This window comes from Methyloversatilis discipulorum (genome assembly GCF_000527135.1).
Lineage (GTDB): Bacteria > Pseudomonadota > Gammaproteobacteria > Burkholderiales > Rhodocyclaceae > Methyloversatilis > Methyloversatilis discipulorum.
In genome coordinates this window covers 1,919,004-2,368,147 of the sequence record NZ_AZUP01000001.1, presented here as the reverse complement: position 1 = coordinate 2,368,147, position 449,144 = coordinate 1,919,004, and the positions used below count along the sequence as shown (strand labels likewise).

432 protein-coding genes, 6 tRNA genes and 1 other RNA gene (2 of these 439 cut by a window edge) are annotated in these 449,144 nt (G+C 66.4%); 255 read left to right on the top strand and 184 right to left on the bottom strand.

Annotated elements, in window-relative coordinates; genetic code table 11:
* Both METFAM1_RS0110995 and METFAM1_RS0110990 read right to left on the bottom strand, forming a co-directional pair.
* Window positions 1–55: the 5' portion of a fused MFS/spermidine synthase gene (locus METFAM1_RS0110995; RefSeq protein WP_019915294.1), read on the bottom strand. 710 nt of this gene lie to the left of the window's left edge; only the first 55 of its 765 coding nucleotides appear in the window; it begins with the start codon at window positions 53–55; its stop codon lies beyond the left edge, outside the window.
* Window positions 52–729 carry a response regulator transcription factor gene (locus METFAM1_RS0110990; protein ID WP_019915293.1) on the bottom strand — a complete coding sequence of 226 codons (678 nt, stop codon included), beginning with the start codon at window positions 727–729 and terminating at the stop codon, window positions 52–54. Before METFAM1_RS0110990 ends, METFAM1_RS0110995 begins: the two co-directional genes overlap by 4 nt.
* Before the next feature lie 173 nt (window positions 730–902).
* On the opposite strand from METFAM1_RS0110990, the gene METFAM1_RS0110985 reads away from it, so the two are divergent.
* Genes METFAM1_RS0110985 through METFAM1_RS0110965 form a run of 5 tightly spaced genes read left to right on the top strand, consistent with a single transcriptional unit; the run spans window position 903 to window position 8,825 of the window.
* Window positions 903–2,138: a TolC family protein gene (locus tag METFAM1_RS0110985; protein ID WP_024300638.1), complete on the top strand. Its 1,236-nt coding sequence runs from the start codon at window positions 903–905 to the stop codon at window positions 2,136–2,138.
* Complete coding sequence (locus METFAM1_RS0110980) at window positions 2,135–3,196, top strand: efflux RND transporter periplasmic adaptor subunit (RefSeq protein ID WP_019915290.1); 1,062 nt, start codon at window positions 2,135–2,137, stop codon at window positions 3,194–3,196. Before METFAM1_RS0110985 ends, METFAM1_RS0110980 begins: the two co-directional genes overlap by 4 nt.
* On the top strand, window positions 3,196–6,246 hold the full coding sequence (locus tag METFAM1_RS0110975) for an efflux RND transporter permease subunit (protein ID WP_024300637.1): 3,051 nt from the start codon (window positions 3,196–3,198) through the stop codon (window positions 6,244–6,246). Before METFAM1_RS0110980 ends, METFAM1_RS0110975 begins: the two co-directional genes overlap by 1 nt.
* Before the next feature lie 9 nt (window positions 6,247–6,255).
* Window positions 6,256–8,172: an LTA synthase family protein gene (locus tag METFAM1_RS0110970; RefSeq protein ID WP_024300636.1), complete on the top strand. Its 1,917-nt coding sequence runs from the start codon at window positions 6,256–6,258 to the stop codon at window positions 8,170–8,172.
* The gene (locus METFAM1_RS0110965) at window positions 8,172–8,825 is read left to right on the top strand and encodes a phosphatase PAP2 family protein (protein ID WP_019915287.1); all 654 of its coding nucleotides are present in this window, start codon (window positions 8,172–8,174) and stop codon (window positions 8,823–8,825) included. Before METFAM1_RS0110970 ends, METFAM1_RS0110965 begins: the two co-directional genes overlap by 1 nt.
* Window positions 8,826–8,867: 42 nt before the next feature.
* On the opposite strand, the gene METFAM1_RS0110960 is transcribed toward METFAM1_RS0110965, so the two are convergent.
* Together METFAM1_RS0110960 and METFAM1_RS0110955 are read right to left on the bottom strand one after the other, a co-directional pair.
* Window positions 8,868–9,341, bottom strand: coding sequence for a Dps family protein (locus METFAM1_RS0110960; protein ID WP_019915286.1), 474 nt, complete (start codon window positions 9,339–9,341; stop codon window positions 8,868–8,870).
* A 46-nt stretch (window positions 9,342–9,387) separates the two neighbouring features.
* Window positions 9,388–10,305: a hydrogen peroxide-inducible genes activator gene (locus METFAM1_RS0110955; RefSeq protein ID WP_019915285.1), complete on the bottom strand. Its 918-nt coding sequence runs from the start codon at window positions 10,303–10,305 to the stop codon at window positions 9,388–9,390.
* A gap of 166 nt (window positions 10,306–10,471) precedes the next feature.
* Here METFAM1_RS0110955 and METFAM1_RS0110950 point away from each other — a divergent pair, with 166 nt between their 5' ends.
* From METFAM1_RS0110950 to rplQ, 53 genes are all read left to right on the top strand, one after another.
* Window positions 10,472–11,209, top strand: a complete 738-nt coding sequence (locus METFAM1_RS0110950) for a glutathione peroxidase (RefSeq protein ID WP_024300635.1) — start codon at window positions 10,472–10,474, stop codon at window positions 11,207–11,209.
* A 98-nt stretch (window positions 11,210–11,307) separates the two neighbouring features.
* A complete protein-coding gene (locus METFAM1_RS0110945) occupies window positions 11,308–12,702 on the top strand; it encodes a dihydrolipoyl dehydrogenase (protein WP_019915283.1) in 1,395 nt (464 codons plus the stop codon).
* A 95-nt stretch (window positions 12,703–12,797) separates the two neighbouring features.
* Window positions 12,798–14,108, top strand: coding sequence for an adenosylmethionine--8-amino-7-oxononanoate transaminase (bioA, locus tag METFAM1_RS0110940; protein WP_081627153.1), 1,311 nt, complete (start codon window positions 12,798–12,800; stop codon window positions 14,106–14,108).
* The gene (bioF, locus tag METFAM1_RS0110935) at window positions 14,105–15,259 is read left to right on the top strand and encodes an 8-amino-7-oxononanoate synthase (RefSeq protein WP_019915281.1); all 1,155 of its coding nucleotides are present in this window, start codon (window positions 14,105–14,107) and stop codon (window positions 15,257–15,259) included. The genes bioA and bioF overlap by 4 nt, the downstream gene beginning before the upstream one ends.
* On the top strand, window positions 15,252–16,001 hold the full coding sequence (locus tag METFAM1_RS0110930; RefSeq protein ID WP_019915280.1) for an alpha/beta fold hydrolase: 750 nt from the start codon (window positions 15,252–15,254) through the stop codon (window positions 15,999–16,001). The genes bioF and METFAM1_RS0110930 overlap by 8 nt, the downstream gene beginning before the upstream one ends.
* Complete coding sequence (bioC, locus tag METFAM1_RS0110925) at window positions 15,994–16,773, top strand: malonyl-ACP O-methyltransferase BioC (protein WP_019915279.1); 780 nt, start codon at window positions 15,994–15,996, stop codon at window positions 16,771–16,773. The genes METFAM1_RS0110930 and bioC overlap by 8 nt, the downstream gene beginning before the upstream one ends.
* 1 nt (window position 16,774) lies before the next feature.
* Complete coding sequence (gene bioD / locus METFAM1_RS0110920) at window positions 16,775–17,473, top strand: dethiobiotin synthase (RefSeq protein WP_019915277.1); 699 nt, start codon at window positions 16,775–16,777, stop codon at window positions 17,471–17,473.
* A 66-nt stretch (window positions 17,474–17,539) separates the two neighbouring features.
* Window positions 17,540–17,624 (top strand) — tRNA-Tyr (locus METFAM1_RS0110915).
* A gap of 98 nt (window positions 17,625–17,722) precedes the next feature.
* A tRNA-Gly gene (locus METFAM1_RS0110910) sits at window positions 17,723–17,796 on the top strand.
* 36 nt (window positions 17,797–17,832) lie between these two features.
* A tRNA-Thr gene (locus tag METFAM1_RS0110905) sits at window positions 17,833–17,907 on the top strand.
* A gap of 90 nt (window positions 17,908–17,997) precedes the next feature.
* On the top strand, window positions 17,998–19,188 hold the full coding sequence (gene tuf, locus METFAM1_RS0110900) for an elongation factor Tu (protein WP_019915275.1): 1,191 nt from the start codon (window positions 17,998–18,000) through the stop codon (window positions 19,186–19,188).
* Between the two features lie 45 nt (window positions 19,189–19,233).
* Window positions 19,234–19,309 (top strand) — tRNA-Trp (locus METFAM1_RS0110895).
* 57 nt (window positions 19,310–19,366) lie between these two features.
* Window positions 19,367–19,720, top strand: a complete 354-nt coding sequence (gene secE / locus METFAM1_RS0110890) for a preprotein translocase subunit SecE (RefSeq protein ID WP_024300634.1) — start codon at window positions 19,367–19,369, stop codon at window positions 19,718–19,720.
* Window positions 19,717–20,250: a transcription termination/antitermination protein NusG gene (gene nusG, locus METFAM1_RS0110885; RefSeq protein ID WP_019915273.1), complete on the top strand. Its 534-nt coding sequence runs from the start codon at window positions 19,717–19,719 to the stop codon at window positions 20,248–20,250. The genes secE and nusG overlap by 4 nt, the downstream gene beginning before the upstream one ends.
* A gap of 154 nt (window positions 20,251–20,404) precedes the next feature.
* Window positions 20,405–20,836, top strand: a complete 432-nt coding sequence (gene rplK, locus METFAM1_RS0110880; RefSeq protein ID WP_018228072.1) for a 50S ribosomal protein L11 — start codon at window positions 20,405–20,407, stop codon at window positions 20,834–20,836.
* 2 nt (window positions 20,837–20,838) lie between these two features.
* A complete protein-coding gene (gene rplA, locus METFAM1_RS0110875) occupies window positions 20,839–21,531 on the top strand; it encodes a 50S ribosomal protein L1 (RefSeq protein ID WP_019915272.1) in 693 nt (230 codons plus the stop codon).
* A gap of 266 nt (window positions 21,532–21,797) precedes the next feature.
* Window positions 21,798–22,328, top strand: a complete 531-nt coding sequence (rplJ, locus tag METFAM1_RS0110870; RefSeq protein WP_019915271.1) for a 50S ribosomal protein L10 — start codon at window positions 21,798–21,800, stop codon at window positions 22,326–22,328.
* 79 nt (window positions 22,329–22,407) lie between these two features.
* Complete coding sequence (rplL, locus tag METFAM1_RS0110865; RefSeq protein ID WP_019915269.1) at window positions 22,408–22,785, top strand: 50S ribosomal protein L7/L12; 378 nt, start codon at window positions 22,408–22,410, stop codon at window positions 22,783–22,785.
* 322 nt (window positions 22,786–23,107) lie between these two features.
* On the top strand, window positions 23,108–27,184 hold the full coding sequence (rpoB, locus tag METFAM1_RS0110860) for a DNA-directed RNA polymerase subunit beta (RefSeq protein ID WP_019915268.1): 4,077 nt from the start codon (window positions 23,108–23,110) through the stop codon (window positions 27,182–27,184).
* A 57-nt stretch (window positions 27,185–27,241) separates the two neighbouring features.
* Entirely contained in the window at window positions 27,242–31,444 is a 4,203-nt protein-coding gene (gene rpoC, locus METFAM1_RS0110855; RefSeq protein WP_019915267.1) for a DNA-directed RNA polymerase subunit beta', read from the top strand.
* Window positions 31,445–31,634: 190 nt separating this feature from the next.
* A complete protein-coding gene (gene rpsL / locus METFAM1_RS0110850; protein WP_008061703.1) occupies window positions 31,635–32,012 on the top strand; it encodes a 30S ribosomal protein S12 in 378 nt (125 codons plus the stop codon).
* A gap of 25 nt (window positions 32,013–32,037) precedes the next feature.
* Window positions 32,038–32,508, top strand: a complete 471-nt coding sequence (rpsG, locus tag METFAM1_RS0110845) for a 30S ribosomal protein S7 (RefSeq protein ID WP_019915266.1) — start codon at window positions 32,038–32,040, stop codon at window positions 32,506–32,508.
* Window positions 32,509–32,573: 65 nt separating this feature from the next.
* Window positions 32,574–34,667: an elongation factor G gene (gene fusA / locus METFAM1_RS0110840; RefSeq protein WP_019915265.1), complete on the top strand. Its 2,094-nt coding sequence runs from the start codon at window positions 32,574–32,576 to the stop codon at window positions 34,665–34,667.
* Window positions 34,668–34,690: 23 nt separating this feature from the next.
* On the top strand, window positions 34,691–35,881 hold the full coding sequence (gene tuf / locus METFAM1_RS0110835; RefSeq protein ID WP_019915275.1) for an elongation factor Tu: 1,191 nt from the start codon (window positions 34,691–34,693) through the stop codon (window positions 35,879–35,881).
* Between the two features lie 76 nt (window positions 35,882–35,957).
* Window positions 35,958–36,269 (top strand): 30S ribosomal protein S10, encoded by a 312-nt coding sequence (rpsJ, locus tag METFAM1_RS0110830; protein WP_018413334.1) that lies wholly within the window; start codon window positions 35,958–35,960, stop codon window positions 36,267–36,269.
* Window positions 36,270–36,373: 104 nt separating this feature from the next.
* A complete protein-coding gene (gene rplC, locus METFAM1_RS0110825) occupies window positions 36,374–37,015 on the top strand; it encodes a 50S ribosomal protein L3 (protein WP_024300633.1) in 642 nt (213 codons plus the stop codon).
* A 10-nt stretch (window positions 37,016–37,025) separates the two neighbouring features.
* A complete protein-coding gene (gene rplD, locus METFAM1_RS0110820) occupies window positions 37,026–37,649 on the top strand; it encodes a 50S ribosomal protein L4 (RefSeq protein ID WP_019919629.1) in 624 nt (207 codons plus the stop codon).
* Window positions 37,646–37,972 carry a 50S ribosomal protein L23 gene (gene rplW, locus METFAM1_RS0110815; RefSeq protein WP_019919628.1) on the top strand — a complete coding sequence of 109 codons (327 nt, stop codon included), beginning with the start codon at window positions 37,646–37,648 and terminating at the stop codon, window positions 37,970–37,972. The genes rplD and rplW overlap by 4 nt, the downstream gene beginning before the upstream one ends.
* Window positions 37,972–38,799, top strand: a complete 828-nt coding sequence (gene rplB, locus METFAM1_RS0110810) for a 50S ribosomal protein L2 (RefSeq protein ID WP_019919627.1) — start codon at window positions 37,972–37,974, stop codon at window positions 38,797–38,799. The genes rplW and rplB overlap by 1 nt, the downstream gene beginning before the upstream one ends.
* Before the next feature lie 10 nt (window positions 38,800–38,809).
* Window positions 38,810–39,085: a 30S ribosomal protein S19 gene (gene rpsS / locus METFAM1_RS0110805; RefSeq protein WP_008061716.1), complete on the top strand. Its 276-nt coding sequence runs from the start codon at window positions 38,810–38,812 to the stop codon at window positions 39,083–39,085.
* A gap of 12 nt (window positions 39,086–39,097) precedes the next feature.
* Entirely contained in the window at window positions 39,098–39,427 is a 330-nt protein-coding gene (gene rplV / locus METFAM1_RS0110800) for a 50S ribosomal protein L22 (RefSeq protein ID WP_020163430.1), read from the top strand.
* Window positions 39,428–39,432: 5 nt separating this feature from the next.
* On the top strand, window positions 39,433–40,287 hold the full coding sequence (gene rpsC, locus METFAM1_RS0110795) for a 30S ribosomal protein S3 (protein ID WP_019919625.1): 855 nt from the start codon (window positions 39,433–39,435) through the stop codon (window positions 40,285–40,287).
* On the top strand, window positions 40,256–40,669 hold the full coding sequence (gene rplP / locus METFAM1_RS0110790) for a 50S ribosomal protein L16 (RefSeq protein WP_008061728.1): 414 nt from the start codon (window positions 40,256–40,258) through the stop codon (window positions 40,667–40,669). Before rpsC ends, rplP begins: the two co-directional genes overlap by 32 nt.
* A gap of 3 nt (window positions 40,670–40,672) precedes the next feature.
* The gene (rpmC, locus tag METFAM1_RS0110785; RefSeq protein ID WP_019919624.1) at window positions 40,673–40,867 is read left to right on the top strand and encodes a 50S ribosomal protein L29; all 195 of its coding nucleotides are present in this window, start codon (window positions 40,673–40,675) and stop codon (window positions 40,865–40,867) included.
* The gene (gene rpsQ, locus METFAM1_RS0110780; protein WP_018228087.1) at window positions 40,864–41,133 is read left to right on the top strand and encodes a 30S ribosomal protein S17; all 270 of its coding nucleotides are present in this window, start codon (window positions 40,864–40,866) and stop codon (window positions 41,131–41,133) included. The genes rpmC and rpsQ overlap by 4 nt, the downstream gene beginning before the upstream one ends.
* Before the next feature lie 155 nt (window positions 41,134–41,288).
* Window positions 41,289–41,657 carry a 50S ribosomal protein L14 gene (rplN, locus tag METFAM1_RS0110775; RefSeq protein WP_008061731.1) on the top strand — a complete coding sequence of 123 codons (369 nt, stop codon included), beginning with the start codon at window positions 41,289–41,291 and terminating at the stop codon, window positions 41,655–41,657.
* A 19-nt stretch (window positions 41,658–41,676) separates the two neighbouring features.
* Window positions 41,677–41,994 carry a 50S ribosomal protein L24 gene (gene rplX, locus METFAM1_RS0110770; protein WP_019919623.1) on the top strand — a complete coding sequence of 106 codons (318 nt, stop codon included), beginning with the start codon at window positions 41,677–41,679 and terminating at the stop codon, window positions 41,992–41,994.
* A 9-nt stretch (window positions 41,995–42,003) separates the two neighbouring features.
* Entirely contained in the window at window positions 42,004–42,543 is a 540-nt protein-coding gene (rplE, locus tag METFAM1_RS0110765) for a 50S ribosomal protein L5 (protein ID WP_019919622.1), read from the top strand.
* Between the two features lie 7 nt (window positions 42,544–42,550).
* The gene (gene rpsN, locus METFAM1_RS0110760) at window positions 42,551–42,856 is read left to right on the top strand and encodes a 30S ribosomal protein S14 (RefSeq protein WP_019919621.1); all 306 of its coding nucleotides are present in this window, start codon (window positions 42,551–42,553) and stop codon (window positions 42,854–42,856) included.
* A gap of 12 nt (window positions 42,857–42,868) precedes the next feature.
* Window positions 42,869–43,264, top strand: coding sequence for a 30S ribosomal protein S8 (rpsH, locus tag METFAM1_RS0110755; RefSeq protein ID WP_019919620.1), 396 nt, complete (start codon window positions 42,869–42,871; stop codon window positions 43,262–43,264).
* A gap of 10 nt (window positions 43,265–43,274) precedes the next feature.
* Window positions 43,275–43,808 (top strand): 50S ribosomal protein L6, encoded by a 534-nt coding sequence (rplF, locus tag METFAM1_RS0110750; RefSeq protein WP_024300632.1) that lies wholly within the window; start codon window positions 43,275–43,277, stop codon window positions 43,806–43,808.
* Between the two features lie 11 nt (window positions 43,809–43,819).
* The gene (gene rplR / locus METFAM1_RS0110745) at window positions 43,820–44,173 is read left to right on the top strand and encodes a 50S ribosomal protein L18 (protein ID WP_019919618.1); all 354 of its coding nucleotides are present in this window, start codon (window positions 43,820–43,822) and stop codon (window positions 44,171–44,173) included.
* 20 nt (window positions 44,174–44,193) lie between these two features.
* Entirely contained in the window at window positions 44,194–44,718 is a 525-nt protein-coding gene (gene rpsE, locus METFAM1_RS0110740) for a 30S ribosomal protein S5 (protein ID WP_019919617.1), read from the top strand.
* 8 nt (window positions 44,719–44,726) lie between these two features.
* A complete protein-coding gene (gene rpmD / locus METFAM1_RS0110735; protein WP_008061740.1) occupies window positions 44,727–44,909 on the top strand; it encodes a 50S ribosomal protein L30 in 183 nt (60 codons plus the stop codon).
* A complete protein-coding gene (rplO, locus tag METFAM1_RS0110730) occupies window positions 44,910–45,344 on the top strand; it encodes a 50S ribosomal protein L15 (protein WP_019919616.1) in 435 nt (144 codons plus the stop codon).
* 3 nt (window positions 45,345–45,347) lie between these two features.
* Complete coding sequence (gene secY, locus METFAM1_RS0110725; RefSeq protein WP_019919615.1) at window positions 45,348–46,673, top strand: preprotein translocase subunit SecY; 1,326 nt, start codon at window positions 45,348–45,350, stop codon at window positions 46,671–46,673.
* Between the two features lie 6 nt (window positions 46,674–46,679).
* Window positions 46,680–46,898 carry a translation initiation factor IF-1 gene (gene infA, locus METFAM1_RS0110720; protein ID WP_008061745.1) on the top strand — a complete coding sequence of 73 codons (219 nt, stop codon included), beginning with the start codon at window positions 46,680–46,682 and terminating at the stop codon, window positions 46,896–46,898.
* Between the two features lie 32 nt (window positions 46,899–46,930).
* The gene (rpmJ, locus tag METFAM1_RS20625) at window positions 46,931–47,044 is read left to right on the top strand and encodes a 50S ribosomal protein L36 (protein ID WP_081627205.1); all 114 of its coding nucleotides are present in this window, start codon (window positions 46,931–46,933) and stop codon (window positions 47,042–47,044) included.
* Window positions 47,045–47,098: 54 nt separating this feature from the next.
* Window positions 47,099–47,464, top strand: coding sequence for a 30S ribosomal protein S13 (gene rpsM, locus METFAM1_RS0110715; protein WP_019919614.1), 366 nt, complete (start codon window positions 47,099–47,101; stop codon window positions 47,462–47,464).
* 16 nt (window positions 47,465–47,480) lie between these two features.
* Entirely contained in the window at window positions 47,481–47,870 is a 390-nt protein-coding gene (gene rpsK / locus METFAM1_RS0110710; RefSeq protein WP_008061749.1) for a 30S ribosomal protein S11, read from the top strand.
* A 13-nt stretch (window positions 47,871–47,883) separates the two neighbouring features.
* On the top strand, window positions 47,884–48,513 hold the full coding sequence (gene rpsD / locus METFAM1_RS0110705; RefSeq protein WP_019919613.1) for a 30S ribosomal protein S4: 630 nt from the start codon (window positions 47,884–47,886) through the stop codon (window positions 48,511–48,513).
* Between the two features lie 42 nt (window positions 48,514–48,555).
* The gene (locus METFAM1_RS0110700) at window positions 48,556–49,533 is read left to right on the top strand and encodes a DNA-directed RNA polymerase subunit alpha (RefSeq protein WP_024300631.1); all 978 of its coding nucleotides are present in this window, start codon (window positions 48,556–48,558) and stop codon (window positions 49,531–49,533) included.
* A gap of 86 nt (window positions 49,534–49,619) precedes the next feature.
* A complete protein-coding gene (rplQ, locus tag METFAM1_RS0110695) occupies window positions 49,620–50,012 on the top strand; it encodes a 50S ribosomal protein L17 (protein ID WP_020647632.1) in 393 nt (130 codons plus the stop codon).
* Between the two features lie 107 nt (window positions 50,013–50,119).
* Here rplQ and cobA read toward each other — a convergent pair whose 3' ends face one another.
* From cobA to METFAM1_RS0110670, 5 genes are read right to left on the bottom strand one after another with little or no spacing between them, the layout of a single operon-like run.
* Entirely contained in the window at window positions 50,120–50,923 is an 804-nt protein-coding gene (cobA, locus tag METFAM1_RS0110690) for a uroporphyrinogen-III C-methyltransferase (protein ID WP_019919610.1), read from the bottom strand.
* A complete protein-coding gene (locus METFAM1_RS0110685; protein WP_019919609.1) occupies window positions 50,907–51,635 on the bottom strand; it encodes a phosphoadenylyl-sulfate reductase in 729 nt (242 codons plus the stop codon). Before METFAM1_RS0110685 ends, cobA begins: the two co-directional genes overlap by 17 nt.
* Entirely contained in the window at window positions 51,632–52,246 is a 615-nt protein-coding gene (locus METFAM1_RS0110680; RefSeq protein WP_019919608.1) for a DUF934 domain-containing protein, read from the bottom strand. Before METFAM1_RS0110680 ends, METFAM1_RS0110685 begins: the two co-directional genes overlap by 4 nt.
* The gene (locus tag METFAM1_RS0110675; RefSeq protein WP_019919607.1) at window positions 52,239–53,921 is read right to left on the bottom strand and encodes a nitrite/sulfite reductase; all 1,683 of its coding nucleotides are present in this window, start codon (window positions 53,919–53,921) and stop codon (window positions 52,239–52,241) included. The genes METFAM1_RS0110680 and METFAM1_RS0110675 overlap by 8 nt, the downstream gene beginning before the upstream one ends.
* A gap of 55 nt (window positions 53,922–53,976) precedes the next feature.
* Complete coding sequence (locus tag METFAM1_RS0110670) at window positions 53,977–54,762, bottom strand: sulfite exporter TauE/SafE family protein (protein WP_019919606.1); 786 nt, start codon at window positions 54,760–54,762, stop codon at window positions 53,977–53,979.
* Window positions 54,763–54,871: 109 nt separating this feature from the next.
* Between METFAM1_RS0110670 and METFAM1_RS0110665 the strand changes: the two genes are divergently transcribed.
* The 4 genes from METFAM1_RS0110665 to xdp1 all read left to right on the top strand — a co-directional run bounded on the left by METFAM1_RS0110665 (window position 54,872) and on the right by xdp1 (window position 60,263).
* Window positions 54,872–55,795 carry a CysB family HTH-type transcriptional regulator gene (locus tag METFAM1_RS0110665; RefSeq protein ID WP_019919605.1) on the top strand — a complete coding sequence of 308 codons (924 nt, stop codon included), beginning with the start codon at window positions 54,872–54,874 and terminating at the stop codon, window positions 55,793–55,795.
* A 67-nt stretch (window positions 55,796–55,862) separates the two neighbouring features.
* Window positions 55,863–56,432: an alkaline phosphatase PhoX gene (locus METFAM1_RS0110660; protein WP_019919604.1), complete on the top strand. Its 570-nt coding sequence runs from the start codon at window positions 55,863–55,865 to the stop codon at window positions 56,430–56,432.
* A gap of 107 nt (window positions 56,433–56,539) precedes the next feature.
* Window positions 56,540–59,347, top strand: a complete 2,808-nt coding sequence (prsT, locus tag METFAM1_RS0110655) for an XrtA/PEP-CTERM system TPR-repeat protein PrsT (protein ID WP_019919603.1) — start codon at window positions 56,540–56,542, stop codon at window positions 59,345–59,347.
* 139 nt (window positions 59,348–59,486) lie between these two features.
* Window positions 59,487–60,263, top strand: a complete 777-nt coding sequence (gene xdp1, locus METFAM1_RS0110650; RefSeq protein ID WP_019919602.1) for an exosortase-dependent surface protein XDP1 — start codon at window positions 59,487–59,489, stop codon at window positions 60,261–60,263.
* A gap of 67 nt (window positions 60,264–60,330) precedes the next feature.
* On the opposite strand, the gene METFAM1_RS0110645 is transcribed toward xdp1, so the two are convergent.
* Entirely contained in the window at window positions 60,331–62,172 is a 1,842-nt protein-coding gene (locus METFAM1_RS0110645) for an ABCB family ABC transporter ATP-binding protein/permease (RefSeq protein ID WP_019919601.1), read from the bottom strand.
* Window positions 62,173–62,264: 92 nt separating this feature from the next.
* Window positions 62,265–63,506, bottom strand: coding sequence for an MgtC/SapB family protein (locus METFAM1_RS0110640; RefSeq protein WP_019919600.1), 1,242 nt, complete (start codon window positions 63,504–63,506; stop codon window positions 62,265–62,267).
* Window positions 63,507–63,591: 85 nt separating this feature from the next.
* Between METFAM1_RS0110640 and METFAM1_RS0110635 the strand changes: the two genes are divergently transcribed.
* The 12 genes from METFAM1_RS0110635 (at window position 63,592) to METFAM1_RS0110580 (ending at window position 74,449) form a co-directional block, all read left to right on the top strand.
* On the top strand, window positions 63,592–63,795 hold the full coding sequence (locus METFAM1_RS0110635; protein ID WP_019919599.1) for a heavy-metal-associated domain-containing protein: 204 nt from the start codon (window positions 63,592–63,594) through the stop codon (window positions 63,793–63,795).
* A gap of 346 nt (window positions 63,796–64,141) precedes the next feature.
* A complete protein-coding gene (locus METFAM1_RS0110630; protein ID WP_019919598.1) occupies window positions 64,142–64,624 on the top strand; it encodes an MSMEG_0572/Sll0783 family nitrogen starvation response protein in 483 nt (160 codons plus the stop codon).
* A gap of 244 nt (window positions 64,625–64,868) precedes the next feature.
* Complete coding sequence (locus METFAM1_RS0110625; RefSeq protein ID WP_019919597.1) at window positions 64,869–65,906, top strand: Nit6803 family nitrilase; 1,038 nt, start codon at window positions 64,869–64,871, stop codon at window positions 65,904–65,906.
* Window positions 65,827–66,963: an MSMEG_0568 family radical SAM protein gene (locus METFAM1_RS0110620; protein WP_232419729.1), complete on the top strand. Its 1,137-nt coding sequence runs from the start codon at window positions 65,827–65,829 to the stop codon at window positions 66,961–66,963. Before METFAM1_RS0110625 ends, METFAM1_RS0110620 begins: the two co-directional genes overlap by 80 nt.
* Window positions 66,950–67,525 carry an MSMEG_0567/Sll0786 family nitrogen starvation N-acetyltransferase gene (locus tag METFAM1_RS0110615; protein WP_019919595.1) on the top strand — a complete coding sequence of 192 codons (576 nt, stop codon included), beginning with the start codon at window positions 66,950–66,952 and terminating at the stop codon, window positions 67,523–67,525. Before METFAM1_RS0110620 ends, METFAM1_RS0110615 begins: the two co-directional genes overlap by 14 nt.
* Window positions 67,522–68,532, top strand: a complete 1,011-nt coding sequence (locus tag METFAM1_RS0110610) for a sll0787 family AIR synthase-like protein (protein ID WP_019919594.1) — start codon at window positions 67,522–67,524, stop codon at window positions 68,530–68,532. The genes METFAM1_RS0110615 and METFAM1_RS0110610 overlap by 4 nt, the downstream gene beginning before the upstream one ends.
* Window positions 68,525–69,706 carry an MSMEG_0565 family glycosyltransferase gene (locus METFAM1_RS0110605; RefSeq protein ID WP_019919593.1) on the top strand — a complete coding sequence of 394 codons (1,182 nt, stop codon included), beginning with the start codon at window positions 68,525–68,527 and terminating at the stop codon, window positions 69,704–69,706. The genes METFAM1_RS0110610 and METFAM1_RS0110605 overlap by 8 nt, the downstream gene beginning before the upstream one ends.
* A gap of 8 nt (window positions 69,707–69,714) precedes the next feature.
* Window positions 69,715–70,002, top strand: a complete 288-nt coding sequence (locus METFAM1_RS0110600) for an MSMEG_0570 family nitrogen starvation response protein (protein WP_024300630.1) — start codon at window positions 69,715–69,717, stop codon at window positions 70,000–70,002.
* A 21-nt stretch (window positions 70,003–70,023) separates the two neighbouring features.
* Window positions 70,024–71,301: an MSMEG_0569 family flavin-dependent oxidoreductase gene (locus METFAM1_RS0110595; RefSeq protein ID WP_019919591.1), complete on the top strand. Its 1,278-nt coding sequence runs from the start codon at window positions 70,024–70,026 to the stop codon at window positions 71,299–71,301.
* On the top strand, window positions 71,295–72,155 hold the full coding sequence (locus METFAM1_RS0110590) for a Pnap_2097 family protein (RefSeq protein WP_019919590.1): 861 nt from the start codon (window positions 71,295–71,297) through the stop codon (window positions 72,153–72,155). The genes METFAM1_RS0110595 and METFAM1_RS0110590 overlap by 7 nt, the downstream gene beginning before the upstream one ends.
* Window positions 72,156–72,163: 8 nt before the next feature.
* On the top strand, window positions 72,164–73,555 hold the full coding sequence (locus METFAM1_RS0110585; RefSeq protein WP_019919589.1) for an aminotransferase-like domain-containing protein: 1,392 nt from the start codon (window positions 72,164–72,166) through the stop codon (window positions 73,553–73,555).
* 264 nt (window positions 73,556–73,819) lie between these two features.
* Complete coding sequence (locus METFAM1_RS0110580) at window positions 73,820–74,449, top strand: PEP-CTERM sorting domain-containing protein (protein WP_019919588.1); 630 nt, start codon at window positions 73,820–73,822, stop codon at window positions 74,447–74,449.
* Between the two features lie 7 nt (window positions 74,450–74,456).
* Here the strand turns inward: METFAM1_RS0110580 and ccoG (METFAM1_RS0110575) are convergent, their stop codons facing one another.
* Both ccoG (METFAM1_RS0110575) and METFAM1_RS0110570 read right to left on the bottom strand, forming a co-directional pair.
* Window positions 74,457–75,848 carry a cytochrome c oxidase accessory protein CcoG gene (ccoG, locus tag METFAM1_RS0110575; protein ID WP_019919587.1) on the bottom strand — a complete coding sequence of 464 codons (1,392 nt, stop codon included), beginning with the start codon at window positions 75,846–75,848 and terminating at the stop codon, window positions 74,457–74,459.
* Between the two features lie 117 nt (window positions 75,849–75,965).
* Window positions 75,966–76,289 (bottom strand): antibiotic biosynthesis monooxygenase family protein, encoded by a 324-nt coding sequence (locus METFAM1_RS0110570; protein WP_019919586.1) that lies wholly within the window; start codon window positions 76,287–76,289, stop codon window positions 75,966–75,968.
* A 490-nt stretch (window positions 76,290–76,779) separates the two neighbouring features.
* Here METFAM1_RS0110570 and METFAM1_RS20380 point away from each other — a divergent pair, with 490 nt between their 5' ends.
* Window positions 76,780–77,571, top strand: a complete 792-nt coding sequence (locus METFAM1_RS20380; protein WP_019919584.1) for a phytanoyl-CoA dioxygenase family protein — start codon at window positions 76,780–76,782, stop codon at window positions 77,569–77,571.
* Here METFAM1_RS20380 and METFAM1_RS0110550 read toward each other — a convergent pair.
* The 3 genes from METFAM1_RS0110550 to METFAM1_RS0110540 form a co-directional block, all read right to left on the bottom strand.
* Complete coding sequence (locus METFAM1_RS0110550; RefSeq protein ID WP_019919583.1) at window positions 77,562–78,092, bottom strand: hypothetical protein; 531 nt, start codon at window positions 78,090–78,092, stop codon at window positions 77,562–77,564. The two genes, METFAM1_RS20380 and METFAM1_RS0110550, sit on opposite strands and share 10 nt — an antisense overlap.
* A gap of 189 nt (window positions 78,093–78,281) precedes the next feature.
* On the bottom strand, window positions 78,282–79,694 hold the full coding sequence (locus tag METFAM1_RS0110545) for an aminotransferase-like domain-containing protein (protein WP_019919582.1): 1,413 nt from the start codon (window positions 79,692–79,694) through the stop codon (window positions 78,282–78,284).
* Window positions 79,695–79,735: 41 nt separating this feature from the next.
* Window positions 79,736–80,104, bottom strand: a complete 369-nt coding sequence (locus METFAM1_RS0110540; RefSeq protein WP_019919581.1) for a cupin domain-containing protein — start codon at window positions 80,102–80,104, stop codon at window positions 79,736–79,738.
* A gap of 228 nt (window positions 80,105–80,332) precedes the next feature.
* On the opposite strand from METFAM1_RS0110540, the gene METFAM1_RS0110535 reads away from it, so the two are divergent.
* From METFAM1_RS0110535 to METFAM1_RS0110415, 25 genes are all read left to right on the top strand, one after another.
* Window positions 80,333–80,998 (top strand): TetR/AcrR family transcriptional regulator, encoded by a 666-nt coding sequence (locus METFAM1_RS0110535; RefSeq protein WP_019919580.1) that lies wholly within the window; start codon window positions 80,333–80,335, stop codon window positions 80,996–80,998.
* A gap of 102 nt (window positions 80,999–81,100) precedes the next feature.
* Window positions 81,101–83,581 (top strand): acyl-CoA dehydrogenase, encoded by a 2,481-nt coding sequence (locus METFAM1_RS0110530; RefSeq protein WP_019919579.1) that lies wholly within the window; start codon window positions 81,101–81,103, stop codon window positions 83,579–83,581.
* A 9-nt stretch (window positions 83,582–83,590) separates the two neighbouring features.
* Window positions 83,591–84,874, top strand: coding sequence for an acetyl-CoA C-acetyltransferase (locus METFAM1_RS0110525; RefSeq protein ID WP_019919578.1), 1,284 nt, complete (start codon window positions 83,591–83,593; stop codon window positions 84,872–84,874).
* On the top strand, window positions 84,871–86,835 hold the full coding sequence (locus METFAM1_RS0110520; RefSeq protein ID WP_019919577.1) for a 3-hydroxyacyl-CoA dehydrogenase NAD-binding domain-containing protein: 1,965 nt from the start codon (window positions 84,871–84,873) through the stop codon (window positions 86,833–86,835). The genes METFAM1_RS0110525 and METFAM1_RS0110520 overlap by 4 nt, the downstream gene beginning before the upstream one ends.
* A complete protein-coding gene (locus METFAM1_RS0110515; protein ID WP_019919576.1) occupies window positions 86,832–87,233 on the top strand; it encodes an acyl-CoA thioesterase in 402 nt (133 codons plus the stop codon). Before METFAM1_RS0110520 ends, METFAM1_RS0110515 begins: the two co-directional genes overlap by 4 nt.
* Window positions 87,234–87,305: 72 nt before the next feature.
* Window positions 87,306–88,622, top strand: coding sequence for an OmpP1/FadL family transporter (locus METFAM1_RS0110510; RefSeq protein WP_019919575.1), 1,317 nt, complete (start codon window positions 87,306–87,308; stop codon window positions 88,620–88,622).
* 70 nt (window positions 88,623–88,692) lie between these two features.
* Window positions 88,693–91,074 carry a 3-hydroxyacyl-CoA dehydrogenase/enoyl-CoA hydratase family protein gene (locus METFAM1_RS0110505; RefSeq protein ID WP_029644345.1) on the top strand — a complete coding sequence of 794 codons (2,382 nt, stop codon included), beginning with the start codon at window positions 88,693–88,695 and terminating at the stop codon, window positions 91,072–91,074.
* A 13-nt stretch (window positions 91,075–91,087) separates the two neighbouring features.
* Window positions 91,088–92,284 (top strand): acetyl-CoA C-acyltransferase, encoded by a 1,197-nt coding sequence (locus METFAM1_RS0110500; protein ID WP_019919573.1) that lies wholly within the window; start codon window positions 91,088–91,090, stop codon window positions 92,282–92,284.
* A 323-nt stretch (window positions 92,285–92,607) separates the two neighbouring features.
* Entirely contained in the window at window positions 92,608–93,417 is an 810-nt protein-coding gene (locus METFAM1_RS0110495) for an enoyl-CoA hydratase/isomerase family protein (protein WP_019919572.1), read from the top strand.
* Between the two features lie 352 nt (window positions 93,418–93,769).
* A complete protein-coding gene (locus METFAM1_RS0110490; protein WP_019919571.1) occupies window positions 93,770–95,533 on the top strand; it encodes a PQQ-dependent dehydrogenase, methanol/ethanol family in 1,764 nt (587 codons plus the stop codon).
* 37 nt (window positions 95,534–95,570) lie between these two features.
* Entirely contained in the window at window positions 95,571–96,329 is a 759-nt protein-coding gene (locus METFAM1_RS0110485; protein ID WP_019919570.1) for a substrate-binding periplasmic protein, read from the top strand.
* Between the two features lie 55 nt (window positions 96,330–96,384).
* On the top strand, window positions 96,385–96,792 hold the full coding sequence (locus METFAM1_RS0110480) for a c-type cytochrome (protein WP_157256694.1): 408 nt from the start codon (window positions 96,385–96,387) through the stop codon (window positions 96,790–96,792).
* 62 nt (window positions 96,793–96,854) lie between these two features.
* Window positions 96,855–97,283, top strand: coding sequence for a c-type cytochrome (locus METFAM1_RS0110475; protein ID WP_019919568.1), 429 nt, complete (start codon window positions 96,855–96,857; stop codon window positions 97,281–97,283).
* A 31-nt stretch (window positions 97,284–97,314) separates the two neighbouring features.
* Window positions 97,315–97,785: a GlcG/HbpS family heme-binding protein gene (locus tag METFAM1_RS0110470; protein WP_019919567.1), complete on the top strand. Its 471-nt coding sequence runs from the start codon at window positions 97,315–97,317 to the stop codon at window positions 97,783–97,785.
* Between the two features lie 136 nt (window positions 97,786–97,921).
* Window positions 97,922–98,641 carry a flagellar brake protein gene (locus METFAM1_RS0110465; protein ID WP_019919566.1) on the top strand — a complete coding sequence of 240 codons (720 nt, stop codon included), beginning with the start codon at window positions 97,922–97,924 and terminating at the stop codon, window positions 98,639–98,641.
* 300 nt (window positions 98,642–98,941) lie between these two features.
* Entirely contained in the window at window positions 98,942–99,271 is a 330-nt protein-coding gene (locus tag METFAM1_RS0110460; RefSeq protein ID WP_019919565.1) for a hypothetical protein, read from the top strand.
* Window positions 99,272–99,366: 95 nt separating this feature from the next.
* Window positions 99,367–100,602: an NnrS family protein gene (locus METFAM1_RS0110455; RefSeq protein WP_019919564.1), complete on the top strand. Its 1,236-nt coding sequence runs from the start codon at window positions 99,367–99,369 to the stop codon at window positions 100,600–100,602.
* Between the two features lie 2 nt (window positions 100,603–100,604).
* Window positions 100,605–101,045 carry an RrF2 family transcriptional regulator gene (locus METFAM1_RS0110450; RefSeq protein ID WP_019919563.1) on the top strand — a complete coding sequence of 147 codons (441 nt, stop codon included), beginning with the start codon at window positions 100,605–100,607 and terminating at the stop codon, window positions 101,043–101,045.
* On the top strand, window positions 101,042–101,353 hold the full coding sequence (locus tag METFAM1_RS0110445) for a metal-sulfur cluster assembly factor (RefSeq protein WP_019919562.1): 312 nt from the start codon (window positions 101,042–101,044) through the stop codon (window positions 101,351–101,353). The genes METFAM1_RS0110450 and METFAM1_RS0110445 overlap by 4 nt, the downstream gene beginning before the upstream one ends.
* Before the next feature lie 30 nt (window positions 101,354–101,383).
* Entirely contained in the window at window positions 101,384–101,788 is a 405-nt protein-coding gene (locus tag METFAM1_RS0110440) for a hypothetical protein (protein WP_019919561.1), read from the top strand.
* Window positions 101,785–102,867 (top strand): DUF8744 domain-containing protein, encoded by a 1,083-nt coding sequence (locus METFAM1_RS0110435; RefSeq protein ID WP_019919560.1) that lies wholly within the window; start codon window positions 101,785–101,787, stop codon window positions 102,865–102,867. The genes METFAM1_RS0110440 and METFAM1_RS0110435 overlap by 4 nt, the downstream gene beginning before the upstream one ends.
* Entirely contained in the window at window positions 102,864–103,520 is a 657-nt protein-coding gene (locus METFAM1_RS0110430) for a 5-formyltetrahydrofolate cyclo-ligase (protein WP_019919559.1), read from the top strand. Before METFAM1_RS0110435 ends, METFAM1_RS0110430 begins: the two co-directional genes overlap by 4 nt.
* Window positions 103,521–103,539: 19 nt before the next feature.
* Window positions 103,540–104,991 carry an AAA family ATPase gene (locus METFAM1_RS0110425; RefSeq protein ID WP_019919558.1) on the top strand — a complete coding sequence of 484 codons (1,452 nt, stop codon included), beginning with the start codon at window positions 103,540–103,542 and terminating at the stop codon, window positions 104,989–104,991.
* Window positions 104,988–106,598, top strand: coding sequence for a VWA domain-containing protein (locus tag METFAM1_RS0110420; RefSeq protein ID WP_019919557.1), 1,611 nt, complete (start codon window positions 104,988–104,990; stop codon window positions 106,596–106,598). Before METFAM1_RS0110425 ends, METFAM1_RS0110420 begins: the two co-directional genes overlap by 4 nt.
* Window positions 106,595–107,470: a Rossmann-like domain-containing protein gene (locus METFAM1_RS0110415; RefSeq protein ID WP_019919556.1), complete on the top strand. Its 876-nt coding sequence runs from the start codon at window positions 106,595–106,597 to the stop codon at window positions 107,468–107,470. The genes METFAM1_RS0110420 and METFAM1_RS0110415 overlap by 4 nt, the downstream gene beginning before the upstream one ends.
* A 173-nt stretch (window positions 107,471–107,643) precedes the next feature.
* Here the strand turns inward: METFAM1_RS0110415 and METFAM1_RS0110410 are convergent, their stop codons facing one another.
* Window positions 107,644–107,922 carry a type II toxin-antitoxin system RelE/ParE family toxin gene (locus tag METFAM1_RS0110410; protein WP_024300629.1) on the bottom strand — a complete coding sequence of 93 codons (279 nt, stop codon included), beginning with the start codon at window positions 107,920–107,922 and terminating at the stop codon, window positions 107,644–107,646.
* A complete protein-coding gene (locus METFAM1_RS0110405; protein ID WP_024300628.1) occupies window positions 107,919–108,188 on the bottom strand; it encodes a CopG family ribbon-helix-helix protein in 270 nt (89 codons plus the stop codon). The genes METFAM1_RS0110410 and METFAM1_RS0110405 overlap by 4 nt, the downstream gene beginning before the upstream one ends.
* Window positions 108,189–108,573: 385 nt before the next feature.
* Between METFAM1_RS0110405 and METFAM1_RS0110400 the strand changes: the two genes are divergently transcribed.
* From METFAM1_RS0110400 to METFAM1_RS0110390, 3 genes are all read left to right on the top strand, one after another.
* On the top strand, window positions 108,574–109,551 hold the full coding sequence (locus METFAM1_RS0110400) for a PEP-CTERM sorting domain-containing protein (protein ID WP_019919553.1): 978 nt from the start codon (window positions 108,574–108,576) through the stop codon (window positions 109,549–109,551).
* 131 nt (window positions 109,552–109,682) lie between these two features.
* A complete protein-coding gene (locus tag METFAM1_RS0110395) occupies window positions 109,683–109,916 on the top strand; it encodes a DUF1653 domain-containing protein (protein WP_019919552.1) in 234 nt (77 codons plus the stop codon).
* A gap of 51 nt (window positions 109,917–109,967) precedes the next feature.
* The gene (locus tag METFAM1_RS0110390; protein ID WP_019919551.1) at window positions 109,968–110,417 is read left to right on the top strand and encodes a GNAT family N-acetyltransferase; all 450 of its coding nucleotides are present in this window, start codon (window positions 109,968–109,970) and stop codon (window positions 110,415–110,417) included.
* A gap of 225 nt (window positions 110,418–110,642) precedes the next feature.
* Here METFAM1_RS0110390 and trxC read toward each other — a convergent pair whose 3' ends face one another.
* On the bottom strand, window positions 110,643–111,068 hold the full coding sequence (trxC, locus tag METFAM1_RS0110385; RefSeq protein ID WP_019919550.1) for a thioredoxin TrxC: 426 nt from the start codon (window positions 111,066–111,068) through the stop codon (window positions 110,643–110,645).
* 467 nt (window positions 111,069–111,535) lie between these two features.
* Complete coding sequence (locus tag METFAM1_RS0110380; protein WP_019919549.1) at window positions 111,536–111,925, bottom strand: TraR/DksA family transcriptional regulator; 390 nt, start codon at window positions 111,923–111,925, stop codon at window positions 111,536–111,538.
* 123 nt (window positions 111,926–112,048) lie between these two features.
* Here METFAM1_RS0110380 and METFAM1_RS0110375 point away from each other — a divergent pair, with 123 nt between their 5' ends.
* From METFAM1_RS0110375 to METFAM1_RS0110365, 3 genes are all read left to right on the top strand, one after another.
* Window positions 112,049–112,843, top strand: a complete 795-nt coding sequence (locus METFAM1_RS0110375) for a hypothetical protein (protein ID WP_019919548.1) — start codon at window positions 112,049–112,051, stop codon at window positions 112,841–112,843.
* A 12-nt stretch (window positions 112,844–112,855) separates the two neighbouring features.
* Entirely contained in the window at window positions 112,856–114,313 is a 1,458-nt protein-coding gene (locus METFAM1_RS0110370; RefSeq protein ID WP_019919547.1) for an amidase, read from the top strand.
* Between the two features lie 136 nt (window positions 114,314–114,449).
* Window positions 114,450–115,247, top strand: a complete 798-nt coding sequence (locus tag METFAM1_RS0110365; RefSeq protein ID WP_019919546.1) for a PEP-CTERM sorting domain-containing protein — start codon at window positions 114,450–114,452, stop codon at window positions 115,245–115,247.
* Window positions 115,248–115,266: 19 nt separating this feature from the next.
* On the opposite strand, the gene METFAM1_RS0110360 is transcribed toward METFAM1_RS0110365, so the two are convergent.
* The 16 genes from METFAM1_RS0110360 to METFAM1_RS0110285 form a co-directional block, all read right to left on the bottom strand.
* Window positions 115,267–115,635, bottom strand: coding sequence for a c-type cytochrome (locus METFAM1_RS0110360; protein WP_019919545.1), 369 nt, complete (start codon window positions 115,633–115,635; stop codon window positions 115,267–115,269).
* 87 nt (window positions 115,636–115,722) lie between these two features.
* On the bottom strand, window positions 115,723–117,708 hold the full coding sequence (locus METFAM1_RS0110355; protein WP_232419727.1) for a pyrroloquinoline quinone-dependent dehydrogenase: 1,986 nt from the start codon (window positions 117,706–117,708) through the stop codon (window positions 115,723–115,725).
* 330 nt (window positions 117,709–118,038) lie between these two features.
* Window positions 118,039–118,425: a hypothetical protein gene (locus METFAM1_RS0110350; protein ID WP_019919543.1), complete on the bottom strand. Its 387-nt coding sequence runs from the start codon at window positions 118,423–118,425 to the stop codon at window positions 118,039–118,041.
* 14 nt (window positions 118,426–118,439) lie between these two features.
* Window positions 118,440–119,135, bottom strand: a complete 696-nt coding sequence (locus METFAM1_RS0110345; protein WP_019919542.1) for a carbonic anhydrase — start codon at window positions 119,133–119,135, stop codon at window positions 118,440–118,442.
* 16 nt (window positions 119,136–119,151) lie between these two features.
* Window positions 119,152–119,592, bottom strand: a complete 441-nt coding sequence (ubiT, locus tag METFAM1_RS0110340; protein WP_019919541.1) for a ubiquinone anaerobic biosynthesis accessory factor UbiT — start codon at window positions 119,590–119,592, stop codon at window positions 119,152–119,154.
* Window positions 119,589–120,530 carry a U32 family peptidase gene (locus METFAM1_RS0110335; protein WP_019919540.1) on the bottom strand — a complete coding sequence of 314 codons (942 nt, stop codon included), beginning with the start codon at window positions 120,528–120,530 and terminating at the stop codon, window positions 119,589–119,591. The genes ubiT and METFAM1_RS0110335 overlap by 4 nt, the downstream gene beginning before the upstream one ends.
* A 4-nt stretch (window positions 120,531–120,534) precedes the next feature.
* Window positions 120,535–121,572 carry a ubiquinone anaerobic biosynthesis protein UbiU gene (gene ubiU, locus METFAM1_RS0110330; RefSeq protein ID WP_019919539.1) on the bottom strand — a complete coding sequence of 346 codons (1,038 nt, stop codon included), beginning with the start codon at window positions 121,570–121,572 and terminating at the stop codon, window positions 120,535–120,537.
* 104 nt (window positions 121,573–121,676) lie between these two features.
* Window positions 121,677–122,459 (bottom strand): peptidylprolyl isomerase, encoded by a 783-nt coding sequence (locus METFAM1_RS0110325; protein WP_019919538.1) that lies wholly within the window; start codon window positions 122,457–122,459, stop codon window positions 121,677–121,679.
* Between the two features lie 65 nt (window positions 122,460–122,524).
* Window positions 122,525–123,262 carry a respiratory nitrate reductase subunit gamma gene (narI, locus tag METFAM1_RS0110320; RefSeq protein ID WP_019919537.1) on the bottom strand — a complete coding sequence of 246 codons (738 nt, stop codon included), beginning with the start codon at window positions 123,260–123,262 and terminating at the stop codon, window positions 122,525–122,527.
* Window positions 123,259–123,927, bottom strand: a complete 669-nt coding sequence (narJ, locus tag METFAM1_RS0110315; protein ID WP_027491054.1) for a nitrate reductase molybdenum cofactor assembly chaperone — start codon at window positions 123,925–123,927, stop codon at window positions 123,259–123,261. The genes narI and narJ overlap by 4 nt, the downstream gene beginning before the upstream one ends.
* 23 nt (window positions 123,928–123,950) lie before the next feature.
* Window positions 123,951–125,474, bottom strand: a complete 1,524-nt coding sequence (gene narH, locus METFAM1_RS0110310; RefSeq protein ID WP_024300625.1) for a nitrate reductase subunit beta — start codon at window positions 125,472–125,474, stop codon at window positions 123,951–123,953.
* Between the two features lie 11 nt (window positions 125,475–125,485).
* On the bottom strand, window positions 125,486–129,358 hold the full coding sequence (locus METFAM1_RS0110305) for a nitrate reductase subunit alpha (protein ID WP_019919534.1): 3,873 nt from the start codon (window positions 129,356–129,358) through the stop codon (window positions 125,486–125,488).
* A 39-nt stretch (window positions 129,359–129,397) separates the two neighbouring features.
* Window positions 129,398–131,056 carry an MFS transporter gene (locus METFAM1_RS0110300; protein ID WP_019919533.1) on the bottom strand — a complete coding sequence of 553 codons (1,659 nt, stop codon included), beginning with the start codon at window positions 131,054–131,056 and terminating at the stop codon, window positions 129,398–129,400.
* Between the two features lie 22 nt (window positions 131,057–131,078).
* Window positions 131,079–132,326 carry an MFS transporter gene (locus METFAM1_RS0110295; protein WP_019919532.1) on the bottom strand — a complete coding sequence of 416 codons (1,248 nt, stop codon included), beginning with the start codon at window positions 132,324–132,326 and terminating at the stop codon, window positions 131,079–131,081.
* 323 nt (window positions 132,327–132,649) lie between these two features.
* Window positions 132,650–133,327, bottom strand: coding sequence for a response regulator (locus tag METFAM1_RS0110290; protein WP_019919531.1), 678 nt, complete (start codon window positions 133,325–133,327; stop codon window positions 132,650–132,652).
* On the bottom strand, window positions 133,324–135,231 hold the full coding sequence (locus tag METFAM1_RS0110285) for a type IV pili methyl-accepting chemotaxis transducer N-terminal domain-containing protein (RefSeq protein WP_019919530.1): 1,908 nt from the start codon (window positions 135,229–135,231) through the stop codon (window positions 133,324–133,326). The genes METFAM1_RS0110290 and METFAM1_RS0110285 overlap by 4 nt, the downstream gene beginning before the upstream one ends.
* A 228-nt stretch (window positions 135,232–135,459) precedes the next feature.
* Here METFAM1_RS0110285 and METFAM1_RS0110280 point away from each other — a divergent pair, with 228 nt between their 5' ends.
* Entirely contained in the window at window positions 135,460–138,144 is a 2,685-nt protein-coding gene (locus METFAM1_RS0110280) for a PAS domain S-box protein (RefSeq protein WP_019919529.1), read from the top strand.
* 70 nt (window positions 138,145–138,214) lie between these two features.
* Here the strand turns inward: METFAM1_RS0110280 and METFAM1_RS0110275 are convergent, their stop codons facing one another.
* The 8 genes from METFAM1_RS0110275 to METFAM1_RS0110240 form a co-directional block, all read right to left on the bottom strand.
* Entirely contained in the window at window positions 138,215–139,096 is an 882-nt protein-coding gene (locus METFAM1_RS0110275; RefSeq protein WP_019919528.1) for a phosphoribosylaminoimidazolesuccinocarboxamide synthase, read from the bottom strand.
* Between the two features lie 30 nt (window positions 139,097–139,126).
* Window positions 139,127–140,191 carry a class II fructose-bisphosphate aldolase gene (gene fba, locus METFAM1_RS0110270; RefSeq protein WP_020163513.1) on the bottom strand — a complete coding sequence of 355 codons (1,065 nt, stop codon included), beginning with the start codon at window positions 140,189–140,191 and terminating at the stop codon, window positions 139,127–139,129.
* A 17-nt stretch (window positions 140,192–140,208) separates the two neighbouring features.
* Window positions 140,209–141,657 (bottom strand): pyruvate kinase, encoded by a 1,449-nt coding sequence (pyk, locus tag METFAM1_RS0110265; protein ID WP_019919526.1) that lies wholly within the window; start codon window positions 141,655–141,657, stop codon window positions 140,209–140,211.
* Window positions 141,658–141,702: 45 nt separating this feature from the next.
* The gene (locus METFAM1_RS0110260) at window positions 141,703–142,869 is read right to left on the bottom strand and encodes a phosphoglycerate kinase (RefSeq protein ID WP_019919525.1); all 1,167 of its coding nucleotides are present in this window, start codon (window positions 142,867–142,869) and stop codon (window positions 141,703–141,705) included.
* A gap of 115 nt (window positions 142,870–142,984) precedes the next feature.
* The gene (gene gap, locus METFAM1_RS0110255) at window positions 142,985–144,001 is read right to left on the bottom strand and encodes a type I glyceraldehyde-3-phosphate dehydrogenase (RefSeq protein WP_019919524.1); all 1,017 of its coding nucleotides are present in this window, start codon (window positions 143,999–144,001) and stop codon (window positions 142,985–142,987) included.
* Window positions 144,002–144,142: 141 nt separating this feature from the next.
* Window positions 144,143–146,164: a transketolase gene (tkt, locus tag METFAM1_RS0110250; protein ID WP_019919523.1), complete on the bottom strand. Its 2,022-nt coding sequence runs from the start codon at window positions 146,162–146,164 to the stop codon at window positions 144,143–144,145.
* A 142-nt stretch (window positions 146,165–146,306) separates the two neighbouring features.
* Complete coding sequence (locus tag METFAM1_RS0110245; RefSeq protein ID WP_019919522.1) at window positions 146,307–147,191, bottom strand: phosphoribulokinase; 885 nt, start codon at window positions 147,189–147,191, stop codon at window positions 146,307–146,309.
* 37 nt (window positions 147,192–147,228) lie between these two features.
* Window positions 147,229–148,323 (bottom strand): class 1 fructose-bisphosphatase, encoded by a 1,095-nt coding sequence (locus tag METFAM1_RS0110240; protein WP_019919521.1) that lies wholly within the window; start codon window positions 148,321–148,323, stop codon window positions 147,229–147,231.
* Between the two features lie 415 nt (window positions 148,324–148,738).
* On the opposite strand from METFAM1_RS0110240, the gene METFAM1_RS0110235 reads away from it, so the two are divergent.
* Window positions 148,739–149,695, top strand: coding sequence for a LysR family transcriptional regulator (locus METFAM1_RS0110235; protein WP_081627204.1), 957 nt, complete (start codon window positions 148,739–148,741; stop codon window positions 149,693–149,695).
* Between the two features lie 2 nt (window positions 149,696–149,697).
* On the opposite strand, the gene METFAM1_RS0110230 is transcribed toward METFAM1_RS0110235, so the two are convergent.
* On the bottom strand, window positions 149,698–150,498 hold the full coding sequence (locus METFAM1_RS0110230) for an inositol monophosphatase family protein (protein ID WP_019919519.1): 801 nt from the start codon (window positions 150,496–150,498) through the stop codon (window positions 149,698–149,700).
* Between the two features lie 202 nt (window positions 150,499–150,700).
* Between METFAM1_RS0110230 and METFAM1_RS0110225 the strand changes: the two genes are divergently transcribed.
* From METFAM1_RS0110225 to METFAM1_RS0110200, 6 genes are all read left to right on the top strand, one after another.
* Window positions 150,701–151,423, top strand: a complete 723-nt coding sequence (locus METFAM1_RS0110225; protein ID WP_024300624.1) for a 16S rRNA (uracil(1498)-N(3))-methyltransferase — start codon at window positions 150,701–150,703, stop codon at window positions 151,421–151,423.
* Window positions 151,423–152,898, top strand: coding sequence for a polyphosphate:AMP phosphotransferase (gene pap / locus METFAM1_RS0110220; RefSeq protein WP_019919517.1), 1,476 nt, complete (start codon window positions 151,423–151,425; stop codon window positions 152,896–152,898). Before METFAM1_RS0110225 ends, pap begins: the two co-directional genes overlap by 1 nt.
* Before the next feature lie 91 nt (window positions 152,899–152,989).
* Window positions 152,990–154,312: an amino-acid N-acetyltransferase gene (gene argA, locus METFAM1_RS0110215; protein ID WP_019919516.1), complete on the top strand. Its 1,323-nt coding sequence runs from the start codon at window positions 152,990–152,992 to the stop codon at window positions 154,310–154,312.
* Window positions 154,313–154,331: 19 nt separating this feature from the next.
* Complete coding sequence (locus METFAM1_RS0110210; RefSeq protein ID WP_019919515.1) at window positions 154,332–156,395, top strand: sensor domain-containing diguanylate cyclase; 2,064 nt, start codon at window positions 154,332–154,334, stop codon at window positions 156,393–156,395.
* A gap of 88 nt (window positions 156,396–156,483) precedes the next feature.
* The gene (locus METFAM1_RS0110205) at window positions 156,484–156,756 is read left to right on the top strand and encodes an oxidative damage protection protein (protein ID WP_019919514.1); all 273 of its coding nucleotides are present in this window, start codon (window positions 156,484–156,486) and stop codon (window positions 156,754–156,756) included.
* A gap of 51 nt (window positions 156,757–156,807) precedes the next feature.
* A complete protein-coding gene (locus METFAM1_RS0110200) occupies window positions 156,808–157,665 on the top strand; it encodes a tetratricopeptide repeat protein (protein WP_019919513.1) in 858 nt (285 codons plus the stop codon).
* A gap of 2 nt (window positions 157,666–157,667) precedes the next feature.
* On the opposite strand, the gene phoU is transcribed toward METFAM1_RS0110200, so the two are convergent.
* From phoU to METFAM1_RS0110130, 14 genes are all read right to left on the bottom strand, one after another.
* Window positions 157,668–158,369 (bottom strand): phosphate signaling complex protein PhoU, encoded by a 702-nt coding sequence (gene phoU, locus METFAM1_RS0110195; protein ID WP_019919512.1) that lies wholly within the window; start codon window positions 158,367–158,369, stop codon window positions 157,668–157,670.
* A gap of 54 nt (window positions 158,370–158,423) precedes the next feature.
* Window positions 158,424–159,095 carry a ribose-5-phosphate isomerase RpiA gene (rpiA, locus tag METFAM1_RS0110190; protein ID WP_019919511.1) on the bottom strand — a complete coding sequence of 224 codons (672 nt, stop codon included), beginning with the start codon at window positions 159,093–159,095 and terminating at the stop codon, window positions 158,424–158,426.
* Window positions 159,096–159,114: 19 nt separating this feature from the next.
* The gene (locus METFAM1_RS0110185; protein WP_019919510.1) at window positions 159,115–160,209 is read right to left on the bottom strand and encodes a nucleotidyltransferase domain-containing protein; all 1,095 of its coding nucleotides are present in this window, start codon (window positions 160,207–160,209) and stop codon (window positions 159,115–159,117) included.
* 40 nt (window positions 160,210–160,249) lie between these two features.
* The gene (locus tag METFAM1_RS0110180) at window positions 160,250–161,176 is read right to left on the bottom strand and encodes an HprK-related kinase A (protein WP_019919509.1); all 927 of its coding nucleotides are present in this window, start codon (window positions 161,174–161,176) and stop codon (window positions 160,250–160,252) included.
* 7 nt (window positions 161,177–161,183) lie between these two features.
* On the bottom strand, window positions 161,184–161,444 hold the full coding sequence (locus METFAM1_RS0110175; protein WP_157256693.1) for an HPr-rel-A system PqqD family peptide chaperone: 261 nt from the start codon (window positions 161,442–161,444) through the stop codon (window positions 161,184–161,186).
* Window positions 161,445–161,451: 7 nt separating this feature from the next.
* Window positions 161,452–162,114, bottom strand: a complete 663-nt coding sequence (locus METFAM1_RS0110170; RefSeq protein WP_019919507.1) for a hypothetical protein — start codon at window positions 162,112–162,114, stop codon at window positions 161,452–161,454.
* A 308-nt stretch (window positions 162,115–162,422) separates the two neighbouring features.
* On the bottom strand, window positions 162,423–164,201 hold the full coding sequence (gene lpdA / locus METFAM1_RS0110165) for a dihydrolipoyl dehydrogenase (protein WP_019919506.1): 1,779 nt from the start codon (window positions 164,199–164,201) through the stop codon (window positions 162,423–162,425).
* Between the two features lie 11 nt (window positions 164,202–164,212).
* Window positions 164,213–165,592: a dihydrolipoyllysine-residue acetyltransferase gene (gene aceF, locus METFAM1_RS0110160; protein WP_019919505.1), complete on the bottom strand. Its 1,380-nt coding sequence runs from the start codon at window positions 165,590–165,592 to the stop codon at window positions 164,213–164,215.
* 171 nt (window positions 165,593–165,763) lie between these two features.
* Window positions 165,764–168,439, bottom strand: a complete 2,676-nt coding sequence (aceE, locus tag METFAM1_RS0110155) for a pyruvate dehydrogenase (acetyl-transferring), homodimeric type (protein WP_019919504.1) — start codon at window positions 168,437–168,439, stop codon at window positions 165,764–165,766.
* 412 nt (window positions 168,440–168,851) lie between these two features.
* A complete protein-coding gene (gene aldA, locus METFAM1_RS0110150; RefSeq protein ID WP_019919503.1) occupies window positions 168,852–170,288 on the bottom strand; it encodes an aldehyde dehydrogenase in 1,437 nt (478 codons plus the stop codon).
* Between the two features lie 24 nt (window positions 170,289–170,312).
* Entirely contained in the window at window positions 170,313–170,780 is a 468-nt protein-coding gene (locus METFAM1_RS0110145) for a DUF1097 domain-containing protein (RefSeq protein WP_019919502.1), read from the bottom strand.
* Between the two features lie 56 nt (window positions 170,781–170,836).
* Entirely contained in the window at window positions 170,837–171,712 is an 876-nt protein-coding gene (locus tag METFAM1_RS0110140; RefSeq protein WP_019919501.1) for a transporter, read from the bottom strand.
* Window positions 171,713–171,774: 62 nt separating this feature from the next.
* Window positions 171,775–173,496, bottom strand: coding sequence for a methanol/ethanol family PQQ-dependent dehydrogenase (locus tag METFAM1_RS0110135; protein ID WP_019919500.1), 1,722 nt, complete (start codon window positions 173,494–173,496; stop codon window positions 171,775–171,777).
* Between the two features lie 115 nt (window positions 173,497–173,611).
* Window positions 173,612–174,220 carry a QcrA and Rieske domain-containing protein gene (locus METFAM1_RS0110130; RefSeq protein WP_019919499.1) on the bottom strand — a complete coding sequence of 203 codons (609 nt, stop codon included), beginning with the start codon at window positions 174,218–174,220 and terminating at the stop codon, window positions 173,612–173,614.
* A gap of 385 nt (window positions 174,221–174,605) precedes the next feature.
* On the opposite strand from METFAM1_RS0110130, the gene METFAM1_RS0110125 reads away from it, so the two are divergent.
* A complete protein-coding gene (locus METFAM1_RS0110125) occupies window positions 174,606–176,534 on the top strand; it encodes a sigma-54-dependent Fis family transcriptional regulator (RefSeq protein WP_024300623.1) in 1,929 nt (642 codons plus the stop codon).
* Between the two features lie 275 nt (window positions 176,535–176,809).
* Here the strand turns inward: METFAM1_RS0110125 and METFAM1_RS0110120 are convergent, their stop codons facing one another.
* Complete coding sequence (locus tag METFAM1_RS0110120) at window positions 176,810–177,520, bottom strand: FadR/GntR family transcriptional regulator (protein ID WP_019919497.1); 711 nt, start codon at window positions 177,518–177,520, stop codon at window positions 176,810–176,812.
* Between the two features lie 102 nt (window positions 177,521–177,622).
* Here METFAM1_RS0110120 and METFAM1_RS0110115 point away from each other — a divergent pair, with 102 nt between their 5' ends.
* The 6 genes from METFAM1_RS0110115 (at window position 177,623) to ribD (ending at window position 183,114) form a co-directional block, all read left to right on the top strand.
* Complete coding sequence (locus METFAM1_RS0110115; protein WP_019919496.1) at window positions 177,623–178,384, top strand: (Fe-S)-binding protein; 762 nt, start codon at window positions 177,623–177,625, stop codon at window positions 178,382–178,384.
* Window positions 178,381–179,046, top strand: coding sequence for a LutC/YkgG family protein (locus METFAM1_RS0110110; protein ID WP_019919495.1), 666 nt, complete (start codon window positions 178,381–178,383; stop codon window positions 179,044–179,046). Before METFAM1_RS0110115 ends, METFAM1_RS0110110 begins: the two co-directional genes overlap by 4 nt.
* Window positions 179,043–180,488, top strand: coding sequence for a LutB/LldF family L-lactate oxidation iron-sulfur protein (locus tag METFAM1_RS0110105; protein ID WP_019919494.1), 1,446 nt, complete (start codon window positions 179,043–179,045; stop codon window positions 180,486–180,488). Before METFAM1_RS0110110 ends, METFAM1_RS0110105 begins: the two co-directional genes overlap by 4 nt.
* 67 nt (window positions 180,489–180,555) lie before the next feature.
* Window positions 180,556–181,446: a flagellar brake protein gene (locus METFAM1_RS0110100; protein WP_019919493.1), complete on the top strand. Its 891-nt coding sequence runs from the start codon at window positions 180,556–180,558 to the stop codon at window positions 181,444–181,446.
* 81 nt (window positions 181,447–181,527) lie between these two features.
* Entirely contained in the window at window positions 181,528–182,007 is a 480-nt protein-coding gene (nrdR, locus tag METFAM1_RS0110095) for a transcriptional regulator NrdR (RefSeq protein ID WP_019919492.1), read from the top strand.
* Window positions 182,008–183,114: a bifunctional diaminohydroxyphosphoribosylaminopyrimidine deaminase/5-amino-6-(5-phosphoribosylamino)uracil reductase RibD gene (gene ribD, locus METFAM1_RS0110090; RefSeq protein ID WP_019919491.1), complete on the top strand. Its 1,107-nt coding sequence runs from the start codon at window positions 182,008–182,010 to the stop codon at window positions 183,112–183,114.
* A 203-nt stretch (window positions 183,115–183,317) separates the two neighbouring features.
* On the opposite strand, the gene METFAM1_RS0110085 is transcribed toward ribD, so the two are convergent.
* Window positions 183,318–184,808 (bottom strand): DegQ family serine endoprotease, encoded by a 1,491-nt coding sequence (locus tag METFAM1_RS0110085; RefSeq protein WP_019919490.1) that lies wholly within the window; start codon window positions 184,806–184,808, stop codon window positions 183,318–183,320.
* 326 nt (window positions 184,809–185,134) lie between these two features.
* Here METFAM1_RS0110085 and folE point away from each other — a divergent pair, with 326 nt between their 5' ends.
* Window positions 185,135–185,791, top strand: coding sequence for a GTP cyclohydrolase I FolE (gene folE / locus METFAM1_RS0110075; RefSeq protein WP_232419723.1), 657 nt, complete (start codon window positions 185,135–185,137; stop codon window positions 185,789–185,791).
* Window positions 185,792–186,170: 379 nt separating this feature from the next.
* A complete protein-coding gene (locus METFAM1_RS0110070) occupies window positions 186,171–187,307 on the top strand; it encodes a porin (RefSeq protein WP_019919487.1) in 1,137 nt (378 codons plus the stop codon).
* Between the two features lie 372 nt (window positions 187,308–187,679).
* Here METFAM1_RS0110070 and METFAM1_RS0110065 read toward each other — a convergent pair whose 3' ends face one another.
* The 12 genes from METFAM1_RS0110065 to METFAM1_RS0110010 all read right to left on the bottom strand — a co-directional run bounded on the left by METFAM1_RS0110065 (window position 187,680) and on the right by METFAM1_RS0110010 (window position 202,042).
* Window positions 187,680–188,993: an adenylate/guanylate cyclase domain-containing protein gene (locus tag METFAM1_RS0110065; protein WP_019919486.1), complete on the bottom strand. Its 1,314-nt coding sequence runs from the start codon at window positions 188,991–188,993 to the stop codon at window positions 187,680–187,682.
* A gap of 40 nt (window positions 188,994–189,033) precedes the next feature.
* Complete coding sequence (locus METFAM1_RS0110060; protein ID WP_019919485.1) at window positions 189,034–189,747, bottom strand: type II secretion system protein; 714 nt, start codon at window positions 189,745–189,747, stop codon at window positions 189,034–189,036.
* Window positions 189,744–190,643: a hypothetical protein gene (locus METFAM1_RS0110055; RefSeq protein ID WP_019919484.1), complete on the bottom strand. Its 900-nt coding sequence runs from the start codon at window positions 190,641–190,643 to the stop codon at window positions 189,744–189,746. The genes METFAM1_RS0110060 and METFAM1_RS0110055 overlap by 4 nt, the downstream gene beginning before the upstream one ends.
* Window positions 190,640–191,044 (bottom strand): hypothetical protein, encoded by a 405-nt coding sequence (locus METFAM1_RS0110050; RefSeq protein WP_019919483.1) that lies wholly within the window; start codon window positions 191,042–191,044, stop codon window positions 190,640–190,642. Before METFAM1_RS0110050 ends, METFAM1_RS0110055 begins: the two co-directional genes overlap by 4 nt.
* Window positions 191,041–191,643, bottom strand: coding sequence for a hypothetical protein (locus tag METFAM1_RS0110045; RefSeq protein ID WP_019919482.1), 603 nt, complete (start codon window positions 191,641–191,643; stop codon window positions 191,041–191,043). Before METFAM1_RS0110045 ends, METFAM1_RS0110050 begins: the two co-directional genes overlap by 4 nt.
* Entirely contained in the window at window positions 191,640–193,163 is a 1,524-nt protein-coding gene (locus METFAM1_RS0110040) for a hypothetical protein (RefSeq protein ID WP_019919481.1), read from the bottom strand. Before METFAM1_RS0110040 ends, METFAM1_RS0110045 begins: the two co-directional genes overlap by 4 nt.
* Entirely contained in the window at window positions 193,163–194,365 is a 1,203-nt protein-coding gene (locus METFAM1_RS0110035; protein ID WP_019919480.1) for a type II secretion system F family protein, read from the bottom strand. The genes METFAM1_RS0110040 and METFAM1_RS0110035 overlap by 1 nt, the downstream gene beginning before the upstream one ends.
* 4 nt (window positions 194,366–194,369) lie before the next feature.
* Window positions 194,370–196,106, bottom strand: a complete 1,737-nt coding sequence (locus METFAM1_RS0110030) for a GspE/PulE family protein (RefSeq protein WP_019919479.1) — start codon at window positions 196,104–196,106, stop codon at window positions 194,370–194,372.
* Window positions 196,107–196,110: 4 nt separating this feature from the next.
* The gene (locus METFAM1_RS0110025) at window positions 196,111–197,352 is read right to left on the bottom strand and encodes a tetratricopeptide repeat protein (RefSeq protein ID WP_019919478.1); all 1,242 of its coding nucleotides are present in this window, start codon (window positions 197,350–197,352) and stop codon (window positions 196,111–196,113) included.
* Window positions 197,349–199,130: a type II secretion system protein GspD gene (locus METFAM1_RS0110020; protein ID WP_232419721.1), complete on the bottom strand. Its 1,782-nt coding sequence runs from the start codon at window positions 199,128–199,130 to the stop codon at window positions 197,349–197,351. The genes METFAM1_RS0110025 and METFAM1_RS0110020 overlap by 4 nt, the downstream gene beginning before the upstream one ends.
* A gap of 109 nt (window positions 199,131–199,239) precedes the next feature.
* Window positions 199,240–200,616 carry an ExeA family protein gene (locus METFAM1_RS0110015; protein ID WP_019919476.1) on the bottom strand — a complete coding sequence of 459 codons (1,377 nt, stop codon included), beginning with the start codon at window positions 200,614–200,616 and terminating at the stop codon, window positions 199,240–199,242.
* Between the two features lies 1 nt (window position 200,617).
* Window positions 200,618–202,042, bottom strand: coding sequence for a sigma-54-dependent transcriptional regulator (locus METFAM1_RS0110010; protein WP_019919475.1), 1,425 nt, complete (start codon window positions 202,040–202,042; stop codon window positions 200,618–200,620).
* 106 nt (window positions 202,043–202,148) lie between these two features.
* Here METFAM1_RS0110010 and METFAM1_RS0110005 point away from each other — a divergent pair, with 106 nt between their 5' ends.
* The 13 genes from METFAM1_RS0110005 to METFAM1_RS0109945 all read left to right on the top strand — a co-directional run bounded on the left by METFAM1_RS0110005 (window position 202,149) and on the right by METFAM1_RS0109945 (window position 212,294).
* Window positions 202,149–202,970: an ABC transporter ATP-binding protein gene (locus METFAM1_RS0110005; protein WP_019919474.1), complete on the top strand. Its 822-nt coding sequence runs from the start codon at window positions 202,149–202,151 to the stop codon at window positions 202,968–202,970.
* Complete coding sequence (mlaE, locus tag METFAM1_RS0110000) at window positions 202,967–203,755, top strand: lipid asymmetry maintenance ABC transporter permease subunit MlaE (RefSeq protein WP_019919473.1); 789 nt, start codon at window positions 202,967–202,969, stop codon at window positions 203,753–203,755. The genes METFAM1_RS0110005 and mlaE overlap by 4 nt, the downstream gene beginning before the upstream one ends.
* On the top strand, window positions 203,752–204,228 hold the full coding sequence (mlaD, locus tag METFAM1_RS0109995; protein WP_019919472.1) for an outer membrane lipid asymmetry maintenance protein MlaD: 477 nt from the start codon (window positions 203,752–203,754) through the stop codon (window positions 204,226–204,228). The genes mlaE and mlaD overlap by 4 nt, the downstream gene beginning before the upstream one ends.
* A gap of 32 nt (window positions 204,229–204,260) precedes the next feature.
* Complete coding sequence (locus METFAM1_RS0109990) at window positions 204,261–205,142, top strand: MlaA family lipoprotein (RefSeq protein ID WP_019919471.1); 882 nt, start codon at window positions 204,261–204,263, stop codon at window positions 205,140–205,142.
* An 85-nt stretch (window positions 205,143–205,227) separates the two neighbouring features.
* Window positions 205,228–205,872, top strand: a complete 645-nt coding sequence (locus METFAM1_RS0109985; RefSeq protein WP_019919470.1) for an MlaC/ttg2D family ABC transporter substrate-binding protein — start codon at window positions 205,228–205,230, stop codon at window positions 205,870–205,872.
* Window positions 205,869–206,168 carry an STAS domain-containing protein gene (locus tag METFAM1_RS0109980; RefSeq protein ID WP_019919469.1) on the top strand — a complete coding sequence of 100 codons (300 nt, stop codon included), beginning with the start codon at window positions 205,869–205,871 and terminating at the stop codon, window positions 206,166–206,168. The genes METFAM1_RS0109985 and METFAM1_RS0109980 overlap by 4 nt, the downstream gene beginning before the upstream one ends.
* Window positions 206,169–206,215: 47 nt before the next feature.
* Entirely contained in the window at window positions 206,216–207,130 is a 915-nt protein-coding gene (locus METFAM1_RS0109975; RefSeq protein ID WP_029644340.1) for an ABC transporter ATP-binding protein, read from the top strand.
* Window positions 207,130–207,888 carry an ABC transporter permease gene (locus METFAM1_RS0109970; RefSeq protein WP_019919467.1) on the top strand — a complete coding sequence of 253 codons (759 nt, stop codon included), beginning with the start codon at window positions 207,130–207,132 and terminating at the stop codon, window positions 207,886–207,888. The genes METFAM1_RS0109975 and METFAM1_RS0109970 overlap by 1 nt, the downstream gene beginning before the upstream one ends.
* Window positions 207,889–207,890: 2 nt before the next feature.
* Window positions 207,891–208,124, top strand: coding sequence for a BolA family protein (locus METFAM1_RS0109965; RefSeq protein ID WP_019919466.1), 234 nt, complete (start codon window positions 207,891–207,893; stop codon window positions 208,122–208,124).
* Between the two features lie 7 nt (window positions 208,125–208,131).
* Window positions 208,132–209,394 carry a UDP-N-acetylglucosamine 1-carboxyvinyltransferase gene (gene murA, locus METFAM1_RS0109960; RefSeq protein ID WP_019919465.1) on the top strand — a complete coding sequence of 421 codons (1,263 nt, stop codon included), beginning with the start codon at window positions 208,132–208,134 and terminating at the stop codon, window positions 209,392–209,394.
* A 27-nt stretch (window positions 209,395–209,421) separates the two neighbouring features.
* Entirely contained in the window at window positions 209,422–210,066 is a 645-nt protein-coding gene (gene hisG, locus METFAM1_RS0109955) for an ATP phosphoribosyltransferase (protein WP_019919464.1), read from the top strand.
* Window positions 210,063–211,370: a histidinol dehydrogenase gene (gene hisD / locus METFAM1_RS0109950; protein ID WP_019919463.1), complete on the top strand. Its 1,308-nt coding sequence runs from the start codon at window positions 210,063–210,065 to the stop codon at window positions 211,368–211,370. Before hisG ends, hisD begins: the two co-directional genes overlap by 4 nt.
* A gap of 105 nt (window positions 211,371–211,475) precedes the next feature.
* Window positions 211,476–212,294 (top strand): DUF2189 domain-containing protein, encoded by an 819-nt coding sequence (locus METFAM1_RS0109945; protein WP_024300622.1) that lies wholly within the window; start codon window positions 211,476–211,478, stop codon window positions 212,292–212,294.
* Here the strand turns inward: METFAM1_RS0109945 and METFAM1_RS0109940 are convergent.
* The 3 genes from METFAM1_RS0109940 to hisC form a co-directional block, all read right to left on the bottom strand.
* A complete protein-coding gene (locus METFAM1_RS0109940; protein WP_024300621.1) occupies window positions 212,291–213,013 on the bottom strand; it encodes a PEP-CTERM sorting domain-containing protein in 723 nt (240 codons plus the stop codon). The two genes, METFAM1_RS0109945 and METFAM1_RS0109940, sit on opposite strands and share 4 nt — an antisense overlap.
* Before the next feature lie 165 nt (window positions 213,014–213,178).
* Window positions 213,179–213,730, bottom strand: coding sequence for a hypothetical protein (locus METFAM1_RS0109935; protein WP_019919460.1), 552 nt, complete (start codon window positions 213,728–213,730; stop codon window positions 213,179–213,181).
* Between the two features lie 57 nt (window positions 213,731–213,787).
* Entirely contained in the window at window positions 213,788–214,855 is a 1,068-nt protein-coding gene (hisC, locus tag METFAM1_RS0109930; protein WP_024300620.1) for a histidinol-phosphate transaminase, read from the bottom strand.
* A gap of 160 nt (window positions 214,856–215,015) precedes the next feature.
* Here hisC and hisB point away from each other — a divergent pair, with 160 nt between their 5' ends.
* The 10 genes from hisB to tatC all read left to right on the top strand — a co-directional run bounded on the left by hisB (window position 215,016) and on the right by tatC (window position 220,544).
* Entirely contained in the window at window positions 215,016–215,603 is a 588-nt protein-coding gene (hisB, locus tag METFAM1_RS0109925; RefSeq protein ID WP_020163575.1) for an imidazoleglycerol-phosphate dehydratase HisB, read from the top strand.
* A gap of 48 nt (window positions 215,604–215,651) precedes the next feature.
* The gene (gene hisH, locus METFAM1_RS0109920; protein ID WP_019919457.1) at window positions 215,652–216,287 is read left to right on the top strand and encodes an imidazole glycerol phosphate synthase subunit HisH; all 636 of its coding nucleotides are present in this window, start codon (window positions 215,652–215,654) and stop codon (window positions 216,285–216,287) included.
* A 70-nt stretch (window positions 216,288–216,357) separates the two neighbouring features.
* On the top strand, window positions 216,358–217,104 hold the full coding sequence (gene hisA / locus METFAM1_RS0109915) for a 1-(5-phosphoribosyl)-5-[(5-phosphoribosylamino)methylideneamino]imidazole-4-carboxamide isomerase (RefSeq protein WP_019919456.1): 747 nt from the start codon (window positions 216,358–216,360) through the stop codon (window positions 217,102–217,104).
* Between the two features lie 30 nt (window positions 217,105–217,134).
* Window positions 217,135–217,905, top strand: a complete 771-nt coding sequence (gene hisF, locus METFAM1_RS0109910; protein WP_019919455.1) for an imidazole glycerol phosphate synthase subunit HisF — start codon at window positions 217,135–217,137, stop codon at window positions 217,903–217,905.
* Window positions 217,905–218,294: a phosphoribosyl-AMP cyclohydrolase gene (gene hisI / locus METFAM1_RS0109905; protein ID WP_019919454.1), complete on the top strand. Its 390-nt coding sequence runs from the start codon at window positions 217,905–217,907 to the stop codon at window positions 218,292–218,294. Before hisF ends, hisI begins: the two co-directional genes overlap by 1 nt.
* Window positions 218,291–218,617, top strand: coding sequence for a phosphoribosyl-ATP diphosphatase (locus METFAM1_RS0109900; RefSeq protein ID WP_019919453.1), 327 nt, complete (start codon window positions 218,291–218,293; stop codon window positions 218,615–218,617). Before hisI ends, METFAM1_RS0109900 begins: the two co-directional genes overlap by 4 nt.
* Window positions 218,618–218,680: 63 nt before the next feature.
* Window positions 218,681–219,040 carry a histidine triad nucleotide-binding protein gene (locus METFAM1_RS0109895; RefSeq protein ID WP_019919452.1) on the top strand — a complete coding sequence of 120 codons (360 nt, stop codon included), beginning with the start codon at window positions 218,681–218,683 and terminating at the stop codon, window positions 219,038–219,040.
* A gap of 4 nt (window positions 219,041–219,044) precedes the next feature.
* Window positions 219,045–219,266, top strand: a complete 222-nt coding sequence (gene tatA, locus METFAM1_RS0109890) for a Sec-independent protein translocase subunit TatA (protein ID WP_019919451.1) — start codon at window positions 219,045–219,047, stop codon at window positions 219,264–219,266.
* Window positions 219,267–219,339: 73 nt separating this feature from the next.
* Window positions 219,340–219,798 carry a Sec-independent protein translocase protein TatB gene (gene tatB, locus METFAM1_RS0109885; RefSeq protein ID WP_019919450.1) on the top strand — a complete coding sequence of 153 codons (459 nt, stop codon included), beginning with the start codon at window positions 219,340–219,342 and terminating at the stop codon, window positions 219,796–219,798.
* Window positions 219,795–220,544 carry a twin-arginine translocase subunit TatC gene (tatC, locus tag METFAM1_RS0109880; RefSeq protein WP_019919449.1) on the top strand — a complete coding sequence of 250 codons (750 nt, stop codon included), beginning with the start codon at window positions 219,795–219,797 and terminating at the stop codon, window positions 220,542–220,544. Before tatB ends, tatC begins: the two co-directional genes overlap by 4 nt.
* Window positions 220,545–220,559: 15 nt before the next feature.
* Here tatC and METFAM1_RS0109875 read toward each other — a convergent pair whose 3' ends face one another.
* A complete protein-coding gene (locus METFAM1_RS0109875; RefSeq protein ID WP_019919448.1) occupies window positions 220,560–221,762 on the bottom strand; it encodes a Do family serine endopeptidase in 1,203 nt (400 codons plus the stop codon).
* A 27-nt stretch (window positions 221,763–221,789) separates the two neighbouring features.
* Between METFAM1_RS0109875 and METFAM1_RS0109870 the strand changes: the two genes are divergently transcribed.
* On the top strand, window positions 221,790–222,536 hold the full coding sequence (locus tag METFAM1_RS0109870; protein ID WP_019919447.1) for a Nif3-like dinuclear metal center hexameric protein: 747 nt from the start codon (window positions 221,790–221,792) through the stop codon (window positions 222,534–222,536).
* A 7-nt stretch (window positions 222,537–222,543) separates the two neighbouring features.
* On the opposite strand, the gene METFAM1_RS0109865 is transcribed toward METFAM1_RS0109870, so the two are convergent.
* Window positions 222,544–224,805 carry a type IV pilus assembly protein FimV gene (locus METFAM1_RS0109865; protein WP_232419719.1) on the bottom strand — a complete coding sequence of 754 codons (2,262 nt, stop codon included), beginning with the start codon at window positions 224,803–224,805 and terminating at the stop codon, window positions 222,544–222,546.
* Between the two features lie 125 nt (window positions 224,806–224,930).
* Between METFAM1_RS0109865 and METFAM1_RS0109860 the strand changes: the two genes are divergently transcribed.
* The 14 genes from METFAM1_RS0109860 (at window position 224,931) to METFAM1_RS0109795 (ending at window position 243,154) form a co-directional block, all read left to right on the top strand.
* Window positions 224,931–225,629, top strand: a complete 699-nt coding sequence (locus METFAM1_RS0109860) for a fumarylacetoacetate hydrolase family protein (protein WP_019919446.1) — start codon at window positions 224,931–224,933, stop codon at window positions 225,627–225,629.
* Window positions 225,630–225,809: 180 nt separating this feature from the next.
* Entirely contained in the window at window positions 225,810–226,976 is a 1,167-nt protein-coding gene (gene sucC, locus METFAM1_RS0109855; RefSeq protein WP_019919445.1) for an ADP-forming succinate--CoA ligase subunit beta, read from the top strand.
* A 14-nt stretch (window positions 226,977–226,990) separates the two neighbouring features.
* Window positions 226,991–227,884, top strand: a complete 894-nt coding sequence (gene sucD / locus METFAM1_RS0109850) for a succinate--CoA ligase subunit alpha (RefSeq protein ID WP_019919444.1) — start codon at window positions 226,991–226,993, stop codon at window positions 227,882–227,884.
* A 125-nt stretch (window positions 227,885–228,009) separates the two neighbouring features.
* On the top strand, window positions 228,010–228,750 hold the full coding sequence (locus tag METFAM1_RS0109845) for a TerC family protein (protein WP_019919443.1): 741 nt from the start codon (window positions 228,010–228,012) through the stop codon (window positions 228,748–228,750).
* Between the two features lie 9 nt (window positions 228,751–228,759).
* Complete coding sequence (locus METFAM1_RS0109840) at window positions 228,760–229,713, top strand: ornithine cyclodeaminase family protein (RefSeq protein WP_019919442.1); 954 nt, start codon at window positions 228,760–228,762, stop codon at window positions 229,711–229,713.
* 222 nt (window positions 229,714–229,935) lie between these two features.
* A complete protein-coding gene (locus METFAM1_RS0109835) occupies window positions 229,936–232,527 on the top strand; it encodes a CHASE2 domain-containing serine/threonine-protein kinase (protein ID WP_019919441.1) in 2,592 nt (863 codons plus the stop codon).
* A gap of 31 nt (window positions 232,528–232,558) precedes the next feature.
* Complete coding sequence (locus tag METFAM1_RS0109830; protein ID WP_024300618.1) at window positions 232,559–233,332, top strand: Stp1/IreP family PP2C-type Ser/Thr phosphatase; 774 nt, start codon at window positions 232,559–232,561, stop codon at window positions 233,330–233,332.
* A gap of 11 nt (window positions 233,333–233,343) precedes the next feature.
* Entirely contained in the window at window positions 233,344–234,138 is a 795-nt protein-coding gene (locus tag METFAM1_RS0109825) for an FHA domain-containing protein (RefSeq protein WP_024300617.1), read from the top strand.
* Between the two features lie 103 nt (window positions 234,139–234,241).
* Complete coding sequence (locus METFAM1_RS0109820; RefSeq protein ID WP_019919438.1) at window positions 234,242–236,479, top strand: CHASE2 domain-containing protein; 2,238 nt, start codon at window positions 234,242–234,244, stop codon at window positions 236,477–236,479.
* 33 nt (window positions 236,480–236,512) lie between these two features.
* Window positions 236,513–237,280 carry an MBL fold metallo-hydrolase gene (locus METFAM1_RS0109815; protein ID WP_024300616.1) on the top strand — a complete coding sequence of 256 codons (768 nt, stop codon included), beginning with the start codon at window positions 236,513–236,515 and terminating at the stop codon, window positions 237,278–237,280.
* A gap of 54 nt (window positions 237,281–237,334) precedes the next feature.
* Window positions 237,335–239,707: a GspE/PulE family protein gene (locus tag METFAM1_RS0109810; protein ID WP_019919436.1), complete on the top strand. Its 2,373-nt coding sequence runs from the start codon at window positions 237,335–237,337 to the stop codon at window positions 239,705–239,707.
* Between the two features lie 13 nt (window positions 239,708–239,720).
* Entirely contained in the window at window positions 239,721–241,355 is a 1,635-nt protein-coding gene (locus tag METFAM1_RS0109805; RefSeq protein WP_019919435.1) for an HD family phosphohydrolase, read from the top strand.
* A 187-nt stretch (window positions 241,356–241,542) separates the two neighbouring features.
* Window positions 241,543–242,067, top strand: coding sequence for a pilin (locus tag METFAM1_RS21335; protein ID WP_024300615.1), 525 nt, complete (start codon window positions 241,543–241,545; stop codon window positions 242,065–242,067).
* A gap of 49 nt (window positions 242,068–242,116) precedes the next feature.
* The gene (locus METFAM1_RS0109795; protein WP_019919434.1) at window positions 242,117–243,154 is read left to right on the top strand and encodes a methyltransferase family protein; all 1,038 of its coding nucleotides are present in this window, start codon (window positions 242,117–242,119) and stop codon (window positions 243,152–243,154) included.
* Here METFAM1_RS0109795 and METFAM1_RS0109790 read toward each other — a convergent pair.
* The 5 genes from METFAM1_RS0109790 to METFAM1_RS0109770 form a co-directional block, all read right to left on the bottom strand.
* The gene (locus METFAM1_RS0109790) at window positions 243,127–244,245 is read right to left on the bottom strand and encodes a serine hydrolase domain-containing protein (RefSeq protein ID WP_019919433.1); all 1,119 of its coding nucleotides are present in this window, start codon (window positions 244,243–244,245) and stop codon (window positions 243,127–243,129) included. The genes METFAM1_RS0109795 and METFAM1_RS0109790 overlap by 28 nt on opposite strands.
* Before the next feature lie 3 nt (window positions 244,246–244,248).
* Window positions 244,249–244,707, bottom strand: a complete 459-nt coding sequence (locus METFAM1_RS0109785) for a SixA phosphatase family protein (RefSeq protein ID WP_019919432.1) — start codon at window positions 244,705–244,707, stop codon at window positions 244,249–244,251.
* 79 nt (window positions 244,708–244,786) lie between these two features.
* Entirely contained in the window at window positions 244,787–246,277 is a 1,491-nt protein-coding gene (locus METFAM1_RS0109780; RefSeq protein ID WP_019919431.1) for a CYTH and CHAD domain-containing protein, read from the bottom strand.
* 136 nt (window positions 246,278–246,413) lie between these two features.
* Window positions 246,414–246,917 (bottom strand): cyclic pyranopterin monophosphate synthase MoaC, encoded by a 504-nt coding sequence (gene moaC, locus METFAM1_RS0109775; protein WP_019919430.1) that lies wholly within the window; start codon window positions 246,915–246,917, stop codon window positions 246,414–246,416.
* Window positions 246,914–247,384 (bottom strand): response regulator, encoded by a 471-nt coding sequence (locus METFAM1_RS0109770; RefSeq protein ID WP_019919429.1) that lies wholly within the window; start codon window positions 247,382–247,384, stop codon window positions 246,914–246,916. Before METFAM1_RS0109770 ends, moaC begins: the two co-directional genes overlap by 4 nt.
* A gap of 208 nt (window positions 247,385–247,592) precedes the next feature.
* On the opposite strand from METFAM1_RS0109770, the gene METFAM1_RS0109765 reads away from it, so the two are divergent.
* The 3 genes from METFAM1_RS0109765 (at window position 247,593) to METFAM1_RS0109755 (ending at window position 250,112) form a co-directional block, all read left to right on the top strand.
* A complete protein-coding gene (locus METFAM1_RS0109765; RefSeq protein WP_019919428.1) occupies window positions 247,593–249,047 on the top strand; it encodes a M48 family metalloprotease in 1,455 nt (484 codons plus the stop codon).
* 98 nt (window positions 249,048–249,145) lie between these two features.
* Window positions 249,146–249,373 carry a sulfurtransferase TusA family protein gene (locus METFAM1_RS0109760; protein WP_019919427.1) on the top strand — a complete coding sequence of 76 codons (228 nt, stop codon included), beginning with the start codon at window positions 249,146–249,148 and terminating at the stop codon, window positions 249,371–249,373.
* Window positions 249,374–249,407: 34 nt separating this feature from the next.
* On the top strand, window positions 249,408–250,112 hold the full coding sequence (locus METFAM1_RS0109755; RefSeq protein WP_019919426.1) for a glutathione S-transferase family protein: 705 nt from the start codon (window positions 249,408–249,410) through the stop codon (window positions 250,110–250,112).
* A gap of 104 nt (window positions 250,113–250,216) precedes the next feature.
* On the opposite strand, the gene METFAM1_RS0109750 is transcribed toward METFAM1_RS0109755, so the two are convergent.
* The 4 genes from METFAM1_RS0109750 to METFAM1_RS0109735 are packed head-to-tail and all read right to left on the bottom strand — an operon-like array spanning window position 250,217 to window position 255,720.
* Entirely contained in the window at window positions 250,217–253,159 is a 2,943-nt protein-coding gene (locus METFAM1_RS0109750) for a valine--tRNA ligase (protein WP_019919425.1), read from the bottom strand.
* A 29-nt stretch (window positions 253,160–253,188) separates the two neighbouring features.
* Window positions 253,189–253,803, bottom strand: a complete 615-nt coding sequence (locus METFAM1_RS0109745) for a hypothetical protein (RefSeq protein ID WP_019919424.1) — start codon at window positions 253,801–253,803, stop codon at window positions 253,189–253,191.
* Window positions 253,800–254,219: a DNA polymerase III subunit chi gene (locus METFAM1_RS0109740; RefSeq protein ID WP_019919423.1), complete on the bottom strand. Its 420-nt coding sequence runs from the start codon at window positions 254,217–254,219 to the stop codon at window positions 253,800–253,802. The genes METFAM1_RS0109745 and METFAM1_RS0109740 overlap by 4 nt, the downstream gene beginning before the upstream one ends.
* A 7-nt stretch (window positions 254,220–254,226) precedes the next feature.
* Complete coding sequence (locus METFAM1_RS0109735) at window positions 254,227–255,720, bottom strand: leucyl aminopeptidase (protein WP_024300614.1); 1,494 nt, start codon at window positions 255,718–255,720, stop codon at window positions 254,227–254,229.
* Between the two features lie 126 nt (window positions 255,721–255,846).
* Here METFAM1_RS0109735 and lptF point away from each other — a divergent pair, with 126 nt between their 5' ends.
* Window positions 255,847–256,929 carry an LPS export ABC transporter permease LptF gene (gene lptF / locus METFAM1_RS0109730; RefSeq protein ID WP_019919421.1) on the top strand — a complete coding sequence of 361 codons (1,083 nt, stop codon included), beginning with the start codon at window positions 255,847–255,849 and terminating at the stop codon, window positions 256,927–256,929.
* Between the two features lie 3 nt (window positions 256,930–256,932).
* Window positions 256,933–258,006, top strand: a complete 1,074-nt coding sequence (gene lptG, locus METFAM1_RS0109725; RefSeq protein ID WP_019919420.1) for an LPS export ABC transporter permease LptG — start codon at window positions 256,933–256,935, stop codon at window positions 258,004–258,006.
* Window positions 258,007–258,015: 9 nt separating this feature from the next.
* Here the strand turns inward: lptG and METFAM1_RS0109720 are convergent, their stop codons facing one another.
* The 4 genes from METFAM1_RS0109720 to METFAM1_RS0109705 are packed head-to-tail and all read right to left on the bottom strand — an operon-like array spanning window position 258,016 to window position 259,941.
* On the bottom strand, window positions 258,016–258,447 hold the full coding sequence (locus METFAM1_RS0109720; RefSeq protein ID WP_019919419.1) for an RDD family protein: 432 nt from the start codon (window positions 258,445–258,447) through the stop codon (window positions 258,016–258,018).
* Between the two features lie 53 nt (window positions 258,448–258,500).
* Window positions 258,501–258,953, bottom strand: coding sequence for a DUF3106 domain-containing protein (locus METFAM1_RS0109715; RefSeq protein ID WP_019919418.1), 453 nt, complete (start codon window positions 258,951–258,953; stop codon window positions 258,501–258,503).
* Window positions 258,953–259,378 carry a DUF3619 family protein gene (locus METFAM1_RS0109710; RefSeq protein WP_019919417.1) on the bottom strand — a complete coding sequence of 142 codons (426 nt, stop codon included), beginning with the start codon at window positions 259,376–259,378 and terminating at the stop codon, window positions 258,953–258,955. The genes METFAM1_RS0109715 and METFAM1_RS0109710 overlap by 1 nt, the downstream gene beginning before the upstream one ends.
* On the bottom strand, window positions 259,375–259,941 hold the full coding sequence (locus METFAM1_RS0109705) for an RNA polymerase sigma factor (protein WP_081627203.1): 567 nt from the start codon (window positions 259,939–259,941) through the stop codon (window positions 259,375–259,377). The genes METFAM1_RS0109710 and METFAM1_RS0109705 overlap by 4 nt, the downstream gene beginning before the upstream one ends.
* 138 nt (window positions 259,942–260,079) lie before the next feature.
* Between METFAM1_RS0109705 and METFAM1_RS0109700 the strand changes: the two genes are divergently transcribed.
* The 5 genes from METFAM1_RS0109700 to METFAM1_RS0109680 all read left to right on the top strand — a co-directional run bounded on the left by METFAM1_RS0109700 (window position 260,080) and on the right by METFAM1_RS0109680 (window position 266,270).
* Window positions 260,080–261,789: an acetolactate synthase 3 catalytic subunit gene (locus tag METFAM1_RS0109700; protein WP_019919415.1), complete on the top strand. Its 1,710-nt coding sequence runs from the start codon at window positions 260,080–260,082 to the stop codon at window positions 261,787–261,789.
* 154 nt (window positions 261,790–261,943) lie between these two features.
* Window positions 261,944–262,435: an acetolactate synthase small subunit gene (gene ilvN / locus METFAM1_RS0109695; protein WP_019919414.1), complete on the top strand. Its 492-nt coding sequence runs from the start codon at window positions 261,944–261,946 to the stop codon at window positions 262,433–262,435.
* Between the two features lie 66 nt (window positions 262,436–262,501).
* The gene (ilvC, locus tag METFAM1_RS0109690; protein WP_008062093.1) at window positions 262,502–263,518 is read left to right on the top strand and encodes a ketol-acid reductoisomerase; all 1,017 of its coding nucleotides are present in this window, start codon (window positions 262,502–262,504) and stop codon (window positions 263,516–263,518) included.
* A gap of 294 nt (window positions 263,519–263,812) precedes the next feature.
* Window positions 263,813–264,595, top strand: coding sequence for a CDP-diacylglycerol--serine O-phosphatidyltransferase (gene pssA, locus METFAM1_RS0109685; protein WP_019919413.1), 783 nt, complete (start codon window positions 263,813–263,815; stop codon window positions 264,593–264,595).
* Between the two features lie 130 nt (window positions 264,596–264,725).
* Complete coding sequence (locus METFAM1_RS0109680; RefSeq protein ID WP_019919412.1) at window positions 264,726–266,270, top strand: 2-isopropylmalate synthase; 1,545 nt, start codon at window positions 264,726–264,728, stop codon at window positions 266,268–266,270.
* 15 nt (window positions 266,271–266,285) lie between these two features.
* Here METFAM1_RS0109680 and METFAM1_RS0109675 read toward each other — a convergent pair whose 3' ends face one another.
* Together METFAM1_RS0109675 and wrbA are read right to left on the bottom strand one after the other, a co-directional pair.
* Window positions 266,286–266,645, bottom strand: coding sequence for a DUF2069 domain-containing protein (locus tag METFAM1_RS0109675; RefSeq protein ID WP_019919411.1), 360 nt, complete (start codon window positions 266,643–266,645; stop codon window positions 266,286–266,288).
* 2 nt (window positions 266,646–266,647) lie between these two features.
* Window positions 266,648–267,241: an NAD(P)H:quinone oxidoreductase gene (gene wrbA / locus METFAM1_RS0109670; RefSeq protein WP_019919410.1), complete on the bottom strand. Its 594-nt coding sequence runs from the start codon at window positions 267,239–267,241 to the stop codon at window positions 266,648–266,650.
* An 81-nt stretch (window positions 267,242–267,322) separates the two neighbouring features.
* On the opposite strand from wrbA, the gene METFAM1_RS0109665 reads away from it, so the two are divergent.
* Window positions 267,323–268,165: a YihY/virulence factor BrkB family protein gene (locus METFAM1_RS0109665; RefSeq protein ID WP_232419716.1), complete on the top strand. Its 843-nt coding sequence runs from the start codon at window positions 267,323–267,325 to the stop codon at window positions 268,163–268,165.
* Between the two features lies 1 nt (window position 268,166).
* Here the strand turns inward: METFAM1_RS0109665 and METFAM1_RS0109660 are convergent, their stop codons facing one another.
* Window positions 268,167–269,717: a cyclic-di-GMP receptor FimW-related protein gene (locus METFAM1_RS0109660; protein WP_232419713.1), complete on the bottom strand. Its 1,551-nt coding sequence runs from the start codon at window positions 269,715–269,717 to the stop codon at window positions 268,167–268,169.
* A gap of 97 nt (window positions 269,718–269,814) precedes the next feature.
* Here METFAM1_RS0109660 and pyrF point away from each other — a divergent pair, with 97 nt between their 5' ends.
* The 7 genes from pyrF to rplS all read left to right on the top strand — a co-directional run bounded on the left by pyrF (window position 269,815) and on the right by rplS (window position 275,602).
* A complete protein-coding gene (pyrF, locus tag METFAM1_RS0109655; protein WP_024300612.1) occupies window positions 269,815–270,549 on the top strand; it encodes an orotidine-5'-phosphate decarboxylase in 735 nt (244 codons plus the stop codon).
* 10 nt (window positions 270,550–270,559) lie between these two features.
* A complete protein-coding gene (locus METFAM1_RS0109650) occupies window positions 270,560–271,615 on the top strand; it encodes an ABC transporter substrate-binding protein (protein WP_232419711.1) in 1,056 nt (351 codons plus the stop codon).
* Window positions 271,612–273,537, top strand: a complete 1,926-nt coding sequence (locus METFAM1_RS0109645) for a hybrid sensor histidine kinase/response regulator (protein ID WP_019919405.1) — start codon at window positions 271,612–271,614, stop codon at window positions 273,535–273,537. The genes METFAM1_RS0109650 and METFAM1_RS0109645 overlap by 4 nt, the downstream gene beginning before the upstream one ends.
* A gap of 74 nt (window positions 273,538–273,611) precedes the next feature.
* A complete protein-coding gene (rpsP, locus tag METFAM1_RS0109640) occupies window positions 273,612–273,854 on the top strand; it encodes a 30S ribosomal protein S16 (RefSeq protein ID WP_019919404.1) in 243 nt (80 codons plus the stop codon).
* A 20-nt stretch (window positions 273,855–273,874) separates the two neighbouring features.
* Window positions 273,875–274,399: a ribosome maturation factor RimM gene (rimM, locus tag METFAM1_RS0109635; RefSeq protein ID WP_019919403.1), complete on the top strand. Its 525-nt coding sequence runs from the start codon at window positions 273,875–273,877 to the stop codon at window positions 274,397–274,399.
* Window positions 274,381–275,112: a tRNA (guanosine(37)-N1)-methyltransferase TrmD gene (trmD, locus tag METFAM1_RS0109630; protein WP_024300611.1), complete on the top strand. Its 732-nt coding sequence runs from the start codon at window positions 274,381–274,383 to the stop codon at window positions 275,110–275,112. The genes rimM and trmD overlap by 19 nt, the downstream gene beginning before the upstream one ends.
* 109 nt (window positions 275,113–275,221) lie before the next feature.
* Window positions 275,222–275,602 (top strand): 50S ribosomal protein L19, encoded by a 381-nt coding sequence (rplS, locus tag METFAM1_RS0109625; RefSeq protein WP_019919401.1) that lies wholly within the window; start codon window positions 275,222–275,224, stop codon window positions 275,600–275,602.
* A gap of 44 nt (window positions 275,603–275,646) precedes the next feature.
* Here the strand turns inward: rplS and folE2 are convergent, their stop codons facing one another.
* From folE2 to xseB, 4 genes are all read right to left on the bottom strand, one after another.
* Window positions 275,647–276,462: a GTP cyclohydrolase FolE2 gene (gene folE2, locus METFAM1_RS0109620; RefSeq protein ID WP_019919400.1), complete on the bottom strand. Its 816-nt coding sequence runs from the start codon at window positions 276,460–276,462 to the stop codon at window positions 275,647–275,649.
* Between the two features lie 132 nt (window positions 276,463–276,594).
* A complete protein-coding gene (gene dxs, locus METFAM1_RS0109615) occupies window positions 276,595–278,481 on the bottom strand; it encodes a 1-deoxy-D-xylulose-5-phosphate synthase (RefSeq protein ID WP_019919399.1) in 1,887 nt (628 codons plus the stop codon).
* A gap of 1 nt (window position 278,482) precedes the next feature.
* Window positions 278,483–279,379 (bottom strand): polyprenyl synthetase family protein, encoded by an 897-nt coding sequence (locus METFAM1_RS0109610; RefSeq protein WP_019919398.1) that lies wholly within the window; start codon window positions 279,377–279,379, stop codon window positions 278,483–278,485.
* Window positions 279,372–279,620 carry an exodeoxyribonuclease VII small subunit gene (gene xseB / locus METFAM1_RS0109605; RefSeq protein WP_019919397.1) on the bottom strand — a complete coding sequence of 83 codons (249 nt, stop codon included), beginning with the start codon at window positions 279,618–279,620 and terminating at the stop codon, window positions 279,372–279,374. The genes METFAM1_RS0109610 and xseB overlap by 8 nt, the downstream gene beginning before the upstream one ends.
* Before the next feature lie 189 nt (window positions 279,621–279,809).
* Between xseB and METFAM1_RS0109600 the strand changes: the two genes are divergently transcribed.
* The 5 genes from METFAM1_RS0109600 to METFAM1_RS0109580 all read left to right on the top strand — a co-directional run bounded on the left by METFAM1_RS0109600 (window position 279,810) and on the right by METFAM1_RS0109580 (window position 283,337).
* Window positions 279,810–280,913 (top strand): aromatic ring-hydroxylating oxygenase subunit alpha, encoded by a 1,104-nt coding sequence (locus METFAM1_RS0109600; RefSeq protein ID WP_019919396.1) that lies wholly within the window; start codon window positions 279,810–279,812, stop codon window positions 280,911–280,913.
* Between the two features lie 67 nt (window positions 280,914–280,980).
* Window positions 280,981–281,829 (top strand): DMT family transporter, encoded by an 849-nt coding sequence (locus tag METFAM1_RS0109595; protein ID WP_024300609.1) that lies wholly within the window; start codon window positions 280,981–280,983, stop codon window positions 281,827–281,829.
* A gap of 57 nt (window positions 281,830–281,886) precedes the next feature.
* A complete protein-coding gene (locus tag METFAM1_RS0109590) occupies window positions 281,887–282,237 on the top strand; it encodes a SpoIIAA family protein (protein WP_019919394.1) in 351 nt (116 codons plus the stop codon).
* Window positions 282,238–282,240: 3 nt separating this feature from the next.
* The gene (locus tag METFAM1_RS0109585) at window positions 282,241–283,074 is read left to right on the top strand and encodes a sulfurtransferase (RefSeq protein ID WP_019919393.1); all 834 of its coding nucleotides are present in this window, start codon (window positions 282,241–282,243) and stop codon (window positions 283,072–283,074) included.
* Entirely contained in the window at window positions 283,041–283,337 is a 297-nt protein-coding gene (locus METFAM1_RS0109580; RefSeq protein WP_036271680.1) for a DUF3253 domain-containing protein, read from the top strand. The genes METFAM1_RS0109585 and METFAM1_RS0109580 overlap by 34 nt, the downstream gene beginning before the upstream one ends.
* On the opposite strand, the gene METFAM1_RS0109575 is transcribed toward METFAM1_RS0109580, so the two are convergent.
* Window positions 283,304–284,230, bottom strand: a complete 927-nt coding sequence (locus tag METFAM1_RS0109575; RefSeq protein ID WP_019919391.1) for a LysR family transcriptional regulator — start codon at window positions 284,228–284,230, stop codon at window positions 283,304–283,306. The genes METFAM1_RS0109580 and METFAM1_RS0109575 overlap by 34 nt on opposite strands.
* Before the next feature lie 109 nt (window positions 284,231–284,339).
* Here METFAM1_RS0109575 and METFAM1_RS0109570 point away from each other — a divergent pair, with 109 nt between their 5' ends.
* Window positions 284,340–285,347, top strand: coding sequence for a zinc-binding alcohol dehydrogenase family protein (locus METFAM1_RS0109570; RefSeq protein ID WP_019919390.1), 1,008 nt, complete (start codon window positions 284,340–284,342; stop codon window positions 285,345–285,347).
* Between the two features lie 55 nt (window positions 285,348–285,402).
* Entirely contained in the window at window positions 285,403–286,491 is a 1,089-nt protein-coding gene (locus tag METFAM1_RS0109565; protein ID WP_019919389.1) for an alkene reductase, read from the top strand.
* Window positions 286,492–286,503: 12 nt separating this feature from the next.
* On the opposite strand, the gene METFAM1_RS0109560 is transcribed toward METFAM1_RS0109565, so the two are convergent.
* From METFAM1_RS0109560 to norR, 3 genes are all read right to left on the bottom strand, one after another.
* A complete protein-coding gene (locus tag METFAM1_RS0109560) occupies window positions 286,504–286,863 on the bottom strand; it encodes a YbaN family protein (protein WP_019919388.1) in 360 nt (119 codons plus the stop codon).
* A 168-nt stretch (window positions 286,864–287,031) separates the two neighbouring features.
* On the bottom strand, window positions 287,032–290,418 hold the full coding sequence (locus tag METFAM1_RS0109555) for a transglutaminase family protein (protein ID WP_019919387.1): 3,387 nt from the start codon (window positions 290,416–290,418) through the stop codon (window positions 287,032–287,034).
* 167 nt (window positions 290,419–290,585) lie between these two features.
* Window positions 290,586–292,124, bottom strand: coding sequence for a nitric oxide reductase transcriptional regulator NorR (gene norR, locus METFAM1_RS0109550; RefSeq protein ID WP_019919386.1), 1,539 nt, complete (start codon window positions 292,122–292,124; stop codon window positions 290,586–290,588).
* Between the two features lie 142 nt (window positions 292,125–292,266).
* Between norR and ytfE the strand changes: the two genes are divergently transcribed.
* From ytfE to METFAM1_RS0109530, 4 genes are all read left to right on the top strand, one after another.
* Window positions 292,267–292,959, top strand: a complete 693-nt coding sequence (ytfE, locus tag METFAM1_RS0109545; RefSeq protein ID WP_019919385.1) for an iron-sulfur cluster repair protein YtfE — start codon at window positions 292,267–292,269, stop codon at window positions 292,957–292,959.
* Window positions 292,952–295,237 carry a nitric-oxide reductase large subunit gene (locus METFAM1_RS0109540; protein ID WP_019919384.1) on the top strand — a complete coding sequence of 762 codons (2,286 nt, stop codon included), beginning with the start codon at window positions 292,952–292,954 and terminating at the stop codon, window positions 295,235–295,237. The genes ytfE and METFAM1_RS0109540 overlap by 8 nt, the downstream gene beginning before the upstream one ends.
* Window positions 295,238–295,556: 319 nt before the next feature.
* Window positions 295,557–297,872 (top strand): calcium-binding protein, encoded by a 2,316-nt coding sequence (locus METFAM1_RS21330; protein ID WP_269745878.1) that lies wholly within the window; start codon window positions 295,557–295,559, stop codon window positions 297,870–297,872.
* A gap of 58 nt (window positions 297,873–297,930) precedes the next feature.
* Complete coding sequence (locus METFAM1_RS0109530) at window positions 297,931–298,338, top strand: winged helix-turn-helix domain-containing protein (protein WP_019919382.1); 408 nt, start codon at window positions 297,931–297,933, stop codon at window positions 298,336–298,338.
* On the opposite strand, the gene modC is transcribed toward METFAM1_RS0109530, so the two are convergent.
* From modC to METFAM1_RS0109485, 9 genes are all read right to left on the bottom strand, one after another.
* Window positions 298,286–299,458 (bottom strand): molybdenum ABC transporter ATP-binding protein, encoded by a 1,173-nt coding sequence (modC, locus tag METFAM1_RS0109525; protein ID WP_019919381.1) that lies wholly within the window; start codon window positions 299,456–299,458, stop codon window positions 298,286–298,288. The two genes, METFAM1_RS0109530 and modC, sit on opposite strands and share 53 nt — an antisense overlap.
* Complete coding sequence (gene modB, locus METFAM1_RS0109520; RefSeq protein WP_019919380.1) at window positions 299,416–300,102, bottom strand: molybdate ABC transporter permease subunit; 687 nt, start codon at window positions 300,100–300,102, stop codon at window positions 299,416–299,418. The genes modC and modB overlap by 43 nt, the downstream gene beginning before the upstream one ends.
* Before the next feature lie 6 nt (window positions 300,103–300,108).
* On the bottom strand, window positions 300,109–300,879 hold the full coding sequence (modA, locus tag METFAM1_RS0109515) for a molybdate ABC transporter substrate-binding protein (protein ID WP_019919379.1): 771 nt from the start codon (window positions 300,877–300,879) through the stop codon (window positions 300,109–300,111).
* A 117-nt stretch (window positions 300,880–300,996) separates the two neighbouring features.
* Window positions 300,997–301,596: a cysteine hydrolase family protein gene (locus tag METFAM1_RS0109510; RefSeq protein WP_019919378.1), complete on the bottom strand. Its 600-nt coding sequence runs from the start codon at window positions 301,594–301,596 to the stop codon at window positions 300,997–300,999.
* Window positions 301,597–301,611: 15 nt separating this feature from the next.
* A complete protein-coding gene (locus METFAM1_RS0109505; RefSeq protein ID WP_019919377.1) occupies window positions 301,612–301,845 on the bottom strand; it encodes a formate dehydrogenase subunit delta in 234 nt (77 codons plus the stop codon).
* 3 nt (window positions 301,846–301,848) lie between these two features.
* The gene (gene fdhD / locus METFAM1_RS0109500; RefSeq protein ID WP_019919376.1) at window positions 301,849–302,700 is read right to left on the bottom strand and encodes a formate dehydrogenase accessory sulfurtransferase FdhD; all 852 of its coding nucleotides are present in this window, start codon (window positions 302,698–302,700) and stop codon (window positions 301,849–301,851) included.
* A 27-nt stretch (window positions 302,701–302,727) separates the two neighbouring features.
* On the bottom strand, window positions 302,728–305,592 hold the full coding sequence (gene fdhF, locus METFAM1_RS0109495) for a formate dehydrogenase subunit alpha (protein WP_019919375.1): 2,865 nt from the start codon (window positions 305,590–305,592) through the stop codon (window positions 302,728–302,730).
* 26 nt (window positions 305,593–305,618) lie between these two features.
* Window positions 305,619–307,169 carry a formate dehydrogenase beta subunit gene (locus METFAM1_RS0109490; protein ID WP_019919374.1) on the bottom strand — a complete coding sequence of 517 codons (1,551 nt, stop codon included), beginning with the start codon at window positions 307,167–307,169 and terminating at the stop codon, window positions 305,619–305,621.
* Window positions 307,166–307,660 carry a formate dehydrogenase subunit gamma gene (locus METFAM1_RS0109485; RefSeq protein ID WP_024300605.1) on the bottom strand — a complete coding sequence of 165 codons (495 nt, stop codon included), beginning with the start codon at window positions 307,658–307,660 and terminating at the stop codon, window positions 307,166–307,168. The genes METFAM1_RS0109490 and METFAM1_RS0109485 overlap by 4 nt, the downstream gene beginning before the upstream one ends.
* A gap of 132 nt (window positions 307,661–307,792) precedes the next feature.
* Between METFAM1_RS0109485 and METFAM1_RS0109480 the strand changes: the two genes are divergently transcribed.
* Entirely contained in the window at window positions 307,793–308,869 is a 1,077-nt protein-coding gene (locus METFAM1_RS0109480; protein WP_232419710.1) for a substrate-binding domain-containing protein, read from the top strand.
* 69 nt (window positions 308,870–308,938) lie between these two features.
* On the opposite strand, the gene rho is transcribed toward METFAM1_RS0109480, so the two are convergent.
* The gene (rho, locus tag METFAM1_RS0109475) at window positions 308,939–310,198 is read right to left on the bottom strand and encodes a transcription termination factor Rho (RefSeq protein WP_019919371.1); all 1,260 of its coding nucleotides are present in this window, start codon (window positions 310,196–310,198) and stop codon (window positions 308,939–308,941) included.
* Between the two features lie 92 nt (window positions 310,199–310,290).
* A complete protein-coding gene (trxA, locus tag METFAM1_RS0109470; protein ID WP_008062188.1) occupies window positions 310,291–310,617 on the bottom strand; it encodes a thioredoxin TrxA in 327 nt (108 codons plus the stop codon).
* 554 nt (window positions 310,618–311,171) lie between these two features.
* Between trxA and fdxA the strand changes: the two genes are divergently transcribed.
* The 5 genes from fdxA (at window position 311,172) to METFAM1_RS0109445 (ending at window position 319,755) form a co-directional block, all read left to right on the top strand.
* Entirely contained in the window at window positions 311,172–311,495 is a 324-nt protein-coding gene (gene fdxA, locus METFAM1_RS0109465) for a ferredoxin FdxA (RefSeq protein WP_019919370.1), read from the top strand.
* A gap of 38 nt (window positions 311,496–311,533) precedes the next feature.
* Entirely contained in the window at window positions 311,534–314,197 is a 2,664-nt protein-coding gene (locus METFAM1_RS0109460; protein WP_019919369.1) for a PD-(D/E)XK nuclease family protein, read from the top strand.
* Window positions 314,194–317,451: a UvrD-helicase domain-containing protein gene (locus tag METFAM1_RS0109455; RefSeq protein ID WP_019919368.1), complete on the top strand. Its 3,258-nt coding sequence runs from the start codon at window positions 314,194–314,196 to the stop codon at window positions 317,449–317,451. The genes METFAM1_RS0109460 and METFAM1_RS0109455 overlap by 4 nt, the downstream gene beginning before the upstream one ends.
* Window positions 317,452–317,552: 101 nt before the next feature.
* Window positions 317,553–318,002 (top strand): CBS domain-containing protein, encoded by a 450-nt coding sequence (locus METFAM1_RS0109450; RefSeq protein WP_024300604.1) that lies wholly within the window; start codon window positions 317,553–317,555, stop codon window positions 318,000–318,002.
* A 73-nt stretch (window positions 318,003–318,075) separates the two neighbouring features.
* Window positions 318,076–319,755 (top strand): long-chain-fatty-acid--CoA ligase, encoded by a 1,680-nt coding sequence (locus tag METFAM1_RS0109445; RefSeq protein ID WP_019919366.1) that lies wholly within the window; start codon window positions 318,076–318,078, stop codon window positions 319,753–319,755.
* Window positions 319,756–319,801: 46 nt separating this feature from the next.
* On the opposite strand, the gene METFAM1_RS21185 is transcribed toward METFAM1_RS0109445, so the two are convergent.
* Window positions 319,802–320,347, bottom strand: a complete 546-nt coding sequence (locus METFAM1_RS21185; protein ID WP_232419709.1) for an H-NS histone family protein — start codon at window positions 320,345–320,347, stop codon at window positions 319,802–319,804.
* Window positions 320,348–320,440: 93 nt separating this feature from the next.
* On the opposite strand from METFAM1_RS21185, the gene ccoN reads away from it, so the two are divergent.
* The 7 genes from ccoN to METFAM1_RS0109405 all read left to right on the top strand — a co-directional run bounded on the left by ccoN (window position 320,441) and on the right by METFAM1_RS0109405 (window position 325,871).
* The gene (gene ccoN / locus METFAM1_RS0109435) at window positions 320,441–321,868 is read left to right on the top strand and encodes a cytochrome-c oxidase, cbb3-type subunit I (protein ID WP_019919364.1); all 1,428 of its coding nucleotides are present in this window, start codon (window positions 320,441–320,443) and stop codon (window positions 321,866–321,868) included.
* An 18-nt stretch (window positions 321,869–321,886) separates the two neighbouring features.
* Complete coding sequence (gene ccoO / locus METFAM1_RS0109430) at window positions 321,887–322,501, top strand: cytochrome-c oxidase, cbb3-type subunit II (RefSeq protein ID WP_019919363.1); 615 nt, start codon at window positions 321,887–321,889, stop codon at window positions 322,499–322,501.
* An 11-nt stretch (window positions 322,502–322,512) separates the two neighbouring features.
* Complete coding sequence (locus METFAM1_RS0109425) at window positions 322,513–322,689, top strand: cbb3-type cytochrome oxidase subunit 3 (protein WP_019919362.1); 177 nt, start codon at window positions 322,513–322,515, stop codon at window positions 322,687–322,689.
* Window positions 322,686–323,597 (top strand): cytochrome-c oxidase, cbb3-type subunit III, encoded by a 912-nt coding sequence (ccoP, locus tag METFAM1_RS0109420; protein ID WP_019919361.1) that lies wholly within the window; start codon window positions 322,686–322,688, stop codon window positions 323,595–323,597. Before METFAM1_RS0109425 ends, ccoP begins: the two co-directional genes overlap by 4 nt.
* 63 nt (window positions 323,598–323,660) lie before the next feature.
* A complete protein-coding gene (ccoG, locus tag METFAM1_RS0109415) occupies window positions 323,661–325,070 on the top strand; it encodes a cytochrome c oxidase accessory protein CcoG (RefSeq protein WP_019919360.1) in 1,410 nt (469 codons plus the stop codon).
* 5 nt (window positions 325,071–325,075) lie between these two features.
* Window positions 325,076–325,576, top strand: coding sequence for a FixH family protein (locus METFAM1_RS0109410; RefSeq protein WP_019919359.1), 501 nt, complete (start codon window positions 325,076–325,078; stop codon window positions 325,574–325,576).
* Complete coding sequence (locus METFAM1_RS0109405; RefSeq protein ID WP_019919358.1) at window positions 325,566–325,871, top strand: hypothetical protein; 306 nt, start codon at window positions 325,566–325,568, stop codon at window positions 325,869–325,871. Before METFAM1_RS0109410 ends, METFAM1_RS0109405 begins: the two co-directional genes overlap by 11 nt.
* 58 nt (window positions 325,872–325,929) lie before the next feature.
* Here the strand turns inward: METFAM1_RS0109405 and METFAM1_RS0109400 are convergent, their stop codons facing one another.
* The 8 genes from METFAM1_RS0109400 to METFAM1_RS0109365 form a co-directional block, all read right to left on the bottom strand.
* On the bottom strand, window positions 325,930–326,382 hold the full coding sequence (locus METFAM1_RS0109400; RefSeq protein ID WP_019919357.1) for a universal stress protein: 453 nt from the start codon (window positions 326,380–326,382) through the stop codon (window positions 325,930–325,932).
* 189 nt (window positions 326,383–326,571) lie between these two features.
* The gene (locus METFAM1_RS0109395; protein WP_019919356.1) at window positions 326,572–327,747 is read right to left on the bottom strand and encodes a DesA family fatty acid desaturase; all 1,176 of its coding nucleotides are present in this window, start codon (window positions 327,745–327,747) and stop codon (window positions 326,572–326,574) included.
* Window positions 327,748–327,822: 75 nt separating this feature from the next.
* Window positions 327,823–329,124 (bottom strand): mechanosensitive ion channel family protein, encoded by a 1,302-nt coding sequence (locus tag METFAM1_RS0109390; protein ID WP_019919355.1) that lies wholly within the window; start codon window positions 329,122–329,124, stop codon window positions 327,823–327,825.
* Window positions 329,121–329,711, bottom strand: coding sequence for a phospholipase D family nuclease (locus tag METFAM1_RS0109385; RefSeq protein ID WP_019919354.1), 591 nt, complete (start codon window positions 329,709–329,711; stop codon window positions 329,121–329,123). The genes METFAM1_RS0109390 and METFAM1_RS0109385 overlap by 4 nt, the downstream gene beginning before the upstream one ends.
* The gene (locus METFAM1_RS0109380; RefSeq protein ID WP_019919353.1) at window positions 329,701–330,993 is read right to left on the bottom strand and encodes an RsmB/NOP family class I SAM-dependent RNA methyltransferase; all 1,293 of its coding nucleotides are present in this window, start codon (window positions 330,991–330,993) and stop codon (window positions 329,701–329,703) included. Before METFAM1_RS0109380 ends, METFAM1_RS0109385 begins: the two co-directional genes overlap by 11 nt.
* Window positions 330,990–332,171, bottom strand: a complete 1,182-nt coding sequence (locus tag METFAM1_RS0109375) for a DUF3108 domain-containing protein (RefSeq protein WP_019919352.1) — start codon at window positions 332,169–332,171, stop codon at window positions 330,990–330,992. The genes METFAM1_RS0109380 and METFAM1_RS0109375 overlap by 4 nt, the downstream gene beginning before the upstream one ends.
* Window positions 332,164–332,805 carry a phosphoribosylglycinamide formyltransferase gene (gene purN / locus METFAM1_RS0109370; RefSeq protein WP_019919351.1) on the bottom strand — a complete coding sequence of 214 codons (642 nt, stop codon included), beginning with the start codon at window positions 332,803–332,805 and terminating at the stop codon, window positions 332,164–332,166. The genes METFAM1_RS0109375 and purN overlap by 8 nt, the downstream gene beginning before the upstream one ends.
* 66 nt (window positions 332,806–332,871) lie before the next feature.
* Window positions 332,872–333,489, bottom strand: coding sequence for a hypothetical protein (locus tag METFAM1_RS0109365; protein WP_232419707.1), 618 nt, complete (start codon window positions 333,487–333,489; stop codon window positions 332,872–332,874).
* Between the two features lie 211 nt (window positions 333,490–333,700).
* Here METFAM1_RS0109365 and METFAM1_RS0109360 point away from each other — a divergent pair, with 211 nt between their 5' ends.
* Window positions 333,701–334,228, top strand: a complete 528-nt coding sequence (locus METFAM1_RS0109360) for a hypothetical protein (protein WP_019919349.1) — start codon at window positions 333,701–333,703, stop codon at window positions 334,226–334,228.
* On the opposite strand, the gene METFAM1_RS0109355 is transcribed toward METFAM1_RS0109360, so the two are convergent.
* Window positions 334,149–334,805, bottom strand: coding sequence for a DedA family protein (locus METFAM1_RS0109355; RefSeq protein ID WP_019919348.1), 657 nt, complete (start codon window positions 334,803–334,805; stop codon window positions 334,149–334,151). The genes METFAM1_RS0109360 and METFAM1_RS0109355 overlap by 80 nt on opposite strands.
* A gap of 89 nt (window positions 334,806–334,894) precedes the next feature.
* Here METFAM1_RS0109355 and mutL point away from each other — a divergent pair, with 89 nt between their 5' ends.
* A complete protein-coding gene (gene mutL, locus METFAM1_RS0109350) occupies window positions 334,895–336,646 on the top strand; it encodes a DNA mismatch repair endonuclease MutL (RefSeq protein ID WP_019919347.1) in 1,752 nt (583 codons plus the stop codon).
* Window positions 336,643–337,578 (top strand): tRNA (adenosine(37)-N6)-dimethylallyltransferase MiaA, encoded by a 936-nt coding sequence (miaA, locus tag METFAM1_RS0109345; RefSeq protein WP_019919346.1) that lies wholly within the window; start codon window positions 336,643–336,645, stop codon window positions 337,576–337,578. The genes mutL and miaA overlap by 4 nt, the downstream gene beginning before the upstream one ends.
* Window positions 337,579–337,764: 186 nt before the next feature.
* Here miaA and fnr read toward each other — a convergent pair whose 3' ends face one another.
* Window positions 337,765–338,499 (bottom strand): fumarate/nitrate reduction transcriptional regulator Fnr, encoded by a 735-nt coding sequence (fnr, locus tag METFAM1_RS0109340; RefSeq protein WP_019919345.1) that lies wholly within the window; start codon window positions 338,497–338,499, stop codon window positions 337,765–337,767.
* A 70-nt stretch (window positions 338,500–338,569) separates the two neighbouring features.
* Here fnr and hemN point away from each other — a divergent pair, with 70 nt between their 5' ends.
* The 4 genes from hemN to METFAM1_RS0109320 all read left to right on the top strand — a co-directional run bounded on the left by hemN (window position 338,570) and on the right by METFAM1_RS0109320 (window position 342,749).
* Window positions 338,570–339,955, top strand: a complete 1,386-nt coding sequence (gene hemN, locus METFAM1_RS0109335) for an oxygen-independent coproporphyrinogen III oxidase (RefSeq protein ID WP_019919344.1) — start codon at window positions 338,570–338,572, stop codon at window positions 339,953–339,955.
* 45 nt (window positions 339,956–340,000) lie between these two features.
* A complete protein-coding gene (locus METFAM1_RS0109330; RefSeq protein ID WP_019919343.1) occupies window positions 340,001–340,726 on the top strand; it encodes a sulfite exporter TauE/SafE family protein in 726 nt (241 codons plus the stop codon).
* A gap of 31 nt (window positions 340,727–340,757) precedes the next feature.
* Entirely contained in the window at window positions 340,758–341,183 is a 426-nt protein-coding gene (locus METFAM1_RS0109325) for a universal stress protein (RefSeq protein ID WP_019919342.1), read from the top strand.
* A gap of 111 nt (window positions 341,184–341,294) precedes the next feature.
* Window positions 341,295–342,749 carry an HDOD domain-containing protein gene (locus METFAM1_RS0109320; protein WP_019919341.1) on the top strand — a complete coding sequence of 485 codons (1,455 nt, stop codon included), beginning with the start codon at window positions 341,295–341,297 and terminating at the stop codon, window positions 342,747–342,749.
* A gap of 27 nt (window positions 342,750–342,776) precedes the next feature.
* Here the strand turns inward: METFAM1_RS0109320 and METFAM1_RS21045 are convergent, their stop codons facing one another.
* From METFAM1_RS21045 to METFAM1_RS0109290, 6 genes are read right to left on the bottom strand one after another with little or no spacing between them, the layout of a single operon-like run.
* The gene (locus METFAM1_RS21045; RefSeq protein ID WP_019919340.1) at window positions 342,777–343,577 is read right to left on the bottom strand and encodes a PEP-CTERM sorting domain-containing protein; all 801 of its coding nucleotides are present in this window, start codon (window positions 343,575–343,577) and stop codon (window positions 342,777–342,779) included.
* 29 nt (window positions 343,578–343,606) lie between these two features.
* Window positions 343,607–345,502: a bifunctional metallophosphatase/5'-nucleotidase gene (locus METFAM1_RS0109310; RefSeq protein ID WP_019919339.1), complete on the bottom strand. Its 1,896-nt coding sequence runs from the start codon at window positions 345,500–345,502 to the stop codon at window positions 343,607–343,609.
* Window positions 345,503–345,529: 27 nt separating this feature from the next.
* The gene (locus METFAM1_RS0109305) at window positions 345,530–346,249 is read right to left on the bottom strand and encodes a PEP-CTERM sorting domain-containing protein (protein ID WP_019919338.1); all 720 of its coding nucleotides are present in this window, start codon (window positions 346,247–346,249) and stop codon (window positions 345,530–345,532) included.
* A gap of 47 nt (window positions 346,250–346,296) precedes the next feature.
* Window positions 346,297–347,721, bottom strand: coding sequence for an endonuclease/exonuclease/phosphatase family protein (locus METFAM1_RS0109300; RefSeq protein ID WP_019919337.1), 1,425 nt, complete (start codon window positions 347,719–347,721; stop codon window positions 346,297–346,299).
* An 18-nt stretch (window positions 347,722–347,739) separates the two neighbouring features.
* A complete protein-coding gene (locus METFAM1_RS0109295; RefSeq protein ID WP_019919336.1) occupies window positions 347,740–348,915 on the bottom strand; it encodes an esterase-like activity of phytase family protein in 1,176 nt (391 codons plus the stop codon).
* Window positions 348,916–348,973: 58 nt separating this feature from the next.
* Window positions 348,974–350,317, bottom strand: coding sequence for an esterase-like activity of phytase family protein (locus tag METFAM1_RS0109290; RefSeq protein ID WP_019919335.1), 1,344 nt, complete (start codon window positions 350,315–350,317; stop codon window positions 348,974–348,976).
* A gap of 316 nt (window positions 350,318–350,633) precedes the next feature.
* On the opposite strand from METFAM1_RS0109290, the gene argJ reads away from it, so the two are divergent.
* Window positions 350,634–351,875, top strand: a complete 1,242-nt coding sequence (argJ, locus tag METFAM1_RS0109285) for a bifunctional glutamate N-acetyltransferase/amino-acid acetyltransferase ArgJ (protein WP_019919334.1) — start codon at window positions 350,634–350,636, stop codon at window positions 351,873–351,875.
* 5 nt (window positions 351,876–351,880) lie between these two features.
* A complete protein-coding gene (locus METFAM1_RS0109280) occupies window positions 351,881–352,600 on the top strand; it encodes a UPF0149 family protein (RefSeq protein WP_019919333.1) in 720 nt (239 codons plus the stop codon).
* Window positions 352,601–352,825: 225 nt separating this feature from the next.
* On the opposite strand, the gene METFAM1_RS0109275 is transcribed toward METFAM1_RS0109280, so the two are convergent.
* The gene (locus METFAM1_RS0109275; RefSeq protein WP_019919332.1) at window positions 352,826–353,695 is read right to left on the bottom strand and encodes a hypothetical protein; all 870 of its coding nucleotides are present in this window, start codon (window positions 353,693–353,695) and stop codon (window positions 352,826–352,828) included.
* Window positions 353,696–353,889: 194 nt separating this feature from the next.
* Between METFAM1_RS0109275 and METFAM1_RS0109270 the strand changes: the two genes are divergently transcribed.
* From METFAM1_RS0109270 to METFAM1_RS0109255, 4 genes are all read left to right on the top strand, one after another.
* A complete protein-coding gene (locus METFAM1_RS0109270) occupies window positions 353,890–355,536 on the top strand; it encodes a PhoX family protein (RefSeq protein WP_019919331.1) in 1,647 nt (548 codons plus the stop codon).
* Window positions 355,537–355,798: 262 nt separating this feature from the next.
* The gene (locus METFAM1_RS0109265) at window positions 355,799–356,368 is read left to right on the top strand and encodes a PEPxxWA-CTERM sorting domain-containing protein (RefSeq protein ID WP_019919330.1); all 570 of its coding nucleotides are present in this window, start codon (window positions 355,799–355,801) and stop codon (window positions 356,366–356,368) included.
* 84 nt (window positions 356,369–356,452) lie between these two features.
* Complete coding sequence (locus METFAM1_RS0109260) at window positions 356,453–357,589, top strand: methyltransferase (protein ID WP_019919329.1); 1,137 nt, start codon at window positions 356,453–356,455, stop codon at window positions 357,587–357,589.
* A complete protein-coding gene (locus tag METFAM1_RS0109255) occupies window positions 357,586–357,873 on the top strand; it encodes a DUF1330 domain-containing protein (RefSeq protein WP_019919328.1) in 288 nt (95 codons plus the stop codon). The genes METFAM1_RS0109260 and METFAM1_RS0109255 overlap by 4 nt, the downstream gene beginning before the upstream one ends.
* Before the next feature lie 28 nt (window positions 357,874–357,901).
* On the opposite strand, the gene METFAM1_RS0109250 is transcribed toward METFAM1_RS0109255, so the two are convergent.
* Window positions 357,902–358,108: a DUF2970 domain-containing protein gene (locus METFAM1_RS0109250; RefSeq protein WP_232419705.1), complete on the bottom strand. Its 207-nt coding sequence runs from the start codon at window positions 358,106–358,108 to the stop codon at window positions 357,902–357,904.
* 73 nt (window positions 358,109–358,181) lie between these two features.
* Between METFAM1_RS0109250 and METFAM1_RS0109245 the strand changes: the two genes are divergently transcribed.
* The 5 genes from METFAM1_RS0109245 (at window position 358,182) to METFAM1_RS0109225 (ending at window position 362,075) form a co-directional block, all read left to right on the top strand.
* Entirely contained in the window at window positions 358,182–359,246 is a 1,065-nt protein-coding gene (locus tag METFAM1_RS0109245) for a DUF2157 domain-containing protein (RefSeq protein WP_019919326.1), read from the top strand.
* Window positions 359,243–360,076 (top strand): DUF4824 family protein, encoded by an 834-nt coding sequence (locus METFAM1_RS0109240; RefSeq protein WP_019919325.1) that lies wholly within the window; start codon window positions 359,243–359,245, stop codon window positions 360,074–360,076. The genes METFAM1_RS0109245 and METFAM1_RS0109240 overlap by 4 nt, the downstream gene beginning before the upstream one ends.
* Window positions 360,073–360,306 (top strand): DUF3565 domain-containing protein, encoded by a 234-nt coding sequence (locus METFAM1_RS0109235; protein ID WP_019919324.1) that lies wholly within the window; start codon window positions 360,073–360,075, stop codon window positions 360,304–360,306. Before METFAM1_RS0109240 ends, METFAM1_RS0109235 begins: the two co-directional genes overlap by 4 nt.
* A 34-nt stretch (window positions 360,307–360,340) precedes the next feature.
* Window positions 360,341–360,973: a DUF1294 domain-containing protein gene (locus tag METFAM1_RS0109230; RefSeq protein ID WP_019919323.1), complete on the top strand. Its 633-nt coding sequence runs from the start codon at window positions 360,341–360,343 to the stop codon at window positions 360,971–360,973.
* A gap of 523 nt (window positions 360,974–361,496) precedes the next feature.
* A complete protein-coding gene (locus tag METFAM1_RS0109225) occupies window positions 361,497–362,075 on the top strand; it encodes an NAD(P)H-dependent oxidoreductase (RefSeq protein ID WP_019919322.1) in 579 nt (192 codons plus the stop codon).
* A 6-nt stretch (window positions 362,076–362,081) separates the two neighbouring features.
* On the opposite strand, the gene METFAM1_RS0109220 is transcribed toward METFAM1_RS0109225, so the two are convergent.
* Together METFAM1_RS0109220 and apaG are read right to left on the bottom strand one after the other, a co-directional pair.
* The gene (locus METFAM1_RS0109220) at window positions 362,082–362,672 is read right to left on the bottom strand and encodes a class I SAM-dependent methyltransferase (RefSeq protein WP_019919321.1); all 591 of its coding nucleotides are present in this window, start codon (window positions 362,670–362,672) and stop codon (window positions 362,082–362,084) included.
* A gap of 11 nt (window positions 362,673–362,683) precedes the next feature.
* Window positions 362,684–363,067 carry a Co2+/Mg2+ efflux facilitator ApaG/CorD gene (apaG, locus tag METFAM1_RS0109215; protein WP_019919320.1) on the bottom strand — a complete coding sequence of 128 codons (384 nt, stop codon included), beginning with the start codon at window positions 363,065–363,067 and terminating at the stop codon, window positions 362,684–362,686.
* Between the two features lie 122 nt (window positions 363,068–363,189).
* Between apaG and rpe the strand changes: the two genes are divergently transcribed.
* The 6 genes from rpe (at window position 363,190) to METFAM1_RS0109185 (ending at window position 371,571) form a co-directional block, all read left to right on the top strand.
* On the top strand, window positions 363,190–363,897 hold the full coding sequence (gene rpe / locus METFAM1_RS0109210; protein ID WP_024300601.1) for a ribulose-phosphate 3-epimerase: 708 nt from the start codon (window positions 363,190–363,192) through the stop codon (window positions 363,895–363,897).
* 2 nt (window positions 363,898–363,899) lie between these two features.
* Entirely contained in the window at window positions 363,900–364,580 is a 681-nt protein-coding gene (locus METFAM1_RS0109205) for a phosphoglycolate phosphatase (RefSeq protein ID WP_019919318.1), read from the top strand.
* A gap of 153 nt (window positions 364,581–364,733) precedes the next feature.
* Window positions 364,734–366,206, top strand: coding sequence for an anthranilate synthase component I (trpE, locus tag METFAM1_RS0109200; protein ID WP_019919317.1), 1,473 nt, complete (start codon window positions 364,734–364,736; stop codon window positions 366,204–366,206).
* Window positions 366,207–366,387: 181 nt separating this feature from the next.
* Window positions 366,388–366,765 carry a fluoride efflux transporter CrcB gene (gene crcB / locus METFAM1_RS0109195; RefSeq protein ID WP_019919316.1) on the top strand — a complete coding sequence of 126 codons (378 nt, stop codon included), beginning with the start codon at window positions 366,388–366,390 and terminating at the stop codon, window positions 366,763–366,765.
* Between the two features lie 73 nt (window positions 366,766–366,838).
* A complete protein-coding gene (hrpA, locus tag METFAM1_RS0109190; RefSeq protein WP_024300600.1) occupies window positions 366,839–370,978 on the top strand; it encodes an ATP-dependent RNA helicase HrpA in 4,140 nt (1,379 codons plus the stop codon).
* A 167-nt stretch (window positions 370,979–371,145) separates the two neighbouring features.
* Window positions 371,146–371,571, top strand: a complete 426-nt coding sequence (locus tag METFAM1_RS0109185) for a nuclear transport factor 2 family protein (RefSeq protein WP_019919315.1) — start codon at window positions 371,146–371,148, stop codon at window positions 371,569–371,571.
* Window positions 371,572–371,583: 12 nt separating this feature from the next.
* Here the strand turns inward: METFAM1_RS0109185 and METFAM1_RS0109180 are convergent, their stop codons facing one another.
* The 4 genes from METFAM1_RS0109180 to METFAM1_RS0109165 form a co-directional block, all read right to left on the bottom strand.
* Window positions 371,584–372,237 (bottom strand): BON domain-containing protein, encoded by a 654-nt coding sequence (locus METFAM1_RS0109180; protein WP_027491046.1) that lies wholly within the window; start codon window positions 372,235–372,237, stop codon window positions 371,584–371,586.
* On the bottom strand, window positions 372,237–372,827 hold the full coding sequence (locus METFAM1_RS0109175) for a phosphoheptose isomerase (RefSeq protein ID WP_019919313.1): 591 nt from the start codon (window positions 372,825–372,827) through the stop codon (window positions 372,237–372,239). The genes METFAM1_RS0109180 and METFAM1_RS0109175 overlap by 1 nt, the downstream gene beginning before the upstream one ends.
* Window positions 372,828–372,946: 119 nt before the next feature.
* Window positions 372,947–373,318, bottom strand: coding sequence for an HIRAN domain-containing protein (locus METFAM1_RS0109170; protein ID WP_019919312.1), 372 nt, complete (start codon window positions 373,316–373,318; stop codon window positions 372,947–372,949).
* Window positions 373,302–373,664, bottom strand: a complete 363-nt coding sequence (locus METFAM1_RS0109165) for a YraN family protein (RefSeq protein ID WP_019919311.1) — start codon at window positions 373,662–373,664, stop codon at window positions 373,302–373,304. Before METFAM1_RS0109165 ends, METFAM1_RS0109170 begins: the two co-directional genes overlap by 17 nt.
* Before the next feature lie 128 nt (window positions 373,665–373,792).
* On the opposite strand from METFAM1_RS0109165, the gene rsmI reads away from it, so the two are divergent.
* From rsmI to METFAM1_RS0109145, 4 genes are all read left to right on the top strand, one after another.
* Entirely contained in the window at window positions 373,793–374,638 is an 846-nt protein-coding gene (gene rsmI / locus METFAM1_RS0109160; RefSeq protein ID WP_019919310.1) for a 16S rRNA (cytidine(1402)-2'-O)-methyltransferase, read from the top strand.
* 134 nt (window positions 374,639–374,772) lie between these two features.
* Entirely contained in the window at window positions 374,773–375,816 is a 1,044-nt protein-coding gene (pyrC, locus tag METFAM1_RS0109155; protein WP_019919309.1) for a dihydroorotase, read from the top strand.
* Between the two features lie 8 nt (window positions 375,817–375,824).
* On the top strand, window positions 375,825–376,256 hold the full coding sequence (locus tag METFAM1_RS0109150) for a hypothetical protein (protein WP_019919308.1): 432 nt from the start codon (window positions 375,825–375,827) through the stop codon (window positions 376,254–376,256).
* 134 nt (window positions 376,257–376,390) lie between these two features.
* Entirely contained in the window at window positions 376,391–377,032 is a 642-nt protein-coding gene (locus METFAM1_RS0109145) for a DUF3025 domain-containing protein (RefSeq protein WP_029644337.1), read from the top strand.
* Window positions 377,033–377,623: 591 nt separating this feature from the next.
* On the opposite strand, the gene METFAM1_RS0109140 is transcribed toward METFAM1_RS0109145, so the two are convergent.
* The 3 genes from METFAM1_RS0109140 to METFAM1_RS0109130 form a co-directional block, all read right to left on the bottom strand.
* The gene (locus METFAM1_RS0109140) at window positions 377,624–378,802 is read right to left on the bottom strand and encodes an aminotransferase class I/II-fold pyridoxal phosphate-dependent enzyme (protein ID WP_024300599.1); all 1,179 of its coding nucleotides are present in this window, start codon (window positions 378,800–378,802) and stop codon (window positions 377,624–377,626) included.
* An 85-nt stretch (window positions 378,803–378,887) separates the two neighbouring features.
* Entirely contained in the window at window positions 378,888–381,626 is a 2,739-nt protein-coding gene (gene secA / locus METFAM1_RS0109135) for a preprotein translocase subunit SecA (protein WP_019919305.1), read from the bottom strand.
* Between the two features lie 134 nt (window positions 381,627–381,760).
* Window positions 381,761–382,729, bottom strand: a complete 969-nt coding sequence (locus METFAM1_RS0109130) for a M23 family metallopeptidase (protein WP_019919304.1) — start codon at window positions 382,727–382,729, stop codon at window positions 381,761–381,763.
* A 21-nt stretch (window positions 382,730–382,750) separates the two neighbouring features.
* On the opposite strand from METFAM1_RS0109130, the gene METFAM1_RS0109125 reads away from it, so the two are divergent.
* On the top strand, window positions 382,751–383,191 hold the full coding sequence (locus METFAM1_RS0109125) for a DciA family protein (protein WP_019919303.1): 441 nt from the start codon (window positions 382,751–382,753) through the stop codon (window positions 383,189–383,191).
* On the opposite strand, the gene METFAM1_RS0109120 is transcribed toward METFAM1_RS0109125, so the two are convergent.
* The 19 genes from METFAM1_RS0109120 to METFAM1_RS0109035 all read right to left on the bottom strand — a co-directional run bounded on the left by METFAM1_RS0109120 (window position 383,181) and on the right by METFAM1_RS0109035 (window position 404,434).
* Complete coding sequence (locus METFAM1_RS0109120) at window positions 383,181–383,363, bottom strand: hypothetical protein (RefSeq protein WP_019919302.1); 183 nt, start codon at window positions 383,361–383,363, stop codon at window positions 383,181–383,183. The genes METFAM1_RS0109125 and METFAM1_RS0109120 overlap by 11 nt on opposite strands.
* Window positions 383,364–383,370: 7 nt before the next feature.
* A complete protein-coding gene (gene lpxC, locus METFAM1_RS0109115; RefSeq protein ID WP_019919301.1) occupies window positions 383,371–384,315 on the bottom strand; it encodes a UDP-3-O-acyl-N-acetylglucosamine deacetylase in 945 nt (314 codons plus the stop codon).
* 115 nt (window positions 384,316–384,430) lie between these two features.
* Entirely contained in the window at window positions 384,431–385,594 is a 1,164-nt protein-coding gene (gene ftsZ, locus METFAM1_RS0109110; RefSeq protein WP_019919300.1) for a cell division protein FtsZ, read from the bottom strand.
* Window positions 385,595–385,744: 150 nt separating this feature from the next.
* Complete coding sequence (ftsA, locus tag METFAM1_RS0109105; protein WP_019919299.1) at window positions 385,745–386,974, bottom strand: cell division protein FtsA; 1,230 nt, start codon at window positions 386,972–386,974, stop codon at window positions 385,745–385,747.
* Window positions 386,971–387,771, bottom strand: coding sequence for a cell division protein FtsQ/DivIB (locus tag METFAM1_RS0109100; RefSeq protein WP_019919298.1), 801 nt, complete (start codon window positions 387,769–387,771; stop codon window positions 386,971–386,973). Before METFAM1_RS0109100 ends, ftsA begins: the two co-directional genes overlap by 4 nt.
* Window positions 387,764–388,690 carry a D-alanine--D-alanine ligase gene (locus METFAM1_RS0109095; RefSeq protein WP_019919297.1) on the bottom strand — a complete coding sequence of 309 codons (927 nt, stop codon included), beginning with the start codon at window positions 388,688–388,690 and terminating at the stop codon, window positions 387,764–387,766. The genes METFAM1_RS0109100 and METFAM1_RS0109095 overlap by 8 nt, the downstream gene beginning before the upstream one ends.
* A complete protein-coding gene (murC, locus tag METFAM1_RS0109090) occupies window positions 388,687–390,084 on the bottom strand; it encodes a UDP-N-acetylmuramate--L-alanine ligase (protein ID WP_019919296.1) in 1,398 nt (465 codons plus the stop codon). Before murC ends, METFAM1_RS0109095 begins: the two co-directional genes overlap by 4 nt.
* Entirely contained in the window at window positions 390,081–391,154 is a 1,074-nt protein-coding gene (gene murG, locus METFAM1_RS0109085; RefSeq protein ID WP_019919295.1) for an undecaprenyldiphospho-muramoylpentapeptide beta-N-acetylglucosaminyltransferase, read from the bottom strand. Before murG ends, murC begins: the two co-directional genes overlap by 4 nt.
* Complete coding sequence (gene ftsW, locus METFAM1_RS0109080) at window positions 391,151–392,311, bottom strand: putative lipid II flippase FtsW (RefSeq protein ID WP_019919294.1); 1,161 nt, start codon at window positions 392,309–392,311, stop codon at window positions 391,151–391,153. The genes murG and ftsW overlap by 4 nt, the downstream gene beginning before the upstream one ends.
* Window positions 392,308–393,699, bottom strand: a complete 1,392-nt coding sequence (gene murD, locus METFAM1_RS0109075) for a UDP-N-acetylmuramoyl-L-alanine--D-glutamate ligase (protein ID WP_024300598.1) — start codon at window positions 393,697–393,699, stop codon at window positions 392,308–392,310. Before murD ends, ftsW begins: the two co-directional genes overlap by 4 nt.
* 90 nt (window positions 393,700–393,789) lie before the next feature.
* Window positions 393,790–394,878, bottom strand: coding sequence for a phospho-N-acetylmuramoyl-pentapeptide-transferase (gene mraY, locus METFAM1_RS0109070; protein WP_019919292.1), 1,089 nt, complete (start codon window positions 394,876–394,878; stop codon window positions 393,790–393,792).
* Window positions 394,868–396,265, bottom strand: a complete 1,398-nt coding sequence (locus METFAM1_RS0109065; protein WP_019919291.1) for a UDP-N-acetylmuramoyl-tripeptide--D-alanyl-D-alanine ligase — start codon at window positions 396,263–396,265, stop codon at window positions 394,868–394,870. The genes mraY and METFAM1_RS0109065 overlap by 11 nt, the downstream gene beginning before the upstream one ends.
* Window positions 396,262–397,755, bottom strand: a complete 1,494-nt coding sequence (locus METFAM1_RS0109060) for a UDP-N-acetylmuramoyl-L-alanyl-D-glutamate--2,6-diaminopimelate ligase (RefSeq protein WP_019919290.1) — start codon at window positions 397,753–397,755, stop codon at window positions 396,262–396,264. The genes METFAM1_RS0109065 and METFAM1_RS0109060 overlap by 4 nt, the downstream gene beginning before the upstream one ends.
* Window positions 397,752–399,518, bottom strand: coding sequence for a peptidoglycan D,D-transpeptidase FtsI family protein (locus METFAM1_RS0109055; RefSeq protein WP_019919289.1), 1,767 nt, complete (start codon window positions 399,516–399,518; stop codon window positions 397,752–397,754). Before METFAM1_RS0109055 ends, METFAM1_RS0109060 begins: the two co-directional genes overlap by 4 nt.
* Window positions 399,515–399,790, bottom strand: a complete 276-nt coding sequence (gene ftsL / locus METFAM1_RS0109050; protein ID WP_024300597.1) for a cell division protein FtsL — start codon at window positions 399,788–399,790, stop codon at window positions 399,515–399,517. The genes METFAM1_RS0109055 and ftsL overlap by 4 nt, the downstream gene beginning before the upstream one ends.
* Window position 399,791: 1 nt before the next feature.
* On the bottom strand, window positions 399,792–400,706 hold the full coding sequence (gene rsmH / locus METFAM1_RS0109045; RefSeq protein WP_019919287.1) for a 16S rRNA (cytosine(1402)-N(4))-methyltransferase RsmH: 915 nt from the start codon (window positions 400,704–400,706) through the stop codon (window positions 399,792–399,794).
* A 1-nt stretch (window position 400,707) separates the two neighbouring features.
* The gene (gene mraZ / locus METFAM1_RS0109040) at window positions 400,708–401,160 is read right to left on the bottom strand and encodes a division/cell wall cluster transcriptional repressor MraZ (protein ID WP_019919286.1); all 453 of its coding nucleotides are present in this window, start codon (window positions 401,158–401,160) and stop codon (window positions 400,708–400,710) included.
* Between the two features lie 344 nt (window positions 401,161–401,504).
* An RNA gene (gene rnpB, locus METFAM1_RS20440) (RNase P RNA component class A) lies at window positions 401,505–401,907 on the bottom strand.
* A gap of 43 nt (window positions 401,908–401,950) precedes the next feature.
* A complete protein-coding gene (locus tag METFAM1_RS0109035) occupies window positions 401,951–404,434 on the bottom strand; it encodes a putative bifunctional diguanylate cyclase/phosphodiesterase (RefSeq protein WP_019919285.1) in 2,484 nt (827 codons plus the stop codon).
* Window positions 404,435–404,642: 208 nt separating this feature from the next.
* Between METFAM1_RS0109035 and METFAM1_RS0109030 the strand changes: the two genes are divergently transcribed.
* Window positions 404,643–406,994, top strand: a complete 2,352-nt coding sequence (locus METFAM1_RS0109030; RefSeq protein ID WP_019919284.1) for a PAS domain-containing sensor histidine kinase — start codon at window positions 404,643–404,645, stop codon at window positions 406,992–406,994.
* Here METFAM1_RS0109030 and METFAM1_RS0109025 read toward each other — a convergent pair.
* Window positions 406,918–408,498, bottom strand: coding sequence for an NAD(P)-binding protein (locus tag METFAM1_RS0109025; RefSeq protein ID WP_019919283.1), 1,581 nt, complete (start codon window positions 408,496–408,498; stop codon window positions 406,918–406,920). The genes METFAM1_RS0109030 and METFAM1_RS0109025 overlap by 77 nt on opposite strands.
* The gene (locus METFAM1_RS0109020) at window positions 408,495–410,075 is read right to left on the bottom strand and encodes a polyamine aminopropyltransferase (RefSeq protein WP_019919282.1); all 1,581 of its coding nucleotides are present in this window, start codon (window positions 410,073–410,075) and stop codon (window positions 408,495–408,497) included. Before METFAM1_RS0109020 ends, METFAM1_RS0109025 begins: the two co-directional genes overlap by 4 nt.
* Before the next feature lie 58 nt (window positions 410,076–410,133).
* Between METFAM1_RS0109020 and METFAM1_RS0109015 the strand changes: the two genes are divergently transcribed.
* The 6 genes from METFAM1_RS0109015 (at window position 410,134) to METFAM1_RS0108990 (ending at window position 415,274) form a co-directional block, all read left to right on the top strand.
* Window positions 410,134–410,535: a DUF350 domain-containing protein gene (locus tag METFAM1_RS0109015; RefSeq protein ID WP_019919281.1), complete on the top strand. Its 402-nt coding sequence runs from the start codon at window positions 410,134–410,136 to the stop codon at window positions 410,533–410,535.
* Between the two features lie 11 nt (window positions 410,536–410,546).
* Complete coding sequence (locus tag METFAM1_RS0109010) at window positions 410,547–411,563, top strand: SPFH domain-containing protein (protein WP_019919280.1); 1,017 nt, start codon at window positions 410,547–410,549, stop codon at window positions 411,561–411,563.
* A gap of 8 nt (window positions 411,564–411,571) precedes the next feature.
* Window positions 411,572–413,071 (top strand): DUF4178 domain-containing protein, encoded by a 1,500-nt coding sequence (locus METFAM1_RS0109005; RefSeq protein WP_019919279.1) that lies wholly within the window; start codon window positions 411,572–411,574, stop codon window positions 413,069–413,071.
* Between the two features lie 3 nt (window positions 413,072–413,074).
* A complete protein-coding gene (locus METFAM1_RS21040) occupies window positions 413,075–413,218 on the top strand; it encodes a hypothetical protein (protein WP_019919278.1) in 144 nt (47 codons plus the stop codon).
* On the top strand, window positions 413,215–413,586 hold the full coding sequence (speD, locus tag METFAM1_RS0108995; protein ID WP_019919277.1) for an adenosylmethionine decarboxylase: 372 nt from the start codon (window positions 413,215–413,217) through the stop codon (window positions 413,584–413,586). The genes METFAM1_RS21040 and speD overlap by 4 nt, the downstream gene beginning before the upstream one ends.
* 74 nt (window positions 413,587–413,660) lie before the next feature.
* Window positions 413,661–415,274, top strand: a complete 1,614-nt coding sequence (locus METFAM1_RS0108990; protein WP_019919276.1) for an NAD(P)/FAD-dependent oxidoreductase — start codon at window positions 413,661–413,663, stop codon at window positions 415,272–415,274.
* A 6-nt stretch (window positions 415,275–415,280) separates the two neighbouring features.
* Here METFAM1_RS0108990 and METFAM1_RS0108985 read toward each other — a convergent pair whose 3' ends face one another.
* The 4 genes from METFAM1_RS0108985 to METFAM1_RS0108970 form a co-directional block, all read right to left on the bottom strand.
* Window positions 415,281–416,243 carry a hydrolase gene (locus METFAM1_RS0108985; protein ID WP_019919275.1) on the bottom strand — a complete coding sequence of 321 codons (963 nt, stop codon included), beginning with the start codon at window positions 416,241–416,243 and terminating at the stop codon, window positions 415,281–415,283.
* Between the two features lie 14 nt (window positions 416,244–416,257).
* Entirely contained in the window at window positions 416,258–416,689 is a 432-nt protein-coding gene (locus METFAM1_RS0108980) for a YybH family protein (RefSeq protein WP_019919274.1), read from the bottom strand.
* Window positions 416,690–416,700: 11 nt separating this feature from the next.
* On the bottom strand, window positions 416,701–416,913 hold the full coding sequence (locus tag METFAM1_RS0108975) for a zinc-finger domain-containing protein (protein ID WP_018228380.1): 213 nt from the start codon (window positions 416,911–416,913) through the stop codon (window positions 416,701–416,703).
* Window positions 416,914–416,993: 80 nt separating this feature from the next.
* The gene (locus METFAM1_RS0108970) at window positions 416,994–417,914 is read right to left on the bottom strand and encodes a branched-chain amino acid transaminase (protein ID WP_019919273.1); all 921 of its coding nucleotides are present in this window, start codon (window positions 417,912–417,914) and stop codon (window positions 416,994–416,996) included.
* Window positions 417,915–418,010: 96 nt separating this feature from the next.
* Here METFAM1_RS0108970 and METFAM1_RS0108965 point away from each other — a divergent pair, with 96 nt between their 5' ends.
* Genes METFAM1_RS0108965 through mnmA form a run of 3 tightly spaced genes read left to right on the top strand, consistent with a single transcriptional unit; the run spans window position 418,011 to window position 420,167 of the window.
* The gene (locus METFAM1_RS0108965) at window positions 418,011–418,466 is read left to right on the top strand and encodes an NUDIX hydrolase (RefSeq protein ID WP_019919272.1); all 456 of its coding nucleotides are present in this window, start codon (window positions 418,011–418,013) and stop codon (window positions 418,464–418,466) included.
* Window positions 418,466–419,020 (top strand): hypothetical protein, encoded by a 555-nt coding sequence (locus METFAM1_RS0108960; RefSeq protein WP_019919271.1) that lies wholly within the window; start codon window positions 418,466–418,468, stop codon window positions 419,018–419,020. Before METFAM1_RS0108965 ends, METFAM1_RS0108960 begins: the two co-directional genes overlap by 1 nt.
* Window positions 419,013–420,167: a tRNA 2-thiouridine(34) synthase MnmA gene (gene mnmA, locus METFAM1_RS0108955; protein ID WP_019919270.1), complete on the top strand. Its 1,155-nt coding sequence runs from the start codon at window positions 419,013–419,015 to the stop codon at window positions 420,165–420,167. Before METFAM1_RS0108960 ends, mnmA begins: the two co-directional genes overlap by 8 nt.
* Window positions 420,168–420,214: 47 nt before the next feature.
* On the opposite strand, the gene METFAM1_RS0108950 is transcribed toward mnmA, so the two are convergent.
* On the bottom strand, window positions 420,215–420,823 hold the full coding sequence (locus METFAM1_RS0108950) for a glutathione S-transferase (RefSeq protein WP_019919269.1): 609 nt from the start codon (window positions 420,821–420,823) through the stop codon (window positions 420,215–420,217).
* A gap of 149 nt (window positions 420,824–420,972) precedes the next feature.
* Between METFAM1_RS0108950 and purB the strand changes: the two genes are divergently transcribed.
* Together purB and METFAM1_RS0108940 are read left to right on the top strand one after the other, a co-directional pair.
* Window positions 420,973–422,340, top strand: coding sequence for an adenylosuccinate lyase (gene purB, locus METFAM1_RS0108945; protein ID WP_019919268.1), 1,368 nt, complete (start codon window positions 420,973–420,975; stop codon window positions 422,338–422,340).
* 20 nt (window positions 422,341–422,360) lie between these two features.
* Window positions 422,361–422,681: a DUF2322 family protein gene (locus tag METFAM1_RS0108940; protein ID WP_019919267.1), complete on the top strand. Its 321-nt coding sequence runs from the start codon at window positions 422,361–422,363 to the stop codon at window positions 422,679–422,681.
* A 67-nt stretch (window positions 422,682–422,748) separates the two neighbouring features.
* On the opposite strand, the gene secF is transcribed toward METFAM1_RS0108940, so the two are convergent.
* The 5 genes from secF to queA all read right to left on the bottom strand — a co-directional run bounded on the left by secF (window position 422,749) and on the right by queA (window position 428,248).
* Window positions 422,749–423,687 (bottom strand): protein translocase subunit SecF, encoded by a 939-nt coding sequence (secF, locus tag METFAM1_RS0108935; RefSeq protein WP_019919266.1) that lies wholly within the window; start codon window positions 423,685–423,687, stop codon window positions 422,749–422,751.
* A gap of 27 nt (window positions 423,688–423,714) precedes the next feature.
* On the bottom strand, window positions 423,715–425,565 hold the full coding sequence (gene secD / locus METFAM1_RS0108930) for a protein translocase subunit SecD (RefSeq protein WP_019919265.1): 1,851 nt from the start codon (window positions 425,563–425,565) through the stop codon (window positions 423,715–423,717).
* Between the two features lie 63 nt (window positions 425,566–425,628).
* Window positions 425,629–425,955 carry a preprotein translocase subunit YajC gene (yajC, locus tag METFAM1_RS0108925; RefSeq protein ID WP_019919264.1) on the bottom strand — a complete coding sequence of 109 codons (327 nt, stop codon included), beginning with the start codon at window positions 425,953–425,955 and terminating at the stop codon, window positions 425,629–425,631.
* A 102-nt stretch (window positions 425,956–426,057) separates the two neighbouring features.
* Window positions 426,058–427,167 carry a tRNA guanosine(34) transglycosylase Tgt gene (gene tgt, locus METFAM1_RS0108920; protein WP_019919263.1) on the bottom strand — a complete coding sequence of 370 codons (1,110 nt, stop codon included), beginning with the start codon at window positions 427,165–427,167 and terminating at the stop codon, window positions 426,058–426,060.
* Window positions 427,157–428,248: a tRNA preQ1(34) S-adenosylmethionine ribosyltransferase-isomerase QueA gene (gene queA / locus METFAM1_RS0108915; RefSeq protein ID WP_019919262.1), complete on the bottom strand. Its 1,092-nt coding sequence runs from the start codon at window positions 428,246–428,248 to the stop codon at window positions 427,157–427,159. The genes tgt and queA overlap by 11 nt, the downstream gene beginning before the upstream one ends.
* A gap of 61 nt (window positions 428,249–428,309) precedes the next feature.
* On the opposite strand from queA, the gene METFAM1_RS0108910 reads away from it, so the two are divergent.
* The 10 genes from METFAM1_RS0108910 (at window position 428,310) to METFAM1_RS20850 (ending at window position 436,451) form a co-directional block, all read left to right on the top strand.
* Window positions 428,310–428,394, top strand: a tRNA-Leu gene (locus METFAM1_RS0108910).
* 49 nt (window positions 428,395–428,443) lie between these two features.
* Window positions 428,444–429,385, top strand: coding sequence for a bifunctional riboflavin kinase/FAD synthetase (locus METFAM1_RS0108905; protein WP_019919261.1), 942 nt, complete (start codon window positions 428,444–428,446; stop codon window positions 429,383–429,385).
* Window positions 429,386–429,400: 15 nt separating this feature from the next.
* Entirely contained in the window at window positions 429,401–432,214 is a 2,814-nt protein-coding gene (ileS, locus tag METFAM1_RS0108900) for an isoleucine--tRNA ligase (protein ID WP_019919260.1), read from the top strand.
* A 5-nt stretch (window positions 432,215–432,219) separates the two neighbouring features.
* Entirely contained in the window at window positions 432,220–432,714 is a 495-nt protein-coding gene (gene lspA, locus METFAM1_RS0108895) for a signal peptidase II (protein WP_019919259.1), read from the top strand.
* Window positions 432,711–433,145, top strand: coding sequence for an FKBP-type peptidyl-prolyl cis-trans isomerase (locus METFAM1_RS0108890; RefSeq protein WP_019919258.1), 435 nt, complete (start codon window positions 432,711–432,713; stop codon window positions 433,143–433,145). The genes lspA and METFAM1_RS0108890 overlap by 4 nt, the downstream gene beginning before the upstream one ends.
* 10 nt (window positions 433,146–433,155) lie before the next feature.
* Window positions 433,156–434,082 (top strand): 4-hydroxy-3-methylbut-2-enyl diphosphate reductase, encoded by a 927-nt coding sequence (ispH, locus tag METFAM1_RS0108885; protein ID WP_019919257.1) that lies wholly within the window; start codon window positions 433,156–433,158, stop codon window positions 434,080–434,082.
* A 43-nt stretch (window positions 434,083–434,125) separates the two neighbouring features.
* A complete protein-coding gene (locus tag METFAM1_RS0108880) occupies window positions 434,126–434,542 on the top strand; it encodes a Fur family transcriptional regulator (protein WP_019919256.1) in 417 nt (138 codons plus the stop codon).
* Between the two features lie 78 nt (window positions 434,543–434,620).
* Window positions 434,621–434,696, top strand: a tRNA-Thr gene (locus tag METFAM1_RS0108875).
* 127 nt (window positions 434,697–434,823) lie between these two features.
* The gene (locus METFAM1_RS20375; RefSeq protein WP_024300593.1) at window positions 434,824–435,711 is read left to right on the top strand and encodes a HipA domain-containing protein; all 888 of its coding nucleotides are present in this window, start codon (window positions 434,824–434,826) and stop codon (window positions 435,709–435,711) included.
* Window positions 435,708–436,451, top strand: a complete 744-nt coding sequence (locus tag METFAM1_RS20850) for a DNA-binding protein (protein ID WP_157256691.1) — start codon at window positions 435,708–435,710, stop codon at window positions 436,449–436,451. The genes METFAM1_RS20375 and METFAM1_RS20850 overlap by 4 nt, the downstream gene beginning before the upstream one ends.
* A gap of 175 nt (window positions 436,452–436,626) precedes the next feature.
* Here METFAM1_RS20850 and METFAM1_RS0108860 read toward each other — a convergent pair whose 3' ends face one another.
* A complete protein-coding gene (locus METFAM1_RS0108860; protein WP_019919254.1) occupies window positions 436,627–437,202 on the bottom strand; it encodes a hypothetical protein in 576 nt (191 codons plus the stop codon).
* Between the two features lie 256 nt (window positions 437,203–437,458).
* Here METFAM1_RS0108860 and pepN point away from each other — a divergent pair, with 256 nt between their 5' ends.
* Window positions 437,459–440,107 (top strand): aminopeptidase N, encoded by a 2,649-nt coding sequence (gene pepN / locus METFAM1_RS0108855; RefSeq protein WP_024300591.1) that lies wholly within the window; start codon window positions 437,459–437,461, stop codon window positions 440,105–440,107.
* Window positions 440,108–440,146: 39 nt separating this feature from the next.
* Here the strand turns inward: pepN and METFAM1_RS0108850 are convergent, their stop codons facing one another.
* The 11 genes from METFAM1_RS0108850 to pcnB all read right to left on the bottom strand — a co-directional run.
* Window positions 440,147–442,276 (bottom strand): TonB-dependent siderophore receptor, encoded by a 2,130-nt coding sequence (locus tag METFAM1_RS0108850; RefSeq protein WP_024300590.1) that lies wholly within the window; start codon window positions 442,274–442,276, stop codon window positions 440,147–440,149.
* Between the two features lie 54 nt (window positions 442,277–442,330).
* Window positions 442,331–443,908, bottom strand: coding sequence for a PepSY-associated TM helix domain-containing protein (locus tag METFAM1_RS0108845; RefSeq protein WP_019919251.1), 1,578 nt, complete (start codon window positions 443,906–443,908; stop codon window positions 442,331–442,333).
* Window positions 443,905–444,165, bottom strand: coding sequence for a hypothetical protein (locus tag METFAM1_RS0108840; protein WP_019919250.1), 261 nt, complete (start codon window positions 444,163–444,165; stop codon window positions 443,905–443,907). Before METFAM1_RS0108840 ends, METFAM1_RS0108845 begins: the two co-directional genes overlap by 4 nt.
* Window positions 444,165–444,431: a hypothetical protein gene (locus METFAM1_RS0108835; protein WP_019919249.1), complete on the bottom strand. Its 267-nt coding sequence runs from the start codon at window positions 444,429–444,431 to the stop codon at window positions 444,165–444,167. The genes METFAM1_RS0108840 and METFAM1_RS0108835 overlap by 1 nt, the downstream gene beginning before the upstream one ends.
* 144 nt (window positions 444,432–444,575) lie before the next feature.
* The gene (locus tag METFAM1_RS0108830) at window positions 444,576–445,454 is read right to left on the bottom strand and encodes a LysR family transcriptional regulator (RefSeq protein WP_019919248.1); all 879 of its coding nucleotides are present in this window, start codon (window positions 445,452–445,454) and stop codon (window positions 444,576–444,578) included.
* A 95-nt stretch (window positions 445,455–445,549) separates the two neighbouring features.
* Entirely contained in the window at window positions 445,550–445,933 is a 384-nt protein-coding gene (panD, locus tag METFAM1_RS0108825) for an aspartate 1-decarboxylase (protein WP_019919247.1), read from the bottom strand.
* 106 nt (window positions 445,934–446,039) lie between these two features.
* The gene (gene panC / locus METFAM1_RS0108820; protein WP_019919246.1) at window positions 446,040–446,879 is read right to left on the bottom strand and encodes a pantoate--beta-alanine ligase; all 840 of its coding nucleotides are present in this window, start codon (window positions 446,877–446,879) and stop codon (window positions 446,040–446,042) included.
* 17 nt (window positions 446,880–446,896) lie between these two features.
* Window positions 446,897–447,733: a 3-methyl-2-oxobutanoate hydroxymethyltransferase gene (panB, locus tag METFAM1_RS0108815; protein WP_019919245.1), complete on the bottom strand. Its 837-nt coding sequence runs from the start codon at window positions 447,731–447,733 to the stop codon at window positions 446,897–446,899.
* Window positions 447,730–448,368: a deoxynucleoside kinase gene (locus METFAM1_RS0108810; protein WP_019919244.1), complete on the bottom strand. Its 639-nt coding sequence runs from the start codon at window positions 448,366–448,368 to the stop codon at window positions 447,730–447,732. Before METFAM1_RS0108810 ends, panB begins: the two co-directional genes overlap by 4 nt.
* Window positions 448,369–448,404: 36 nt before the next feature.
* The gene (locus METFAM1_RS0108805) at window positions 448,405–448,755 is read right to left on the bottom strand and encodes a DMT family protein (RefSeq protein ID WP_019919243.1); all 351 of its coding nucleotides are present in this window, start codon (window positions 448,753–448,755) and stop codon (window positions 448,405–448,407) included.
* Window positions 448,755–449,144, bottom strand: the 3' portion of a protein-coding gene (gene pcnB, locus METFAM1_RS0108800) for a polynucleotide adenylyltransferase PcnB (protein ID WP_019919242.1). The gene runs 948 nt beyond the window's last position; 390 of the gene's 1,338 nt are visible here — the last part of the coding sequence; its start codon lies off the right edge, out of view; it ends in the stop codon at window positions 448,755–448,757. Before pcnB ends, METFAM1_RS0108805 begins: the two co-directional genes overlap by 1 nt.

Sequence of the window (449,144 nt, the reverse complement as noted above, 5' to 3'; positions counted from 1 at the left end):
CGTCCTGTTCGACCAGGTAGGGCTGGCCGGCGTCGACCTCGTCGCGTCCGCTCATGAAGGCGCGCGCAGGCAGTAGCCGCTGCCGCGCAGCGTGTGGATCAGCGGCGGCCACGGCGCGCGGTCCACCTTGGCGCGCAGGCGGGAGATGTGCACGTCGATGACGTTGGTCTGCGGATCGAAGTGGTAGTCCCACACGCCTTCGAGCAGCATGGTGCGGGTGACCACCTGACTGGCGTGGCGCATCAGGAATTCGAGCACGCGGTACTCCTGCGGCTTGAGCGCGATTTCCTCGCCGCTGCGGCGCACGGTGTGCGTCATGCGGTCGAGTTCGAGGTCGGCCACGCGCAGCACCGATTCGGCCACCGGCATCAGGCCGCGCCGGGTGATCACTTCCAGCCGCGCCTGCAGTTCCGACATCGCGAACGGTTTCACCAGGTAGTCGTCGCCGCCGGCGCGCAGGCCGCGTATGCGTTCGTCGACCTGGCTCAGCGCGCTCAGGATGAGTACCGGCACGCGCGAGCCGGTGGCGCGCAGCGCGGCCAGCATTGAAAGGCCGTCCATTTGCGGCATCAGGCGGTCGAGCACGATGGCGTCGTACTGTTCGCCGGTGGCGAGGAACAGCCCTTCGCGGCCGTTCGGCGCGTGGTCGACCGCATGGCCGGCTTCGCGCAGGCCACGGCAGATGAATCCGGCGATTTCGCTGTCGTCCTCGACGACCAGGATGCGCATGTCGATGGGAGCTGGAGTAAGGGTGTGCACGCGCCCGCCGGGCGCGAATCCGGACGCCATTCTGCCTGCTCGCCGTGTGGCCGCAACATGAACAGACGTTCATGTTGCGTTCACCCTGCGGCAAGCCGTTCGCGCGCAAGCTTGCCTGCTGTTCGTATCCGTCGACTGCGTCCATGCGCTCCGTCCTTCTGCTTTCCTGTTTGCTGCTGTGTCCGCCGGTGTTCGCGCAATCGCTGGCCGCTCACGCCGATGAGCACGAGCAGCCGGTGCTGCGCGACCCGGCGCTGACGCTGTCGCGTGTCCTTGATCTGGCGACCGGCCGCGCGCCCGGCAGCGCGTTGCCGCAGGCGCGGATGAACGAGTCGCGTGCGCTGGCCGCCCGCGCCGACAGCGTGCTGTCGGGTCCGCCGGCGGTGCAGATGCGCTACCAGACTGATCGTCTGCCCGGCCACACCGGCCTGCGCGAACTCGAAGCCGGACTGGAACTGCCCTTGTGGCGCTCCGGCCAGCGCGACGCGCTGCGGCGCGAGGCCGATGCCGGCCGTCTGCAGTCGGAAGAGGAATTGCGCGCCTACCGCTGGCGCGTGGCGGGTGACCTGCGCGAGCAGCTGTGGCGCGTGCTGCAGGCCGAAACCGAAGTGACGCTGGCCGATGCCGACGTCGATCTCTACCGCGCGCTGGAAGACGACGTGGCGCGGCGCATCCGCGCCGGCGACGCCGCGCCGGTGGAGAAGCTGTCGGCCGAGACGGCGCGCCGCGAGCGTGACGCGGCGCTGTACGAGGCGCAGGTCGAACTGGCGCACAGCCTGTTCGCATGGACGGCGCTGACCGGGCAGAAGGCGCTGCCGGCGCAGGCGCGCGAAACGGTCGCCACGCAGGACGCCGGCTACCCGCCGGTGCTAATGGCGCAGGCCCATGTCGAGCGGGCGCGCAGTTCGCTCGGCACGCTGCAGTCGCAGGGCAGCGGCGCGCCGCGCCTGCTGGTCGGCGTGCGCTCGGAAACGGCGGCCGACATGCCCACCACCGACAGCGTCGGCGCCACGATTTCCATCCCCTTCGGCGGCGAGGCTCACCGCAACGCCGCGCTGTCGCCGGCGCAGATCGAACTGGCGCGCGCCGAGGACGAACTGGCGTTCGCCCGCCGCAATGCCGAACTGGCGCTGCACGAGGCCGAACATGAACTGCACGCGCGCGAACAGGCGCGCACGCTGGCGCTGGGTCAGAAGGAGGTCGCCGAGCGCGAAGTCGAACTGGGGCGGCGTGCCTACCGTCTCGGCGAAACATCGCTGGCCGAGCGCCTGCTGGTCGAAGCGCGCGCCGCCAGCGCACGCCGCGCCGCGGCGCTGGCCGAAATTGCCTGGTCGCGCGCCGTCGCGCGCTACAACCACAGCCTGGGAATACTGCCGTGAACTTCCGTATCGCCTTTCTCCTTTTCGGCCTGTCCACTGCTGCGGCGCAGGCCGCCGACGTCGTGCTGGCGCCGACCCAGATGCAGCGTCTGGGTGTGCGCGACGCGCTGCCGGTCGAAGCGAAAAGCGCACTGGCCACGCCGTGGTCAGCGCGCGTGGTCGCGTCGCCCGATGCCGAATGGGTGGCCACCGCGCCATCCGGCGGTGTGGTGGTGCGGGTGCCGGTGGCGGAGGGCCAGCAGGTGGCGGCCGGTGCCGTGCTGGCCGAGTTGCGCAGCGCCGATCTGCCGGACATGGGCGCGTCGCTGTCGCAGGCGCGCACCGCGGCCGAACTGGCCCGTGGCAACCGCGATCGCGATCGTGCGCTGCACGCCGAAGGGCTGATCGCCGAGCGCCGCGTGCGCGAAGCGGAAGCGGCGGCCGCACAGGCCGACGCCGCTCTCGCCGCCGCGCAGTCGCGACTGCGCCTAATGGGCGTGTCGGCGGCCGACGCCGCGGCCGGCCGCATCCAGGTGCGCGCGAGCACGGCCGGCACCGTGCTGGAACGGATGGCGCTGCCGGGTCAGCGCGTGAACGAGGCGGACCCGCTGCTGCGTCTGGCCGATGCGAACAAGCTCATGCTGGAGCTGAACCTGCCGGTCGCTCAGGCCGCGTCGGTGCGCGATGGCGACGTGATCGAGGTCGATGGCGGCGCCGGCAGCGCACGCGTGACGCAGATAGGCTGGGGCGCGTCGGACGCCACGCAGACCGTGCGCGTCCGCGCCGAACTGCCACCGACGAAGAACGGGCTGCGGCCCGGCCAGTGGGTCAAGGTGCGTCGCAGCGCGGCGGCTACGACCGCCTGGTCGGTGCCGGCGGGCGCACTGCTCCACCACGACGGCAGGAGCTGGGTGTTCATGCGCACCGCGCAGGGCTTCCGTGCGGTCGAGGTACAGGTACTGTCGCAGGACAGTGCGCAGGCCACGGTCAGCGGCGCGCTCGACGCGAAGTCGCCGGTCGCGGTCAGCGGGGTGGCGGCGATCAAGGCGGTGTGGCTGGGCCACGGCGGAGCCGAATGATGCTCGACGCCCTGACCCGCGGCGCACTCGCGCGCCCGCTGCTCACCGTGCTGGCGGCGCTGCTGCTGATCGCCGTCGGCCTCAATGCGGCGATGAACCTGCCGATCGACGCCTTCCCCGACGTGTCGGCACCGCAGGTGAAGATCATCGTCAAGCTACCCGGCATGACGCCGGAAGAGATGGAAACGCGCGTCACCACGCCGATCGAGATCGAAATGCTGGGCCTGCCTAAGCAGACCATGCTGCGCTCGACCAGCAAGTACGGCCTCACCGACGTCACCATCGATTTCGAGGACGGCACTGACATCTACTGGGCGCGCAACCAGGTGAGCGAGCGGCTGAACGGCATCATGGGCGACCTGCCGCCGGGCCTGACCGGCGGGCTGGCGCCGATCACCACGCCGCTGGGCGAAATGTTCATGTTCACGGTCGAGGGCGATCTGCCGATCGCCGAGCGGCGCGCACTGCTCGACTGGGTGATCCGCCCGGCGCTGCGCACGGTGCGTGGCGTGGCCGACGTGAACGTGCTGGGCGGCCTGGCCAGCGCCTACGAAGTGGTGCCGGACGCCGCCCGCATGGCCGCTACTGGCATTACGCTGGACGAGCTGCGTGCCACGCTGGAGCGCTTCAACCGCAACGACGGCGCCGGCCGCATCAACGAGGGCGAGGAAACGCTGCTGGTGCGCGTGCAGGGCCGCCTCACCTCGCTCGACGATATCGGGCGACTGGTGGTGCACGCGACGCCGACCGCGCAGGTGCGGGTCGCCGACGTGGCCGAGGTGAAGCTGGGCGCGCTGACCCGCATGGGCGGCGTCACCCACAACGGCGAGGGTGAGACGGTGCAGGGTCTGGTGCTGGGCCTGCGCGGTGCCGATGCGCAGCAGGTGGTGGCCGGCGTGCGCGCCAGGCTGGAGGAGGTGCAGGCGGCGCTGCCGGCGGGTGTGAAAGTGGTGCCCTTCTACGACCGTGGCGAACTGGTGTCGCGCGCGGTCGGCACGGTGTCGAAGGCGCTGCTCGAAGCGGTGGTGCTGGTCGGCGTCATGCTCTATCTCTTCCTCGGCAATCTGCGCGCCGCATTGGCGGTTGCCGTGGTGCTGCCGCTGTCGGCGCTATGGACCTTCCTGCTGATGCGCCAGTTCGGCCTGTCGGCCAACCTGATGAGTCTGGGTGGGCTGGCCATCGCCATCGGCCTGCTGGTCGATGCCGCTGTGGTAGTGGTCGAGAACGTGGTCGCCCACCTGCACGAACCGGGTGCCGACCAGCGCCCGCGGCAGCAGGTGGTGCTGGACGCGGTGCGCGAGGTGGCGGTGCCGACCACCGCCGGCATCGTCATCATCGCGCTGGTGTTCGTGCCGCTTCTGAGCCTGCAGGGGCTGGAGGGCAAGCTGTTCGCGCCGGTGGCGCTGACCATCGTGTTCGCGCTGGCCGGTTCGCTGCTGCTGTCGCTGACCGTCATTCCGCTGCTGGCGCGGCTGATGCTGAATGCGAAGTCGCACGCCGACCCCTGGCTGCCGCGCACGCTGGCCCGGCTCTATGCGCCGCTGCTGCAGAAGGCGCTCGCTGCACCGATGGTGGTGGGCGCCGTCGCCGGCCTGCTCGGCGTCGCCGCCGTGGTGCTGTACATGGGGCTGGGCAAGACCTTCATGCCGACGATGGACGAGGGCAGCCTCATCGTGCAGCTGGAGAAGCTGCCGTCCATCAGTCTCGACGCGTCGCTGGCGATCGATACACAGTTCCAGCGCGCGCTGAAGGAGACGGTGCCGGAGGCGCAGCAGGTGGTGGCGCGCGCCGGTTCGGACGAGATCGGTCTAGACCCGATGGGCCTGAACCAGACCGACACCTTCATCAGCCTGCCGACCGAGGTCGACAAGCCGGCGGTCATCCATCGCATCCGCGAACTGCTGAACGAATTTCCGGGCGTGGCCTACGCCTTTACGCAGCCGATCGAAATGCGGGTGTCGGAAATGATCCTCGGTGTGCGCGGCGACCTGGCGATCCGCATCTTCGGTCCCGATCTCGACGTGCTGAACCGCAAGGCGGACGAGATCGCCGAAGTGCTGCGCGCGACGCCGGGGGCGGAGGACGTGTTCTTCGTGCGCAACGAGGGCGTGCAGTACCTGCGCGTGGTGCCGGACACTGACGCGCTGGCGCGTGCCGGGCTCGACATCGACACGCTGGCAGCCAGCCTGCGCGCGCAGATCGAGGGCGAGCGGGTGGGGCTGATCCAGCAGCAGGAGCGGCGCATTCCGCTGCTGGTGCGCGCCAGCGGCAGCACGGCGGCGGCGGACGAACTGGCGCAGCTGCCGGTCGCGCTGCCGGACGGCGGGCGCATCGCGCTCGGACAGCTGGCGCGCTTCGAGCGCGTCGGCGGGCCGGTGCAGATCAACCGCCAGCTGGGTAGCCGCAACATGGTGGTGATCGCCAACGTCGGCGGCCGCGATCTGGTCGGCTTCGTCGAGGACGCACGCGCGCAGGTGCTGCAGAAGGTCGAGCTGCCGCCTGGCTACCGGCTGACCTGGGGCGGCGAGTTCGAGAACCAGCAGCGGGCGGCGCAGCGGCTGGCACTGGTGGTGCCGGTCGCGCTGGTACTCATCTTCCTCATCCTCTACAGCACCTTCGATTCGCTGCGCCAGGCGACGCTGGTGATGGCCAACGTGCCGTTCGCGATGATAGGCGGCGTGTTCGCGCTGGCGCTGTCCGGCGAGTATCTGTCGGTGCCGGCGTCGGTCGGCTTCATCGCGCTGCTCGGCATCGCCGTGCTCAATGGCGTGGTGCTGGTGAGCCACTTCAACCAGCTGCGCGCGACCGGCATGTCGATGCTGGATGCCGTGGTGCATGGCGCGCAACGCCGGCTGCGGCCGGTGCTGCTGACCGCATCGATGGCCGCACTCGGTCTGGTGCCGCTGCTGTTCGCGACCGGCCCGGGCTCGGAAATCCAGCGGCCGCTTGCAATCGTTGTCATTGGCGGCCTCGTTTCTTGTACTGCGTTAACACTTCTGCTGCTGCCCATCCTGTACAAGCGATTCGGCGAGCGATCCGCCACCTCCTGATTTCCTCCGATGCCTGAATCCCCTGTGCCGCACCGCCGAACCTTGCCCTTCCTGCTCGTACTTGCGCTGACGGCACTGGCCGTATGGACGCTGCTGCGGCTCGGTCTGTGGCTGTACGCCGACGCCGGCAGTGCGCCGCTGCATGTGTTCACGCGCGGCCTGTGGTTCGACAGCGCAACGCTGGCCTGGATGCTGGCGCCGCTGCTGGCGATCTCCGCCCTGCTGCCGGCACGGCTGCGTGCCAGCCGCTTCATGGGCGCACTGCGCTGGACGGCGCTGTGGCTGGCGGTGGCGCTGCTGCTGTTCGCTGCGGTCGCCGAGGTGGTGTTCTGGGACGAGTTCTCGACCCGCTTCAACTTCATCGCCGTCGACTATCTGCTGTACACGCAGGAGGTGATCGGCAACATCGTCGAGTCCTATCCGGTCGGCACGCTGGTCGCGGCCATCGTGGCGCTGTCGGCGCTGGTCGTCATCGCGCTGCGGCGATGGCTGTCGTTCGCGGTCACTGCGCGCCCCTGGCGCGCGCGTCTTGCGATGTTGGTCGCGGCGGTGCTGCTGCCGGTGCTGGCGCAGTTCGCCGAGATCGAACAGATGGAGGGCAGCGGTGACGCCTACGCCGACGAGCTGGCGGGCAACGGTCTGTTTTCGCTGGCGGCGGCGATGCGTCGCAACGAACTCGATTACGCACGCTGGTACGCGACGCTGCCGCAGGAAGAAGCGGATGAGGTATTGCGCTCGCTGCACGTCGAGCGCCTGCCGCTGAGCGCCGAGGACAGCCCGAGCGCGATGGACGATCCGCCGCACGACAAGTCACCTTTCACGCGGCGGCCGCGCAACGTGGTGCTGGTGACGATAGAGAGCCTGTCGGCGGAATACGTCGGCGCCTACGGATCGAAGGCGGGGCTGACGCCGGAACTGGACCGCATCGCTGCCGAGGGGCTGCGCTTTGCCGACGTGTATGCCACCGGTACCCGCACCGTGCGCGGTCTGGAAGCGCTGTCGCTCGGTACGCCGCCGGTGCCCGGGCAGGCCATCGTGCGGCGGACGAACAACAACAATCTGTCGACGGTGGGCGAAATCCTGGCGCCGCAGGGCGTGGTGCCGATGTTCATCTACGGTGGCTACGGCTACTTCGACAACATGAACAGCTACTTTCGTGGCAACGACTACCTCATCGTCGACCGCACCGATTTCGCCAAGGACAGCATCGTGTTCGAGAACGTCTGGGGCGTGGCGGACGAATCGCTGTACGCCAATGCGCTGATCGCGATGAATCGAAAGGCGGCCGAGGGCAAGCCCTTCTTCGCGCAGATCATGACCACGTCGAACCATCGGCCCTATACCTACCCGGACGGGCGTATCGACATTCCGTCGCCGGGTGGCCGGCACGGCGCGGTGAAGTACACCGACTGGGCGATCGGCCAGTTCATCCGCGAGGCGAAGAAGCAGCCGTGGTTCGCCGACACGCTGTTCGTGTTCGTCGCCGACCACTGCGCGTCGGTCGCGGGCCGCACCCGGCTGCCGGTGGCGAAGTACCGCATTCCGCTGATCTTCTACGCGCCGGACATGCTGCCGCCGGGCGAATTCACCGACCGCCTGAGCCAGATCGACCTGGCGCCGACGCTGCTCGAAGTGATGGGCAAGAACGGCGACGACCATTTCTTCGGTCGCGCCTTCTTCGAGGAGCACGTGCAGCTCGATCGCGTGTTCATTTCCAACTATCAGGACCTGGGCTATCTGCGTGGCGACCTGCTGACGGTTCTGTCGCCGCGGCGGGTCGTCAAGGCCTATCGCGTCGACCCGGCGACACTCGAATCGACGCCGACCGAGCCGGAACCGCAGCAGGTGAAGGAGGCGATCGCCTACTACCAGACCGCGGCTGCCGCCTTCAAGCAGGGCCGGCTGCAGATGCCTGCTGCGCAGTGATGCGGCGGCACGCCGACCTGCTCGCCGTGGCGGTGCTGTCGGCGCTGCTGGCGCTGTGGAGCAACCGCTGGAGCGACGGCGATCTGATCACCGCCACGTGGTTCTTCGATGCAGCAACCGGGGCCTTTCCGCTGCGTCGGCAGTGGCTGCTGTCGGTGGTGCTGCACGACGGCCTGAAGTGGCTTGCGGTGGTGGTCTGGGTTGCGCTGCTGGCGGGCTGGATTGCTATGCGTTTGCGGGGTGTGGCGGGCGATCTGCGCCGCCGTCTGGCTTTCGTGCTCGTCGCTTCGCTGCTGGCCGTGATCGCGGTGAATCTGGCGCGGGCACAGTCGGCCCACAGCTGTCCCTGGTATGTCGCCGACTTCGGTGGCTCGGGGCAGTACTTCCGGCTGCTGGAGATGCGACCGACCGAGCCCGGGCCGGGCAAATGCCTGCCCAGCGGCCATGCGGCCACCGCCTTCATGTGGCTGGCACTGCTGCCGGCGCAGACCGGCGCACGGCGGCGTCTGGCGCTGGCTGGCGTGTTGCTGCTCGGGGGCGTGGCCGGAACGGTGCAGGTCGCGCGCGGTGCGCATTTCCCGTCGCACATCCTGCTCAGTGCCGCGCTGTGCGCGCTGGTCGTCTGGATCTGCGCAGTGCTGGCGCGCAAATGAAAACCGGCCCTTGCGGGCCGGCAGATTCTGCAACGCGGTGGATCAGCCTTCGAGCAGGCTGCGCAGCATCCACGCGTTCTTTTCGTGGATCTGCATGCGTTGCGTCAGCAGGTCGGCGGTCGGCTCGTCGTGCGCCTCGTCCACCACGGCGAAGATGCTGCGTGCGGTGCGCACGACCGCTTCCTGGCCGGCGACCAGTTGCCGGATCATGTCGTTGGCCGACGGCACGCCTTCCGGTTCCTTGATCGACGTGAGCTTGGCGTAAGCCGAGTAGGTGCCCGGTGCCGGATAGCCCAGCGCGCGGATGCGCTCGGCCACCAGATCGACGGCCAGAGCCAGTTCGGTGTACTGGCCTTCGAACATCAGGTGCAGCGTGTTGAACATCGGACCGGTCACGTTCCAGTGGAAGTTGTGCGTGGTCAGATAGAGGGTGTAGGTGTCGGCCAGCAGGCGCGACAGGCCGTCGGCAATGGCGCGGCGTTGGTCTTCGGGAATGCCGATGTTGATCGTGCTCATTTTGATGCTCCCTTCGTTGTGACTGACACGGATGTGAGTGCGCGCGTCAGGCGCCGGTTCCGTCGGGTGAGGATTCGGGCGCCTGTCCGGCAATCAGTTCGGCCAAGCGTGCGAAACACTCCTGGCGCGCATTCGAACTGCGTGCGACCAGTGCGATGGTACGGCGCGGACGCGGTTCGGAGAAGCGGTGCGCGACCAGATTCATGTGACCGAGCAGGCCGGAGCGCAGCGTCATGTCCGGCAACAGCGCCATGCCGAGTCCGCCTTCGACCATCTGCGCCAGCGTGAACAGGCTGGTCGCCTCCATGCCGGTCACCCGTGGTTCGTCCAGCCGGCAGCCGCCCAGCGTGTGGCCGCGCAGGCAGTGGCCTTCTTCGAGCAGCAGCAGTGCCTCCGGGTCGAGCTTGCCGATGTCGCGCGGCATGTCGGCCTCCTTGCCGGCCGGTGCGATCAGCAGTAACTCCTCGTCGAACAGCGGCTGAACCTGCAGGTTGCGGGTGTCGTAGGGCAGTGCGATCAGCGCGAAGTCGATCTGCCCGGCGGCCAGCCGCGACAGCAGGTTGCGGGTCAGGTCCTCGCGCAGTGCCACCTTGAGTTCGGGGTAGCGCGCACGTACTGCGGGCAGCACGGCCGGCAGCAGGAAGGGCGCAATGGTGGGGATGACGCCGAGCTTGAGCAGGCCGCTCATCGGCCGCTCGACGTTGCGCGCCCACTCGGTCAGGTCCTCGGCCTCCGCCAGCAGCCGGCGGGCACGCGCGACGACCTCGGCACCGACCGGCGTCATCATGACCGAATGCCGCTCGCGCTCGACCAGCTGTGCGCCGAGCGTGGCTTCCAGTTCCTTGATGCCGGCCGACAGCGTGGATTGCGTGACGAAACACGATTCCGCCGCCTGCGTGAAATTCAACTTCTCAGATACGGCGACCAGATAGCGCAGCTGGCGCAGGGAGGGCAGGGCGGACATGAGCACGTTCCGGATTGTTGATCGAATTATACGATCAATACGATCAGATCAATCAATTGGACCGAAGTGTGGCGCATGTCCAGAATGCGTCCTGTCGATGTGCAACGCAGCAAGCGGCGTGTGCATCACCCCTTTCGAATCCCGTCCATCACTGAAGGAGATGAACATGAGTCTGCAGAACCACGAAGGCAAGCGCGTCCCCAACGTCACTTTCCGCGTCCGCGAAAACAACGAATGGAAGAACGTCACCACCGACGATCTGTTCAAGGGCAAGACCGTGGTGGTGTTCTCGCTGCCCGGCGCCTTCACGCCGACCTGCTCGTCGACCCACCTGCCGCGCTACAACGAACTGGCGCCGGCGTTCAAGGCCAACGGCGTCGATGACATCCTGTGCGTATCGGTCAATGACACCTTCGTCATGAACGAATGGGCCAAGGACCAGGAATCCGACAATGTGACCCTGGTGCCTGACGGCAACGGCGAATTCACCGAAGGTATGGGCATGCTGGTCGACAAGGCGGACCTCGGCTTCGGCAAGCGCAGCTGGCGCTATTCGATGCTGGTGAAGGACGGTGTGGTGAGCAAGATGTTCGTCGAGCCGCAGGAACCGGGCGACCCGTTCAAGGTGTCCGATGCGGACACGATGCTGAACTACATCAACCCGAACGCGAAGAAGCCGGATCAGGTCGCCATCCTGACCCGCGAGGGTTGCGGCTTCTGCGCCAAGGCCAAGGCGCTGCTGGCGGAGAAGGGCTACCACTACGCCGAGATCAACCTGCCGCACACCGAGCGTTCGCGTGCCCTGGGGGCCATCGTCGGCGCGAAGACCGTGCCTCAGGTGTTCATCAACGGCCAGCACATCGGCGGTTGGGAAGATCTGGAGAAGTGGGCGGCGGCGAAGTAAGCGGCGCTCGATGAACGTACGGCGGTGCGACCCGCCGTACGATCAGGCTTGCGCACCGCAGGGCGCGCAGCCCTGATCGTCCGACCAGGGAGACTGAAATGAAAGAAGTGATCGTGGATGTTGCGGTGATCGGCGCCGGCACGGCCGGCCTCGCCGCCTACCGCGCCGCCATCGCCGGCGGCAAGTCGGCCGTCATCATCGAGGGCGGCCCTTACGGTACCACCTGCGCCCGCGTCGGCTGCATGCCGAGCAAGCTGCTGATCGCCGCGGCGGAGGCGGCGCATGTGACCGAAAAGTGGGACGCCTTCGGCATCCGCCTCGAAGGTTCGGTGCGCATCGATGGCCGCGCCGTGATGGAGCGCGTGCGCAGCGAGCGCGACCGCTTCGTCGGTTTCGTCGTGCGCGGCGTCGACAACATTCCGGCCGAGCACAAGCTGCGCGGCTACGCCAAGTTCATCGACGACCGCAGCCTGCAGGTCGATGAACACACGGTGGTCACCTTCGGCCGCGCCGTCATCGCGACCGGCTCGTCGCCAGCGGTGCCGCCGATGCTGAAGCCGGCCGGCAAGCGCCTGATCGTGAATGACGACGTGTTCGACTGGACCGATCTGCCGGAATCGGTGGCGGTGTTCGGCCCGGGCGTGATCGGCCTCGAGATCGGGCAGGCATTGCACCGTCTTGGCGTGCGCGTCGAGGTGTTCGGCCGCGGCCACTTCGTCGGCCCGTTCTCAGATCCGGCGCTGAAGGCCTACGCGACCAATGCGTTTGCGGACGAGTTTGCGCTGCATGCCGACGCCAAGGTGGTGTCGGTCGAAGAGCGACCGGACGGCGTGCGCATCGTGCAGGAAATGCAGAACGACCGCGTCGTGACCAAGGACTTCCAGTGGGTGATCGCCGCCACCGGCCGCACGCCCAATGTGAAGAACCTCGGGCTGGAGAACACGTCGGTGACGCTGGGTGCCAATGGCGTGCCGGAGTTCGATCGCACGACGATGCAGTGTGGCCGCACGCCCATCTTCATCGCCGGCGACGCCAACAACGATCTGCCGCTGCTGCACGAAGCGGCCGACGAGGGCAGGATCGCCGGCGAGAACGCGGCGCGCTTCCCCGATGTGCAGCCCGGTCTGCGTCGCGAGCCGATCGCGGTGGTGTTTTCCGATCCGCAGTTGGCGACGGTTGGCAAGCGCTACGCCGATCTGGCGCCGGACAGCTTCGTCACCGGCGAGGTGTCGTTCGAGGACCAGGGGCGCTCGCGCGTCATGCTGCGCAACAAGGGTCTGCTGCATGTCTACGCGGACAAGGCCAGCGGTCGCCTGCTCGGCTGCGAAATGATGGGTCCGGACGTCGAGCACCTGGCGCATCTGCTGGCCTGGGCCATGCAGTCCGGCATGACGGTGCAGCGCGCGCTCGAGATGCCCTTCTATCACCCCGTGGTGGAAGAGGGACTGCGTACTGCACTGCGCGACGCGGCGGCAAAGCTCACCGCAGCGTGATTCCGCCGCCCGCCCGGACGAGGTGCCGGGCGGGCGGTTAGAATACCGGCCTCGTTGCCCTCGCCGCCGAGCGGGGGCGCTGCCGGTGTATTCACGTGTCCGCTTCAGATTCCCTCGTTTCCCGCAGTCTCGCCGCCGTCTGGCATCCGTGCACGCAGATGCAGTGGCATGCCGACCAGTCGCTGTCGCTGCTCGCCGTCAGCCGCGCGCAGGGGCCCTGGCTGTACGCGCCGGATGGCCGTCGCTACCTCGACGGCATCAGTTCGTGGTGGACCAATCTGTTCGGCCACAGCCACCCGCGCATCGTGCAGGCGCTGCGCGACCAGCTGGACACGCTGGACCACGTGATGCTCGCGGGCTTCACGCACGAACCGGTGGTGGCGCTGTCGGAAAAGCTGTCGGCCCTGACCGGCGGTCGCCTCGGCCACGCCTTCTACGCGTCGGACGGCGCGTCGGCGACCGAGATCGCGCTGAAGATGTCGCTACACTACTGGCGCAACAGCGGGCGGCCGGAGAAGAACGAGTTCATCTGCTTCGCCGGCAGCTACCACGGCGAAACGGTCGGTGCGCTGGCGGTGACCGACGTGCCGCTGTTCCGCGACGCCTACGCGCCCATGGTGCGTGCTGCCCACGTGCTGCCCAGTCCGGCGTCCAGCGCGCCGCTGCACGCGCTCGACGCGTTGACTGTATTCCTCGAAGCACACCACGCGCGGATTGCCGCGCTGATCATCGAACCACGGGTGCAGTGCGCCGGTGGCTTCGCGATGCATGACGCCGGCTGGCTCAGCGCGGCGCGCGCACTGTGCGACGTCTACGAAGTGCACCTGATCGCCGACGAGATCGCGGTCGGCTGCGGCCGCACCGGCACCTTCTTCGCAAGCGAGCAGTCGCTGGATGCTGACAGCGAGGGCTGGCCGGATTTCATCTGCCTGTCCAAAGGCATCACCGGCGGCACGCTGCCGCTGTCGCTGGTGCTGAGCAAGCCCTTCGTGTTTGAGGCCTTCCTCGACGACACGATGGCGCGCGGCTTTCTGCATTCGCACTCCTACACCGGCAATCCGCTCGCCTGCCGCGCCGCGCTGGCGACGCTGGAACTGTTCGAGCAGACCGATGTGCTCGCACGCAACCGGCTCTGGGCGCAGACCTTTACCGAGGCGCTGAGGCCGCTGGCCGCGCATCCGGCCGCACGCGATTTCCGCCAGGCCGGCATGATCTGGGCGCTCGACGTCGAGACGTCGCACAGCGATTTCAGCCGCCGTTTCCATCGCGAGGCACTGGCGCGCGAACTGCTGCTGCGGCCGATAGGCAACACGCTCTACTTCATGCCGCCCTACGTGCTCGATGAAGCGCAGAGCGCGTTGCTTGCGCAAGGGGCGCTGGCTGCGCTGGACGCCGCCCTCGCATGAGCGCCACCGATTTTCGTGCCCGCCTCGAAGCACTGGCGGCGGACGATCTGCTGCGCACCCGCGTCGTGCTGGACGCGCCCTGCGGCCCCGAGGCGGTGGTCGATGGCCGGCGTCTGATTTCGTTTGCCGGCAACGACTATCTCGGACTCGCCAACCATCCTGAAATCGTCGACGCCTTCCGCGAAGGCACTGCACGCTGGGGCGCCGGCGCCGGCGCGTCGCACCTGGTCAGCGGTCACCAGCGGCCGCACGAGGAACTGGAGGTCGCGCTGGCTCGTTTCATCGGATTGCCGCGCGCGCTCTATTTCTCGACCGGCTACATGGCCAACCTCGCAGTGATCCCGGCGCTTGCCGGGCGCGGCGACACGGTGATCGCCGACCGGCTGAACCACGCCTCGCTGGTCGACGCCGCATTGCTGTCGCGCGCCACGGTGCGTCGCTATCCGCATGGCGAGGTCGCCGCGGTCGCGCGCGCGCTCGAGGCAGTGGACGGGCGCAAGGTCGTCGTCACCGACGGCGTGTTCAGCATGGATGGCGACATCGCGCCGCTGCCCGAACTGCTGGCGCTGTGCGAGCGCCACGATGCACTGCTGGTGGTCGACGACGCGCACGGTTTCGGCGTGCTGGGAGAGCAAGGGCGCGGCGTGTTGTCGCACTTCGGCATCGCGTCGCCGCGCGTGATCTACGTCGGTACGCTGGGCAAGGCGGCCGGTGTGGCCGGCGCCTTCGTCGCCGGCGACGCGGACGCGATCGAATGGCTGATGCAGACCGGCCGCAGCTACCGCTACACCACCGCAGCGCCTGCGGCGACCGCCTGCGCGGTGCTGGCGAGCCTGCGCTTGATCGAGGCGGGCGACGAGCGGCGGGCGCGTCTGGCGGAACACCGCCTGCGCATGCGACAGACGCTCGCCACATGCAGATGGCCGTTGATGCCGTCCGACACGGCAATCCAGCCGGTGCGGGTGGGCGGCAATTCCGAGGTGCTGGCGCTGTCGGCGCGGCTGCAAGAGCGAGATCTGTGGGTGCCGGCCATCCGGCCGCCGACGGTGCCTGCCGGCAGTGCCCGCTTGCGTGTGTCGCTCAGCGCGGCGCATGAGGTCGCACACATCGACGCGCTGTGCGCTGCGCTGAACGAGGTCGGTCATGAATGACGTGCTGGCCGCCCGTCATTACGGCACGCAGGGGCCGCGCGTCGCACTGGTGCACGGCTGGGGCTGGGACGGCCGCCTGCTCGCGCCGCTGGCGCAGGCGCTGGGCGCGCATTGCCGCGTCGTCCAGCCCGATCTGCCCGGCTACGGATTGAACGTCGGCCAGCGCTGCGACGGTTTCGACCACGGCGTCGATCAGCTCGCACGGGCGGTACCCGACGCCGAGGTGCTGGTCGGCTGGTCGCTGGGCGGCCTGCTGGCGGTCGCCTGGGCGGCGCGCGCACCGGTGCGGCGCTTGGCGCTGGTTGGTGCGTCGCCGCGCTTCATGCAGGCGGCCGACTGGCCTCATGGCATGACCGAAGAGCGTTTCGATGCCTTTGCCGAAGGCCTTGAGCACGACCCGCGGCGCACGCGCACTCGCTTTGCCGCGCTGGCGGCGCTCGGCGACAGTGATGCACGCGGCGTGCGGGGCGCGATGGCAGCGTTGATGGACGACCTGCCGCCGGCCGCTCCGGCGTTGAGTCAGGGGCTGGACTGGTTGCGCGAACAGGATCTCCGCGACACCTTGCGCTCGCTTCCGATACCTCTGTGCTGCCTGCACGGCGAGCAGGACCACGTGGTCGATATGGGTGCCGCGGCCAAAGAGGCCGCTGAGCGCTGGATTCCGGTGCCGGGCGCGGCGCATCTGCCCTGGCGGCATCACGAGCTTTCCGATCTGTGTGCGTGGGTGTGCGCCGATGACTGAGCGCGCGGCGATAAGGTCCTCGTTTTCGCGGGCCGCGACGCGCTATGCCTCGGCGGCCGGGCTGCAACGCGTGGTGTGCGATCGTCTGCTCGAACTGCTGCCGGACAGATCCGCCCGGCTGGTGCTCGATCTCGGCTGTGGGACCGGCTTCGCATCGGCCGGCTTGCAGGCGCGCTTTCCCCAGGCGACGCATTGCGCGGTCGATTTCTCGTTGGGCATGTTGCGCGCCCACGAACAGGGCGACGGAGTGGCGCGCGTCTGCGCCGATGCGCACCGCCTGCCGCTTGCCTCGGCCAGCGCGGACGTCGTGCTCTCCAGCCTGATGCTGCAGTGGTGCGATCTGCCGGTCGCGCTGGCGGAGTGTCGGCGCGTCCTCCACGATGGCGGCCATATGTGCTTCAGCACTGTTCTCCACGGCACGCTCGCCGAGATCGACGAGGCATTCGCCGGTCTGGATGCGTATCGTCACACCGTGTCATTCCCTGCGCCCGAGGTGCTGGCTGCCGCACTGACCGACAACGGCTTCGCAGTGGACCTGATGCGCTGCGAAGCGCATGTCGAGTACTTTGCCGATGCGCGTGGACTGCTGCAGTCGAATCGCGACATCGGTGCGTCGCACGTACCGGACGGCGCGCGCCGTGCGCTGCTCGGCCGCGCCGCATTGCGGCAGGTGTGTAATCGCTTGGAGGCACGGCGCGAAGCGCGTGGCGTGCCGCTGACCTATCAACTGGCCTGGGTGGTCGCTCGAGCGTCCTCGGGCGACCGGAGCTGACATGAGCGCGGGAAAGCTGCATTTCGTCATTGGCACCGACACCGGGGTCGGCAAGACGCTGGTGTCCTGCGCGCTGATCGAGGCGCTGCGAGCAAGCGGCGTGAACGCCGTCGGCATGAAGCCGGTGGCATCGGGCGCGTCGCTGGACGCCACCGGCCGCCTGGCGAACGAGGACGCCGACGCGTTGGCGCAGGCCAGCGGGCTCGACCAGCCGACGGCGCTGACCAATCCCTATCTTTTCGAGGCGCCGCTGGCTCCGCACGTCGCCGCGCAACGCGAGGGGCGGTCGATCGAGCGCGCTGTGGTGCTGGACGCCCTGTCTGCGCTGCGCGCGGAGGCGGACCACGTCATCGTCGAAGGCGTCGGTGGCTTTGTCGTGCCCTTGGGCGACGACTGGACGACCGCCGATCTGGCGGTCGATATCGGCGCGCCGCTTGTTCTGGTGGTCGGCCTGAGGCTGGGCTGCATCAACCACGCCCTACTGACGGCCGAGGCGGCGCGCGCGCGCGGGCTGGCGCTGGCCGGCTGGGTCGCGAACTGCCAGGCCGAGGGTATGCTGGAGCAGGAGGCGACGATTTCCGCGCTGAAAACTCGCCTCAACGCGCCAATTCTTGGCATAATCCCGCGGCTGTCCGGCGCCGATGCAAAAACCGCATCGCGTCTGCTGGACATCCAGCCGCTGCTGGCTTCTCCCGGATGAATTTTTTGTTCCGGGGTTTGACAGCGCAAGAAACCCTCACCATAATCGCGGGTTTCGCTGGTCGCCGGAGGGGTTCCCGAGCGGTCAAAGGGATCAGACTGTAAATCTGACGGCTCTGCCTTCGAAGGTTCGAATCCTTCCCCCTCCACCACAACCCTTGAGCAAGCGGGGTTCTGGCAAGACGGCGAAAAATTTGCAGCAAACATCGCGAGTGCATGTCGCCGCGATGGGGTGGTAGGGAGCGGTTTGGCGGGAGTAGTTCAATGGTAGAACCTTAGCCTTCCAAGCTAATGACGCGGGTTCGATTCCCGTCTCCCGCTCCACGGCTCGGGCGTGTGTCCGGGCAAAGATGTTTCAGTGCCCATGTAGCTCAGTGGCAGAGCACTCCCTTGGTAAGGGAGAGGTCGGCAGTTCAATCCTGCCCATGGGCACCAAAATTTTTTGCGTGCGGCATCCTGGTGACAACTGAGGATGTCAGTCGATGTTTGACGCAGATCTCTATCAAGCAACCAGGGTGATCGAAAATGGCAAAGGGAAAGTTTGAGCGCACCAAGCCGCACGTGAACGTGGGCACGATTGGTCACGTTGACCATGGCAAGACGACGCTGACGGCGGCGATCACGACGATTCTGTCGTCGAAGTTCGGTGGTGAAGCGAAGGCGTACGACCAGATCGACGCAGCGCCGGAAGAGAAGGCGCGCGGCATCACGATCAACACGGCGCACGTTGAGTACGAGACGGCGACCCGTCACTACGCGCACGTTGATTGCCCGGGTCACGCCGACTACGTGAAGAACATGATTACGGGTGCAGCGCAGATGGACGGCGCCATCTTGGTGTGCTCGGCCGCTGACGGCCCGATGCCGCAGACGCGCGAACACATCCTGCTGGCCCGTCAGGTCGGTGTGCCGTACATCGTCGTGTTCCTGAACAAGTGCGACATGGTTGACGACGCCGAGCTGCTCGAGCTGGTTGAAATGGAAGTTCGCGAGCTGCTGTCGAAGTACGACTTCCCGGGCGACGACGTGCCCATCGTCAAGGGCTCGGCCCTGAAGGCGCTGGAAGGCGACAAGACCGATCTGGGCGAAGGTGCCATCATGGCGCTGGCCGCTGCACTGGACAGCTACATCCCGACGCCGGAGCGCGCAGTGGATGGCGCGTTCCTGATGCCGATCGAAGACGTGTTCTCGATCTCGGGTCGCGGCACCGTGGTGACCGGTCGTATCGAGCGCGGCATCGTGAAGGTTGGTGAGGAAATCGAAATCGTCGGTATCAAGCCGACGGTGAAGACCACCTGCACCGGCGTTGAAATGTTCCGCAAGCTGCTGGACCAGGGTCAGGCGGGCGACAACGTTGGCGTGCTGCTGCGCGGCACCAAGCGTGAAGACGTGGAGCGTGGTCAGGTTCTGGCCAAGCCGGGCTCGATCAAGCCGCACACGCACTTCACGGCTGAGATCTACGTGCTGTCGAAGGAAGAAGGTGGTCGTCACACGCCGTTCTTCAACGGCTACCGTCCGCAGTTCTACTTCCGTACGACGGACGTGACCGGCTCGATCGAACTGCCGGCGGGCACCGAAATGGTGATGCCGGGCGACAACGTGTCGATCACGGTGAAGCTGATCGCCCCGATCGCGATGGAAGAAGGTCTGCGCTTCGCGATCCGCGAAGGTGGCCGTACCGTCGGCGCCGGCGTGGTTGCAAAGATCGTCGAGTAAAGAGTTGTACTCCGGGTCGCGCGTGCGACCCGGTTCGCGTTTTGCAGGGGCATAGCTCAATTGGCAGAGCGTCGGTCTCCAAAACCGAAGGTTGGGGGTTCGATTCCCTCTGCCCCTGCCACTCCGGTGGCCAAGCCGGACAAAATTTTGCGGAGTGCGTGCGCACTTCCGGATGCTCATGACTGACCAGTTGAAGCTTGCGCTGGCCATTGCCCTGTTGATTGCGGGTGTGGCCGGCTTTTATGTTTTTGCCGACCAGATCATGGCTGTGCGGGTGCTGTCCGTGCTCGCGGGTCTGGGTGCCGGTATCGCGGTGGCGTGGTTCACCGAGCCGGGGCGGCGCTTCATCGTTTTTGCCAACGAGTCGGTGGCCGAGGCCAAGAAGGTTGCTTGGCCCAGCCGCAAGGAAACGCTGCAGACCACGGCCATCGTGTTTGGCTTCGTGGTCGTGATGGCGTTGTTCCTGTGGTTGACCGACAAGAGTCTCGAGTGGGTGTTGTACGACCTGATCCTGGGCTGGAAGAAATCATGAGCAAACGTTGGTACGTTGTGCACGCCTATTCCGGCTTCGAGAAGTCGGTTCAGCGCGCGCTGACCGAGCGTGTTGCGCGTTCGGGCATGCAGGACAAGTTCGGCCAGATTCTGGTGCCGGTCGAGGAAGTGATCGAAATGCGCGGCGGCCAGAAGGCTGTGTCAGAGCGCAAGTTCTTCCCCGGCTATGTGCTCGTCGAGATGGAAATGGACGAGGACAGCTGGCACCTGGTCAAGAGCACGCCCAAGGTCACCGGCTTCGTCGGTGGCTCTGCGAACAAGCCGACGCCGATTTCCGACAAGGAAGTCGACAAGATCATGCAGCAGATGCAGGAGGGGGTTGAGAAGCCCCGTCCCAAGGTGCTGTTCGAAGTGGGCGAGCTGGTGCGCGTCAAGGAAGGCCCCTTCACCGACTTCAATGGCTCGGTGGAAAGCGTCAATTACGAAAAGAGCCGTCTGCACGTGTCGGTGACCATCTTTGGTCGTGCGACGCCGGTCGAGCTCGAGTTCTCGCAGGTCGAGAAGGTCTGATCTGAAGGTTTCGGTGACGCCGCAGGGTGTCGCCAAGGTGCGCGGCAGGGGTCTCAGGGCTCGTGCCGCGTGATTGTTTCCGGTGCGCATGCGCCGGATGAGGAGTGGCCGGGCCTGTGTGTCCGCCACGCTATCACTCGCAAATGGAGTCATCATGGCGAAGAAAATCGTCGGCTACGTGAAGCTGCAAGTGCCGGCCGGCAAGGCGAACCCGTCGCCCCCGATCGGTCCCGCGCTGGGTCAGCGCGGTCTGAACATCATGGAGTTCTGCAAGGCGTTCAACGCGCAGACCCAGGGCATGGAACCGGGTCTGCCGATCCCGGTGGTGATCACCGCTTACGCGGACAAGTCCTTCACTTTCGTGATGAAGTCGCCCCCGGCGACCATCCTGATCAAGAAGGCTGCCGGCATCACCAAGGGCTCGCCGAAGCCGCATACCGACAAGGTCGGCAAGGTCACCCGCGCTCAGCTCGAAGAAATCGCGAAGGTGAAGAACAAGGATCTGACCGCTGCCGATCTGGATGCCGCTGTGCGCACGATCGCCGGTTCTGCCCGCAGCATGGGCATCACGGTGGAGGGCCTGTAATCATGGCAAAGCTCTCGAAGCGCATTCAGGCGCTGCGCGCCAAGGTTGATCGCAACCGCGCCTACCCGCTGGCCGACGCGCTGGCGCTGGTCAAGGAAACCGCCAACGCCAAGTTCGACGAGTCGGTCGATCTGGCCGTGAATCTGGGCATCGATGCGAAGAAGTCGGACCAGCTGGTCCGCGGCTCGGTCGTGCTGCCTGCCGGCACCGGCAAGAGCGTGCGCGTCGCCGTGTTCGCCCAGGGCGCCAAGGCTGAAGAAGCCAAGGCCGCTGGCGCCGATGTCGTCGGCTTCGACGATCTGGCAGCTCAGGTTAAGGAAGGCAATCTGAACTTCGACGTGGCCATCGCCACGCCGGACGCAATGCGTGTCGTCGGCGCGCTGGGCCAGATCCTCGGTCCGCGTGGCCTGATGCCGAACCCGAAGGTCGGCACCGTGACGATGGACGTCACCACCGCGGTGAAGAACGCCAAGGCCGGTCAGGTGCAGTACCGCACCGACAAGGGCGGCATCGTCCAGTGCACGGTCGGTCGCGCCTCCTTCACGCCGGAACAGCTGACGACCAACATCAAGGCTCTGATCGAAGCGCTGAACAAGGCGCGTCCGGCAGCCGCCAAGGGTGTCTACCTGCGCAAGGTGTCGGTGACGACCACCATGGGCGTCGGTATCCGCGTCGATCAGGCGACGGTGCAGTAAGGAATTGAATTCGCGCCCGGTTAGCCGGGCGCATGACAACAGGACTTTGGGCCGTCGCGGCCAGCATGGCGCGGCGGGTTGTCAAAGACCGCAGGTGCCCGCAAGGGTCTAATGGTGCGCAAGTGCCGCCTGCGCAGATGGCGTTACCCGACACAGGATGGATGGTGTCCTTACGGACAGTTTCTTCTCCTGAATACGGTCGCCGCACGTGGTTGATCCGGTGAGCAGTGATGCGATCCGGACGACTGTAATCATGGGAGTAGACCTTGGCACTCAATCTCGATCAGAAGAAGGAAGTGGTTGCCGGCGTATCCGCTGCAGTTGCGGGCGCGCAAGTAATCGTGATCGCCGAGAACAAAGGTCTGGAAGTGGGCGATGTCACGCGTTTGCGTGCCCAGGCCCGTGCGCAGGGCGTCTACCTGCGTGTTCTGAAGAACACGCTGGCTCGTCGCGCTGTTGCGGGTACCCCGTTCGAGGGGTTGGCGAATGAAATGACCGGTCCGCTGCTTTACGGCATGTCGGCCGATCCGGTTTCGGCCGCGAAGGTCATTCAGGATTTTGCCAAGGGCAACGACAAGCTGGTGATTCGCGGTGGCGCGCTGGCCAATTACGTCATGGACGCCGCTGGCGTCAAGGCGCTGGCCTCCATGCCGAGCCGCGAAGAGCTGCTGGCCACCCTTCTGGGCACGATGCAGGCGCCGATCGCCAAGTTCGTTCAGACGCTCAACGAAGTTCCGGGCAAATTTGTCCGTACCGTTGCAGCCCTGCGCGACGAACGCGAAAAGCAGTCCGCTTAAGTTCAGGCCTCAATTCAGATCAAGCAATCATCCGCGCGACTGCATGTTGATGCACCGCGCTTGAAACAGGAGTTTTGAAATGTCCGTTAGCAAAGACCAGATTCTGGAAGCCATCTCCGCCATGACCGTTCTCGAGCTGTCGCAGCTCATCAAGGACATGGAAGAGAAGTTCGGCGTGTCGGCTGCTGCCGCTGTTGCCGTTGCCGCCCCGGCTGCCGGCGCCGCTGCCCCGGCTGCTGAAGAGAAGACCGAATTCACCGTCGTTCTGGCCGCTGCCGGCGAGAAGAAGGTTGAAGTCATCAAGGTCGTGCGCGCAGTGACCGGCCTGGGCCTGAAGGAAGCCAAGGACCTGGTTGATGGCGCTCCGAAGCCCGTCAAGGAAGGCATCTCCAAGGCTGACGCTGAAGCCCTGAAGAAGCAGCTGGAAGAAGCCGGCGCCAAGGTCGAACTGAAGTAATTCGACTCTGGTTGGCGGGAGCGCGTGCTTTGCGGCACGCGCTCCCGTTGTCGTTTATGCAGCAGGTTCGGGATACCAGGAAAACGCGGCACCAAACCGCTTTTTCCTTGTCTTCCGAAGCGATCACGGAAGACCGTCGTCGGTCGAGCGAAAGTCCCGCCTCGGGTGTTCAACCCGCGCTTTCGCTGTCAGCCCAGGGGTTGGTAGAGGCCAACCGCCGGTGACGCTGTCCTGATTGCATTCCGTGGTGAAACACGGGTCGCGCGCCGGGTGGCGCTCGCTCCGTTTTCCCCGGCCATCGCACTCTTTGTCCGGAGATTTCATGGCCTATACCTACACCGAGAAGAAACGCATTCGCAAGAGCTTTGCCAAGCGCGATGCGGTGCTCGACGTGCCCTTCCTGCTGGCGACCCAGCTGGAGTCCTACACGCAGTTCCTGCAGACCGACGTGCCGCTTGAGCACCGTCGCAATCAGGGCCTGCAGGCCGCATTCACGTCGATCTTCCCGATCAGCTCGCACTCCGGCAATGCCCGTCTCGAGTTCGTCCACTACATGCTGGGCGAACCGGCCTTCGACGTGAAGGAATGTCATCAGCGCGGTCTGACCTTCGCCAGCCCGCTGCGCGCGCGCGTCCGGCTGGTCATCATGGACCGCGAGGCGCCGAAGGAAACGATCAAGGAAGTGAAGGAGCAGGAAGTGTACATGGGCGAAATTCCGCTCATGACGACCACCGGCTCATTCGTCATCAATGGCACCGAGCGTGTCATCGTCAGCCAGTTGCACCGTTCGCCCGGCGTGTTCTTCGAGCACGATCGCGGCAAGACGCACAGCTCGGGCAAGCTGCTGTTCTCGGCCCGCATCATTCCCTATCGCGGCTCCTGGCTCGACTTCGAATTCGACCCGAAGGACTATCTGTACTTCCGCGTGGACCGTCGCCGCAAGATGCCGGTGACCATCCTGCTGAAGGCCATCGGCATGATGCCGGAGCAGATCCTCGAAACCTTCTTCGACTTCGACAGCTTCAACCTGGCGTCGAAGAGCGGCATCCAGATGAAGCTGGTGCCGGAGCGCTTGCGCGGCGAAATCGCCAAGTTCGACATCGTCGATGCGTCGGGCAAGGTCGTGGTCGCCAAGGACAAGCGCATCACCGCCAAGCACATCCGTGAGCTGGCCGAGTCGGGTACCGAGTCGATCGCCGTGCCGGAAGACTTCCTGGTCGGCCGCGTGATCGCGACCGCCGTCGTCGATCAGGACAGCGGCGAAATCCTCGCCAACGCGAACGACGAAATCACCGAAGATCTGCTGGCCAAGATGTCGGCCGCCGGCGTCGGCGAAATCAGCACGCTGTACACCAACGATCTGGACCGCGGCCCGTACATCTCGCAGACCCTGCGCACCGATGAGACCGCCGATCAGTGGTCGGCCCGCGTCGCCATCTACCGCATGATGCGTCCGGGCGAGCCGCCCACGGAAGATGCGGTGGAAACGCTGTTCCACGGCCTGTTCTACTCGGAAGAGCGCTACGACCTGTCGGCCGTGGGCCGCATGAAGTTCAACCGCCGTGTCGGTCGTGACGCCATCGAAGGCGCGCCGACGCTGTCGAACGAAGACATCGTCGACGTGATCAGGATCCTGGTGGATCTGCGCAACGGCAAGGGCGAGATCGACGATATCGACCACCTCGGCAACCGTCGCGTGCGTTCGGTCGGCGAACTGGCCGAGAACCAGTTCCGCGCCGGTCTGGTGCGTGTCGAGCGTGCGGTGAAGGAACGCCTGTCGCAGGCCGAATCCGACAACCTGATGCCGCATGACCTGATCAACGCCAAGCCGATTTCGGCTGCGATCAAGGAGTTCTTCGGTTCCAGCCAGCTGTCGCAGTTCATGGACCAGACCAACCCGCTGTCGGAAATCACGCACAAGCGTCGCGTGTCCGCACTGGGCCCGGGCGGTCTGACGCGCGAGCGCGCAGGCTTCGAAGTGCGCGACGTGCACCCGACCCACTATGGCCGCGTGTGCCCGATCGAAACGCCTGAAGGTCCGAACATCGGCCTGATCAACTCGCTCGCGCTCTACGCCCGTACCAACAAGTACGGCTTCCTGGAAACGCCTTACCGCCGCGTCGATGCTGGCCGCGTGACCGACCAGATCGACTTCCTGTCGGCGATCGAGGAAGGCAAGTACGTGATCGCCCAGGCGAACGCCTCGCTGGACGGTGAAGGTGCGCTGAGCGACGAGCTGGTGTCCTGCCGCCACAAGGGCGAATTCATGCTGTCGACGCCCGACCAGGTCCAGTACATGGACATCGCGCCGGGCCAGATCGTGTCGGTTGCTGCGTCGCTGATTCCGTTCCTCGAACACGATGACGCGAACCGCGCACTGATGGGCGCCAACATGCAGCGTCAGGCGGTGCCCTGCCTGCGTCCGGAGAAGGCTTTCGTCGGTACCGGCATCGAGCGCACCGTGGCGGTCGACTCGGGTACGGCGGTGCAGGCGCTGCGCGGCGGTGTGGTCGACTACGTCGATGCCAGCCGCGTCGTGGTCCGCGTCAATGACGAGGAGACCGTACCGGGCGAAGTCGGCGTCGATATCTACAACCTGGTCAAGTACACCCGCTCGAACCAGAACACCAACATCAACCAGCGTCCGGTCGTGAAGATCGGCGACATCATCGCCAAGGGCGACGTGGTGGCCGACGGCGCTTCGACCGACCTCGGTGAACTGGCCCTCGGCCAGAACATGCTGGTCGCCTTCATGCCGTGGAACGGCTACAACTTCGAGGATTCGATCCTGCTGTCGGAGCGCGTCGTTGCTGAAGACCGCTTCACCTCGGTCCACATCGAAGAGCTGACCGTGGTCGCCCGCGACACCAAGCTGGGTCCCGAGGAAATAACGCGCGACATCGCGTCGCTCGGCGAAGCGCAGCTTGGCCGTCTGGACGAGTCCGGCATCGTGTACATCGGCGCCGAAGTCGAAGCCGGTGACGTGCTGGTCGGCAAGGTGACGCCGAAGGGCGAAACCCAGCTGACGCCGGAAGAGAAGCTGCTGCGCGCGATCTTCGGCGAGAAGGCATCCGACGTGAAGGACACCTCGCTGCGCGTGCCGTCCGGCATGAACGGCACGGTGATCGACGTGCAGGTGTTCACCCGCGAAGGTATCGAGCGCGACAAGCGCGCTCAGTCCATCATCGATGACATGCTGCGTGGCTACCGCCAGGATCTGGGCGACCAGATGCGCATCGTCGAACGTGACACCTTCGCCCGTATCGAGCGTCTGCTGATCGGTCGTGTGGCCAACGGCGGCCCGAAGCGTCTGGCCAAGGGTGCCACCATCACGCGTGAGTACCTGGATGGCGTCGAGCCGCACAGTTGGTTCGACATCCGCATGGCCGAAGAGGACATCGCCGGCCAGCTGGAAAGCCTGCGCGAATCGCTGGAAAAGACCCGCACCGACTTCGACCTCGCTTTCGAGCTGAAGAAGAAGAAGCTCACTCAGGGCGACGAGCTGCCGCCGGGCGTGCAGAAGATGGTCAAGGTCTATCTGGCGGTGAAGCGTCGCCTGCAGCCGGGCGACAAGATGGCCGGCCGCCACGGCAACAAGGGTGTCGTGTCCAAGATCACGCCGATCGAAGACATGCCCTACATGGAAGACGGCACTTCGGTCGACATCGTGCTGAACCCGCTCGGCGTGCCGTCGCGGATGAACATCGGTCAGATCCTGGAAACCCACCTTGGCATGGCCGCACGTGGCCTGGGCAAGAAGATCGACGCGATGCTGCGCCGTCAGGCCAATATGGCCGAACTGCGCGCTTTCCTCGACGAGATCTACAACCGCAGCGGCACCAGTGAAGACATCGCCTCGCTGAATGACGGCGAAGTGCTGGAACTGGCGAGCAACCTGAAGCACGGCGTGCCGTTCGCGACGCCGGTGTTCGATGGTGCGCACGAAGGTGAAATCCGCCGCATGCTGGAACTGGCCGACATGCCGGCCGGCGGCCAGATGACGCTGTACGACGGCCGCACTGGCGAGGCGTTCGAACGCCAGGTCACCGTGGGCTATATGCACGTGCTGAAGCTGCATCACCTGGTCGACGACAAGATGCACGCCCGTTCGACCGGCCCGTACTCGCTGGTCACGCAGCAGCCGCTGGGTGGCAAGGCGCAGTTCGGTGGTCAGCGTTTCGGTGAGATGGAAGTGTGGGCGCTGGAAGCGTACGGCGCTTCCTATACGCTGCAGGAAATGCTCACCGTGAAGTCCGATGACGTGACCGGCCGTACCAAGGTCTACGAAAACATCGTCAAGGGCGAGCACAAGATCGATGCCGGCATGCCGGAGTCGTTCAACGTGCTGGTGAAGGAAATCCGATCCCTGGCCATCGACATTGATTTGGAGCGGTTCTAGGACTGGGCGCGAAAGCGTTCCGCCTAGCCCCTAGCCACTAGCCCCAAAGGAGTTGCCATGAAAGCATTGCTGGATCTTTTCAAGCAGGTCACGCAGGAAGAAGAGTTCGACGCGATCACCATCGGTCTCGCGTCGCCGGACAAGATCCGTTCCTGGTCCTACGGCGAAGTCAAGAAGCCGGAAACGATCAACTACCGCACCTTCAAGCCGGAGCGGGACGGTCTGTTCTGCGCCAAGATCTTCGGTCCGGTCAAGGACTACGAATGCCTGTGCGGCAAGTACAAGCGTCTGAAGCACCGCGGCGTCATCTGCGAAAAGTGCGGCGTTGAAGTCACGCTGTCCAAGGTGCGTCGCGAGCGCATGGGCCACATCGAGTTGGCCAGCCCGACCGCGCACATCTGGTTCCTGAAGTCGCTGCCGTCGCGTCTGGGCATGGTGCTCGACATGACGCTGCGTGACATCGAGCGCGTGCTGTACTTCGAAGGCTATGTCGTTGTCGATCCGGGCATGACGCCGCTGAACCGCGGCCAGCTGCTGTCGGAAGACGATTACCTGGCCAAGGTCGAAGAGTACGGCGACGACTTCACCGCGTTCATGGGTGCGGAAGGCGTGCGCGGCATGCTGCGTTCGCTCGACCTGAACCGTGAAGTCGAGAAGCTTCGCGGCGAGCTGGAAGCCACCAGCTCCGAAGCGAAGATGAAGAAGATTTCCAAGCGTCTGAAGATTCTCGAAGGCTTCCAGCATTCGGGCATCAAGCCCGAGTGGATGATTCTGGAAGTGCTGCCGGTGCTGCCGCCGGACCTGCGTCCGCTGGTGCCGCTGGACGGCGGCCGCTTCGCGACCTCGGATCTGAACGACCTGTACCGCCGCGTCATCAACCGCAACAATCGTCTGAAGCGTTTGCTCGAGCTCAAGGCGCCTGAAATCATCGTGCGCAACGAAAAGCGCATGCTGCAGGAAGCGGTGGATTCGCTGCTCGACAACGGCCGTCGCGGCAAGGCGATGACCGGCGCCAACAAGCGCCCGCTGAAGTCGCTGGCCGACATGATCAAGGGCAAGGGCGGTCGTTTCCGTCAGAACCTGCTGGGCAAGCGCGTCGACTATTCGGGTCGTTCGGTCATCGTGGTGGGTCCGCAGCTCAAGCTGCATCAGTGCGGTCTGCCGAAGAAGATGGCGCTCGAGCTGTTCAAGCCCTTCATCTTCAATAAGCTCGAACTGAACGGCATGGCGACCACCATCAAGGCCGCCAAGAAGCTGGTTGAGCAGGAAGTGCCGGAAGTGTGGGACATCCTCGAAGAGGTGATCCGCGAACATCCGGTCATGCTGAACCGCGCGCCGACGCTGCACCGCCTCGGCATCCAGGCGTTCGAGCCGACGCTGATCGAAGGCAAGGCCATTCAGCTGCACCCGCTGGTCTGCGTGGCGTTCAACGCCGACTTCGACGGTGACCAGATGGCCGTCCACGTGCCGCTGTCGCTGGAAGCGCAGATGGAAGCGCGCACGCTGATGCTGGCGTCGAACAACGTGCTGTCGCCGGCCAACGGCGAGCCGATCATCGTGCCGTCGCAGGACATCGTGCTTGGTCTGTACTACGCCACCCGCGCCAAGATCAACGGCAAGGGCGAAGGCATGATGTTCGCGAACGTGAACGAAATGCGCCGCGCCTACGAAAACGGTTTCGTCGAACTGCACTCGAAGGTGTCGGTGCGCATCCGCGAAGTCGAAGTCGTCGACGGTGAGAAGCGCGAGAAGATCACGCGCTACGACACCACGGTCGGTCGCGCCATGCTGGCAGAAATCCTGCCGCCGGGCCTGCCGTTCTCGGTGCTCGACAAGCCGCTGAAGAAGAAGGAAATCTCGAAGCTGGTGAACCACAGCTTCCGTCGCTGCGGCCTGCGCGAAACCGTCATCTTCGCCGACAAGCTGATGCAGGCCGGTTTCGGTCTCGCGACCCGCGCCGGCATTTCGATCGCGGTGAAGGACATGCTGGTGCCGGACGCCAAGCACACCATCATCAGCGCTGCCGAAGCGGAGGTGAAGGAAATCGCCCAGCAGTACACGTCGGGTCTGGTGACCGACGGCGAGCGCTACAACAAGGTGGTGGACATCTGGGGTCGTGCCGGTGACCAGGTCGCGAAGGCGATGATGGACCAGCTCGGTCAGGAAGATACGGTCGATCGCAACGGCAACACGGTGAAGCAGGAGTCGTTCAACTCTATCTACATGATGGCCGACTCCGGCGCCCGTGGTTCCGCTGCCCAGATCCGTCAGCTGGCCGGCATGCGGGGCCTGATGGCGAAGCCGGACGGCTCCATCATCGAAACGCCGATCACGACCAACTTCCGTGAAGGTCTGAACGTTCTGCAGTACTTCATCTCGACGCACGGCGCCCGTAAGGGCCTGGCCGATACGGCGCTGAAGACCGCGAACTCCGGTTACCTGACCCGTCGTCTGGTCGACGTGACGCAGGATCTGGTGGTCACCGAGGACGATTGCGGCACCGCCGAAGGCTTCGTCATGAAGGCGCTGGTCGAGGGCGGTGAAGTGATCGAGCCGCTGCGCGAGCGGGTGCTCGGCCGCGTCACGGCTGCTGACGTCGTCAATCCGGAGACGCAGGAAACGGTGATCTACGCCGGTGAACTGATCGACGAAGACCGTTGCGATCTGATGGATTCGCTCGGCGTCGATGAGGTGAAGGTGCGTACGCCGCTGACCTGCGAAACGCGCTATGGCCTGTGCGCCCAGTGCTACGGTCGCGACCTCGGTCGCGGCCAGATCGTGAATGCCGGTGAGGCCGTCGGCGTCATCGCCGCGCAGTCGATCGGTGAGCCGGGCACGCAGCTGACCATGCGTACCTTCCACGTCGGTGGTGCGGCGTCGCGAGCTGCCGCCGCCAGCGGTGTGGAGGCAAAGAGCGCGGGTGTCATCCGCTTCACGCAGAACATGCGCTATGTCACCAGCGCGAAGAACGAGAAGATCGTCATCGCGCGCAGTGCCGAAATCATCATCACCGATGATCACGGCCGTGAGCGCGAGCGCCACAAGGTGCCGTACGGTGCGACGCTGCAGGTCGATGAAGGTCAGACCATCAAGGCCGGTACCGGCCTGGCGACCTGGGATCCGCATACCCGCCCCATCATTACCGAGTACTCGGGCATCGTGCGCTTCGAACACGTCGAGGAAGGCGTGACCGTGGCGAAGCAGGTCGATGACGTGACCGGCCTGACGACCCTGGTGGTTATCGACCCGAAGCGTCGCAGCACCAGCACCAAGGGCCTGCGCCCGCAGGTGAAGCTGCTGACCGAATCGGGCGATGAAGTGAAGATCGCCGGTACCGATACGGCCGTGTCGATCACCTTCCAGGTGGGTTGTATCATCACCGTAAAGGACGGTCAGGCGGTCAGTGTTGGTGACGTGCTGGCGCGTATCCCGCAGGAATCCGCGAAGACTCGAGACATTACCGGGGGTCTGCCGCGCGTGGCCGAGCTGTTCGAAGCCCGTTCGCCGAAGGACGCCGGTCTGCTGGCCGAGGTCACCGGTACGGTGTCGTTCGGCAAGGACACCAAGGGCAAGCAGCGTCTTGTCATCACCGAGCCGGATGGCACGGTGAACGAGTTCCTGATCCCGAAAGACAAGCACGTCACGGTGCACGACGGCCAGGTGGTGAACAAGGGCGAGGTGATCGTCGACGGCGCAGTCGAGCCGCACGACATCCTGCGTCTGAAGGGCGTCGAGGAGCTGGCGCGCTACATCATCGACGAAGTGCAGGACGTGTACCGTCTGCAGGGCGTGAAGATCAACGACAAGCACATCGAAGTGATCGTCCGCCAGATGCTGCGTCGCGTGGTCATCGTCGATTCGGGTGATTCGAAATTCATCCGCGAGGAACAGGTCGAACGTTCCGAGGTGCTGGACGAGAACGATCGTCTGGTCGCCGAGGGCAAGCGCCCGGCCGAGTACCAGTACATGCTGCTGGGTATCACCAAGGCCTCGCTGTCGACCGACTCGTTCATCTCCGCCGCGTCCTTCCAGGAAACGACGCGCGTGCTGACCGAGGCGGCCATCATGGGCAAGCGCGACGAACTGCGCGGCCTGAAGGAAAACGTCATCGTCGGTCGTCTGATCCCGGCGGGTACGGGTCTGGCCTACCACCGCACCCGTCGTGCCCAGGCTGTCGGCGACGACGCCGCGGCAGCCGATCGCGTGCTGTTCGGCGATGACCCGGTGACGGTGGAAGCCGATGCCGGTGAAGCGCAGTAATCGTCTTACGCAGTAGAGAGCACAACCCTGCGGTGTTCGGAGAATGCCGCGGGGTTGACCCTGTTGTTTTTATGTGCCTATAATCCGGCCTCTTTGTGGGTCCGCCAACCGTAGCGGGCTCAAGGCGAACGAGTCGCGGAGGCGGGCCACTGGATAGGCGTCGCCTCCGGTCTTTTGGAATCTCGAAAAAATGCCAACCATCAATCAGCTTGTACGCAAGCCGCGCACGTCGCCGGTAAGCAAATCCAAGGTGCCGGCTCTCGAAGCCTGCCCGCAAAAGCGCGGTGTCTGCACCCGCGTGTACACCACGACCCCGAAGAAGCCGAACTCGGCGCTGCGTAAGGTCGCCAAGGTGCGTCTGACCAACGGCTTCGAGGTCATTTCCTACATCGGCGGCGAAGGCCACAACCTGCAGGAACACTCGGTTGTGCTGATTCGCGGTGGCCGTGTGAAGGATCTGCCGGGTGTGCGCTACCACATCGTCCGCGGCTCGCTTGATCTTCAGGGTGTGAAGGATCGTAAGCAGTCCCGTTCGAAGTACGGCGCCAAGCGTCCGAAGAAAGCGTAATCGCAAGAGATTGAGGGGTTAAAAAATGCCGCGTCGTCGCGAAGTACCCAAGCGGGACATTCTGCCGGATCCGAAATTCGGTAGTGTCGAGCTTTCCAAGTTTGTCAATGTGCTGATGTCCGCCGGCAAGAAGTCTGTTGCCGAGCGTATCGTCTATGGCGCGTTTGACCAGATCAAGACCAAGAGTGGCAAGGATCCGCTCGAGGTGTTTTCCCAGGCGATCAACAACGTCAAGCCGGTAGTTGAGGTGAAGAGCCGCCGTGTTGGTGGTGCCAACTACCAGGTGCCGGTTGAGGTGCGTCCGTCGCGTCGCATGGCGCTGTCGATGCGCTGGCTGCGTGAGGCTGCTCGCAAGCGTTCCGAGAAGTCGATGGGCCTGCGTCTGGCTGCCGAGTTGCTGGAAGCGGCTGAAGGTCGTGGCGCTGCGATGAAGAAGCGAGACGAAGTTCACCGGATGGCGGATGCCAACAAGGCGTTCTCGCACTTCCGCTTCTGATTCCAAATTTCGCTTAACTGACTGGCCGCCACTTGTGGCGGCCTCTTGTTTCAAAGGACTGTATCGTGGCACGCAAGACACCGATCGAGCGCTACCGGAACATCGGCATTTCCGCTCACATCGACGCCGGCAAGACGACGACGACCGAGCGGATTCTTTACTACACGGGCGTCAACCACAAGCTGGGTGAGGTGCATGATGGCGCCGCCACGACGGACTGGATGGAACAGGAGCAGGAGCGTGGCATCACGATCACCTCCGCTGCCGTGACCACCTTCTGGAAGGGTATGGGCGGCAACTATCCCGAGCACCGTATCAACATCATCGACACCCCGGGTCACGTCGACTTCACCATTGAAGTCGAGCGCTCGATGCGCGTGCTTGATGGCGCCTGCATGGTTTACTGCGCAGTGGGTGGTGTTCAGCCGCAGTCGGAAACCGTGTGGCGTCAGGCCAACAAGTACGGTGTGCCGCGTCTCGCCTTCGTGAACAAGATGGACCGTACCGGCGCCAACTTTTTCAAGGTGTACGAACAGCTGAAGACCCGCCTGAGTGCGAATCCGGTTCCGGTGGTTGTGCCCATTGGCGCGGAAGAGAACTTCAAGGGCGTTGTCGACCTCATCAAGATGAAGGCCATCCTGTGGGATGAGGCTTCGCAGGGCATCAAGTTCTCGTACGAGGACATTCCTGCAGAGCTGCAATCCACGTGTGAGGAATGGCGTGAGAAGATGGTCGAGGCGGCGGCTGAGTCCAGCGAAGAGATGATGAACAAGTACCTCGAGAGCGGTGAGCTCTCCGAGGCTGACATCATCCTGGGTCTGCGCACCCGCACCATCGCAGGCGAGATCCAGCCGATGCTGTGCGGTACCGCTTTCAAGAACAAGGGTGTGCAGCGCATGCTGGATGCCGTCGTCGACTTCCTGCCGTCCCCGGTTGATATTCCGCCGGTCAAGGGTATTGGTGAAAACGACGAGCAGGTCGAGCGTGCAGCGGCTGACGACGAGAAGTTCTCCGCGCTCGCGTTCAAACTGATGTCGGACAAGTACGTCGGTCAGCTCACCTTCATTCGCGTCTATTCGGGTGTTCTGAAGTCCGGTGATACGGTGTACAACCCGGTCAAGGGCAAGAAGGAACGCATCGGCCGTCTGGTGCAGATGCACGCCAACGATCGCCAGGAAATCGAAGAGGTTCGTGCGGGCGACATCGCTGCCGCGATCGGTCTTCAGTCGGTGACCACCGGTGAGACGCTGTGCGACCCGGATGCTGAAGTCACGCTCGAGCGCATGGAATTCCCGGAGCCGGTGATTCACGTCGCCGTCGAGCCGAAGACCAAGGGTGACCAGGAAAAGATGGGTCTGGCGCTGGGTCGTCTGGCACAGGAGGATCCGTCCTTCCGCGTGCGTACCGACGAAGAGTCCGGTCAGACCGTCATTTCGGGCATGGGTGAACTGCACCTCGAAATCATCGTTGATCGCATGAAGCGTGAGTTCGGTGTCGAGGCAAACGTCGGTGCGCCGCAGGTTGCCTATCGCGAGGCGGTGCGCAAGTCGGTCGAGCAGGAAGGCAAGTTCGTCAAGCAGTCGGGTGGTCGCGGTCAGTACGGCCACGTCTGGATCAAGCTTGAGCCGAACGAGCCGGGCAAGGGTTACCAGTTCGTGGATGCGATCAAGGGCGGTACCGTGCCGCGCGAATTCATCCCGGCGGTCGATCGCGGTCTGCAGGAGACTCTGCCGAACGGCGTTCTGGCGGGCTTCCCGGTGGTGGATGTGAAGGTCACGCTGTTTGATGGCTCCTACCACGACGTGGACTCGAACGAAAACGCGTTCAAGATGGCTGCCTCGATGGCGTTCAAGGACGCGATGCGCAAGGCCAGCCCGGTTCTGCTCGAGCCGATGATGGCCGTCGAGGTGGAGACGCCTGAAGACTACATGGGCAACGTCATGGGTGACCTGTCCGGTCGCCGCGGCATCGTCCAGGGCATGGAAGATCTGCCGGGCGGTATCAAGGCGATCAAGGCCGAAGTGCCGCTCGCATCGATGTTCGGCTACTCGACCACGCTGCGCTCGCTGAGCCAGGGTCGTGCGACCTACTCGATGGAATTCAAGCATTACGCGGAAGCGCCCAAGAACGTCGCTGACGCCATCATCAACAAGAAGTGAGTTTTGGGATTTAGGGGTTAGAAATGGCAAAGGGAAAGTTTGAGCGCACCAAGCCGCACGTGAACGTGGGTACGATTGGTCACGTTGACCATGGCAAGACGACGCTGACGGCGGCGATCACGACGATTCTGTCGTCGAAGTTCGGTGGTGAAGCGAAGGCGTACGACCAGATCGACGCAGCGCCGGAAGAGAAGGCGCGCGGCATCACGATCAACACGGCGCACGTTGAGTACGAGACGGCGACCCGTCACTACGCGCACGTTGATTGCCCGGGTCACGCCGACTACGTGAAGAACATGATTACCGGTGCGGCGCAGATGGACGGCGCCATTCTGGTGTGCTCGGCCGCTGACGGCCCGATGCCGCAGACGCGCGAACACATCCTGCTGGCCCGTCAGGTCGGTGTGCCGTACATCGTCGTGTTCCTGAACAAGTGCGACATGGTTGACGACGCCGAGCTGCTCGAGCTGGTTGAAATGGAAGTTCGCGAGCTGCTGTCGAAGTACGACTTCCCGGGCGACGACGTGCCCATCGTCAAGGGCTCGGCCCTGAAGGCGCTGGAAGGCGACAAGACCGATCTGGGCGAAGGTGCCATCATGGCGCTGGCCGCTGCACTGGACAGCTACATCCCGACGCCGGAGCGCGCAGTGGATGGCGCGTTCCTGATGCCGATCGAAGACGTGTTCTCGATCTCGGGTCGCGGCACCGTGGTGACCGGTCGTATCGAGCGCGGCATCGTGAAGGTTGGTGAGGAAATCGAAATCGTCGGTATCAAGCCGACGGTGAAGACCACCTGCACTGGCGTTGAAATGTTCCGCAAGCTGCTGGACCAGGGTCAGGCGGGTGACAACGTTGGCGTGCTGCTGCGCGGCACCAAGCGCGAAGACGTGGAGCGTGGTCAGGTTCTGGCCAAGCCGGGCTCGATCAAGCCGCACACGCACTTCACGGCTGAGATCTACGTGCTGTCGAAGGAAGAAGGTGGTCGTCACACGCCGTTCTTCAACGGCTACCGTCCGCAGTTCTACTTCCGTACGACGGACGTGACCGGCTCGATCGAGCTGCCGGCGGGCACCGAAATGGTGATGCCAGGCGACAACGTGTCGATCACGGTGAAGCTGATCGCCCCGATCGCGATGGAAGAAGGTCTGCGCTTCGCGATCCGCGAAGGTGGCCGTACCGTCGGCGCCGGTGTGGTTGCAAAGATCGTCGAATAATTAGTACAATCGTCAGCTTTTGCGCCGGGTGGCTTGTGCTACCCGGCTTTGCTCTTTCGCTCTTTGGGAAAATCCAATGCAAAGCCAGAAGATCCGTATCCGCCTCAAGGCATTCGACTATCGCCTGATCGACCAGTCGGCTCTTGAGATCGTGGATACCGCCAAGCGCACCGGCGCCGTTGTTCGTGGTCCCGTGCCGCTGCCGACCCGCATCGAGCGTTTCAATGTGCTGCGTTCGCCGCATGTGAACAAGAGCTCGCGCGATCAGTTCGAAATCCGTACCCATGTTCGCCTGATGGACATCATCGATCCGACCGACAAGACCGTCGACGCATTGATGAAGCTCGATCTGCCGGCGGGTGTGGATGTGGAGATCAAGCTTCAGTAAGTGCAGTCTTTTCCGGCGTTCTTTTTGCCGGTAAGCGTCATCGGATGTTCCGGTGGCAGTTGAAACGGATCCCGGTCAATCGCAACCGGGATGAGGAGAAAAACATGACTCTAGGCCTTGTGGGTCGCAAGGTCGGCATGACGCGTATTTTCACCGATGACGGGCAAACCGTTCCGGTGACGGTCGTGGATGTGTCGAACAATCGCGTCACCCAGATCAAGACAGCAGAAACCGACGGTTACACGTCGGTGCAGGTCGCTTTCGGCAAGCGTCGCGCTACGCGCGTGAACAAAGCCGCCGCAGGTCATTTTGCCAAGGCAGGTGTTGAGGCTGGCGAGGTGCTGCGTGAATTCCGTGTGGACGCTGGCAAGCTCGCCGAATTCAAGGCGGGTGATGTGATCAGCCCCGCCTCGGTGTTTTCGGTAGGCCAGAAGGTCGATGTGACGGGTACGTCCATCGGCAAGGGCTTTGCCGGTGCCATCAAGCGCCACAACTTCTCGTCCAACCGTGCGTCGCACGGCAACTCGATCTCGCACAACTCGCCGGGTTCTATCGGTATGGCGCAGGATCCGGGTCGCGTTTTCCCGGGTAAGCGCATGGCCGGTCACCTGGGTGACGTCAAGTGCACCCAGCAGGGTCTGGAGGTCGTGCGTATCGACGAGGCCCGTCAGCTGCTGCTCATCAAGGGCGCAATTCCGGGTTCCAAGGGCGGCGACGTTGTCGTGCTGCCGGCGGTCAAGGGCTGAGGAGAGCGCGATGGCTGAATTGAAGGTATTGAACGACGCCGGTCAACAGGCGGCGACGGTGCAGGCACCGGACGCGCTGTTTGCCCGCGAATACAACGAAGCGCTGGTTCATCAGGTGGTCGTGGCCTATCAGGCCAACGCTCGCCAGGGTACCCGCGCTCAGAAGGACCGTACGCTGGTCAAGCACACCACGCGTAAGCCGTGGCGTCAGAAGGGCACCGGTCGCGCACGCGCCGGTATGTCCTCCAGCCCGCTGTGGCGTGGCGGCGGTCGCATCTTCCCGAACTCGCCCGACGAGAACTTCTCGCAGAAGGTCAATCGCAAGATGTATCGCGCCGGCATCGCCGCGATCCTCTCGCAACTGGCTCGCGAAGACCGCATTGCCGTGGTCGAGAATTTCAATGTCGAGGCTCCGAAGACCAAGCTGCTGTCGAGCAAGCTCAAGGGCATGGGTCTGGATTCGGTGCTCGTGATCACCGACGAACTCGATGAGAACCTGTTCCTGTCGTCGCGCAACCTGCACAACGTGCTGGTTCTCGAAGCGCACGAGACGGATCCGGTTTCGCTCATCCGCTTCGGCAAGGTGCTGGTCACGCGCAGCGCGATGAGCAAATTCGAGGAGATGTGGGCATGAGCAACTTTTCGCAGGAAAGGCTGATGCAGGTTCTGCTCGCGCCGCAGATTTCCGAGAAGGCGACCTTCATTGCCGACCGTAACAACCAGGTCGTGTTCAAGGTTGCGCCGGATGCTACCAAGCCGGAAATCAAGGCTGCGGTCGAACTGCTGTTCAGCAAGGGCGACAACAAGATCGAAGTCCTGTCGGTTCAGGTTCTGAACGTGAAGGGCAAGGTCAAGCGTTTTGGCCGCACGTTCGGCCGCCGCAGCGACTGGAAGAAGGCCTTTGTGCGCATCAAGCCGGGCCAGGATATCGAGTTCGCTGAAGGAGGGGCTGTCTAATGGCACTCGTCAAAGTCAAGCCGACTTCGGCCGGCCGCCGCGCCGTCGTCAAGGTCGTCAATCCGACCCTGTACAAGGGCCGTCCGGTTGATTCGCTCACCGAGAGCCAGAACAAGACCTCGGGTCGCAACAACCACGGCCGGATCACGACCCGTCACAAGGGTGGTGGTCACCGTCAGCAATATCGCGTGATCGATTTCCGTCGCAACAAGGATGGCATCGTCGCGACCGTCGAGCGCATCGAGTACGACCCGAACCGTTCGGCTCATATCGCACTGCTCTGCTACGCCGACGGCGAGCGCCGCTACATCATTGCCCCGAAGGGCATGGTGGTCGGTCAGCAGGTGGTCAGTGGTTCGGAAGCGCCGATCAAGTCGGGCAATGCTCTGCCGCTGCGCAACATTCCGGTCGGTTCGACGGTGCATTGCATCGAAATGACGCCGGGCAAGGGCGCGCAGCTGGCGCGCGCTGCGGGTACCTCGGTTCAGTTGCTGGCGCGCGAAGGCAGCTACGCCCAACTGCGTCTGCGTTCCGGTGAAATCCGCCGTGTGCACGTCGAGTGTCGCGCGACCATCGGCGAAGTGGGCAACGAAGAGAACAACCTGCGCAAGCTTGGCAAGGCCGGCGCAACCCGTTGGCGCGGTGTGCGTCCGACGGTTCGCGGTACCGTGATGAACCCGATCGATCACCCGCATGGTGGTGGTGAGGGCCGTACTGGTGAAGGTCGCGTTCCCGTCAGCCCGTGGGGTCAGCCGACCAAGGGCTACCGCACCCGCAGCAACAAGCGCACGAGCAACATGATCGTGCAGCGCCGCTACAAGCGATAAGAGGTAGGCAATGGCACGTTCAATCAAGAAAGGCCCGTTCGTCGACGCCCACCTGCTGGCCAAGGTGGATACGGCTCGCGCGTCGAATGACAAGCGTCCGATCAAGACCTGGTCGCGTCGTTCGACCGTTCTGCCGGACTTCATCGGTCTCACCATCGCCGTGCATAACGGTCGCCAGCACATTCCGGTCTATGTTTCGGAAAACATGGTCGGCCACAAGCTGGGCGAGTTTGCGCTGACCCGTACGTTCAAGGGTCACACCGCAGGCAAGAAAGCGAAGAAGTAAGGAGCGATGACAATGGAAACCCGTGCAAATCTTCGCGGTGTGCGCCTGTCGGCGCAAAAGGGTCGGCTGGTTGCCGATCTGATCCGCGGCAAGTCGGTCAGTCAGGCTCTGAACATTCTGGCTTTCAGCCCCAAGAAGGGCGCAAAGATCATCAAGAAGGTCGTCGAGTCCGCAATCGCGAATGCCGAGCATAACGACGGCGCCGATATCGACAGCCTCAAGGTGAAGACCATTTACGTGGAAAAGGGTGTGGTGCTCAAGCGCTTCACCGCCCGGGCCAAGGGACGCGGTAACCGCATCGTGAAGCCGACCTGCCACGTGTTCGTCACGGTTGGAGACTGAAGGTTATGGGACAGAAGATTCATCCGACCGGCTTCCGTCTGGCGGTCACGCATAATTGGGCTTCGCGCTGGTTCGCGTCCAGCAAGGACTTCCCGCGCATGCTCAATCAGGATCTGCAGGTTCGCGCGTTCCTGAAGAAGAAGCTGGCGCACGCGTCCGTCGGCCGCGTGGTCATCGAGCGCCCGGCCAAGAATGCCCGCATCACCGTCTACTCGGCCCGTCCGGGTGTGGTGATCGGCAAGAAGGGCGAAGAGATCGAGCTCATCAAGGCCCAACTGGCCAAGATGATGGGCGTGCCTGTGCACGTCAACATCGAGGAGATCCGCAAGCCGGAGATCGACGCGCAGTTGATCGCCGATTCGATCGCCCAGCAGCTCGAGAAGCGCATCATGTTCCGCCGCGCGATGAAGCGCGCCATGCAGAACGCCATGCGCCTCGGTGCCCAGGGCATCAAGATCATGTCGTCGGGCCGCTTGAACGGTATCGAGATTGCTCGCCGTGAGTGGTATCGCGAAGGTCGCGTACCGCTGCACACGCTGCGTGCAGACATCGATTACGGAACGTCTGAAGCGAAGACGACCTACGGTGTGATCGGTATCAAGGTGTGGGTGTTCAAGGGCGAAATGCTTGCCCGCGGCGAAGCGCCTGCTGTTACCGAAGAAAACGATAACGCACGTCGTCCGCGTCGTGACGGTCGTCGCCCCGAAGGCGACAACCGCCCGGCCGGCCGCCGTCCCGCTCGTGATGCGAAGCCCGAAGGCGGCGCACCGGCAGGGGATGCCGACGTGAAGTCCACTCAGCAACGAGTCAGAAAGTCAGGAGCTAGCAATGCTGCAGCCGGCGAGAAGAAAGTACCGTAAGGAGCAGAAGGGCCGCAACACGGGCCTCGCCACCCGCGGCACCAAGGTTTCCTTTGGCGAGTACGGTCTCAAGGCCACGTCGCGCGGTCGTCTGACGGCTCGTCAGATTGAATCCGCACGTCGTGCGATGACGCGTCACATCAAGCGCGGTGGTCGTATCTGGATTCGCATTTTCCCCGACAAGCCGATCTCGAAGAAGCCGGCGGAAGTGCGTATGGGTAACGGCAAGGGCAATCCGGAGTACTGGGTTGCGGAAATTCAGCCGGGCAAGGTGCTGTACGAGATGGACGGCGTCGACGAGGCGCTGGCGCGCGAGGCGTTCCGCCTGGCAGCTGCCAAGCTCCCGCTCGAAACCACCTTTGTCGTGCGACAGCTGGGGTAAGCGATGAAAGCCAAGGATCTGCGGACGAAAGATGCCGCTGAATTGAACAAGGAGTTGATGGATCTCCTGAAGGCGCAGTTTTCTATGCGCATGCAGAAGGCCACTCAACAGCTGACCAACACCAGCGAACTGAAGAACGTGCGCCGCGATATCGCGCGCGTTCGTACCCTGCTGCAACAGAAAGCGAGTACGAAATGAGCGAGACCAATCAAAAGGTTCATCGCACGCTGGTCGGCCGAGTGGTCAGCGACAAGATGGACAAGACCGTGACCGTTCTGGTGGAGCGTCGTGTGAAGCACCCGCTCTACGGCAAGGTGATCATGCGGTCGAAGAAGTATCACGCGCACGTCGAAGGCCTCGAAGCGCACGAAGGCGATCTGGTTCAGATCGAAGAGTGCCGCCCGATCAGCCGCACGAAGGCGTGGAAGGTTACGCAGGTTGTTGAACAGGCCCGCGTGATCTGAAGATGTATTTCAGGGAGGGGCTTGTGTAGTCCCTCCCTGCGTGCTATTGTGGCGCGCTTTGCTTCGCCGAGCCTCAAAGTTTTGTTGGGCTCGTCCTACACCCTGACGGGTCCAAGACTGACCGCTCTCAGAGCGGGATAAGTTGGAGATAACAAATGATCCAGATGCAATCCATGCTGAACGTGGCCGACAACACCGGCGCGCGCTCGGTCATGTGTATCAAGGTGCTGGGTGGTTCCAAGCGCCGTTACGCCGGTATTGGCGATGTGATCAAGGTCAGCATCAAGGATGCTGCACCCCGCGGTCGCGTCAAGAAGGGCGAGGTCTATAACGCGGTGGTTGTTCGCACTGCGAAGGGTGTGCGTCGTCCGGACGGTTCGCTCGTGAAGTTCGACGGCAATGCCGCAGTGCTTCTGAACAACAAGCTCGAGCCGATCGGTACCCGCATTTTCGGGCCGGTCACGCGTGAGCTGCGCGGCGAGCGTTTCATGAAGATCGTTTCGCTGGCGCCGGAAGTTCTCTGAGGCCAGGCTGGAGAGTCAGATGGAAAAGATTCGCAAGGGCGATGAAGTGGTGGTGCTGACGGGTAAGGATCGCGGTCGCCGCGGTACCGTGCTGCGTCGCGTTGATGAGCGCTCGGTTCTGGTTGAGGGTGTAAACCGCGTGAAGAAGCATCAGCGGCCGAACCCGATGAAGGGTCAGCAGGGCGGCATCGTCGAGAAGGAAATGCCGATCGATATTTCGAATGTTGCGCTGTTCAACCCGGCCACCAGCAAGGGTGATCGCGTGGGCATCAAGACGCTTGAAGACGGTACCAAAGTCCGTTTCTTCAAGTCGAATGGCGAGTTGGTCAAGGCTTAAGGAACGACAATGGCGCGCTTGCAAGATTTTTACAAGGCAACCGTTGTGGGCGATTTGACGGCTCGCTTCGGTTACAAGTCGGTGATGGAAGTTCCGCGCATCACCAAGATCACGCTGAACATGGGTGTCGGCGAGGCGGTGGGTGACAAGAAGGTTCTTGAACACGCCGTGGGCGACATGGTCAAGATCGCTGGTCAGAAGCCGGTCGTCACGAAGGCCCGTAAGGCCATCGCAGGTTTCAAGATCCGTGAGGGTTATCCGATCGGCTGCATGGTGACGCTGCGCGGTCCCCGCATGTTCGAATTCCTGGATCGTCTGATCACCGTGGCGATGCCGCGCGTGCGCGACTTCCGTGGTGTGTCGGGGAAAGGTTTCGATGGCCGTGGCAACTACAACATCGGCATCAAGGAACAGATCATTTTCCCGGAAATCGAGTACGACAAGGTCGACAAGGTCCGTGGGATGAACATCAGCATCACGACGACCGCCAAGACCGACGAGGAAGCCAAGGCTCTGCTCGCCGCGTTCAAGTTCCCGTTCAAGAATTGAGGTTGCCATGGCCAAGTTGGCATTGAAAAACCGTGAAGAGAAGCGTGAGAAGCTGGTTGCGAAGTTCGCCGCCAAGCGCGCCGCGCTCGAGGCTGTCATCGCTGACATGTCTGCGTCCGACGAAGATCGCGCTTCCGCGCGCCTGAAGCTTCAGGCGCTGCCGCGTAACTCCAGCCCGACGCGTCTTCGCAATCGTTGCGAACAAACCGGGCGTCCGCGCGGTGTGTTCCGCAAATTCGGTCTTTGCCGCAACAAGTTGCGTGAAGCGGCCTTCCGCGGCGAAGTGCCCGGCATGGTCAAGGCTAGTTGGTAACAGGGGTACAAGATGAGCATGAGTGATCCGATTGCGGACATGCTGACCCGCATCCGCAATGCACAAATGGCACAGAAGGGCTCTGTTGTCATGCCGTCGTCGAAACTCAAGGTGGCGATCGCCGGGGTGCTGCAGTCCGAAGGTTACATCGACGGTTTCAGCGTGCGCACCGATGGTGGCAAGGCAGAGCTGGAGCTGGTTCTGAAGTATTACTCGGGCCGCCCCGTCATCGAGCGCATCGAGCGCGTCAGTCGTCCTGGCCTTCGCGTCTACCGCGGCATGGACGATCTGCCTCGCGTGATGAACGGTCTGGGTGTGGCCATCGTTTCGACGCCGCGCGGCGTCATGACCGATCGCAAGGCCCGCGCCGAGAAGGTCGGCGGCGAAGTGCTGTGCATCGTGGCCTGAGGACGAAGACATGTCACGTATTGCAAAGAATCCAGTTGTTGTGCCGAAGGGTGTCGACGTTGCCCTGAGCAATGGCGAACTGTCGGTCAAGGGGCCGCTCGGCCAGATCCGCCGCGTGATCAACCCAGCAGTTTCGGTCACGGTCGATGGCGGCGAAATCCGTTTCGGTCAGATCGAAGGTGCCGAGAACACCAAGGCACTCTCCGGAACCATGCGTGCGCTGGTCGCGAACATGGTTCAGGGTGTCACTCAGGGTTTCGAGCGCAAGCTGCTGCTGGTTGGCGTCGGCTACAAGGCACAGGCGCAGGGTGACAAGCTGAATCTGTCGCTCGGTTTCTCGCACCCGGTCGTTCATCAGATGCCCGAGGGCATCAAGGTGGAAACCCCGGCGCAGACCGAAATCCGCATCAAGGGTGTCGATAAGCAACTCGTTGGTCAGGTTGCCGCTGAAATTCGCGCATATCGCGAACCCGAGCCGTACAAGGGCAAGGGTGTTCGCTACGCGGATGAAGTGGTGGTGATCAAAGAGACCAAGAAGAAGTAAGGGTGACGAACATGGACAAGAATATTTCCCGTCTGCGCCGTTCCCGCCAGACCCGTGCGCGCATCGCCCAACTGAAGGCCGTTCGTCTGTCGGTTCACCGCAGCAACAGCCACATCTACGCGCAGGTCTATTCCGGTTGCGGCACCCGCGTGCTCGCAGCGGCGTCGACCATCGAAGAGTCTGTGCGCAAGGAAGTGAGCAACGGCGGCAACGTCAAGGCGGCCACGCTGGTCGGCAAGCTGATTGCCGAGCGCGCTCGCGCGCAAGGTATCGAGCAGGTGGCATTCGATCGTGGTGGTTTCAAGTACCACGGCCGTATCAAGGCGCTCGCTGAGGCCGCCCGCGAAGGCGGTCTCAAGTTCTAACTGATCAGGCGACTCAAGCGATGGCTAAACCGCAACGCAAGCAAAACCAGGCCCAGGAAGAACGCGACGACGGCCTGCGTGAAAAAATGGTGTCGATCAACCGTGTCACCAAGGTGGTGAAGGGTGGTCGTATTCTGGGTTTCGCGGCACTCACCGTGGTCGGTGACGGCGATGGCGGAATCGGCATGGGCAAGGGCAAGGCGCGCGAAGTGCCGGTCGCCGTGCAGAAGGCGATGGAAGAAGCGCGTCGCAAGATGGCGCGTGTCAGCCTCAAGGATGGCAGCTTCTATCACCCGATCGTCGGCCATCACGGCGCCTCGACGGTGCTGATCCAGCCTGCTGCACCGGGTACCGGCATCATCGCCGGCGGTCCGATGCGCGCCGTGTTCGAAGTGATGGGCGTGACCGACGTGGTCGCCAAGTCGCTCGGCTCGTCGAACCCCTACAACCTCGTGCGCGCCACGCTGAACGGCCTGCTGCGCATGAGCACGCCGTCGGAAATTGCCGCCAAGCGCGGCAAGACCGTGGCGGACATTCTCGGCTGAGGTCTGTGATGGCTGAAAAAACTCTGAAGGTCACTCTGGTGAAGAGCCTGATCGGTCGCAAGCAGGATCACCGCGCCACGGTGCGCGGCCTGGGTCTGCGCCGTCTGCATCACACCGTCGTCCTTGAGGACACGCCGGCAGTCCGCGGCATGGTCACCAAGGTGTCTTACCTGCTGAAGGTTGAGGCTTAAATGGAACTGAATGACATCAAGCCCGGCGAGGGCTCGAAGCACGCGCGCCGTCGCGTCGGTCGCGGCATGGGCAGTGGCCTGGGCAAGACCTGCGGCCGCGGCCACAAGGGTCAAAAGTCGCGTTCGGGCGGCTGGAAGAGTGTCGGTTTCGAAGGCGGCCAGATGCCGCTGCAGCGCCGTCTGCCGAAGCGTGGCTTCACGTCGCTGACGCGTGCGCGCAACGAGGAAGTCAATCTTTCGTCGCTGTCGCGCCTGCCTGTCGAGGACGTTGATCTGCTGGTGCTCAAGCAGTTCGGCCTCGTGTCCCGTGACGCGCTGTCTGCCAAGGTGGTTCTGTCGGGCGAGATCACCCGCCGCGTCGTGCTCAAGGGCATCGGTGCGACCAAGGGTGCGCGCGCAGCGATCGAAGCCGCTGGCGGCCAGGTCGGAGAGTAAGCGTTGGTTACTGCCGCCCAGCAGCCCGGCCGTAGCGCCAAGTTCGGTGATCTGTGGCGTCGCCTGTGGTTCCTCGCAGGCGCGCTGCTGGTCTATCGCCTCGGTGCGCACATTCCGGTCCCGGGTATCGATCCTGCTCGTCTCGCGGAACTTTTCCAGGGGCAGCAGGGCGGCATCCTCGGCGTGTTCAACCTGTTCTCCGGCGGCGCGTTGTCGCGTTTCACGATCTTCGCGCTGGGGATCATGCCGTACATCTCGGCGTCGATCATCATGCAGCTGCTGACCGTCGCAGTGCCGTCTCTTGAGGCGCTGAAGAAAGAAGGTGAGGCAGGTCGTCGCAAGATCACGCAGTACACACGCTACGGTACGCTGGCGCTCGCGCTGTTCCAGGCCTTCGGTATTTCCGTTGCGCTTGAGTCGCAGCAGGGACTGGTGCTTGATCCGGGGATGATGTTCCGCTTCGTGACGATCTCGACACTGATCACTGGAACGATGTTCCTGATGTGGTTGGGCGAGCAGATCACTGAACGCGGCATCGGCAACGGTATCTCGATCATCATCTTCGCCGGTATCGCTGCGGGGCTTCCGGGTTCCATCGGTGGGCTTCTCGAGCTGGTAAATACCGGCGCGATGCACGAACTCACGGCGCTGTTCATCGTCGCCCTGGTGTTCGCTGTGACGGCGGTAGTGGTGTTCGTCGAACGCGGTCAGCGCAAGATACTGGTCAACTACGCGAAGCGTCAGGTCGGCAACAAGGTGTATGGCGGACAGAGCTCGCACCTGCCGTTGAAGCTGAACATGGCCGGTGTCATTCCGCCGATTTTCGCATCGTCGATCATCCTTTTCCCGGCGACGCTGGCGGGCTGGTTTGCAACGACCGACAGCACGCGTTGGCTTAAGGATCTGGCTGCCACGTTGTCGCCTGGACAGCCGATCTACGTGTTGCTTTATGCGACGGCAATCGTTTTCTTCTGCTTCTTCTATACGGCGCTGGTTTTCAACGCCAAGGAGACGGCGGACAACCTGAAGAAGAGCGGTGCCTTCGTTCCGGGCATCCGTCCGGGCGAACAGACGGCGCGCTATATCGACAAGATCCTGACGCGTCTCACCCTGGTCGGTGCGGTGTACATCACGCTGGTTTGCCTGCTGCCTGAGTTCCTGATCCTGAAGTGGAATGTACCGTTCTACTTCGGCGGCACATCGTTGCTGATCATCGTTGTAGTGACGATGGATTTCATGGCCCAGGTGCAGGCGTACGTGATGTCTCATCAGTACGAGAGCCTTCTGAAGAAGGCGAATTTCCGCGGGGCTGGGTTCCCGACGCGTTAGGTAGCTATGTCCAAGGAAGATGTCATTGAAATGCAGGGTGAAGTTGTTGAAACCCTGCCGAATGCGACGTTTCGCGTGAAGCTCGAAAACGGACACGTGGTTCTCGGGCACATATCCGGAAAGATGCGGATGCACTACATCCGCATTCTTCCCGGTGACAAGGTAACGGTGCAGCTCACGCCTTATGACCTGAGCAAAGGTCGCATCGTGTTTCGCGCCAAGTAGGTCCGGCGTTTGGTTCCAGTTGGAGAAATGGGATGAAAGTCCAAGCATCTGTAAAGCGCGTCTGCCGCAAGTGCAAGGTGATCCGTCGCCACGGTGTCGTCCGCATCATTTGTGCTGATCCGCGTCACAAGCAGCGTCAAGGTTGACGTTAGCTAGTGGTCTTTGATAACATTTAAGGTTTCGCTTTTCGGGGTGACTGCATGGCCCGTATCGCCGGCGTTAACATTCCTAACCACCAGCACACCGAGATCGCTCTGACGGCGATTTTCGGGGTTGGTCGTTCCCGCTCACAAAAGATTTGCGACGCTGCCGGCATTGCCCGCACGACGAAGATCAAGGACCTCTCGGAGGCCGAAATGGATCGGCTGCGGGAAGAGGTCGGCAAGTTCACCATCGAGGGTGACCTGCGCCGTGAAGTGACGATGAACATCAAGCGCCTGATGGATCTGGGCTGCTATCGCGGTGTTCGTCATCGTCGTGGCCTGCCGCTGCGTGGCCAGCGCACCCGCACGAATGCCCGCACCCGCAAGGGTCCGCGCAAGTCGATCGCTGGCGCCAAGAAATAAGCAATAGGACACGATCATGGTCAAGAGTGCTGCAAAAGTCCGGAAGAAGGTCAAGAAGAACGTCGCGGAAGGCATCGCGCACATTCACGCTTCCTTCAACAACACCATCATCACGATCACCGACCGTCAGGGCAACGCCCTGTCGTGGGCAACGTCGGGCGGCGCCGGCTTCAAGGGTTCGCGCAAGAGCACGCCGTTTGCAGCACAGGTGGCCGCCGAGGCCGCCGGCAAGGTCGCTGTCGAGTGCGGTGTGAAGAACCTGGAAGTCCGCATCAAGGGTCCCGGCCCGGGTCGCGAGTCGGCCGTTCGTGCGCTGAATGCGCTCGGCATCAAGATTTCGTCGATCACCGACATCACGCCGATCCCGCACAACGGTTGCCGTCCGCCCAAGCGTCGGCGCATCTAAGAGGAATTAGAGAATGGCTCGTAATCTCGACGCGAAGTGCCGTCAATGCCGTCGTGAAGGCGAAAAGCTCTTCCTGAAGGGCGAAAAGTGCTTCACCGACAAGTGCGCCATCGAGCGCCGTTCGTATGCCCCGGGTCAGCACGGACAGAAGTCCGGCCAGCGCCTGTCCGGTTTCGGTCAGCAGCTGCGTGAAAAGCAGAAGATCCGCCGCATCTACGGTGTGCTCGAGCGTCAGTTCCGCCGCGTGTATGCCGAGGCCGAACGCCGCAAGGGTCAGACCGGCGAGAACATGCTGCAACTGCTGGAAAGCCGCCTCGATACGGTTGCTTACCGCATGGGTTTTGGCGCTTCGCGTGCCGAGTCGCGTCAGGTCGTGCGTCACAACGGCGTGCTGGTCAATGGCAAGCGCGTCAACATCCCGTCGTACGAAGTGCGTCCGGGTGATGTGGTCGAGCTGACCGAACGTGCCAAGGGCCATCTGCGCTCGAAGGGCGCGCTCGAAGCCCAGGCTTCGCGCGGTTTCCCCGAGTGGCTGGACGTCGATTCCAAGGCTGCACGCGGCGTGTTCAAGTCGCTGCCGGCCCGTACCGACCTGCCCTCGACGATCAACGAAAGTCTGGTCGTCGAACTGTACTCCCGCTGATCGCTGGTGCGATCAGCCTGCTGACGTCACTGAGGACTGCAGATGCAAAGCAATGCTCTCTTGAAACCGCGAATCATTGACGTACAAAATCTTTCCCCGGCTCACGCACGTGTTGTGATGGAGCCGTTCGAACGCGGGTTCGGGCACACGCTGGGCAACGCGCTCCGTCGCATTCTCCTGTCGTCGATGCCCGGCTACGCGCCGACCGAAGTGCAGATCGAAGGTGTTCTGCACGAGTACTCGACGCTGGACGGCGTGCGTGAAGATGTGGTCGATATCCTGTTGAATCTGAAGGGTGTCGTGCTGAAGCTGCACAACCGCTCCGAGGCCTATCTGCGCCTGTCGCGCAATGGCGAAGGCGTCGTGACGGCTGGCGATATCGAGGTTACGCACGATGTCGAGATCGTCAATCCGGAGCATGTGATCGCTCACGTTGCGCCGGGCGGCAAGCTGGATCTCCAGTTCAAGATCGAACAGGGCCGTGGCTACGTGCCGGGTACCGTTCGTCAGAGTTCGTCGGAGAACAAGGCGATCGGTCACATCGTTCTCGATGCGAGCTTCAGCCCGGTTCGCCGCGTGAGCTATTCGGTTGAGTCGGCGCGCGTCGAACAGCGTACCGACCTCGATCGTCTGGTGATGGATGTCGAAACCAATGGTGCTGTCGAACCGGAAGAGGCAGTGCGCTACGCTGCACGCGTTCTGGTTGATCAGCTGTCGGTGTTCGCTGAGCTGGAAGGTACGGCTCCGGCCGTCGAGCAGCGCAAGCCGGCAGTGATCGATCCGATTCTGCTGCGTCCGGTCGACGATCTGGAACTGACGGTGCGTTCGGCCAACTGTCTCAAGGCCGAGAACATCTACTACATCGGTGACCTGATCCAGCGCACCGAGAACGAGCTGCTGAAGACCCCGAACCTGGGTCGCAAGTCGCTGAACGAAATCAAGGAAGTGCTTGCCTCGCGTGGCCTCACGCTGGGCATGAAGCTCGAAAACTGGCCGCCTGCCGGCCTCGATCGGGCGTAATGCCGTACCGGCGCACGTCGCCGGATACAAGATGAACCGGCCACCAGCCTGACCCGCGGTGGCCGCATAATTTATACGGAGTCATCATGCGTCATCGTAACGGTCTCAGAAAGCTCAACCGCACCAGCTCGCATCGCGAAGCGATGTTCCGCAATATGGCCGTGTCGCTGTTGCGCCACGAAGCCATCAAGACCACTGTTCCGAAGGCCAAGGAACTGCGCCGTGTGGTCGAGCCGCTGATCAACCTCGGCAAGACGCCCAATCTGTCGAATCGTCGCCTCGCCTTCTCGCGTCTGCGTGACCGCGAAGTCGTGTGCAAGATTTTCGACGTGCTGGGCCCGCGCTACGCGAACCGTAATGGCGGTTACCTGAGCATCCTGAAGATGGGCTTCCGCGTCGGCGACAATGCGCCGATGGCGTTTGTCCAGCTGATGGATCGCCCGGATGAAAGTGCCGAGCCGGTTGAAGTCGCTGAGTAAGCGAGTTTCATCGGTAGCAAACAAAAAGCCCCGCGATGCGGGGCTTTTTGTTTGGGCGTCCTTGGCAAACTCCTCGCGTAGTGGAGAGCGCGTGATGGGCCGCGGCGTCAGGCCGCGCTGGTGCTGTTGTCCTGCCAGAGGAGCGTGTGCTGCTGCAGGATTTCACGGAATACCTCGCCAAGCATCACGAGCACCGGCCCCTCGGGTGTTCCCGCTGTGCCCAGCAAAGCGCCGATCGGTTGTTCCGAGAGCCCCTGCAGCGTCGTGAAGGCCTCGCGCGATGCGGGGTGACTTGCGTTCTCGACCAGTGCTACCGGAGTGGCCGGGTCGCGCCCGTAACTCATCAGCTTGCGTGCAATCGCCATTGATTCGTGCGATGCCATGTAAAGCGCGAGCGTCGGGGTGTCGGCATTGGCACGCAGCGCCTGCGAGGGGTGTTCGCCCTCGCCTGCACGCGGCGTCAGCAGTGCAACGCTGCGCGCGATGCCGCGACGCGTCAGCGAAACGCGGAGCTGCGCGCTGGCGGCGCTGGCGGCGGTGATGCCCGGCACCACCTCGTACTCGATACCCGCGGCGGCCAGCGCATCCATCTCTTCCTGCGCGCGACCGAACAGCATGGGATCGCCGCCCTTGAGGCGAACGACGCGGGCGTGCGTACGTGCCGCGTGGATCAGCTTCTGGTTGATGAAGCGCTGCGCGGTGGAATGCTTGCCGCAGCGCTTGCCGACCGCGATGTGCTTGGCCTGAGGTGCGAGCGACAGCACGTCGTCGCCGATCAGCGCGTCGTGCAGCACGACGTCGGCTTCGGCGAGCAGTCTGACCGCGCGCACGGTGAGCAGATCGACGGCGCCGGGGCCTGCTCCGACCAGCCAGACCTTGCCGGGCGGGCGGTGTTCAGCCGGCTTTGACATGGAGACCGCACTCCTTGCTTTCCGGGTTCTCCCACCACCAGCGTCCGGCGCGGATGTCCTCGCCCGGCGAGATCGCGCGGGTACAGGGCTGGCAGCCGATGCTCGGGAAGAAGCGCTCGTGCAGTTCGTTGTAGGGGACTTCGTGCGTATGGATGTAGACCCACACCTCGCGCTCGGTCCAGTCGGACAGCGGATTGAATTTCTCGATGCCGTGGCCGTCGTCGAACTCGCGCGTCGGCAGTGCGCTCCGCGTCGCCGACTGCTGTGCGCGCATGCCGGTGATCCAGGCCTTCTTGCCGGCCAGCGCGCGCTTCAGTGGCTCGACCTTGCGCATTGCACAGCAGGCCTTGCGCAGCTCCACCGAGTCGTAGAAGGCGTTGATTCCGTGCTTGCGCACGTACTCTTCGACCGCCTCGTGGCGCGGAAAGAAGGTGACCGGGCGGGCCCCGTAGTGCTGTTCAGCCTTCGCCATCAGATCGTAGGTTTCGGCGGGCAGGCGGCCGGTGTCCAGCGTGAAGATTTCGATGTCGAGCGCGTTGCGCTGGATCAGGTCGGTCAGCACCATGTCCTCGGCGCCCATGCTGCTGGCGAAGCCGATAGGCTGGAACTCGGCCGCCGCCTGTCGGAGCAGATCGACGGCCGCCGCTGTCTTCTGCGCCACCGTCGCGCGCATCGCGTCGGTGATGTTCGGATGGATCAGCGGGTTCTTCATGCGATCGCCTTCTGCCCGATGCGCCGACGGAACACCGGAGTGATGCCGTCGGTGGAGGTCTGGTAGGGCGTGGTGAAGTCGTTCAGGGCGGCAATGCAGCGCTCCGGCTTCTGGTCGGCGCGCAGCAGGTAGGCGTCGAAGCCGGTGCGGCGGAAGAAGAACATCTGGTCGCGCAGCACATCGCCCAGCGCGCGCAATTCGTTGCGATAGCCGTAACGGGTGCGCAGGATGAAGGCGATCGAGAAGCCGCGGCCGTCGATGAACTTGGGAAAGTTCACGCCGATCAGCGGCAGCCGGTTCAGGTCGCCGTCGAGGCTCTCCGCCAGTTCGGCCGGTTCCTCATGGCTGTCCAGCCAGACCGCGATCTCACCAGCGGCAACGCGTGCCGCAAGCTCGTCGCGACGACGCAGCCACACGGTCAACGGAATCATCACCTTGCCGGCCGGCACTTCACAGGCGGCGACGACGTCTTCGGGTGCGGCTGGTTCACCGGTCAGCTTGAACATGACCACCTTGCCGGCGGCCTTGCGCACCGGTTCGGTCGATTCGGGCAGCTTCACCCAGGTCCATTCGTTCTGTGCGAGCGCGTTGCCGCGGATCAGGTCAGCCATGGGCCACCTCGGCTTTCTTTGCGGTTTCGCCGTACACGCGGGCCTTGAACGGTGCGACGCCGAGCCGGCGTACGGTGTCGAGGAAGCGCTCTTCCGGCGTGCGCGCCTCGACATAGGTTTCGATGAGCTTCTTCACGACACCGGGCACTTCGTCCGCCGCGAACGACGGGCCGATGACGTCGCCGAGCGACGTGGTGTTGCCCTGGGCGCCGCCGATCGACACCTGGTACCACTCGGAACCGGCCTTATCGACGCCGAGAATGCCGATGTGGCCGACGTGATGGTGACCACAGGAATTCATGCAGCCGGATATGTTCAGCTCCAGGTCGCCGATGTCGTACAGGTAGTCCAGATCGTCGAACTCGGCCTGGATGGCCTGCGCGATCGGGATCGACTTGGCATTCGCCAGCGAGCAGAAGTCGCCGCCCGGGCAGCAGATCATGTCGGTCAGCAGACCGATGTTCGGCGTGGCCAGTCCGTACGCGCGCGCGCCCTGCCACAGGTCGTACAGGTCGGCCAGCGCGACGTCTGCCAGCACCAGGTTCTGTTCGTGCGTCACCCGCAGCTCGCCGAAGCTGTAGCGGTCGGCCAGATCGGCGACGGCTTCCATCTGTTCCGACGTGATGTCGCCGGGGGCCACGCCGTGCGGTTTCAGCGACAGCGTGACCGAGCGGTAGCCCGGACGCTTGTGCGCACGCACGCAGCGCGACACCCAGCGGGCGAAGGCGCGGTCTTCCGCGAGGTGCGCGTCGAAGCCGGCGTCGCGAGCCGGGCGGGCCGGTGCGTCAGGGTCGGAGAAGGCGGCGCGGGCCAGTTCGAGTTCGGCTTCGGTGACGGTGGCGATGCCGTCGCGCTCCAGCTGCCATTCCTCATTGACCTGGCGCGCGAATTCTTCGGCACCGATCGCCTTGACCAGGATCTTGATGCGCGCCTTGTAGGCGTTGTCGCGGCGGCCGTAGCGGTTGTAGACGCGCAGCACGGCGTCGAGATAGGTCGGCAGGTGCGGCCAGGGCAGGGCGTCGTGGATGACGCTGCCCAGGATGGGCGTGCGTCCCATGCCGCCACCGACGATGACGCGCACCAGTACCTCGCCCTTGTCGTCGCGGTAAAGCTGCAAGCCGACGTCGTGCGCATAGGTCACCGCGCGGTCTTCAAGCGTGCCGCTGACGGCGATCTTGAACTTGCGCGGCAGGAAGGCGAATTCCGGATGGAAGGTCGACCACTGGCGCAGCACTTCGCAGTACGGACGCGGATCGACGATCTCGTCGGGCGCCACGCCAGCGAACGGGTCGGTCGTGATGTTGCGGATGCAGTTGCCCGAGGTCTGGATGGCGTGCATTTCCACCGTCGCCAGTTCGGCCAGGATGTCGGCAGTGTCTTCCAGCTTCGGCCAGTTCAGCTGCATGTTCTGGCGCGTCGTGAAGTGACCGTAGCCGCGGTCGTAGCGACGCGCGATGTCGGCCAGCTTGCGCAACTGCACGCTGGACAGCATGCCGTAGGGCACGGCGATGCGCAGCATCGGCGCGTGGCGCTGGATGTAGAGGCCGTTCTGCAGACGCAGCGGGCGGAATTCGTCTTCCGACAGTTCGCCGGCCAGATTGCGTTGCAACTGGTCGCGATACTGTGCGACGCGCTCGATCACCAGCGCGCGGTCGTAATCGTCGTAGCGATACATAAGGGTGGTCCAGTCATGGGTGTCCGACCCATGCCGGACGACCCGTTGCCCTCTTTCAGCCTAGAAGGTTCAGGCTCAGTTTTCCGCCGATGCCGAACAGCATGCTCGCCAGCAGCGGACGCAGGAATCGTTCGGGCATGCGCGCCGCGATCTGGCTGCCGAGCGCGATGCCGGGCAGCGAACCGACCAGCAACGCGCCGAGCAAGGTCCAGTCGACATTGCCCAGCCACCAGTGGCCCATGCCGGCCACCAGGGTCAGCGGCACTGCGTGCGCGATGTCGCTGCCGACGATGCGCACCGCAGACAGCCGCGGATAGAGAAATACCAGTGCCGCCGTGCCCAGTGCGCCGGCGCCCACCGAAGAGATCGTCACCAGCAGGCCCAGCACCGCCCCGGTGGCAATGGTCAGCGAACGCAGATGGCGTTCGCGGAATTCGCCTATGCCCGGCCGCTCGGCCAGAGCCTGCAGACGGGCTCGGAAAAGCAGCGCGCACGCAGTCAAGACAAGCGCCACGCCGAGCGTACCGCTGATCAGCGACTGGCTGCCATAGGCCGAGCCGGAATGCGTCGATAACCACCACAGCGTCAGCGCCGCCGCCGGCACACTGCCGGTGCCCAGCGCGGCGACGATGCGCCAATCCACCGTTCCATTGCGCCCATGCACGACCGCGCCGCCGGCCTTGGTCATCGCCGCGTACAGCAGATCGGTGCCGACCGCCACCGCCGGGTGGATGCCGAACAGCAGCACCAGCAGCGGCGTCATCAGCGAGCCGCCGCCGACACCGGTCAGACCGACGATGGCGCCGACGAAAAAGCCCGCGACCGAATAACCGAAATCCATGAATGCACTTTCTGCACTTTAAGGCGACCGAGGGTAGCGGCCTTCGAAGATAATTGGAAATGCTTTGAAGTAAGATCGAAATGACTTCCAGTGCTAATCGAGGTGGGGTATGAACCTGCAACAGCTGCGTTACGTCGCCGAAGTCGCCCAGCGCAACCTGAACGTGTCCGAGGCGGCGCGTGCGCTGCACACCTCGCAGTCCGGCGTGTCGCGGCAGATCAGCCTGCTGGAGGAGGAGCTTGGCGTCGATGTGTTCGTGCGCCAGGGCAAACGGCTGGTGGCGATCACTCGACCGGGCGAAGAGGTGGTCGCCATTGCTCGCCGCATGCTGCGCGACATCGGCGCGCTGCGGCAGGTCGGTGACGAGTACGCCAGCGGTGACCTCGGTCGGCTGTCGATCGCCACGACCCATACCCAGGCGCGCTACGTGCTGCCGCGCGTGCTGTCGGAGTTCCTGCGCGCCCACCCGGGGGTGCAGATCGAACTGCACCAGGGCAATCCGACCCAGTGCTGCGAATTCGTGCTGTCCGGCGCGGCCGATCTGGCGATCGCGACCGAAGCGATCGACGACTACGAACAACTGGTCAGCCTGCCCTGTTACCAGTGGAACCGCTGCCTGATCGCGCCACCCGGTCATCCGCTCCTCGACGTGAAGCCGCTGACGCTGGAAGCGATCGCCGCCTGGCCGCTGATCACCTATGACTTTTCCTTCACCGGCGGATCGCGCGTGAACCAGACCTTCGCCGAGCGCGGGCTGACGCCGCGCGTCGCGCTCAGCGCCATCGACGCCGACATCATCAAGACCTATGTGGCGCTCGGCCTCGGCGTCGGCATCGTCGCGCAGATGGCCTTCGATCCGGAACAGGACCGCGGTCTGCGTGCGGTCGATTGCGCCCACCTGTTCGAGCCGAGCACCACGCGCATCGGCCTGCACCGCAATGCCTGGCTGCGCGGCTACACCTACGCGTTCATCGAGGCCTTCGCCGCGTCACTGAGCCGTGACGTGGTCGACCGGGCGCTCGGGCGCGGATGAGGGTTTTCATCGGCCGGTAACGTCGCCGGGCGACAGTGTCGGAATTGTTTCCACTTTGAACCCGACCATGAGCGTGGCGCCCCTGCATCCCCTGAAACTTGACCCGACCGGTCAGCGGGCCGAACTGGCCGGCGTCGACTACCTTGCGAGCACGCCGCTGCGTGCCAAGGACGGTCGCAGCGTGCTGTATCTGACTGAAGCGTCCCAGCCCGAGCACGTCTACAAATTCATCGGCCCGCTGCCGGATGGCGGTGCGCTGCAGCACGGTGCGCTCTACGTAGCACGACTGGGCGACGGCGGGCACGGGCGCTGGTTGCCGCTGGTGCCGGCGCGCCAGGGCTTCCTGCTGTGGGACGCGCAGCTGAACGTGGCCGACGTGTTGGCCCGCCCGGCCGACGCTGCCCGACGGGTGGGCGCCAGCCGCATCGACGCGCTGTTCTGCGTGCAGGCGCGCGCAGACGGTGGTCAGCTCCTCTTGTGCGACCACGCTGGCGCAGCACTGGTGTGGCGAGAGGCGCTGGGCGATGCGGCCAGTCTCAGCTTCGCCTGGCAGGGCGCCCGACTGCGCTGCGACGCACTGGCTGCGCTGCAGTCGCCGGACCGCGTCAACATCGCCACGCAGCCGGTCGCTGGCTGAGCGAACAGGCTGGAGCCGCCTGTGCACGCCTGCCCGTGACACGGTCGCGGGCGGCCGTGGCGCGCTGCGGCCTATACTCCGGCGTCTGTTCACATCGACAGCCGCCCATGACCCGCTTCCGCTCCTCCCTCGTCGTCGCGCTGTTCACTGCCGGCCTGCTCGGCGCCGGATCGGTGCCGGCGGCCGATGGTGCCAGCCGCTACTACGAAGACGCCCTAATCCGCTTCGAGAAGAAGGATGACGCCGGCGCCATCATCCAGCTCAAGAACGCACTGAAGGCCGACCCCGGGTTCCTGGCAGCGCACATGCTCATGGGACGGGCGGCGCTGCGCAAAGGGGATTACGCCGCGGCCGAGGTGGCACTGAACGAGGCGCGCCAGCGCGGCGTGTCGCGTGCCGAGTACATCGTGCCGCTGGCGACCCTGCTGGTCGCGATCGGGCGCCAGAAGGAAGTGATCGACACGCTGTCGCCGGACGATCTGCCGCCCGGTATCCGCTACGAACTGACGGTGCTGCGCGCCAAGGCTTACCTGGAGCTGGGGCAGTATCCGCAGGCCCTGTCGACGGTGCGCGAGGCGCGCGCGATGAACCCGGCCTCCGCTTCGGCGGTGGTCATGGAATCGCGCATCGCGCTGCAGGCCGGGCGCCCGGCCGAGGCGGCCACCCTGGCGGAACAGGCGACCACCATGGCGCCCGACGATTCCGACGCCTGGGGCATGCGTGCCGCCGTCGCTTACGCGACAGCGCAACTGCCGTTGGCGCTGTCGCATTACGACCGCGCATTGCAGCTTGCCTCCGACAACAGCGAAGCGCTGCTAGGCCGCAGCTCGGTACTGATGGACCTCGGGCGCATGCCCGAGGCGAAGCAGTCGCTGCTGGCGCTGTCCAAGGCCGATCCCAGTGAACCGCGGTCGGCCTATCTGCGCGCCGTGATCGCGGAATCGGAGGGCGATCGCGCGGCAGCGCAGAAGCTGCTGGGCGAGGTGGTCGGACTGATTGATCCGCTGCCGCGCTCCGTCCTGACCAGCCGCTCCCATCTGGCACTGATCGCCGGCCTGTCGCACCTCAGCCTGGGCGGAGCGGTCAAGGCAAAGGAGTACTTCGAACTGCACATCCGCTTCTTCCCGTCGCAGATGGCAGCGCGCAAGCCTCTGGCCTCGCTGCAGATCGCAATGGGCGAAGCGGCCGCGGCCGTATCGACGCTCGAACCGCTGATGCGTACCACGGCGGGGGCGCGCGATCCGGAAGTGCTGACGCTGATGGCCAGCGCCTACAGTCGCCTGAAACGCCATCAGCAGGCGACCGAACTGCTGGAGCAGGCGGCCAAGCTCGGCGCTTCGTCGCAGACACAGACCTCGCTCGGACTGAGCCTGATCGACGCCAAGCAGACGGCGCTCGGGGTTGAACAACTGCGTAGCGTGCTCAAGCAGGACCCCGGTCAGGCGCGCGCCAGCACCGCACTTGCGCTTGTTGCCTTGCGCGACAGCCAGCCACGCAAGGCGGTCGAACTGATGGAAGCGGTGGTCAAGCGCGAGCCGGACAATCTGGCCGCGCTGAACCTGCTCGGCGTGTCGCGCGCAGCGGCCGGCGACTTCGCCGGTGCGCGCAAGGCCTACGACAAGGCGCTTGCCGCCGACCGCAACTTCGACAGTGTGAAACTGAACCTGGCGAAGCTGGAGATCGCCGAAGGCAAGCCCGATCAGGCGCGCGCACGCCTCGACGCGCTGATCAAGGAAAGACCCAACAGCGCATCGGCGCTCTACGAGAAGGCCATGCTCGACGCCGCGACCGGTCGCACCGCGGATGCGCTGCGCGGACTCGAAACGCTGCACGACAAGCACCGCAACCATGTCGAAGGTCATGTCGCGCTGATCGAGCTCTATCTGCAGACCGGTGCGTCGGACAAGGCGCTTGAGGCGGCCAAGGGCATCAGTCAGGGACAGCCGGGCTATCTGGCCATCCAGGCCGCGCTGGCCCGCGTGCAACTGGCGCGCGGCGACGCCGCTGGCGCCCGCGCCACACTGACGTCGATGACGCGTGTTGCAGATTTCGATCCGTCGGCCCAGTACCGCATCGCCCAGCTGCAGCGCATGGCCGGCAATCCGGCCGGTGCGACCTACAGTCTCGAGAAGGCCTTGCAGGGCGACCCCACCTATCTGCCCGCCCGCATCATGCAGGGCGAGCAGATGCTGGCCGAAGGCCAGCTCGAGAAGGCGGAGGTGCGTGCGCAGGAACTGCTCAAATCACCGGCCCCACCACCCGAGGTGTTCCGGCTGGCGGGCGACGTCGCGATGGCGCGCAGCCAGTGGCAGAACGCAATCACGCACTACCGCAACGGACTGGCCAAGGGCGGCGGTGTCGAGCTGGCGGGGGGGCTTTACGAAGCGCATCGCCGCGCCGGCACCATGGCTCAGGGACGGGGGGCGGTGGAGGCCCTGGTCAAGGAGCGCCCGCGCGATCTGGCGTTCAAGCTGCTGCTGTCGCAGGCGCAGACCGATGCCGGACTTCTGCGCGAGGCGAAGGCGACGCTCGAAACCGTACTGAAGATCGGCGGGGAATCGGCGCCCGTTCTGAACAACCTGGCCAATCTGCAGTGGCAGACCAAGGATGCTGCTGCGCAACAGACGGCAGAGCGCGCGTTCAAGCTGGCGCCGGCCGACCCGCTGGTACTCGACACGCTGGGCTGGATACTGGCGCAGAAGGGGCAGACCGACGCCGCCCTCAAGCATCTGCGCGAAGCGCGGCTGCGCAGTCCGCAGAATCCGGAAGTCCGCTATCACCTGGCCTGGGTGCTCGCCAAGACCGGTCGTGCGGCAGAGGCTGTGCAGGAGCTCGACGCCGCGCTGCAGTCGGGACGGAGCTTCCCCGATGCCGACAAGGCCAGAGCTCTGCGCGGCGAACTGGGCAAGCGATGAAACATCTTGTCGAAATAATTTACAGCACACATTTTCACAGTCTTCAGGCTGTTGTTTTTTAAGAGATAAATACTTCTGGCCCTGAAATTGCTAAGAAGGGGACAAGACAGCAATGTCCCCTTCTGACCAAGGAAAGACAATGAACAAGAAACTGATCAATGCAATCGGCGCCGTGATGATCGCGGGTTTTGCCGGTGCTGCCTCGGCGGCGCAGTACAGCTGGTCGTTCACCTCGACCGCGACCTCGCATGTCGGCGCCAGTGGTTTCGGCTCGAACGTCACCGAGTACTCGTCGATGAACTACACCAACGGCGCAGGCCAGTCGGTGAATATCCAGGGTTTCGCCAACACCGCGTCCAGTTCAACGATCGAACGCGCCTACCTGACCTATCAGGGCAGCAGCGGTCTCGGCATGACCAGCCGCGATTCGTCGTGGAACAACGAAGTCGACAACTCCGGCTACGCGACCTATCCCGACCATGCGATGGACAACGAGGGCGCGATGGAAGGCATGCTGTTCTCGTTCGGATCGGAAATGAACCTCAATCTGGTCGATATCGGCTGGTTCAGCGGCGATTCCGACATCACCGTGTACGCCTACACCGGCGCCTCGGTGGCGGACATCAACAGCACGGTCATGGGCAAGACCTACTCGACGCTGACCGGCTGGACCAAGATCGGCGACTTCACCGGCAACAGCGACCCGCGTGTCACGACCAACGGTACCTACTCGCGCTACTGGCTGGTGACGCCGGGTTCGTCGTCGGACTACAAGGACTACATCAAGCTGGCTGGCGTGACCGCTACGACCAAGCCGAACACGCCGCCGCCGGCCGTTCCGGAACCGGCTTCGCTGGCGCTGATCGGCACCGCACTGGCAGGCATGATCGCCGTGCGTCGTCGCAAGGCCGCCTGAGCGGTCCTCCCCGCATCTGAAAAACCGCGCTTCGGCGCGGTTTTTTTTCGCCCTGGCTTCTGCGTGGTCAGAGCGTGGTGCCGTCTTCTTCCTGTGCCTGCAGGGCCCACATCTGCGCATAGGCGCCATCCAGCGCCAGCAGCTCGCCGTGGCTGCCGCGTTCGATGATGCGGCCGGCGTCCATGACCAGGATCTGGTCTGCATCCATGATCGTGGACAGGCGGTGCGCGATGATGAGCGTCGTATGGCCGCGTGCCACCTGTTCGAGCTGACCCTGGATCGCCTGTTCGGTCTTCGAGTCGAGCGCCGAAGTGGCTTCGTCGAAGATCAGTATCGGCGGGTTCTTCAGCAGCGCGCGGGCGATGGCCACCCGCTGCTTCTCGCCGCCCGACAGCTTCAACCCGCGCTCGCCCACCTTGGTTGCATAGCCGTCCGGCAGCTTCTGTACGAAGTCGTGCAACTGCGCGGCGCGGCTGGCGGCCTCGACCTCGGCGGCGGACGCCGTCACCCGGCCGTACTGGATGTTGTAGTGGATGCTGTCGTTGAACAGCACCGTGTCCTGCGGAACGATGCCGATGGCGCCGCGCAGGCTGTCCTGCGTGAGCTGGCGGATGTCGGTGCCGTTGATCGTGATGCGACCGCTGCCCTCGGCCACGTCGTAGAAGCGGTAGAGCAGCCGCGCCAGCGTCGACTTTCCGGAGCCCGAGTGGCCCACGACGGCGACGCGATGGCCGGCCGGTATCGTGAAGTCGACGTCGTGCAGGATCTGCCGCGCTGGCTCATAGCCGAAGTTCACCTGCTGGAAGCGCACTTCGCACGGACCGTCGGCCAGCGTCAGCGCGTCCGGCGCGTCGGCGACCTCGCGGTGCGTTTCCATCAGCGCGAACATGCGCTCGATGTCGGTCAGCGACTGACGGATTTCGCGGTACAGCACGCCGAGGAAGTTCAGCGGAATGTAGAGCTGGATCATGAAGGCATTGACCAGCACGATGTCGCCGATGGTCATGCGACCCTCGGCGACGCCGACCGTGGCCCGCCACATCATCAGCGTGACGCCGATGGCGATGATGAAGGCCTGGCCCATGTTGAGCCAGGACAGCGACACCTGACTGCGCTCCTGTGCGCGCTGCCAGCGGATGAGCTGCTCGTCGTAGCGGCGCGCCTCGAATTCCTCGTTGTTGAAGTACTTCACCGTTTCGTAATTGAGCAGGCTGTCGATGGCCCGCGTATTGGCGGCCGAGTCCAGTTCGTTCGCCTCGCGTCGTATCGTCGTGCGCCAGTTGGTGACGGTGACGGTGAAGGTGATGTAGAGCGCCAGCGTGACGAAGGTGATCAGCGCGAAGCTCGCTTCGTACTTCACGGCGAGGATGCTCAGCACCAGCCCGATCTCGACCAGCGTCGGCAGGATGGAGTACAGCGTGTAGCTGATCAGCGAGCCGATCGCCCGCGTGCCGCGCTCGATGTCGCGCGTCAGGCCGCCGGTCTGGCGCTCCAGATGGAAGCGCAGCGACAGCGCGTGCAGGTGGCGGAACACCTGCAACGAGATACGGCGCACCGCCTGCTGGGTGACGCGCGAAAACACGATCTCCCGCAGTTCGGTCAGCATCGAGGTGGAGAAGCGCAGCGCGCCGTAGGCGGCCAGCAGGCCCAGCGGCACCAGCAGCGGCGCCGCTTCGAGCGCGGCGCGGCTGCTGGCGGCGGCCGGCGCCAGCGCGTCGATGACCTGCTTGAACACCAGTGGCACCGCGACGTTCGAGCCCTTGGCCAGCACCAGGCAGGCGAGCGCGATCAGCACCCGCCACTTGTAGGCCCACAGGTAAGGCAGCAGGTTGCGGATGGTTTCTGAATCGCGGCGGCGGGCGCCCGGTACGGTTGCAGCGGGCAGGGGGGCAGTGGCGGATCGTCTCATGCGCGGATTCTACGGGCTGCCGGGCCGGCTGAAGGGAATTCACCACCGAGGCACGCACCCCGCGCGAGCAGACCGCGTGGCCCGCCTGCCGGTCAGATCAACATGGTGAGCCAGGCGGCGCCCACCGACAGCAGCACGCCCGGGACGACCTGCAGCGCGAAGGCGCGGTCGCCGGTGGTGGTGGCGACGATGAGCTTGCTGCACGCGTTGGTGGTGAAGGCCGCCAGGACCGGCAGTACGGCCTGGTCGGCGGTAATGCGTCCCGACGCCTGCAGAGAGGCCACCGCTGCCGAGGCGGAATGGGCGTCGGCGAAGCCGGCCAGCGCGGCGGCGATGCCTGCGCCGCCGGTGCCATAGCGGTCGGTCAGGAAGGCGGTCAGCAGCAGAAGTACGCCCATCGTGGCGGCAAACAGCAGCGCCAGTCGCGGATTGAAGGGACGGCCGGGCGGCGGCGTATCGCCGTTGTGCGCGCGTACGCTGCGCAGCGCGATCAGCAGACCGTAGCCGGCGGCGGCGACGCCGGCCGCCAGCAAGGGCGGCGCCATCGCCCGCAGCACCGCCGGACTGGTGGCCGCCAGCAACAGCGCGAGATAGACCACGGTCGCCAGCGACGACAGCACGGCGCCCGACACGGCGCCTGCGCGCAGCAAGGGATTGCGCCGCGCCTCCGCGCCCATGGCAGCGATGGTGGCGGTGCTCGACACGAAGCCCGAGGCGAAGCCGGCGAAACTGAGACCGAGCGCGGGACCCGCGGCGCGCAGCGCAATGTGGCCGCAGGCGTTGATCGCCATCATCAGTACCGCCAGCGTCCACAAGGTGCGCGGGTTGATCGCTCCGAGCGGATCGACCATGCGGTCCGGTACCAGCGGCAGGATGACCAGCGCCGCGGCGGCCAGCAGCAGCCCGTCATGCACTTCCTGCTCCGACAGCACACGCACGACGAAGCGATGCAACTGGCTGCGCGCCGCCAGCGCGATGGCGACCAGCACACCGATGCCGATCGCCAGACGCGCGTCGTGCATGGCCAGCGCACCGAGCATGAAGGTGAGCACCAGCGCGATTTCTGTGGTGAGGCCCGGATCGTCGTCACGCGAGCGGCGGTAGGACACGATGGCCAGCGCGCCGACCACCGCAGCCAGTACGGCCAGCGTCGCGCCGCCGCCGAGCAGCATGGCGAGCGCGCCCAGCAGCGAAGCCAGCGTGAAGGTGCGCAGCCCGGCGGCGGCACGCGCCGGGCCCTCGCCCTTGCGACGTTCGCGTTCGATGCCGATCAGCAGGCCGATGCCCAGTGCGGCGGCCAGGCCGGTCAGCCGCGGATCGATGTCGGCGGGCATGGCGGAGGATGGAATGTGCTCATACCATTACCTTACCCGACGGCGCGCCGGACTCCGGCCGTCCAATGAAGCGGAGACCCTGCCCATGCACACCACCCTGATCACCGTAGATGGCCTCGAAAGCGAGGACTGCGTCCATGAAATCACCAACGTGATCCACGAACTGCCGGGCATCAACATGGTGGAGGTCGCGCTGGCGACCGGCACCGTCAGTGTCGAGCACAGCCCGCTGGTCAGCGAAGCCGATATCCGGCAGGTGCTGGAAGACGAGGGCTACGCGCTGAAGTAGCGCACCCGGCACGGCCGCTGCGCCGTCGCCCGATGCGCGTCGGACAGGGGTCGGGCCGCCTCCGCAGCCGGCAGATCGCCAATGATCGGGTGCATTGATCGCATCCGCGTGCTTCATTCCGGTGCGCGATCGGGCCTTTAAATCCATGCTTTGAAAAGGGTTTTTACACACCCGTGCGAGATGCGTGCGGCCGCAAGGCGGCATGTGCATCCATTGATCGCACATTGATCGCACTCGTCCGGGACGCCGGTGGCACGGCGTATGCGAATGGGGAGACGAGCGCCTGAAGGACAGTCGATGTTCCGGGCGCCGCATTCCTGATCGCATACCACCACCGGAGATTGCCATGCCCAAAGTCACCCGCCCCGCCAACGAGAAGGGCGAATTCCTGGTCGATTACGAAGAGAAGGTGTTCGAGGACGTGAAGGCCGAGCCGGGCGAGAAGGCTCTGGTCACCTTCCACACCGTCGCCTTCGAAGGTTCGATCGGCTTCGTCAATCTGCTGCAGGCCACCCGCCTGAAGCGCAAGGGCTTCGACACCTCGGTGCTGCTGTACGGCCCGGGCGTCACGCTGGGCGTCAAGCGCGGCTTCCCGACGCTGGGCGACGAAGCCTTCCCCGGGCACCAGAACTTCAACAAGCAGATCGAGAAGTTCATCGAGGAGGGCGGCAAGGTCTATGCGTGCCGCTTTGCGTTGCAGGCGCTGTACGGCCACGGCGAAGGGTCGCTGATCGAAGGCATCCGTCCGATCAATCCGCTCGACGTGCTGGATCTGATCCTGCTGCATCGCAAGGACAACGCCTTCATCCTCGACACCTGGACGCTGTGATCATGGGTGCCCGCTCGTTCTTCGGCGCGCGGCATGCCTGCGGCGTGCTGCCGCTCGCGCGGCGCGATGTCGCGCCGCCGGCTGCATCGGCTGAGGCTGCAGCCTGGCCCTGGGGCTCCGCCACGCCTGCGGTCGGCACGGCGACCCCGCGCAGGGCGACGCAGACAGCCGGCGCCTGGCCATGGGGGCGTGCGGGCAAGCATCGTCCGGTCCGGGTGTCCGGCAGTGCAGCGGAGCGCCGGTCATGAGCGCGCCGCGCATCGTGCGCGCTGCCGCCATCCAGATCGCGCCCGATCTCGAATCCGCCGACGGCACGCTGGCCCGCGTGCTGGCGGCGATCGACGAGGCGGCGGACCGCGGCGCGACGCTTGCCGTGTTCCCGGAAACCTTCGTTCCCTATTACCCGTACTTCTCCTTCGTACGGCCGCCGGTGCAGATGGGCGCCGACCATCTGAAGCTGTATGAACGGGCGGTGACGGTGCCTGGGCCTGTCACACAGGCGGTCGCGGAGAAGGCGAAGTCGCGCGGTGTTGTCGTGGTGCTCGGCGTGAACGAGCGCGACCACGGCAGCCTGTACAACACGCAGCTGGTGTTCGACGCCGACGGCCGCCTCGCGCTCAAGCGTCGCAAGATCACGCCGACCTATCACGAACGCATGGTGTGGGGGCAGGGCGACGCCGCCGGGCTGAAGGTGGTCGACACTGCCGTCGGCCGGCTCGGCGCGCTCGCCTGCTGGGAGCACTACAACCCGCTGGCGCGCTATGCGCTGATGACCCAGCACGAAGAGATCCACTGCGCCCAGTTTCCGGGATCGATGGTCGGCCAGATCTTCGCCGACCAGATGGAAGTGACCATCCGCCACCACGCGCTGGAATCCGGCTGCTTCGTCATCAATTCGACCGGCTGGCTCAGCGACGAACAGATCCAGTCCATCACGCCGGACGCGACGCTGCAGCGCGCGCTGCGCGGCGGCTGCCACACCGCCATCGTGTCACCGGAAGGTGTGCATCTGGCGCCGCCGCTGACCGAGGGCGAAGGCATGGTGGTGGCCGATCTCGACATGGCGCTGGTGACCAAGCGCAAACGCATGATGGATTCGGTCGGCCATTACGCGCGGCCGGAACTGCTGAGCCTCGCCATCAACGACCGGCCAGCCACGACGACGGTCGCCCTGCACGACACCTCACCCCGGAGCACTGCCGATGAGCACGATCACGACCCCCGACGCCTCCAGCCGGCAACTGATGACGGAGCTGCAGTCGTACGGCTTGCGACTGGCTGATCCGAAAGCCGGCGCGCCCAGCCGCCGCGGCGGCGCCGGGCCGTCCGACCACAAGGCGGTCACAGTCGATGGCGTCACCATCATGGTGCCGGTGCATACCGGCAGCGCCTTCGAATCTCCCTTCAGCGCCGACGCGCCGGACGCCGACGGCCGCGTACAGATCCGCCGCGGTCACATCCCGATCGCGCTGGCCAGCTTTCCGAAGCAGCCGCGCTTCTATGCGCTGCAGACCTTCGATGGCATTCCGTACTCGCACATCGCCACGCTGCACGGCGCCGACGTGCTGGCGACCACGGTGCTGCAGACCTGCATCCGTTACGAGAGCCGGCGCAAGGCCTGCAAGTTCTGTTCGATCGGCCAGTCGCTGGCGGCCGGACGCACCATCGCGCACAAGACGCCGGAACAGCTGGCCGAGGTCGCGCGTGCCGCGGTGCTGCTCGACGGCGTCAAGCACATGGTCATGACCACCGGCACGCCGGCCACGCCGGACCGCGGCGCGCAGGTGCTGTGCGATTCGGCGTTCGCGGTGCGCGCCGCCGTCGACCTGCCGATACAGGGCCAGTGCGAACCGCCGGACGATGACCGCTGGTTCGCGCGGATGAAAGCCGCAGGCATCGATACGCTGGGCATGCACCTCGAAGTGGTGACGCCGGCGCTGCGCGAACAGCTTATGCCGGGCAAGGCCACGGTGCCGCTCGCGCGCTATATGGACGCGTTCGCGGCGGCGGTCGAGGTGTTCGGCCGCGGCCAGGTGAGCAGCTACATCCTGGCCGGGCTGGGCGACACGAAAGAGGCCATCCTCGACATGAGCGCGCAACTCATCGCGCTCGGCGTCTATCCCTTCGTCGTGCCCTTCGTGCCGATCAGCGGCACGCCGCTGGAAGACCATCCGGCGCCGTCGCCCGAATTCATGCGCTCGATACTGGCGCCGCTCGGCGAACGGGTGTCGGCCGCCGGCCTGCGCTCTGCCGACATCAAGGCCGGTTGCGGCAAGTGCGGCGCCTGCTCGTCGTTGTCCTCGTTCGAACGCGCGGAGGTCGCCCATGCTGTCGGCTGACGCGAAGGACCTGTGCGAACTGGCGCCGCGCTTCGCGCCCTGCGAGTTCCGCATCAAGTGGGCGCACGGCGACTGGGAGCACGACCAGGCAATGCGGCTGCGCCGCGCGGTATTCTGTGCCGAACAGGGCGTGTTCCCGGGCGACGACCGCGACGCCATCGACGCGCACGCGCAGATCATCGTCGCGCTCGCCTGCGTCGGCGGCATGCCGGACCAGGTGGTCGGCACCGTGCGCATCCACGAGGACCGCGCGAGCGATCCCGGTCTGTGGTGGGGCTCGCGTCTGGCCGTGCATCCGGCCTTCCGCAGCCAGGGCCGGCTTGGTGCCACGCTGATCCGCCTGGCGGTGACCAGCGCGCGCGCACGCGGCTGCCACACCTTCCTCGCCCATGTGCAGGCGCAGAACCTGCCGCTGTTCCGTCGCCTGCACTGGACACCGCTGCAGGCGGAAACGCTGCACGGCCGGCCGCACTGGCTGATGCAGGCACAACTCGACCACTATCCGCCGTGCTACGACGTCTACACCGGCTTCGTCGCGCGCAGCGCCGGAGCGTCGGCATGACGCTGCCCGCCATGACGCTGGCCGAACTGACCGACGCGCTGCGCGGCAGCCCGGGTTTCGCGCACAAGCGCGACATTTCCGACGTGATGGCCGCGCTCGGTCGCGCGCTGCCCGGCGGCGTCGCCGACATGGCGCAGGCGGTGGCAGTTGGCGACGACTGCGCCGCCATTCCCGATCCGTCGGGCGAGGGCTGGCTGCTGTTCGCGATCGAAGGGCTGGTCGAGGAATTCGTCGCGCGCATGCCGTGGTTCGCAGGCTACTGCGGCGTCATGGTGAACGTGAGCGACATCTGCGCAATGGGCGGCCGGCCGCTGGCCGTGGTCGATGCGCTGTGGAGCGACGGCGCCGACAGTTCCGAGCCGGTGCTCGATGGTCTTGCCGCCGCGTCGGCGCGCTACGGTGTGCCCATCGTTGGCGGCCACAGCAACCACCGCGCGGCGCGCGGCCAGCTGGCGGTCGCGGTACTGGGCCGCGCGCGCACGCTCATCACCAGTTTCGACGCGCAGCCGGACGACGACCTCATCCTCGCGGTCGACCTGCGCGGCGCCTTCGAAGAACCCTATCCGTACTGGAACGCGTCGACCCGCGCGCCCGCCGAGCGGCTGCGCGGCGACATCGAAATCCTGCCGCGCCTGGCCGAAGACGGCCTGTGCGACGCCGGTAAGGACGTCAGCATGGCGGGCGCCATCGGCAGTGCGCTGATGCTGCTCGAATGCTCCGGCGTCGGCGCGCAGATCGACCTCGACACCGTGCCGCGTCCCGAAGGCGTGCCGCTGCTGCGCTGGCTGCTGTCCTTTCCCAGCTTCGGCTACGTGCTGTCGGTGCGTCCGCGTCACCGGCTGCGCGTGCTCGAACGCTTCGCCGCGCGCGGCATCGCGGCGGCGCGCATCGGTCGCGTCACGGCCTCGCCCGAAGTGTGGCTGACCCAGCGCGGCGAGCGGGCGCTGCTGTGGAACGTGAAGGATGAGCCCTTCATCCGTGCGCCGCGGGAGACCCTCGATGTCTGAGCGGCTGCACATCGGTCTGCTGACGCATTCGGTCAATCCGCGCGGCGGCGTCGTGCACACGCTGGAGCTGGCGCAGGCGCTGCACGCGCAGGGCCACGCGGTGACCGTGTTCGCACCGGCCGCCGAAGGGCAGCGTCTGTTCCGCGGCATCGACTGCCGTTTCGAGCCGGTGCCGGTCGCAACGTACGCGACCGACGTGGTCGACATGGCCCGCCGCCGCATCGACGCCTTCGTCGACCACCTCGCACCGCGCCTCGAACAGACCCGCTTCGACGTGCTGCACGCACAGGACGGTCTCGGCGCCAACGCGCTGGCCACCTTGCAGCAGCGCGGTCTGATCGCCGGCTTCGTGCGCACCGTACATCACCTCGATCCGTTCGCCGATCCGCAGCTCGCGGCGTGGCAGACGCGAGGCGTGCGGGCTGCGTGCGGCGTGCTGTGCGTGAGCCGGCTGTGGCAGCAACGCCTGCAGGACGAACTGGGCGTGCAGGCGCACTGCGTGAGCAACGGCGTCGATCTGGCGCGCTACACCGGCACGCCGGACGCCCGCGATGCCGCGTTGGCGCGGCGCCTCGGCCTGCGCGGCGGCCCGGTCTTCCTCGCCGTCGGCGGCATCGAGGCGCGCAAGAACACGCGCCGCGTGCTGCAGGCCTTCGCGCTGCTCAAGCCGTCGCTGCCGCAGGCGCAGTTGGTGATCGCCGGCGGCGCCAGCCTGCTCGATCACGCCGACTACATGCAGGCCTTTAACGACGATCTGCGCACCAGCGGACTGCGCGAAGGCGCAGGCGGCGACGTCGTCATCACCGGCGCGCTCGAGGACGCCGACATGCCGTCGCTGTTCCGCCTCGCCGACGTGCTGGTGATGGCGTCCATCCGCGAGGGCTTCGGTCTGGTCGTGCTGGAGGCGCTGGCCAGCGGAACGCCGGTGGTCGCCTCGCGCATCGCGCCCTTCACCGAATACCTCGGCGACGACACCGCCAGCTGGGCCGACCCGCTCGATACCGCCTCGATCGCGCAGGCGATGCGGCACGCGCTCGATCCGGCCCGCGCCGCGCTGCTGCGCACGCCGCCGCCGGTCTGCCACCGCTACAGCTGGGCCGCCTGCGCCGCCCGCCACGTCGATCTGTACCGCGCGCTGTGCGCCGCGCCAGCGCGCCAACCCGAAACCGTCTGAGGACCCTCATGCCCGCCATGCACTTCACCGTCCGCTGGCCGGACGCGACCGAAACCCGCTGCTACTCGCCATCGCTGGTGATCAAGGACTACTTCGCGCCGGGCAGTCGCTATCCGCTGCCCGACTTCATGCGCTCGGCGCGCGAAGCACTGCACATCGCGTCCGAGCGGGTGCGCGCGAAGTACGGCTTTGCCTGTTCGGCCGCGATGGACCAGCTGGCCGATCTCGAACAGCTCGCCGCCCGCTGGGGCGACGACCCGAATACCCATGTCGAAGTCGTCGCCTTCGACGACTGACGCCACACCGAGGAGCTCCGAATGAACGCACCCGCCCACATCCCCCATCTGCCGGTCATCATCGTTGGCGGCGGTCAGGCCGGCCTGTCGATGAGCGCCTGCCTGCAGCAGTCCGGCATCGACCATCTGGTGCTGGAGAAGCACAGCGCCATGCACGTCTGGCGCACCCAGCGCTGGGACAACTTCTGCCTGGTCACGCCGAACTGGCAGTGCGCGCTGCCCGGCCACAGCTACGACGGCCCCGAGCCGCACGGCTTCATGAAGAAGGACGAGATCAATGCGTACCTCGACGCCTTCCGCCGCAAGGTGAATCCGCCGCTGCGCGAAGGCGTGTCGGTGCAGCGCATGACACCGCGACCGGATGGCGGCTTCCACGTATCGACCTCGGCCGGCGACTGGACCGCCGACCAGGTGGTGGTGGCCAGCGGCGGCTATCACGTGCCCATCGTGCCGCGCATGGCCGAGCGGCTGCCGGCCGGCATCGTGCAGCTGCACTCGGAGCAGTACCGCAACGCCGACGCGGTGCCGCCGGGCGCGGTGCTGGTGGTCGGTTCCGGTCAGTCCGGCGCGCAGATCGCCGAGGACCTGCATCTGGCCGGCCGCACCGTGCATCTGGCGGTGGGGGATGCGCCGCGCTGCGCCCGCTTCTACCGCGGCCGCGACGTCGTCGACTGGCTGGCCGACATGGGTTACTACGACATGCCGGTGACCGCCCACCCGCTGCGCGAGGGCGTGCGCGACAACACCAACCACTACGTGACCGGCCGCGACGGCGGGCGCGACATCGACCTGCGCCGCTTCGCGCTCGAAGGCATGCAGCTGTACGGCCTGCTGCAGGACTACCGCGACGGCGCACTGCAGTTCGCGCCCGGCCTGCGCGCTGCGCTGGACAGCGCCGACCGCATCTACAACGGCATCAACGCCGCCATCGACAAACATATCGCCGAGCGCGGCATCGATGCGCCGCCGCCGTCCGTCTATGAGCCGGTGTGGCAACCGGGCGACGAGTGCGCGGCGCTCGATCCGGTCGCCGCCGGCATCACCAGCATCATCTGGTGCATCGGCTTCTCGCCCGACTTCCGCTGGGTGGACGCGCCGGTGTTCAACGGCCGCGGCGATCCGGTGCATGTGCGCGGCGTGACGCAGCAGCCGGACCTCTATTTCCTCGGCCTGCCCTGGCTGCATACCTGGGGCTCGGGCCGCTTCTCCGGCGTGGCACGCGATGCCGAATACATTGCGGCGCGCATCGCCGAACGGCGCAGCGCGCAGCCCGCCGACACGGAGGCGCTGACATGCTGATGGACAGCGCTGAGCGCCTGCAGTCGTCGGCGGCGCTGCAGCAGCACTACTGCGCCGGCATGCCGCAGCTCGGGCTGTACGGCCTGGCCGAGAACTGGCTGCTGAAGGAGTGCGGCCACCTGCACTGGATGGCGATCGCCCGTGCGCAGGGCCGGGCGGTGCCGGACTTCGTCGACGCCGTCGGCCGCAAGTGCTACGCGGCGCTGACTGCGGTGCACCTGCGCGAAGCGCAGCTCGACGCAGTGGCGGAGAACGCGCCGTTCTCGCTGACGGTACGTGCCGTATCGCCCGGCCGCGCCCAGCACTTCAGCGCGCAGACCCTGCGCTGCGGCAACACGCGCGCGGCGCGCATCGAACTGCTGTCCGCTTTCGTGCGGCGCGATAGCGGCAGCAACCGCAGCATCGTGCGTGCGCCGGTCGAAGGCCCCGAATGCGGCGACCGCAGCTTGACCGACGCCGCACTGTCGCTGCAGGCGCGCGCCCGGCTGTTCCGCAGCGGCGACGGCGTCGCCCGCATGGGGCTGCAGCCGGCGGCGGGTGGGAGCGTGCTGCGCGCGGTCGACATCACGCCCTGTCCGCACAACGACTTCAACGGCGCCGGCCTGCTCTACTTCGCAAGCTTCCAGGCGCTGGCCGACCGCGCCGAACTGGCCTGCTTCGGGCTGCGCCCGGCGCTGACCGCCGAGCGGGAACTGTATTTCTACGGCAACATCGATCCCGGTGAGACGGTGCGTGTCGAACTGCTCGCCGCGCGCGAAGACGCCACCGAGTTCGCGCACTGGTGGCGCGTGCGCCGTAGCGCGGATGGCGCGCGCATCGCCGACCTGATCACCCGCAAACGACGACTGCCCTGAACGCCCCGATGGACAAGACTTCGCAGCACTGGCTCAAGCGCATCCGGTCGAGCAACAAGCCGGCCTATCTGCTGATCGCCGACCTCATCGCCGAGGACGTGCGCAGTGGACGGCTGAGCCCGCGCGACCGTCTGCCGGCGCTGCGCGACCTGGCCGACGCGCTCGAACTGAACTACACGACGGTGGCGCGTGGTTACGCCGAGGCGCGTAAGCGCGGGCTGATCGACGCGCGCGCCGGCATGGGCACCTTCGTCCGCGGCTCGACGCCGGGCATGGCGCTGCGTGGCGGCAGTGCAGCCGAAATGACAATGAACCTGCCGCCCGAGCCACAGGACCCCGCCTTGCTCGCCCACCTGCGCCACAGCGCAGGACAGCTGATGGCGCAGTCCGACTGGAACGATCTGTTGCGCTACCAGGATTTCGGCGGCACCCGCGACGACCGTGTGGCCGGCGCGCACTGGCTGCGCCAGCGGCTGCCGCTGTGCGCGGCCGAGCGTGTGCTGGTGTGCCCCGGCATCCACAGCGCGCTGACTGCGCTCGTTTCGCTGCTGGCGCGGCCGGGCGAAACGATCTGCGTCGAGTCGCTGACCTATCCGGGCATCAAGGCCATCGCCGCCCAGCTCGGCGTGCAGCTGCACGCGCTGCCGCTCGACGACGACGGCCCCAGCGCCGACGCCTTCGAGCACGCCTGCAAGACACTGAAGCCGCGCGCGCTGTACTGCAATCCGACGCTGCTGAACCCGACCACCGCCACCGTCAGCCGCGCGCGGCGCGAGGCGCTGGCCGACGTCGCGCTGCGCTACGCCATCCCCATCATCGAAGACGACGCCTACGCCATGTTGCCGCCCGAGGTGCCGCCACCGCTGGCGGTGCTGGCGCCGGCGCTCACCTATTACATCGGCGGTCTGTCGAAGTGTTTCGGCGCGGGATTGCGCGCGGCCTATGTGCACGCGCCGGGCCCGCGTCAGGCCGAGCGGCTGGCAGGCGCGCTGCGCGCGACCACGGTCATGTGCTCGCCGATCACCAGCGCACTGGCCACGCGCTGGATTACCGATGGCACCGCCGAAGCCATGCTGCAGGCGATCCGCGCCGAATCGATGGCGCGTCAGGCCTCGGCCGCGCGCATGCTGGCGGGACACGCGCTGCGTGCACAACCGGAAGGCTTCCACTTCTGGCTGCCGCTCAGTTCCGACGGGTCCATGGTCGAGTTCGCCTCCCACCTGCGCGCCCAGGGCGTGGCCGTCGTCGCCAGCGCCGCCTTCAGCACCGACGGCACCCCGCCGGACGCCGTGCGCGTCTGCCTCGGCGGCCCGATGTCGCGCGAAGACTGCGACATCGCGCTGCGCCTGATCGCCGACACGCTGGAACATCCGGTGCATCCGCATGCGAATGTGATGTGAGGGGCTGGGGACTAGGGGCTGGAGGCTGGAGGGCAGGGTGCGCCGGGGCGGAGCCAGAGGCGGTGAGCGGCGACACGACGAGCATGTCGCGGCCTCTGCGTGTCGGCGGCTTTTACACCGACCTGTCCGAGAAATGGCATTGATGGGGCCTGGTGAACGCAAGCCATTGCTTTTGCGGGACAGTGATGCCGGCAGCGCACGCTGTGGCGCAGCTCTTGCTCGCGGTCCATCGCATCGTGGCTTTCCGGTAGAGGAGCATCATCAATGAACGTAACCACCAAGGTATTCGTTGCCGCGGGACTGCTGGCCTCCATCGTCGCCGCCGTGCCGGCGCAGGCGGCAAGCCTGTCCGGTACCTACACGGCGGACGATTACGCAACCGTCTATCTGTCCACCGACCTGCTTGCCGACGCCAGTGAAATCATCAGCGACAAGACCACGCTCTGGGGTTCCAGCGAGACGTTCTCGGGCGCCGCGTTGGCAGCGGGGCAGGATTACTACCTGCTGATTCGTGCGCGTAACGTGTTCAGCGGTCCGGCCATGTTCATCGGGGATTTCTCGATCAGCGGCGAAGGTTTCCGGTTCGCCAACGGCGGGCAGACCCTCAGCACCGGCACCGCTTACTGGACGGTCAATGAAAGCGGTTTCGGCGCGCCGGGTGCGACACCGGTAAGTCTCGGAACCAATGCCGGCCTGCAGATCTGGGGTCAGCGCCAGGGCATTTCGGCCGACGCCGAAGCGATCTGGGCCTATTACGCGGACTGGAGCGCCGGCTACAACGGTCCGGCGTATTTCGTCGCCCAGATCGTCGCCGTGCCTGAACCGGGAAGCTGGGCGATGTTCGGCGCGGGACTGGCACTCCTGGCGATGCGCCGGCGCGCCGTGGAGCGCTGAACCGGCGCTACCGGAACAGGAAGCGGCTGCGCTCGCTGGCGCTTTCGTCCGGCCGCCCCAGTCGGGCGACCACGATGTCCAGCGGCTGCGCGCCGTGCAGCGTGCCGTCGTCGGGTGCGGACACGGTGAGCCGCAGGCTGGCCACGCTGTTGGCCGCCACGCGCAGGCGGTCGTTGCCGACGATGGTGGCACCCGGCACGCCGTCGATCTGTGCGACGTACTCGACCTCTTCGCGCGTCAGGTTGGCCACCTTCAGCAGGTAGGCGTTTTCGATTCGGCCGTCCGCAGTTTCGCGCATCAGCACGCCGCGGTCGCGCAGCACGTCGAGTCGCACTTCAGGGCGGCTCGCCATCTGCCACACACCGAGGGCGGCGAACAGCACGAGCAGCGCGGCGTAGATCTTCACGCGCGGCTGAACCGCCGTCGCACCCCGCCCGGACAGCGCGTGTTCGGAGGCGTAGCGGATCAATCCGCGCGCGCGGCCGACCTTGTCCATCACCGTGTCGCAGGCGTCGACGCACAGACCGCAGTTGATGCAGGCGTACTGGACGCCATTGCGGATGTCGATGCCGGTCGGGCACACCTGTACGCAGATCGCGCAGTCCACGCAGTCGCCTGCACCCCGGCTGCGCGCCGACGCGCGCGGTTCGCCGCGCAGTCTGTCGTAGCCGACCTGGCGCGTGTGCGCGTCGGTCATCACGCCCTGGAAGCGCGAGTACGGGCACATGTGCTGGCACACCGATTCACGTGCGAAGCCGGCCTGCAGATAGGTGAAGGCGGCGTAGAACAGCAGCCAGAAGCCTTCCCACATGCCGACGTCCCAGGCGGTGAGGCGCGGCAGCAGATCGCGGATCGGCGTGAAGTAGCCGACGAAGGTGATGGCGGTCCACGCCGCCAGCGCCAGCCACAGCGCGTGCTTGGCACCCTTGATCGCCGCCTTGCGCGGGCCCCAGGCTGCTGCGTCCAGCGCCCGGCGTGCGGCCGGCTTGCCTTCGAGCCGCGCCTCGATCCACGTGAACATCATTGTGTACACCGTCTGCGGACAGGCGAAGCCGCAGAACAGCCGTCCGGCCAGCGCGGTCACGAAGAACAGCGCCAGCGCCGCGACGATGAGCACGAAGGCGAACAGCAGTGCGTCCTGCGGCCACAGCACCCAATCGAACAGATAGAGCCGCTCGTGCGGTATGTCCATCCACAGCGCCGGCCGCACCGCGTCGCCGTCGCGCCAGGTGAGCCACACGCCGCCGTAGAACACGAGCTGGGTGAGCCACACCATGGCCCAGCGCCAGCTGTTGAAACGGCCGGACACTGCACGCGCATGCACGGTGCCCGGCCGGGGATGGAAAGTGAGTGGCACAGCGCGGACCGCGCCTCCCGCCAGCGTCGTATCGGTGTTCATCTGCAGGCTCCGGAAAGGGATGCCGGCAGTACACCCGCCGCGGGCGGACAGGAACAGATTCAGCCGAGTGAAATCACAATGGGTACAGATGGAATCCGTCGCGCCCCTTGATGCGGATCAGCTCACCGACGCGAGCGGATGCGGGATGCCCTTGTCGCCGTACGTGCGCACCACCTGCGCGATCACCACCTGATAGCCCTTTAGCCAGCGCCCCTGCAACTGCTTGGCCTTGATGTGCTCCGGGTGCCGCATCAGCGCCTGCAGCGCGTCCATCGAATCCCAGTAATAGACATTCGAAATGAGCCCGGTCTGCGCGTTCTCCCAGGCTTCCTCGCCGAGGTAGCCGGGAACGGAGCGGGCGACCCCGGCGATGACTGCGTCCAGCGCGTGGAAGTCGTCGTCGTACTGGCGTTTGGCGAAGGTGAAGGTGGAGGTGTACATGAAGGATGGCTCGTCGGAGAAACGTTCTGGAAAGATGACTCGTGGCCAGTGTATGAATAGGTCGCCAGCGGCCTGAACGAAAAGAAAGCGGTCTTCGGGGGCATCAACGCTGCGGCCGCGCGTCCCGCAGCACTTCCGTCGGAGCGGTGGGCGACCTGTTGATGCTGTGCCGGCGATCAGGGCGCGCATTGACCGCCGCGATCAGCATGCCTGTATTCCTAAGCGTCGAGATAGGTGCATATATCATGACCTCGTGCTACCTAGGAGCAGTCGAGTTCGGCGCTCTTCAGAAGCGCTTCCGCGCCGGACATATGCATCGTGTCCAGCCCGCATCGTCGTCCGTGCTACTCCGCATACAGATGATCGAGAGGATGTCCTTGCCGGCGTTCAGGATCAGAAGTTCGGCCGATGCCAGTCCCCTTGCATCGGTTCATACTGGTGCCCGTCGCATTCATGTGTCGGCGACCGATACCCTGCTCGGCGGCGTCAGATGACCGCGAATTTTCTGCTCGAATACGTGCGAATCCAGCGTATCTATGCACGTCTGGCGCGGAAAGACTTGTCCAACCGGCAGGCGCGCGAGGTCGTCGAACAGGGTTTCAGTGTCGTCGACGATTGGTACGACAGCGATACGGTGGCGGCAATGCGCGCCGCCGTACCGGAGGTCTCTACGCTCGCGGTTGAACCGCAATCGCCGTCGGTGCGCTCACTGCACGACGCGTCGTCGATGGCCGCTTTTGCGCCGTTCTTCGAGGACTCGCGCATTCGCGACGTGGTCGAGACCATCATGGGGGCGCGCGCTGAACGGGTGCGCGACTGGGCCCAGGTCAGGCTGGCGGACGGACCGCGCGGCGCGTTCGACGAATTCTTTCACATCGACAGTTTCAAGCACCGCATCAAGGCCTTCCTCTATCTGACCGATGTCGGTCACGACGACGGGACGCTGGTGGTGGTTCCGAACTCCACCAAGGGATTCTGGCGCGTTCCGCTTGCGCACGAGCTTTACAGCGTGGAAAGGCGCAGCGCTGCAAGCTGGGACACCGAAAAGGCGTCGTATGACGCGATATCGGGCCGCATCGAGAACCACTTTGCCGGTTGTCTGACGCATTACCGCGCCGAACTGCTGATGCGCCGGCGCAAGCTCTCACCGGTTCCGCTGCGCGGCAAGGCCGGCACGCTGGTTATCTGGGACAGCCGTTGCTTGCACAAGCACATCCCTTCGGCGATGAATCGCCGCGTCATGCTCGAAGCCGTATTTGCGTGTGCCGGGGCTTATGGCTGATCCGGTGGGGCGGCGTTCCGGGCCTCGATTCGCTGCTTGATCCGTTGCACCTCCTCGTAGAATTCGCCCACCACACCCTTGCCGCAGTAGCCCCGTTCGCGCATCAGGGCGTCCACCATCGTGCTGTCGAAACGCAGCATCGAACCGAGGTGGGCTTCCATGTCCTCCTCATAGACATCCTGCGGATAGAGCCCGTCTTTGGCAGCGAGATAGCAGTTGAACAGGATGTCGATGATGAGCACCAGCCAGACGCGTTGCTGCTGGTCCTTCAGCGTGTACGCGCTGCCGGGGCTGTACATCGCGGCATCCAGTTCGGAAATCGCCGGCACCTGGATGCTCAGTTCCTTCTTGCGCATCCATTGTTCGTAAATGGTCTGCAGGCTCTGGTTCTTTTCGGTGGTCCTGGTCAATCGGCTCACGCTGACGGCGATCCAGATGCCGACGACGGCGTTGGCCAAGCCGACAAGGACGGCGGCCCAGTCCGCCGCCGACCCGGGGGCGGACAATATCTTTTCGATCATGTGAAACTCCGTTTCAACGCTGTCAGACCGACCCTCTGACGCAAGGAGAACGCCCACGCTTGACAGAACCGGCGGCCTGAAGCGCTCTTTCCGATACCCAGCGGTGCGCTCTTTCGTCCCCCTGACATGTCGCTCTCCTGCAGCGCCGGTCAGAGCGCTGCGCTGTCGTTAGGCTGTCGCGCCCGTGCTTTAGAGCATGGAGGCGATCAAGCGACCCAAGGCCGCGAGCGCCTCGCGCTGCGATGGACTCTCAGAATGCCCGAAGTTCAGCCGCACGAAATTCCGGAACTCCCTCTGCGCCGAAAAGATCGGCCCCGGCGCGATGCTGATGCCTCTTGCCAGCGCTTCGCGGTGAAGCGCCAATGTGTCGCAGCCTTCCGGCAGTTCGAGCCACAGGAAATAGCCGCCCTCCGGTTCGGCCATGCGGGTGCCGGCGGGGAAATGGGCTTCGACGTCGGCGACCAGTGCGGCCATCTGTGTTCGCAGGGTGCTACGCAGCGTGCGCAGGTGGCGGTCGTAGCCGCCCTGTTTGAGGTAGTCGGCGAGCGCGTGCTGCAGCGCGACCGGGGTGGCGAGGCTGAATGACAGCTTCTGCCGGCGGATCGCGTCGGCGTAGCGGCCGGCGGCGACCCAGCCGACGCGGAAGCCGGGGGCCAGGCATTTCGAGAAGGACGACACATGCATGACGCAGCCGTCGCGGTCGACCGCCTTGCTGCACAAGGGCGCCTGTTCGCCGTGGTGCAGTTCGGCATAGACGTCGTCCTCGATCAGCGGCACGTCGTGGCGGTCGAGCAGGGCCATCAGCTGGCGGCGACCGTCGTCGGGCACGCAGGCGCCGGTCGGGTTGGCGTAGTTCAGCATGAACAGGCAGGCGCGCACCGGGTGCTTCTTAAGGAGCTGTTCGAGTGCGGCGAGGTTCACGCCCTCGCGCGGGTGGCTGGGTACTTCGACCACTTTGAGCCCGAGCCGCTCGGCGGCCTGCAGGCCCGCATAGAAGGTGGGAGATTCGACCGCGATCAGGTCGCCCGGCCGGGTCACCGCCTGCAGGCAGAGGTTCAGCCCCTCCATCGCGCCATTGGTGATGATGATGTCGTCCGGCGACACGTCGGCGCCGAGGCCGAGGTAGCGCAGCGCGATCTGCCGGCGCAGTTCGGGGTGGCCCGGCGGCAGGTCGGTCAGCGTGTCCAGCGGTTTGATGCGGCGCGCGGCGGCAGCGAGGCAGCGGCCGAGGCGGTCGAGCGGGAACAGTTCGGGCGCCGGAAAGCTGGAACCCAGCGGCACGACAGCCGGGTCGCGCACGCTGTCGAGGATTTCGAAGATGAAGTCGCTCACCTGCAGCGCGGTCGAGCGTTGCCCCGGCCGCGACATGGCCGGTTCCGGCAGGCGTTGGCCGAGGCGGGCGCGCACGAAATAGCCGGAGCGCGGGCGCGCCTCGACCAGGCCGCGGCTTTCAAGCAGCGCGTAGGCCTGGGTGACGGTGATCGGGCTGAGGTCGTGCGCGCGGCAGGCATGGCGCACCGAGGGCAGGCGGTCGCCCGGGCGCAGCACGCCGTCGGCGATCAGTTGCGCGGTGCGGTCGGCGAGGTGCTGGTAGAGCGTCATGCGCCGATGCTATCAGGCGCGCGCCGGCCGCCTGGCGTGTCTCAGTCGGTCAGCTTGCCGAAGCCGAGCAGCCGGGTGCCGCCGCCCGCGGGGTTGGGGCCGTAGATGCCGAGGATGCGTGCGTATTCCGGTGCGTAATAGCGGCCGACCGAACCGCCGCGCACGCAGACGGTGTCGCCGGTGGTCGCTTCGACGGTCACGCCGCCCGATTCGACGAACAGCCGGCCTTCGAGCACGTAGGCGTATTCGTCGTGCGCGTGCTCGTCGGTCCACGTTTCGCCGCGCAGTTCCCACTCCATCAGCACCGGCGCGGTCCAGCCCTGCGGGTCGGGGCGGGTGATCCAGTGCACACCCGGTCCGCCGTCGGCGACCAGGGGCTCTTTCGGATATTTCACCGGTGCGTCCGGCATGAGAGGCCTCCTGAATGTGCGGTCACCGCGATCCGCCCCGGACGATGTCGTGCCGAGGGCGGGCGCGGATATCGAGAGCGGATTATTCGGGCCGGGGCGGGGCAGGGCAATGCCCCGAAAGAGGTAGCTGCGCGCGTTCTGCCTCAATGCGGCGGTGCAAGATTGACAGACGACATTCAAGGGTCTAGATTCAAACGAACGTTTGAACATGAGGCCGTGCTTCACGCCATGGACGCCCGCCGCAACCGACCTTCCGTGATCGAAACGCGCACCCGCATCCTTGATGCGGCGCAGTCGCTGTTTGCCGCCCACGGTTTCGAGGCGACCTCGATGAGGATGATCACGACCACGGCCAGCGTCAATCTGGCGGCCGTCAATTATCACTTCGGATCGAAGGACGTGCTGGTGCAGGAAGTGCTGCTGCGCGGACTTCGACCGCTCAATGCGCTGCGCATGCAGGCGCTCGACGAAGCTGAAGCGGCTGCCGGCGGCGCGCCGGTGAAGGCGCGGGTGATCGTCGAATGCTTCTTCAGCGGCTCGCTCGCGCTGGCGGCGCAGAGCGAACAGGGTCGCGAATTCATGCGCCTGCTGGGCCGCACCTTCACCGAACCGTCGGCGGTGGTGCGCGAGTGTCTGGCGACCGAGTACGCGCCGGTGATCGGCCGCTATCGCGACGCCCTGAGCCGCGCGCTGCCGGCGGTGCCGGTCGAGGACATCGTGTGGCGCCTGCATTTCATGTTCGGCGCCATGTCCTACGCGGTATCCGGCATCGACACGCTGCAGGTGATGACCGGCGTACAGATCGACGAGCCGGACGCGATGGCGCGCATGGTGCCGCGATTGATGAGTTTCCTGCTCGGCGGCCTGCGTGCGCCGTTGCCGGAATCGAACTGATGGGGCGAAAGCACCGACGATTGCAACTAGATTGGAACTAGACTGCGGACAGAAGCGCCTTGCGCGCCTATCGCAGCAGCATGACCGGACGAGGAGACTCAAATGACCTGGATGCTTCTTCTGCTGTTGCCGTTGGGCTTGATCGCACTGGCCTATATGCGGGTACCGCTGCTGCTGATCACCGCGGCACTGGCCGCCTGGCTGGTCGCCGCGGCGCTGCATTTCGACTGGTCGGTCGCCGCCTGCGTCGCCGCCGCCGTGCTGTTCGGTGTGCCGGCGCTGCTGCTGAACCTGGTGCCGCTGCGCCGCGCACTGATTTCGCGGCCGCTGCTGGTGGTGTATCGCAACATCCTGCCGCCGATGTCGGATACCGAACGGATTGCACTCGAAGCGGGCACCGTCTGGTGGGAAGGCGAACTGTTCCGCGGGCATCCCGACTGGCAAAAGTTGCACGCCTACCCGGAACCGCAACTGAGCGCCGAAGAACAGTCCTTCCTCGACAACGAGGTCGACGAACTGTGCCGCCTGTCCGACGACTGGCGCATTTCGCACGAACTGAAGGACCTGCCGCCCGAGACCTGGCAATACATCAAGGACAAGGGCTTCCTCGGCCTCATCATCCCGAAGAAGTACGGCGGCAAGGAGTTCTCCGCCTGGGCGCATTCGCAGATCGTGACCAAGCTGTCGACGCGCTGCTCCGCTTCCGCGGTGACGGTGATGGTGCCGAACTCGCTCGGCCCGGCCGAACTGCTGCTGCATTACGGCACCGACGCGCAGAAGGATCACTATCTGCCGCGTCTGGCCAAGGGGCTGGAAATTCCGTGTTTCGCGCTGACCAGTCCGCAGGCGGGGTCGGACGCGGCGTCGATCCCCGACTACGGCATCGTCTGCCGCGGCATGCACGAGGGCCGCGAAGTGCTGGGCATGCGCGTGACCTGGGACAAGCGCTACATCACGCTGGGTCCGGTCGCCACGCTGCTCGGCCTGGCTTTCCGCCTGTACGACCCCGACCACCTGCTCGGCGACACCGAAGACATCGGCATCACTTGCGCGCTGATTCCGACCGACCATCCGGGCGTGCAGATCGGCCGCCGCCACTTCCCGCTGAACGCGGTATTCCAGAATGGCCCCAACTGGGGGCGCGACGTGTTCATGCCGCTGGAGTGGATCATCGGTGGGCCGGCGATGGCCGGGCAGGGCTGGCGCATGCTGATGGAGTGCCTGGCCGCCGGCCGCTCGATCTCGCTGCCCGCCTCCAACACCGGCATGGCCAAGCTCACCGCACGCGCAGTCGGTGGCTATGCCCGCGTGCGCAGCCAGTTCAAGACCGCGATCGGCCGCTTCGAAGGCATACAGGAACCGCTGGCCCGCATCGGCGGCCACCTCTACATGATGGACGCCGCGCGGCGGATGACCGCGTCCGCCATCGACCTCGGCGAGAAGCCGTCGGTGGTGTCGGCCATCGTCAAGTACCACATCACCGAGCGCGCCCGCATCGTCGTCAATGACGGCATGGACATCCTCGGCGGCAAGGGCATCTGCCTTGGCCCGTCGAACTTCCTCGGCCGCGCCTACCAGCAGATCCCGATCGGCATCACGGTCGAAGGCGCGAACATCCTGACGCGCAGCCTCATCATCTTTGGCCAGGGCGCCATCCGCTGCCATCCCTACGTGCTGCGCGAAATGCGCGCCGCGCTGGCAGACGACACGCCGGAAGCACTCACCGAGTTCGACGACGCGCTGTTCGCCCACATCGGCTACACCGCGAGCAACGCAGTGCGCACGCTGATCACCGGCCTGACCGGTTCGCACTGGGTCGGCGTGCCGGGCGATCTGGCGCCGGAGACGCGCCGCTACTACCAGCAGCTCACCCGCTTCTCGACCGCCTTCGCCTTCATCGCCGACGCCGCCATGCTGACCATGGGCGGCGACCTCAAGCGCAAGGAAAAGCTGTCGGCGCGGCTGGGCGACATCCTGTCGCTGATGTATCTGTGCTCGGCCACGCTGAAGCGCTACGAAGCCGAAGGGCGCCAGGCCGCCGACGCGCCGCTGATGCACTGGGCGATGTGGGACGCCATGTTCCATGCGCAGACCGCATTCGAAGGCGTCATTTCCAACTTCCCGAACCGGCTGATCGGCATGCTGCTGCGCCGCCTCATCTTCCCGCTCGGCCGGCCCTACGTGGTGCCATCGGACCGCCTCGGCGGCGAGGTGGCAAAGCTGCTGATCGAGCCTTCGGCGACGCGCGACCGGCTGACCGCCGACATGTACGTGCCGCAGGACGAGCACGATGCGGTCGGCGCCATCGAACATGCGCTGCAGGCGACGGTGGCCGCCGAGGCGATCGAAGCCAAGGTGCGCGCGGCACAGAAGCGCGGCGAACTGAAGGCGCGCGGGCCGGGCATGATGCGTGCCGCCTTCGAAGCCGGCGTCATCGACGCGCAGGAATTCGCGCTGGTCACCCGGCGCGACGAACTGCGCGACCGCGTGGTCAAGGTGGACGATTTCGCGCAGGACTTCGGCGCCGACGCCGTGCCCGCGACGCCGGCCGAGGCGCGCAACGTGACCGCGCTCGCCGCCTGAGGAGTGTTCATGTCCTTGCCTGAAGTATTCGTCGTCGATGGGGCGCGCACCCCCTTCCTGAAGTCGCGCAACGCGCCCGGTCCGTTCGCCGCGGCCGACCTCGCCGTGGCGGCCGGCAACGCGCTGCTGGCGCGCCAGCCTTTCCGGCCGGATCAGCTCGACGAAGTCATCCTCGGCTGCGCCGCGCCGTCTGCCGACGAAGCGAACATTGGCCGCATCGCCGCGCTGCGCATGGGCTGCGGCGACCGTGTGCCGGGCTGGACGGTGATGCGCAACTGCGCCAGCGGCATGCAGGCGCTCGATTCGGGCCTCGCCAACATCCAGCGCGGCCGCGCCGACCTGGTGCTCGCCGGTGGCGTCGACGCGCTGTCGCGCGCCCACTTGCTGTTCTCCGACGCCATGGTGCGCTGGCTGTCGCAGTGGTACGCGGCGAAGACCTTGGGTCAGCGCGCCGCGCTGATCACGAAGTTCAGGCCGGCGATGCTGGCGCCGGTGATCGGCCTGATCAAGGGACTGACCGATCCGGTGATCGGCCTGAACATGGGTCAGACCGCCGAGAACCTCGCGGCGAAGTTCGGCATCAGCCGCACGCAGATGGATTTCTACGCCATGCGTTCGCACCAGCGCACGGCACGCGCGCTCGACGAAGGCTGCTTTGGCGAAATCGTGCCGCTGACCGACCGCGACGGAAAGCTGTACGCCGAAGACGACGGCATGCGTCGCGATTCGTCGGTCGAGCGGCTGGCAAAGCTGCGGCCGGTATTCGACCGCAAGCACGGCCACATCACCGCCGGCAACAGTTCGCAGGTGACCGACGGCGCGAGCTGGCTGCTGCTCGCTTCGCAGAAGGCCGTCGACCAGTACGGCCTGAAGCCGCTCGGCCGCATCCTCGACGTGCAGTGGGCGGCGCTCGATCCGGCGCAGATGGGGTTGGGGCCGGTGCATGCGGCGACGCCCATCCTGCAGCGCCACGGCCTCGGGCTGAACGACCTCGACGCCTGGGAGATCAACGAAGCTTTCGCCGCCCAGGTCATCGCCTGCGTCGAGGCGTGGAAGAGCGACAGCTACTGCCGCGAACAGCTCGGACTGTCACACGCGCTCGGTACGCTGGACGAACGACGCCTCAACGTCGACGGCGGCGCGATCGCGATCGGCCATCCGGTCGGCGCCAGTGGTGCCCGCATCGTGCTGCACCTGCTGCACGTGCTGAAGCGCCGTGGCGGTGGCCGCGGCATGGCGTCGATCTGCATCGGCGGCGGACAGGGTGGTGCGATGCTGGTGGAAAGCGCATGAGCGTGCACGCAAGCGATCTGAAGCACTGGCGCATCGAGCGTGACGAAGACAACCTCGTCTGGCTCGTGTTCGACCGCGCCGGCGAGCACGTGAATACGCTGTCCGGTGAGGCGATGCGCGAACTGGGCCTGGTGCTCGACGCCTTCGACGCCGCACCGCCGCGCGCGCTGGTCATCCTGTCTGGCAAGACGACCGGCTTCATCGCCGGTGCCGATATCGGCGAGTTCGGCGCGGTGAAGGACGAAGCCGGCGCGCGCGACATCGTCGGTCGCGGCTGGAACCTGTTCAACCGGCTGGCCGCCGTGCCTTACCCGACCTGCGCGCTGGTGCGCGGCTTCTGCGTCGGCGGCGGCACCGAACTGTCGCTGGCCTGCCGCCACATCGTCGCGGTCGATGAACCGGGCACCCGCTTCGCGCTGCCCGAAGTGCTGCTCGGCATCGTCCCGGGCTGGGGCGGCATGCTGCGTCTGCCGCAGCGCATCGGCGCACCGGCCGCGCTGGACATGATGCTCACTGGCCGCGCACTCGACGCGAAGCGGGCGAAGGCGGCCGGCCTGGTCGACGAAATCGCGCCGGCGCGACTGATGCGCGAGCACGCCCGCGCCCGCGTGCTGGCCGACCCGCCGCGCCGCCCGCTGTCGCCGGGACAGCGCCTGCTGCTCGGTCCGCTGCGCGGCGTGGTGGCGAAGAAGGCACTCGAAGGTGTGGCGAAAAAGGCACGCCGTGAGCATTACCCGGCGCCTTACGCCATCGTAGAAATGTGGCGTGACTTCGGCGGCAATGCGCTGGCGGTGCCGGCCGATCACCCGTCGTCGATGGCCGCGCTGGTGGCCCACCCGACCACGCCCAATCTGCAGCGCGTCTATCACCTGCGCGAGCGGCTGCGCGGCTACGCGAAAAGCGACGTCGGCTTGCCGCCCGTCCGCCGTGTGCACGTCGTCGGCGCCGGTGTCATGGGCGGCGACATCGCCGCCTGGTGCGCGCTGCGCGGCTTCCATGTGACCTTGCAGGACAACGGCCTGGCGCGCATCGCGCCGGCGATGCAGCGGGCGGCGAAGGCCTTCGCGCGCAAGTTTCGCCGCGACCGCCAGGCGCAGCGCGACGCGCTCGACCGGCTGATTCCGGACCCGACCGGCGCCGGTGTCGCCGGTGCCGACCTGATCATCGAAGCGATCTTCGAGGACCTCGACGCCAAGCGTGCGCTGATGCGCGAGGTCGAGCGGCGCGCCCGCCCCGACGCGCTGCTCGCCACCAATACATCCAGCCTGCGCATCGAGGACATCGCGCAGGCGCTGCACGTGCCCGGCCGACTGGTCGGCATCCATTTCTTCAATCCCGTGGCGAAGATGCCTCTGGTCGAAGTGGTGCGCGGCGCCGACAGCTTCGAACAGGCAGTGCAGCGGGCGGCCGCCTTCGTCGGTGCGCTCGACAAGCTGCCGCTGCCGGTGGCCAGCGCGCCAGGCTTTCTGGTCAACGCGGTGCTCGGACCCTACATGCTCGAAGCGATGAAGTGCGTCGACGAAGGCGTGTCGCCCGAAGTGGTCGATCGCGCCGCGCTCGACTTCGGCATGGCGATGGGCCCGATCGAACTGGTGGACACCGTCGGCCTCGACATCGCAATGGCGGCGGGCGCCCGCCTGACGGGCGGTGCGACAGCGCCGGTCTGTCTGCAGCAGCGGATTGATGCCGGGCACCTCGGTTGCAAGAGCGGGCAGGGTTTCTACGTCTGGAAGGATGGCCGACCGGTGCGCACCGGCGCCGCTGCCGTGCCGGAAGGACTGGCGGCGCGGCTGGTCGAGCCGCTGATCCGGGTTACGCGCCGCTGCGTCGAGCAGGGCGTGGTGGCCGACGCCGACCTGGCCGACGCCGGCCTCATCTTCGGCGCCGGCTTCGCTCCCTATACCGGCGGACCGCTGCACTATCATGCGGTTTCCGCAATGCAACATCAGAGTCGTAAATGAGCCAGAACATAGAACACCTTCCTGAAGAACAACCCGCGCTGCGCATGCTGCCCATGCCGCGCGACATCAACGCGGCCGGCGACATCTTCGGTGGCTGGGTCATGTCGCAGGTCGACGTCGCCGGATCGATCGCCGCGATGCGCCGTACGCGCTGCCGCGTCGTGACGGTGGCGGTCAATTCATTCGTTTTCCTGCAGCCGATCACCACGCAGTACCTCGTGTCCTTCTACTCGCGCGTCGCGCGTGTCGGCACCACGTCGATCACGGTCGATGTCGACGTCTACGCGGAAACCGGCTATGACAACGTGAAAATCCTTAAGGTCGCCTCGGCACAGCTCACCTATGTCGCGGTGAACGAGGACGGCAGCAAGCGACTGATCGCACCGGAACAGTCCTGACAGTATTCGGTGTGCCCTGTGCAGGGACACGCCGTGAACGCAGCAACCTTTACGACGCACAGAGGAGGAGTCATGACGAAGACGAAACAGCGCCGCAGCCACGGTGCCACGATAAAAGTTCTGGCCGTGGCGATCGGCGCGGTCGGCTCGACCGCCAGCCACGCAGCGGCCTTCCAGCTGCTCGAAGGCAACGCGAGCGGCCTGGGCAACGCCTACGCCGGCAGTGCGGCAGTCGCCGAAGACGCCAGCACGGTGTTCTTCAATCCGGCCGGCATGACGCTGCTGCCCGGTCGCAACCTCGCCTTTTCGGTTGACCTGGTACGGCCGCAGGCCGAGTTCTCGAACGGCGGGTCCACCAACGCCTTCGCCCAGGGTCCGGGTGGCAATGGCGGCGATGCCGGCGACTGGGCCGCGATTCCGGCCGGCTACATGACCTGGCAACTGACCGACCGTCTGTTCGCAGGTCTCGGTGTGGGGGCACCTTTCGGGCTCAAGACGCAGTACAACAACGACTGGGCCGGACGGTTTCACGCGATCAAGTCCGAACTCAAGACGGTCAATATCAACCCGTCCATCGCTTTCAAGGTCAATGACGTGTTCTCGATCGGCCTGGGCGTGAACTTCCAGCGTATCGATGCCGATCTGACCAATGCGGTGAACGCGGCGGCCATCGCCGGCGCCGGCGCCACTGCACTGGGACGCATACGCGGCGACGACACGGCCTGGGGCTGGAACATCGGCGCCATGTTCCAGCTGTCGCCGGACACGCGTCTCGGCGCGACCTATCGTTCCAAGGTCGATTACAAGCTCGAAGGCACCGCACGTTTCAGCGGATTGAATGCAGCCGGCGCGGCCGCTGCACCGACGCTCAACGCGCTGCGCGGTGGCGATGTGACCGCCGATGTCGAGTTGCCCGATACGGCCACCTTCAGTGTGATGCAGAAGATTTCCGACCGCTGGACCATGCTCGGTGACATCAGCTGGACCGGCTGGTCGACGCTCCAGGAACTGGCGGTGGACCGGGTCGATGGCGTCAACGTGACGACCGAGGAACTGAAGTGGCGCGACACCTGGCGCGTCGCCTTCGGCGGCACCTATGCCTACACCGATGCCCTGAGCCTGAAGTTCGGCCTGGCCTGGGACCAGACGCCAGTGCGCGACACCACGCGCCTGCCACGCGTGCCCGACGAGGACCGCGTCTGGCTTTCCTTCGGCCTGCAGTGGCGCCCGGACGCGACCTCCGCGGTCGACGTGGGCTACGCCCATCTGTTCGTCAAGGACGCGAAGATCAATACCAACGGCGGCAATGCACTGGCCAAGGGCACGCTGGTCGGCGAGTACGAAAACTCGGTCGACATCCTCGGCGTGCAGTACTCGACCCGCTTCTGATCCGTCCTTCCTGTCGTACCCGGTCCGGTCGCCGTGCGCGGCCGGACCGCCTCTCCCGGGAGTCCGCATCGTGACATCCTCCAGATTCCGCATCCGTCGCGTCGCCGTACTGGGCGCCGGCGTGATGGGCGCGCAGATCGCCGCCCACTGCGCCAACGCGAACGTTCCCGTCATCCTGTTCGACCTCGCCGCGAAGGAGGGTGACCCCGACGCCATCGTCAAGCGCGCCATCGCCGGCCTGAAGAAGCTCGAACCGGCGCCGCTGGCCACCGCCGACCGCGCCGCCCATATCGAAGTGGCGAACTACGACCGCGACGCGCACCGGCTCGCCGACTGCGATCTGGTGATCGAAGCCATCGCCGAGCGCATGGACTGGAAGCATGGCCTGTACGCCAAGGTGGCGCCGCATCTTCGCGGTGACGCGATCTTCGCCACCAATACCTCCGGCCTGTCGATCAACGCGTTGGCCGACGGTTGCCCGGAAGCGATGCGCAGCCGTTTCTGCGGCGTGCATTTCTTCAATCCGCCGCGCTACATGGCGCTGGTCGAACTGATTCCGGCGCGCGGCACCGACGCCGCGCTGCTCGACCGCCTCGAAGATTTCCTCACCACCACGCTGGGCAAGAACGTGGTGCGCGCGCTCGACACGCCCAACTTCGTCGCCAACCGCATCGGGGTGTTCTCGATGCTGGCGGCCATGCACCACACCACCCGGCTGGGCCTGGGCTTCGACGAGGTCGACGCGCTGACCGGCCCGGCGATCGGCCGACCGAAATCGGCCACCTACCGTACCGCCGACGTGGTCGGCCTCGACACGCTGCTGCATGTCGTCAAGACCATGACCGACAACCTGCAGGGCGACCCCTGGCATCGCCACTACGTCGCGCCGGCCTGGCTCGCTGCACTGGTCGAGCGCGGCGCGCTCGGCCAGAAGACCAAGGCCGGCGTCTATCGCAAGGACGGCAAGGCGATCAAGGTGCTCGACCTCGCGCAGCAGGACTACCGCGACGCCGCCGGCGCCATTGCCGACGAGGTGCAGGCCATCCTCGCCGAGCGCGATCCGGCCATGAAGCTGGCTGCGCTGCGTGCCAGCGAACATCCGCAGGCGCAGTTCCTGTGGTCCATCTTCCGCGACGTGTTCCATTACGTCGCCGTGCATCTCGGCGACATTGCGCACAACGCGCGCGACGTCGACTTCGCGATGCGCTGGGGCTTCGGCTGGAGCGCTGGCCCGTTCGAAACCTGGCAGGGCGCCGGCTGGCAGCAGGTCGCCGGATGGCTGCGCGAGGACATCGCCGCCGGCCGCACGATGTCGGACGCACCGCTGCCGGCCTGGGTGTTCGAACGGCACGGCGTGCACGACGCGGCTGGTTCATGGTCGGCCTCGGCCGCGAAGCTGGAGCCTCGCAGCGTATCGCCGCGCCAGCTCTTCCCCGAGCGCGTGCTGGCCGAAGTGCCGCGCGCGACGCACACCGTGTGGGAAGGCGAGGAGGTGCGGCTGTGGACGCTGGACGACGCCGACGGCGAGCGGGTGCCGGTGCTGTCCTTCAAGAGCCGCATGTCCTGCGTCGGCCCGAAGGTGCTCGATGGCATCCGCGAGGCGATCGCGCGCGCCGAGCGCGATTTCGACGGTCTGGTGATCTGGCAGCCGCAAGGGCCGTTCTCGGTCGGCGCCAACCTGAAGCAGATCCGTCCGGTACTCGAAGCGGGTGACTTCGTGCGGCTTGAGCGCGTGATCAACGACTTCCAGCAGGCGTCGATGGCGATCAAGTACGCCCAGGTGCCGGTGATCACCGCGGTGCAGAACATGGCGCTCGGCGGCGGCTGCGAATTCGTCATGCACTCGCCGCGCGCGGTGGTGGCGCTTGAAAGCTATATCGGTCTGGTTGAAGCGGGCGTGGGTCTGATTCCGGCTGGCGGTGGCTGCAAGGAATTTGCGATCCGCGCCGCCCGTGCGGCCGAGGCGTCGGCGACGAAGGACCCGATGAATTTCCTGCAGTCGGTGTTCCAGACCATCGCCATGGCGAACGTATCGAAGAGCGCACGCCACGCGCAGGAACTGGGTCTGCTGAAGCAGGAGGACGTTGTCGTCATGCACGCCAGCGAACTGCTGCACGTCGCCCGTCGCAACGCGGTGGCGATGGCCGACAGCGCCTGGCGGCCGCCGCTGCCGGCGGTCGATATTCCGGTGGCCGGCCGAAGCGGCATCGCGACGCTGGACATGATGCTGGTGAACATGCGCGAGGGCGGCCTGATTTCGGCGCACGACTACCGCGTCGCGCACGCGTCGGCGACCGCGCTGTGCGGCGGCGACATCGAAACCGGCGCGCGGGTGAACGAACAGTGGCTGCTCGAAGTCGAGCGCGCGCTGTTCGTCGATCTGCTGAAGACGAAGGAAACGCAGGCGCGTATCGCGCACATGATGGACACCGGCAAGCCGCTGCGGAACTGACGGGAGATTCGCGATGAAACAGATACAGGATGCCTACATCGTCGCCGCCAAACGCACGCCGGTGGCGAAGAAGGGCGGTGCCTTCCGCCACGTGCGGCCGGACGACATGCTGGCGCACGCGCTGCGCGGCGTGGTCGACGCGGTGCCCGAATTCGACCTGAACGACATCGGCGACGTGGTCGTCGGCTGCGCGATGCCGGAAGCCGAGCAGGGCATGAATGTCGCCCGCATCGGTCTGTTGCTGGCCGGTTTCCCGGTGTCGGTGCCGGGCGTCACGGTGAACCGCTTCTGCGCCAGCGGGCTCAACGCGGTAGCCGATGCGGCGCTGAAGATCATGACCGGCCAGTGCGACATCGCCATCGGCGCGGGCACCGAATCGATGACGGTGATGCCGACCATGATGGGCAACAAGGTGACGGTGAATCCGCGCGCCTTCGAGTCACCGGAGAACGTGGCCATCGCCTACGGCATGGGCCTGACGGCAGAGAAGGTGGCGCACAAGTATGCCGTGTCGCGCGAGGACCAGGACGCCTTCGCGCTCGAATCCCATCGGCGCGCGCTGGCGGCGATCGCTGCCGGCCGCTTCGCCGGTGAAATCCTGCCCTACACGGTGCGCAGCCATCTGCCCGATCTGGCGAGCAATACGGTGCGCATCGTCGAACGCGTGTTCGATACCGACGAAGGCCCGCGGGCCGATTCCAGCGCCGAAGGCCTGGCGAAGCTGCGGCCGGTGTTCGCCGCGTGCGGCTCGGTCACCGCCGGCAACAGTTCGCAGATGTCGGACGGCGCGGCGGCGGTGCTGCTGATGTCGGACGCGGCGGTGCAGCGCACCGGTGCGACGCCGATCGCGCGCTTCCGCAGTTTCGCGGTGGCCGGCGTGCCGCCGGAGATCATGGGCATCGGCCCGGTCGAAGCGATCCCGCGCGCGCTGAGGCAGGCCGGCATCACGCAGGCCGACCTCGACTGGATAGAGCTGAACGAGGCCTTCGCCGCGCAGGCGCTGGCCGTCATGCGCACGCTGGATCTCGATCCGGCGAAGGTGAACCCGCTGGGCGGCGCCATCGCGCTCGGCCATCCGCTGGGCGCCACCGGCGCCATCCGCACCGCCACCGTCATCGCTGCCATGCAGCGCGGCGAAGCGCGTACCGGCATGGTGACCATGTGCATCGGCACCGGCATGGGTGCGGCGGGAATATTCGAGAAGGTGTGAGCGGAACGTCGACGGCGCGCCGGTGTGAAGGCCCGGTCGCGACCAAGGCCGCTCCCACAGAATCATCCGCTCTGGTCGTTGCCGAGGCCTCCTGTGGGAGCGGCCTTGGCCGCGACGCAGCGCTGGCAGGCCGCGGGCTTCGGTTCAGGTCGCCATCGCGAGCAAGCTCGCTCCCACAGGACCGCGGCTCCGGCGGTGGGCGGTGACTGCTCTATTGTGGGAGCGGCCTTGGTCGCGATGCGGCTGTGGCGGACCGCCGGCTTCAGTTCAGGCTTCCGCCGGCGGTATAAGCTCGCGCCTTCGTCCTTGAGACTGTCCAGCAGATGAAATCGAACGATTCCGGCCACATCCTGAGCACGCTCGAACGTGGCGTCGCCACGCTCACCATGTCGCGCCCGTCGCGGCGCAATGCCTATACGACGGCGATGATGCAGTCATTGCGCGAAGCGGTGGAGCGGGCGCTGCCCGACCCCGAGTGCCGCGTGCTGCTGCTGCGCGGTGACGGCGCGAGCTTCAGTGCCGGCGGCGACGTGCACGAGTTTTCGCAGAGCCTGCCGCTGGATGCGCCGGCGCGTCTGGCGACCTTTCGTGCCCTGGTCGAGAACTGGGTCAATCCGGTCATCCTGGCGTTGCGTCACGCGCACCAGCCGGTGGTGGCCGCGGTGCGCGGCGACTGTGTCGGCTATGGACTGTCGCTGATGCTGGCATCCGACATCGCCATCGCGGCCGACGACGCGGTGTTCAGTACCGCCGGCATCGGACTCGCGCAGCCGGGTGCCGGCGGTCAGTCGCACTTCCTGGTGCGCGCGCTGGGCGAGCGGCGGGCGCGCGAACTGATGTGGAGTGCACGCCGCTTCGACGCGCACGAGGCGAAGGCGCTGGGACTGGTCGAGCGCGTCGTGACGGTGGCTGAGTTTGACGATGCGGTCGAAGCCGAGGTCGAGCGTCTGGCGAGCGGTCCGCGCCACGGCTGGGCGGAAATAAAGCGACTTCTCAATATGTCGGGTCAGCCGCTGGCGCAGCAACTGGCTGACGAAGCCGCCGCCTTCGGCCGCTGCGCCGCGACCCAGGATTTCGCCGAGGCGGTGACCGCTTTCATCGCACGGCGCACGCCGAAGTTCGAGGGGCGCTGAAGACACGCGTCGGGGGCGCCGCGCGCCATCGAGGGCGCGGGTCGATGCCTCTCAAGATTTCCTTGTTGCGACATTTGTAGCGCATTTTTTTCGAGACAGCTGTCTCATCCAACCGCCTCCGACTGTCTCAGGGACGACCTCCTGCAAACGGCGGGTCGGCATCCCTTCCGCCGGATAGCGCCGCCTGTTCCCGGATTTCCTCTGCAACCGATCCGACACCGCATCCGTGGCACGAATGCTGCAGGCGTATGCCTGCGTGTGTCATCGGAACGCAGGAAGTTCCGCAGGTACCGGCCGATAAAAACCGGGCCGGTGACCGGGCATGCGCATCCACAACAACGGAGGAAGCCTGATGAACAAGCACAACGGCCGCGCACTGCGGCCCGGCGCATTGAGTTCGGTTGCAGGGAGTCTGCTGGCAGCGCTGCTGCTCGCCCCGATGGTCGTTCACGCCGAGGATCCGGAACCCCCGCTCGGCATCAACGTACTCGAAGCCACCTTCAAGTGGCGGCCGAACTACGTCAGCGACGACATGCTCATCCACGCCGACAAGGACGCCAACAACTGGCTGCACTACGGCAAGGACTACCAGGCCACGCGCTTCTCGCAGCTGCGTCAGGTGACCCAGGACAACGTGAAGAAGCTGGTGCCGAAGTGGAACCTGTCCTTCGGCGTCAATGATGCGCAGGACAGCCAGACCACGGTGGTGAATGGCCGCATCTACGTGACTGCCAGCCAGAACAAGGTGTTCTCGATCGACGGCCTGACCGGCCGCATGATCTGGAAGTACGAGCGCTCGCTGCCGGGCGACCTCGGCCCGCGCCTGTGCTGCGAGGCGGTGAACCGCGGCGTGGCCGTGTACAAGGACATGGTCTACATGGCGACGCTGGATACCCACGTCGTCGCGCTGAACAACACGACCGGCAAGGTGGTGTGGGAGAAGAAGCTGGGCGACTACACGAGCGGAGAGATCTACACCTCGATGCCGCTGGTGGCCGACGGCAAGATCGTGGTCGGCAACTCGGGTGGTGACGTCGGCGCCAACGTCGGCAAGATCACCGCGCTCGATCCGGACACTGGCGAAATCGTGTGGCAGACGACCACCCGGCCGATCGACGCCAACGATCCGAACGCCAAGACCTGGGCCAACGACTCGTGGCGCACCGGTGGCGGCTCGGCCTGGCTGACCGGCAATTACGAAGCGAAGACCAACACCATCTACTGGGGTGTGGGCAATCCGGCGCCGGACTTCGATCCCAGCGTGCGCAAGGGCGACAACCTGTACACCAACTCCACGCTGATCATGGATGCGCGTACCGGCAAGATCAAGAACCACTTCCAGTACACGCCGAACGATGCCTGGGACTACGACGGCAACAACGAAACCATCCTGGTGGACGACGAGAAGGGCCGCAAGGTGTGGCTGCACGGCGATCGCAACGGTCACCTGTACTCGATCGACCGCACCACCGGCAAGTGCAACTGGGTGGTGCCGATCGCACGCGTGAACTGGGTCAAGAGCTGGGGCGACAACTGCCGTCCGATCGTCAATCCGGACAAGGTGCCGGGCTACGACAAGGTGGTGAAGGACATTGCCCCGATTCTCGATGGTGGCAAGGAATGGCACCCCGCGGCCTACAGTCCGCAGACCAAGCTGCTCTACGTGCCCTACATTGACAGCTCGATGGACGTGCAGGCCAAGAAGATGGAATGGAAGCGCGGCGAGTGGTTCCTGTCGTCCAAGGTGCTGAAGGCCAACCCCTACACCGGCGGCATCAAGGCCTTCAACGCCACCACGGGCGAACTGGTGTGGCAGCGCCCGCAGAGCACGCCGGCGACCAGCGGCATGCTGGCGACCGCGGGCGGCGTGGTGTTTGCAGGCGACGCCGAGGGCTGGTTCCATGCGATGCGCGACGACACCGGCGAGGCGCTGTGGCGCTTCAACGTCGGTACCGGCATTCACGGCAACCCGACCACCTTCACCGTCGACGGCAAGCAGTACGTGGCCATCGTGTACGGCCCGGGCGGCGGCAGCCTGTGGCCGCTGGTGTATGACGAGCTGTTCAAGCACCAGAACCGCGGCGGCGGCATGATGATCTTCGGCCTCGCCGAGTAATGGAGCCGGGGCGCCCGCAAGGGCGCCCCGCATCGTCATGACGAAGTCCTCCGCAATCCGCACCGTCGCCTGCGCGCTCGCACTGGCGCTTTCTTCACTCGTGTCGGCAGCGCCGCTCACCGCCTGCGTGGTCGACGGCAACGAACCGTTCTCGTCCAGCAGTGATGGCGCCCGTGGCCTCGACGTCGACGTCGTGCAGGCGCTGGCGGCGAAGCTCGGCCGCGAAGCGAAACTGAACTGGATCGTCGTGCCGTCGCGCGGCGGCATGGGGCGCGCGCTCAAGCAGTCGATACAGGCCGGCACCTGCGATCTGTTCGTCGGCCTGCCGGAAACCGAGGGCGGCGGTGAGGACCTGGCCGAACGCGGCCTGGTTGCCTCCACGCCCTATCTGTCGGTCGGCTACGTGCTGGTCGCGCCGGTCGCCGGCAAGGTGAAGTCGCTGTCCGATCTGGGCAAGGCCAAGGTCGGTGCCGTCACCGCCACGCCGGCCGACCTGCACCTGCTGGCCGGTGGCTACAACCGCACGCCCTACGGCAATCACCGGCAGTTGATGGACGCGCTCGCGCGCGGCGAGATCGCTGGCGCACTGGTGTGGGCCGGCCGCCTGGCTGACGCTCCGCCGCCGGACGGCATCGGCGTACGCCAGGTGCTGAACGAACCGTCGCTGACCACCCGCTTCGTCATCGCCAGCCGGCGCGCCGATGCGGCGCTCGGCAGCGCCGTGAACCAGGCGCTGGCGGCGCTCAAGGCCGACGGCACGCTGGACGCCGCCGCCCGTCGGGCCGGCTTCCCGTGATTCACCGGCGCTGGCGGCTCGTCGCTGGCGCCACCGCATTCGAATGGAGTTGCAGATGTTTCGTGTCATCGCAGCGAGCCTGCTGCTCGCTGGCCTGATCGCCGGAGCGCAGGCCGACGACGCCATACCGGCCACCAATCCGCTGACCAACGACCCGGAAGCTGCGAAAGCGGGCGAAGAGCTGTTCGGCCGCAACTGCCAGCAGTGTCACAACTCGCGCGGCAAGGGCGGCAAGGGCCCGCAGCTGGTCAAGGGCGCCTGGGGGCCGGGCGGTGCCAACAGTGACGGCTACATGTTCGGAATCATTGCCAACGGGCGCCCGAACACGCAGATGGGCGGCTTCGGCCCGGCGCTGACGCAGCAGGAAATCTGGCAGATCGTCGCCTTCCTGCGCGAGGAAGCGAAACGCGTCAAGGCGGCCGAGAAATCGAAGGCCGGTGCCGAGGACGATCTCTGGTTCTGATCCAGCGTCCGGCTGGCGTTCGGTGCGGCCGGATTTCACGCATTTCTGATGGAGCACATTTGATGACCTACCCCCTGATACGCAGGGTCGCGCGCGGCGTTGCGGCCCTCATGCTGACGCTCGGCGTCACCCAGGTTTCGGCCTTCGGTCCGGGCGGTCCCGGCGGCGGCAATACGCCGGCCGCCAGCGACGCCAGCGCAGGCGAGGAGCTGTTCGGTCGCAACTGCCAGCAGTGCCACAACTCGCGCGGCAAGGGCGGCAAGGGCCCGCAACTGGTCAAGGGCGCCTGGGGCCCGGGTGGCGCGAACAGCGACGACTACATGTTCAAGATCATTTCCGAAGGCCGGCCAAACACCCAGATGGGCGGCTTCGGCCCGGCGCTCAAGCCGGAAGAGATCCGCCAGATCATCGCTTTCCTGCGCGAGGAGGCGAAGCGCGTGCAGATCGCCGACAAGAAGGCCGACGCGGCCGACGACGAAAACTGGTTCTGAGCCTGTCACACCACAACAAGGAGAACACGATATGAAAGCACGCATCACCGCAGCGCTCGCCCTTGCCCTCGCGGCCGGCTGCGCATACGCACAGACCGCGCAGCCGGCGCTCGACCTGGCCACCGCCAAGGCCATTGCCGAGGGCTGCGAGAAGTACGCCGCCGGCAAGGGCTGGCGCATGATCACCGCGGTGCATGACAGCGCCGGCAACCCGAAGTACTTCAGCCGGATGGACGGCAGCATCCTGATCAGCGTGCAGGTCGCGCGACTGAAGGCCGACACCTCGGCCAGCCTGCCGGTGTCCACCCGTCAGTTCCGCGATCTGGCCAAGGGCATTCCGGGCGCGGAAGTGCTGCCGCGCACCACTTCCATCATCGGTGGCCTGCCCATCATGACGTCGAAGGGCGCGCACATCGGTGGCGTCGGCGTCAGCGGTGGCAGCGAGGCGGAGGACGAGGAGTGCGCGCAGAAGGGTCTGGAGGCGGCGAAGCACCTGCTCTGAAGGCGCTGGCCCGCCGGTGCGTGAAATGTAAATTTTTTTTGCGCCGGCGGCCTCCGGCCCCTTCAGTTCCACGCGGATGAATCGTTAAGACCGTTTCGGGTAGCCGATCAACGCCTCATGCCGTGTCGGAACAACAATGAACACCAGAGCCACCAGCCCCATCGAAGACGCCGTCAAGACCGGCGACGCCGCGACCACGCTGCAGGATGTGCTGTTCAAGGACATCGGCCTCAAGGTCGGTGACCGCATGGTGATCGAACCGCCGGCCAAGCTCGGCGACCAGCCGGGCGTGGTCAAGCTGATCGGCTGGGTGAACGAGCTGAGCGTGCTGGTGACGATGCCGGATACGCGTCCCTGGGCCGGCCCCCCGATCGAAGGTGACACCATCAGCGTGCGCGCCTTCTCCGGTCGCCACGCCTATGGTTTCAGCACCGTCGTCGGCAAACGTTCGGTGCGCCCCTTCGAATACCTGCATCTCGAATTCCCGCGCCGCATTTCGATGCGGCAGATCCGCAATGCCGAGCGCATCGCCACGTCGATCACGGCGCGCGTGATGGACGCCGACGAGCCGGTGCCCACCGTGGTCACCAACCTCAGTGCCACCGGCGCCGAAGTGCGCGTGTGGCAGCCGGGGCGCGAGGTGGGCGACAAAGTGTCGCTGGAGCTGATACTGGACATCCACAAGGTGCGCACCCGTGTCGTCGTCGGAGGCCATATCCGCAACCGTCACGAGATCCCCGACACCGGCGAACCTGCTTATGGCGTCGAGTTCGACGACATCAACGCGCAGACCTCGGTGTTCCTGAAGAGCTACGTCTATCAGAACCTGGTGGAGCAGCCGCACCGGCGGCTGTAGTCGCAGCCCTCCGGCTGCAGGTTCTGGTCCCGGCCGCTGTCGGGGTCAGAAGACCCCTCCCACAGAACCCCGGCCCCAGGCTCAGATCGTGGATCGCGCGCCCACCCCTGTGGGAGCGGTCTTCTGACCGCGACGCGGCGTCTGCAGTCCGCGGGCTTCAATACAGGCCGCTGTCGGGGCCAGAAGACCCCTCCCACAGCAGGACCTCTGACCCCGCGCCTCGGGCCATCGCGGCGAACCCTTGCAAGCGCCTGCGGTCAGCCCCATATCGACAGTTCGCACAGACAGGGGCGCCCACGCATGTACACCGATCCATCCTCCCGGCGCCTGCACGGCCGTCAGATCCACCTCCAGCCCAAGGGCTTCTTCGGCAAGCTGTTCGCGCTTATTGCCGCGGGCGGCCTGCTGGTGCTCGGGCTCATGTTCTCGGTGGTGATCGTCGCGGTGGCGGTGGTCGGCGGCCTGCTGTTCTGGGGCTTCATGTGGTGGAAGACGCGGGAACTGCGCCGGCGCATGCGCGAACAGATGGACAATCCTATGCAGACGCCCTTCGGCGACGTGCCGGCGAGCGGCGGTCGCATCATCGAGGGTGAGGTCATCCGCAGCGAACAGGATTCCGCCAGCCGCTGATTCCGGTGGGCGACAACGCCCGGCTTGTCCTGTATCAAGTTTTAAGATTCCTCGAAGATATATGTTTGCTGCCGTCAACCTGACGGACCGCGAACATGGCCATCCTGCTTTCCATCGACGAACCGGCGACCGGCCCGGCGCACGCGCCTTCGGCCGACGCCTTCCTCGAAATGGGCTTCCGCCCGCTCTACCTGGCCGGTGCGCTGTGGGCACTGCTTGCCGTGGCGTTGTGGATATTCGCGCCGCAGTGGGCGGGTGGCACGTTGGGCGGCCTGGCCTGGCACGCGCATGAAATGCTGTGGGGCTTCGTCGCCACCATAGCGGTCGGCTTCCTGATGACCGCCGGCGGCGCCTGGACTGGCATCAACCCGATCGAAGGGCGTGCGCTGGCCGCGCTCTGCCTGCCCTGGATGGTGGCGCGCGCCGCCTTCCTGCTGCCGGGCGACGCCGCCTTCCTGGTCGGTGCGCTGGCCGACGTCGCCTTCTTCGCGCTGGCCGCAGCGGCACTCGGGCGCTCGGTGCTGCTGTCGCGCAACACCCGCAACTACGCCGTGCCCTTCATGCTGCTGGCGCTTGGCATGACCGACGCCGCCTTCCTGATGGCCACCCGTGCCGGCGACTACGCGACGCTGATGCAGCATTTCAATGCCGGTCTGCTGGTGATGGCGCTGCTCACGCTGCTGGTCGCACGACGCGTCATTCCTTTCTTCGCCATGCGCGCAGTGCCCGGCCTGACCGTGCCCACTCATCTGAAAAGCGGCATGGCGCAGTTGATCGCCAGTGCGCTGGCGGTGCTCGGTCTGCTCGCCGGCTGGCCGCTGGTGCAGGCCGCCGCGCTCGCGGCGGCCGGTGGCATTACGCTCGTGCAGTGGGCGAGCTGGAAGCCGTGGCGCGTACTGCACAAGCCGTTGCTGTGGATTCTGTACGTCGGCTACGTATCGCTCGGTGCCGGTCTGCTGCTGGCGGCGGCGCACGCCGCAGGCAGCCCGGCGCCGGCTGCACTGCACGTGCATGTGATCGCGATGGGTGGTTTTTCGGTGCTCATCATCGGCATGATCACGCGCACCGCGCTCGGTCACCTCGGCCGGCCGCTGGACACCGACCGCAGCATGGTCGCGGCCTATGCGCTGGTGATCGCCGCAGTCGTGCTGCGCCTGGCCGCACTGCAGCCGTCGGCCGCGTCGGTGCACCTGCTGCACCTGGCCGCGACAGCATGGGCGCTCGCCTTCGCGCTCTACCTGTGGCGCTTCTTCCCGATGATGATCCGGCCGCGGCCGGACCGCGCCGGGCCGGCGGTTCAGGCGGTCTCCATCACGCCGCGCCGGAGCTGAACATGCGCCTGACGACGATGACCGACTACGCGCTGCGCCTGCTGATGCACGTGGGGCAGCATCCGGAGCGGCTGTGCACAATCGCCGAGGTGGCGCAGGCCTACGGCATTTCCGAAGCGCACCTGATGAAGGTGACGCACCAGCTCGCGCTCGCCGGCTGGCTCGATACGGTGCGCGGCAAGGGCGGCGGCATGCGGCTGGCGCAGGCGCCGGCCGACATCCGCCTCGGTGCGGTGGTGCGCAGCGTCGAGCCGGACTTCCGCCTGGTCGAGTGCCTGACCGACACGCCGCGCACCGGCTGTACGCTGGACGGGCGCTGCCGGCTCACCGCCATCGTCGATGGTGCGCTGCAGGCCTTTCTCGCCCATCTCGACGGTCATACGCTGGCCGACCTGCTGGCGCAGACGCCCGTTGCCGTCGCATCGCTCAGGAGGGTGTCATGACATCGAACATTCCGACCATAGACGCACTGCGAGCCGCGCTGCACACCGTGCCCGACCCGGAGCTGGCGGAGAGCATCGTCGATCTCGGTCTGCTCAAGCACATCGACATCGGTGACGGCCGCGTGGACGTCGTGCTCATTCCGACCAGCGCCACCTGCCCGATGGGCGAGGTGCTGATCGAGGACGCAACCGCCGCGCTGCGCGCCGCCTGCCCGCCCGGCTGGGTGGTGCACGTTGAGTTCGACTGGGACACCGAGTGGCATCCGGGCCGCATGAGTCCGGCATTGCAGCTACGCTTCGGCTGGTAACCGACAGCCAACATTCACGGAGCCTTCCGCATGCAGATTGCCACCTTCGATGACCTGCTCGCCGCCGCCCGCCAGCAAGCCGAGCCGCAGCGCCTGCTGCTGGTGTTTGCCCGCGCCGAACTGCCGGACGGCGCCACCGCCACCGAGCGCGCCCGCTTCGAGGCGGGGCAGGGCGGCGCGCTGGTGCCCCAGGTCTGCGTCGACAAGTCGCCGCACGAACTGCAGGACTTCGCCGCGCTGGTCGAGGAGTCGCGCCTGTTCGCGCCCGACTGGGCCATCGCCTTCGTCGCCGCGCTGTCCGGACGCGGCGGTCAGCCGCCGGCCAGTGCCGACGTCGATCGCGCACTCGACCGCATGGTCGAATCGGTCAAGGCCGGCCGGCTCGATGGCCTGATGCCGATAGACCGCCACGGCCGGGCGGTGCGGCTGGGATGACGTCAGTGCGCTCGCCGCTGCGGGGCAGGGCGGTCGCCGCCTGCGCGCTGCTGGCTGCGTTCGCCTTGTTGTCCGGCATGACCGGCGGGCTGGCGCGCCTCGGATTGCCGCTGCCTCTGATGCCGGCGCCGGTGCATGGCGCGCTGATGGTGTGCGCTTTCTTCGGCACGCTGATCGCGCTCGAACGCGCGGTGGCGCTGCAGCGACTGGCCGGCCTGCTGGCGCCGCTGCTGGCAGGCATCGGTGGCGTGCTGGCGCAGGTGCCGGTGCTGCTGCCGCTGGCCCAGGTCTGCTGGGCAGCCGCCGCGGCCGGCCTTGTCGCCCTCTATATCTATGCGGGCGTCACCCGTGCCTGGTCGCTGCATCTGCTGGTCGAAGCGGGCGGCGCTGCATGCTGGCTGATCGGTCTGCTGCTGTGGATGCTGCACGGCGACCTCGGCGCGCTGACCCGCGGTGGCGTCGGCTTCCTCGTGCTCACCATCGCTGGCGAGCGCCGTGAGCTGACGCAGATGGTGCGCCTGCCGCCGCTGGCGCGCCGGCTGTTCGTCGCCGCAGTGCTGCTGATTGCGCTCGGTGTCAGCGGATTGCTGCCCTTCTCGCTGTGGACGGGCTGCGCGCTGCTGGCTGTCTGGCTGCTGGGCTGGGACATCGCGCCGCGCGCCTGGCGCGCCGCCGGCTGGCCGGGTCATACGGCCCAGTGCCTGACTGTAGGTTATCTGTGGCTGCTGGTGGGCGCGCTGCTCGGGCTGTACGGGGAACTGTCGGTTGACGCCGCTGCGGTCGCCGCGACCGGACTGCACGCGGTGCTGCTCGGTTTCGTGTTCGCCATGGTGTTCGGTCACGCGCCCATCATCCTGCCGGCGCTGTTGCGGCTGCGCCCGGCCTACAGCGGTCTGGCGCGCCTGCCGCTGTGGCTGCTTGCGGCCAGTCTGGCGTTGCGCATTGTCGCGGTGGGCGTCGGGCGGCATGATGCACTGATGGTCGCCGGCGCCGGTCACGCGCTGGCCATCCTGCTGTTTGCCGTCGTCATGCTGCGCGCGGTGAGCGCAGCTTCACACAGGAAGGAGATGCCTGCATGAGCACCCCGGACAACCTGGCCGCCTGGCGGCGTGCCGAGCGGCAGCGCTTGCTGGCCGAGCGCGAGGCGGTCGATCCGGCACAGCGCATGGCGCGCAATGTCGAAATCACCGGCTATCTCGAAGCCGGCTTTCCGCTGCTGCAGCACATGACGGTCGGCTTCTGCTGGCCCTTCCGCGGCGAATTCGATTCGCGCCATCTGCTGCGTTCGCTGCGTGTGCAGGGCGCACGCGGTGCGCTGCCCGAAGTGGTGGAGCCGAAGACGCCACTGGTGTTCCGCGAATGGTGGCCCGGCGTGGCGACGACGCCCGGCGTGTACGACCTGCCGGTGCCGGACGACACCAATGTCGTGCAGCCGCACGCGCTGCTGATTCCGCCGGTCGGCTTCGACGCGCGCGGCTACCGCCTCGGCTACGGCGGCGGCTTCTTCGACCGCACGCTGGCCGCCTGCACCGTGCAGCCGCTGAAGATAGGTGTGGCCTTCGAACTGTCACGCATGCCCACCATCCATCCGCAGCCGCACGACATACCGATGGATTTCATCGTGACCGAAGCGGGCATTTTCGAAGTCGGCGACGACGGTCTGCACGAGATCGACGTCGAAGCCTGTGCACAGCGCGCGCACGCGCTGGTCGCCAGTCGCATCCTGCGCTGAACAACGGAGACCTACACCGATGTCTGCCCCTGCTGTCGCCGCTGACTCGCCCTTCGTGTCGCGTCTGGCTGAACTGCTCGCCACCCTCGAACACGGTCTGGTCGAGCGCCGCCACGTCGTGCGGCTCGCGCTGCTGGCCGCGCTGGCCGGCGAGCACACGCTGCTGATCGGCCCGCCGGGCACGGCCAAGAGCGAACTGGCGCGCCGGCTGCACCGCGCCTTCCGCGACGCCCGCTACTTCGAGCGCCTGCTCACCCGCTTTTCGGTGCCGGAAGAACTGTTCGGCCCGCTGTCCATCCGCGCGCTCGAGGAGGACCGCTACGAGCGCCACACCGACGGTTTCCTGCCGGACGCCACCATCGCCTTCATCGACGAGGTGTTCAAGGCCAACAGCGCCATCCTGAACGCGCTGCTGACACTGCTGAACGAGCGCGAGTTTGATAACGGCGCCGGCCGCCAGCTGTGTCCGCTGGTCAGCGTGATCGGCGCCACCAACGAAGTGCCGGACGACGAGGTGGGCGAAGCCTTCTTCGACCGCTTCCTGCTGCGTGTGCCGGTCGGCCGCGTCAGCGCCGACGGCTTCGCCGCGCTGCTCGAAGCGGGCTGCGCCGACGAATGGACGCCGCCCGAGGAAGCGCTGACGCTCGGCGACGAGGATCTCGGCGCGGTGTCGCTGGCCGCGCACGAGATCGTGCTGCCGCAGCGCGTGGTCGGCGTGCTGGCCGACCTGCGCGCGCAGATGGTGGAGCAGGGCACTTACGTATCGGACCGCCGCTGGGTGAAGACGGTGTGGCTGCTGCGTGTGGCCGCCGCCGCCGAAGGCCGTGCCGAAGTCGGACTGTGGGACCTGCTGCTGCTGCCCGCCTGCGTCGCGCCCGACGCAGAACGCCAGGCCGAGGTCGCCGACTGGCTGCACGCGCGTCTCGGTGTGCGCGAAGCCTTCGCGCCACCGCGGCTCACACGCGTCGTGCAGGCCTTCCAGGCCCAGCTCGAAACCGAGCAGAACGCCAATGACCTCGACTACGACGAATCCGGCCGGCTGCGTTTTTCGCCGTCGGAAGCCGGTACCGAGAAGGCCGAGGAGCTGGCGGGCGAGATCGGCGACGCCAAGGGCGGCGCGGGAGCGCTGCGCATGAGCTACAGCCGCCGCCGTCGCTACGGCCCGGCGCACATCGCCGCGCGCACCGCGCAGATCGACGATCTGCTCGCGCGCATCGCCGCTTACGCGGAAGAACTGGCGGCCGAACGCGCCAGTCTCGCCGCCACCCGCGCCCGCACGCTGTGGCTGGACGAAGCGCTGCTTGCCCGCGTCGATGCCCATCTTGCGGCGACCGCTGCGCTGATCGCCGAACTGGCCGAGCGTGCGCGCGACGCGCGCCGCGGTTTCGAGAACCTGCCGCGGCTGTCGGCCGACGAGGCGGCGCGCTACGCCGACGTGCCGGAGCCGGTCACGCACGAGCCGCTGGTGTGAGCACGCAGACGCCGCTGCTGTTCCAGTCGCGCGAAGCGCGGCTGGCCGCACTCGACGCGCTGCCGCGCACGCTGTGGCTGGGGGCGCTTACGCAGGCGCAGGGGAGGCTTGAACCGCGACTGGCGGCGCTGGTGGCGCTGCGCAGCGCGCTGATCGGCGGCCGCGTGCCGCCGGCCGTCGATTGGTGCTGGCCGACGCCCGAACTGGTTGCCGCACTGTGCGAAACCTTCGCCGAACTCGATCTGCCGGCCTACTGCACCGGCCGCCAGGAACTGAGCGACGTGGTCGTGCAGAGCCTGCTGTTCCATCTCGACTTCATCCCCGATTACCGCGACCGCGGCGCGACCGACGCGCGCGCCGCGCGGATGGCGATCGAGGCTTTCGGTTCCGACTGGCAGAACCGTCGCGGGCAGATGGACGAATTGATGGAGGTGTTCGGCAAGCTGCCGGACGACGGCAAGAACGCGCGCTGGGACCTGCTGCCCGGGCTGCTGAAATCCGAAGGCTGGCGCGAGGTGCTGCGCATCCGCCGCCTGCTCGAACGGCTGCCCGAACTGGCCGAATGCATACGCCGGCTCGGCCGCGCGCGGCCATCCGAAGAACGCGACGACGCCAGTCGCAGTCAGGTCGAGGTGATGGACAGCGCGATCGCGCGCCGAACCGAACAGCGCACCGTGCGCGTGCCCGACATGCCGGGCGAGACGCGCGGCGTGCATCGCGCCGACCGCATCGCCCGCATGCTGCCGGCCGAATCGGTGCTGCTCGGCCATCCGGCGCTGCGCCTGGTGTGGCACGCCCGCCGCGCCGAGCGCACGCTGCTGTGCTACGAGGACGACGACCGCATGACCGAGGTGCGCCACATCGACGCGCCGGTGCTGCGGCCGCGGCCCGATCCTCAGCCGGACCGGCGGCTGGAAATGGGGCCGTTGCTGGTCTGCGTCGACACTTCCGGCTCGATGCAGGGTGGCGCCGGCGAAGTCGCCAAGGCCGTCGTGCTCGAAGCGGTGCGCACGGCGCACACGCAGGGCCGCGCCTGCCACGTGTTCGCCTTCGGCGGTGCGGGTGAGGTGGTGGACATGCAGATCGGCGTCGACGCCGACGGCATCGGCCGGCTCATCCACTTCCTCGGCCAGGGCTTTAAGGGCGGCACCGACATCTGCGGCCCGCTGGAAAAATCCATCGCCTGCCTCGAACAGGCGGCCTGGCAGATGGCCGACCTGCTGATCGCCTCCGACGGCGAATTCGGCGCCACGCCCGAGCTGGTTGCCCGGCTCGACGACGCCAAGCGCGCGCTCGGCCTGCGCGTGCAGGGCGTGCTGATCGGCGACCGCGAAACGATAGGCTTCCTCGAAGTGGCCGACCACATCCACCCGGTGCGCGACTGGCGCCGCTACGGCGACGGCGCGCGTGGCGGCGATTCGCCGGTGCATACCCACCGCCTCACCGCGCTCTACTTTCCGGGCGCGCTGCGCACCGCCGAGAACCGCGACGCCACGGTCAGCGGCGAAATCGCGTCGGCCGCCGTGCGCGCCGGCCTGCGACGCGGCCAGCCGCTGCCGGCCGACCTGTTGCCACCCGAACCTTCGTCCGACGACCCGACATCATGAGCTTCGCCACCGACTACCTCGCCCAGATCGAACGCATCGCCGAGCGCATGCCGCTGCCACGCGTGCGCGCGCTGCACCTGCCGCCGTCTCGGCCGGACGAACCCTGTCGCGACGGCCAGAGCGGCCACGCACGGGGCGAGTTCTGCGCGCTCGAACTGGAGGACGGCAGCATCGGCCTCTCATACGTGCTGCTCGACGACACACTTGAGCGCCTGCGCAGCGGCCCCGGCCTCGATGACCTGAAGGGCGCCGACGCGCTGGCACTGGCACGCCGTTACGTGAGCGGGCAGGGCGTCGATCGCACGCTGGGCTTCGTCTGCGCCAACGCGATCACGCGCTGCCTGTTCGATCGCGCCGGCTACCGGCCGGACGGCAGCAGCGATTCGATCGGCCAGATGGACCCGCATCCGGGGGAGACCATCGGCATGATCGGCCTGTTCGGCCCGCTGGTGGAGCGCATCGTCGCCGCTGGCGCCCGGCTCACCGTGGTCGAACTCGACGAAAGTGCGGTCGGCGAGCGAGAGGGCTGGCGCGTCACCACCGACGCGGCGGCGCTCGAAAACTGCGGCAAGGTGCTGTCCACCAGCACGCTGCTGCTCAACGACACGCTGGACCGCATGCTCGCCCACTGCCGCGCCGCCCGCTGGTTCGCCATGGTCGGCCCCAGCGCCGGCTGCCTGCCCGACGCCCTGTTCGCCCGCGGCGTCACGCTGCTCGGCGGCAGCTGGGTCGAGGACCGCGCAGCCTTCATCGACGGGCTCAAGTCGGGCGACAAGGACAACCGCAAGGGTCGCAAGTCGACCAGCAAGTTCGCGCTGACGAAGGAGGGGTGGCCGGGGTTCGAGGTGTTGCTGGAGCGGGTGGGCGGATGAGGTCTGTCTTTGCCCGAGCGGAGGCTGGACCTTCCGTTGGCGCCCGTCATTCCTGCTGATCAATCAGGCGCTGTGTTGAGGGATTGTGCGAGCCGTCCCGACGATTGCCAGGCTTGCGCTTCGTCCAATCTGGTTATCGGCGGGTTGCGATCACGCCAACGACAGGCTGTACGTCAACGAAACTCGCGCGTGTGCCATACGCGCAATATCCAGACTGTCTGATCGGCAGTGATTTCATAGCGCAGTTCGTAGTCGCCGATGAGGATGTAGCGTACTTCGCGCGGTTCAAATTCGGGCAGCTTCGTGCCGATGCGCGGCTGGGTCTGAAGCAGGTCCGGACCCGCGCTCAGACGCTGAATCACGCGGGCCGCGGCCTCCGGATTCACTGGCCGAAGGAAAGCGTGCAGCCGTTGCAGATCACCGAGCGCTGCGCGCGTCCATCTGAGGGTCATTCAGGCAGTTTTCCGGACAGATCCGTGCCGAGGGTCGCCGCCCAGGCCTTCACGTCGTCGTGGCTTACTGCGTTCCCCGCATCCACGTCTGCCATCGCTTCCAGCGTCAGGCGGTAGCGCTCCGTTTCGCGCTCGACGTAGGCGGCAAGGGCCTGCTTCACCACCCAGCCGCGCGAACGCTCAAGTCGCGCCGCCAATTCGTCCACCTGCTCCGCCAGCGCAACCGGCAGGTGAGCGGTCATCACTCGGGTGTCTGCTGAAGCCATGAATCACTCCCAATCACTTTCAATCAAGTTAGTCCCGACCGGGGCTCTTGTCCATCCCCTGTCGGATTTCTTTGCACCTGGCACCGTCGGCGTGCAAGGGCGTCTGGCGCCCGGCGCACGACCGGGCAGATTTCTCGACGCCGGTTCGATAGCGATCTACGCGCAATGCATGGGCGGGCGGCTGAGAGCCTATGTCCGGCGGCGCCAAGTGGCTGAGCGGAAAGGTGTCTTGTGCTCTGGCCGGTCTCTGCGCCGTCTCCTGCGATTTGCGGCCTTTCTGCCTGCCACCACCACCCCTTCGGCGCTTCATGCGCGAAGGAATGTCTTTTGCTCCGACTCGCCGGGCGAAGAATCCTTCGCCGCACTGATCCGGAGATCACCAAAAATGAAAAAACGGGGTCGTCACCTCCTCGCGTTTGCGCTGTCCTGTAGCAGCTTCGCCGCCGTCGCGGCCGACCCGCTGGTGTGGTCGGAAACCTTTCAACGTTTCACGCCGGCCTTTACTTTCGTCGGTTCGATCAATACCGCGACCGTGCCGGGTGGCGCGTCGAGCGCGCTGGTGACCGACCAGACCCGCGTGAAGGGGCCGAATGGCGTCGAGTTCGTCGGTGGTCGCCTGTGGTGGCCGGACCAGCAGCTGAACCGCGTCGTGTCCATGCTGCCGGACGGCACCGAATTCAAGACCTACAACATCGCCGGCGCCTACGACGTCGATGTGCAGGGTGGCATGCTCTATGTGACGCGGCAGAACTCGGGCGACATCCTGAGGCTGGATCTGTCGCTGAACTTTCCGCCGGCGGCGACCGTGCTCAGCGGCCTGAGCTCGCCATTCGCGATCGACGTGACGGCCGACAGCGTGTTCTGGAGCCAGGTCGGCACGTCGAACCGCCTGATGCGCTCGAATCTCGATGGCTCGGGCGCGCAGACGCTGCTCACTGGCGTGAATTCCTACGACTTCGAAGTCACCGGTGGCTACATCTACCTGACCACGACCGACGGCTTCGTCAAGCGCGCCAACCTCGACGGCAGCGGTCTGACCACGCTGGCCAGCGGCCTCGGTTTCCTGAATGGCATCGACGTGACCGACGACACCATCTACGTGTCAGCGCTCAATGGTGTGACCACGCTGCCCGGTGGCACGCAGACCCTGGGCGCGGGCCGCATCTTCAGCATGGGGCTGGATGGCAGCGGCGCGGCGGAAATCCTGCGCGCGCAGGAAATCTATGATCCCGAGCAGCCGTTCAGCCCGTCGCAGGTGCGCGGCGTGGCCGTGCTGGCGGTGCCTGAACCGTCTTCGTACGCGATGCTGCTCGCCGGACTTGGTCTCACGGGTCTGGCCGCGCGCCGTCGCCGGCGCGGCTGAGCCGGGAAACGCACGATCTGGATGGAGAAACGGGCGGTGCATCCGGCGTATGCACCGCCTGGATGCCCGCCTGCGCGTCGCAGTAGTATCCCGCCCGTCACCTCCAAATCGACTCAGGTCGGCCCAATACGATGAGTGATCTGTCGCCGCTCCCGACCATCGCGTCCGGCCGCTACCGCCACTACAAGGGCGGCGAGTACGAAGTCGTCGGCGTCGTCCGCCACAGCGAAACGCTGGAGCCCATGGTGCTGTACCGGCCGCTGTACAACGATTCCGGCCTGTGGGTGAGGCCGTATGACATGTTTGTCGGGCTGGTCGAGATCGACGGCGTGCCGCAGCTGCGGTTCGAGCGGCTGCCGGACTAGATCGTCCGGCCGGAATCCGGTCATCATGCGGGCTGTATTCCAGGAGCCCGCATGATGCAGATCGATACCGCTACACCCGCCGACATACCCGCACTGTGCGGACTGCTGTCCGCGCTGTTCGCGCAGGAAGCCGAATTCACGCCGGACACCACCGCCCAGGCGCGCGGGCTGGCGATGATCGTCAGCGACCCGCGCGTCGGCAGCGTGCTGGTCGCGCGACGCGACGGCGAAATCGTCGGCATGGTGAATCTGCTGTTCACCGTATCGACCGCGCTCGGTGAACGCGTCGTGCTGCTGGAGGACATGGTGGTCGCGCCGTCCGCGCGCGGCGCCGGTGTGGGCAGTGCGCTGCTGACCGTCGCGATCGACTTTGCACGCGTCCAGCGCTGTCCGCGCATCACCCTGCTGACCGACCGCGTCAATGCCGATGCGCAGCGCTTCTACGCGCGACATGGTTTCGTCGCGTCGGACATGCTGCCGATGCGTCGCGTGGACGGCTGAGGGCTGTGTCGTTGTCGGAGTGAGCGTGCTCGCGATCCCGTCCCGGATCGAAAGCGACGGCCAGCCAATGCCGCATCGCGACCAAGCTTGCTCCCACAAAACGGCGCCTCCCCGGCGGCAGTAAGCGAGCACTTTGTGGGAGCAAGCTTGCTCGCGATAGCGGCCTGAATCGGAGTCCCTGACCGCCGTTCCTTTAGGAAGGCGGGCACCGGAGCGGGTGATCTTCTAGCCGCGTGCGTGCGACTGCACCCAGCGCACGATGTCGGCGGCGCTCATCGCGCCCGCCTGTCGGGCGACTTCGACGCCGTCGCGGAACAGCATCAGCGTCGGAATGCTGCGGATGGCAAAACGCGCGGCGGTCTGCCGCGCGGCTTCGGTATCCACCTTGGCAAAGCGCACCTGCGGCAACTGGCGTGCGGCGGCTTCGAACTGTGGCGCCATCATGCGGCAGGGGCCGCACCAGTCGGCCCAGAAATCGACAACGACCGGCAATTCGGTGCGGCCGACATAGGCGTCGAAGTTCGCGTCGCCGAGCGCGAATGGCTCAGCTTCGAGCAGCGGCGCCTTGCAGCGCGCGCAGACCGGGCCGTCGCCCAGGCGCTCGTCGGGAATGCGGTTGGTGGCGCTGCACTGCGGACAGACGACATGCATGGTGTTGCTCCCCGGAAGGATGTCGACGGTCAGATGGGGTTGGCGCCGGTGAATCCAAGTCCGGAGGTGCTTCTGTGGGAAGGGACTTCAGCCCCCGACCGCGGCCTGTATCGAAGCCGGTGGGCTGCGGCGGCCGCGTCGCGGTCAGAAGACCGCTCCCACAAGGGGATGCGCCCGATCCGCGACCTGGGTCTGAATCAGGACTCTGTGGGAGGGGGCCGCTGACCCCGACAATGGCCGGTATCGGAGCCCGCGGACAGCGGAGGCCGCGTCGCGGTCAGAAGACCGCTCCCACAGGGGGATGCGCTCGGTCCGCGCCTGGGCCTGAATCAGGACTCTGTGGGAGGGGTCTTCTGACCCCGACAGCGGCCTTGATCAAGGCCGGCCGCCTGCGTCGAAGCGCGTGCGGCGGCGTCGCGGACAGGGCCGCTCGCACGGGGCGGCCGTCATCGGTCAGAGCGTGCGCCTCAGAGGCTGGCCGCGTGCGGGCGCCCCCGTTCGCGGGCGCCCTGACAGCCGACGCACAGCGCGGCCTGCGGTTCCGCCTGCAGCCGGGCGAGTGGGATGTCGGTGCCGCATTCGGCGCACGTACCGTAGTGACCGTCGTCCAGACGCTGCAGCGCGGCGTCGAGCGCGGCCAGTTCGACCGTTTCGAGATCGGTCATCGCCAGATCGATCTCACGGTCGGCGCTGCGCTGTGGCGCGTCGTCGCCGTCCTGCAGCAGTACTTCGCGCGCGTGTTCGGCCCGTGTGCGGCCGGCAAGCTGTGCCTGGATGTGGGCGGTCAGTGCGTCGTGGCGCGCGCGCAGACGGCGTTCCAGCTGTTCGCGGTCGGCCTGGGTAAGCGGGGTGCTCATGGTGTCGTCCTCCTTGCATCCATGCTGTCACCGGCGCGCGCGCGCGGCGTTGATCGGTGTCAATGGCGCCGGTCACATCGTCCTGCACGGCGGCCGACGGCCATTCCGGAATCATCCATCCGGATGCGCTATCGTCACGGCATCTGTCCCGCCTTCACCTTCGCCATGCGCCATAAGTTCTCCGACTCCCGTTCCGTCCTGCTGGCGCGACTGAAGCACCGCATCGAAAGCGAGTCCTGGCCGCGCCTGCAGATGATGGTGATCGTGGCGTTTACGGATGGGGCCGGTCTGGTGGCGTCCTTTGCGCTGTTGCGTGCCGGGGTCGACAGCATGGCGCTGCGCTATCCGCTGGCGCTCGGCTTTGCCTATCTGGTGTTTCTGGGGCTGCTCTGGCTGTGGCTGCACACGCGAACGGAGGACTATGTCGACGTGCCCGACCTGTCCGGCGCATCGTCCTGTTCCGGTGACGGTGCCAGTTTCAGCGGCAACGGTGGCAAGTTCGGCGGAGGCGGCGCGGGCGGATCCTTCGACGACGCGTCGTCGTCAAGCCTCATCGACAACGACGCGCTGCCCTCGGTCGTGCGTGAAGCCGGCTCGTCCGTCGACGCAGACGAACTGGCGATTCCGCTCGTCGTGCTGGCCTTGCTGCTGGGCATGGCGCTGGCGTCGCTGTACATCGTGTATGCCGCGCCGGTGCTGTTTGCCGAACTGCTGCTCGATGGTGTGCTCGCCTGCTCGTTGTACCGTCACCTGAAGGCGACCGATCGCCCGCACTGGCTGGCGACGGCCTGCCGGCGCACGGCGTTGCCCTTTGCACTGACGGCGTTCTTCCTCGGCGTGACCGGTTTCGCGATGAGCGTCTACGCGCCGGATGCACGCTCGGTCGGCGATGTGATCGCGTACGCGAATGCGCGCTGACCAGGCCCTGCCATGACCGACTCCGCACTCGACGTCGCTGCCCGCATCGCACGCGGCGACAGCACGGCCGTCGACGAGCTGGAGGTCTGCCTCGCGCGCATCCGTCGGCACAACGCTGACATCAATGCGGTGGTCACACTGGACGAGGCCGGCGCATACGCCGCTGCGCGCGCCGCCGATGCGCGGCGTGCGGCAGGTGGCGAGCTGCCGCCGCTGCTCGGCGTGCCGATGACGGTGAAGGATGCATTCGAGACCGCCGGCTTGCGCACCACCGCCAGCCATCCGCCGCTGGCGCAGCACGTGCCCGCGACCGACGCGACCGTCGTCGCGCGGCTGAAGGCGGCCGGCGCGGTGCTGGTCGGCAAGACCAATCTGCCGGAACTGGCGGCTACGCCGCAGTGCTGGAGCCCTCTGTTCGGCCCCACGCGTAATCCCTGGGACCTGGCGCTCACTCCAGGCGGCAGTTCCGGTGGCAGCGCGGCCGCCGTGGCGATGGGCTTTTCGTACATCGATCCGGGCAGCGACATCGGCGGCTCGATCCGCCTACCCGCTGCCTGCTGCGGCGTGGCCGGGCTGAAGGCGACCGAGAACCGAATTCCGCGCAGTGGCCACATTCCGCATCTGCCGGGCGGACGGCGCAGCGTGCGCCACCTGCTGTCCTTCGGCGCGCTGGCGCCGTCAGTCGCCGACCTGCAGACCGCGCTGGCGGTGCTGGCCGGCCCGGACGGGCTCGATGTCGAAGTGCCGCGCCTGCCGATACAGCCGGCGCCGCCGCTGACCCGGCCGCTGCGCATCGCGTGGTGGGACGAGTTCGGCGGCCTGCCGCTGTGCCGCCGCACGCGTGCCGCACTGGCGCAAACGGTGACGGCGCTTCAAGCCGCCGGCTGCGTCGTCGAGCGGCGCTGCCCGGAAGGTTTCGACGTGATCAAGGCCTGGCAGGCCTACGGCTGGCTCGCCGGCACCGAGATCGGGCTCGGCATGCCGGCGCTGGCACGTCGGCTGATCGCCGTGATGGGCCGCTTCGTCACGCGCGACCAGCCGATCGCGCACGCCTTCGTGCAGGGGCTGGCGCTGGACGCGCAGCGATACAACCGTGCGCTGAACCGGCGCGACCGCATGGTTCACGCGCTTGAAAGCTTCCTCGACAGCTGGGACATCTGGCTGTGCCCGGTCGCGCCGACCACCGCCTATCCGCAGTCCGAACTGGTGTGGTGGCGCCGCCCGCCCGACATTCCGGTCGACGACGCCCACCTGCCCTTCGTCGAGGGTGCCATCGGCATGGTGACGCCGTTTTCGCTGACCGGCAGTCCGGTGGTCGTGCTGCCCGCCGGTGTCGAGGACGGCCTGCCGGTCGGCTTGCAGTGCGTCGGCCGACGCTGGCAGGACGAAGCGCTGCTGGTGACCTGCGTGGCGATCGAGCGGGTGCTGGGCGGATGTCCGCCGCCGCCGCGCCTGCTCGACCACGCCTGACGGCCTGCCTGTCGGCATATCTGACACCGCGGCAACGCCCGCCTGTCATTTCCTCGAAGAAACAAGGATCTGTCTGGATGGCCCCGATTTTGCTGTCAGCCGCTGTCGAGTGACCGATATCCGAAAGGCTGACGAAATGAGACTGCTTGCCCTGACCGCGACGACCGTGCTGCTGAGCGCGGCATCGCTGGCCCAGGCCGCTGCACCGACCGCGGTGGCGACCTGGAACTTCAACAACACGCTGGCCGCCGATGAAGCCGGAAAGCCTGCACTGTCCGTCATCGATCCGCTGGCGACCAGCGGTTTCATGATGGACACCGTATTCGGCGAATCGCGCTGGGTGTACCGCTTCGACGGCAACGCCACGCCCAGCCAGCAGGCCGGCCTGTTCGTCGACAGCAGCGGGCTGCTCGATGCCGACGACGCCTATTCCGTCGACATCGTGTTCCAGTTCGAAGCCGACACGGCGAGCTGGGAGAACATTTTCGGCGTGTCCAACCGGCAGAGCGACAACGCGCTCTACATCGATCCGGGCCAGCGCCTGGAGGTGTGGCCCAGCGGCGACGGCCCGACGCCCTTCACCTATGGCGAATACCACCGCGTCACGCTGACCAACAACGGCAACGACACGGTGACCGGCTATATGGACGGCATCTTCCAGTTCACGCTGAGTTCGACCTCGATGAATTTCAGCGCCTACGCGGCAGCCAACCCGTCGCGCCTGATCCACTTCTTCGCCGACAACCTCGTGGGCGGCGGTCAGGGCGAATTCGCCGACGGCCGCGTGGCGTCGATCCGGCTGTACGACATCGAGCTCGACGGCGATCAGGTCGGCGAGCTGCCGCCGCTGCCGGCGGTGCCGGAGCCGTCGGCGGTCGTGCTGATGCTGGCCGGCCTCGGCGTGATCGCGGCGGCGGCCCGTCGCCGCGCCTGAAGCACCCGGGGACGGCGGTCTACCACTTGCCGATGGACTTGATGTAGGCCACCAGTTCCCAGATCTCTTCCTGCGTGAACACTTCGCCCCAGGGCGGCATCGGCGTTGCGCCCTTGCCGCCGTCGCGGATGGTGTTGAATACGTATTCCGCTTCCAGCCCCTCGCGGTCGACAAACAGCGCCGGCTTGTGGCCGTGGCAGTAGTCGGCGCAGGTGGACTGGAAGCGGCCCTGGCCGGCCTTGATGCGGGCCGGGTCGGCGAGGTCGAAGGGGGCGGGGCCGGCGGGTGCCGCGCCTTCCGCGGCCTTGTCCGGCAGTACGGCGTTGAAGGCCATCGCCGAAGCCATGCAGCTCATCAGGGCTGCGAAGGTGAGTTTCCGTATATCCATTGATCCGTTCCGGGTAGTGCGTGTTCTTGATGACCGTGCCGCGCGTCGGCGCGGCACGGTCCGGACGCAGGCTTGCCGCGTCCTGCCTCAATCGACCTGGACGGCCACCAGCTCGGCCGGCAGGCCGGCGCCACCGATCGGCACCACGACGTACTGCTTGCCGCCGGCGCGATAGGTCATCAGCGCGCCGAAGGCGGCACCCGGCAGCTTCACTTCGCCGAGCACGTCACCGGTGCGCGCGTCGTGCGCGTACAGGAAGGGTTCCTTCTCTTCCGCGGTCGCCTGCGTGATCAGCGCATTGCCGCGCGACGACAGGCCGATCACCGAGTTCGTACCTTCCGGTGCCAGAAAGAGCACGTCGTCGGTCAGCGCGATGAAGCTCTCGCGCGGCACGCCGACGCGATCCAGCTTCAGGTCCTTGATCGCCGGGTGATCGACCGGGCCCTTGCCGGCCGGCACGCGCCACAGGTGCTTGCCGGTGTTCATGTCGATCGCGGTGACGGTGGAGAAGGGGGGCTTGAACAGCGGCAGACCTTGCGGACCGCCGACGCCGGCCCAGGTGCCGGTGTAGTCGTACACGCCTTCGTTCTCCTTCTTCAGCTTGATTCCGAAGGGAATGGTGAAGGACGGCACGTACAGCACATTGGTCTTCGGGTTGTGCGCGGCACCGGCCCAGCTGGCGCCGCCAAGTACGCCCGGCACCTGCAGCGTGCCGGCCTTGTCGATGGTCGGCGGCGTGTACAGCGGGCCGTAGTTGTAGCGCGACAGGATTTTCTTCGCCTCTTCCTTCAGTTGCGGCGTCAGGTCGATCAGGTCGTCCTCGGTGACGCCCTGCTGCACGAAGGGCGCGGGCAGGCTGGGGAAAGGTTGCGTGAGCGAGGACCGTTCGCCCGGCACCGTAGATTGCGGCACCGGCTTTTCGGTGATCGGCCATACCGGCGCACCGGTGCTGCGGTCGAATGTGAACACGAAGCCCTGTTTGGTCACCTGCGCCAGCGCCTTCACCTTCTTGCCGTTGACGGTGAGGTCCATCAGGTTCGGCGCGGTCGGCAGGTCGTAGTCCCACAGGCCGTGGTGGACGATCTGCTGGTACCAGGCGATCTTGCCGGTCTTCGCGTTGAGCGCCACCACCGACTCGCCGAACAGGCCGTTGCCCTTGCGGTGGCCGCCGTAGAAGTCATTGGTCGGCGTCGAGAAGGGCAGATAGACCAGGCCCAGTTCCTCGTCGCAGCTCGGGCGCGCCCACATGTTTGCCGAGCCGGTGGTTTTCCACGAACCGTCTTCCCAGGTTTCGTTGCCCGGCTGGCCTTCCTGCGGCGGCTGTTCGAAATGCCACACACGCTTGCCGCTGCGGATGTCGAAGGCCTGGATGTCGCCCGGCGGATGGTTCTTCATCGGCGCGCGACCGACGGCGAAGGAATCGAGCACAGCCAGACTGGGCACGATGGTGTTGCCGCACACGATGGGTGGCGAAGTGAGGGCAACGAGCGAACGGTCGACGAAGCGACGCAGGCCCTTGGTCATGTCGATGCGGCCCTTGTCGCCCCAGGACTCGATCGGCTTGCCGGTCTTCGCGTTGAGCGCGATCAGGTAGCCGTCGCCGGTGCCGACCAGGATGCGCTTGTCCTCACCGTTCGCCCAGTAGGACAGGCCGCGGCTGATGAAGCCCAGATTGGGCGGCGTGCCTTCGATATAGGCCTTGGGGTCGTAGGTCCACAAGGTCTTGCCGGTTTTGCCGTCGATCGCCGACACCATCGCCATCGGCGAGCTGGAGTACAGCACGCCGTCGATCGCCAGCGGCGTCGACTGGTTCACCCAGGTGCGCAGTTCGGCGTTGTCCTGCCATATCTTGTTGTCCGGCATGGCCCAGCGCCAGGCCACCTTCATCGACTTCACGCTCTGTGCGTTCACCTTGCCGCCGGCCAGATAGCGCGAGCCGGCCTTGTCGCCGTTGTACTCGGTCCAGTTGCCGTCGCCCGCAGCGGCCATCGCCAGCGGGGCTGCGCCGAGCATGATGGACAGCCACAGTGTCTTCCTGGCTGCGCGGGGAAAAGCGCCCGCGGAATTCAGCATCGCCATGTTTCCTCTCTCCAATCGAGTTCGTTGTGTTCGTCTGTGGAACGCAACGGCGGTCTGCCGCTGCGTGCCAGGACGACGCAAGATCGGTGCCGATGGAAACCCGGGAAATGCGCCCGGCATGGTCCGGGATAATCGCCAGCGGGATACGGGTGTACCGCTTTTCGGGGTCGCAACGGAGACGGGTGTCTCGCGCGGGCGTGCGACGTCTCAGCGCTGGACAGGTCGTGCAGGGGGGGCTGGCGTGACCCACGCTCAGGCACGGTCCGCCAGTCGCGATCGGCCTCCCACCGGAAGCCGGGTGGTCTGCTCGCGAAGCGGCCGGTGTCAGAAACGCAGGTGGCGGAAGTGCGCCGGCGCGTGCGATACGACCGACGAGGCGATCAGCAGCACCCAGAACAGGCCGGCGGCGAACTGCGGCAGCGTGATCATTGCGGCGACGCCGAGCAGTTTGAGCGGAATGAACAGCCCGGCCAGTTCGACTGCGTGGCGCGGCTTGCTCCACACCTCGATGCCATAGAGGCCGAGGCCGGTCGCCAGCATCAGCGCGGCGGCGCCGCGGCGGTATTCGTCGTGGCCGGTCAGCAGTGCGCTGCCCACCAGCACGACGCCGACCAGATGCAGCGAGCGCAGCGCAACCAGCAGCCAGCGGCGGCCGGGAAAATCGCGGCGGTTGCTCGGCGCGAAGTCGTGGGGCAGGTCGTGCGTGGGCATGGCACGAGTATGACTCACCACGCATCCACCGGGCTGATGTCGTCGCTGGCGAAGGGCAGGAAGGGACCGGTGCCGCTGTGGTCGGCGCTCGACGCCGGTACGAAGGCGCCGCGGTGCACGTCGAACACATGCACCTCGCCTTCCTCGATCACATAGTGCCAGCCGTGCAGCGCGAGCTGCCCGGCGTCGACCTGACGACGCACCATGGGGTAGTCCATCAGCCTTTCGAGCTGCAGCACGACGGCGCGCTGTTCGGTACGGCGCAGCGCCTCGTCGGTGAGCTGCACTGGCAGCACCGCTTCGCGCCCGAGGTCCAGCCAGGCGTTCAGATTGGGCGCGTCCGGCCCGACGCCTTCGTACAGCGCGCGCACGCCGCCGCAGTGGCTGTGGCCGCAGACGACGATGTGGGCGACCTTCAGATTGAGCACCGCGTACTCGATCGCTGCGGCCGTGCCGTGGAAGCCGGCCAGTTCGCCGCGCTGCGTGCCGCCGTCGTAGGGCGGTACGAAGGCGCCGACGTTGCGCACGATGAACAGCTCACCCGGACCGGTGCCGGTCAGCAGATAGGGCACCAGGCGCGAATCGGAGCAGCCGATGAACAGGATGGTCGGGTGCTGGCCGTCGCGCACCAGATCCTGGAACTGTTCCTGCACGCCGGGAAAGGTGTGCTCGTGGAAGCGGCGCAGGCGGGCGAGCAGTTCGTCGGGCATGGCGATGTCCTCCGGTTCAGACGGCGCGGTGCAGCAGCGGGCCGATGGCGTCCAGCGTGTTCTTCAGCAGCAGGCCGTACTCGGTGTCGCCCTCCATCACCAGCGCGCGTTCGAAGAACAGGCGGTCGGCGTCGTCGTCGCCGCGCAGCAGGCGCAGGTAGCTGGCGCTGTCAGCGGCGATGCGCAGCGCGACCGGGCCGTGATCGGGCGCGCTGCGGAAGCGGCCGTCGCGCAGCGCGAGGCGGCAGCGCAGACCGAAGTCGCGTACCTCGATCTCCACCGTGTGGTCGGCAAGTTCGAGCGCCGCGTCGGCCGGCAGGCGCGGACGCAGCACGCGGTTCAGTGCCGCGGCGAGCAGCAGCGAGGGTGGCTGTATCGGCAGGCGGGCGATCAGCCTGCGCAGTGCGGCGGGCGGCGGCGGCAGTGCCGGCAGCCTGATCGGGAACGAGGTGTTCATGCGGGCATCCTTTCCAGTCCGGGGCGGCGGTGGGCGTAACCATTGACCAGGCCGCCGGGCAGGCTCAGCGCTTCGAGCGCAGCGGCGGCTTCAGCGGCGTCGGCCTGGCCGTTGTAAGTGCGTTCGAACAGGTCGAGCACGGTGGCGAAGTCGCGCGAGGTCGGTGACAGCCGTGCGCGCGTGACGCCAGCGGCGCGCAGTGCCGGCGCGTCGGCGATCAGGCAGTGCTGCGCCGCCGACTGCGTCTGTATGCCATTCAAGGCGAGGAAGTGCTGCTGTTCGGTGGTATCGAGCAGCAGGCCGTCCGGATGCTCGATGCAGCGGAAGCCGCACTGGTCCTTGCTCAGGTGGAAATGGCGCGCAGTGAAGCAGCGTGCCGAGAAAGCCAGCGGCAGGCGGCCGAAGGCGAATACCTCGGTGGCGACCGGCGTGTCGTTCGCCGGTCCGCCGGTCACCGGTGCGGCCGGCGGATTGATCAGCGCCAGCGCGTCCAGCGCAAGTTCGACCGGTGCCACCCAGCGGATGGCGCCGAGTGCGGCATGCTCGCGCAGCGCCGGCTGGCTGTAGACGTTGATGTGCGGGCCGAGCACGAAGGGTCGGCCAGCCAGTGCGCGCAGCGCCGAGGCGTCGCCCGCTTCGACCAGGAATTCGGTCTGGTCGGCCCAGCGGTGCAGTGCGCGCAGGTCGGCAGCCGATTCGAGCAATGCCTGACTGGCCAGCACGATTTCCTTGCCGCAGGTGGCGAGCTCGCGCGCGAGGGCCAGCCAGTCCTCGGTCTTCATTTCATGGCGGCGGCTGCACACGACTTCGCCGAGCACCACGGTGTCGGCGGGTGACTCGGCGACTTCGGCGTAGAAATCGAGCAGCGTGCGGCGCGGCCAGTAATACAGCACCGGGCCGACGGTCAGTGCGATGCGGGCGTTCATCTGTGTGTTCATCGGTTCACCGCCACGGCCGGTCGTAGGCGCCCAGCGTGTGCTGCTGGCCTTCGGCCCAGCGGCCGAGCGCGGCGGTCCATTGCGGCTGTACGCCGAAGCGCGCCGGCTGCGCGGCGCAGTCGTCGATGGCGGCACGCCAGACGCGGGTGACCTGTTCGACATAGGCCGGGCTGCGTTGTCGCCCCTCGATCTTGATCGCGGCAATGCCCATGTCCATCAGCTGCGGCAGCAGCGCCAGCGTGTTCAGGCTGGTCGGTTCTTCCAGCGCGTAGTCGCGCGCGCCGTCGACGTCGAAGCGGCCCTTGCACAGCGTCGGATAGCCGCGCGGTTCGTCCGGCGCGTAGCGGTCGATCAGCACGCCATTGAGCCGGGCCGATACGCCGTCGGCGCCGTCCTCCCAGCGCACGGCCGACGGCGGCGAGCAGACACCGGCCGTGTTCGGCGACTGGCCCGTCGCGTAGGACGACAGCGCACAGCGGCCCTCGACCATGACGCACAGGCTGCCGAAGCCGAACACCTCGATCTCTGCGCTGCTCTGCCGGCACACCTGTTCGACCTGCGGCAGCGTCAGCACGCGCGGCAGCACGGCGCGACGGATGCCGTAGCGCTCGCGGTAGAAATCGATCGCTTCCCAGGTGGTGGCCGAAGCCTGCACGGACAGGTGCAGACGCAGATCGGGGTGGTGATCGCGCGCGTAGGCGAGCACTGCGGTGTCGGCGCAGATCAGCGCGTCGATGCCGAGGCCGGCGGCGGCATCGACCGCGGCGAACCAGCGTTCGGGCGCACGCGCGTCGGCGAAGGTGTTGAGCGCCATCAGCACTTCGCGACCGCGGCTGCGGGCGTAGGCGATGCCGTCGCGTGCCTGCGCGAGGTCGAAGTTCAGACCGGCGAAGTTGCGCGCGTTGGTGGCGTCCTTCAGGCCCATGTAGACGGCGTCGGCGCCGGCGTCGATGGCCAGCGTCAGCGCGCGCAGCGAGCCGGCCGGGCAGACCAGGGCGGGTTTTCGGGGGAGCGTTGCGTGGGCGGTGCGGGATGTTTGCATGTCGGAAAGGTCCGGAACTGCGGGCGCCGCCCAGTGTGGGCATCGCGCGCGGCGCCGTGTTGATCCGGGTCAGACCGGTTGCACACGGCGCCGCGCGATTTGAGTCACTGCACCAGCGGCGTGTCGGCGATGTCCATGTCCACGCCTTCGAGCACGGCCTGACCGGCCAGCAGCGCGACGTACTGGCGCAGCGCGGTGGCGAAGCTCTGCTGGCGCAGCGAGGCGGCGACGGTGCCGCGCACTTCCTCGAAGGGCTGCACGGTGCCCGCTTCGCGCTCCTGCACGTCGATCACGTGGAAACCGAAGCGGCTGTGCACCAGGCGCGGCAGTACACCGATGTCGTGCTGGCCGAAGATGGCGCGGGCAAATTCAGGCACCACTTCTTCCGGCGCCAGCCAGCCGAGGTCGCCGCCGCGTTCGCTGCTCGGGCAGTTCGAATTCTGCCGGGCGGCGTCGGGGAAGGGGTCTTCGCCGTCGGCGTGCGCACGTACGTCGATCAGCACCGCTTCGGCCCGACCGCGCAGTGCATTGACGTCCACACCCGGCGTCACCGCGAACAGGATGTGGCGCATGCGTGCGCGCTGGCCCACGGTGTAGCGGCCGAGGTGGGCACTGTAATGGCGGCGGCAAGCCTCTTCGGATGGCTCCGGCACCTGCACCGCCTGACCGATCAGCGTGTCGATGGCGGTAGCGGCCTCTTCCGAAATCAGGCCGTCGGCCGACTGTTCGTCGCTGGCCGCAAGCAGGCCGGCCTTCTGGGCGGCCTGGCGCAGCAGTTCGGTGCAGGCGCGGTTGCGCAGTTCGTCCGGCGTAACGTCCTCGTCCGCACCGTTGATCGCGATGCCGTTGACGCGGGCGATGCCGCCGCTCTGTTGCGTGGACTGCATGGTGTCTCCTCGATCCTTTTATGAATGGATGCGCCGCGCAGCGGCGACGCATCCTTCACATCATCTCAGACACCGGCGCCCGGCTGGCGCGGCTGATTGTGTCCGGCCGGCAGGTTGAGCCGGCGTGCGCGCACCACCTGGTAGGGGCGGAACACGTACAGCACCGAGGCGAAGCCGCTCCACACGTGCACCAGACGGGTGAAGGGGAACACCAGGAAGATGGTCATGCCGAGGAACATGTGGGTCTTGAACACCCAGCCGGCTTCGGCCAGCAGTTCCGGCGCGCCGGCGCGGAAGGTGACGATGCGCTGCGCCCACTCGGCGAGCAGCATCATCATGCTGCCGTCCAGATGCTGTGCCGACAGCGGGATGGTGGCCAGACCGAGCAGCAGCTGCACCCACAGCAGCACGGCGATGACGATGTCGCTGGTTTTCGACGTGGCGCGGATGCGCGGCTCGGTCAGCCGGCGGTGCAGCAGCAGCGTCAGGCCGATGAAGCCGAGCAGACCGGCGATGCCGCCGGTCACCATCGCGACCAGCTGCTTGGCGCCGGCGCCGATGAAATGCTCATAGACGACGTGCGGCGTCAGCATGCCGAAGAAGTGCCCGAAGAACAGGAAGAGCACGCCGATGTGGAACAGATTGCTGCCCAGCCTGAGCTGGCCGCGGCGCAGCAGCTGCGACGAATCGCTCTTCCAGGTGTACTGGTCGCGGTCGAAGCGCAGCAGACTGCCGATGAAGAATACGGCGAGGCAGATGTAGGGGTAGTAACCGAACAGCAGGTTGTCGAGCCAGGAAGTCATGGTTGTACTCCTTGAGTGGCGGAGGACTTGCGGACGAGGTTGATGGGCTGCGGTGTGCCGGGCTTGGCCTGGCCGTGCGAGGAGCAGCCGTCGAAGGCGAGTGGTTCGGCCCAGCTGTCGTCGAGCGCTTCGTCGGGCTGGATCTTCACCGCGTGGGCGCGTTCGCCGGCCAGTTCGATCAGCGCGCCGACCACGCTCGCGTAGCGGCTTTCGCGCTTGACCAGCGCCGTGAACAACGCATTCAGGATGTGCGTCATTTCGGCGAGGAAGGCGCGCGCCTCCTTCGGCGGCTGGGTCGAGGCGAATTCGAGCACCACCGGCAGGTAATCCGGCAGTTCGCCGGCGGACAGGAAGAGGCCGGCTTTCTCGTAGGTCTGCGCCAGATCGATCATCGCCGGCCCGCGGTCGCGCGAATCGCCATGCACGTGTTCGAACAGGTGCAGCGAGGTCGAACGGCCGCGGTCGAACAGTTCGACGTAGGCGGCTTCGCCATCGAGCGCGGGCTGCTGCTGCAGCGTGTCGATCAGCGCATCCAGCTCGGCCAGACGGGAGGCCGACAGCGCCGCCTCGTCGTGCAGCGCCAGGCGCAGGTCGGGCAGCAGTCCGCGCAGGCTGGCGTCCGGGTAGCCGATCAGCAGCGCGCAGGCGCGCAGCGTGTGGGTCATTTTCTTCGGTGTCGTAAAAATGGTCATACCACCGCCTTGATCGGGATGGTCCGGCGCTTGTTGCCGCCGAACAGGCTGCTGTCGGAACTGCCTTCCGAGCAGCCGTTACCGAATGAGAAGCCGCAGCCGCCGCGCACGTCGAAGGCGTTCTCCGCGTACTCGCGGTGGGCCGACGGAATGACGAAGCGGTCCTCGTAGTTGGCGATCGCCATCACGTGGTACATGTCCTCGACCGCGGCCTGGCTGATGCCGACCTGGGTCAATGCCGCGGTATTGATGCGACCATCGACGTGCTTCTCGCGCTGGTAGGCGCGCATCGCCAGCATGCGTTCGAGTGCGCGCACGACCGGTTGCGTGTCGCCGGCGGTAAGCAGGTTGGCGAGGTATTTGACCGGAATGCGCAGCTGGTTCACGTCCGGAATCTCGCCATTGACACCGACCTGGCCGGCGTTGGCGGCGGCGGTGATCGGCGACAGCGGTGGCACGTACCACACCATGGGCAGCGTGCGGTATTCCGGGTGCAGCGGCAGCGCCACCTTCCACTCCACCGCCATCTTGTAGACCGGGCTGCGGCGGGCGGCTTCCATCCACGAATCGGGGATGCCGTCGGCACGGGCCTGTTCGATCACCTTCGGATCGTTCGGGTCGAGGAAGATGTCGAGCTGGGCCTGGTAGAGGTCGCGGTCATGTTCGACCGAAGCCGCTTCCTGGATGCGGTCGGCGTCATACAGCAGCACGCCGAGGTAGCGGATGCGGCCGACGCAGGTTTCCGAGCACACGGTGGGCTGGCCGGCTTCGATGCGCGGGTAGCAGAAGATGCACTTCTCTGCTTTCCCCGATTGCCAGTTGTAGTAGATCTTCTTGTACGGACAGCCGGACACGCACATGCGCCAGCCGCGGCACTTGTCCTGGTCGATCAGCACGATGCCGTCCTCTTCGCGCTTGTAGATCGAGCCGGACGGGCAGCTGGCGACGCAGGCCGGGTTCAGGCAGTGCTCGCACAGCCGCGGCAGGTACATCATGAAGGTGTTCTCGAACTGGCCGTAGATGTCCTTCTGCACCTCGTCGAAGTTCTTGTCCTTCGAGCGCTTCGAGAATTCGCCGCCGAGAATCTCCTCCCAGTTCGGGCCCCATTCAATCTTTTCCATGCGCTGGCCGGTGATCAGGCTGCGCGGCCGCGCGGTCGGCGCCGCCTTCATTTCGGGCGCCGACTGCAGGTGGTCGTAGTCGAAGGTGAAGGGCTCGTAGTAGTCGTCGATTTCCGGCAGATGCGGGTTGGCGAAGATCTTCATCAGAAGCTGCCACTTGCCGCCCTGGCGCGGCGCGATCGAGCCGTCGCTCTTGCGCATCCAGCCACCCTGCCACTTGTCCTGGTTCTCCCATTCCTTCGGGTAACCGATGCCGGGCTTGGTTTCGACGTTGTTGAACCACGCGTATTCCATGCCGGGACGGCTGGTCCACACGTTCTTGCAGGTGACCGAGCAGGTGTGGCAACCGATGCACTTGTCGAGGTTGAGCACCATGCCGATTTGAGCGCGTATTTTCATGTCATGTCTCCTTAGGCGTGGGCGGTATCGGTGGCAGCGGCTTCGCCGTCGAGCCAGTCGATGCGCTTCATCTTGCGCACGACGACGAACTCGTCGCGGTTGGTGCCGATGGTTCCGTAGTAGTTGAAGCCGTAGCTCAGCTGGGCATAGCCGCCGATCATGTGCGTCGGCTTCAGCACGATGCGGGTGACCGAGTTGTGGATGCCGCCGCGCGCACCGGTGATCTCCGACCCCGGCGTGTTGATGATCTTTTCCTGTGCGTGGTACATCAGCACCATGCCCGGATTGACCCGCTGGCTCACCACGGCGCGCGCGGTGATCGCGCCATTCACGTTGAACAGTTCGACCCAGTCGTTATCGACGATGCCGGCCTTCTTCGCGTCGTCCTCGGACAGCCAGATCACCGGGCCGCCGCGGTTCAGCGTCAGCATGTGCAGGTTGTCGCTGTAGGTCGAGTGGATGCCCCACTTCTGGTGCGGCGTGATGAAGTTGAGCTGGATCTCCGGATTGCCGTTGCTCTTGATGCCAGCGATCGCCGCCGTGGTCTTCAGGTCCACCGGCGGGCGGTAGCTGACGAAGCCTTCGCCGAAGGCGCGCATCCACGGATGGTCCTGGTAGAACTGCTGACGGCCGGTCAGCGTGCGCCATGGGATCAGTTCATGCACATTGGTATAGCCGGCGTTGTACGACACCTTCTCGCTCTCCAGTCCGGACCACGTCGGCGACGAGATGATCTTGCGCGGCTGCGCCTGGATGTCGCGGAAGCGGATCTTCTCGTCCTCGCGATAGATGGCCAGGTGCTCGTGATCGCGCCCGGTCTGCTTGCCCAGCGCCTTCCACGCCTTCACCGCGACCTGGCCGTTGGTTTCCGGCGCCAGCATCATCACCACTTCGCAGGCGTCGATGTCGCTGTCGATCTTCGGCATGCCCTTGGTCGCGCCCTCATCGGTCACCAGACCGTTCAGTTCGCCAAGCTGGCGCACCTCGTCCTGCGTGTTCCAGGCGATGCCCTTGCCGCCGTTGCCCACCTTGGTCAGCAGCGGGCCGACCGCGGTGAAGCGCTTGTAGACGTTCGGGTAGTCGCGCTCGACCACCGTCATCTGCGGCGCCGTCTTGCCCGGGATCAGATCGCACTCGCCGCGCTTCCAGTCGGCGACGCCGAAGGGCTGGGCCAGTTCGGCCGGGCTGTCGTGCATCAGCGGCGTCAGCACCAGTTCGCGTTCGACGCCGAGGTGGCCGACGCACACTTCGCTGAACTTCTTGGCGAAGCCCTTGTAGATGTCCCAGTCGCTCTTCGACTGCCAGGCCGGGTCGACCGCGGTCGACAGCGGGTGGATGAAGGGGTGCATGTCGCTGGTATTGAGGTCGTTCTTCTCGTACCAGGTGGCGGTCGGCAGCACGATGTCCGAATACAGGCAGGTGGTGCTCATGCGGAAATCGAGCGTCACCAGCAGGTCGAGCTTGCCTTCGGGCGCTTCCGTGTGCCACTTCACTTCCTGCGGCTTGGCGTCGTCCGAGCCGAGGTCCTTGCCCTGCACGCCGTTGCTGGTGCCCAGCAGGTGCTTCAGGAAGTACTCGTGGCCCTTGCCGCTGGAACCGAGGATGTTGGAGCGCCACACGAACATGTTGCGCGGCCAGTTCTGCGGCGCGTCCGGGTCCTCGCAGCTCAGTTCGAGCTGGCCGTTCTTCAGCGCGCCGACCGCGTAGTCCTTCGGATCGACGCCCGCCGCGTTGGCGTCGCGCACCACCTGGATCGGGTTGGTCTTCAGCTGCGGCGCGCTGGGCAGCCAGCCCATGCGCTCGGCGCGCACGTTGTAGTCGATCATGCTGCCGCCGAACAGCGACTTGTCGGCGAGCGGGGACAGCACTTCCTCGACGCCGAGCTTTTCGTAGCGCCACTGGTCGGTGTGCGCGTAGAAGAAGCTGGTCGAGTTCTGCTGCCGCGGCGGGCGTATCCAGTCGAGTGCGAAGGCGAGCGCGGTCCAGCCGGTCTGCGGGCGCAGCTTCTCCTGCCCGACGTAGTGCGCCCAGCCGCCGCCGCTCTGGCCGATGCAACCGCACATCATCAGCATGTTGATGATGCCGCGGTAGTTCATGTCGCAGTGGTACCAGTGGTTCATCGCCGCGCCGATGATGACCATGGACTTACCGCGGGTCTTGTCGGCGTTGTCGGCGAACTGGCGGGCAACCGTGATGATCTGGTCGCGCGGCACGCCGGTGATCTTCTCCTGCCAGGCGGGCGTGTAGGCGATGTCCTGATCGTAGCTGCTCGCACCGGTGTCGCCGGGAAGACCGCGGCCGACGCCGTAGTTCGCGACCTGCAGGTCGAACACGGTGGCCACCAGTGCGTCGCGCTTGTCGCCTGCCTTGCCGAGCGCGATGCGCTGCACCGGCACCGTGCGCAGCAGCACGTCGCCGCCGCCCTGCGGGCTGTTCGGGAAGTGTTCGTGCTCGATGCCGCCGAAGTAGGGGAAGGCGACCTGCGTGTGCTCGACCGGGGTGGTATCGCCTTCGAGCACCGACAGTTTCAGCTTCACGTCGCCGCCGTGGCGCGCTTCCTTCGCTTCGAGGTTCCACTGGCCAGCGTCGGCGCGGCCGTCCGGGCCCCAGCGGAAGCCGATGGCGCCGTTGGGCAGTACGACGCGGCCGTTCTCGTCGAAGGCGACCGTTTTCCAGTCAGGATTGTTGGCCTGCCCCAGCTTTCCGTTGAAGTCGCTGGCGCGCACGTAGCGGTCCGGCACCATCACCGTCTTGCCGTTGGGCAGGGTGTGTTCCTTCAGCAGCACCAGCATGGGCAGATCGGTGTAGCGGCGCGCGTAATCATCGAAGTACGCAGATCTTCCGGCCCCCAGGTCGCCGCTGCGCGGCGCCCGCCCCCCGAGGGGGTCCGCCTCGCTTGGGGCGGCCCGGCGCTCTGCGGCGCTGCCAAAGTAGAACTCCTTCAGGATGACGTGGCCCATGGCCATCGCCACCGCGGCGTCGGTGCCCTGTTTCGGGTGCAGCCAGAGGTCGGCCAGCTTGCTGATCTCGGCGTAGTCGGGCGTGACGGCGACGGTCTTCGCGCCCTTGTAGCGGACCTCGGTGAAGAAGTGGGCGTCCGGCGTGCGCGTCTGCGGCACGTTGGAGCCCCAGGCGATGATGTAGGTCGAGTTGTACCAGTCGGCCGATTCCGGCACGTCGGTCTGTTCGCCCCAGATCTGCGGGCTGGACGGCGGCAGGTCGCAGTACCAGTCGTAGAAGCTCATGCAGACGCCACCGATCAGGCTCAGGTAGCGGCTGCCGGCGGCATAGCTCACCATCGACATCGCCGGGATCGGCGAGAAGCCGATGATGCGGTCCGGGCCGTGCTTCTTGATGGTGTAGACGTTGGCGGCGGCGACCAGCTCGTTCACCTCGTCCCAGCTGGAGCGGACGAAGCCGCCGAGGCCGCGCACCTGCTGGTAGTCACGGCGCTTCGCGTCGTTCTCGACGATGGAGGCCCAGGCTTCGACCGGGCCATGCTTCAGGCGCGCCTCGCGCCAGCTCTTGAGCAGGCGGCCGCGCACCATCGGATACTTCACGCGGTTGGCGCTGTAAAGGTACCAGCTGTAGCTGGCACCGCGCGCACAGCCGCGCGGCTCGTGGTTGGGCATGTCCCAGCGGGTGCGCGGGTAGTCGGTCTGCTGGGTTTCCCAGGTGACGATGCCGCCCTTGACGTAGATCTTCCACGAGCAGGAACCGGTGCAGTTCACGCCGTGGGTGGAGCGCACGATCTTGTCGTGCGCCCAGCGGTCGCGGTAGGCATCCTCCCAGCTGCGGTCTTCGCCGGTGGCGATGCCGTGATCGCCCGAGAAGCTCTCCTTCGGGGCGGAGAAGTGGGTCAGTCGGTCGAGAAAGTGGCTCATGTGTGCTCTCCTGTAGCGGGGCTCGGCGGGGGCATGGGGTCAGGGGTTCTTCACGTACGCATTGCGGCGCAGGTAGAACCACCAGTTGATGAACAGGCAGATCGCGTAGAACGCGGCGAAGCCGTACATCGCGAGCTCGGGCGTGCCGGCCTTGATCTGCGCACCGATGACCACCGGTGCGATGAAGGCGCCGTAGGCGGCGACCGCGGACGTCCAGCCCAGCACCGGGCCGGCCTGCTGGCGATCGAAGATGACGCCGATGGTGCGGAAGGTCGAACCGTTGCCGATGCCGCTGGCAAAGAACAGCACGATGAACAGGCCGAGGAACATCGGGAAGTACTGCTCGGGCGTGGCCGAGCTGTAGGCCAGCTTCATCACGTAACCGACCGCCACCGACGCGACGACCATCACCAGCGAGATGATCTGCGTGACGATGGAGCCGCCCCACTTGTCGGAGATCCAGCCGCCGAGAGGGCGCACGGCGGCGCCGACGAAGGGGCCGATCCAGGCGAAGGCCAGCACGGTGGGCGCGTTCGGGTTCGGCAGCGTGTGCTGCATGACGCCATTGGCATCGGGCACGTGGCTGACGCCGAAGATCACCTTCATCGCCAGCGGCAGCGCCATCGAGAAACCGATGAAGGAACCGAAGGTGACGATGTACAGGATGGTCATCGACCATGTGTGCTTGTCGCTGAAGATCTTGAACTGCCGGGTCACGCCTTCGCGCATCGGGCCGAAGGCGGCGAGCTTCATCACCGTCAGCGCCATGATGATGTCGAGCGGAATCGCCACCCACATGTTCAGCAGGCCCAGACCGGTCGGCGCCGGCAGGTACAGATAGAGCATGAAGATCGCGGGTACGAAGGCCAGCGTGTACAGATAGGTGATCTTCGAGAAGGCGACGATGGGGTTGCCGGTGTCGGGCGACACCGCCTTCAGGTTGTTCATGCCGAACCAGCACAGGATGGATAGCGGCACCAGCGACAGCACCCAGGCGAAGCCGGCGTTCTGGATCCAGGTCGGTGTGCCGGCGGCGATCTTGCCGAAGATCCAGCCGCTGTCCTTCATCAGCGTCATCGGCTCGCCGCCGAAGGCGCCGAGCAGCGGCACGGTCATCACCAGCGGGATGACGATCTGCATCGTCGTCACGCCGAAGTTGCCGAGGCCGGCGTTGAGGCCCAGCGCGGTGCCCTGCAGCCGCTTCGGGAAGAAGGTGCTGATGTTGGACATCGAACTGGCGAAATTGCCGCCGCCGACGCCGCACCACAGCGCCATCAGCTGGAACACCCACAGCGGCCAGTCGGTGTGCTGCAGCGCGATGCCGGTACCGATGGCCGGCGCCAGCAGCATTGCCGTGGTCAGGAAGATGGTGTTGCGGCCACCGGCCAGGCGGATCAGGAAGGAGGCCGGGATGCGCATCGTGGCGCCGGAGATGCCGGCGATGGCGGTCAGCGTGAACAGCTGGTCCTGGGTGAAGGGAAAGCCCAGGTTGAGCATCTGCACGGTGATGATGCCCCACATGCCCCAGACCGCGAATCCGCACAGCAGCGCGGGAATCGAGATCCACAGGTTGCGGTAGGCCACCTTCTTGCCGGTCGATTCCCAGAAGGCATCGTCCTCCGGCCGCCAGTCCTCGACATCGGGGCCGCGGGGGGCGCCCTGTACCGGACGGGTGCCGGCGTGTGTGCTTGCGTTCATGATGATCTCCGTGGTGTCCGGTTCAGGACTGGGCTGCGGACGTGCTGTCCATCAGCGGGGTGCGGCGGACTTCGGTGAAGTACATCCAGATCAGCGACACCCACACCACGCCGTACATCAACATGAAGGCGCTGGAGCGTATGCCGGTCAGATCGAGCAGGGCACCGAACATGATGGGCAGCACGAAGCCGCCAAGGCCGCCGGCCAGGCCGACGATGCCGCTGATGGTGCCGATGTTGGCGGGGTAGTCGTTGCTGATGTACTTGAACACGCTGGCCTTGCCGAAGGCCCAGGCGATGCCGAGGATGAACATCAGGCCGGTGAAGGCATACACGTTCAGACCGATATGGAAGGTCTGCTCACCGTTGATGGTGACGACGGTGAATTGCGTCTGCGGGTAGCTGAGCAGGAAGAGGCAGATCCAGCTCACCCACAGCACCCACCAGGTGACGCTGTGCGCGCCGTACTTGTCGGACAGCCAGCCGCCGATCGCGCGAAGCACGCCGCCGGGCAGCGAGAAACAGGCGGCCAGCAGCGCGGCGGCACGGATGTCGAGGCCGTACTCGCCGACGTAGTACTGCACCATCCACAGGCTGAGCGCGACGTAACCGCCGAACACGATGCTGTAGTACTGGCAGTACTTCAGCACGCGCGGGTCCTTCAGCGCCTTGAGCTGGTCGACGAAGCGCACATTGCTCGGCACCAGGTGGGCCGGGTCGCTGTGGCTGAACAGCCAGAAGATGATGACGGTGCCGAGCATGATGGCGGCGTACACCTGCGGCACCATGGTCCAGCCGAAAGCGACCAGCAGGGCCGGTGCGACGAACTTGTTGACCGCCGCGCCCGAGTTGCCAGCGCCATACACGCCCATCGCGAAGCCCTGCTGCTCCTTCGGGAACCAGCGCGCGACATAGGGCGTGCCGACCGAGAACGAACCGCCGGCCAGGCCGACGAACAGGCCGATGACGAGGAAATGCCAGTACTCGGTGGCATAGCTCATCATCCAGATCGCCGGCACGGTGGCCGCCATCAGCAGCGTCATCACGATGCGACCGCCGTACTTGTCGGTCCAGATGCCCAGCGGCACCCGCACCAGCGAGCCGGTGAGCACCGGCGTGGCGGTCAGCAGACCGAACTGGGTGGCGTTGAGATCGAGCGCCTTCTTGATCGGTATGCCGATCACGCCGAACATCATCCACACCATGAAGCACACGGTGAACGCCAGGGTGCTGACGATCAGCACCGACAGTGCCTGCCCTTTCCTGGTCATGACGGAATCCTCCCTTTAAGACTGATGCGATCTTAGGGAGCGGGTCAGTACGGCGGCATCCTTCGGTGGTAGCGCACGGACGATGCGGAAGAACGATGACGCGGACGTTCGGGTAGTTCCGAAGAACTACTGCATCGTCCGAATGGAGGAGGGTTGACCAGGGTCAATGAGTGCGGCTGCGACATGGGGTTCGTCGCGAGCAGAGCTTGCTCCCGCAAGACCGGCTCTTGGCCGCGACTGCAACGGTGGCGCTGCGCACGGTCGAGCAGGCCTGTCGCCCGTCTGTCACGCTTTCGACGAACCCGGCAACCGGTGTGCCGATGTCAGATCAGGCCGCGTTCCACCGCGATGACGGCGACCTGTACGCGCGAGGCGACGCCCAGCTTGCGCAGGATGTGCTGCACGTGGATCTTCACCGTGGTTTCGGCAATGCCGAGGTCGCGGGCGATCACCTTGTTGCTGTCGCCGCGGGCGATGCCGCGCAGGATGTCGGTTTCGCGCGGCGACAGTGCGCCGCTCTGGGGCGGCGTCTCGGCCGCAGCGGGCGTCGGGGTGGCCGCCTGGCGGAATACCTCGACCAGCTTGCCGGTCATTTCGTCGGCCACCACCGGCTCGCCGCGCATGGCGCGATGGATGGCCCGCGACAGCGCTTCGCCCTCCATCGTCTTCAGCAGATAGCCGCTGGCGCCGGCGCGCAGCGCGGCGGCCAGATCTTCGCCGTCCTCGCTGATGGTGAGCATGATCAGACGCGCGCCCGGCGCCGCCTCGCGCAGCGCCGGCAGCGCGTCGACACCATTGACGCCGGGCAAGTGGTTGTCGAGCAGGATGACGTCGGGCTGTAGTGCCTCGGCGCGCCGCTGCGCCTCTCCCGCGTCGGCGGCGTCGCCGACGATCTGCAGCTTCGGGTCGCGCGACAGCAGGGCGGTCAGACCACGGCGGAACAGGGTGTGGTCATCGACCAGCAGGATGCGTATCGGTGTGTCGTCGTGCGTACTGTTCATGAGGCGGCCTGCATGGGCTGTAGGTCGAGCAGTGTGGGGTCGCTGGCAGGCAACGTCAGGATGACCGAGGTGCCGCGACCGGGGGTCGAGAACACCTCGATGCGGGCACCGATGCGCGCGGCGCGTTCGGTCATGATGCGCAGTCCGACATGGGTTTCGTCCGGCGGGCCGCCGTCGGTGGAAAAACCACGACCGTCGTCGCGTACTTCGAAGCGCCATTGCGGCTGCTGCTGCACGTCGAGCCAGACATGGCCGGCGCGCGCATGCTTGCGTACGTTCGAAAGCGCTTCCTGCACGATGTGCAGCACCTGGATCTGCACGTCCGGCAGCAGCGGCAGTCCGTGGTCGCGCATCGCCAGCGAGGCGCGCACGCCGCTCTGGTGTTCGAACTTGCGCAGCGTGGCGAGCAGGGCGGCTTCGATGTCCTCGGCATTGGCGCGGGTGCGGAAGTGCAGCAGCAGTTCGCGCACGTCGCCCGAACTTTCGCGCAGGCCGGCTTCGAGTTCGTCCAGCATCGCACGCGCGGCGGTCTCGTCGTGCGCGGCCAGCGCGTCACGCATCATTTCGACCTGCATCTTCATGAAGGCCAGCGACTGCGCGATCGAGTCGTGCAGTTCGCTGGCCAGGAAGTTGCGCTCCTGCGATACCGCGGCTTCGTTCTGCAGCGCGTTGAGGCGCAGGTTCTCCATGCCGCTGGCCAGATGGGTCGCCAGCGCTTCGAGCAGCGAACGGGCCGGCGCGGACAGCTCCACGCTGGCGTGGAAGAACAGGTCGACCTCGCCCATCAGCCTGTCCTTCAGGCGAACCGGCACCGACACCAGAGTTTCGAAGCCGGCCTCGCCGCAGTATTGCAGCGCCTCGCCGCCCATCGTACGGATCGGGATGACGCGCGCGAAGGGCGGGGCGTTCGGCGCGCCGCAATGGCATTCGTCCGCCTTCAGGCAGCGCTCGCCGTCGGTCATGTAGGCCGGCAGTCCTTGCGAGGCGAGCATCAGGTAGCGCTGGTTCGATTCATCGGACCAGCGCAGCGCGACGCCGTCGGCGTGCACGGCGCGCGCGACGTAGCCGACGAAGCCGCGCGCCAGTTCTTCCAGCGAGCGGGCGGTGGCGATCAGCGAGGTCACTTCGTACAGCGCCTCCAGTCGCTCGCGCTTTTCCTGCAGCTCGGCCGTTTTGGACGTCACCTTGGCTTCGAGATTGCGGTACATGGCCTGTATCTGTTCCGCCATGTCGTTGAAGCCGTCGGCCAGCGTGCCGAATTCGTCGCTGCTGCCGCGTTCGACGCGGGCGCCCAGATCGCCCTGCTGAATCCGCTCCAGCGCCTGCTTGAGCTGACCCACCGGTTCCAGCACGAACAGATAGCCGATGTAGAGCAACACCACCGCACCGATCACGGCCAGCGCCATCGTTGCGAGTTGCAGCAGGTTGAGCAGCGCTGTCCAGTGCGACATGTGGTTCTCGATGCCGGCCACCAGCGCATCGATGCGCCCGGTGAAGCGCGCGGTGTCGTCGCGCAGACCGTCGCTGCCGCGCGGTGCGGCGTCGAGCCAGCGCTCGCTGTAGGTACGCCAGTCGCCGCGTACCTGATCGAAGCTGCGCCGGATGTCGTTGTCCAGCGGCATGAACAGCGGGCGCTCGGGGTCGCCGGCACGCAGCAGTTCGAGACTGCGTTCGAATTCGCGTCGGGCGTGCGGCAGCGCTTCGCGTTCGCCGGTGGCGACCAGCAGCGACATGCGGTAAGCCTGCATGCGCATGCGCCCGGCCTCGTTCACGGCGGCAGCGCCGCCATCGAGCTGCCATGACATCCACAGCGTGAGCGTGATCGACAGCAGCGCGAGCAGGGCGAACGGCGCCGCAGCGACAGCCAGCTTGGCGCCCAGTCCCCAGTGTTCTCGTTTCGACATGTGTCCGAGTTTAGGGGCTGTGCGTGCGAATTTCGAGGTCTACGACGTGATCGACGTCAAGCGGTCTTGCCGCGCACTTATTTCCTTGTACTATCCTTGAGACCGGAACGTCTTCGTCCTCCGCCGCTCGAAGGTGCGAAGACAGCCGCTTCCGGTGCGTGCAGCAGCGCCGCCGCACGCCGGCCCCGAGCCAGAATCCCGCTCGTCGTTTCGCTCCTGGAGAAATGGATGACCTTGTTGAAAGGCCTCCTGTCCGGTTTTTTCGGCCCGCTCCGCACACCCGATCGCTCCCGTGCGCGCCTGGCGCTTGGCGTGGCGGCGCTCTGGGCACCCGGCGCCCTCGTCCTGATCGACCAACCGTGGGCGGCACAGGCAGGCTGGCTGGGCTGGTGCGTGGCCTGCGGCATCTGGCTGTTACGCAGCGGGTCGACGTCGCAAGCGATCGTGCCGTCGCCTCCGCCGGCCGACGATACCGCGGCGCTTCTGCACGAGTTGCCGATGCCCGCCTGCATCTGTTCACTGCCGGACGGTGGCATGCGCGTGCTCAATGCCGCCCTGGCCACGATGGCCAACGAGAGCCCCGATGCGCTGCGTGGTCGCAGCATTGCCGAGTTCTGCCAGACCGCCGAAGACCGGTCACGTGTGGTCGAGGTGCTGGCGCAGGGCCGTGGCACCGACGATGTGGAACTGCCGTTGCGCCGTCACGACGGCTCTGTGCGCTGGGTGTCGGCGGCAACCCGTCCGCTGTCCCATCAGGGGCAGCCGGCGCTGCTGGTCATCTGTCACGACATCACGGGACATAAGCAGGCGGAACGCTCGCTGGCCGCGAGCGAAGAACGTTTCCGCGTGCTGCTCGGCGCGCTGTCAGAGGCCGTGGTGCTGTATGACGCGCAAGCCCGGGTGCTCACCAGCAACCGTTCGGCGGAATCCTGTGCCTGGCTGGATGCGGCCCATGCGGGCCTGCCCGGCGGCAGCGACGAGTTCACCTTGTGTGACGAGCAGGGGCGGTCGCTGGCGCGCGACATGCACCCGGTCATCCGCTCGCTGGCAGACGGTCTGCCGGCACGCGACGTCGTGATTGGCGCCGAGAGTGCGTCCGGCCAGATGCGCTGGCTGACCGTCAACACTCAGCCGCTGTTCCACGCCGGCAGCAAGCGGCCGTACGCGGTGGTGGCCTCCTATTCCGACCTCACCGCGCGCATTCGCGCCGAACGTGCGCTGCGCGCCAGCGAGCAGCGCTACGCGCTGGCCCTGCGCGGCATGAACGAGGGGCTGGCCGAATGGATCACCGGCAGCGACCGCATGTACGTGTCGCCACGTCTGTCGCAGATCATGGGCTACGACGCCGGTGGCCGCCGCATGCGCGTGCGCGAGTTCGTCGCCGGCATCCATCCGCACGACCGCAAGGCCTGGTCGGCCATGGTCGCCAGCCACCTGAAGGGGCGCAGCGATCACTTCCAGCAGGAACTGCGCATGCGTCATGCTGACGGCGGCTATCGCTGGTTTCTGCTGCGCGGCGTGGCGCAGCGCGATGCCAGCGGACGCAGCAGCCGCGTCGTCGGCACCGTGGCCGACATCACCTTGCGCAAGCGGCTGGAAGAGGTCGATGTGGCCGAGCGCGAACTGTTGTCGCTGATCGCCGCCGCCATGCCGCTGTCCGAAGTGATGTCGCGCTTTGCGCGGCTGGTGTCGGGCCTGCTCAATGAAAGTTCGATCTGTGCGGTGCTCTCGCTGGCACCCGACACCGGTGCCGTGGTCGATGTGGTCGGCGCCAATCTGCCGCCCGTGCTGGCCGACTGGCTACGCAGCCCGGCAGGGACCGGCGACGATGGCCGATTGATTGCCGCGCTGCGCGGCCGGCGACCGCTGCTGTGCGAGGATGTGCAGACGTCGCCCGAGCTTGCCGGCTGCAGCCGGCTTTTCGCAGCCGAAGGCCTGCGCGCGTTGTGGGCATTGCCGCTGGCGGCGCAGGACGGCGCGGTGCTGGGCGGACTGATCATCCTGCACCCGCAAGCCTGGCGGCCCGGGCGGGCGGACGAGAACGTGATCGAGCGGCTGGTCGACATCGCCCAGCTGGCGCTGGAACGGGCGCGCGCCGAGCGCCAGGTGCGCGAACTGAACGAATCGCTGGAGCGCCGCGTGGCCGAACGCACCACGCTGCTGGAGCAGGCGAACAGCGAACTGGAAGCCTTCTCGTACTCGGTGTCGCACGACTTGCGCAGTCCGCTGCGGGCGATCAACGGCTTTGCGCATCTGCTGGCAGAGCATGCCGGCGCGGTGCTGGACGACGAGGGGCGCGACATGCTGGAGCGCATACAGCGCGGCGCCTCGCGCATGGGCCTGCTGATCGACGACATCCTGCATTTCTCGCGCGTGTCGCGCGTCGACATGGCGCACAGCGAAATCAATCTGGACATGCTGGCGGCCAACGTCGTCGCCGATCTGGCCGAACAGTACCCGGTGGCCAGCGTGGAGCTGTCGCCGCTTGGCCACGCCAGCGGCGACCAGTCCATGCTGCGGCAGGTGTTCGTGAACCTGATCGGTAATGCGCTGAAGTTTTCGTCGCGCAGTCCGCAGCCACGGGTCGAGGTGTTCGTCGAACGCCGGCGCGGCATCGCCGCGATCTGCGTGCGCGACAACGGGGTCGGCTTCGATACGGCCTACGCCGACCGCCTGTTCGGCGTGTTCCAGCGCATGCACGGCGCGGAGGAGTTTCCGGGCACCGGGGTGGGGCTGGCCATCGTCAAGCGCATCGTCGAGCGGCACGGTGGCGTCATCTGCGTCGAGGCGGCGCCGGGGCGCGGTGCCACCTTCCGTTTCACGCTGGCGGGCTTCCGTCCGTTCGATCAGGCGGATGCAGTGCCGGCCGACGCGCCGGCGCGGACCGGGACGGTACCCCGTACAGGTACTTGAGGATGACAGATGCGAAAACGGAGCGGTCCGCCAGGGCGGAGCGCTCCGTCGTGTCGGGGCGGAAGGCGTGTCAGCCGATCAGCCGCGTCAGTGCCTCACGGTACTTGTCGCCGGTGCGCTGGATGATGTCGGCCGGCAGGCGCGGGCCCGGCGCGGTCTTGTTCCAGTCCAGCGTTTCCAGGTAGTCGCGCACGAACTGCTTGTCGAAGGAGGGCGGGTTGCTGCCTTCCTGGTACTGGTCGGCCGGCCAGAAGCGCGACGAATCCGGCGTCAGCGCCTCGTCGATCAGGATGAGATTGCCGTCCGCGTCGAGACCGAATTCGAACTTGGTGTCGGCGATGATGATGCCGCGGCTCTTCGCGTAGTCGGCGGCGGCGCTGTACAGCGCGATCGCGGTGTCACGCACCTTGGCCGCCATGGCGGCACCGATCAGCGCTTCGGTCTGCGTGTAGCTGATGTTCTCGTCGTGGTCGCCGACCGCCGCCTTGGTGGCTGGCGTGAAAATCGGCGACGGCAGCTTCGAGGCCATGCGCAGACCATGCGGCAACTGCACGCCGCACACCGCGCCGGTGCGCGAGTAGTCGCCCCAGCCGGAACCGATCAGGTAACCACGCACGACCGCCTCGATCGGCAGCGGCTTGAGCCGCCGCACGACGATGGCGCGGCCTTCGACCTGGTCTCGCTCGTCCGCCGTCACCACCGATTCCGGCGCGATGCCGGTCAGGTGGTTGGGCGATACGCCGGCCAGCTTGCCGAACCAGAAGTTCGAAACGGCCGTCAGCACCTTGCCCTTGCCCGGGATGGGGTCGGGCAGGATGACGTCGAAGGCCGACAGGCGATCGGTAGTGACGATGAGCATCTTCTCGTCGTCGATCGCGTAGATGTCACGGACCTTGCCGCGGGCGATCAGCGGCAAGCTCTTGATGCTGGATTCGAACAGTGCGTCGGCCATTTCGGTCTTCGTTGCGGTCTGCGGTATGGATCAGTTGACGGTCTGGGCCAGCTTGCCGCTGGCGTACATGCGGGCGATCTCGTCGAGCGGGATGGCCTTGATCTTGCTGCCCTGGCCTTCGCAGCCGAACTGCAGATAGCGCTCCTTGCACACGGCCTTGGCGGCTTCGCGCGCCGGCTTCAGCCATTCGCGGGCGTCGAACTTGTCCGGGTTCTCGGCCAGGAACTTGCGCACCGCACCGGTCATCGCCAGCCGGATGTCGGTGTCGATGTTGATCTTGCGCACGCCGTACTTGATCGCTTCCTGAATCTCCTCGACCGGCACGCCGTAGGTTTCCTTCATCTTGCCGCCGTACTGGTTGATGATGGCCAGCAGTTCCTGCGGCACCGACGACGAGCCGTGCATCACCAGGTGGGTGTTGGGGATGCGCTTGTTGATTTCCTTGACGCGCGAGATCGCCAGGATGTCGCCGGTCGGCTTGCGGGTGAACTTGTAGGCGCCGTGGCTGGTGCCGATGGCGATCGCCAGCGCGTCCAGCTGCGTGGCCTTGACGAACTGGGCGGCTTCTTCCGGATCGGTCAGCAGCGACGAGTGATCGAGCTTGCCTTCGGCGCCGTGGCCGTCTTCCTCACCGGCCATGCCGGTCTCCAGCGAGCCGAGGCAACCCAGTTCGCCCTCGACCGTGACGCCGACCTTGTGCGCCATCTCGACCACGCGGCGGGTGACGTCGACGTTGTAGTCGAAGGAGGCCGGGGTCTTGCCGTCTTCCTTCAGCGAGCCGTCCATCATGACCGAGCCGAAGCCCAGATCGATGGCGCCCTGGCAGATCGCCGGCGACTGGCCGTGATCCTGGTGCATCACCAGCGGGATGTGCGGATAGGCTTCGACCGCGGCCTGGATCAGGTGCTTGATGAAGCTCTCGCCGGCGTACTTGCGGGCACCGGCGCTGGCCTGCAGGATGACCGGGGCGCCGACTTCGTCGGCGGCACTCATCACCGCCTGCACCTGCTCGAGATTGTTCACGTTGAATGCCGGCAGGCCGTAGCCGTTTTCGGCGGCGTGGTCGAGCAGTTGGCGCATGGATACCAGAGGCATGAGATTCTCCTGCGAGTTCAGATTACGGTGGAGAGTTGACGATACTCCCCGACCTTGACGATTTTCAGTGTATTGGTACCGCCCGGAACGCCAATAGGCTCGCCGAAGGACAGCACGATGAGGTCACCGACCTTCACGGCACCGCTGCGCAGCAGTTCGGCCTCGGCGTCGATCAGCATGCGGTCGCGGTCGGCGTCCGGATCGAGCTTGATCATCAGCGGCGTCACGCCACGGTACATCGACAACTTGTAACGGGTGCGCACTTCCGGTGTCAGCGCGTAAATGGGCACGCCGCTGTTCAGGCGCGACATCCACAGCGAGGTCGAGCCCGACTGGGTCAGCGTGGCGATCGCCTTCACCTTCAGGTGGAAGGCCGAAAACAGCGCGGCCATCGCGATCGACTGGTCGATGCGGGTGAACACGCGCTGCAGGAATTCCTGGTCCAGCTTCACCTCCGCCGTCTTCTCGGCTTCGATGCAGATGCGGCTCATCGCCTCGACCGTCTCGACCGGGTACTGACCGGAAGCCGTTTCCGCCGACAGCATGACGGCGTCGGTGCCGTCGAGCACCGCGTTGGCGACGTCCGACACTTCGGCGCGCGTGGGCACCGGGCTGCTGATCATCGATTCCATCATCTGCGTGGCGGTGATGACCAGCTTGTTCATTTCGCGCGACACGCGAATGATGCGCTTCTGCATCGCCGGCACCGCGGCGTCGCCCACTTCGACCGCGAGGTCGCCGCGTGCCACCATGGCGCCGTCCGACGCTTCGAGAATCTCTTCCAGCGCCGGAATCGCCTCGACGCGCTCGATCTTGGCGATCAGCTGCGCGTTGGAGCCGGCAGCACGCAGCAGGTCTCGCGCCTGCTTCATGTCGGCGCCGCTCTTCGGGAAGCTCACCGCGACGAAGTCGACATTCAGCGACGCCGCGATCTTGATGTCTTCCATGTCCTTCGCGGTCAGCGCCGGCGCCGACAGCCCGCCGCCCTGGCGGTTGATGCCCTTGTTGTTCGACAGCTCGCCGCCGTGGCGCACCGTGCAGTGGATCTGCGTGTCGGTGACCGACTTGACGTCCATCACGATGCGACCGTCGTCGAGCAGCAGCACGGCGCCCGGTTCGACGTCGTTCACCAGTTCCGGATAGTCCAGACCGACATGGTCGGCGTCACCGAGCTGGCACTCGATGTCGAACACGAACTTCTGCCCGGCCTTCAGCAGCACCTTGCTGCCGGCGAACTTGCCGACGCGGATCTTCGGGCCCTGCAGGTCGGCCATGATGCCGACCGTGCGGCCGACCTTGGCGCAGACCGCGTGCAGCGTTTCGACGCGCGCACGGTGGTCGTCCGCCTTGCCATGCGAAAAGTTGAGCCGCACGACATCGACCCCGGCCTCGACCAGGCGGGTGAGCGTGGCCAGGTCGCTGGAAGCGGGGCCGAGTGTGGCGACGATTTTGGTGAAGCGATGCATGGCTGGGCGGACTCCTCGTTGTTTTGTATGCGCGTTCTGTAATGTTCAGCCGTTGGCGCGCTTGAGCAGGATATCGACGGCCGGCAGCGTCTTGCCCTCGAGGAATTCGAGGAAGGCGCCGCCGCCGGTCGAGATATAGCTCACCTGATCGGCAATCCCGTATTTTGCGATGGCGGCGAGCGTGTCGCCACCACCGGCGATCGAATAGGCCTTCGATTCGGCAATCGCGCGCGCCACCGTCTCGGTGCCGTGACCGAATGCGTCGAACTCGAACACCCCGACCGGGCCGTTCCAGACGACGGTGCCGGCGGCCTTCAGCGTCTCGGCGAGCTTCGCGGCGGCCTTCGGGCCGATGTCCAGGATCATGTCGTCGTCGGCCACTTCATCGACCGCCTTCACCGTCGCTTCGGCGTCTGCGGCGAAGGCCTTCGCGCATACGACATCTTCGGGCAGCGGTACGTTCGTCTTGGCCATCACGCGCTTCGCGGCGTCGACCAGGTCGGCTTCGGCCAGCGACTTGCCGATCTTCTTGCCGGCGGCCAGCAGGAAGGTGTTGGCGATGCCGCCGCCGACGATGAGCTGATCCACCTTGTCGGCCAGGTTTTCCAGCAGCGTGAGCTTGGTCGACACCTTGGAACCGGCGACGATGGCCGCCAGCGGGCGGGCCGGCTGGCCGAGTGCCTTGCCCAGCGCGTCCATTTCGCTGGCCATCAGCGGGCCGGCGCAGGCGATCGGGGCGTACTGGCCCATGCCGAAGGTGGTCGCCTCGGCGCGGTGAGCGGTGCCGAAGGCGTCATTCACCCACACGTCGCACAGTGCGGCGAGCTTCTTCGACAGCGCGTCGTCGCACTTCTTCTCGCCCTTGTTGGCGCGGCAGTTCTCCAGCAGCACCACTTCGCCCGGCGCGACCTGCACGCCATCGACCCAGTTCGCCACCAGTTTCACTTCGAAGCCCAGCAGTTCCGACATGCGGCGCGCGATCGGCGCCAGCGAGTCCTCGGGCTTCAGTTCGCCTTCGGTCGGGCGACCGAGGTGGGAGGTGACCATGACCGCGGCGCCGGCGTCGCGGGCGGCGCGGATGGCCGGCAGCGAGGCGCGGATGCGCGTGTCTTCGGTGATGTTGCCGGCGTCGTCCTGCGGCACGTTCAGGTCGGAGCGGATGAATACCCGCTTGCCCTTGAGATCGAGATCGGAAAGTCGCTTGAACTGCATGATGAATCCTCCGCGCGGTGCGTGATGAGCGTGATCGAGTGGATTTTCGGGAAGGGGAAAAACGAAGCGGGGCAGGGGCGCACGCGCCCGCACCCCGCTCGTCGATGCCGTGTCCTTACTTGGCGCTCATCAGCGCGACGGTGGTGTCCAGCATGCGGTTGGAGAAGCCCCACTCGTTGTCGTACCAGGACAGCACCTTGACCAGCTTGCCGTCGGCCGACACGCGGGTCTGGGTCGAGTCGAACACGCTCGAACGCGGATCGTGGTTGAAGTCGATGCTCACCAGCGGCAGCGTGTTGTAGCCGAGGATGCCGCCCAGTTCGCCTTCCGAGGCGGCCTTCAGGATGGCGTTCACTTCATCCACCGTGGTGGCGCGCTTGGCGGTGAAGGTCAGATCGACCACCGACACGTTGATGGTCGGCACGCGCATCGCGAAGCCGTCCAGCTTGCCGTTCAGTTCCGGCAGCACCAGACCGACCGCGGCAGCGGCGCCGGTCTTGGTCGGGATCATCGACTGCGTGGCGCTGCGGGCGCGGCGCAGGTCTTCGTGATAGACGTCGGTCAGCACCTGGTCGTTGGTGAAGGCGTGGATGGTGGTCATCAGGCCGGTGTCGATGCCGATCTTGTCGTTCAGCGGCTTGGCCAGCGGGGCCAGGCAGTTGGTCGTGCAGCTGGCGTTCGAGATGACGGTGTCGGTGGCCTTCAGCACGCCGTGGTTCACGCCATAGACGACGGTGGCGTCCACGTCCTTGCCGCCCGGGGCGGAAATGATCACCTTCTTGGCGCCGCCCTTCAGGTGGGCCGAGGCCTTTTCCTTGGTGGTGAAGAAGCCGGTGCATTCCATCACCACGTCGACGCCCAGTTCGCCCCACGGCAGTTCGGCCGGGTTGCGGTTGGCCAGCACGCGGATCTTGTCGCCGTTCACCACCATGTAGTCGCCGTCGACGCTGACCGTGCCCGGGAACTTGCCGTGCGCGGTGTCGTACTGCGTCAGGTGCGCGTTGGTCTTCGGGTCGCCGAGGTCGTTGATCGCGACGATTTCGATGTCGTGGCGCTTGCCGCCTTCGTAGTGCGCACGCAGCACATTGCGGCCGATACGCCCGTAACCATTGATCGCAACCTTGATCGTCATTTCAGCAACTCCCTCTCCGTTGGGTGTGGATTCAAGAAAAGTCTTCGATTGTGCGGCGCAACTTGTGGCTGCGCTGCGCCTAAATTGGCATTTGGAAACGCAAACGCGGCGGATGGAGACTCCATCCCGCCGCGTCGGCGCTTACCTGCCAAGCAGTTGTCGTGCCGCCTGCGCCACCGCGTCCGCGGTGATGCCGAAAGCCTTGTACAGCTCGCCCGCCGGCGCGGACTCACCGAAGTGGTCCAGACCCACCACGGCGCCTTCGAGACCGACGTACTTGCGCCACAGATCGGTCACGCCCGCTTCCACCGCGACGCGCGGAATGCCGGGCGGCAGCACGGTTTCGCGCCAGGCGGCGTCCTGCCGGTCGAACACGTTGGTCGACGGCATCGACACCACGCGCACCGTGATGCCTTCGGCTTCCAGCGTCTTTTGCGCGGCCAGCGCCAGAGATACTTCCGAGCCGGTGGCGATCAGCACGGCTTCCACCTTGCCGGCCGCATCGGACAGCACGTAACCACCGCGCGCGATGGCGGCAGTGGTCGCGGCGTCGCGCGGAACGTGTGGCAGGTTCTGGCGCGAGAACATCATCGAGGTCGGGCCGTCGGCGCGCTTGATGGCGCTGGCCCAGGCCACGGCAGACTCGACCGTGTCGCACGGGCGCCAGACGTCCATGTTCGGCATCAGGCGCAGCGTGGCGGTCTGTTCGACCGGCTGGTGGGTCGGGCCGTCTTCGCCGAGGCCGATCGAGTCGTGCGTGAACACGAACACCTGGCGCACCTTCATCAGCGCCGCCATGCGCAGCGCGTTGCGCGCGTACTCGGAAAACATCAGGAAGGTGGCTGTGTAGGGGATGAAGCCGCCGTGCAGCGCGATGCCGTTGGCGATGGCCGCCATGCCGAATTCGCGCACGCCGTAGTAGATGTAGTTGCCGCCCGGGTTCTTCGGCGAGATGCCCTTGGAGCCGGACCACAGCGTCAGGTTGGAACCGGCCAGGTCGGCCGAGCCGCCCAGCAGCTCCGGCAATGCGGGCGCGAACGCTTCGATGCAGTTCTGGCTGGCCTTGCGGCTGGCGATGTTCTCGGCCTTGCCGTCGAATTTCGCGATGGTGTCGGCGACCACCTGTTCGAAGTTGTCGGGCAGCGCGCCGCGCATGCGACGGGTGAATTCGGCGGCCAGTTCCGGGTGTTCGGCGCTGTAGGCGGTGAAGCGGGCGGACCATTCCTCTTCCGCCTTCTTGCCGGCCGGCCGGCCGTCCCAGGCGGCGTACACGTCGGCCGGAATGTCGAACGGCGTGTGCGTCCAGCCGATGTGGGCGCGGGCGGCCTCGATTTCGGCGGCGCCCAGCGGCGCGCCATGCACGTCGTGACCACCGGCCTTGTTCGGCGAACCGAGGCCGATGACCGTGCGGCAGCAGATCAGCGTCGGACGGGCGGTGTCGGCCTTGGCGGCGCGGATGGCGGCGTCGATGGCGGCGGCGTCATGGCCGTCGACGGCCGGGATGACCTGCCAACCATAGGCTTCGAAGCGCTTCGGCGTGTCGTCGGCGAACCAGCCCTTGACGTGGCCGTCGATCGAAATGCCGTTGTCGTCGTAGAACACGATCAGCTTGCCCAGGCCCTGGGTGCCGGCCAGCGAGCACGCTTCGTGCGAAATGCCTTCCATCAGACAGCCGTCGCCGGCAAAGGCATAGGTGTAATGGTCGACCACGGTGTGGCCGGGGCGGTTGAACTGCGCCGCCATCGCGCGTTCGGCGATGGCCATGCCGACCGCGTTCGCAAGACCCTGGCCCAGCGGGCCCGTGGTGGTTTCGACGCCCGGTGCGTAGCCGTGCTCCGGATGGCCCGGCGTCTTCGAATGCAGCTGGCGGAAGGACTTGATGTCGTCGATCGACAGGTCGTAGCCCGAGAGGTGCAGCAGCGCGTACAGCAGCATCGAACCGTGGCCATTCGACAGCACGAAGCGGTCGCGGTCGGCCCAGTTCGGGTTGGCCGGGTTGTGCTTCAGGTGGTGACGCCACAGCACTTCGGCGATCTCTGCCATGCCCATCGGGGCGCCGGGGTGACCGGAATTGGCTTTCTGCACGGCGTCCATCGCCAGGGCGCGGATGGCGCCGGTGATCGGGTTGAAGCCTGCTTTCGGGGTGATGGAGGGCGCGCTCATCAGAGGGGGTTCCGGCCGGAAAAACCCGCAATTATCCGCGAAAACAAGGGGTCACGCCAGCCGTGCTGCGGCGCAGGAAGGGCGCGGATCTGCTGGCGATCGGGGTGGAGCGGTGGCGGAAACAGCGGCGTTGCAGGGCGTTTCAGTAGCGAGCGCGCGCTTTGCGGCCGTTCTCGACCAGCCGCAGGATGAGCGGCGTGAAGATGAGTTGCATCGCCAGATCGATCTTGCCGCCCGGAATCACGATGGTGTTGGCGCGCGACATGAAGGCGCCGCCCATCATCGCCAGCAGGTACTGGAAATCGATGCCCCGCGGGTTGGCGAAGCGGATCACCACCATCGATTCTTCCGGCGTCGGTATCGAGCGCGCGATGAAGGGATTGGACGTATCCACCATCGGCACGCGCTGGAAGTTGATGTGCGTGTTCTCGAACTGCGAACAGATGAAGTGCACATACTCCGGCATCCGGCGCAGGATGGTATCGGTCACCGCCTCGGTCGTGTAGCCGCGCTGTTCGCGGTCGCGGTGCAGCTTCTGTATCCACTCGAGGTTGATGATGGGCACCACGCCGATCCGCAGATCCACATGCTGCGCGATATCGACCTTGTCGGTCTTCACCGCGCCGTGCAGGCCTTCGTAGAACAGGATGTCGGTGCCAGCCGGGATGTCCTCCCACGGCGTGAAAGTGCCCGGCGCCTGCTGGTAGGGCGCGGCCTCGCACTCGTTGTGCAGGTATTTCCGGATGCGTCCGCTGCCGTCGGTGCCGTACTGCCGGAACAGTGTTTCCAGTTCCTCGAACAGGTTGGCGTCAGGGCCGAAGTGGCTGAAGTGCTCGTTGCCGGCGGCGGCTTCGCGCGCCATCGCTGCTTTCATCTCTTCACGGTCGTAGCGATGGAAGGCGTCGCCCTCGACGATGACCGGGTTCACGCCTTCGCGACGGAAGATGTGCTGGAAGGTGCGCGTGACCGTGCTCGTGCCGGCTCCGGACGAGCCGGTGATCGCGATGACAGGGTGGCGGGCGGACATCCGGAGTGTTTTCCAGTGGGCTGGTGCGCGCGACCGCTCAGAGTGCCGAGAACAGGCCGCGCACGTTGAAGAGCGGCGAAGTGTATTCCCGATCGAGTCCCTGGTCGCTCTCCGTGTGGTACTGGACGATGCGGCGCACCTCCTCGCGCGAGCCGAAGATCAGCGGCGTGCGGCTCTGCAGGCTGCGCGGCTGCAGTTCGAGGATGCGCTGCCGGCCGGTGGTGGCTTCGCCGCCTGCCTGCTCGATCAGGAAGGCGATCGGGTTCGCTTCATACATCAGCGAAATGCGACCGGGCGAGGGCGGCTCCATTGTGTCTTCCGGGTACATGATCACGCCGCCGCGCGTCAGCACGCGGAAGGTTTCCGATACCAGCGAGGCGATCCAGCGCATATTGAAATCCTCGCCGCGCGGCCCGGTCTGGCCGGCCAGGCATTCTTCGACGTAGCGCTTGACCGGCGGCTCCCAGAAGCGCGATTTCGACGCGTTGATCGCGAATTCGGTCGTGTGTTCGGGAATCCGCATCTGCGGGTGGGTCAGGATGAAGGCGCCGATGTCGCGATCGAGCGTGAAGCCATCCACGCCCTCGCCGGTGGTCAGCACCAGCATCGTCGATGGGCCGTACAGCGCGAAACCGGCACACACCTGTTCGGTGCCCGGTTGCAGGAAATCGGACAACTGGGGTTCCGCGCCCGGATTTGGCGCGTGCAGCACCGAAAACAGGCTGCCCACAGTCAGGTTCACGTCGATGTTGTTGCTGCAGTCGAGCGCGTCGAACAGCAACAGATATTTGCCGCGCGGCGGCTCGTCCGGCGTCGGGATGAAGCCTTCCAGGCCTTCCGGCGCCAGCGCGGCCAGATGGCCGCCCCATTCGCACTCGCGCTGCATCGCTTCGTTGGCAATCGTGTCGAGCTTCTGCGTGACGCGGCCGGACAGATTGATCGCGGCGCCGCTGCCGATTGCCTCGAAGCTGCCGAGCGAACCGACCAGTGCCCCCTTGTTCACATTATTGGCAATGATCTTCACGGCGGTGGCCACCGCGTTCAGCAGGCTGGAGAAGATCCCGCTGGCGTGCGGGTGGCGCTGCTGCGCCTCGATGGTGTAACGCGTCAGGGTCTTGCGCCCTTCACTCATGGCAGCCTCCTCGGGTCCCGGTGTCGATTCCATCGTAGCCGCAGCGCACGATCGCTGTCACAAGCGACGTGTCAGGGCTGCCTGCGCTGTCGTGCGGGAGAGGGGTTGCTGCGCCGCTGGAGCGATGTGTTGCGTCCGTTGCAACAGAGTGTGCAATGCAAAAAAATACCCCGGACTCTTGCGAGCCGGGGTATGAATCCACAAACAAGGTTGTGGAGGAGGAGCCTGGGTCACCTGTCGATTCTTGTTGAGCTGACAGGCTTTGACGCTAAACTGGTCGCTTCGGTTTGCAGGTTCTGCGAGGCAGTGTTCGCTGCGTTTCCGTTGCTGTTGCAGTGCAATATATCTGGAACTGACCTTGGTTGAAAATAAGTTGTTTTGATAAGATCGATCAAACATTCTTATTTAGACTGATATGGCGACACAATGGACGCGCGGGGTGTCTCTCCGCCAGTTGAGAATATTCGAGGCGGTCGCGCGACTGGGCTCGATTTCCCGCGCAGCGGAGGAGCTGCATCTGACGCAGCCGGCAGTTTCGATGCAGGTGAAGGCGCTGGACGGGCTGATCGGCCTTCCTCTGATCGAGACCCTGGGCAAGAAGTTGCGCGTGACCGAGGTCGGCATGGAGATCGCCCGCCACGCGCGCGCCATCGACCACCAGCTGGCTGAGGCCGAGGCCGCGCTGGCGCAGATGGCGAGCGGGCATTCGGGCCTGGTGTCGGTCGGCGTGGTCAGTACCGCCAAATACGTTGCGCCGCGCCTGCTGATGGCCTTCCGCGAGCGCTATCCGGACGTTCAGGTGCGCATTTCACTGCACAACCGCGACGACATCTTCCGTCATCTCGAAGACAACCTGATCGACATCGCCATCATGGGGCGTCCGCCGGCTGCGCTGGGTTGCGAGGCGCACGTGTTTGCCGAACACCCGCTGTCGGTGCTGGCCTGCGAGGGCCATCCGCTGGCCGGTGGCCGCGCCGTCACCGCCGACGATCTGGGCAAGGAGGCCTTCCTGATCCGCGAACGGGGGTCCGGAACGCGGGTGACGCAGGAGAGCTATCTGGTCGAGCAGGGCATACGACCTGCTGAAATCATCGAACTGCCCAGCAACGAAATCATCAAGCAGGCCGCGATCGCCGGCATGGGCCTGGCCTTCCTGTCCGAGCACACCTGCCAGCTCGAACTGCGTACCGGCGTGCTGTGCCGCATCGCGGCGCCCGGCACGCCCATCGTGCGCAACTGGCACGTTGTATACAGGGACCGCAAGAACCTGTTGCCCGCCGCCCTGGCGCTGCGCGACTTCCTGATGCACGAGGGCGGCCGGCTGGTGAATTCGCAGGTGGCGCCGGTCCATCTGCCGGTTCACCACGCCTGAGGTCAGCGGCCGCCGTGTGCGGCCAGCCAGTCCATCCATTCGCGGTAGAGGTCGGCGCTGGCGCCTACGACCACCGGTGTCTTGCGGCCGGGCGCCATGTCCAGCGGCTCGCCGTCCAGCATCGAGCAGCGCGCACCCGCTTCGGCGGCGATCAGGCTGCCGGCGGCGAAGTCCCACATCATCTGGCCACCATGCAGGTAGACGTCCAGCCGCGCGGCGGCGATGAAACACCATTCCAGCGCGCTGGAGCCGAAGTTGCGCTGTGAGTAGAAGGGCGACTGGGTGGCCAGTGCGTCGCCAAGTGCCTTCGGAATCCGTTTGAAATCGACGCCGGCCACCGCATCCAGCAGGTGACGCGCCGGCGTGCGCAGCGGCAGCGGATTGCCGTTCAGAAAGGCGCCGCCACCCTCTTCCGCGTAGAAGGCTTCGTCGGTCATCGGGTTGTAGACGACGCCGTGACGGGTGCGCCCTTCCTTGATGTAGGCGATCGCGACGCCGAAGAAGGGGATGCCATTGACGAAGTTGGTGGTGCCGTCGATCGGGTCTATGCACCAGATGCCGTCGTGCCCTTCGTGCCACAAGCGCAATTGCAGGGATTCCGGCATTTCCTCGCCAAGCACCGGTCGGTCGATGATGCGGGGCAGTCGTTCGATCAAGGCCTCCTGCGCCGCCAGGTCGACCACGGTGAACAGGCTGCCGTCGTCCTTCTGGTTGCGCTGCGCGGTCAGGAAGTGCGGCATGATCACCTCGCGGGCAACGCTGCGCGCGGTGTCGACGATCTGTAGCAGGGTGGTTGAGCTCATGGTCGTTCGTCAGTGAGCCGCGTCGCGACGCCGGAAGCACTCCGGCCGGCTGGCGTGGCAGTATCGTTCGCGGCGGCTGCCCGTCGTCGGATGCCCTGATGCCATAACGGTTACAGGCGGTCCGACCATGAGGTGCCGATCGTCGCTGACGGTGCGAAAAGCCTCGTCAGCGGATGTTCTTGCAGTGCACAAATATAACACGATGATTCCACGCTTCTTTTGTCCCTTGCCGGCAGAACCGGCTGGAACGATCTCCTTGCCGGCCCCGGTGGCGCACCACATCGACCGCGTGCTGCGTCTGGCCGACGGCGACGCGATCACGCTGTTCGACGGTCGCGGCAGCGAATTCGCCGCTCGTCTGCTGCGCAACGGCCGCAGCTTCGACGCCGTGGTGGGCGACGAATCGGCGCCACAGCGCGAGTCCGCGCTCGACGTCACGCTGCTGCAATGCCTCGCCGCTGCCGACAAGATGGACTGGATCGTACAGAAGGCGGTCGAGCTGGGTGTGGCGCGGGTGCAACCGGTGGCCAGCCGGCGCGCCGTGGTCAAGCTGGCCGGCGAGCGTGCGCAGCGGCGGGTCGAGCACTGGCAGCAGGTGGCGGTGTCGGCCTGCGAACAGTGCGGCCGTAATCGGGTGCCCGAGGTGCAGCCCCTGCTTACCTTGCCGCAGGCGCTCGCGGCGGCCGGCGGGCAGCGCCTGCTGCTGCATCCGGAAGGGGGCGTGCCGCTGAAGTCGGCCGGGCTGCGCGCCGATGAACCCATTACCGTGCTTATCGGACCAGAGGGTGGCTTCGATGCCGAGGAACTGGCCGCTGCGCGCGCTGCTGGCTTTGCCGCGCTGACGCTGGGGCCGCGCGTGCTGCGCACGGAGACCGCGGGCCTTGCCGTACTGTCGGCACTGAATACCCTGATCGGAGATTTCTGATGTTCGATGCGTTGCCTGCAGTCGCCCCGCTGGACGAAGCCCGGCTCGAACGCGCGGTGTCCAGATTGCGTGCCGATCTGCTCGACGCGCAGTACTCGATACTGGAACAGGGGCGTACGCCGGTTGTGCTGCTGATCGCCGGTGTGGCCGGTGCCGGACGCGGACGCCTGGTCAATACGCTGAACGAATGGATGGACCCGCGTCACATCCGCACCAGCGCCTTCGGGCCGCGCGATGAGGCAGAGCGGCAGCGCCCGCACATGTGGCGCTACTGGCAGGCGCTGCCGTCGCGCGGTCGCACCGCGATGATTTTCGAGGGCTGGTACAGCGAAGCGATCAACGCCCGCGTCGAGCGCCGGATCAAGCGGCGCGCCTTCTGGCACACCTTGCACGAGATCCAGCGTTTCGAACGCATGCTGGCGATGGAAGGCGCGGTGCTGCTGAAGTTCTGGCTGCACCTCGACGCCGACCGTCAGCGCGCACATTTCCGCGCGCTGGAGCGGGACGCTGCGACGCGCTGGCGGGTGACCGCCGAGGACTGGCGTGCCAATCGCCGGCACAAGCGCATCTGCAAGGTGGCGGAAGAGGCAATCCGGCTGTCGAACACGTCGCACGCGCCCTGGCATCTGGTCGATGCGAGCGACGCCGCACAGACCGAACTGGCGGTCGGCCGCATCGTGCTCAAGGCTCTGCGCGAGGCGCTCGCCGGGCCGCGCAAGGTGCTCGCGCCGGCGTTGCCGCCGCTGGTGGTGCCGAGCGAACAGCCGGCGCAGCCTCGACATGCGTCGACCAGGCCGATGCGCAAGGGTGACTACCAGCCCGAACTCGAACGGCTGCAGGGTCGGCTCAACCTGCTTCTGCGTCATCCGGCCTTCGCGCGCCGGTCGCTGGCCGTGGTATTCGAAGGTATGGATGCCGCCGGCAAGGGCGGCGCGATACGCCGCATCACCCACGCGCTCGATGCGCGCAACTACCGCGTGCATCCGGTGGCGGCGCCGACCGAGCACGAGCGCCTCTACCCGTGGTTGTGGCGCTTCTGGCGTGACGTGCCGCGCGATGGCCGGATTTCGTTGTTCGACCGCTCCTGGTACGGCCGCGTGCTGGTCGAGCGGGTCGAGGGCTATGCCCAGGAAGCCGACTGGTCGCGCGCCTTCGAGGAGATCAACGCGTTCGAACAGGAGTGGACCGAACACGGCATCATCGTCTGCAAGTTCTGGCTCGAAGTCAGTTCCGACGAGCAGTTGCGCCGTTTCAACGAGCGCGGGCGCCAGCGCTTCAAGCGCTTCAAGATCACGCCCGAGGACTGGCGCAACCGCGAAAAGTGGCCGCAATACGTGCCGGCGGTGCAGGACATGCTGGTGCGCACGCACACCGAACAGGCGCCGTGGAACGTGGTGTCTGCCGACGACAAGTACCGCGCACGGCTGACCATACTCGACGCCCTGTGCGATCGCCTCGAATCGGAACTGACCTGAACGTGCTGGAATTGAGACAACGCAAGTTCTGCGGCGCGTCCGCCGGCGCGCGCTCGGCTAGAATTCGCTGAATTTTCCCATCGGAACCCGCATGCACGCCGATCCCGACTCGCCGCGTTTCGTTGCCTGGGTGCGCAGTGCCGCGCCCTACATCCACGCCTTCGGCGGTCGAACCTTCGTCATCGCGGTCGGCGGCGAGGTGCTGCAGGGGCCGCTGGCCAACTCGCTGGTGCAGGACTGCAACCTGCTCGCCGCACTCGGCATCAAACTGGTGCTGGTAGTCGGCGCCCGTCCGCAGATCGAGGAGGAACTGGCCGCCCGCGGCCTGCCGCCGCGCTATCACAAGGGCCTGCGGGTGACCGACGCGCAGGCGATGGACTGCGTCAAGCGCGCCAACGGCGCCATCCGCATCGACGTCGAGGCGCTGTTCTCGCAGGGCCTGCCGAACACGCCGATGGCCGGCAGCACGATCGAGGTCGCCTCCGGCAATTTCCTGACCGCGCGCCCAGTCGGCGTGGTCGATGGCATCGACCACGGTTACACCGGCACCGTGCGTAAGGTCGATGTCGAGGCACTCAACGACGCGCTGGCCGACAGCGACATCGTACTGATGCAGCCTTACGGCTACTCGCTGACCGGCGAGGTGTTCAACCTGAGCATGGAGGAGGTGGCCGAATCGGTCGCTGTCGCGCTGCAGGCGACCAAGCTTATTTATCTGTGCGACGCGCCGGGCATCGTCGACGAACAGGGCGCGCTGGTGCCCGAGCTGACTGCCGACGAAGCGGCGCAGTGGCTCAAGGCCGGGCGCGGCATCACCGAAGATCTCGGTCTCTACCTGCCGCGCGCCATCCGCGCGGTGAAGCTGGGCGTGGCGCGCGCCCACATGATCGATCGCGATCTCGATGGTGCACTGCTGCTCGAATTCTTTACCACCCAGGGCGTGGGCAGCGTCATTTCGCGCGAGCGGCTGGCCTTGATGCGCAACGCGCGGGTCGATGACGTACCCGCCATCGCCGGCCTGATCGCGCCGCTGGAGGCCGACGGCACGCTGGTCAGCCGCGGCCGCGAGCGGCTGGAACGCGAGATCGAGCGCTTCAGCGTGCTCGAACACGACGAAGTGATCATGGGCTGCGCCGCCTTCTATCCCTATCCGGAAGAGCAGATGGCCGAGCTGGCCTGTCTGGCGGTGATGACGGAGTACCGTCGCCACGGCTACGGCGAGCAGATCCTGAGCTATGTCGAGACGCGTGCTCGCGCCGAGCGGATCAAGCAGCTGTTCGTGCTCACCACGGTGACGGCGCACTGGTTCGTCGAGCGGGGTTTCGTAGAGGCCGGCATCGATGCGCTGCCGCGCGTGCGTCGAGAAAACTACAACCCGCAGCGGCGCAGCAAGGTCCTGGTAAAAAGCCTGTGATCGCAGCCGGAGCCCGCTCATGCTCAGCGCTCTGACACGTCGCATCGGCGTGCTGCAGGGGCGCTTGCTCGCCTCAGGCATCCTTCTGGGCGGCGTGCTGTGCGTGGCGCTGCTGTGGGCTTACGGCCTCATTTCCGTGCATCTGGTCGAGCGGGAGTCGGTGCGCATCGATTACCTCGTCGCCGACATGCAGGCCCGGCTCGCTGCTGCGCTGATCGCCGATCCGGCGCGGCTGGCGGCTGAAGTGAGCATGCTCCGGCGCGTCGGCCAGCTCGACTATGTCGAGGTGCGGGACGAGGCGGGGCGCGTCCTCATCGCCGACGGCGGTCCGGCCGTGCTCGGTGCCGCACACGGCAGTATTCGTGAGGCACTGGAATCCGGGCGCGGTCGCTACGACCTGCGCATCGACCTGCTGCAGCCGGGACGGCGGGCGCCGGTCGGCGTGCTGCGCGCCAGCGTCGACCTGTCCGGCCTGGTTTCTTCGCTCGCCATGTTGCGCAACGGCGCGCTGGCGCTCGGTGCGCTGGTGTTGCTGCTGCACGTCTGGCTGGCGCGCTGGGTGCTCGGCGGCGTGCTCGAAGGTGTCAGCGCGATCGAAACCCGGGCGGTGGCGCTGCGCCGCGCCGAAGAGGTCGATCCCTTGCCGGTGCGTGGCGACGACGCGCTGGCCCGCTTGACCCGCGCCTTCAACCAGATGGTGCAGGCGCTGGAAGAGCGCGTCACCGCGCTGCGCAAGAGCGAGTCGCGCTTCCACGCGATCGCCGACTTCACCTTCGGCGTCGAAGCCTGGTTCAGTCCGCAGGGACGGCTCATCTGGGTGAACCGTTCGATCGAACGGGTGACCGGGCACAGCCCGCTCGACTGCCTGCTGGCCGAAGATCTGGCGAGCATGCTGATCCACGAAAAGGACCGCAAGATTTTCGCCGCCCGCGCGGCCGACGCGCTGGCCGGCGCCAGCGGCGAGAATTTCGAGGTGAGGCTGCTGCGCCGTGACGGATCGATCGTGTGGGTGTCGCTGAACTGGCAACCGATTTACGATGAATCCGGTACCTGCCTCGGCGTGCGCGTGTCGGCCGACGACATCCAGAGCCGCAAGGAAGCCGAGCTGAAGCTGCTCGACACGGTGACCGCGTTGCGCCGCGAACAGGGTCTGCGCGACTACTACTTGACGCGCAGCGAGGAAGAGCGCTCGCGGCTAGAGGCGCTGCTCGACCTGATCAAGCTGGGCGTGCTTTTCGTCGATCGCGACGGCCGCGCCCAGCACGCCAACCGGATGCTGAAGACCATCTGGGGCTTCGCCGAGAACGAGAACCTGTCCGGCATGCGTGATGCGGTGCTGATCGAGCGCACGGCGGTGTTGCGTGCCGACGAAGACATCTACCGCGAGCGCGTGAAGTCGATACTGGCCGCCCGTGCGCCGACCGATCCGCAGGACATCCCGCTCCGCGACGGTCGTATCATCCGCGAGCAGTCGGCCCTGGTGCCGTCAGCCACGCCTGGCCGCTTCCTCGGCCGCGTCTGGCTTTACGAGGATGTCACCGCCGAGCGCCGTGCCGCCGAGGCGCTGGTCAATATGGCGGAACGCGATCCGCTGACCAATCTGTACAACCGTCGGCGCTTCCACGAGGAACTCGAACGGATGATTGCCGACGCCGCCCGCCGGCGCACCCAGCTCGGCCTGCTGCTGTTCGATCTCGATGGCTTCAAGCCGGTGAACGACCGTTTTGGCCATCAGGCGGGCGACGAGGTGCTGACCAGGCTGGCGCGCGACGTCGGTGCAATCATCCGGCGCAACGAAATGTTCTTCCGCCTCGGCGGTGACGAATTCGCGGTGCTTGCGCCGGATACCGACGAGACCGCGCTGACCGGCCTCGCCCGACGCATCGGCGAGCGCGTCGCCGGCATGGTGTTCGAGTTCGACGGCGCCCAGGCCAGCGTCACGACCAGCACCGGCATCGGCATCTATCCCCTGCACGCACACAGCGGCGAAACCTTGCTCAGTGCCGCGGATTCGGCGATGTACGCGGCAAAGAACGACGGCAAGAACGCCTTCCGGATGTCCCAGCGGCGGCACGGCACCTGACGCGGCCGCCTTCATGATTCAACATGTCGATTCAGCGCCCGGCACAGGGCCTAGAATTCGATACATCCAACGTTTACAGGAGTGACAGATGGCACGCATGGTTCAATGCATCAAACTGGGTCGCGAGGCCGAAGGTCTGGATTTTCCGCCGGTGCCCGGCGCGCTGGGCGCCCGCATCTTCGAATCGGTGTCGAAAGAGGCCTGGCAGCAGTGGGTCAAGTACCAGACCATGCTGATCAACGAAAACCGCCTCAGCCTGATGGACCCGCGCGCACGCAAGTATCTGGCGGAACAGATGGAAAAGCATTTTTTTGGCGAAGGTGCGGATCAGGTCACGGGCTTCGTGCCGCCGGCCGCCTGATCGACACAGTTCTTCACGGGAGCCGTCCAGGGTGCGTGATAGCTTTTCATCATGACTGTATCCACCCGCCTGTCCAGCGTCCTGCAGGGGCCGCGTTGCTGTCCGTATTGCCTCAGCAGCAACACGAAGGACTCCAGCTGGAAGAACTCGGACGAGAAGGCCGGACGCTTCTGGCTCAAGCCGGTACGTTGCCGCAACTGTCACAAGCGCTTCGTCCGCTTCCGGCGCATTCCGCTCGCGGCGGTCGGTGGCTCACTTGCGCTGGGTCTGCTGGTGGCCATCGTAGTCACCGTCCAGGGTGTCGAGACGCGCACGCCGACCGAGCACGAACAGCTCATTGCCGAACTGGAGCCGCTGGAGGCGGAGCGTCTGCGCGCCGAAACCGGTGACCCCGAAGCGCAGTACGCCTACGGAATGATGCTGGCCCAGGGCGGCACCGGCGAAGCGACGGATATTGCGGAATCGGTGCAGTGGCTGGAGAAGGCGGCCAAGCAGGGGCACGCGCGGGCGCAGTACGAACTGGCGCTGGCACTGAAACTTGGCCGCGGCACGCTGCAGGACTACTCGGCCGCCGGCAGGTGGTTCCGCACTGCGGCGCGCAGTGGACACGTCGGCGCGCAATACCATATGGGCCGGCTGCACCGCATCGGTGAGGGCGTCTCGCTCGATCTGGTGCGAGCCTACGCGTGGTTCAACCGCGCTGCCGCGCAGGGCCACGGCGCAGCGCGCGGGGCGCGGGACGAAATCGCGGCGTCGCTGAAGCCGGAACAACTGGCGCTGGCGCAGCAGCTGTCGCGTGCATCCGAAATACCCGACAGTGATGCGCCGCTGCCCGAACTCGCCAGTTCAACCGCATCCGGAGACGGTGATGCGCCGGCAGCGGCGTTGCCGGCCGGCACGTCGCGCTAGGGTCAGTCTGCAGCGGCGGCGGCTTCCATCGCGGCCAGTCCGGCGTGGCGAACGTCGGTGCCCTTCACCATGAACACCACGTATTGCGCCATGTTCTTCGAATGGTCGCCGATGCGCTCGATCGCCTTGGCGATGAACAGCAGGTCAAGGCCGCAGGAAATGGTGCGCGGGTCTTCCATCATGAAGGTGATGAGCTGACGCATGATGGACTTGAATTCGGCATCCACCTCCTTGTCCTGACGCACCACCTCGGTGGCGCTGGTGAGATCCATGCGCGCCAGCGCGTCCAGCGTGCGGCGCAGCATGTCCACCGCCATCGAGGCCGCATGCCGCAGTTCGATGCGCGGCACGAAGATGGCGTCGGATTCCAGGATGTGGCGCCCCATCTTGGCGATCTTCTTCGCCTCGTCGCCGATGCGCTCGAGATCGGTGATGGTCTTCACCACCGACATGATGACGCGCAGGTCGCTGGCGGCCGGCTGGCGCTTGGCAATCAGGTGATTGCAGGCGTCGTCCAGCTCGATCTCCATCGCATTGACCTTCTTGTCGTTGGCGATCACTTCTTCGAGCAGCGGCAGATTGCGCTCGATCACGCCGCGCATCGCGTGCTCGATCTGCTGTTCGATCAGGCCGCCCATCTGCAGCAGGCCGGTGCGCACGCTTTCGAGTTCGGCGTCGTAGCGTTTGGAAATGTGTTCGCTCATGGCGTCATGTCCTGAAGGATTTAATGGGGTTGGACCCCATGCGGGCGGCGATGTTCAGGCGTGCAGCGTGCGCACACCGTCGGCCGACGACACCAGCGCCACGTCGGCGCGTCGGCGGGCGAACAGCCCGTTGGTCACGGTACCGGTCAGGTGGTCGAGTTCGCTCTCGAACAGCGCCGGCTCGGCGATCTTCAGACCTGCAACGTCGAGGATGAGGTTTCCGTTGTCGGTGACGAAGCCTTCTCGCAGCTTCGGTACGCCGCCGAGCCTGGCCAGTTCGCGAGCGACCAGGCCGAGTGCCATCGGGATGACCTCGATCGGCAGCGGGAAGCGCCCCAGCATGTCGACGCACTTCGAACCGTCGGCGATGCAGACAAAACAGTCGGATGCGGCGGCGACGATCTTCTCCCGCGTCAGCGCGCCGCCACCACCTTTGATCAGGTTGAGGCCGGGGTCGATCTCGTCGGCGCCGTCGACATAGACCGGGATGCGGCGGCCGGAGGCGATCGCCTCGTCCAGCGTCAGCACCTTGATGCCGTGCCCGCGCAGGCGGGCAGCGGACGCTTCCGAACTGGCGATCGCGCCGGCGATCTCGATCTTCTCGGCGGCCAGCAGGTCGATGAAGTGGTTGGCGGTGGAGCCGGTGCCCACACCCAGCAGGTCGCCCTGTATGACGTGGGGCAGGGCGGCGCGGGCTACGGCAATCTTCAGTTCATCGGCGGTCATCGAACGGAGTCCTCGGTATTCAAGCGGCCTTGCCATCGTCGTGGATGAAGGCCTTGTATGCAAGATGCGGGATCAGCAGGTGCAAGGGCATTCTAAGCCAGTGGCTGCGTGCATAGAGGATCTGCCGGCGCGCACGACGCCATGGAGAATCGCTGCTCGGGTGCAGTGGGTACATCGACGCGTCGATCAGGTGGTCGGTCAGCGCACCGGTCGGACGGGCCGCCAGTCGTTTGCGGCATTCGCTTGCCACCGCATCGGGTATGTCGGTGCCGAAGATCCGCTGCGCGAAACGCAGCGCCAGCAGCACCGGATATTCGAGCTGCTGCGCGCGCGCGCGCGGCAGCAGCGCAGCCCAGAATCCGGGTTCCGGCGAGAACTCGTCCAGCAGGCAGTGCAGGTCGTAGAGGTCGCGCAAGCCCTTCTGCAGTTCGCCGAAGAAAAGGTGGCAGGCAGAGTGCATCACCATGTCGACCGGCGACAGCACGCGGAACACGTCCGGGCAGTGCGGCAGTGCGACCGGGCGAGCGTCGGCGATCAGCTGCGCCGCGTCCGGAATGTGGCCGGAGGTCGGCGGCACGATGGTGTGGTGCAGGTCGATCACGGTGCCGCGCGTCATGTGCTCGATCGGCGGCAGCTCGTGCATCCACTCGCGGTAATAACGCTGGTCGTAGGAATTCAGGTGGGTCGGGCGCCAGCCGCTGCGGAACAGGGCGCCTTCGGCGCGATCGATGACGTTCTTGGCCACCATCAGATCGATGTCGTTGAACAGGCGCGAGCGCCCTGCGCGCAGACCGGCGGCGGCGTAGGCGGCCCCCTTGAGCAGCAGCACCGGCTGTTCGAGCGACTGCATCGCGTCGCCGATCACCGACAGTTCCTGCAGCAGCGAATCGCGGTGCAGTGCGGCGATGCGCAGCGCGGCATCGAGATGGAAGCGCACCTGCGATGGCGTGCTTTCCAGGCGTCCGGCGTCGCGCAGCCGCTCGGCCAGTTGCCCGAGCAGATCGCTGGTGCGCGCCTGCCCGATCAGGGCTTCCCAGTCGCGCGCGTCGAAGCGTTCGGTGAATTCGGGTGTGGCGAGCGCTCTCGCCAGGTGGGTGTCCGTCTGTCGGCTCATGTTCCGGTCGGGGCGCAGCGGCCGGCGGTGCCGGCCCGCCTCAGGCGCTACGCGTGCAGATCGATTCGAGTGCCGGCACGATCTGGTCGAGCGAGCCGTAGCGCGCAGTGTAACCGTCGCAGCCATCGACCAGACGGCCCATCGCCTCGAAGCCGGTGACGCCCAGCCGCGGATAGTTGAAGGAATTGCTCACCAGCTGCATGAAGGTATGCGCCTTGCCGTGCGCCTCGATGTCGAGCGCATGACCGGCCCCGAACTGCGGGAACAGGATCCAGCGTGGCTGAACCGGGGTCAGCGCCGCCTCGACGCTGGCGCGCGGCGCACGCATGTGCGCTACCGTGCCCTTCGCCGTGTCGCGGGCGATCGGGCCGATCACCGGCTGGCCGGGCAACTGACGGACGATGTCTATCGACTGGTTCTTCAGGCTGACCGGTCGCGGCAGCGGCATCAGCAGTCCGTCGTCGAGGCCGATCATCGCCAGTTCGTCCGACAGCAGGCGCCAGCCGCGCAGCGCCAGTGCCGCGCACAGCGTGCTTTTGCCCGAGCCGGGTGGCGCGGCCATGATGAGGCCGAGTCCGTCGCGTTCGAGCACGGCGGCGTGGATGATGAGGTAGTGCTGGGCGTGGTTGGTGAACACCCAGTTCAGGCCCCATTCAAGCATTGCGACCGCCTGGTCGCCGGGCAGCGGCTTGAAAGGCTGCATGCCTTCGAAGCGGAAAATGGCCTGCGGACGCACATATCGGCGCAGCCCGCTGCTGCGCAGTTCGACCGGGTAGTCGCAGAAGTCGTCCGCCGTCGCGACCGGGTAGTCGGCGTACAGCGCCTGCAATCCGTCGGCGACCGAATCGAAATTGGAGCGTATGCCGGCAACGAATCGTCCGAGCTGCAGCCGCAGCCCGTCAGGGCTGTGCAGTCGCTGACGCAGTTCCGACGGTGTCAGCGTGGAAAGGTGGGGGCGTTGCGACACTGGGGGCTCAGTCTGCCGCACGCACGATGCCGTATCGTGCGAGTGCGTCCAGCAGTTCGGGGAGCGCGACGTCGTCGTCTGCCGGCTGCAGCGTCGCCAGCACGGAGGCGTCGGCAGGGCCGTCCTTCAGGCGGGCGACGATGGCGCCGGCACGGGGCGCGAGCAAGCGGGTGGTGGCGGTTCGAGCGTCGTACAGCACCACGCCGTCAGGCCAGCTCAGCACCGACATGGTCTCCGGCGTCACCAGAGACCACAACACTGCCGTCACGCGACGATCAGCCGTTCTGGCCCTCGCACCATACGCCTGACCTGTAGACGTCGACCTTCGTGATGAAGGCTTCCAGCGCGCTCACGCCGCCGCTGAAAGCGGTCTGGAAGGCGGCAATCACCGCTTCGGGCGATTGCATGCCGATAACCGGGTAACGGTTGCCGTAGTACTGCGCATTGAGCAGCGCCGCCACGGCATGGAAGGCGCAGGTCTGCATGTTGCTGACCTTGTTGGTCGGGCACCAGCCGCCGCTCATGGTCTTGTCGTAGATCACGCCGGTCTTGTCGATGCCGTCACGCAGCGTTTCGTTCTTCGAGGGCTTGAAGAAGGCCACGCCGAACACGCTGTTGAAGTACTGGCCTTGCGCGTAGATGAAGGGGATGAGGTCCGGGTTTTCCCAGATCTTCTTGCCGTTCTTGTTGCCCCAGAAACCCGGGCTGCAGCCGCAGGGGCGCGGCGTGCCTTCTCGCGACAGGTTGCCGGAGGCGATTTCCGAGCCGGTGCAGGTGCCCCAGGTGCTGGTGCCGAAAGCTGAACGGCTCGCCACCGACAGCAGCACACCGGCGCCCGCTGCACCACCGCGGGTCAGACGCCGCCGTGCGGCATCCACTTGCTCTGTCTGCGGGGTCGGGACTGCGTCGGTCTGGCTGTTCTTGTCGAGCTCATTCATTTGATTTCACCGATAAGGCACGTTGCCGCGGATGTTAGCGCGCTTGTCCGTGCTGGCGCGCCGACTTGATCACGGCGGCCCGAGGATGCGCAGCTTGCGTCAGGCGATCGTTGGATAGCCGATGACTAGCAAGAAGCGGACCGCTTGTGATTTTTACATGCAAGTAAATGATTGGACGTGTGTTTTCATATTTTTTCAATCATTCTGCGAGGGCTTGCCGGCGGGACTGTAAATTTCGCCGACGGTCGCTGCCGGGCAGCCTGCAAGGCCTGCCCGGCAGCGGGTCGGACGCGCGTCGCAGCGCTGTGTCAGCGGCGTAGCGGCGGCAGGTCGGTGCAACTGCCTTCGGCGACTTCGGCGGCGAGGCCGATCGATTCGCCCAGCGTCGGGTGCGGGTGGATGGTGTGGCCGATGTCGACCGCATCCGCGCCCATCTCGATGGCCAGTGCCACCTCGCCGATCATGTCGCCGGCCGAGGTGCCGACGATGCCGCCGCCGACGACGCGGTGGGTGTCCGCGTCGAAGATGAGCTTGGTGAAGCCTTCGTCGCGACCATTGGCGATCGCCCGTCCACTGGCCGCCCACGGGAATTTGCCGACGGTCACCTTGCGGCCCTGGGCCTTGGCCTCGTCTTCGGTCAGCCCGACCCAGGCGACTTCCGGGTCGGTATAGGCGACCGACGGAATCACGGTGGCGTCGAAGTGGCGCTTGTGGCCGGCGATCACTTCCGCCGCGACATGGCCTTCGTGCACCGCCTTGTGCGCCAGCATGGGCTGGCCGACGATGTCGCCGATGGCGTGGATGTGCGCGACGTTGGTCCGCATCTGGCTGTCGACCGGGATGAAGCCGCGCTCGTCCACGCGCAGGCCGGCTGCTGCCGCGTTCAGCTTGCGGCCGTTCGGCGAACGGCCGACCGCCACCAGCACACGATCGTAGGTTTGCGGCTCCGCCGGCGCCTTCGCCCCTTCGAAACTCACCCTGATGCCTTCCGCCGTCGCTTCCGCCCCCGTCACCCGGGTGTTCAGCATGACCGCGTCGAAGCGATGGGCGTTCTTCTTCTCCCACACCTTGGCCAGATCGCGGTCGGCGCCCTGCATCAGCCCGCCGGTCATTTCGACCACGTCGATGCGGGCACCCAAGGTCGAATAGACGGTGGCCATTTCTAGCCCGATGATGCCGCCGCCGATCACCAGCATGCGTTTCGGAATGTCGGCCAGCAGCAGCGCGCCAGTTGAATCGACGACGCGCGGGTCGTCCGGCATGAAGGGCAGCTTCACCGCCTGGCTACCGGCGGCGACGATGCAGTGGCCGAACTTCAGCACCTTCTTGTCACCTGTTTCCGCCTTGCCGTCGCCGGTGGTCAGTGCGATCTCGACATGGTTCGGATCGACGAAGCGGGCGTTGCCGCGCACCACCTTCACCTTGCGCGCCTTGGCCATGCCGGCCAGGCCGCCGGTCAGCTTGCCGACCACCTTGTCCTTCCAACCGCGCAATGCGCCGATGTCCACCTCGCGCGCGCCGAACTTGATGCCGTGCGCGGCCAGAGCTTCGGCCTCGTCGGCCACGGCCGCCACGTGCAGCAGCGCCTTGGACGGGATGCAGCCCACGTTCAGGCAGACGCCGCCCAGCGTGGCGTAGCGCTCGACGATGACCACGTCCAGACCGAGGTCGGCGGCGCGGAAGGCGGCCGAATAGCCGCCGGGCCCGCCACCAATCACCAGCACCGCGCAGCTTTCGTCGACCTTGGCCCGGGCGCTGCCGGTGGCGGCCACCGGGGCGGCAGTCGGGGCAGGCGGCGGTGCCGCGGGGGCCGTTGCAGGTGACGATGCCGGCGCCGCTTCGGCAGCGCCGGCGGCTTCCATCGTCAGCACCACGCTGCCTTCCGATACGCGGTCGCCCACCTTCACCAGCAGTTCGACGATGCGGCCGGTCTGCGGCGCGGGAATGTCCATCGTGGCCTTGTCGGACTCCAGCGACATCAGCGGCGCGTCGGCCTCGACCGTGTCGCCCGGCTTCACCATGATTTCGATGACGGGCACGTCCGTGAAGTCGCCGATGTCGGGGATTTTTACAGTCAGTGTGCTCATGTTTCGCTCCCTCACATCAGCACGCGACGCATGTCAGCCAGCAGCGCGGCGACATGGGCATTGAAACGGGTGGCCGCAGCGCCGTCGATCACGCGGTGATCGGCGGTCAGCGACAGCGGCAGGATGAGCCGCGGCTGGAAGGCCGAGCCGTCCCACACCGGTTTCATCGTGCTGCGGCTGACGCCGAGGATGGCGACCTCCGGCGCATTGATGATGGGCGCGAAACCGGTGCCGCCGAGGCCGCCCACGCTGGATATCGTGAAGCAGGCGCCCTGCATTTCCGCGGCGGACAGCTTGCCGTCGCGCGCCTTGGTCGCCAGCTCGCCGCATTCGGCCGCCAGCTGGGCCACGCCCTTCTTGTCCGCGTCGCGGATGACCGGCACCACCAGCCCGCCCGGCGTGTCGGCGGCGAAACCGATGTGGCAGTACTGCTTCATGATCAGCGCCGGCTCTTCCGCCTGCAGGTCGATCGAGCTGTTGAACTCGGGGAATTTCTTCAGCGCCGAGCACACCGCCTTGATGATGAAGGCCAGCATCGTGAGCTTGACGCCGGCCTTGGCCTGTTCCGCATTGATCTGCTGGCGGAAGGCTTCGAGCTCGGTCACGTCCGCCTCTTCGTGGTAAGTGACCGCCGGAATCATCACCCAGTTGCGCGCCAGGTTCGCCGCCGACAGTTTGCGGATGCGCGACAGCGGCTTGCGCTCGACTTCGCCGAACTTGGTGAAATCGACCTTGGGCCAGGGCAGCAGGTCGAGGCCACCGCCGCCACCGCCGCCGGTCGCCGCCTGCGCGGTGGCCGGCGCCTGCAGCGCGCCCTTGACGAAGGCGTTGATGTCTTCGCGGGTGATACGGCCTTTCGGGCCGCTGGCTTTGACGCGGGCGAGATCGACGCCCAGTTCGCGCGCATAGGCGCGCATCGACGGACTGGCGTGCGCCTTCTTGCCGCCTACCAGCTCGGCCGCGATGTCGGCGGCGCTGGGCAGCGCGACCGCGCCGGCGGCCGGCGTGTAGTCGCCACGGGCCGACTGCGTTGTTGCGGCGGGGGCGGCGCCGGCAGCTGCGACTGGAGCGGCAGCGACAGCCGTTGTCGGAGCAGGTGCCACCGCGGCAGCAACGGGCGCTGGCGCGGCGGCGGGGGCAGCGGCGGGCGCGTCGCCCACCTCCATCGTGCCGATCACGCTGCCCTGCGACACGCGGTCGCCGACCTTGACCGTGATCTGGCCGATGACGCCGGCGTGTGGCGCCGGAATGTCCATCGTCGCCTTGTCTGATTCGAGTGACACCAGCGGCGCGTCGGCCTCGACGCGGTCGCCGGGTTTGACCATCACTTCGATGACGGGGACATCGGAGAAGTCGCCGATGTCGGGTACTTCAATATTGATCGTGCTCATTCAAGCCTCGCATTCGATGCGGCCGCGCACAGCGCGACCGGGGCGTGGGTGTTGAAGGTCGACCGCAGATCGGCGCGGACAGCTCCGGTCGTCGCGGACAAGGACCAGGAGGGGTCTTCATCCGGGGCGATCGGGCGTGTCGGCGTCGATCCGCGGTCCGCTTCTTCCGACTCAGACGTACAGCGGGTTCGGCTTGGTCACATCCAGACCGTAGCGCGCGATGGCTTCGGCCACCTTGGCACGGTCCAGCGCACCGTCGTCGGCCAGCGCCTTCAGCGCCGCCACCGTCACCCAGTGTCTGTCCACCTCGAAATGCGAGCGCAGCGCCTCGCGCGTGTCCGAGCGGCCGAAGCCGTCGGTGCCCAGCACGACGTAGCGGCGCGGCACATAGGCACGGATCTGTTCGGCGAACAGGCGCACGTAGTCGGTCGCCGCGATCACCGGACCGCGCGTGTCGCGCAGGCAGTTCTCGACGTGCGAGGCGCGCGGCGTTTCCAGCGGGTTGAGCAGGTTCCAGCGCGCGCAGTCGGCGCCGTCGCGGGCCAGTTGCGTGAAGCTCGGGCAGGACCACAGATCGGCTTCGACGCCCCAGTCGTTCTTGAGCAGGTCGGCGGCGGCGATCACCTCGCGGAAGATGGTGCCGCTGCCGGTCAGCTGCACGCGCGGGCCGTTGGAGGCGGCCCCACGGCGGAACAGATACATGCCCTTCAGGATGTCCGCGTCGGCGCCTTCCGGCATCGCCGGGTGCTCGTAGTTCTCGTTCATCACCGTCAGGTAATAGAACACGTCCTCCTGCTCGGCCATCATGCGGCGCAGGCCGTCCTGCACGATGACGGCGACTTCGTACGAGAAGGTCGGGTCGTAGCTGATGCAGTTCGGCACTGCGCCCGACCACAGGTGGGAATGACCGTCCTCGTGCTGCAGGCCTTCGCCATTCAGCGTGGTGCGACCGGCCGTGCCGCCGACCAGGAAGCCGCGCGAGCGCTGGTCGCCGGCGGCCCAGATCAGGTCGCCGATGCGCTGGAAGCCGAACATCGAATAGAAGATGTAGATCGGAATCGTCGCCACGCCGTGCACCGAGTAGGCGGTGGCGGCGGCGATCCAGTCGCTCATGCCGCCGGCTTCGTTGATGCCTTCCTGCAGGATCTGGCCGGTCTTCGATTCCTTGTAGAACATGAGCTGGTCGGCGTCCTGCGGCACGTACTTCTGGCCTTCCTGGTTCCAGATGCCGATCTGCCGGAACATGCCTTCCATGCCGAAGGTGCGCGATTCGTCCGGCACGATGGGCACTACGCGCTTGCCGATATGCGGGTCGCGCAGCAGGATGTTCATGATGCGTACGAAGGCCATTGTGGTGGACAGTTCGCGGCCTTCGCCGGACGCCTTCAGCAGCGCGTCGAAGGCCGACAGCGGCGGCACTTCCAGCGGCTCGGCCTTCGAGCGGCGCTGCGGAAGGTAGCCGCCGAGCGCCATCCGGCGCTCGCGCATATAGGCCACTTCCTTCGAGTTCTCGTCGAACTTCAGGTAGGGCAGCGATTCCAGCTCGCTGTCCTTGATCGGCAGGTCGAAACGGTCGCGGAATTCGCGCAGCGATTCCAGATCGACCTTTTTCTGCTGGTGCGAAATGTTCTGCGCCTCGCCCGAACCGCCCATGCCGTAGCCCTTGATGGTCTTGGCCAGGATGACGGTGGGCTGGCCGCTGTGGTTCACCGCCGAGTGGTAGGCGGCATACACCTTGTGCGGATCATGACCGCCGCGGTTCAGGCGGAAGATGTCGTCATTGCTCCAGTTGGCGACCATGGCCGCCAGTTCCGGGTACTTGCCGAAGAAGTGCTCGCGCACATAGGCGCCGTCGCGTGCCTTCATGGTCTGGTACTCGCCGTCGACCACTTCCATCATGCGCTGGGCGAGCAGCCCGGTTTTGTCCTGCGCCAGCAGCGGGTCCCAGTAGCTGCCCCACAAGAGCTTGATCACGTTCCAGCCAGCGCCGCGGAAATCGCCTTCCAGTTCCTGGATGATCTTGCCGTTGCCGCGCACCGGGCCGTCGAGGCGCTGCAGATTGCAGTTTACGACGAAGATGAGGTTGTCGAGCTTCTCGCGGGCGGCCATCGCGATCTCGCCCAGCGTTTCCGGCTCGTCGGTTTCGCCGTCGCCGATGAAGCACCACACCTTGCGGCCTTCGGTGTTGGCGATGCCGCGGTCCTGCAGGTACTTCATGAAGCGCGCCTGATAGATTGCCTGCAGCGGGCCCAGCCCCATCGATACGGTCGGGAACTGCCAGAAGTCCGGCATCAGCCACGGGTGCGGATAGCTCGAAAGACCCTTGCCGCCGACCTCCTGGCGGAAGCTGTCGAGTTGCGCTTCGCTCAGCCGGTCGAGCATGAAGGCGCGGGCGTAGATGCCGGGCGCCGAGTGGCCCTGGAAAAACACCAGGTCGCCGCCGTGGGTCGGGCTGGGCGCATGCCAGAACCAGTTGAAGCCGACGTCGTACAGCGTGGCGCTGGAGCCGAAGCTGGCGATGTGGCCACCGACATTGGTGTCCTTGTTCGCGCGCAGCACCATGGCCATCGCGTTCCAGCGGATGTAGCTGCGGATGCGGTGCTCGATCTCGTAATCACCGGGCGCCTGCACCTGCTTGCCGGCCGGTATGGTGTTTACGTATGCCGTGGTGGCCGAGTACGGAATGTTGATGCCGGCGCGCCGCGACAGCTCGGTCAGCCGCTCGATCAGGTAATGCGCACGCTGCTCGCCGGCGTGTTCGATCACGCCTTCCAGCGCGTCGAGCCATTCCTGGGTTTCGACGGCGTCCGGATCGGAAGCGAGCAGGGGATTGGGTAGTGCAGACATCCAGGCTTTCTCCTCTTTTTTGATCGAGCCGTTCGATCAGATGCACCGCCGATGCACAACCCGGCCGGGGCATGGAGCCCGTCCGGGGTCGTCAGCGTGCCGGCCGAGGAGAAACTCGTCCGAGGCGCCTGTCCGTCTGCGCATGGGTGATGCAAGTGTCGACAGCTCTGAAGCGGCAGCGGGTAGCTGCCATGGCAGCGTCGAACGCAGGGATCGCCCGCGTCGACGTGTCGCAATTATGGACACCCCCCGGACTTGCCGCCAGTGGTGGAAAACCGAAATCCGGTCGTCCGGCCGCAAAAAAGCGGGCAACTCCGGGGCCGGAGTGCCCGCAACCGAGGAGATCGTCCGGTCTTGTACAAGACCCGGATGGCGTACGACGGGTGAGGGATCGCCTCACCCGGGTCGCGCGTCAGCCGTGCTGTATGTAGGCCACGTGGGTTTCCGTGTACTCGTACAGCCCGTGCTTGCCGTCGGCGCCGCCGATACCCGACTTGCGGCGGCCGGCGTGGAAACCCTGCATCGCTTCGAAGTTCTCGCGATTGACATAGGTCTCACCGAACTGCAGGTCGCGGATCGCGCGCATTGCCGCATTGAGGTCGCGCGTATAGACCGACGAGGTCAGACCGTAGTCCGACGCGTTGGCATGGGCCACCGCCTCGTCCAGATCGTCGACCAGCTGCACCGGCAGCACCGGGCCGAAAATTTCCTTACGCATGATGTCCATGTCGGCGCGGCAGTTGATCAGCACCGTGGGCTCGTAGTGATAGCCGGACGCGCGGTCGGCGATCTGGCCGCCGAGCACGCACTGCGCGCCGTCGCGCTTGGCCTGGTCGACCATGGCGGCGACCTTGTCCAGGCCCTCCTTGTTCACCAGCGGGCCCATGTCGATGCTCTGGTCGGCGATCGGATCGCCGTAGCGGGTGGCGGCCATCTTCGCGGTGAGCTTGGTGATGAACTCGTCGGCGACTGCGCGCTGCACGTAGATGCGCTCGGCGCAGTTGCACACCTGTCCGGTGTTGATGACGCGCGAGGCGGTGATCGCGGTCGAGGCGAGATCGAGGTCGGCGTCGGCCAGCACGATGGCCGGCGCCTTGCCGCCCAGTTCCAGATTGACGCGGGTCAGGTTGCGACCGGCTGCCTGCATGATGCGGCTGCCGGTTTCGACGCTGCCGGTGAAGCTCACCATGTCGATGGCACGGCTGCCGGTGAGGGCGGCGCCGGTGGTTTCACCGCGGCCGCCGACCAGGTTGAACACGCCGCGCGGCAGTTCCGCCGCGTGCACCAGCTTCGCGAACAGGAAAGCGTTGAGCGGCGTTTCCTCGCTCGGCTTGATCACGATGGTGTTGCCGGTGACCAGCGCCGGCGCCATCTTGCGGGCGATCAGGAAGAGCGGGAAGTTCCACGGCAGCACGCCTGCGACCACGCCGACCGGCTTGCGCAGCAGGAAGATGCTTTCGCCAGGGCGGTCGCTGGTCAGCACCTCGCCTTCGATGCGACGCGCCCATTCCGCCATGTAGTCCAGATAGTCGGCGGTGAAGTCGACCTCGACCCGCGCCAGCCCCAGCGTCTTGCCCTGTTCCAGCGTCAGCAGTCGCGCCATCTCCTCGCGCACGCCGCGCAGGCCTTCGGCCACCTTGCGCAGATGTGCGGCGCGCTGGATGGCCGGCAGCTTCGCCCATTGCGGCTGTGCCGCACGGGCGGCGGCGATCGCACGTTCGACCGCGGCGACGCCGGCTTCAGGCACCGTGTCGAGCAAGGCGTGCGTGGCCGGGTTGAACACCTCGATGCGGGTGGCGACATCGGCCTCGTCGAAGCGTCCGTCGATGTAATTGTGATGGGTACTCATTGCAGCTTCTCCTTGGGACGGAAATCAGGCGGCGCGCGTCATGCGTTTGCCGAAGGATTCGGACAGGTAGCCGAAGGTGAGGCCGGCGACCCAGGTCAGGCCGACGAACAGCGCCTTCTCGAAGGTGTCGCCGGTGGCGCCGAAATAGGTGGCGGCGCCAAGGAAGGCGGCCGGTGTGTACGACAGGGCGGCGACGTCGGCCATCGCCACCAGCACGAAGGCCAGCACCGCGACCAGCAGCGCCAGCGCAGGCAGGCTGCCGCCGGCCTGCGCCACCAGCCACATCGTGCCGGCGGTCAGCACGACGCCGGCCAGCGCGGCGAAAGCCGACTTGCCGAGCGCCTGACTGCCGCCGCCGGCGGCGAAGAAGGTGGCCCAGGCGACGAAGCCTATCCACGGGTTGAGCTGCAGGTTCGGCATGCCGATGCTCAGGCAGACCCACAGTGCGACCAGCAGGGCGATGCTCAGGGCGAGTGCGTGCAGCAGTTTCATTTGATGCCTCCTTGAGTGAGGCCGGAGGCGCGCCGCGGCACGCCCCCGGTCGGGACTTACCAGACGTAGGCGTACTTGATGTTGATGCTGTTGTTGACCGGCCGGTTCTCGCCTTCGATGCCGTGCGAGTAACGCAGCGCGATCGACTGGTTGCCGTAGTAATGGAACATCACGCCGAGCGAACCATCGAAGCCCCACGAGTCATCGGCGCCATTGCGGCCGCTGATGCGCTCGTAGTCGACACCGGCGAACGGCTCCAGCCAGTCGTTCACGCGGTAGCCGAAGCGGTTGTTGGTGTGCCACAGCATGCCCGGGCGGTTGCCGTCGTCGCGCCGGCTCTGCGCGACGAAGCCCAGGTCGCCGGTCCAGCCGATGCGCTCGGTCAGCGGCACGTACCACAACAGACTGGACAGGTTCTTCCAGTTGGTGTCGCTGACGTCCTTGTCGCCGATCGGGATCTGCAGGAAAGTCTGGAAGCCCAGCGTCGAACCGGGCGTCGGCTTGTACCAGATGGCCGCGCCGGTGATGGTGTCGCCGAAACCGCTGATGTGGCGCGCGTCAGGATCGACGGCGTCGCGGTTGCGGATGCCCACCGTCGGCTGGATCACCTCGAAGGCCAGACCGATGTTGCGGTTCGACTCGGACGTCCAGAAGCGCACGTACTTCGACAGGCCGATGATCTTCTGCGCGCTGTTGCCGCGCTGACGATCGCCGTCGTTATCGAACAGCCGGCTGTCGCGCTGCACGGTGGCGTACTGCACGAACACGTTGAACGGCTGGTCGAAGTTCACCGGCAGGTCGTACTCGTGCGGACCGATCACGTCGAAGGTGGTCTGTGCGCTGGCGCTGCCGGACAGCAGCGCCAGTGCGATACCGGCAGCGGAGACGACAGCCTTTGCGGCGCGGATGGGAGTGTTTGCAGCAGTGCTCATGAGGGTATGTCCTTGTTATGGTTTGTCAGGCAGGCGCTCGGCAGAGCGGGCGCCCCGGCGGATCACTTCCTGGGCAGCTTGAATACCCAGATCACGCCGCCCTGCGGCACGGTGGTCTTCTTGTCGAGCACCGCGTTGAACGCGCCCTGCATGCGTTCGGCATCGACACCCCAGCCGGACTGCACGGCGACATACTGTTCGCCGTCGACCTCGAAGCTGGACGGCACGCCGGTCACGCCCGAGTTGGTCGGGAATTCCCACAGCAGCTTGCCGGTGCTGGCGTTGAAGGCGCGGAACTTGCGGTCGTTGGTGCCACCACCGAACACCAGGTTGCCGGCCGTAGTCATCAGCGGGCCCCAGTTCATTTCCGGGTAGGTGTGGGTCCACACCTTCTTGCCGGTCTTCAGGTCCCAGGCCTGCACTTCGCCGATGTGCACCTTCGACTCAAGCGTCATGCGCACATTGGTGAGCACGTTCTCGATCGACACGCCGAGGTAGAGATCGCCCTTGTTGTACTTGACCGGCTCGCCGGTCAGTTCCGAGCACAGGTTGTTCTGCGCCGGGATGTAGAGCAGGCCGGTGTGCGGGTTGTAGGCCTCGGGCGGCCAGTCCTTGCCGCCCCACAGCGAGGGGCAGAAGTTCACCGTCTTGCCGGTGGCGGGGATGCGTGCAGGGTCATAGGTCGGGCGGCCGGTCTTCGGGTCGAGCTGGGTGAATACGTTCTGCGTGACATAGGGCCAGGCATCGACGTAGTTCACCTTGCTGTCGGTGCGCTCCAGCATCCACAGATAGCCGTTGCGGCCGGCGTGCACCAGCGACTTCACCTTCTTGCCCTTGTGCTCGAGGTCGATCAGCAGCGGGGCGGATACCTCGTCCCAATCCCACGAATCGTTGTGGTGGTACTGGTGATAACCCTTGAGCTTGCCGGTGTCGACGTCCAGCGCCAGCACCGAGTTGGCGTACAGATTGTCGCCGCTGCGCGTGTCGGCCATCCACGGGCCGGCGTTGCCGACGCCCCAGAAGGCGAGGTTGGTGTCCGGGTCATAGGTGCCGGTGATCCACACCGAGCCGCCGCCGCGCTTGTAGGTATCGCCCGGCCAGCTGTCGCCGCCGGGTTCGCCGGGGCCGGCGATGGTGTAGGTGCGCCACGCTTCCTTGCCGGTGTCGGCATCGAAGGCGGCGACGAAACCACGGATGCCGTATTCGCCACCGGAGCTGCCGATCATGATCTTGCCCTTGGCGGCCAGCGGCGCCAGCGTCATGTAGTAGCCGGACTTCCAGTCGGCCACTGCGGTCTTCCACACCTCCTTGCCGGTCTTGGCGTCGAGCGCGACCAGGAAGGCGTCGGTGGTGGCGATGTAGACGCGGTCACCGTACAGCGCGACACCGCGGTTGGTCGGGTGCAGTTGCTGCAGTTCGTCCGGAATGGTTTTCTTGTAGCGCCAGATTTCGCGACCGGTCTTGGCTTCAAGGCAGATGACCTGGTTGTTCGGTGTGGCGACGAACATGTAGCCGTTGTTCACGATGGGCGGCGCCTGATGCCCTTCGGTCATGCCGGTCGAGAAAGCCCAGGCCAGCTGCAGCTTGTCGACGTTCTTGTCGCTCACCTGCTTGAGCGGGCTGTAGCCCCAGCCGGCATAGTTGGCGCGGTACATCAGCCAGTTCTGCGCCTCGGGCTTGTTCAGCCGCGCGTCGGTCACCGGCGTGTAGGCCGGCAGCGCACCGGCCACCAGCGGTGCGAGCAGTGCCGCCGCGAGGGCGGTCCGCTTCATCATGGTTTTCATGCTTCCTCCTGTGTTTTAGGGCGAAGGTGTGGTCGCGCTTCGTGGGCGCGACCGCTGCTGCAGCCCGGACGCTTCGCCTTGTGACGTCCGGACGGTGTAAAGCGGGATCGGCCGGTCAGCCCTTGCGCACGCCGGGGACGGAGCTGAACGCGCCGGCCACCACCAGCTCGCCGTTCTCGCTCTTCAGCGGCAGCCAGGGCAGGGCGCGTCCGGCTGGCCCGGCGGTGACGGCACCGGCCTTCAGCGGGTCGAATTTGGAGAAGTGGCAGAAACAGAACATGGCGCCGCCATTGGCGTCCCACTCGCTCACCTCGCAGCCCTGGTGGGTACACACCGCCGAGTAGGCGAGCACGCCGTCGGCGCTGCGGGCGCGGGTTTCGTCGTCGAGCGAAGCCGGGTCGAAGCGCATCAGGATGACGCGACCCAGACGGCTGCCGTCGCGCACCAGCGCATCGGTCGCGGCGAAGGGCAGCGCGCGTACCGGCTTGCTGGCGAGCGGAATGTCGGCCGCCTTCAAAGGCTGCGGCGTGTCTTCGTCGTCCATGCGCACCAGGCGGTCGCCCGGTTGCGGCGGCAGGTCGGCCGGCTCGCTGGCCTGCGCGCCACGCAGGCCGCTGCCGAGCATGACGGTGACCGCGATGGCGGCCTTCATTGCATCGCGACGCTGCATGCAGCAGGGGGCGCATGCGCTGTCGGCGACTTTTTTCGTGTTGTCCTTGTCCATGGTCTCCTCGCAGGTTCGGTGTGGCGAACAGCCATGGAGCGAGCGGCGTGCCATGTGCCGGACGCGGCTTCGATATGCGGATGGGCTGTGTTGCAGACGTGTTTCAAACGACGCAGTGGCGCCGGATTTGCCCGCCGGAACGGGGAATCCATCCCGCGAACGAGGCGGGTCGAGCGCAGCGGGAATTCCCGCTCAGGTGAGACGGAATCTCACTCTGAGTGAGACAAATCCTTGTAATTCAGTGGCTTGCAGGGGTGTTTCGATGCTGCGGTGCAGCGGAGATTCCGCTTGAAGCGCGCGGAAGGCGTCTCCTACACTGTCGCGAAAACAGCTGGCGGCCTGACCGCACGGCGATGACGAAAAACGTGTCGGAGGAGGACGGGCCATGCGATTCAGGGACGAGTTTTCGCAACACATGAGGCGGGTCGCCGCGGCGTCGGATGCGCGCGCCGGCGCGCTGGCGCTGGCCGGCGAGGAGCGCATCGCCGATTCCTGGCGGCGCTCGATGGAGCTCTACCGGGTGGACCCCGAAGTGCCGGCGGCGCCGCGCATCCTCAGTGCAGCAGAGGTGCGCGAGCGCTGCGGACGTATCGAATCCTTCCTTCAGCTCGCGCGCCTCGGCGTGGGCAAGCTGCACAGCCAGATCAAGGACGCCGGCTACTGCGTGCTGATGACCGACGCCGACGGCAGCACGGTCGATTTCCGTGGCCTGCCGACCATAGACCACGAATTCAAATCGCGCGGTTTCCGTGTCGGCGCCTGCTGGTCCGAACAGGACGAAGGCACTTGCGGCGTCGGCACGACGCTGGTCGATCGCGCGCCCATCCTGGTGCACAAGGGTGAGCACTTCCGTGCCTACAACATTGGCATCACCTGCAGCGCGGCACCGATATTCGGTCCCGACAACGACATCATGGGCGTGCTGAACGCCTCGGCGCTGGCCTCACCGGACGACCGACGCAGCCAGTCGGTGGTGTTCCAGCTGGTGGCGCAGAACGCCCGCTTCATCGAGAACGCCTGGTTCATCGAAGCCAACCGCCACCGGTGGACGCTGCAGATTGGTGGCATCGGCCGCGGACTGGAGCCGGAGCGCAGCTACCTGCTGGCGCTGGACGAGCGTGGCTACGTGGTGCAGGCCAATTTCCTCGCCCATGTCGAACTGCTGGAGCACGCCGGTCCGCTGCCGCGTGCCTTCCATGAAGTGTTCGATCTGAGCGCCGACGAATTGCTGCGCGCCGCGCACGACCGCCCGGGCATGCCGGTCGCGCTGCGTCGGCTCACGACCGGCCAGGCACTGTCGGCTATCGTCCGCGTGCCGGAGCAGCGACGGGTCACGCGGCGCGCGGTGCAGGGCCGGCACGACTTCACCACGCTCACCGCTCGCGACACCCGCCTGGTCAGCGACATCCAGCGCCTGAAGCGCATCGTGAACAGCCGTCTGCCCATCCTGCTGCTCGGCGAAACAGGCTCCGGCAAGGAAGCGTTCGCGCACGCCATCCACGCGCAGAGCGAGCGGCGCGACAAGCCCTTCGTTGCGCTGAACTGCGCGGCGATTCCTGAGAACCTGATCGAGAGCGAACTGTTCGGCTACCGCGAGGGGGCGTTCACCGGCGCCAAGGCGAGGGGCGAGGCGGGAAAGATCCAGCTGTCCAGCGGCGGCACGCTCTTTCTCGACGAGATCGGCGACATGCCGTTGCCGCTGCAGACGCGGCTGCTGCGCGTGCTGGCCGAAGGCGAGGTGCTGCGTCTGGGCGGCACCGAACCGGAGAAGGTCGATCTGAACGTCATCTGCGCCACCCACCGCGATCTCGAATCGCTGGTCGCCGCCGGTCGTTTCCGCGAGGATCTTTTCTACCGGCTGAATGCCGCCACCTTTACGCTGCCGCCGCTGCGTGCGCGCAGCGACCGGCGCGACGTTCTGCAGCAGGTGTTCGACGAGGAGTGCGCCGCCGCCGGCCGCGACATCGAACTGCCGGTCGTGCTGGCCGAAGAGCTGATGGGCTATGGCTGGCCCGGAAACATCCGCCAATTGCGCAACACGCTGCGCTACGCGGTGGCCGTATGCGAATCGGACACGATGTCGCGCACGCATCTGCCGGACAATATCCTGCGTGCGCTCGACGAACCGCAGCCCGCGGTCGCGCTGCCGCGCAGCGAGGCCGAAGCGGACGAACGGCGACGCATCGTCGAAGCGATGGAGGCGACCGGCTGGCGCGCCACCGAGGCGGCCGCGCTGATGGGCATGCCGCGCGCCACCTTCTACCGCCGGCTCAGCCGCTACGGCCTGGGTCGCGGGCGCTTCCCGAGCCGCTGACGCAGCGCATTGCGGGTGCAGTCGGGGTCAGAAGACCCCTCTCACAGAAACCCGGCTCCGGCCACGAGGCGCGAGTGCTTTTGGGGGAGCGACCTTGACCGCGACGCGGTGTATGCGTGCCGCGGACTTTGATCCGGGCCGTAATCGCGAGCAAGCTCGCTCCCACAAAAAATCACATCTGCTCAAGCGGTGAGTCGTGGAGCTTTTGTGGGAGCGAGCTTGCTCGCGATACGGCTGCTGCAAGCCGCCAGCTTCGATAAAGACCGCCGTCGCGATCAGCGCACCGCGGCCGCGGCGTCCGGCGCCAGTCGCGCCCGCACGAAGTCGATGTGCGCGTACATGGTGTCGCGCGCCTGCTCCGGTGCCCGCGCGCGGATCGCCTCCCACAGCGCGAAATGCTGCTGCCACAGCGCCTCCGCCACCGCGCGGTCGCCGAAGCGCAGGCCGGCGTGGTTGTGCGCCATGTGTTCGCGGTGCAGCGCCAGTAGATTGGCCTGCAGATAGCCGAACATCGCGTTGTGCGCGGCGGTCGCGATGGCGCCGTGCCACACCGAATCGAGCAGCACCTCCTGCGCTTCGTCATCGTTGCGCCGGGCGCGGCGCAGGCGGTCGATCACGCCGCGCAGCATCGTCAGGTCGGCACGCGTCGCGCGCTCAGCGGCGAAGGCGGCCGCCTCGCCTTCGAGTACGCGGCGGAATTCCAGCATGTCGTTTCCAAGGTGTGGATGCTCGGTCAGCAACTGACGCCACGGCGAGGTCAGCCCGCCGTGCAGGCGGTCGGTCACGTAGACGCCGCTGCCCACGCGGCTGGCCAGCAGACCGCGCGCGGCCAGGCGCTGCACCGCTTCGCGCAGCGTGCCGCGCGACACGCCCAGTTCATCCGCCAGCGAGCGTTCGGCCGGCAGGCGGGCGCCGGCGGCGTAGCGGCCGTCGAGCAGGCGAGCTTCGAGTTCGCGCGTGGCGCGGTCGGCGGCGGTCGGCGGCATGGTGACGTGTCCAGGAGAATTGGTCCGACCAATTTTGCCTGAAGCGACGGCGCCGCGATCATCCCGTTCCATCGCACCTACGGGTGCCCACCGGAGCTTCCGATGCACGCAGATCGCCCGCCGCGCCCCGATCAGGTCTATCTGTTCGGTACCTGCCTGATCGACCTCTTCGTGCCACAGGCCGGCGTCGATGCGGTGCGACTGCTGGAACGCGAAGGACTGACCGTGCATTTCCCGCATGCCCAGAGCTGCTGCGGCCAGCCCGCCTTCACCAGCGGTAACCCGGACGAGGCGCGCCGCGTGGCGGCGGCGCAGATCGCGCTGTTCGACCAGCCCTGGCCCATCGTCGTGCCGTCCGGCTCCTGTGCCGGCATGATGCGTCACCACTGGCCAACGCTGTTCGACGACGATCCGGCGATGCAGGCGCGCGCCCGTGAAGTGGCTGGCCGCGTGCATGAGCTGGCCGGCTTCCTGGTCGAGGTACTGCATGTGGACTACTCGATGGCGAGCGCCGAGCCGGTGACCGTCGGCCTGCACACCTCGTGCAGTGCGCGGCGCGAAATGGGTACCCGCGCACACGGCGTGCAACTGCTGTCGGCATTGCCCGGCGTCACGCTCGACACGCACGTCAACGAATCGGAATGCTGCGGCTTCGGCGGCGTGTTCTCGCTCAAGCACGCGGACATATCAGGCGCCATCGTGCGCGACAAGGTGGCCAGCCTGTCGGCGGTCTGCGAGCGCTTCGTCACCGCCGACTGCGGCTGCATGCTGAACATTTCGCACGCGGCGGAACACCAGGGTCGGGCGCTGCGCGGCGAGCACCTTGCGAGCTTCCTGCTGAGTCGACTGGAGAGGCAGGCATGAGTGCGCGCGAACGCATCCTCGCCCGCCTGCGCGCGGCCGAGCCGGGCGCGCCGGTGACGCCGCCGGACGTAGCGGCCTACTACGCGCAGCGACCACGACTGACGCCGGACGAGCGGCTGCAGCAGCTGTGCGCGCGACTGCGCGCCTCGCGCACCGACGTGATGGTGGCGCAGCCGGCGGAATGGGCGCGCGTTGCAGCCGATGCGTTGCACCTGCGCGGCGTGCGTCGCCTGGCACTGAACAGCGACGTGCGCGCCGACGAGCTGGCGGCGACCTTGCCGTCCGCCATCGAAGCGGTGCGCTTCGACGGTGCGATCGAGCACTGGAAGCAGGAAATGTTTGCGACCATCGACGCCGGCTTCACGCCGGCCTCTGCCGGCATTGCGGCGACCGGCGCGCTGCTGCTGAACCACGGCGGCGCACTGCCGCGCACGCTGTCGCTGGTGCCGCCGATCAGCCTGGTCTGCATCGATGCGCGCGATCTGTACGACGACCTGCACCATGCGTCGAGCAGCCAGCGCTGGGCCGACGACATGCCGACCAACCGCGTGCTGGTGTCCAGCCCCTCGCGCACCGCCGACATCCAGCAGACGCTGGCCTACGGCGCGCACGGCCCGCGCGAACTGATCGTGGTGGTGATCGCGGACGGAGAGACGGCATGAGCGCGCAGCCCATGCATTTCGTGTCGCCGGCGCAGTTCCGCGACCGCGTCAGCGAGGCACTGGCGGACGAGGGGCTGCGCGACAACTTCCGCAGCGCGATGAACTTCCTGCGCGACAAGCGCGCCAGCCAGTTTCCGGACCCGGCGGAAACCGAGGCGCTGCGCGATCTGGGCGAGGCGGTGCGCAAGCACGCGCTGGCGCATCTGCCGGCACTGCTGGAGAAGCTGGAGGCGAATCTGCAGGCGCGCGGCGTCGAGGTGCACTGGGCGGAAACGCCGGACGAGGCCTGCGCCATCATCCATCGCATCGCCACCGATGCCGGTGCGCGGCGGGTGATCAAGGGCAAGTCGATGGTGAGCGAGGAGGTGGAACTGAATCACTACCTCGAAGCGCGCGGCGTCGAGTGTCTCGAATCGGACATGGGTGAGTACATCGTGCAACTGGCCGGCGAACGCCCGTCGCACATCGTCATGCCGGCCATCCACAAGACGAAGCAGGACATCGCGCGGCTGTTCGAACAGAAGATTCCGGACGCCGGCTATACCGAAGACGTCGATGCGCTGATACGCACCGGTCGCGAAGTGCTGCGCGAGCGCTTCATGCAGGCGGACATCGGCATTTCCGGCGTCAATTTCGCTATCGCCGAAACCGGCACGCTGTGGCTGGTCGAGAACGAGGGCAATGGCCGTCTGTCGACGACGGTGCCGGACATCCACATCGCGATGATGGGCATCGAGAAGGTGGTCGATACGCTGAAACACGCGATGCCGCTGGCCAGCCTGCTGCCGCGCTCGGCCACAGGTCAGGCGGCGACCACCTATTTCAACCTGATCACCGGTCCGCGACGTGCCGATGACCAGGACGGTCCGCGGCGCATGCACCTGGTGCTGCTCGACAACGGTCGCACCCAGGCCTATGCCGACGCCCAGCTGCGCGCGACGCTGCAATGCATACGCTGTGGTGCCTGCATGAACCACTGCCCGGTCTATGCGCGCGTCGGCGGCCATGCCTACGGCACCACCTATCCGGGGCCGATCGGCCAGATCCTGTCGCCGCATCTGCTCGGGCTGGACGACAGCCGCGACCTGCCGACCGCCTCCAGCCTGTGCGGCGCCTGTGCCGAGGTGTGCCCGGTGCGCATTCCGATTCCGTCGCTGCTGATGCGCTTGCGCACCGAAGCCAATCGCGCGCCGGGCGCGGCGGTGGCGCAGCCGCTGGCCGGGCAGGGCGCCTCGTTCAGCGTCGGCCAGAAACTGGTGTGGCGCTTCTGGAGCGGCATCTACGCCAGCCCGGGCCGCTACCGGCTGCTGCGCTGGGCCGCCACCCGTTTCCGCTGGCTGGCGCCGCGCCGGCAGATGGGCTGGACGCAGCACCGCACGCCACTGGTCCCGGCCGCGCGCAGCCTGCACGATCTGATGAAGGCACGCGGCCAGCCGCGCTGAGCGGCGGCTTCAAGTTTCGGCGCGGCCTGTCGATACCCCGGGGGATACCGCTGCCTCCGAGGCCGTCATGATTCCCGTGCGCAAGACCGATGTGGTGCTGGGCAAGCCCCTGCCGTATTCGCTGTACGACCAGAACAACAAGCTGCTGCTGAAGGCCGGCGTCGTGGTGCAGACGCAGAACCAGCTCGACGTGCTGAGCGAGCGCGGTCTTTACCGAGACCGCATGGCTGCCAACCAGGTGCAGGCGCCGTCCAGCGTCGGGCCCGACGGCGAGCCGGCGCCTGACAAGGAGGGCATCCTGCTCGAGCTGGAGGACATCCGGCTGCAGGTCGGCGACGTGCTGCAACTGCAGGGCGCAGCCGACGACGCGCCGCGGCATGCGGTGAAGCTGCTCGGCTACGCCAAGGGGCGCAGCGTCATGGTGACGCCGCCCATGGTCGATGGCGCCTTCGCCATGGTGAAACAGGACGCGACCTTCGTCGTCCGCTTCTTCTCCGGCAAAAGCGTGTATGCCTTCCCGGCGCACGTGCTCAAGATGTCGAACACGCCCTTTCCCTACCTGCACCTGAGCTATCCGAAGAAGGTGCGCGGCATGCGCGTGCGCCGGGCCCAGCGGGCCAGCGTGCGGCTGATCACTTCGCTGACCGACATGTATGGCGCGCTGTATGCCGGCACCCTGATCGATATCAGCAAGGGTGGGGCGTTGCTGGCCGCGAAGGCGGCGCTCGGCGAGATCGGCGACCTGCTGCAGCTGAAGTTCCGGCTGCAGTTCGACGATATCGACCAGTTCGTACATGTGAAGGCGGGTATCCGCTCGGTACGCAGCAATCCGAACCCGGAAAGCGAGGCGCATGCGGTGCAGCACGGGCTGGAGTTCGTCGAAGTGCAGGGCAGCGACCGACTGGCACTGTCCGCCTATACCTATCAGAAGCTGATCGAAGCGAGCGACGTGGCCTGAATCTGCGCCTGCGCGGACGAAATGCGGCGCAATGCCGCATCCGGGCGTAACATTCGCGCCGTCCATGCACGGAGCGACGCCATGAAATGCCCGTTCTGCAGCTCTCCCGATACCCAGGTGGTCGAAACCCGCGAAAGCGAGGACGGCGACATCATCCGTCGCCGGCGTCGTTGTGCGCATTGCGACAAGCGCTTCACCACATACGAGCGGGTCGAGCTGAAGATGCCGCAGATCGTCAAGAAGGACGGTCGGCGCGCCGACTACGACCGCGAAAAGCTGCGCGCCAGCATGATGCTGGCCCTGCGCAAGCGCCCGGTGACCACCGAGTCGGTGGATCTGGCGATGGACCGTATCGAGGAGCGCCTGCTCACGATGGGTGTGCGCGAACTGGCGACCGACCGTCTGGGCGAACTGGTGATGCGCGAACTGAAGAAGCTCGACAAGATCGGCTACATCCGTTTTGCCAGCGTCTATCGCAATTTCGAGGACGTCGATGAATTTTCCGAGGTCGTGCGCGAGGTGACCAAGCCGCCGCGCGCGCCGCGCAAGACGGGAGGCTGAATGGCGCACGACGCCACGCTTGACACCCTTTTCATGGCGCGCGCGCTGAAGCTGGCCGCGCGCGGCTTGTGGACCACTTCGCCGAATCCGCGTGTCGGCTGCGTGCTGGTGCGCGATGGCCGTATCGTCGGCGAAGGCTGGCACGAAAAGGCCGGCGAGCCGCACGCCGAAGTGCATGCATTGCGCGCCGCCGGCGAAGCGGCGCGCGGGGCGACTGCCTACGTGACACTGGAGCCCTGCAGCCACCACGGCCGCACGCCGCCGTGTGCCGACGCGCTGGTTACCGCCGGTGTTGCGCGCGTGGTCGCCGCCATGCAGGACCCCAATCCGCTGGTCGCCGGTAACGGTCTGGCGCGCCTGCGCGCCGCCGGCATCGAGACCGAATGCGGTGTGCTGGAATCCGAGGCGCGCGAACTGAACATCGGTTTCGTGTCGCGCATGACGCGCGGCAAGCCCTGGGTCAGGCTGAAAACCGCGTCGACGCTGGACGGCGTCACCGCGCTTGAGAATGGTGTCAGCCAGTGGATCACCGGCCCCGCCGCGCGGCGCGACGGTCACCGCTGGCGGGCTCGCGCCTGTGCGGTGCTGTCCGGCATCGGTACCGTGATCGAGGACGATCCCAGCCTGACCGTGCGCGAAGTCGACACGCCGCGCCAGCCGCTGCGCATCATCGTTGACGCCCGGCTGCAGCTGACGCCGCAGGCGAAGCTGTTCGCAGACATCCAACGTTCGCCGCTGCTGGTGGTGTGTGCGTCCGACGAAACGCCGAAGGCGCAGGCCCTGCGCGACGCCGGCGCGGAACTGCTGGTGCTGCCGAACGAGGGCGGCAAGGTCGATCTGCCGGCGATGTTCCAGGCACTGGGCGCGCGCGGCCTGAACGAGGTGCACGCCGAGTCCGGCCACAAGCTGAATGGCTCGCTGCTGCGCGAGGGCTGCGTGGACGAACTGCTGATGTATATGGCACCGACCGTGCTCGGACGCGGCATGGGGCTGTTCAACCTTGGCCCCTTCGACACGCTGGCGCAGCGCATCGATGTCGACATCCGCGATATGCGGGCGGTCGGCAAGGACTGGCGGCTGCTGGCCCGGCTCAGACCTTCGGCTTAAGCGCGGGCTTCGGCACACGCTGCGGTCGGGGTCAGAAGACCCCTCCCTCAAAATCCAGTCTCCGGTCGCCGATCGGGCGCACTCCCTGTGGGAGCGGCCTTGGCCGCGACGCGGCCGTCGCGGTCCGCCGTCGGGGTCAGAAGACCCCTCCCACAGAATCCCCGCTCCGGCCCCGGTTCGGCCGCGATGTCAGAGTTGGCGAATCAGCCCACCCGGATCGGCACGAACAGGCGGTTGTCGCCACGCTGGATCAGCAGTGCGATGCGACCCTTGGCCTTTTCCACCAGCTTTGCCAGTTCTTCCGCGCTGCCGACCGGCTGGCCGTTCACCGCGAGGATGGCGTCGCCCGGCTGGATGCCGGCCTGTGCGGCCACGCCGCCGGCGTCGGCCACGACCAGGCCGCGAGTGACGCCCAGTTGCTGCGATTCGGCACCGGTCAGCGGGCGCACGGCGAGGCCGAGCCGGTCGCGGATCGGTCCGCTGTCACGACCACCCTCGTCGAGCGCGGCCACCTCGTTGTCGCTCTGCTCACCCAGCGTCGCGCTCAGGTCGCGCTCTGCACCCTGGCGCCAAACCTTCATCTTCACCGTCTTGCCCGGCGCCAGATTGCCGATCACCTTCGGCAGGTCGAAGGAATCGGACACGGCTCGGCCATCGACCGACAGGATCACGTCGCCGGCCTGCAGACCGGCCTTGTCGGCCGGACCGCCCTGTTCGACGTTGGCGACCAGTGCGCCGCGTGCGCGGTCCAGACCGAAACTGTCGGCCAGTTCGCGCGTGATCGGCTGGATGCTGACGCCAAGACGGGCGTGCTTGGCGCGTCCGTACTGCTTGATCTGGTCGGCCACCCGCATCGCAACGTCAATCGGAATGGCGAAGGACAGACCCATGAAGCCGCCGGTGCGCGAATAGATCTGCGAATTGATGCCGATCACCTCGCCGTTCAGGTTGAACAGCGGGCCACCGGAATTGCCCGGGTTGATCGCCACGTCGGTCTGGATGAAGGGCACCAGCGATTCGTCCGGCAGCGCGCGCGACTTGGCGCTGACGATGCCAGCCGTCACCGTGTTCTCGAAGCCGAAGGGGGCGCCGATGGCCGCTACCCATTCGCCGACGCGGGTAGTTTCGGCATTGCCCAGCTTCACCGCCGGCAGGTTTTTCGCCTCGATCTTGATCAGCGCGACGTCGGTGCGCTTGTCGCTGCCGATCACCTTGGCCTTGTATTCGCGCTTGTCAGTGAACTTGACCGTCACCTCGGCGGCATCGGCCACCACGTGCGCATTGGTCAGGATGTAGCCGTCCGGGCTGATGACGAAGCCGGAACCGATGCCGCGCGGTGCCGGGCCCTCGCCGCCGCGCTGCGGGTTCTGCGGCACCGGGATGCCGAAGCGGCGGAAGAACTCGAACATCGGGTCATTCGGATTGACAGCCACGCGCGAAGGCTTGCCGATCACGCTGATGTTCACCACGGACGGCGAGGTCTGTTCGACCAGCGTGCTGAAATCCGGCAGACCGGCAACCAGGGGCGCCGTCGTCGGCGCGGTGATCGGCGCCGCCTGTGCAATCTGCACCGGCTTCGACTGCGGTGCCGCTTCGGCGTGACGCATCCAGTCGACCGTCGTCGCCGTGGCGCCCAGCCCGAAGGCGGTCGCGGTCAGCGCGGCGAGTGCGGTACGAGACAGCTTGATCTTCATCGATGTCCTCTCCTGACGTGTGTTTGCGCGCCTGACAATCTGTCCGGAACGAGTCGGCGCAACTTGTGGGCGAACGATGGAGCGGGCCCGCTGGCGGGCTGTTCCGGCGGCTTTCATCCGGAAACAATCGTCAAGCCGCGGGCCGAGGGTCTGTTGACATTGAATCGCGCGCTGCAAACCCGGTTCGCGATTCAAGGTCAACAGACCCTAGCGCTGTTCAATCTGGGGAGCAAAAACGCCATATCAAGGGTCACAGAGTGCTCAAACCTCTTGAAAACCCGGACCTGCACCGCCACCATGACCGGTCCGGGTCGCCGAAGGCGGGCATGAGCCGGCCGCCGATCCACCATATATATAAGTACAGGAAGAACATGAAGAGCACTGACACCGGTCGTCCGACCCGCGAAGAAGCCGAAGCGGCCGTTCGCACCCTGATTCGCTGGACCGGCGACGATCCGACGCGCGAAGGCCTGATCGATACGCCCAAGCGCGTGGTCAAGTCCTACGAGGAATTCTTTGCGGGCTACGCTGAAGATCCGCGCGAAATCCTGTCCCGCACCTTCGAGGAAGTCGAGGGCTACGACGAAGTGATCGCGCTGACCGGCATCCGCTTCGAAAGCCACTGCGAACACCACATGGTGCCCATCATCGGCACCGCGCACGTGGCCTATCTGCCGGATCGCCGCGTGGTCGGCATTTCCAAGCTGGCGCGGCTGGTCGAGGTGTTCGCCAAGCGCCTGCAGATCCAGGAGAAGATGACCGTGCAGGTAGCCGACACGCTGTACGAGGTGCTGCAGCCGCGCGGCGTGGCGGTCGTGATCGAGGCCGCGCACGAATGCATGACCACGCGTGGCGTGCACAAGCCGGGCGTGGCCATGGTCACCAGCCGCATGCTGGGGCTGTTCCGTGACGATGCGCGCACCCGCCGCGAGTTCTTCGACCTGATCGGCCGTTCCGGCGGCAGCGGCAGCTGCGGCGTCTGAATTCGCGCAGTGGTCCGCATCGCGGACGCAAAAAGCCCGGGTGTAGATCGCCCGGGCTTTTTTGTGCCCGCGACCCCTGTAAGAAGTGACCGGCGACATGGTTCCGATGCTGCCGGGTTCGATGCAGTCGGCTACCTGCTGGGCACCGGGCCTGCGCCGCCCCGCCGCCTTGGCTTGAGTTCGCCCTGTTGCGCAAAAACCACAAGACTTGATCCAGGGGCATACGTAATTCAACGCATGGCTTGCGGCCGACTTTGCTGCTTCGGTACAGTCCGCCACACCTTCTGAAGCTCCGAAGGTGTGTAGCCCGGCAGTGCAGCGGCCGCGAGGCCGAATACGATCCGGGCACCCACTATCATCGCAAGAGGAGATTTGCGTAATGTCCAAGAAACTGCTTGCCGCTGCCATCGCCGCAGCGCTCGCCCCGGCCGCCGTCATGGCCGAAGCTTCCAACGTGACCATCTACGGTCGTGTCGATTACGGTTTCATGTCCCGCGGTGGTGACAGCGGTGGCCTCGCTCAAGGTGGCCGCGTTGGTCGTCTGAACGATTTTGAAGACGGTATCCTCGGCACCAACCGTTTCGGCTTCAAGGGTACGGAAGACCTGGGCAACGGCCTGAAGGCCATCTACGAATTCGAATTCGGCTTCTCGGGCGACAGTGGCACCTCGTTCGGTTCTACCACCAACCGTCACAGCTGGATTGGTCTGACTGGTGCGTTCGGTACCGCCCTCGGCGGCCGCGTTGATGGTGCCCGTTACTCCTTCGTCGGCAAGTATGACCCGTTCAAGAACCAGACCGTTGCCAACGCCGGTTCGCTGTTTGGCGTGACCTCGGGTCTCGGCCAGGCTGACCGTGCTGACAACGCCGTTGTGTACATCACCCCGGAACTGGCCCCCGGCCTGAAGTTCCTGGCTGCGTACACCACTTCGCTGCTGTCTGAAGCAGGTTCGGGCGCGATCGCGACGCAGAGCGTTGAGTACGGCGACACCCCGCTGTACGCCGTTGCTGCAATGTATGACAACGGCCCGATCAGCCTGCTGCTCGACTACGAAAACCTCCAGATCAAGAAGACCGGTGTGGGCGGCAGCGATTTCGAATTCGACCTGTGGGTTGCTGGCGCGAGCTACGACTTCGGCGTGGCCAAGCTGTCGGCCTACTACGAAAGCACCGAAGGTGACGACACCGCCTCGAAGGCTGTTTCGAACGGCGACGGCTGGCTGATCGGTGTGTCGGCTCCGGTGACCTCGAACATCACCCTGAAGGCTTCGTACGTCAAGGCTAACGACGATCGCGCTGCTGACAGCGATTGCTCGAAGTGGGGCATCGGCGGCGAGTACGCCTTCTCGAAGCGCACCACCGCGTACGCAACCTACGCCAAGATCAACAACGACGATCTGGCCCGTTGCGGCATCTCGAAGAACGCTGCCGGCGGCAATGGCACGGGTTCGGGCGGCGCCAACGGCACCGGCTACGGCGATTCCGGCTTCAACGTCGGTCTCGCTCACACCTTCTAATCGGTTTCCGATCAGAAAGTCGTGCTCAAACGGGCGCCTTCGGGCGCCCGTTTTTCGTTGACCTGCAACATCGAGCCGATTCGATCAGTGATCGGGATGGCAGGAATACCTCCGGGCTCATCTGTTGGATGAGCTGGCGGCGCTTATCGCTGGTGGAATGGATGCATGCCGAGGCGCGGATCAATGCCTGGAGACGCTTGCCAGCCGCTGGTAAGCCGGATGTCGACGCGGGTGTCCCGATGCTGCGGGGCCGATCAGCCAGCTGGATCGTGGCGCGACATGTCGTAGCGATCGTCGTCACGATCGCGCCGCAAACTGTCAGCCCTCGTTAGCCGATCGAGTTGCGCGGGGTTGCTCTCACACCGACGCCGCTCACCCCGCATCAAGCAGGATGTCCACGCTGTCCGTCCTCAGCTGTGAGCTGTCTTCCTTGCGCCCGATCAGCCTATACACCACGGTGTCGCCCTTGCCTTTCAGGTAGAGCGTTTGCGGTTCGTGGAAGTCGTAGCGGCTGCGCAGCCGGAGATAGGTCGCGGTATCGACCTGCACCATGCCGGGGACGCCCTCGGTGGTGATGCGGCTGGCCAGATTCACCGTGTCGCCCCACAGGTCGTAGATGAATTTCTTCTTGCCGACGACGCCGGCGACGACCGGGCCGGTGCCTATGCCTATGCGCAGATCGAGCAGCACGCCGGTGCCGGTGGTCTGGTTACGCAGCCAGTCGCGCATTTCAAGTGCGAGGTCGGCGACGGCGGCGGTGTAGTCGGCATTTCCGGAATTCAGTCCGCCGGCCACCATGTAGGCGTCGCCTATGGTTTTGATCTTCTCCAGGCCGCGCGCCTCGGCCTGTTCGTCGAAGCGGGAGAACACGCGGTTCAGCATCGAGAACACCTGTGACGGCGTCATGCCGGCGGCGACCTGGGTGAAGTTCACGATGTCGGCGAACATGACGCTGACGTCGGCGAAGCCGTCGGCGATGTTCTTCTCGTTCTGCTTGAGACGCTCGGCGACCGGCCCCGGCAGTATGTTCAGCAGCAGTCGCTCCGAACGTTCCTGTTCCTGTTCCAGCAATGTGTGCGCCTCGGCCAGCCGGCGCGCGATGATCTGTTTCTGTTCGATGGCGAAGCGCAGCAGCATGAACACGATGCTCGATACCGCCAGGAAGTTCAGCGCAAAGAACACGACGCTGGTTTCGACCGGCACCAGTGCGTTGCGGTAGGTCGCGGCATCGGCGAGGTAGTAGTCGAAGAAACCGGTCAGCGCGACCAGGAAGGCGTAGGCGAAGAACCAGGCCAGCGCCTCGCGCGCGCCGATGCACAGGATGGCGCCTATCGGTGCCAGCAGGCCCCACAGCAGGATGCCGCTGGCGGTGATGAAGTTGCCGATCGCCCACTGCGCAACGAAGGGCGCGAACAGGAAAAGTCCGAGCTGGGTGCTGCGGAACAGACGGAAATTGCCGCCGTACAGGAAGAGGGCGAGGTTGCCCGCCAGCAGCAGCTGATAGGCGAAGGGCAGCGTGGCCGATAGTTGCGGACCCAGGCTCCAGTAGACCGCCAGCCACAGCGTCGAGGCGACGCAGACCAGGCCGGTTGCCAATACCAGCAGCGACTTGTTGAGGCGCTCGTCGGCGCTGTCCGATGGCAGGATGCCGCCGCTGCGCAGACGGGTGAAGAAGCCGGTACTCATCGCGGGCGTTCTGGACGGTCGATCAGTGTCACGCCCCGGATCATGGCAACTGCCCCGAAGCGATCATGCGGCCGAACAGCACGTAGCGCGATTCCCACAGCACCAGGTCGTCGAATTCGCCGCCGACCGCGTCCGCGCTGCTGCTGCCCTCCCGCGCATACAGCGTCTGGTCGGCATCATTTGCGGGTTGGGAGCTGTTCGCGTCTTCGTCAATGTTGCTCGTCGAATCGTCGGCGATCAGTGTGCCGACCGCAGTCGTCGCGCCGCGGCCGTTCTCGCCATGCGACCACAGCGCGTAGGCGACCGCCGTCTGGGTGACGATTTCGGAAGGTGTTCCGGCCGCGTCGCGCGCGATGATCTTTATGCTGCCGATGTCACTGAGCGCGATGCGCCCGGCCGGGCTCTTCACCATTCCGGACGATACGACGTAGCCAAGCCTGTTGCCCCAGCCGTCGAGTCCGCGTACGCCCAGCGTCGTCCACGGCAACAGGCCGCGCCGGCTGGCGCAACTGCCGCCGGCGCGGCTCTGTTCGGTGCCGTCGGTGGCCGATACGGCGGGGCAGGGCAGCGAGCGGTTGGCGACCGCGTAGGCGGTGACCGCCTCGCGTGCCTCGCGCAGTGCGTCCTGCGTTTCGGCGATGCGCGCGCGCAGCATGGCCATCTGCAGCGTACCGATCGCGCCGACGCTGAGCAGCGCGATGATGGTCAGCGCCACCGCGATCTCGACCAGCGTGAATCCGCGTTCTGTTTTCATGTTCCACTGCATGGGCTGGCGCACGCCGGGAAGACGCCGAGCGCGCGCACGATGAAGGTACCGTCAGCCAGCGTGACGCGACCGCTGCTTGCGGTGACGCACACCTGGGTACACCAAAGATTCTGCGTCCACCAGGCATGGGGAGGCGTGCCGCCCGCAAGCTGGATGTCGCCGAGCACGCGCGCGCCAGCGGTCGCGAACAGGCGCGGTGTGTCCATGCCGAGCACGCTGTCGTTGAAGCCGTCGCCAGCGAGCAGCGTCACCGCATTCAGCCCGCTGCTGTGCGGGCGAGGCGTGCCGCCGACCTCGACATCCTCCAGGAACTGCGGGAGCTCGCCGCTGCGGCAGCCGGACAGACCGCTGACCGCGCCGCGCTGCTGGCCAGGCAGCGGCAGTCCAGGCGCAAAGATGACCGCCGCCAACTGGCGACCGGTGGTGCCTTCTGCGTTCACTTCGATGATCTCGCCCGGTGTGGCCGGATTCAGTGCCGGTTTGTTGGCCGACGTGCCGCGCTCGCTGGTCTGGATGTTGTTGCCGTAGCGCGGACTGCGGGCGTACCACAGACACTCTCCAGCGCCGTCGAGCAGCGGGCCCAGGCCCAGCGTGCGCCAGGGCAGGCGGCCGATGTGCGCGCTGCAGTTGAGGTCCGATACGCCGTCATTGTCGAGGTCGGGGCAGGGCAGGGCGCCTGGCGAATTGTCGTGGCTGCCGGCTGCATTGCCGAGCGCGCCGTAGGCGATCAGCGCCTCGCGCGCCCGCGCCAGCGCGCGCTCGGTGGCCAGCGCCGCTTCGGCGCCAGGCGGCGCCGATAGTGCGCGCGCCAGCGTGGCCATCGCCAGCAGGCCGAGCAGACCGACTGCGATCAGCAATGCGCTGCCGCGCTGACGACGTTTCATCGCGTGTGGCCCGGGCGGATGTCGATGGCGGCTCCGGAGGGTGCGGCTGCGCCGGCTTCGTCCACCGTCGCCTGCTCGCCCGGACGCAGACGCAGCGGGCGGCCGTCGGCACCCTTCAGTTGCAGGGTGGCGCCGACGGTACGGGCCGGCAGCGCCGACAGCGTTTCGCCATCGGCCGGCGCGCCATTGACGAACCAGGTCGGCGGGCCGGACGAACGGGTGACGACGCCGTCGTGGCGCACTGTGCCGACCTGACGCGGCGCCGTGTTGTCGACCGGCTGACCGCGACGGGCGTCCAGCCGGGCCCGTTCCTCGTCGCTGTAGAACAGTCTGCCCAGCGGCTGCGCCGCAGCGGCGCCGCAGAGCACGACGAGCAGCAGAGCGAGCGCGTGCCGCGTCACGAGCCCGCTCCCTGGCGTGGCCGGAAGGTGATCCAGTCGAGCAGGCAGTCGGCCACCAGCTGTTCGGCGTCACCGGCGACGGCGGCGCGCGTGACGCTGCATTCGCGCACGCGAACGACCGCTGACGCGTTGAATGCGAGGTCGTCGAGCAGCGCGATCAGCTGCCCCTCGTGCAGCAGCGGCATGCGGATGCGCAGCGTGCTGCCGGCGGCTTCGAGCTGATCGGCATCCGGCGGTGCGATCAGCGGGTCGAGCGGGCGCTGCGGCGAGAACTCGTAATCGACGGCGCCAAGCTGGTGGCGCGCGCGCGCGTCGCGGATCAGTTCCACCCAGGCCAGTCGCTGTTCGGTGCCGACCGCGCCACGCTCGACCAGATGGCGGAAGCGGTCGATCTTGGCGGCGATCTCCGCTTCTTCGGCACGTGCGCCGGCGAGTGCGCGCTGCGCCTCGGTGCGGGCGACCAAGGCGCGCTCGTGCGCCTGCCGCACGTCACCGGCGAGGCGCGTGCTGGCCCAGACCGCTGCGGCGCCGGCCAGTGCCATCGCGAGGGCCAGCAGGGCGCTGCCGCCCGCCTTGCGCAGATCTTCCAGCCTGATCATGGCGTCAGCATCCGGCTGATGCGCAGCGAGAAGGGCGGCGCATTTCCGGCGTCGGTCTGCTCGGTGCGCGTGCCGCCGCGCAATACCTGGCCTGATTCGAGATCGAAGGGCTGGCGCAGCACCTGAACCTCCAATCCCGGGCGTGCGCGCAACTGGCCGGCCAGCGCGTCGACCACCTCCAGCGCACGTCGTTGCTGCACGCCGAATTCCTCCGGCAGGTGGGCGTGCACGATCAGCTCGGCGCGCATCGGCGGTAGGACACCGCTGTTCGCGTTTGCTGGGTCGGTGGCGAGTCGCCACTCGAGCTTGTCCAGCGTCACCTGCGGCAGCTGTTCGAGTACCGTCCCCAGCTCGCGCATCAGGCTGTCAGGCATCGCGCTGCGCTGTTCGATCTGCAGGCTGCGCTCATGCACGACGCGCAGCGTGTCCAGCGGTACCGGCGTCGGCGGCAGCCGGCGGATGATGTCGGCGCGCGCACGCTGCGCGCGCTGCGCGTCGTCGTTCAGGCGCAGCGTGTCCTGTCGCATTTCGAAGCTGTCGAGTGCGCTGTGCGCCGAGAACAGCAGACAGGCCGCCAGCGCGACGCTGCCGGCGGCGCGCAGCGCGAAGCGGGTGAGCCAGAGGCGGTGAAAGCGTCGTTCGGCCGACGGCGCGAACTGTTCCGCCGGCGTGCTGCGCATCAGCGCCTGCACGAACAGTGTTTCGCTGTTCATGTCCTGCGGCGGCGGGCGCAGGCCGAGGCGGGCAGCCGCCTGTGCGCTGTCTATCAGTTCGAACTGCAGCGTGTCATTCGACCGGCAGGCGAGCGCGAAGTCGTCCATGTTTGCCGGCGGTACCAGCACGCGCACGGTCAGCGGCGTGTTGCGGGCGATCAGGCGCTGGCCGAGCAGATAGGGATGCAGCCGCCGCGCCTCTTCGGCGCAGGCCCGCGGCAGGTCGTTGCTGGACAGCGCGCTCAGCGGCGTGAGGCGCGAGAAGCGCAGCCGGCCGCCCTCGAAGAAGCTCTGTCGCACGCCGGCCGGGCTGATGCCCAGAAGCAAGGTCTGGCCTTCGGTCAGGCGCAGCCGGTCGAGGATAGGCTCGCTGACCAGCGGCACGCTGTGGATGCCGCTCAGGGCCGCTTCCGCACCGCGCAGCGCCGCCAGCCAGGGCTCCAGATGAGCGGGGCGGGTGAGCGCGCAGAACAGCACCTGCTCGTCGCGGCGACCGCTGCGCAGCCGGCCGAGAGAATGCGCGCAGGTGAAAGGGGTGCCGAAGAAATGCTGCGCCAGCTTGCGCCGCAGCAGCGACACGCGGTCGCCGCCGCGGACGAAGGGCACGTTTTCGGCGACGAAGGCTTCGTCCACCAGATCGCACAGCAGCAGGAAGAGGCTGTCGCGGCGCTGGCGCAGGAACTCGGCGAACTGCGCATGGCCCTCGGCGTCGTTGGCGAAACGCCCGCGCAGTGTCACCTCGCCGGACCGCCATCCCCAGGCGACCAGTTGCGTGGCGTCGAGATAGAGCACGTGGCGGCGCGGCATCAGATCTTCAGCCGGGTCAGCATGTCGTAGACCGGCCCCAGCACCGAGAAGGCGACGCCCATCAGCAGCAGGCCGAGCACCAGCGTCAGCGTCGGTTCCATCGCCGCCTGCGCGCGGGCGATCGATTCGCGCACATCGCGCGTGTAGAAGTAGGACACCTCGCGCAGCGCGCGGTCGAGTGCGCCGGTGCTTTCGCCGACGCGCAGCATGCGCACCACCAGCGGCGGGAACAGGCCCACGCTCTGGAAGGCGGCGGTCACGTTCTGGCCCTGGCCGATCAGCATGCCGGCACGCCGCAGCGAGTCGCGCACCGCCTCGTTGCCGACCACGTCCTCCGACGTACGCACGGCGTCGATGATGGGGATGCCGGCGCCGTACATCATCGCGAACATGCTGGCGAAGCGCGACAGCACCACCTTGTGCAGGATGGGACCGACCACCGGCAGATTGAGCTTGATCCAGTCCACCCGCTGGCGCAGCGCCGGGTTGAAGCGCAGCAGTGACGCGCCGCCGATCACTGCCAGCACGACGAGCAGGATGAGCGCCGGCCACCAGACCTGCAGGAATTCCGACGTAGCCATCAGGATGCGCGTCTGCAGCGGCAGTTCGAGCCCGGTGTTGCGGAAGAAGCGCGCCAGATCGGGCACCACCACCAGCATCAGCACGCCGATCACGAGCAGCAGGAAGGTGCCGACGATGGCCGGATAGGTGAGCAGGCGGCGGGTCTGCGACACCAGTTCGTCCTCCCACTTGAAAGCCTCGACCTGCTCGCGCAGCACTTCCGGCAGGTTGCCGGTCAGTTCGCCGGCGCGCACCAGCGCGCAGAACACCTTGCTGAACGCCGACGGATGCTCCGCCATGGCCTGCGACAGCGAGCGTCCGCCCTCGATGCTTTCGACCAGCGAGGCGACGATCTCGCGCATGCGCGGGTGGTCGGTCGAGTCGCGCAGGTCGGTCAGCGCTTCGATCAGCGGTACGCCGGAGCGCACCAGCTGTTCCAGATGGAAGCTGAAATTGATCAGTTCGATGCGCGGCAGGCTGTGGCCGAACAGCGGTTGCGCGTGCTTCATCGGCTGGCCGTTCACGAAGTCGAGCTGCATGCGCTTCAGGCGCATTTCCAGATCGACCAGATTGGCGGCGTCCATGCGGCCGAACACCATGCGGCCCTGCGCGTTCATCGCCTTGTACGAGAAGATGGCCACCGTGCTATCTCGCGTACCAGTCGGGGCCGCCCTGGCTCATGCGCTCGGTCAGATCGACCACGCGTGCCAGTTCCTCCAGCGAGGTCGAACCGTCGAGCACGCGTCGCAGACCGTCCTCGGCCAGCGTGCGGAAGCCCTTGGCGCGTGCCGCGTTGCGCAGTTCGCGCGCGGTGGCGCGGCGGGCGACCAGCTCGTCGAGGTCCGAATCCATGCGCAGCAGTTCCATCACCGCCAGCCGGCCACGGTAGCCGGTGAATTCACAGGCCGGGCAGCCGACCGCATCGTGGATGTCCGGCGGATTGCCGTCGCGCACACCGAGCAGATGCACTTCGTGCGGTTCGGCCGCGCGCGCACGGCGGCAATAGATGCACAGCCGACGCAGCAGGCGTTGCGCGATCACGCCGATGATGTTGCCGGCCATGATGTCCGGCAGGATGCCGATGTCGAGCAGGCGCGGAATGGCGCCCAGCGCCGAATTGGTGTGCAGCGTCGAATACACCTGGTGGCCGGTCATCGCGGCGCGGAAGGCCATGTCGGCGGTTTCGGCGTCGCGGATCTCGCCGACCAGGATGATGTCCGGGTCCTGCCGCATCATCGAGCGCACGCCGTTGGCGAAGTCGAGCTTGACCGATTCGGCGACCGAGGTCTGGCGGATCAGCGCCATCGGGTACTCGACCGGATCCTCCAGCGTCATGATGTTCACGCCTTCGGAATTGATGTGGTTCAGCACCGAGTAGAGCGTGGTGGTCTTGCCGCTGCCGGTCGGGCCGGTGGCGAGGATGATGCCTTCCGGCCGCGCGATCATCAGTTTCAGCTGGTCGAGCTGCGACTCGGCCAGACCGAGGCCGTCGAGCGGCACGATGCCGCGCGCGCGGTCGAGAATGCGCAGCACGATGTTCTCGCCATGCAGCGTCGGCTGCGAAGACACGCGGAAATCGACGGCGCGGCCACTGACCGTGAGCGAAATGCGGCCGTCCTGCGGTGCGCGCATTTCGGCGATATTCATGCCGGCCATCACCTTGATGCGCACCGCCATCGCCGGCCAGTAGGAGCGGTGCAGCGCGCGGATCTGCCGCAGCAGGCCGTCGATGCGGTAGCGGATGCGCAGGAAGCCGGCTTCCGGTTCGAAGTGGATGTCGGACGCCTCGCGCTTGACGGCATCGGTCAGCAGCGCGTCGATCAGGCGCACCACCGGCTGGCTGTATTCGTCGGCCGAGGCGGCCAGCGCGCGGTAGTCGACCTCGCCGGTTTCCAGCTCGGTCAGGATGCCTTCGATCGACAGTTCGTGGCCGTAGGCCTGGTCGATCGCGTGCGCCAGCTCGGTTTCGCCGGCCAGCACGGTATCGAGGTCCATGCCTTCGGGCAGCAGCGCGCGCAGCTGGTCGAGGGCGACGATGTCGTTCACGTCGGACACTGCGACCGTCAGCCGGCGCGCGGTTGGCGCGTAATTCAGCGGCAGCAGCAGGTGGCGCTTGGCCAGCGCCTGCGGTACCAGGCGCAGCGCGTCGGCATCGACCAGCGCGTGCGTCAGGTCGACCGTGCGCTTGCCCAGCGTGACGCCGAGCGCGTCGCGCAGCGTCGCTTCGCTGACGAAACCGAGCTGCACCAGCAGCCGGCCCATCGGAATGTTCTGCCGCTGCTGCTCCTGCAGCGCAATACGCAGCTGGTCCTCTGACACCAGTCCCTGGGCCAGCAGCATTTGGCCAAGCGGCTGGCGTTGCGGTTTGACCGGTGCATTCATCGCGTCAGCGCGCCTCCAGCGACTGGATGCGGGTGGCGACCGCGTCGGCGTCGAAGGCTGCCGCCTGCTGCGCGCGCAGCGACATCGCCTCGCGGTAGTACTGCAGAGCGAGTCTGGGCTGGCGCAGCTGGTCCAGGCTGACGGCGAGGTTGTAGGCGTGGTCGGGCTGCTCGGGCGCCAGCGTGTAGGCGTTGAAATAGGCTTGCTGTGCCTCGCGCCAGCGCGCCTGCGATGCGTACAGCGAACCGAGCGCAAAGGCCGCGGCGGCCGATTTCGGCTGCGCGGCCGCAATGTCGAGCAGGCGTGCTTCCTGGACCGCCGGGTCGACGTTGTCGCTGAGTGCGACGCGGGCGGCCGTGTCCGACGGATCTACTTCGGCGATGCGCCGCATCAGCTGGCGAACGCCGGCTTCGTCGCGCCGGTGTTGGGCCAACGCGGCGAGGCCGTGCAGCGCGTCGGGGTTGCGCGGATCGGCGCGCAGCGCGCGTTCGTAGGCGACGCGGGCGCGGTCGAACTCGCCAGCCTGGAAGGCGGCATAGCCATCGGCCACGTCCTGCGGCACGGCGGGTGCATTGCGGGTGATGCGGATCGGCGCGGCGGCGGGTGCCGGCGCCGGCGCCTCGACCGCCGGCGGGTTTGCCGTCAGCTGACCGGACAGGAAACGGGACGAATCCGGCACCGCCGGCGCGGTGAGCGCGGCTACGGGAAGCGCGGGCCGGCTCGGGGCGGCCGGCTCGGCAGCAGGTGCGGTAGCGGCCGGGGTGGCGACGGCCACCGGAGATTGTTCGACCGGAGGCTGTACCGGTTCGGCCGTGGGCGTGTTCATCGGGGCCGCGACGGAGGCCGCTGCGGGTATCGAAGGCGCGGACCGGCCGCTGTCCAGCGACGACAGCTGCCAGGCGACCCAGCCGCCGACGCACAGCAACAGCAGCGCGCCGCTGCCGAGCAGCCAGGTCAGGGAGGACGGGCGAGCGGCCGGCTTCTTCGCATCGAACAGCAGACGCGCGGCCTCGCTGCCCGGACTGGCGGGCGGCGCAACGAACGGCGTGGGTTCCGGCACGTCGAGCCCGGCGAAGCGGGCGGCTTGAGCGATTTCGTCGTCGATCAGTTCGAGCTCGTGTGCCGGCGTGATGCGCGGGGTGGCGGGCGCCGGTGGCGGCTCGGCCGGGGACGTTTCGCCGCCACCTTCATCGTCGCGACGCTTGGCCGCCTCGGCCTTCTTCAGCGCCTCCAGCAGTAGGCTCACGGCGCCGGCTCCACGATCGGCGCTTTCGGCGGCTGCAGCGTCGGTGGCGGAAAGGTCGGCGTCAGGAAATCGCGACCCGGCAGCGCGCTGCTCAGCGGCGCGTAGTCGCCGTCCAGGCTGGCGTCGGCGATGACCACCGGGCGGATCAGCACCACCAGTTCGGTCTTGCGCGAGGTTTCGTTGCGCGCCGACAGCAGCGGGCCGAGTATCGGCAGCACCGACACGCCCGGAATGCTGTCGCGACGGAAATTGATCTCGTCCTGCATCAGCCCGCCGAGCACGGCGGTTTCGCCGCTGGCCACGCGCATCACCGACTCGAGTTCGCGCGTCTGGATGACTGGCACCAGATTGGGTGCGCTGAGGTCGGGCGTCGGATCCTGCGCGTCGCCCACCTTGCGCGAGATCGTCGGCCGTACGTTGAGCAGCACGAAGCCGTCGGCGCTGATCTGCGGCGTCACCGCCATCACCAGGCCGACCGATACCGAGCGCGGCGTCGCGGTGAAGCTGCGCACCGCCTGCGTATTGGTGTTGGCGACGACGTCTGACTTGATTTCGAAGTAGACGATGTTGTTGACCACCTTGAGCAGCGCAGTCTGGTTGTTCAGCACCGACAGTTTCGGGCTGGACAGCACTTTCACGTCGCCATAGGTTTCGAGCAGCTTGATGCTGTCCGACAGTTCGCGGTTGCGTCCGAGCCCGATGGCGAAGGGCTGATTGGTGGTGAAGTCGGTCGAGGTGGTGTTCAGCGACAGCGTCGCGCCACCGCGCTTGCCGCCGCCGGCGAAGGCGGTCCAGTCTATGCCCTGCTGGTAGTTGTCGGTCAGCTGCACCTCGGCGATGGTTGCTTCGATCAGCACCTGACGGCGCGCGATGCGCGTCACCTGGGTGATGAATTCCTGCACCTTCTCGTGCTGGCGCGAGGTGGCGCGCACATTGATGACGCCGGTCTCGGGATTCAGGATGACGGCTGCCGCTTCGCGGAAGGTGGTCCGCCGTTCAGGCGGCGTTGCCGTGCCCTCGGCACCGGCCACCGGTGTCACCGGCGCTTCGCTGCTCTCCGCCGGCAGCAGCTTGTCGGTCTCGCGCAGCAGGTCGCGGATGTTGCGTTCCAGCGATTCCCAGAAGCGATTCCGCGCGACGTTCTCGATGCGCGTGCTCGAACTGTTGCCGGCCGCCGTAGCACCCGTGCCGACGACGCTGGCACCGCCGCCGGCGCTGCTGACCGCGGCCGAGCTGGTCGAGGCGATCTGCGTGTTGATCGATACCGCGCCGGTCACGTCGCGCGACATGTTCACGTAGTCGACGCGGTAGCTGCGCAGGAAGGGGGCGTCCGGCATCACCACCAGGTTCTGGCCGTCCAGTTCGAAACGCATGTCCACCTGATGGGCGATGCGCGCCAGCAGCTGCGGCAGCGTCTGGTCGATCGCGTTCAGCGTGACCGCGCCTTCGATGCCCGGGTGGATGTCGACGTTGACCCGTGCGTCGCGCGCCAGTGCGAACAGCAGTTCGCGCACCGGCACTTGGTTCACCACCACGCTGTAGGTCTCGGTCTTGTGTCGCGGTTGCGGCTGCGGTGGCGAGAGCGGCCGGGTGACCGGCGGCGGGATGTCGTCGGCCGGTCGTGCCGCGGGCTTGTCGGCCAGTACATGGGCGGTCGAGGCCGGCTGCGGCGCATGTACGGCGCAGCCGGTCAGCAGCGCCATCAAGGCGCCGAGCAGACCGATGCGGCAGTGACGGGAGGGCCGTCCGGCCCGGGTGTCGGCAGGTTCAGCACGCATCGATGCGGTCATGGTCGCGATGGCGGACGGGGTTCGGGAAAGGATGGTACGCGCAATCATTGGCGGATCAAGATGATGCGCGGGCCATCGTACACGATAAATTCCAACGTCATTGAGCGTCGGTGCGCAGGCTGCGCAGCTGGCGCACGACCGGTCGCGTGCCGCGTATCCAGTCGGGCATCGCGTCGACCGCCTGCTGCGCGCTGCGCAGATCGGCGAAATCGCCGTAGATCACCGCCAGCTGCGCATCGCCTGCGCCGTCCGTGCGGTAGGCGCGCAGCTGTTGCGGATCGAGCGCGCGGCCGGCGCGGCGTACGTAGTCCAGCACATGATCGGCGCGGCCGGCGGGCACCGACATCAGCTGCACGAACCACCGCTCGCCCGGGGCCGTGGTCGACCAGGTCCGGCTCGCCGCCAGCAGCGACTCCAGCGGATCGGCAGACGCCGGCGCGGGTGGCGTGGCTGGTTCTTGCGCGCTCGCCGGCGGTTTGGCCGGTGCGGGCGTCGCCGCCGGCGGTGTCGCTGCGATCGCCTCTGCGCGGGCGGCCACGACGTCGGCGACCGGCGGCTCGGCCACCCGCTCGTTGCGGCCGAGCAGGTAGCCGGCGCCGAGCAGCGCGACTGCGCCCAGCAGGCGCAGCGCGCTGCCTGCTGCCGTGCGCGGTGGCGGCAGGTCAGCGCGCGTCTGCGTGTCCGCGGCCGCGCGCTGCGCGTCGGCCAGCGTCACCGCGTGCGCGTTGCGGGCGAAGGCGGCGAGCAGGGCCTTGTCGGCCAGCACGTTGATGCGTCGGGTGAGACCACCGGAGTCGCGCGCGATGCGCGACGTCGCCGCCCGCTCGAACACCGCCGGGCCGCGATAGCCGGCGGCACGCATGCGGAAATCGATATAGGTCGCGACGTCGTCCGGCGCCAGCGGGTCGAGCCGGAAGTGCTGCGTGATGCGGTCTTTCAGCTGGCGCATATCCGGCCGGTCAAGCAGCGCGTCGAGCTCCGGCTGGCCGAACAGCGCGATCTTGATCAGCTTGTGGCGCTCGGATTCGAGATTGGACAGCAGGCGGATCTGTTCCAGCGTGTCGGCCGGCATCGCGTGCGCTTCGTCGATCAGCAGCACGATCTGCCGACCGGCTGCGAACTCGGCGACCAGCGCCTGCTGTACCGCGCGCAGCATGCGGTGAGCGCTGTCGCCGGCGGCATCGACGCAGCCCAGCTCGTCGGCCAGCACGGCCAGCAGCTCGCCGCGGTTCATCAGCGGATCGGCCAGATAGATCGCGCGCAGGTGCGGCGGCAGTCTGCCGATGAGTACGCGCGCCAGCATGGTCTTGCCAGTGCCGACCTCGCCGCTCACCTTGACCAGCCCCTCTTCGCGGCCGAGTGCATAGACCAGTGCGTCGAGCAGCGCGCTGCGATTGGCGCCGCCGAAGAAGAAATCCGCGTGCGGTGTGATCAGGAAGGGCGCTTCGCGCAGGCCGAAGTGGTCGAGATACATGTCAGTCCTGCCCGCCGGCGTCGCCGTCCGGCGCTTCCATCCGGTGGTACAGCGTGGTGCGCGCGATGCCGAGCAGGCGTGCCGCCGCGCTGACGTTGCCGCGCGCCAGGCGCATTGCCGCATCTATATAGGCGGATTCCCATTCGCGCAGCTTGGCGTCAAGGCGGAAGCCGCCGGCACGCAGTTCTGCGGTGGCGATGTCGATCAGGTCGCCGTCCTGGCACGCAGCCGCACCGCTGCGTATGGTCGGATCGAACTCGGCGAGCAGGGCTTCGCGCCCGACCTCCTGCCCCGGGTATTTGGTGGCGAGGCGGATGACGATGTTGCGCAGTTCGCGCACATTGCCGGGAAAGCCGTAATCCAGCCAGGCAGCGCGCGCCGCGGCGTCGAGCGCGAAGGGCGGGCGGGCGAGCTGAGCGCAGAACTGGCTGCGGAAATGGTCGAGCAGGCGCAGGCGGTCTTCGCCCATGTCGCGCAGCGGCGGCAGCGAAATGGTGAATACGCTGAGCCGGTGATACAGATCGGAACGGAAGCGGCCGGCGCGCACTTCGGCGCCGAGGTCGCGGTTGGTGGCGGCGACGATGCGTGCGTTCGAACGCCGCAACTGGGTTTCGCCGACGCGCTGGAACTCGCCGTTCTCCAGCACGCGCAGCAGCTTGGCCTGCAGGTCCAGCGGCAGTTCGCCGATCTCGTCGAGGAAAAGCGTGCCGGCGGCGGCTTCCTCGAAATAGCCGGCGCGCGCCGACTGCGCGCCGGTGAAGGCGCCGCGGGCGTGACCGAACAGCGTCGGTTCGACGAGGCTGGGCGAGATCGCCGCGCAGTTCAGCGCCAGGAAGGGGCGGTCGCCGCCGCCGACGGCGTGCAGGCGGTTGGCCACGATGTCCTTGCCGGTGCCGGATTCGCCTTCGATCAGCACCGGGTAGGGCAGGCTTGCGTACTGCTCGATCTGCGCGCGCAGGCGTTCCATCTGCGCGCTGACGCCGATCAGGGCCGGCAGGGCAGGCGCGTCTTCCTCGCGGCAGGTCCGGGCGAGCTGGCGCAGCAGCGCATTGAGCGCCTGCGGCTGCGCCGGTTTGGCGACGAATTCGGTGGCACCGAGTGCGCGTGCGTGGCGCGCGACCTTCTCCTCGCCCTGGCCCGACAGCACGACGATGCGCGTGTCCGGCGAATGCGCCAGCAGGTCGGCGATCAGCGCGTAACCTTCATCGGGTCGGTGCGGGTCGGGTGGCAGGCCGAGATCGATCAGCGCCAGCGCCGGCGGCCCCGGCTGCTCGCGCAACCATTGGATGGCGGCAGCACGCGAGGCGTGACTGACCACGTCGAAATCCGCTTCGAGCAGGAAGGACAGCGAGTCGGCAATCAGCGGATCGTCGTCGACGATGAGCAGACCTGGGCGGCTCGCAGGGGATCGGGCTGAATTCGGCATGTGCCGGCCATCATAGCGCAGCGCGCAGCGGTGGATTCCGCCCGGCGGGGCCGGCCGGCGCGTCTGCTACAATCCGCGACCTTTACCACAAGACCGTTCCGCGCTCGTGTCCGCTTCCCCTCCGGCCGAAGACATTCTGGTCGACCTGTCGAGTGTCGACTTCGCGTACGACAAGCGGCCCATCCTGACCGGCATCAATCTGCGCATTCCGCGCGGCAAGCTCGTCGCCATCATGGGTGGCAGCGGCTGCGGCAAGACGACACTGCTGCGCCTGATCGGCGGTCAGCTGAAGCCGACCGCCGGCCGCATCCAGGTGGCCGAGCACGATCTGGCCAAGCTGTCGCGCCGCGACATGTACGCGCTGCGCCGGCGCATGGGCATGCTGTTCCAGTTTGGCGCGCTGTTCACCGATCTGACCGTTTTCGACAACGTCGCTTTCCCGCTGCGCGAGCACACCGATCTGCCGGAAGACATGATCCGCGATCTGGTGCTGATGAAGCTGCACGCGGTCGGTCTGCGCGGCGCGCACAAGCTGATGCCGAACGAGCTGTCCGGCGGCATGTCGCGCCGGGTGGCGCTGGCGCGCGCGGTGGCGCTCGATCCGATGCTCATCATGTACGACGAGCCCTTTGCCGGTCTCGATCCGATCTCGCTGGCGGTGGTCGGTCAGCTCATCCGCAAGCTCAATGACGCGCTGGGCGCCAGTTCCATCATGGTGACGCACGACGTGCACGAATCGCTGGAAATCGTTGATTACATCTACTTCCTGTCCGGCGGCAAGGTAGTGGCGCAAGGTACGCCGGACGAGATCCGTGCCTCGACCGACCCCTTCGTGAAGCAGTTCGTCAATGCCGAAACCGACGGGCCGCTGCCCTTCCACTACCCGACCGACGACTACCGCAAGGCCCTGATGGAGGTCCGTTCATGATCGCGCGCGTGTTCCGCGCCATGGGCGCCCGCACCGTCGATGGCATCTGGCGGCTGGGTTTCGCCACCCGCTTCTTCTTCGCCATCCTGCTGCGCTCGGGCACTTCGTTCGCGCGCTTTCAGCTGACGATTCGCGAGGTGTTCTCGACCGGCGTGCTGTCGCTCATCATCATCCTGGTGTCCGGCTTCTTCGTCGGCCTGGTGCTCGGCCTGCAGGGCTACGAAACGCTGCAACGCTACGGTTCCAGTGAGGCGCTGGGCATCCTGGTCGCACTGTCGCTGGTGCGCGAACTCGGCCCGGTCGTTGCCGGCCTGCTGTTCGCCAGTCGCGCCGGCTCGGCGCTGACTGCCGAAATCGGCCTGATGAAGACGACCGAGCAGCTGAAGGCGATGGACATGATGGCGGTCGACCCGATCGCCCGCGTCGTTGCACCCCGCTTCTGGGGGGGCGTCATTTCGATGCCACTGCTGGCCGCCCTGTTCTCGACCATGGGCGTGTTTGGCGCCTGGTTCATCGGCGTCGTGTTCATCGGTGTCGATGACGGCGCTTTCTGGTCGCAGATGCAGGCGTCGGTCGATTTCCGCTACGACATCGTGAATGGCGTCATCAAGAGCGTCGTTTTCGGCTTCGCGGTCGCGCTGATCGCGGTTTTTGAAGGTTATGACTCGGCGCCCACCGCCGAGGGCGTGTCGCGGGCGATCACCCGTACCGTCGTCAATTCGGCGCTGGCCATTCTGGCGCTGGACTTTGTGCTGACCTCCTTCATGTTCAGGGGCAATGGATGAACCGTACCGTTCTCGACCTGTGGGTCGGTGTTTTTGTCGCCGTCGGCGTGGCTGCAGTGTTGTTTCTGGCACTAAAGGTCGGCAACCTTGCGTCCGCTAACATCGGGGAGACATACAGGCTGCAAGCCAACTTTGATAACATCGGCGGCCTGAAACCGCGTGCGCCCGTCAAAAGCTCGGGCGTCGTGGTGGGCCGGGTGACGGAAATCACTTTTGACCCGAATCTGTATGTCGCCGTGGTGAAAATGGATGTGGACAAGCGCTACAGTTTCCCGCGCGACACCTTCGCAACCATTCTGACCTCGGGTTTGCTGGGTGAGCAGTACATCGGTTTCGAAGTCGGTGGCGACGCCGAAATGCTTCAGGCCGGTGCCACCATCACCAAGACGCAGTCTGCAGTGGTGCTTGAAAAGCTGATCAGCCAGTTCATGTTCAACAAGGCTGCCGAGAGCCCGACCGCTCCCGAGCAGTGACGTACCGAATGCATAGCCGGGAAGCCCGACAGATGACCAAAACCAACAAGCAGTCGAATCTCAACATCCGCTCGGTGCTTGCCGCCACCGCTGCAGCCGCGCTGTTCACTGGCTGTGCGACCTCGGGCAATCCCAAGGATCCGATCGAAGGCTACAACCGCGCGATGTTCTCGTTCAACGAGACGGTCGACAAGGCGGTGATCAAGCCGGTCGCCCAGGGCTACGACTTCGTGATGCCGGATCCAGTGCAGACCGGCGTATCCAATTTCTTCGCCAACATCGCCGACCTGTGGACGGGCGTGAACAACCTGCTGCAGGGCAAGCCGGTCGATGCGCTGTCGGATGCCGGCCGCGTGCTGGTCAACTCGACTCTGGGCATTCTCGGCCTGTTCGACGTCGCGACGCCGATGGGCCTCGAAAAGCACGAGGAAGACTTCGGTCAGACCCTCGGCCGCTGGGGCGTCGGCGATGGCGCCTATGTGGTGCTGCCGATTCTCGGCCCGCGCACCGTGCGCGACACCTTCGGTCTGGCTGCGGACATCTATGTCGATCCGGTGCGTGACGCCGACGGTCATCGCGGCTACCGCAACACCGCCATCGCGCTGCGCGCCATCGACACCCGTGCCAACCTGCTGAAGGCAGAGGATGCGCTCGAAGCGGCAGCGATCGACAAATACGCCTACGTGCGTGACGCTTACCTGCAGCATCGCCGCAGTGCCATCCATGACGGCAACCCGCCGCGCGAGGCGGATGACTCGGCGTCGCTGCCGAGCGCGAACCTTCTGACGATGGAACCGCTCGAATCGACGTGGACGATGATGCTTGTCGGCGCGCCGGAGAAGTCGGACGTTGATGCAGCGAATGCGTCCGAGCCGGCCACCGAATCGGTGGACACCGCAGCCGTCTCGTTCTGATCGGCAAGCCCGGCGCTACGCCGGGCAGCGCGGTCATCACGGCCTGTCGCGTTCCGACAGGCCTCTTTCTTTTCCGGGAGCACATATGTTCAAGCGCTTTGTTCAATTGCTGATGATTGCCTTCACGGCAAGTGCGGTCGCGCAGGCGAACGTGATGAAGGCGCCCGACGTGCTGGTCAAGGAAGTAACCGAAGATGTCCTGACCACGCTGCGCACCGATCCGTCGATCAAGGCCGGCGATACGGCCAAGACGGCGGAACTGGTCGAAACCCGCGTGCTGCCGCATTTCAATTTCACGCGCATGACGGCGCTGGCGCTGGGCAAGGAGTGGCGCGCGACGACGCCCGAACAGAAGAAGGTGCTGACTGAAGAGTTCCGCACCCTTCTCGTCCGCACTTATTCGAACGCGCTGACCAGCTACCGCAATCAGACCATCGATTACCGCCCGTTCAAGATGGGCGCTGCCGACACCGACGTGACGGTGCGCACCCAGATCAATCAGCCGGGCGGTCGCCCGATCCCCCTCGACTACGCGCTGGAGAAGAAGGAAGAGGGCTGGAAGGTGTACGACGTGATGGTGTCGGGCGTCAGCCTCGTGACCAACTATCGCGAAACCTTTGCCGCAGAGATTCGTGCCGGTGGTGTCGATGGTCTGGTGAAGACCTTGCGCGCCAAGAACGCTTCGAACGTGCCGGCTCCGCTGCCCGCACCCGCCGCGGCGGCCAAATGATCGCACTCGACAACGGCGTGCTCCGCGTCAGCGGCACGATGCGACTGCCCGAGGCGATGGCGCTGCGCGACGCCGGCCTCGCGCTGCTGCCCTCGGCAACGTCCATCGACCTGTCCGCGGTCGAGGACGTCGATTCTTCGGCCATCGCCGTGCTGCTCGCGTGGGAACGCGCGAGCGGCGGCAGCGATGGCCCGCTGCCGGTCACCGGCGCACCGGCCGGATTGACCAGCCTGGCTCTTTTGTACGAGGTGTCGTCCTATTGCGGGCTGGATGCCGACGACGCGACCGCTCGCTGATATGTGTCTCTTCCGGCCTCCCCCGGTGGCCGGTACGTAGTTCTTTCATGCCTGATTCCACCCCTGCCTTGCTGATCGAGGGCGTCTGCAAGCGATTCGGTTCGCTGCAGGCGCTCGACCACGTTACGCTCGACGTGAAGCAGGGCGAGTTCTTTGGCCTGCTCGGGCCGAACGGTGCCGGCAAGACCACGCTGATCTCGGCCATGGCCGGCCTGTGCCGTGCCGATTCCGGCTCGATCCGCGTGCTCGGGCACGATACGGTGACCGACTACCGCGCCGCGCGCGCCCGGCTGGGTGTCGTGCCGCAGGAACTGGTGTTCGATCCCTTCTTCACCGTGCGCGAAACGTTGCGCATCCAGTCCGGCTATTTTGGCCTGCGCCGCAACGACGACTGGATCGACGAAATCCTGCACCGGCTCGATCTCGACGCGAAGGCGGACGTCAATATGCGTCGCTTGTCGGGCGGCATGAAGCGTCGCGTGCTGGTGGCGCAGGCGCTGGTGCATCGGCCGCCGCTGATCGTGCTCGACGAGCCGACCGCCGGTGTCGACGTGGAACTGCGCCAGGGTCTGTGGGCCTTCGTACGCGACCTGAACAAGCAGGGCCACACCATCGTGCTCACCACGCACTACCTGGAAGAGGCGGAAAGCCTGTGCGGCCGCATCGCCATGCTGAAGCAGGGCCGCGTAGTGGCCCTGGAACGGACGACCGACCTGCTGTCGCGCCGTGTGCAGCAGACGCTGCGCCTGCGTCTGGGCAGCGGCGCCGCGTTGCCGGCCGAGTTTCGTACGATGGCGCGCGCCACGCCGGACGGCCGGGTTGCCATCGTGCTCGACAGCGCGGATGACGTGGCGGCCTGTCTCGCTCGCTTGCACGCGGCCGGCGTTGTACTCGACGACATCGAACTGGTGAAGCCCGATCTCGAGGACGTGTTCATCGCCATGATGCAGGAGGCCGCCTGATGAGCATGGCGCTGCGCACCCTGCTGTACAAGGAACTGCTGCGGTTCTGGAAGGTGAGCTTCCAGACGGTCGGCGCGCCGGTGCTGACCGCGCTGCTCTATCTGCTGGTGTTTTCGCACGTGCTCGACCGCACGGTCGACGTCTATGGCGGCGTCAGCTACACCGCCTTCCTGGTGCCGGGGCTGGTCATGATGAGCCTGCTGCAGAACGCCTTCGCCAACAGTTCGTCGTCGCTGATCCAGTCCAAGGTGACCGGAAACATCGTGTTCGTGCTGCTGCCGCCGATTTCCTACCGCGAGTTCTTCGCCGCCTATGTGCTCGCCGCGGTCATCCGTGGCCTGGTGGTCGGCGCAGGCGTCTGGCTGGTGACGCTGTGGTTCGTCGAACTTTCGTATGCCCACCCACTGTGGATACTGTTTTTCGCCACGGTGGGTGGAGCAATTCTTGCAAGTCTCGGCGTGATTGCGGGCATCTGGGCCGACAAGTTCGACCAGCTGGCCGCTTTCCAGAATTTCGTCGTGATGCCGCTCACCTTCCTGTCGGGTGTGTTCTACTCCATACACACGCTGCCCGACTTCTGGCAGGCGGTGTCGCACCTGAACCCTTTTTTCTACATGATCGACGGTTTCCGTTACGGCTTCTTCGGACAGTCGGACGTTTCCCCGTGGATCAGCGCCCTGGTCGCGGCCGGCAGTTTCGCGGTGCTTGCGGGCATCACGCTGAACATGCTGGCGCGCGGCTACAAACTGAGAAGTTGAACATGGTCACTCCCGAAAGCATCCAGGCTTCCATCACCGCCGGCATCGAGTGCCAGCACTGTCAGGTCGCTGGTGACGGCCAGCATTTCGAGGCCATCATCGTGTCGACGGCCTTCGAAGGCCTGCGCAGCGTGCGCCGCCACCAGCTGGTCTATGCCGCGCTGGGCGACCGCATGCGCGAGGAAATCCATGCGCTGTCGATGAAGACGCTGACGCCGGACGAGTGGAAGGCCTGATCGCTCGATGGACAAGCTGTTGATCGAAGGCGGCCATCGTCTGCAAGGCGAGGCCGAAATGTCGGGCGCGAAGAACGCGGCGCTGCCCATCCTGTGTGCAGCGCTGCTGACGCGCGAACCGCTCACGCTGACCAATGTGCCGCAGCTGAACGACATCGGCACCATGCTCAAGCTGCTGGCGCAGATGGGCGTGGCGGTGCAGCGCGACGGTTCGACCGTCACGCTGGACGCGTCCGGTCTGAACAACCCGGTGGCGCCCTACGAGATGGTGAAAACCATGCGCGCCTCCATCCTCGTGCTCGGCCCGCTGGTCGCCCGCTGCGGCGAGGCGCGCGTGTCGCTGCCTGGCGGCTGCGCGATCGGCGCGCGCCCGGTCGATCAGCACATCAAGGGTCTGCAGGCGATGGGCGCCGAGGTGGCGGTCGAGCACGGCTATGTCGTCGCGCGCACGTCGCGGCTCAAGGGCGCGCGCCTGTTCACCGACATGGTGACGGTGACCGGCACCGAAAACCTGATGATGGCCGGTGCGCTCGCAGACGGCGAGACGGTGATCGAGAACGCCGCGCGCGAGCCGGAGGTGGTCGATCTGGCCAACTGCCTGGTCGCGATGGGTGCGCGCATTTCCGGCGCCGGTACCGACGTGATCCGTATCCAGGGCGTCGAGCGCCTGCATGGTGCGACCCATCGCATCATGCCGGACCGCATCGAGACCGGTACCTATCTGTGTGCCGCCGCCGCCGCTGGCGGCGAAATCCGCCTGACCGGCACCTCGGCCGGCTATCTGGACGCAGTGATCGACAAGCTGATGGATGCCGGCTGCGACATTCGCACCGAGAAGTCGCCGTCCTTCGAAGCCATCGTGCTGAAGGCGCCGGACAAGCTGAAGGCGGTGTCCATCCGCACCGCGCCTTACCCGGCCTTCCCGACCGACATGCAGGCGCAGTTCATGGCGATCAACACCGTGGCCGAAGGCACGGCCATCATCCGTGAGACGATTTTCGAGAACCGTTTCATGCACGCGGTCGAACTGGCTCGTCTGGGCGCCGACATCCGCATCGACGGCAATACGGCGGTAGTGCAGGGCGTGGCGCAGCTCGACGGCGCGACCGTGATGGCGACCGACCTGCGCGCCTCGGCCGGCCTCATCATCGCCGGCCTGGTGGCGCGCGGTGAAACGCTGATCGAGCGCATCTATCATCTGGACCGCGGCTACGAGCGCATCGAGCAGAAGCTCAGCGCGCTCGGCGCCACCGTCCGCCGCGTGTCCTGACGACACGCCATCCATACGAGGCACACCGTGCAAGGCATCACCCTGGCGCTGTCCAAAGGGCGCATCTTCGAAGAAACGCTGCCACTGCTGGCCGCGGCCGGCATCGTACCGACCGACGACCCGGAGTCGTCGCGCAAGCTCATCATCGGCACCAACCGGCCGGACGTGCGCCTGGTCATCGTGCGCGCCTCCGACACGCCGACCTATGTGCAGTACGGCGCCGCCGATCTCGGCATCGCCGGCAAGGACGTGCTGCTGGAACACGGCGGCGCCGGCCTCTACCAGCCCATCGACCTGAACATCGCGCGTTGCCGCCTCAGCGTGGCCGTGCCGGCGGGTTTCGATTACGAACAGGCAGTGCGCCGCGGTGCGCGGCTCAAGGTGGCGACCAAGTATGTGCACACCGCGCGCGAACATTTCGCCGCCAAGGGCGTCCACGTCGACCTGATCAAGCTGTATGGATCGATGGAACTGGCGCCGCTGGTGGGGCTGGCCGACGCCATCGTCGATCTGGTCAGCAGCGGCGGCACTCTGCGTGCGAACAATCTGGTCGAGGTCGAACACATCATGGACATCAGCTCGCGTCTGGTCATCAATCAGGCGGCGCTCAAGGTGAAGCACGATCTGCTCACCCCCATCCTGGAGGCGATTCAGGGGGCGGTGCAGGCATGAGCGTGACGAAGATCAGCCGGTTCGACTCCGGCGCCCCCGATTTTCTCGATCGGCTGGATACGCTTCTGGCCTTCGAAAGTTCGACCGACGACGCGATCGAAACGGCGGTCGCCGGCATCCTGCGCGACGTGCGGGGGCGCGGCGACGAGGCGGTCATCGAGTACACGCGCCGTTTCGACCGCATGGACTGCGCGTCCATGGTCGAGCTGGAGTTGCCGCGCAGCGAGCTTGACGCCGCCTACGCCGGACTGAGCGATACGCAGCGCGCCGCGCTGGCCGAAGCGGCCGACCGCGTGCGGCTCTATCACGAGCGCCAGAAACAGGATTCCTGGGAATACGCCGAAGCCGACGGCACTCGCCTCGGCCAGAAAGTGACGCCGCTGGACCGCGTCGGCCTCTACGTGCCGGGCGGGCGGGCGTCCTATCCCAGTTCGGTGCTGATGAACGCCATTCCGGCCAAGGTCGCGGGCGTCAAGGAACTGATCATGGTGGTGCCGACGCCGGGCGGAGAACGCAATCCGCTGGTGCTGGCTGCTGCAGCGATCACCGGCGTTGATCGCGTGTTCACGATAGGCGGTGCGCAGGCGGTGGCGGCGCTCGCCTACGGCACGCAGACCATTCCCCAGGTGGACAAGATCGTCGGCCCGGGCAACGCCTATGTCGCCAGCGCCAAGCGGCGCGTGTTCGGCACGGTCGGCATCGACATGGTGGCCGGGCCGTCCGAGGTGCTCATCATTTCCGACGGCCACGGCAATCCGGACTGGGTGGCGATGGATCTTTTCGCCCAGGCCGAGCACGACGAATTGGCGCAGTCCATCCTGCTGTGCACCGACGCCGCCTTCCTCGACCGCGTGCACGCGTCGATCGACCGTCTGCTGGCGGAAATGCCGCGCCGCGACACCATCGCCATCTCGCTTGCCAACCGTGGCGCGCTGATCAAGGTGCGCGACCTGGCCGAGGCCTGCGACCTGGCCAACCGCATCGCGCCCGAACACCTGGAAATCTGCACCGAAGATCCGCGAGCGCTGGTCGATAGCATCCGCCACGCCGGCGCCATGTTCCTCGGTCATTACTCGGTGGAGGCGCTGGGCGACTACTGCGCCGGCCCGAACCACGTGCTGCCGACCATGCGCAGCGCGCGCTTCTCCAGTCCGCTGGGCGTGTACGATTTCCAGAAGCGAACCTCCATCCTCGATATTTCAGCCGAGGGCGCGCAGAAGCTGGGCCGCATCGCATCGGTGCTGGCTCATGGCGAAGGCCTGCAGGCACACGCCCGCTCGGCTGAGATGCGCCTGAAGGACTGACTTCCACGCGGCCACGACCCGGCGTACAGTGGCGCCCGGGTCGTGCGCCCGACCTGACCGGTCATGCGCACGTCGTTGCAGCAGTGAACCGATCAGGGAGCAGCCATGCAGCAGTCCGAACACCCCGAAGCGCCACAAGCCGTCGGGGATGCGCAGGATCTACCTTTCCCGGTGGTGCGTGAAGTCGGGCTGTTCGCCTGTTTCGACTGGCTTGGCCGGGCGTTTCAGGACATGCGTGCGAGTCCCGGCGGCAGCCTGTTCTATGGCGCCTGTTTCGCCTTCATGGGGCTGGTGCTGACCACGGTGTTCCGCCACGCCTATCACCTGACTTCGGCGCTTGTCTGCGGCTTCCTGCTGCTCGGACCCTTCCTGTCGCTGGGCCTGTACGACCTGTCCCGCCAGCGCGAGGCAGGGCAGCCGCCGGTGCTGGCGCACTCGCTGACCGCCGGCGGCCACAATGCCGGCGCGATCGGCGTATTCGCCGTCATTCTCATCATCATCTTCCTGGTGTGGGCGCGCGCCTCGCTGGTGGTGTTCGCGCTGTTCTACACGACGCAGATGCCGTCGGTGGATCACTTCCTCGAACAGGTGCTGACGCTGCAGAACGTCGAATTCCTGATGGCTTACGCGGTGGTCGGCTTCATCTTCGCGTCGCTGGTGTTCGGCGCCAGCGTGGTCGCCATTCCGCTGATGCTGGACCGCCGACAGGACGCAGTGACCTCCATCCTCGCCAGCCTGTTCGCGCTCGGCCACAACCCGGGGCCGATGCTGGTGTGGGCCGCGCTCATCGTGATCTTCGCGGTGATCGGCTTCCTGACCTTCTTTCTTGGCCTGATCGTGCTGATGCCGCTGGTAGGGCATGCCACCTGGCACGCCTACCGGGCGCTGATCGAACCTCTCCAGCGCCCGGAAGCCCTTGCCTAGCGCCGACGGAACAGGCCCAGCACGCCGAGCCCCGCCATCATCATCAGGGCGGTCGACGCTTCCGGCACGGCGGAGACTGCGAACGGCGTCGTGTCGGGCACGGCATCGGCGTGAACGCCGTCTGTAAACGCGGTCCAGTTGGCGACGTCATTCACCGTGTTGCGGTAGGCCGCGAAATCGGCGGCGCCGCTGCGTGAGCCGGTGTAGCTGGCGTAATCGGTGCTGGCGGGCAGTGCGATCGCGTTCACCCCGGCAGTAAGTCCGGCCGCGCCCAGGGCCGTTGCGGCGGCCGCTGCACCTTCCGACGATACGGCGGCAAGAAAGGTGGTCGGGGCCGAACTGCCGCTGCCAACATAGGCGTAGAGCGTGTCGGCCGTGCTGCTGAGCGCGGCATTGCCGGTGCCGCTCAGGCTGCCGGCGGATGCGGCGCGACCTGCCTGATCGATGTCGCTGAAACGGATGACAGTGCCGGCCGTGATGATGCCGGCGCCGGTCTGCCAGGTATGGAAGCCTTCGGCACTGGTGAAGGCGGCGCCGTCCCAGTTGCTGTCGGTGAAGTAGATCGTGCTGTTGGCCGCCAGATCGGTCAGCGCGACGATGGCCCAGCCGTCCTCGTCCGCGTTGAAAGCGGTAAACGCGATATCGCCCGCTCCGAGCGCGTGGGCGCCCTGTGCCGACAGGCACAGCGACGCGATGCACAGCATTCTTGCTGAAAACATGAACACCTCCTCCTGAATGAACGCGGCCGTTCCGGATGGAACGGCCTGCCGGGGGTGGTGTGTCTCCAGCGGCTGCGAGACCGCTCAGGCGATGTAATGGTTGATGTGTGTGCGCCCACCCGACGTCAATCTATGACATCGGCACCAAATATGCAAAAAGAATATTCAGCGGAAAGTCAGGCCGGTCCAGCCTTGCTTGCGCAGGCACTCGTACAGTCCGCGGGTGACGGTGCCGGCGGTGGTGTCTGGCGCGTGGGCCTCGCCCAGCGTGGACAGACACTGCGTCTGGTCGGCGATCAGCTCGTTCGCCCCGGCGCCCATCTTCGACCACATCGCGATGCGCAGTCGGGCCAGCGGGTCCTTCGGCGCGGCGACTGCCGGCGCGATGGTGGTGGTGGTCCGGGGTGCAGGCTTCGCCGGGGCGGCCGCTGGCGCTGGCGCATCGGCCGGAGTCGCCGGCTGCGCCTCGGCGGCGGCGTCGCTTTCTTCGACCGACACCAGCGTGATCTGCGACAGTTCCTCGGTCGAGCGCGTCCACCAGCCTTTCGTCTCCATGCACTGGATGAAGGCGGTCCGCTCCGTGGTGGTGCCCATGCAGGCGCGTTCGTCGCGCCGATAGTCGGCGCCGCCTGCTCCCTGTTTGAAGGACACGCTGGTGCAGCCGGCGAGCAGGCCGAGCGTCAGTGCGGAAAGGAAAAGCGGGCGGGTAAGGCGCATGGCTGAACGGGTGAGGGACGAAGACCTCTCACGTTCAGCAAGAAGCGCTCCAGCGCGTCAGACGATGTCCTGCAGGGCCTCGACCAGCGCGTCGCACTGCGCATTGGTGCCCACCGTGATGCGCAGGAACTGGTCGATGCGCGGCGCCTTGAAGTGACGGACCAGGATGCGCCGTTCGCGCAGCTGGGCCGACAGCGCAGCCGCGTCGTGTCGCGGGTGACGTGCGAACAGGAAGTTGGCGGCCGACGGCAGCACTTCGAAGCCGAGTGTGGTCAGCTCTTCAGCCAGCCGCTCGCGGCTGGCGATGACGCGGCGGCGGGTCTGGTCGAACCACTCGCGGTCCTGCACCGCTGCAGTGGCGCCGGCCAGCGCCAGGCGGTCGAGCGGGTAGGAATTGAAGCTGTCCTTCACCCGCGTCAGGCCTTCGATCAGCGCCGGCTGACCGATCGCGAAGCCGACGCGCAGGCCGGCCAGCGAACGCGATTTCGACAGTGTCTGCGTCACCAGCAGATTGGGGTGCTTGGCCACCAGCGCGACTGCCGACTCGCCGCCGAAGTCGATATAGGCCTCATCGATCACGATGGGGCTGTCCGGCAGCGCCGACGCGAGCCGTTCGATGTCGGACAGCGGCAGCAGACGGCCAGTCGGTGCGTTGGGGTTTGGAAAGATGACGGCGCCGGGGCGGGCTTCGATGTAGTCTTCGACACGGATCGCGAACTGGGCGTCCAGCGGCACGCACTGATAGTCGATGCCGTACAGCCTGCAATAGACCGGATAGAAGCTGTAGGTGATGTCCGGGAACAGCAGTGGCCGGTCGTGCTTGAGCAGGCCGATGAAGGTGTGCGCCAGCACTTCGTCCGAGCTGTTGCCGACAAATACCTGGTCGCTGCCCACGCCGAAGTGCGCCGCGATTGCCTCGCGCAGCATCAGTCCGGTCGGTTCCGGGTAGAGCTTGAGCCGGTCGCCGTCCACGTCCAGTTCGGCCTGCATGGCCGCGACGGCGCGCGGGCTGGGCGGATAGGGGTTCTCGTTGGTGTTGAGCTTGATCAGCCCGTCGATCTTCGGTTGTTCGCCCGGCGTGTAGGGCGAGAGGGTGTGGACGACGGGGCTCCAGAACTGGCTCATGATGGCGCGGGCGATGGTGTGACGGTTCAATGTGACTGTTACATGGCGGGGCGTGTTGCGCTGCACGCAGGCTGGCGTGGCCCGTTGCAAGTCGATGTTATCATCCGGCCATCCCTGTTCCGGCGTGCAGCCGGGACGAATCACCGAAGCGACCATCTTCATGCGGCAAGCCGAAATCACGCGCAACACCCTGGAAACCCAGATCACGGTGCGCATCAATCTCGACGGAACCGGCCAGGGCAAGCTGGACACCGGCGTGCCCTTCTTCGATCACATGCTGGACCAGATCGTTCGCCACGGTCTGATCGACCTCGAAATCATCGCCAAGGGTGACCTGCACATCGACGCCCACCACACGGTGGAAGATGTCGGCATCACGCTGGGCCAGGCCTTCGCGAAGGCGGTTGGCGACAAGAAGGGCCTGCGTCGCTACGGCCATGCCTACGTTCCGCTGGACGAGGCGCTGTCGCGTGTCGTGGTTGACCTGTCCGGCCGCCCGGGGCTGGAGTACAACATCGACTTCACCCGCGCCCGCATCGGCGATTTTGATGTCGACCTGACACGCGAATTCTTCCAGGGCTTCGTCAATCACGCGCTGGTGACGCTGCACATCGACAATCTGCGCGGCATCAACGCGCACCACCAGTGCGAAACCGTATTCAAGGCCTTTGCCCGCGCGCTGCGCGCCGCCAGCGAGCGCGACGAGCGCGCGGCGGGCCAGATGCCGTCGACCAAGGGTTCGCTCTGAGCCCGCCGGGATTCCAGCGCTTCTCCCTTTTTTGATCAAGCCGCACTCATGACTCGCGTTGCCATCATCGATTACGGCATGGGCAATCTGCGTTCGGTCGCCAAGGCGATCGAGCACGTCGCACCCGAAGCTGAGGTTATCGTAAGCAGCGACGCGCGCGTCGTCGCCGGCGCCGACCGCGTCGTATTCCCGGGGCAGGGCGCCATGCCCGACTGCATGCGCGAACTCGACGCGCGCGACCTGCGCGGCGCAGTGCTCGACGCCGCCGCGAACAAGCCTTTCCTGGGCATCTGCATCGGGCTGCAGATGCTGTTCCAGCACAGCCAGGAAGGCGACGTGCCCGGCCTCGGCGTGCTCGCGGGTGACGTGAAGCGCTTCGTCGACCCGCGTGATCCGGTGTCCGGTGCCCGGCTGAAGGTGCCGCACATGGGCTGGAACGGCGTGAAACAGACGCGACCGCACCCGATGTGGGGCGGCATCGCCGATGACGAACGCTTCTATTTCGTGCACAGCTACTTCGTGCAGCCGGTCGATGCCGCGCTGACCGCGGGCGAAACCTCCTACGGCGCAGCCTTTACCAGTGCGATAGCGCGCGATAATATTTTTGCGGTGCAATTTCACCCGGAAAAGAGCGCGCACGCCGGTCTGCGCCTGCTGGCCAACTTCATCGGCTGGATGCCCTGATACCTGGTGCCCGACGATGCCGTCGGGGACTTCTCCCTTCCACTCTCCCTGACACGACACGACTCGCGCCATGCTGCTCATTCCCGCCATCGACCTCAAGGACGGCCACTGCGTACGCCTGAAGCAAGGTGATATGGATGTGGTGACCGTATTTTCGGAAGACCCGGCTGCTATGGCCCGCCATTGGCTCGATGCCGGCGCGCGCCGCCTGCATCTGGTGGACCTCAACGGTGCCGTCGCCGGCAAGCCGAAGAACGAATCGGCGATCAAGGCCATCGTCAAGGAGCTGGGCGACGAAATCCCGATCCAGCTCGGCGGCGGCATCCGCGATCTCGACACCATCGAGCGCTACCTCGACGACGGCATCAGCTACGTCATCATCGGTACCGCGGCGGTCAAGAGTCCGGGCTTCGTCCATGACGCCTGCGGCGCCTTCCCCGGCCACATCATCGTCGGCCTCGACGCCAAGGATGGCAAGGTGGCGGTGGACGGCTGGTCCAAGATGACCGGCCACGACGTGATCGATCTGGCGAAGAAATTCGAGGATCAGGGCGTCGAAGCCATTGTCTATACCGACATCGGTCGCGATGGCATGCTCAGCGGCGTGAACATCGACGCCACCGTGAAGCTGGCGCAGGCGCTGCGCATTCCGGTCATCGCGTCGGGCGGCGTCACCAATCTGGACGACATCCGCGGTCTCTGTGCGGTCGAGGACGAAGGCGTGATCGGTGCGATCACCGGTCGAGCCATTTACGAAGGCACGCTGGATTTTGCGGCGGCCCAGGCGGAAGCCGACCGTCTCAACGGCGCAAGCTGAACTTCACATCGCGCAAGGCGCGGAAACGACATGCTAGCCAAGCGCATCATTCCCTGTCTGGACGTCAACGCCGGCCGCGTGGTCAAGGGCATCAATTTCGTGTCGCTGAAGGACGCCGGTGATCCGGTCGAGATTGCCCGTCGCTACGACGAGCAGGGCGCCGACGAGCTGACCTTTCTCGACATCACGGCCAGTTCGGACGCGCGCGACATCATCCTGCACGTGGTCGAACAGGTGGCCGAACAGGTGTTCATCCCGCTGACCGTCGGTGGCGGCGTGCGCGCGGTCGAGGACGTGCGTCGCCTGCTCAATGCCGGCGCCGACAAGGTGAGCATGAACACCGCCGCGATCAAGGATCCCGAACTGGTGGCGCGTGCTTCCGGCAAGGTCGGCTCGCAGTGCATCGTCGTCGCCATCGACGCCAAGCGCGTTGACGATCGCGATGGCCAGCCGCGCTGGGAAGTGTTCACGCACGGCGGCCGCAACCCGACCGGACTCGACGCGGTCGAGTGGGCGCAGAAGGTCGAAGCGCTCGGTGCCGGCGAAATCCTGCTTACCAGCATGGACCGCGACGGCACCAAGAACGGCTTCGACCTCGCGCTGACCCGTGCCGTGTCGGACGCGGTGCGCATTCCGGTCATCGCCTCAGGCGGCGTCGGCAATCTCGACCATTTGGTTGACGGCGTGGTCGAGGGCGGCGCCGACGCCGTACTGGCGGCCAGCATCTTCCACTTCGGCCAGCACACGGTGCGCGAGGCCAAGGAACGGATGCGAGAGCGCGGCATCGAGGTGCGTCTGTGATGAGCGCACCAGCCTGGATCGACGCCATCGACTGGGACGACAAAGGTCTGCTGCCGGTCATCGTGCAGGAGGCATCGACCGGCGACGTGCTCATGTTCGCCTGGATGAACCGTGACGCGCTGGTCCGCACGGCAGAACTGCGCGAGGCGGTGTTCTGGTCACGCTCGCGCGGCAAGCTGTGGCACAAGGGTGAGGAATCCGGTCACACGCAGAAGGTGCTCGACATCCGCCTCGACTGCGACCGCGACGTGCTGCTGCTGAAGGTCGAACAGACCGGCGGCATCGCCTGCCACACCGGCCGCCACAGCTGCTTCTTCCACTCGCTGACCGATGGCCACTGGGACGAGGTCGACCCGGTCATCAAGAACCCGGACGAGATATACAAATGATCGACATCGAAGTGCTGCGCCGCGTTGCGCAGACCATCGCCGAGCGCAAGAGCGCCGAGCCCGGTTCGTCCTATGTGTCCTCGCTGTTCCACAAGGGCACCGACGCGATCTGCAAGAAGGTGGCCGAAGAAGCGGCAGAGACCATCATGGCGTCCAAGGATGGCGACGTCGGCCACGTCGTGCGCGAGGTGACCGACCTGTGGTTCCACTCCATGGTGCTGCTGGCCCATCACGGCCTGACGGTGGACGACGTGCTGCATGAATTCCGCCGCCGTGAGGGCATTTCGGGCATCGACGAGAAGCGCTCGCGCACGAACGGCTGATCATGCTCGCAATACGGTAATACACGTATTTGAAACTCCCGACCTCACGGACAGACTGACACCATGCACGACCCCAACTGCATCTTCTGCAAGATCATCGAAGGCAAGATCCCGTCGCGCAAGCTGTACGAGGACGACCTGATCTACGCCTTTCACGACATCAACCCGCAGGCGCCGGTGCATTTCCTGATCATCCCGAAGATGCACGTCGCAACGCTGTACGACGCCAACGGAGCGCACGAGGCCGTACTCGGCCGCATGCTTTCCAAGGCGGGTGAACTGGCCCGTATGGCAGGTGCCGAGGACGGTTTCCGCACCATCATCAACTGCGGAAAGGTGGGTCGGCAGGAGGTGTATCATCTTCACATGCATGTTCTGGGCGGCGACCATCCCCTGCCGCCCATGATCGTTTCCGAGAGGTAATCCCATGGGTTCATTCAGCATCTGGCACTGGCTCGTCGTGCTCGTCATCGTGCTTCTGGTATTCGGCACCAAGAAGCTGCGCAACATCGGCTCCGATCTCGGCGGCGCGGTCAAGGGCTTCAAGGAAGGCATGAAGGGCGCCGAAGGCAGCGCTCCGGCCGACCAGCCGACCCAGAGCGTCGGTCACACGATAGACGTGAAGGCGGAAGAGAAGGTCAAGTCCTGATCGCGGCGGCCACCGGCCGCTCCTTCATTCACCGGGCGGGCTGTCGGCCCGCCCGGCTCATTTCCACGTCCCCATGTTCGACATCGGTTTCTCCGAATTTTTCATCATCGGCATCGTGGCGCTCATCGTGCTCGGTCCCGAGCGCCTGCCGCGCGTTGCCCGTACGGCCGGCCATCTGCTGGGCCGGCTGCAGCGCTACGTCAGTGACGTGAAGGCGGATATTTCGAAGGAAATGCAGCTCGAGGAATTGCGCAAGCTGCAATCCCAGGTCGAACAGCAGGTGCGCGAAGTGGAGCGTCAGGCCAACGAGGCGACCGGTTCGGTCGCCAAGGAGGTCGATGGCCTGAGCGACCAGATGCGCGCCGCGATGGCCGAACAGGAAAAGTACGCGGCGATCGAGCAGGCCGAGACGGCCGCGCAGACCGCCGAGCCGGCGCCGGCAGCCGTGCCCGCGCCTGAGCCCGTGTCCGGCCAGCTCTCCCTCGATATTCCGCCGCCGGAAGCCAAACCGGTGTCGTCCGACAAGACATGAGCGAGCAGACCGAAAGTTTCATCTCCCATCTGGTCGAACTGCGTGACCGGCTGTTGCGTGCGGTGGCGGCCATCGTCATCGTGTTCATCTGCCTGATGCCCTGGGCCGGCGACATCTATGACCTGCTGGCGCGCCCGCTGATGATCGCGCTGCCGGAAGGCACGAAAATGATTGCCACCGGCGTCGTCACGCCCTTCTTCGTGCCGGTCAAGGTGACCATGATGGTCGCCTTCCTGATCGCCCTGCCGGTGGTGCTCTACCAGGCGTGGGCCTTCGTGGCACCGGGCCTGTATGCGCACGAGAAGCGGCTCGGGTTGCCGCTGATCGTCGCCAGCACGCTGCTCTTCCTGGCGGGCATGGCCTTCTGCTACTTCTTCGTGTTCAAGACGGTGTTCCACTTCATTTCGGAGTTCGCCCCGAAGAGCATCACGCCGGCGCCGGACATCGAGCAGTACCTCAGCTTCGTGCTGACCATGTTCACCGCCTTCGGCGTCACCTTCGAGGTGCCGGTGGTGGTGATCGTGCTGGTGCGTTTCGGCATCGTCAGCATTGAAAAGCTGAGGGAGGCGCGTCCTTACGTGATCGTCGGCGCTTTCGTGGTGGCCGCTGTCGTCACGCCGCCGGACGTGGTGTCGCAGCTGATGCTGGCCATTCCGCTGTGCGTGCTGTACGAACTCGGAATCGTGGTGGCGCGTTTCACCGGCCGATCGCCGGCCCGCGACGACGAGCGGGACGCGGCGGCCTGATCTTCCGCCTGACCCTTACTCGCGGTTCTTCGCGGCGACGCCGTTGATCGGCCGCTTGCCGACGTTTACGACGACGTCGCGCTCGCCGCCGCTGCGATAGACCTTCAGCGTCGCCTGCTGGCCGGGCACCAGCGCGGCGATCAGCTGCAGCATGCCACTGGCGTCCTTCACCTTCTTGCCGTCGACCTCGAGCAGCACGTCACCCGGCCGCACACCGCCGCGGTCGGCCGGGCTGCCGCGCATCACACCGGCGATCAGTGCGCCGCCGCTCATCGGGTACTTGAAGCTTTCGGCCAGTTCCGGCGTCAGCTCCTGCACTTCGACGCCGACCCAGCCGCGGGTGACCGAGCCACTGGCGACGATCTGTTCCATCACGCTGCGTGCGGTGCTGACAGGAATCGCGAAGCCGATGCCGAGCGAACCGCCGCTGCGTGAGTAGATGGCGGTGTTGATGCCGACCAGATTGCCGTTGGCGTCGATCAGTGCGCCGCCGGAGTTGCCGGGGTTGATGGCGGCATCGGTCTGGATGAAGTTCTCGAAGGTGTTGATGCCCAGTTGCGAGCGGCCGAGCGCGGACACGATGCCCATGGTGACGGTCTGGCCGACGTCAAAAGGATTGCCGATGGCCAGTACGACGTCGCCGATGCGCAGTGCGTCGTTGTCACCGAAACTGGCTGCAGGCAGCTTGGTCGGCGCCTTGACGCGCAGGACGGCGAGGTCGGATTCGGGGTCGCTGCCGATCAGCGTCGCCGGGTACTTGCCGCCGTCGTTCAGCGATACCTCGATCTCGTCGGCCGCCTCGACCACGTGGTTATTGGTCAGCACCACGCCATCCTCGCTGACGATGACGCCGGAACCCAGCCCCATCTGGCGCTGCGGCTGGCTGCCCAGGCGGTCGCCGAAGAAGTGACGGAACACCGGATCGTTCATCAGCGGGTGCTGCGGTGTGCGCACCGCCTTGGTGGTGAAAATGTGCACCACCGAGGGCAGGGCTTTCTGCGCGGCATCGGCGTAGCTCACGACTTTCGCGGCTTCGATGCGCGTCGTGACCGGGGGCAGTTCGGGCAGCAGCGTGCTGATCGAGGGTGCCGTCGGCGTACCGTTCGGTACCGTTGTCGAACGGCTCGGCAGCCATTCCGGTTTCAGCGTCGCGACGACGAAGAGCACGGCCAGGGCGGCAGTGACCGATTGAGCAAAGACCAGCCACAGACGCTGCATAATTCGGCAACCAGAAACGGGGGAAGAATGGACAGGACGCAGCTGCAACGACATCTGGATGACCTGCTGGATGCCGCGCGCTTCAAGGATTATTGCCCAAACGGCCTGCAAGTGGAAGGCACGCAGGAGGTCGCCCAGGTGGTGTGTGGTGTCACCGCCAGCCTGGCGCTGATCGACGCCGCCATCGAACGTGGTGCGCAGGCCATCGTCGTGCATCACGGGTGGTTCTGGCGTGGCGAGGACGGCCGTATCACCGGCATGCGGCGCGCACGTATCGCCCGCTTGCTGGCGTATGACATCAATCTGTTCGCTTACCACCTGCCGCTGGACGCGCACCCCGAACTGGGCAACAACGCCCAGCTCGGCCGCGTGCTGGGCCTGACGCCGACCGCCGTCGCCGGCGAGCAGGGGCTGCTGTGGATAGGCGAACCGGCCGCGCCGGCAAGTGCCGGTGAGCTGGCTGAACGTTTCGGCGCCGCGCTGGGTCGCACGCCGCTGCTGGTTGGTGACGCCCAGCGCACGGTGCGGCGGGTCGCCTGGTGCACGGGCGGCGCGCAGGGCATGTTCGAACAGGCGATCGACGCCGGGGCCGACCTCTATCTGTCCGGCGAGATTTCGGAACAGACGACGCATACGGCGCGCGAATCGGGTGTGCCCTACATCGCCGCCGGTCATCATGCGACCGAGCGCTACGGCGTGCGGGCGCTGGGCGAACATCTGGCGCGGAACTGCGGACTCCAGGTCGAGTTCGTCGATATCGACAACCCGGCGTGACTGCGCCCTAGAGCAGCGCGAGGCGGGATGCGCTGGTGTTGGTGACCGGCGGATTCGCGATCAGCCACTCCAGCATGCTCTTCAGCAGCAGGATGTCGTCGATCACGCCGAGCGGGAAGCCGACACGGGTACCGGCGCGGTTGTCGCGCAGCAGTTCGGTCAGGTAGTCCAGACAGTCCTGGTTCGGCCAGGTGGCGTTGACGCGCGCCATGATGTGCGCGAACTGCTCGACCGATTCCGAGGTGATCGGGCCGTTGAAGTGTTCCCAGTCGGGCACTTTCACGTTGAAGGCGCGGTTCAGTTTGGGCGCCAGATCGTCGTACTCGCCGCGCCGTCCGCTCTTGTGATAGAGGTCGAGCAGCTTGAGCCACGGGATCAGCGATTCCTTCGGGTAGTCGCGCAGGAACTCGGACAAGGTCTGCGCCGCGCCCTCGGCGCGACCGAAGGACATCATGATTTCGGCCAGTTCGAGCACGTGTTCGTGCGACGGCGGTGCTTCCTCGTTGGCCGGCGGGGCACTCTGGTCGATGCTCAGCGTGCTGCTCGGCGGAATGCCGGTATTGCTGCTGACCAGACGCGGCCCACTCGTCACCGCGACGGCGCTGTCGCCGGCGCCTGCGCTGCTGGCCGAGCCGACGAAGGTATCGAACTCGAGGTCCAGACGCGCGGGTTTGCGATCTTCGGTCGCCGCTTCGGGGGCCAGTTCGAAATCGACGCTCGACCCATCGACCACCGAAAGTGGATCCTGCTCGGCGACTTGCGGCGTCGCTTCAACATCGCTCGCCCGGGCCTGGATCCGCATGTCCTCCATGTGGTCGGCCGGCGCTTCGCCCGGGAAGTAACCGATGGACGACACCACTGCCTGCGCCATCGCCGGTGTGGTGCGCTGCTCGGGCGGCGTGTCATCGGCGCGAGCCGGGCGTGACCAGCTCGGTGCGGGAATGTCGGCGAAAACCGGTGGCGCGTCGGCGTCGCCCTGGGAGTATTCGGTGTCGGCCGCGCGCTGGTCGCGCCGGCGCGGCGGCGCGGTGTTGGCGAGACTGGCTTCGATCTCCCGTTGGCGGCGGGCGCTGGCTTCGGCGACGGCCTGGGCGCGGCGGCGCCACAGCCAGCCACCACCGAGCACGGCGCCGGCGGCGAGCAGGCCCAGACCGGCGACCATCCAGTTCATGCCGGGTGCAACAGGTTCTGCATCGGCCGGGGTGTCCGGCGGCAGCTTGGTGATCACCTTGACCGGCTCGTTGGTCAGGCCGGGCGGCGGGGGCGGCGTTTCGGCTACCTCCTCCTCGACGTCGACAGGCTGTTCCACGACCGGGGCCGCGCTGTCGACGGGCGTTTCGGCCGTCACGGGCGGTGGGGGGGGCGTTTCGGCGAGCGGTGCCGCTGGCGCACGGGCGATGTCCAGCGCGCCGCTGCTGCGGTCGAGCTGCTTCTGCAGCGCTTCCAGCCGCGCCTCCAGCTGTTTCACCTTGTCGGCGATCGCAAGATGAGTGGCGATCTGCTCGTCCAGTGCGGCGAGCAGCTTCTGTTCCGTGCGCAGCGCTTCGCGCTGGGCTTCGCTGGCCTCCGGCCGCGCTGCCATGCCGCCCGACATCTTCAGACCGTTGCCTGAATCCAGACCGGGGGCGACGAAGAGGCGATCACCGGCCGGCTGTGTCGCTTCGGTACGGCGCGGTTTGCGCGCGGCACGCGGCTTGGCCGGCGCCGGCTCGACCTCGCCCGCCGTCGCCTGCGCTGCGTCGGTGGCGGGCACAGCGACCGGCCGGGCGCGCTCACGCGGTACAGGTGCTTCGGCCGGCGGACTGTCCGGTGCCGCGGTGATCGGCTGCATCAGCACGGTGTACTCGCGGACCACTTCGTGGCCGCAGCCGATGCGGACGCCGACCATCAGGATGGGCTCGTTGACCGGCGTGCCGCTGCTGATGAAAACGGTGCGCCCCTGCGTACGGATGCGTCCGGCGGTGAGCCAGGGCAGGTCGTCGGCGCCCGCCGAAGCCGGCACGTCGATCGAAAAACAGCTGCTTGCAGGCACGTCGTCACCACTGCCTAGCAATGAAATTTCCGCACGGAATGGCTCACCGATCGCCGACCGTGCCTTGATCGGCCCGAGTCCCAGCGCCAGTGCGTGCGGCGCGTGCAGACCGACGGCCAGCAGCGCGGCCGCGAGCAGCGTCGGGCGCAGCCGCGACCGTGTGAGTTCGAACGCAGTGCCTGGCGTATGCAATTGAGGAAACTCCGTGCCGGAATGCAGGTGGCGATCCGTGATCATGTGTGTTTTTCGGCAGCCCGAGGGGAAACTTTACTTTAGTGGCGCGTGCTTTCGTGAGCCGCACCAGACAAGGCGATGCGGGAACAGGCAAAATTGTGTGTCGCGACAATTCCGCTGGAGCCCGCATGTTCCCGATGCTGTTCGAACTTTCTCTGCCCACCTTGCCGATCCGCGATTCCGAGATGCGTTTCCCGGTGCGACGCATCTACTGTGTCGGTCGCAACTACGCCGACCACGCGCGCGAGATGGGCCATGACCCGACCCAGGAGCAGCCCTTCTTTTTCTCCAAACCGGCCGACGCGCTGGTCTGCGCGCCGGCCTCGGTGCCCTATCCGTCGGTGACGTCGGACCTGCAGCACGAGGTCGAACTGGTGGTCGCGCTGCATGCCGGCGGCCGCAATCTCGACGCGACGCAGGCGCGCGCCGCCATATATGGGTATGGCGTCGGCCTCGACCTGACGCGCCGCGACCTGCAGCGCGCGGCGCGTGACAAGGGGCAACCGTGGGACATGGGCAAGGGTTTCGACTTCAGCGCGCCGGTGTCCGAACTGGTGCCGGCCAGCGTCTGCGGGCATCCGCGCAGCGGGGCGATCGAACTGTCGGTGAATGGGCAGGTACGTCAGCGGGGCGATCTGTCCGACATGATCCTCGACGTCGAAACGCTGATCGAGCGCCTGTCGCGCCTGGTTGAACTGCGCGCTGGCGATCTGTTGTTCACCGGCACGCCGGCTGGCGTGTCGGCGCTTCTGCCCGGCGATCATGTCAGCGCCGCGATTGCCGGTGTCGGCGGACTGCGGATCGATATCACCCCCGCGCTGAGCTGAATTGTTTCGCTGCAGTGCAGCGTTGCTCTGTATAATTATGGATTACGTGGTCCGGCCCGCACGCCGGAATGCGGGTATCGACCGCCAACCGGCGTCGCGATGCGCAACAAGACTCGTGAGGGCTACAACCCGAAGCGGGCGTTTCACCATCCTGTGCAGACAACAAGGCGAGGAATACGCATGAAGATCCATGAGTATCAGGCGAAGGAGGTATTGCGCCGTTTCGGTGTGGTCACGCCGCGCGGAGTACCGGTTTTCGAGGTTGACCAGGCTGTGGCCGCAGCGGAATCGCTGGGCGGCAAGGTCTGGGTGGTCAAGGCGCAGATCCACGCCGGTGGCCGAGGCAAGGGCGGCGGCGTCAAGGTGGCCAAGTCGCTCGACGAGGTGCGCGAATTCGCGAAGCAGATCATGGGCATGCAGCTGGTCACGCACCAGACCGGCCCGGAAGGCCAGAAGGTCCGTCGCCTGCTGATCGAGGAAGGCGCCGACATCAAGAAGGAATACTACGTCGCCGCGCTGACCGATCGCGCGACGCAGAAGGTGGCGATGATGGCCTCGTCGGAAGGCGGCATGGACATCGAGGAAGTCGCCCACAACACCCCGGAAAAGATCATCAAGGTGTTCATCGACCCGCTGGTCGGCATGACCGACGCGCAGGGCAAGGAGCTGGCCGACGGCATCGGCGTTCCCGCCGCGTCGCAGGCGCAGGCGATCGACACCTTCAAGAAGCTGTACACCTGCTACATGGAAACCGATGCCTCGCTGGCGGAAATCAATCCGCTGATTCTCGAAGGCAACGGCAACATCAAGGCGCTGGACGCCAAGTTCAATTTCGATTCGAACGCGCTCTACCGTCACGAAGACATCGTGGCCTTCCGTGACCTCGACGAAGAGGACGCGGCAGAGATCGAGGCGTCGAAGTTCGACCTGAGCTATGTGTCGCTGGACGGCAACATCGGCTGCCTGGTGAATGGTGCCGGTCTGGCCATGGCCACCATGGACGTGATCAAGCTGTACGGCGCCGAGCCGGCCAACTTCCTCGACGTGGGCGGCGGTGCCACCACCGAGAAGGTGACCGAGGCGTTCAAGATCATGCTGCGCAACCCGAACGTGCGCGGCATCCTGGTGAATATCTTCGGCGGCATCATGCGCTGCGACACCATCGCGACCGGCGTCGTCGCTGCGGCGCGCGAAGTGCACCTGACGGTGCCGCTGGTGGTGCGCATGAAGGGCACCAACGAAGAACTGGGCAAGCAGATTCTGGCGGACTCGGGTCTGCCCATCATTTCGGCCGACAGCATGGCGGATGCGGCACAGAAGATCGTTGCCGCCGTGGCCGGACACTGAGGGGAGAACCAGATATGTCGATTCTGATCAACAAGGACACCAAGGTCATCACCCAGGGCATCACCGGGAAGACGGGCCAGTTCCACACCCGCATGTGCCGCGACTACGCCAATGGCGCGAACTGTTTCGTCGCCGGCGTGAATCCGAAGAAGGCCGGCGAGGACTTCGAAGGCATCCCCATCCACGCCACCGTGGCTGAAGCGAAGGCCGCCACCGGCGCCACCGTTTCGGTCATCTACGTGCCGCCTCCGGGCGCGGCCGCGGCGATCTGGGAAGCGGTCGAAGCCGACCTCGACCTGGTCATCTGCATCACCGAAGGCATTCCGGTGCGTGACATGCTGATGGTGCGCAACAAGATGAAGGCCAAGGAAGCGGCCGGCGGCAAGAAGACATTGCTGCTGGGTCCGAACTGCCCGGGCCTGATCACGCCGGACGAAATCAAGATCGGCATCATGCCGGGCCACATCCACAAGAAGGGCCGCATCGGCGTGGTCAGCCGCTCCGGCACGCTGACCTACGAAGCGGTCGGCCAGCTGAGCGAGATCGGCCTCGGCCAGTCGAGCGCGGTCGGCATCGGCGGCGACCCGATCAACGGGCTCAAGCACATCGACGTGATGCGCATGTTCAACGACGATCCGGACACCGATGCGGTGATCATGATCGGCGAGATCGGTGGTCCGGATGAGGCGGAAGCGGCGCAGTGGTGCAAGGCGAACATGAAGAAGCCCATCGTCGGCTTCATCGCAGGCGTCACCGCGCCCCCGGGCAAGCGCATGGGCCACGCCGGTGCGCTGATCTCGGGCGGTGCCGACACCGCCGACGCCAAGCTCGCCATCATGGAAGAGTGCGGCTTCACCGTGACGCGCAATCCGTCGGAAATGGGCAAGCTGCTCAAGGGTCTGCTCTGATCCTGAAGCACTGAGTTGTTGTTGCAGTGCACAGGGCCATCGCGCAAGCGGTGGCCCTTTTCATTTGTGCCCGTCATGAAACTCTGTCGGTAGAATCCGCGCTTTCGCATTCCGGGCGCAACACGATGGATTTCTCTTCTCCCGAATTCTGGCTTGCCGTTGGCCAGATCATCATGATCGACATCCTGCTGGGCGGCGACAACGCGGTCGTGATCGCGCTCGCCTGCCGCAAGCTGCCGCCGGCGCAGCGCAAGCTGGGCATCATGTGGGGCACGGCCGGTGCGGTGTTCCTGCGCGTGATCCTCATCATGTTCGCGCTGACCCTGCTCAAGGTGCCCTACCTGAAACTGGTCGGCGCACTGCTGCTGCTTTGGATCGGTATCAAGCTGTTGATGCCGGAGGACGACGACGAGCACGCCAACATCAAGCCCAGCGACAAGCTGTGGGGCGCGGTGAAGACCGTCATCGTGGCTGATCTGGTGATGAGCGTGGACAACGTGATCGCGATTGCCGGCGCCGCCGAAGGCGCGGGCGGCGACCATCAGCTGCCGCTGGTCATTTTCGGCCTGCTGGTGTCCATCCCCATCATCGTCTGGGGCAGCCAGCTGGTGCTGGGACTGATGACGCGCTACCCCTTCATCGTCACGCTGGGCGCCATGCTGCTCGGCTGGATCGCCGGCACGATGGCGGTGACCGACCCGGCCATCCTGCCCTACGTGCCGCTTGACGCGGCCAGCACGGTCGACAAGCCGGAAGCGGCGGCCCTGGTGCGCTACGGCGCCGGCATCGTCGGAGCGCTGCTGGTGCTGGCGGTGGGCAAGATCATTGCCTCTCGCCAGAAGCCGGTCGATTTCCCGATCCAGTAAGGAATCGACATGGCGCTTTACCTCACCGAAGACGAGGTCCGGCAGGTGCTCTCCCTGCAGGACGCTCTTGTCGCGGTCGAGGATGCCCATCGCTGGCATGCCACCGGCGATGCCATCGACACGCCGCGCGCGCGCAGCCGCACGCCGAGTTCGGCGCTGCACATCCTGCACGGTGCGGTGCTGCCGCTCGGCGTGATGGGCTACAAGAGCTACACGACCAGCCGAGAGGGCGCGCGTTTCTGGGTGCATCTGTTCGATGTCGCCAACGGCCGGCCACTGGCCGTGCTGGAAGCCGACTACCTCGGCATGATGCGCACCGGCGCGACCGGCGGACTGGCCGCCCGCGTGCTGTCGCGTGAAGACGCGCGCGCGGCGGTCGTTTTCGGTGCCGGCTGGCAGGCACGCAGCCAGATCGAGGCGCTGTGCGCGGTGCGCAACATCGAACGCATTCAGGTGGTGGCGCGCAAGCGCGACAAGCTCGAAGCCTTCTGCGCGGAGCAGTCGCAGCGGCTCGGACGCGACATCGTGCCGGCCGACGATATCGAATCGGCCGTGCGAGCGGCTGACGTGGTGGTCACCATCACCACCGCGACCGATCCGCTGTTTGACGGCCGCTGGCTCGGCGAAGGCGTGCACGTCACCGCCGCCGGATCGAATGCGCTGATCCGCCGCGAAATCGATGAAGCCACGATACGTCGCGCCGCCGTGATCGCGGTCGATGCGCGCGCGACCGCCTTGCGTGAATCCGGCGACCTGCTGCCGGCGCTGGAAAAAGGTCGCCTGAACGAGTACGGCATGACAGAACTGGGCGAACTGCTGGTCGGCATGCGGCCAGGGCGACGCAGCGCAGCCGACATCACGCTGTTCGAATCCCAGGGCATGGCGATACAGGATCTGGTACTCGCCGCGCGCGTGGTCGACAAAGCCCGCGCCGCCGGTCTTGGACGCGATCTTCCCTATTGATTTGCGCGCCTGATTTCCGCGGCGCAGCGGATTCGGCACGGCAAGCGTGAAATTCCACCGCGTCGCGCCAACCGCCGTTTGACTGTGTTGAGGCTGAACTGCAAGAATATGTGACAGGCGTCTGTTTTTCCGCGTGAGTTCGCCGACGCGAGAGCGGATGGCATACACAACAAGCCGACAGGCACCGTCACCCGTCTCCGGGGGCGCGACAACTTTGCGGGGGTGAGCGTGACCAAGGCCGCTATCTGGAAGACCGACTGGTTCCTTGGCGTCGTCATCAGCCTGCTTTTCCTGTTCTCCGCCCAGTCCGACCTGATCCAGAGCCTCGAGCGCAAGGCCTACGATGTCGGGGTCAGCGCAACCGAGCGCACACCCAGTCCGCGCATCGCCATTATCGCGATCGACCAGCAGAGCATCGACAACATCGGCCGCTGGCCGTGGTCGCGCGACGTGCACGCGCGCATGATCGACAAGCTGGCGCAGGCGCAGTCCAAGGTGGTCGGTACCACCATCTTCTTCGCTGAACCTCAGATCGACCCCGGTCTGGCCTACATCAACAAGCTGCTGGCCATCGAGTCGCAGGTACGCGCGGCCGCCACGGTACCGCCAGTGGAAGGCGAGGGGGAGCAGGCGCCGCCCGCCGCCGAATCGCTGGACGCCTTCTCGGCCGTGTTGCGTGAAGCCGAGGTCGCACTGAATACGGACCGCCAGCTTGCGGACAGTGTCGCCCGGGCCGGCAACGTGGCGCTGCCCATGCTCTTCCTCGATGGCGAGCCGCAGGGTCGGCCGGACAAGCCTTTGCCCGAGTTCGTGCGCCGGATGGCGTTGAAGAATGTCGAAGGCAGCGAACCGCTGCCGCCGCTGACGCTGGACGTGTCGGCCGGCGTGATCGAGCCGCTGGGCAAGGTGGCGGCCGCGGTCGGCCACCTGAATCCGTCGATCGATCGCGACGGTGGCCTGCGTCTGCAGCCGCTGGTGATGACTCATTTCGATCAGCTCTATCCTTCGCTGCCGCTGCTGATCGCCGCAAAAAGCCTGAACCTCGGCGTCGACGACATCCGCGTGAAGCTCGGCGAATCGGTCACGCTTGGACGCCTGCAGGTTGCCACCGACCCCGGTCTCGGCATGTACAGCTTCTATTACCAGGGCACGGACGGTCGCGCCGCATTCCCGGTCGATTCCTTCTTCGACGTGATGAGCGGCAAGATTCCGCTCGACAAGTATCGCGACAAGATCGTGCTGATCGGCCAGACCGCACCCGGCATCGGCAATTTCTACGCCACACCGGTGTCGCCGGCCATGTCTTCGGTCGAGGTGATGGCGCACGGGCTGTCCAGCATCCTGCAGGAACACTTCTTCGTGTCGCCGTCCTGGGCCTGGGCGGCCGAGTTCGGCGTGTTCCTGCTGATCGCCCTCTACCTGATCGTGCTGTTGCCGCGACTGAAGGCCGGGCTGGGCGCCGGCGTCACGGCGGCGCTGTTCGTCGCGCTGCTGGCCACCCACTTCGTGCTGATGACCGGTCAGCTCATGTGGCTGCAACTGATGCTGCCGGCGACGCTGCTGCTGGTCGGCCACCTGCTGCTGACGACCAAGCGCTTCCTGGTGACCGAGCGCGGCAAGGTGAAGTCGGACGAGCAGTCGGCCGAATCCAACCGCATGCTGGCGCTGGCTTTCCAGGGTCAGGGCCAGCTCGACATGGCCTGGGACAAGTTCCGCCAGGTGCCGCTGTCCGATGCGGTGATGGAAAACCTGTACAACCTGGCTCTCGATTTCGAGCGCAAGCGCCAGTTCAACAAGGCGGAATCGGTGTTCCGCCACATGGCCGACTTCAATCCGAAGTTCAAGGATCTGGAAACCCGGGTCAAGCGGGCCAAGGCGATGTCGGAAACCGTCATGCTGGGCGGCGGTGGGGGCGGGCGCACCAATACCAGCATCCTCGAGGACGGCACGGTCGAAAAACCGATGCTGGGCCGCTATCAGGTCGAGAAGGAACTGGGCAAGGGTGCGATGGGCGTGGTCTATCTGGGCCGCGACCCGAAGATCAACCGCGTGGTCGCGATCAAGACGATGGCGCTGTCGCAGGAATTCGACGAGGAAGAACTGGCCGACGTGAAGGAGCGCTTCTTCCGCGAGGCCGAGACGGCCGGCCGTCTGAACCACCCGAACATCGTCACCATCTTCGACGCCGGCGAAGAGCACGATCTGGCCTACATCGCGATGGAGTTCCTGAAGGGGCGCGATCTGGTGCCGCAGACCAAGCCGGGCCACCTGATGCCGCTGCCCAAGGTGATGGACATCGCCGCCCGGGTGGCAGACGCGCTCGCCTATGCGCACGGCAACAACGTCGTGCACCGCGACGTGAAGCCGGCCAACATCATGTACGAAGCCGAATCGGACCAGGTCAAGGTGACCGATTTCGGCATCGCGCGCATCACCGACTCGTCGCGCACCAAGACCGGCATGGTGCTTGGCACGCCGTCCTACATGTCGCCCGAACAGCTGGCCGGCAAGAAGATCGATGGCCGTTCCGACCTCTTCTCGCTCGGCGTGATGCTGTTCCAGATGGTCTGCGGCAAGCTGCCCTTCGAAGGGGATTCGATGGCGCAGCTCATGTTCCGCATCGCCAACGAACAGCACCCGGACATCCGCGACCTGCGGCCGGACGTGCCGGACTGCCTGTCCGCCATCATCGACCGCGCGCTGGCCAAGGACGCGGACGCCCGTTACCAGACCGGCTCCGACATGGCGGCCGACCTGCGTACCTGCGCTGGCAACCTCACCCAATCCCTCTCACAGGTCGACTTCAGCATCTGACATGAATCAGGATCTCAGCCCTTCACTGCAGATGGTCAGCCGCTCCGACTCCGGCATGGTGCGGACGCACAACGAAGATGCCGTCGCCACCCACCCCGCGATCGGCGTGGCCGTACTCGCCGATGGCATGGGCGGGTACAACGCCGGCGAGGTGGCGAGCGGCATGGCCACCGCGGTGATCAGCACCGAACTCGAACAGGGCCTCGGCGAAGGCCGCAAATCGATATCCGAACTGCTGGAAGCGGTGATCGGCCACGCCAACGAGTCCATCTATCGCGCGGCCGAAAGTCAGCCCCAGTATTCAGGCATGGGCACCACGCTGGTGATGGCGGTGTTCCGCGACAACCACATATCCGTTGCGCATATCGGTGACTCGCGCATGTACCGGCTTCGCGGCGACGTTTTCGAGTGCGTCACGCGCGATCATTCGCTGTTGCAGGAGCAAATCGACAGCGGCATGATTACGGAGGAAGACGCCAGACGCTCGCAGAACAAGAATCTCGTGACCCGGGCGCTGGGTGTCGATCCGGTGGTCGAACCGGAAATCCATACCTACGAGGTCGAGACCGGCGATGTCTACCTGTTCTGTTCAGACGGTCTGAACGACATGGTCGAAAACGAAGACATCGAACTGACGCTGAAGGCGCTGTCGGCCAATCTCGATCTGGCCGCCGAACAGCTGGTGCAGATGGCGAACGACAATGGCGGGCGCGACAACGTTTCGGTGATACTGGTCAAGGTACTGCAGCCTTTCCCGGTTGCCCGGCGCGGCTGGCTTGCGCGACTGCTCGCATGGTTGAAGTAAAGGACTGGAAAATGGCAAAACTCATACTCAGCATGGATGGTCTGGTCCTCAAGGAGCTGCCGCTCGCCAAGGAGCGCACGACCATCGGGCGCAAGCCGCACAACGACATCCAGATCGACAATCTCGCGATCAGCGGTGAGCACGCGGTCATCGTCACCATCCTCAACGATTCCTTTCTTGAGGATCTGAACAGCACCAACGGCACCTATGTGAACGGGCAGCCGATCAAGAAGCACTTCCTGCAGAACAACGACGTGGTGGAACTGGGCAAGTACCGCCTGAAGTACATCAACGACACGCCTGCCCAGGCGCCGGCGCCTGACTTCGAAAAGACCATGGTCCTGCGCCCCGACATGATGCGCAAGCCGCCGGCCGAGGCACCGACTGCTCCGCCTGTGGTGCCGATGCGCTCGCCGACCGAAACGCAGGCCGGATTCCGCGCTGGCGCTTCGGTGCCGGCGGGCACTTCGATGGGGGGTGGCATGCCGCCGCCCGCGCCGGTCGCACCGCCGCAGCCGGCGGCGCCCGCCGCACCGCCGAACCAGATCGGCGCCATCCAGATCCTCAACGGTGCAAACGCCGGACGCGAACTGGAACTGACGAAAACGCTGACCACACTCGGCAAACCCGGCCTGCAGGTGGCGGTGATCACGCGGCGGCCGCAGGGCTACTTCATCACCCACGTCGAGGGCGCCAACTTCCCGGTGGTCAATGGCAGCCAGCTGGACGCCCAGGCGCACCCGCTGAGCGATCACGACGTGATCGAGATCGCGGGCGTCAAGATGGAGTTCTTCATCAAGCGCTGAGCCGGCACGCCTCGCTCATGTCGCTGAGTCCTGCGCGTTGCGCTGACCGGTCGGCCACCTGCCGGCCGGGGTCCGATCGTCCGACCCCAGCCGGGGCGGCGCGGTGAATCAGCACGTGCTGAAGTACGGAATCGGCCTGGTGCTGATGCTCGTGCTGCTCGGGCACGCCGCCCGCTTCTACCAGATTCCGGTTCTCGGCAATCTGGACCACATCGCCTACGACACCAAGCTGTCGCTGACCATGCCGCGCACGCGCGACGACAGGGTGGTCATCCTGGACATCGACGAGCGCTCGCTGGCCGAGGTCGGCCGCTGGCCCTGGGGGCGGGAGCGTCTGGCGACGCTGATGGACAAGCTGTTCGACCACTATGGCGTGATGCTGCTGGGCATCGACGTGGTGTTCGCCGAGCCCGATACCAGTTCAGGTCTGCCGATGCTCGAAGGACTGGCCACCGGGCCACTTGCCGACAACGAGAGCTTCCGCGCCGCGCTGGACGGACTGCGCCCACAGCTCGATTACGACAAGCGCTTTGCCGCGTCACTGCAGAACCGTCCGGTGCTGCTGGGCTACTACTTCAGCGATCGCGGCGAAGGACTGAGCAGTGGCGCGCTGCCCGACCCGGTGCTGCCGGCCGGGACTTTCCGGGGCCGCAACATCGCGTTTGCCAGCTTCAACAGCTTCGGTGCCAACCTGCCACTTTTCCAGGCGTCCGCACTCGGTGCAGGTCATTTCAATCCGCTGCCTGACTTCGACGGGCTCAACCGACGCGTGCCGATGCTGGTCGAATACAAGGGCGCCTATTACGAGTCGCTGTCGCTGGCAGTGGTGCGCACCCTGCTGGGCAGCCCCAAGCTGGTTCCGGGCTACGCCGAGGGCGGACTGTTTGGAGTGAGCGCCCGCGACTACGCGGGGCTGGAGTGGCTGGAGCTGCCGTCCGCGCGCGGAACCTTGCGCCTGCCGGTCGACGAAAACGTCGCCGCGCTGATTCCCTATCGCGGTCCGCAGGGCAGTTTCGCCTACTACTCTCTCGCCGACGTGTTGGCCGGGCGCACACCGGTCGATGCGCTGAAGGGGCGCGTTGCCCTGCTGGGCACGACCGCGCCCGGCCTGCTCGACCTGCGGGCGACGCCGGTCGGCAGTACCTATCCGGGGGTGGAAATTCACGCCAACCTGATCGCCGGCATGCTGGACGGGCACATCAAGCACCGTCCCCAGTACGTGACCGGATTCGATGTGGTCGTGCTGCTGCTGGTCGGCGGCCTGCTGTTGTGGGCGCTGCCGCGCCTGTCGCCGATGAATGCCACGCTGCTGTCGGCGGGCATGCTGCTGCTCCTGCTGGGCATGAATTTCGCGTTCTGGCAGTTCGCCGACTTCGTGCTGCCGATCGCGGCCAGCCTGCTGCTGGTGGTCGGGCTGTACGCGCTCAACATGTCCTACGGCTACTTCTTCGAATCGCGCTCGAAGCGGCAGTTCGCACGCATGTTCGGTCAGTACGTGCCGCCCGAACTGGTCGAGGAAATGAGCCGCAACCCCGAGCACTACAGCATGGAAGGTCGCAACGCCGAACTGACCATACTGTTTTCCGACATCCGCGGCTTCACCAGCATTTCGGAAGGGCTGGAACCGAAGCAATTGACGCAGCTCATGAACGAATACCTGGGCGCAATGACTTTCGTCATTCAGGATCAGCGCGGTACGCTCGACAAATATATCGGCGACGCGATCATGGCCTTCTGGGGGGCGCCGGTGGACGATCCCGCGCACGCGATCCACGGGGTGACGGCCGCGTTGCAGATGCAGTCGAGGCTGGCCGAACTGAACAGTCACCTGACCGCGCGCGGCTGGCCGGAACTGAAGATAGGCATCGGTGTGAACACCGGCACGGTCACCGTCGGTGACATGGGGTCGCCAGTACGCAAGGCCTATACTGTGATGGGTGACGCGGTCAATCTGGCGTCGCGCCTCGAAGGACTGACCAAACAGTATGGTGTGGGCATTCTCGTCGGCGATGAAACGCGGCGTGCCGTCAAGGGCGTCGTGTTCCGCGAGGTGGATCGCGTGCGGGTGAAGGGCAAGGACGAGCCGGTATCGATCTACGAGCCGCTGGCGATGGAAGCCGATTTCGATCGCGGGCGGCTGGAAGAGCTGAAGTTGTGGAATCAGGCGCTGCGCCAGTTCAGGAACCAGGAATGGGATCAGGCTGAACTGACCCTTTTCAACCTGCAGCGCATGGACCCGGGGTGCGTGCTGTACGGCTCCTACGCGGAGCAGATCGGACACTATCGCCGTTCGCCGCCCGGCAAGGGCTGGGACGGCGTGCGTACCTTTGATACGAAGTAGGCGGACGAAAACGGACTTACACGCGGGAAACAGATGAGGATACGGGTGCTCGGTTGCAGTGGTGGCATAGGCGGTGCGCATTTGCGTACCACTTCGCTGCTTGTCGACGACGATATCCTGATCGACGCCGGAACGGGGGTGGGCGACCTGTCGATCGCCGAACTGGCACGCATTGACCACGTTTTCGTCACCCACAGCCACCTGGACCACATCGCCTGCCTGCCGCTGATGGTCGATACGGTGGGCGAATTGCGTTCGCGTCCGCTGACCGTGTGGACCACGGCGCCGACGCTCGAAGTGCTGCGGCGCCACATCTTCAACTGGTCGATCTGGCCGGATTTCACCGAAATTCCGTCGGTCGAGCGACCGTTCATGACTTTCCGCGAATTGCGAGTCGGCGACGAGATCGACATGGGTAGCCGGGCGATCCGCGTGCTGCCGGCGCAGCATACGGTGCCGGCGGTCGGTTACGCAGTGCGTTCGGCCGGCGGCACGCTGGCCTTTTCCGGCGACACCACCGTGTGTGACGAGTTCTGGGACGCCGTCAATGCCTTGCCCGACCTGCGCTACCTGATCATCGAAACAGCCTTTCCCGACCGCGACCGCCAGCTTGCCGTGATGTCGCGCCACCTGTGTCCGGACATGCTTTCGGGGGAGCTGGAGAAGCTGCGTCACCCGGCCGATATCTACATCACCCATCTGAAGCCAAGCCAGATGGACATGACCATGCGCGAGATTGCCGACACGCTCGGCTCGCGCAAGCCGCACATGTTGCGCAACAATCATGTTTTCGACTTCTGACCATTCGAGGCGCGGCAGCTTGGCCGCGCGGGTCAGCGGTGACGAGGTGAACAAATGAGTGCAGTGCTACCGCCGGCCAGCGATCTGGGCGCGATGAGCGATGTGTCGAGCCGGCTGGCGTTCTTCAAGAACCTGCAGGGCGTGACGACCAAGATTCACGCCACCATCAATATCGACGAGATCATGCTCGAACTGTCGCAGGAGATTTCTGCGCTGTTCAACGCTGATCGACTGACCATCTACGTGTTGGGCGACGACCGGTCGACCATCGTGTCCAAGGTCAAGACCGGCCTGAATTCGTTCAAGGATCTGCGCCTGCCGCTGACCGAGCAGTCGATCGCGGGCTTCGTCGGCATGAGCCGCAAGCTGCTCAACATCCGCGACGTCTACGACGACGCCGAGCTGAGGTCGCATTCGTCCAGCCTGAAGTTCCTCGACGGCGTGGACAAGAAGACCGGCTACCGCACCAAGCAGATGCTGGTCGCGCCGATTCTCGACCCCGAGAAGAAGGATCTGCTGGGCGTGGTCCAGCTGATCAACAACAAGTCCGGCCAGCCTTTCTCGGCGCTGGCCGAAGAAGGCCTGCTGAGCATGGCGCACACGCTGGCGGTGGCTTTCCAGCAACGCAGCAAGCCGACGCACGTGGTCAAGTCGAAATACGACTACCTGGTCGTCGATGGCGTCATGTCACCGCAGGAGTTCGATCTCGCCTCGCGTGCGGCGCGGCGCAAGGGCGTCGATGTCGAGGACGTGCTGGTACGCGATTTCCAGGTCAAGCAGCTGGCGATCGGTGCGTCGCTGTCGAAGTTCTTCGGAGTCGCCTACGAGCCCTTCAAGCCCGAGCGGGTAAAGCCCTTCGACCTGATCAAGAACCTGAAGCGCGAGTACCTCGAAGAGCAGCAGTGGGTGCCGGTGGAAGATTCCAGCGAGGGCATCGTCGTCGTCGCGCTCGACCCGGAGAAGGTGAAGGGGGCGCGCGTCGTCAACAACATCTTCCCGAAGGCCAAGCTGGTCTTTCGCGTCACCACCACGAAGGAGTTCGTGCAGACGCTGGATCAGTTCTACGGCTCGACGATGGACGACACCAGCGTCGGCGACCTGCTTTCCGACATGCTGGAAGAGGACGAGGTGCATGACGTCGGCAGTGACGATGTCACCGCCGCTGCCGACAACGAGCTGGTCCGGCTGGTAAACAAGATCATCATCGACGCCTACCAGCAGGGCGCATCCGACATCCACATCGAACCGCGTCCGGGCAAGGACAAGACCCAGGTCCGTTTCCGCAAGGACGGCACGCTGCACCCCTACATTGAGGTGCCGGCCAGCTACCGCAGCGCGCTGGTCACGCGCCTGAAGATCATGTGCGACCTCGACATTTCCGAGCGCCGCAAGCCGCAGGACGGCAAGATCAAGTTCCGCAAGTTCGGCCCGCTGGACATCGAACTGCGGGTGGCCACAATACCTTCGGCGGGCGGCGTCGAGGACGTCGTGATGCGTATCCTCGCCGCCGGCGAACCGATACCGATCGACAAGTTGGGCGTGCTGCCGCACAACCTGTCGCGGTTGAAGGAGGCGGTGAGCAAGCCCTACGGCCTGTTTTTCGTGTGCGGTCCGACCGGCTCCGGCAAGACGACCACGCTGCACTCCATCCTCAGCCACATCAACACGCCGGAAACCAAGATCTGGACCGCCGAGGACCCGGTCGAAATCACGCAGAAGGGATTGCGTCAGGTACAGATCAACAAGAAGGCTGGCCTTGATTTCGCTGCCATCATGCGCGCCTTCCTGCGCGCAGATCCGGACGTGATCATGGTTGGCGAAATGCGCGACAAGGAAACCGTGGCCATCGGCATCGAGGCCTCGCTGACCGGTCACCTGGTGTTCTCGACGCTGCACACCAACAGCGCGCCGGAATCCATCGTCCGCCTGCTCGACATGGGCATGGATCCGTTCAACTTCGCCGACGCGCTGCTCGGTGTCCTGGCCCAACGGCTGGCCAAGCGTCTGTGTCCGAAGTGCAAGGAGGCCTATCACCCGGACGCTGCCGAAATGAAGCACTTCCTTGAGGAGTACTGCGAGGAGCTGCGCAACACCGCCGACTTCAAGGTCGACGCCGAAGGGGCGATGGATCGCGTGTTGAAGGACTGGATCAAGGCCTACGCCGACGACAAGGGGCGCTTCACGCTTTATCGGCCGAAGGGTTGCCCGGACTGCAGCAATACCGGCTATCGCGGCCGCCTCGGCCTGCACGAACTGATGCTCGGTACCGACCGCATCAAGAAGAACATCCAGGAGCGCGAACGCGTCGCCACCATGCTCGCCACAGCGCTGGAAGAGGGCATGCGCACGCTGAAGATGGACGGCATGGAAAAGGTGCTGTCCGGGCTGACCGACATGAAGCAGGTCCGCGCGGTCTGCATCAAGTAAGGCGTCGCGGCACATGGACAAGTTCGACGACCTGCTGCGGCGCTTCGAGGATCTCAACGAGATCGGCGCCGCACTGTCGAACGAACGCAATATCGAGGCCCTGCTCGAAAAGATTCTGCTCGCCGCCAAGGCCATCACCCACGCCGACGGCGGCACGCTCTACCGCACCGACGAAAGTGGCGAGCACCTGCGCTTCGAAATCATGCGTACCGACTCGATCGGCATCGCGATGGGCGGCACCAGCGGAAAGCGCATCGTGTTTCCGCCGCTGCCGCTGCATCTGCCGGGCGGCCTGCCGAATCTGTCCATGGTCGCCGCCTACTGCGCGCTGAACCGCTGTACCGTCAATATCGCCGACGCCTACGCGGCCGAGGGCTTCGACTTCTCCGGCACGCGTGCCTTCGATGCCCGCACCGGCTACCGCTCGACCAGCTTCCTGACGGTGCCGATGATGAACCACGAAGGTCGGGTGATCGGCGTGCTGCAGCTGATCAACGCCGTCGATCCGCTGACCGGCGTGGTCGGCGTGTTTTCCGATTCCGACCGCCGGCTGGCCGAGTCGCTGGCATCGCAGGCCGCCATCGCGCTGACCAACCGGCAACTGGTGAGCCAGCTCGAAGCGCTGTTCGAGTCCTTCATCACGCTGATCAACAACGCCATTGACGAGAAGTCGCCCTACACCGGCGGTCACTGCCAGCGCGTACCGACGCTGACCATGATGCTGGCCGAAGCGGTCAATGACACGACCGACGGCCCGCTGGCCGACTTCACGATGACCGACGCCGATCGCTACGAGCTGAAGATCGCCGGTCTGCTGCACGACTGCGGCAAGGTGACCACGCCGGTGCACGTGGTCGACAAGGCGACCAAGCTGCAGACCATATTTGACCGCATCCAACTGGTCGATGCGCGCTTCGAACTGATACGTCGCGACATCGAACTGGCCACCTTGCGCCGGCAGATGGCGCTCGGCCCGGATACGACGAGTGCTGCGCGCGCACGGATCGAGCGCGAAAGTGCCGACCTGCTCAATGAGGTCGAGGGCGACCGCGCCTTCCTCCGTCAGGCGAACATCGGCTCGGAGCGGATGAGCGATGCCGACGTCGAACGGGTGCACGCGATCGCCCGGCGCTGGTCATGGACCGACGCCCAGGGCGCCCGTTACCCCTGCCTCAGCGCCGACGAGGTCGAGAACCTGACCATACGTGCCGGCACGCTGACCGGCGCCGAACGCGAAATCATCAATTACCACATCGTGTCGACGATACGCATGCTCGAGTCGCTGCCCTGGCCGCGGCACCTGACCAATGTGCCGGAGTACGCTGGCGGCCACCACGAACGGATGGACGGCAAGGGCTACCCGCGCGGACTGACCCGTGAGCAGATGAGCGTGCAGGCCCGCGTGATGGGCATCGCCGACATCTTCGAAGCGCTGACCGCCAAGGACAGGCCCTACAAGCGGCCGATGAAGCTGTCCGAAGCGCTGCACATCCTCGGCAAGTTCCGCCTGAACGGCCACATCGACCCCGACCTGTTCGATGTGTTCGTCCGCCAGCAGGTCTATCTGCGCTACGCGGAAACCTATCTCGACCCCGAACAGATCGACGACGTCGACCTCAGTGCCATCCCCGGCTACGCAGTGAACTGACGTTTTTCGTCACATGCTGCCGGTGAACGGCAGGACAGAAGCATCTGTGTCGAACTGTGTCGCCGCGCTCGGAACAAAAAATCCTTGTGTTTCAGCGAACTGTAAAAAAGTGCTAAAGCTGGCACCCGCCTTGCTCGATATCACCCTGAGCGCAGTCGCGCCCGTTCCGTTCCAACAGGAGAGAGTGATGAAAAAGGTTCAGCAAGGTTTCACCCTGATCGAACTGATGATCGTGGTCGCGATCATCGGCATTCTGGCGGCGATCGCGATTCCGCAGTATCAGGACTACGTTACGCGTGCGAAGTGGCAGGATGCTGTGGCAAGTCTCGCATCCGTCCGAACTGATGTAGCGCTGTGCATTCAGACCAACGGTGGATCGCCTGGAGCTTGCGATTCGAACGAAGACTTGGCGACGGCTACCGGTAAGACGGGTTATACGATTCCGACGAGCTTTGCAGGCGGCGCTGTTACCCTCGGCACCATTGCCTCGACCGAGGGAACTGGCGGTGTTGGGGGGACAATTTCGTTTCCTCTGACTGGCAATTCATCGGTGAGTAGCTGTACTCTTAACATGGTTGGTACAGTTGGCACTACGAGCATCACGTGGGCCTATCAGACCGGTGGATCTGGTTGTAACAAGTCGAAGACGGGTTTTGACACTGGAAGCAGCTCCAGCTCCAGCTCCAGCTCCAGCACGAGTTCGGGCGGCTGATCCGAGCTTCGCATGAAGGAAGAGGCCCGTGAGGGCCTCTTTTTTTTCCATGAACTCCGTTTTCCGAAGCTATCTCGCGACGCTGCTTTTCCTTGGCATCAGCCTGACGTTTTACACGCAGATCAGCCCCTGGCATCGTGCTTCACTCGGTCAGATGCTGCATTTCGGCAGCGACGGTGCAATCGTCTTCTCTGTGTTCGACGCCTATGTGTGGCTGATCCTGCTGTATGCGGCCGTACTGCCTTTCTACTACCGTCAGACAGCGGCGGAATCCAAGGCGCTGGTTGTGGCGCGCGCGGGCTGGCAGAAGATCCGTAACGGTCGTGTGTTCGATGCCGACGAAGCTTTGGCCCTCCGCATCCTTCTGCTGAAGTTCTTCTTTGCGCCTCTGATGGTCAGCTGGTTGCTGCAGCATCTGGCGGCATTCTCCGGCTTGACGTCACTTCCGGGTTCTGGCGTGGCCGTGAACTGGATCGAGCTATACAACAAACACCTGCATGCGCCACTGATACATGTCGTGGTTTTCGTTGATGTGCTGTGCTTCACCTTCGGCTATCTTGTGGATCATCCGAAACTGAAGAACGGATTCGTGTCGGTCGATCCGACGCTGTCCGGCTGGCTGGCGTGCCTCATCTGCTACCAGCCTTTCAACCAAGGACTGACGGCATTCATCGGCTGGTACAGCAGCGATACACCGATTGTCGGTGATCCGCATCTGCAGTTCGCGATCAACATTTCCGTACTGCTGACGTTTGCCATATACAGCACCGCCAGTGCGAACCTCGGTTTCAAAGCCAGCAATCTGACCAATCGCGGCATCGTGCGACACGGTGTCTATCGCTGGATCCGCCATCCTGCCTATACCTTCAAGAACCTGGCCTGGTGGCTGGGGGCCATGCCGCCACTGTGGGCGGCGTTACAGACCTCGGTACTGGGCAGCATCGCCATCCTGCTGTCCCTCTGCGGCTGGACCGCGATCTACGTCGCGCGCGCGCTGACCGAAGAGCGCCATCTGCTGATGGCCGACAACGGCTATCGCGAGTACATGCAACAGGTGCGCTACCGCTTCATTCCCGGTCTCGTCTGACGTTCGGTCTCCTCGCACTGCAGATGGCGCGCCACGACATGGTCGATGGCCGCCAGCAGCTGTTCGTTCAGGCGCAGGCCATCACGATGGCGCCGGGTGGCGATGAACACCCAGTTCCATCGGGCGTGAGCCGGAACGACGGCTAGCGCGCTGACGCCCGGCAGTGAGCCATCCCGCCAGAACATTCGCTGTCCTCGTGCATCGTCGAAGACGTGGAAGATGAGGCCGTGGCAGTTGCGCGGCCCACTAGCGCGCACACAGGCCTGCGGCGCAGTGTCCAGCGCCTTGAGGCTGTTTGCCGGGAAGGCCCGCGTAATAAGACGGGAGAGGTCGCGAGCGTTGCTCTCGAAGCCGCCACTTGCCAGCATGGCCGGATAGTTGAAGTAATAGCTGGCGGGGTCGTCCGTTGGATCGTCCGGACTGGCGTGGTAGCGGACAGTCAGGTCACTTTCGTCGTACGGCGCGATGGTCGACCTCCCGATGCGTCGGACAATCGACGCGGCGACCCGGTCGGCGAGCGATTGCCCTGTACGAACGCGCAGCGCCTCGCCGAGCAGGCAATAACCGGTATTGGAATACTGGAAAGTCGCCCCGGCGGGTGCGTGCAGTGGTTCTGACAGCAACTGCCCGATATGAGGCGGGCAACGTGGTTCGGGCCTGAGCATTTCATCCAGACCAGCATGGCGACGCAGGCCGGATCTGTGCCCGAGCAGATCACGCAGGGTGATGCCGCCGACGCCGCGACCACTCGAATCACTGTCGATGCCCAGCACATCAACCAGTTTCGAACCGAGTGGCAAGCTCTTGTCCGCATCGGCATCAAGGACCGCTAGCCCGGTCAGGATTTTCGACAGACTGGCGATGCGCAACGGCTGATCCACCGTCAAGGGGCGACCGGGCGAGGCCTCACCGAATGCCAGATCAATGGCTTGGACGTCGCGACCGCGCAGCGAGAACTGGGCGGCTGGCAATGACTGCTCAGTGAGCAGGCGCTGCAGTTCCGATGTGAGTGCGGCCGTGCATCGAGGCGCGGCATTGGCGTGTGCCACCGCTAGAGCCGCGGTCAAGGTGACGAGCAGCAATCGTCGCATTACTCAGACTTCGATCAGGTCGGGTGAAATGCACAGCCTGAGAATGTGTTGGGCTGCACCATCCCGCACGCGATTGCTGAGCCACCACACCGCACCCTTTTTCACCGACCACTCCGCCTCCTCACCCGACAGCAACAACGCCGCCACCCGCCCCAGCGTCGGTTGATGCCCCACCACCATTACGGCGCCGCTGCCCGTCGGCCAGTCAGTGGCCGCAATCAGGTCAGCGACCGACGCATCGGTGCTCAACAGCCTTGAGGTTTCGAACTCCAGTTCCAGTGTCTGCGCGGTCTGCTGACAGCGGGTGGCCGGGCTGACCAGGATTCGGGTGTTCTTCGGCAGGCGGGGTTTCAGCCAGGCGGCCATCTGCTTGGCCTGCTTCTCGCCGCGCGCGGACAGTTGGCGGCTGGCGTCGGGTACGGTGTCGAGCGCTTCGGCGTGGCGCCACAGGATCAGTTCCATCGATGTCTCCTCGTGTTCTGTTCAGGCGCGCGCAGTGTGGTGAGGTGACGTGACGGATGCATGACACGGCGCCCCGGATTCAGCGCGGGCGCGGCATGCGTTCCAGGCGCTTGAGCAGCTTCGGTGCCTCGTCGACGATTTTCCGGTAGCGCGGCATGTGATGGGCGGCAATCTGAGCGACCGCAGCGAGCCGCGCCGGGTTGCTGCCGGCGGCGGCCAGCAGGCGTGGGCCGGCCTGGCTGAGGTCGTTGATGAAGCCAAGCTGCTCCTGTGCGGCCGCCAGCGTTTCGAGCGCGCGCCGGGCGCGATTGGCGTGCAGCAGCGGCAGGCTGAATTCGAGCGCGTAGCGCAGCCGCTTCACGTCGATGCGCAGCGCGTGCAGCGCGGCGATGTCGCCGGATCTGGCCAGACGGGCGGCGGCGATCATGCGGGTGTGCGCGCGCGCCAGACGCTTGCGGGCGAGGGCGGCCAGCGATGGTGCGTCCTGCCGTTCGTCGAGCCGATGCAGCACGTCGAGCAACGCGATCATCAGCCGGGCCTGCCTGCCGTCCTGCAAGGCATTGATGACGCGCTCGCGCACTTCGCCGCGTATCGCGAGCAGTGTGCTGGCGAGATCGTTCAGTTCTGGTGAGGCCGCCTTGCCCAGCAGCGGCGCCACCAGTTCGGACTGCAGCACGTCGCGGTCGCGCAATTCGCCCAGTTCGCCAGCCAGCGCACGCAGGTGCTGCGCCAGATCGTCGGCGCTGCCGTCCGGCAACGCGGGCGCGAACACTCGCAGTGCGCTGCGCAGCCGGCGCAGCGCGACGCGCATCTGGTGGATGAATTCCGGCGCGTCGCTGTTCAATGCGCCGTGTTCGTTTGCCTGGTAGTGCGCGATGCAGTCCAGCGCGACCGCGCGGAATGCGTCTGCGGCCGAGCCTTCCGGGTCTATCGGCGAGCGGCCGGCGCGCACCGGTTCGGGTTCGGTGCCGGCCATCAGGTCGTAGCCGCGCTGTGCCTTGCTGCGTGACTCTGCACGCAGCGGCAGCGTTGCCGCGAGACGGCCAGCGAACTCAAGCAGGGCGTCGACCGGGGCGCCGGCAAGTTCCAGTTCGAGTTCGGAGATGGTTTCGCGCTGCTCGCCGGCGATGATGTGGCCGCGATCGGCCATCAGCAGCAGTTCGCCGTCACCGGCTTTGAAACGCCATTCGCGCCGCTCGAAGGTGGTGTCGAACACGGTGACGAGCACGCCGCGGTCGCGCAGGGCTTCGAGTTCGGAGCGCAGCGCCGGGTCGTCGATGGCCGAGAAATCGAAGTGACCGCTGAAGGGCTGCTCCCATTCAGGGCGCGACGACAGGCCCGCGCGCGACGCGCTGGCGCACTTCACCGTCTGCAGCCAGCGCCGCCCGGCGCGACGCAGGCGCAACGCGACGCGTTGGCGCCTCAGTGCAAGGTCGGGGGTGTCGAAATAGAGGTTGCGCAGCGTCTGCGTGTGCGCCGGCGCGATGGCCTCGCGCAGCAGCGGGTGACGGGAGAATGCGCGCCAGCCGGCGCCGGCCATCGCCAGTTTGAGTTCGATTTCCTGGGCCATCGTTTCCGTGCCTGAGCGGGGTCCAGTGCCCGCAACCGGGCCGATGGTAGAACGAAAGCGGGTTTCTTCGTCACCTCGCGGGCGGAAGGCCCGTGCGGCACTTACGCGCGGCGTTGCAGACGCACGCGCACCGGGCTCAGTCCGCGGTCCAGTGCCCCGACTTGCCGCCGGCCTTCTCCAGCAACCGGATGTCGCCGATGCGCATGCCGCGATCGACCGCCTTGCACATGTCGTAGATGGTGAGCAGGGCAACGCTGGCTGCGGTCAGCGCTTCCATTTCGACGCCGGTCTGGCCGGTGGTGCGGGCGGTGACTTCACAGAGCACGCGGCTGCCCGCCTCATCCAGCGTGAACTCGACGCTCACCTTGGTCAGTGCGATCGGATGGCACAGCGGGATCAGGTCCGAGGTGCGTTTCGAGGCCTGGATGCCGGCGATGCGGGCGACGCCGAGTACGTCGCCTTTCTTTGCGTTGCCGTCGCGCACCAGCGCGAAGGTGGCCGGAAGCATGGTGATCGAACCGGCGGCACGCGCCACCCGCGCGGTGTGCGCCTTGTCGCCGACGTCGACCATGTGGGCCTGGCCCTCGGCGTCGAAATGGGTCAGCGGAGACTGCGGAGTCTGTGAGTCGTCGGCGCTCATCGTGTCATTGCGGACGGGTGAGGAGGGGGGATGTTAAGTTCGAGCCAGTAGCGGGCGAGCAGGGTCAGCGTTTCGGAAAAGCTGACGAAATCGAGCGACTTGCGTACGAAGCTGTTCGCACCCAGTTGTGCCGCGGTACGGATGTCGCGCTGCTGCGACGAGGCCGACACCATAACCACCGGCAGCACGTGCGTCTGCGGGTCGGCCCGTACCTGCCGCAGCACTTCGAGTCCGTCGATGCGCGGCAGCGTGAGGTCCAGCATTACCAGCGCCGGCTGGTAGCGCGTGTCGCGCCCGACGAAGGCACCGCGGCCGAACAGATAGTCCAGCCCTTCCTCACCGGAGGCGGCGACCTGGATCTGCTCGCTAGGCACGATGTTGCGCAGTGCCGTGGTGATCAGCTTCACGTCTTCGGGAACATCTTCAATCAGCAGCAGGGCGTGCGAACCAACCGGAATCGACGACATCGGAGACGTAGGCGTTGAGTGGTGAGAGGACCGGCCGGGCCGGCTACCATGTCGGTCGTCGCGCAGCGCCGGCCGGACCTTCTGTGCTGCCGTTCTTGTTGCGTCGCCGCCGTCTTTGCGGCGACGTCACATGCGGTAACCGATCGCTGACGAATGCTCACCTGCTGCCGAACGACCGTTCACGCCTGCCCGTTATCATAGCATCGCCATGAGTCACTTCCTGTTCACCCGCCGGCTGCGCAAGGCGGTCGCCGTGCTGCTCCTGCTGCCGCTCGCCGCGCCGGCCAACACGCTGCCTGATCTGGGCGACGTCGCCCAAGCTGATCTGCCGCCGTCGCTCGAACGCCGCATCGGCGAATCACTGTGGCGCGACATGCGGGTACGCGAGCGCAGCTACATCAACGATCCGGAAATCAGCAGCTATCTGAACCAGCTGGCCGACCGGCTGGTGGCCAAACTGCCGGATTCGACGCAGAGCTTCGAACTGTTCGCGCTGCGCGACCCCACCTTGAATGCCTTCGCCTGGCCCGGCGGTTTCATCGGCGTGCACACCGGCCTCATCGTCGCGGCGCAGAGCGAATCCGAACTCGCTTCGGTGATCGCACACGAAATTTCGCACGTGACGCAGCGGCATATCGCCCGGCTGTACTCGAAGCGTGGCGAAATGAGCGTGATCGCGATCGCCTCGCTCATCATCGCGGCGCTGGCTGCGCGCGGCAATTCACAGGCGGCCCAGGCGGCGCTGGTCGGTGGTCAGGCGGCGAACATCGCCACCCAGCTCTCCTATACGCGCGATTTCGAGCGCGAGGCCGACCGCATCGGCATCCAGATGCTGGACGGCGCCGGCTTCGACACCCGGGGCATGGCGGCCTTCTTTGAGCGCATGCAGCGCTCGGTGCGCTTCTACGAGGCGAACTCGCCGGCCTATCTGCGCACGCACCCGCTGACCACCGAGCGTATTGCCGACGCCGCCGCGCGCATCCAGCAGACCGCCTATCGACAGGTGCCGGACAGCATCGACTTCCTGCTCGTGCGTGCCAAGCTGCGTGCCTACGACGGCGACGCGCGAGAGGCGAGGGCCGAATTCGAGAGCCGGCTGCGCGACGTCCAGGGCAACGCCCGCGTTGCAGCGCGTTTCGGGCTGGCCCATGCGGCGCTGCGTCTGCGCGAATTCAAGCGCGCGCAGCAGGAACTCGACGCGCTGCACGCTGAAGGTTTTTCGTCGCCGATGCTCGACAACCTGGGCGGTCGCATCAGCCTGGACGCCGGGCGCCCGGCCGAGGCGGCCGAGCGCTTCCGCGACGGCCTGAGCCGGTCCGCGCGTTCGCGTGCGCTGCTGTACGGACTGATCGAGGCCCTGCTGGCCGACAATCGGCCGGACGAGGCGCTGGCGGTCGTCAATGGCGAGGTGTCCGTCTCTACCCAGGACCCGCAGCTCTACCAGTACCAGGCGAAGACCTATGCGCTGCTTGGAAAGCGTCTGGCGCAACATCGGGCGCAGGCCGAGGCCTATGTGCTCAATGGTCAGTACCAGGCCGCCATCGAACAGCTCGAACTGGCACAGCGTGCCGCGGACGGCGATTTCTATCAGCAGTCGGCGGTCGATGCGCGGCTGCGCGAACTGCGCGAACGGCTTGCCGAGCAGCGGCGCGACGGCCTGTAGGCCGTCACGCGATGTCGGCTGGCGCCGGAAACGAAGCCGTGGCGTTGATCACCGCCGCGACAGCGGGTATAAACGCCGCTCCAAGCACGGGGTGAGACATGGAATTCGACAAGGAACTGGATGCGCGCGGCCTGAACTGTCCGCTGCCCATCCTGCGCACCAAGAAGGCGCTTTCGGAACTGAGCAGCGGTCAGGTGCTGCGCGTGGTGGCGACCGATCCGGGCGCGGTGCGCGATTTCGAAGCTTTCGCGCGGCAGACGGGCAACACCCTGCTGGACAGCGGCGAAGCGAACAAGGAATTCTTCTTCCTGCTGCGACGCAAGTAAGCGCTGAGGCCATCGCGAAAACATCGGGGGCAACATGATCCGTCTGTTCCAGTTTCCCCCGGCGATGGGCCTCCCCAACGCAAGCGGCTTCTGCCTGAAGCTCGAAACCTGGCTGCGCATGGCCGGGCTGCCCTATCAGAACGTCTACACGATGAATCTGGGCAAGGCGCCGAAAGGCAAGCTGCCGCACATCATCGACGACGACGGCACCGTGGTGGCGGACAGCGGCCTCATCATCGATCACCTGAAGCGGCGTCACGGCGTGGCGCTGGACGACCATCTCGATCGCGACCAGCGCGCGCAATCGCTGTTGCTTCAGCGCACGCTGGAAGAGCACACCTACTGGTGCGTACTTCATTTCCGCTGGGCCGACGACCGCTACTGGCCGGCCACGCGCGACGCCTTCTTCGGCGGACTCGGCGCGCCATACAAGTGGTTCGTGCCGGCACTGGCGCGCGGCGGCATGGTGAAGCAGGTGAAGGCAGCCGGGGTCGGCCGCCACACGGCCGACGAAATTATTGAAATGGGCATGCGCGATATTGACGCCGTCGCCACCGTGCTCGGCGACAAGCCCTTCCTGTTCGGACACCCCTCCAGCATCGACGCAACGGCCTACGGCCTGCTGGCAAATGTCGTGTTCGTCGATGTGGACATTCCGTTCAAACGGCTGATCGAGCGCGACTACCCGTCCATCGTGCGCTACTGCGAGCGGATGAGGCAGGTTTATTGGAGGGGCTAGCGGAGAGGGGCTAGGAACTAGAGGCTAGGGACTAGGAAAGTCTCCGGGCGGCTTCGCCGCCCGCAATCCGCTAGCCCCAAACCCCTAGCCCCCAGCCCCTCGAGTCACCCCAACCGCCCCAGTTGTTCTTCCAGCTTGACCAGCAGATCACCGAAATCGGCTAGGCGCTTGCGCTCCTGATCGACCACAGCGGCGGGGGCTCGGCCGACGAAGCTTTCGTTGCCGAGCTTGGCTTCGCATTTCGCGATCTCGCCTTTGACGCGGGCGATTTCCTTGCCGACGCGCTCGCGTTCGGCGGCGACGTCGATCTCGATCTTCAGCATCAGACGGAAATCGCCCACCACCTGCACCGGCGCCGGCGAATCCGGCAGCGCGTCACCGACCGCCTGTACCTCGCTGAGCTTGGCGAGCGCGGCCAGGTAGGGCGCGTAGCCGCGGATCGCCTCGGTCTTGCCGGCGGCGAGCAGCGGTACCTTGGTGGCCGGCGACACGCCCATTTCGCCACGCAGGCTGCGGCAGGCGTCGATCATGGTCTTCAGCTCCGCCACCCAGGCGTCGGCGGTCGCGTCGATGCGCGTCAGATTGGCCTGCGGGTAGCGCACCAGCTGGATCGACTCGCCTTCCTTGCGGTCGGCGAGCGGCGCGACGGTCTGCCACAGCTCTTCGGTGATGAAGGGAATGAGGGGATGAGCCAGGCGCAGCACGGTTTCCAGCACTCGGAGCAGGGTGCGGCGGGTGGCGCGCTGCTGGGCCGGCGTGCCGTTCTGGATCTGCACCTTGGCCAGTTCGAGGTACCAGTCGCAGTACTCGTCCCAGACGAAGCGGTAGATCGCCTGCGCCACCAGGTCGAAGCGGTAGTCGCCGAATTGCTTCTCGACTTCGGCCTCGACACGCTGCAGTTCGCTGACGATCCACAGGTCCGGTGCCTGGAAGTGCAGCGGGCCGTCCGGTCCGCAGTCCTCGTTGCACGGCGCCATGCCGCAGTCCTGACCTTCGCAGTTCATCAGCACGAAGCGGGTGGCGTTCCACAGCTTGTTGCAGAAGTTGCGGTAGCCCTCGCAGCGCTGCATGTCGAACTTGATGTCGCGGCCGGGGCTGGCCAGCGAGGCGAAGGTGAAGCGCAGCGCGTCGGTGCCAAAGGCGGGAATGCCGTCCGGGAATTCCTTGCGCGTGCGCTTCTCGATCTGTTCCGCCTGCTTCGGATTCATCAGGCCGGTGGTGCGCTTCTTCACCAGATCGTCGAGTGCGATGCCGTCGATCAGGTCGATCGGGTCCAGCACGTTGCCCTTGGACTTCGACATTTTCTGGCCTTCCGCGTCGCGGATGAGACCGTGCACATAGACGTCGCGGAACGGAATGCGACCGGTGATGTGCGTGGTCATCATGACCATGCGCGCCACCCAGAAGAAGATGATGTCGAAACCGGTCACCAGCACCGACGACGGCAGGTAGAGGTCGAGCGCCGGATTGCTCTTCTCCGGGTTGCCCGGCTCCCAGTCCGGCGTCCAGTCCAGCGTCGAGAAGGGCCACAGCGCCGACGAGTACCAGGTGTCGAGCACGTCCTCGTCGCGCTTGAGCAGCGGCAGGTTTTCCTTGATCGCGTAATTGCGGCCGACTTCGGGCAGCGTGTCGCCGGACATTTCGCGCGCCATCGCGGTGGCGATGGCGAGGCGCTTCAGGTCCGGCTTCGATTGCGCGAGGTGTTCAAAATACTTCTGGTAGGCCTCGGCTTCGGAATGCGCGACGAACACGTTGCCCTGATCGTCATACCAGGCCGGAATCTGGTGGCCCCACCACAGCTGGCGCGATATGCACCAGTCCTGGATGTTGTTCAGCCACTGGTTGTAGGTGTTCACCCAGTTTTCCGGGTGGAAGCGGATCTCGCCGTTTGCCACCACGTCGAGCGCCTTCTGCGTGATGCTCTTGCCGTCCTTGCCTGGCTTGCTCATCGCGACGAACCACTGGTCGGTCAGCATGGGCTCGATCACGGCATTGGTGCGGTCGCCGCGCGGCACTTTCAGCGTGTGCTTGTCGGTCTTCTCCAGCAGGCCGGCTGCTTCGAGGTCGGTGACGATGGCCTTGCGCGCAGCAAAGCGGTCGAGGCCGCGATATTTCTCCGGCGCGTTATCGTTGATCTTCGCATCCAGCGTCAGGATGGAAATCATCGGCAGTCCATGCCGCTGGCCGACCGCGTAGTCGTTGAAATCGTGCGCCGGAGTCACCTTGACCACGCCGGTGCCGAATTCGCGATCGACGTAGCTGTCAGCGATGACCGGAATCTCCCGGTCGGTCAGCGGCAGCTTCACCGTCTTGCCGATCAGCGCGCTGTAGCGTTCGTCCTCCGGATGCACCATCACGGCGACGTCGCCCAGCATGGTTTCCGGGCGGGTCGTGGCGACGGTCAGATGACCGGAACCATCAGCCAGCGGATAGTGGATGTGCCACAGTGAACCGGCTTCCTCTTCCTGCACCACTTCGAGGTCGGACACCGCGGTGCCCAGCACCGGATCCCAGTTCACCAGACGCTTGCCGCGGTAGATCAGACCTTCCTGATGCAGACGGACGAAGGTTTCGGTGACGATCTTCGACAGGCCTTCGTCCATCGTGAAGCGCTCGCGCGTCCAGTCGGGCGAGGTGCCGAGACGGCGCATCTGGCGGGTGATGGTGGAGCCGGAGTACTCCTTCCATTCCCACACCTTCTTCACGAATTCCTCGCGGCCGAGGTCGTGGCGGGAGATGCCCTGGGCGTCGAGCTGGCGCTCGACCACGATCTGGGTGGCGATGCCGGCGTGGTCGGTACCCGGCTGCCACAGCGTGTTGTCGCCACGCATCCGGTGATAGCGGGTGAGAGCGTCCATCAGGGTCTGGTTGAAACCGTGACCCATGTGCAGCGTGCCGGTGACGTTCGGCGGCGGCAGCAGGATGCAGAAGTTCGACTTGTTCGGGGTGTCGGTGTCCAGGCCGGCAGCGAAGTAGCCGCGCGATTCCCACTCGGGGTACCAGCGGCGTTCGATGTCGGCCGGTTCGAAGCTCTTGGCCAGCGTCATGACGGGTCTGCTTGGATGCAAACCCGCGATTATAGGGGCTGGTCGGGCTGGTCCGATGGTTCGACCGTGGCGTTGAGCACGGCCTGACTGCGGTTTTCGATGTCGGCGGCGATGGATTCACGCAGATCGAGTACTGCCTGTTCGCGGATGCGGGCTGTTGCACTCTCCAGTGCGGCGCCCAGCGCCGCCTCGAACGCCACCTGCATCTCGATGCTGACCAGCGCCGGCAGCGTGGTCGTGCACCAGTCGTCGATACGGCTCTGGATCAGCGCGGGCAGGTCGGAAAACTGCTGCGACAGTGCGTCGGAGGTCCTCTGCTGCAGACGTTCCCGGACTTCGGTGCCGACCGAGCGCGCAACCTCTCCGGTTACGCGTTCCGTCACGTCGGCGGTGACGCGTTCGGTCACCTCCGCGGTGACCCGCTCGGTGACTTCGGCCGTTACGCGCTCCGTGACCTCCGCGGTCACCGCCGCGGTGATTTCGGCGCTGCGGTCCTCGGGTTCCGGCACCAGGGTGTCGAGATCCACTTCCTCGGTCAGCAGCGGGATGCCGTCGTCCACCACGGCCGGGGCGACCCGGCCGGCGACGAAGGTGCGGCTGCGCCGCATCAGCGAATCGGCTCGGCCGATCAGGTCGTCGCTCATGCTTCAGCCTTTCTTGTCTGCATGTCGAATCCGCCCTGCCGGTAGCGTACGTAGCGCGTGCGCGCCGCGTCGCGGTCGGCGGGGTCCTGACTGACGATCTCGACGATGTGCGCGCGTTGCTCGAAACCGGCAGGCACATCGTGCGCCATGTTGAGCAGGATCGCATCGACCGGGGCCGACGCCGGATCGCGACCGATGCGCACCGGCGTCGCGTCGCTCAGCGGGTGGCCGTCGCGCACATGCGGAATGAAGGCCAGCGGCTCGAACACCCAGAGCATCTGATCGAGCCGCGTGGCCAGCGCATCGTTGTCGCAATGTATCCACACGCGACGCCCCGCGGCATGCCACTGCGCCACCAGCGCGCAGGCGTGGCGAAGCTTGTCGGGCGCGTCGTGGTGGAATTCGGCGACCGCCATGCGTGCCTCAGAGCTTGCCGGCGCGTTCGAGCAGGAAGTGGGTCAGCAGCGGTACCGGACGACCGGTGCCGCCCTTGTCCTTGCCGCTCTTCCAGGCTGTGCCGGCGATGTCCAGGTGCGCCCACTTGAACTTCTTCGCGAAGCGCGCGAGGAAGCAGGCGGCCGTGATCGAACCGGCCGGCCGGCCGCCGATATTGCCCATGTCGGCGAAGTTGCTCTTCAGCTGCTCCTGGTAATCCTCCCAGATCGGCAGACGCCAGGCGCGGTCCCACGCGGTCTGACCGGCCGCCAACAGCTCATCGGCCAGCGCGTCGTCGTTGGCCATCAGACCGCTGGTGACGTGGCCCAGCGCGATGATGCAGGCGCCGGTCAGCGTCGCGATATCGACCACGCAGGCGGGTTCGTAGCGCTCGGCGTAGGTCAGCGCATCGCACAGGATGAGCCGGCCTTCGGCGTCGGTGTTCAGGATTTCTATGGTCTGGCCGGACATCGACTTGACCACGTCACCCGGCCGCGTGGCTGCACCGCCCGGCATGTTTTCGGTGGTCGGGATGAGGCCGATCACGTTCAGCGGCAGCTTCATCGCGGCCAGCGCCTGGAAGGTGCCGAGCACGCTGGCGGCGCCGCACATGTCGTACTTCATCTCGTCCATGCCTTCGCCCGGCTTCAGCGAGATGCCGCCGGTGTCGAAGGTGATGCCCTTGCCGACCAGCACGATGGGCGCCTCGTTCTTCTTGCCGGCGCGGTACTCCATCGCGATGAATTTGGGCGGCTGGCGCGAGCCGGCGGCGACCGACAGGAAAGAGCCCATGCCCAGTTTCTGCATGTCGGCGCGGTCGAGCACGGTGACGGCGATGTCCGACCTCTTGCCCAGTTCGAGCGCCTGTTCGGCGAGATAGGTCGGCGTGCAGACGTTGGGCGGCAGGTTGCCGAGGGTCTTGGCCAGCGCCATGCCGTGACCGATCGCCTCGCCCTGAGCGAGCGCATCGGCAGCGGCCGATGTGGCAGTCTTCTTCGGCAGCGTGAAGCCGAGTGCGGCCAGCGCTCGCGACTCGTCCTTCTTGTTGCGGGCGTGCGTGTCGTAGCGGTAGAGCACGTCGAGTGCGACGATCGCCGCCTGACGCAGCGCACCGGCCGTGCCGACCTTGCGCGGGGCGACTTCGGCCAGCGTGCTCACCGCATCACGGGCGCCGGTGTCGCGCAGCGCGCGCACGCTGGCGGAGACGGCGTCGCGGTACTCCTTGAGACCGAATTCCTTTTCCTTGCCAAGACCGACCAGCAGCACGCGCTCGGCGGCGATGCCCGGCAACTTGTGCAGCAGCAGCGTGCTGCCGGACTTGCCGTCCATGTCGCCGCTGCCGAGGATGTCGGCGATGCGACCCTTGCTGGCGGCGTCGAGCGCCGCGGCGGCGGAGGCCGGTTTGCGCGACTCGAACACGCCGACCACCAGGGCGCAGGTGCGCAGTTTCTCGGGGCTGCCGCTCTTTATGCTAAATTCCACCCGCTTCTCCTCTATCAGTTCGCGCTGCTTCAAGTCGTCCGATTATCGGCGTGAAGCCGCGCGCGAGTCAAAAAAGAACGGCCTGACGCGCCTTTGCGCGAAGGCGTTCCGCACGGAGCCCCAGGCTTGATCTTCCAGCGCGCCGCCCTGCGCGAATTTGCCAGTACTGCTTTGACGGTGTTCGTCGCACTGTTTGCGATCGTGCTGTCCACCCAGCTCGTGCGCCTGCTCGGACAGGCGGCGGGCGGGAAAGTGGCATCGGAAGCGGTGATGGCGCTGCTCGGCTTCGGCGCGTTGCGCTATCTCGGCGTGATCCTGTCGCTGACGCTGTTCATATCGGTGTTGCTGGCGATGTCGCGCAGCTGGCGGGATTCGGAGATGGTGGTGTGGTTCTCCACCGGCCTGCCGCTGTCCGCCTGGGTGCGGCCCGTGCTGCTGTTCGCCTTGCCGATGGTGATCGCGGTGGGGGTTCTGTCGCTGTATCTGGCGCCGTGGTCGCAGGTGAAGAGCGCCGAGTTCCGTACCCGCATGAGCAACCGCGATGACGTGGCGCAGATGTCGCCCGGCAGCTTCCGCGAGTCGTCGCAGGCCAACCGGGTGTTCTTCGTCGAGAGCGGCGATGGCACCGATGGCGCGGTCAAGAACATCTTCGTCAGCACGACCGACAAGGGCAAGGTCGGCGTCATCGTCGCCGGTGACGGCTATACGCAGACCATGGAGTCGGGCGATCGCTTCGTCGTGCTGCTGAACGGGCGCCGCTACGAAGGCGAGCCGGGCAGCCCGGAGTACCGCGTGATGGAATTCGAGCGTTACGCGGTGCGCATCGAAACGAAGGAGGCGCAGGGCGTCGAGTCACGCCCCTATCTGCTGACGGTCGAGGAATTGCTGGCCGATCCGACGGCTCCGAACATGGGCGAGCTGGCTTTCCGCATCGGTCTTCCGATCGCCGCACTCAACCTGGCTCTGCTCGCAATTCCGCTGTCTTTCGTCAATCCGCGCGCCGGGCGCGCCAACAATCTGCTGATGGCGCTGCTGATCTATCTCGTCTACTCGAATCTGCTGAGCATCACCCAGGCCTGGGTGTCGCAGGGCAAGCTGTCATTCAGCGGCGTGCTGTGGACGCTGCATGGCGGCATGTTCCTGCTGCTGGCCGGCATGTTCGCCTGGCGCATTTATGGCCACCTCCCGCGCACCTGGCTGAGCCGCTGATCGATGCTGATCCACGAACGCTACATCCGCCGTGAAGTCGCCCTGGCCACCCTGCTGGTGCTGGCTGCCTTCCTCGGGCTGTTCGGGTTTTTCGACCTGATCAACGAGCTGGACAATCTCGGACGTGGCAATTACGGCCTGCAGCACGCGGTGATGTATACCGTGCTGACCATGCCCGGTCGCGTTTACGAAACGCTGCCGATCGCGGTGCTGATCGGCGCGCTGTATTCACTGACCACGCTGTCGCGCCATTCGGAAATCACCGTGCTGCGTGCTTCGGGCATGTCGACCGGTCGCATCCTGCGTCTGCTTGCACGCATCGGCCTGCCCTTCGTGCTGCTCACCTTTGTCACCGGCGAGTTCATTGCGCCGCCAGCCGAGCGCGCGGCGCAGGAACTGAAGCTGTCCGCCCGTTCACAGCTGCTTACAGGCGAGTTCCGCAGCGGCTTCTGGGTCAAGGACGGTCACGACTTCGTCAACATCGGCAGCGTCACGCCCGAGGGGGTGCTGCGCAAGATCCGCATTTTCGAGTTCAACGACAGCCGCGAACTGTTGTCCGTCCTGGAGGCGGCAAGCGGCGGTTATCAAGCGCCGGCCGGATGGGTGCTCACCAATGTCATCCGCACCGACTTCTCGGAGAGCGGTGCCAAAGTGAGCAAGTCGGACACGCTGGTGTGGGATTCCGATCTCAGCCCGGACGTGATGAGCGTGATGCTGGTGGTGCCGGAACGGATGTCGGCGTGGAAGCTGTGGCACTACATCCGGCACCTGTCGGACAACCGGCAGGAAACCGGCCGCTACGAAATCGCGCTGTGGAAGAAATTCAGCTACCCGCTCGCCTGCTTCGTCATGCTGGCGCTCGCCTTGCCCTTCGCCTACATGCACAACCGCAATGCGGCGGTCAGCATCAAGGTGTTCACCGGGGTGATGATCGGCGTGCTGTTCCACATGCTGAACGGCCTGTTCTCCAACCTCGGCGCGATCAACTCGTGGCCGCCTTATGCGGCGGCACTGACGCCCGGCTTCCTCTTCGTGTTCGCTGCGGCGGCCATGCTGTGGTGGGAGGACCGCCGCTGAGCGGCCCGCCTACTTGATGCGGATCACGCGCGTGCCGGCCAGCCTGTCGTGCAGGAACTGACGGTCACGGTCAAACAGCGCCCAGAACAGTCCAACGCCGCAGAACAGCAGTGACGGCCAACTCAGCAGATAGCGCGCCAGGGCGCGTTTCAGTTCGGGCGGCCTGTCCTGCGTGGCGTCGACGACGCGTATCCCCCAGGTCTGCATGGCCAGCGTCTGTCCGCCGCGGCGCCAGTAATGGACGAAGTACAGGCCAAGCAGCAGCAGGATGTGCAGCCAGGCAAACCAGCCCTGCGGCGCGAGTTCGAAGAACAGTCCGACGATCAGATAGGGCAGCATGAAGCCGGCCGCCAGCACGCCGAGCAGCAGCAGGGATTCATAGAGCAGCGATGCGAGGCGCCGGCGCAGGCCGGCCGCCGGATAACGGGTCGTGTCTGACATGTGGAAGCGGTGCGGCGTGGCCGCATGAAGAAGTGGACGGCGAAGCTGCCTGTTTATTTGCGGACCGGCGCTGCGGCCGCCGCGCCCGGCGCCTTGGTGCCGGGGCGTTGGGCCGCGCCAAGCCGGCTGCGTTCCTCGGGCGACAGCCCTTCGTAGGCTTCCCATTGCCGGCGCAGCGTCTCGCGCTGGTCGGCGGGCATTGCCTGCAGGCGCTTGTAGCGCTCGCGTGCCTCGATACGCTCCTGCGGCGTCAGGCTGCCCCAGTAGCTCATGCGCGCGCGCATCCGCGACTGTTCCTCGACCGTCATCGACGGGTAGCGGGCAGCGAGGTCGAGCCATTTGCGGCGGCGTTCGGCGTCGAAGCTGTCCCAGTCGGCAGCCAGCGGCGAAAGGATGGCCTGTTCGGCCTGACCGAGCTGATGCCAGCCCGGCGCACGGGACTGCGCCGACGCGCCGGCGCAGGCAAGGGTGGCTGCAAGCAGCGCACCTGCAAACTTGCGTCGCATCAGGATCTGCCCTGGCTGTCGAGCCAGGCCCCGAAACCGCGATCGAGGTAGGCGTCGATAGGCAGATCGTCGGTCAGCAGGGCGCTGTCGATGTCGAGGGATTCGTTGAAGCGCTCGTCCTGTGATTGCTGGCTGGCCAGGGCGGCGATCAGTGCGAGCATCAGGATGCCGACGGTCGGCGCCAGTCCGTCGCGCAGCCAGCCTCCGCCCAGATTGCCCGGCAGCCCGGCGAGACGGGGCAGCCACGCCAGTCGGCGGCGCGGCGTGGCGGCAGCCAGTGCCCGCTCGCGCGACTGGCGCAGGCGGAAAACGATGTCGGGGGGCAGTTCGGTGCAGGAGGCTTCGAGCGCTGCGTGCGCGCGCTGGCCGATCGCGGCCTCATCGGTCGCCGAGGGCGGAAATGTCGTTCGAACGGTGGATTTCATAACTTGATGCCACGCAGTTTGAGGGCGGCAGCGAGCGCATGGGTCGCGCGCGAGCAATGCGTCTTGACGCTGCCTTCCGAACAGCCCATGACGGCGGCCGTTTCGGCAATGTCCAATTCCTCCCAGTAACGCATCAGAAAAGCTTCGCGTTGACGTGCAGGGAGGCGGGATATTTCACGCTCTATCAGAGCCATCACCTCGCTCTGTTCGAGGTTCTGCTCTGGCGTACGGCCGAGTTCAGACGGCTCGTCGATCACCATGTTGTCGAGCGGGTCGTAATCGTCGTCCTCGTCTGCGCCGGTGAAGGACGACAACAGCGTGGTCCAGGTCGAGCGCACCTTGCGCCGCCGGAACATGTCTCGGATCACGTTCTGCAGGATGCGCTGGAACAGCATCGGAAACTCTTCCGCCGGGCGGTCGGCGTACTTTTCCGCGAGTTTCATCATCGCGTCCTGCACGGCATCGAGTGCGGATTCGTCGTCGCGCAGCGCGAATACGGCCTGTTTGAAGGCGCGCCGTTCGACCGCGGCGAGAAAGCCGGAAAGTTCTTCGCGAGATGCCAGGATGTGTCTTTCTCAGGGTGGGTGGCGATCGCTGCGGAGCGGGCGGTCAGGCCCGTGCGATGCCGAAAATGCCTTGACCGGGAACTGTGCGACAGCTACCCTTTGCGGCTTTTCCGGAATTTTTTTACAGGTGTGGCGATGCTTTTGACCGGAGCGGAAATTGTAGTCAGGTGCCTTGCGGAAGAAAAGGTCGAGTATGTTTTCGGCTATCCCGGCGGCGCCGTACTGTACCTGTACGACGAGCTTTTCAAGCAGGACAAGGTCCGGCACGTACTGGTCCGCCACGAGCAGGCTGCGCTGCATGCCGCTGACGCCTATTCGCGTTCGACCGAGCGCGTCGGCGTTGCGCTGGTGACTTCCGGTCCCGGTGTGACCAACGCGATCACCGGCATCGCGACCGCCTACATGGATTCGATCCCGATGGTGATCATTTCCGGTCAGGTGCCGACCGCGGCCATCGGTCAGGATGCCTTCCAGGAATGCGACACGGTCGGCATCACCCGGCCCTGCGTAAAGCACAACTTCCTGGTCAAGGACGTTAAGGACATCGCGACCACCATCAAGAAGGCCTTCTATATCGCGAAGACCGGCCGTCCGGGCCCGGTGCTGGTCGATATCCCGAAGGACATCACGATGGCCAAGGCCGAGTTCGACTACCCGAAGTCGGTCACGATGCGTTCCTACAACCCGATCACCAAGGGTCATCAGGGCCAGATCAAGAAGGCCGTCCAGCTGCTGCTGGAAGCCAAGCGCCCGATGATCTACGCCGGTGGCGGCGTCATCCTGTCCGACTGTTCGGAAAAGCTGACCAAGCTGGTGCGCACGCTGGGTGCCCCGTGTACCAACACGCTGATGGGCCTGGGCGCCTATCCGGCGACCGACAAGCAGTTCGTCGGCATGCTGGGCATGCACGGCAACTACGAAGCCAATATGGCGATGCAGTACTGCGACGTGCTGATCGCGGTCGGCGCCCGCTTCGATGACCGAGTGATCGGCAACCCGGCCGACTTCGCCCGTGTTGCGCGCAAGATCATCCATATCGACATCGACCCGTCGTCGATTTCCAAGCGCGTGAAGGTGGACGTGCCCATCGTCGGCAACCTGCCGGACGTGCTGGACGACATCCTGCGTCTGCTCGACGCGTCGAACGACCGTCCGGACAAGGAAGCGCTCGGCGAGTGGTGGAAGCAGATCGAGGAATGGCGTCGTCGCGACTGCCTGAAGTACAAGCAGAGCGACGAAGTGATCAAGCCGCAGTTCGTGGTCGAAAAGCTGTGGGAAGTGACCAAGGGCGACGCCTTCATCACGTCCGACGTCGGCCAGCACCAGATGTGGGCGGCCCAGTACTACAAGTTCGACAAGCCGCGCCGCTGGCTCAATTCCGGTGGTCTGGGCACGATGGGCGTCGGCATTCCCTACGGCATCGGCGTGCAGCTTGCCCATCCGGGCTCGCCGGTGGCGGTGGTGACCGGTGAAGGGTCGGTGCAGATGAACATCCAGGAACTGTCGACCTGCAAGCAGTACCGCATTCCGCTGAAGATCTGCAGCCTGAACAACCGGTATCTGGGCATGGTCCGCCAGTGGCAGGAAATCATCCACGGCAACCGCTATTCCGAGTCCTACATGGATTCGCTGCCCGATTTCGCCAAGCTGGCCGAGGCCTACGGCCACGTCGGCATCCGCGTTGAAAAGCCGGGTGACGTCGAAGACGCGCTGCGCGAGGCCTTCAAGCGCAAGAACGATCTGGTGTTCATCGACTTCCAGGTCGATCCGACCGAAAACGTGTATCCGATGGTGATGGGCGGCAAGGGTCTGACCGACATGATCCTGTCGTCCGAGGACCTGTAACGCAATACCCCGACACTGTCGTGCGCGGACCCCGGCAGCCATGCGTCGCCGGGTCCGCCTGACGGACTTACCGGTCCGTCAGGCCGCGGGCACCGGCCTCCGGCAGCCCGTCTTCGCGGCGGCGGTTCCTGATTTCCAGAAAGAGGCGCTCGCAATGAGGCATGTTATTTCCGTACTGATCGAGAACGAAGCGGGTGCGCTGTCGCGCGTGTCCGGCCTGTTCTCGGCGCGTGGCTACAACATCGAATCGCTGACCGTGGCACCGACCGAAGACGGTTCGCTGTCGCGCATGACCATCATTTCCACCGGCTCGGACGACATCATCGAGCAGATCACCAAGCAGCTGAACAAGCTGATCGAGGTGGTCAAGGTGGTCGACCTGTCCGAAGCCGCGCACATCGAGCGCGAACTGATGCTCATCAAGGTACGTGCCACCGGCAAGGACCGCGAAGAACTGAAGCGCGTCGCCGACATCTTCCGCGGCCGCATCATCGACGTGACCGACTCGACCTATGTGATCGAACTTACCGGCAACACGGCCAAACTCGATTCCTTCGTCGGCGCCATCGACAGTTCGCTGATCCTGGAAACCGTGCGCACCGGCGTCGCCGGCATCGGCCGCGGCGACCGCATCCTGCGCCTCTGATCCGCACACCGCATTCCGCTCCAGCCCGCAGCACCGCATAAACCTACACAGCACAAGGGAAAACCCATGAAAGTCTTCTACGACAAGGACGCAGACCTGTCCCTGATCAAAGGCAAGAAAGTCACCATCGTCGGCTACGGTTCGCAAGGCCATGCCCACGCACAGAACCTGTCGGATTCCGGCGTCAAGGTCACGGTCGGCCTGCGCAAGGGCGGCGCGTCGTGGAAGAAGGCGGAAGGCGCCGGCCTGAAGGTGAAGGAAGTGGCCGACGCGGTGAAGGGTGCCGATCTGGTCATGATCCTGCTGCCGGACGAAAACATTCCGCAGGTGTATTACGGTGACGTCGAGCCGAACATCAAGAAGGGCGCGACCCTGGCGTTCGCCCACGGCTTCAACATCCATTACAACCAGGTCATCCCGCGCGAAGACCTGGATGTCGTCATGGTCGCCCCGAAGGGCCCGGGCCACACCGTGCGCTCCGAGTACCTGCGCGGAGGCGGTGTGCCGTCGCTGATCGCCGTGTACCAGGACAAGTCGGGCAAGGCGCGCGACCTCGCGCTGTCGTACGCAGCTGCGAACGGCGGCACCAAGGGCGGTGTGATCGAAACCTCGTTCCGCGAAGAGACCGAAACCGATCTGTTCGGCGAGCAGGCCGTTCTGTGCGGTGGTCTGGTCGAACTGATCAAGGCCGGCTACGAAACGCTGACCGAAGCCGGTTACGCGCCGGAAATGGCCTACTTCGAATGCCTGCACGAAGTGAAGCTCATCGTCGACCTGATCTTCGAGGGCGGCATTGCCAACATGAACTACTCGATCTCGAACAACGCGGAATACGGTGAATACGTCACCGGCCCGCGCGTGATCGCCGGCGAAGCCCGCGCTGCGATGAAGGAGTGCCTGGCCAACATCCAGAACGGCAACTACGCGAAGAACTTCATTCTCGAAGGCCGCACCAACTATCCGGAGATGACCGCCCGTCGTCGCCTGACCGCCGCCCACGAGATCGAGAAGGTCGGCGCGCAGCTGCGCGGCATGATGCCGTGGATCACCAAGAACAAGCTGGTCGACCAGTCGAAGAACTGATTGGCGTCTCGCCTGGCCCGGCGGTTCCGGCACTTGCGTGCCCGGACCGCCGGGCCTTTTGCATTCCAGGCCGGGCGATGCGGCGCACTCGAGGGGCTCTCGCGTCACCATTGAACGCTTCCGCGATGCGCGTCATCCTGATACGTTCGGGGCGGCTCGCAGCCTGTCGTCAGTTCGCGGCGCCGGGGCGAATTTGTCCATGAAGCGGGCGTCGCGAGCATCGGGGGCCGAACCGGCCTGAAACGCAAAAACCGTGCGGCGGTGATCCCGCGCATGGTTCGTCGGAGTGAATGCATGTCCGAATACGACCCGCAATACATCAAGCCTGCGGATCCGGTGAAACGCCGGCGCGGCATCTACATCCTGCCCAATCTGTTCACGACGGCGTCATTGTTCGCAGGTTTCTACGCCATCGTGCAGGCGATGAATGGACGCTACGAATACTCGGCGGTCGCCATCTTCATCGCCATGGTGCTCGACGGACTCGACGGCCGCGTCGCGCGGCTCACCCATACGCAATCGGCCTTCGGCGCCGAATTCGATTCGCTGTCCGACATGGTGTCCTTCGGTGCCGCTCCGGCGCTGATCGCCTACGAGTGGGCGATGCGCGGTCTGGGCAAATGGGGCTGGATCGCCGCCTTCATCTACTGCGCCGGTGCCGCGCTGCGCCTGGCCCGTTTCAACACCAATCTGGGCACCGTGGACAAGCGCTACTTCCAGGGCCTGCCCAGCCCGGCCGCTGCGGCGCTGGTGGCCGGCCTCGTCTGGGTGGCGACGGACAACGGCTACACCGGACCGGACATGCGCTGGGCGGCCTTCGTCATCACGCTGTTCGCCGGCCTGACGATGGTGAGCAACGTGAAGTTCTGGAGCGGCAAGGACATCAACCTGCGCCGCAGCGTGCCCTTCATCGTCATTTTCGGTTTCGTGCTGGCCTTCGTCGCCGTGTCGGTGAACCCGCCGGTGGTGCTGTTCAGCCTGTTCGTCGCCTACGGGCTGTCCGGCTACGTGATGTGGCTGGTCCGTTTCTCGCGACAGAAGCCGCAATCGCCCTCGCCTCCGCCGCCCGAGGCTTGAGCTGGCGCGCCGTTGTCGCGGTGCGGCCCGGCGACTATATTCGCGACCCTGAGCCGTTCACGGCCCATTGCCTGTTTGAAGAACCGATCTTGTGTGTCCGCACCACGACGGATGCACCCCGGAGACTGCCATGACTGATCGCCTCATCATTTTCGACACCACGCTGCGCGACGGCGAACAGAGCCCGGGCGCCTCGATGACGCGCGACGAGAAACTGCGCATCGCCCGCCAGTTGGAAAAGATGCGGGTGGACGTGATCGAGGCCGGCTTTGCCGCTGCGTCGAATGGCGATTTCGAATCCGTGCGCGCGGTGGCCGAGGCGATCCGCGAGTCGACGGTCTGTTCGCTGGCGCGCGCCAGCGAGAACGACATCCGTCGCGCCGGCGAGGCGATCAAGCCGGCAGCCAGCGGGCGCATCCACACCTTCATCGCGACCAGCCCCATCCACATGGAGAAGAAGCTGCGGATGAGCCCCGACCAGGTGGTCGAGCAGGCGATCAAGGCGATCGGCTGGGCGCGGGAGTACACCGAGGATGTCGAGTTCTCGGCCGAGGACGCGGTGCGCTCCGACATCGACTTCCTGGTGCGCGTGTTCACCGAGGTGATCAAGGCCGGCGCGAAGACGATCAACGTGCCGGACACCGTCGGCTATTCGGTACCGGCGCAGTGGGCAGAGCGCATGCGCATCCTGATCGAGCGCGTCCCGGGTGCCGACAAGGTAGTGTGGTCCACGCACTGCCACAACGACCTCGGCATGGCGGTCGCCAATTCGCTGGCCGCAGTAATGGCCGGCGCCCGTCAGGTCGAGTGCACCATCAACGGTCTCGGCGAGCGCGCGGGCAACGCTTCGCTGGAGGAGATCGTGATGGCGGTGCGCACGCGCCGCGACGTGTTCGGTGTCGAGACGCGCATCGACGCGACGCAGATCGTGCCGGCGTCGCGCCTGGTGTCCACCATCACCGGTTATCCGGTGCAGCCAAACAAGGCGGTGGTCGGTGCCAACGCCTTCGCGCACGAATCCGGCATCCACCAGGACGGCGTGCTCAAGCACCGCGAAACCTACGAAATCATGCGTGCCGAGGACGTAGGCTGGAACACCAACAAGCTGGTGCTCGGTAAGCACTCGGGCCGCAACGCCTTCCGCGCCCGACTGACCGAACTGGGCATCGTGGTCGAGTCCGAGGAGCAGCTCAACGTCGCTTTCGCCGCATTCAAGGAGCTGGCCGACAAGAAGCACGAAATCTTCGACGAGGATATCCAGGCGCTGATGAGCGACGAAGCGGTCACGCCGGAGCAGGAGCAGTACAAACTGGTGGCGCTGAGCTCGCGCTCGGAAACCGGGGAACTGCCGCAGTCCGTGGTCACGCTGTCGGACGACGGGCGCGAAGTGAAGGTGTCGTCCAACGGCAGCGGCCCGGTCGATGCCGCCTTCTGTGCCATCGAGTCGGTGGCGAAGAGCGGCGCCGAACTGCTGCTGTATTCGGTCAATGCGATCACCACCGGCACCGATGCGCAGGGCGAGGTGACGGTGCGTCTGGCGCTGGGCGGTCGCATCGTCAATGGCCAGGGCGCCGACACCGACATCATCGTGGCGTCCGCGAAGGCCTACATCAATGCGCTGAACAAGCTGCAGGGCGTGCAGAAACTCAACCCGCAGGGCGAAAGCCCGATCTGAACGACGGCGCGCCGGCTAGCGCGATTGCGCGAGCCGGCTCGGCGCGGTCAGCTTGGAGTAGAACAGGCAGCCGAGGAACAGCGCCACCGACAGCAGTGTGTAGGCGAGGGCCAGCTGTGCCGACGGGCTGCTGTCCGAAGTCGCGCGCACGATGCCTTCGGTGAAGTAAGCGAGGCTGAGCAGCGACATCCATTGATGCGTGTAGCGCTTGCCGCGCAGGATGCCGAACAGCGCGCCGAGCAGCGGCAGTATCTTCAGCACCAGCCACGAACCGCCCGGCCGCAGCGGAGCCAACCACAGCTCCCAGGCGAGGCCGAGCAGGATGAGGGCGATCAGGCTGGACGAGGCCAGCAGGTTCCAGTGTCGTGCGGTCATGGTCAGGCGGTGAGTTTGAGTGCGGTCAGCGCAAGCCGGCGGCCGAGCGCGAAAGCGAGCCGTGCTTCGGCTTCGGACAACTGAGGTCGCCCATCGTGCCCGCTTACGTGGCTGGCGCCGTAGGGCGTGCCGCCGTCCGGCGTGGTCGACAGATCGGGTTCGGAATAGGGCAGGCCGACGATGAGCATGCCGTGGTGCAGCAGCGGCAGCATCATGCTGAGCAGCGTGCTCTCCTGTCCGCCATGCATCGAGGTGGTCGAGGTGAAGACCGCGGCCGGCTTGCCGGCGAGTGCACCGGCCAGCCACTGCGGGCTGGTACCGTCGAGAAAGTACTTCAGCGGCGCGGCCATGTTGCCGAAGCGGGTCGGACTGCCAAGGGCGAGGCCGATGCATTCGTCGAGGTCGCGGGCTTCCGCGTAGGGCGCACCGTTGTCCGGCACGGCCGGAGCGGTCGCCTCGCAGACGGTCGATACCGGCGGTACCGTGCGCAGGCGCGCTGCCGCGCCGTCGACCGAATCGATGCCGCGACCGATCTGGCGTGCCAGGTTCAGCGTCGATCCGTAGCGGCTGTAATACAGGACGAGAATTTCTTTCAATGCGGGCCATCCAGCAGAATGAGGCCCGGAGTGTACAGCTTTGCCGGCCCCGATCTGCTGACGGGCCTGCCACCTTCCCCGATGTCTTCACCGCTGATCGATCTTCTGATTCGTCCTTTTCACGTGCTGGGTGCAGCCGCATCGCGACACCGCGAGGGCCGCGCCGCGCAGTCGGCGGCCGCGCTCGCGTTCGCCTTGCTGTTCGCGCTGGTGCCGCTGATCGTACTGGTGCGTCAGCTGTCCGTCTGGCTGCCGGACGCGCTGCAGTTCGGCAAGCCGCTGCAGGTCTATCTGACCGGGTCCTTGCTGCCGGACGATGCCGGCTCGGCGGTGGTCCGTCACGCGACGCGCTTCGTCGCCAAGGCGCGGCGGCTGTCGCTGGTCGATCTGCTGCTCCTGCTCGGGAGTGCCTGGGTGTGGGTGCGCACCGCCGACCACGCGCTCAATGCGATGTGGCCGCAGCGACCGCCCCGGCGGCTGCGGCGCACTGCGCTGATCTATTTGGCGCTGCCGGTACTCGCACCGTTCGCGCTCGGCGCCGGCACGGCGCTGAGCCTCTACCTCGTCACCGCCTCGCTCGGCATGGTGAATGAACCGGCCTGGGTCAAGGTTTTCCTGCTGCGCAGTGCGGCAGCGCTGGTCACCGCCGGTTTCCTGTTTTTGCTCTACCGGACCCTGCCGCGCGCCGCCGTCGGCCTGCGCCCCGCGCTGTGGGGCGCCGTCGTGGCAACCGCGCTGCTCACGCTGATGCAGAAGGTGCTCAGTCTGTACATCGAGCACATGCCCGGTTATGCGGTGGTCTATGGCGCGCTGGCCACGCTGCCGGTTTTTCTGCTCTGGCTCTACCTGTTCTGGTCCATCGTGCTGTTCGGCGCGGCGGTGACCGCCGTGCTGCACGACCGGAGCGTGCGGCACTCCGGGTGACTCAGGGGCGGCTGGCAGGATCGGACCGACCACCGCTCGTGTTGGCACTCATTTCCTCGATCTCGAACAGTTCGAAGGCCTGCGTCTGCAGGTCGAGATCGGACAGGCGGGCGTCGCCGAGCCGGTAGCGTCCGCCCGAGTTGTGTGCGATGAGCATGTCCCGGCCATTGGCTTCTCCGGGCGGCAGCATGATGCAGGGGTGCGGGCGGTGACTGGTGAGCGGCGGCAGTCGCAGCGCGGGTACGGCGGCGCGCGACCCCGATGCCTCGAACACGACGGTCGCCGCCTGGGCGCCGTGGCTGAGCAGCTCCACCCCGACATCGATGGCGCCCGCACTGGCGCTGCGCGCCCAGCGCACGACGCAGATCATCCAGTTGCGACTGCCGCTGCCCTTGATCAGCACCGGCAGGCCGGGCCGGACCAGACCGGTCGGGCCGGTATCGAGGCGCAGCGCGAAACCGTTCGGGCTGTCGTTCAGCAAGGTCCAGCCGGTGGTCTGGTTGTCCCAGTCGGCGGCTGGATCGCGCCGTTCGAGCAGGTGCCATATCGCGTCGAAGCCGATCAGCATGCGTATCGCCTGGCCACGTTCGCGCCGTGCGTGCTGCCGTCGCGGCATCGCCATCCAGCGCGCCTGCAGGCGGCGTAGCAGACGTCGCGTGCGCGTCTGACCGAGACAGGCGGGCAGGTACATGTCGGCAACGTTGCCGCCTTCGTCGATCAGGTCGAGATGATGGGCCAGCACCTGACCGAGCCGCTGGCAGGAGCAGTAGAGGATGTGCGGACCGCGTTCCGGGTCGGGCGCCGCCCGCAGCAGCGGCGTCGGGCCGTGATCGTGCTCGTCGTCTATCCAGAACCAGGAATCGAGGTCGCGATGCGGCGGGTTGGGCTGGATCTGCACGGCGCCCGAGTAGCTGCGCACGTAATCGGCGATGTTGAAGAAATCGGCCGGCGCGAGGTGCGGCGGCTGGGCCAGTTCGAGCGCGATCAATTCGCGGTGCAGCTGTTCGGCGTCCGCCGAGCCGGCGATCTGGGTGGCCGGAGTGGCCATCATGCGGGCGTGCATCAGCAGGGCGTGTGCCGTTGTCCACATGCCTGGCGGTACGTCGGCTGCGGTCAGCGTGCGCAGGGCATAGACGTCGAGCAGGCAGAGCATGGCGTGCCCGGCCGCGCGTGACGGCTTGTGTGCAGCGCGAGCTTGCAGGGCGTCGAGATAGCTGCGCGCAATCTGCATCAGCGCGTCGCACAGCAGATCGGCGGCATCGCGCAGCGTGGCCTGCACGGGCAGCGCGCTGGCGGCAAGCTGCGGCTTCAGTGCCGTTGCGCAGGCCAGCGCGCGGTCATGGAAGATGTCGAGCACGCGTACCCGCGCCGGTGCGTCCATGCGCGCCTGGGCGAGCACGCCGAGGCAGGTGGCCAGCGCGGCTGCCTCGTGCCCGGGATCGCCAGCGGCGGGTGTCGCCAGCCAGTCGAGTACTGTCCGCAGTGGGTCTCCGGTCTTTGCCGAGCGCAAAAGGCTGTCGGGCGCGGCAGGAACGGGGGCGGGGGCGGACATCGGGGCGGGGCGCAAGGACGTGTAGAGCGCTGATTCTAGTAAACTCGTGTTTTGTCTGCGCAGGCCATACGCCTCACTTTCCGTCCGCACCATGAACATGCCCACTCCCTCCGCCCAGTCCAAGGCCGCCATCGACCCCGCCGATCGGCTCATCGTGGCGCTTGACGTGCCCTCTGCGGACCAGGCGCGTGCCACCGTCGACCAGCTCGGCGACGCCGTCCGCTTCTACAAGATCGGCCTCGAACTGTTCATGAGCGGCAATTACTTCGAACTGCTCGATTGGTTGATCGCGCGAAACAAGAAGGTTTTCGTCGACCTGAAGTTCTTCGATGTGCCTGAAACCGTGCGCTCCGCGGTGCGCGCGCTGTCGTCCAGCGGCGCCACCTTCGCCACCATTCACGGCAATCAGGCCATCATGGAAGCCGCCGGCGCCGACAAGGGCGCACTGAAGATACTCGCCGTCACCGTGCTCACCAGCCTGGACCGGGGTGATCTCGACGATCTGGGCTTTGCCTGCGACGTCGATGCGCTGGTGCTGTCGCGTGCGCGGCGCGCGCTGGCCGCGGGCTGCGACGGGGTCGTGTCGTCGGGACTGGAGGCGCCGCACATTCGCGCCGAGCTGGGCGAGCGCATCCTGGTGGTGACACCGGGCATCCGGCCGGTCGAGAACCGCCCGGTCGATGATCAGAAGCGCACGGTCGATGTCGCGCAGGCGCTGACCAACGGCGCCGACTACCTGGTGGTCGGGCGGCCGATCCGCAATGCGGCCGATCCGGCGGCGGCCGCCTGGCGCATGCAGGAACAGATCGCGCAGGCGCTCGGCCAGCGCTGATCTTCGGCAGGTGCGCGTCATCAGCCCTTCGGATGATGATGCGCCGGACGCCCTTGCTGCATACTCGTTGCGTCTTCCCTTCCCATCGGGCCCTGCCCGCGCGCGAGTGCTGGCGTCAATACACTCGTTCTCCGCAATGACACGCGTCGGCCGCATCGGCCTCGCCGTGCGCATGCTCTTGATCTTCTGTTCACTGCTGCTGTGCGGGCTGGCGCAGGCGGCGTCCGTGCTCGTGCTGTTGAGCGAGCCGGGCGGCGCCTATGGCGAGTTCGCCGAGGCGCTGAAGAACGAGCGCAGTGCCCGCGGTGGTTTCTCCTTGGCGGTGACGACGCGGAGCGATTTCAATGCTGCCGCCCTGACCTCTCACGACGCCGTGATCGCGGTCGGTGCCGGAGCCTTGCGCACTGTGGTGCAGGCGGACGTGCCGACGCCGGTGCTCAGCGTGCTGGTGCCGCAGAGCGCATTCGAGTCGATGCTGACCACGGGCAACACGCGCCGCTGGTCGGCCATACACATCGATCAGCCCTTCATCCGCCAGGTCGACCTGATACGCATCGCGCTGCCCGAGGCCCGACGGATCGGCGTGCTCTTCGATGCCGCCGACCCGGAGCGCCTGCAGCCCTTGAAGAATGCAGTTGCGGGCACCTCGATGCAGATATCGAGCGGCAGTTTCACCGGCGAGTCGTCGCTGTTCGCTGCGTTGTCGCAGGTACTCGACAACGCCGACGTCTTCCTGGCGCTGCCCGATCCGCAGGTGCACAACGCGGGAACCATACGCAATCTTCTGCTCACTTCGTTTCGTGCGCGCGTGCCGGTCGTCGGCTTCTCGGCGGCGTACGCGCGTGCTGGCGCCGTCATGTCCCTGTACTCGACGCCGGAGCAGATCGCCCGCCAGACGGCGGACGCGATCGCTTTCTGGATGCGCGAGCGCACCTGGCCGACGCCGCGCCATCCTCGACATTTCACCGTGTCGGTCAACGCGCACGTCGCGCGCTCACTCGGGCTGCGCATCGAGGATGGCGATGCATTGCGCGACAAATTGGTCCGCCAGGAGCGTCTGCCATGAAACGCTGGGGCATTCGGCAACGCGTGCTGCTGGTCGCGCTGGCGCCGGTCGTCGTGTTCGGCATCGCGGCCGGCATCTGGATGGTGCTGCACCGGTTGGCCGAACTTGAGAACGGCCTGGTCGAGCGCGGCCGCGCGACTGCGCGGCAAGTGGCGGCCACTGCCGACTACGGGGTGTTTTCCGGCAATACCGAGTCGCTGGTGTCGCTGATCGAAGCGGCGCGTCGCGAGCGCGACGTAAGCGGCATCATGGTTTCGAGTCGTGATGGCGACCTCGTGGTGTCTGGCGGCGAACTCAGTCCGGAAGCCTACTTGCCGGGCAGGCGCCCGGCGGGGCTTGCGCTGATCGAGCTCGAACATTCGTTGATGTTCGTCGAGCCGATACTGCGCAGTGCGGTACTCGACGATCCGGACGTGTTCGACGGTCTGAGCGAGATGCCGGCCGATCGGCAACCGGTGGGCTGGGTGCTGGTCGAGGTGTCGCGCCAGCGGGTCGAGGCGATGAAGGGTGATTTCATCGTCACGACGGCCATCGTCGTGGCCGCTGCACTTTTGGCGGCGAGCGCGTTCGCGATGCGCATCAGCCAGACGGTGACCGGGCCGGTGCGCGAAGTGTCGCGCGCGGTACGCCGCATCGGCGAGGGAGATCTTTCTGCGCGGGTGTCGGTATTTGGCGGGGGGTCGCTGCGCGTGCTGGCCGAGGGCGTGAACGGCATGGCTGAGCGCCTGCTGCGCGCACGCGACGAACTCGAGGCAAGGATTGCGGATGCCACCCGCCAGCTGCGCAGCCGCACCGACGAGGCGGAGCGTGCCAATCATGCGAAGTCGCGTTTCCTCGCCGCCGCCAGCCATGACCTGCGGCAGCCCATGCACGCGCTGGGACTGTTCGTGGCCGAACTGGCCGAGCGCCTGCGCGGATCGGAACACCGCACGCTGATCCGGCAGATTGAGGAATCGGTCGGCGCCATGGAAGATCTGCTCGACGCACTGCTCGACATGTCCAAGCTCGACGCCGGCGGCGTGACGGTGCGCCGGTCGGAATTTCCGCTGCAGCCAATGCTTGCCCGCATCGTCGAGGACTTTGCCGCCGATGCGCTGCAACGCGGCTTGCGGCTGAAGCTCCGGGCAACCGATCTGTGGGTCGAGTCGGACCCCTTGTTGCTTGAACGCATCATGATCAACCTGCTGTCGAACGCGGTGCGCTACACGCAGCGCGGCGGCGTACTGGTGGTCGTGCGGCGGCGCGGCGCCAGTGCGGTGATCGAGGTGCGCGACTCGGGGCCGGGTATACCGCCCGAGGCGCACGACATGATTTTCGAGGAGTTCTATCAGCTGCAGAACCCGGCGCGGGCGCGCGGCCAGGGCCTCGGCCTGGGTCTTGCCATTGTGCGCCGTCTGACCGGTCTGCTCGGGCATGACGTGGCGATCCGCTCGCGCGCGGGGCGCGGCTCGGTGTTCTCGATCGAAGTGCCGGTCGTCGCCGGGCCGGTGGGGCGTCATCAGACGGGCGAGCCGGAGCCGCTGCAGATGCCCCTGTCGGTATTTGTCGTGGTGATCGATGACGATCCGGGGTCGCGCACCAGCATTGCCGGCCTGCTGGCGTCCTGGGGGTGCGAAGTGCTCTGCTCGGCCAACCTCTCGGAGGCGCGCGACATGATGAGACAGCGCGACAAGGTGCCGTCGCTCATCCTGTGCGACTTCCGCCTGGCGGCCGTGGCCAGCGGTATCGACGTGCTCGACGCGCTGCTGGCCGAACAGAGCGGCGACATCGCGGCCGCGCTGGTGACCGGCGACACTGATCCGCAGGTTCGTCGCATGGCCGCCGCGCGTGGCTATCCGGTGCTGCACAAGCCGGTGCGTCCGGCACGCCTGCGTGCGCTGGTGCAGCAGGTCGTGCTCAGGCAGCAGAACCCGGTCGGCTGAGTAGCGGGCGGTCCTTGCGGTAACTCCGGTACTTCGCTAACATCGCGGGTTTTCCTCGTTTCGAAGGAATCGTAATGGTCGTTATTCGCCTCGCGCGTGGGGGTGCCAAGAAGCGCCCGTTCTTCAACATCATCGCCACCGACTCGCGCAATCGTCGCGATGGTCGTTTCATCGAGCGCGTGGGTTACTACAACCCGGTCGCTCCTGAAGGCACCACCAGCCTGTCGGTCAATGCCGAACGTCTGGCCTACTGGCAGAGCGTCGGCGCCCAGCTGAGCCCGACGGTTGCCCGTCTGGTCAAGCAGCAGGCGGCCTGATCAAGCACGTTTCCGAAGCAATGGTCGTACTGGGGCGCATTGCCGCTCCGTTCGGCGTGCAGGGCTGGTTGCATCTGCAGGCCTTTGGCGACGATCCGCAGTCCTGGAAGGTGATCGAGCGTTGGCTGGTCAGCGCCGATGCGGATGCTGCGCGTGAAAGCTGGCGAGAGCTCAAGCTCGATGGCTTCAAGCTGCAGGCCAAGGGGCCTATCGTCCGCTTCGAGGGCTGCAACGACCGGACCGCGGCGGAAAAGCTGGTCGGCCTGTACGTTGCCGCTCAGCGCCACGATCTGCCGGATACGGAAGATGACGAGTACTACTGGGGCGATCTGATCGGCCTCGACGTCGTCAATCAGTCAGGCGTGCGGCTCGGCCGCGTAGACCGGCTGCTGGAAACCGGTGCGAACGACGTGCTGGTCGTGGTCGATGACGCAGCCGGGGCAGGCAAGACCGTAGAGCGCCTCATTCCCTTCGTTTCGGCGGTGGTAAAGGACGTGGACCGTGAAGCAGCGGTCGTGCGTGTCGAATGGGACGCGCAGTGGTAAGTGGTGCGCAAGCGGGGAAGCCGGTCACCTTCGAGGTGATTTCGCTGTTCCCGGAAATGTTTTCAGCCATCGAACGCAGCGGCATCACGCGGCGGGCGATGGAAAGATCGTTGTGGCAGGTCCGGCATACCAATCCGCGCGATTTCGCGACGGACGCGCACCGTACCGTTGACGACCGACCTTACGGCGGTGGTCCGGGCATGGTGATGCTGGCCGAACCGTTGGCCCAGGCGATCGCAAGTTGCAAGGCGCGTCATCCGGCATCGGCCAAGGTCATCCATTTCTCGCCGGCCGGTGAGCGTCTGACGCACCGGCGGGTGATGGATCTGGCAGCGGAGCCGGCGTTGATACTGCTCTGCGGTCGGTACGAGGGCATGGATCAGCGGCTGATCGACCGCGATGTCGATCTGGAGCTGTCTTTGGGTGACTTCGTACTGTCCGGTGGCGAGCTGCCGGCGATGGCGCTGATGGATGCGATCATTCGTCAGTTGCCGGGCGCGCTGAACGATGCAGCGTCCGCGGTCGAGGATTCCTTTGTCGGCGGGCTGCTCGATTGCCCGCACTACACCCGTCCCGAAGTCTGGGACGGCAGGCCGGTGCCCGAGGTGTTGCTGTCCGGCGATCACGCGCGGATACGTCGCTGGCGCGCCGAGCAAGCGCTGGAACTGACGCGCAGGCGTCGTCCAGATCTGCTGGCGCAGGAAGAGAAGTAGTTTTTTGCAGTACGCGGACGGCAGTCGTCATGCCGTTCCCTCAACAAACGCACGCATCACGGTAAACGTGCTCTGCGGCAAGGCAATGCCATAGACCAGGAGTCAAGACATGAATCTGATCCAGCAACTCGAACAGGAAGAAATCGCCCGTCTGGGCAAGAACATCCCCGACTTCGCGCCAGGCGACACCGTCATCGTCAATGTGAACGTGGTCGAAGGCGACCGCAAGCGTGTCCAGGCCTACGAAGGCGTCGTGATCGCCAAGCGTAACCGTGGTCTGAACTCGAACTTCATCGTCCGCAAGATTTCCAGCGGCGAAGGTGTCGAGCGTACCTTCCAGACCTATTCGCCGCTGATCGCGTCGATCGAAGTGAAGCGCCGTGGCGATGTCCGTCGCGCCAAGCTGTACTACCTGCGTGAGCGCTCGGGCAAGTCGGCGCGCATCAAGGAAAAGCTGGCCAAGCGCAGCGCGCCGAAGAGCGCAGCCTGAGATCCGGCTGGCAGCAATAAAAAAGGGACCGCGAGGTCCCTTTTTTATTGCGTGCGCGTCTGGCGCTTGTCGGCGCTTACTTGTGCCCAGGCGGAGTGATTGTGGATGGACTCGAAGTTCTCCACCTCCAGCGTGTAGGCGCGCACCCTTTCCTCGGTGTTCAGCCGGGCGGCGATGTCGCGCACCATGTCTTCGACGAATTTCGGATTTTCGTAGGCGCGTTCCGTCACGTACTTCTCGTCCGGGCGTTTGAGCAGGCCGTACAGATCACAGGAGGCCTCCTGTTCGACGATGTCGATCAGGTCCTCGACCATCAGATTGCCTTCGATGACGGCGTCTATCGTCACGTGTGAGCGTTGGTTGTGCGCCCCGTACTGCGAAATTCTCTTCGAGCAGGGACACAGGCTGGTAACCGGCACCAGCACGCGCAGCGTGAAGGTATAGCCACCGTTAGAGCCGACACGCGCGGTGAAACCGACCTCGTAGTCGAGCACGCTCTGTACGCCCGACACCGGTGCCGATTTCCGGCGGAAATAGGGGAAGCGCAGCGATATTTCGCCGCTGTCGGCTTCCAGACGATCGAGCATGTTACGGACCAGTGTCTCAAAGGCCGGTGGAGCGAGCGGGGTGTCCAGACCGTTCAGCAACTCGACGAAGCGCGACATGTGCGTGCCTTTCAGATGGGCAGGCAGGCTGACGAACAAGCCGCATTCGGCCACGGTGCCCTGTACCCAGCCATCGCGGCCACGCACGCTGATCGGGTGACGGATGCCGCGGATGCCGACTTTCTCGATCGGCAGTTCGCGCGGGTCCAGCGTGTTCTGGACGTCGGGAATGGCGTGCGGATCGCGAGCATTCATGCTGAACCCCTGGTTTCTCTACATGATCATTTGTTGCATGTAGATTAACATCGGGTTCTGCTCCACTCAAGCCGGAATGCACGAAAAAAAGCCCGGCAGCGCCGGGCTTTTGCCTTCCGCGAAGCAGGGGCTTCAGTGCGTCAGCGCGTTCAGCGCCGCGGCCACCTGGGTGCGTACCCCGGCGGTGTCGAGCCCGACTTCGGCATAGAGCAGTGCCGGATCCCCGTGATCGACGAAGCGATCGGGCAAGCCGATGCGCAGCACGCGACAGGACAGGCCCGCGTTGTGAATCACCCGCTCGACCTCCGCGCCAGCACCACCGATGAGCGCGTTTTCCTCCAGCGTCACGATGAGCCGGTGCTTCTGAGCGAGCTGGATCACCAGGGCTTCGTCCAGTGGCTTGGCAAAGCGCATATTGGCCACGCTGGCATCGAACTCGTCTGCAACCGCAAGCGCCGGCGTCAGCATGGCGCCGAAGGCGAGCAGGGCGGTCTCACCCTGACCGGAGCGCCGAAGTTCGCCGCGACCGATCGGCAACGCCGTCATCGTGTCCCGCGGTACAACGCCGGGGCCGCTGCCACGCGGGTAACGCACCGCAGTGGGCCCCTTGTGCATGTACGCGGTGTAGAGCATCTGACGACATTCGTTCTCGTCGCTCGGCGTCATCACGACGAGGTTGGGCAGGCAGAGCAGATAGGACAGGTCGAAGGCGCCGTGGTGGGTGGCGCCGTCGGCACCGACCAGACCGGCACGGTCCAGCGCCATCATGACCGGCAGGTTCTGCAGGCAGATATCGTGGATGAGCTGGTCGTAGGCGCGCTGCAGGAAGGTCGAGTAGATCGCGACCACCGGCTTGATGCCTTCGCAGGCAAGTCCGGCGGCAAAGGTGAGCGCGTGCTGCTCGGCGATGCCCACGTCGAAATAGCGCTGCGGGTACTCTGCGGCGTAGCGCACCATGCCCGAGCCTTCGCGCATCGCCGGCGTGATCGCCATCAGCTTGTCGCAGCGGGCAGCCATGTCGCACAGCCAGTCGCCGAACACCTGGGTGTAGGTCAGCTTGCCACCGCCCTTGCCGGTCTGGATGCCGGCATGGTGATCGAACTTGCCGACGCCGTGATAGAGGATGGGGTCGGCCTCGGCCAGCTTGTAGCCGTATCCCTTCTTCGTGATCACGTGCAGGAATTTCGGGCCCGGCAGTTCGCGCAGGTTCTCCAGCGTCGGGATCAGCGCGTCGAGGTCGTGGCCGTCGATCGGGCCGTAGTAATGGAAACCGAATTCCTCGAACAGCGTGCCCGGCGTGATCATGCCCTTCACGTGCTCTTCCGCCCGCTTGGCGAATTCGCGCAGCGAGGGTGCGATTTCCAGAACCTTGGCGCCGGCCCGGCGGGCGGCGTTGTAGGTGTGACCGGACAGCAGGCGGGTCAGATACTTGTTCAGCGCGCCGACCGGCGGCGAAATCGACATGTCGTTGTCGTTGAGGATGACCAGCAGGTCGGCGTCCTCGACACCCGCGTTGTTCAGTGCCTCGAAGGCCATGCCGGCCGTCATCGCGCCGTCACCGATCACGGCGATACTGTGCCGCTTCTGCCCCAGGGCGCGGGCGGCTATGGCCATGCCCAGTGCGGCCGAGATTGAGGTCGACGAATGCGCCGTGCCGAAGGTGTCGTAGGTGCTTTCGCAGCGGCGCGGAAATCCGCTCACGCCCTTGTACTGACGCAGCGTCGCCATGCCTTCCCGGCGACCCGTGAGTATCTTGTGCGCGTAGGTCTGATGACCGACGTCCCAGACGATGCGGTCGTCAGGAGTGTTGTAGACGCGGTGCAGCGCCACCGTCAGCTCCACCGTGCCGAGATTGGACGACAGGTGACCACCGGTGCGCGACACCGATTCGACCAGAAAGGCGCGCAGTTCCGTGGCGAGCTGAGAAAGCCGTCGGCTGTCGAGTTTGCGGACATCGGCCGGCGAGTCGATCGTTTCCAGCAGCGGGTAGGCGCTCATCGTGTGCAGGGATCTGTCCATATCAGTGTTTCCTCGTCAGCACGAAATCCGCCAGTTCGCGCAGGCGACGCGCCTCGTCCCCGAAGGGTGAGAGGCTGTCGATCGCTTCGGCGTGCAGCTCGCGAGCGCGCTCACGCGCGCGCACAAGTCCCAGCGTGCTGACGTAGGTCGGCTTGTTCGCGGCGGCGTCCTTGCCGGCCGTCTTGCCGAGTGCCTCGGTACTGGCCTCGCAGTCGAGCACGTCGTCGACCACCTGGAAAAGAAGGCCGACGGTACCTGCATAGTGGTCCAGTCGCGCCTGCGCGTCTACGTCCAATTGTCCGCAGGCGGCACCGAGGCGCACCGCACAGCGGATCAGGGCGCCGGTCTTGTGGATGTGCATGAATTCGAGTTCTGCCACGCCGAGCGCGATGCCGACCGACGCCAGGTCGATGGCCTGACCGCCGGCCATGCCGCGCGAGCCCGAGGCGATAGCGAGCTGGCTGACCATCCGGACCCGGGTTTCAGCCGCAACGTCGCAGTGCTCCGACAGCAGCAGGAAGGCGAGTGACTGCAGGCTGTCACCGACCAGCAGTGCGGTGGCGTCGTCGTACTGCACGTGCACGGTGGGCTTGCCGCGGCGCAACACGTCGTCGTCCATGCAGGGCATGTCGTCGTGTACCAGCGAATAGGCGTGTATCAGCTCGACCGCGCAGGCGGCGGCGTCGAGTGCCGCGCTCGAGGCGCCGGACAGTGCGCCGGCCGCGTGACAGAGCAGCGGACGCACGCGCTTGCCGCCGCCAAGCACTGCGTAGCGCATGGCGTCATGCAGGCGCGACGGCGCCACTGCTGCGGCGGGCAGGAAGCGGTCGAGGGCGGCTTCGGTACGCGTCTGGACGGCAGCGACCCAGTCGGCGAAAGAGGGTACGGCCTCAGTCATGATCGCCATCGCCAACCGGCAGGTCGCGCAGCAGACCGTCTTCCAGCATCTGCACCTTCTGTTCGGCCGCGCTGAGCGCGGTCTGACAATGGCGCACCAGTTCGACGCCGCGCTGATAGCGTTCGAGCGCGCCGTCCAGCGGCAGCTTGCCGTCCTCCATCGCACGGACGATGGCTTCGAGCTCTTCGATCGCCTGCTCGAAGCTGGCGGGTGCGGAAGCCGCTTCTGCTTTTCTGGTCATGCTGATTAGGGCGTCGGGCAAACTCTGAAAAATAGCTGATCCACATCAGCCGGTCAAACGCGCAAGTGGTTATACTGCCCGGCTTTGTCACGCGTTTGCGTGCATCGTCCGTGGTCGCAGAAACCCTGCGCCGCGGGGTCCGCGATGGCAGGCACGCGGTTTTCCAACTTTGACTTCGGGGGTTGGGGAATGTCCGATATACAGTCCATTACCCGTCTTGAACCGGCGCAATCGCAGTTTCCGGTTTCCTGGTACTTCGATCAGCCGTTGTTCGAACTCGAGAAGCGTGTGCTTTTCGACAACGGGCCGGGCTATGTAGGCCATGAGTTGATGGTGCCGAACGTTGGCGACTATCACACCCTCGGCTGGGCCGACGATGCGCTGATGCTGGTGCGCAACGAGGCCGGCATCGAACTGCTGTCCAATGTGTGCCGCCATCGTCAGGCCTTGATGATGAAGGGGCGCGGCAACACGCCGAACATCGTCTGCCCGGTACACCGCTGGACTTACGACACGCATGGCGAACTGCTGGGTGCGCCGCACTTCCCGAACACGCCCTGCCTGAACCTGAAGCGTCAGCCGCTGCAGAACTGGAAAGGGCTGCTGTTTTCCGGCAAGCGCGACATCGCCGCCGATCTGGCCGGCATGGACGTCGCTCCCGCGCTCGACTTCTCGGGCTACATGCTCGACCACGTCGAGATGCACCAGTGCAACTACAACTGGAAAACCTTCATCGAGGTCTATCTCGAGGACTACCACGTCGAGCCCTTCCATCCAGGGCTGGGCAAGTTCGTCACCTGCGAGGACCTGAGCTGGCAGTTCGCGCGCGACTACTCGGTGCAGCGGGTCGGCGTAAACAACAGGCTCGCCCGCCCGGGCACACCGGCCTACGAGCGCTGGCACCGCGCCGTGCTCGACTTCTATCGCGGCGAAGTGCCGCCGCACGGCGCGATCTGGCTGACTTACTACCCGAACATCATGGTCGAGTGGTATCCGCACGTGCTCGTCGTGAGCACCTTGTATCCGCAGTCGGTCGATCGCACGATGAATGTGGTCGAGTTCTACTACCCGGAAGAGATCGTGCTGTTCGAGCGCGAATTCATCGAAGCCGAGCGCGCGGCCTATATGGAAACGGCGCGCGAGGACGACGAGATCGGCGAGCGGATGGACGCTGGCCGGCGCGCGCTGATGAAGCAGGGACGGTCCGAAGTCGGCCCCTACCAGTCACCAATGGAAGACGGCATGCAGCACTTCCACGAGTGGTACCGGCGCGAAATGGTGGACTATCTTTGAGCGCAGCACGGTACAGCGGGCGTGACGGGGCACTTCGGTGCCCCGTTTTCTTGCCGGAGCAGGCGTCGTGAAGTCACTGTGGATGGTGGCGGCCAGCCTGCTGTTCGCGTCCATGGGCGTGTGCGTGAAGCTGGCCAGCGAGGCGCTGCCCGCCTCCGAAATCGCTTTCTACCGTGCCTTCATTTCCTTGCTGCTGATCGCCGCCGTCATGCGCCTGCGCGGCGCGTCGTTCGCGACACCGCACGCGGCGATGCACCTGAAACGCGGCGTGTCCGGCGCCATTTCGCTCATCCTGTATTTCCAGGCCATCGCACTGCTGCCCTTGCCGACGGCGGTGACGCTGAACTACACGTCGCCGCTGTTCATGGCGGCCTGGCTGGGCTTCACCGTCAGCGGCGAACTGTCAAAGCCGGTCGCGCTGGCGCTGGTGACCGGCTTTGCCGGCGTCGTTCTGGTTCTGCAACCGACGCTGGGCAGCGAGCAGTGGGTTGGCGGCCTGTGCGGCCTCGCTTCGGGGATGATCGCGACCATGGCCTATCTGAGCGTGCGTGACCTCGGTCAGCTGGGTGAGCCGGAATGGCGCACCGTACTCTACTTCTCGCTCTGCTCCTCGGTGTTCGGCGCCGTGTGGGCGCTGATCGACGGCGGCTTTCACCTGCCGGATCAGCGCACCTGTGCACTGCTGCTGGGTGTTGGCGTGTTCGGCGCCGCAGCCCAGCTGTGCATGACCGCGGCGTACAAGGGCGGGCGCACGCTGGTGTCGGCCAGTCTGGCCTACACCACGGTGGCCTTCTCCACGCTATACGGCGTGCTGCTGTGGAACGATGTGCCGTCGGCCGCGGTCTGGCTGGGCATGGTGCTGATTGTCGCGAGCGGCGTGCTGGCGATGCTCAATCCGCCGCCGGCGAAGCTATAGTCGAAGTGCGGGGCGTGCCCCCGCCTCTGTGTCGGCAGACCCCAGGAGGTAAGAAAAATGATCACGAGCGAATACAGCGGCAATCTGGTGACGGTATCGGCCTTCGGTGAATTCACGCTGGCCGACTATCGGGAGTTCGAGGATCTGGTCAATTACCGGATCAAGTTCGAGGGTGTCGTGAACCTGCTGATCGACCTGCGGCAGATGACCGACTTCACGCTCGACATGGCGCTCGAGGAACTGCGTTTTGCCCGCGCGCACAGCCACGATTTCGGACGTGTCGCGGTGATAGCCGGCACGCCGTGGGTGGCGTGGACGGCCTGGCTGTCGCAGGTGTTCGTCGATGCCGACGTGACCGTGTTCGACGACGAAGCGGCCGCGCGCGACTGGCTGGCGGAGACCGTCTGAACGATGAGTGTGCTCATTTCCGCGGCCGAGTTGGCCGCCGCGGCGGGTGATGCCCGCCTGGTCATCGTCGATTGTCGTCACGATCTTGCGCAGCCGGCATCCGGCGAGGCGGCGTGGCGCAAAGCGCACATCCCCGGCGCGCTGTTCATGCATCTGGATCGTGACCTGTCGGCGGCGAAGACCGGCCGCAATGGTCGCCATCCGCTGCCGTCGCCTCAGGATTTCGCCGCGCTGCTCGGGGCGCGCGGCATTTCGCCAGCGCACCGCGTGGTGGCTTATGACGACGCTGGCGGCATGTTCGCTGCCCGCCTGTGGTGGATGCTGCGCTGGGTGGGTCACCGCGATGCCGCGGTGCTCGATGGCGGCCTGAGCGCGTGGAAGGCCGCGGGCGGCGCGCTCGACCAGACCGTGCGCACATTGCCGCCCATGGATTACCCGCTTGGCGCCGTCGAAGCGACCCTCGACGCTGACGCGCTGCTCGCCAACCTGGAGAGCGGCCAACGCCTGCTGGTCGATGCCCGCGCGCCCGACCGCTTCCGCGGCGAGAACGAGACGCTGGATCCGGTCGGTGGGCATATTCCTGGTGCGGTGAACCGCTTCTTCAAGCTCAATATCGGTGACGACGGCCGCTTCAAGCCGGCCGACGTGCTGCGCGCAGAGTGGCATGAACTGATCGGCGGCCGCGATCCGGCTTCGCTGGTCATGCAGTGCGGCAGCGGCGTTACCGCTTGCCACAACCTGCTGGCGCTCGAAGTGGCCGGCCTGTCCGGTGCGCAGCTCTACCCCGGTTCGTGGAGCGAGTGGTGCAGCGATCCGGCGCGGCCGATGACGCGCTGAGCGACGAGCGCATTGCGGAAACGTTGCTCGTGCTGGTCGCCGGGCGGGCGCCCGGGCGCTCGATCTGTCCGTCGGAAGTCGCGCGTGCGCTGACGCCCGACTGGCGCCCGCTGATGCCCAGGGTCCGCGACGTCGCCCGCCGGCTGGCGCGCAAAGGTCGTGTCGTGGTCACCCAGGGCGGCGACGTGCGCGATCCGCGTGCCGACTGGCGCGGGCCGATACGCATCTCTCAGCCGCCGGGCAGCGCGTCCGGTTCGATCTGAGCGAACTGCTCGCCAAGGAAGTCGAGCAGGCGCCTGACCCGCAGCGGCATGTGCCGGCCCGCCGGCAGCATCGCGTGCAGCGGGAAATCCTCGCCGCGCCAGTCGGTCAGCAGTTCGACCAGGCGCCCGGCGTGCAGGTCGTCCACCACGTCCAGCCGTGCCTTGGTCGCGATGCCCAGACCCTGCAGCACCCACTGACGCACCAGCGCGCCGTCGTAGGCGAGCCGGTTGCCCTGCACGCGCACGGTCGTGTCGACGCCGCCACGCTCGAAGCGCCAGGCCAGATGCGGGCGTCCGCTGCGATAGAGCGCGATGCAGTTGTGCTGCGTCAGATCGGACGGCTGCTGCGGCGCGCCGTGGCGTGCGACGTACTCGGGCGAGGCCACCACCACGCGTCGGGTCACGTGCAGCCGGCGCGCGACCAGTGACGAATCCGGCAGCTCTCCATAGCGCACCGCCAGATCGACCCGCTCGCGCACCAGGTCCTGCAGCGTGTCTGATACGTAGAGCGCCAGCCGCACGCCGGGATGCTGTTCGATGAAGTGATCCAGCATGGCCGACAGCGCGCCGCGACCGAGGTCGGACGGCGCCGCGAGGTGGATGTCGCCGGACAGCGTTTCGCGGCCGGCGCCGAGCAGGGCGCGCGCGTCGTCGATGTCGCCGAGCGCCCGTCGGGCATGGTCGCGCAGCAGTTCGCCCTCGGCGGTCAGCCGCATCGAACGGGTGGAGCGCTCGACCAGCCGCGCGCCGAAGGCCGATTCGAGCCGCTTCAGTGCAGCGCTGGCGGCGGCCGGTGTCAGCTGCAACTGCCGTGCGGCGGCGCTGAGCGAGCCGGCGTCGGCGATGCGCACGAACAGTTCGAGCTGGGACAGTGTCAGGTCACGCGGGAGCATGGTGGTTTGATCTTCAAAGATCGCTTGAAGATGTATTGAGCAGACGCCGGATTATCAATCCATCGGCCAGTCGGTAGCATGGTGACCTGCAATCAACAGGAGTCGCACCATGAAAGCCGTTGCGTTCAGGGAGAACCTGCCGGTCGAGCGCGAGGACAGCCTGGTCGATATCGACCTTCCGCGTCCTGAAGCCCGCGGCCGCGATCTGCTCGTGCGCATCGAGGCGATCGCGGTCAATCCGGTCGATACCAAGGTGCGCCGTTTCCATGCGCCGCCGGCCGACGGAGCCTGGCGCGTGGCCGGCTGGGACGCGGCCGGCGTGGTCGAGGCGGTGGGCGAACAGGTGACGCGCTTCCGCCCGGGCGATCGCGTCTGGTACGCCGGCGATCTGACCCGCCAGGGCAGCAACGCCGAGTTCCAGGCGGTGGATGAACGCCTGGTCGGCCGCATGCCGTCCTCGCTCGGCTTTGCCGAGGCGGCGGCGTTGCCGCTGACCGCCATCACCGCCTGGGAACTGCTGTTCGACCGGCTGCAACTGCGTGACGCAGAGGGGCGCTTGCTCATCGTCGGCGCCGCTGGAGGTGTCGGTTCGATCATGATCCAGCTGGCCCGGGCGCTGACCCGCACGACGGTGATCGCCACCGCGTCGCGCAGCGAAACCGCCGACTGGGTGATTCAGCTCGGCGCGCATCACGTGATCGATCACCGCCGTCCGCTGGCCGAGGCGCTGCGCGAGGCCGGCATCGCGTCGGTCACCCATGCGGCCAGCCTGACGCATACCGACCACCACTACCCGCAGATCGTCGAGGCGCTGGCGCCGCAGGGCCGGCTTGGCCTGATCGACGATCCGGCGCATCCGCTCGACGTGCTCGCGCTGAAACGCAAGAGCCTGTCGCTGCACTGGGAACTGATGTTCACCCGTTCGCTCTACCAGACCGACGACATGGCCGAGCAGGGCCGCCTGCTCGACGAGGTGGCCGACTTGGTCGACGCCGGCTGCCTGCGCAGCACGCTGGGCGAGCATTTCGGCGTCATCAACGCGGCCAACCTGCGCCGCGCACACGCACTGCTGGAAAGCGGTCGCGCACGCGGAAAGATCGTGCTTCAGGGTTTCTGATTCTTCTTCCGGCGGCTGCTCAGGCCGCGCCCCCCATCCATCCACGGAGAACCGAATGACTACGCTGTTCGAACCGACCCGACTGGGCGACATCGCCCTCGCCAACCGCATCGTCATGGCGCCGCTGACGCGCAACCGCGCCCAGGCCGGCAATGTGCCGGGGCCGCTCACCGTCGAGTACTACCGCCAGCGCGCGAGCGCCGGCCTCATCATCGCTGAGGCGACGCAGATTTCACCGATGGCGCAGGGCTATCTCGACACCCCGGGCATCCACTCGGCCGAGCAGGTCGCCGGCTGGCGCAAGGTGACCGATGCGGTGCATGCCGCCGGCGGTCGCATCGTGCTGCAGCTGTGGCACGTCGGACGCATTTCGCATACCTCGCTGCTGCCGGGCAGCGCGGCGCCGGTGTCGTCGACCGCGCGTCGGCCCAATGCACAGACCTACACGAAGGAGGGCTTCGTGCCGGTGTCCGAACCCCGGGCGCTGCGTGACGACGAACTGCCGGGCATCGTCGAAGACTATCGCCGCGCCGCGCGCAACGCGATCGACGCCGGTTTTGACGGCGTCGAGGTGCATGCCGCCAACAATTACCTGCTGGACCAGTTCATGCGCGACAGCGTGAACGACCGCAGCGGCCCTTATGGCGGTTCCATCGACAACCGCATTCGTCTGGTCGTCGAGGTGATGCAGGCGGTGGCGGCGGAAATCGGTGCGGCGCGTACCGGCATCCGTCTGTCGCCGATCACCACCTTCAGCGACACGGCGCGTGACAGCAATCCGCAGGCACTTTATGGCCGCCTGGTCGAAGTGCTGGCGCCGCTGGGGCTCGCTTTCGTGCACATGATTGAGGGCGAAACCGGCGGCCCGCGCGAACCGGCCGATCTGGCGCAGCCCTTTGACTATGACGCGCTGAAGAAGGCCTTCGGCGGCGGCTGGATCGTGAACAACGGCTTTGATCGCGCCAGCGCCGAGGCGAAGGTGGCCGCTGGCGAGGCCGACGCGATCGCCTTCGGCAAGCCCTTCATCTCGAATCCGGATCTGGTGCGCCGTCTGCGCGACAACGCGCCGCTGAATCCGCTGCGCGCCGAGCTGATGTACGGCGGCGGCGCCGAAGGCTACACCGACTATCCGGCGCTCGCCTGACGCCTTTTCAGCTTAATCGTCGCTGGCCGGTTCGGGCCGTGTCCACAGCCAGCTGGCCACGACGATCAGGATGAGCCACACGCTGCCGCGTACCCAGGGGGGCACCGGACTGAACCACAGCGTGGTGGCGCTGAACAGCATCATCACGCTGGCCAGCCATTTGGCGCGACGCGGTACCGCGCCGTGTTCGCGCCAGTGGATGATGTGCGGGCCGTACTTCGGATGGGCGAGCAGCTTCGCCTCCAGCGCCGGCCAGCCACGGCCGGCGGCCCAGGCGGCAAGCAGCAGGAAGGGCACGGTCGGCAGTACGGGCAGGAAGGCGCCGATGACGCCCAACAGTACCGACACTGCGGCGAGCAGCCGCCACAGCATCTGACGGGTCCAGTGGATCAAGACGGGCAGGGCGTGATGCGAAAGCCGCATTGTGCCGCAGGCCGGCGCGCGGCGCAGGTTACGAGGACAATCGGGTGGGAAGCCAGCCGGCGATGCGGCGGCGCATCCTTCGATGCGCCGCCCGTCGGCCCGTCCGCGTTTGCGTGCTCAGCGCCGCAGATCGAGCGTGAACGGGAAGTTCGGGTTGCGCTCCTCTGGCGGTGCCGACACCTGGCCCGGCGTGTGGCCCATGGCGAAGAAGCGCGCCAGCCGGCGGCCTTCCGCTTCATAGGAATTGACCGGGAAGGTTTCGAAATTGCGACCGCCCGGGTGGGCGACGTGATACTGGCAGCCGCCCATCGAACGCTTCATCCAGTCGTCTACCAGATCGAACACCAGCGGGCTGTGCGGCGCGATGGTCGGGTGCAGGCAGGCGGCCGGCTGCCAGGCGCGGTAGCGCACGCCGGCGACGAACTCGCCGACGCGTCCGGTGGGCTGCAGCGGAATGCGCCGGCCATTGACCGCCAGCACGTGGCGGTCGTCCACCAGCCCCTGCACCTTCACCTGCAGCCGTTCGACAGAGGAGTCGACATAGCGCACGGTGCCGCCGGGTGCGCCTTCCTCGCCCATCACGTGCCACGGTTCGAGCGCGCTGCGCAGTTCGACCTGAACATTGCGCGCGGCGAAGGCGCCCATCTTCGGGAAACGGAACTCGAAGTGCGGCGCGAACCAGTCCAGTTCCATCGTGTAGCCGAAGCTGCGCAATTCGTCGACGACGTCGCGCAGATCGTCCCAGACAAAGTGCGGCAGCATGTAGCGGTCGTGCAGTTCGGTGCCCCAGCGCTTCAGGCGTGCCGGCTGGTAGGGCTGCTGCCAGAAGCGGGCGATCAGCGCGCGCAGCAGCAGTTGCTGCGTGAGGCTCATGCGCGCGTGCGGCGGCATTTCGAAGGCGCGCATCTCCAGCAGGCCGAGGCGGCCGGTCGGACCATCGGGCGAGAACAGCTTGTCGATGCAGAACTCGGTGCGGTGCGTGTTGCCGGTCGAGTCGACCAGCAGATTGCGCAGGATGCGGTCGATCAGCCAAGGCGGCGTGTAGCCCATGTCGCGTGTGCGGCGCTCGATTTCGGCGAAGGCGATCTCGATCTCGTACACCGCGTCGTTGCGTGCCTCGTCGATGCGTGGCGCCTGGCTGGTCGGGCCGATGAACAGGCCGGAGAACAGGTAGGACAGCGACGGATGGTTGTGCCAGTAGCTGATCAGGCTGCGCAGCAGGTCGGGCCGGCGCAGGAAGGGCGAATCGGACACCGTCGCGCCGCCGAGCACGAAGTGGTTGCCGCCGCCGGTGCCGCTGTGACGACCGTCGATCATGAACTTCTCGGTGGCTAGCCGGGTTTCGTGCGCTGCCTCGTAAAGAAAGGTCGTGCCGGCCACCATGTCGTCCCACGAGTGGTAGGGCTGGATGTTCACCTCCAGCACGCCGGGGTCGGGCGTGATGCGCAGCACTTCGAGGCGGGCGTCGCGCGGCGGCTCGTAACCTTCCAGCACGACCGGGTGGCCGCAGTCGGCGGCGGTCGCCTCGATCGCGGTCACCAGCTCGAGGTAGTCCTCCAGCGCCGCCAGCGGCGGCATGAAGAGGTACATGACGCCGTGGCGCACCTGCGCGCACAGTGCGGTGCGGGTGATCCAGGCAGCCGATTCGAAATCAGCCGGGCGGCGGTCGGTGGCGGGTGCGACCGGGCTGCCGGTGTCCGGCAGGGCGTAGCCCAGCCGCTGCGCGCGGTCGCCGGTCATCGCGGCAAGCGGTGTCTGCATGCGCCAGGCGATGTCACGCCACTGCGGCAGCGCCGTCTGCGGCGCCATCGGGTCGGCGGCATGCACCCAGGGATAGTCGGTGTCCTTCGCCCAGGGCTGGGAGTCGAGCGGCAGCCGGTAGCCGAGCGGCGAATCGCCGGGCACCAGATAGCAGCGTTCGCTGCGCAGGAACCATGGACCGCTCTGCCAGGCGTCGCCGGCCGGCGTGCGTGCCAGCGGCAGCACGTGGCCGACCACGCTGTCCAGGCCCTGGTCGAACACACGGCGCATGCGCTCGCGTTCGAGCGCATCGTCCAGCCGGGCGTCGAAGGGGTCGACGTTGACCGGCAGCTTGCGTTCGCGCCACAGGTAGTACCAGACATCCTCGTAGGCCGGGAAGGCGTGCTTGCCGTCGATGCCGAGCCGGGTCGACAGCACGTTCAGGAAGCGGGCCGCGTCGCCTTCGGTCAGTGCGTAATCGACGGATTCGTCGGCGAACAGGCCGGGGTCTGTCCAGATCGGTTCGCCGTCGCGGCGCCAGAAGCAGGTGAGCGACCAGCGCGGCAGCTGTTCGCCCGGATACCACTTGCCCTGGCCGTAATGCAGCAGGCCGCCCGGCGCGTAGCGTGCCTTCAGCCTGGCCAGCAGTTCGGCGCCGAGCAGGCGTTTTGTCGGCTTTTCCGGCGGTGAATCGGCGGTGGTGTTCCATTCAGCGCCGTCGCGGTCATCCACCGACACGAAGGTGGGCTCGCCACCCATGGTCAGGCGCACGTCGTGCAGTTTGAGATCGGCGTCGATGCGGTGGCCCAGTGTTTCGATGCGCGACCATTGGTCGTCGCTGTAGGGCTTGGTCACGCGTGGCGCTTCCCACACGCGCTCGACCTTCATGTGGTGCTCGAACTCGGACTCGCACTTCTCGCTGAAGCCGCTGACCGGCGCCGCCGACGACGGCTCGGGCGAACAGGCGAGCGGGATGTGGCCTTCGCCGGCGAACAGGCCGGAGGTCGGGTCCAGGCCGATCCAGCCGGCGCCCGGCAGATAGACCTCGCACCAGGCGTGGAGGTCGGTGAAATCCCTCTCCGGGCCGCTCGGGCCGTCCAGCGATTTGACGTCCGGCGTCAGCTGTATCAGGTAGCCCGACACGAAGCGCGCCGCCAGACCGATGTGACGCAGCACCTGCACCAGCGCCCAGGCCGAGTCGCGGCAGGAACCGCTGGCCTTCTGCAGCGTTTCTTCCGGCGTCTGCACGCCGGGCTCCATGCGGATGAGGTAGCGGATGTCGTTCTGCATCTGCTGGTTCAGCGCGACCAGGAAGTCCACGCTGGCACGACCGCCGTTGCACAGCGCGCGCGCGTTATCGACCCAGCGCGAGAATTTCGGCGCGTTGTCGCGTCCGAGCGGCAGCTTGACCAGATAGGGCGTCAGTTCGTGCGTCTGCTCTTCGCTGTAGGCGAACGGAATCTTCTCCGCCTCAGGTTCGAGGAAGAAGTCGAAGGGGTTGATGACCGACATTTCGGCCACCAGGTCGATCTCGATACGCAGTTCGCGTGTGCGCTCCGGGAACACGATGCGGGCGAGGTAGTTCGACTGCGGGTCCTGCTGCCAGTTGATGAAGTGCTCGCCCGGCGTCGCCTTCAGCGAGTAGGACAGGATGGGTGTGCGCGCGTGCGGTGCCGGACGCAGTCTGACCACCTGCGGGCTGAGCATGACCGGACGGTCGTAGCGGTAGTGGGTGACGTGGTTCAGCGCGACGTGGATGGACACGGAGGACTCCGGTTGCGTACTGGAAAGGGGTTGATGGCTTCAAGCAATTAGTGTGCGCAGGCCAAGTGCATGATTTTCATGCAGCTTTGTTTCAGTATCCTTCCGTGTGTGGGGCGGCCGGCGTGTGCGCGCACCGGCGCTGTGCATCAGTGGAAAGTCCGTCGTCGCTATTTGAGGCCGAGTCGTCGAGCAAGCTTGTGCAGATTGCTCGGGTCGACGTCGAGCCGCCGGGCAGCGTCGGTCCAGTTGCCGCCGCATGCATCGAGCGCCGCCCGCACCATCCGGCGTTGGGTCGCGTCGACGGCATCGCGCAGCGGCATCACGGCAACTGGCGTCGCTTCGGTGGCGGACACGGGCGCCTGCACGCTGGCCAGCGCCGGCCCGTCGAGATCGAGCAGTTCGGCCGGCAGGGACACGATGTCGGTGCGCGCGGCGCCACGGCTCACCACCTTCAGCGCGGCGCGGCTGATCACATGTTCCAGCTCGCGCACATTGCCCGGCCACGGATAGCGACAGAGCGCGTCTTCCGCCTCCGGCGACAGACGCAGGCTGCGCAGGCCGAGGCGGGCGCGGTTCAGTTCGAGAAAGCGGCCGGCCAGCAGCAGCACGTCACTGCCGCGCTCGCGCAGCGGCGGAATCGGCACCGGGTAGACCGACAGCCGGTGATAGAGGTCGGCGCGGAAGGCGCCCTCGCGCACGCTGTCGCGCAGCGTGCGGTTGGTGGCGGCGATCACGCGCACGTCGACGCGTCGCGGCTGGTCGGCGCCCAGGCGCTGGATTTCGCCGTTCTGCAGCGCACGCAGCAGCTTGGCCTGAACGGTCAGTGGCAGTTCGCCAACTTCGTCGAGGAAGAGCGTGCCGCCGTCGGCCGCCTCGAAGCGGCCCGGGCGGTCCGTGGTGGCGCCGGAGAAGGCGCCCTTCACGTGGCCGAACAGTTCGCTTTCGGCCAGCGATTCCGGCAGCGCCGCGCAGTTCACGTGGACCAGCGGCTGCGTGGCGCGGCGCGAATGGCGGTGCAGGTGACGGGCGAACAGCTCCTTGCCGACGCCGGTTTCGCCCAGCAGCAGCACCGGCAGCTCGGACTCGGCGACCACCTTCAGTTCGTGCAGCAGACGCTGGATCACGTCGCTGTGGCCAATGATTTCAGCCTCGTCCTCCGTGGTGCGTGTGCCTGACGGTTCGCCGCCACGCGACAGGCGCAGCGCGTGCAGGTCCTGTTCCAGCCGGGTCACGCGCACCGCCGCCTCGACCAGCAAGGTGTAGCGACGCAGGTCATCGCGCGCCGCTTCGGTGAAGGTGCCGGTCTGCAGCGCGTCCAGCGTGAGCGCGCCCCAGGTCTGTCCCTCGACGTGCAGGCTGGTGCCCATGCAGTCGTGTACCGGCAGTGGCTCGCCGACGCGGGTGTCGAGCAGGCCGTCATAGGGGTCGGGTAGCGTGCTGTCGTGATCGAAGCTGGTGATGTCGCGGCGCGACAGGATGGTGGCCAGTCGCGGGTGCTGACCGACGACGAAGCGCCGACCCAGTGTTTCGCGCACCAGACCGTCGACCGCCAGCGGGCGCAGACCGTCCTCTTCCAGCTTCAGCAGCGCGACCGCGCCGCAGTCGAAGTGGGCGCGCAGGCTGGATACCAGACGCTGCAGGCGCACCGCGGGCGGCAGTTCCGACACTAGGTCGGCGAGCAGCAGGGATTCCATCATGGTTTTCATGACCCTTTCAGGGTTCTAAATACCGTTCGTGGTGAGGGTCCAAAATACCTTTATTTTCGTATCTTGTTGATTTTATTTGATCGAAGCATGTGGCCCGGACCTTGCGAAGTGGGGGTGTCTTCTTCCACACGAGGCTCTCGCCATGAACCTGATCGAACAATCCCTCGGCGCGCTGGCGCGCAGCATTCCCGGCGCCACCCAGGTATTCCACGAACACAAGCTGGACTTCTGCTGTGGCGGCAAGCACAGCTTGCAGGAAGCAGCGGCCGAGCGCGGCATCGACGCGCAACCCATCGTCGACCGCCTGCGCACCCTTGCGTCGCTGGCCACGCGCGAGGAGCGCGACTGGCGCACGGTGCCGGCGGCGACGCTGATCGAGCACATCCTGTTCCGCTTCCATGACCGCCATCGCGAACAGCTGCCGGAGCTGACCCGCCTCGCGCGCCGGGTCGAACAGGTGCATGGCGATCGTCCGGACTGCCCGAACGGCCTCGCCGATCATCTGGCAGCGATGCAGCAGGAACTGGAAAGCCATATGCAGAAGGAGGAACAGGTGCTGTTCCCGATGCTCGCCCGCGGACACGCTGTGGCAGTGCAGGGGCCAGTCACGGTGATGCGCAACGAGCACGACCAGCACGGCGAAGCGCTGCAGCGGCTGGAAGCGCTGACCAACGACATCACGCTGCCGCGCGGCGCCTGCAACACCTGGCGCGCGCTCTACGTCGGCCTGGCCGCGCTGCGCGAAGACCTGATGGAACACATCCACCTGGAGAACAACATCCTGTTCGAGGGGCTGAATCCGGCACCGGCCGAGGCGGAGACCGCTCATGGGTAACTATCGCAGGCTGTGGTTCACGCTGATCGGCGTGCTCATCGTCACCTTCTCGCTGCTCGGTTACTACGGCGTCGAGGTGTATCGCAGCGCGCCGCCGATACCGCAGCAGATCGTCAGCGACGACGGCCGGGTGCTCTACACGCACGACGGCATTCTCGACGGCCAGACCGCCTGGCAGTCGGTCGGCGGCATGCAGCTCGGCTCGATCTGGGGGCATGGCGCTTACCAAGCGCCGGACTGGACCGCCGACTGGCTGCACCGCGAACTGCTGGCCTGGCTGGATCTGGCCGCGCAGGACGCGCACGGCAAGCCTTATGCCGAGCTCGACGCCGACACGCAGGCGCTGCTCGCGGCGCGTCTGAAGCGCGAGTACCGGCGCAACACCTACGACGCCGCAAGCGGCATCGCCACCGTATCGACACTGCGCGCGAAGGCGATCGAGCACACCGCCGCTTACTACGCCGAGCTGTTCGGCGACGCACCGGCGCTGCAGGGCTCGCGCGAAAGCTATGCGATGAAGGAAAACACGCTGCCCGATCCGCAGCGGCGCGCGCAGCTTGCCGGCTTCTTCTTCTGGACCGCCTGGGTGGCCGCGACCGAGCGGCCCGGCACCCGCGCCACCTACACCAACAACTGGCCGCACGAACCACTGATCGGCAACGCGCCGACCGCGGAGAACGTCGTGTGGTCCATCGTCAGCGTGGTGGTGATGATGGCCGGCGTCGGCTTCCTGATCTGGGGCTGGTCCTTCCTGCGCAAACAGGACGAGAGCGACCCGGCCGCGCCGGCGCAGGACCCGCTGACGCGCGTCGCGCTGACGCCGTCGCAGCGGGCGCTCGGCAAATACCTGTTTCTGGTGGTGGCGCTGTTCGTGTTCCAGGTCATGCTGGGCGGATTCACTGCGCACTACACCGTCGAGGGCCAGACCTTCTACGGAATCGACGTGTCGCAGTGGTTCCCGTATTCGCTGGTGCGTACCTGGCACATCCAGAGCGCGCTGTTCTGGATCGCCACCGGCTTCCTCGCCGCCGGGTTGTTCCTGGCGCCGCTGATCCACGGCGGGCGCGATCCGAAGTTCCAGAAGCTGGGTGTCGATGTGCTGTTCTGGGCGCTGGTCGTGGTGGTCGTCGGCTCCTTCGTCGGCAACTACCTGGCGATCGCGCAGATCATGCCGCCGGAGCTGAACTTCTGGCTCGGTCACCAGGGCTACGAGTACGTCGACCTCGGCCGTGTGTGGCAGATCGGCAAGTTCGTCGGCGTCGCGCTGTGGCTGGTGCTGATGCTGCGCGGCATGGTGCCGGCGCTGCGCACGCCGGGCGGCGACAAGAACCTGCTCGCGCTGCTGACCGCGTCGGTGGTGGCGATCGGCCTGTTCTACGGCGCCGGCTTCGCCTACGGCGAGCGCACCCATCTGTCGGTGATGGAGTACTGGCGCTGGTGGGTGGTGCACCTGTGGGTAGAAGGCTTCTTCGAAGTGTTCGCCACCACCGCACTGGCCTTCATCTTCTCGACGCTCGGCCTGGTGTCCGGCCGCATGGCAACGGCGGCCAGCCTGGCCTCCGCCTCGCTGTTCATGCTGGGCGGCGTGCCCGGCACCTTCCACCATCTGTACTTCGCCGGCACGACCACGCCGGTGATGGCGGTCGGTGCCTCGTTCAGCGCGCTCGAAGTGGTGCCGCTGGTCGTGCTCGGTCACGAGGCGTGGGAGAACTGGCGCCTGAAGGACCGCGCGCCGTGGATGGCGAAGCTGAAGTGGCCGCTGATGTGCTTCGTCGCGGTGGCCTTCTGGAACATGCTCGGTGCCGGCGTATTCGGCTTCATGATCAACCCGCCGATTTCGCTGTACTACGTGCAGGGTCTGAACACGACGCCGGTGCATGCCCATGCCGCACTGTTCGGGGTGTATGGCTTCCTCGCTCTCGGCTTCACGCTGCTGGTGCTGCGCTACGTCCGGCCGCAGCTGGAGTTCGGCGAGCGTCTGATGAAGACCGGCTTCTGGGGGCTCAACCTGGGTCTGGTGCTGATGATCGCCACCAGCTTGCTGCCCATTGGTCTGATCCAGTTCCACGCCAGCGTCAGTCAGGGGCTGTGGTACGCACGCAGCGAGGCATTCATGCAACAGCCGCTGCTCGAAACGCTGCGCTGGGTGCGCACCTTCGGCGACGTGGTGTTCATCGTCGGCGCGCTGGCGCTGGCCTGGCAGGTGGTCAGCGGCGTGTTCGGGCGTTCCGCTCGCGCCGCTGCACCGGCTGCCGCGCTGGCGGGGGCCCGTCGATGAACTGACTGTACCGTCCTCCCTCCTTGTCGTCACGCATCGGCAAGGTTGGGGCGCCGTGCCGCGAGGCCGGCGCCCTTTTTTTGGTCCGGCCGGCTGACCTGTGCCCGATTGCAGGGGCGATTCTGCCCCGCCGCTGGCGGATTCCGTTCGGTGCCGTTGATCCTCGGTCCTTGCGCGGCATTGGATTTCCGTGCGGCGGTTCGAGTGAAATCAGGCTGGGATGGAGTGTGAAAAAAACTGTGTCTTCAGGGTATGGAAATGTTGCATGGCTATACTCCGGGACTTCCAATCTGAATATCCGACTGCACAGGACCATCCCGTGGCCAATATCACCGCTCAGGACAACAGCCTCTCCTTCCTCACTGACACGCTAGGCGGATTCGTGGGGCGGGCGGCGACTAAGCTCGATGCGTTTTCGAGCGAGCTCGAGGGCATGGTCGATACGATATTCATGGCGATCAGCTATGGGTATGTCGATTCGGTGTCGTCGTCCAGGATCGTCATAAGCACGTATTACCCGACCTACGCGCAGATGATCATCAATGGCAGCGGAATGACCGGGAATTCGTTCTCTATCAATCGCATCAGTTATTCCGAGTACGACGGGTTCTACATCAGGATGAGCGGCAACGTGCGCGGCAACGTGTACGGCGATGTCAGCGGGGCCGTGACCAGTGCGGTGATCGGGGACTCAGAGCAGTCGATCGCGTATGTCGGAAGTATTTCGATGACGACTGGCGCCGCGCGGTACAGCTCGCTCACCTATACGTTGCGCGATGTTTCCGGTGAGGCCACGACGACCTTCAGCTACGGCGGGAGCTTTGTGGAGGACGACTATGGCGTGATCCGGGGCACGGTGACTTCGTTCTCCTATGGCCGCGATGTGGACGGCTCCGGTTCTGGTGCAGCGCAGACCCTGATGTCGATGACCGGACTGTCGCGCTACGTCGAGATGGATATCGATTCGGGACGTCCATTCGGCTTTCTTCCCGCCAATACGGCCACGTTCTTCGCCGACATGCTGAACGGTGCTGACAGCATTAGCGGCGGCACGGGCAACGACACGCTCTACGGTTATGACGGCAATGACCTCATCAACGGCGGGGCGGGTGCTGACGTCATGGATGGCGGTGACGGCGACGACGTCTATTACGTCGACAACGCCGGCGATGTCGTCGTCGAGGCCGCCGCCGAGGGGACCGATCTGGTGCTGGCCTCGGTCAGCCACACGCTGGACGACAACGTCGAGAACCTCACGCTTATCGGCTCGGCAATCGATGGCACAGGCAATCAACTCGGCAATACGCTTACCGGAAATGCACAGGCCAACGTACTTACCGGCCTTGGCGGCATCGACACACTGATCGGTGGTGGTGGTCTCGATACGCTGATTGGCGGTGAAGGTGACGACATCTATGTGATCGACCGCGCCGACGAAATAGTCACCGAGCTTGCGGACGAGGGCAACGATACGGTCCGGATCGGCTATGCGAATGCAGGGCGTACTGCCGTGACGGTGGCGCTTCATGACAACGTCGAGAACCTTGAATTGCTGGGGGCGGGGCTGTTCAATCTGGTGGGCAATGCCGAGTCGAACACGCTGACGGGGAATGGCTCGGCGAACGTGATCGACGGAGGCGCGGGCGCGGACGCGATGACGGGCGGTCTGGGCAACGACACCTACGTTGTGGATGACGCGGGCGACGTGGTGACCGAGACGGCGGTGAAGGGCTCGGGTGTTGATCTGGTGCGCGCGTCGGTGGACTACACGCTGACGGCGAACGTGGAGAACCTGACGCTGGAAGGCAGTGCGCTGGAGGGCACGGGCAACGAGCTGGGCAATGTGCTGACGGGCAACGCACTGGACAACGAACTGTTTGGTCTGGTCGGCAACGACGTGCTGGCGGGCGGGGACGGCAACGACCTGCTGGACGGAGGCGAAGGCATCGACAGCATGTCGGGTGGCGCGGGTGACGACACCTACGTGGTCGACAACGTGCGCGACGTGGTGAGCGAAGGACTGAACGCGGGCACGGACACGGTGCGCAGCGCGCTGAGCTACGCGCTGGGTGCGAACGTCGAGAACCTGGAGCTGACGGGCACGGCGCACCTGAGCGGCACGGGCAACGCGCTGGCCAACGTGATCACCGGCAACAGCGGCAACAACGTGCTCTCTGGCGGCCTTGGAGATGACGTGCTGCTGGGTGGTGCCGGAAACGATGCGTTGCTCGGTGGTGCAGGCAACGACTGGCTGTCGGGCGGAGAGGGGTTGAATACGCTCACCGGCGGAGCCGGCGAGGACGTGTTCTACTTCGACGCGGCGCCTGCTCCCGGCACGCTGCAGACTGTTGCCGATTTCAGCCTCATCGACGACCGCATCGTGTTCGACGCGACGGTGTTCGATGCGCTCGGTGCCGGCTTCAACGAAACGCCGGCAGCGATGCCGTCGGAGCTCGTGCAGATCGGCAGCGGCAGTGCGGCCACCGATGGCGATGTGCGGCTGATCTATGACACAGCGTCCGGTGCGCTGTATTACGACGCGGATGGAAATGGTGCTGGCGACGCGGTCCAGCTTGCCCAATTTACCGGCAAGCCTCTGCTGTCGGCGGATCACTTCGAGGTGCTGGCCTCCTGATCGGACGGGCCTTGCTCTCCTGCATCGCGGATCGCTGCTTGCGCGCTACACTCCGCGCATGAACCGCTCCGATGATCTGCCGCGCTCCACCGCGTCGCTGCGACTGCATTTCCACAATGGCGAGCGGCTGGGGCCGGGCAAGATCGAGCTGCTCGAGCACCTGGCGCGCGAGCGGTCGATCTCGGGCGCGGCGCGCGCGATGGGCATGGCCTATCGGCGCGCCTGGTTGCTGATCGACGACATGAACCGCATGTTCGCCGAGCCGGTAGTGAAGACTTATCCCGGTCGTTCGCAGGGCGCCGGCGGCGCCGAGCTGACGCCCTTCGGCGAACGGCTGATCGCATTGTTCCGCGCCGCTGAGCGGCGAACGGCCGACGCGGTCGCGCTGCAATTGCGCGAACTGGACGAAGCGCTCAATCCGCAGCCGGCAGTTCAGGCGCCACGTCGGGACGCGGACGCCGGTTGAAGCCGACGCTGCGGCTGTCCAGCGCCACCGATTTCACCATCACCCAGACTGCTGTGCCCTGTTGCAGACCCAGCCGGTCGCAGGACTCGCGCGTGACCAGCGCGCGCAGCGAACTGCTCCCGAGGTCGACCGCGACGTCGGCGTAAGGACCTTCTCGCGGTGTGATGCGTGCGATCCGGCCGGGCATCTTGTTGGTGATCGACACGTCCATCGGACGCGACAATGCCAGTGCGACGTCGCGGGCGCGGATGCGCACGCGCACCGCGCAACCGAGATCAAGATCGATGCGCGGCACGCGCAATTGGCCGTCGGCGAAGCGCAGCGTGGTCAGCGCATAGTCGTCGTTGTGCTGCAGCACCGTGCATTCCAGCACCGAGCCCGCTTCGTAGCGACCGATCAGCGGCGAGTGCTCGGGGCGCGACATGATGTCTGCCAGCTCGCCGCTGGCGACGGTGCGGCCTTCGCTGACGATGACCAGATGGTCGGCCAGTCGTGTCACTTCCTCGATCGAATGGCTTACATAGAGCACCGGCAGTGCGAATTCCTGCGCCAGCCGTTCGATGTAGGGCAGCACTTCCGCCTTGCGCGGCGCATCCAGCGAGGCGAGCGGTTCGTCCATCAGCAGCAGCCCCGGTTGGCGCAGCAGCGCGCGGCCCAGCGCCACCCGTTGTTTCTCGCCACCGGACAGGTGATGCGGCCGGCGGTCGAGCAGGTGGGCGAGGCCGAGCACCTCGATCACGCTGTTCCAGTCCACCGGGCGCGGGCCGCGCGCGCGTTTCAGCCCGTAACGCAGGTTTCCACTCACCGACAGGTGCGGAAACAGCCGTGCATCCTGGAACACATAGCCGACGCTGCGGGCTTCGATCGGCAGATCGATGCCGGCGTCGGCGTCGAAGAACACGCGGTCGCCGACCGTGATGCGTCCGCGCGACGGCCGCACGATGCCGGCCACCGCGTTGATCAGGCTGCTCTTGCCGGCACCGCTGCGGCCGAAGATGGCGCTGACGCCGCGCGACGGCAACGTGACGTCAGCGTCGAGATCGAGCGCGCCGAGCCGGGCGCCGAACTGCAGTTCGATCATGGTCGCCCCAGCCAGCGCTGCGTGCGCCGGTTCAGCCATTCAGACAGCGTGATAGCGGCCACCGCCAGCGCCATCGACAGACCGACCAGACGCAGCGCGATGGCATCGCCGTCCGGCGTCTGTGTCGCGGTGTAGATGGCCAGCGGCAGCGTGCGCGTCTCGCCTTCGATATTGGAGGCGAAAGTGATGGTGGCGCCGAATTCGCCGAGGCTGGCGGCGAACGCCATCATCGCGCCGGACAGGATGCCCGGCAGCATCATCGGCAGCGTGATCGTGCACAGCACGTCGAGCCGGCCGGCGCCGAGCGTGCGAGCGGCCAGTTCGATACCGCGGTCGACGCCGTCCAGCGACAGCCGGATCGCTCTCACCATCAATGGAAAGGCCATCACTGCCGCGGCCACGACCACGCCTTCGGTCGTGAAGATGAGCTGGATGCCGAAGGTGTTCTTCAGCCAGGCGCCGAGCGGCGCGCGCGTGCCGAGCGAGATCAGCAGCAGGTAGCCGATCACCACCGGCGGCAGCACCAGCGGGGCGTGCACGATGCCGTCGAGCAGGGCGCGACCGGGCAGACGGGTGCGTGACAGCAGCCAGGCGACGCCCAGCGCGAAGGGCAGGCACAGCGCGGTGCTGGCCAGCCCGACACGGAGGCTGAGCAGCAGGGCATCCAGTTCGATGTCGCTCATCTATCCTTATTTGAGGCTGAAACCATATCGGGTGAATACCGCCGCCGATTCCGTGCCACGCAGCCACTGCATGAAGGCGCGCGCGGGGGGCGTGTCCTGTCCGGCAACGATGGCAGCAGGATAGGTGATCGGCGCGTGTGTGTCAGCGGGAAACACGCCGGCGACCCGGACCTTGGGCGACACCGCTGCGTCCGTCGCATAGACGATGCCGGCTGGCACTTCGCCACGTTCGACCAGAACCAGTGCCGCGCGCACCGAGTCAGCGCGAACCAGTTTCGGTTCCGCGACCGGCCATGCGCCGAGCCTGGTCAGTGCGTCCTTTGCGTACTTGCCCACCGGCACGTGGGCAGGATCGCCGGTGGCCAGACGACCGTCGCCGAGCAGCGCGGCGAGATCGAAGCCGGGTTTCAGCGTCACCGACGCCTTGCTGTCGGCAGGGGTCACCAGCACCAGGCTGTTGCCGAGCAGATCGGTACGCGTGCCGGCGGCGAGCAGCTTGCGCTCGGCGAGGTAGTCCATCCATTGCTCGTCGGCCGACAGGAAAACCTGTGCCTGGGCGCCGGCTTCGATCTGCCGGGCAAGTGCCGACGACGCTGCGAAGGAGAACTTGACCGTGTGACCGGAGCGTGTCTCGAACGCCTTGCCGATGTCCTGCAATGCGTTGGTCAGGCTGGCGGCTGCGAATACGACAAGCGTGTCCGCGTGGGCGGCGCCGGCAATGAGGCTCAGAGCAAGTGCTGACAGCAGGCGGGTGGGCAGCAGGCGGGCGAGTTTCATGGTCTTTCCTGTATAAAATTAAATACAGGACGATCGTACGATGAAATCCTGCGTGTGCCGCGGCGATGGGCAAAAAAAAGCCGGCGGCTGCCGGCTTTTTTTCGTGTGCGTCGCCGTTCAGCGCGCGACTGCGTCTGCGTTCGGCGCGATCGCGGCGAACAGGTCGCGCATCGTGGCGATGCTTGCGGCCTGCACCGCAGCGGCGGGGACCGTGCTGCCGTCCGGCAGCGGCAGGTCGCGCGTGGCGGTGGCGGCGGCGACTACGGTGGGCGCGTAGCCGAGGTTGAAGGCACCGCGCGCCGTCGAATTCACGCACATGTGCGTCATGAAGCCGGCCAGCACAAGCTGCTTCACGCCCAGCTTCTTCAGTTCTTCGTCGAGCGAGGTCTGTACGAAGCTGTTCGGGTAGTGCTTGGTGATCACCGTCTCACCGGCCTGCGGCGCGACGATGTCGGCGATGCGGCCGATCGCGGCATTGACGTCATAGGGCGTGCCCGGACCGGCGTCGTGCTGGATGTGGATGACCGGACGGCCGAGTTCGCGCGCGCGGTCGAGTACGCGTCGTGCTTCCAGCAGCGCCGCCTCGACGCCCGTGAGCTGCATGACCCCTTCACGGTAGGTGTTCTGGCAATCGATCATCACCAGGGCGGCGTCGGCAAGCAGGCCCGGCTCGTGGCCGAGACCCATCAGGTCGCGCAGCGTCGTCAGTGAACTCATCAGTGGGGTGTCCTTTCAGGTGGTGGAGGTTTCCTGCTCCTGCATGTGCTGCAGCGCTTCGATGACCAGCGGCAGCATACCGGTGTCGCCGCCGCGGTTCATCTGCTCGATGATCGCACGGCGCATGCGTGGTTCCCAGAAGCGACGGATGTGGGCGGCGACTTCGCGCACCGCTTCGTCGTGGTCGGGGTAGCTGTGAAAGAACTGGCCGATCTGGTTGGCCATCTTGACGAGATTCTGGATGTCCATTGCTTATTCCGTTCGATTCTTCGGTTCGGTGTAGATCGCCATGCGGCCGTCGCGGACAAAGCCGCACAGCGTGACGCCGGTGCGCACCGCCAGATCGATGGCCAGCCCGGTCGGCGCGGAAATCGCCGCCAGCAGGCCGCCGCCGACGCTGGCGAGTTTGAGCACCATTTCGTAACTGGCGCGGCTGGTGACGACCGCGAAGCCCTGCGCAGTGTCGACGCCGGCCAGCGCGACGGCGCCGATCAGCTTGTCCAGCGCGTTGTGGCGGCCGACGTCCTCGCGCACTGCGAACAGCGTGCCGTCCGCGTGTGCCCAGGCGGCGGCGTGTACCGAGCCGGTCAGCGCGTGCAGGGCCTGGCCCTCGCCGAGCGCGACGAGAGCACGGTGAATGGCTGCCTCGTCGAACGCGGGGCGCGCCGCAACCGGTTTCACATCGCGAGTGACCTGGCCGAGGCTGTCCACGCCGCACAGCCCGCAGCCTGTGCGCCCGGCCAGAGAACGGCGACGCGCCTTCAGCGCTTCGAAGGCGCGGTTGGACACCTGCATGCGCACCTCGATGCCGTCGGCGTGGTGCGCCGTGTCGACATCGTGGATCTCGGAGGCACGCGCAACGATGCCTTCAGCCAGGCTGAAGCCGGTGCCGAAGTCCTCCAGATCGGCCGGCGTGGCCAGCATCACGGCGTGCGAAATGCCGTTGTACACCATGGCCACCGGCACTTCCTCGGCCACGCATTCGACGCTGGCCGTGCGCACGCCGCCGCTGACACGCACGGCGCTGCGCAAACGCTGGGCGGGGTGCAGCACGGCTTCACCCGCGTCGCCCGCCTCGTCGCATGCAAGCAGCGGCCCACCCATATCGAGAGCCTGCACCGCGCCCACGACTCAGACCTTCTCGCGCTTCTTCGGCAGCAGGTCGATCTGCTGCTGCGAGAAGTCGCGGTAGCGCTGCTGCCATTCCGACGGCTGGGTCACCCGGGTCACCTCGACCGCGGTCACCTTGTACTCGGGGCAGTTGGTGGCCCAGTCGGAGTTGTCGGTGGTGATGACGTTGGCACCCGACTCCGGGAAGTGGAAAGTCGTATACACGACGCCCGGCTGCATGCGCTCGGACACGCGTGCGCGCAGTACCGTCTCGCCGGCGCGCGAGGTGATGCCGACCCAGTCGCCTTCGTTGATGCCGCGCGTTTCGGCGTCGGCCGGGTGGATTTCCAGGCGGTCCTCGTCGTGCCACATCGAGTTCGCGGTGCGCCGCGTCTGCGCGCCGACGTTGTATTGCGACAGGATGCGGCCGGTGGTCAGGATCAGCGGGAAGCGCTTGGATGTGCGTTCCTCGGTCGGCACGTACTCGGTCAGCATGAAGCGACCCTTGCCACGTACGAACTGGTCGATGTGCATGATGGGCGTGCCGTCCGGCGCCTGTTCGTTGCACGGCCACTGGATGCTGCCCAGTTCGTCCAGCCGCTCGTAGCTGACGCCGTGGAAGGTGGGCGTCAGCCGCGCGATCTCGTCCATGATCTCGGACGGGTGGCTGTAGTTCATCGGGTAGCCGAGCGCGTTCGACAGCATGACGGTGACTTCCCAGTCCTCCCTGCCGGCCAGCGGCGGCATCACCTTGCGTACGCGCGAGATGCGGCGCTCGGCATTGGTGAAGGTGCCGTCCTTTTCGAGGAAGCTGGAGCCGGGCAGGAAGACGTGCGCGAACTTCGCCGTTTCGTTCAGGAACAGGTCCTGCACCACCACGCATTCCATCGCGCGCAGTGCGGCTTCGACATGCTGCGTGTTCGGGTCGGACTGCACGATGTCCTCGCCTTCGCAGTAGAGGCCGAGGAAGGTGCCGTCCATCGCCGCTTCGAACATGTTCGGGATGCGCAGGCCCGGTTCCGGCTGCGGCTCGACGCCCCAGGCATCCTTGAACAGCATGCGCGTGGCGGCGTCGGACACGTGGCGGTAGCCCGGCAGTTCGTGCGGGAAGCTGCCCATGTCGCAGGAGCCCTGCACGTTGTTCTGGCCGCGCAGCGGATTCACGCCCACGCCTTCGCGGCCGATGTTGCCGGTGGCCATCGCCAGGTTGGCGATGCCGATGACGGTGGTCGAGCCCTGGCTGTGCTCGGTCACGCCGAGGCCGTAGTAGATCGCCGCGTTGCCGCCGGTGGCGAACAGTCGGGCGGCGGCGCGCACGTCGGCCGCCGGTACGCCGGTGTGCTGTTCCATCGCTTCCGGTGAGTTCTCGGGCTTTGCAACGAAGTCGCGCCACTGTTCGAACGAATGCCATTCGCAGCGCTCGCGGACGAAGTCTTCCTTGACCAGGCCCTCGGTCACGACCACGTGCGCCATCGACGTGATCAGCGCGACGTTGCTGCCGGGCTTCAGTTTCAGGTGCTGTTCCGCCTTGATGTGCGGCGAGCGCACGAGATCGATGCTGCGCGGGTCGACCACGATGAGCTTGGCGCCTTCGCGCAGGCGGCGCTTCATCTGCGAGCCGAACACCGGGTGGCCGTCGGTCGGGTTGGCGCCCATCACCATGATGACGTCGGCCTTCATCACCGAGTCGAAGGTCTGGGTGCCGGCCGACTCGCCCAGCGTCTGTTTCAGGCCGTAGCCGGTGGGCGAATGGCAGACGCGGGCGCAGGTGTCGACGTTGTTGTTGCCGAAGGCCGCGCGAACCAGCTTCTGCACCAGATAGGTTTCTTCGTTGGTGCAGCGGCTGGACGTGATGCCGCCGACCGAGTCACGGCCGTGTTTGGCCTGGATGCGCTTGAATTCGGAGGCGGCGTAGTTGATCGCCTCGTCCCAGCTGACCGGCTGCCAGGCGTCCTCGATGCTCTTGCGGATCATCGGCGTGGTGATGCGGTCGGCGTGCGTGGCGTAGCCGAAGGCGAAGCGACCTTTGACGCAGGAATGGCCGTGATTGGCGCCGCCGTCCTTGCTCGGCACCATGCGTACCACGGTCGTGCCCTTCACTTCGGCGTCGAAAGAGCAGCCGACGCCGCAGTAGGCGCAGGTGGTGGTGACCTTCTTTTCGGCCTGACCGTGTTCGATCACGCCCTTCTCCATCAGTGTCGCGGTCGGGCAGGCCTGCACGCAGGCGCCGCAGGACACGCATTCCGATTCCATGAAGGGCTGGCTCTCACCCGGGCTGACGCGCGAATCGAAGCCGCGGCCGGAAATGGTCAGCGCGAACGTGCCCTGCGTTTCTTCGCAGGCACGGACGCAGCGGTTGCAGACGATGCACTTGGACGGGTCGTAGCTGAAGTAGGGATTGGATTCGTCCTTCTCCTTCGTCAGTGCCGACAGCAGGTCGAAGTGGTTCTTGCCCTTCATGCCGTAACGCACTTCGCGCAGGCCGACCACGCCGGTCATGTCCTGCAGTTCGCAGTTGCCATTGGCCGAGCAGGTCAGGCAGTCCAGCGGGTGGTCGGAAATGTAGAGCTCCATCACGCCGCGGCGGATGTCCGCCAGCTTGGGCGTCTGGGTGCGCACCTGCATGCCGGCTTCGGCGATCGTCGTGCAGGAGGCCGGGTAGCCGCGGCGACCTTCGATCTCGACCAGGCACAGGCGACAGGAGCCGAAGGGCTCCAGGCTGTCGGTCGCGCACAGCTTCGGAATGCTGTTGCCGCATTCCTGCGCGGCGCGCATGACCGAGGTGCCGGCCGGCACCGTGACTTCGATGCCGTCGATCGACAGCGTGACTTCCTTTTCCGACTCGCGGGCGGGTGTGCCGTAATCGGTTTCTCTGGGTAATGACATGGCTGTTCTCCTGGATTCTCGCGTGCTCAAGCCGCTTCGGTCTTGTCGACGCCGAAGTCTTCGGGGAAATGGTTCAGTGCCGACAGCACCGGGTAGGGCGCCATGCCGCCGAGCGCGCACAGCGAGCCGTTGAGCATGGTGTCGCACAGCGACTGCAGCAGCGCGATGTTCTTGCCGCGCTGTTCGTTGGCGACGATGCGGTCGATCACTTCGACGCCGCGCGTCGAGCCGATGCGACAGGGCGTGCATTTGCCGCAGGATTCGATGGCGCAGAACTCCATCGCGTAGCGGGCCATGTGCGCCATGTCGACCGTGTCGTCGAACACCACGATGCCGCCGTGGCCGATCATCGCGCCGTTCTTCGCGTACTCCTCGTAGTCGAGCGGCAGGTCGAACTGCGACGCCGGCACGTAGGCGCCGAGCGGACCGCCGACCTGCACTGCGCGCACCGGACGGCCGGACAGCGTGCCGCCGCCGAAGTCATGGATCAGTTCGTTCATGGTCAGGCCGAAGGCCTTCTCGACCAGCCCGCCGCGCTTGATATTGCCGGCCAGCTGGAAGGGCAGGGTGCCGCGCGAGCGACCCATGCCGTAGTCGCGGTAGTGCGCGCCACCCTTGGCCAGGATGATGGGCACCGACGCCAGCGAGATCACGTTGTTGATCACGGTCGGCTTGCCGAACAGGCCCTGCAGCGCCGGCAGCGGCGGCTTGAAGCGGACGATGCCGCGCTTGCCTTCCAAGCTCTCCAGCAGCGAGGTCTCTTCGCCACAGATGTAGGCGCCGGCGCCCAGGCGCACTTCCAGTTCGAACGCCTTACCCGAGTTGCGCACGTCCTGGCCCAGCCAGCCGGCGGCGCGGGCGCGACGGATCGCTTCCTTCAGCGTGGCGAAGGCGTGCGGATACTCCGAGCGCAGATAGATGTAGCCCTGGGTCGCGCCGACCGCGATGCCGGCGATGGTCATGCCCTCGATCAGGCAGTAGGGGTCGCCTTCCATGATCATGCGATCGGAGAAGGTGCCGGAGTCGCCCTCGTCGGCGTTGCAGACGATGTACTTCTGGTCGGCAGAGGCGCCGAGCACCGTGTTCCACTTGATGCCGGTCGGGAAGGCGGCGCCACCGCGGCCGCGCAGGCCGGATTCGGTCACTTCCTTCACCACGTCGGCGCCGCTCATCGCCAGTGCGTTGTCGAGGCCGACGAAGCCGCCGTGGTCGACGTAGTCATCCAGGCTCAGCGGGTCGGTGATGCCGATGCGCGCGCTGGTCAGGCGTTCCTGATTCTTCAGGTAGGCGATGTCGTCGGTCGGGCCGAGCGACAGCAGGTGCTGGCCGCCGTTCACGAAGCCGGCGTCGAACAGCGCAGCGACGTCGCTGGCTTGCACCGGGCCGTAGGCCATGCGGCCGGCCGGCGTCTGCACTTCCACCATGGGTTCGAGGAAGAAGGCGCCGCGCGAGCCATTGCGCACCAGCTCGATCGCGATGCCGCGCTTCGCCGCTTCGGCGGCGATCGCCTTGGCGACCTTCTCGGCGCCCAGCGACAGCGCGGTCGAATCGATGGGAACGTAGATGCGCGTGCTCATGCCGTCACCTCCGCACGCAGCTCGGCCACGATTTCGTCGAAGCGTTCCGGCGTGACGCGGCCGACGATGTCGTCATCGATCCGCAGCGACGGACCAACGGCGCAGTTGCCGAGGCAGTACACCGCCTCCAGCGTCACTGCACCGTCGGCGGTTGTTTCGTGGAAGTCGATGCCGAGACATTTCTTCGCGTGCGCTTCGAGCGCAACGGCACCGACGGCCTGACAGGCTTCCGCCCGGCAGACCTGTACCACGTGGCGGCCGGGCGCGTGGCTGCGGAAGTGGTGATAGAAGGTGATCACGCCATGCACTTCGGCGCGCGACAGGTTCAGTCCCTTGGCGATGACCGGCACGGCCTGTTCAGGCACGTGGCCGAACTCGTTCTGGATGGCGTGCAGCATCGGCAGCAGCGCGCCGGGCAGATCGGCGTGCCGGTCGACCAGCGACTGCAACTGCCGCCCGTCGACACCGGGGTTGGGGTGGTGCGATGACATGGCTCTCTGTCTCCTGCTGAATCCCTAATTGGAACTCTTGTTCATAATTGCTAATCAGCCACCATCAAGGTCCAATAATGGCTTCGCAATGCAGGTTAGCAGCCGATTTTGCTTTTAACGATATGAAAACAAATGCCTAACATGCGCATCCAGATCGAACCGGCGTGGCGCTTCCGCAATGCCGAAGGACGGGAGATCGACCCGCTGCTGTTCCGTGTGCTGGCCGCCGTGCAACGCAGCGGAAAACTGACCGAGGCGGCGCGCGAGGTCGATTTTTCATACCGCCATTGCTGGAACCTGATCCGCACCTGGTCGGCCTTCTTCGGCACGCCACTGGTCGAGCTGTCGCAGGGCAAGGGCGCAGAACTGACGCCGCTTGGCGAGAAGCTGACCTGGGCGGCGCAGCGCATCCAGGCTCGGCTGACGCCGCAGCTGGAGAACCTGTCGGTGGAGATCGACCGCGAGATCAACGCGGCGCTGATGGACACGCATCCGGTGCTGCGGCTGCATGCGAGCCACGGCTATGCGATCGCGCTGATGCCGGAACTGATGGAGCGGGTGGCCGGTGTGCGGCTGGAACTGCAATACCTCGGGTCAATCGACGCGCTGGGTTCGATGTCTCGCGGCAGCTGCGACATCTGCGGCTTCCATCTGCCGAGCGGACGCGTCACGCCGGAACTGGCGGCGCGACTGAGCCGTTACCTGAAGCCGCGTGCGCACCGCGTGATCCGTCTGGTCACGCGCACCCAGGGCCTGTTCGTCGCCGCCGGCAATCCGCTGAACATCCGCTCGCTGCAGGATCTGGTGCGCCCCGACGTGCGCTTCATCAATCGTCAGGCCAGTGCCGGTACGCGCGTGCTGCTCGACCTGTTGCTGGCCGAACAGACCATAGATCCGGACGACATCAGCGGCTACGAGACGGTCGAATTCACGCACGCGGCGGTCGCCGCGCACATCGCCAGCGGCATGGCCGACACCGGCTTCGGCGTCGAAGCGGCCGCCAGCCAGTTCAAGCTCGATTTCGTGCCGATCGCCGAAGAACATTACTTCCTCGCCTGCCGGCTAGAGACGTTGGAGTTGCCGTCGATGCAGCGCATGCTCGATGCGCTGAAGTCGCCTGACTTTGCGAGCGCGGTGTCTACGCTCCCCGGCTATGCGCTCAATTCGCCCGGCGAGGTGCTGTCGGTGGTCGAGGCGCTGCGCGCCTGAGCACCGCTGGAGGTGGAAATGAAAAACGCCGCATCAAGCGGCGTTTTTCTCTCAAGGCGGCCCGGGTGATCAACCTCGACGCATCGCGTCGAAGAATTCCCCGTTGCTCTTGGTGGCCTTGATCTTGTCGAGCAGGAATTCGATCGCTTCCAGATCGTCCATGTTGTACAGCAGTTTGCGCAGGATCCAGATCTTCTGCAGGATTTCCGGCTTCAGCAGCAGCTCTTCGCGGCGTGTGCCCGAGCGGTTCACGTTAATGGCCGGGTAGACGCGCTTTTCCGCCATGCGCCGGTCAAGATGGATTTCCATATTGCCGGTGCCCTTGAATTCTTCGTAGATCACGTCGTCCATGCGGCTGCCGGTTTCGATCAGCGCGGTGGCGATGATGGTCAGGCTGCCGCCTTCTTCGACGTTGCGCGCGGCACCGAAGAAGCGCTTCGGCTTCTGCAGCGCATTGGCGTCCACGCCACCGGTCAGCACCTTGCCGGAAGCCGGCTGCACCGTGTTGTAGGCGCGGGCGAGACGGGTGATCGAGTCGAGCAGGATGATCACGTCCTTCTTGTGCTCGACCAGGCGCTTGGCCTTCTCGATCACCATTTCGGCGACCTGTACGTGGCGGGTGGCCGGTTCGTCGAAGGTCGAGGCAACCACTTCGCCCTTCACCGAACGCTGCATTTCGGTCACTTCTTCCGGGCGCTCGTCGATCAGCAGCACGATGAGCAACGCTTCCGGGTGATTGACGGTGATCGCGTGCGCGATGTGCTGCATCATCACCGTCTTGCCGGTCTTCGGCGGCGCCACCAGCAGCGCGCGCTGGCCCTTGCCGATCGGCGCGATCATGTCGATCACGCGCGAGGTGGTGTTCTCTTCGCCGCGCATGTCGCGTTCGAGCTTCAGCGGCTCGGTCGGATGCAGCGGCGTCAGGTTCTCGAACAGGATCTTGTGCTTGGTCGCTTCCGGCGGCTCGCTGTTGATGCGATCGACCTTGACCAGCGCGAAGTAGCGCTCGCCATCCTTCGGCGTGCGGATTTCACCTTCGATGGTGTCGCCGGTGTGCAGGTTGAAGCGGCGGATCTGGCTCGGCGACACGTAGATGTCGTCGGTGCCCGCCAGATAGCTCGCTTCCGGCGAGCGCAGGAAACCGAAGCCGTCGGGCAGCACTTCCAGCGCACCGTCTCCGAAAATGCTCTCGCCCTTCTTCGCCCGGTTGCGCAGGATGGCGAACACGAGTTCCTGCTTGCGCAGCCGGTTGGCGCCTTCGATCTCGAAGGACTGGGCCATTTCGAGCAGCTGGCTGACGTGGAGTGCTTTCAGTTCGGAAAGGTGCATGGTGAAGATCTGCGACAGGCGGGGTGGGGAGATGGAGCGGTCTTCCGCTCCGGCGGGCAGGGCGCGGATACGCGCCCGCCGCAGGGTAGGTGTTACAGGTGGCTGTCCAGGAAGGCGGTCAGTTGGGACTTCGACAGGGCGCCGACCTTGGTCGCCTCGACATTGCCGTCCTTGAACAGCATCAAGGTCGGAATACCGCGGATGCCGAAGCGCGCAGGCGTTTCCTGGTTCTCGTCGATATTGACCTTGGCCACGCGCAGCTTGCCGGCGTAGTCACGCGCGACCTCGTCGAGGATGGGAGCGATCATCTTGCACGGACCGCACCACTCGGCCCAGTAATCGACCAGAACCGGCAGGTCGGCCTTGATGACCTCGGCTTCGAAACTGGCGTCGGTGACGTGGTGGATGTGTTCGCTCATTGTTTCCTCGCGGTGCTTGACTGGGAAAGTGGATTCTGTGAATCGGAAGGTCTTCGGGGGTGTATCGGGAAGAACCGGATGCCTCGTGCCGGACGCCACGGTTCGGGACGCCTGCAGGACTGGATGGATGTTGCGTGCCGAAAGGTGAGTGTCGGGTCGCTGGACTGGGTTTTCCGGCCACTCACGGAGCGGCCCGGTTCGGGGCTTGCTGAAACCCGGCCGCCGGGGTGATCACGGTATCGGCGTCCCCTGCGTCGGAGTTCAGGGTTTCTGCACTGTTTGCAAGATGCTAATACAAAAAACAGTCGGGCGTGCAGAGGCAGATGGCAAGGAAATACAAAAAGTCATGGCGACATGTCGCAGCGGCACGACAGCGTGGGCGAGGTGCCGCCGCGCCCCGGTGCTAAACTCCCGCGTCCGGAAGAGGTGCGGCGCGCCTGTGTTTCGCAGTCTGCAGGCTGCCCCCGCGTGCCGAAGCCCCTCGTGAATTCAGCCTTTTTCAGCCCATGCATGGCCTGCCTGCGAGTGCAGAGCCCCCGCCCAACGGAGAAATCATGACCTACGTCGTCACCGAATCCTGTATCAAGTGCAAATACACCGACTGCGTCGATGTGTGCCCGGTCGATTGCTTCCGCGAAGGCCCGAATTTCCTGGTGATCGATCCGGACGAGTGCATCGACTGCACGCTGTGCGTCGCCGAATGTCCGGCCGAAGCCATTTTTGCCGAGGACGACGTGCCGGCGGACCAGGTGCAGTTCATCGAACTGAATGCCGAACTGGCCAAGGAATGGCCGGCCATCATCGAGCGCAAGGACGCGCTGCCCGACGCCGACGACTGGGCCAAGGTGAAGGACAAGCTCGGCATGCTCGAGCGCTGAGCGCGCTCCCCGTTTCCTTTGTTCGCCCGCGCTGACGCATGAGCGGAGCGGGTTTCGACTCCGTCACGCTGCCCCCCGGTCCGGACCTGTTCGGCCGGGTGGCACGCATCCTCCTCGATCGCCACGGCGACGCGCTCGCCGACTGCGACCTCATCCTGCCGTCCATCACGCTGGCACCGGCGCTGCGCAGCGCGCTGTCGGCCGCCGCCGGTCGTGCACTGTTCATGCCGCGCGTGCTCACGCCGCAACTGCTGGCCGCGCGCTGGAGGGGCGACGCGGCGACCGACCCGGATTCGCGGCGTCTGCTCGGGCTGGTCGCCCAGCTGCGTCGGGTCGGCTGGCTGGGCGACGCCGACCTGTGGGCGGTGGCGCGCGAGCTGATGGATCTCGCCGATACGCTGGCCGATGTGCCGGTGCCGGACGAGGCCGCGCTGGAAGGCGCATTCGCCCGGGCGCACGCACTGCACGACAGCGCAGCGCTGTCGCTGGAGGCGCGGCTTGTTCACGCAGTGTGGCTGGCGGACAGCACCGGCACGCCCGGTCACGCCCGGGCGACGGCGCAGGCGCTGTACCGGGCGGCTGCGTCGGCGCGGCGGCCCGTGGTGGTGCTGGCCGACACGCTCGATCCCGCTGCGGACTGGCTGGCTGCGTTCGCGCGACGCGTACCTGTGCTGCACATCGACGTACGTCGTTCGGCGGATGAAGACGCGTTGTCGCGCGCGCTCGACGCGGCCTGGCCGGTCGCTGCCGACGACGCGCGCACGTTGTGGTCGCGCCGCGTGCCGGCGGACGCGGCGCAGCGTCTGCGCGACCGCGTGCGGCTGGTCAGTGCGCAATCGCTCGAACAGGAGGCGCAGCACGCGGCCGCGTGCATTGCGCGCTGGCTGGCGGACGGACGCCGCCGCATCGCCCTGGTCGCCAGTGACCGCGAAGCCGCCCGCCGTACCCGTGCCTTGCTCGAACGCAGTCAGGTGCTGCTGGCCGACGAAACCGGCTGGAAGCTGTCCACCACGCGCGCCGCGGCGACGGTCGATGCCTTCCTGCAGTGCCTGGCGTCCGACGGCTATCACCGCGACCTGCTCGATCTGATCCGCTCGCCCTATGTCGCCGGCGACATGGACGCCGACACGCACGCGCGGGCGATCGCCGAGGTCGATCACTGGGTGGTGCGGCGCAACCATGTCGACGGCCTGCAGGCCTTGCTCGCTGATGCGGCGCGCGAACTGGCGGGGCGGGCAGGTGCAGCACTGATGATCCCGTTCGCGCAGGCAGCGAACCTGATGCCGACACAGGCCGCGCCCGCCGCCTTCTGGATCGAACGGCTGCTGGCCGCGCTCGACGCATTGCACGCGCGCACGGCCTTGCTGCAGGACGCGGCCGGCGCGCAGGTGATCGCGCTGCTCGAACAACTGCGCGCGGACAGCAGCGGCGTGTCGCTTGCACTGACCTTCGCCGACTGGCGCCAGTGGCTCAACGGCGAGTTCGAGCGGGCGCTGTTCCGCGACACCGCGATCGACAGTCCGGTCGTGCTGACCCACCTTGCCGCGACCCGGCTGCGCGCGTTCGACGCCGTGTACGTGATCGGTGCCGACGGCGAACATCTGGCGCCACCGCACCTGCGCGGCGTGCTCGGTCACGAAGGGCTGCGACGCGAACTCGGGCTGGCCGACACGCAGCAGGCGGCACGCCAGCTGCGCGAGGACCTCGCCGGACTGATCCTGAACAGCGAAGAAATCGTGTTCAGCTGGCAGGCGCAGCGCAACGGCGAAGCCAATCTGCCAAGCGCCGACCTGCAGTTGCTCGACCTGATGTTCACGCGCGCCGGCCTGCCGGGTGCCGTCAGCGCCGCGCCGGCACAGCCCGACCCCGAGCCGGCCGCGCTGCCGCGGCAGACCAGCGCGCCGGTGCTCGAAGCCGATCGGGTGCCGCAGCGACTCACCGCCAGCGCGATGGCCGATCTGATGGCCTGCCCCTACCGCTACTACGCGCGCCGGGTGCTTGGTCTGGGCGAGGGCGACGAGGTCGAGGAAACGATGGGCAAGGGCAGCGTGGGCGAACTGGTGCATGCGCTGCTGCACGATTTCCATGTTGCACATCCGCGCCTGGACAGCGAAACGCCACAGGCGCTGGCAGGCGACATGCGCGCGCGCATCGCCGCCGCCTTCGATAGCGCGATCGGCCGCAACTTCCAGGAGCACGTCTGGGCCGATCGCCTGCACGAGCGCGCCGACGCCTACGTTGCCTGGGCCTGCGCGCGCGAGGCCGAGGGCTGGGTGTTCGACAGCGGCGAGCAGTCGCGCGCGCGTCCGCTCGACCTGCCGGACGGAGGCGTGCTGTCGCTCGAAGGCCGCATCGACCGCATCGACCGTGGTGCCGCCGGCGTGTCGCTGCTGGACTACAAGCTGCGCAGCAGCGAAGCCGTGAAGAAGAGCGTGCAGGGCGGCGAGGACCTGCAGCTCGCTTTCTATACGCTGCTCGAAGGCGACACGGTGAGCGAAGCGGCCTATCTGGCGCTCGACGAGCCGGCGCCGGTGGCGCATCCGCAGGCCGAGCCGCACGCGGCGGCGGAGGCGCTGCAGGGACTGATCGGAACGCTGTTTCGGGCGCTGCGCGCCGGAGCCGCGCTGCCTGCGCACGGCGATGACCGCGCCTGCGCCTACTGCGAAATGCGCGGCCTGTGCCGCAAGGACTGGCGCTCATGAACGACGGCCTGCGCGCACTCGACCCATCCGCCAGCGTCGTCGTCGAGGCCTGCGCCGGCAGCGGCAAGACGTGGACCCTGGTGTCGCGACTGATCCGCCTGTTGCTGGCCGGCGTGGCACCGGGCGAGATACTGGCCATCACCTACACGCGCAAGGCGGCCCGCGAAATCGACGAGCGGTTGCAGCACTGGCTGGGCGAGCTGGCGGTGGCGGACGACGCCGGGGTGATCGCCTTCCTCGATCAGCGCGGGGTCGATGCGCGCAATGACGCGGCGCTGATCGAGCGTGCGCGTGGCTTGTTCGAACGCGTCGCCGGCGCCCGCCCGGGACTGACGATCAACACCTTCCACGGCTGGTTCTCGTCGCTGCTCGGCGCCGCGCCGCTGTCGGCGGGCCTCGGCGGGCTGCAGCTGGCAGAGCGCACCGCACGCCTGCGCGACCAGGCCTGGGGTGTGCTGATGCGGCGTGCCGGCAGTGCGCCGGATGGCGAACTGGCGCAGTCGGTGCGCTGGCTGCTCGCGCAGGCCGGTCTCGCCGGCGCGCGCAGCCTCGCCGAATCGCTGATCGAGCGGCGCGCCGAGTGGCAGGCCTGGCTGGCGGCGCACGACGGGCTCGACGGCGTGTTCGCGCATCTCGAATCCTTTTTCGGCGCCGATCGTGAAGCACCGGTCGATGCACTGGCGCAGGACGCCGCGCTGCGCGCCGCAGTGCTGGAACTCGCGAAGCTGCTGGGGCAGGGCACGGAGGCGCAGCAGCGCAAGGCGGTGGCGCTGGAGACGGCCGCCAGCCAGCACGACGCCCAGGCCTTCTTCGACGGTCTGTGCGCCGAACTGCTGACCCGCGCCGGATTGCCGATCGCGTTCAAGCCGGGCAAATCGATGGAAAAGATCGGCGCAGCCGAGCGCACGCAGCAGTTGTTCGAGTCCTGCGTCGAGCGGCTGCTGGCCTGCCTGCACGCGCTGAGCGACCGCGCTGCCTGGGAACTGAACCGGCATGCGCTGACCGTTGCCTCGGCCATGCTTGACGCCTACGACCAGGTCAAACGCGGCGCCGGCGTGCTCGATTTCGGCGACCTCGAATGGCAGGCGGCGCGCCTGCTCGGCGACGCGCAGACCGGCCCCTTCGTGCAGGCGCGGCTGGACGCGCGCTACACACATCTGCTGCTCGACGAGTTCCAGGACACCAATCCGCTGCAGTGGCAGGTGCTGATGCACTGGCTCGACGCTTATGCGCCAGACCAGATGCAGCCGCGCGTGTTCGTGGTCGGCGATCCGAAGCAGTCGATCTACCGCTTCCGCCGTGCCGATCCGCGCATCTTCGCGCACGCGCGTACGGCTTTCGCCGAGCGTTTCGGCGCCATCGACATCCGGCGCAACGAAACGCGGCGCAGCAGCCCGGCGGTGGTCGAGGTGGTCAATGCGCTGTTCGGGGCGCTCGACGTGTTCGAAGGTTTCGCGCCGCACGGCACGACGCAGGTCGGCCTGCCCGGCGTGGTCGAGGTGCTGCCGGCTTTCGGCCACGACCCTGATGCGCCGGAAGAAGCGCCGACGAACGATTCCGGCCTGCGCAATCCGCTCACCACGCCGCGCGTGATGGCCGAGGACAGCAGGCGCCGCCGCGAGGCCGACGCGATGTGCGCGCGGCTGCAGGCGATGGTCGGGCGGGTCGCCGTGCGCGATGCGCACAGTGGCGCCGTGCGGCCGGCGCGCTACGGCGACATGATGATCCTGCTGCGTCGGCGCACCGGTCTCGCCGTCTATGAGGCGGCGTTGCGCGCACACGGCATTCCTTACTTCGGTGCCAGCCGCGGCCGCCTGCTCGACACGCTTGAGGCGGCCGACCTGCAGGCGCTGCTGCGCTTCCTCGCCGCACCGGCCGATGCGCTGGCGCTGGCGCACGTGCTGCGCAGCCCGTTGTTCGCACTGTCCGACGCGCACCTGTTGCGCCTGACCAGCGCCGGACCGGCCTTGTGGCCGGCGCTGCGCGGCGCGCGCGAGGGCGATGACGCCCAACTGGCACGTGCCGCCGCGCTGCTGAGCGACTGGCTGGCCGCGGCGGTACGGTTGCCGGTGCACGATCTGCTCGACCGCGTGTTCCACCAGGGTGAGCTGATGCAGCGTTATGCCGCTCTGGTCGATCCGATGGCCTGGCCGGGTGTGCGCGCCAATCTGGAAGCTTTCATCGAACTGGCGCTCACGGTCGATAGCGGTCGTTTCCCCAGCCTGCCGCGCTTTCTCGACGAACTCGCACGATTGCGCAACGAGGACGACGAGGCGCCGGACGAGGGGCTCATTCTCGGTGAGGACCCGGCACGCGGCCGCGTGCGCGTGCTCACCGTGCATGCGGCGAAGGGGCTGGAGGCGCCCATCGTCTGGCTGGCCGACGCCATCGCCAAGCTGCGCGCCGACAGCGGTGCGCGTGTGCTGCTGGCGTGGCCGCCGGGTGCGCCGGCGCCCGAACACCTGTCGCTGCTGCAGCGCAAGGAGAACCAGGGGCAGGCGCGCGCCCGTTTCATCGACGCCGAAGCGCGCGCTGCGGCGCGCGAGGACGCCAATCTGCTGTACGTCGCGGTCACCCGGGCGCGGCAGTTCCTGTTCGCCAGCGGCGTCAGCCCGGCGCGGGGCGCGGCCGACGACAGCTGGCTGGCGCGTCTGCAGACTGCGCTGCGCGCGTGCCCGTCGGTACAGAGCACCGACGACGGCGCGCTGCGCCTGAGTGCAGGCACGGCCGATGCGTGCCCCGATATCGACACGGTTGCCGCGGCGCCGACAGCTGCCGAAGCGCTTCCATTGGCACCGGTGGGCGAGCGCCGCGTGGTGGTGCAGATGAACGACGCGCAGATCTGGGGCACCGGCCTGCACGCCTGGCTGGAAGCGCTGGCCTGCGGCGAACCGCCGCCGCCGCGTCCGCCGGCGCTCGACGCGGCGCGCTGGAGCGAACTTGAGCGCCTTGCGCGCGCCATGATCGAGAGCGCTGCGCTGCGCCGTTTCTTCGATCCGTCGCTGCATGGCTGGGCGGCCAGCGAAGTGGAATTCGTGCTGCCCGACGGCAGCCTCGGCCGCATCGATCGCCTGGTCGAGTTCGACGACGAGATCTGGATACTGGATTACAAGAGCGGGGAGGGCGCGGGATTCGCCGAGGAATATGCCGAACAGCTGCAGCGCTACGCCGAGTCGGTACGCCTGATCCGCCCCGGCAAGACGCCGTGCGCCGCGCTGCTTCGGCCCGACGGGCGTCTGGATCGCCTTTTCTGAACGCCGGCGCTTTGCGGCGCCGACGCTTTTGACTACCATCGACGCATGGTCATCCGCAGCGCGCACCCCGTGCCCGCGCGGCGAGGAGGAGAGTGGCAACCATGCAAGTACATGAAATCCTGCGCATCAAGGGCACCGTGCTCTACACGGTGGCGCCGCAACAGACGCTGGGTAACGCAGTCGTCACGATGACCGACCTCGATGTCGGTTCGCTTGTGGTGATGGAGCATGGCCGCATGGTCGGCATGCTCACCTTCCGTGAAGTGCTGCGCTCGGTGCGGGCGTCCGGCGGCGACTGGCAGTCGCTGACCGTATCCGCCGTCATGCATCGCGATCCGGTGACCGCCCACCCGGACATGGAAGTCGACGAACTGCGCCGGCTGATGCTCGAACACCGCTGTCGCTATCTGCCCATCATGGAAGGCGATACGCTGATGGGCGTGCTGTCCTTCCACGATGTCGCCCGTGCGATGCTGGAAGAGCAGAGTTTCGAGAACCGCATGCTGAAGAGCTATATTCGCGACTGGCCGATGGAAGACATGTCGGGTTGATGCCCGGCCGCACGATCATGCAGCACGCTGCCGCGTTCGCGCGTCAGCGGCACGATGACGCGAGGAGGCGGTAATGGAGAAGGTGTGGCTCAAAAGCTACCCCAAGGGTGTTCCGGCCGAGATCGATCCGTCGGAGTTCATGTCGGTCGGCGAGGTGTTCGAGCGCAGCTGCCGCGAGTTCGCGGAGCGCGATGCCTATGTCTGCATGGGCAAGGCCATCACCTATGCCGAACTCGAACGCCTGAGCGCCGCTTTCGCGGCCTATCTGCAGTCGGTGCTCGGCCTCGCGCCGGGGTCGCGCGTCGCGATCATGATGCCCAATGTGCTGCAGTACCCGGTGGCGATGTTCGGTGCCTTGCGCGCTGGCTACACCATCGTGAACTGCAATCCGCTGTACACGCCGCGCGAGCTCGAACACCAGCTCAACGACAGCGGCGCCGAAGTCATCGTCGTGCTGGAGAACTTCGCCTCGACGCTGCAGCGCGTGATCGAGCGCACCGCGGTGCGCCACGTCGTCGTCACCGCACTGGGTGACCTGCTGCCAGCGCCAAAGGGCTGGATCGTCAATCTTGTTGTGCGCCACGTGAAGAAGATGGTGCCGTCGTTCGACCTGCCGTCGGCGGTCCGCTTCAACGAGGCGATCAAGCTGGGGCTGGGGCACACGCTGAATCCGGTCAATGTCGTGCACGAAGACATTGCCTTCCTGCAATACACGGGCGGCACGACCGGCGTGGCCAAGGGCGCCATGCTCACCCATCGCAACATCGTGTCCAACATGATGCAGGCCGATGCCTGGATACGACCCTTCGTGAGCGGGCCGCAGATCGTCATCACCGCGTTGCCGCTGTATCACATCTTTGCGCTGACCGCGAATTGCCTGGTATTTCTGAAGCTCGGCGCGACCAACATACTGATTACCAATCCGCGTGACATTCCGGGTTTCGTCAAGGAACTTCAGAAATACCGCTTCACTGTCATTACCGGCGTCAATACGCTGTTCAATGCGCTGCTGAACAACCCTGATTTTGCGAAGCTGGATTTTTCCGGATTACGCGTTTCGCTGGGTGGCGGCATGGCGGTGCAGCGAGCGGTTGCAGAACGCTGGAAGAAAATCACCGGTCAGCCCTTGATCGAAGCTTACGGCCTGACCGAAACCTCTCCGGCCGTGTGCATCAATCCGCCGGATCAGAGGGAATTCAACGGTGCGATCGGGTTGCCTGTGCCGTCCACTGAAATATCGATACGCGACGATGAGGGGCGGGAAGTGCCGCCGGGCGAGACCGGTGAATTGTGCGTGCGCGGCCCGCAGGTGATGAAGGGTTACTACCGTCGTCCGGCGGAAACCGCCCAGGTGATGACGGCAGATGGCTTCCTGCGCACCGGCGACGTCGCCACGATCGACGAGGCCGGTTTCGTGCGCATCGTCGATCGCAAGAAGGACATGATTCTGGTGTCCGGCTTCAACGTCTATCCAAACGAGGTCGAGGACGTTGTCGCGGCCTGTGCCGGCGTGCTGGAGTGCTGCGCGATCGGTCTGCCGGACGAGCATTCGGGCGAGGTGGTGAAGGTGTTCGTCGTCTCCAAGGACACGACGCTGACCGCCGATGCGGTGATTGCTCACTGCCGGACCCAGCTCACCGCATACAAGATTCCGCGCCACGTTGAATTCCGCAGCGAACTGCCAAAGACGAATGTCGGAAAGATATTGCGCAGGGCGCTCAAGGAAGAGGCCGCAGCGGCGCGGAAGCAATGAAAAAAGGCACCTTGCGGTGCCTTTTTTGTGCGCGACCGAATCGCGATCAGGATACGCGGGCGGCAGCGAGTTCGTCTGCGCTCATCGCCGCGAGCCAACCCGGCTTGCGGCCGGCAGCACCGACTTCCTTGATTTCACCGGTGGCCGGATTGCGGTATTTGCCCGGTGCGATCTTTACCTTGGCCGCAGCTGCCGGACGACCCGAGCGACGCGTTGCTCCACCGGACAGACCGACATCGGAGGCCGACAGATTGTATTTCTTGATCTTGGCACGCACGTCCGAAATGACTTCTTCGAGCTCAGCCCGGCGTACTGCTTCAGCCTGTTGCTGCAGTTCCGCGATTTTTGCCATCAATTCGTCGTAGCTCTGACCGGACATTGCGTTGTCTCCATGGGTTAAGGAAATCGAATGATAAGCGCGGAAATTCATTCCGTAAATTGATTTGATCGAATTTCCGCTCGTAATTCGATCAGGGTGCAATATCATTTTGCGCGGGAAAATGCGGCCGGCATCGGCGCGCGCGGTGACGGTGAAACAGCGTGAAACGATAGGCCGCTTGACGTGGGTCAAGACCCGGAAGCGGGCGAGCACCTAACCTTCGGGCCGGATCATGCGTGCGTGCGCCCATGCGGGCGTGGCGGTGCAATTTCAATGTGGGAGCAGGCAAAAATGAAAACAGAAGCAATGGGGTCCGTTCACGGCACCTACGACTACCGGGTGGTGCGGCAGTTCGCACTGATGACGGTGGTGTGGGGCATCGTGGGCATGCTGGTCGGCGTGGTCATTGCCGCCCAGCTGGTCTGGCCGCAACTGAACGTCGGCGAGTGGTTCCACTTCGGCCGACTGCGGCCGCTACATACCAACGCAGTCATCTTCGCCTTCGGCGGCTGTGCGCTGATGGCGACTTCGTTCTTTGTCGTCCAGCGCACCTGCCACACGCGGCTGTTCGCGCCGTGGCTGGCGGAGTTCGTGTTCTGGGGCTGGCAGATCGTCATCGTTGCCGCCGCCATCACGTTGCCGCTGGGCTACACCTCGGGCAAGGAATACGCCGAGCTCGAGTGGCCGATCGACGTGCTGATCACGCTGGTCTGGGTGGCCTACGCCGTCGTGTTCTTCGGCACCATCGCCAAGCGCCGCACCTCGCACATCTACGTGGCGAACTGGTTCTACGGCGCCTTCATCCTGACCGTGGCGGTGCTGCACCTGGTCAATAGCGCCGCCATCCCGGCCGGCTTCTGGAAGTCCTATTCGGCCTACGCCGGCGTGCAGGACGCGATGGTGCAGTGGTGGTACGGCCACAACGCGGTCGGCTTCTTCCTGACCGCCGGCTTCCTCGGCATGATGTATTACTTCGTGCCGAAGCAGGCCGAGCGTCCGGTGTATTCCTACCGCCTGTCGGTGGTGCACTTCTGGGCGCTGATCTTCACCTACATGTGGGCGGGCCCGCACCACCTGCACTACACCGCGCTGCCGGACTGGACGCAGTCGCTGGGCATGGTGTTCTCGCTCATCCTGCTGGCACCGAGCTGGGGCGGCATGATCAACGGCATCATGACCCTGTCGGGCGCCTGGCACAAACTGCGCACCGACCCGATCCTGAAGTTCCTGATCACCTCGCTGTCCTTCTACGGCATGTCGACCTTCGAAGGTCCGATGATGTCGATCAAGACGGTCAATGCGCTGTCGCACTACACCGACTGGACCGTCGGCCACGTGCATTCGGGCGCGCTGGGCTGGGTGGCGATGATCTCGATCGGTTCGATCTACTACCTGATCCCGCGCCTGTTCGGCCAGGAAAAGATGTATTCGGTGCCGGCCATCAGCATCCACTTCTGGATGTCGACCCTCGGCGTCGTGCTCTACATCGCCTCGATGTGGATCGCCGGCGTGATGCAGGGCCTGATGTGGCGCGCCATCAACGACGACGGCACGCTCACCTACACCTTCGTCGAAAGCGTCAAGGCCAGCTATCCGTTCTGGTTCATCCGCTTCCTCGGCGGCGCGCTCTTCCTGTCCGGCATGTTCGTCATGGCCTGGAACGTGTGGAAGACCATCGCCGGCCACAAGCCGTACAACGCACCGGTGGTGGCGCCTGCTGCCGCGCACGCCTGATCACTGGAGAAAGACATCATGGCTGCATCCAAACACGAAGCAATCGAACGCAACGTCGGCCTGCTGGCGATCCTGACGGTGATCACCATCGCCATCGGCGGTCTGGTCGAAATCGTTCCGCTGTTCTTCCAGCACTCGACCACCGAACCGGTCAAGGGCGTCGAGCCGTACAGCCCGCTGCGCCTGGCCGGTCGCGACATCTACGTTCGCGAGGGCTGCTACAACTGCCACTCGCAGATGATCCGACCGTTCCGCGCCGAAACCGAGCGCTACGGTCACTACTCGGTGGCCGGCGAGTTCGTCTATGACCGTCCGTTCCAGTGGGGCTCCAAGCGCACCGGTCCGGATCTGGCCCGCGTCGGCGGCCGCTATTCGGACGAATGGCACCGCGTGCACCTGATCAATCCCCGCGACGTCGTGCCCGAGTCGAACATGCCCGGCTTCCCGTGGCTCGAGCGCCCGGTCGATGCCAGCACCATCGAGCAGCGCATGCGCGCGCTGACCGTGGTCGGCACGCCCTACACCGAAGAGCAGATGAAGGGTGCGGCGGCGGAACTGAAGGGCAAGACCGAGATGGATGCCCTGATCGCCTACCTGCAAGGCCTGGGCACCGCGATCAAGCGCGTGAACTGAAGGAGCCCGTCATGGAACTCGACATCAACGTACTGCGCTCGGCAGTCACCGTCGCGGGCTTCGCCTGCTTCGTCGCCATCGTGATCATGGCCTGGCGTCCGGGCGCGCAGCGCGCCCACAACGAGGCAGCGATGCTGCCCTTCGCCGACGACGATCGCGCGCACACCGAAACCGGAGAACAAAAGTGAGCGACTTCATCAACGACTTCTGGAACATGTACGTGGTGGTGCTCGTCGTCGCCAGTATCGCGTTCTGTGCCTTCATCATCCTGTCGAACCGCGGCGCCCGCCCGAAAGGGCAGGTCGAACTGCACGGTCATCAGTGGGACGAAACGCTGGCCGAGTGGAACAACCCGCTGCCGCGCTGGTGGGTGTGGCTGTTCTGGATCACCATCGTATTCGCCATCGTCTATCTGGCCGCTTACCCTGGCCTGGGCAACTTCGGCGGCAAGCTCGCCTGGTCGTCCACCGGTGCTTACGACAAGGAAGTGAAGGAAGCGGAAGCCAAGGTAGCGCCGCTGTTCGAGCGCTACGCCAGTCTCGACGTGAAGGAAGTGGCGGCCGATCCCGAAGCACGCGCGATGGGCGAACGCCTCTACCTGAACAACTGCGCCCAGTGCCACGGCACCGACGCGCGGGGTTCGCGCGGCTTCCCCAACCTGACCGACGCCGACTGGCTGTACGGCGGCGAGCCGGAGGCGATCAAGACCACCCTGATCAACGGCCGCAATGGCGCGATGCCAGCCTTCGGTGCCATCCTCGATGGCGAGCAGCAGCGCGACGTGGTGCACTACGTACGCTCGCTGTCCGGCATGGCGGCCGATGGCGTGCGCGTGCAGCGCGGCAAGGCGGTGTTCGGTGCGAACTGCGCGGCCTGCCATGGCGCCGACGGCAAGGGCAACCAGATGGTGGGGGCGCCCAACCTGACCGACGGCATCTGGCTGTACGGCAGCACCGAAGCCATCGTGCTGCAGTCGGTGGCCAAGGGTCGCAATGGCCACATGCCGGCGCACGGCGAACTGCTCGGCGACAAGAAGATCCACCTCGTGGCCGCCTACGTCTGGGGTCTGTCGAACAACGCGGGTGGAGCGAAGTAAATGGCGTCGAATCCCTCTCCCGGCGACAGTACGACCGGTAATGAAGCAAAGCGGGCGGCACGGGTGATTCCGATCACCGACGTGTCGCCGGACGAGGGAGATCTGTACGCGGCGCGCAAGAAGATACAGCCGCGCAGCATCAAGGGGCGCTTCAACAATGTGCGCTGGGCCATGGTGTGGATCACGCAGATCGTGTTCTACGGCCTGGCCTGGCTGCCCTGGAACGACAGACAGGCCGTGCTCTTCCATCTGGTCGAGCGCAAGTTCTACATCTTCGGCATCGTCCTGTGGCCGCAGGACGTGCTCTTCCTCGCACTGTTGCTCATCATCAGCGCGCTCGGACTGTTTCTGGTCACCGCGGTGGCCGGGCGCGTCTGGTGCGGCTACGCCTGTCCGCAGTCGGTCTACACCGAAATCTTCATGTGGATAGAGCGGCATATCGAGGGCGACCGCTCGGCGCGCATGAAGCTCGATGCAGCGCCGATGAGCGCGCGCAAGCTCGGTCTACGTGCCGCCAAGTTCGGTGCCTGGGGTGCGCTGGCCCTGTGGACCGGTTTCACCTTCGTCGGTTACTTCACGCCCATCCGCGAACTGGCGTCGGAGATCGCCTCCTGGTCGCTCGGTCCGTGGGAGGCGTTCTGGATGTTCTTCTACGCCGCCTTCACCTATGTGTTCGCCGGTCACATGCGCGAGCAGGTGTGCAAGTACATGTGCCCGTATGCCCGCTTCCAGGGCGTCATGTTCGATCCAGACACCCTGATCGTCAGCTACGACGCCAATCGCGGCGAGCCGCGCGGCAACAAGAAGAAGGCGCGCGAGGGACAGGTGGTCGGCGACTGCGTCGATTGCGACTGGTGCGTGCAGGTCTGTCCGACCGGCATCGACATCCGTAACGGCCTGCAGTACGAGTGCATCGGCTGTGCGCTCTGTATTGACGCCTGTGATCAGGTGATGGACAAGGTCGGTCGCCCGCGCGGGCTGATCGCCTACACCACGGAACGCACGCTGCTGGCGAAGAAGCCGGCGCACGAGGGCTGGCGCGAAGTGATGGCGCACATCCTGCGACCGCGCGTTATTCTCTATACCAGCCTGCTGGCTTTCATCGTGTCCGGTTTCGCCTGGGCACTGTTCACTCGCACGCCGGTCAAGATGAACGTGCTGCGCGACCGCGCCACGCTGGCGCGCGAAGTCGAGGGCGGCAAGATCGAGAACGTCTACCGGCTGCGCATCATGAACACCTCGGAGATCGCTCGGCGCTATGTGCTCGAGGTCGAAGGTCTGCCGGGCGCCGCCATCGCCGACCTGCGCGAGATCGAGGTCGAAGCGGCTGGCTCGCGCGACATCGCCGCACGGGTGCAGGTCGATGCCGATGCCCTGCAGCCGGGTTCCCACGAAATCTATTTCAATCTGCAGGCCGTCGATGCACCGGATGTCCGCGTGCATGAGAAGACGTCCTTCCTGCAGCCGAGGTAAGCCGCATGAACAACGACGCATCGATGCAATTGCCGTGGTACCGCCACCGCTGGCCGTGGATACTTGCGGCCGGGCCGGTCACCGTCATCATTGCAGGCGTGATCACCACCTGGCTGGCGGCGACCGGCAATACCGCACTGGTCGCCGACGATTACTACAAGCAGGGCCTGACGATCAATCGCACGATAGAGCGCGAGCGCAAGGCGACCGAGCTCGGGGTCGAACTGACCGTGTCAGCGACGCCGGCCGGCACCGACGACACCCGCTTCGAGCTGGTTCTGCGCATGGCCGATGCGACGGCGATGCCGGCGCGTCTGCGCGTGCTGCTGGCGCATCCCACGCGCAGCGAACTCGACCGCGAGCTGCTGTTCGATGGACGGGACGGGCATTTCGGCGGCGTCGTGCGCGCGCTGCAGCCGACTCACTGGAAGCTGGTGATCGAGGACGAGGCGCGCACCTGGCGCGTGCAGCAGTCGCTGACGGTGGAGGCGAGCGGTGGCCACTGAAATCGAGATCGAGGAGGTCGAAACACGGCGCGTACCGGGGCGTTTCGGGCGCCTGTTCGCACTGGTGTCCTGGCCGTCCTTCCTGGTCGCGGCTGTCGCGGAGACCGTCTTCTTCAGTCTGATCAATCCGCGCGAGCTGTATCTGCTCGGAGAGCCGGTGCATTTCTCGCCGCTGGCGACCTACACCATCGGCTTCTTCGGCTTCTGGTGCGTGGCCGGCGCGTCCAGCCTGATTTCGTCCTGGATGGCAGAGAAAATGCCCGCCTGCGCCGACCGCTGCGTCGGCCGCAAATGAAAACGGGGATGCCGTTGCCGGCATCCCCGTCCTTTTCCGCCGGTCGCGGTCGCGTCGCTCAGCGATAGACCAGCACCGGAATCTTCGAATTCGACAGCACCTTCTGCGTCACGCTGCCCAGCAGCAGGTTGGCCAGACCGCGGCGGCTGTGCGACGCCATGAAGATCACATCGGCGTTGCGCTTCAGTGCCACCTCGATGATGGCCTTGTGCGGCTCGTCATGGGTCACGGCAATGCTGTCGACCTGGACACCGTCGGCTTCCGCTTCGGCGCGTGCCGACTGCAGGATGCGGTCGGCGTGGGTGCGCATCGCGTCGGTGAAGTCGTTCGGTGCAATCGGGTCGATGTTCTCCTCGTCCTGCTCGCTGTGCAGCGCCGATACGTGATAGTCCTTCATCACGTACAGGAAAGTGACGCGACCCTTCACGTCCTTGGCGAAGCAGACGGCATGCTTGACTGCGGCCTTGGAAAGATCCGAACCATCGATCGGTACGAGTACGTGGCGAAACATCCTTGACTCCTTCTCGTTGTTATTGGCCGGCACCGCCACGGTGTCCGGCCGTGCTCCACTGCATGGCTCCTGCAAATTCTATCGGCTAACTGAACACTATTTTGAGGGTAAGCCGCCCATTTGGTTTGATCCAAGTAAAAAGCCGGAAGTGCGACGCACTTCCGGCTTCATGGGTGCAGCGAATGCGTATCAGATCGCGTAAGACTTGAGACGCATCGAGAAGTCCTGCAGTTGCTTGATGCCGCTGGCTTCAGCGCGCGCGCACCAATCCTGCAGCTGCTTCAGCAGCTGCTCGCTCGACGCGGTGGAGCGGGCCCACAGTGCGGTCAGTTCCTGGCGCATCGTGTGCACCGTCTCCAGACGGGTGCTGTGCGACAGCATCGAAGCCATTTCGGCGTCGTCGCTGGTCGGCTGCGCGTTCTCGCTGCGGTTCAACCAGCGCTTGAAGCGCTGGTAGCGTTCGCCGTCGGCCAGTGCGGCGTTCGACGCGCGCAGCTTTTCAACCTCTTCGGCGTAGATCGAACGCAGCGACTTCATGTAGCGCGTCATCACGTCGTAGCGGTGCGTGATGATGGCTTCCAGCGTCTGCGTATCGACCACGTTGCGCGCCTCGAAACGCGGTTGCGGAATGGTCTTCTTGGCCTTGGCCAGACCGAGGATTTCGAGGATGCGGATGTACATCCAGCCGATGTCGAACTCGTACCACTTCGACGACAGCTTGGCCGAGGTCGCGAACGAGTGGTGGTTGTTGTGCAGTTCCTCGCCGCCGATGATGATGCCCCAGGGCACCAGATTGGTCGCCGCGTCGTTGCAGTCGTAGTTGCGGTAGCCGATGTAGTGGCCCAGGCCATTGACGACGCCGGCCGCCCAGATCGGGATCCAGGCCATCTGCACGGCCCAGATCGTCAGGCCGAGCGGGCCGAACAGCAGCACGTTGATCACGAGCATCAGCTTGATGCCCAGCGCCGAACGGCCGGTGTACAGATTGCGCTCCAGCCAGTCATCCGGCGTGCCATGACCGTAGCGGCTCATGGTTTCCTTGTTCTTTGCTTCGGCGCGGTACAGCTCGGCGCCTTCGAACAGCACCTTCTTGATGCCGAGCACCTGCGGGCTGTGCGGATCTTCCGGCGTCTCGCACTTGGCGTGGTGCTTGCGGTGGATGGCTGCCCATTCCTTGGTGACCATGCCGGTCGTCATCCACAGCCAGAAGCGGAAGAAGTGGCTGGGAATGGCGTGCAGCTCAAGCGCACGGTGTGCCTGGTGGCGGTGCAGGAAAATCGTCACCGATGCGATGGTGATGTGGGTGAACACCAGCGCGACGACGATATAGCCCCACCAGGGCAGGTCGATAAGACCATTCAACATTCAGGATTTCCCTTGATACACGATTTGAAGATGCGGATTCTACGCGAGAGTGGCTAGCGGTCAATTTGCGCAGCGTCAAGCCTTGGCGTCACACAATGCAACATTGCTGGCATCCCCCAGTATTCTTATTTCGCGCTGGGGGAAGGGGATTTCAATCCCTTCGGCACGGAAACGGCGCAGGATTTCGAGCTGTACGGCGGAGCGGATGGCCAGCGTACCGTTCTCGGGGTCGGTGATCCATACACCCAGTTCCAGATTGATGCCGGAATCGGCGAAGGAATGCAGGAAAGCGCGCGGCACCGGTTCGGACAGCACGCGCTCATGCGCGCGGGCGCATTCTTCCAGGATGACCAGCGCCCGCTCGACGTCGTCGGCGTAGCCCACCTGGACCGATATCGCCACGCGCACCTCGCGGTCTGACAGCCCCTCGTTCTGTACGACCGAACTGACCAGTGTTTCGTTCGGCACGATGGACTGCACGCCCGACGGGCTGCGCAGCACGGTGTAGCGGGTGGTGATCTGCTGCACCTGACCGCGGTCGGCGCCCACCGAAATGAGGTCGCCGATGCGGATCGAGCGGTCGAGCAGGATGATGAAGCCCGACACGTAATTGGCCATGATCTTCTGCAGGCCGAAACCGAGGCCGACACCGAGCGCGCCGCCGAACACCGACAGCGCCGTCAGGTCGATGCCGACCAGCGGCAGCGTGACCATCAGCGCCAGGAACATCAGCGCAACCTTCGAAAGGCGCGCCAGCACGATGCGCAGATTGCTGTCCAGCGGCGCGCGCATCAGCTTGCGTTCGACCGAACCGGACAGCCAGACAGCGGCGATCAGCGTCACCAGCACCCAGGCGCCGCCCTGCATCAGTGCCCACAGCGACAGCTTCTGCTTGCCGAGCGCGACCTGCTGGCTGTCCAGCCATTCGATCACCTCCGGCAGGATGTCGAGCGCGTGCAGCACCCAGGCCGACCAGATGGTGAGGCCGATCAGCAACTCGAAGGTGCTGAGCCAGCCGGCCGGCGAGAACACCTGGCGCAGCCCGTAGACGACCAGGCGGATGACGCCCATCGCCACCAGCATCGCGATGACCAGACGCATCAGCACCGGCGGTTCCTGCAGCAGTTCGACGACGACACGGGCGATCGACAGCAGGGCGATGCCCACGAGCGGGAACAGCAGGCGCTGCAGACCTTCAAGCCCGAGGCGGGCGGTGGCGCCGAGTGTCTCAACGCCCGCCTGCCGGCGCTGGCGCCGGATGAGCAGGCGAGTGATCAGGCCGGCCAGCGCCAGACAGGCGGCCACCACAGCAAGCTCGATGCGCGTGCTGTTCAGCGACAGCATGTGCATCAGCGCGTCGAACGAAATTTCCGTCATTGAGCTGCCGCATCCTTCGCCTGGGTCTGCACCACCGCGTCGGCGAAGCTCATCGACTTCGCGCGATGGCGCTTCCAGTTCTCCAGATAGGTCTGCGCCAGCGCGCGATGGCCGGAGATCACCAGCACGTTCTCGGCGTTCTCGCTCTTCGCCGAGTAGCTGAAATTGTAGGAACCGGTGACCACCACCGGTTCCTTGCCGTCCGGATCGACGATCATCACCTTGCTGTGCGCGGCGGCGTGATCGCCGTCCAGCCATACCTTCACGCCGTTGCCGGCGGCGCGCGGCAGCGCGCTGCGCTCGTCCTTCAGTACCTTGTCGCGATCGGCCACCACCTCGACCTTGACCCCGCGCTCGGCGGCGGCGATCAGGGTTTTCACGATGTTGCGGCTGGTCAGCGTGTAGGCCTGCACATAGACCGCCTGCCTGGCGCCGTCGATCTGGTCCATCACCAGCCGTTCGACGTCGTCCCAGGGCGCGAATGCGACTTCGACCTTGCCTTCGGCCGGCAGCGTGCGGCCGGCGCTGAGCGGCATCGCCGCCAGCATCGTTGCGGCGAACAGCAGGCCGCGCAGATCACTCCTCACTTTTGTCCTCCTTCTTGTCGTCGGCGCCGCGGCGCTCCAGCACCGCCGCGTAGAAGCCGTCGGTGCCGTGTGCGTCGGGCCGCAATTCGAGATCGATTCCGGTGTCGAGTTCGATGCGGGCGGCGGCGAGCAGCTCATTCACCGGCACGCGGACGAAATCGGGGTGGGACGACAGGAAGTCGTCGACCACGCCGCGGTTCTCCTCGTCCAGCAGGCTGCAGGTCGCATAGACCAGGCGGCCACCCGCCTTCACCAGCCGCGACGCACCGGCGAGGATGGCACGCTGCTTGGCGATCAGTTCGGTCACCGCCTGCGGCGTCTGGCGCCACTTCAGGTCCGGGTTGCGGCGCAGCGTGCCGAGGCCGGAACAGGGCGCGTCGACCAGCACGCGATCGATCTTGCCGGCCAGGCGCTTCACCTTGATGTCGGACTCGCTGTCTATCAGTACCGGGTGTACGTTGGACAGCCCGGAGCGCGCCACGCGCGGGCGCATCTTGAGCAGCCGCTTCTCCGACACGTCGAAGGCGTACAGACGGCCGGTCGAGCGCATCATGGCGCCGATGGCCAGTGTCTTGCCGCCGGCGCCAGCACAGAAGTCGACCACCATTTCGCCGCGTTTCGGTGCCAACAGCAGGGCCAGCAGCTGGCTGCCTTCGTCCTGCACTTCGATGATGCCCTTTTCGTACAGCGGGTTCTTCGACAGCGAAGGCCGCTCGTTCAGGCGCAGCGCCCACGGTGAGTAGGCGCCGGGCGTGGCGACGATGCCGTTGTTGGCCAGGGTTGCCATGACCGCCTCGCGGTCGGACTTCATCAGGTTGATGCGCAGATCCAGCGGCGCCTGTTGGTTCAGCGCGCGCGCCAGCGACAGCAGCGCCGCTTCGTCCATCTGCGCGGACAGGCGCTCGATCACCCAGTCTGGCAGGTCGGTGCGCTCGCCCAGCGACAGGTCCTCGGCCTTGCTCGGCGCCAGCGTCTCCAGCCACTGGGCCTCGTTGCGCGACACCAGCGGCGCCAGCTGCTTGAGGCCCAGGCCTTCGATGCGTGCCATCGCGGCGATCAGCAGCTTGCGCGCACCGGCGTGTTCACCGGCAATCGCGCGCAGCCAACGCAGGCGGCGCAGCACCAGATAGGCGTGTTCGGCGATGAAGGCGCGGTCGCGCGACTGCAGCGCGCGCTGCTCGCGGAAGTAGGCGGACAGCACGCCGTCGGCCGGGTGTTCGAAGCGCAGCAGCCGGGTCAGTACGTCGGCGGTGGCGTCTATCAGTTTCTCGTTCGGTTTCATCGCAGGAATATTGGAATGTCGGAATCGGTCTGGCGTGGGTCGGACGCCGGCATCGTCGTGCCGGACGCGGCGGAGGCCGGTGCGGCGACGATGCTGCGGTTTTCGTACTCGATGCGGCGCACGCGCTGGTCGTACACGTCGCCTTTGCGGTCGGTGAAACGGATGCGCACCGGCAGCCAGCGCAGGTCGGGCGCTAGCCACACCTCGATCTGGTTGTCGCCGGGCTGGGCGCGTACCTGCAGGCGCTTGACCAGCAGGCGCCCGAGCGCGGTATCGAGTCCGGTCGGCGCGTCGTCCGGCACGAACCAGCGCGGCGTGTAGCGGCGGCCGGTCGCGACGTTGAAGTCGAACTCGCCGCCCCGCTGCGCGCGCCAGATGATTTCCAGCCACAGGCTCGCCATGTCCTGCGAACCCGGCGTCAGCGTGTGCGTCGTCGTCTTCGAACCGCTGCGCAGCATAACCTGACTGGCCGTCCAGTCGAAATCGACCTGCTCGTCCGGCGGTTTGGCCTGTTTCGAATCCTGTACGAAGCGCCGCGGCTGCAGACCGTCGGCGCCGACGTCGCCCTCGCTGTACTGTTCGATGCGCAGCGGTTTGAGCAGGCCGGCCAGGCCGGTGGTTTCGGTCACCGTGTCCATCCGGTAGCGCGTGCCGTCGTGCACCCAGTGATAGCGGGTTTCGCCGATGCGCAGGCTGTCGCCGCGATAGACCTCGAATTCCAGCCTGGCTTCGCCGACCAGGGCCTGTTGCGGTGACACCTCCTGCGTGTCGTCCTCGGCCGTATCGCGCCCGGGCTCGTCGTTTTCATCGCGCTCGGGTTCATCCGGAATTCGCGGTCTTTCGGGCTCGGCGTCTTCGGTGTTGCCGACCTGCGGTGGGGCGTCGACCTGTCCGTCGGACGGCGCCTCGGGGGGCGTCGGCGCCGGTGCGCGTGGCTCACGGGGTGGCTTGGGCGCGGGCTTTGGCGGTGGAGGCGGCGGCGCGGGCTCGGCTTCGGGCGCCGGCACCGGTGGGGGTGGTGGCAGCGGCGCCGGCACCAGGGCGGCGCGGATGAGCAGCGATTCGTCCGGTCCGGCGCGGTGGTCGAAGCTGCTCAGTCCGCCGGCCAGCAACAGGTGCAGCAGCAGCGAAACGAGCAGCGCGAGCGCCAGTCGCGAACGGGTCAGCGGCTCAGTCATCCGCACCCGGAGCGGTCAGCGCGCCGGTGGCCGGCGTCGCCTCGTCGCGCAGCACGGCGCGACCGTGCTGCAGCGTCAGCCTGTCTTCGAGGAACCAGCGCACCACGCGCGGATAGAGCAGATGTTCCTGCGCCAGCACGCGCGCGGCCAGCGTCGCCTCGTCGTCGCCGGCGAGCACCGGCACCGCGGTCTGGGCGATGATGGGGCCGCCGTCCAGTTCGCCGGTCACGAAATGCACGGTTACGCCGGCGATGCGACAACCCGCCTCGATCGCGCGCCGGTGCGTGTGCAGGCCGGTGAAGGCGGGCAGCAGCGAGGGGTGGATGTTGATCATGCGGCCGGCGTAGTGCTCGACGAAGCCGGGTGTCAGGATGCGCATGAAGCCGGCCAGCACCACCAGATCCGGCGCGTGGCGGTCGATTTCCTGCGCCAGCGCGCGGTCGAAGGCGGCGCGATCCGGGTGTTGCGTGTGATCGACCACCGCGGTGGCGATGCCGTGCTCGCGCGCGTAGGCGAGGCCGCCGGCGTCCGGCCGGTTGCTGATGACGGCGCGCACATGGGCCTGCAGGCCCGCCTCGATGATGGAGCGCATATTGCTGCCGCGCCCGGAGATCAGGATGACGACGGATTTCATTCGGTTTCGGAGACGGAGGCGAAGGTCGGGTGTGAAGGCCGGATTATCGCCCAGCCGCTGTCTGCACTACCTGACCGGCAGGAAGACGGCGGTCGCCAGCGACTGCAGGATGCGGGTGACGACGCGGCGGTTCTTGTCGGCGACGATCTGCGCGCTCATGTCCAGCCAGCCGATCATCTTGCCCATTTCGCGCTCGAAACTCAGATTGCGCGTGCCGTCGATGCCGATCTCGTTCGACAGCAGGAGCGGCGCGCCGAGTTCGTCGCGCGACTGCGCCAGCTTCCAGGCCGAGATTTCGATATTGCGCGCGCAGTTCGACAGCGCCTGCGGATCGAGTTCATCCATGATGAACAGTTCGCTGCGATCGGCCCAGGCGGTCTGGATCATGCCACCCATGCCGATGATGAGCGCGGCCACCCGGTCGCCGGCGAAATCCGGCGCAAAAGCCAGTCTCATCACGTCGATGCCGCGCCGGTTGTCGAACTCCGGCAGCCGCCAGTCGTGCTGCGCAACGAACAGTCGGGCCATCGCCGCTTCGCGACTGTCCAGCCCGGCGCGTCGCCACTCGCGCGGATTGCGCTTGTACAGCTTGTCGGCCAGGCGCTCCAGACTGGCGAATATTTCCCGGTGATGCGCCTCCAGCACCCGGTCGATGTCACTTTTAACAATCTGTTTAGGATGCATGGAATCGGCCACTGGCGCGGGTTTCTGACCAGTGCCCGAACAGCCCGTGATCAAGTTGGCTATCGCGGCGCAACACAGGACGCGCACAATCGGCTTGCAGGCTGTCATAGCGTTCATGACCGACAGCGTACGACAACCCGGGCCATTCGTGGCGGATCGCCGCAGTTGCGGAAGACCGCCCGCGCAGGGCCCTGAAAGAGCAGAAACCGCCATGAAGATGGAACCGCTGGAAAGGGTGCGTGCACCCGGTGTGAAGGCAGGCAGCCGCCGTTTCGGCCGGCTGCTGCGCACGCTGGCGCGCGTCGATCACGGCGGTGTTCTGATCTGCGGCGGTCAGGACGTTCAGTGCGACGCGCTGGCGATGGCGCTGGCGCGGCTGCGCGACCAGCCTCTGATGCGGGTCGAACTGGAAGCGGCCAACGACGAGCCGATCACTTCGGAACAGTGGCGCCCGTCGCTGCAGCAGGCGCGCGAACATTCGGCGCTGCTCTATCTGCACCTCGGCCAAGGCGCCGACACGGTTTTCGGCCGTACCGACCAGCGCATGGCCAGCGTGCGGGCCGAGCACCTGCTGGCCGACGTGCAGCGCGCCGGCGTGGTCGTCATCGTCGCTGGCGCCGAACGCTACTGCGTCGCACTCGAGGCTTGCTGGCCTCGGATCAGGTTGCCTGATTCGACGCGCCGGACACTTTCGATCTCACCCAGGCCACTGCCACTGGCGCAAGTGATATCGCGATGATGGCGAGGATGACCAGCGTCAGGTTCTGCTTCACCCAGGGCAGGTTGCCGAACCAGTAACCGGCCAGCGTCAGAGACACCACCCACAGCAGCGCGCCGCTCACGTTGAACATCGCGAAACGCGCATAGCGCATCCGTGCCACGCCAGCCACGAAGGGCGCGAAGGTGCGGATCAGCGGCATGAAGCGCGCGATGATCACCGTCTTGCCGCCGTGCTTCTCGTAGAACGCGTGCGTGCGGTCGAAGGCCGAGCGGTTGAAGAAGCGCGAATTTTCCCAGCGGAACACCTTGGGCCCGAACCAGGCGCCGACCGCGTAGTTCACCGCGTCGCCCAGTACCGCAGCCATCACCAGCAGCACGATGAGCAGGCCGATCTGCATGCCACCTGCCGCGGCCAGTGCGCCGGCGACGAACAGCAGCGAGTCGCCGGGAAGGAAGGGCGTCACCACCAGACCCGTTTCGCAGAACACGATGGCGAACAGGATGGCATAGACCCAGGCGCCGTACTGCGCCACCAGTGCCGCAAGGTGGGTGTCCAGATGCAGCATCAGGTCGACGAAAGTGGCGAGCAGTTCCATGACAAGGCCGGCTGAAATCGAGCGGCGATGATAGCGGATGCATGTTGCGGCCCGTAAAATCGCGCACCGGATACCTTCTGCGCGCCGCCATGCCCTCGATTCACCTGTTGCCCGACCTGCTGATCAGCCAGATTGCCGCCGGCGAGGTGGTCGAACGACCGGCTTCGGTGCTCAAGGAACTGCTCGAAAACAGTCTGGACGCAGGCAGTCGCGACATCCGCGTGCAGCTCGAAGCGGGCGGCGTCAAACGTCTGCGGGTGGCCGACGACGGCTGCGGCATGCCGCCGGAAGACCTGCCGCTCGCGCTCGCTCGCCACGCTACGTCGAAAATCGCCTCGCTCGACGACCTGGAAGCGGTCGCCACCATGGGCTTCCGTGGCGAAGCGCTGGCGTCGATCGCCAGCGTTGCGCGCGTCACCATCACCAGCCGCGAAGCCGGCAGCGCGCACGCCTGGCGCATCGACAACGGCGGCGCAGCAGAGCCGGCCGCGCTCGACGCCGGTACCGTGGTCGATGTGGCCGATCTCTACTACAACACGCCGGCGCGGCGGAAATTCCTGCGCACCGAACAGACCGAATACGGCCACTGCGACGACGTGTTCGGCCGCATTGCGCTGTCGGTGCCGCAGGTGGCCTTCCAGCTGATGCACAACGGTCGCCTGATGCAGCGCCTGCCGGCTGGCGACATGATGACCCGCGTGCGCGCGCTGCTCGGCGACGAATTCATGCAGCACGCGCGCCCGGTCGAGGCCGACGCCGGCCAGATCCGCGTCAGCGGCTACGCCGCCCAGCCGGCCTTCTCGCGCTCCGGGCGCGACGCACAATATTGCTTCGTCAATGGCCGCTTCGTGCGCGACCGCCTGCTCGCGCACGCGCTGCGCGAGGCCTACGCCGACGTGCTGCATGGTGCGCGCCACCCGGCCTACGTCGTGTTCATCGAACTCGATCCGCGCGCGGTCGATGTGAATGTGCATCCGGCCAAGACCGAAGTGCGCTTCCGCGATTCGCGCGGCGTGCATCAGTTCGTGTTCCACGCGGTCGAGCGCGCGCTGGCGCCGTCGATACAGGTGGCGGCCGCCGTGACGCCGTCATCGTCGTTCGAACCAATGCCGGAGCGCCCGCTGTGGCCGTCGCAGCAGCAGGGCATGAATGTCGAACAGCCGCTGGCGCGCTACTTCGATTTCGTTCGCCAGGATGCGCCGGTGACCGCTTCGGCAGCGCCGGTGCTGCGTCCCGATCTGCCGGCGCAGCAGCATGACGCGCCGCCGCTCGGCTTCGCGCTGGCCCAGCTGCAGGGCGTGTATGTGCTGGCGCAGAACAGCGCCGGCCTGGTGCTGGTGGACATGCACGCGGCGCACGAACGCATCCTTTACGAACAGCTGAAGAAGGTGCTCGAAGGAGCACCCGCGGTGCAGCGCCTGCTGATTCCCGCCGTGCTGTCGATGAGCACGCGCGAAGTGGCGACCGCCTTCGAGTACGCCGACGTACTGGAAAAGCTCGGTTTCGACATCGGTCAGGCCGGCCCGAACGAACTGATGGTGCGCGCGGTGCCGGTGCTGCTGGCGCGTGCCGACACCGGTGCGCTGCTGCGTGCGCTGCTGGAGGAACTGCGCGAGGCGCCGGCCAGCCAGGTGGTGGAGCGCCGGCGCAACGAACTGCTGGCCACCATGGCCTGCCACGGCGCGGTACGTGCCAACCGGCTGCTTTCGCTGCCGGAGATGAACGCGCTGCTGCGCGACATGGAAGCCTGCGAACGCGCCGACCAGTGCAATCACGGCCGGCCGACCTGGGTCCAGCTCAGCATGGCCGAACTGGACCGCCTGTTCATGCGCGGCCGATGAGTGCGCCGGTGCTGGTGCTGCTCGGCCCGACCGCGAGCGGCAAGACGGCGGCGGTCGCCCGCATTGCGCGCGCGCTGCCGATCGAACTGATCAGCGTCGATTCGGCGCTGGTGTTCCGCGACATGGATATCGGCACCGCCAAGCCGTCCGCCGAGGAACAGGCGCTGTGCCCGCACCACCTGATCGACATTGTGTCGCCGGAAGAGGCCTACTCGGCCGCACGCTTTGCCGAGGACGCGCGCCGACTGATCGGTGAAATCCACGCCCGCGGCCGTATTCCGCTGCTGGCCGGCGGCACCATGCTCTACATCAAGGCGCTGCGCGAGGGGCTGTCGGACCTGCCGCAAGCCGACGCCGCGCTGCGCGCCGACATCGATGCGCGCGCGGCGGAGCAGGGCTGGCCGGCGCTGCACGCCGAACTTGCCCGGCTCGATTCCGATGCCGCCGCGCGGCTCAAGCCGACCGACGCACAGCGCATCCAGCGCGCACTCGAAATCGTCATGCTGACCGGCCGGCCGCTGGCCGAAAGTTACGCCCGACGAGAGGACGATGCGCCGCTGCCGCCGATGACCGTGCTGTCGCTCGAACCGTCGGACCGTGCCTGGCTGCACCGGCGCATCGAACAGCGTTTCGACCAGATGCTGGAACAGGGCCTGGTCGATGAACTGCGCACGCTGCGTGCGAAGTACCGGCTGGACGCCGGCATGCCGTCGATGCGCTGCGTCGGCTATCGCCAGGTATGGAATTTCCTCGAAGGCGAGGTCGATGCATCGACCATGCGCGACACCGGCATCTACGCGACACGCCAGCTGGCGAAGCGGCAGATCACCTGGCTGCGCTCGATGCAGATCGACCAGCGCATCGACTGCCTGCGCGACGATGCGGCGGATGCGGTGATGGACGCGTTCGCGCGGAGCGTCCGGACACCGTAGGCGCGTTTTGTGTGGGAGCGACCTCTGGTCGCGATGCGGCGGGTACGGGCCGCAGGCTTTGATTCAGGCCGCTGTCGCGAGCAAGCTCGCTCCCACAGGAATCACCGGGCTCGGCGACAGGTCGGGCGCGCTTTGTGTGGGAGCGACCTTTGGTCGCGATGCTGCCTAGGCGTGTCGCCGGCCTGCTCAGCAGCGCGGGCTCATCGCCCGCTTCAGGTCGTCCAGCTTGTGGATGCGGATGTTCTTGTTGCTGACCGACAGCAGGCCTTCGTCCTGCAGCCGTGACAGACCGCGGCTGACCGTTTCCAGCTTCAGACCCAGATAGGAGCCGATTTCCTCGCGCGTCATGCGCAGGTTGAATTCGGTCGCCGAATAGCCGCGCGAGGCGAAGCGTTGCGACAGGTTCACCAGGAAGGCGGCCAGGCGCTCTTCGGCGCGCATGGTGCCGAGCAGCATCATCACCGCCTGGTCACGCACGATTTCGCGGCTCATCACCTTGTGGAAGTGATGCTGCAGCGTGTCGATTTCGCGCGACAGTTCGGACAGACGGTTGAACGGGATGACGCACACCTCGCTGTCCTCCAGCGCGCGTGCGTCACAGTTGTGCTGGCCGGAGCCGATGCCGTCCAGCCCCATCAGTTCGCCCGCCATCTGGAAGCCGGTCACCTGTTCGCGGCCATCTTCCGAGATCACCTCGGTCTTGAAGAAACCGGTGCGGATGGCATACAGCGACTGGAAGGATTCGCCCGACAGATAGAGCGGCATGCCGCGCGGTATCTTGCGGCGGGCACCGATCAGCGTGTCAACGCGTTCCAGCTCGTCGTCGGACAGGCCGACCGGCATGCACAGTTCGCGCAGGTTGCAGGCAGAGCAGGCGACCTGGAGTCCCTGCGGGGTGATCGGTATCGATACGCTGTTCATTGATTGCGATCAATGCACGGTGTTGGCCGCGCTTGCATGATGAACATACCGCAAAGTGTGCCAATAAATCATGAATGTCGCAAAGGAACTGGTGTTCGACCCGCAGCTGATGCGTCGTTTCGACGTGCCGGGGCCACGCTACACCTCATACCCCACCGCAGACCGGTTCAATTTCTCGCACGACGCCCGGGCTCACGCCGCGCGTCTTGCCGCGCGCACGGCCAGTGCCGGCCCGCTGTCGATCTACGTCCATATCCCGTTCTGCGACACGATCTGCTACTACTGCGCCTGCAACAAGATCATCACCAAGGATCACGCGCGCGCCGATGCCTATCTCGACACGCTGCTGCGCGAAATGGCGATGAAGGCGTCGCTGGTCAAGGGCAGCCGCGAGATCGCCCAGCTGCATCTCGGCGGCGGTACGCCCACCTTCCTGAACGATGCGCAGATGACCCGGCTGATCGAAGGCCTGCGCACCCATTTCCGGTTGTCCGACAGCGCCCAGTGCTCGATCGAGCTCGACCCGCGCGGCGTCACCGCGGCACGCATCGCGCATCTGGGTTCGCTCGGCTTCAACCGCATCAGCGTCGGTGTGCAGGATTTCGATCCGCTCGTGCAGCGGGCGGTCAACCGCATCCAGAGCGTCGAAGAAACCGAAATCGTGCTGAAAGCGGCGCGCGAGAACGGCTTCGTGTCGACCGGCGTGGATCTGATCTACGGCCTGCCCGGTCAGACCCTGGACAGCTTCGACGCGACGCTGGCGACGCTGATCCGGCTGGCGCCGGATCGCGTGGCGATCTACCACTACGCCCACCTGCCGAAGCAGTTCATGCCGCAGCGGCGGATCGACGAAGCCATGCTGCCCGGCCCCGAAGTGCGGCCACAGCTGCTGCGTCTGGCGATCGACCGGCTGCACGAGGCGGGCTATGTGCATGTGGGCATGGACCATTTCGCCCGCCCGGACGACGAACTGGCGCAGGCGCAGCGGCACGGCCGCCTGCAGCGCAACTTCCAGGGCTATTCGACGCACGCCGGCTGTGACCTGCTCGGCCTCGGCGTGTCGGCCATTTCGCGCGTCGGCGCCAGTTTTGCGCAGAACCACCGGACGATAGAAAGCTGGACCCAGGCCATCGACGACGGCGAACTGCCGGTCATGCGCGGTCTCAACATGACCGCCGACGACAGCGTGCGCAGTGCCGTGATCGGTGCGCTGATGTGCCATTTCGAACTTTCGATCGAAGCGATCGAAAGTACATACGCCATTGATTTCAAAAAATACTTCTCGTCAGAGCTGGACGAGCTGGCGGAGCTCGAAGCGGCCGGCCTGCTCACCATCGAGCCGGACTGGATCGCCATCACCCCGCGTGGCCGCCTGCTGGTGCGCGCGGTCTGCATGGTGTTCGACCGCTATCTGCGTCTCGACAGCGAAACGGTGCGCTACTCTAAGGTGGTGTGAGCCGGCGATCCGACCGACCGGCGCGCGTTTTCCACCGGACCTTCAATGAACCTCGGATTGGCAGCGGTTTTCGTCGTCGGCCTGCTCGGCGGCGTGCACTGCGCAGGCATGTGCGGCGGCATCGTGTCGGCGATTTCGGCCGGCGTGCCGCAGCCCGCACGTCGCGGCTGGCGTGCCCAGCTGCCGGCACTGGCGATGCACGCGGCCTACAGCGGTGGGCGCATCGCCAGCTATTCGCTGGCCGGTGCGGTAGCCGGTGGCGTGGGCGGTGTCGGCCTGCTGGCCGGCAATGCGGCGCCGGTGCAGATGACGCTCTACGTGCTCGCCAACCTGATGATGATCGCGCTCGGCTTCTACCTGGCCGGTTACACGCGCCTGCTGGCGCCGGTCGAGGCTCTGGGCCGTCCGCTGTGGGCGCGCATCCAGCCGCTGGCGCGCCGCTTCCTGCCGGCGCGCACGCCGGCGCAGGCGCTCGGCGTCGGTCTGCTGTGGGGCTTCCTGCCCTGCGGTCTCGTCTACAGCATGCTCGGTCTGGCCTTGCTGTCGGGCTCACCCGGCAGCGGCGCGCTGATCATGCTCGCCTTCGGTCTGGGCACGCTGCCCAATCTGCTGCTGGCCGGCATGCTGCTGACCCGCCTGCGTGCCGCGACCCGTCATCCGGCGCTGCGCCGGGTGGCCGGGCTGCTGGTGCTCGGTTTCGGCATCGTCGGTCTGGCGCGCGCGTCCACGCTCGGCGACGGGCTGTGGAACGGCCTCATCTGCCATACTTAGGCACCTTCCTATAACAAGTGTCGAGAACACCATGCGTATCCTGCTTGCCGTAGACGGTTCCGATCATGGCGTGCGCGCCACGGCCGAAGTGCTGCGCCTTGCCGCCATGCTGACCACCCAGCCCGAAATCCACCTGCTGTTCGTGCACGCGCCGGTTCCCGGCGGCCTGCTGCAGCACCACGTCAGCCGCGAAGCGCTGAACGACTATTACCGCGAAGAGGGTCAGGACGCCGTGCGTTCGGCGCTGGAAACCCTGCGCAACGCGAAGATCGAGCCGGTGCTGCACCTGCACGTCGGCCCGCCTGCCGAAACCATTGCCCGTTACGCCGAACAGCACGACTGCGAAATGATCGTGTTGGGTCGCCGTGGCCACGGCGCGTTGGCCAGCTTTGCCCTCGGCTCGGTCGCCAGCGGCGTGCTGCATCACTCCAACCGCCCGGTGCTGCTGGTCAAGTAAGCGCGGCGTAGCCGGCCGCGTCCTTACCGGCGCGCCGGCCCGATCTCAAGAATTCGCTGCGGCGCGCCGTTAGCGGGACATGATGTCAATTTCTGTGTCCCGCACCCCCTCATGAGCGTACCCACCGCCACCGCATCCGATCCGCTCGAAACCTGGGTGGACCGCCTGCGCAGCCAGGACATGCCCATCTTCAGCGCCACCCTCGCCGCCATCGGTGAGGTCGCGGGCGACGAGGCAAGTCCGACTTCCGCGCTCGGCACCATCATCCTGCGCGACGCCGGCATGACCGCGCGCGTGCTGCGGATGGCCAATTCCGTTTTCTTCCGTGGCGAAAGCCAGCGCGTCAGCACGATTTCGCGCGCCATCGTCGTGCTCGGCTTCGACACGGTGCGCAATATCGCGGTGTCGGTCGCGCTGATCGACGCCTTTCTCGCCGGCGGCGTACGCGAGCGCGTGGCGGCCGAGATGGCGCGCTGCTTCCACGCCGCGGTGCACGCCCGGCACGCCGCGTCCGCGCGCGGTGACGCGTCGCCCGAGGAAGTGTTCATCGCGACGCTGCTGTCGCACATCGGCGAGATGGCGTTCTGGTGCTTTTCCGGCGAAGTGGGGCAGAAGCTCGACAAGGCGCTGCGCCAGAGCAAGGCGCAGCCCGAGCAGGTCGAGATGGAAGTGCTCGGCTTCCGTCTGCGCACGCTGACGCAGAAGCTGGCGCGCGAATGGGCACTGCCCGGACTGGTGGTGAATGCCTGTGCTGACGGTGTGCGGCTGGACAGCCGTGAAGCGCTTGTCGTTGCAGGCTATCGCTTGGCGGTTGCTGCCGAAGGCGGATGGGATTCCGAACGTGCGCGCGTCGCAATGCGCGATTACGCGAAGGTGCTGCGGCAGGACATCGCCACCGTCACACCGGTGGTTGCCGCGCACGCGCGCGAGGCGGCCCGTATCGCCGCTTTCTATGGTTGCGAGGACGCTGCGGCGCGCATTCCGCAGCCGACGCCTGGATCCGGCGTCGCACCGGCCGAGGGCGGCGACGGCGCCGAAGCCGATCCGCTGCTGCAACTGGATGTCGCGCGACGCATGACCGCATTGATGGCGGCCCGTTCGGCCAGCACCGCGGTGCTCGATCTGGCGCTGGAAGGCGCCGGCCGTGCGCTGGGCGCCGACCGCGCGGTACTCGCGCTGGTGGCGCCCAACCGCGCGCAACTGGCTGCACGCGCAACCGAAGGTCACGGCGCGCAGCAGCTGATGCGCCATTTCACCTTCCTGCTCGCCGGTGCGCCGCGCGACGCGCTGACCGAACTGGTCGACCACGGCCGCGTCATCGATATCGATGCCGACCACGTGCCCGCTCCCGGACTGCCCTCGGTGGCCCGCCTGCGCGCGGCACTGGGTGAGCGGCACCAGATACTGGTGCCGCTGCACGCGCAGAACCAGGTGGTCGGCGTGCTCTACATCGATCGCGCGCCGTCGCGACCGCCGTTTCCGGCCGGTACCCAGGACGCGCTGCTGCACCTGGCGCAACTGGCGGGTCTGGCGCTCGACGCCGCCGCCGCGCCGCGGCGCGCCTGAGGCGCGGGGCGCGGCGACTGTCGCATCTCAGCCGCGACGGCGGCGGGCGGCTGCGCCGATCAGGCCGAGACCGGCCAGCAGCAGCGCGTACTGTTCCGGTTCGGGTACTGGCGTGACCGACAACGCACCGCTGACCAGCGCCGTCGATTCGATCAGGTTTCCCGGCCCGGTCGGAGCCATGCTCATCCCGATGCTGGTAGATGAGCCGAAGCCAATATCCAGACGCAGTTCGGTGCCAATCGTGCTGTCGAACGAAAAGCTGAAGACCTCGCTGTCGAAGGTCGCGACCTCATACTCCGCGATCGTGCTGTTGCCGTCGCCACGCACGATCAGCGAAAGGAAGGACGGCGGCGAGATGGTAGTTAGAGCGCTCGAAAAGATATTGTCGAAGGTGCCCGAGAACGAGACCCGTACCGCGCTTCCGTCGGCTTCGCCGTCACTTTCGATGCGCAGCGCAGCCAGCATCTGGGAGTACATCGTGTCGCTTCCTGAATTCACCATGACAGGCTGAATCGCGTCGAGCGACATGCTGCGGCTGCCCTGAATGAGTACGTTCGACGGGTCAGACGCGGCGTCAAGCAGAAGCGACTGACTCCACACGTTGGACACGCTGCCGGCGAGGCTTTCCCCACCGCCGACGCCAAGCAGATAGCCGCTTCCCGACAGGTCATCCAAGGTGCCGCCGAAGTTCCACGATGCGGCAAGCTCGTTGATGTTGGTGTTGGTCGAGCCGCTGACGCTGCCCGAAATCAGGCTGAAATGGGCTGCCTGCGCATTCAGGCCCAAGGAAGCCAGCGCGAGCGCCAGCGTGGTCTTGATCAGGTTCATTCTGTGTTCTCCGGAATCAGGTGCGGGCGTCAGTCATTCTTGATGATGCGGTTCTGCGGGCCCGGCGCGACGCCGGTCGGGTTGGCCTGCAGATAGGCTTCGAAGGCGTCGGTATCGACCGCACCGCCGAGGCGCTGCGTGCCGTCCTTCAGTACGGCGAAGCCGTCGCCGCCGTCGGCGAGGAAGCTGTTCACCGTCACCCGGTAGCTGGCCGACGGATCGACCGCCACGCCGTCCAGCGTCATCGACGTGACGCGCGCGTTGCAGGCGTTGCCGGCGCTGTAGGCGTAGCTGAAGCCCTGCGACACCTGCAGGATGCGGGTCGCGGTCTGGCCGTTGCAGCCGTTGAACTGCGTTTCCAGCAGCGTGCGGATCTGGGCGCCGCTCAGCGTCATCGTCACCAGCGAGTTGCCGAAGGGCTGCACCGTGAAGGCGTCGCCGTAGGTCACGTCGCCGTTCGGGGCGTTGAACGGCAGGTCGGCACGGATGCCGCCCGGGTTCATGAAGGTGACGACGGCCTGACCGGTGCCCGCATCGTCGGTGGCGTCGAGCTGGGCGTCGGCGATCACGTCGCCGAGAGCCGACTCGCCGGCCGCGTTCTGCGAGCGGCTGATGGCGGCGGTGATCCTGCCGATCACGCGCGACTTCGGGCCGACCGACAGCGCGTCGTAGTGGGCGACCAGATCGGTCAGCGCCGCGTCTTCCTCGGTCGCGGTGCCGGTGACCAGGTTGTTGGCGGCCACCGCGATCACGTCGCGCGAGCGGGTGTCGATGGTCAGATCGATGTCGGTCAGGTTGCGCGCGTACTGGCCACCCGACGTGACGCGCACCGGCTGGCCGGCGCTGTTGTTGATCAGGCAGTTGTAGGCGGCATGGGTGTGGCCGGACACCACCAGATCGACCTCGGGGTCGAGCCGGTTGACGATGTCGACGATGGGGCCGGACACGCCGCTGCAGCCATTGATGCCGCCGGACGCGAAGCCGCCTTCGTGGATCAGCACGACGATGGACTCGATGCCCTGCGCCTTCAGTTTCGGGATCAGCGCATTGACGGTGTCGGCCTCGTCCTTGAACTGCAGGCCGGCCACGCCGGACGGCGACACGATGGTCGGCGTGCCTTCCAGCGTCATGCCGATGAAGGCCACCTTGTTGCCGAGGAAGTCCTTCACGCCGTAGCCGGGGAACACGGTCGTGCCGGTGGCGGTGTCATGCACGTTGGCGGCGAGGAAGCGGAATTTCGCGCCGGCGAATTCGCCGCCCTTCAGATCCTCGTTCATGCCGAGGCCGGAGTAGGCGTCTGTCGGGTGATTGCCGCCGTGCTGCATGCGCAGCAGTTCGTCCTTGCCTTCGTCGAACTCGTGGTTGCCGACCGCATTGAAGTCGATGCCGATGCGGTTCATCGCCTCGATCGTCGGCTCGTCCTTGAACAGCGCCGAGGTCAGCGGGCTGGCACCGATCATGTCGCCGGCCGACACCACGGCGTGCAGCGGGTTCTGCGCCTTCAGTTCCTTGATGCGGGTCGAGAAGCGGGTGACGCCCGGGTTGCTGCTAGAACCTTCGAAGGGCTTGATGTAGCCGTGGAAATCGTTGAAGGCGATCAGCTTCACCTTCAGCGTGGTGCCGATCTGCGAGTTGCGTGCGGCGATCAGCAGGCGGGCGCGTTCGACCGCACTGATCTTGCCGGCCTTCTGCTGCGCCAGCGTCACCGACGACACGTGAGCGATGAAGGCGGCCTGATTGCCCCACGGGTCCTCGTCGCGGATCTGGCTGTCGATGGTGGCGCAGCTGGCGTCCAGCACGCGGTCGGGTACGCCGGCATCGGTGCTGCCGAACAGCACGTTTGCGCTGTGGGTGCCGGGCGTGCAGGCGAGGGCAGACTGGCTGACAACGCCGGCGACGGCCAGCGCGAGAAGTTTGAGGCGCATGGTGTTTCTCCGGGAATTGGGTCGGGCTCAGGCGGCCTTGCGGCGCACGGCGAACGACAGCAGGCCCAGGCCGGCGATCAACATGGCCCAGCTGTCGGCTTCGGGGACGGCGCTCACTTCGATGTTCAGCGTGGGGCCGGCATAGGTGTTGTTGTTGTAGCCGGCATAGGTCGCGGCCACGCCACCGTCGCCATCGACCAGCGCCAGCGTCACCCGCGAATCGGCCAGGATGTCGGCGGCCAGCGCCTGCGCGCCGGCGTTGTTGCCGGCGGCGCGATCGAACAGCGTATAGGTCTCGACCGTGCCGCTGGACACCTGCACGAATTCATAGCTGAGCACCTGCTGCGCATCGGCGAAGTCGCCGGCGAACGGGTACTGCAGCGGGCTCGGCGATACGATGCTGACAGCATCGTTGCCGGTGAAGTAGACATCGACCGCACCGTCGGCGGTGAAGGCGGCGTTCGACTGCGTCAGCGACAGGCTGATGCTGTCGATCACCCAGCCATTGATGCCATATTGCGTGTCGAACTGTGCCTTCAGCGACGCGATGTCGAAGCGCGCCACGCCGTAGGAGGCGAAGCTGCCGTAGTCGGCGCCTTCGACGTTGAAGAAGTTGATGCCGCTGCCACCGGTGCGCACGCCGCCCGGCTGGACGGTGGCGTTCTGGATGGCCTCGACGCTGGCCGCGTGGGCGGACAGGCCGGTGAAGCACAGCAGCGTGGCGGCGAGCAGTTTCTGCATGTTCATGATCTGACCTCTGTAGGGTGGGTTGTGATTCGTGACAGCGCTGTGCTTCAGCGACGACGGCGCGCAGCGGCGCCGATCAGGCCGAGACCGGCCAGCAGCAGCGCGTACTGTTCGGGTTCGGGCACCACCTGCACGTCGACCCAGACCGCCTTGTGGTCGGAACTGGGCAGGCCGCCATACAGACCCGGATTGCCGAAGGTGCCGACCAGATCGAACGCGTCGCCGGTGTTGTTCGCCGCCGAGGTGTCCGGATCGACCGGCCAGTAGATGCCGCCGCCCTCGATGTCCAGATTCGCCGACGGCAGCACGTAATCGACGCGCAGATTGCCGGGCGCGGCATCGCTGAAGTCGGCCGTGTCCTGCGCCGGATCGCCGACGTGGCTCTGATTGGCGCTGCCGTTGTTGCTCGGGTAGTCGGCTGCCGCCGTGCCGCCGTCGGACGACGGCGTGGCCGAGGTATTGATCAGCGGGTTGTCCAGCAGCTGACCGATGGCGTTGTACTGCTCGCCATTGACCGTGCCCTTGAAGCTGTCGCCGTCGAAGGGGTCGGCGTTGTAGTCGCCGGCAATGACGAACTTCGCGCCGGCTTCGAGACCGCCGGTGTTGCCCTGGTCGTCGTAGATGTAATCGGCGCCGGCGACATAGTCGGCCCAGAAGCGGATTTCGTCGTGATTGCGCTTGCCATTGCGGTCCTCGGCGCCGTCGAAGGTGGGCGGCGTCGGGTGGGCGGTCAGGAAGTGCACGTCCTGACCGTTGATGCGCACCGTCACATCGACGTGGTTCTTCGACGACAGGCGCAGCGCGTCGATTTCGGGCTGCGAGTAGAAGTCGGTGAGCTTGCTTCCGGTCGGGTCGTTGGTCAGCAGATTGCCCGGCATGTCCTTCCACAGAAAGGTCTGGAAGCTGCGCACGCTGACGATCTCGTACTTCGAATAGATGGTGAAGCCGTACTGCCCGCCGAAGTTGCCGAAGCCGTAGGCATCGTCGCCGCCGGCCACCACGCCGTTGTTGTTCAGGTCGAAGCCCGACGCCAGACCGGTGTTGGTATTGGGCGTGTAGCGATACGCGTAGTCGATGCCCGAGGTCATGCCGCGCACTGCGTTGCCGTGACCGGCGGACAGGAAGTTGTCCTGGAACAGCTTTGCCGCATTGCTGGAATAGCCCAGGCCCATCGCGGCGCTGCTGGCGGTCGGCGTGCCGTTCAGATCGAAGTCGAATTCATTCACCAGCAGCACGTCGGCATTCACGCGCTGGATGATCTCCGCCACGTTGTGCGCCTGCTGGATGCGGTTGGCGACCGTGGTGCTGACGCCGCCAGCCAGCGGATTGGCGAGGTCGGACAGCAGCTGGCCCGAGGCGTCGCGGTTCAGCGATGCATTGAAGGTGGCGAAGCGGACGGTTTCGGCCTGCGCGGCGCTGGCGGCGGTGGCCAGCAGCAGTGCGGCGGCGAGCGGTTTCAGCGTGGCTTTCATCGGACTCTCCTGGACGGTTCAGCGACGGGCGGCACGACGCGCGAAGGCCAGCAGGCCGAGGCCGGCCAGCAGTTGCGCGTACTGTTCGGGTTCGGGGACGGCGCTCACTTCGATGGCGATGAACTGCGTGCTCTGCGTGGCGCTGAAGTTGTTGTCGGCGACCAGCACCAGCGTGCGGTTGCCGTTGGCCAGCGTCTTGCCCCAGCTCACGCCTTCGATGTTGTCCAGCGTGATGCCGTCAAAGGTGATCGGCATCTCCAGCAGCAGCGTGCGGCGCATCGGCGTGTAGTCGGCGCCGGTCAGGCTGGCGAAGCTGCTCACGTCGGTGGTGTCGGCGGTGATTTCGGCCAGCGTCAGGCGGATGGTGTTGCCGACGCCGAAGGCGAAGGCGCGCTCGATCGCGATGAACTGCGTGTCGGAGATCGCCAGCAGTTCGGGCAGGCCGTTGTCCGGGCCGAAGGGCGCGCCCGGCACCGCGTCGACCGGAATCGGCGGCAGCTCGTAGGCGTACTGCGCACCGGCCGCGCCGCTCACCGGGTCGAGCGCGGTCAGGCGTACCACGCTGCCGTTGCTGATCGACGTGAGCGGGCCGTCCTGCACCAGCGCGTCTTCGTTGGCGGTGTAAATCGTGCCGTTCGGCGTGACCGTCAGCGCTTCGAACAGTTTGTTGTTGCGCCCGCCGGTGGTCGCGTTGTCGACGTAGTTGTACATGGCGGGCGTGGCGAATTCGCGCACGAACACGCCCGAGGTCGTCATTTCGCGGACGAAGGGCTGATAGCGGCTGGCGGCGTTCGCGTTCCAGTTGCCTTCGGAGGACCAGTACAGATTGCCGTTCGGCGCAACGCGGATGCCCTCCGGGTCCACCGTGCGGGCGTTCGACGGGAAGGTCGTGCCGTCCGGGCGCTGCATATACGTCTGACTGTTGACGGTGACGCCGTTGAAGCCCGCGGCGTCGTAGTCCAGCGACAGGTTGTAGAAGCGCGGCGTGCCGCGCTCGCCACCGCGGTCATCGGCAATCGCCCAGTAGCTGCCGTCGGCGGCGCGATCGAGGCCGGAGATGCCGCCGAATTCGACGCCCTGGAACAGCGCCCCAGTGGGCAGCGAGGTCGCGCCGATCACGCGCAAAGAGAAGTCGGCTGCCTGTGCGGCGCCGAACGAGAGGGCCACAGCGGTGGCCAGAAGCAGTTTCTTCATGATGGAGTCCGGCAGGCGTGACGAACCGGCCCCGCTGCTGCGGGGCCGGCGCGAAGGATCAGCGGCGGCGCTTTGCGGCGAAGCCGATCAGGCCGAGGCCGGCCAGCATCAGCGCGTAGGTCTCGGGCTCCGGAACCGGGTTGGCCAGGCTGATCTTCAGGAACTCGGTGTGGTCGGAACCGAAGTCGCGACCGCCGGTGCCGGGGTAGTTGTTGTCGTTGATCACCAGCAGCGTGTTGGCGTCGAGGATGAGCACGTCCTCGATGGTCACGTAGGGGAAGGTGAAGCTGGTGAGGCCGTCGCCGTTCAGGTCGTCCGGGTCGGCGATGTTCATCAGGTCGACCAGTTCGGTCTTGGTGACGAAGCCGCCGTCGGCGACATCGGTGGTGTCGGCGATGAAGATCTTCTTGAACGGCGTGCCGCTGGTGGCGGTACCGCCGTTGCGCTCGATCACCAGGAAGCGGTGGTCGTCGATCGCCGTCATGTCGCCGATGGCGGTGCCTTCGGCTTCGAGCTGGTACAGGTAGTCGAGGCCGGTATAGCTTTCGCTGTCGATGCTGAATTCATTGATGCGCAGGCTCTTCGCCGGGTCACCGGCCACAGTCTTTTCGAGCAGGGTGTAGAGCTTGTCGCCGCTGGCGTTGATGGCCATGCCTTCGAAGCCGCCTGAGCCGCCGAGGTTGCTGGTGACCGAACCGTTCAGCACCGCTTCGTGCTGCGGCGCGAACACGCCGGGCAGCGCGATTTCGCGACGCTGCACCACGCCGTTGGCGTCGGTCTTGACCAGGTAGGGGCCGAACTCGTCGCCGAACCACAGATTGCCGTTCTTGTCCTGGCGCACCGACTCGACGTCGAGGTCGGCACCGGTGAGCAGACGGCCTGCCTTGATCGACGGATCGACCAGCGGGTTGGCGGCGTTGTTGTAGTAGTGCGTGTAGTCGGCCTGCACCTTGATGCTCAGCAGGTTCTTCGGGTCGCTCAGCGTGATGCGACTGGCCGCGTTGAAAGCGGGCAGCGAGGCGCCGGTCGTCCAGTTGGCGGCGGACACGGTGCCGCTGCCACCCAGCGCGGTGCGGAAATCGACATTCACCGCATAGCTGCGCAGCAGCGTGTCGGCCGAATTGCCCTGTGCGCCGAAGCCGTTGTCGGTGATCACACGGAAGCTGCCGTTGGCGCCGGCCAGCACGCCGGAAAAGCCCTGCACCGGTTGCATGTCGACCAGCGGCAGCGGATTGCCACCGGCACCGGCGCCGGCGAACTGGCCCGAGGTCGGGCCGTCGGCGAAGGTGTTGGCCGGCATCACGGCCCAGCCGGACAGCGTGTTCTGGGCGGCGTTGGCCGAAGTGGCGGCAAAGGCGGCTGCCACCGCCAGCACCAGCGTGAGTTGCGTGCGTGCGTTCATGTCGTGTCTCCCACAGGTTTCATGCCGGCGGAGTGCCGGGAACGCGCCGACCATAGGGAGCGGTCTTTTCAATGCAATGAAGGGTGGGTGAGCCGTTCGGCGCATGCCGGCGGCAGATCCGCGCCACGCCGGGGCTTGCGTGTCGGGCGGGGTGTGCCCGAACCTTCGTGCCGCCATCACTCGTGCGCGCGGCAGATGACGGTCGTGTGACGGAATGCGTTGCTTCGTGTTACGCCGCGGACCCTGTGCACGGTCCGGCAACCGTCGCGGCCTGCATGTAAACTCCGCGCTTTACCTCCCGCGAACCGAGCCTGCCATGCCCGTGAACTACCAGACGCCCCCCGCCGAAACCATCCTGCCGGTCGCCGGCGTCCGTCTGGGCATCGCCCAGGCCGGCATCCGCAAGGCCAACCGCCGCGACCTGTGCCTGATTTCGCTGCTGCCCGGCGCGCGCGTGGCCGGCGTGTTCACGGTGAACCGCTTCTGTGCCGCACCGGTGCAGGTGTGCCGCGACCATCTGTCGCGCAGCGACATCCGCGCGCTGGTCATCAACACCGGCATCGCCAATGCCGGCACCGGCGAACCGGGTCTGGTCGCCGCGCACGCCACCTGCGTGGCGGTGGCCCGCGCGCTCGAACTGGCGCCGGAACAAGTGCTGCCCTTCTCGACCGGCGTAATCATGGAGCCGCTGCCGGTGGACCGCATCGAGCGCGGCATCCCGGCCAGCATGGACGATCTCGACGAGGCTAACTGGTACGAGGCGGCGCACGCCATCATGACCACCGACACCATCGCCAAGGCCGGCTCGCGCACGCTCACGATCGACGGCCGCCGGATCACCATTACCGGCATCAGCAAGGGCGCGGGCATGATCAAGCCGAACATGGCCACCATGCTCGGCTTCATCGCCACCGACGCGGCGGTGTCGCAGGCCGCACTGGAAGACATGGTGAAACACGCCGCCGACCGCTCGTTCAACTGCGTCACGGTGGATGGCGACACCTCGACCAACGACTCCTTCATGCTCATCGCCTCCGGCACCGCCGGCAATGCCGAAATCACTTCGCTCGACAGCGCCGACGGCCGCGCGCTGGCCGACGCGGTCACCTCGCTGGCGGCCGAGCTGGCGCAGGCCATCGTGCGCGACGGCGAGGGTGCGACCAAGTTCATCACCATCGAAATCGAAGGCGGCCGCGACGTGCCCGAGTGCAAGGCGGTCGGCTACGCGATCGCCCATTCGCCGCTGGTCAAGACCGCCTTCTTCGCCTCCGACCCCAACCTCGGCCGCATCTTGGCTGCGGTCGGCAACGCCGCGCAGACGCACCCGTCGCTGGCCGATCTCGATACTTCGAAAGTGAGCCTGTGGATCGGTGACTTCCTGGTGTCGAAGGACGGAGGTCGCAACCCGGACTACAAGGAAGAGCAGGGCGCGGCCGCGATGGCGCCGGCCGAGATCACGATACGCGTGGCACTCGGCCGCGGCGACGCCCGCGCCACCTGCTGGACCTGCGACTTCAGCTACGACTACGTGAAGATCAACGCGGACTACCGCAGCTGAGAGCCATGAGCGCGCCGAACAGGCGGCTGTCGCCCACCGAGCTCGAAGAACTCGGTCGGTTTCTGGCTTCGCCACAGCTTCAAGCCACGGCGATGAGCGTGCCGATGCTGGAGGGCTTTCTGACCGCCGTCGTCGTCGGCCCGCGCCAGGTCATGCCGAAGGAGTGGCTGGCCCGGGTGTGGGACTGGCGCGACGCGCGGGTGGCGCCGGACTTCGACGACGAAGACCATGCCGAGCGCGTCATCGCGCTGGTGATGCGCCTCTTCGACCGCATCGAAGACATCTTCCTGAAGCGCGCCGATGCCTTCGAGCCCATATTCACGCGGCGGGGCGAACAGGCCGTCATCGAATGGTGCGAAGGCTTCCTGGTGGGGACCCGCTTGAGCCCCGACAAGTGGGCCGAAATGTGGGACGAGTGCCCCGACCTTGCCACACCTCTTACGCGCCTTGGAACAGACGAGGGGCGCGCGACGCTGCGCGACGGCGAAGTCATGCTCTGGGGCAAGCTCCTGCCGCCGGCGCTGGTCGCGATCCACGAAATCTGGTTCGACCTGAGGACGGCTGCCCCGGAAGGGTTGGGTGAGGACGATTCCGCGTACGTCGGCGCCTCCGTCGAATCCTGCTTTCGCGCCGAGCCGAAGGTGGGGCGCAACGACCTTTGCCCCTGCGGCAGCGGGAAGAAATTCAAGAAGTGCTGCGGCAGCGGAGAGCAGTCGGTGCCCTGACTCAACGCCCCGGGCCTCACCCCCGGCCCCGACACCTTGCAGGAGCGAGCTTGCTCGCCATCGCGGCCGGTACTGACGCCGGTCGCTTGCCAAGGCCGTATCGCGGCCAGAGGCCGCTCCCACGAGACACGCACGGGCTGGTCAAGCCAGGCGCGCTTTTGTGTAACCGAGCTTGCTCGCGATGGCGGCGTCGATTCGGCGCTGCAGCGCAGGCAGGGCCTCTGCCTACGCCTCCCAGCGCCGTGATTGCAGTGCCGCAGCCACTGCCTGCGCGCGCGCTTCGAGCAGGGCGTCGGCGGCAATCGCCGCTTGATCGACATTGCGGCAGGCGGACAGCGCGGTGCGCAGCATCGCTGCCTTGGGGTAAGGGCGAGAGGCGCGACCCGGGTAGGCACGGAAGTCGCACGTGCACAGCGTCATCAGGCGGTCAAAGCGTTCAGGCTGACCGAAGGCATCCATCCGCTCCAGCATCGCCGTGATTGAACCGGCGCGCATTTCGGCCGCACGGTGCACGCGCTCGCATTCGGAGTTGGCCAGCAAGGCCAGATCGACGCAGTCGTCCGGCACGCCGAAGCGCGCGCTGATCGCCTCGATGCGCGGCACCCCGCGTTCGATGTGCCGGTAGTGCACCGGCAGGTGCTCGCGCGGCGAATCCGACTTGCCGACGTTTAATACCAGCGCCGCGTAACGCACCGCGAACGACGCATCGCGGCGCGCCGCTTCATCGATGGTGCGCAGCAGGTGTTCGCCGATATCGACCTGGTCCGGGTCGTCGGCGATCTGCGGTACGCCGAACAGCGCGTCGACCTCCGGCAAGAGCACGGCCAGCGCATCGCACTCGCGCAGCGCACGCAGCATGCGCGACGGCACCTGCGCCGACAGGCCGCGCGCCAGTTCGCGCCAGGCGATCTCGGGCGCGAGATCGGCCAGCACGCCGGCGGCCACCTGTTCGTACATCAGGTCCAGCGTGTCTTCGTCGAGCCCGTCGTCCTGGCTCGCCGCCAGGGCCGCCATGCGCAGCACGGTGAGGGCGGGGCTGGCGAGCATGTCGGTGAAGGATTTGCCGAACGGGCCGGGGGTGGGGTTCGCGCTCATGAATGTCGTCTTCGTGGGGTGTCCGGTGCGCATTCTGGCGCCGTCGCGGCGCAGTGCATCGTCGATGCCCCGACCTTTCGCCGCCCGCCGCGACCGATGGCCCGTTCGGACCACGTTGCGGCGCCGACACCGTCATGCAGTCGACACCCGCCGCATCGATGATGAGAATCTCGCTACCGCGCCCGGAGTCCCGAATGTCCTCGTCCTGTACCTCGCCCAGCCGTCGCCGCCTGCTCCAGGGCTCCGGCGCGCTGGCCGCCACCCGCTTCACCGGCCTGATGGGCGCGCTGTATGCGCAGAACGCGCTGGCCGCCACCGGCAAGCAGACGGTGTCCGCCCTGTCGCCCTACGGCGCGCTGGCGCCGGTCAAGGACGCAAGCACCGGCCTGCCGCTGCTGCAACTGCCGCCGGGCTTCAGCTACCGCAGCTTCGGCTGGACCGGCGACAGCATGAGCGACGGCAACCCGACGCCCGGCAATCACGACGGCATGGCCGTGGTTACCTCGCGCCGCGCCGGCCGCAGCACCGAACTGGTGCTGGTGCGCAACCACGAGCGCGGTCTGGTCGCCACGCCGGCCGAAGCCATCCAGGCGCCGCGCAGCTACGCCACCCAGCCGGTGAACGGCATCATCACCGTGTATTACGGCAGCCTGCCCATCCGCATCGGTGCCGGCGGCATCGTGACCGACCCGTCGGCCGCCGCACCGGCGCCCTTCGTCGGCTATCCGGCCGGCGGCACCACCAACCTGCTTTTCCGCGACGCCGCTTGGGCCGGCGCCACCGGTTCGATCGGCGGCACGCTGGGCAACTGCGCCGGCGGCCCGACGCCCTGGGGTACCTGGCTCACCTGCGAAGAAACCATCTACGATTTCTCCGGCATCGGCGGCAAGAAGCACGGCTATGTGTTCGAAGTCGACGCCGACGCCGGTGACTCGATCGCCGACCCCATCATCGGCATGGGCCGTTTCGTGCACGAGGCAGTGGCGGTCGACCCGACCACCGGCTACGTCTACGAAACCGAAGACAACCGCAACGTAGCGGCCTTCTTCCGCTACGTGCCGGCCGACACCTCGGGCGAACTGGGCAGCCTGCACAACGGCGGCAAGCTGCAGGCGGCGCGCATCAAGACCATCGTGCGCAAGGCTGCGCCCGCCACGCTGGCCCAGGCCAACGACCAGGGCCTGCTGAACCCCGACATCGGCGACGAATACGAACTGGAGTGGGTGGACATCGCCAACCCCGACGCCGACCCGGTGGTCGTCGCCGGCCAGCCCGGCGGCGTCAGCCTCGCCTTCATGTCCGGCCCCACCCATCAGGCCATCAGCCAGGGCGGCGCCCGCATGAGCCGCGGCGAAGGCATCTGGTATTCCGCCGGCAGGATGTTCATCGTCGATACCGCCGCTGGCACCGACAGCCGCGCGCGCGTCGGCCAGGGCGAGGGTGCGGTGTGGGAACTGACACTGGCCACCATGCGCCTGCGCGCCATCTTCGTCAGCGGCAACCAGACCGCCGGCAACAACCCGGACAACGTCACCGTCAGCCCGCGCGGCGGCGTGCTGCTGTGCGAAGACGGCGGTGGCACCACCGACGCCTACGGCACCGGCAACCGCCTGCTCGGCCTGAACCCGGCCGGCGAGGCCTACATCTTCTGCAAGAACAACGTGAACCTCGCCGCCGACCAGATCGCCGCCGCCGGCAAGACCGTGGCCGCGGCCGACTATCGCAACTACGAATTCTGCGGCGCCTGCTTCGACCCGACCGGCCGCGTGCTGTTCGTGAACATGCAGACGCCGGGCATCACCGTGGCCATCACCGGCCCGTGGGCCAAGGGCAATCTCTGAACCTGAAAACCTCAGTTGACCGCTTGCCATGAAGTCGAGAGCTCTGCCCATCAAGGAGATTTGTCAGTTTGCGTTGCGCACCCTCCGGGTGAGACCGCTTCGACGTCGCGTGCACGGCCGGCGGGGCGCCCGGCCGCGTTGCTCGTCCTTGCAGGGAGCCATCCTGCCGCGTCCTCGCGCCTTGCCGTACACCCCGCCAACCGCACCCACGACGCCGATCAACTGAGGTTTTCAGGTTGAACAACGATTCCGGAGCCATCACATGAATATCCGCCACACCCTCGCCGCCGCGCTGTGCGCCTTCGCACTCGCCCCGGCCGCCCACGCTTACACGCTCGACGTCGTCGCTGCCAACGGCAACATCGTGGACACCAGCTTCAGCACGCCGGACATGCTGTCCATCGACTTCGGCCTGATCAATACGCTGCCGGTCACGTTCACGCTGACGCGCGACGACAGCGACCTGCCGATGCTGCCGTTCAACGCCATCGTCCGCAATTACATCGGTCTGGGCTTCGAAAGCCTGACGCTGACAATATCCGGCGGCCTGTTCAACACCCTCGGCAGCGCCGGCGGCACCTTCGGCTCGGTCGCCACCGTCACCGGCAGCCACGACAGCGCACGCATCACCTTCAGCGGCCCGGAATACGTCGAAGCCGCGCTCGGCGACTGGTTCCTCGACGGCAGCCAGACCGACTTCGTGCTCGACATCGCCAACGCCACCGGCCCGGTCACCCTGACGCTGGCTGCCGCGGTGCCCGAGCCTGAAGGCTGGGCCATGATGCTGGCCGGCATGGGCTTGCTCGGCGCGGCGGTGCGTCGGCGTCGCTGATACTGCATTCGCTGCTCGCCCGGGATTGGTGTAGCGTGCTGCGCTCTTGCCGCGACAGCGGCTTCAGCGCGGACGGAATGGTCAGTGAGCGAAGCAGTTCTGCAATGGAATGAAGGCGATGTTCAACTCGGTGCCCGCTGGCAATCCGAAGCGGGCGTAGCCCCGCCGAAGAAGGTGGTCGTTGCCGACGACACGCTGACGGCCGACATGGCCTTCAGGCTGGCGAGCGAGGGCACGGCGCTGCTGTGGCGCGGTGACTTCCAGAACGCGCGGCAGTTGCTGCAGGCGATGGCGCGACGGGTCGATCGCAAGCCGCGCAAACCGGCGGCCACGCTGCGCGATGCGTTCAACCAGCACCGGCTGGCGCAGTCGCAGCGGGCGCGCACGCTGGGCATGCTGCTGATTCCTTTCGATGCGGGTCACGTCATTCCGCTGCGCCGCGCGCCGGACGTGGTCGAGGCCTGCACGCAGGCGCACGGCGAGGCGACAGAGCCCTATGTCTGTTCGCTGCGCGAGCTGCTGGGCGTGATCAGCGCCTACGAGTGGCGGCGCAATGGCGTCGACATTCCGGCGCTGGGCGCGCACATCCACCCGCATTACGGCGTGTTCTCGCCGGTGCGCGGCGAGTATGTCGATCTGGTGGCGAAGGCGCCGCTGCCGGCGGCGCTGAAGAGCGATTCGACCGCTTTCGACATCGGCACCGGTACCGGTGTGCTGTCGGCGGTGCTGGCGAAGCGCTGCGTCGCGCGCGTGGTGGCGACCGATCAGGACGCGCGCGCGCTGGCTTGTGCGCGCGAAAATGTCGCGCGGCTGGGCATCGGCGCACAGGTCGAGGTGATCGAAGCCGATCTGTTCCCGGCCGGCCGCGCCCCCTTGGTGGTGTGCAATCCGCCCTGGCTGCCGGCGCGACCCAGTTCGCCGCTGGAATACGCCGTCTATGACCCCGACAGCCGCATGTTGCGCGGTTTCCTCGCCGGGCTGGCGGCGCATCTGGCGCCGGGCGGCGAGGGCTGGCTCATCCTGTCCGATTTCGCCGAGCACCTCGGTCTGCGCGCGCCGGACGAACTGGCGGGCCTGATCGATGCGGCCGGGTTGAAGGTGGCGGGCCGGCTCGACGCGCGTCCGCGTCACCCGAAAGCTTCTGACGCCACCGATCCGCTGCACGCAGCGCGTGCAAAGGAAGTGACGACGCTGTGGCGGCTGGTGGCGGCCGACGCATGAGCTACTACGTGATCGGCCACATCCGGGTGCTGGATGCCTCGCGCTGGGCGGACTATCGTGCCCGCGTCGGCGCCACGCTGGCACCCTTCGGCGGCGAACTGGTGATGCGCGGCCGGGTGGATGCGGTGCTGGCCGGCGACTGGCCGGGCACCGATACCGTGGTGCTGCGCTTCGCCGATGCGGCCAGCGCGCGCGCTTGGCACGACTCGCCGGCCTATCAGGCGCTGGTGCCGCTGCGCGAGGCCGGGGCCGAGGTGGTGCTGGTAGGTTACGAGGGCGAGTAGCCCGCCGGAGCCTTTTACGCCCGGCGCTTCAGCCGGTGGCCCACAACACGAGGCCGATCAGCACGACATTGACCGCGATGGCGGCGAACAGCCCGCCGAGCAGGAAGTGCTGCGGGCCCAGCCCCTCGGTGGTGCGGTTGATCATCCGCGTGCGGCCGATGCCGGTGAAGGTGAGCAGGATGATCTTCAGCGCGCGAAGACTGCCGCGCAGCAACGGGACGGGGGCGTGATCCATCGTGCGATTGTGCCCGATCGGCAGCGCGCTGCGCTCGTGGCATCATGCGGCGATGACATCCGGAAGCGATCCGATGGACGACAACCTGTCACGCACCGACGCGCAGCAGCGCGCCGATGACATCCACGCTTTCCGCCGCGAACAGGCGCGGCTGGCGGCCGACGGCATGGCGACGGCCGACGCGGCAGCGATCCGCGCGCATCACGACGCACTGCTCGCCCGCTTCGCCGCACGGCCCGATGTCGACACCACGCAGCGCGCGCGCCAGCTCACGCTCGGCCTGCGCATCGCCTCCTTTCTTGGCGCGCTGGCGCTGGCGGCCAGCGTGTTCTTCCTGTTTCGCCAGTACTGGCCGCTGTTTCCGGAAGCGGTACAGGTGATCGTGCTGGCCGGCGCTTCGCTCGGCACACTGGTGCTGACCGCCTGGCTGCACCGGCGCGACGCCTCCGGCTACTTCACCAAGCTGGCCGCACTGGTCGCCTTCGCCTGCTTCGTGCTGAACCTGAGCCTGCTCGGTTCCAGCTTCAACATCACGCCGTCGGACAAGGCACTGCTGCCGTGGGCGGCTTTCGCGCTGCTGCTCGCCTACACCTGCGAACTGCGCCTGCTGCTGGTGGCCGGGCTGGTCTGCATCACCGGCTTCATCGCCGCCCGCGTCGGCACCTGGACCGGCATGTACTGGCTCAGCGTCGGCGAGCGGCCGGAGCATTTCTTCCCGGCGGCGCTGCTCATGTTCTGCGTGCCTTTCTTCGTCGATCACCGGCGTCATCCGGGTTTCGACGCGACCTGGCGGCTGGTCGCGCTGCTCGCGCTTTTCCTGCCCATGCTGGTGCTGTCGAACTGGGGCCGCGCGAGCAATCTGCCCTTCGATGCGGATGTGGTCGAAGGCTTCTATCAGCTGGGCGGCTTCGTTGCCGGCGGCCTGCTCACCTGGCTCGGCGCGCGCCGCGGCTGGCCCGAGGTGATGAATACCGCGGTCGTGTTCTTCGTCATCTTTCTGTACACCAAGCTGTTCGACTGGTGGTGGGCGGTGATGCCGAAATTCCTGTTCTTCCTCGTGCTCGGCCTGGTGGCGCTGCTGGTCATCCTGGTGCTGAAGCGGCTGCGGGCGGTGACGCCGGTGGAGGGCGGGCGATGAAGCGCGCGCAGAAAATCCTGCTGGTGGGCGGTGTGGCCCTCATCGTCGCGGTGAATGCCTTCGTGCTGGCGGGCGTGGCGTGGAACCGCTCGGGCGAGCCGGGCAGCGCGCTCACCCTCACGCAGCGCGAACTCAGTCTGCCCTATGCCTTCGGACTCGACGGCGAGCGCGGCGGCATCGACGTGGCACTGCTCTGGCGCGCGCCGATGCGCGACGACAATGCGGATGCCGCCTATGACATGCACTACGGCCGTGGGCCCGACTGGCTCGACGCCGACAAGCTGCGCGAGCTGGGCTTCGACCTGAAGGAAGAGCGCGACGCCTACCGCCAGAAGCGCGAGGTGTACGTCGTGCTCGAACTGGCCGGTGCCGACTGGCAGGCGGCGCTGGCGCAGGCGCAGCGCCGTCTCGACAGGGCGCTCGCCCGCGGTAACGCCGAAAAGCAGGATGTCGACGCGCAGAAGTCGGCACAGGAGGCGCTGAAGTACGAGCAGCAGAAGGCGTCGCGCCTGTTCGCCGTCGACGCCGGGCTGGACGCCGCTGCGTTGCGCCAGCGCTATCCGGACACGCACCGCCACCTCATCGTCGTGGCGACGGTGACGCCATCGGTGATGGTGATCGACAAGAAAACCACCTTCAGCGGCCACATCGGCGAACTGGCGGTCGCCCGCATCAGCGTGCCGCACGCGCTGCGCGGCGCGATGGACGGCATAGACCGCAGCGCGCTCGACAGCGGGCGCGCCACCTTCGAAATGGACGTCGCGTGGGGCCGCCGCTTCGAACCGTGGGTGACCGCGGTGCGGCCGCAGCGCGCAGCAACGGTCGAATGAAGCAGCCGATCACCGGCTACCTGATCGACGAGGAGGGCGACTGGGTTGCCCGGCTCGCCTGTGGGCACCGCCAGCACGTGCGCCACCACCCGCCTTTCATCAACCGCCCCTGGGTGGCGACCGAAGAGGGGCGTGCGGCCCATCTCGGCGCGCTGCTCGACTGTCCGCGCTGCGACGCCTTCGAGTGGCCGGACCACATCGTCGAACAGGCAGGACGCGACCGGCGGTGATATCGTCCGCAGCCTCATTTTCAGGGTAAGCAGCATGCGCAGCGAAGGTCGCATCCGTTCGTGGAAGGACGACAAGGGTTTCGGATTCATCACGCCGGATGGCGGTGGCGAGGACGTGTTCGTGCACATCAGTTCGTTCGACGTCGAGGGGCAGCGCCCGACCGAGGGCCAGCGCGTGGCCTTCGATCTCGGCCGCGACCGCAAGGGCCGGCGCTGTGCGCAGCGGGTGACGCTGGCCGGCGTGCCGCTGAAGACGCGACGGGTCGAAGTGCGCGACGAGGCCTCGCCGGCGCAGTGGGGTGGCGCGACGCTGTTCCTGATCCCGGCCTTCCTGTTGCTGATGGTGCTGGTCAGCGTGCTGTGGCAGGCGCCGCACGGCTGGTTCCTGCTCTATCTGACGGTCAGCCTGGTGACTTTCGCGCTGTACGCGATCGACAAACAGCAGGCGGCGATCGGCGCGATGCGCGTGCCCGAACCGCGCCTGCACCTGCTGGCCCTGGTCGGCGGCTGGCCCGGCGCGCTGCTGGCGCAGCAGTTCCTGCGTCACAAAACGGTGAAGGCTTCGTTCCGCCGTGGTTTCTGGATCACCGTGGTCGGGAATGTCGCACTCTTCCTGCTGCTGACCAGCCCGTTCGGCCGCCCGCTGGTGGCACGGCTGCTCGGCTGACAGCTTCCAGAAGAGCTCGACCCGGCGCCGCGCCCGCCCACCGCCGCTGTCGGGGTCAGAAGACCCCTCCCACAGGACCCCGGCTCCGGTCCTGGATCGGGCGCATTCCCGGTGGGAGCGAGCTTGCTCGCGATGCAGCTGTTGCTGGCCGCCGGCTTTGTTCGATGCCGCTATCGCGAGCAAGCTCGCTCCCAGGGTATTGGGCACAGGACTGTGCGCGGGATCTGTGTGGGAGGCCGCCATTGCTGCCGACGGGGCCTGAACCAAAAGCCGCACACTGCCCACTGCCGCTGTCGGGGTCAGAAGCCCCTCCCACAGAACCCCAGTGCGGGCACTGGCCGGGGGTCTGGGCGCGACCTCTGTGGGAGGGGTCTTCTGACCCCGACAGGGCCGTGGTGTGCCGCCGGCTTTTTTCACGCGAGCGACGCAATCCTGTCGTTCGAAACCCGACCCTGATCCCGCTCAAGGGCCGAACGCGCCCGGCTGGTCATGATGAAGGCCTGTGCATTGCAGGAGCCCCGCCATGAGCCGCATCGTCGTCATCCAGGGTCACCCGGAATCCCGCCCCGGTCTGCTGCGCGCGCTGGCTGACAGTTATGTCGCCGCGGCGCGTGAAGCGGGGCACGCGGTCAGCGTGATCGACGTGAGCCGGCTGTCCTTTCCCGTGCTGCGCTCGAAAGCCGAATGGTCGGCACCGGCGGAGGGCGACATCGCGCAGGCGCAAGCGCTGATCGCCGATGCCGAACATCTGGTGGTGTTCTTCCCGATATGGCTGGGCACCTTGCCTGCAGTGCTCAAGGCCTTTTTCGAACAGGTGTTCCGCCCGGGGTTCGCCATCGGCGAAGGGCGCGGACGGAATCCATTCACCCGGCTGCTCACCGGACGCTCGGCGCGGCTGGTCGTCGCGATGGGCATGCCCGCCTGGCTGTTCCGCACCTTCTATCTGGCGCACGGCGTCATGAGCTTCAAGCGCAACATCCTGCACTTCGTCGGCATCCAGCCGGTGCGCAGCACGCTGATCGGCAGCGTCGACGCGATGGACGATGCGGGCCGTGCGCGCTGGCATGCGCGGATGCGTCGCCTTGGCCGCGACGCCGCGTGAGCCGGCTCAGGTTCTCAGCAGCCGCACCCGCCTGAACCATCCGCCGAGAGCCGCCGGCTCGTCGCTGACGATGCCGAAGGGCAGTCCGTCGAGCGCGTCTTCCAGCACCACGTCGAGCCGGGTGGCGATGCGGCCGGCCAGCGGCGACAGCAGGCGGCGCAGCGGGGCAGGGCGGCCGCGGCGCAGGAACTTGTCCAGCACCAGCGCCGCACCGCCCGGGCGCAACACGCGCGCCGCTTCGCGCAGGCAGGTGGCGCCATCCGGCACCACGGCGACGATCAGATGCAGCACGACGCAGTCGAACTGCGCGTCGGCGAAGGGCAGGCGCATTGCGTCGCCGCGCACCGCCGCGTAGTTCAGGCCGGAGGCGCGCGGCAGGCTGCGTGCGAGCATGGCGGCGTTGAAGTCGATCGCTGTGTAGCGGTGATCCGCGGGCAGGTGGGGCAGATCGAGCCCGGTGCCGACGCCGACCAGCAGCACGTCGGACGGCGTGCGTGGCAGGTGGGCCAGACTGGCGCGACGGGCGCCGAGCGACGCGGCGGCGACCACCGTGTCGTAGAGCGGGGCGAGGCGGGTATAGGACGAGGCGAGCGACATCGCCTCGTGGCTCAGTGCAGCACGCGCGGCATGGCCAGCGTGAATTCGGGAATGTCGGCTTCGAACTGCGTGCCGTCCTCGGCCACCATCTGGTAGCTGCCGCGCATCGTGCCGACCGGCGTGTTCAGCGCGCAGCCGCTGGTGTATTCGAACTTCTCGCCGGCTTTCAGCAGCGGCTGCTGGCCGATCACACCCAGCCCGCGCACCTGCTGCTCGGCATTGTTTGCGTCGCGGATGATCCAGTGCCGGCTGATCAGCTGCGCCGGCACGGTGCCCGTGTTGGTGATGCTGACCGTGTAGGCGAACACGAAGCGGCTGTCCTCGGGGTCGGACTGCTCTTCGACATAGCGCGCCTGCACGCTCACCGTCACTTCGTATTTTTTCGATTCGGCCATGCCTTCTATTTAACCGAACTCCGATGACGCGGCAAGCGGTGCGCACGCACGTATCGGCGACACGCGACAGGGCGACGCTTCCGACCCGATACAATCGCGGCTTCGACCTTCGGAGCCGCACCGTGAGTACCACCAATCTGGATTACCTGATCGCCCCCAGCATCCTGTCCGCCGACTTCGCCGCCCTCGGCCAGGAAGTGCGCAACGTCATCGCCTCGGGCGCCGACTGGATCCACTTCGACGTGATGGACAACCATTACGTGCCCAACCTGACCATCGGCCCGCTGGTGTGCCAGGCGCTGCGGCCGCACACCGAGGCGGTGATCGACGTGCACCTGATGGTGAAGCCGGTGGACCGCATCATTCCCGATTTCGCCAAGGCCGGCGCCAATGTGATCACCTTCCACCCGGAAGCGTCCGAGCACGTCGACCGCACGCTGTCGCTGATCCGCGACCACGGCTGCCAGGCCGGCCTGGTGTTCAACCCGGCGACGCCGCTGCACTACCTTGACCACGTGATGGACCGCCTCGACGTCGTGCTGCTGATGTCAGTGAACCCGGGCTTCGGCGGCCAGAGCTTCATTCCGTCCTCGCTCGACAAGCTGCGCGCGGTGCGTGCCCGTCTCGACGAATACGTGTCGCGCACCGGCCGCCACATCCGGCTGGAGATCGACGGTGGCGTCAAGATCGACAACATCGCCGAAATCGCGCGCGCCGGTGCCGACACCTTCGTCGCCGGCTCGGCCGTGTTCGGCGCCGGCAAGGACAGCGACCCGCACCGCTACGACAGCGTGATCGCCGCGCTGCGCAAGCAGCTGGAAGCGGTCTGAGCATGACGCAGCGTTTCACGGTCGCCGCCATCACCTTCGACCTCGACGGCACGCTGCTCGACACCGTGCCCGATCTCGCCGCCGCGGCGCAGGACATGGCCGCCGAACTGGGCGTTCCGCCGCGCCGCGAGGACGAGGTGCGGGTGTTCGTCGGGCGCGGCATCCCGAATCTGGTCGAACGCTGCCTCGGCGAGCGCGCGCAGGATGCGACCTTCCTGCGGCAGGCGATCGATGTGTTCAAGCGCTGCTACCGCGTGCGCAACGGCGAGCGCGCCGTGCCCTACGACGGCGCGCACGACACGCTGGCGGCGCTGCAGGCGGCCGGTTTCAGGCTGGCCTGCGTCACCAACAAGGCGGTCGACTTCACGCTGCCGCTGCTTGAACAGATGGACATGCGCCATTTCTTCGGCAGCGTGGTCGGCGGCGACACCCTGCCGCAGAAGAAGCCGGATCCGGCGCCGCTCCTGCACGCCGTGCACGAACTGGGCGTGACGCCGTCAGCCGCGCTGCACGTCGGCGACTCGTACAACGACATCGATTGCGCACGCAATGCCGGCATCGCGGTGCTGGGCGTGCCCTGGGGCTACAGCGAGGGGCGCGTGCTGGACGCAAAAGATTGCGATGGGCTACTATCTTCGCTTCCCGACCTGCTCTCGCGGGTCGCACTTCCGACCGAACACTGAATGGACAGCCAGAATTCCAAGGAGACACCCGCCCGCAGCTGCGCGCCCGCGCCCCTGCACGGGTACCTGTGGCGAGCCGCCTGAGTCCGCTCCCGGTCAGGCGCGCGCAGTGATGCCGCGGCGCCCGTTCAAATCCCGCTCTCCGGTCTGTCCATGAATCAAGATCAATTCGAGGCGCTTGCCCGCGCCGGCTACAACCGCATCCCCGTTTCGCGCCAGGCTCTGGCCGATCTCGACACGCCGCTGTCCGCCTATCTGAAGCTGGCCGATGCGCCTTACTCCTACCTGCTCGAATCGGTGCAGGGCGGCGAGCGCTGGGGTCGTTACTCCATCCTCGGCCTGCCGGCGCAGACGCGCATCGTCGTGCGCCGCGACCAGATCGAGGTGCTGCGCGATGACGCGGTGATCGAAACCGCCGAAAGCGGCGATCCGCTCGCTTTCGTGCAGGCCTTCCTCGGTCGCTACCGCGTGCCCGACCTGCCTGGCCTGCCGCGCTTCTACGGTGGCCTGGTCGGCTATTTCGGCTACGACGTGGTGCGCTACGTCGAGCACCGGCTGGCCGCCGGCTGGGACAAGGCCGACCCGCTGGGCGTGCCGGACATCCATCTGCTGCTGTCGGACGGACTGGCGGTGTTCGACAACCTGTCGGGCCGGCTTACCTTCATCGTCTACGCCGACCCGGCGCAGCCGGACGCCTTGCTGTCCGCGCACGTCCGGCTCGACGCGCTGACGGCGCGGCTGAAGTCGCCGCTGCGCGAACCGGACACCCCGCGCGGCGAATCGGTGGCGGCCGAATCCGGCTTCGGCCACGATGCCTACTGCGTGGCGGTCGAGAAGGCGAAGCGCTATATCTTCGACGGCGACATCATGCAGGTGGTGCCGTCGCAGCGCATGAGCAAGCCGCTGGCGACCACGCCGATGGCGGTGTACCGCGCGCTGCGTGCGCTGAATCCGTCGCCCTACATGTACTTCTTCAATCTGGGCGATACCCACATCGTCGGCGCCAGCCCGGAAATCCTGGCCCGCCTCGAAGGCGACAAGGTGACGGTGCGGCCGATCGCCGGCACCCGCAAGCGTGGCGCCAACGCCGAGGAGGACCGCGCGCTGGCCGAGGATCTGCTGTCGGACGAGAAGGAACGCGCCGAGCACATCATGCTGGTCGACCTCGGCCGCAACGACCTCGGCCGCGTCGCCGCCACCGGCACGGTCGAAGTGACCGACCGCATGGTGGTCGAGAAGTACTCGCACGTGATGCACATCGTCAGCAATGTCGAAGGCGTGCTGAAGCCGGGCCTGACCGCGATGGACGTGCTGCGCGCCACCTTCCCGGCCGGCACCGTCAGCGGCGCGCCCAAGGTGAGGGCGATGGAAATCATCGACGAGCTGGAGCCGGTCAAGCGCGGCATCTATTCCGGCGCCGTCGGCTACCTCGGCTTCAACGGCGGCATGGACGTCGCGATCGCGCTGCGCACCGCGGTGATCAAGGACGGCGTGCTGCACGCCCAGGCCGGCGGTGGCGTGGTGATGGATTCGACGCCCGAAGGCGAATGGCAGGAAACGCTGAACAAGGCGCGCGCCGTGCTGCGCGCCGCGGAACTGGCCGAAGCGGGGCTGACGCCGGGCTGAGTCCAGCGCCAAAGTGGACGCGTCGTGTGCAGCCGGCGCCGAGCTTTTGTGGGAGGGGTCTTCTGACCCCGACACGGCATGCATCGAAGCCTGCGGACAGCAGAGGCCGCTCCCACAGGAGGCGAGCCGAAGCCCGGTCTGCCCCTACAATTCAGGCCTCGAACACATCCGGTAGTGCGACATGCAGAACTTCATTGCCGTCGGTGCCGGCGCCGCGCTAGGTGCATGGATGCGCTGGGGCCTGTCGCTGGCGCTGAACCCGCTGTTCGCCGGCTTCCCGCTCGGTACGCTGGCGGCCAATCTGATCGGCGGACTGCTGATGGGGGTTGCCCTCGCAGTGCTGCAGGCCATGCCCGAGTTGCCGGCCCATCTGCGCCTGCTGGTGACCACCGGATTCCTCGGCGGCCTGACTACCTTCTCAAGCTTTTCCGGCGAGGTGTTCGCGCTGTTCGAGCGCGGCCACACCGGCTGGGCGCTGGTCGCGGTGGCGGCGCACGTGCTCGGTTCGCTGGCGATGACCGCGCTGGGCTGGTGGGGCTGGCAGCTGCTGCGCGGCTGAGCGGTTCGCGCCGGCGCCGTCTTTCGCGGACAATGGCGCCCTTTCTGCGCGACGCAGACCGCAGCCCGATCCGATGAAAGTGCAGTACCCCGATCTGAATTCCCTGCTCGAACAGTGCATGAGCCGCGACGCGGCGGCGATTTCGCGCGCCTTGCGCGAGCTGCCACCGGCCATGCGCGCGCCGGACAAGTGGCCGGCGAAGATTGCTGAACGCGTCGCCGCTTCGCAGGCGCGCGTGGCTGCGCGCCGTGCATCGGCGCCCAAGGTCGAGTATCCGGAAGAGCTGCCGGTGTCGGCGCGGCGCGACGAGATCGCGGCCGCGCTGGCGGCGCATCAGGTGGTCATCGTGTGCGGCGAGACCGGTTCCGGCAAGACCACGCAGCTGCCCAAGCTGTGCCTGGAACTGGGTCGCGGCGCGCGCGGCCTGATCGGCCACACGCAGCCGCGACGCATCGCCGCGCGTGCCACCGCCGACCGCGTGGCGAAGGAACTGAACGTGCCGCTGGGGCGCGAGGTCGGTTTCGCCATCCGCTTCACCGACCGCACGTCGGAAGACAGCCGCATCAAGCTGATGACCGACGGCATCCTGCTGGCCGAAACGCAGCGCGACCGCTGGCTGGCCGCCTACGACACGCTCATCATCGACGAGGCGCACGAGCGCAGCCTGAACATCGACTTCCTGCTCGGCTACCTGCGCCAGCTGCTGCCGCGTCGCCCGGACCTGAAGGTGATCGTCACCTCGGCCACGCTGGACGCCGAGCGCTTCGCCAACCACTTCGCGCAAAACGGCAAGCCGGCGCCGGTGATCGAGGTCAGTGGCCGGCTCTACCCGATCGAAATGCGCTGGCGGCCGTTCGACGCCAACAAGGAGCGCGACCTCTACGACGCGGTGGCCGACGCGGTCGACGAAGCCTTCTCGTGCGGACCGGGCGACGTGCTGGTGTTCATGCCGGGCGAGCGCGAAATCCGCGAGTGCGCCGAAACGCTGCGCAAGCATCACACGCGGCTGCCCGGCGTGAAGCCGGACATCCTGACGCTGTTCGCGCGCCAGTCGGCGCAGGAGCAGGCGCGCGTGTTCCAGGGCTCGAACGGCCGACGCGTCATCCTCTCCACCAACGTCGCCGAAACCTCGCTGACGGTGCCCGGCATCCGCTACGTGGTCGATACCGGGCTGGCGCGCGTCAAGCGCTACAGCTACCGCAACAAGGTGGAACAGTTGCAGGTCGAGCCGATCGCGCAGTCGGCGGCGAAACAGCGGGCCGGCCGCTGCGGCCGGGTGTCCAGCGGCGTCTGCTTCAGGCTGTACGACGAAGACGATTTCAAGCAGCGCACCGCGCACACCGACCCGGAAATCCTGCGTTCGTCGCTGGCCGGCGTCATCCTGCGCATGAAGTCGCTGGGCCTGACCGACGTCGAGGAATTTCCCTTCATCGACCGTCCGGCGCCGCGCGCGATCGCCGACGGCTACCAGCTGCTGCAGGAACTGGGCGCGGTGGACGAGGAACGCACGCTCACCACGCTGGGCCGCGAACTGGCCAAGCTGCCGCTGGACCCGCGCGTCGCGCGCATGATCCTGGGGGCGCGCAATCACGGCGCGCTGAAGGAAGTGCTCATCATCACCGCCGGTCTGTCGGTGCAGGACCCGCGCGACCGGCCCGAGGAACGCGCCGGCACGGCCGATCAGGCGCACGCGAAGTTCGCCGACGAGCGCAGCGAATTCCTGTGGTACCTGAAGGCCTGGGCGGCCTTCGACGAGGTGTGGCATCACCAGTCGCAGGCCAAGCAGCGCGAGTGGTGTCGCGCCAACTTCCTGAACTGGATGCGCATGCGCGAATGGCGCGACGTGCATACCCAGCTGCACACGCTGTGCGCCGAGCACGAGTGGCCCGAGAACGAACAGCCGGCGGCTTTCGACGCGCTGCACCGCGCGCTGCTGACCGGCCTGCTCGGCAACCTAGGCCTGCGCATCGAGGACGCGCGCGCCGGCGAGCCGCCCTATCTGGGCGCGCGCGGCATCAAGTTCTGGCCGCACCCCGGCTCGGCGCTGGCGAAGAAGGGCGGCAAGTGGATCATGTGCGCCGAGCTGGTCGAGACGACGCGGCTGTTCGCGCGCTGCATTGCGCGCATCGAACCCGAGTGGGTGGAAGAGGTGGGCGCCCACCTGATCCGCCGCTCGACCTACGAGCCGCACTGGTCGAAAAGCCGCGGCGAGACGGTGGCCTGGGAGCGCGGCGTCATCCACGGCATCACGCTGTACGCCAAGCGCGCGGTGCAGTACGGCAAGACCGACCCGAAGCTCGCGCGCGAACTGCTGATCCGCGAGGCGCTGGTCAATGGCGACGTCAGCGACGTCGCCTTGAAGCAGATGAAATTCCTGCAGCACAACCTCGACCTGATCGCGCAGATCGAGCGGCTGGAGGAAAAGCAGCGCCGACAGGACCTGCTGGTCGACGAATCGCTGATCGAAGCCTTCTACGATTCCATCGTGCCGGCAGACGTGATCGACCTGCGCAGCTTCGAGCGCTGGCGCCGCGACGCCGAGCGCGACAACCCGAAGCTGCTGCATCTGACGCGCGAACAGTTGATGCGGCACGAGGCGGCCGGCGTCAGCAGCGAACGCTTCCCGGCGAAGATGGATCTGCTCGGCCAGCGCCTGAAACTCGAATATCGGCACGAGCCGAATGCGGCCGACGACGGCGTGACGCTGACCGTGCCGCTCACGTTGCTGAACCAGATCCCGGCGGCGCGGCTGGACTGGCTGGTGCCCGGCCTGATCGAGGAAAAGGTGGTGCAGCTCGCCAAGACCATTCCGCCCAAGCTGCGCCATCGCATCCAGCCGATCAGCGGCTTTGTCGCCGACTTCCTCGCCCAGCAGCACGACCAGTCGGAGCCGCTGGTGAAGGTGCTGGCGCGCGCGATCGAGGTGTATGTCAGCCTCAAGCTGCCGCCGGACGCGATCCGCGCCGAGAACCTGCCGGCGCACCTGATCATGAACATCCGCGTGATCGACGAGCACGGCCGCGTGCTCGGCCAGTCGCGCAATCTGGCCGAACTGCGCACGCGGCTGAAGGACGAGATCGCGCGCCGCTTCGAGCAGGCGCGCATCGCGTTGCCGACGGCGTCGCCATCGTCCTTATCGCCGGCACCGGTCGCCGCACCGCCGAAGGCCGCTGCGCCCGCACCCGCGCCCGCCGCGGACACGCGGGCGGCCAGCGCGCGCGGCAGCATGGCCGACGCACTGGCCGCCCTGGGCGCACGCGACGCCGTCGCCAAGGCACCGGTGCCGGCGCCCGCCGCGAAGAAGGGCAGAACCGAGCCGGCGCCTCAGGCGGTTGCGGCCGCGCAGACGGCGGGCGAGGGCCGGTACACGAGCTGGGCTTTCGGCGAACTGCCCGAACTGATGGAAGTCGAGGTCGCCGGCCGCATGGTGATCGGCTTTCCGGCGCTGCAGGACGACGGCGACGCGGTCAGCGTGCGCGTGTTCGACACGCCGGAGGCGGCGCACGAGGTACATCGCCGCGGTCTGCGCCGGCTGTTCGCGCTGGAACTGCGCGACCAGGTCAAGTTCATCGAGAAAAGCCTGCCCGGCCTGCGCGACATGGCGATGCAGTTCATGAACCTGGGCAGCGAAGCCGACCTGCGTGCCCAGCTGGTCGCCGCCACGCTGGAACGCTGCTGCATGATGGAGCCGTGGCCGCAGGACGCTGCCGCCTTCGCCACCCGGCGCGACGAGGCACGGCCACGCATATCGCTGGTGGCGCAGGAAATCGGCCGGCTGGCGGGCGCCGTGCTGACCGAATACACGGCACTGAACAAGAAGCTGATCGCGCTGAAGGCTCACCCCGATGCCGGCGCCGACATGCGCGCCCAGCTCGACGCGCTGGTCGGCAAGCACTTCATCGAGCGCACGCCTTTCGAGCGGCTGACCCACTATCCGCGCTATCTGAAGGCGATCGCGCTGCGCATCGACAAGCTGCGCAGCGATCCCGCGCGCGACGCCCGCGCGCTGGCCGACTGGAATTCGCTCGCCACGCTGTGGGAGCGCGAGCGCATCGCCCGTGCGCGGGCAGGCGTGAGCGACCCCTTCCTCGATGAATTCCGCTGGCTGCTGGAAGAACTGCGGGTGAACCTGTTCGCGCAGGAACTGCGCACCCCGGTGCCGGTCTCGGTCAAGCGGCTGCAGAAGATCTGGGAATCGCGCTCGCACGGGTGAGGCGGCGACGCTTCTGCAGGTGTGTTGCTTCGATGCAGGCTGTTATCGCGAGCAAGCTCGCTCCCACGAAACCACCGGCTCAGGCCGCGGCTTCGGTCTTTTGTCGGAGCGAGCTCGCGATTCGACGGTTGATCACCCGCCAGCGCCAGAAAAATGGAGATGTCCGAATGCCCGTCGATGAGCGCCTGCGCACCTTGATCTCGACTTTCGAGACGTTGACTCCTGCCACCGTCGACACGCTCGCCGCGCTCTACGCCGACGACGCGCACTTCCGCGATCCGTTCAACGACGTGCGCGGTCGCGCCGCGGTGGCGCGCATCTTCAGCCACATGTTCGAACAGGTCGAGGCGCCGCGCTTCGAAGTTCACTCGGCGATGAGCGAAGGCGACGCCGCGTGGCTGGAATGGACCATGCACTTCGTCATGCGTGGACGTGCGCAGGCCATCGTCGGCGCGACCCGGCTGCGCTTCGACGCGCAGGGCCGGGTGGCCGAACATCGTGACTACTGGGATGCGGCGCAGGAGCTATACGAAAAGCTGCCGCTGATCGGCAGCGTGCTGCGCGCCATCCGGCGACGTCTCGCCGCCGGATAGGTCGGGCTCGGCTTACTGCTTCGGGCTGTTGTTGCCGCCAGCGGCGTCGAGGCGGCGTGCCTCTTCCGGGCTGACGATTTCGAAGATGGCCACCACCTTGCGCACGCCGGAGGTCGAGGCGGTGACTTCCTTTGCGGCCTTCGCTTCGGTTTCGGTCAGCAGGCCCATCAGATAGACCTTGCTCATTTCGGTCACCACCTTGACGTGGTTGGCCTTGACCCGTTGCGAATCGAGGATGCGCGCCTTCACCTTGGAGGTGATCAGCGCGTCGTTCGAGCGCTGGGTCAGCGAGGACACGCCGGCGATCTCGGTTTCGTTGCTGACGCCGCGCACGTTCGGCACCTCGCCGACGATGGCGGCGGCTTCTGCGCGCGTCGCTTCGTCGGCGACCTGGCCGGTCAGCAGCACGTTGCGGTTGTAGCTGGTGACGCTGACATTGGCGCGGCTGCCGAGCTTTTCGCGCAGGCGGTTGCTGGCACGCAGTTCGATGCCTTCGTCCTCGACCTGGGTGCCGCTGGTACGGCGGTCCAGCGCCGACATGACGGCCGTACCGGCGCCGGCGGCGACCACCGGGAAGCAGCCCTGCAATACGGGCACCGCAACGCCGATCAGGGCGGCCAGCAGCAGCGGGCGGGTGAAGGAGGGAATCGTGCGGGTTGTCATCATCATTCGGTTCCTAGAAGCATGCAGTCGATGCCGTCGCAAAGGCAGTGGAGGGTGAGCAGATGCACTTCCTGTATGCGGGCCGTGCGCTCGGCGGGCACACAGATGTGGATGTCACGGTCGGTCAGCAGTTCCGCGATGCGGCCACCGCCGCGCCCGGTCAGCGCGACCACGCGCATTTCGCGTTCGTGCGCCGCGTCGATCGCGGCGATCACGTTGCCTGAATTGCCGGAGGTCGAAATCGCCAGCAGCACGTCCTGTGGCTGCCCGAGCGCCCGCACCTGTTTGGCGAACACCTGTTCGAAGCTGTAGTCGTTGGCGATGGCGGTCAGGATGGAGCTGTCCACGGTCAGCGCGATGGCGGCCAGTTCGGGGCGCTCGCGTTCGTAACGACCGACCAGCTCGGCGGCGAAGTGCTGTGCGTCGGCCGCCGATCCACCGTTGCCACAGGCGAGTATCTTGCCGGTGGCCATCAGGCTTTCCACCATCAGTTCGACCGCGTCGGCAATCGGCGCGGCGAGAACTTCGGTGGACGAGAGCTTGGTTTGCGCGCTGTCGATGAAGTGCTCGGAAATGCGTGAAACCAGATTCATGAGAGCTCGCAGCGTTGAGTGTGGCCGGAGTGTACCAAGATCGGCCCGGCAGGCCGTCTTTGTGAAGCCTTCTTGCAGTCCGATACCTGCGCTTGCAATTCAGTCCGGGGCGACGGCCCTCAGTGGCCCAGTTCGATCCAGACGTCGACGCGTAGTCGCCTCCACGGATCGGGGTCGGGCGCAAGCGCGCCGATGCGCGCAGTGAGCCGGGCGCCGGCGTCCATTTCGTCGGCCGCTTCGAAGTTGGCGGCCCGCGGCAGGTAGCCGATCATGATGCCGCGCCACAGCACGCGCACTGCGCGGGCGTCGTGCCGGTTGCCCGGCTCGCGTTCCAGCGTCAGCGCGTCGCCCACCGTGAGCTGCGGCCACACCTCGGCCAGCCGGTGGTATTGCGCGCCGGCCAGCGGCGAACGCTGCGCCAGCAGGCGCAGGCCGTCAGCGTGTGCGCCGAGGCAGGCGAGCGCAAGCAGCGCGCTACAGACCGAACGCATCGCGTATCCAGTCGATGCTGCCAGCGTCGAGCGCCGACAGCGCGATCACGTCGAAGCGCGCCGGGCGGGCCTGCGCGCGTCGCCCCTGTTCGGCCAGCCAGTGCTGTGCGGCGCGGATCAGCCGCGCCTGCTTGACCGGTCCGACGCTGGCGGCGGCGCCACCGAAGCGGCCGTCGCGCCGCATGCGCACCTCAACGAATACCAGCGTGTCGCCGTGCTCGCACACCAGGTCGAGTTCGCCGTCGCGCCAGCGGAGGTTGCGGCCAAGCACGCGCAGGCCCTTCGATTCGAGAAAGCGAGCCGCGAGCTGTTCGGCGGCGGCGCCATGCTGCGCCCGTGTGCTCATGGATGCTTGTGGCGACCGGCAGCGACGCTCAGAATGGCGGGCCGCCCGCACTCCGCCGCCCGATGGACACGCCCGATCTTCCTGTTTCCACTCACGACGACACTCCATCTGAATTCAGGACATCGGCATTGTATGTCGTCGGCACACCCATCGGTCATCTGGGCGAACTGTCGGCGCGTGCCATCGGCGCCTTGCGTGCGGCCGACCTGATCGCCTGTGAGGACACGCGCGAAACGTCGCGTCTGGCGCGTCACCTCGGCCTGCGCGCGCAGCTCGTCGCGGTGCATGAGCACAACGAACGCAGCGGCGCCGAGCGCTTGATCGCGGCGCTCGCCGACGGCAAGCGCGTGGCGCTGGTGTCGGATGCCGGCACGCCGGCGGTGTCCGATCCGGGCGCGCGCGTCGTGCGCGCGGTGCAGGAGGCGGGTTTCCGCGTGGTGCCGATCAGCGGGCCGAGTGCGGCCGTGGTGGCGCTGTCGGCCAGCGGCCTGCTCGACGCCCAGTTCCGCTTCGTCGGCTTCCTGCCGGTCAAGTCGGCGGCGCGCCGCAAGGTGCTGGAGTCGCTGCGCGACCAGGACTGCGCGCTGGTGTTCTACGAGGCGCCGCATCGCATCGTCGAATGCGTGGCCGACATCGCGGCGGTGATGCAGCCGGAGCGCGAACTGGTGATCGCGCGCGAACTGACCAAGCTGTTCGAACAGATCGTGCGCCTGCCGGTCGCTGAGGCGCCGGCCTGGCTGGCGGCCGACGCCAACCACCAGCGCGGTGAATTCGTGCTGCTGCTGTCCGGCGCGCAGCCGGAAGAGGGGCTGGACGAGGGCGCACGCCGCACGCTGGACCTGCTGCTCGACGAACTACCGCCCAGCCGCGCGGTGAAAGTGGCTCAGGCCATCACCGGCGCACCGCGCAAGCTGCTGTACGACTACGCGATGGCACACGCCGTCGATGCGCCGCAGGACGACGAAGCGGACTGATCCAGCTGCGGGCGTGGCTGATCCGTGCCGGCTACCCGTCGCGGTTGGGTCGGCGGGCGACTATGCGGGATAATCGTGCGCTACACCTCGTCGGCGTGGCGCCGGCGGGTCTCGCTGACTGGATTGGAACGCTCTTGAACCGACTGACCCTCACCCGCCCCGACGACTGGCACCTGCATCTGCGCGATGGCGCAGCCCTGATGGCGGTGCTGCCGGACACCGCGCGCCGCTTCGCGCGCGCCATCGTGATGCCGAACCTGCGCCCGCCGGTCACCACGGTGGCGCTGGCCGGCGCCTATCGTGAGCGCATCCTGGCCGCGCACGCGGCCACGCCGGGTCTGCCGGCCTTCGAGCCGCTGATGACGCTCTACCTGACCGACAACACCTCGCCCGACGAGATCAACCGCGCCTGCGACAGCGGCTTCGTCAAGGCGGTAAAGCTCTACCCGGCGGGCGCCACCACCAATTCCGATTCCGGCGTGACAGACGTGGCGCGCTGCGATGCCGCGCTGGCGCGCATGGCCGAGCGTGGCCTGCCGCTGCTGATCCACGGCGAAGTGACCGACGGCGACGTCGATGTGTTCGACCGCGAGGCGGTGTTCATCGAGCGCGTGCTGCGTCCGCTGCTCGCACGGCACCCGGCGCTGCGCGTGGTGTTCGAGCACATCACGACGAAGGACGCGGCGGAATTCGTCGCCGCGGCCGGCGACAACATCGCCGCCACCGTCACCGCCCATCACCTGCTGATGAACCGCAACGCCATCTTCGCCGGTGGCGTGCGGCCGCATCATTACTGCCTGCCGGTGTTGAAGCGCGAGGTGCATCGCGAGGCGCTGGTGGCCGCGGTCACCTCCGGCAATCGCCGCTTCTTCCTCGGCACCGATTCGGCGCCGCACGCCAAGGGCGCCAAGGAAGCCGCCTGCGGCTGTGCCGGCTGCTACACCTCGCACGCCGGCATCGAGCTGTACGCGGAAGCGTTCGATGCCGTCGGCGCGCTCGACCGGCTGGAGGCGTTTGCCAGCTTCAACGGTCCGGACTGGTACGGCCTGCCGCGCAATACGTCGCAGATCACGCTGCTCCGCGAGTCGTGGGAGGTCAAGGCCAGCCAGGAATTTGCCGATGGTGATGTACTGGTGCCGCTGCGCGCGGGTGAGCGCGTGGCCTGGCGAATCGAGTGAACCCATCCATGACACGACACCTGCGCCTGCTTCTGCTGCCGCTGGCCGCGCTCGCCGCCGGCTGCGAAATCGACAACGCGGCCTTCATGATCGAGGGCAAGGAACACGCCCTGATCATCAACCGCGAGAAGCCGTATTTCTGGAGCGACCAGTACGAACTGGCGGTGATCGTGTCGCGCATGCCTACCTGCCAGCGCCGCTTCGACATGAAGCCGGCGCGGCTCAATACCGCCGTCGTCACCGTGTTCGACGGCGGCGAGCCCAACCGCTACATCCTGCGCCAGGGCTCCAGCCGCTGGTACGCGGTGAACACCACCGACTGCGCGTTCTCGGTGGTCGAGAAGCCGGCGACAGAGCCGGTCGCCCTCGGCACCTTCCGCAAGAAGGACGAGCAGTTCACCTTCGTGCCGGTCAAGGCCGGAGCGGCGAGCGGCTCCTGAGCGCTACGCTGGCCGAGCGCGTCGGCGGCGCGCCGCTGCACGCAGGCGTTCGTCACCTGCTGGCTCGCCTGCCCGGCGCCAAGCTTCCATCCGCCGCTGAACTGGACCGGCTCGCCGCCGACGTGGGGCGACCGATGACCGAGCGCGGCCTGCCCGTCTCCTTCGCTGCGGACGCCGCTGCGGAAGGCGGCTACGAAGCCCGCGTCGCTGCCACCGGCCATGTCGCCACCCGGGACGCGAACTGGCATGACCTGTTCAACGCGCTGGTCTGGCTGCGCTACCCGCGCATCAAGGGAGCGATGAACGCGCGCCACTGCAACGAGATCGACAACCGCCCCGGCGGCGATCGCGGGCCGGTGCGCGACGCGCTGACCCAGTTCGACGAGGACGGGCTGGTGCTGGTGACGGACGACGCAACGCTGATCGACGCGCTGCGTTCGCACCGCTGGCGCGAGGCGCTGTTCGAGCGGCGGCGCTCGGTCGAGCGCGCGACGCTGCACGTGATCGGCCACGCCCTGATGGAGAAGGCGCTGGCGCCGCATTTCGGCCTGTGCGCGAAGGCGCTCTACCTGCATGCCGACGAGGCGCCGATCGATGTGAAGACGCTCGACGACTGGCTGGCAGCGCGGATTGCGGACGGCCGCTGGCCGCAGTCACCGCGCGACCTGAAGCCGCTTCCGGTGCTCGGACTGCCTGGCATGACGCCCGCCAATACCGACCCTGCGTATTTCGACGACAGCCGTCAGTTCAGGCCGCTGCCGGCGAAGCGACGGTAACGCGCTCGACGGGCGCAGACTTCATCGCGAGCAAGCTCGCTCCCACAGTCTTCGGCACACGATCGCGCGAGGGATCTGTTATGGGAGGCAGCCATTGCTGCCGACGGCGCCTCGACCCGGCGCCGCGTGCAGCTCACCGCCGCTGTCGGGGTCAGAAGACCCCTCCCACAGAACCCCGGCTCCGGCCTCGGATCGGGCATGGTCCCTGTGGGAGCGGCCTTGGCCGCGACGCGGCCGGTGCGAGCCGAGGTCCTCGTTACAGGTCGCAATCGCGAGCAAGCTCGCTCTCTTAGTCTTTGGCACTGGGCTGAGCGGGGGGGGGCCTCTGTGGGAGGCAGCCATTGCTTCCGACGGAGCCTCGGGCCTGGTGCCTCACCCAGCTCATCGTCGCTGTCGGGGTCAGAAGACCCCTCCCACAGAACCCCAGCTCCGGCCGCGGAATTGGGCGCGATCTCTGTGGGAGCGGCCTTGGCCGCGACGGGGCCGGTGCGAGCCGCGGTCCTCGTTACAGGTCGCAATCGCGAGCAAGCTCGCTCCTCCCACAAGGCCCTGCTGGCTCTTGTTCCAGCCGCTACCGCGAGCGCCACACCTTCACGACCGCAGGCCACTAACGAAGCGGCCCAAGCGTGACAGCCCTTCCGTCAGGTCGTCGGCCGAGGCGGCGCAGGACAGGCGGACGTGGCGCTGCGGGTCGAGTTCGCTGAAGTCGCGTCCGGGCGTCAGCGCAACGTGGGCCTCCTGCAGCGCGCGCTGGCAGAAGGTCCAGGCGTCGAGCCCGGTGTGGCGCACGTCGAACCAGGCGTAGAAGGCGCCGTCTGGCGGCACGTCGACCGGCAGTCCGATGTCGGCCAGACCCGCGATCACCTGCGCGCGACGCTGCGCGAATTCACTGCGGCGCGCCTCGCAGACCGCGATCGATTCCGGCGTGAAGCAGGCGAGTGCGGCGAACTGTGCCGGCGTCGGCGGGCAGATGTAGTAGTTCTGCGCCAGCCGTTCGACCACAGCCACCATGTTTTCCGGCACCACACACCAGCCGAGGCGCCAGCCGGTCATGCCGAAGTACTTGGAAAAGCTGTTGATGACGCAGGCGTCGGGGTCGCTGGCCAGCACGGTCTGCGCCGGCCGTCCCTGCGCGTCGGCGTCCTGCAGGTTCAGATAGATTTCATCGATGATGCGCCACGCATCGTGGCGGCGCGCCCAGTCGCAGATGGCCGCGAGCTCGGCCGGCGGTACTGCGGTGCCGGTCGGATTCGACGGCGTGGCCAGCATGAGCCCACGGGTGGCGTCGCTCCAGTTCGCCTGCACGGTCGCGGCGTCGAGCTGGTAGCGCGTCGCGGCCGTCGTCGGGACGAGCTTCACGCGTGCGCCGAAGCTGCCGAGGAACTGCCGGTTGCAGGGATAGGACGGGTCGCCGACGATCACTTCGTCGCCCGGATCGACCAGCGCTGCGGTGAGCAGCAGCAGCGCGGCGGAGGCGCCGGCGGTGACGACGATGCGCGAGGCGGGCACGTCGACGCCGTGCATCTGCCGGTAGAAGCCGGCGATGGCCTGTCGCAGTTCGGGCAGGCCGAGCGCGGCGGTATAGGGCAGGGGGCGCCCGTCCATCATGTCGCGCATCGCGCCGATGACTGCTGGCGGCGCGCCGAAGTCGGGTTCGCCGATGTTCAGCTTGATCACGCGATGGCCCTGCGCTTCGAGTGCGGCGGCCTGCTTGCCGATCTCCATCGCGAAGAAGGGTGATATCGACTGAGCGCGTTGCGATGTTTTCATGCGATGGATCATCTCCACGTGCAGTGCCGGCTGCCGCAAAGAAAAAGGCGACCCGCAGGCCGCCTCCTTCATTGCCTGACCGGGCTCAGGCGAGGCGGCCGTGGCACTGCTTGTACTTCTTGCCCGAGCCGCAGGGGCAGGGGTCGTTGCGACCGACCTTGGGGCCCGTGGCAGCCGGCTGCGCTGGCGCGTTGTTGCCGGCCGGCGGCGCCAGCGGGTCCACGCCTTCGCCGGCCATCGACGGGTCGAAGTCGGCGTGGGTGAAACGCATGTTGTCGAGCGGCGGTGGGGTCGGCTCGCTTTCCTCGATCTGTTCCGGCGAGCGGATTTCGACGTTCATCAGCACGCGGGTGACTTCGCCGCGCACCTGGTCGAGCAGGCTTTCGAACAGTTCGAAAGCTTCGCGCTTGTATTCCTGCTTCGGGTTCTTCTGCGCATAGCCGCGCAGATGGATGCCCTGGCGCAGGTGGTCGAGCGCGGCGAGGTGTTCGCGCCAGTGGCTGTCCAGGCTCTGCAGCATCACGTTGCGTTCGAACTGGCCGAAGGAATCGGCGCCGACCAGCGCGACCTTGACCGCGTACTGTTCGTCCGACAGGTCCTGCGCGCGCTTGAGCAGGTCTTCGTCGGCGAGGTTGGGCTCGGCCGCCAGCCATTCCGCGAACGGCGCGTCGATACGGAACTCGGACAGGAAGGCGGCCTGGGCGCCGGCCAGATCCCACTGCTCCTCGACGCTTTCCGCCGGCACGTACTGACGGAAGGTGTCGTCGAGCACGCTGTGGCGCATCGCGCCGATGGTTTCCGAAATATTGTCCGCTTCGAGCAGCGCGTTGCGCTGTTCGTAGATGACTTTGCGCTGGTCGTTCGACACGTCGTCGTATTCGAGCAGCTGCTTGCGGATGTCGAAGTTGCGCTGTTCGACCTTGCGCTGCGCCGATTCGAGCGAACGATTCACCATCGCGTGCTCGATCGCCTCGCCTTCCGGCATCTTCAGCCGCAGCATGATGGCGTTCAGTCGTTCGCCGCCGAAGATGCGCATCAGCGGATCTTCCAGCGACAGGTAGAAGCGCGACGAGCCCGGATCGCCCTGGCGGCCGGAGCGACCGCGCAGCTGGTTGTCGATGCGGCGCGATTCGTGGCGTTCGGTACCGATGATGTGCAGGCCGCCGGCGGCGATCACCTGTTCGTGCAGCGACTGCCATTCGCTGCGCAGCTTCTCGACGCGTGCGGCGCGGTCGGCGTCGCCCATGCTCTGGTCCTGTTCCAGCGCCTGTACCTGCTTCTCGACATTTCCGCCGAGCACGATGTCGGTACCGCGACCAGCCATATTGGTGGCGATGGTGATCACGCCCGGCCGGCCGGCCTGGGCGACGATCTCGGCCTCGCGCTCGTGCTGCTTGGCATTCAGCACCTGGTGCGGCAGCTTTTCCTTGTTCAGAAGACCGGACAGCAGCTCCGAGCTTTCGATCGAGGTGGTGCCGACCAGCACCGGCTGGCCGCGTTCGTGGCAGTCCTTGATGTCGGCGATCACCGCCGCGTACTTTTCCTTGGCCGTGCGATACACCAGGTCGTTCATGTCCTTGCGGATCATCGGCCGGTGGGTCGGGATCACGACGGTTTCCAGACCGTAGATCTGGTGGAATTCGTAGGCTTCGGTATCGGCCGTACCGGTCATGCCGGCCAGCTTGCCGTACATGCGGAAGTAGTTCTGGAAGGTGATCGAGGCGAGTGTCTGGTTCTCGGCCTGGATCTGCACGCCTTCCTTCGCTTCGACCGCCTGGTGCAGGCCGTCGGACCAGCGACGGCCCGGCATCAGGCGCCCGGTGAACTCGTCAACGATGATGATTTCGCCGTTCTGCACCACGTACTGCTGGTCGCGGAAATACAGGTTGTGCGCGCGCAGGCTGGCGTAGAGGAAGTGCACCAGCGTGATGTTGGCCGGCTCGTACAGGCTGCGGCCGGCTTCGAGCAGGCCGTGCTGGACCAGGATTTCTTCGGCGTTCTCGTGACCGGCTTCGGTCAGCAGCACCGTGTGCGCCTTCTCGTCGACCCAGTAGTCGCCCGGGCCGTCCTCGACCTCGCAGCGGGTCAGCAGCGGCGCGACCGCGTTGAGCTTCACATAGAGGTCGGTGTGATCGTCGGCCTGACCGGAAATGATGAGCGGCGTGCGCGCCTCGTCGATCAGGATGGAGTCCACCTCGTCGACGATGGCGAAGTTCAGGCCGCGCTGCACGCGCTCGCCCTGCGAATACACCATGTTGTCGCGCAGGTAGTCGAAGCCGAATTCGTTGTTCGTGCCGTAGGTGATGTCCGATGCGTAGGCGGCCTGCTTCAGGTCGTGCGGCATGCGCGAGAGGTTCACGCCGGTCGTCATGCCGAGGAAGCCGTAGAGCTTGCCCATCTGTTCGGCATCGCGGCTGGCGAGGTAGTCGTTCACCGTCACCACATGCACGCCCTTGCCGGACAGCGCATTCAGATAGACCGGCAGGGTCGCGGTCAGCGTCTTGCCTTCGCCGGTGCGCATTTCGGCGATCTTGCCCGAGTGCAGCATGATGCCGCCGACCAGCTGCACGTCGAAGTGGCGCATGCCGTGCACCCGCTTGCTCGCCTCGCGCACCACGGCGAAGGCTTCGGGCAGCAGGTCGTCGAGGGTTTGCCCGTCGGCCAGACGCTGCCGGAACTCGGCGGTCTTGGCGGTGAGGGCTTCGTCAGTCAATCCGGACAGTTCGGATTCCAGTGCGTTGATGCGGGCGATGACCGGACGGTATTTCTTCAGCAGGCGATCGTTGCGGCTGCCGAACAGCTTGGTGAACAGGGATGCAATCATCGAAGACAGAAGCCCGGCGCGGGCAAACCGATGGCGGAAAAGAAGGCGATTCTAGCATGTGCCCGTCGGCAGCCCTGTGACGGCGAGGGCGCCGGCCCGGCCTCGCGGGAGGCCTGCCCGACCCGCCCGGGGTTTCAGTGCGCGTGGGTACCGACCGAGGCCTGCCGCGCGTTCGCGGGCAGCGCCTTGCGCGCCAGTTCGAGGAAACGGTTGGGGTTCTGCGCGACGTCCTTGACGCGCACTTCGAAGTGCAGGTGCGGGCCGGTCGAGCGACCGGTGCTGCCGACCTCGGCGATCTTCTGGCCACGACGCACCAGGGTACCGGGCGTGACCAGAAGCTTGCTCGCGTGTGCGTAGCGGGTGACCAGATCGCGGCCGTGATCGATCTCGACCATGTTGCCGTACTGCGGGTGGAAACTGGCCGTGGTCACGACGCCTGCGGCAGCGGCGATGATGGGCGTGCCCACCTCGGCGACGAAGTCGACGCCCTCGTGCATTGCGCGCGAGCCGTTGAAAGGGTCGATGCGCCAGCCGAAACCGGAGGCGTTCCAGGTGCCGCCGTTGACCGGCAGCGTGGAGGGCACCAGCGACAGGGTGGCCTGATCGAGCAGCAGTTCCGATTCGATCACGCCGAGGTAGTCGTCCTGCTGCGCGAGCAGATCCGAGAACTGCTTCATCTGCGCTTCCAGTTCGTCGGCAGAAAGCGTGTTCTCGTTGATCAGCGGACCGCCGCGACCGGGGGGCGCGCTGTTGACGACCGGTTCGGGCGCCTTGACGCCCGCGAGCTTGGCCAGGCGGGTGCCCAGCGTGTCGAGCTGTATCAGCTGCGCCTGCATCTGGCCGAGCTTGACCGCCATCGTGTTCAGGTTCTCGCGCACGAACTGTTCGCTGCGCTGGATTTCCTCGTTGCGCGCCGCGGTAATCAGTTCGTCGATCACCGGCAGTCGCCACTCGCTGGCGTGCTTCAGCGTGATGAACGAGAACGCCGAGGCGAGCATGAAAACGAGTACCGTGAAGGCGAACAGTGCGCCTGCGAGGTGCCACGGCCGGATGGTGATGGCCTTGGCGGTTGTCAGGCGGTCGGAAACCAGAATAATCTGCACATCCGCTCCCTAAGTCTTCTTATGTCTGCCCGTCGCCTGCACGACCATCTCAATGCACAGGACTCGCTGGCAAATCTGGCGTCGCACGTCAGACAGATCGCCCGCGTGCAGAGAGCCTACGAAAAATTCCTGCCAACCGAACTGACGCAGGTCAGTCGGGTGCTGAACGTGAAGCAGGGTGTCGTGGTGGTCAGCGCGTCTTCTGGCGCTGTTGCCCACCGGCTGAAGCAGTTGCTGCCCAGCGCAAGGCTGGCACTGCAGGAAAGTTGCGGCGAGGTTACCGAAGTCAGGGTGAAGGTGCAAGCATTTGATCCGCCTCGGATTACTGCCCCGGTTTCGCCCCGGCCGGTCAGCGAATCGGCGCGTCGCGAGCTGCTTTCCGGGGCTGCGGCGCTCGACCCGTCGAGCCCGCTGCGCAGTGCGCTGGAGCTGCTGGTCGCGCGCGCCAAAGCTAAAGGATGATCACACGTTCCAGCAGGAACAGCGCGAGGATGCCCAGCGTCGCAATGACCGCGTAGCGGAGCAGCGTCCAGGCGAAATTAAGGTAGCGCGGGTCACGCGTCAGCACATAGCCGAGAAACGATGCGCCGACGGTGATGATCAGCAGGATGCCGATCAGGCGCAGTATGAGCACGTGTTGCTCAGGCGAAGGCGGGCGCCGAGCCGGCGTCGTCGACCAGCGGACGGTACTGGTTCGACACCGCGGGCGGCGTCTGTGCCGGCTGGTCGAAGCTCGCCCACTCCCATGCACCCTCCTGCGCCAGCAGCGCATGCAGCAGCGCGTTGTTCAGCGCGTGGCCGGACTTGTGTGCGCTGAAGGCGGCAAGCAGCGGGTGACCGAGGATGTACAGGTCGCCGATGGCGTCCAGCACCTTGTGCTTCACGAATTCGTCGGCGTAACGCAGGCCGTCGCTGTTGAGCACGCGGTACTCGTCCATCACGATCGCGTTTTCCAGGCTGCCGCCTTGGGCGAGACCGTTCTGTCGCAGGTATTCGACTTCGTGCATGAAGCCGAAGGTGCGCGCCCGGGCGACGTCGTCGATATAGGACTGGTGGGCGAAATCGACCTTGACCTGCGTGCCGGTGCGTTCGATCGCCGGGTGGCGGAATTCGATCGAGAATTCGAGGCTGAAACCTTCGTACGGGTCGAGTCGCGCCCACTTGTCGCCGTCCTTCACCTCGACGGTCTGCAGCACGCGGACGAACTTCTTCGCCGCTGCCTGCTCGACGATGCCGGCCTGCTGGATCAGATAGACGAAGGTGGAAGCCGAGCCGTCCATGATGGGCAGTTCGGGTGCGTCGACATCGACGAAAACATTGTCGATGCCAAGGCCGGCAAGCGCCGACATCAGGTGCTCGACCGTCGAGATCGTGGCGCCTTCGCGGCCGATGCAGGAGGCCAGACGCGTGTCACCGACCGCGTGCGGGTCGGCTCGCAGTTCGACCGGCGGATCGAGGTCGACGCGACGGAACACGACGCCGGTATCCGCCGGGGCGGGGCGCAGTTCGAGATTGACCTTGAGGCCGGAGTGCAGTCCGACGCCGGTGGCGCGGACGATCGAACGGAGGGTACGTTGCCGGATCATCGCAGGCAGTACGGCTGAAAGCGAAAGTTCAAGTTTACCTCACCTCCGCGTCACGCCCCTGTAACAGGGCGTATCCGTCCGGCCGGGCGGCCGGACGGGTGCAGCAAAGCCGGTATCAGTCGGCCTGCTTGCGCAGGAAGGCCGGAATATCCAGCGTTTCGACGCCGTTGGCGCGCATGGCTTCGACCGCGCTCGATGCGGTGCGACCGCCACGGCCGCGCATCACGGCCGGGATGTCGAGGTGCGAGTAGTCGGTGCCCATCGCGGCGGCCGGCATGGCGACGTCGTCGGTGCCGGTGCGGATGATGGTCATCGGCGGCTTGCTGCTCATCGCGCGCGGAGCGCCGAGGCCGGTGGCAACCACGGTCACGCGCAGGCGGTCTTCCATCGAATCGTCGAACACCGTGCCGAAGATGACGTGGGCGCCTTCGGCGGCGAAGGCACGCACCGTTTCCATCGCGTCCTTCACTTCCTTCATCTTCAGCGAGCGGCTGGCGGTGATGTTGACCAGCACGCCGCGGGCGCCCGACAGCTCGACACCTTCGAGCAGCGGGCTGGCGACGGCCTGTTCGGCAGCGATGCGTGCGCGGTCCATGCCGGCGGCTTCGGCCGAGCCCATCATCGCGCGGCCCATTTCACCCATCACCGTGCGCACGTCCTGGAAGTCGACGTTCACCAGACCCGGGATGTTGATGATTTCGGCGATGCCGCCGACGGCGTTGCGCAGCACGTTGTCGGCAGCCTTGAAACCGTCTTCCAGGCTGGCGTCCTCACCGAGGACTTCCATCAGCTTCTCGTTCAGCACGACGATGAGGGAGTCGACGTGGCGGGCGAGTTCGTCGATGCCGGATTCAGCGGCGCGCATCCGGTTTTCGTAGTCGAAGGGCTTGGTGACGACGGCGACGGTCAGGATGCCCATCTCCTTCGCCACTTCAGCGACGATGGGGGCGGCGCCGGTGCCAGTGCCGCCGCCCATGCCGGCGGTGATGAACACCATCTCGGCACCGCGCAGCTGATCGGCGATGTGTTCGCGATATTCCTCGGCGGCGGTGCGGCCCACTTCCGGCTTGGCGCCGGCGCCGCGGCCGTTCTTGCCGAGCTGGATCTTGACCGGGGCGAGGTTGCGGGTGAGTGCCATGCCGTCGGTGTTGGCGGCGATGAATTCGACGCCGTTCACACCTTCACGGATCATGTGATCAACCGCGTTGCCGCCGGCTCCACCGACGCCGATCACCTTGATCACTGCACCCACCGGTTCCTTGTCGAGAATCTCGAACATATCCGCCCTCCTGTTTTCCACGAACGCCTCTGAGCCCGAAGACCCTTAAGGCTACAAAACGCGCGCCACCACTAGATTTAGTGATTGCGCGCAAGTATACGACTAAACTTAGTGCAACGCATGCCGTAGATGCCGTTTGCGTCCCGAATTTCAGAAATTTCTTTCGAACCAGGAACGCATGTTGGCCAGCACCTGACGGACGTTCCTCGTTTCGCGCGCAACCTGCCCCCGACGACGCTGCGCAGCGCCCTCCATCACCAGCCCGATCGCCGCCGCGTAGCGCGGATGGCGCACCACGTCGGCAAGGTTTCCGCTGCATTCCGGTACACCGACGCGTGACGGCAGGTGGAACACGTCCTCGGCCAGGTCGGCCATGCCGCGCATGGTTGCGCTGCCGCCGGTCAGCACCACGCCGGACGACAGCAGTTCTTCGTAGCCGCTGCGTCGCAGTTCGGCCTGCACCAGTTCGAACAGCTCGGACACGCGCGGCTCGATCACGTCGGCCAGCGCCTGGCGCGACATGCGGCGAGGGCCGCGGTCGCCGATGCCCGGCACTTCGATCATGTCCTCGGCGTCGGCCAGTGCCGACATCGCCACGCCGTAGCGCAGCTTGATGTCTTCCGCCTCGGCGGTCGGCGTGCGCAGAGCCATCGCGATGTCGTTGGTGATCTGGTCGCCGGCGATCGGGATGACCGCCGTGTGGCGGATCGCGCCCTGGGTGAAGATGGCGATGTCGGTGGTGCCGCCGCCGATGTCGATCAGGCAGACGCCCAGATCCTTTTCGTCCTCCGACAGCGTGGCCTGGCTGGAAGCCAGCGGCTGCAGCACGAGGTCCACCACTTCGAGGCCGCAGCGGCGAACGCACTTGATGATGTTCTGCGCCGCCGACACGGCGCCGGTCACGATGTGCACGCGCACTTCGAGCCGCTTGCCACTCATGCCTATCGGCTCGCGCACGCCGTCCTGGCCGTCGATGATGAATTCCTGGGTCAGCGTGTGCAGGATTTCCTGATCGGCCGGAATCGGCATTGCGCGCGCGGTTTCGACCACGCGTTCGAGATCGAGCCGGGTGACTTCCTTGTCCTTGATGGCGACCACACCATTCGAGTTGAAGCTGCGGATGTGGCTGCCGGCGATGCCGGTGAACACTTCGCGCACCTTGCAGTCGGCCATCAGCTCGACTTCCTGGATCACGCGCGAGATTGAATCGACGGTGGCTTCGATGTTGACCACGACGCCCTTCTTCAGGCCCTGCGCCTCCTGGGTCGCGAGGCCGAGGATGTCGAGCCGTCCGTCGCTGCCGAGTTGTGCGACGACGGCCGAAATTTTCGACGTGCCGATGTCGAGGCCGACGATGAGGTCCTTGCTGTCTCTTGTCATGGTCTGTCCTGGTGTTCAGTGCTGCTCATTCGTATTGCGTAGCCGTTCGGGTAGCGCAGATCGGCGTAGATCACTTTCTGTGCGCCGCGGCGCAGGATTTCCGGCTGGGTGTTGACGTAGCGCGCGAGCCGTTCGGCGATCGGCGACTTCTCCTCCTCGCGACCGAGTTCGAGCCGCGTTCCGTCGTCGAGCTGCAACTGCCAGGCCTGGCGGCGCGTCAGCACCAGCTTGTTGATCTGCCGCTCCATCGGCGCCAGCAGATCGCTCCATTCGAGGTGGCGCGCCAGCATGCTGGCCGAGTCCTCGTCCGGCCCGATGAACAGCGGCAGTGCGGCTTCGTGCTCGGCCACGAACAGTTCGCCCTGGGCATTTACCATGCGCGCCGGCACGTTAGGCGGCACCCACCAGCGTGCGACGGCGACGTGCTCCTCGATGTCGATTTCCAGCGAACCGGGCCACACCCGGCGCACCGTGGCGTGGCGCACCCAGGGCAGGCTTTCGAACACGGTGCGTGCGCGCTCGATGTCGGTGGTGAGAAAGCTCCCGGTGACGGCGCGCCGCGCGGCGTCCTCGATCTGCGCGGCACTCACGTTGGCCGGCGCACGCGTCAGCGTCACCGACTGCAACGGCAGCACCGGCATGCGGGTGACCATGATCACCAGCGCATAGCCGATGGCGGCACTTGCCAGCAGCAGGATCACGTCGGCGATCATCGTCAGCGCGCGCGGGCTGTCCCACAGACCGCCGTCGTCGCGGCGCTGCGTGGCCTTGTTGCGCGCTGAGGGCTTTTTAGCCAAGGCGGGCGGACTCCAGGATGCGCAGGCACAGTTCGCCGAACTCGATGCCGACCGCACGCGCGGCCATCGGCACCAGCGAGTGCGAAGTCATGCCCGGCGAGGTGTTGATTTCGAGCAGCCAGGGGCGGCCGTCCTCGCCCAGCATCAGGTCGGCACGGCCCCAGCCGCGGCAATCGATCAGCCGCGCGGCGCGCATCACCAGGTCCTGGATCTCCTGTTCGAGATCGGCGTCGAGCCCGCTCGGGCAGTGGTACTTCACGTCGTCGGTGAAGTACTTGTTCTGGTAGTCGTAGTTGCCCTGCGGTGCTTCGATGCGGATCAGCGGCAGTGCCATGTCGCCGAGGAAGGGCGCGGTCAGCTCGCGGCCGCTGATGAACTGTTCGGCCAGCACCAGCGGATCGCAGCGCGCGGCCTTTTCGTAGGCGCCTTCCAGGTCCTCGATGCGGGTCACTTTGGTGGCGCCGACGCTGGAGCCTTCGCGCGCCGGCTTCACGAACAGCGGCAAGCCGAGTTCGTTCGCCACGGCGCGGAAGTCACTGCCGGCGTGCAGCAGCTTGTAACGCGGCGTCGGCAGGCCGGCCGACAGCCACACCATCTTCGTGCGCCATTTGTCCATGCCGATGGCCGAGGCCATCACGCCGCTGCCGGTGTAGGGAATGCCGAGGCATTCGAGCGCGCCCTGTATCGTGCCGTCCTCGCCGCCGCGGCCGTGCAGCGCGATGAACGCGCGGTCGAAGCCGTCGCGCTTCAGTTCCCACAGGTCGCGTTCCGCCGGGTCGAAGGCGTGGGCGTCGACGCCCTGTTCCTGCAGCGCGGCCAGCACTGCACTGCCCGACATGATGGAGATTTCGCGTTCGGCTGAGCTGCCGCCGAACAGCACGGCGACCTTGCCCAGTGCGGCGGTGTCGTGGGTACTCATTTCTGGATGTCCTGTGCGAATTTGGCGGGCAGTTGCCCGATGGAGCCGGCGCCCATGCCGAGCACGACGTCGCCGTCGCGTACGGTGTCGAGCAGGGTCTGCGGCAACGCGTTGATGTCTTCGACGAATACCGGCTCGACCTTGCCGGCGACGCGCAGTGCGCGCGCCAGCGCGCGGCCGTCGGCGGCGACGATGGGCGCTTCGCCGGCGGCATAGACCTCGGTCAGCACCACCGCGTCGGCGCCCGACAGCACGCGCACGAAGTCTTCGAAGCAGTCGCGGGTACGCGTGTAGCGGTGCGGCTGGAAGGCCAGCACGATGCGCCGGCCAGGGTAGGCGCCGCGCGCCGCTTCGAGCGTGGCGGCCATTTCGACCGGGTGGTGGCCGTAGTCGTCGACCAGTGTGAAGCTGCCGCCAGCCGGCAGCGCGATTTCGCCGTGGCGGGTGAAGCGGCGACCGACGCCCTTGAATTCGCCGAGCGCGCGGACGATCGCGTCGTCGGACACGCCGACCTCGTTGGCTACCGCGATGGCGGCCAGCGCGTTGCGCACATTGTGCAGGCCCGGCAGGTTCAGTTCGACCGGAATGCGGGTGGTCGTGCCATTGACGCGCACCGCGTCGAACAGCATGCGGGTACCGTCGGCGCGCACGTTCTCGGCGCGCACCTGGGCATTCGGATCGAGGCCGTAGCGGATGATCTGCTTTGGCACCTGCGGAATGATTTCGCGCACGTTCGCGTCGTCGGCGCACAGCACCGCGACGCCGTAGAAGGGCAGACGGTTCAGGAAGTCGACGAAGGCCTGCTTCAGTTTCGAGAAGTCGTGGCCATAGGTGTCCATGTGATCGGCGTCGATATTGGTCACGACCGACACCACCGGCGACAGGAACAGGAAGGAGGCGTCGGACTCGTCGGCCTCGGCCACCAGGAACTCGCCGGTGCCCAGGCGCGCGTTGGCGCCGGCCGAATTGAGCCGGCCGCCGATGACGAAGGTCGGGTCCAGTCCGCCTTCGGCCAGGCAGCTGGCGATCAGCGAGGTGGTGGTGGTCTTGCCGTGGGTGCCGGCGACCGCCACACCCTGCTTGATGCGCATCAGCTCAGCCAGCATCTGTGCCCGCGGCACGATGGGAATCTGCCGCTCGCGTGCGCGCACGACTTCAGGGTTGTCGGCGCTGACCGCGGTCGAGGTGACGACCGCGTCGGCACCGGCGATGTTGTCGGCGGCGTGACCCTGCACCACGCGCGCGCCGAGCGCGGCGAGGCGGCGCGTGACCGCGTTGTCGGCGATGTCCGAACCGCTGACCACGTAGCCCTGGTTGAGCAGCACTTCGGCGATGCCGCTCATGCCGGATCCGCCGATACCGATGAAATGGATGTGGCTGATCTTGTGTTTCATTTCTGTTGTCCTTGCGCGAGTGCTGCGCAGATGTCGGCCACCTCGGACGTCGCGCCGGGGCGGGCGAGGGCGCGTGCGCGCTGTGCCATATCAAGCAGGCGGGCGCGGTCGAGCGAACGGATGAGGGTGGCCAGCGAGTCGGCATTTAGCGCCGTCTGCGGCATCAGTTCAGCCGCTCCGGCGTCGGCGAGAAAGCGTGCGTTGCCGGTCTGGTGGTCGTCGACCGCGTGCGGCAGCGGCACCAGCACCGAGGCGACGCCGGCCGCCGCCAGTTCGGCGACGGTGAGCGCGCCGGCGCGGCAGATGACCAGATCGGCCTGCGCGTAGGCGCCGGCCATGTCCTGGATGAAAGGCTGCAATGTGCCGCGCACGCCCGCTGCCGCGTAGGCCGCCTCGAGCGCCGGCATATTGCGTTCGCCGGCCTGATGGATCACCTGCGGGCGCTCGCCTTCGGGAATCTTCGCCAGGGCCTGCGGCACCGTGTCGTTCAGCACCTGGGCGCCGAGGCTGCCGCCGACCACCAGGATGTTCAGCGGACCGCTGCGGCCGGCGAAACGCTCGACCGGCGCCGGCAGCGCCGCGATGTCGGCGCGCACCGGGTTGCCTGTCCATTCGGCTTTCGGCAGCGCATCCGGGAAGCCACCGAGCACGCGGTCGGCAACGCCGGCGAGAACGCGGTTGGCCAGCCCGGCAATCGAATTCTGTTCGTGCAGCACCAGCGGAATGCCGCGCAGTGCGGCCATCATGCCGCCGGGGAAAGTGACGTAGCCGCCGAGGCCGAGCACCACCTGCGGCTTCACGCGGCCGAGCACGCCGAGCGCCTGCCAGAAACCGCGCAGCAGATTGAGCGGCAGCATGAGCTTGCGCAGCAGGCCCTTGCCGCGCAGCGCGGTGAAGCGGATGCACTGCAGTTCGTAGCCGCGTGGCGGCACGATGCGCGCTTCCATGCCGTCGGCGTTGCCCAGCCAGACAATGCGCCAGCCGCGCGCGCGCAGCTCGTCGGCCACGGCGAGGCCCGGGTAGATGTGGCCGCCGGTGCCGCCGGCCATGATCAGCGCGGTGCCGCTCATCGACGGTTCTCCCAGTCGATGCGCAACAGGATGGCCAGCGCGACGCAGTTGACCAGGATGCCCGAGCCGCCGTAACTCATCAGCGGCAGCGTCAGCCCCTTGGTCGGCAGGATGCCCACGTTCACGCCCATGTTGATGAAGGCCTGCACGCCGAACCAGATGCCGACGCCCTGGGCGACCAGACCGGCGTAGGCGCGCTCCAGCAGCAGGGCGCGCCGGCCGATCGCGAAGGCGCGGTGTACCACCAGTGCGAACAGGCCGATCACCGTTGCGACGCCGACCAGCCCCAGTTCCTCGCCGATCACCGCCAGCAGGAAGTCGGTGTGTGCCTCCGGCAGGTAGAGCAGTTTCTCGACGCTGCCGCCGAGGCCGACGCCGAACCACTCGCCGCGGCCGAAGGCGATCAGCGAGTGGGTGAGCTGGTAGCCCTTGCCCAGCGGGTCGTTGTTGAACGGATCGAGGAAGGCGATGAAGCGGCCCCAGCGCAGCTCGTTGAAGCGGATGATCAGCGCGAAACCGACCAGCGCGACCACGCCGAGCGAGAAGAACAGCTTGCCGTTGATGCCGCCGAGGAAAAGCATGCCGAAGGCGATCAGCACGATGACGACGAAGGCGCCGTAGTCGGGCTCCGCCACCAGCAGCGCGCCGACCAGCAGGATGACCAGGGTCATCGGCACGAAGGCGCGGCGGAAGGAGTGCATCTCGGGCAGCCGGCGCACGATGTAGCTGGCGGCGTAGAGCACGGTAAACAGCTTCACCAGTTCGGACGGCTGCAGGTTCACCGGGCCGAGGTTGATCCAGCGGCGCGAGTTGTTCACGACGCTGCCGATGCCCGGAATCATCACCAGCACCAGCAGTACGATGCCGCCGAGGAAGAGCCACATCGACCAGGCCTGCCAGGTGCGGATCGGCACCTGAAAGGCCATCAGCGCCGCCACGCCACCGATGGCGAGGAACACCGCCTGGCGGATCAGGAAGAACTCCTGCTTGTTGCCGGTGAAGCGACTGCTGTCGGCGACCGCGATCGACGCCGAGTACACCATGACGAGGCCGATCAGCAGCAGCGCGACCGCTGGCCACAGCAGCCAGGGGTCGAGTTCGGCCGGCTTCGGCGAATCGCCGAAGCGTGAGGTATCGAGGCGCATGCTGCCGCTCATGGGCGCACTCCCTCGGCCGCGATGCGACGCGCTTCGGCGATGAACACCTCGGCGCGGTGTGCGTAGTTGCGGAACATGTCGAGGCTGGCGCATGCGGGCGACAGCAGCACCGCGTCGCCCGGCGCGGCGGCGGCGTACGCGGCACGGGTGGCTTCTTCCAGCGTGGCGAAACTGCGGTGAGGAACGCCGTGGGCGGCGAGCACTTCGGCGATGGCCGGTGCGTCGCGGCCGATCAGTGCACAGAAGCGGGCGTGACGCGCGCACACCGGGCCGAGTGGCGCGAAATCCTGCCCCTTGCCGTCGCCGCCGAGGATGATGGCCAGCGGTCGACCGAGACCTTCGATGGCCGCCACGGTGGCGCCGACATTGGTGCCCTTGGAGTCGTCGATGAAGCGCACGCCGCCGGCGTCGAGCACCGTTTCGACGCGGTGCGGCAGGCCGGCGAAGTCGCGCAGCGTGGCGACGCAGCGCTCCAGCGGCAGGCTGATCGCCTCGCACAGCGCGAGCGCTGCGAGCGCGTTGTGTGCGTTGTGGCGGCCGGCCAGTCTCATGTCGTCGAGCGCGAGCAGCGGCTGCGTGCCGCGCATCAGCTGGGTGCGTCCATCGCGCACGGCCAGTCCGTAATCGCCGGCCGTCGGCACGCCGTCGCCGAAGCCGATGGCGCGTGCACCATCGCGGCGCATCGCGGCGACCCAGGGGTCGTCGCGGTTCAGTACCTGCACCGTGTGCGCGCCGAAGATGCGCGCCTTCTCGGCCGCGTAGGCCGGCATGCCGCCCGGGTGACGGTCGAGGTGGTCCTGCGTCACGTTGAGTACGGTGGCCGCGTCGGCGTCCAGCGTTTCGGTGGTTTCCAGCTGAAAGCTCGACAGTTCGAGTACCCACGCATCGGGCACCGTGCCGGCGTCGAGGACGCGCATCAAGGCGTCGAGCGCGGCCGGCGAAATGTTGCCGGCCACCTCGGTGGCCAGCCCGCAGGCACGGCACAGCGCGCCGGTCAGCGTGGTGGTGGTGGTCTTGCCGTTGGTGCCAGTGATGGCGATCACCTTCGTGCGTTCGCGCCAGCCGAGATCACGCAGCGCGCGTGCGAACAGTTCGATCTCGCCGACCACTTCGATGCCGCGACGCTTGGCTTCCTGCACCAGCGGTTCGTGCGGCGCCAGACCGGGCGACAGCGCCAGCAGCGCAATGCCGTCGAGCAGGCTGTCGTCGAACTGCCCGCAGCGCAGCTCGGCCGCCGGAATGTCGCGCGCCAGCGCATCGAGCCCCGGCGGCGCGGCGCGGCTGTCGGCCACGCGCAGCTCGGCGCCCTGGCGGGCGCACCAGCGTGCCATGGCCAGGCCGGATTCACCGAGGCCGAGGACGAGGACGTGGGTGCCGAACATACTCATCGTGCGCTCCGCGACCCGCCGGACGGCGCACGGCGCCCGCGGTGCGGGGCCTGTGCCGTGTCGACGGAGAGTGCGTGGGGGGCGTTCATGTCACCGCAGCTTCAGCGTGGAAAGGCCGAACAGCACGAGCATCAGCGTGATGATCCAGAAGCGCACGACCACCTGCGTCTCCTTCCAGCCGCCCAGTTCGTAGTGGTGGTGCAGCGGCGCCATGCGGAAGATGCGTTTGCCGCCCGACCACTTGAAGTAGAGCACCTGGATCATCACCGACAGCGTTTCGGCGACGAACAGACCGCCCATGATGAAGAGCACGATTTCCTGGCGAACGATGACCGCCACGGTGCCGAGCGCGGCGCCCAGCGCCAGTGCGCCGACGTCGCCCATGAACACTTCCGCCGGATAGGCGTTGAACCACAGGAAGCCGAGACCGGCGCCGCACAGCGCGCCGCAGAAGATGGCCAGCTCACCGGCGCCGGGGATGAAGGGCACGCCCAGATAGCGCGAGAACACCGCGTTGCCGGCGACGTAGGCGAAGATGGCGAGCGCGCCGCTCACCATCACCGCCGGCATCGTCGCGAGGCCGTCGAGGCCGTCGGTCAGGTTTACCGCGTGGCTGGTGCCGACGATGACGAAGTAGGTGAGCACCATGAAGCCGATCGCGCCGAGCGGGTAGGCCACGGTCTTGAAGAAGGGCACGATCAGTTCGAGCTGGGCTGGCACCTGGGCGGTCAGGCCGAGGTACACCGCGGCGCCAGCGGCGAACACCGACGACCAGAAGAACTTCGGTTTGGCCGGCAGGCCCTTCGGGTTGCGATGCACCACCTTGCGCCAGTCGTCCACCCAGCCCACCGCGCCGAAGCCCAGCGTGACGACCAGTACCACCCAGACGTAGCGGTTCGACAGGTCGGCCCACAGCAGCGTCGTGACACCGAGCGCGATCAGGATGAGGGCGCCGCCCATGGTCGGCGTGCCGGCTTTGGTCAGATGCGATTTCGGGCCGTCGTCGCGCACCGCCTGACCGATCTTGTATTCGGTCAGCTTGCGGATGAGCATGGGGCCGAACATCCAGCAGATGGCGAGCGAAGTCATCATCGCCAGCACTGCGCGCAGCGTGATGTAGTTGAAAACGTTGAATGCGCGGATGTCCTGCGCCAGCCAGCGGGCAAGTTCAAGAAGCATGGTTGTCCTGTCCGGTGTGTGCGAGCAGCGCCTCGGCGACGCGTTCCATGCGCATGAAGCGCGAGCCCTTGACCAGCACCGTGGTGCGGGCGTCGAGCTCGGGGCGCAGCGCGTCGGCGATCGAGGCGTGATCGGGGTAATGGAGGGCGCCGGTGCCGAAGGCGGCGACGGCGTGCGTGGAGGCTTCACCGAGGGCGTGCAGTGCGTCGATGCCGCGTTCGCGTGCGTAGGCGCCGGCTTCGCGGTGGAATTCGGGGCCCTGGTCGCCGACCTCGCCCATGTCGCCGAGCACCAGGATGCGCCGGCCCGCTGCGCTGGCGAGTACGTCGATGGCGGCGCGCACCGAATCGGGGTTGGCGTTGTAACTGTCGTCGATCACCGTGCTGCCGGCCAGTCCGACGCGCACCTGCTGGCGGCCCTTGACGCCTTCGAAGCGGTTCAGCGCCCACACCACGGCGGCCATGTCGGCACCCGCGGCCAGCGCGGCGGTCGCGGCGCACAGCGCGTTGCGTGCGTTGTGCAGGCCGGGCACGCGCAGCACGATGCGGGCGGTGCCGAAGGCGCCGCGCAGGTCGAGTCGGTAGCCCAGTCCTTCCGGCGTGGCGGTGGCGAACACTTCGGCGGCGTGGTCGAGACCGAATCGCAGCACGCGCCGCGCCGCGTTGCGGCCGCACCAGTAGTCGGCGAAATCGTCGTCGGCATTGACCACTGCGATGCCGTCGGCGCCGAGCGCGTCGAACACGTCGCCGTTCTCGCGTGCGACTTCGGCCACGCTGTTCATGAATTCGAGGTGCTCGCGCTGGGCGTTGTTCACCAGCGCCACGGTCGGTTTCGCCATGCCGGCCAGCCAGGCGATCTCGCCCGGGTGGTTCATGCCCATCTCGATCACCGCCATGCGGTGCGTCGCGCGCAGGCCGAACAGCATCAGCGGAACGCCGACGTCGTTGTTCAGGTTGCCGCGCGTGGCCAGTACCGTCGTGTCCGGATTCCAGCCGACGCCGAGCGCGTGCGCGCGCAGGATGGCGGCGATCATTTCCTTCACCGTGGTCTTGCCGTTGCTGCCGGTGACGCCGATCAGCGGCAGCGTGAAGCGGCTGCGCCAGGCGCGGGCGATGTCGCCTAGTGCCGTGCGGGTGTCGGCGACACGGATCAGCGTGCCCGTGGTGTGCGCGCAGTCGGCGGCGATCACCGCGGCGGCCGCACCCGCTGCCTGCACGTCGGCGATGAAGTCGTGCGCGTCGAAGCGCTCGCCGCGCAGCGCGACGAACAGGTCGCCGGCCTTCACCGCGCGGCTGTCGGTCGAAAAGCCGGCGATGTCGACGTCGGGGCCGCTCAGCGTGCCGCCGCAGGCGGCCGCGACTTCGGAGGCCTTCCACAGTGCGTTCATTGCACGCCTCCGCGGACGGCGAGGGCGGCGGCGGCCTGGTCGGCGTCGGACCAGGGCGTGCGCAGGCCCATGCGTTCCTGATAGTGCTCGTGTCCCTTGCCGGCGATCAGGACGACGTCGCGTGCGTCGGCCGTGCTGATGGCGGCGCGGATCGCGAGTGCGCGATGGACCTCGCGCAGCACGTCGGCACAGGCTGGCAGCCCGGCGGCGATGTCGTCGAGAATGGCCTCCGGGTTTTCGCTGCGCGGGTTGTCCGAGGTGATCCAGGTACGGGCAGCGTGTTCGTAGGCGACGGCGCCCATCAGCGGCCGCTTGCCTGGATCGCGGTCGCCGCCACAGCCGAACACGCACAGCAGCTTGCCGCGCCGTGCTTCGGCCACCGGCTGCAGCGCGCGCAGCGCCTGCTCCAGTGCGTCTGGCGTGTGTGCGTAGTCGACCACAACCAGCGGCTCGCCGTGACCGCCGAGCCGCTGCATGCGGCCGGGTGGCGGCAGCAGTTGACCGGCGACGCGTGCGGCGTCGGCGAGTGCCACGCCTGCATGCAGCAGGCTGCCGGTGACGGCGAGCAGGTTCTGGATGTTGAAGCGGCCGACCAGGGCGGCGTCGACATGCGCCCGCTCGTTGCCGTGCTCGATGTCGAAGCGCAGGCCGTGCGCCAGATCGGTGTTGCGGGCGCGCAGTCCGTGCACGCCCTGCGGCAGCTCGGCGTCGAGCGCGCAGCCGGTGACCGGCAGCCGTGCCGCGACTTCGCCCGCCAGCGAACGGCCGAAAGCGTCGTCGGTATTGATCACTCCGGCACACAGGCCGGGGTGGGAGAACAGGGTGGCCTTTGCGGCCGCGTAATGCTGCATGTCCGGGTGATAGTCGAGGTGGTCGCGGGTCAGGTTGGTGAACACCGCGGTGTGGATCCGGACGCCGTCGATGCGTCCCTGGTCGAGGCCGATCGACGACACTTCCATCGCGCAGGCGCTGGCGCCCGCGGCGCGCAGGTCAGCCAGTGTCTGGTGCACGCTGACCACGTCCGGCGTCGTGTTGGCCGATTCAGAAAGCTGGCCGGGCAGGCCGCTGCCCAGCGTGCCGATGACGCCGCAGCGCGTACCGAGCAGATCCAGCGCCTGGGCGACCCACTGGCTGACCGAGGTCTTGCCGTTGGTGCCGGTGATGCCGATCACGTGAAGCGCAGAGGAGGGATGGTCGAGCAGATCGTCGGCGAGCGCGCCGGCGTGACTGCGCAGCGAATCGACCTCGATCACCGGTACTGCGGCGTCTGGCGACGTAGCGCCCGCTTCGCACAGCACCGCGCAGGCACCGCGCTCGATGGCGGCGTCGATGAAGCGACGACCGTCGGTGCGCTGGCCGGGCAGGGCGAAGAACAGATCGCCCGCCTGTACCTGGCGCGAATCGGCGCGCAGCGCGCGCGGCACGACGCCGCCGCGCGACAGCGTGTCGCGCACGCGGGCGATGACGGCGGAAGAGCGGTCGGTGCTCACCAGCCCTCCTTGCCGGCGGCACTGTTGCGCGCCATCTGCAGCACAGGCACCGGTGCGTCCGGCGGTACGCCGGTGGCGCGCAGCGTGGCGTTCATGATGTCGGAGAACACCGGGGCGGCGACCTGACCACCGTAGTGCACACCGTTGGATGGTTCGTCAATCATCACCGCGACGATGTAGCGCGGGTCGGACACCGGTGCGAAGCCGACGAAGGACGCGATGTACTTGTTCGCATAGCTGCCGCCTTCGAGCTTGTGCGCGGTACCGGTCTTGCCGGCGACGCGGTAACCCGGAATCTGTGCCTTCGGCGCGGTGCCGCCGGCACCGGCGGCCATTTCGAGCATGCGGCGCACTTCGCGCGCGGTCTGTGCCGAGAACACCTGCAGGCCGTTGATCGGCGGCGTGTCGACGCGGGTCAGCGACAGCGGGATCAGGTCGCCGTCGCGCGCGAACACGAGATAGGAACGCGCCATCTGCATCAGCGTGACCGACATGCCGTGGCCGTAGGACATCGTGGCCTGCTCGACCGGCTTCCAGTTCGCTGCCGGGCGCAGGCGGCCGCCCGCCTCACCGGGGAAACCGAGACGCAGAGGCGAGCCGAAGCCGAGCTGGTCGTAGGTCTGCCACATTTCGGACGGCTTGAAGGTGCCGGCGATCTTGGCGACGCCGATGTTCGACGACTTCTGGATCACCTCGGCCAGACTGAGCGTGCCGTGCGGGTGTGCGTCACCGATCGAGTGACGGCCGAAAGTGAGCTTGCCGGCGCAATCGACCGGTGTGTCGAAGGTGTAGCGGCCGCTTTCCAGCGCCATCGCGGCGATGAAGGGCTTGATTGTCGAACCCGGCTCGTAGGTGTCGGTGAAGGCGCGGTTACGCAGCGGCGGGCCGGACAGCTGTTCGCGGTTGTTCGGGTTGTAGGTCGGCCAGTTGGCCAGCGCCAGCACTTCGCCGGTGCGTGAATCGACCACCACGGCGCTGCCGGCGCGTGCCTTGTGTTCGCTGACCGCCTGCTTGAGCCGGCTGTGCACCAGGAACTGCAGGCGGGTGTCGATGGCCAGCCGCACGTCGCCGCCGTCGCGCGGCGGTGCCAGCACCTCGACGTCCTCGACCACGTTGCGGCGGGCGTCGGTGATCACGCGGCGCGATCCGACCTTGCCGGTGAGCGGGCGGTTCATCGCCAGCTCGATGCCTTCGAGACCGTTGTCGTCCATGCCAGTAAAGCCGACCACGTGCGCGCTGACCTCGCCGTGCGGGTAGTAGCGGCGGTATTCGGGTTCCGAGCGGATGCCCGGCAGCTTCAGTGCCAGCACCTGTTTCGCGACGTCCGGCGGCACCTGACGCTTCAGATAGCTGCGGCCCCGGTTTTCCGGAATCTTGCGCGCGACCTCGCGGTGATCCATGCCCAGCAGTTCGGCCAGCTGGCGGATCTGTGCCGGCGTGAGCTTCTCGGCCCCGATGTCACGCGGGTTGGCCTTGGCGTCGGTACGCGTCGGGCGCGATTCGGCGACGATGGCCGACACCTGGGTGCTCATCGCCAGCACCTGTTCGTTGCGGTCGAGTACGCGGCCGCGCGAAGCCGGTGTCGGCAGTACGCGCGAGAAGCGTTCCTCACCCTTGCGCTGGTAGAACTCGTCGTTCACCACCTGCAGCCAGAAGGCGCGGGCAACCAGACCGCCGAACAGTGCCATCATGACCACCAGCATCAGGCGCGCGCGCCAGGCCGGCAGCAGTTCGGCGAGCAGCGGGTTGTGGGCGAACTTCATTGTCCGGCCTCGGAGGGGTCGATGACGATGACGCGGTCGCGTTCCGGCGCGCGCATCTTGAGCTTGGATTCGGCCAGACCGGCGATGCGCGCGTGCGCGGCCAGCGAGCCCTGTTCGATCTGCAGCTGGCCCCACTCGGTTTCGAGCACCCGCATGCGGGTGAGCTCGCGTTCGAGTTCGGTGTGCAGCGCGCGCGAACGGTGCTGCGACGACACCAGTGCGATGGCGCTGATGACCAGCGTGGCGATCAGCACGAAGTTCAGGCGCAACACGTCAGGCCACCTTCTCGGCCACGCGCAGCGTGGCGCTGCGCGCGCGTGGATTGCGCGCGACTTCGTCGTTGCCGGCACGGAAGCGGCCGATCAGTTTCATCGTCGGCTTCGGCAGCTGGTCGGCGCGCAGCGGCAGGTTGCGCGGTGGTTGCGGCGGCGAGGCCTGATCGGCCATGTAGCGCTTGACGATGCGGTCTTCCAGCGAATGGAAGGAAATCACCGCCAGCCGGCCGCCCGGTTTGAGCGCGGCCAGCGCCTGCGGCAGCACTAGCGACAGCTCTTCAAGCTCCTGATTGATGAAAATCCGTAGAGCTTGAAAGCTGCGCGTCGCCGGATGCTGGCCCGCCTCGCGCGTGCGGACAGCGGCCGCCACGATCTGGGCAAGCTGGTATGTGGTGTCGACAGGCCGCTCGCTCCGAGCAGCAACAATCGCCTTTGCAATCGCTGAAGCAAACCGTTCTTCGCCATAGTCCCTGATGACCTCCCTGATGTCTGCTTCGTCGGCGCGGGCGAGCCACTGCGCCACTGTTTCGCCCCGGCTGGTGTCCATGCGCATGTCCAGCGGTGCGTCCTGCCTGAAACTCATGCCGCGCGCAGCTTCGTCGAGCTGCGGTGACGACACGCCGATGTCGAGCAGCACGCCATCCACGCCGTGCACGCCCAGTTGTTCGAGTACTGCACCCATTTCCGCGAAGCGCGCGTGCACCAGCGTGAAACGCGGGTCGGTGATGGCCTGCCCGGCGGCGATGGCGGACGGATCGCGATCGAGCGCGATCAGCCGACCACCCGGACCCAGGCGCGCGAGCAGCGCGCGGCTGTGCCCGCCGCGACCGAAGGTGCCGTCGACGTAAACGCCATCGGGACGCACCGCCAGTGCGTCCAGCGCCTCGGCGAGCAGTACGGGGATGTGTTCCATGTCAGAGCCTGAAGGAACTGATGACTTCAGACGGCAGGGGCACCGCGCCCTCGCGGGCGTCACGCGCAGCGGCCTCAGCGTTCCAGCGGCCTTCATCCCACAGTTCGAAGCGGTTGCCGCGGCCGACCAGCATGACGCCCTTGGTCAGGCCGGCGCGTTCGCGCAGGTCGGCGCCGAGCAGCAGACGGCCGGCGCGATCGATGGATTCGTCGCGCGCATTGGCGGTGAAGCTGAGCTTGAAGTCGTTGCTGGCCTGATCGAGGTCGGGCAGCTGGTCGAGGCGGGCGAGCAGGGCCTCGAATTCGGGCAGCGGATAGAGAAGGATGTGTTCGCGGGTGCGCGCCGTCATCACCACCTCGCCCTCGCACATGTCCATCAGCTTCTTGCGCGGACGAGCGGGGATGACGATGCGGTGCTTGTCATCCATGGTGAGGCGGGTCGTCCCGTAGAACATGCGCGTGCCCGTGTAAGCCCGTCAGCAGCGACGGGCTGGAGTGGCGGTCAGAGTCGTCTTTCCCACAATCACTCCACTTCTTATCCAATATTGCTCCACTTTAGCCATCAAGCGGCGGGTGGTCAATAGCTGGAATGCGCCAAATCTATTTCTGCAACAAGGACTTAGCGGTAATATTCCACAAAGTTGTGAAATAAAAACCCTTTGTTTTTAATGGGATAGAAAATGAACTGAATGTGCGGTGTGAACAGATGCCCGCGCCATGCCGCGTCGTGGGGCGAAGTGGACGAAAGTGGGGCGGGCGTGCAGCCGAGTGGGGGAAATGCGGGAGACGGGCGGGCAGGAGTGGAAGTCCGCCTGTAAGCCGGGTTCTGTTGTGCGCGAACGCACCGGCAACCATTCATCTGGGCGACGTGTTACCACGCCGCTCGAGCAGCCTACCCGGAAGCGACGCGAGCCGCGTCATGGCTTCCCTATTTGGCCTTGCCCCGGATGGGGTTTTGCATGCCGTGCGCGTTGCCGCGCACGCGGTGGGCTCTTACCCGGCGTTGCCGCCCGCCCGAAGGCGCACCATTTCAACCTTGCCTGTGCCTTGCGGCCATCGGCGGTATGTTTTCTGTTCCACTTTCCGTCGCCTTGGGCCGCGCTTTCGCGCGGCTTGCTGCGCCCGGCCGTTAGCCGGCATCCTGCTCTGCGGGGCCCGGACTTTCCTCCGCGCTTGCGCGCCGCGGTTGCCCGGCGGACTTCCGGCGCGGATTCTACCCTGCCCGTTGCCCGCCGGCCCGATCCTTCAGGCGTGGACCTCGCCGCTCAGGCTGTCGTGCAGCGCGGTGAAGGCGTCGGCGTCCACCGCCGCGCTGAACAGGAAGCCCTGGAACTCGTCACAGCCCTGCTGCAGCAGGAAGTCGCGCTGCGCCGCCGTTTCGACGCCCTCGGCAATGACCGAGCGCTGCAGGCTGTGCGCCAGCGCGACGATGGCGCGCGCGATCGAACAGGCGTCCGCTTCGTCCGGGAGGTCGGCGACGAAGGCGCGGTCTATCTTGATGCAGTCGATCGGGAAACGCTTCAGGTAGGCGAGCGAGGAGTGGCCGGTGCCGAAGTCGTCGATGGCGATGCGCACGCCGAGCGCGTTGAGCGCCAGCAGCAGCTTGACCGAACGCTCGGGGTGATCCATCAGCAGGCTTTCGGTGATTTCCAGTTCCAGCGCGTCAGCCGCCAAGCCGCTGTGTTCGAGCACGCGGCCGACCTGGTCGGCAAAACTGCGATCCGCCAGCTGGCGGGCCGACACATTGACCGACACGCTGATCGGCGGCAGCCCCGCCCGGCGCCAGGCGGCGTTCTGGCGGCAGGCCGTTTCGAGCACCCACAGGCCGATCGGCACGATGAGGCCGGTTTCCTCCGCCATGCCGACGAACTGGCCCGGCGGCAGCAGGCCGCGCTGCGGATGCTGCCAGCGCAGCAGCGCTTCGCAGCCGACGACGCGCGCCGCGCCGCCGGCCACGCGCACCCGTGGCTGGTAATGCACGACCAGTTCCCCGCGCTCCAGCGCCTGGCGCAGATCCGCTTCCAGCGCCAGTTGCTGCGACGAGCGCCGGCTCATGTACACGGAATAGAACTCGTACTGGTTCTTGCCCTTCTCCTTGGCGCGGTACATCGCGAGGTCGGCGTTCTTGCGCAGGGTCTGCACGTCCTGACCGTCGGTCGGGTACTGACTGATGCCGACGCTGGCCGTGACCGAGTAGTCGCGCTCGTCGATGGCGATCGGACGACCGATCTGTTCGAGCACCTTCTGCGCAACGGCGGCCGCTTCGCTGTTGGCTTCGATGCCTTCGATCAGCACGACGAACTCGTCGCCGCCCAGACGGGCGACGATGTCGGTGTCGCGCAGCGAGGCGCGCAGGCGCTGCGCCACCTCGACCAGCACCAGATCGCCGGCGTCGTGCCCCAGCGTGTCGTTGATGATCTTGAAGCGGTCGAGGTCGATGAACATCAGCGCGAGCCGCGTGTCCAGCGCGTGTGAGGCGACCAGTGCGCGCTGCAGTTCGAGGTGGAACAGGGTGCGGTTGGGCAGCCCGGTCAGCTCGTCGTAGTGGGCGAGCTGACGAGCGCGCTCCTCGGCGTCGCGGCGTTTGGACACGTCCATCACCGTGCCGTCGATGACGACCACCTGGCCGCTGTCGTCGCTGACCGGATTGCCGCGTTCGTGTATCCAGCGCTGGCCGCGGCCGGGTACCTGGATGCGGTATTCGGCCTCGTAAGGCCGGCCTTCGCTGCGCGCCGCCTTCCACGCCGCTTCGATGCGCCCGCGGTCGGCGTCGGCGATGCGGTCGAGATAGTCGCCCCAGGCCGGCATCCAGCCGCCATCGGCGCCACCCAGCACGCGTCGCGCCTCGTCCGACCACTCGGTCTGTGCACGGTCCACGCGATGCGTCCAGCTGCCGACTTCGGCCAGACGCTGCGCCTCGCGCAGGCTGGCTTCGCTTGTGCGCAGATCGATCTCGACCTGCTGCGACTCGCGCAGCATGCGTCGCGTCAGCAGCACGCCGACGACCAGCGACAGGCTGCTGACCACCAGCATCGCCACGTTGAGAGCGCGATGAATGCGGCGCGAGATGTCGCCGAGCGTCCATGAGAAGCGGACGGCCACCGACTCCAGCGTGTGGTTGAGCTGGCGCACGCGCAGCGTCAGCACGGCGCGTTCGTCCGCCGTCAGACTGCCGCTGCTGATCTGTCCGTGGGCAACGCGCGCCACCGCGTCGATTTCGCTGATCAGCCGGTCGCCCTCGGCCCATAGACCGATCGCCTCGCGCATCGGCGGTGCCCAGCGGAACCAGACGAACAGGCGGATCATGCCGGGCACGTCGCCCGCGTCGTTGCCGCCGTCGAGGAAGCCCTGCGCCGCCGCGGCGCGGTCCGGATCCGTCCGGTCGAGCGCTTCGCGCGCCCGGCGGTCGCCGAGCGTGATGTCGATATTGCGACGGTACGCCGCGTATTCGGCCTCATCGCCCGAGGCAACGTAATCGAGCAGATGCATCACCGCCGCCTTCTGCCCCTTGCTCCACAGGCTCTCGCCGCTGACATAGGCGCGGGTGCCGGACATGATTTCCATGCTCAGTGCGGCCAGCGCCAGCAACAACACGACGATGGCGATGAGCGGCCACAGCAGGAACAGCCGGTTGCCGGGCGACAGGCTGCGGGCGTTCGGATCCGTGCGGGCGCGGATGCGTCTGTCGTTCGGGATCGGTTTGGGCTGCGGCGTGTCGGCGGACGGCAACTGTGCCTCCTGCGTGTCCTGATACTGGCTGGCAGTCTAGCGCGCAGGCGCTGCGGCGCGCACGGTGCATGGTGATTTCATGCGCCGGACCCGGCCGCGGTCCGTGATGCCTTTCACATTGACCGGCTGCGCCAGCGGATGCTCAAGATTCACCGGTCGGCGGCCGTTCAATACAGGTCGCCCGAACCCCGCTGACCTTCCCGTGCCAATGAGCCCGCTGTTCCATTTCGGTCGCCATGTCGCCCGCCACTGGCTGGCCTACCTGCTGCTCGCACTGACAGCCGGACTGCTGGCGGCCGATCTGTCGCATCTGTTCGGCGCCGCGGTACACGCCCGCTCGGCGGGGTCCGGCGTTGCGCTGACGCTGGTGCCGACCCTGATCGCCTGTGTCGCGCTGTGGGCGGCCGGGACGCGGCTCGACACCACCCGGCGCGAACTCGAACACCTGCACGGCGTGCTCGAACGCGCGCAGACGCTCGGCCGCACCGGCACCTGGGAACACGAGGCGGGCGCCTTCGACTGGTCGCCGCGGGCGCTGGCCATTCTCGGCCTGGACGCGGACAGCGTGCGTTGTTTTGCCGACCTGCTCGGACACGTCGCCGCCGAGGACCGGGGGCAGCTTGAGCGGGCCTGGCGCGCCGCCCAGGCGGGCGCGCGTCACCGGGCCGAGGTCTGTCTGACCGACGGCCGGGGCGAGGTGCGCAGGGTGTTGTTCGAGGGCCGCCTGGAGTCCGGACTCGACAGCGATGCGCCGCGCCTGGTCGGCATTGTTCAGGACATGAGCGAGTCTTACCGGATGCAGGGCGAGCTGCGGCGCGCGATGCGCTATCAGCGGGCGCTGCTCGACAACTTCCCCTTCATGGTGTGGCTGAAGGACCGCGATCTGCGCTTCCTAGCGGTCAACCGTCCGCTGGCCGAGGCCGGCGGGCTGGACCACCCGGATGACGCGCGTGGCCTCGACGACGACGACCTGTGGCCGACCGAGCAGGCGATCGCCTATCGCGTCGAGGACATGGAGGTGTTGCAAAGCCGGGCGCCGAAGTACTCGGAGTCGGTGATCGACAGCGGCGATCGCCGCCAGTGGTTCGAGGCATGGACGGCGCCGGTGCTGGACGAGGACGGCGGCCTGCTGGGCACGGTCGGCTACACGCGCGACATCAGCGAGCGCAAGCGCGTCGAAGCAGCCCTGGCGCGCAGCCGTGACCAGTTCGCCATGCTCGGCCGGCTGCAGGCACGCTTCATCGCCGGCGAGCCGGCCGATGCGGTGTTCGCCGGCATGCTCGACATCCTGTGCGAGCTGTCCGGCTGCGACGACGGGTTTATCGGCGAGATTGCACGGGACTCGCACGGCACGGCGCACATCGGCCTGCTGGCCTGTCGCGAGACCGACTGGCTCAGCGAGCGCGCCGACCTGATCGAAGGCGTGCTCGGGACGGGCAGCCGCGGCTGCGCGTCGGGCAGCATCGTCGCTGCGGGGGGCGATTCGGCCGCCGGACGGGGTCTGCTCTGCATCGCCGTCACCCGCGGCGAGCAGCTGACCGGCCTGGTCGGTCTGGCCGCGAAGGACGGCCGGATTGATGACGAGCGTCTGGCCAGCGTGCAGGTGGCGGCCAGCACCTTCGGCCTCATTCTCGAAGCCGGCCTGCGCGAGCGCGCGCGCCAGCACGCGGAAGCCGAGCTGATGCGCCACCGGGACCGGCTGACCGAGCTGGTCGAAATGCAGCTGACCGACGGCACCGCGGTGCAGCGCGCGGCCGACCTGGCAAACAGTGCGAAAAGCGCCTTCCTCGCCGGCGTATCGCATGAGCTGCGCACGCCGATACACGCCATCCTGGGTTTTACCCGCATCGCGTTGCGCGGCCGGCCGCCGCTGTGCGACGTCACGCGCCACCGTTTCGAGGTGATCCGCGAGAACGGCGAACGGTTGCTGGCCCAGGTCGATGAGCTGCTCGATCTGTCGCGTCTGGGTAATGGCACGCTGCGCCTGCAGCGCAGCCTGTGCGCAGCGCATGAACTGCTCGACGAGGCACTGCGCGCCAGTGCTGGCGCGCAGCAGATATCGGTGACGCCGCTGGCCGGCGGCGCCGATGTGGCGATAGATGCCGACCCGGTGCGGCTGCAGCAGGCTCTGCGCACAGTGCTCGACCATGCAATCCGTCGTTCATCGTCGGACAGCCCGGTCGACGTGCAGCTGTCGGCCAGTTCGCATGACGGACGCGGCGGCGTGACGATCCGTGTGTGCAGCAAGGGCCCCCACCTGACGGAACAGGAACTGGACAGCCTGTTCGATCCGTTCGGCCCGGCTGCGATACAGCGTCCGCCCGGTGGCGGGACCGGCGCCGGCCTCGCCATCTGCCGCGAAATCGTGAACCTGCACGACGGCCGGGTCGAGGCGCGCACGCTCGATGCGACCGACGCGGCGGAAGGCCTCCTGCAGATCGACGTCTGGCTGCCGGCGGCATCGCCGCAGGCGGACGAGCTGCTCAGTGGCGACCCAGTACCATCCGTGCCGCTCGATCGCCCCACCACGCCGCCTCCTCGAACAGCGACAGACCGCTGACATCGGCATGGGCGTGCAGCACGCGCCCGTCGCGGTCACCCAGGGCGCGCGCCGGCGCGTCGATGAAGCCCGGTTGCGGTATCGCCATCGCGTGCGCGCGCAGCACCAGTTCGACCGTACGGATGCGGCGGCGCCAGCGCCCGTCGTAGGCGAGGTCGAGGTCGGCGAGGGCGAGCTCCAGCAGCGCCGCGTCGTCGGCCGAGGCCAGCCAGCGGCGGGCCTCGTCGGCGCTCGTCCAGCCCGACTGATAGGCGGTGAACACCGTTGCCGGTGGGCGGGCGACACGGGTGAGCTGATGCGTGGCGACCACATAACCGAGGCCGCGACCGTCGTGCACCACGTTGTCCCACGCCAGATCGACACCCGGCCGCTCGTGCGGAAAGCCATCGAGCAGCACGTTGGCGACCAGCCATGGCGCGGTGGGTGGCAGCGCTTCGCGCGGCAGAGCGACCGCCAGTTCGGGGTCGATGCGGCGGGCGACGTGCAAAGGCATCGCGCAGATGGCATGCCCGGCCTGCAGAAGCAGGCTGCGCCCGTCGGGCGCCAGCACCGTTATGTTCACTCCGCTGCGTCCGGCCCGCAGCTGCACGGCGTGCCCGGCCAGCGTCCGCGTCGCGCCAAGCTTTCCGCGCAGGCCACCGGTCAGCGCCGACAGGCCCTGCGGCCAGGTCAGTACCGTGCCAGCTTCGGCGTTGCGGGCTTCGCCGCGCCGGCTGCAGAAGTAGTGCAGGCCGGCCCAGGCCGAGATGGCGCCGGCCGGCGCACCGTAGTCGTCGCGCATCGCGTAGTCGATGTAGCGGCGCAGCGCCGGGTGGCGATGCGGTTGCGCATCGAGCCAGGCGGCGAAGCTGACGCGGTCGAGTGCACGCAGCGCGGCATCGCGCGAACAGGCGGCCAGCGGCACGGTGAAGGCGAACAGACCATCTGCACCGCGACGTGCCGCCCAGTCGCGCATCGCCGCCTCGAAGCGATCGGCCGCGGCTGCGTCGTCCACCGTCGATCGCGGCAGCAGGCCCTCGTGCCAGATGCCACCGGCCAGCGTGCGCTCGGCGGCCGGATGAACCAGCGCCTGTTCGTCGTACTCGGGTGCGGCGGCGCGCGGATCGCCGCGCAGCACGCCGAGGTCGGCCAGCATTTCACGCACGTGCATCGCATCGGGGCCGGGCAGCGGCAGATAGTGCGCACCACGTGGGCAGGCGAGGCCGCCGAGCGCGCCGGCGGCGGCGTTGCCGTCGGGTTCCGGGCCATCGACCAGCACCATGTCGCGCTGTCCCTCGCGCGCCAGCCGCCAGGCCGCACTCAGTCCGGCGACACCGGAACCGAGGATGGCGACCGCGCAGCGCAGTTCGCCGGAGGGCGGGGGCAGGGCGGCGACGTCGCGCAGTGCATGGCCTTCGCGCATGCCCGGCCGCAGCACCGTGATCGTGGGCGCCGTGCGCGCGTTGCCGCAGGCGGCGAGCAGCGGCAGCGTGGCGGCGGCGGTCAGGAAGCGGCGGCGCTTCATCGCATCTGCCGTGACCAGTCTTCTTCGAAGTAGTGCACCAGCATCTGCGTGTTCAGCCGATTCGGTTCGACCGCGGGCGCGCGCATGTCCGGCGGGAAGTCGAACATCTGCGCCAGCGTGGGTGCGTCGAGATGGCGCAGGCCGGCGGGCAGGTCGAGCGGCGGCCGGTAGCCGGCGTCGCGGCCGGCGATGATGAAGCCCCAGTCGCCGAAGCTGGGCACGTTGGCGTGATAGGGCGCGGTGTACAGGCCGGCTTCGCGCAACGTCGCGTCCACGCACCAGTAGGCGCGCGGCGCATACCAGGGCGAGGTGGACTGCACAACGATCAGACCGCCAGGCGCCAGCTGGCGCGCCATCAGACGGTACATGGGCACCGCGTACAGCTTGCCCAGCGCGTAGTGTGACGGGTCGGGAAAATCGGCAACGATGAGGTCCCAACCCGGGCCAGGGGCGATCTCCAGCCATTGCGCGGCGTCGGCGTTGACGGTGCTCACGCGCGCATCGCGCAGCGCGAAGCCGTTCAGCGCGGCCAGCGCATCGGTGTCGCGGAACAGCCGGGTCATCGCCGGATCGAGTTCGACCAGCGTTACCTGCTCGATCTGCGGGTACTTCAGCACCTCGCGTACCGCCAGTCCGTCGCCGCCGCCCAGCACCAGCACGCGCTTGGCCTGCGGCAGCGCCGCCAGTGCCGGATGTACCAGCGCCTCGTGGTAGCGGTGCTCGTCGCGGGTCGAGAACTGCAGGTTGCCGTTCAGGTAGAGACGCGTGTCGTCCTGCCAGCGGGTGAGTACGATGCGCTGGAAGGGCGTGGTTTCCTGATGCACGATGGCGTCGCCGTAGAGGCCGGCCTCGGCCGCGTCGGTCAGCTTCTGCGCCCAGGCCAGTGCGGCCAGCAGCACCGCCAGCACCAGCCAGCCGCGCAGCATCAGCGCGCGCGCCTGCGGCAGTTCCGCGCGGTAGCGACGGGTCACCCACAGACCGATGCCGGCGTTGAGCAGGCCGAATACCACCGCCGTGCGCGCCAGCCCGAGCAGCGGCGCGAACACCAGCGGGAACAGCAGGGACACTACCAGCGCGCCGAGGTAATCGAAGGTGAGCACCCTGCTCACCAGGGCCTCGAACGCCTGTTTGCGCTGATGCAGCAGGCGCATCACCAGCGGGATTTCCATGCCCACCAGCACGCCGATCAGCAGCACGATGGCGTACAGTGAAACGCGGAAGGGGCTGCCCGCCCAGGCGTAGATCAGGAACAGTGCACAGGCGGACAGGCCGCCGAGCAGGCCCACCATCAGTTCGATGTCGATGAAACGGGCCAGCACCGCCTTGTCATTGACGTACTTCGATAGGTGGGAGCCGATGCCCATCGCGAACAGATAGGTGCCGATGATGGTGGAAAAGCGCAGCACCGACTCGCCCAGCAGATAGCTGGCAATCGCACCGGCGATCAGTTCGTAGGCGAGGCCGCAGGAGGCGACGACGAAAACCGCGACGATCAGTCCGGGGTGGTGCGAGCCGGCGTCCGTGCCGCGTGTCTCGGTGCCATGCAGATCGGGTTCGGGGCGGGATTGCGGCGGCATGGGGCAGCGGCTAGAGTGCGTGCGCACAGAACGCACAGAAGGTTGGAGACGCGCAATCATGCCGCAACTGCCGGTGGATCAGTTCTACCTGTACATGAAGCACCTGCTGTCCGGGCTGATCATGGTCGGCCTGTTCGCGGCCGTCTATGTACGCTTCACGCCCTTCCACGAAATGCCGCTGATCCGCCGCGGCTGCACCGCCGCCGCGCTGTCGCTGGCCGGTGCCATCATCGGCTTCTCGCTGACCGTGGCGTCCAGCATCCTGCACAACGACCACTACCTGATGTTCATCGCCTGGGGCACGCTGGCGGCGGTGGTGCAGATGGCGGCCTATCTGCTGATCGAGCGCAGTCTGCCGGAAATGAAGGCGGCGATCGAAGCGAACAATGTGGCGATGGGCGCGCTGATGGGCACGGTGTCGCTGGTGGTCGGCGTCATCAACGCCGCCTGTCTTTCCTGAAGGAGTCCGCAATGGGTATCGGTGATTTCATCAAGAAGCAGTTCATCGACGTACTGCAGTGGAACGAGGACGGCGATGGCGTGCTGGCCTGGCGCTACCCGATGCAGGACTTCGAAATCCAGTACGGCGCGAAGCTCACGGTGCGCGAGTCGCAGATGGCGGTGTTCGTCAATGAAGGCAAGGTGGCCGACGTGTTCGGTCCCGGCCTGCATACGCTGAACACGAACACACTGCCCATCCTCACCTACCTGCAGAACTGGGACAAGCTGTTCCAGTCGCCCTTCAAGAGCGACGTCTACTTCTTCAGCACGCGCCTGCAGCTCGGCCGCAAATGGGGCACGCCGCAACCGGTCACGGTGCGCGACAAGGATTTCGGCATGGTGCGGCTGCGCGCCTTCGGCATGTATTCGTACAAGCTGGCCGACCCGAAGAAGTTCTTCACCGAGATCAGCGGCACGCGCGATACCTACACGGTCGACGACCTCGAAATGCAGCTGCGCAATCTGGTCGTATCGACGATGAGCAGCACGCTCGGCAATTCCGCCGCGCCCTTCCTCGATATGGCAGCCAATCTGGGCGTCATGTCGGACGCGATGAAGACGGCGATGGCGCCGGTGTTCGAGCGCTACGGCGTGGCGATCGACAACTTCGCGGTGGAGAGCATCTCTCTGCCGGAAGAACTGCAAAAGGCGCTCGACACCCGCATTTCGATGGGCATGGTCGGCAATATGGCCACCTACACGCAGTACCAGACCGCCAATGCGATTCCGCTGGCGGCGCAGAACGAGGGCGGGCTGGCGGGCATCGGCGCCAGTCTGGGCGCGGGTCTCTCGATGGGGCAGGTGATGACCGAGGCGATGCGTAGCGCGCAGGCCGGCGCCGCGACGCCGGCGCCGGCCGCACCGGCAGCCGACGCGCCCGAAGTGCGGCTCGGCAAGCTTAAGTCGCTGCTCGACGGTGGTCTCATCACTCAGGCGGACTACGACACGGCCAAGGCCGAAGTGATCAAGCAGATCACCGGCGGCTGAGTTTCCGCATGGCGATGTATCAGGCGGCCTGCCCCGGCTGCGGGGCGCCGGTCGAGTTCCGCTCGGCCGCCTCGCGCATGGCGGTGTGCGGCTACTGCCGCACGACGCTGCTGCGCGACGCCGACGCCGTACGCGACATCGGCAAGCAGGCGGCGCTGATCGAGGATCACTCGCCGGTGCAGATCATGACCAGCGGCCAGCACGCCGGTCAGGGTTTCACCGTCGTCGGCCGCATCCAGCTGCGCTACGAGCATGGCGTGTGGAACGAGTGGTATCTGCTGTTCGACGACGGCAGCAGCGGCTGGCTGGGCGATTTCGGCGGGCAGTTCGTGCTGACCCGGCCGGATGGCGATGCGGTCGGTCCGCCGCTGTTCGACAAGGTCGAGCCCGGCAACCGCTGGTCGCACGGTGGCCTGTTCTGGCACGCGGCCGACATCCGCAAGGCCGAATGCGTGGCCGCCGAGGGTGAGCTGCCCTTTCCGGTCGATGCGCGCTGGGTCGCGCGCGTCATCGATTACCGTCATCGCGACGAATTCCTGACGCTGGACTATTCCGATCTGCCGCCGGTGGTGTATCGCGGCAAGGCGGTCACGCTGTCCGCACTTCGTGCGCAGCACCTGCGTGACCCGGACGCGGTCGTGTCGCGGGCCGGTCGGCTGCATGGCGGCGTATCGACGCTCATCTGTCCGGTGTGCGGCGCGCCGGCGGCGGTGGTGCCCGGCGCGACCCAGCACCTGACCTGCCCGTCCTGCCGCTCGCAGATTTCACTGGCGGCGGGGCAGGCTGAAGTACTGCGGCGCGCGGCGGCCGATGCGAAGGCGATCGGCGCCACGTTGCAGGCGGGCGAAACGCTCACCATCGACGGTCTGCCCTGGCGCGTGATGGGCTGGCTGCGTTGCGCGGTACCGCATCAGGCGGCCGAACCCGAGTGGTTCGAGTACCTGCTGTTCGCGCCGCAACGCGGTTTTTCCTGGTTGATCGAGACGCGCGAAGGCTGGCAGCGCGCCGAGGTACTCGATACCTGGCCGGAAAGTTTCAGCGTCAGTGCGGCGCATCTGGGCGGTGAAGCCTTCGTCCGGCGCTACCTGTATTCGTCGCAGGTACGCGAGGTGGTCGGCGCTTTTCCATGGCGTGCGCGGGTTGGCGACACGGTCGAGATCGGCGAGTACGTGAAGGGCGAACGGGTGCTGAACATGGAACGCGGCGCACGCGAACTGGGCTGGTCGCTCGCCGTGCCGGTCGAGCAGGACACGGTGGCCGGCTGGGCCGGGCGCAAGCTCGCGTCCATCGTGCGCACGGGTTATTCCGCCGGCGCCGATACTCCGGTGCTGCTCGAGGGCGGTGGCAAGGCGGCGCTGCGCCCGATCGCCTGGGTGTTTTCGGTGCTCATCGTCGTGATGAATCTGCGCTACATGCTGCCGTTCAATGTCGCTGCGATGTTCGTCACCGGCATCGTCGTCTTCCTGCTGTGGATGCCGGTGCGCGCCGGCGACGGGGCGGCGGACTGAATCATGGGGCGTCTGCTGTTCGGTCTGTATGCGATGTTCCTGCTGATCGTCAGTCTGGCGATCAATGCCGACGACGACGGCGGCCGTTCGCGCTCGTATTCGTCGGGCTCGGGCTCCGGCTCTTCGTGGGGATCGGGACATAAATGAGCACCACCCCGGTCGGCCACCACGTGCTGCTCGACCTGTATGGCGTCGAAGCGGCGTGGCTCGGAGACTGCGCACTGATCGAAGCCGTGCTGGACGATGCCGCACGGATGGCCGGCGCGCGCGTGCTCGGCACCCGCTTCCATCCATTCGGCCCGGGTCAGGGCGTGACCGGCGTGCTGCTGCTGGCCGAATCGCACATCAGCATCCACACCTGGCCGGAACACGGCTATGCGGCGGTGGATGTTTTCATGTGCGGCGACGCCGAGGCGATGACCGCTGCCACCTTGATCGGTGAACGGCTGCGCGCCGCCCGCATCGAGGTGCGCGAGTGCGCGCGCGGTCTGCGCGGTGAGCCGGGCACGGGCTGAGTGCAGTTCGTTTCCGGTCGGCTGCTTTGACCGGGTAAACTGGCGGGCTGGCTTATAGACAAGGCCCTGCCTCGATGCTCAGACTGACCGAAATCAAACTCCCTCTGGACCACCCGGAGGCGGCGTTGCGCACCGCCGTGCTGGAGCGGCTGAACATTCCCGACGCCGACCTGCTCGCCGTCCATGTATTCCGCCGTGGCTACGACGCGCGCCGTCGTTCCGCCATCCACCTGATCTACACACTGGACGTCGAGCTGCGTGACGAAGCCGCGGTGATGAAGGCGCAGAAGCCGTCGCCGCACCTGCAGCCGACGCCGGACACCGCGTATCGGTTTGTCGCTCGCGCGCCTGACGGGCTGGCGCAACGTCCTGTCGTGATCGGCATGGGGCCGTGCGGCTTCATGGCGGCGCTGGTGCTGGCGCAGATGGGTTTCCGCCCCATCGTGCTGGAGCGGGGCAAGGCGGTGCGCGAGCGCACCCAGGACACCTGGGGCCTGTGGCGCAAGCGGGTACTCGACCCGGAATCGAACGTGCAGTTCGGCGAGGGCGGGGCCGGTACTTTTTCCGACGGCAAGCTGTACAGCCAGATCAAGGATCCGAAGCACTACGGCCGCAAGGTGCTGAACGAGTTCGTCAAGGCCGGCGCGCCGGAAGAGATCCTGTATGTGAGCAAGCCGCACGTCGGCACCTTCCGGCTGGTCGGCATGGTCGAGAAGATCCGTGCCGAGATCGAGTCGCTGGGCGGCGAGATCCGCTTCCAGGCGCGGGTCGAGGACATCGTGATCGAGGATGGCGCGGTGCGTGGCGTGAAACTGGCCGACGGCACGGAAATCGCCACCGGCCACGTGGTGCTGGCCATCGGCCACAGCGCGCGCGACACCTTCCGCATGCTGCACGATCGCGGCGTGTACATCGAAGCGAAACCCTTTTCGGTCGGCTTCCGGGTCGAACATCCGCAGAGCCTGATCGACCGCGCGCGCTTCGGCGACTTCGCCGGTCATCCGGTACTGGGCGCCGCCGACTACAAGCTGGTGCATCACGCAAAGAACGGCCGCTCGGTCTACAGCTTCTGCATGTGCCCGGGCGGCACCGTGGTGGCCGCGACCTCGGAAGAGGGCCGCGTGGTGACCAATGGCATGAGCCAGTATTCGCGCAACGAGCGCAACGCGAACGCCGGCATCGTGGTCGGCATTTCGCCGGAACAGGACTACCCGGGTCATCCGCTGGCCGGCATCGACCTGCAGCGCGCGCTGGAGTCGCGGGCGTTCGAACTGGGGGGCGGCGACTACAACGCGCCCGGACAGCTGGTGGGCGATTTCGTCGCCGGTCGCCCGTCCAAGGCGCTGGGCGAGGTGGAGCCGAGCTACAAGCCGGGCGTTACGCTGGGCAGCCTGGCCAGCGCGCTGCCGGAATACGCGATCACCGCAATGCGCGAGGCCTTCCCGGCCTTCGATCGACAGATCAAAGGCTTCGGCCGGCACGACGCCGTACTGACCGGTGTCGAGACGCGCACCTCGTCACCGATACGCATCAAACGCGATCCGGTCAGCTACCAGAGCCTGAATACGCGCGGCCTCTATCCGGCGGGCGAGGGCGCGGGCTACGCCGGCGGCATCCTGTCGGCGGCCGTCGATGGCATCGAGGTGGCCGAGGCGGTCGCGCTGAGCATGGTGGCGGGCGTCGCCTGATGCGGGTCAGTCGCCGCGCTCGAAAAAGTGCAGCACGCGCTGCGGCAGCCAGTCGAGTCGCCCTTTCGGGGCGCCGCTGACATAGCCGACGTGGCCGCCCTGCGCGGTGTATTCGGGTCTGATGTCGGAGGAAAGCTGGTCGCGACCCGCCAGCGACCAGGCCGGTACCATCGGGTCGTTCAGTGCCTGCAGCAGCAGCAGCGGCGTGCGCACCGCCTTCAGCAGCGGGCGTGACGCACAGCGCGTCCAGTAGTCGTCGGCGTCGCGGAAACCGTGGATCTGCGAGGTGACTGCGTCGTCGAAGGCACGGATCGAATTGCAGGCGGCGATCGCCGCTTCATCCAGCAGGCCGGGGAAACGCTGCGCCTTGAGCAAGGCGCGCGGTTTCATCGTACGCAGGAAATACTGCGTGTAGACGCGGTTGAAGCCCTGGTCGAGCGCGCGACCGGCGGCGCCCAGATCGACCGGGGCGCAGATCGAGGCCGCGGCAGCGAGCCATGTCGATGCCGCCTGCCCTTGTTCGCCCAGCCATTTGCATAGCACGTTGCCGCCCAGCGACACGCCGACGGCGTACACCGGCCGGCCTTCATTGCGCGGTACGACACGCGGCAGCAGCCAGTCGAGCTCGGCACTGTCGCCGGAGTGGTAGGCGCGCAGCAGCCTGTTCGGTTCGCCAGAACAGCCGCGCGCATGGACCACCGCGCCGTTCCAGCCACGGGCTGCCAGCGCGTGCATCAGCGCCTTCGCGTAATGACTGCCGGAACTGCCTTCGAGTCCGTGAAACAGCAGCACCAGTGGCTGCCCGGCTTGCTGCGGCAGCCAATCGATGTCGACGAAATCGCCGTCCGGCGTGTCGAGGCGTTCGCGTACGAGCGTCGGCATGGCCTGCGGAATGAAGCGCGGCCAGATGGTCTGTGCGTGGCCGCCGGGCAGCCACGATGCCGGACGGAAGGACGGCGGGGTGGTCACGCCGGGTGCGGGAGTCAGTGAAGAATCTTCGGCGCGTCGCCGACGTCGTGCGCGGCCGGCAGCGGCGAAGCGTGGTGCAGCACCATATGCCAGCCGAGCGGCCCGCGCGCGTACACATTGGTCACCGCCAGCAGCGGCCGCGGCTGGCGCTCGCCCGCCACGGTGACCGTTTCCTGCACGCTGTGTATGGCCTGCAGCGCGCCCTGGATGACCAGCGCGTTGCCGATGCGCACGTCGGCGTGCGCAGCCGCGAAGCTGCGCCGCCAGGCTTCGCGCACAGCCTCATAGCCGCTGGCGCGCTGGCAGCCGGCGAGGATGCACACGATGTCGTCCTCGTCGGCCCACACGGCCATCATGCCTTCGATGTCGCCGCGGTTGCGCGCGTCGTAGAAGGCGGTTTCCGCCTCCTGGGCCGAGGCGAAGAAGGTCTTGCGCTGGACTTCCATCCGCGCGCCGCTCAGTGGCCGGCGATCGCCGGACCGTGATAGCTGTAGCGGGTGCCGCAGTACGGACAGGCGGCCTGCCCGGTCTTGGTCACGTCGAGGAAGACGCGCGGGTGGCGCGCCCACAGCGGTGCGCCGGGCAGCGGGCAATGCAGCGGAAGGTCGTTCGCGCTGACTTCGATTTCGCGTGCGTGGTCGCGGCTGGAATCGTTACCGGCTTGGGTCATTTCAGTGTGCTCCGGACGGAGGGAGGGCGCGCAGGCGCCCCGGAACGGGAAAGGTGCGCGGCCGTCGGCCGCGCACCGGTTCAGATCCTGGTGAGCCAGCGGTGGTACTCCGGCGCACGGCCGTTGACCACGTCGAAGAAGCGGGCCTGAATCTTCTCGGTGACCGGGCCGCGGCTGCCGGCGCCGATGATGCGGCCATCGAGTTCGCGGATCGGCGTCACTTCGGCGGCGGTGCCGGTGAAGAAGGCTTCGTCCGCGGTGTAGATGTCGTCGCGGGTCAGACGCTTCGACACCACCTGGTAACCCAGTTCGGCGGCGATCTCGATCACCGACGCGCGCGTGATGCCGACCAGCGCCGACGCGATTTCCGGTTCGTAGATCTTGTTGTCCTTGATCACGAACAGATTTTCGCCCGCACCCTCGGCGACGAAACCGTCGACGTCAAGCAGCAGCGCTTCGTCGTAGCCGTGTTCGGTCGCTTCCATATTGGCGAGGATGGAGTTGGCGTAGGTGCCGGAGTACTTGGCGCGGCACATCGACACATTGACGTGGTGGCGCGAGTAGGACGAGGTTTTCACGCGGATGCCGCGCTTCAGGCCGTCCTCACCGAGGTAGGCACCCCAGGGCCAGGCTGCGATCGACACGTGCACCGAGGCGCCGCGGGTCGAAATGCCCATCTTTTCCGAGCCGAAGAAGGCGATCGGGCGGATGTAGCAGGACTCCAGCTTGTTGGCGCGCACCACTTCGAGCTGCGCTTCCATCAGTTCTTCGCGGCTGTACGGCATCTTCATCATGTAGATGTGCGCCGAATTGAACAGCCGGTCGGTGTGTTCCTTGAGACGGAAGATGGCGGTGCCGATTTCCGTGTTGTAGGCGCGTACCCCTTCGAAGACCGCCAGACCGTAGTGCAGTGAATGCGTCAGTACGTGCGTGGTGGCCTCGCGCCAGGGCACCATCTTGCCGTCGTACCAGATAAAACCGTCGCGGTCGGCCATCGACATGGGAAACACTCCAGAGATTGCGGTAAACCAATGATTTTAGCCGAAGCCGGCCGTTCGGCGGCGGTCCTGGCGTAGCCGCCGCGTTAAAATCACCGCATGAGCGAACGTATCTGGAAACCCAACGTCACCGTGGCTGCGCTGATGGAAGACCGCGGCCGCTTCCTGATGGTGGAAGAGCACACGTCCGGCGGACTCATGCTGAACCAGCCCGCCGGCCATCTCGAAGAGGGCGAATCGCTGGTGGATGCCTGCGCACGCGAGGCCATCGAGGAAACCGCACACCCCTTCGTGCCGCGCGAACTGGTCGGCGTGTACCAGTGGCGGCGGCCGGACGGTGAGGTGACCTACCTGCGCTTTGCCTTCGCCGGCGACGCCGGTGAGCAGATCGCCGGTCGCGCGCTGGACGATGGCATCGTCCGCGCCCTCTGGATGACGCCGGCCGAAATCGAAGCCAGCCGCGCCCGGCACCGCAGTCCGCTGGTGTGGGCCTGCGTGCAGGACTGGCTGGCCGGCGTCCGCCTGCCGCTGACGGTCGTGCGGCACTTTTCCTGATGCACCGTGCCGCTTGTCTGCTGACGCTGCTGCTGAGCGTGACGGTCGCACGCGCGGATCACGCGACCGCCCTCGACGTCTGCTTCAACTACAGCTGCCTGACGACGCAGACCGTCCTGTACAGCGAGGCGCACATGCAGTCGCTGCGCAATGAACTCCTGCTGGCGGCCGATGCGGCGGAAGAGCGTCTGCGGCTGCAGGACGCCGTCGCCCGCATGTACCGCTGGGCCGGCGAACAGTCGCCCATCCACGTCGACCGCGCAGGCGATTTCCTCGACGACGGTGCTTACGGACGCATGGACTGCATCGATCATGCGCAAACCACGGAGCGCATGCTGGAAGCGCTGCAGGCGGCGGGCGCGCTGCGCTTCCACCGTGCAGCCGGCATCGAGCGGCGACGCAGCTGGCTCATCATGCAGCACTTCAGCGCGACAATTGAACAGAACGACGGTGGCGGCCGCTGGGCCGTCGACACCTGGTTTCGCGACCATGCCGAACCGGCGGTCGTGATGGATATCGAAGAATGGAAGGATGGGGGCTACCCGGATGAATGAGGCACTGGCGGGTATTGCACCCGGAAATGGCGAAACCGTCGTCGTCGGCATGTCCGGCGGCGTCGATTCGTCGGTATCGGCGCTGCTGCTGAAGCAGGCCGGCTACAAGGTGGTCGGCCTGTTCATGAAGAACTGGGAAGACGACGACACCGACGACTACTGTTCGACCCGGCAGGACCTGATCGATGCCGTATCGGCCGCCGATGTGATCGGCATGGAACTGGAGGTCGTCAACTTCTCGGCCGAGTACAAGGACCGCGTGTTCGCCAGCTTCCTGCGTGAGTACCAGGCCGGCCGCACGCCGAATCCGGACGTGCTGTGCAATGCCGAGATCAAGTTCACCGCCTTTCTCGACCACGCGATGCAGCTGGGTGCGACCCGCATCGCCACCGGCCACTACGCGCAGGTACGCGCTCAGGTTGGGGAATTCGACGGCAGCTTTCAGCTGCTGAAGGGCGAAGACGGCACCAAGGACCAGAGCTATTTCCTGCACCGGCTGAATCAGGCGCAGCTGTCGCGCACGATGTTTCCGGTCGGTCACCTGTACAAGCGCGACGTGCGCCGCATCGCCGCCGATGCCGGGTTGGCGAATGCAGCGAAGAAGGATTCGACCGGCATCTGTTTCGTCGGCGAGCGGCCGTTCCGCGAATTCCTGCAGCGCTATCTGCCGGTCACGCCGGGCGAGATCCGCGATCTGGACAGCGAACGCGTGCTCGGCCGGCACGATGGCCTGATGTATCACACGATAGGCCAGCGCAAGGGCCTGGGCATCGGCGGGCTGAAGGGCATGGCGGACGACGCGGGCGAGCACGAGGCCTGGTACTCGGCGCGCAAGGACATGGAGAAGAACGTGCTCTACGTCGTGCGCGGCCACGACCACCCGGCGCTGCTGTCGGGCAGCTTGGTGGCGAGCGATCTGTCCTGGGTGTCCGGACGCCCGCCGCACACGCACTGGGTGTATGCGGCGAAGACGCGCTACCGCCAGCCGGACGCGCCGTGCAGCATCGACGCGGTGGATGCCGCGCGCTGCGAAATCGTGTTCGCCGAGCCGCAGTGGTCGGTGACGCCGGGGCAGAGCGTCGTGGTCTATGAGAGCAAGGTGTGCCTTGGCGGCGGCATCATCACCGGGGCGACGCCAGCGGCCTGAACACAGCCTTCGAGGTCCGGCCGCGTGGTGCGTCGGACCGGCGTCGCTTACTCGTGAGGCACCGTGTCGGCCAGCGAGGGGCGCTGCATCAGTTTTTCCTGCAGGCGGGCGAGATTGGGATGGGCGGCGCGCCAGTCCAGCTCCGGCATGCGGAAATCGAGGTAACCGAGCGCGCAACCGACCGCGATATCGGCCAGCGTGATGCTGTTTCCGTGGCACCAGGCGCCGTCGCCGAGGTCTTCCGCCAGGGCGACCAGCGCGCGATCGATCTTGACGCGGTGACGTGCGATCCAGCCCGCGCTGCGTTCGTCGTCCGGGCGGCGGCGTTCAAGCACGATGGTCACCGCGGCGTCGGTCATGCCGTCGGCCAGCGCCTCCCAGCGCTTGACCAGCGCGCGTTCGCGCGCGGTCGACGGCAGCAGTTTGTTGTTCGGCGCCACACCGTCGAGGTATTCGACGATCACGCGCGAATCGAACAGGCGGGTGTCGTCATCGAGCAGCAGCACCGGAATCTTGCCCAGCGGGTTCAGATCGGGCACGCCGCTGCTGTCCACCCAGGGCGAGTCGATCACGAATTCGCACTCGATCTTCTTTTCGGCGAGCACGACGCGCGTCTTGCGCACATAGGGGCTGGTGAGGGAACCGACGAGTTTCATGGACAGCACCGTTTGACGACGCCGGAATTATAGCGTCCCGCCTCCGGCGACCGCGCCGGGCGCGCCGTGAGCACATGATAAAATTCGTGTTGCGTTGCACGACGCAGGTGCGTCGGGCAATCCCTTTCCCTTCTTTCCGCAGGTTCCTCATGAGTGCCCACACCCTTTCCGCGCTGTCGCCGCTGGACGGCCGTTACGCTGCCAAGCTCGACCCGCTGCGCGGCCATTTCAGCGAGTACGGCCTGATCCGCAACCGCGTCCGCGTCGAAATCGCCTGGCTGCGCGCGCTGGCCGCCAGTCCGCAGATCGCCGAGGTGAAGGCTTTCTCGCAGGCCACGCTGGACGAGCTGGATGCGGTCATCCGCGATTTCGGCGTCGATGACGCCGCCGCGATCAAGTCCATCGAGGCGCGCACCAATCACGACGTGAAGGCGATGGAGTACTGGCTCAAGGAACGTCTGGCGAAGAATGCCGAAGTGACCGGTGTGTCCGAATTCATCCACTTCGCCTGTACCTCGGAAGACATCAACAACGTGTCGCACGCGCTGATGCTGAACGAGGCGCGCACCGAAGTGCTGCTGCCTGCACTCGACGCCGTGATCGAGCGTCTGCGCGGCATGGCGCACGAACTGGCCGACGTTCCGATGCTGTCGCGCACGCACGGCCAGCCGGCCAGCCCGACCACGCTGGGCAAGGAAATGGCCAATATCGCTGCACGCCTGATGCGCGCCCGCGCGCGCATCGCCGCGGTCAGCCTGACGGCCAAGTTCAATGGTGCGGTCGGCAATTACAACGCCCACCTGTCAGCCTACCCGGACGTCGATTGGCCGCAGTTCAACCGTGAGTTCATCGAGTCCTTTGGCCTCGAATTCAACCCCTACACGATCCAGATCGAGCCGCACGACGCGATGGCCGAGCTGTTCGACGCGATGGGCCGCGCCAACACCATCCTGCTCGACGCGGCGCGCGACTTCTGGATGTACATCTCGCTCGGCTACTTCAAGCAGAAGCTGAAGGAAGGCGAGATCGGCAGTTCGACCATGCCGCACAAGGTGAACCCGATCGACTTCGAGAACGCCGAAGGCAATCTGGGCCTGGCCAACGCCGTGCTGCGCCACCTGTCGGAAAAGCTGCCGGTGTCGCGCATGCAGCGCGATCTGACCGACTCGACGGTGCTGCGCAATATGGGCGTGGCCTTTGGCTACAGCGTGCTGGCGCTGGATTCGCTGTCGCGCGGTCTGGGCAAGCTGCTGGCCGAACCGGCGGCACTGGCGGCCGACCTCGACGCCTGCTGGGAAGTGCTGGCCGAGCCGGTGCAGACCGTCATGCGCCGCTACGGCATCCCCAATCCTTACGAACAGCTGAAGGAACTGACCCGCGGCCGCGGCATCACGCGCGAAGGCCTGCAGGCCTTCATCGCCAAGCTCGACCTGCCCCAGGCCGAGCGCGACCGTCTGCTGGCGATGACGCCGGCGAGCTATATCGGCGACGCGGCCCGCCTGGCCCGCGCCATCTGATCGATTGTGGAGAAACGAAGATGAGTTTTGCGGAAACCCTGAAGACGCTGCCCGGCGTGTCGCACCTGTCGGCGCTGCAGCTTCTGGACGCGGCCGGTGAAGTGGTCGCCACAATCGAGAACAAGCCCGGCCAGGCCGGCTCGCTGGCGGTCTACAACCACCTCGCCCAACTGCACGGTGCGATCACGCCCGATGCGGCGAAGCAAGCGCTGGACATCTACGCCGAGCATACCGTCGATGCGCGGGCCAATCCGGGCAAGCACCCGAATATCGACCGCCTGATCGCGCTGATCGACAACGGCCAGACCCTGCGCGTGAAGCAGGTATTCGCCCAGCCCTGATCGCCGCGGGCAGACAAAAAAGAAACCCGGCCGCGGCCGGGTTTCTTTTTGGGTGCAGGGTCCGTACTCAGACCACCGCTTCCTGCTTCTGCTTGACCGGCTTGGCCAGCTGTTCGCGCTTGACGCCCAGCCACATGACCAGCGGGCTGGCGACCAGCACCGAGGAGTAGATGCCGAAGCAGATGCCGATAGTCAGCGCGACTGCGAAGTAGTGCAGCGCCTCGCCACCGAACAGCAGCATGGACAGCACCATCATCTGCGTCGAACCGTGGGTGATGATGGTGCGCGAGATCGTGCTGGTGATCGCGTGGTCCAGCACTTCCGGCACACTCATCGTGCGCTTGCGTGCATTGCGGAACACTTCGCGCACGCGGTCGAACACGACCACCGACTCGTTCACCGAATAGCCGAGTACCGCAAGCACGGCGGCCAGCACCGGCAGCGAGAATTCCCACTGGAAGGCGGCGAAGAAACCGAGAATGATGACCACGTCGTGCAGGTTGGCGATGATGGCCGACACCGCGAAGCGCCATTCGAAGCGCATCGCCAGATAGATCATGATGCCGATGATCACCAGCATCAGCGCCAGCGAGCCGTCGGCGGCCAGTTCCTTGCCGACCTGCGGGCCGACGTACTCGACGCGGCGCAATTCAGGCTTGGCGCCTTCGCCGGCCGACAGCGTGGCCATCACCTGCTGGCTCACCTTGGCCGAGTCACTGTCCTTGACCAGCGGCAGGCGGATCAGCACGTCGCGTGCGGTGCCGAAATTCTGCACCTGCGGGTCGCTGAAGCCGCTGTCGGTCAGCGACTTGCGCACCGCGTTCAGATCGGCCGCCTCGCTGTAGGCGACTTCCATCAGCGTGCCGCCGGTGAATTCCACCGACAGGTGCAGGCCGCGCGTGGCGAGGAAGAACACCGCGAGCAGGAAGGTCACCAGCGAAATGACGTTGAACACCAGCGCATGGCGCATGAAGGGGATGTCGCGCCGGATACGGAAGAATTCCATGGCTGTTCAGCTTTCCTTGTATTCGGTTCAGGCGCCTGCGCCCGGTTTCCAGACGGTGCCGATCGACAGCTTCTCGAGCTTGCGGGCACGGCCATAGACCATGTTCACCAGCGCACGCGACACCACGACGGCACTGAACATCGAGGTCAGGATGCCGAGGCAATGCACGACTGCGAAGCCGCGCACCGGGCCGGAGCCGAAGATGAGCAGCGCCAGGCCGGCGATCATGGTGGTCACGTTGGAGTCGAGAATCGTTGCCCAGGCGCGCTCGTAGCCGGCGGTGATCGCCGCCTGCGGGCTGACGCCGTTGCGCAGTTCTTCGCGGATGCGTTCGTTGATCAGCACGTTGGCGTCGATGGCCATGCCCAGCGTCAGCGCGATGGCGGCGATGCCGGGCAGCGTCAGCGTGGCCTGCAGCAGCGACAGCAGCGCGATCAGGAACAGCAGGTTGGCGGCCAGCGCGGCGGACGAAATGAAGCCGAACACCATGTAGTAGCCGATCATGAACACGGCGATCGCGAGGAAGCCCCACATCGTCGAGTTGAAGCCCTTCTCGATGTTCTCGGCGCCGAGCGAGGGGCCGATCACGCGTTCCTCGATGATGTCCATCGGTGCGGCCAGCGCACCGGAACGGATCAGGATGGCCAGCGTGTTGGTTTCCTGCGGGCTGAACTGGCCGGTGATCTGGAAGCGGTCACCGAACTCGCCCTGGATGGTGGCGACCGAAATCGCCTCGCCGCGGCCCTTTTCGAACAGCAGGATGGCCATCATCTTCTTCAGGTTTTCGCGGGTGACCGTGCGCATGATGCGGCCGCCGGTCGAATCGAGCTTCACTGCGACCGCCGGGCGGTTGGCGTCGTCGAAGGACGACTGCGCGGTTTCGAAGCGCTCGCCGGTCAGGATGACCTGCTTCTTCACCGGCACCTGGGTCACGATGCCGTTGCGCGCACGCTCCGGGTAAACCTCCAGGCCATCCATATTCCCGCTGAGCATGGCTTCCTGGTCGACCAGGCGCACTTCCAGCGTCGCGGTGCGACCGATCAGATCCTTGGCCTTGGCGACGTCCTGCACGCCGGGCAGCTGGACGACGATGCGGTCCGCCCCCTGCTGCTGGATGATGGGTTCGGCCACGCCCAGTTCGTTCACGCGCTTCTGCAGCGTCAGGATGTTCTGCTTGATCGCCGACTCGCGGATGTCCTTCTCGGCGATTTCCTTCATGCGGCCGGTCAGCACGAAGTCGGCGCCGGATTCGCTCGTCGTCCAGGCCATGTCGGGCAGCACGCTCTCGACCGTGCCGCGCGCGGCGTCGCGACCGGCGGTGTCGCGGAAGCGCAGCACGAGCGTGTCGCCTTCGCGGTTGATGCCGCCGTGGCGGATGTTCTTCTCGCGCAGCTGGGTACGCAGGTCCGAGGCCATCGAATCGACGCGCTTGGTGAGCGCGCCCTTCATGTCGACCTGCAGCAGGAAGTGCACGCCGCCGCGCAGATCGAGGCCGAGGTACATCGGCAGGGCGCCGAAGGAGCGCAGCCAGGTCGGCGATTTCGACAGCAGGTTCAGCGCCACGACGTAGCGCGCGTCGTTGGCGTCGGGGTTCAGTGCCTTTTCGAGCACGTCACGCGTCTTCAGCTGGGTGTCGGTATCGGCCAGGCGCACGCGCACGCCGCTGTTGTCCAGCGTCAGGCCGGTGTGGGCGATGGACGCCTGCTTGAGCGTGTTCTCGACCTGCGACATCAGTTCAGCGTCGATGGTGACGCCGGTGCGCGCCGTCGACACCTGCACGGCCGGGGCTTCGCCGTAGAAGTTGGGCAGCGTGTAGATCAGCCCGAGCAGCAGCGCGACGATCACCAGCGCGTTTTTCCAGAGCGGGTAGCGGTTCATTGCGAGGCGGGAATCAGGAGGGGAAATGCCGGCGGCGCTCGCCACCGGCCGGGCCGGAATGGCTTACAGCGCCTTCAGCGTGCCCTTGGGCAGCACGGTCGATACAGCCTGACGCTGCACCGCGACTTCGACGTTCGGGGCGAGTTCGACGGTGATGAAGTTGTCGCTGACCTTGACGATGCGACCGGCCACACCACCCTGGGTGACGACCTCGTCGCCCTTGGCCAGCGCTTCGACCATGGACTTATGTTCCTTGGCGCGCTTCATCTGCGGGCGGATCATCAGGAACCACAGCACGACGAACATCAGGACGATGGGCAGCAGGCCCATGATGCCGCCGGTGGGGTCGGCGGCGCCGGCAGCTTGCGCGTAGGCGGGGGAAATGAGCACGGTGGTCTCCGGTTGGACTTATTGGAAAGCTCGCGAGTATATCAGTCGAGTCCTACATGCCCGGGCAGGCAGGATTTGCTCACATATCGGCCATTGCGCGGGTCAGACGCCGCGCATGCGTTCGGCCAGGAAGGAAGCCGACCACTGCGCGTAGCGGCCGGCTTCGATCGCCTCGCGCGCCTCGCGCGTGAACTGCTGGTAGAAGTGCAGGTTGTGCAGCGTATTGAGTCTCGCGCCGAGCATTTCGTTGCAGCGGTGCAGGTGGTGTAGGTAGGCACGCGTGTAGTGCGTACAGGTGTGGCAGTCGCAGGAGGCGTCGAGCGGCGCGGTGTCGTCCTTGTAGCGCGCGTTCTTCAGCTTGATGTCGCCGTAGCGGGTGAACAGCCAGCCGTTGCGCGCGTTGCGGGTCGGCATGACGCAGTCGAACATGTCGATGCCGTAGCCGATCGCATGCACGATGTCCTCCGGCGTGCCGACACCCATCAGATAGTGCGGCGCGTCCTGCGGCAGGCGCGGCGCCGTGTGCGCGAGGATGCGCTGCATGTCCTCTTTCGGTTCGCCGACCGACAGGCCGCCGATGGCGTAGCCGTCGAAGCCGATGTCCTTCAGTCCGGCGAGTGACTCGTCGCGCAGGTCTTCATGCATGCCGCCCTGCACGATGGCGAACAGCGCATTCGCGTTGCCGAGCTTGTCGTGTTCGTCGCGCGAGCGCTGCGCCCAGCGCAGGCTGAGCCGCATCGATTCGGCCGCGGTCGCGTGATCGGCCGGGTAGGGCGTGCACTCGTCGAAAATCATCACCACGTCGGAATTCAGGTCGTGCTGGATGCGCATCGACTCTTCCGGCGTCAGCATGAGCTTGTCGCCGTTGATCGGGCTGGCGAAACGCACGCCTTCTTCGGTGATCTTGCGCAGCGCGCCGAGCGAGAACACCTGGAAACCGCCCGAGTCGGTCAGGATGGGGCGGTCCCAGCCCATGAAACGGTGCAGTCCGCCGTGCTTGCGGATGATGTCGGTGCCCGGTCGCAGCCACAGGTGGAAGGTGTTGCCGAGCACGATGCGCGCGCCCATCTCCTGCAGTTCGGCCGGGTCCATGCCCTTGACCGTGCCGTAGGTGCCGACCGGCATGAACACCGGCGTTTCCACGGTGCCGTGGGCCAGCGTGACGCGGCCGCGGCGGGCCAGACCATCGGCGGCGAGCAGTTCAAACTTCATCGGAATCCTTCATGCGCGCCGGAATGAACATGGCGTCGCCGTAGCTGAAAAAGCGGTAGCGCTGCGCCACCGCGTGCGCGTAGGCGGCGAAGATGCGGCGCCGGCCGGCCAGTGCCGACACCAGCATCAGCAGCGTCGATTTCGGCAGGTGGAAATTGGTAAGCAGGCCGTCGATCACGCGGAAGTCGTAGCCGGGCGTGATGAACAGCCGGGTATCGCCGCTGCAGGCGGTCAGCGGACCGTCGCCACAGGCGGCCGCCGCCGATTCAAGGCAGCGCAGGCTGGTGGTGCCGACGGCGATCACGCGGCGACCGGCGGCCCGGGTGTCGGCGATGGCCTGCGCGGTGTCGGCCGACAACTGGAAGCGTTCGCTGTGCATCCGGTGCTCGGCGAGTTTTTCGACGCGCACCGGCTGGAAGGTGCCGGCGCCCACGTGCAGCGTCACCCGCGCGGTGCGCACGCCGCGCGCGGCGACCGCGGCCAGCAGCGCTTCGTCGAAATGCAGGCCGGCGGTCGGTGCAGCGACCGAGCCGGTTTCGCGTGCGAACACGGTCTGGTAGCGCTCCTCGTCGGCTTCCGCCGCCGCGCGGTCGATATAGGGCGGCAGCGGCAGGCGGCCGTGGCGCTCCAGCAGGTCGAGCAGCGGTACGTCGGCCGGACCGCGCAGCACGAAAAACTCGCCCTCGCGCCCCAGCACCTCCAGGTCGAAGGCGTTCTCCATGCGCAGCCGGCTGCCCGGTTTCGGCGTCTTGCTGGCGCGTACCTGGGCCAGCGCCTCGTGCTCGCCGGTCAGCCGCTCGACCAGCACCTCGACCTGACCGCCGCTGTCCTTCTGGCCGTAAAGGCGGGCGTGCATCACGCGGGTGTCGTTGAACACCAGCAGATCGCCCGATTCGAGCCATTGCGGCAGGTCGCGGATGATGGCGTCGGTCGGCGCGTCGGCGCCAACGACCAGCAGGCGGCTGGCGCTGCGTTCGGGCAGTGGCGCCTGCGCGATCAGTTCGTCGGGCAGGTCGTAATCGAAGTCGGAAAGCGTGAGCACGGCGTCGGACGAGGCGGAGAAGCGCGAAAAACCGCGCATTGTACCGCCCGGCGACTTGCCGGACGGCGTCGGTCGCCCGCATAATCCGGCCCTCTTCCCTGCCGGGATGGCGGAATCGGTAGACGCAGCGGATTCAAAATCCGCCGCCGCAAGGTGTGTGGGTTCGAGTCCCACTCCCGGCACCACGACGTGCACAGGTATACTTGCGCGTTTTTCACGCGCATCCCTCTTTTCGTGCAGGTCTTCCGCGCAATCCCGTCCGTCGCAGACACCCCGATCGCGCTGACCATCGGCAATTTCGATGGCGTGCACCTCGGTCACCAGACATTGCTCGCGCAACTGTCGGAGAAGGCGCGCGCGCTCGGCGTACCGGCCGCGGTGATGACCTTCGAACCGCACCCGCGCGAGTTCTTCATGCACGAACGCCGGCCAACGCGGCTGACCAGCCTGCGCGAGAAGCTCGAGCTGTTCCGCCGGGCAGGCGTTGATCGCGTCTATGTGTGTCGCTTCAACGCGCGCTTCGCCGCGCTCGGCGCGCAGGCCTTCATCGACGAGCTGCTGGTGCGCGGACTGGCGGTGCGCCACCTCATCATCGGCGACGATTTCCGCTTCGGTCGCGGCCGCGAAGGCGATTTCGAACGCCTGCGCGCGGCCGGCGAACAGCATGGCTTCTCGGTGGCGAGCATGGACACGGTCGAGATCGGTGGCGAGCGCGCCTCCAGTTCCGCCGTGCGCGAAGCGCTGGAGCAGGGCGATCTGGCGCGCGCGGAACGCCTGCTCGGCCGCCCCTACGCGATCAGCGGTCGCGTCGAGCACGGGCAGAAGATCGGTCGCCAGCTCGGTTTCCCGACCGCCAACATCCAGCTCAAGCACCGCTCGCTGCCGCTGTCCGGCATCTATGCGGCGACGGTCACCGGCGGCGGGCTGGTGAATGCGCCGGGCGCAGCCAGCGTAGGCGTGCGCCCGACGATTGCCGACGGGCTGCGCCCGACCTGCGAGGTTTATGTGCTGGACCGCGAGGTCGACCTCTACGACCAGCACGTGTCTGTGCGCTTCTGTCACAAGCTGCGCGATGAAGCGCGCTACGAAGGCCTGGATGCGCTGCGCGCAGCGATCGCGCAGGACGTGGCGAACACCCGCGCGTGGTTCGCCCAGAACCCGATTTCCGAAGACTGAACCTGGCTGATCAAGATGGCTGATTACCGTACGACGCTGAACCTGCCCGACACCGCCTTCCCGATGCGCGGCGACCTGCCCAAGCGCGAACCCGGCTGGGTTCAGCAGTGGCAGCAGACGCAGCTCTACAAGCGCATCCGCGAAAAGGCCGCCGGCCGTCCGAAGTTCGTGCTGCACGACGGCCCGCCGTATGCGAACGGCGATATCCACCTCGGGCACGCGGTGAACAAGATCCTGAAGGACATCATCGTTCGCTCGAAGACGCTGGCCGGCTTCGACGCGCCCTACGTGCCGGGCTGGGACTGCCACGGCCTGCCGATCGAGCACCAGATCGAGAAAAAGCACGGAAAGAACCTGCCCGCCTCCGAAGTGCGCAAGCTTTGCCGCGCCTTTGCCGGCGAGCAGGTGGAGATCCAGAAGAAGGGTTTCATCCGCCTCGGTGTGCTGGCCGACTGGGACCGGCCCTACCGCACGATGGACTTCGGCAACGAGGCAGGAGAGATCCGCGCGCTGGCCGAAATGGTGAAGAAGGGCTGGGTGTATCGCGGCCTGAAGCCGGTGAACTGGTGTTTCGACTGCGGATCGGCGCTGGCCGAAGCCGAGGTCGAGTACCAGGACAAGGGCAGCCCGGCGGTCGACGTCGGCTTCCCGATCAGTGAGCGCGAGCGCGGCCGTCTGGCCGCCGCCTTCGGTCTGGCCGGACTGCCGGCGGGCAGCGTGCATGCGGTGATCTGGACCACCACGCCGTGGACCATTCCAGCCAACCAGGCGCTGAACATGCACCCGGAGCACGTGTATGCGCTGGTGCAGACCGACGCCGGCTGTCTGGTGCTGGCCGAGGCACTGGTCGAACAGAGTCTGAAGCGCTTCGGCCGCGAGGGTCGCGTGCTGGCCACCGCGACCGGCGACAAGCTGGAGCGCATCGCCTTCCATCACCCGCTGTACGAGCGCGAGTCGCCGGTGTTTCTGGCGGACTACGTCGGCCTCGACGCCGGCACCGGCATCGTGCATTGCGCGCCGGCCTATGGCGTGGACGACTTCAATTCCTGCATGAAGAACGGCCTCACCGTGGCCGACGTGCTGAACCCGGTACAGAGCAACGGCGTGTATGCCGAGTCGCTGCCCTTCTTCGGCGGCCTGCACATCTGGAAAGCGAACCCGGTCATCGTGGACAAGCTGGCCGAAGTCGGCGCGCTGTTCTCGCACGAGAAGATCCAGCACAGTTACATGCACTGCTGGCGCCACAAGACGCCGCTGATCTACCGCGCCACCGCGCAGTGGTTCGTCGGCATGGACCTGAAGCCCGAGGGTGGTCCCAGCCTGCGTGAATCGGCGCTGGCCGCGATCGAGAACACCGATTTCTACCCGGACTGGGGCAAGGCGCGACTCGCTGCGATGATCGCCAACCGGCCGGACTGGTGCATTTCGCGCCAGCGCAACTGGGGCGTGCCGATTCCGTTCTTCATCCACCGCGAAAGCGGCGAGCTGCATCCGCGCACGGTCGAACTGATGGAGGCGGTGGCCACGCGCGTGGACGCCGAGGGCATCGACGCCTGGTTCAATCTGGATGCCGCCGAACTGCTGGGCGCCGACGCGGCGCAGTACGAGAAGATCAGCGACACGCTGGACGTGTGGTTCGATTCCGGCGCCACCCACTGGCACGTGCTGCGCGGCTCGCACGCCGACCTCGCGCGCACCGACGGCGGCCCGGTCGCCGACCTCTATCTCGAAGGGTCCGACCAGCACCGAGGCTGGTTCCACTCGTCGCTGCTGACCGGCTGCGCGATCGACGGCCAGGCGCCGTACAAGGCGCTGCTGACGCACGGCTTCACGGTCGATGCGCAGGGTCGCAAGATGTCGAAGTCGCTCGGCAATGGCATCGAGCCGCAGGAGGTGGGCAACAAGCTGGGCATCGAAATCCTGCGCCTGTGGCTGGCTTCGACCGACTATTCGGGCGAACTGTCGATTTCGAAGGAAATTCTCGACCGCGTGGTCGAAACCTACCGCCGGTTGCGCAACACCGTGCGCTTCCTGCTCGCCAACATCGCCGATTTCGACGCGCAGGCCGACATGCTGCCGGCCGACCAGTGGCTCACTATCGACCGCTACGCGCTCGCCCTGACGCGCGACCTGCAGTCGCGCGTGACCGCCGATTACGAGCAGTACGAATTCCACCGCGTGGTGCAGGCGCTGCAGCACTTCGCGTCGGAAGATCTCGGCGCCTTCTACCTCGACGTGCTGAAGGACCGCCTCTACACCACCGCAGCCGGCTCGCACGCCCGCCGCTCGGCGCAGTCGGCGCTGTGGCACATCACTCAGACCCTGGTGCGGTTGATGGCGCCGGTGCTGGCCTTCACTGCCGAGGAAATCTGGACCGTGCTCGGCGACAAGTCGGCCGACAGCGTCATGCTCACAACCTGGCACGAGCTGCCGGAACAGGCGGACGAGGCGGCCCTGATGGCGCGCTGGACGCGTATCCGGACGCTGCGTGCCGAATCGGCCCGCGTGCTGGAGACGCTGCGTTCGGAGGGCGGCATCGGTTCGTCGCTGCAGGCCGAGGTCGAGGTGCGCGCCGCCGGCGAACTGCACGACGACCTCGCGTCGCTGGGTGACGATCTGCGCTTCGTGCTGATCACCTCGGCCGCGACGCTGAAGAAGGTGGCGAGCGAGGCGGAGCAGGGCGTTACGGCGACGCCGAGCGCCCATGCCAAGTGCGCCCGCTGCTGGCATTACCGCGCGGACGTCGGCAGCAATGCCGAACATCCGGAACTGTGCGGCCGTTGCGATGCCAATCTGCACGGTGCGGGCGAAGCCCGCGAACACGCCTGAAGCCGATGAACGCACGCCTTGCCGCCTGGCTCGCCCTGTCCGCCTTCGTGGTCGGGGTGGACCAGCTCACCAAATACCTGATCACGCAGTGGCTGAGCTATGGCCAGAGCTGGTCGGTGACCTGGTTCTTCGACCTCGTGCTGGTCTATAACCCGGGCGCGGCCTTCAGTTTCCTGGCCGACCACGACGGCTGGCAGCGCTGGTTCTTCATCGTGCTGACGTCCACGGTGTCGATCTGGCTGATCATGCTGATGCGCAAGCACGTCGCGGAAGTGGTGTTGCCGCTCGGCCTGGCGCTGATACTGGGCGGCGCGATCGGCAACCTGATCGACCGCGTCGTGCTCGGCGCTGTGGTCGACTTCCTGTATTTTCATGCCGGGAGCCGAGGCTTCCCGGCCTTCAACGTGGCTGACTCGGCCATCACAGCGGGCGTGATGCTGATGCTGGCAGACCAGTTCGGTCTGTCGGACCGCTTCGCCCGCGCGGAGAAACAAGCATGAACGACACCGTCAAACCCGACAGCCTGGTCACGCTGCACTTCCGCGTCGCGCTGCCGGAAGGTGGTCAGGCGCTGATCAGCACCTTCGAATCGACGCCGGCCACGCTGCAGCTGGGAGGCGGCGAGCTGGCGCCGGCGCTCGAAGCGCGTCTTGCCGGGCTGGAAGTGGGCAGCCGCCATGTGTTCGAGCTGGAGCCGGGCGAGGTGTTTGGCGAGCACAAGGCCGATCTGGTCGAGCGCTTCGCGCGTCGCGACATCCCGGCCGACATCGAACTGGACGTGCATTCGGTGATCGAATTCACCGATAACGACGGCAACAAGTTTCCCGGGCTGGTGCGCGAACTGGACGAGCAGTCCGCGCTGATCGATTTCAACCACCCGTTGGCGGGCCGCGCCGTGCGTTTCGAGGTGGAGGTGATCGGTGTCTCCTGAGGGCGAGAACATGGACGTACTGCTGGCCAATCCGCGTGGCTTCTGCGCCGGCGTGGAGCGCGCCATCGCCATCGTCGAGCGCGCACTGGAACAGTACGGGGCGCCGATCTATGTGCGCCACGAAGTGGTGCACAACAAGTTCGTCGTCGACAGCCTGCGCGCCAAGGGCGCCATCTTCATCGACGATCTGACGCTGGTGCCGGAGGGCGCCACGCTCATCTTCAGCGCGCACGGCGTGCCGCAGGCCGTACGTCATGATGCGTCGTCGCGCGGCCTGCGCGTGTTCGACGCGACCTGTCCGCTGGTGACCAAGGTGCACGTCGAGGTCGCCAAGATGCGCGACGCCGGGCGCGAGATCATCATGATCGGCCACAAAGGCCATCCCGAGGTCGAGGGCACCATGGGTCAGGCCGAAGGCGGCATGTATCTGGTCGAAACCGTGGCCGACGTGCAGTCACTTCAGGTGGCCGACCCGGACAAGCTGGCCTACGTGACGCAGACCACGCTGTCAGTCGATGACGCGCAGATCATCGTCGACGCGCTGCGCGCGCGCTTCCCGGCCATCGTCGGTCCGAAGCGCGACGACATCTGCTACGCGACGCAGAACCGCCAGGATGCCGTCAAGTTCATGGCACCGCGCAGCGATCTGGTGCTGGTGGTGGGTTCGCCCAACAGTTCCAATTCCAACCGCCTGCGCGAAGTGGCAGAGCAGTTCGGCGTACCGGCGCACCTGATCGACAACGCCAGCCAGATCGATCCCGCGTGGCTGGCGGGGCGCAAGCGCATCGGCGTCACCGCCGGCGCGTCAGCGCCCGAAGTGCTGGTGGATGCGGTGATCGCCCGGCTGCGCGAACTGGGTGCGGCATCGGTCAGGACCCTGGACGGCACACCCGAGAACGTGAATTTTCCGCTGCCGAAGGAACTGGCTCAGCCGTGACCGGACTTTGCGCGACGGCATTCCGTTTCATATACTCGAAACCATGAAATCTCCGCTCAACCGCGAACAGACCATTGATCTGCTGCGCGCACACGACATCAACCTGACGCAGCCGCGCATCGACATCGCCTGTGTGCTGTTCTCGCGCATGGAGCACCTGTCGGCCGACCAGATACTGGCCATGGTCAACGAGACTTCGCCGTCGGCGTCGAAGGCGACCGTCTACAACACGCTCAAGGTGTTGCGCGAGGCCGGGCTGATCCGCGAGGTGATCGTCGATCCGACCAAGGTGTTCTTCGATCCGAACACCGAGCCGCACCACCATCTGTACGACGTGGTGACCGGTTGCCTGACTGACATCCCGAATCACACCTTGCGCATCGAAGGCATGCCGCAACTGCCGCCGGGCATGGTGGCCGACGGGGTGGACATCGTCGTGCGCGTGCGTCCGGGCGCTTGAGTGCGGCGAAATTACCGCTTTCTGCGCTACCTGAATTGATTTTGCGCCCTTCAGCGGCTATCATGCTCGCTCTTTATTGCCGCTGTAGCTCAGTCGGTAGAGCAGCGCATTCGTAATGCGAAGGTCACCAGTTCGATTCCGGTCAGCGGCACCAAAAAATCAAGCAGATAGGCCAACCCCTTGGGGTTGGCCTTTTTGTTGAGCTAGCGCTAACCCTCTGCGGAACGATTCGACGTGCAAATGTTGCGTTAATCGACGCAACTTTCGGGTAGGTGTCTGCAATGAGCTACCAAATTATCGAGATACCTCCGGATGCCCGTGAGGATACCGAACAGCTCGGCAGCAAGCCCAAGTTCTGGGTGTTGCTGGATGGCAAGAGGTGGCTATTTAAAGAGTCTCGTCCCGAGACAGGTGAAGATTGGGCTGAAAAAGTTGCCGCCGAAGTCGCTAGATCTGCTGGCATCCGGGCTGCAACTGTAGAGCTTGCTTCATACGCGGGGCGGCGAGGTTGTGTGTCGATGAATTTTGTCGACGTCAATGCGGGGCAGGCACTAGTTCATGGTAACGAAGTTCTTGCCACGCGCTTCACTGGCTACGACAAAGGTAAAGTCTTCGGGCAGTCTGACCACACTTTGGAGAACATCGAGGCTGCAATGCGCGGCGTGTTTCCCGCAGAACAAGCCGATGGAGTGCTTACTGAGCTAGCTGGCTACCTCGTGTTGGACGCTCTGATTAGTAACACTGATCGTCACCATGAGAACTGGGGGCTACTGCTTTACGTCCAGGGTGAGCCGCCAGAGCTTACATTGACTGTGGCTCCAAGTTTTGACCACGCCTCTTCCTTGGGGCGCGAGTTGCGTGATGACAAACGGGTTAGGCTTGTCGCGGAGAGGCGGGTAAGCTCATACATCAATAAGGGACGTGGCGGCATTTTTCGCGGCTCCGACGAGCCTCACGGTGAGAATCCTCTCCGCTTGGTGCAGTTGGCGGCCCGGGCATACCCATCGTTTTTTGAACCGGCGCTGCAGCGCGTGAGGGCATTGTCCCCCGAGATTATTTGTCAGATTATTGACTCGCTGCCCGATGAGCGAGCATCACCTGCTGCAAAACAGCTTGCGGCAGTGATGATCCTTACCGCGCAGGCTTCGTTAGCCGAGATTCTTAAATGAGCACCTTATTTGTTGCATGGCAGGCGCCGGATCCGACTCGGGCCTGGTTCCCTATTGGTCGCCTTGACGCGTCTACTGAGCGACGGGAATACATGTTTCGGTACACTCGTGGCGCCCTGCGTGCTGAGGTGGTCGCCGGTTTCAAACCGCTGATTGCCTTTCCTGATTTTCGGCGCAAGTATCAAGCCGATGATCTGTTTCCGCTTTTCAAAAATCGGATTCTGGAACCCAATCGCAAGGATTTCGGAGAGTATTTGCAGTGGCTCGACCTCGACCCCGCGCATGCCGATCCTATTGAAATTTTGGGGTTAACAGGAGGGGAGAGGCAGACAGACAGCTTAGAAGTGTTCCCAAAAGTTGGTAAGTCGGAAGATGGAACGATCCGGTGTCGGTTCTTCTTACATGGCTTGCGGCATGTGTCCGAAGCGGCACGTGCACGTGCTGAGCGACTTTTGGAGGGCGAATCGTTACAGATTGCGATTGAAGTGAATAACCCTGCGACCACATATGCGGTGCAACTCCAAACCACGGATTGTCATCTTATTGGCTGGGCACCTCGATATTTGGTAGACGACTTACGCGCGGCTCTGCTTGAGCGTTCTAACGTCAGCGCTAAGGTTCATCGCATTAATCTTATGGGAGCACCGTTTTCAAGGCGGGTGCTAGTCGATCTTTGCGGTGGAGTTCCAGATGGCTTTGAACCGATGACGTCGGATGAGTATCGCGTCGTGACCGAGTAAACCTTTGAAAGGTACGGGCTGTCAGCAGTTTCCCGTGCGTGCGGGATGAAAACTTCTCCGGCGCATTGTATTGCCATTTAGGCGTTGTCTCAGTCCGAGTGGATGGCCTGCAAGAAAAAGAGGGTTGCAGCCGTATGGCTACAACCCTCTTTTTACGTTTCATGAAGACTTACTTCTAGCCATTGACCTGCCGGCTGTCACCCACGACTTCCTCGCTTCGCGCCAACGGAACGCTGAGGCTGCGCAGTGCGGCCGTGACGTGATGCATCGGTGCGATCTCGTGACGGAACAGGTAGGCGAGCACCTTGCCGTTGCTCCAGGTGTCCGGCAGCGCGATGCGTACGGTGTGCGCTGCGCTGGCATCCAACGCCGTATGCACTAGCCAGGCGCCGATCTGTTCGCGCAGCAGGAAACGGGTCTTCAATGGGCTGGTGGCGAGCGACATGCCCGGTGCTTCGGACAGGCGGATGGCCAGGGCGCGTGCCAACGGGATCCAGTCGGATTCGACTTGCTGGCCGTGGCAGGCGGCGAGCGCGGCGTGCTCCCGCTTCAGGAACTCACACAACAGCGCTGCAAGTTCGCCAGCCGTCCAGTTGCGCAGGCCCGGTGCGGCCGGAGCGGACGTGCTGTCATGATGAGCGGCATTCGCCGAGAAGCGCGGCCAGCTCGCCCGCGTGCGGGCCGGGGACAGTTCTTCGCCAGCGCCTTGTTGGCGCGCGACGACGACCCCTTCGTTCAGACTTGCACCCATGGCATACCTTTTGAGTTGTTGATTCGATGGTAATGCTGCGATGTGTCATTCTTTGGAACTTAGGTCACCCGGACTAAGGGTTTACCCGGATACTGCTTTTCCTCCGATCACGGCTTCCTTGAACTCTGTCACACCACCCGCGCTCGGCACGATGCGCCGGAAACCGCCGTGTGGCTTGATGCAGACCAAGGGAATCCCGCATTCCGGAACTTGTCCGAACCTGCACCTCTGGTGTTATCGACACGGAAGTTAACAAATGAAGAACTCTTTTTCGCGCGCCATCCACCTTCGTGACTACGTCGCCCCCGCTTGGTGGGTGGACGAGGTGGAACTCGACGTGACCCTCGTCGACGACGGTACGGCCCTGGTTGCTGCTGTCATGATGTTGCGCCGCAACGAATCGGTGCCGCGCGCACCGCTTCAGCTCGACGGGGAGGCCCTCGAACTGCTGCAGCTGAGCGTCGATGGACGCGCGCTGCCCGCGCCGGCCTCCTTCGTGCGCGACGGCAAACTCGAACTGGCCGATCTTCCCGACCGTTGCCGTGTCGCCACGCAGGTTCGCATCAAACCGGACGAGAACACCACGCTGTCCGGCTTCTACCGCTCGAAGGACGGCTACTTCACGCAGTGCGAGGCGGAAGGCTTCCGTCGCATCACCTGGTTCCCGGATCGTCCGGACGTCATGTCACGCTACACGGTGACGCTGCACGCTGACAGGGCGCGCTTCCCGGACCTGCTGGCCAACGGCAACCTGGTCGCGAGCGGTGACGAGGAGGGCGGTCGCCACTGGGCGCGGTGGGTCGATCCCTTCCCCAAGCCCTGCTATCTGTTCGCCATGGTCGCCGCGAAACTCGACCGCCTCGACGACAGCTATACGACGGCATCCGGACGCAAGGTCGATCTCGCGATCTATGTCGAGCCGGGCAAGCTCGACCAGTGCGATTTCGCGATGCACGCGCTGAAGAAATCGATGCGCTGGGACGAACAGCGTTTCGGACTGGAACTTGATCTCGACCGCTACATGATCGTCGCCGTCGGCGACTTCAACATGGGGGCGATGGAGAACAAGGGCCTCAACATCTTCAATACCAAATACGTACTCGCGCGGCCGGACATCGCTACCGACGTCGATTACATGAACATCGACCGCGTGGTCGCGCATGAGTACTTCCACAACTGGACCGGCAACCGCGTCACCTGCCGCGACTGGTTCCAGCTGTCATTGAAGGAAGGACTGACCGTTTTCCGTGACCAGGAGTACGGGTCGGACGAATACTCGCGCCCGGTACAGCGCATCCAGGAAGTGCGCGGGCTGCGTGCGGCGCAGTTCCCGGAGGACGCCGGGCCGATGGCGCACCCGATACGGCCGGCCAGTTACGAGGAAATCAACAACTTCTACACCGCCACCGTCTATGAAAAGGGCGCCGAGGTGGTGCGCATGATCCATACGCTGCTCGGCGAGGACGGCTTCCGTCGGGGCATGGATCTGTATTTCGAGCGGCACGACGGACAGGCGGTGACCTGCGACGACTTCGTGTCGGCGATGCAGGACGCATCCGGCGTCGATCTGGCCCAGTTCCGTCGCTGGTACGAACAGGCCGGGACACCGCGGCTGAAGGCCGACGCCACCTTCGATGCCCCCAGCGGACGATGGACGCTGACGCTGACCCAGTCCAACCCGGAAACCGCCTACGAGAAACGTCTGGCCGAGGAAGGGCTGAAGTTTGCCCGCGGTCCGCTGCACATCCCGGTGGCGCTCGGCCTGCTGAGCGCGGATGGCCGCGAAATCCTGCCGACCACGGTGCTGTCGCTGACCGAAGCGACGCAGACCTTCGAGTTCGATCTGTCGTCGCACGCGCTCGCGTCGGCACCGCTGCCTTCGCTGCTGCGCAATTTCTCGGCACCGGTGGCGCTCGATTTCGATTACGGAGATGCCGGGCTGGCGACGCTGATGGCGCACGACAGTGACGAATTCAACCGCTGGGAGGCCGGTCAGCGGCTGGCAACGCGATTGATGCTGGCCGGTGTGGCGCAGGTGCAGGCAGGCAATGAGGCGGTCGTGCCCAACCTGTTCGTCGATGCCTTCGCTGCGGTGCTGGCACAGGCGGACGCCGATCCGGCCTTCGCCGCCGAAGCGCTCACGCTGCCGTCCGAAGCCTGGCTGGGCGACCAGATGGCGGTGATCGACCCGGACGCCATCCACCGCGTGCGCACGCTGTTCCGGCGCACGCTGGCTGAGCGGCTGCGGCCGCAGTTCGAGGCGTTGCTGGCGCGTCACGTCGTGACGGGCGCCTACGCACCGGAACCGGCGGCGATGGGCCGGCGCGCACTGCGCAACCTCGCGCTCGGCTATCTGATGACGCTGAACGACAGTGCGCTGCAGCTGAAAGCGCTGACCCAGTTCCGCGACGCCGACAACATGACCGACCAGTTCGCCGCGTTCTCACTGCTGGCGCACAGCGACACGCCGCTGCGCGAAGTGGCACTGAGCGAGTTCTACGCGCGCTGGAAGGACGAGGCGCTGGTGGTGGACAAGTGGCTGGCGGTGCAGGCCACCTCGCCGCTGCCGGATGCCCGCGCCCGCGTGCGCGAACTGATGGCGCACGAGGCCTTCGACCTGAAGAACCCGAACAAGGTGTATGCGCTGGTGCGCACCTTCTGCGCCGCCAATCCGCTGCACTTCCACGCCGCCGACGGCTCCGGCTACGCCTACGCCGCCGGCGTCATTCGCGAGCTGGATCCGGTGAATCCGCAGGTCGCGTCGCGCGTGGCGCGTGCTTTCGATCGCTGGCGCCGCTTCGACGACGGTCGTCAGGCCCACGCCCGCAAGGCGCTGGAGAGCATCCGCGACCTGCCGGGACTGTCGGCCGACGTGGCCGAAGTGGTGAGCCGGGCGCTGGCCTGACGCCGTGCAGCGGCCCGGCCGGGCCGCTGCCGCGGCGGATCAGAAGCGGTAGGTGGCCGAAGCGCGCACCGTGCGCAGCGTGCCGAGGAAGCAGTCGCCGCGTGACAGGCAGGTGGTGTAGTACTCGCGGTCGGCGATGTTGTCGACGTTGAGCGCATAGCGCCACTGGCCGGTCCGGTACGCGAGCAGCGCGTCCATCAGCGTGATGGATGGCGTGCGCAGACTGTCGGTGCCGTCCCAGCTGGCGCCGATGTAGCGCACGCCGCCGCCCACCTCGAACTGACCCGGCAGGTCGAAGGCGGTGAAGCGCTTCACCGCCCAGGCGCTCGCCATGTGTTCCGGAATGCTGGCAAGGCGCTTGCCGAGATCCGCCGCGTTGCTCTGCGTGATCTCGCTGTCGGTGTAGGTGTAGGTCGCGATCAGATCAACGCCGCCCGCCAGGCTGGCCTGCGCTTCCGCCTCGACGCCGCGTATCGTCGCCTCGCCGACTTGGATGCGGTTCAGCGCGTTGTTCGGGTCGGCTGTCAGGCGGTTCTTCTCCTTCAGCTCGTAGGCGGCCAGCGTCAGGAACAGGCGGCTGCCCGGCGGCTGGTACTTCACGCCGACTTCCCACTGTTCGCCTTCGAGCGGCTTGTAGGCCTCGTTGTAGAAGTTGAAACCGGCGCTCGGGTTGAACGACTCCGAATAGCTCACATAGGGCGCCCAGCCATTGTCGAACAGATGCAGCAGGCCGGCGCGCCAGGTGGTCGCGTGCGCGTCAATGCGGGCCGACGTGGCGTCGAGATCGTTGTTCTGACGCGCCCAGTCGCGGCGTGCGCCGATGGTGGCGATCCAGCGGCGGTCTATCTTCAGCTGCTCCTGCAGGTAGAAACCGCTCTGATAGAGCTGGGTGTCCGGCTGCCGCGCCAGCGCGGGCACTGTGTAGTTGCCGTAGACCGGCGCGTAGACGTCGATCGCAGGCGCGTTGCCGCGACCCATCACCGAGCTGGTGAGCACGCGCTGGAAGTCGAAGCCGAACAGCACCGTATGCTCGAACGGTCCGTGCGTGAAGTTCGCCTGCAGCTGCGTGTCGGCGGTGAGCGCCTCGACCTCGGGCTTGGACACGTAGATCGTGCGGTTCAGCGTCCGGCCGTCCGGATTCAGCACAGGGGCCGGGCCAAAGCGGCTGTAGATCGACTGATAGGTGACCTGGCTGTCGGAATGGCGCACGTTCTGACGCAGCGTCAGCGCCTCGTTGAAGCGGTGCTCGAAGCGGTAGCCGAAGGCCTGCTGCTCGCCGATGTAGCGGTCGAATCCAGGCTCGCTGATATTGGTGCGGAACGGAATGCGGCCGTTCGGCGCTGGCAGCACGGTGCCCTGGTGCGGGAAGAAGAACTGCGTCGTGTTCGTGTGGTCGCGCTGCAGATTGGCCCACACCGTCAGCTCGGTGTCGGTGCTCGGGCGCCAGGTCAGCGAGGGCATGAACACCATGCGGTCGTCCTGGGTGTGGTCGACCTGGGTTTCGGCGTCCTGGCCGACCGCCACCAGCCGGTAAAGCCACTTGCCTTCGCTGTCGAGCGGGCCGGTCGAATCGACGGCCAGGCGCTTCAGGCCGTTGTTGCCGACGACCGCCTGCACCTCGTGCTGGGCCTCCGCCAGCGGGCGCTTCGACACCAGGTTCACGGTGCCGCCGAAACTGCCCTGACCGTACATGATGGACGAGGGGCCGCGCAGCACCTCGACCCGCTCCAGCGTGTAGACGTCGGGGCGGATGTTGTTGTAGCTGCCGAACAGCATGCGCAGGCCGTCCTGGTACTGGGTGAAGCTGGCGCCGCGCAGTTGCGCCCAGTCGCCGCGGTTGTCCAGTCCGTAGGGCTCGGCGCGGGCGCCGGCGGTGTAGCGCAGCGCGTCCTGCACCGATACCACCGATTGCGCTTCCAGCCGGTCACGCGTGATGACCGAGATCGATTGTGCGGTTTCGACCAGCGGCGTGTCGGTCTTGGTGGCCGAGGCACTGCGCTTGGCAACGTAGCCGCGGACCGGGCCGTCGGCCTTTTCGGTGGCCCGCTCGTCCTCGACCTTGACGGCCGGCAGGGTGGGTACGTCGGCGGCGTCGGCGCCGTGCGTCCAGGCCAGCAGCGCGAGACTGACCGGCCCCAGGCGCATCGTTGCGCGGGGAACTCGTTTCATGGCTTCTCCGGAATCTTGAATCGAATGGCCGGCGACGGCGCGCCGGCGCGGTTTTCAAATGGCCTGGCGCATCGGCTGGGTTCCATCGGTGGGGGCGGCCCAGACGCTGTTCGGATCACCGTCCAGGGCACGTTTTCGTGTCAGCGCGGCGAGCCAGACATAGCCGGCGGCCATCAGCAGCGCACACAGATCGATGCCGAGCAGCACCCAGTCGCCAACCAGCGCGCTGCGCAGCAGGTGATCGCCGGTCAGCGCGCCGTGACTGAGCGGAATGGCGGCCGTGAGCAGCGCGGTCAGCCATAGCAACTCGACGGCGGCACGCGACGGCGGGCGCGCGAAGGACCACGCCAGCGCGGCGAAGAACACGCCGAAGCAGGCGCTCTTCTCGATCAGTTCGCGGTCGGCGCCCGGCATCGCGGCGGCGATCTGGGTGGCGACGAAAGCGGCGGACACCGCGGCGCAGCAGCCTACGCAGACACCGATGGTCGCCTGCGCCATGCGCACCAGATGCGTCGGTTGCGCCACCTGCTGGCGCTTGCGCCGTGCCTCTATCCACAGCAGATTGCCGCTGAAGAACAGGAAAGCGCCTGCCAGACCGAGCAGGCCGTACAGACCCTGCACGATGGCGCCGCCATAGCTGCCGAAGTGCAGCGCGTAGAGACCGGCGTAGGCGGCATGATTGGCATCGTTGCGGCCGCCGGTCTGAACGTTCAGCACGCGGGCGGTGGCGGCCTCGAGCGCAACGCCACCGGACACCGCGAGCACGCGCGGGCTCGTGCCACGCACCTCGACCTGCGCCGCGCGGTCGCCGTACTGGTAATAGCGCAGCCATTTCGGCTCGAACTCAGGGGCGGCTGCGCGTGCGGCCGTGACCAGCGCTGCAGGCGACTGCATCGGCGATGCCTCGCCCGCGGCATCGGCACCGGTGGACACCCGCGTCGCACGCCGGATCTCGAGCGGCAGTTCGCCGCCGAACACCGGCACGTTCATCAGCGCGATCAGCACCGCGGACAGGCACAGCAGCGCACCGCTGATCGCGAACACGATATGGAAAGGCAGGCTGCAGACGCCGATCGCGTTGTGCGCGTCCTGCCAGAAGCGCTTCAGGTTGCGACCCGGACGCAGTGCGAACAGGTCGCGCAACAGCAGCGGCAGGTGGATCAGCACACCCGACACCAGCGCCACGCCGTACATCATCGACACGATGCCCATCACATAGATGCCGGCGACCGGCAGCCCGAGCGAGAAATGCAGGCTGTTGATCAGGTCGGCCAGACCCGAATGCGGTGCTTCGTCTTCCAGTCCGGCGGCGACGCGCAGCGGCGCGTGCGTCCATTCGCCGTCCTTCTTCCAGTAGGCGACCGGCGACGGCGCGCTGGCGGAGGGCAGTTGCACGAAGAAGTCGGCGGCCGCCTGCGGATGCTTGCGCACCATGCCGTCGATCAGGGCGGGCAGTTCATCCGTCGTGACTGCCTGTGCGGTGTGGCGGTGCTCGGGGCTCTGCCAGTGGTGCAGGTCCTCGTGGAACACCGTGATGGCGCCGCAGTAAAACGCGACGAACAGCGCGAAGCCGGCGATCAGGCCGGTCCACGTGTGCAGGGCGGAGAAATGTCGAAGGGTGGATGACTTCACAGCGCGCCTCCGAGCCGTACGATGGTCAGCAGACCTGCAGCCGCGATGTTCAGGGACAGCATGCGCAGCCAGGCGCTGCGGGTGTCGGCGAACAGCACGGCGGCGCAGGCGATGGCGGTCCACAGCGGGAAGAACAGTTGCAGCGACGGCACCAGCACGTCCTGCCAACGGCCGGGCCAAGCCCAGGCGATCAGCCCGGTCAGTGCGGCGGCGAGCGGAATGCCGAGCAGCGCGCCGGCGGCAAAACGCCCCCACATCACGAGGGCTCCCGTGCGGACTGTCCGGACAGCAGCGCCCAGGGCAGGGTGGCGAGCATCAGCATCCAGGCGACCAGTCCGGCACAGGGGCCCGCGACCGGGCCGAGCGCCTCCGCCCATGTCCACAACGACAGTGCGCCGGGCACGATGCAGGCGGCAAGTCGCCAGGGCAGAGGAGGGCGGCGGTGCAGCAGCACTTGCCGCGGGCTGCAGATGTAACAGGCGACGGCACACAGCGCGCACGTCAACATGGCGATAAGAATCATGGTTGCGGACCGAAACCACTCAATTGCTCGGCCCGGAATTAGACACCATGTAACTGCGTATGTGAACAGGAATGATTCGTATTAATAACCATGACCGAAGAAGGGTGTTCGGCGCGGCAGTGTTGTCCGCGCGCGCTTCTTCGGTCAGTCGGTCGCGATCATCGCCTCGAAGGCCAGCGCAGCCGGGCTGAGCGGGCGGCGCGGCAGGCGCAGACGGTAGAGCTGGCGGGTCAGCTGCACGCCGGGCAGCGTCAGTGTGGCGACCTTGCCGAGCGCAATCTGGTCGGCCGAACTGACGCGCGGCACCATCGACACGCCGCCGCCGGCAGCGACGGTCTGGATGACCGCCTCGGTACTCCCGGCCTCTATCGTGCGCGCCGGCACGATGCCCAGCTTGTCCAGCCAGCGGTTCATCACCTCGCGGGTACCGGAGCCGTGCTCGCGCACCACCCAGGTGACGGCGCTCAGGTCGGCGGCGCTGACCGTGCCGGCCTTGGCCAGCGCGCTGTCGGGCGGGGCGACGATGAGCAGGGTTTCGTCGCGCCAGGGGCGTGATTCGATCCGCTCGTCCTCGACCGGGCCCTCGACCAGCGCGATGTCGACTTCGCAGGCGAGCAGCCGGTCGGCCACCGTCTGCGTGTTGGCGCTGGTCAGGCTCAGCGTGATGCCCGGATGCGCCTGGGCGAAGTCGGCGACATAGCCGGGCAGCCAGTAACCGGCCACCGTCATGCTGGCGCCGATGCGCAGGCGACCGCGCTCCAGGTTGGAATAGGCCTGCAGCGCTTCGAGCGCGGCGCGTTCCATCGCGAAGATGCCGCCGGCGTACTCGAACAGCACCTGACCGGCTTCGGTCAGCGACACGATGCGCGCGCCGCGCTCGATCAGCACCACGTCGAGCTGGTCTTCCAGTTCGCGCAGCGCCTTCGATACGGCGGGCTGGCTGATGCCGAGGTGCTCGGCGGCGCGCGAGAAGCTCGCGTGTTCGCCGACGGTGTGGAAGATGCGGAGCAGGTGCAGGTTCATCGCGGTGTTCAGGTGCGGGGAGGCCGCATTGTTTCACATCGGGCCAAATGAAAAGGCCCGCACGGGGCGGGCCTTGACGACGGGCAGGGCGGGGATCAGCCGGCCATCTGCACCGGAATGTGACCACGCTGGTTCACGATGTTGTTCTTGCCATCGACGTATACGAGCTTGGGCTCGTAGCGGGCCAGTTCCAGTTCGGTGTACTGGGCGTAGCAGGCGATGATGAGCAGGTCGCCAGCGGCGGCCTTGCGCGCTGCCGCGCCATTGACCGAAATGATGCCGGATCCGCGCTCGGCGCTGATCGCGTAGGTCGAGAAACGCTCGCCGTTGGTCACGTTGTAGATGTCGATCGCCTGGTACTCGCGGATGTCCGCGGCGTCGAGCAGATTCTGGTCGATCGCACAGGAGCCCTCGTAGTGCAGCTCGGAATGCGTCGTCGTGACCCGGTGAAGCTTGGACTGAAGCATGGTGCGTTGCATATGGGCGCTCCTTCGATATCGCGCTGTTCAGACAACACGCGCACGCAAGGGCGTGCACGACAGTGCGCTACTGGAACGCCACCGGCCTTGAGCGCATCGTGGCGACCTACACTTCCAGATTGTCGATCAGGCGCGTCGTCCCGAGCAGGGCGGCGGCCACGATCACCAGACTGGATTCGTGAGCGGCCGGCGATTGTAAGTCGGCTTGTCGTCGCACCGCAATATATTGTGGAGACCAGCCACGGGCCTGGAGAAACGCCATGGTGTCGGCCTCGATCCGCGCGTATTCACGGTTTCCGGCGCGCAATGCTTCGCGGGCGGCCACCAGGGCCTGATACAGCTGCACCGCCTGCGCCCGTTCTCTCTCCGACAGGTAGCCGTTGCGCGAGGAAAGCGCCAGACCGTCGTCGGCGCGCAGCGTTTCGCCGCCGAAAATGGTGATCGGCAGCGCCATCTGCTGCACCAGCTGGCGGATCACCATCAGCTGCTGGTAGTCCTTCTTGCCGAACAGGGCCACCTGCGGCTGCACGATGTTGAACAGCTTGGCCACCACGGTCGCCACACCGGTGAAGAAACCGGGGCGGAAGGCGCCTTCGAGGATGTCGGCCAGCACCGGGTCCGGCACTACGCGCATCGTCTGCGGCTGCGGGTAGAGCTCGCTTTCCGATGGTGCGAACACGTGGGCTACCCCGGCCTCCTGCATGCGGGCACAGTCGGCGTCCATCGTGCGCGGGTAGCGGTCGAAGTCCTCGTTCGGGCCGAACTGAAGCCGGTTTACGAACACGCTGGCCACCACCACGTCGGCGTGGTCGCGTCCCTGACGCATCAGCGAGGCGTGGCCCTCGTGCAGATTGCCCATGGTGGGCACGAAGGCGATGCGCGCGCCGCGTGCGCGCTCGGCATCGAGCGCGGCGCGCAGGCCGGCGATGGTCGGGTGGATCTGCATCGGGGAGACTCGCGTGATCAGTAGCAGTGTTCGGGGCCGGGGAAGCTGCGGTCCTTGACCGCGGCAACGTAACGGCTCAGCGCGTCAAGCACGTCGTCGGCGCCCGGCATGAAGTTGCGCACGAAGCGCGGTCGGCGGCCCGGGAACAGGCCGAGCACGTCGTGCAGCACCAGCACCTGGCCGCTGCAGTCGACGCCGGCACCGATGCCTATCGTGATCAGCTGCGTGCTCGCGGTCACGTCGGCGGCAAGGCGGGCCGGCACCATTTCGAGCACCATCATGGTTGCGCCGGCCTGCTCGAGTTCCTTCGCGTCCTGCAGCAGCCGGGCGGCGGCGGCGTCGGTCACGCCCTGGGCACGGTAGCCGCCGAGCTGATGCACCGATTGCGGCGTCAGGCCGAGGTGGGCGCACACCGGCACGCCGCGCTCGACCAGGAAGCGCACGGTGTCGGCCATGTGGGCGCCGCCTTCGAGTTTCACCATCTGTGCGCCGGCGGTCATCAGCTGCACCGACGAGCGCATCGCCTGTTCGCGCGTCTCCTGATAGCTGCCGAAGGGCAGGTCGGTGATCAGGAAGGCGCGACCGCCGACGTTGGCCAGACCGCGGGCGACGCAGCCGGTGTGATAGGCCATGTCGTTGAGCGTGACCGGCAGCGTGGTGTCGTGGCCCTGCAGCACGTTGCCGAGCGAGTCGCCGACCAGCAGTACCTCGGCGCCGGCGGCATCGCACACGGCGGCGAAGGTCGAGTCGTAGCAGGTGAGCATGGCGATCGGCTCGGCGTTCGCACGCATGCGCAGCAGGGTGTTCAGCGTGACCGGGCGGCGCGCCGGGTCGGTGTCGCGCATATAGGTCATGAGGCGTATCCGAAAAATTCGCGGAAGGAGCGCATCTGGCCGAGCCGCTCGACCAGCAGCGCAAAGTCGTCGTCGCTGTCGACCGGGTTCAGTTCCTCGGCGTTGACGATGAACAGCGGGCTGGCGTCGTACTGGTAGAAGAAGCGCGCATAGCGCTCGACTACGCGGGCCAGATAGCTCTCGCTGATGCGCCGTTCGGCGTCGAGGCCACGCCTGCGCACGCGCTCGGCCAGCGTGTCGGCGTCGGCCTGCAGGTAGATCACCAGATCCGGTGCCGGCGCCTGCAGCTTCAGCGAAGCGTAGATCTGCCGGTACAGCGCGTACTCGTCGTCGGTCAGGTTCATCGACGCGAACAGCGGGTCCTTGTCGATCAGGAAGTCGGCCACCAGGCGGCCGGAGAACAGGTCGTCCTGCATCACCTCGCGCAGCTGTTCCATGCGCTGGAACAGGAAGAACAGCTGGGTCTGCAGCGCGTAGCGCTCCATGTTCTGGTAGAAGCGGCCGAGGAAGGGATTCTCTTCCGGCTTCTCGAACAGCGTCGGCGCCTGCAGGTGGTCGGCCAGCCGGCGGGCCAGCGAGGTCTTGCCCACGCCTATGGGCCCTTCGACGACGATGTAGCGTGCCTTGTCCAGCATCGATGGGAATTCCGGTCGAGGAAGCGGATCCGGGGATCAGCGGAAGATGAAATACACCGCGCCCAGCATACACAGCGCGGCCCACAGATAGTCAAGCTTGAGCGGTTCGTTCATGTAGAACACGGCGAAAGGCACGAACACGCTCAGCGTGATCACCTCCTGCATGATCTTGAGCTGACCGAGTGACAGCTGCGTGTGGCCGATGCGGTTGGCCGGCACCTGCAGCAGGTATTCGAACAGCGCAATGCCCCACGAGAACAGGGCGGCGTACCACCACGGACGGTGGTTCAGGTCGCGCAGGTGCGCGTACCACGCGAAGGTCATGAATACGTTGGACGCGACAAGCAGGCCGGCCGCCTGTGTCCATGCAGGCAACTGCGGCAGCATCACTCGGCCGCGGCCGCACCGGCCGTCGGTTTGCGCCGCGGGCGGCGGCGCTTCTTCGGCGCCTCTTCCGGGCGCAGCATCGATTCGCGGGTCGGGCCGTCGGCGGCGGCGAAGTCGGTCCACCAGTCGGCCAGCTCCTGTTCAACCTCTCCGCTTCCCGCCCGCAGCAGCAGGAAGTCGTAGGCGGCGCGGAAGCGCGGCAGTTCGAGCAGGCGGTAGGGGCGCTTGCCGGCGCGTTGTTCGAAGCGCGGCTGCAGCAGCCAGATGTCCTTGATGTCGGTGGCGATGCGCCGCGTGATGGCGAGCTTCTCCGCCTGCTGGTCGAGCACTGCGCTCATCGCCTCGAACATCGCCGGGATCGACGGTTCGCCTGCCTGCTTGCGCTTCTC

Excerpts from the sequence above, each read along its gene's own strand:
- METFAM1_RS0110990 (WP_019915293.1), bottom strand. The coding sequence starts at position 729 with ATGCGCATCCTGGTCGTCGAGGACGACAGCGAAATCGCCGGATTCATC.
- METFAM1_RS0110985 (WP_024300638.1), top strand. The coding sequence starts at position 903 with ATGCGCTCCGTCCTTCTGCTTTCCTGTTTGCTGCTGTGTCCGCCGGTG.
- METFAM1_RS0110975 (WP_024300637.1), top strand. The coding sequence starts at position 3,196 with ATGCTCGACGCCCTGACCCGCGGCGCACTCGCGCGCCCGCTGCTCACC.
- METFAM1_RS0110970 (WP_024300636.1), top strand. The coding sequence starts at position 6,256 with ATGCCTGAATCCCCTGTGCCGCACCGCCGAACCTTGCCCTTCCTGCTC.
- METFAM1_RS0110965 (WP_019915287.1), top strand. The coding sequence starts at position 8,172 with ATGCGGCGGCACGCCGACCTGCTCGCCGTGGCGGTGCTGTCGGCGCTG.
- METFAM1_RS0110960 (WP_019915286.1), bottom strand. The coding sequence starts at position 9,341 with ATGAGCACGATCAACATCGGCATTCCCGAAGACCAACGCCGCGCCATT.
- METFAM1_RS0110955 (WP_019915285.1), bottom strand. The coding sequence starts at position 10,305 with ATGTCCGCCCTGCCCTCCCTGCGCCAGCTGCGCTATCTGGTCGCCGTA.
- METFAM1_RS0110950 (WP_024300635.1), top strand. The coding sequence starts at position 10,472 with ATGAGTCTGCAGAACCACGAAGGCAAGCGCGTCCCCAACGTCACTTTC.
- METFAM1_RS0110945 (WP_019915283.1), top strand. The coding sequence starts at position 11,308 with ATGAAAGAAGTGATCGTGGATGTTGCGGTGATCGGCGCCGGCACGGCC.
- bioF (WP_019915281.1), top strand. The coding sequence starts at position 14,105 with ATGAGCGCCACCGATTTTCGTGCCCGCCTCGAAGCACTGGCGGCGGAC.
- METFAM1_RS0110930 (WP_019915280.1), top strand. The coding sequence starts at position 15,252 with ATGAATGACGTGCTGGCCGCCCGTCATTACGGCACGCAGGGGCCGCGC.
- bioC (WP_019915279.1), top strand. The coding sequence starts at position 15,994 with ATGACTGAGCGCGCGGCGATAAGGTCCTCGTTTTCGCGGGCCGCGACG.
- bioD (WP_019915277.1), top strand. The coding sequence starts at position 16,775 with ATGAGCGCGGGAAAGCTGCATTTCGTCATTGGCACCGACACCGGGGTC.
- tuf (WP_019915275.1), top strand. The coding sequence starts at position 17,998 with ATGGCAAAGGGAAAGTTTGAGCGCACCAAGCCGCACGTGAACGTGGGC.
- secE (WP_024300634.1), top strand. The coding sequence starts at position 19,367 with ATGACTGACCAGTTGAAGCTTGCGCTGGCCATTGCCCTGTTGATTGCG.
- nusG (WP_019915273.1), top strand. The coding sequence starts at position 19,717 with ATGAGCAAACGTTGGTACGTTGTGCACGCCTATTCCGGCTTCGAGAAG.
- rplK (WP_018228072.1), top strand. The coding sequence starts at position 20,405 with ATGGCGAAGAAAATCGTCGGCTACGTGAAGCTGCAAGTGCCGGCCGGC.
- rplA (WP_019915272.1), top strand. The coding sequence starts at position 20,839 with ATGGCAAAGCTCTCGAAGCGCATTCAGGCGCTGCGCGCCAAGGTTGAT.
- rplL (WP_019915269.1), top strand. The coding sequence starts at position 22,408 with ATGTCCGTTAGCAAAGACCAGATTCTGGAAGCCATCTCCGCCATGACC.
- rpoB (WP_019915268.1), top strand. The coding sequence starts at position 23,108 with ATGGCCTATACCTACACCGAGAAGAAACGCATTCGCAAGAGCTTTGCC.
- rpoC (WP_019915267.1), top strand. The coding sequence starts at position 27,242 with ATGAAAGCATTGCTGGATCTTTTCAAGCAGGTCACGCAGGAAGAAGAG.
- rpsL (WP_008061703.1), top strand. The coding sequence starts at position 31,635 with ATGCCAACCATCAATCAGCTTGTACGCAAGCCGCGCACGTCGCCGGTA.
- rpsG (WP_019915266.1), top strand. The coding sequence starts at position 32,038 with ATGCCGCGTCGTCGCGAAGTACCCAAGCGGGACATTCTGCCGGATCCG.
- tuf (WP_019915275.1), top strand. The coding sequence starts at position 34,691 with ATGGCAAAGGGAAAGTTTGAGCGCACCAAGCCGCACGTGAACGTGGGT.
- rpsJ (WP_018413334.1), top strand. The coding sequence starts at position 35,958 with ATGCAAAGCCAGAAGATCCGTATCCGCCTCAAGGCATTCGACTATCGC.
- rplC (WP_024300633.1), top strand. The coding sequence starts at position 36,374 with ATGACTCTAGGCCTTGTGGGTCGCAAGGTCGGCATGACGCGTATTTTC.
- rplD (WP_019919629.1), top strand. The coding sequence starts at position 37,026 with ATGGCTGAATTGAAGGTATTGAACGACGCCGGTCAACAGGCGGCGACG.
- rplW (WP_019919628.1), top strand. The coding sequence starts at position 37,646 with ATGAGCAACTTTTCGCAGGAAAGGCTGATGCAGGTTCTGCTCGCGCCG.
- rplB (WP_019919627.1), top strand. The coding sequence starts at position 37,972 with ATGGCACTCGTCAAAGTCAAGCCGACTTCGGCCGGCCGCCGCGCCGTC.
- rpsS (WP_008061716.1), top strand. The coding sequence starts at position 38,810 with ATGGCACGTTCAATCAAGAAAGGCCCGTTCGTCGACGCCCACCTGCTG.
- rplV (WP_020163430.1), top strand. The coding sequence starts at position 39,098 with ATGGAAACCCGTGCAAATCTTCGCGGTGTGCGCCTGTCGGCGCAAAAG.
- rpsC (WP_019919625.1), top strand. The coding sequence starts at position 39,433 with ATGGGACAGAAGATTCATCCGACCGGCTTCCGTCTGGCGGTCACGCAT.
- rplP (WP_008061728.1), top strand. The coding sequence starts at position 40,256 with ATGCTGCAGCCGGCGAGAAGAAAGTACCGTAAGGAGCAGAAGGGCCGC.
- rpmC (WP_019919624.1), top strand. The coding sequence starts at position 40,673 with ATGAAAGCCAAGGATCTGCGGACGAAAGATGCCGCTGAATTGAACAAG.
- rpsQ (WP_018228087.1), top strand. The coding sequence starts at position 40,864 with ATGAGCGAGACCAATCAAAAGGTTCATCGCACGCTGGTCGGCCGAGTG.
- rplN (WP_008061731.1), top strand. The coding sequence starts at position 41,289 with ATGATCCAGATGCAATCCATGCTGAACGTGGCCGACAACACCGGCGCG.
- rplX (WP_019919623.1), top strand. The coding sequence starts at position 41,677 with ATGGAAAAGATTCGCAAGGGCGATGAAGTGGTGGTGCTGACGGGTAAG.
- rplE (WP_019919622.1), top strand. The coding sequence starts at position 42,004 with ATGGCGCGCTTGCAAGATTTTTACAAGGCAACCGTTGTGGGCGATTTG.
- rpsN (WP_019919621.1), top strand. The coding sequence starts at position 42,551 with ATGGCCAAGTTGGCATTGAAAAACCGTGAAGAGAAGCGTGAGAAGCTG.
- rpsH (WP_019919620.1), top strand. The coding sequence starts at position 42,869 with ATGAGCATGAGTGATCCGATTGCGGACATGCTGACCCGCATCCGCAAT.
- rplF (WP_024300632.1), top strand. The coding sequence starts at position 43,275 with ATGTCACGTATTGCAAAGAATCCAGTTGTTGTGCCGAAGGGTGTCGAC.
- rplR (WP_019919618.1), top strand. The coding sequence starts at position 43,820 with ATGGACAAGAATATTTCCCGTCTGCGCCGTTCCCGCCAGACCCGTGCG.
- rpsE (WP_019919617.1), top strand. The coding sequence starts at position 44,194 with ATGGCTAAACCGCAACGCAAGCAAAACCAGGCCCAGGAAGAACGCGAC.
- rpmD (WP_008061740.1), top strand. The coding sequence starts at position 44,727 with ATGGCTGAAAAAACTCTGAAGGTCACTCTGGTGAAGAGCCTGATCGGT.
- rplO (WP_019919616.1), top strand. The coding sequence starts at position 44,910 with ATGGAACTGAATGACATCAAGCCCGGCGAGGGCTCGAAGCACGCGCGC.
- infA (WP_008061745.1), top strand. The coding sequence starts at position 46,680 with ATGTCCAAGGAAGATGTCATTGAAATGCAGGGTGAAGTTGTTGAAACC.
- rpmJ (WP_081627205.1), top strand. The coding sequence starts at position 46,931 with ATGAAAGTCCAAGCATCTGTAAAGCGCGTCTGCCGCAAGTGCAAGGTG.
- rpsM (WP_019919614.1), top strand. The coding sequence starts at position 47,099 with ATGGCCCGTATCGCCGGCGTTAACATTCCTAACCACCAGCACACCGAG.
- rpsK (WP_008061749.1), top strand. The coding sequence starts at position 47,481 with ATGGTCAAGAGTGCTGCAAAAGTCCGGAAGAAGGTCAAGAAGAACGTC.
- rpsD (WP_019919613.1), top strand. The coding sequence starts at position 47,884 with ATGGCTCGTAATCTCGACGCGAAGTGCCGTCAATGCCGTCGTGAAGGC.
- METFAM1_RS0110700 (WP_024300631.1), top strand. The coding sequence starts at position 48,556 with ATGCAAAGCAATGCTCTCTTGAAACCGCGAATCATTGACGTACAAAAT.
- rplQ (WP_020647632.1), top strand. The coding sequence starts at position 49,620 with ATGCGTCATCGTAACGGTCTCAGAAAGCTCAACCGCACCAGCTCGCAT.
- cobA (WP_019919610.1), bottom strand. The coding sequence starts at position 50,923 with ATGTCAAAGCCGGCTGAACACCGCCCGCCCGGCAAGGTCTGGCTGGTC.
- METFAM1_RS0110685 (WP_019919609.1), bottom strand. The coding sequence starts at position 51,635 with ATGAAGAACCCGCTGATCCATCCGAACATCACCGACGCGATGCGCGCG.
- METFAM1_RS0110680 (WP_019919608.1), bottom strand. The coding sequence starts at position 52,246 with ATGGCTGACCTGATCCGCGGCAACGCGCTCGCACAGAACGAATGGACC.
- METFAM1_RS0110675 (WP_019919607.1), bottom strand. The coding sequence starts at position 53,921 with ATGTATCGCTACGACGATTACGACCGCGCGCTGGTGATCGAGCGCGTC.
- METFAM1_RS0110670 (WP_019919606.1), bottom strand. The coding sequence starts at position 54,762 with ATGGATTTCGGTTATTCGGTCGCGGGCTTTTTCGTCGGCGCCATCGTC.
- METFAM1_RS0110665 (WP_019919605.1), top strand. The coding sequence starts at position 54,872 with ATGAACCTGCAACAGCTGCGTTACGTCGCCGAAGTCGCCCAGCGCAAC.
- METFAM1_RS0110660 (WP_019919604.1), top strand. The coding sequence starts at position 55,863 with ATGAGCGTGGCGCCCCTGCATCCCCTGAAACTTGACCCGACCGGTCAG.
- prsT (WP_019919603.1), top strand. The coding sequence starts at position 56,540 with ATGACCCGCTTCCGCTCCTCCCTCGTCGTCGCGCTGTTCACTGCCGGC.
- xdp1 (WP_019919602.1), top strand. The coding sequence starts at position 59,487 with ATGAACAAGAAACTGATCAATGCAATCGGCGCCGTGATGATCGCGGGT.
- METFAM1_RS0110645 (WP_019919601.1), bottom strand. The coding sequence starts at position 62,172 with ATGAGACGATCCGCCACTGCCCCCCTGCCCGCTGCAACCGTACCGGGC.
- METFAM1_RS0110640 (WP_019919600.1), bottom strand. The coding sequence starts at position 63,506 with ATGCCCGCCGACATCGATCCGCGGCTGACCGGCCTGGCCGCCGCACTG.
- METFAM1_RS0110635 (WP_019919599.1), top strand. The coding sequence starts at position 63,592 with ATGCACACCACCCTGATCACCGTAGATGGCCTCGAAAGCGAGGACTGC.
- METFAM1_RS0110630 (WP_019919598.1), top strand. The coding sequence starts at position 64,142 with ATGCCCAAAGTCACCCGCCCCGCCAACGAGAAGGGCGAATTCCTGGTC.
- METFAM1_RS0110625 (WP_019919597.1), top strand. The coding sequence starts at position 64,869 with ATGAGCGCGCCGCGCATCGTGCGCGCTGCCGCCATCCAGATCGCGCCC.
- METFAM1_RS0110620 (WP_232419729.1), top strand. The coding sequence starts at position 65,827 with ATGAGCACGATCACGACCCCCGACGCCTCCAGCCGGCAACTGATGACG.
- METFAM1_RS0110615 (WP_019919595.1), top strand. The coding sequence starts at position 66,950 with ATGCTGTCGGCTGACGCGAAGGACCTGTGCGAACTGGCGCCGCGCTTC.
- METFAM1_RS0110610 (WP_019919594.1), top strand. The coding sequence starts at position 67,522 with ATGACGCTGCCCGCCATGACGCTGGCCGAACTGACCGACGCGCTGCGC.
- METFAM1_RS0110605 (WP_019919593.1), top strand. The coding sequence starts at position 68,525 with ATGTCTGAGCGGCTGCACATCGGTCTGCTGACGCATTCGGTCAATCCG.
- METFAM1_RS0110600 (WP_024300630.1), top strand. The coding sequence starts at position 69,715 with ATGCCCGCCATGCACTTCACCGTCCGCTGGCCGGACGCGACCGAAACC.
- METFAM1_RS0110595 (WP_019919591.1), top strand. The coding sequence starts at position 70,024 with ATGAACGCACCCGCCCACATCCCCCATCTGCCGGTCATCATCGTTGGC.
- METFAM1_RS0110590 (WP_019919590.1), top strand. The coding sequence starts at position 71,295 with ATGCTGATGGACAGCGCTGAGCGCCTGCAGTCGTCGGCGGCGCTGCAG.
- METFAM1_RS0110585 (WP_019919589.1), top strand. The coding sequence starts at position 72,164 with ATGGACAAGACTTCGCAGCACTGGCTCAAGCGCATCCGGTCGAGCAAC.
- METFAM1_RS0110580 (WP_019919588.1), top strand. The coding sequence starts at position 73,820 with ATGAACGTAACCACCAAGGTATTCGTTGCCGCGGGACTGCTGGCCTCC.
- ccoG (WP_019919587.1), bottom strand. The coding sequence starts at position 75,848 with ATGAACACCGATACGACGCTGGCGGGAGGCGCGGTCCGCGCTGTGCCA.
- METFAM1_RS0110570 (WP_019919586.1), bottom strand. The coding sequence starts at position 76,289 with ATGTACACCTCCACCTTCACCTTCGCCAAACGCCAGTACGACGACGAC.
- METFAM1_RS20380 (WP_019919584.1), top strand. The coding sequence starts at position 76,780 with ATGACCGCGAATTTTCTGCTCGAATACGTGCGAATCCAGCGTATCTAT.
- METFAM1_RS0110550 (WP_019919583.1), bottom strand. The coding sequence starts at position 78,092 with ATGATCGAAAAGATATTGTCCGCCCCCGGGTCGGCGGCGGACTGGGCC.
- METFAM1_RS0110545 (WP_019919582.1), bottom strand. The coding sequence starts at position 79,694 with ATGACGCTCTACCAGCACCTCGCCGACCGCACCGCGCAACTGATCGCC.
- METFAM1_RS0110540 (WP_019919581.1), bottom strand. The coding sequence starts at position 80,104 with ATGCCGGACGCACCGGTGAAATATCCGAAAGAGCCCCTGGTCGCCGAC.
- METFAM1_RS0110535 (WP_019919580.1), top strand. The coding sequence starts at position 80,333 with ATGGACGCCCGCCGCAACCGACCTTCCGTGATCGAAACGCGCACCCGC.
- METFAM1_RS0110530 (WP_019919579.1), top strand. The coding sequence starts at position 81,101 with ATGACCTGGATGCTTCTTCTGCTGTTGCCGTTGGGCTTGATCGCACTG.
- METFAM1_RS0110525 (WP_019919578.1), top strand. The coding sequence starts at position 83,591 with ATGTCCTTGCCTGAAGTATTCGTCGTCGATGGGGCGCGCACCCCCTTC.
- METFAM1_RS0110520 (WP_019919577.1), top strand. The coding sequence starts at position 84,871 with ATGAGCGTGCACGCAAGCGATCTGAAGCACTGGCGCATCGAGCGTGAC.
- METFAM1_RS0110515 (WP_019919576.1), top strand. The coding sequence starts at position 86,832 with ATGAGCCAGAACATAGAACACCTTCCTGAAGAACAACCCGCGCTGCGC.
- METFAM1_RS0110510 (WP_019919575.1), top strand. The coding sequence starts at position 87,306 with ATGACGAAGACGAAACAGCGCCGCAGCCACGGTGCCACGATAAAAGTT.
- METFAM1_RS0110500 (WP_019919573.1), top strand. The coding sequence starts at position 91,088 with ATGAAACAGATACAGGATGCCTACATCGTCGCCGCCAAACGCACGCCG.
- METFAM1_RS0110495 (WP_019919572.1), top strand. The coding sequence starts at position 92,608 with ATGAAATCGAACGATTCCGGCCACATCCTGAGCACGCTCGAACGTGGC.
- METFAM1_RS0110490 (WP_019919571.1), top strand. The coding sequence starts at position 93,770 with ATGAACAAGCACAACGGCCGCGCACTGCGGCCCGGCGCATTGAGTTCG.
- METFAM1_RS0110485 (WP_019919570.1), top strand. The coding sequence starts at position 95,571 with ATGACGAAGTCCTCCGCAATCCGCACCGTCGCCTGCGCGCTCGCACTG.
- METFAM1_RS0110480 (WP_157256694.1), top strand. The coding sequence starts at position 96,385 with ATGTTTCGTGTCATCGCAGCGAGCCTGCTGCTCGCTGGCCTGATCGCC.
- METFAM1_RS0110475 (WP_019919568.1), top strand. The coding sequence starts at position 96,855 with ATGACCTACCCCCTGATACGCAGGGTCGCGCGCGGCGTTGCGGCCCTC.
- METFAM1_RS0110470 (WP_019919567.1), top strand. The coding sequence starts at position 97,315 with ATGAAAGCACGCATCACCGCAGCGCTCGCCCTTGCCCTCGCGGCCGGC.
- METFAM1_RS0110465 (WP_019919566.1), top strand. The coding sequence starts at position 97,922 with ATGAACACCAGAGCCACCAGCCCCATCGAAGACGCCGTCAAGACCGGC.
- METFAM1_RS0110460 (WP_019919565.1), top strand. The coding sequence starts at position 98,942 with ATGTACACCGATCCATCCTCCCGGCGCCTGCACGGCCGTCAGATCCAC.
- METFAM1_RS0110455 (WP_019919564.1), top strand. The coding sequence starts at position 99,367 with ATGGCCATCCTGCTTTCCATCGACGAACCGGCGACCGGCCCGGCGCAC.
- METFAM1_RS0110450 (WP_019919563.1), top strand. The coding sequence starts at position 100,605 with ATGCGCCTGACGACGATGACCGACTACGCGCTGCGCCTGCTGATGCAC.
- METFAM1_RS0110445 (WP_019919562.1), top strand. The coding sequence starts at position 101,042 with ATGACATCGAACATTCCGACCATAGACGCACTGCGAGCCGCGCTGCAC.
- METFAM1_RS0110440 (WP_019919561.1), top strand. The coding sequence starts at position 101,384 with ATGCAGATTGCCACCTTCGATGACCTGCTCGCCGCCGCCCGCCAGCAA.
- METFAM1_RS0110435 (WP_019919560.1), top strand. The coding sequence starts at position 101,785 with ATGACGTCAGTGCGCTCGCCGCTGCGGGGCAGGGCGGTCGCCGCCTGC.
- METFAM1_RS0110430 (WP_019919559.1), top strand. The coding sequence starts at position 102,864 with ATGAGCACCCCGGACAACCTGGCCGCCTGGCGGCGTGCCGAGCGGCAG.
- METFAM1_RS0110425 (WP_019919558.1), top strand. The coding sequence starts at position 103,540 with ATGTCTGCCCCTGCTGTCGCCGCTGACTCGCCCTTCGTGTCGCGTCTG.
- METFAM1_RS0110415 (WP_019919556.1), top strand. The coding sequence starts at position 106,595 with ATGAGCTTCGCCACCGACTACCTCGCCCAGATCGAACGCATCGCCGAG.
- METFAM1_RS0110410 (WP_024300629.1), bottom strand. The coding sequence starts at position 107,922 with ATGACCCTCAGATGGACGCGCGCAGCGCTCGGTGATCTGCAACGGCTG.
- METFAM1_RS0110405 (WP_024300628.1), bottom strand. The coding sequence starts at position 108,188 with ATGGCTTCAGCAGACACCCGAGTGATGACCGCTCACCTGCCGGTTGCG.
- METFAM1_RS0110400 (WP_019919553.1), top strand. The coding sequence starts at position 108,574 with ATGAAAAAACGGGGTCGTCACCTCCTCGCGTTTGCGCTGTCCTGTAGC.
- METFAM1_RS0110395 (WP_019919552.1), top strand. The coding sequence starts at position 109,683 with ATGAGTGATCTGTCGCCGCTCCCGACCATCGCGTCCGGCCGCTACCGC.
- METFAM1_RS0110390 (WP_019919551.1), top strand. The coding sequence starts at position 109,968 with ATGATGCAGATCGATACCGCTACACCCGCCGACATACCCGCACTGTGC.
- trxC (WP_019919550.1), bottom strand. The coding sequence starts at position 111,068 with ATGCATGTCGTCTGTCCGCAGTGCAGCGCCACCAACCGCATTCCCGAC.
- METFAM1_RS0110380 (WP_019919549.1), bottom strand. The coding sequence starts at position 111,925 with ATGAGCACCCCGCTTACCCAGGCCGACCGCGAACAGCTGGAACGCCGT.
- METFAM1_RS0110375 (WP_019919548.1), top strand. The coding sequence starts at position 112,049 with ATGCGCTATCGTCACGGCATCTGTCCCGCCTTCACCTTCGCCATGCGC.
- METFAM1_RS0110370 (WP_019919547.1), top strand. The coding sequence starts at position 112,856 with ATGACCGACTCCGCACTCGACGTCGCTGCCCGCATCGCACGCGGCGAC.
- METFAM1_RS0110365 (WP_019919546.1), top strand. The coding sequence starts at position 114,450 with ATGAGACTGCTTGCCCTGACCGCGACGACCGTGCTGCTGAGCGCGGCA.
- METFAM1_RS0110360 (WP_019919545.1), bottom strand. The coding sequence starts at position 115,635 with ATGGATATACGGAAACTCACCTTCGCAGCCCTGATGAGCTGCATGGCT.
- METFAM1_RS0110355 (WP_232419727.1), bottom strand. The coding sequence starts at position 117,708 with ATGCTGAATTCCGCGGGCGCTTTTCCCCGCGCAGCCAGGAAGACACTG.
- METFAM1_RS0110350 (WP_019919543.1), bottom strand. The coding sequence starts at position 118,425 with ATGCCCACGCACGACCTGCCCCACGACTTCGCGCCGAGCAACCGCCGC.
- METFAM1_RS0110345 (WP_019919542.1), bottom strand. The coding sequence starts at position 119,135 with ATGCCCGACGAACTGCTCGCCCGCCTGCGCCGCTTCCACGAGCACACC.
- ubiT (WP_019919541.1), bottom strand. The coding sequence starts at position 119,592 with ATGAACACCTCGTTCCCGATCAGGCTGCCGGCACTGCCGCCGCCGCCC.
- METFAM1_RS0110335 (WP_019919540.1), bottom strand. The coding sequence starts at position 120,530 with ATGAACACACAGATGAACGCCCGCATCGCACTGACCGTCGGCCCGGTG.
- ubiU (WP_019919539.1), bottom strand. The coding sequence starts at position 121,572 with ATGCAAACATCCCGCACCGCCCACGCAACGCTCCCCCGAAAACCCGCC.
- METFAM1_RS0110325 (WP_019919538.1), bottom strand. The coding sequence starts at position 122,459 with ATGCAGTCCACGCAACAGAGCGGCGGCATCGCCCGCGTCAACGGCATC.
- narI (WP_019919537.1), bottom strand. The coding sequence starts at position 123,262 with ATGACTTCCTGGCTCGACAACCTGCTGTTCGGTTACTACCCCTACATC.
- narJ (WP_027491054.1), bottom strand. The coding sequence starts at position 123,927 with ATGACCCACACGCTGCGCGCCTGCGCGCTGCTGATCGGCTACCCGGAC.
- narH (WP_024300625.1), bottom strand. The coding sequence starts at position 125,474 with ATGAAAATACGCGCTCAAATCGGCATGGTGCTCAACCTCGACAAGTGC.
- METFAM1_RS0110305 (WP_019919534.1), bottom strand. The coding sequence starts at position 129,358 with ATGAGCCACTTTCTCGACCGACTGACCCACTTCTCCGCCCCGAAGGAG.
- METFAM1_RS0110300 (WP_019919533.1), bottom strand. The coding sequence starts at position 131,056 with ATGAACGCAAGCACACACGCCGGCACCCGTCCGGTACAGGGCGCCCCC.
- METFAM1_RS0110295 (WP_019919532.1), bottom strand. The coding sequence starts at position 132,326 with ATGACCAGGAAAGGGCAGGCACTGTCGGTGCTGATCGTCAGCACCCTG.
- METFAM1_RS0110290 (WP_019919531.1), bottom strand. The coding sequence starts at position 133,327 with ATGAACAGTACGCACGACGACACACCGATACGCATCCTGCTGGTCGAT.
- METFAM1_RS0110285 (WP_019919530.1), bottom strand. The coding sequence starts at position 135,231 with ATGTCGAAACGAGAACACTGGGGACTGGGCGCCAAGCTGGCTGTCGCT.
- METFAM1_RS0110280 (WP_019919529.1), top strand. The coding sequence starts at position 135,460 with ATGACCTTGTTGAAAGGCCTCCTGTCCGGTTTTTTCGGCCCGCTCCGC.
- METFAM1_RS0110275 (WP_019919528.1), bottom strand. The coding sequence starts at position 139,096 with ATGGCCGACGCACTGTTCGAATCCAGCATCAAGAGCTTGCCGCTGATC.
- fba (WP_020163513.1), bottom strand. The coding sequence starts at position 140,191 with ATGCCTCTGGTATCCATGCGCCAACTGCTCGACCACGCCGCCGAAAAC.
- pyk (WP_019919526.1), bottom strand. The coding sequence starts at position 141,657 with ATGCATCGCTTCACCAAAATCGTCGCCACACTCGGCCCCGCTTCCAGC.
- METFAM1_RS0110260 (WP_019919525.1), bottom strand. The coding sequence starts at position 142,869 with ATGCAGTTCAAGCGACTTTCCGATCTCGATCTCAAGGGCAAGCGGGTA.
- gap (WP_019919524.1), bottom strand. The coding sequence starts at position 144,001 with ATGACGATCAAGGTTGCGATCAATGGTTACGGGCGTATCGGCCGCAAT.
- tkt (WP_019919523.1), bottom strand. The coding sequence starts at position 146,164 with ATGAGCGCGCCCTCCATCACCCCGAAAGCAGGCTTCAACCCGATCACC.
- METFAM1_RS0110245 (WP_019919522.1), bottom strand. The coding sequence starts at position 147,191 with ATGTCCGCCCGCCACCCTGTCATCGCGATCACCGGCTCGTCCGGAGCC.
- METFAM1_RS0110240 (WP_019919521.1), bottom strand. The coding sequence starts at position 148,323 with ATGAGTGAAGGGCGCAAGACCCTGACGCGTTACACCATCGAGGCGCAG.
- METFAM1_RS0110235 (WP_081627204.1), top strand. The coding sequence starts at position 148,739 with ATGGCGACACAATGGACGCGCGGGGTGTCTCTCCGCCAGTTGAGAATA.
- METFAM1_RS0110230 (WP_019919519.1), bottom strand. The coding sequence starts at position 150,498 with ATGAGCTCAACCACCCTGCTACAGATCGTCGACACCGCGCGCAGCGTT.
- METFAM1_RS0110225 (WP_024300624.1), top strand. The coding sequence starts at position 150,701 with ATGATTCCACGCTTCTTTTGTCCCTTGCCGGCAGAACCGGCTGGAACG.
- pap (WP_019919517.1), top strand. The coding sequence starts at position 151,423 with ATGTTCGATGCGTTGCCTGCAGTCGCCCCGCTGGACGAAGCCCGGCTC.
- argA (WP_019919516.1), top strand. The coding sequence starts at position 152,990 with ATGCACGCCGATCCCGACTCGCCGCGTTTCGTTGCCTGGGTGCGCAGT.
- METFAM1_RS0110210 (WP_019919515.1), top strand. The coding sequence starts at position 154,332 with ATGCTCAGCGCTCTGACACGTCGCATCGGCGTGCTGCAGGGGCGCTTG.
- METFAM1_RS0110205 (WP_019919514.1), top strand. The coding sequence starts at position 156,484 with ATGGCACGCATGGTTCAATGCATCAAACTGGGTCGCGAGGCCGAAGGT.
- METFAM1_RS0110200 (WP_019919513.1), top strand. The coding sequence starts at position 156,808 with ATGACTGTATCCACCCGCCTGTCCAGCGTCCTGCAGGGGCCGCGTTGC.
- phoU (WP_019919512.1), bottom strand. The coding sequence starts at position 158,369 with ATGAGCGAACACATTTCCAAACGCTACGACGCCGAACTCGAAAGCGTG.
- rpiA (WP_019919511.1), bottom strand. The coding sequence starts at position 159,095 with ATGACCGCCGATGAACTGAAGATTGCCGTAGCCCGCGCCGCCCTGCCC.
- METFAM1_RS0110185 (WP_019919510.1), bottom strand. The coding sequence starts at position 160,209 with ATGAGCCGACAGACGGACACCCACCTGGCGAGAGCGCTCGCCACACCC.
- METFAM1_RS0110170 (WP_019919507.1), bottom strand. The coding sequence starts at position 162,114 with ATGAATGAGCTCGACAAGAACAGCCAGACCGACGCAGTCCCGACCCCG.
- lpdA (WP_019919506.1), bottom strand. The coding sequence starts at position 164,201 with ATGAGCACACTGACTGTAAAAATCCCCGACATCGGCGACTTCACGGAC.
- aceF (WP_019919505.1), bottom strand. The coding sequence starts at position 165,592 with ATGAGCACGATCAATATTGAAGTACCCGACATCGGCGACTTCTCCGAT.
- aceE (WP_019919504.1), bottom strand. The coding sequence starts at position 168,439 with ATGTCTGCACTACCCAATCCCCTGCTCGCTTCCGATCCGGACGCCGTC.
- aldA (WP_019919503.1), bottom strand. The coding sequence starts at position 170,288 with ATGAGTACCCATCACAATTACATCGACGGACGCTTCGACGAGGCCGAT.
- METFAM1_RS0110145 (WP_019919502.1), bottom strand. The coding sequence starts at position 170,780 with ATGAAACTGCTGCACGCACTCGCCCTGAGCATCGCCCTGCTGGTCGCA.
- METFAM1_RS0110140 (WP_019919501.1), bottom strand. The coding sequence starts at position 171,712 with ATGAGCACTGCTGCAAACACTCCCATCCGCGCCGCAAAGGCTGTCGTC.
- METFAM1_RS0110135 (WP_019919500.1), bottom strand. The coding sequence starts at position 173,496 with ATGAAAACCATGATGAAGCGGACCGCCCTCGCGGCGGCACTGCTCGCA.
- METFAM1_RS0110130 (WP_019919499.1), bottom strand. The coding sequence starts at position 174,220 with ATGGACAAGGACAACACGAAAAAAGTCGCCGACAGCGCATGCGCCCCC.
- METFAM1_RS0110125 (WP_024300623.1), top strand. The coding sequence starts at position 174,606 with ATGCGATTCAGGGACGAGTTTTCGCAACACATGAGGCGGGTCGCCGCG.
- METFAM1_RS0110120 (WP_019919497.1), bottom strand. The coding sequence starts at position 177,520 with ATGCCGCCGACCGCCGCCGACCGCGCCACGCGCGAACTCGAAGCTCGC.
- METFAM1_RS0110115 (WP_019919496.1), top strand. The coding sequence starts at position 177,623 with ATGCACGCAGATCGCCCGCCGCGCCCCGATCAGGTCTATCTGTTCGGT.
- METFAM1_RS0110110 (WP_019919495.1), top strand. The coding sequence starts at position 178,381 with ATGAGTGCGCGCGAACGCATCCTCGCCCGCCTGCGCGCGGCCGAGCCG.
- METFAM1_RS0110105 (WP_019919494.1), top strand. The coding sequence starts at position 179,043 with ATGAGCGCGCAGCCCATGCATTTCGTGTCGCCGGCGCAGTTCCGCGAC.
- METFAM1_RS0110100 (WP_019919493.1), top strand. The coding sequence starts at position 180,556 with ATGATTCCCGTGCGCAAGACCGATGTGGTGCTGGGCAAGCCCCTGCCG.
- nrdR (WP_019919492.1), top strand. The coding sequence starts at position 181,528 with ATGAAATGCCCGTTCTGCAGCTCTCCCGATACCCAGGTGGTCGAAACC.
- ribD (WP_019919491.1), top strand. The coding sequence starts at position 182,008 with ATGGCGCACGACGCCACGCTTGACACCCTTTTCATGGCGCGCGCGCTG.
- METFAM1_RS0110085 (WP_019919490.1), bottom strand. The coding sequence starts at position 184,808 with ATGAAGATCAAGCTGTCTCGTACCGCACTCGCCGCGCTGACCGCGACC.
- folE (WP_232419723.1), top strand. The coding sequence starts at position 185,135 with ATGAGCCGGCCGCCGATCCACCATATATATAAGTACAGGAAGAACATG.
- METFAM1_RS0110070 (WP_019919487.1), top strand. The coding sequence starts at position 186,171 with ATGTCCAAGAAACTGCTTGCCGCTGCCATCGCCGCAGCGCTCGCCCCG.
- METFAM1_RS0110065 (WP_019919486.1), bottom strand. The coding sequence starts at position 188,993 with ATGAGTACCGGCTTCTTCACCCGTCTGCGCAGCGGCGGCATCCTGCCA.
- METFAM1_RS0110060 (WP_019919485.1), bottom strand. The coding sequence starts at position 189,747 with ATGAAAACAGAACGCGGATTCACGCTGGTCGAGATCGCGGTGGCGCTG.
- METFAM1_RS0110055 (WP_019919484.1), bottom strand. The coding sequence starts at position 190,643 with ATGAAACGTCGTCAGCGCGGCAGCGCATTGCTGATCGCAGTCGGTCTG.
- METFAM1_RS0110045 (WP_019919482.1), bottom strand. The coding sequence starts at position 191,643 with ATGATCAGGCTGGAAGATCTGCGCAAGGCGGGCGGCAGCGCCCTGCTG.
- METFAM1_RS0110040 (WP_019919481.1), bottom strand. The coding sequence starts at position 193,163 with ATGCCGCGCCGCCACGTGCTCTATCTCGACGCCACGCAACTGGTCGCC.
- METFAM1_RS0110030 (WP_019919479.1), bottom strand. The coding sequence starts at position 196,106 with ATGAATGCACCGGTCAAACCGCAACGCCAGCCGCTTGGCCAAATGCTG.
- METFAM1_RS0110020 (WP_232419721.1), bottom strand. The coding sequence starts at position 199,130 with ATGCGTGCTGAACCTGCCGACACCCGGGCCGGACGGCCCTCCCGTCAC.
- METFAM1_RS0110015 (WP_019919476.1), bottom strand. The coding sequence starts at position 200,616 with ATGTATCTCGACCACTTCGGCCTGCGCGAAGCGCCCTTCCTGATCACA.
- METFAM1_RS0110010 (WP_019919475.1), bottom strand. The coding sequence starts at position 202,042 with ATGCCGAATTCAGCCCGATCCCCTGCGAGCCGCCCAGGTCTGCTCATC.
- mlaE (WP_019919473.1), top strand. The coding sequence starts at position 202,967 with ATGATCGCGCGCGTGTTCCGCGCCATGGGCGCCCGCACCGTCGATGGC.
- mlaD (WP_019919472.1), top strand. The coding sequence starts at position 203,752 with ATGAACCGTACCGTTCTCGACCTGTGGGTCGGTGTTTTTGTCGCCGTC.
- METFAM1_RS0109990 (WP_019919471.1), top strand. The coding sequence starts at position 204,261 with ATGACCAAAACCAACAAGCAGTCGAATCTCAACATCCGCTCGGTGCTT.
- METFAM1_RS0109985 (WP_019919470.1), top strand. The coding sequence starts at position 205,228 with ATGTTCAAGCGCTTTGTTCAATTGCTGATGATTGCCTTCACGGCAAGT.
- METFAM1_RS0109980 (WP_019919469.1), top strand. The coding sequence starts at position 205,869 with ATGATCGCACTCGACAACGGCGTGCTCCGCGTCAGCGGCACGATGCGA.
- METFAM1_RS0109975 (WP_029644340.1), top strand. The coding sequence starts at position 206,216 with ATGCCTGATTCCACCCCTGCCTTGCTGATCGAGGGCGTCTGCAAGCGA.
- METFAM1_RS0109970 (WP_019919467.1), top strand. The coding sequence starts at position 207,130 with ATGAGCATGGCGCTGCGCACCCTGCTGTACAAGGAACTGCTGCGGTTC.
- METFAM1_RS0109965 (WP_019919466.1), top strand. The coding sequence starts at position 207,891 with ATGGTCACTCCCGAAAGCATCCAGGCTTCCATCACCGCCGGCATCGAG.
- murA (WP_019919465.1), top strand. The coding sequence starts at position 208,132 with ATGGACAAGCTGTTGATCGAAGGCGGCCATCGTCTGCAAGGCGAGGCC.
- hisD (WP_019919463.1), top strand. The coding sequence starts at position 210,063 with ATGAGCGTGACGAAGATCAGCCGGTTCGACTCCGGCGCCCCCGATTTT.
- METFAM1_RS0109945 (WP_024300622.1), top strand. The coding sequence starts at position 211,476 with ATGCAGCAGTCCGAACACCCCGAAGCGCCACAAGCCGTCGGGGATGCG.
- METFAM1_RS0109940 (WP_024300621.1), bottom strand. The coding sequence starts at position 213,013 with ATGTTTTCAGCAAGAATGCTGTGCATCGCGTCGCTGTGCCTGTCGGCA.
- METFAM1_RS0109935 (WP_019919460.1), bottom strand. The coding sequence starts at position 213,730 with ATGCGCCTTACCCGCCCGCTTTTCCTTTCCGCACTGACGCTCGGCCTG.
- hisC (WP_024300620.1), bottom strand. The coding sequence starts at position 214,855 with ATGAGCCAGTTCTGGAGCCCCGTCGTCCACACCCTCTCGCCCTACACG.
- hisB (WP_020163575.1), top strand. The coding sequence starts at position 215,016 with ATGCGGCAAGCCGAAATCACGCGCAACACCCTGGAAACCCAGATCACG.
- hisH (WP_019919457.1), top strand. The coding sequence starts at position 215,652 with ATGACTCGCGTTGCCATCATCGATTACGGCATGGGCAATCTGCGTTCG.
- hisA (WP_019919456.1), top strand. The coding sequence starts at position 216,358 with ATGCTGCTCATTCCCGCCATCGACCTCAAGGACGGCCACTGCGTACGC.
- hisF (WP_019919455.1), top strand. The coding sequence starts at position 217,135 with ATGCTAGCCAAGCGCATCATTCCCTGTCTGGACGTCAACGCCGGCCGC.
- hisI (WP_019919454.1), top strand. The coding sequence starts at position 217,905 with ATGAGCGCACCAGCCTGGATCGACGCCATCGACTGGGACGACAAAGGT.
- METFAM1_RS0109900 (WP_019919453.1), top strand. The coding sequence starts at position 218,291 with ATGATCGACATCGAAGTGCTGCGCCGCGTTGCGCAGACCATCGCCGAG.
- METFAM1_RS0109895 (WP_019919452.1), top strand. The coding sequence starts at position 218,681 with ATGCACGACCCCAACTGCATCTTCTGCAAGATCATCGAAGGCAAGATC.
- tatA (WP_019919451.1), top strand. The coding sequence starts at position 219,045 with ATGGGTTCATTCAGCATCTGGCACTGGCTCGTCGTGCTCGTCATCGTG.
- tatB (WP_019919450.1), top strand. The coding sequence starts at position 219,340 with ATGTTCGACATCGGTTTCTCCGAATTTTTCATCATCGGCATCGTGGCG.
- tatC (WP_019919449.1), top strand. The coding sequence starts at position 219,795 with ATGAGCGAGCAGACCGAAAGTTTCATCTCCCATCTGGTCGAACTGCGT.
- METFAM1_RS0109875 (WP_019919448.1), bottom strand. The coding sequence starts at position 221,762 with ATGCAGCGTCTGTGGCTGGTCTTTGCTCAATCGGTCACTGCCGCCCTG.
- METFAM1_RS0109870 (WP_019919447.1), top strand. The coding sequence starts at position 221,790 with ATGGACAGGACGCAGCTGCAACGACATCTGGATGACCTGCTGGATGCC.
- METFAM1_RS0109865 (WP_232419719.1), bottom strand. The coding sequence starts at position 224,805 with ATGATCACGGATCGCCACCTGCATTCCGGCACGGAGTTTCCTCAATTG.
- METFAM1_RS0109860 (WP_019919446.1), top strand. The coding sequence starts at position 224,931 with ATGTTCCCGATGCTGTTCGAACTTTCTCTGCCCACCTTGCCGATCCGC.
- sucC (WP_019919445.1), top strand. The coding sequence starts at position 225,810 with ATGAAGATCCATGAGTATCAGGCGAAGGAGGTATTGCGCCGTTTCGGT.
- sucD (WP_019919444.1), top strand. The coding sequence starts at position 226,991 with ATGTCGATTCTGATCAACAAGGACACCAAGGTCATCACCCAGGGCATC.
- METFAM1_RS0109845 (WP_019919443.1), top strand. The coding sequence starts at position 228,010 with ATGGATTTCTCTTCTCCCGAATTCTGGCTTGCCGTTGGCCAGATCATC.
- METFAM1_RS0109840 (WP_019919442.1), top strand. The coding sequence starts at position 228,760 with ATGGCGCTTTACCTCACCGAAGACGAGGTCCGGCAGGTGCTCTCCCTG.
- METFAM1_RS0109830 (WP_024300618.1), top strand. The coding sequence starts at position 232,559 with ATGGTCAGCCGCTCCGACTCCGGCATGGTGCGGACGCACAACGAAGAT.
- METFAM1_RS0109825 (WP_024300617.1), top strand. The coding sequence starts at position 233,344 with ATGGCAAAACTCATACTCAGCATGGATGGTCTGGTCCTCAAGGAGCTG.
- METFAM1_RS0109815 (WP_024300616.1), top strand. The coding sequence starts at position 236,513 with ATGAGGATACGGGTGCTCGGTTGCAGTGGTGGCATAGGCGGTGCGCAT.
- METFAM1_RS0109810 (WP_019919436.1), top strand. The coding sequence starts at position 237,335 with ATGAGTGCAGTGCTACCGCCGGCCAGCGATCTGGGCGCGATGAGCGAT.
- METFAM1_RS0109805 (WP_019919435.1), top strand. The coding sequence starts at position 239,721 with ATGGACAAGTTCGACGACCTGCTGCGGCGCTTCGAGGATCTCAACGAG.
- METFAM1_RS21335 (WP_024300615.1), top strand. The coding sequence starts at position 241,543 with ATGAAAAAGGTTCAGCAAGGTTTCACCCTGATCGAACTGATGATCGTG.
- METFAM1_RS0109795 (WP_019919434.1), top strand. The coding sequence starts at position 242,117 with ATGAACTCCGTTTTCCGAAGCTATCTCGCGACGCTGCTTTTCCTTGGC.
- METFAM1_RS0109790 (WP_019919433.1), bottom strand. The coding sequence starts at position 244,245 with ATGCGACGATTGCTGCTCGTCACCTTGACCGCGGCTCTAGCGGTGGCA.
- METFAM1_RS0109785 (WP_019919432.1), bottom strand. The coding sequence starts at position 244,707 with ATGGAACTGATCCTGTGGCGCCACGCCGAAGCGCTCGACACCGTACCC.
- METFAM1_RS0109780 (WP_019919431.1), bottom strand. The coding sequence starts at position 246,277 with ATGGCCCAGGAAATCGAACTCAAACTGGCGATGGCCGGCGCCGGCTGG.
- moaC (WP_019919430.1), bottom strand. The coding sequence starts at position 246,917 with ATGAGCGCCGACGACTCACAGACTCCGCAGTCTCCGCTGACCCATTTC.
- METFAM1_RS0109770 (WP_019919429.1), bottom strand. The coding sequence starts at position 247,384 with ATGTCGTCGATTCCGGTTGGTTCGCACGCCCTGCTGCTGATTGAAGAT.
- METFAM1_RS0109765 (WP_019919428.1), top strand. The coding sequence starts at position 247,593 with ATGAGTCACTTCCTGTTCACCCGCCGGCTGCGCAAGGCGGTCGCCGTG.
- METFAM1_RS0109760 (WP_019919427.1), top strand. The coding sequence starts at position 249,146 with ATGGAATTCGACAAGGAACTGGATGCGCGCGGCCTGAACTGTCCGCTG.
- METFAM1_RS0109755 (WP_019919426.1), top strand. The coding sequence starts at position 249,408 with ATGATCCGTCTGTTCCAGTTTCCCCCGGCGATGGGCCTCCCCAACGCA.
- METFAM1_RS0109750 (WP_019919425.1), bottom strand. The coding sequence starts at position 253,159 with ATGACGCTGGCCAAGAGCTTCGAACCGGCCGACATCGAACGCCGCTGG.
- METFAM1_RS0109745 (WP_019919424.1), bottom strand. The coding sequence starts at position 253,803 with ATGAGCGACGACCTGATCGGCCGAGCCGATTCGCTGATGCGGCGCAGC.
- METFAM1_RS0109740 (WP_019919423.1), bottom strand. The coding sequence starts at position 254,219 with ATGGCGGTCGCCGAATTCCACCACGACGCGCCCGACAAGCTTCGCCAC.
- lptG (WP_019919420.1), top strand. The coding sequence starts at position 256,933 with ATGCTGATCCACGAACGCTACATCCGCCGTGAAGTCGCCCTGGCCACC.
- METFAM1_RS0109720 (WP_019919419.1), bottom strand. The coding sequence starts at position 258,447 with ATGTCAGACACGACCCGTTATCCGGCGGCCGGCCTGCGCCGGCGCCTC.
- METFAM1_RS0109715 (WP_019919418.1), bottom strand. The coding sequence starts at position 258,953 with ATGCGACGCAAGTTTGCAGGTGCGCTGCTTGCAGCCACCCTTGCCTGC.
- METFAM1_RS0109710 (WP_019919417.1), bottom strand. The coding sequence starts at position 259,378 with ATGAAATCCACCGTTCGAACGACATTTCCGCCCTCGGCGACCGATGAG.
- METFAM1_RS0109700 (WP_019919415.1), top strand. The coding sequence starts at position 260,080 with ATGCTTTTGACCGGAGCGGAAATTGTAGTCAGGTGCCTTGCGGAAGAA.
- ilvN (WP_019919414.1), top strand. The coding sequence starts at position 261,944 with ATGAGGCATGTTATTTCCGTACTGATCGAGAACGAAGCGGGTGCGCTG.
- ilvC (WP_008062093.1), top strand. The coding sequence starts at position 262,502 with ATGAAAGTCTTCTACGACAAGGACGCAGACCTGTCCCTGATCAAAGGC.
- pssA (WP_019919413.1), top strand. The coding sequence starts at position 263,813 with ATGTCCGAATACGACCCGCAATACATCAAGCCTGCGGATCCGGTGAAA.
- METFAM1_RS0109680 (WP_019919412.1), top strand. The coding sequence starts at position 264,726 with ATGACTGATCGCCTCATCATTTTCGACACCACGCTGCGCGACGGCGAA.
- METFAM1_RS0109675 (WP_019919411.1), bottom strand. The coding sequence starts at position 266,645 with ATGACCGCACGACACTGGAACCTGCTGGCCTCGTCCAGCCTGATCGCC.
- METFAM1_RS0109665 (WP_232419716.1), top strand. The coding sequence starts at position 267,323 with ATGTCTTCACCGCTGATCGATCTTCTGATTCGTCCTTTTCACGTGCTG.
- METFAM1_RS0109660 (WP_232419713.1), bottom strand. The coding sequence starts at position 269,717 with ATGTCCGCCCCCGCCCCCGTTCCTGCCGCGCCCGACAGCCTTTTGCGC.
- pyrF (WP_024300612.1), top strand. The coding sequence starts at position 269,815 with ATGCCCACTCCCTCCGCCCAGTCCAAGGCCGCCATCGACCCCGCCGAT.
- METFAM1_RS0109645 (WP_019919405.1), top strand. The coding sequence starts at position 271,612 with ATGAAACGCTGGGGCATTCGGCAACGCGTGCTGCTGGTCGCGCTGGCG.
- rpsP (WP_019919404.1), top strand. The coding sequence starts at position 273,612 with ATGGTCGTTATTCGCCTCGCGCGTGGGGGTGCCAAGAAGCGCCCGTTC.
- rimM (WP_019919403.1), top strand. The coding sequence starts at position 273,875 with ATGGTCGTACTGGGGCGCATTGCCGCTCCGTTCGGCGTGCAGGGCTGG.
- trmD (WP_024300611.1), top strand. The coding sequence starts at position 274,381 with ATGGGACGCGCAGTGGTAAGTGGTGCGCAAGCGGGGAAGCCGGTCACC.
- rplS (WP_019919401.1), top strand. The coding sequence starts at position 275,222 with ATGAATCTGATCCAGCAACTCGAACAGGAAGAAATCGCCCGTCTGGGC.
- folE2 (WP_019919400.1), bottom strand. The coding sequence starts at position 276,462 with ATGAATGCTCGCGATCCGCACGCCATTCCCGACGTCCAGAACACGCTG.
- dxs (WP_019919399.1), bottom strand. The coding sequence starts at position 278,481 with ATGGACAGATCCCTGCACACGATGAGCGCCTACCCGCTGCTGGAAACG.
- METFAM1_RS0109610 (WP_019919398.1), bottom strand. The coding sequence starts at position 279,379 with ATGACTGAGGCCGTACCCTCTTTCGCCGACTGGGTCGCTGCCGTCCAG.
- xseB (WP_019919397.1), bottom strand. The coding sequence starts at position 279,620 with ATGACCAGAAAAGCAGAAGCGGCTTCCGCACCCGCCAGCTTCGAGCAG.
- METFAM1_RS0109600 (WP_019919396.1), top strand. The coding sequence starts at position 279,810 with ATGTCCGATATACAGTCCATTACCCGTCTTGAACCGGCGCAATCGCAG.
- METFAM1_RS0109590 (WP_019919394.1), top strand. The coding sequence starts at position 281,887 with ATGATCACGAGCGAATACAGCGGCAATCTGGTGACGGTATCGGCCTTC.
- METFAM1_RS0109585 (WP_019919393.1), top strand. The coding sequence starts at position 282,241 with ATGAGTGTGCTCATTTCCGCGGCCGAGTTGGCCGCCGCGGCGGGTGAT.
- METFAM1_RS0109575 (WP_019919391.1), bottom strand. The coding sequence starts at position 284,230 with ATGCTCCCGCGTGACCTGACACTGTCCCAGCTCGAACTGTTCGTGCGC.
- METFAM1_RS0109570 (WP_019919390.1), top strand. The coding sequence starts at position 284,340 with ATGAAAGCCGTTGCGTTCAGGGAGAACCTGCCGGTCGAGCGCGAGGAC.
- METFAM1_RS0109565 (WP_019919389.1), top strand. The coding sequence starts at position 285,403 with ATGACTACGCTGTTCGAACCGACCCGACTGGGCGACATCGCCCTCGCC.
- METFAM1_RS0109560 (WP_019919388.1), bottom strand. The coding sequence starts at position 286,863 with ATGCTGTGGCGGCTGCTCGCCGCAGTGTCGGTACTGTTGGGCGTCATC.
- norR (WP_019919386.1), bottom strand. The coding sequence starts at position 292,124 with ATGAAAACCATGATGGAATCCCTGCTGCTCGCCGACCTAGTGTCGGAA.
- ytfE (WP_019919385.1), top strand. The coding sequence starts at position 292,267 with ATGAACCTGATCGAACAATCCCTCGGCGCGCTGGCGCGCAGCATTCCC.
- METFAM1_RS0109540 (WP_019919384.1), top strand. The coding sequence starts at position 292,952 with ATGGGTAACTATCGCAGGCTGTGGTTCACGCTGATCGGCGTGCTCATC.
- METFAM1_RS0109530 (WP_019919382.1), top strand. The coding sequence starts at position 297,931 with ATGAACCGCTCCGATGATCTGCCGCGCTCCACCGCGTCGCTGCGACTG.
- modC (WP_019919381.1), bottom strand. The coding sequence starts at position 299,458 with ATGGCTGAACCGGCGCACGCAGCGCTGGCTGGGGCGACCATGATCGAA.
- modB (WP_019919380.1), bottom strand. The coding sequence starts at position 300,102 with ATGAGCGACATCGAACTGGATGCCCTGCTGCTCAGCCTCCGTGTCGGG.
- modA (WP_019919379.1), bottom strand. The coding sequence starts at position 300,879 with ATGAAACTCGCCCGCCTGCTGCCCACCCGCCTGCTGTCAGCACTTGCT.
- METFAM1_RS0109510 (WP_019919378.1), bottom strand. The coding sequence starts at position 301,596 with ATGAGTTCACTGACGACGCTGCGCGACCTGATGGGTCTCGGCCACGAG.
- METFAM1_RS0109505 (WP_019919377.1), bottom strand. The coding sequence starts at position 301,845 with ATGGACATCCAGAATCTCGTCAAGATGGCCAACCAGATCGGCCAGTTC.
- fdhD (WP_019919376.1), bottom strand. The coding sequence starts at position 302,700 with ATGGGTGGGCCGCTGCTTGCATGCGACGAGGCGGGCGACGCGGGTGAA.
- fdhF (WP_019919375.1), bottom strand. The coding sequence starts at position 305,592 with ATGTCATTACCCAGAGAAACCGATTACGGCACACCCGCCCGCGAGTCG.
- METFAM1_RS0109490 (WP_019919374.1), bottom strand. The coding sequence starts at position 307,169 with ATGAGCACGCGCATCTACGTTCCCATCGATTCGACCGCGCTGTCGCTG.
- METFAM1_RS0109485 (WP_024300605.1), bottom strand. The coding sequence starts at position 307,660 with ATGTCATCGCACCACCCCAACCCCGGTGTCGACGGGCGGCAGTTGCAG.
- METFAM1_RS0109480 (WP_232419710.1), top strand. The coding sequence starts at position 307,793 with ATGCCTAACATGCGCATCCAGATCGAACCGGCGTGGCGCTTCCGCAAT.
- rho (WP_019919371.1), bottom strand. The coding sequence starts at position 310,198 with ATGCACCTTTCCGAACTGAAAGCACTCCACGTCAGCCAGCTGCTCGAA.
- trxA (WP_008062188.1), bottom strand. The coding sequence starts at position 310,617 with ATGAGCGAACACATCCACCACGTCACCGACGCCAGTTTCGAAGCCGAG.
- fdxA (WP_019919370.1), top strand. The coding sequence starts at position 311,172 with ATGACCTACGTCGTCACCGAATCCTGTATCAAGTGCAAATACACCGAC.
- METFAM1_RS0109460 (WP_019919369.1), top strand. The coding sequence starts at position 311,534 with ATGAGCGGAGCGGGTTTCGACTCCGTCACGCTGCCCCCCGGTCCGGAC.
- METFAM1_RS0109455 (WP_019919368.1), top strand. The coding sequence starts at position 314,194 with ATGAACGACGGCCTGCGCGCACTCGACCCATCCGCCAGCGTCGTCGTC.
- METFAM1_RS0109450 (WP_024300604.1), top strand. The coding sequence starts at position 317,553 with ATGCAAGTACATGAAATCCTGCGCATCAAGGGCACCGTGCTCTACACG.
- METFAM1_RS0109445 (WP_019919366.1), top strand. The coding sequence starts at position 318,076 with ATGGAGAAGGTGTGGCTCAAAAGCTACCCCAAGGGTGTTCCGGCCGAG.
- ccoN (WP_019919364.1), top strand. The coding sequence starts at position 320,441 with ATGGGGTCCGTTCACGGCACCTACGACTACCGGGTGGTGCGGCAGTTC.
- ccoO (WP_019919363.1), top strand. The coding sequence starts at position 321,887 with ATGGCTGCATCCAAACACGAAGCAATCGAACGCAACGTCGGCCTGCTG.
- METFAM1_RS0109425 (WP_019919362.1), top strand. The coding sequence starts at position 322,513 with ATGGAACTCGACATCAACGTACTGCGCTCGGCAGTCACCGTCGCGGGC.
- METFAM1_RS0109410 (WP_019919359.1), top strand. The coding sequence starts at position 325,076 with ATGAACAACGACGCATCGATGCAATTGCCGTGGTACCGCCACCGCTGG.
- METFAM1_RS0109400 (WP_019919357.1), bottom strand. The coding sequence starts at position 326,382 with ATGTTTCGCCACGTACTCGTACCGATCGATGGTTCGGATCTTTCCAAG.
- METFAM1_RS0109395 (WP_019919356.1), bottom strand. The coding sequence starts at position 327,747 with ATGTTGAATGGTCTTATCGACCTGCCCTGGTGGGGCTATATCGTCGTC.
- METFAM1_RS0109390 (WP_019919355.1), bottom strand. The coding sequence starts at position 329,124 with ATGACGGAAATTTCGTTCGACGCGCTGATGCACATGCTGTCGCTGAAC.
- METFAM1_RS0109380 (WP_019919353.1), bottom strand. The coding sequence starts at position 330,993 with ATGAAACCGAACGAGAAACTGATAGACGCCACCGCCGACGTACTGACC.
- METFAM1_RS0109375 (WP_019919352.1), bottom strand. The coding sequence starts at position 332,171 with ATGACTGAGCCGCTGACCCGTTCGCGACTGGCGCTCGCGCTGCTCGTT.
- purN (WP_019919351.1), bottom strand. The coding sequence starts at position 332,805 with ATGAAATCCGTCGTCATCCTGATCTCCGGGCGCGGCAGCAATATGCGC.
- METFAM1_RS0109365 (WP_232419707.1), bottom strand. The coding sequence starts at position 333,489 with ATGCATCCTAAACAGATTGTTAAAAGTGACATCGACCGGGTGCTGGAG.
- METFAM1_RS0109360 (WP_019919349.1), top strand. The coding sequence starts at position 333,701 with ATGAAGATGGAACCGCTGGAAAGGGTGCGTGCACCCGGTGTGAAGGCA.
- METFAM1_RS0109355 (WP_019919348.1), bottom strand. The coding sequence starts at position 334,805 with ATGGAACTGCTCGCCACTTTCGTCGACCTGATGCTGCATCTGGACACC.
- mutL (WP_019919347.1), top strand. The coding sequence starts at position 334,895 with ATGCCCTCGATTCACCTGTTGCCCGACCTGCTGATCAGCCAGATTGCC.
- miaA (WP_019919346.1), top strand. The coding sequence starts at position 336,643 with ATGAGTGCGCCGGTGCTGGTGCTGCTCGGCCCGACCGCGAGCGGCAAG.
- fnr (WP_019919345.1), bottom strand. The coding sequence starts at position 338,499 with ATGAACAGCGTATCGATACCGATCACCCCGCAGGGACTCCAGGTCGCC.
- hemN (WP_019919344.1), top strand. The coding sequence starts at position 338,570 with ATGAATGTCGCAAAGGAACTGGTGTTCGACCCGCAGCTGATGCGTCGT.
- METFAM1_RS0109330 (WP_019919343.1), top strand. The coding sequence starts at position 340,001 with ATGAACCTCGGATTGGCAGCGGTTTTCGTCGTCGGCCTGCTCGGCGGC.
- METFAM1_RS0109325 (WP_019919342.1), top strand. The coding sequence starts at position 340,758 with ATGCGTATCCTGCTTGCCGTAGACGGTTCCGATCATGGCGTGCGCGCC.
- METFAM1_RS0109320 (WP_019919341.1), top strand. The coding sequence starts at position 341,295 with ATGAGCGTACCCACCGCCACCGCATCCGATCCGCTCGAAACCTGGGTG.
- METFAM1_RS21045 (WP_019919340.1), bottom strand. The coding sequence starts at position 343,577 with ATGAACCTGATCAAGACCACGCTGGCGCTCGCGCTGGCTTCCTTGGGC.
- METFAM1_RS0109310 (WP_019919339.1), bottom strand. The coding sequence starts at position 345,502 with ATGCGCCTCAAACTTCTCGCGCTGGCCGTCGCCGGCGTTGTCAGCCAG.
- METFAM1_RS0109305 (WP_019919338.1), bottom strand. The coding sequence starts at position 346,249 with ATGAACATGCAGAAACTGCTCGCCGCCACGCTGCTGTGCTTCACCGGC.
- METFAM1_RS0109300 (WP_019919337.1), bottom strand. The coding sequence starts at position 347,721 with ATGAAAGCCACGCTGAAACCGCTCGCCGCCGCACTGCTGCTGGCCACC.
- METFAM1_RS0109295 (WP_019919336.1), bottom strand. The coding sequence starts at position 348,915 with ATGAAGAAACTGCTTCTGGCCACCGCTGTGGCCCTCTCGTTCGGCGCC.
- METFAM1_RS0109290 (WP_019919335.1), bottom strand. The coding sequence starts at position 350,317 with ATGAACGCACGCACGCAACTCACGCTGGTGCTGGCGGTGGCAGCCGCC.
- argJ (WP_019919334.1), top strand. The coding sequence starts at position 350,634 with ATGCCCGTGAACTACCAGACGCCCCCCGCCGAAACCATCCTGCCGGTC.
- METFAM1_RS0109280 (WP_019919333.1), top strand. The coding sequence starts at position 351,881 with ATGAGCGCGCCGAACAGGCGGCTGTCGCCCACCGAGCTCGAAGAACTC.
- METFAM1_RS0109275 (WP_019919332.1), bottom strand. The coding sequence starts at position 353,695 with ATGAGCGCGAACCCCACCCCCGGCCCGTTCGGCAAATCCTTCACCGAC.
- METFAM1_RS0109270 (WP_019919331.1), top strand. The coding sequence starts at position 353,890 with ATGTCCTCGTCCTGTACCTCGCCCAGCCGTCGCCGCCTGCTCCAGGGC.
- METFAM1_RS0109265 (WP_019919330.1), top strand. The coding sequence starts at position 355,799 with ATGAATATCCGCCACACCCTCGCCGCCGCGCTGTGCGCCTTCGCACTC.
- METFAM1_RS0109255 (WP_019919328.1), top strand. The coding sequence starts at position 357,586 with ATGAGCTACTACGTGATCGGCCACATCCGGGTGCTGGATGCCTCGCGC.
- METFAM1_RS0109250 (WP_232419705.1), bottom strand. The coding sequence starts at position 358,108 with ATGGATCACGCCCCCGTCCCGTTGCTGCGCGGCAGTCTTCGCGCGCTG.
- METFAM1_RS0109245 (WP_019919326.1), top strand. The coding sequence starts at position 358,182 with ATGGACGACAACCTGTCACGCACCGACGCGCAGCAGCGCGCCGATGAC.
- METFAM1_RS0109240 (WP_019919325.1), top strand. The coding sequence starts at position 359,243 with ATGAAGCGCGCGCAGAAAATCCTGCTGGTGGGCGGTGTGGCCCTCATC.
- METFAM1_RS0109235 (WP_019919324.1), top strand. The coding sequence starts at position 360,073 with ATGAAGCAGCCGATCACCGGCTACCTGATCGACGAGGAGGGCGACTGG.
- METFAM1_RS0109230 (WP_019919323.1), top strand. The coding sequence starts at position 360,341 with ATGCGCAGCGAAGGTCGCATCCGTTCGTGGAAGGACGACAAGGGTTTC.
- METFAM1_RS0109225 (WP_019919322.1), top strand. The coding sequence starts at position 361,497 with ATGAGCCGCATCGTCGTCATCCAGGGTCACCCGGAATCCCGCCCCGGT.
- METFAM1_RS0109220 (WP_019919321.1), bottom strand. The coding sequence starts at position 362,672 with ATGTCGCTCGCCTCGTCCTATACCCGCCTCGCCCCGCTCTACGACACG.
- apaG (WP_019919320.1), bottom strand. The coding sequence starts at position 363,067 with ATGGCCGAATCGAAAAAATACGAAGTGACGGTGAGCGTGCAGGCGCGC.
- METFAM1_RS0109205 (WP_019919318.1), top strand. The coding sequence starts at position 363,900 with ATGACGCAGCGTTTCACGGTCGCCGCCATCACCTTCGACCTCGACGGC.
- trpE (WP_019919317.1), top strand. The coding sequence starts at position 364,734 with ATGAATCAAGATCAATTCGAGGCGCTTGCCCGCGCCGGCTACAACCGC.
- crcB (WP_019919316.1), top strand. The coding sequence starts at position 366,388 with ATGCAGAACTTCATTGCCGTCGGTGCCGGCGCCGCGCTAGGTGCATGG.
- hrpA (WP_024300600.1), top strand. The coding sequence starts at position 366,839 with ATGAAAGTGCAGTACCCCGATCTGAATTCCCTGCTCGAACAGTGCATG.
- METFAM1_RS0109185 (WP_019919315.1), top strand. The coding sequence starts at position 371,146 with ATGCCCGTCGATGAGCGCCTGCGCACCTTGATCTCGACTTTCGAGACG.
- METFAM1_RS0109180 (WP_027491046.1), bottom strand. The coding sequence starts at position 372,237 with ATGATGACAACCCGCACGATTCCCTCCTTCACCCGCCCGCTGCTGCTG.
- METFAM1_RS0109175 (WP_019919313.1), bottom strand. The coding sequence starts at position 372,827 with ATGAATCTGGTTTCACGCATTTCCGAGCACTTCATCGACAGCGCGCAA.
- METFAM1_RS0109170 (WP_019919312.1), bottom strand. The coding sequence starts at position 373,318 with ATGCGTTCGGTCTGTAGCGCGCTGCTTGCGCTCGCCTGCCTCGGCGCA.
- METFAM1_RS0109165 (WP_019919311.1), bottom strand. The coding sequence starts at position 373,664 with ATGAGCACACGGGCGCAGCATGGCGCCGCCGCCGAACAGCTCGCGGCT.
- METFAM1_RS0109150 (WP_019919308.1), top strand. The coding sequence starts at position 375,825 with ATGACACGACACCTGCGCCTGCTTCTGCTGCCGCTGGCCGCGCTCGCC.
- METFAM1_RS0109145 (WP_029644337.1), top strand. The coding sequence starts at position 376,391 with ATGACCGAGCGCGGCCTGCCCGTCTCCTTCGCTGCGGACGCCGCTGCG.
- METFAM1_RS0109140 (WP_024300599.1), bottom strand. The coding sequence starts at position 378,802 with ATGAAAACATCGCAACGCGCTCAGTCGATATCACCCTTCTTCGCGATG.
- secA (WP_019919305.1), bottom strand. The coding sequence starts at position 381,626 with ATGATTGCATCCCTGTTCACCAAGCTGTTCGGCAGCCGCAACGATCGC.
- METFAM1_RS0109125 (WP_019919303.1), top strand. The coding sequence starts at position 382,751 with ATGTCTGCCCGTCGCCTGCACGACCATCTCAATGCACAGGACTCGCTG.
- lpxC (WP_019919301.1), bottom strand. The coding sequence starts at position 384,315 with ATGATCCGGCAACGTACCCTCCGTTCGATCGTCCGCGCCACCGGCGTC.
- ftsZ (WP_019919300.1), bottom strand. The coding sequence starts at position 385,594 with ATGTTCGAGATTCTCGACAAGGAACCGGTGGGTGCAGTGATCAAGGTG.
- ftsA (WP_019919299.1), bottom strand. The coding sequence starts at position 386,974 with ATGACAAGAGACAGCAAGGACCTCATCGTCGGCCTCGACATCGGCACG.
- METFAM1_RS0109095 (WP_019919297.1), bottom strand. The coding sequence starts at position 388,690 with ATGAGTACCCACGACACCGCCGCACTGGGCAAGGTCGCCGTGCTGTTC.
- murC (WP_019919296.1), bottom strand. The coding sequence starts at position 390,084 with ATGAAACACAAGATCAGCCACATCCATTTCATCGGTATCGGCGGATCC.
- murG (WP_019919295.1), bottom strand. The coding sequence starts at position 391,154 with ATGAGCGGCACCGCGCTGATCATGGCCGGCGGCACCGGCGGCCACATC.
- ftsW (WP_019919294.1), bottom strand. The coding sequence starts at position 392,311 with ATGAGCGGCAGCATGCGCCTCGATACCTCACGCTTCGGCGATTCGCCG.
- murD (WP_024300598.1), bottom strand. The coding sequence starts at position 393,699 with ATGAGTATGTTCGGCACCCACGTCCTCGTCCTCGGCCTCGGTGAATCC.
- mraY (WP_019919292.1), bottom strand. The coding sequence starts at position 394,878 with ATGCTTCTTGAACTTGCCCGCTGGCTGGCGCAGGACATCCGCGCATTC.
- METFAM1_RS0109065 (WP_019919291.1), bottom strand. The coding sequence starts at position 396,265 with ATGAACGCACTGTGGAAGGCCTCCGAAGTCGCGGCCGCCTGCGGCGGC.
- METFAM1_RS0109055 (WP_019919289.1), bottom strand. The coding sequence starts at position 399,518 with ATGAAGTTCGCCCACAACCCGCTGCTCGCCGAACTGCTGCCGGCCTGG.
- rsmH (WP_019919287.1), bottom strand. The coding sequence starts at position 400,706 with ATGGAACACATCCCCGTACTGCTCGCCGAGGCGCTGGACGCACTGGCG.
- mraZ (WP_019919286.1), bottom strand. The coding sequence starts at position 401,160 with ATGTTCTACGGGACGACCCGCCTCACCATGGATGACAAGCACCGCATC.
- METFAM1_RS0109030 (WP_019919284.1), top strand. The coding sequence starts at position 404,643 with ATGAGCCCGCTGTTCCATTTCGGTCGCCATGTCGCCCGCCACTGGCTG.
- METFAM1_RS0109025 (WP_019919283.1), bottom strand. The coding sequence starts at position 408,498 with ATGAAGCGCCGCCGCTTCCTGACCGCCGCCGCCACGCTGCCGCTGCTC.
- METFAM1_RS0109020 (WP_019919282.1), bottom strand. The coding sequence starts at position 410,075 with ATGCCGCCGCAATCCCGCCCCGAACCCGATCTGCATGGCACCGAGACA.
- METFAM1_RS0109015 (WP_019919281.1), top strand. The coding sequence starts at position 410,134 with ATGCCGCAACTGCCGGTGGATCAGTTCTACCTGTACATGAAGCACCTG.
- METFAM1_RS0109010 (WP_019919280.1), top strand. The coding sequence starts at position 410,547 with ATGGGTATCGGTGATTTCATCAAGAAGCAGTTCATCGACGTACTGCAG.
- METFAM1_RS0109005 (WP_019919279.1), top strand. The coding sequence starts at position 411,572 with ATGGCGATGTATCAGGCGGCCTGCCCCGGCTGCGGGGCGCCGGTCGAG.
- METFAM1_RS21040 (WP_019919278.1), top strand. The coding sequence starts at position 413,075 with ATGGGGCGTCTGCTGTTCGGTCTGTATGCGATGTTCCTGCTGATCGTC.
- speD (WP_019919277.1), top strand. The coding sequence starts at position 413,215 with ATGAGCACCACCCCGGTCGGCCACCACGTGCTGCTCGACCTGTATGGC.
- METFAM1_RS0108990 (WP_019919276.1), top strand. The coding sequence starts at position 413,661 with ATGCTCAGACTGACCGAAATCAAACTCCCTCTGGACCACCCGGAGGCG.
- METFAM1_RS0108980 (WP_019919274.1), bottom strand. The coding sequence starts at position 416,689 with ATGGAAGTCCAGCGCAAGACCTTCTTCGCCTCGGCCCAGGAGGCGGAA.
- METFAM1_RS0108975 (WP_018228380.1), bottom strand. The coding sequence starts at position 416,913 with ATGACCCAAGCCGGTAACGATTCCAGCCGCGACCACGCACGCGAAATC.
- METFAM1_RS0108970 (WP_019919273.1), bottom strand. The coding sequence starts at position 417,914 with ATGTCGATGGCCGACCGCGACGGTTTTATCTGGTACGACGGCAAGATG.
- METFAM1_RS0108965 (WP_019919272.1), top strand. The coding sequence starts at position 418,011 with ATGAGCGAACGTATCTGGAAACCCAACGTCACCGTGGCTGCGCTGATG.
- METFAM1_RS0108960 (WP_019919271.1), top strand. The coding sequence starts at position 418,466 with ATGCACCGTGCCGCTTGTCTGCTGACGCTGCTGCTGAGCGTGACGGTC.
- mnmA (WP_019919270.1), top strand. The coding sequence starts at position 419,013 with ATGAATGAGGCACTGGCGGGTATTGCACCCGGAAATGGCGAAACCGTC.
- METFAM1_RS0108950 (WP_019919269.1), bottom strand. The coding sequence starts at position 420,823 with ATGAAACTCGTCGGTTCCCTCACCAGCCCCTATGTGCGCAAGACGCGC.
- purB (WP_019919268.1), top strand. The coding sequence starts at position 420,973 with ATGAGTGCCCACACCCTTTCCGCGCTGTCGCCGCTGGACGGCCGTTAC.
- METFAM1_RS0108940 (WP_019919267.1), top strand. The coding sequence starts at position 422,361 with ATGAGTTTTGCGGAAACCCTGAAGACGCTGCCCGGCGTGTCGCACCTG.
- secF (WP_019919266.1), bottom strand. The coding sequence starts at position 423,687 with ATGGAATTCTTCCGTATCCGGCGCGACATCCCCTTCATGCGCCATGCG.
- secD (WP_019919265.1), bottom strand. The coding sequence starts at position 425,565 with ATGAACCGCTACCCGCTCTGGAAAAACGCGCTGGTGATCGTCGCGCTG.
- tgt (WP_019919263.1), bottom strand. The coding sequence starts at position 427,167 with ATGAAGTTTGAACTGCTCGCCGCCGATGGTCTGGCCCGCCGCGGCCGC.
- queA (WP_019919262.1), bottom strand. The coding sequence starts at position 428,248 with ATGCGCGGTTTTTCGCGCTTCTCCGCCTCGTCCGACGCCGTGCTCACG.
- ileS (WP_019919260.1), top strand. The coding sequence starts at position 429,401 with ATGGCTGATTACCGTACGACGCTGAACCTGCCCGACACCGCCTTCCCG.
- lspA (WP_019919259.1), top strand. The coding sequence starts at position 432,220 with ATGAACGCACGCCTTGCCGCCTGGCTCGCCCTGTCCGCCTTCGTGGTC.
- METFAM1_RS0108890 (WP_019919258.1), top strand. The coding sequence starts at position 432,711 with ATGAACGACACCGTCAAACCCGACAGCCTGGTCACGCTGCACTTCCGC.
- ispH (WP_019919257.1), top strand. The coding sequence starts at position 433,156 with ATGGACGTACTGCTGGCCAATCCGCGTGGCTTCTGCGCCGGCGTGGAG.
- METFAM1_RS0108880 (WP_019919256.1), top strand. The coding sequence starts at position 434,126 with ATGAAATCTCCGCTCAACCGCGAACAGACCATTGATCTGCTGCGCGCA.
- METFAM1_RS20375 (WP_024300593.1), top strand. The coding sequence starts at position 434,824 with ATGAGCTACCAAATTATCGAGATACCTCCGGATGCCCGTGAGGATACC.
- METFAM1_RS20850 (WP_157256691.1), top strand. The coding sequence starts at position 435,708 with ATGAGCACCTTATTTGTTGCATGGCAGGCGCCGGATCCGACTCGGGCC.
- METFAM1_RS0108860 (WP_019919254.1), bottom strand. The coding sequence starts at position 437,202 with ATGGGTGCAAGTCTGAACGAAGGGGTCGTCGTCGCGCGCCAACAAGGC.
- pepN (WP_024300591.1), top strand. The coding sequence starts at position 437,459 with ATGAAGAACTCTTTTTCGCGCGCCATCCACCTTCGTGACTACGTCGCC.
- METFAM1_RS0108850 (WP_024300590.1), bottom strand. The coding sequence starts at position 442,276 with ATGAAACGAGTTCCCCGCGCAACGATGCGCCTGGGGCCGGTCAGTCTC.
- METFAM1_RS0108840 (WP_019919250.1), bottom strand. The coding sequence starts at position 444,165 with ATGTGGGGGCGTTTTGCCGCCGGCGCGCTGCTCGGCATTCCGCTCGCC.
- METFAM1_RS0108835 (WP_019919249.1), bottom strand. The coding sequence starts at position 444,431 with ATGATTCTTATCGCCATGTTGACGTGCGCGCTGTGTGCCGTCGCCTGT.
- METFAM1_RS0108830 (WP_019919248.1), bottom strand. The coding sequence starts at position 445,454 with ATGAACCTGCACCTGCTCCGCATCTTCCACACCGTCGGCGAACACGCG.
- panD (WP_019919247.1), bottom strand. The coding sequence starts at position 445,933 with ATGCAACGCACCATGCTTCAGTCCAAGCTTCACCGGGTCACGACGACG.
- panC (WP_019919246.1), bottom strand. The coding sequence starts at position 446,879 with ATGCAGATCCACCCGACCATCGCCGGCCTGCGCGCCGCGCTCGATGCC.
- panB (WP_019919245.1), bottom strand. The coding sequence starts at position 447,733 with ATGACCTATATGCGCGACACCGACCCGGCGCGCCGCCCGGTCACGCTG.
- METFAM1_RS0108810 (WP_019919244.1), bottom strand. The coding sequence starts at position 448,368 with ATGCTGGACAAGGCACGCTACATCGTCGTCGAAGGGCCCATAGGCGTG.
- METFAM1_RS0108805 (WP_019919243.1), bottom strand. The coding sequence starts at position 448,755 with ATGCTGCCGCAGTTGCCTGCATGGACACAGGCGGCCGGCCTGCTTGTC.